Origin of the sequence: Hymenobacter cellulosivorans (assembly GCF_022919135.1) — a bacterium.
GTDB classification, from domain to species: Bacteria; Bacteroidota; Bacteroidia; order Cytophagales; family Hymenobacteraceae; genus Hymenobacter; species Hymenobacter cellulosivorans.
This window is the reverse complement of the sequence record NZ_CP095049.1, coordinates 342,178-803,550: the sequence shown is the minus strand read 5'-3', so window position 1 is coordinate 803,550 and position 461,373 is coordinate 342,178. Positions and strand designations below refer to the sequence as shown.

At 59.6% G+C, this 461,373-nt stretch carries 387 protein-coding genes, 5 tRNA genes, 4 pseudogenes and 2 riboswitches (2 of these 398 cut by a window edge); of the genes and pseudogenes, 208 read left to right on the top strand and 188 right to left on the bottom strand.

Features of this window, described 5'->3' with window-relative positions; genetic code table 11:
- Window positions 1-181 carry the 5' portion of an amine oxidase gene (locus tag MUN80_RS03535; protein ID WP_244719709.1) on the bottom strand. The gene continues 1,049 nt to the left of window position 1, outside the view, so only the first 181 of its 1,230 coding nucleotides appear in the window; it begins with the start codon at window positions 179-181; its stop codon lies beyond the left edge, outside the window.
- 374 nt (window positions 182-555) lie between these two features.
- Window positions 556-1,515, bottom strand: coding sequence for a cation diffusion facilitator family transporter (locus tag MUN80_RS03530; protein ID WP_244719707.1), 960 nt, complete (start codon window positions 1,513-1,515; stop codon window positions 556-558).
- A 100-nt stretch (window positions 1,516-1,615) separates the two neighbouring features.
- Here MUN80_RS03530 and MUN80_RS03525 point away from each other — a divergent pair, with 100 nt between their 5' ends.
- On the top strand, window positions 1,616-3,043 hold the full coding sequence (locus MUN80_RS03525) for an APC family permease (protein WP_244719705.1): 1,428 nt from the start codon (window positions 1,616-1,618) through the stop codon (window positions 3,041-3,043).
- 6 nt (window positions 3,044-3,049) lie between these two features.
- Here the strand turns inward: MUN80_RS03525 and MUN80_RS03520 are convergent, their stop codons facing one another.
- The 8 genes and pseudogenes from MUN80_RS03520 to MUN80_RS03485 form a co-directional block, all read right to left on the bottom strand.
- Window positions 3,050-3,556 (bottom strand): GNAT family N-acetyltransferase, encoded by a 507-nt coding sequence (locus tag MUN80_RS03520; protein WP_244719703.1) that lies wholly within the window; start codon window positions 3,554-3,556, stop codon window positions 3,050-3,052.
- 88 nt (window positions 3,557-3,644) lie between these two features.
- Window positions 3,645-4,814: a transglutaminase domain-containing protein gene (locus tag MUN80_RS03515; RefSeq protein ID WP_244719701.1), complete on the bottom strand. Its 1,170-nt coding sequence runs from the start codon at window positions 4,812-4,814 to the stop codon at window positions 3,645-3,647.
- Between the two features lie 272 nt (window positions 4,815-5,086).
- A complete protein-coding gene (locus tag MUN80_RS03510) occupies window positions 5,087-8,647 on the bottom strand; it encodes a PQQ-dependent sugar dehydrogenase (RefSeq protein WP_244719699.1) in 3,561 nt (1,186 codons plus the stop codon).
- 420 nt (window positions 8,648-9,067) lie between these two features.
- On the bottom strand, window positions 9,068-10,915 hold the full coding sequence (locus tag MUN80_RS03505; RefSeq protein WP_244719697.1) for a vWA domain-containing protein: 1,848 nt from the start codon (window positions 10,913-10,915) through the stop codon (window positions 9,068-9,070).
- A gap of 119 nt (window positions 10,916-11,034) precedes the next feature.
- Window positions 11,035-11,988 carry a DUF6745 domain-containing protein gene (locus MUN80_RS03500; protein WP_244719695.1) on the bottom strand — a complete coding sequence of 318 codons (954 nt, stop codon included), beginning with the start codon at window positions 11,986-11,988 and terminating at the stop codon, window positions 11,035-11,037.
- 13 nt (window positions 11,989-12,001) lie between these two features.
- Entirely contained in the window at window positions 12,002-12,316 is a 315-nt protein-coding gene (locus tag MUN80_RS03495; protein ID WP_244719693.1) for a DUF8820 family protein, read from the bottom strand.
- Between the two features lie 229 nt (window positions 12,317-12,545).
- A pseudogene (gene hemB, locus MUN80_RS03490) lies at window positions 12,546-13,477 on the bottom strand (porphobilinogen synthase).
- Window positions 13,478-13,605: 128 nt separating this feature from the next.
- Entirely contained in the window at window positions 13,606-13,869 is a 264-nt protein-coding gene (locus MUN80_RS03485) for a hypothetical protein (protein ID WP_244719691.1), read from the bottom strand.
- Window positions 13,870-14,337: 468 nt separating this feature from the next.
- Between MUN80_RS03485 and MUN80_RS03480 the strand changes: the two genes are divergently transcribed.
- The gene (locus MUN80_RS03480; protein ID WP_244719688.1) at window positions 14,338-14,529 is read left to right on the top strand and encodes a hypothetical protein; all 192 of its coding nucleotides are present in this window, start codon (window positions 14,338-14,340) and stop codon (window positions 14,527-14,529) included.
- Between the two features lie 129 nt (window positions 14,530-14,658).
- Here the strand turns inward: MUN80_RS03480 and MUN80_RS03475 are convergent, their stop codons facing one another.
- Both MUN80_RS03475 and rocD read right to left on the bottom strand, forming a co-directional pair.
- Window positions 14,659-15,171 carry a hypothetical protein gene (locus MUN80_RS03475; RefSeq protein WP_244719685.1) on the bottom strand — a complete coding sequence of 171 codons (513 nt, stop codon included), beginning with the start codon at window positions 15,169-15,171 and terminating at the stop codon, window positions 14,659-14,661.
- Window positions 15,172-15,298: 127 nt separating this feature from the next.
- A complete protein-coding gene (rocD, locus tag MUN80_RS03470) occupies window positions 15,299-16,555 on the bottom strand; it encodes an ornithine--oxo-acid transaminase (RefSeq protein WP_244719682.1) in 1,257 nt (418 codons plus the stop codon).
- A 205-nt stretch (window positions 16,556-16,760) separates the two neighbouring features.
- On the opposite strand from rocD, the gene MUN80_RS03465 reads away from it, so the two are divergent.
- Entirely contained in the window at window positions 16,761-17,690 is a 930-nt protein-coding gene (locus MUN80_RS03465; RefSeq protein ID WP_244719679.1) for an LEA/WHy family protein, read from the top strand.
- A gap of 9 nt (window positions 17,691-17,699) precedes the next feature.
- On the opposite strand, the gene MUN80_RS03460 is transcribed toward MUN80_RS03465, so the two are convergent.
- Window positions 17,700-18,212, bottom strand: a complete 513-nt coding sequence (locus MUN80_RS03460) for a DUF2314 domain-containing protein (protein WP_244719676.1) — start codon at window positions 18,210-18,212, stop codon at window positions 17,700-17,702.
- 122 nt (window positions 18,213-18,334) lie between these two features.
- Between MUN80_RS03460 and MUN80_RS03455 the strand changes: the two genes are divergently transcribed.
- The 9 genes from MUN80_RS03455 to rimO all read left to right on the top strand — a co-directional run bounded on the left by MUN80_RS03455 (window position 18,335) and on the right by rimO (window position 25,817).
- On the top strand, window positions 18,335-18,517 hold the full coding sequence (locus MUN80_RS03455) for a C1orf53 family protein (RefSeq protein ID WP_244719673.1): 183 nt from the start codon (window positions 18,335-18,337) through the stop codon (window positions 18,515-18,517).
- A 97-nt stretch (window positions 18,518-18,614) separates the two neighbouring features.
- Complete coding sequence (gene rpmB, locus MUN80_RS03450) at window positions 18,615-18,854, top strand: 50S ribosomal protein L28 (RefSeq protein WP_022825070.1); 240 nt, start codon at window positions 18,615-18,617, stop codon at window positions 18,852-18,854.
- 96 nt (window positions 18,855-18,950) lie between these two features.
- Window positions 18,951-20,609, top strand: a complete 1,659-nt coding sequence (locus MUN80_RS03445) for an aminopeptidase P family protein (protein WP_244719671.1) — start codon at window positions 18,951-18,953, stop codon at window positions 20,607-20,609.
- A 149-nt stretch (window positions 20,610-20,758) separates the two neighbouring features.
- A complete protein-coding gene (rpmG, locus tag MUN80_RS03440) occupies window positions 20,759-20,941 on the top strand; it encodes a 50S ribosomal protein L33 (protein WP_100337992.1) in 183 nt (60 codons plus the stop codon).
- 7 nt (window positions 20,942-20,948) lie between these two features.
- Window positions 20,949-21,110, top strand: a complete 162-nt coding sequence (locus tag MUN80_RS03435) for a DUF4295 domain-containing protein (RefSeq protein ID WP_073105196.1) — start codon at window positions 20,949-20,951, stop codon at window positions 21,108-21,110.
- A gap of 195 nt (window positions 21,111-21,305) precedes the next feature.
- Window positions 21,306-22,286 (top strand): signal recognition particle-docking protein FtsY, encoded by a 981-nt coding sequence (ftsY, locus tag MUN80_RS03430; RefSeq protein WP_244719668.1) that lies wholly within the window; start codon window positions 21,306-21,308, stop codon window positions 22,284-22,286.
- Window positions 22,287-22,372: 86 nt separating this feature from the next.
- Entirely contained in the window at window positions 22,373-23,098 is a 726-nt protein-coding gene (locus MUN80_RS03425; protein ID WP_244719665.1) for a hypothetical protein, read from the top strand.
- A 96-nt stretch (window positions 23,099-23,194) separates the two neighbouring features.
- Window positions 23,195-24,349: an acyltransferase family protein gene (locus MUN80_RS03420; protein ID WP_244719662.1), complete on the top strand. Its 1,155-nt coding sequence runs from the start codon at window positions 23,195-23,197 to the stop codon at window positions 24,347-24,349.
- Between the two features lie 154 nt (window positions 24,350-24,503).
- The gene (rimO, locus tag MUN80_RS03415) at window positions 24,504-25,817 is read left to right on the top strand and encodes a 30S ribosomal protein S12 methylthiotransferase RimO (protein WP_244719659.1); all 1,314 of its coding nucleotides are present in this window, start codon (window positions 24,504-24,506) and stop codon (window positions 25,815-25,817) included.
- Between the two features lie 39 nt (window positions 25,818-25,856).
- Here the strand turns inward: rimO and MUN80_RS03410 are convergent, their stop codons facing one another.
- Window positions 25,857-26,072, bottom strand: a complete 216-nt coding sequence (locus MUN80_RS03410) for a hypothetical protein (protein WP_244719656.1) — start codon at window positions 26,070-26,072, stop codon at window positions 25,857-25,859.
- A 150-nt stretch (window positions 26,073-26,222) separates the two neighbouring features.
- Between MUN80_RS03410 and bshC the strand changes: the two genes are divergently transcribed.
- From bshC to MUN80_RS03375, 7 genes are all read left to right on the top strand, one after another.
- Entirely contained in the window at window positions 26,223-27,803 is a 1,581-nt protein-coding gene (gene bshC / locus MUN80_RS03405; RefSeq protein WP_244719653.1) for a bacillithiol biosynthesis cysteine-adding enzyme BshC, read from the top strand.
- A gap of 108 nt (window positions 27,804-27,911) precedes the next feature.
- Window positions 27,912-28,784, top strand: a complete 873-nt coding sequence (locus tag MUN80_RS03400; RefSeq protein WP_244719650.1) for a carboxypeptidase-like regulatory domain-containing protein — start codon at window positions 27,912-27,914, stop codon at window positions 28,782-28,784.
- Window positions 28,785-28,821: 37 nt separating this feature from the next.
- Window positions 28,822-29,400: a 5-formyltetrahydrofolate cyclo-ligase gene (locus tag MUN80_RS03395; RefSeq protein WP_244719647.1), complete on the top strand. Its 579-nt coding sequence runs from the start codon at window positions 28,822-28,824 to the stop codon at window positions 29,398-29,400.
- 77 nt (window positions 29,401-29,477) lie between these two features.
- Window positions 29,478-29,972, top strand: a complete 495-nt coding sequence (locus MUN80_RS03390; RefSeq protein ID WP_244719644.1) for a biopolymer transporter ExbD — start codon at window positions 29,478-29,480, stop codon at window positions 29,970-29,972.
- 16 nt (window positions 29,973-29,988) lie between these two features.
- Entirely contained in the window at window positions 29,989-30,513 is a 525-nt protein-coding gene (locus MUN80_RS03385; RefSeq protein WP_244719641.1) for an ExbD/TolR family protein, read from the top strand.
- Between the two features lie 14 nt (window positions 30,514-30,527).
- Window positions 30,528-31,043 (top strand): ExbD/TolR family protein, encoded by a 516-nt coding sequence (locus MUN80_RS03380; RefSeq protein WP_244719639.1) that lies wholly within the window; start codon window positions 30,528-30,530, stop codon window positions 31,041-31,043.
- A gap of 8 nt (window positions 31,044-31,051) precedes the next feature.
- Window positions 31,052-31,564 (top strand): ExbD/TolR family protein, encoded by a 513-nt coding sequence (locus tag MUN80_RS03375; RefSeq protein WP_244719636.1) that lies wholly within the window; start codon window positions 31,052-31,054, stop codon window positions 31,562-31,564.
- Between the two features lie 8 nt (window positions 31,565-31,572).
- Here MUN80_RS03375 and MUN80_RS03370 read toward each other — a convergent pair whose 3' ends face one another.
- From MUN80_RS03370 to mnmC2, 4 genes are all read right to left on the bottom strand, one after another.
- Window positions 31,573-32,118 (bottom strand): GDYXXLXY domain-containing protein, encoded by a 546-nt coding sequence (locus MUN80_RS03370; protein ID WP_244719634.1) that lies wholly within the window; start codon window positions 32,116-32,118, stop codon window positions 31,573-31,575.
- A 2-nt stretch (window positions 32,119-32,120) separates the two neighbouring features.
- Window positions 32,121-33,335, bottom strand: a complete 1,215-nt coding sequence (locus tag MUN80_RS03365) for a DUF2157 domain-containing protein (RefSeq protein ID WP_244719632.1) — start codon at window positions 33,333-33,335, stop codon at window positions 32,121-32,123.
- 72 nt (window positions 33,336-33,407) lie between these two features.
- Window positions 33,408-34,223: an archaemetzincin gene (locus tag MUN80_RS03360; RefSeq protein ID WP_244719629.1), complete on the bottom strand. Its 816-nt coding sequence runs from the start codon at window positions 34,221-34,223 to the stop codon at window positions 33,408-33,410.
- 121 nt (window positions 34,224-34,344) lie between these two features.
- Window positions 34,345-35,046 carry a tRNA (5-methylaminomethyl-2-thiouridine)(34)-methyltransferase MnmC2 gene (gene mnmC2 / locus MUN80_RS03355; RefSeq protein ID WP_244719626.1) on the bottom strand — a complete coding sequence of 234 codons (702 nt, stop codon included), beginning with the start codon at window positions 35,044-35,046 and terminating at the stop codon, window positions 34,345-34,347.
- Between the two features lie 18 nt (window positions 35,047-35,064).
- Between mnmC2 and MUN80_RS03350 the strand changes: the two genes are divergently transcribed.
- Window positions 35,065-35,502, top strand: coding sequence for a thioesterase family protein (locus tag MUN80_RS03350; RefSeq protein WP_244719624.1), 438 nt, complete (start codon window positions 35,065-35,067; stop codon window positions 35,500-35,502).
- A 2-nt stretch (window positions 35,503-35,504) separates the two neighbouring features.
- Entirely contained in the window at window positions 35,505-36,119 is a 615-nt protein-coding gene (locus MUN80_RS03345) for a thiamine phosphate synthase (RefSeq protein ID WP_244719622.1), read from the top strand.
- 218 nt (window positions 36,120-36,337) lie between these two features.
- Here the strand turns inward: MUN80_RS03345 and thiH are convergent, their stop codons facing one another.
- The 6 genes from thiH to thiS form a co-directional block, all read right to left on the bottom strand.
- On the bottom strand, window positions 36,338-37,462 hold the full coding sequence (thiH, locus tag MUN80_RS03340) for a 2-iminoacetate synthase ThiH (protein ID WP_244719620.1): 1,125 nt from the start codon (window positions 37,460-37,462) through the stop codon (window positions 36,338-36,340).
- A gap of 94 nt (window positions 37,463-37,556) precedes the next feature.
- The gene (locus tag MUN80_RS03335; RefSeq protein WP_244719618.1) at window positions 37,557-38,330 is read right to left on the bottom strand and encodes a thiazole synthase; all 774 of its coding nucleotides are present in this window, start codon (window positions 38,328-38,330) and stop codon (window positions 37,557-37,559) included.
- 10 nt (window positions 38,331-38,340) lie between these two features.
- Window positions 38,341-38,961: a thiamine phosphate synthase gene (locus MUN80_RS03330; RefSeq protein WP_244719616.1), complete on the bottom strand. Its 621-nt coding sequence runs from the start codon at window positions 38,959-38,961 to the stop codon at window positions 38,341-38,343.
- A gap of 8 nt (window positions 38,962-38,969) precedes the next feature.
- Window positions 38,970-39,719, bottom strand: coding sequence for a hydroxymethylpyrimidine/phosphomethylpyrimidine kinase (locus MUN80_RS03325; protein WP_244719614.1), 750 nt, complete (start codon window positions 39,717-39,719; stop codon window positions 38,970-38,972).
- A gap of 124 nt (window positions 39,720-39,843) precedes the next feature.
- Window positions 39,844-41,721, bottom strand: a complete 1,878-nt coding sequence (thiC, locus tag MUN80_RS03320; RefSeq protein WP_244719612.1) for a phosphomethylpyrimidine synthase ThiC — start codon at window positions 41,719-41,721, stop codon at window positions 39,844-39,846.
- A 33-nt stretch (window positions 41,722-41,754) separates the two neighbouring features.
- Complete coding sequence (gene thiS, locus MUN80_RS03315) at window positions 41,755-41,958, bottom strand: sulfur carrier protein ThiS (RefSeq protein WP_244719610.1); 204 nt, start codon at window positions 41,956-41,958, stop codon at window positions 41,755-41,757.
- Window positions 41,959-42,035: 77 nt separating this feature from the next.
- A riboswitch (TPP riboswitch) is annotated at window positions 42,036-42,131 on the bottom strand.
- A 401-nt stretch (window positions 42,132-42,532) separates the two neighbouring features.
- On the opposite strand from thiS, the gene rlmN reads away from it, so the two are divergent.
- Window positions 42,533-43,600: a dual-specificity RNA methyltransferase RlmN gene (gene rlmN, locus MUN80_RS03310; protein WP_375373983.1), complete on the top strand. Its 1,068-nt coding sequence runs from the start codon at window positions 42,533-42,535 to the stop codon at window positions 43,598-43,600.
- A gap of 82 nt (window positions 43,601-43,682) precedes the next feature.
- Here the strand turns inward: rlmN and MUN80_RS03305 are convergent, their stop codons facing one another.
- The 3 genes from MUN80_RS03305 to MUN80_RS03295 form a co-directional block, all read right to left on the bottom strand.
- Entirely contained in the window at window positions 43,683-44,393 is a 711-nt protein-coding gene (locus MUN80_RS03305; RefSeq protein ID WP_244719605.1) for a hypothetical protein, read from the bottom strand.
- Window positions 44,394-44,448: 55 nt separating this feature from the next.
- Window positions 44,449-45,108 carry a spondin domain-containing protein gene (locus tag MUN80_RS03300; RefSeq protein WP_244719602.1) on the bottom strand — a complete coding sequence of 220 codons (660 nt, stop codon included), beginning with the start codon at window positions 45,106-45,108 and terminating at the stop codon, window positions 44,449-44,451.
- A 116-nt stretch (window positions 45,109-45,224) separates the two neighbouring features.
- Window positions 45,225-46,193, bottom strand: coding sequence for a YihY/virulence factor BrkB family protein (locus MUN80_RS03295; RefSeq protein WP_244719599.1), 969 nt, complete (start codon window positions 46,191-46,193; stop codon window positions 45,225-45,227).
- Between the two features lie 141 nt (window positions 46,194-46,334).
- Between MUN80_RS03295 and MUN80_RS03290 the strand changes: the two genes are divergently transcribed.
- The gene (locus MUN80_RS03290; protein WP_244719596.1) at window positions 46,335-47,171 is read left to right on the top strand and encodes a hypothetical protein; all 837 of its coding nucleotides are present in this window, start codon (window positions 46,335-46,337) and stop codon (window positions 47,169-47,171) included.
- 4 nt (window positions 47,172-47,175) lie between these two features.
- Here the strand turns inward: MUN80_RS03290 and MUN80_RS03285 are convergent, their stop codons facing one another.
- Window positions 47,176-47,904: a DUF3891 family protein gene (locus tag MUN80_RS03285; RefSeq protein ID WP_244719594.1), complete on the bottom strand. Its 729-nt coding sequence runs from the start codon at window positions 47,902-47,904 to the stop codon at window positions 47,176-47,178.
- A 181-nt stretch (window positions 47,905-48,085) separates the two neighbouring features.
- Here MUN80_RS03285 and MUN80_RS03280 point away from each other — a divergent pair, with 181 nt between their 5' ends.
- Window positions 48,086-48,901, top strand: a complete 816-nt coding sequence (locus MUN80_RS03280) for a MeeY/MeeF family manganese export membrane protein (RefSeq protein ID WP_244719591.1) — start codon at window positions 48,086-48,088, stop codon at window positions 48,899-48,901.
- Window positions 48,902-49,087: 186 nt separating this feature from the next.
- Here the strand turns inward: MUN80_RS03280 and MUN80_RS03275 are convergent, their stop codons facing one another.
- Window positions 49,088-50,059, bottom strand: a complete 972-nt coding sequence (locus MUN80_RS03275; RefSeq protein ID WP_244719589.1) for an NAD-dependent epimerase/dehydratase family protein — start codon at window positions 50,057-50,059, stop codon at window positions 49,088-49,090.
- Window positions 50,060-50,327: 268 nt separating this feature from the next.
- Here MUN80_RS03275 and kbl point away from each other — a divergent pair, with 268 nt between their 5' ends.
- Together kbl and MUN80_RS03265 are read left to right on the top strand one after the other, a co-directional pair.
- Window positions 50,328-51,575, top strand: coding sequence for a glycine C-acetyltransferase (gene kbl / locus MUN80_RS03270; protein WP_244719587.1), 1,248 nt, complete (start codon window positions 50,328-50,330; stop codon window positions 51,573-51,575).
- Between the two features lie 172 nt (window positions 51,576-51,747).
- Complete coding sequence (locus tag MUN80_RS03265) at window positions 51,748-52,149, top strand: hypothetical protein (protein WP_244719585.1); 402 nt, start codon at window positions 51,748-51,750, stop codon at window positions 52,147-52,149.
- A 420-nt stretch (window positions 52,150-52,569) separates the two neighbouring features.
- Here the strand turns inward: MUN80_RS03265 and MUN80_RS03260 are convergent, their stop codons facing one another.
- From MUN80_RS03260 to folP, 3 genes are all read right to left on the bottom strand, one after another.
- Window positions 52,570-52,977, bottom strand: coding sequence for an STAS/SEC14 domain-containing protein (locus tag MUN80_RS03260; protein WP_244719583.1), 408 nt, complete (start codon window positions 52,975-52,977; stop codon window positions 52,570-52,572).
- Between the two features lie 698 nt (window positions 52,978-53,675).
- Complete coding sequence (gene cdaA, locus MUN80_RS03255; RefSeq protein ID WP_244719581.1) at window positions 53,676-54,503, bottom strand: diadenylate cyclase CdaA; 828 nt, start codon at window positions 54,501-54,503, stop codon at window positions 53,676-53,678.
- The gene (gene folP / locus MUN80_RS03250; protein WP_244719579.1) at window positions 54,500-55,384 is read right to left on the bottom strand and encodes a dihydropteroate synthase; all 885 of its coding nucleotides are present in this window, start codon (window positions 55,382-55,384) and stop codon (window positions 54,500-54,502) included. Before folP ends, cdaA begins: the two co-directional genes overlap by 4 nt.
- A 46-nt stretch (window positions 55,385-55,430) precedes the next feature.
- On the opposite strand from folP, the gene MUN80_RS03245 reads away from it, so the two are divergent.
- The 5 genes from MUN80_RS03245 to MUN80_RS03225 all read left to right on the top strand — a co-directional run bounded on the left by MUN80_RS03245 (window position 55,431) and on the right by MUN80_RS03225 (window position 59,951).
- The gene (locus MUN80_RS03245) at window positions 55,431-55,976 is read left to right on the top strand and encodes a DUF1599 domain-containing protein (protein WP_244719577.1); all 546 of its coding nucleotides are present in this window, start codon (window positions 55,431-55,433) and stop codon (window positions 55,974-55,976) included.
- Between the two features lie 188 nt (window positions 55,977-56,164).
- The gene (locus MUN80_RS03240; RefSeq protein ID WP_244719574.1) at window positions 56,165-57,274 is read left to right on the top strand and encodes a BT_3928 family protein; all 1,110 of its coding nucleotides are present in this window, start codon (window positions 56,165-56,167) and stop codon (window positions 57,272-57,274) included.
- A gap of 88 nt (window positions 57,275-57,362) precedes the next feature.
- A complete protein-coding gene (locus MUN80_RS03235; RefSeq protein WP_244719572.1) occupies window positions 57,363-58,418 on the top strand; it encodes an ABC transporter permease in 1,056 nt (351 codons plus the stop codon).
- 254 nt (window positions 58,419-58,672) lie between these two features.
- Window positions 58,673-59,194: a shikimate kinase gene (locus tag MUN80_RS03230; RefSeq protein ID WP_244719569.1), complete on the top strand. Its 522-nt coding sequence runs from the start codon at window positions 58,673-58,675 to the stop codon at window positions 59,192-59,194.
- 79 nt (window positions 59,195-59,273) lie between these two features.
- Complete coding sequence (locus MUN80_RS03225) at window positions 59,274-59,951, top strand: sterol desaturase family protein (protein WP_244719566.1); 678 nt, start codon at window positions 59,274-59,276, stop codon at window positions 59,949-59,951.
- A 184-nt stretch (window positions 59,952-60,135) separates the two neighbouring features.
- Here the strand turns inward: MUN80_RS03225 and MUN80_RS03220 are convergent, their stop codons facing one another.
- Complete coding sequence (locus MUN80_RS03220) at window positions 60,136-60,309, bottom strand: hypothetical protein (RefSeq protein ID WP_244719564.1); 174 nt, start codon at window positions 60,307-60,309, stop codon at window positions 60,136-60,138.
- Window positions 60,310-60,525: 216 nt separating this feature from the next.
- On the opposite strand from MUN80_RS03220, the gene MUN80_RS03215 reads away from it, so the two are divergent.
- Window positions 60,526-62,043, top strand: a complete 1,518-nt coding sequence (locus MUN80_RS03215) for a TonB family protein (RefSeq protein ID WP_244719562.1) — start codon at window positions 60,526-60,528, stop codon at window positions 62,041-62,043.
- Window positions 62,044-62,119: 76 nt separating this feature from the next.
- Here MUN80_RS03215 and MUN80_RS03210 read toward each other — a convergent pair whose 3' ends face one another.
- From MUN80_RS03210 to MUN80_RS03200, 3 genes are all read right to left on the bottom strand, one after another.
- Window positions 62,120-64,351, bottom strand: coding sequence for a beta-1,3-glucanase family protein (locus MUN80_RS03210; RefSeq protein ID WP_244719559.1), 2,232 nt, complete (start codon window positions 64,349-64,351; stop codon window positions 62,120-62,122).
- 597 nt (window positions 64,352-64,948) lie between these two features.
- Entirely contained in the window at window positions 64,949-67,099 is a 2,151-nt protein-coding gene (locus MUN80_RS03205) for a glycoside hydrolase family 97 protein (RefSeq protein ID WP_375373976.1), read from the bottom strand.
- A gap of 199 nt (window positions 67,100-67,298) precedes the next feature.
- Window positions 67,299-67,550, bottom strand: coding sequence for a beta-galactosidase (locus tag MUN80_RS03200; protein ID WP_244719556.1), 252 nt, complete (start codon window positions 67,548-67,550; stop codon window positions 67,299-67,301).
- Window positions 67,551-67,754: 204 nt separating this feature from the next.
- Here MUN80_RS03200 and MUN80_RS03195 point away from each other — a divergent pair, with 204 nt between their 5' ends.
- The 20 genes from MUN80_RS03195 to MUN80_RS03100 all read left to right on the top strand — a co-directional run bounded on the left by MUN80_RS03195 (window position 67,755) and on the right by MUN80_RS03100 (window position 89,974).
- A complete protein-coding gene (locus MUN80_RS03195; protein ID WP_244719553.1) occupies window positions 67,755-68,567 on the top strand; it encodes an alpha/beta fold hydrolase in 813 nt (270 codons plus the stop codon).
- Between the two features lie 377 nt (window positions 68,568-68,944).
- Window positions 68,945-69,808 (top strand): 4-hydroxy-3-methylbut-2-enyl diphosphate reductase, encoded by an 864-nt coding sequence (locus MUN80_RS03190; RefSeq protein ID WP_244719551.1) that lies wholly within the window; start codon window positions 68,945-68,947, stop codon window positions 69,806-69,808.
- A gap of 116 nt (window positions 69,809-69,924) precedes the next feature.
- Window positions 69,925-70,965: a hypothetical protein gene (locus MUN80_RS03185; protein ID WP_244719548.1), complete on the top strand. Its 1,041-nt coding sequence runs from the start codon at window positions 69,925-69,927 to the stop codon at window positions 70,963-70,965.
- 976 nt (window positions 70,966-71,941) lie between these two features.
- Window positions 71,942-72,853, top strand: a complete 912-nt coding sequence (locus MUN80_RS03180) for an efflux RND transporter periplasmic adaptor subunit (protein ID WP_244719545.1) — start codon at window positions 71,942-71,944, stop codon at window positions 72,851-72,853.
- Between the two features lie 12 nt (window positions 72,854-72,865).
- Complete coding sequence (locus MUN80_RS03175; RefSeq protein WP_244719543.1) at window positions 72,866-74,320, top strand: TolC family protein; 1,455 nt, start codon at window positions 72,866-72,868, stop codon at window positions 74,318-74,320.
- Between the two features lie 54 nt (window positions 74,321-74,374).
- Window positions 74,375-75,067, top strand: coding sequence for an ABC transporter ATP-binding protein (locus MUN80_RS03170; protein WP_244719540.1), 693 nt, complete (start codon window positions 74,375-74,377; stop codon window positions 75,065-75,067).
- 29 nt (window positions 75,068-75,096) lie between these two features.
- Window positions 75,097-76,350: an ABC transporter permease gene (locus MUN80_RS03165; RefSeq protein WP_244719538.1), complete on the top strand. Its 1,254-nt coding sequence runs from the start codon at window positions 75,097-75,099 to the stop codon at window positions 76,348-76,350.
- A complete protein-coding gene (locus tag MUN80_RS03160) occupies window positions 76,347-77,531 on the top strand; it encodes an ABC transporter permease (RefSeq protein WP_244719535.1) in 1,185 nt (394 codons plus the stop codon). Before MUN80_RS03165 ends, MUN80_RS03160 begins: the two co-directional genes overlap by 4 nt.
- Before the next feature lie 623 nt (window positions 77,532-78,154).
- Window positions 78,155-78,322 carry a hypothetical protein gene (locus MUN80_RS03155; protein WP_244719534.1) on the top strand — a complete coding sequence of 56 codons (168 nt, stop codon included), beginning with the start codon at window positions 78,155-78,157 and terminating at the stop codon, window positions 78,320-78,322.
- A 57-nt stretch (window positions 78,323-78,379) separates the two neighbouring features.
- Entirely contained in the window at window positions 78,380-78,544 is a 165-nt protein-coding gene (locus MUN80_RS03150; protein ID WP_244719531.1) for a hypothetical protein, read from the top strand.
- 60 nt (window positions 78,545-78,604) lie between these two features.
- The gene (locus tag MUN80_RS03145) at window positions 78,605-78,769 is read left to right on the top strand and encodes a hypothetical protein (protein ID WP_244719528.1); all 165 of its coding nucleotides are present in this window, start codon (window positions 78,605-78,607) and stop codon (window positions 78,767-78,769) included.
- Between the two features lie 59 nt (window positions 78,770-78,828).
- Window positions 78,829-78,993 (top strand): hypothetical protein, encoded by a 165-nt coding sequence (locus tag MUN80_RS03140; RefSeq protein ID WP_244719525.1) that lies wholly within the window; start codon window positions 78,829-78,831, stop codon window positions 78,991-78,993.
- A gap of 59 nt (window positions 78,994-79,052) precedes the next feature.
- Window positions 79,053-79,220, top strand: coding sequence for a hypothetical protein (locus tag MUN80_RS03135; protein ID WP_244719523.1), 168 nt, complete (start codon window positions 79,053-79,055; stop codon window positions 79,218-79,220).
- A 397-nt stretch (window positions 79,221-79,617) separates the two neighbouring features.
- Window positions 79,618-81,414, top strand: coding sequence for a prenyltransferase/squalene oxidase repeat-containing protein (locus tag MUN80_RS03130; protein ID WP_244719520.1), 1,797 nt, complete (start codon window positions 79,618-79,620; stop codon window positions 81,412-81,414).
- Window positions 81,404-82,660 carry a zinc metalloprotease gene (locus MUN80_RS03125; protein WP_244719517.1) on the top strand — a complete coding sequence of 419 codons (1,257 nt, stop codon included), beginning with the start codon at window positions 81,404-81,406 and terminating at the stop codon, window positions 82,658-82,660. The genes MUN80_RS03130 and MUN80_RS03125 overlap by 11 nt, the downstream gene beginning before the upstream one ends.
- 48 nt (window positions 82,661-82,708) lie before the next feature.
- Window positions 82,709-84,118, top strand: coding sequence for a radical SAM/SPASM domain-containing protein (locus MUN80_RS03120; protein WP_244719514.1), 1,410 nt, complete (start codon window positions 82,709-82,711; stop codon window positions 84,116-84,118).
- 109 nt (window positions 84,119-84,227) lie between these two features.
- Complete coding sequence (locus tag MUN80_RS03115) at window positions 84,228-85,427, top strand: cytochrome P450 (protein ID WP_244719511.1); 1,200 nt, start codon at window positions 84,228-84,230, stop codon at window positions 85,425-85,427.
- A gap of 72 nt (window positions 85,428-85,499) precedes the next feature.
- Complete coding sequence (locus MUN80_RS03110) at window positions 85,500-86,690, top strand: hypothetical protein (protein ID WP_244719508.1); 1,191 nt, start codon at window positions 85,500-85,502, stop codon at window positions 86,688-86,690.
- Window positions 86,691-86,889: 199 nt separating this feature from the next.
- Window positions 86,890-87,621, top strand: a complete 732-nt coding sequence (locus MUN80_RS03105) for a hypothetical protein (RefSeq protein WP_244719506.1) — start codon at window positions 86,890-86,892, stop codon at window positions 87,619-87,621.
- 232 nt (window positions 87,622-87,853) lie between these two features.
- A complete protein-coding gene (locus MUN80_RS03100; protein WP_244719503.1) occupies window positions 87,854-89,974 on the top strand; it encodes a glycoside hydrolase family 97 protein in 2,121 nt (706 codons plus the stop codon).
- Between the two features lie 92 nt (window positions 89,975-90,066).
- On the opposite strand, the gene MUN80_RS03095 is transcribed toward MUN80_RS03100, so the two are convergent.
- The 4 genes from MUN80_RS03095 to pheS form a co-directional block, all read right to left on the bottom strand.
- Entirely contained in the window at window positions 90,067-91,944 is a 1,878-nt protein-coding gene (locus MUN80_RS03095; protein ID WP_244719500.1) for a glycosyl hydrolase family 18 protein, read from the bottom strand.
- An 801-nt stretch (window positions 91,945-92,745) separates the two neighbouring features.
- A tRNA-Asn gene (locus MUN80_RS03090) sits at window positions 92,746-92,822 on the bottom strand.
- 96 nt (window positions 92,823-92,918) lie between these two features.
- Window positions 92,919-93,359: a hypothetical protein gene (locus MUN80_RS03085; protein ID WP_244719497.1), complete on the bottom strand. Its 441-nt coding sequence runs from the start codon at window positions 93,357-93,359 to the stop codon at window positions 92,919-92,921.
- A 146-nt stretch (window positions 93,360-93,505) separates the two neighbouring features.
- Complete coding sequence (gene pheS, locus MUN80_RS03080) at window positions 93,506-94,549, bottom strand: phenylalanine--tRNA ligase subunit alpha (RefSeq protein ID WP_244719494.1); 1,044 nt, start codon at window positions 94,547-94,549, stop codon at window positions 93,506-93,508.
- Between the two features lie 200 nt (window positions 94,550-94,749).
- On the opposite strand from pheS, the gene MUN80_RS03075 reads away from it, so the two are divergent.
- The 3 genes from MUN80_RS03075 to MUN80_RS03065 all read left to right on the top strand — a co-directional run bounded on the left by MUN80_RS03075 (window position 94,750) and on the right by MUN80_RS03065 (window position 96,427).
- Window positions 94,750-95,274 carry a hypothetical protein gene (locus tag MUN80_RS03075; protein ID WP_244719491.1) on the top strand — a complete coding sequence of 175 codons (525 nt, stop codon included), beginning with the start codon at window positions 94,750-94,752 and terminating at the stop codon, window positions 95,272-95,274.
- Window positions 95,275-95,362: 88 nt separating this feature from the next.
- The gene (locus tag MUN80_RS03070; RefSeq protein WP_244719489.1) at window positions 95,363-95,686 is read left to right on the top strand and encodes a hypothetical protein; all 324 of its coding nucleotides are present in this window, start codon (window positions 95,363-95,365) and stop codon (window positions 95,684-95,686) included.
- A gap of 129 nt (window positions 95,687-95,815) precedes the next feature.
- Entirely contained in the window at window positions 95,816-96,427 is a 612-nt protein-coding gene (locus MUN80_RS03065; RefSeq protein ID WP_244719486.1) for a hypothetical protein, read from the top strand.
- Window positions 96,428-96,518: 91 nt separating this feature from the next.
- Here MUN80_RS03065 and MUN80_RS03060 read toward each other — a convergent pair whose 3' ends face one another.
- Entirely contained in the window at window positions 96,519-97,790 is a 1,272-nt protein-coding gene (locus MUN80_RS03060) for a M16 family metallopeptidase (protein ID WP_244719483.1), read from the bottom strand.
- A gap of 83 nt (window positions 97,791-97,873) precedes the next feature.
- A complete protein-coding gene (locus MUN80_RS03055; RefSeq protein ID WP_244719479.1) occupies window positions 97,874-100,519 on the bottom strand; it encodes a TonB-dependent receptor plug domain-containing protein in 2,646 nt (881 codons plus the stop codon).
- 135 nt (window positions 100,520-100,654) lie between these two features.
- Between MUN80_RS03055 and MUN80_RS03050 the strand changes: the two genes are divergently transcribed.
- The 4 genes from MUN80_RS03050 to ytxJ all read left to right on the top strand — a co-directional run bounded on the left by MUN80_RS03050 (window position 100,655) and on the right by ytxJ (window position 103,845).
- Window positions 100,655-102,643: an alpha-ketoacid dehydrogenase subunit alpha/beta gene (locus MUN80_RS03050; RefSeq protein WP_244719476.1), complete on the top strand. Its 1,989-nt coding sequence runs from the start codon at window positions 100,655-100,657 to the stop codon at window positions 102,641-102,643.
- Window positions 102,644-102,743: 100 nt separating this feature from the next.
- Entirely contained in the window at window positions 102,744-103,055 is a 312-nt protein-coding gene (locus tag MUN80_RS03045; RefSeq protein WP_244719474.1) for a hypothetical protein, read from the top strand.
- A 111-nt stretch (window positions 103,056-103,166) separates the two neighbouring features.
- Window positions 103,167-103,490, top strand: a complete 324-nt coding sequence (locus MUN80_RS03040; RefSeq protein WP_244719472.1) for a hypothetical protein — start codon at window positions 103,167-103,169, stop codon at window positions 103,488-103,490.
- Between the two features lie 10 nt (window positions 103,491-103,500).
- Entirely contained in the window at window positions 103,501-103,845 is a 345-nt protein-coding gene (ytxJ, locus tag MUN80_RS03035) for a bacillithiol system redox-active protein YtxJ (protein WP_244719470.1), read from the top strand.
- 91 nt (window positions 103,846-103,936) lie between these two features.
- Here ytxJ and MUN80_RS03030 read toward each other — a convergent pair whose 3' ends face one another.
- Window positions 103,937-104,341 carry an OsmC family protein gene (locus MUN80_RS03030; protein WP_244719468.1) on the bottom strand — a complete coding sequence of 135 codons (405 nt, stop codon included), beginning with the start codon at window positions 104,339-104,341 and terminating at the stop codon, window positions 103,937-103,939.
- Window positions 104,342-104,449: 108 nt separating this feature from the next.
- Here MUN80_RS03030 and MUN80_RS03025 point away from each other — a divergent pair, with 108 nt between their 5' ends.
- Entirely contained in the window at window positions 104,450-105,229 is a 780-nt protein-coding gene (locus MUN80_RS03025; protein WP_244719466.1) for a hypothetical protein, read from the top strand.
- 155 nt (window positions 105,230-105,384) lie between these two features.
- Entirely contained in the window at window positions 105,385-106,287 is a 903-nt protein-coding gene (lipA, locus tag MUN80_RS03020; RefSeq protein ID WP_375373982.1) for a lipoyl synthase, read from the top strand.
- Window positions 106,288-106,365: 78 nt separating this feature from the next.
- On the opposite strand, the gene MUN80_RS03015 is transcribed toward lipA, so the two are convergent.
- Entirely contained in the window at window positions 106,366-106,968 is a 603-nt protein-coding gene (locus MUN80_RS03015; RefSeq protein ID WP_244719462.1) for a DUF4136 domain-containing protein, read from the bottom strand.
- Between the two features lie 220 nt (window positions 106,969-107,188).
- Here MUN80_RS03015 and MUN80_RS03010 point away from each other — a divergent pair, with 220 nt between their 5' ends.
- Window positions 107,189-107,485 (top strand): hypothetical protein, encoded by a 297-nt coding sequence (locus MUN80_RS03010; protein WP_244719459.1) that lies wholly within the window; start codon window positions 107,189-107,191, stop codon window positions 107,483-107,485.
- Window positions 107,486-107,585: 100 nt separating this feature from the next.
- On the opposite strand, the gene gcvP is transcribed toward MUN80_RS03010, so the two are convergent.
- Entirely contained in the window at window positions 107,586-110,507 is a 2,922-nt protein-coding gene (gcvP, locus tag MUN80_RS03005) for an aminomethyl-transferring glycine dehydrogenase (protein WP_244719455.1), read from the bottom strand.
- Between the two features lie 150 nt (window positions 110,508-110,657).
- Here gcvP and MUN80_RS03000 point away from each other — a divergent pair, with 150 nt between their 5' ends.
- Entirely contained in the window at window positions 110,658-111,872 is a 1,215-nt protein-coding gene (locus tag MUN80_RS03000; RefSeq protein ID WP_244719452.1) for an NAD(P)-dependent oxidoreductase, read from the top strand.
- Window positions 111,873-111,942: 70 nt separating this feature from the next.
- On the opposite strand, the gene MUN80_RS02995 is transcribed toward MUN80_RS03000, so the two are convergent.
- From MUN80_RS02995 to MUN80_RS02980, 4 genes and pseudogenes are all read right to left on the bottom strand, one after another.
- Window positions 111,943-112,779 (bottom strand): DUF1206 domain-containing protein, encoded by an 837-nt coding sequence (locus MUN80_RS02995; protein WP_244719449.1) that lies wholly within the window; start codon window positions 112,777-112,779, stop codon window positions 111,943-111,945.
- A 78-nt stretch (window positions 112,780-112,857) separates the two neighbouring features.
- Window positions 112,858-113,448, bottom strand: a pseudogene (locus tag MUN80_RS02990) (DNA-processing protein DprA); the annotation flags it as partial.
- Between the two features lie 162 nt (window positions 113,449-113,610).
- Complete coding sequence (locus MUN80_RS02985; RefSeq protein WP_244719443.1) at window positions 113,611-114,231, bottom strand: hypothetical protein; 621 nt, start codon at window positions 114,229-114,231, stop codon at window positions 113,611-113,613.
- 11 nt (window positions 114,232-114,242) lie between these two features.
- Window positions 114,243-114,986 (bottom strand): hypothetical protein, encoded by a 744-nt coding sequence (locus MUN80_RS02980; RefSeq protein ID WP_244719440.1) that lies wholly within the window; start codon window positions 114,984-114,986, stop codon window positions 114,243-114,245.
- A gap of 186 nt (window positions 114,987-115,172) precedes the next feature.
- On the opposite strand from MUN80_RS02980, the gene MUN80_RS02975 reads away from it, so the two are divergent.
- Window positions 115,173-116,705 (top strand): hypothetical protein, encoded by a 1,533-nt coding sequence (locus tag MUN80_RS02975; RefSeq protein WP_244719437.1) that lies wholly within the window; start codon window positions 115,173-115,175, stop codon window positions 116,703-116,705.
- Between the two features lie 77 nt (window positions 116,706-116,782).
- Here MUN80_RS02975 and MUN80_RS02970 read toward each other — a convergent pair whose 3' ends face one another.
- Window positions 116,783-117,052, bottom strand: coding sequence for a hypothetical protein (locus tag MUN80_RS02970; protein ID WP_244719434.1), 270 nt, complete (start codon window positions 117,050-117,052; stop codon window positions 116,783-116,785).
- A 156-nt stretch (window positions 117,053-117,208) separates the two neighbouring features.
- Between MUN80_RS02970 and MUN80_RS02965 the strand changes: the two genes are divergently transcribed.
- Window positions 117,209-117,667: a DUF6799 domain-containing protein gene (locus MUN80_RS02965; RefSeq protein WP_244719431.1), complete on the top strand. Its 459-nt coding sequence runs from the start codon at window positions 117,209-117,211 to the stop codon at window positions 117,665-117,667.
- Between the two features lie 18 nt (window positions 117,668-117,685).
- On the opposite strand, the gene MUN80_RS02960 is transcribed toward MUN80_RS02965, so the two are convergent.
- Entirely contained in the window at window positions 117,686-119,572 is a 1,887-nt protein-coding gene (locus MUN80_RS02960; protein WP_244719428.1) for a WG repeat-containing protein, read from the bottom strand.
- 136 nt (window positions 119,573-119,708) lie between these two features.
- Here MUN80_RS02960 and MUN80_RS02955 point away from each other — a divergent pair, with 136 nt between their 5' ends.
- Both MUN80_RS02955 and MUN80_RS02950 read left to right on the top strand, forming a co-directional pair.
- Window positions 119,709-120,110, top strand: a complete 402-nt coding sequence (locus MUN80_RS02955; protein WP_244719425.1) for a hypothetical protein — start codon at window positions 119,709-119,711, stop codon at window positions 120,108-120,110.
- Between the two features lie 148 nt (window positions 120,111-120,258).
- Window positions 120,259-121,272 (top strand): hypothetical protein, encoded by a 1,014-nt coding sequence (locus MUN80_RS02950; RefSeq protein WP_244719422.1) that lies wholly within the window; start codon window positions 120,259-120,261, stop codon window positions 121,270-121,272.
- 83 nt (window positions 121,273-121,355) lie between these two features.
- Here the strand turns inward: MUN80_RS02950 and MUN80_RS02945 are convergent, their stop codons facing one another.
- Window positions 121,356-121,865, bottom strand: a complete 510-nt coding sequence (locus MUN80_RS02945; RefSeq protein ID WP_244719419.1) for an RlpA-like double-psi beta-barrel domain-containing protein — start codon at window positions 121,863-121,865, stop codon at window positions 121,356-121,358.
- 331 nt (window positions 121,866-122,196) lie between these two features.
- Between MUN80_RS02945 and MUN80_RS02940 the strand changes: the two genes are divergently transcribed.
- From MUN80_RS02940 to MUN80_RS02900, 9 genes are all read left to right on the top strand, one after another.
- Entirely contained in the window at window positions 122,197-123,384 is a 1,188-nt protein-coding gene (locus MUN80_RS02940) for an SMP-30/gluconolactonase/LRE family protein (protein ID WP_244719416.1), read from the top strand.
- A gap of 205 nt (window positions 123,385-123,589) precedes the next feature.
- A complete protein-coding gene (locus tag MUN80_RS02935; protein ID WP_244719413.1) occupies window positions 123,590-126,439 on the top strand; it encodes a 2-oxoglutarate dehydrogenase E1 component in 2,850 nt (949 codons plus the stop codon).
- A gap of 145 nt (window positions 126,440-126,584) precedes the next feature.
- Entirely contained in the window at window positions 126,585-128,273 is a 1,689-nt protein-coding gene (gene odhB, locus MUN80_RS02930; protein WP_244719410.1) for a 2-oxoglutarate dehydrogenase complex dihydrolipoyllysine-residue succinyltransferase, read from the top strand.
- Between the two features lie 136 nt (window positions 128,274-128,409).
- On the top strand, window positions 128,410-129,225 hold the full coding sequence (gene proC / locus MUN80_RS02925; RefSeq protein ID WP_244719407.1) for a pyrroline-5-carboxylate reductase: 816 nt from the start codon (window positions 128,410-128,412) through the stop codon (window positions 129,223-129,225).
- Between the two features lie 236 nt (window positions 129,226-129,461).
- On the top strand, window positions 129,462-130,187 hold the full coding sequence (locus MUN80_RS02920) for a Crp/Fnr family transcriptional regulator (protein ID WP_244719404.1): 726 nt from the start codon (window positions 129,462-129,464) through the stop codon (window positions 130,185-130,187).
- Window positions 130,188-130,738: 551 nt separating this feature from the next.
- Window positions 130,739-131,119, top strand: a complete 381-nt coding sequence (locus MUN80_RS02915) for a hypothetical protein (RefSeq protein WP_244719401.1) — start codon at window positions 130,739-130,741, stop codon at window positions 131,117-131,119.
- 128 nt (window positions 131,120-131,247) lie between these two features.
- Complete coding sequence (locus MUN80_RS02910) at window positions 131,248-131,694, top strand: hypothetical protein (protein ID WP_244719398.1); 447 nt, start codon at window positions 131,248-131,250, stop codon at window positions 131,692-131,694.
- 91 nt (window positions 131,695-131,785) lie between these two features.
- Entirely contained in the window at window positions 131,786-132,469 is a 684-nt protein-coding gene (locus MUN80_RS02905; protein ID WP_244719395.1) for a carboxypeptidase-like regulatory domain-containing protein, read from the top strand.
- A gap of 80 nt (window positions 132,470-132,549) precedes the next feature.
- Window positions 132,550-132,951 carry a hypothetical protein gene (locus MUN80_RS02900; RefSeq protein WP_244719392.1) on the top strand — a complete coding sequence of 134 codons (402 nt, stop codon included), beginning with the start codon at window positions 132,550-132,552 and terminating at the stop codon, window positions 132,949-132,951.
- 190 nt (window positions 132,952-133,141) lie between these two features.
- Here the strand turns inward: MUN80_RS02900 and MUN80_RS02895 are convergent, their stop codons facing one another.
- Both MUN80_RS02895 and yedA read right to left on the bottom strand, forming a co-directional pair.
- Window positions 133,142-133,531 (bottom strand): group III truncated hemoglobin, encoded by a 390-nt coding sequence (locus tag MUN80_RS02895; RefSeq protein WP_244719390.1) that lies wholly within the window; start codon window positions 133,529-133,531, stop codon window positions 133,142-133,144.
- A gap of 175 nt (window positions 133,532-133,706) precedes the next feature.
- Window positions 133,707-134,636 carry a drug/metabolite exporter YedA gene (yedA, locus tag MUN80_RS02890; RefSeq protein WP_244719387.1) on the bottom strand — a complete coding sequence of 310 codons (930 nt, stop codon included), beginning with the start codon at window positions 134,634-134,636 and terminating at the stop codon, window positions 133,707-133,709.
- A 153-nt stretch (window positions 134,637-134,789) separates the two neighbouring features.
- Here yedA and MUN80_RS02885 point away from each other — a divergent pair, with 153 nt between their 5' ends.
- From MUN80_RS02885 to lpdA, 3 genes are all read left to right on the top strand, one after another.
- A complete protein-coding gene (locus MUN80_RS02885) occupies window positions 134,790-136,445 on the top strand; it encodes a M1 family metallopeptidase (protein ID WP_244719384.1) in 1,656 nt (551 codons plus the stop codon).
- 67 nt (window positions 136,446-136,512) lie between these two features.
- On the top strand, window positions 136,513-138,042 hold the full coding sequence (locus MUN80_RS02880; RefSeq protein WP_244719381.1) for a dienelactone hydrolase family protein: 1,530 nt from the start codon (window positions 136,513-136,515) through the stop codon (window positions 138,040-138,042).
- A gap of 268 nt (window positions 138,043-138,310) precedes the next feature.
- Window positions 138,311-139,717, top strand: coding sequence for a dihydrolipoyl dehydrogenase (lpdA, locus tag MUN80_RS02875; protein ID WP_244719378.1), 1,407 nt, complete (start codon window positions 138,311-138,313; stop codon window positions 139,715-139,717).
- Window positions 139,718-139,796: 79 nt separating this feature from the next.
- On the opposite strand, the gene MUN80_RS02870 is transcribed toward lpdA, so the two are convergent.
- Window positions 139,797-141,476, bottom strand: a complete 1,680-nt coding sequence (locus tag MUN80_RS02870; protein ID WP_244719375.1) for an AIPR family protein — start codon at window positions 141,474-141,476, stop codon at window positions 139,797-139,799.
- A gap of 272 nt (window positions 141,477-141,748) precedes the next feature.
- On the opposite strand from MUN80_RS02870, the gene MUN80_RS02865 reads away from it, so the two are divergent.
- From MUN80_RS02865 to MUN80_RS02855, 3 genes are all read left to right on the top strand, one after another.
- Window positions 141,749-142,381: a GNAT family N-acetyltransferase gene (locus tag MUN80_RS02865; RefSeq protein WP_244719372.1), complete on the top strand. Its 633-nt coding sequence runs from the start codon at window positions 141,749-141,751 to the stop codon at window positions 142,379-142,381.
- A gap of 242 nt (window positions 142,382-142,623) precedes the next feature.
- Complete coding sequence (locus MUN80_RS02860) at window positions 142,624-143,250, top strand: hypothetical protein (protein ID WP_244719369.1); 627 nt, start codon at window positions 142,624-142,626, stop codon at window positions 143,248-143,250.
- 265 nt (window positions 143,251-143,515) lie between these two features.
- A complete protein-coding gene (locus tag MUN80_RS02855) occupies window positions 143,516-143,935 on the top strand; it encodes a hypothetical protein (protein WP_244719366.1) in 420 nt (139 codons plus the stop codon).
- A gap of 74 nt (window positions 143,936-144,009) precedes the next feature.
- On the opposite strand, the gene MUN80_RS02850 is transcribed toward MUN80_RS02855, so the two are convergent.
- Window positions 144,010-144,729 carry a hypothetical protein gene (locus MUN80_RS02850; protein WP_244719363.1) on the bottom strand — a complete coding sequence of 240 codons (720 nt, stop codon included), beginning with the start codon at window positions 144,727-144,729 and terminating at the stop codon, window positions 144,010-144,012.
- 90 nt (window positions 144,730-144,819) lie between these two features.
- Window positions 144,820-145,389, bottom strand: coding sequence for a hypothetical protein (locus MUN80_RS02845; protein WP_244719360.1), 570 nt, complete (start codon window positions 145,387-145,389; stop codon window positions 144,820-144,822).
- Between the two features lie 268 nt (window positions 145,390-145,657).
- Between MUN80_RS02845 and MUN80_RS02840 the strand changes: the two genes are divergently transcribed.
- The 3 genes from MUN80_RS02840 (at window position 145,658) to MUN80_RS02830 (ending at window position 147,581) form a co-directional block, all read left to right on the top strand.
- Window positions 145,658-146,308 carry a hypothetical protein gene (locus tag MUN80_RS02840; protein ID WP_244719357.1) on the top strand — a complete coding sequence of 217 codons (651 nt, stop codon included), beginning with the start codon at window positions 145,658-145,660 and terminating at the stop codon, window positions 146,306-146,308.
- 275 nt (window positions 146,309-146,583) lie between these two features.
- Entirely contained in the window at window positions 146,584-146,880 is a 297-nt protein-coding gene (locus MUN80_RS02835) for a T9SS type A sorting domain-containing protein (protein ID WP_244719354.1), read from the top strand.
- Between the two features lie 353 nt (window positions 146,881-147,233).
- Window positions 147,234-147,581 (top strand): nuclear transport factor 2 family protein, encoded by a 348-nt coding sequence (locus MUN80_RS02830; protein ID WP_244719352.1) that lies wholly within the window; start codon window positions 147,234-147,236, stop codon window positions 147,579-147,581.
- Window positions 147,582-147,656: 75 nt separating this feature from the next.
- On the opposite strand, the gene MUN80_RS02825 is transcribed toward MUN80_RS02830, so the two are convergent.
- Window positions 147,657-148,961 (bottom strand): PQQ-dependent sugar dehydrogenase, encoded by a 1,305-nt coding sequence (locus MUN80_RS02825; protein WP_244719350.1) that lies wholly within the window; start codon window positions 148,959-148,961, stop codon window positions 147,657-147,659.
- Between the two features lie 89 nt (window positions 148,962-149,050).
- On the bottom strand, window positions 149,051-149,566 hold the full coding sequence (locus tag MUN80_RS02820) for a putative immunity protein (protein ID WP_244719348.1): 516 nt from the start codon (window positions 149,564-149,566) through the stop codon (window positions 149,051-149,053).
- A gap of 350 nt (window positions 149,567-149,916) precedes the next feature.
- On the opposite strand from MUN80_RS02820, the gene MUN80_RS02815 reads away from it, so the two are divergent.
- Entirely contained in the window at window positions 149,917-150,786 is an 870-nt protein-coding gene (locus MUN80_RS02815; protein WP_244719346.1) for an AraC family transcriptional regulator, read from the top strand.
- 156 nt (window positions 150,787-150,942) lie between these two features.
- Window positions 150,943-151,803: an SDR family oxidoreductase gene (locus MUN80_RS02810; protein ID WP_244719344.1), complete on the top strand. Its 861-nt coding sequence runs from the start codon at window positions 150,943-150,945 to the stop codon at window positions 151,801-151,803.
- Between the two features lie 117 nt (window positions 151,804-151,920).
- Here the strand turns inward: MUN80_RS02810 and MUN80_RS02805 are convergent, their stop codons facing one another.
- Window positions 151,921-152,682 carry a suppressor of fused domain protein gene (locus MUN80_RS02805; protein ID WP_244719342.1) on the bottom strand — a complete coding sequence of 254 codons (762 nt, stop codon included), beginning with the start codon at window positions 152,680-152,682 and terminating at the stop codon, window positions 151,921-151,923.
- 258 nt (window positions 152,683-152,940) lie between these two features.
- Between MUN80_RS02805 and lepB the strand changes: the two genes are divergently transcribed.
- Both lepB and MUN80_RS02795 read left to right on the top strand, forming a co-directional pair.
- Window positions 152,941-154,101: a signal peptidase I gene (lepB, locus tag MUN80_RS02800; protein WP_244719340.1), complete on the top strand. Its 1,161-nt coding sequence runs from the start codon at window positions 152,941-152,943 to the stop codon at window positions 154,099-154,101.
- Between the two features lie 183 nt (window positions 154,102-154,284).
- Window positions 154,285-154,950 carry a DUF6624 domain-containing protein gene (locus MUN80_RS02795; RefSeq protein ID WP_244719338.1) on the top strand — a complete coding sequence of 222 codons (666 nt, stop codon included), beginning with the start codon at window positions 154,285-154,287 and terminating at the stop codon, window positions 154,948-154,950.
- An 82-nt stretch (window positions 154,951-155,032) separates the two neighbouring features.
- Here the strand turns inward: MUN80_RS02795 and MUN80_RS02790 are convergent, their stop codons facing one another.
- Both MUN80_RS02790 and MUN80_RS02785 read right to left on the bottom strand, forming a co-directional pair.
- Window positions 155,033-155,605 (bottom strand): dihydrofolate reductase family protein, encoded by a 573-nt coding sequence (locus MUN80_RS02790; protein WP_244719336.1) that lies wholly within the window; start codon window positions 155,603-155,605, stop codon window positions 155,033-155,035.
- A gap of 118 nt (window positions 155,606-155,723) precedes the next feature.
- Window positions 155,724-157,223, bottom strand: coding sequence for a TPM domain-containing protein (locus tag MUN80_RS02785; RefSeq protein ID WP_244719334.1), 1,500 nt, complete (start codon window positions 157,221-157,223; stop codon window positions 155,724-155,726).
- A gap of 252 nt (window positions 157,224-157,475) precedes the next feature.
- Here MUN80_RS02785 and MUN80_RS02780 point away from each other — a divergent pair, with 252 nt between their 5' ends.
- On the top strand, window positions 157,476-157,700 hold the full coding sequence (locus MUN80_RS02780) for a hypothetical protein (RefSeq protein WP_244719331.1): 225 nt from the start codon (window positions 157,476-157,478) through the stop codon (window positions 157,698-157,700).
- The gene (locus MUN80_RS02775) at window positions 157,658-157,984 is read left to right on the top strand and encodes a hypothetical protein (RefSeq protein ID WP_244719329.1); all 327 of its coding nucleotides are present in this window, start codon (window positions 157,658-157,660) and stop codon (window positions 157,982-157,984) included. The genes MUN80_RS02780 and MUN80_RS02775 overlap by 43 nt, the downstream gene beginning before the upstream one ends.
- Here MUN80_RS02775 and MUN80_RS02770 read toward each other — a convergent pair.
- From MUN80_RS02770 to MUN80_RS02750, 5 genes are all read right to left on the bottom strand, one after another.
- Window positions 157,978-159,387 carry a hypothetical protein gene (locus tag MUN80_RS02770; protein WP_244719326.1) on the bottom strand — a complete coding sequence of 470 codons (1,410 nt, stop codon included), beginning with the start codon at window positions 159,385-159,387 and terminating at the stop codon, window positions 157,978-157,980. The genes MUN80_RS02775 and MUN80_RS02770 overlap by 7 nt on opposite strands.
- A 45-nt stretch (window positions 159,388-159,432) precedes the next feature.
- Window positions 159,433-159,912 (bottom strand): hypothetical protein, encoded by a 480-nt coding sequence (locus MUN80_RS02765; RefSeq protein WP_244719322.1) that lies wholly within the window; start codon window positions 159,910-159,912, stop codon window positions 159,433-159,435.
- 88 nt (window positions 159,913-160,000) lie between these two features.
- Window positions 160,001-160,567: a Crp/Fnr family transcriptional regulator gene (locus tag MUN80_RS02760; protein WP_244719319.1), complete on the bottom strand. Its 567-nt coding sequence runs from the start codon at window positions 160,565-160,567 to the stop codon at window positions 160,001-160,003.
- Window positions 160,568-160,657: 90 nt separating this feature from the next.
- Window positions 160,658-162,316, bottom strand: a complete 1,659-nt coding sequence (locus MUN80_RS02755; protein WP_244719317.1) for an FAD-binding dehydrogenase — start codon at window positions 162,314-162,316, stop codon at window positions 160,658-160,660.
- 115 nt (window positions 162,317-162,431) lie between these two features.
- Window positions 162,432-164,027 carry a hypothetical protein gene (locus tag MUN80_RS02750; RefSeq protein WP_244719314.1) on the bottom strand — a complete coding sequence of 532 codons (1,596 nt, stop codon included), beginning with the start codon at window positions 164,025-164,027 and terminating at the stop codon, window positions 162,432-162,434.
- 247 nt (window positions 164,028-164,274) lie between these two features.
- On the opposite strand from MUN80_RS02750, the gene MUN80_RS02745 reads away from it, so the two are divergent.
- The 6 genes from MUN80_RS02745 (at window position 164,275) to MUN80_RS02720 (ending at window position 168,391) form a co-directional block, all read left to right on the top strand.
- Window positions 164,275-165,528, top strand: coding sequence for a S41 family peptidase (locus MUN80_RS02745; RefSeq protein ID WP_244719311.1), 1,254 nt, complete (start codon window positions 164,275-164,277; stop codon window positions 165,526-165,528).
- 96 nt (window positions 165,529-165,624) lie between these two features.
- On the top strand, window positions 165,625-166,212 hold the full coding sequence (locus MUN80_RS02740; protein WP_244719308.1) for a YdeI/OmpD-associated family protein: 588 nt from the start codon (window positions 165,625-165,627) through the stop codon (window positions 166,210-166,212).
- Window positions 166,213-166,359: 147 nt separating this feature from the next.
- A complete protein-coding gene (locus MUN80_RS02735; protein WP_244719305.1) occupies window positions 166,360-166,788 on the top strand; it encodes a hypothetical protein in 429 nt (142 codons plus the stop codon).
- 170 nt (window positions 166,789-166,958) lie between these two features.
- Complete coding sequence (locus MUN80_RS02730; protein ID WP_244719300.1) at window positions 166,959-167,372, top strand: hypothetical protein; 414 nt, start codon at window positions 166,959-166,961, stop codon at window positions 167,370-167,372.
- An 80-nt stretch (window positions 167,373-167,452) separates the two neighbouring features.
- Window positions 167,453-167,728, top strand: coding sequence for a hypothetical protein (locus tag MUN80_RS02725; protein WP_244719295.1), 276 nt, complete (start codon window positions 167,453-167,455; stop codon window positions 167,726-167,728).
- Window positions 167,729-167,998: 270 nt separating this feature from the next.
- Window positions 167,999-168,391, top strand: coding sequence for a hypothetical protein (locus tag MUN80_RS02720; RefSeq protein WP_244719292.1), 393 nt, complete (start codon window positions 167,999-168,001; stop codon window positions 168,389-168,391).
- 76 nt (window positions 168,392-168,467) lie between these two features.
- Here MUN80_RS02720 and MUN80_RS02715 read toward each other — a convergent pair whose 3' ends face one another.
- The 3 genes from MUN80_RS02715 to MUN80_RS02705 all read right to left on the bottom strand — a co-directional run bounded on the left by MUN80_RS02715 (window position 168,468) and on the right by MUN80_RS02705 (window position 170,689).
- Window positions 168,468-168,842, bottom strand: coding sequence for a DUF805 domain-containing protein (locus tag MUN80_RS02715; RefSeq protein WP_244719290.1), 375 nt, complete (start codon window positions 168,840-168,842; stop codon window positions 168,468-168,470).
- Between the two features lie 186 nt (window positions 168,843-169,028).
- Window positions 169,029-170,042: a 23S rRNA (adenine(1618)-N(6))-methyltransferase RlmF gene (rlmF, locus tag MUN80_RS02710; protein WP_244719287.1), complete on the bottom strand. Its 1,014-nt coding sequence runs from the start codon at window positions 170,040-170,042 to the stop codon at window positions 169,029-169,031.
- Window positions 170,043-170,203: 161 nt separating this feature from the next.
- Window positions 170,204-170,689, bottom strand: a complete 486-nt coding sequence (locus MUN80_RS02705) for a cold-shock protein (RefSeq protein ID WP_244719284.1) — start codon at window positions 170,687-170,689, stop codon at window positions 170,204-170,206.
- A gap of 240 nt (window positions 170,690-170,929) precedes the next feature.
- Here MUN80_RS02705 and MUN80_RS02700 point away from each other — a divergent pair, with 240 nt between their 5' ends.
- Together MUN80_RS02700 and MUN80_RS02695 are read left to right on the top strand one after the other, a co-directional pair.
- Complete coding sequence (locus MUN80_RS02700) at window positions 170,930-171,604, top strand: T-complex 10 C-terminal domain-containing protein (RefSeq protein ID WP_244719281.1); 675 nt, start codon at window positions 170,930-170,932, stop codon at window positions 171,602-171,604.
- A gap of 137 nt (window positions 171,605-171,741) precedes the next feature.
- Window positions 171,742-173,682, top strand: a pseudogene (locus MUN80_RS02695) (amidohydrolase family protein); the annotation flags it as partial.
- 66 nt (window positions 173,683-173,748) lie between these two features.
- On the opposite strand, the gene MUN80_RS02690 reads toward MUN80_RS02695, so the two are convergent.
- Entirely contained in the window at window positions 173,749-175,098 is a 1,350-nt protein-coding gene (locus tag MUN80_RS02690) for an alpha/beta hydrolase family protein (RefSeq protein ID WP_311136265.1), read from the bottom strand.
- 256 nt (window positions 175,099-175,354) lie between these two features.
- Here MUN80_RS02690 and MUN80_RS02685 point away from each other — a divergent pair, with 256 nt between their 5' ends.
- Window positions 175,355-176,851 carry a pectate lyase family protein gene (locus MUN80_RS02685; protein WP_244719275.1) on the top strand — a complete coding sequence of 499 codons (1,497 nt, stop codon included), beginning with the start codon at window positions 175,355-175,357 and terminating at the stop codon, window positions 176,849-176,851.
- A 391-nt stretch (window positions 176,852-177,242) separates the two neighbouring features.
- On the opposite strand, the gene MUN80_RS02680 is transcribed toward MUN80_RS02685, so the two are convergent.
- Window positions 177,243-177,947: a LytR/AlgR family response regulator transcription factor gene (locus tag MUN80_RS02680; protein WP_244719272.1), complete on the bottom strand. Its 705-nt coding sequence runs from the start codon at window positions 177,945-177,947 to the stop codon at window positions 177,243-177,245.
- Window positions 177,944-179,041, bottom strand: a complete 1,098-nt coding sequence (locus tag MUN80_RS02675; protein ID WP_244719269.1) for a sensor histidine kinase — start codon at window positions 179,039-179,041, stop codon at window positions 177,944-177,946. The genes MUN80_RS02680 and MUN80_RS02675 overlap by 4 nt, the downstream gene beginning before the upstream one ends.
- Window positions 179,042-179,266: 225 nt before the next feature.
- Here MUN80_RS02675 and MUN80_RS02670 point away from each other — a divergent pair, with 225 nt between their 5' ends.
- Both MUN80_RS02670 and MUN80_RS02665 read left to right on the top strand, forming a co-directional pair.
- Window positions 179,267-181,702 (top strand): outer membrane beta-barrel protein, encoded by a 2,436-nt coding sequence (locus tag MUN80_RS02670; RefSeq protein WP_244719266.1) that lies wholly within the window; start codon window positions 179,267-179,269, stop codon window positions 181,700-181,702.
- A gap of 333 nt (window positions 181,703-182,035) precedes the next feature.
- Window positions 182,036-183,280, top strand: coding sequence for a tol-pal system protein YbgF (locus MUN80_RS02665; protein WP_244719263.1), 1,245 nt, complete (start codon window positions 182,036-182,038; stop codon window positions 183,278-183,280).
- A gap of 27 nt (window positions 183,281-183,307) precedes the next feature.
- On the opposite strand, the gene MUN80_RS02660 is transcribed toward MUN80_RS02665, so the two are convergent.
- On the bottom strand, window positions 183,308-184,804 hold the full coding sequence (locus tag MUN80_RS02660) for a DUF5723 family protein (protein WP_244719260.1): 1,497 nt from the start codon (window positions 184,802-184,804) through the stop codon (window positions 183,308-183,310).
- 408 nt (window positions 184,805-185,212) lie between these two features.
- Here MUN80_RS02660 and MUN80_RS02655 point away from each other — a divergent pair, with 408 nt between their 5' ends.
- Window positions 185,213-186,076: an SDR family oxidoreductase gene (locus MUN80_RS02655; RefSeq protein WP_244719258.1), complete on the top strand. Its 864-nt coding sequence runs from the start codon at window positions 185,213-185,215 to the stop codon at window positions 186,074-186,076.
- An 81-nt stretch (window positions 186,077-186,157) separates the two neighbouring features.
- On the opposite strand, the gene MUN80_RS02650 is transcribed toward MUN80_RS02655, so the two are convergent.
- Window positions 186,158-187,267 carry a phosphatase PAP2 family protein gene (locus MUN80_RS02650; protein ID WP_244719256.1) on the bottom strand — a complete coding sequence of 370 codons (1,110 nt, stop codon included), beginning with the start codon at window positions 187,265-187,267 and terminating at the stop codon, window positions 186,158-186,160.
- Between the two features lie 320 nt (window positions 187,268-187,587).
- Here MUN80_RS02650 and MUN80_RS02645 point away from each other — a divergent pair, with 320 nt between their 5' ends.
- The 3 genes from MUN80_RS02645 to MUN80_RS02635 all read left to right on the top strand — a co-directional run bounded on the left by MUN80_RS02645 (window position 187,588) and on the right by MUN80_RS02635 (window position 191,993).
- Window positions 187,588-189,039 (top strand): aldehyde dehydrogenase family protein, encoded by a 1,452-nt coding sequence (locus MUN80_RS02645; protein WP_244719254.1) that lies wholly within the window; start codon window positions 187,588-187,590, stop codon window positions 189,037-189,039.
- 385 nt (window positions 189,040-189,424) lie between these two features.
- Window positions 189,425-191,467 carry an FAD-dependent oxidoreductase gene (locus MUN80_RS02640; RefSeq protein ID WP_244719252.1) on the top strand — a complete coding sequence of 681 codons (2,043 nt, stop codon included), beginning with the start codon at window positions 189,425-189,427 and terminating at the stop codon, window positions 191,465-191,467.
- 106 nt (window positions 191,468-191,573) lie between these two features.
- Window positions 191,574-191,993, top strand: a complete 420-nt coding sequence (locus tag MUN80_RS02635) for a DUF4890 domain-containing protein (protein WP_244719250.1) — start codon at window positions 191,574-191,576, stop codon at window positions 191,991-191,993.
- Window positions 191,994-191,999: 6 nt separating this feature from the next.
- Here the strand turns inward: MUN80_RS02635 and MUN80_RS02630 are convergent, their stop codons facing one another.
- Entirely contained in the window at window positions 192,000-192,788 is a 789-nt protein-coding gene (locus tag MUN80_RS02630; protein WP_244719247.1) for an SDR family oxidoreductase, read from the bottom strand.
- A gap of 190 nt (window positions 192,789-192,978) precedes the next feature.
- On the opposite strand from MUN80_RS02630, the gene MUN80_RS02625 reads away from it, so the two are divergent.
- From MUN80_RS02625 to MUN80_RS02590, 8 genes are all read left to right on the top strand, one after another.
- A complete protein-coding gene (locus MUN80_RS02625; protein ID WP_244676192.1) occupies window positions 192,979-193,647 on the top strand; it encodes an ABC transporter ATP-binding protein in 669 nt (222 codons plus the stop codon).
- Window positions 193,648-193,717: 70 nt separating this feature from the next.
- Entirely contained in the window at window positions 193,718-194,230 is a 513-nt protein-coding gene (locus MUN80_RS02620) for a hypothetical protein (RefSeq protein ID WP_244719245.1), read from the top strand.
- Window positions 194,231-194,319: 89 nt separating this feature from the next.
- On the top strand, window positions 194,320-195,561 hold the full coding sequence (locus MUN80_RS02615) for an ABC transporter permease (RefSeq protein ID WP_244719243.1): 1,242 nt from the start codon (window positions 194,320-194,322) through the stop codon (window positions 195,559-195,561).
- 62 nt (window positions 195,562-195,623) lie between these two features.
- Window positions 195,624-196,865: an ABC transporter permease gene (locus tag MUN80_RS02610; RefSeq protein WP_244719241.1), complete on the top strand. Its 1,242-nt coding sequence runs from the start codon at window positions 195,624-195,626 to the stop codon at window positions 196,863-196,865.
- 115 nt (window positions 196,866-196,980) lie between these two features.
- A complete protein-coding gene (locus MUN80_RS02605; RefSeq protein WP_244719238.1) occupies window positions 196,981-198,213 on the top strand; it encodes an efflux RND transporter periplasmic adaptor subunit in 1,233 nt (410 codons plus the stop codon).
- A 91-nt stretch (window positions 198,214-198,304) separates the two neighbouring features.
- Window positions 198,305-199,408, top strand: coding sequence for a DUF3616 domain-containing protein (locus tag MUN80_RS02600; protein WP_244719236.1), 1,104 nt, complete (start codon window positions 198,305-198,307; stop codon window positions 199,406-199,408).
- Window positions 199,409-199,474: 66 nt separating this feature from the next.
- Window positions 199,475-199,999 carry an acyl-CoA thioesterase gene (locus tag MUN80_RS02595; protein ID WP_244719234.1) on the top strand — a complete coding sequence of 175 codons (525 nt, stop codon included), beginning with the start codon at window positions 199,475-199,477 and terminating at the stop codon, window positions 199,997-199,999.
- A 98-nt stretch (window positions 200,000-200,097) separates the two neighbouring features.
- Window positions 200,098-200,670 carry a type 1 glutamine amidotransferase domain-containing protein gene (locus tag MUN80_RS02590; protein ID WP_244719232.1) on the top strand — a complete coding sequence of 191 codons (573 nt, stop codon included), beginning with the start codon at window positions 200,098-200,100 and terminating at the stop codon, window positions 200,668-200,670.
- 76 nt (window positions 200,671-200,746) lie between these two features.
- Here MUN80_RS02590 and MUN80_RS02585 read toward each other — a convergent pair whose 3' ends face one another.
- The 3 genes from MUN80_RS02585 to MUN80_RS02575 form a co-directional block, all read right to left on the bottom strand.
- Window positions 200,747-201,226 (bottom strand): GNAT family N-acetyltransferase, encoded by a 480-nt coding sequence (locus MUN80_RS02585; RefSeq protein WP_244719229.1) that lies wholly within the window; start codon window positions 201,224-201,226, stop codon window positions 200,747-200,749.
- A 25-nt stretch (window positions 201,227-201,251) separates the two neighbouring features.
- Complete coding sequence (locus tag MUN80_RS02580) at window positions 201,252-201,764, bottom strand: DUF6992 family protein (protein ID WP_244719226.1); 513 nt, start codon at window positions 201,762-201,764, stop codon at window positions 201,252-201,254.
- Window positions 201,765-201,856: 92 nt separating this feature from the next.
- The gene (locus MUN80_RS02575) at window positions 201,857-202,570 is read right to left on the bottom strand and encodes a porin family protein (protein WP_244719224.1); all 714 of its coding nucleotides are present in this window, start codon (window positions 202,568-202,570) and stop codon (window positions 201,857-201,859) included.
- 200 nt (window positions 202,571-202,770) lie between these two features.
- On the opposite strand from MUN80_RS02575, the gene MUN80_RS02570 reads away from it, so the two are divergent.
- The 3 genes from MUN80_RS02570 to MUN80_RS02560 all read left to right on the top strand — a co-directional run bounded on the left by MUN80_RS02570 (window position 202,771) and on the right by MUN80_RS02560 (window position 205,324).
- Window positions 202,771-202,845, top strand: a tRNA-Val gene (locus MUN80_RS02570).
- Window positions 202,846-203,177: 332 nt separating this feature from the next.
- Window positions 203,178-204,215, top strand: a complete 1,038-nt coding sequence (locus MUN80_RS02565) for a T9SS type A sorting domain-containing protein (RefSeq protein WP_244719222.1) — start codon at window positions 203,178-203,180, stop codon at window positions 204,213-204,215.
- A gap of 203 nt (window positions 204,216-204,418) precedes the next feature.
- Window positions 204,419-205,324 carry a histone deacetylase family protein gene (locus MUN80_RS02560; protein WP_244719220.1) on the top strand — a complete coding sequence of 302 codons (906 nt, stop codon included), beginning with the start codon at window positions 204,419-204,421 and terminating at the stop codon, window positions 205,322-205,324.
- Window positions 205,325-205,336: 12 nt separating this feature from the next.
- Here the strand turns inward: MUN80_RS02560 and MUN80_RS02555 are convergent, their stop codons facing one another.
- The 3 genes from MUN80_RS02555 to MUN80_RS02545 form a co-directional block, all read right to left on the bottom strand.
- Window positions 205,337-206,038: a methyltransferase domain-containing protein gene (locus tag MUN80_RS02555; RefSeq protein ID WP_244719218.1), complete on the bottom strand. Its 702-nt coding sequence runs from the start codon at window positions 206,036-206,038 to the stop codon at window positions 205,337-205,339.
- Window positions 206,039-206,056: 18 nt separating this feature from the next.
- Window positions 206,057-207,169: a type III polyketide synthase gene (locus tag MUN80_RS02550; protein ID WP_244719216.1), complete on the bottom strand. Its 1,113-nt coding sequence runs from the start codon at window positions 207,167-207,169 to the stop codon at window positions 206,057-206,059.
- A 75-nt stretch (window positions 207,170-207,244) separates the two neighbouring features.
- On the bottom strand, window positions 207,245-208,360 hold the full coding sequence (locus MUN80_RS02545; protein ID WP_244719214.1) for an NAD(P)/FAD-dependent oxidoreductase: 1,116 nt from the start codon (window positions 208,358-208,360) through the stop codon (window positions 207,245-207,247).
- A gap of 175 nt (window positions 208,361-208,535) precedes the next feature.
- Between MUN80_RS02545 and MUN80_RS02540 the strand changes: the two genes are divergently transcribed.
- Window positions 208,536-208,907 carry a T9SS type A sorting domain-containing protein gene (locus MUN80_RS02540; protein ID WP_244719212.1) on the top strand — a complete coding sequence of 124 codons (372 nt, stop codon included), beginning with the start codon at window positions 208,536-208,538 and terminating at the stop codon, window positions 208,905-208,907.
- A 140-nt stretch (window positions 208,908-209,047) separates the two neighbouring features.
- On the opposite strand, the gene MUN80_RS25925 is transcribed toward MUN80_RS02540, so the two are convergent.
- The 4 genes from MUN80_RS25925 to MUN80_RS02525 all read right to left on the bottom strand — a co-directional run bounded on the left by MUN80_RS25925 (window position 209,048) and on the right by MUN80_RS02525 (window position 215,362).
- Complete coding sequence (locus tag MUN80_RS25925; RefSeq protein WP_262496899.1) at window positions 209,048-209,173, bottom strand: hypothetical protein; 126 nt, start codon at window positions 209,171-209,173, stop codon at window positions 209,048-209,050.
- A 129-nt stretch (window positions 209,174-209,302) separates the two neighbouring features.
- On the bottom strand, window positions 209,303-210,370 hold the full coding sequence (locus MUN80_RS02535; RefSeq protein WP_244719210.1) for a flavin-containing monooxygenase: 1,068 nt from the start codon (window positions 210,368-210,370) through the stop codon (window positions 209,303-209,305).
- 38 nt (window positions 210,371-210,408) lie between these two features.
- Window positions 210,409-213,969, bottom strand: a complete 3,561-nt coding sequence (locus MUN80_RS02530; RefSeq protein WP_244719208.1) for a PAS domain-containing hybrid sensor histidine kinase/response regulator — start codon at window positions 213,967-213,969, stop codon at window positions 210,409-210,411.
- A 22-nt stretch (window positions 213,970-213,991) separates the two neighbouring features.
- Window positions 213,992-215,362 carry a sigma-54-dependent transcriptional regulator gene (locus MUN80_RS02525; protein WP_244719204.1) on the bottom strand — a complete coding sequence of 457 codons (1,371 nt, stop codon included), beginning with the start codon at window positions 215,360-215,362 and terminating at the stop codon, window positions 213,992-213,994.
- Between the two features lie 335 nt (window positions 215,363-215,697).
- Between MUN80_RS02525 and MUN80_RS02520 the strand changes: the two genes are divergently transcribed.
- From MUN80_RS02520 to MUN80_RS02505, 4 genes are all read left to right on the top strand, one after another.
- On the top strand, window positions 215,698-217,626 hold the full coding sequence (locus MUN80_RS02520) for a hypothetical protein (RefSeq protein WP_244719201.1): 1,929 nt from the start codon (window positions 215,698-215,700) through the stop codon (window positions 217,624-217,626).
- A 402-nt stretch (window positions 217,627-218,028) separates the two neighbouring features.
- Entirely contained in the window at window positions 218,029-220,218 is a 2,190-nt protein-coding gene (locus MUN80_RS02515) for a T9SS type A sorting domain-containing protein (protein ID WP_244719199.1), read from the top strand.
- 476 nt (window positions 220,219-220,694) lie between these two features.
- Window positions 220,695-221,582, top strand: coding sequence for a DNA/RNA non-specific endonuclease (locus MUN80_RS02510; protein WP_244719197.1), 888 nt, complete (start codon window positions 220,695-220,697; stop codon window positions 221,580-221,582).
- Window positions 221,583-221,915: 333 nt separating this feature from the next.
- Window positions 221,916-223,637, top strand: coding sequence for a bifunctional lysophospholipid acyltransferase family protein/GNAT family N-acetyltransferase (locus MUN80_RS02505; protein ID WP_244719195.1), 1,722 nt, complete (start codon window positions 221,916-221,918; stop codon window positions 223,635-223,637).
- Window positions 223,638-223,715: 78 nt separating this feature from the next.
- Here the strand turns inward: MUN80_RS02505 and MUN80_RS02500 are convergent, their stop codons facing one another.
- On the bottom strand, window positions 223,716-224,288 hold the full coding sequence (locus MUN80_RS02500; protein WP_244719193.1) for a DUF4468 domain-containing protein: 573 nt from the start codon (window positions 224,286-224,288) through the stop codon (window positions 223,716-223,718).
- 733 nt (window positions 224,289-225,021) lie between these two features.
- Between MUN80_RS02500 and MUN80_RS02495 the strand changes: the two genes are divergently transcribed.
- The 14 genes from MUN80_RS02495 (at window position 225,022) to MUN80_RS02430 (ending at window position 239,030) form a co-directional block, all read left to right on the top strand.
- A complete protein-coding gene (locus MUN80_RS02495; RefSeq protein ID WP_244719191.1) occupies window positions 225,022-225,240 on the top strand; it encodes a hypothetical protein in 219 nt (72 codons plus the stop codon).
- A gap of 145 nt (window positions 225,241-225,385) precedes the next feature.
- Complete coding sequence (locus MUN80_RS02490) at window positions 225,386-226,231, top strand: dihydroorotate dehydrogenase (RefSeq protein ID WP_244719189.1); 846 nt, start codon at window positions 225,386-225,388, stop codon at window positions 226,229-226,231.
- 104 nt (window positions 226,232-226,335) lie between these two features.
- Window positions 226,336-227,097, top strand: a complete 762-nt coding sequence (gene pyrF, locus MUN80_RS02485) for an orotidine-5'-phosphate decarboxylase (protein ID WP_244719187.1) — start codon at window positions 226,336-226,338, stop codon at window positions 227,095-227,097.
- 246 nt (window positions 227,098-227,343) lie between these two features.
- Complete coding sequence (pyrE, locus tag MUN80_RS02480) at window positions 227,344-227,937, top strand: orotate phosphoribosyltransferase (RefSeq protein WP_244719184.1); 594 nt, start codon at window positions 227,344-227,346, stop codon at window positions 227,935-227,937.
- 125 nt (window positions 227,938-228,062) lie between these two features.
- A complete protein-coding gene (locus MUN80_RS02475; protein ID WP_244719181.1) occupies window positions 228,063-231,089 on the top strand; it encodes a phosphoribosylformylglycinamidine synthase subunit PurL in 3,027 nt (1,008 codons plus the stop codon).
- Between the two features lies 1 nt (window position 231,090).
- Entirely contained in the window at window positions 231,091-231,984 is an 894-nt protein-coding gene (locus MUN80_RS02470) for a phosphoribosylformylglycinamidine synthase subunit PurQ (RefSeq protein ID WP_244719178.1), read from the top strand.
- A 46-nt stretch (window positions 231,985-232,030) separates the two neighbouring features.
- Window positions 232,031-232,963, top strand: a complete 933-nt coding sequence (locus MUN80_RS02465) for a phosphoribosylaminoimidazolesuccinocarboxamide synthase (protein WP_244719175.1) — start codon at window positions 232,031-232,033, stop codon at window positions 232,961-232,963.
- A gap of 12 nt (window positions 232,964-232,975) precedes the next feature.
- Window positions 232,976-233,359, top strand: a complete 384-nt coding sequence (locus MUN80_RS02460; RefSeq protein ID WP_244719172.1) for a nuclear transport factor 2 family protein — start codon at window positions 232,976-232,978, stop codon at window positions 233,357-233,359.
- A 17-nt stretch (window positions 233,360-233,376) separates the two neighbouring features.
- On the top strand, window positions 233,377-233,874 hold the full coding sequence (locus MUN80_RS02455) for a GNAT family N-acetyltransferase (protein WP_244719169.1): 498 nt from the start codon (window positions 233,377-233,379) through the stop codon (window positions 233,872-233,874).
- 4 nt (window positions 233,875-233,878) lie between these two features.
- A complete protein-coding gene (gene purD, locus MUN80_RS02450) occupies window positions 233,879-235,153 on the top strand; it encodes a phosphoribosylamine--glycine ligase (protein WP_244719165.1) in 1,275 nt (424 codons plus the stop codon).
- Complete coding sequence (gene purN / locus MUN80_RS02445) at window positions 235,137-235,871, top strand: phosphoribosylglycinamide formyltransferase (protein WP_244719162.1); 735 nt, start codon at window positions 235,137-235,139, stop codon at window positions 235,869-235,871. Before purD ends, purN begins: the two co-directional genes overlap by 17 nt.
- A gap of 66 nt (window positions 235,872-235,937) precedes the next feature.
- Window positions 235,938-237,449: an amidophosphoribosyltransferase gene (purF, locus tag MUN80_RS02440; RefSeq protein ID WP_244719159.1), complete on the top strand. Its 1,512-nt coding sequence runs from the start codon at window positions 235,938-235,940 to the stop codon at window positions 237,447-237,449.
- Window positions 237,450-237,501: 52 nt separating this feature from the next.
- Window positions 237,502-237,861: a hypothetical protein gene (locus MUN80_RS02435; protein ID WP_244719155.1), complete on the top strand. Its 360-nt coding sequence runs from the start codon at window positions 237,502-237,504 to the stop codon at window positions 237,859-237,861.
- A 68-nt stretch (window positions 237,862-237,929) separates the two neighbouring features.
- Window positions 237,930-239,030, top strand: a complete 1,101-nt coding sequence (locus tag MUN80_RS02430; protein ID WP_244719152.1) for an AIR synthase-related protein — start codon at window positions 237,930-237,932, stop codon at window positions 239,028-239,030.
- A gap of 390 nt (window positions 239,031-239,420) precedes the next feature.
- Here MUN80_RS02430 and MUN80_RS02425 read toward each other — a convergent pair whose 3' ends face one another.
- A complete protein-coding gene (locus tag MUN80_RS02425) occupies window positions 239,421-239,630 on the bottom strand; it encodes a heavy-metal-associated domain-containing protein (protein ID WP_244719150.1) in 210 nt (69 codons plus the stop codon).
- A gap of 78 nt (window positions 239,631-239,708) precedes the next feature.
- Complete coding sequence (locus tag MUN80_RS02420) at window positions 239,709-240,176, bottom strand: hypothetical protein (protein ID WP_244719148.1); 468 nt, start codon at window positions 240,174-240,176, stop codon at window positions 239,709-239,711.
- A gap of 185 nt (window positions 240,177-240,361) precedes the next feature.
- Here MUN80_RS02420 and MUN80_RS02415 point away from each other — a divergent pair, with 185 nt between their 5' ends.
- Together MUN80_RS02415 and MUN80_RS02410 are read left to right on the top strand one after the other, a co-directional pair.
- A complete protein-coding gene (locus tag MUN80_RS02415) occupies window positions 240,362-240,892 on the top strand; it encodes a DUF4240 domain-containing protein (RefSeq protein WP_244719146.1) in 531 nt (176 codons plus the stop codon).
- A gap of 276 nt (window positions 240,893-241,168) precedes the next feature.
- Window positions 241,169-244,087: a DUF8693 domain-containing protein gene (locus MUN80_RS02410; RefSeq protein ID WP_244719144.1), complete on the top strand. Its 2,919-nt coding sequence runs from the start codon at window positions 241,169-241,171 to the stop codon at window positions 244,085-244,087.
- A gap of 137 nt (window positions 244,088-244,224) precedes the next feature.
- On the opposite strand, the gene MUN80_RS02405 is transcribed toward MUN80_RS02410, so the two are convergent.
- The gene (locus MUN80_RS02405) at window positions 244,225-245,721 is read right to left on the bottom strand and encodes a nicotinate phosphoribosyltransferase (RefSeq protein ID WP_244719142.1); all 1,497 of its coding nucleotides are present in this window, start codon (window positions 245,719-245,721) and stop codon (window positions 244,225-244,227) included.
- Window positions 245,722-245,977: 256 nt separating this feature from the next.
- On the opposite strand from MUN80_RS02405, the gene MUN80_RS02400 reads away from it, so the two are divergent.
- The 4 genes from MUN80_RS02400 (at window position 245,978) to MUN80_RS02385 (ending at window position 252,177) form a co-directional block, all read left to right on the top strand.
- Window positions 245,978-248,905 carry a DUF8693 domain-containing protein gene (locus MUN80_RS02400; RefSeq protein ID WP_244719141.1) on the top strand — a complete coding sequence of 976 codons (2,928 nt, stop codon included), beginning with the start codon at window positions 245,978-245,980 and terminating at the stop codon, window positions 248,903-248,905.
- A 35-nt stretch (window positions 248,906-248,940) separates the two neighbouring features.
- Entirely contained in the window at window positions 248,941-249,138 is a 198-nt protein-coding gene (locus tag MUN80_RS02395) for a PID-CTERM protein-sorting domain-containing protein (RefSeq protein ID WP_244719140.1), read from the top strand.
- Window positions 249,139-249,436: 298 nt separating this feature from the next.
- On the top strand, window positions 249,437-250,684 hold the full coding sequence (locus MUN80_RS02390) for an efflux RND transporter periplasmic adaptor subunit (protein WP_244719138.1): 1,248 nt from the start codon (window positions 249,437-249,439) through the stop codon (window positions 250,682-250,684).
- 35 nt (window positions 250,685-250,719) lie between these two features.
- Window positions 250,720-252,177: a TolC family protein gene (locus MUN80_RS02385; protein WP_244719136.1), complete on the top strand. Its 1,458-nt coding sequence runs from the start codon at window positions 250,720-250,722 to the stop codon at window positions 252,175-252,177.
- Between the two features lie 180 nt (window positions 252,178-252,357).
- Here the strand turns inward: MUN80_RS02385 and MUN80_RS02380 are convergent, their stop codons facing one another.
- Window positions 252,358-252,765 (bottom strand): YybH family protein, encoded by a 408-nt coding sequence (locus MUN80_RS02380; protein ID WP_244719125.1) that lies wholly within the window; start codon window positions 252,763-252,765, stop codon window positions 252,358-252,360.
- 804 nt (window positions 252,766-253,569) lie between these two features.
- On the opposite strand from MUN80_RS02380, the gene MUN80_RS02375 reads away from it, so the two are divergent.
- The 6 genes from MUN80_RS02375 (at window position 253,570) to MUN80_RS02350 (ending at window position 260,573) form a co-directional block, all read left to right on the top strand.
- Window positions 253,570-254,238 (top strand): ABC transporter ATP-binding protein, encoded by a 669-nt coding sequence (locus MUN80_RS02375; protein ID WP_100338269.1) that lies wholly within the window; start codon window positions 253,570-253,572, stop codon window positions 254,236-254,238.
- A gap of 102 nt (window positions 254,239-254,340) precedes the next feature.
- On the top strand, window positions 254,341-254,922 hold the full coding sequence (locus tag MUN80_RS02370) for an RNA polymerase sigma factor (protein WP_244719122.1): 582 nt from the start codon (window positions 254,341-254,343) through the stop codon (window positions 254,920-254,922).
- On the top strand, window positions 254,912-256,159 hold the full coding sequence (locus tag MUN80_RS02365) for an ABC transporter permease (protein WP_244719119.1): 1,248 nt from the start codon (window positions 254,912-254,914) through the stop codon (window positions 256,157-256,159). Before MUN80_RS02370 ends, MUN80_RS02365 begins: the two co-directional genes overlap by 11 nt.
- 120 nt (window positions 256,160-256,279) lie before the next feature.
- Window positions 256,280-257,473 (top strand): ABC transporter permease, encoded by a 1,194-nt coding sequence (locus tag MUN80_RS02360; protein ID WP_244719116.1) that lies wholly within the window; start codon window positions 256,280-256,282, stop codon window positions 257,471-257,473.
- Between the two features lie 186 nt (window positions 257,474-257,659).
- The gene (locus tag MUN80_RS02355; RefSeq protein ID WP_244719112.1) at window positions 257,660-259,036 is read left to right on the top strand and encodes a sigma-54-dependent transcriptional regulator; all 1,377 of its coding nucleotides are present in this window, start codon (window positions 257,660-257,662) and stop codon (window positions 259,034-259,036) included.
- 190 nt (window positions 259,037-259,226) lie between these two features.
- Window positions 259,227-260,573 (top strand): sensor histidine kinase, encoded by a 1,347-nt coding sequence (locus MUN80_RS02350; RefSeq protein WP_244719109.1) that lies wholly within the window; start codon window positions 259,227-259,229, stop codon window positions 260,571-260,573.
- Window positions 260,574-260,651: 78 nt separating this feature from the next.
- Here the strand turns inward: MUN80_RS02350 and MUN80_RS02345 are convergent, their stop codons facing one another.
- Complete coding sequence (locus MUN80_RS02345; protein WP_244719106.1) at window positions 260,652-262,010, bottom strand: T9SS type A sorting domain-containing protein; 1,359 nt, start codon at window positions 262,008-262,010, stop codon at window positions 260,652-260,654.
- Window positions 262,011-262,219: 209 nt separating this feature from the next.
- Here MUN80_RS02345 and MUN80_RS02340 point away from each other — a divergent pair, with 209 nt between their 5' ends.
- On the top strand, window positions 262,220-262,894 hold the full coding sequence (locus MUN80_RS02340; RefSeq protein ID WP_244719103.1) for a DUF1345 domain-containing protein: 675 nt from the start codon (window positions 262,220-262,222) through the stop codon (window positions 262,892-262,894).
- A 15-nt stretch (window positions 262,895-262,909) separates the two neighbouring features.
- Here MUN80_RS02340 and MUN80_RS02335 read toward each other — a convergent pair whose 3' ends face one another.
- The 4 genes from MUN80_RS02335 to MUN80_RS02320 all read right to left on the bottom strand — a co-directional run bounded on the left by MUN80_RS02335 (window position 262,910) and on the right by MUN80_RS02320 (window position 266,927).
- Entirely contained in the window at window positions 262,910-263,254 is a 345-nt protein-coding gene (locus MUN80_RS02335; protein ID WP_244719100.1) for an STAS domain-containing protein, read from the bottom strand.
- Window positions 263,255-263,423: 169 nt separating this feature from the next.
- Window positions 263,424-264,986 (bottom strand): FAD-dependent oxidoreductase, encoded by a 1,563-nt coding sequence (locus MUN80_RS02330; protein WP_244719097.1) that lies wholly within the window; start codon window positions 264,984-264,986, stop codon window positions 263,424-263,426.
- 83 nt (window positions 264,987-265,069) lie between these two features.
- Window positions 265,070-265,975, bottom strand: coding sequence for a cyanophycinase (locus MUN80_RS02325; RefSeq protein ID WP_244719094.1), 906 nt, complete (start codon window positions 265,973-265,975; stop codon window positions 265,070-265,072).
- A 298-nt stretch (window positions 265,976-266,273) separates the two neighbouring features.
- The gene (locus MUN80_RS02320; protein ID WP_244719090.1) at window positions 266,274-266,927 is read right to left on the bottom strand and encodes a response regulator transcription factor; all 654 of its coding nucleotides are present in this window, start codon (window positions 266,925-266,927) and stop codon (window positions 266,274-266,276) included.
- Window positions 266,928-267,410: 483 nt separating this feature from the next.
- Between MUN80_RS02320 and MUN80_RS02315 the strand changes: the two genes are divergently transcribed.
- The gene (locus tag MUN80_RS02315; protein ID WP_244719088.1) at window positions 267,411-268,061 is read left to right on the top strand and encodes a response regulator transcription factor; all 651 of its coding nucleotides are present in this window, start codon (window positions 267,411-267,413) and stop codon (window positions 268,059-268,061) included.
- 88 nt (window positions 268,062-268,149) lie between these two features.
- On the opposite strand, the gene MUN80_RS02310 is transcribed toward MUN80_RS02315, so the two are convergent.
- From MUN80_RS02310 to MUN80_RS02290, 5 genes are all read right to left on the bottom strand, one after another.
- Window positions 268,150-276,153, bottom strand: a complete 8,004-nt coding sequence (locus MUN80_RS02310; protein WP_244719085.1) for an Ig-like domain-containing protein — start codon at window positions 276,151-276,153, stop codon at window positions 268,150-268,152.
- 332 nt (window positions 276,154-276,485) lie between these two features.
- Window positions 276,486-277,052, bottom strand: coding sequence for a phage tail protein (locus MUN80_RS02305; protein WP_244719083.1), 567 nt, complete (start codon window positions 277,050-277,052; stop codon window positions 276,486-276,488).
- 117 nt (window positions 277,053-277,169) lie between these two features.
- Window positions 277,170-277,496, bottom strand: a complete 327-nt coding sequence (locus MUN80_RS02300; RefSeq protein ID WP_244719080.1) for a phage tail protein — start codon at window positions 277,494-277,496, stop codon at window positions 277,170-277,172.
- Window positions 277,497-278,167: 671 nt separating this feature from the next.
- Window positions 278,168-278,701, bottom strand: coding sequence for an RNA polymerase sigma factor (locus tag MUN80_RS02295; RefSeq protein WP_244719077.1), 534 nt, complete (start codon window positions 278,699-278,701; stop codon window positions 278,168-278,170).
- A 268-nt stretch (window positions 278,702-278,969) separates the two neighbouring features.
- Window positions 278,970-279,041 (bottom strand) — tRNA-Arg (locus MUN80_RS02290).
- A 115-nt stretch (window positions 279,042-279,156) separates the two neighbouring features.
- Between MUN80_RS02290 and MUN80_RS02285 the strand changes: the two genes are divergently transcribed.
- Window positions 279,157-280,338: a DUF2652 domain-containing protein gene (locus MUN80_RS02285; RefSeq protein ID WP_244719074.1), complete on the top strand. Its 1,182-nt coding sequence runs from the start codon at window positions 279,157-279,159 to the stop codon at window positions 280,336-280,338.
- A gap of 70 nt (window positions 280,339-280,408) precedes the next feature.
- Here the strand turns inward: MUN80_RS02285 and MUN80_RS02280 are convergent, their stop codons facing one another.
- Window positions 280,409-281,635, bottom strand: coding sequence for a Pycsar system effector family protein (locus MUN80_RS02280; protein WP_244719071.1), 1,227 nt, complete (start codon window positions 281,633-281,635; stop codon window positions 280,409-280,411).
- A 256-nt stretch (window positions 281,636-281,891) separates the two neighbouring features.
- Between MUN80_RS02280 and MUN80_RS02275 the strand changes: the two genes are divergently transcribed.
- A complete protein-coding gene (locus tag MUN80_RS02275; protein WP_244719068.1) occupies window positions 281,892-285,785 on the top strand; it encodes a metallophosphoesterase in 3,894 nt (1,297 codons plus the stop codon).
- Window positions 285,786-285,967: 182 nt separating this feature from the next.
- Window positions 285,968-287,083 carry a DUF6268 family outer membrane beta-barrel protein gene (locus MUN80_RS02270; protein WP_244719064.1) on the top strand — a complete coding sequence of 372 codons (1,116 nt, stop codon included), beginning with the start codon at window positions 285,968-285,970 and terminating at the stop codon, window positions 287,081-287,083.
- Between the two features lie 85 nt (window positions 287,084-287,168).
- Here MUN80_RS02270 and ppk1 read toward each other — a convergent pair whose 3' ends face one another.
- The 6 genes from ppk1 to MUN80_RS02240 form a co-directional block, all read right to left on the bottom strand.
- Complete coding sequence (ppk1, locus tag MUN80_RS02265; RefSeq protein ID WP_244719061.1) at window positions 287,169-289,268, bottom strand: polyphosphate kinase 1; 2,100 nt, start codon at window positions 289,266-289,268, stop codon at window positions 287,169-287,171.
- Between the two features lie 75 nt (window positions 289,269-289,343).
- On the bottom strand, window positions 289,344-289,841 hold the full coding sequence (locus MUN80_RS02260; protein ID WP_244719058.1) for a SixA phosphatase family protein: 498 nt from the start codon (window positions 289,839-289,841) through the stop codon (window positions 289,344-289,346).
- Between the two features lie 184 nt (window positions 289,842-290,025).
- Window positions 290,026-291,765, bottom strand: a complete 1,740-nt coding sequence (locus MUN80_RS02255) for a GEVED domain-containing protein (RefSeq protein WP_244719056.1) — start codon at window positions 291,763-291,765, stop codon at window positions 290,026-290,028.
- Window positions 291,766-292,100: 335 nt separating this feature from the next.
- Window positions 292,101-293,363 carry a M43 family zinc metalloprotease gene (locus tag MUN80_RS02250; protein ID WP_244719053.1) on the bottom strand — a complete coding sequence of 421 codons (1,263 nt, stop codon included), beginning with the start codon at window positions 293,361-293,363 and terminating at the stop codon, window positions 292,101-292,103.
- A 355-nt stretch (window positions 293,364-293,718) separates the two neighbouring features.
- Window positions 293,719-295,050 (bottom strand): GTPase HflX, encoded by a 1,332-nt coding sequence (hflX, locus tag MUN80_RS02245; RefSeq protein WP_244719050.1) that lies wholly within the window; start codon window positions 295,048-295,050, stop codon window positions 293,719-293,721.
- Window positions 295,051-295,102: 52 nt separating this feature from the next.
- Entirely contained in the window at window positions 295,103-295,444 is a 342-nt protein-coding gene (locus MUN80_RS02240) for a c-type cytochrome (RefSeq protein ID WP_244719047.1), read from the bottom strand.
- 103 nt (window positions 295,445-295,547) lie between these two features.
- Between MUN80_RS02240 and MUN80_RS02235 the strand changes: the two genes are divergently transcribed.
- The 3 genes from MUN80_RS02235 to MUN80_RS02225 all read left to right on the top strand — a co-directional run bounded on the left by MUN80_RS02235 (window position 295,548) and on the right by MUN80_RS02225 (window position 298,825).
- Complete coding sequence (locus MUN80_RS02235; RefSeq protein ID WP_244719045.1) at window positions 295,548-296,669, top strand: glycosyltransferase family 4 protein; 1,122 nt, start codon at window positions 295,548-295,550, stop codon at window positions 296,667-296,669.
- A gap of 64 nt (window positions 296,670-296,733) precedes the next feature.
- The gene (rfbC, locus tag MUN80_RS02230) at window positions 296,734-297,279 is read left to right on the top strand and encodes a dTDP-4-dehydrorhamnose 3,5-epimerase (protein ID WP_244719043.1); all 546 of its coding nucleotides are present in this window, start codon (window positions 296,734-296,736) and stop codon (window positions 297,277-297,279) included.
- Between the two features lie 283 nt (window positions 297,280-297,562).
- A complete protein-coding gene (locus tag MUN80_RS02225) occupies window positions 297,563-298,825 on the top strand; it encodes a hypothetical protein (protein WP_244719041.1) in 1,263 nt (420 codons plus the stop codon).
- Window positions 298,826-299,495: 670 nt separating this feature from the next.
- Here the strand turns inward: MUN80_RS02225 and MUN80_RS02220 are convergent.
- Entirely contained in the window at window positions 299,496-301,118 is a 1,623-nt protein-coding gene (locus MUN80_RS02220; RefSeq protein WP_244719039.1) for a MutS-related protein, read from the bottom strand.
- Window positions 301,119-301,551: 433 nt separating this feature from the next.
- Window positions 301,552-302,982, bottom strand: coding sequence for an alpha/beta hydrolase family protein (locus MUN80_RS02215; RefSeq protein ID WP_244719037.1), 1,431 nt, complete (start codon window positions 302,980-302,982; stop codon window positions 301,552-301,554).
- 307 nt (window positions 302,983-303,289) lie between these two features.
- Between MUN80_RS02215 and MUN80_RS02210 the strand changes: the two genes are divergently transcribed.
- Both MUN80_RS02210 and MUN80_RS02205 read left to right on the top strand, forming a co-directional pair.
- Window positions 303,290-304,243: a sensor histidine kinase gene (locus MUN80_RS02210; RefSeq protein WP_244719035.1), complete on the top strand. Its 954-nt coding sequence runs from the start codon at window positions 303,290-303,292 to the stop codon at window positions 304,241-304,243.
- Window positions 304,240-304,968: a LytR/AlgR family response regulator transcription factor gene (locus MUN80_RS02205; RefSeq protein ID WP_244719033.1), complete on the top strand. Its 729-nt coding sequence runs from the start codon at window positions 304,240-304,242 to the stop codon at window positions 304,966-304,968. Before MUN80_RS02210 ends, MUN80_RS02205 begins: the two co-directional genes overlap by 4 nt.
- 209 nt (window positions 304,969-305,177) lie before the next feature.
- Here the strand turns inward: MUN80_RS02205 and MUN80_RS02200 are convergent, their stop codons facing one another.
- Window positions 305,178-305,612 carry a hypothetical protein gene (locus MUN80_RS02200; RefSeq protein ID WP_244719031.1) on the bottom strand — a complete coding sequence of 145 codons (435 nt, stop codon included), beginning with the start codon at window positions 305,610-305,612 and terminating at the stop codon, window positions 305,178-305,180.
- Window positions 305,613-305,989: 377 nt separating this feature from the next.
- On the opposite strand from MUN80_RS02200, the gene MUN80_RS02195 reads away from it, so the two are divergent.
- Entirely contained in the window at window positions 305,990-306,655 is a 666-nt protein-coding gene (locus MUN80_RS02195; protein ID WP_244719029.1) for a helix-turn-helix domain-containing protein, read from the top strand.
- 68 nt (window positions 306,656-306,723) lie between these two features.
- A complete protein-coding gene (locus tag MUN80_RS02190) occupies window positions 306,724-307,140 on the top strand; it encodes a hypothetical protein (protein ID WP_244719027.1) in 417 nt (138 codons plus the stop codon).
- 80 nt (window positions 307,141-307,220) lie between these two features.
- On the opposite strand, the gene MUN80_RS02185 is transcribed toward MUN80_RS02190, so the two are convergent.
- Window positions 307,221-308,513 (bottom strand): UDP-N-acetylmuramoyl-tripeptide--D-alanyl-D-alanine ligase, encoded by a 1,293-nt coding sequence (locus tag MUN80_RS02185; RefSeq protein WP_244719025.1) that lies wholly within the window; start codon window positions 308,511-308,513, stop codon window positions 307,221-307,223.
- A 55-nt stretch (window positions 308,514-308,568) separates the two neighbouring features.
- On the opposite strand from MUN80_RS02185, the gene MUN80_RS02180 reads away from it, so the two are divergent.
- Together MUN80_RS02180 and MUN80_RS02175 are read left to right on the top strand one after the other, a co-directional pair.
- Window positions 308,569-310,848, top strand: a complete 2,280-nt coding sequence (locus MUN80_RS02180) for a T9SS type A sorting domain-containing protein (RefSeq protein ID WP_244719023.1) — start codon at window positions 308,569-308,571, stop codon at window positions 310,846-310,848.
- A gap of 442 nt (window positions 310,849-311,290) precedes the next feature.
- A complete protein-coding gene (locus tag MUN80_RS02175; protein WP_244719021.1) occupies window positions 311,291-311,461 on the top strand; it encodes a hypothetical protein in 171 nt (56 codons plus the stop codon).
- Between the two features lie 82 nt (window positions 311,462-311,543).
- Here the strand turns inward: MUN80_RS02175 and MUN80_RS02170 are convergent, their stop codons facing one another.
- The 4 genes from MUN80_RS02170 to msrA all read right to left on the bottom strand — a co-directional run bounded on the left by MUN80_RS02170 (window position 311,544) and on the right by msrA (window position 318,456).
- Entirely contained in the window at window positions 311,544-312,353 is an 810-nt protein-coding gene (locus MUN80_RS02170) for an amidohydrolase (RefSeq protein WP_244719019.1), read from the bottom strand.
- 160 nt (window positions 312,354-312,513) lie between these two features.
- Window positions 312,514-313,671 carry a methionine aminotransferase gene (locus MUN80_RS02165; protein ID WP_244719017.1) on the bottom strand — a complete coding sequence of 386 codons (1,158 nt, stop codon included), beginning with the start codon at window positions 313,669-313,671 and terminating at the stop codon, window positions 312,514-312,516.
- Window positions 313,672-313,737: 66 nt separating this feature from the next.
- Complete coding sequence (locus tag MUN80_RS02160; protein ID WP_244719015.1) at window positions 313,738-317,595, bottom strand: PAS domain-containing protein; 3,858 nt, start codon at window positions 317,593-317,595, stop codon at window positions 313,738-313,740.
- Between the two features lie 198 nt (window positions 317,596-317,793).
- Window positions 317,794-318,456: a peptide-methionine (S)-S-oxide reductase MsrA gene (gene msrA / locus MUN80_RS02155; protein WP_244719013.1), complete on the bottom strand. Its 663-nt coding sequence runs from the start codon at window positions 318,454-318,456 to the stop codon at window positions 317,794-317,796.
- Window positions 318,457-318,683: 227 nt separating this feature from the next.
- Here msrA and MUN80_RS02150 point away from each other — a divergent pair, with 227 nt between their 5' ends.
- Together MUN80_RS02150 and MUN80_RS02145 are read left to right on the top strand one after the other, a co-directional pair.
- A complete protein-coding gene (locus MUN80_RS02150; protein WP_244719011.1) occupies window positions 318,684-321,554 on the top strand; it encodes a TolB-like translocation protein in 2,871 nt (956 codons plus the stop codon).
- A gap of 180 nt (window positions 321,555-321,734) precedes the next feature.
- Entirely contained in the window at window positions 321,735-322,316 is a 582-nt protein-coding gene (locus MUN80_RS02145; protein WP_244719009.1) for a fasciclin domain-containing protein, read from the top strand.
- Between the two features lie 228 nt (window positions 322,317-322,544).
- Here MUN80_RS02145 and MUN80_RS02140 read toward each other — a convergent pair whose 3' ends face one another.
- From MUN80_RS02140 to MUN80_RS02120, 4 genes are all read right to left on the bottom strand, one after another.
- On the bottom strand, window positions 322,545-325,019 hold the full coding sequence (locus MUN80_RS02140; protein WP_244719007.1) for a DUF7619 domain-containing protein: 2,475 nt from the start codon (window positions 325,017-325,019) through the stop codon (window positions 322,545-322,547).
- Window positions 324,980-326,686 carry an NHL repeat-containing protein gene (locus MUN80_RS02135; protein WP_244719005.1) on the bottom strand — a complete coding sequence of 569 codons (1,707 nt, stop codon included), beginning with the start codon at window positions 326,684-326,686 and terminating at the stop codon, window positions 324,980-324,982. The genes MUN80_RS02140 and MUN80_RS02135 overlap by 40 nt, the downstream gene beginning before the upstream one ends.
- A 176-nt stretch (window positions 326,687-326,862) precedes the next feature.
- Complete coding sequence (locus MUN80_RS26075; RefSeq protein ID WP_311136264.1) at window positions 326,863-327,906, bottom strand: 2Fe-2S iron-sulfur cluster-binding protein; 1,044 nt, start codon at window positions 327,904-327,906, stop codon at window positions 326,863-326,865.
- Window positions 327,907-327,977: 71 nt separating this feature from the next.
- Window positions 327,978-328,982, bottom strand: a complete 1,005-nt coding sequence (locus MUN80_RS02120; RefSeq protein WP_244719003.1) for an aldo/keto reductase — start codon at window positions 328,980-328,982, stop codon at window positions 327,978-327,980.
- 135 nt (window positions 328,983-329,117) lie between these two features.
- Between MUN80_RS02120 and MUN80_RS02115 the strand changes: the two genes are divergently transcribed.
- The gene (locus tag MUN80_RS02115; protein WP_244719001.1) at window positions 329,118-329,954 is read left to right on the top strand and encodes an alpha/beta fold hydrolase; all 837 of its coding nucleotides are present in this window, start codon (window positions 329,118-329,120) and stop codon (window positions 329,952-329,954) included.
- Here MUN80_RS02115 and MUN80_RS02110 read toward each other — a convergent pair.
- Both MUN80_RS02110 and MUN80_RS02105 read right to left on the bottom strand, forming a co-directional pair.
- Entirely contained in the window at window positions 329,951-330,637 is a 687-nt protein-coding gene (locus tag MUN80_RS02110) for a hypothetical protein (RefSeq protein ID WP_244718999.1), read from the bottom strand. The genes MUN80_RS02115 and MUN80_RS02110 overlap by 4 nt on opposite strands.
- Window positions 330,638-330,706: 69 nt before the next feature.
- On the bottom strand, window positions 330,707-331,207 hold the full coding sequence (locus MUN80_RS02105) for a YdeI/OmpD-associated family protein (RefSeq protein WP_244718997.1): 501 nt from the start codon (window positions 331,205-331,207) through the stop codon (window positions 330,707-330,709).
- A 114-nt stretch (window positions 331,208-331,321) separates the two neighbouring features.
- Between MUN80_RS02105 and MUN80_RS02100 the strand changes: the two genes are divergently transcribed.
- Complete coding sequence (locus MUN80_RS02100; protein ID WP_244718993.1) at window positions 331,322-332,017, top strand: DsbA family oxidoreductase; 696 nt, start codon at window positions 331,322-331,324, stop codon at window positions 332,015-332,017.
- 316 nt (window positions 332,018-332,333) lie between these two features.
- On the opposite strand, the gene MUN80_RS02095 is transcribed toward MUN80_RS02100, so the two are convergent.
- Window positions 332,334-332,951, bottom strand: a complete 618-nt coding sequence (locus MUN80_RS02095; RefSeq protein WP_244718990.1) for an HAD family hydrolase — start codon at window positions 332,949-332,951, stop codon at window positions 332,334-332,336.
- Window positions 332,952-333,090: 139 nt separating this feature from the next.
- Here MUN80_RS02095 and MUN80_RS02090 point away from each other — a divergent pair, with 139 nt between their 5' ends.
- Window positions 333,091-333,852, top strand: a complete 762-nt coding sequence (locus MUN80_RS02090) for a hypothetical protein (protein WP_244718987.1) — start codon at window positions 333,091-333,093, stop codon at window positions 333,850-333,852.
- A 118-nt stretch (window positions 333,853-333,970) separates the two neighbouring features.
- Window positions 333,971-334,759: an energy transducer TonB gene (locus tag MUN80_RS02085; protein ID WP_244718984.1), complete on the top strand. Its 789-nt coding sequence runs from the start codon at window positions 333,971-333,973 to the stop codon at window positions 334,757-334,759.
- A 78-nt stretch (window positions 334,760-334,837) separates the two neighbouring features.
- Here MUN80_RS02085 and MUN80_RS02080 read toward each other — a convergent pair whose 3' ends face one another.
- Entirely contained in the window at window positions 334,838-336,094 is a 1,257-nt protein-coding gene (locus tag MUN80_RS02080) for a dipeptidase (RefSeq protein WP_244718981.1), read from the bottom strand.
- Window positions 336,095-336,498: 404 nt separating this feature from the next.
- On the opposite strand from MUN80_RS02080, the gene MUN80_RS02075 reads away from it, so the two are divergent.
- Window positions 336,499-337,695, top strand: a complete 1,197-nt coding sequence (locus MUN80_RS02075) for an outer membrane beta-barrel protein (protein ID WP_244718977.1) — start codon at window positions 336,499-336,501, stop codon at window positions 337,693-337,695.
- 112 nt (window positions 337,696-337,807) lie between these two features.
- Here the strand turns inward: MUN80_RS02075 and MUN80_RS02070 are convergent, their stop codons facing one another.
- Complete coding sequence (locus tag MUN80_RS02070) at window positions 337,808-338,311, bottom strand: hypothetical protein (protein ID WP_244718974.1); 504 nt, start codon at window positions 338,309-338,311, stop codon at window positions 337,808-337,810.
- A gap of 297 nt (window positions 338,312-338,608) precedes the next feature.
- Here MUN80_RS02070 and MUN80_RS02065 point away from each other — a divergent pair, with 297 nt between their 5' ends.
- Window positions 338,609-338,878, top strand: a complete 270-nt coding sequence (locus tag MUN80_RS02065) for a hypothetical protein (protein WP_244718971.1) — start codon at window positions 338,609-338,611, stop codon at window positions 338,876-338,878.
- A gap of 97 nt (window positions 338,879-338,975) precedes the next feature.
- Here the strand turns inward: MUN80_RS02065 and MUN80_RS02060 are convergent, their stop codons facing one another.
- On the bottom strand, window positions 338,976-339,293 hold the full coding sequence (locus MUN80_RS02060) for a hypothetical protein (RefSeq protein ID WP_244718968.1): 318 nt from the start codon (window positions 339,291-339,293) through the stop codon (window positions 338,976-338,978).
- Between the two features lie 136 nt (window positions 339,294-339,429).
- Window positions 339,430-339,852 (bottom strand): VOC family protein, encoded by a 423-nt coding sequence (locus MUN80_RS02055; RefSeq protein ID WP_244718965.1) that lies wholly within the window; start codon window positions 339,850-339,852, stop codon window positions 339,430-339,432.
- Window positions 339,853-340,039: 187 nt separating this feature from the next.
- Between MUN80_RS02055 and MUN80_RS02050 the strand changes: the two genes are divergently transcribed.
- Together MUN80_RS02050 and MUN80_RS02045 are read left to right on the top strand one after the other, a co-directional pair.
- Window positions 340,040-341,023, top strand: a complete 984-nt coding sequence (locus MUN80_RS02050; RefSeq protein WP_244718962.1) for a GlxA family transcriptional regulator — start codon at window positions 340,040-340,042, stop codon at window positions 341,021-341,023.
- A 58-nt stretch (window positions 341,024-341,081) separates the two neighbouring features.
- The gene (locus MUN80_RS02045; RefSeq protein ID WP_244718959.1) at window positions 341,082-342,062 is read left to right on the top strand and encodes an ABC transporter ATP-binding protein; all 981 of its coding nucleotides are present in this window, start codon (window positions 341,082-341,084) and stop codon (window positions 342,060-342,062) included.
- Window positions 342,063-342,126: 64 nt separating this feature from the next.
- Here the strand turns inward: MUN80_RS02045 and MUN80_RS02040 are convergent, their stop codons facing one another.
- The 3 genes from MUN80_RS02040 to MUN80_RS02030 all read right to left on the bottom strand — a co-directional run bounded on the left by MUN80_RS02040 (window position 342,127) and on the right by MUN80_RS02030 (window position 344,571).
- A complete protein-coding gene (locus MUN80_RS02040) occupies window positions 342,127-343,830 on the bottom strand; it encodes a sensor histidine kinase (RefSeq protein ID WP_244718956.1) in 1,704 nt (567 codons plus the stop codon).
- Window positions 343,803-343,988, bottom strand: a complete 186-nt coding sequence (locus MUN80_RS02035) for a hypothetical protein (protein WP_244718953.1) — start codon at window positions 343,986-343,988, stop codon at window positions 343,803-343,805. The genes MUN80_RS02040 and MUN80_RS02035 overlap by 28 nt, the downstream gene beginning before the upstream one ends.
- 148 nt (window positions 343,989-344,136) lie before the next feature.
- Window positions 344,137-344,571 (bottom strand): BLUF domain-containing protein, encoded by a 435-nt coding sequence (locus MUN80_RS02030; RefSeq protein ID WP_244718951.1) that lies wholly within the window; start codon window positions 344,569-344,571, stop codon window positions 344,137-344,139.
- 302 nt (window positions 344,572-344,873) lie between these two features.
- On the opposite strand from MUN80_RS02030, the gene MUN80_RS02025 reads away from it, so the two are divergent.
- Entirely contained in the window at window positions 344,874-346,055 is a 1,182-nt protein-coding gene (locus MUN80_RS02025) for an esterase-like activity of phytase family protein (protein WP_244718948.1), read from the top strand.
- 89 nt (window positions 346,056-346,144) lie between these two features.
- Here MUN80_RS02025 and MUN80_RS02020 read toward each other — a convergent pair whose 3' ends face one another.
- On the bottom strand, window positions 346,145-346,954 hold the full coding sequence (locus MUN80_RS02020) for a helix-turn-helix domain-containing protein (RefSeq protein ID WP_244718945.1): 810 nt from the start codon (window positions 346,952-346,954) through the stop codon (window positions 346,145-346,147).
- Between the two features lie 111 nt (window positions 346,955-347,065).
- Window positions 347,066-347,970, bottom strand: a pseudogene (locus tag MUN80_RS02015) (oxidoreductase).
- 261 nt (window positions 347,971-348,231) lie between these two features.
- Here MUN80_RS02015 and MUN80_RS02010 point away from each other — a divergent pair.
- The 3 genes from MUN80_RS02010 to MUN80_RS02000 all read left to right on the top strand — a co-directional run bounded on the left by MUN80_RS02010 (window position 348,232) and on the right by MUN80_RS02000 (window position 351,667).
- Window positions 348,232-349,299, top strand: coding sequence for a chemotaxis protein CheB (locus MUN80_RS02010; protein WP_244718943.1), 1,068 nt, complete (start codon window positions 348,232-348,234; stop codon window positions 349,297-349,299).
- Between the two features lie 151 nt (window positions 349,300-349,450).
- Entirely contained in the window at window positions 349,451-350,524 is a 1,074-nt protein-coding gene (locus MUN80_RS02005) for an SDR family NAD(P)-dependent oxidoreductase (RefSeq protein ID WP_244718940.1), read from the top strand.
- Window positions 350,525-350,641: 117 nt separating this feature from the next.
- Window positions 350,642-351,667, top strand: a complete 1,026-nt coding sequence (locus tag MUN80_RS02000; RefSeq protein ID WP_244718937.1) for an aldo/keto reductase — start codon at window positions 350,642-350,644, stop codon at window positions 351,665-351,667.
- 92 nt (window positions 351,668-351,759) lie between these two features.
- Here MUN80_RS02000 and MUN80_RS01995 read toward each other — a convergent pair whose 3' ends face one another.
- Entirely contained in the window at window positions 351,760-352,749 is a 990-nt protein-coding gene (locus tag MUN80_RS01995) for an NADP-dependent oxidoreductase (RefSeq protein WP_244718934.1), read from the bottom strand.
- 122 nt (window positions 352,750-352,871) lie between these two features.
- On the opposite strand from MUN80_RS01995, the gene MUN80_RS01990 reads away from it, so the two are divergent.
- Window positions 352,872-353,792: an AraC family transcriptional regulator gene (locus MUN80_RS01990; RefSeq protein ID WP_244718932.1), complete on the top strand. Its 921-nt coding sequence runs from the start codon at window positions 352,872-352,874 to the stop codon at window positions 353,790-353,792.
- Here the strand turns inward: MUN80_RS01990 and MUN80_RS01985 are convergent.
- Entirely contained in the window at window positions 353,784-354,275 is a 492-nt protein-coding gene (locus tag MUN80_RS01985; RefSeq protein ID WP_244718930.1) for a GNAT family N-acetyltransferase, read from the bottom strand. The genes MUN80_RS01990 and MUN80_RS01985 overlap by 9 nt on opposite strands.
- 274 nt (window positions 354,276-354,549) lie before the next feature.
- On the opposite strand from MUN80_RS01985, the gene MUN80_RS01980 reads away from it, so the two are divergent.
- From MUN80_RS01980 to MUN80_RS01970, 3 genes are all read left to right on the top strand, one after another.
- The gene (locus tag MUN80_RS01980) at window positions 354,550-354,831 is read left to right on the top strand and encodes a hypothetical protein (RefSeq protein ID WP_244718928.1); all 282 of its coding nucleotides are present in this window, start codon (window positions 354,550-354,552) and stop codon (window positions 354,829-354,831) included.
- Between the two features lie 147 nt (window positions 354,832-354,978).
- Complete coding sequence (locus tag MUN80_RS01975) at window positions 354,979-356,604, top strand: amidohydrolase (RefSeq protein ID WP_244718926.1); 1,626 nt, start codon at window positions 354,979-354,981, stop codon at window positions 356,602-356,604.
- A gap of 280 nt (window positions 356,605-356,884) precedes the next feature.
- A complete protein-coding gene (locus tag MUN80_RS01970; protein ID WP_244718924.1) occupies window positions 356,885-357,412 on the top strand; it encodes a hypothetical protein in 528 nt (175 codons plus the stop codon).
- A gap of 105 nt (window positions 357,413-357,517) precedes the next feature.
- On the opposite strand, the gene MUN80_RS01965 is transcribed toward MUN80_RS01970, so the two are convergent.
- The 10 genes from MUN80_RS01965 to MUN80_RS01920 all read right to left on the bottom strand — a co-directional run bounded on the left by MUN80_RS01965 (window position 357,518) and on the right by MUN80_RS01920 (window position 364,913).
- On the bottom strand, window positions 357,518-358,006 hold the full coding sequence (locus MUN80_RS01965) for a GNAT family N-acetyltransferase (protein WP_244718922.1): 489 nt from the start codon (window positions 358,004-358,006) through the stop codon (window positions 357,518-357,520).
- 93 nt (window positions 358,007-358,099) lie between these two features.
- Entirely contained in the window at window positions 358,100-358,540 is a 441-nt protein-coding gene (locus MUN80_RS01960; RefSeq protein WP_244718920.1) for a hypothetical protein, read from the bottom strand.
- A 71-nt stretch (window positions 358,541-358,611) separates the two neighbouring features.
- On the bottom strand, window positions 358,612-358,926 hold the full coding sequence (locus tag MUN80_RS01955) for a hypothetical protein (RefSeq protein ID WP_244718918.1): 315 nt from the start codon (window positions 358,924-358,926) through the stop codon (window positions 358,612-358,614).
- Between the two features lie 11 nt (window positions 358,927-358,937).
- Entirely contained in the window at window positions 358,938-360,371 is a 1,434-nt protein-coding gene (locus tag MUN80_RS01950; RefSeq protein ID WP_244718915.1) for a phage tail-like protein, read from the bottom strand.
- Window positions 360,372-360,720: 349 nt separating this feature from the next.
- Window positions 360,721-361,116 (bottom strand): cupin domain-containing protein, encoded by a 396-nt coding sequence (locus MUN80_RS01945; protein ID WP_244718913.1) that lies wholly within the window; start codon window positions 361,114-361,116, stop codon window positions 360,721-360,723.
- A 430-nt stretch (window positions 361,117-361,546) separates the two neighbouring features.
- Complete coding sequence (locus MUN80_RS01940) at window positions 361,547-361,807, bottom strand: hypothetical protein (protein WP_244718910.1); 261 nt, start codon at window positions 361,805-361,807, stop codon at window positions 361,547-361,549.
- 80 nt (window positions 361,808-361,887) lie between these two features.
- A complete protein-coding gene (locus tag MUN80_RS01935; protein WP_244718907.1) occupies window positions 361,888-362,160 on the bottom strand; it encodes a hypothetical protein in 273 nt (90 codons plus the stop codon).
- A 618-nt stretch (window positions 362,161-362,778) separates the two neighbouring features.
- On the bottom strand, window positions 362,779-363,066 hold the full coding sequence (locus tag MUN80_RS01930; RefSeq protein ID WP_244718904.1) for a hypothetical protein: 288 nt from the start codon (window positions 363,064-363,066) through the stop codon (window positions 362,779-362,781).
- Between the two features lie 5 nt (window positions 363,067-363,071).
- The gene (gene tssD / locus MUN80_RS01925; protein ID WP_244718901.1) at window positions 363,072-364,055 is read right to left on the bottom strand and encodes a type VI secretion system tube protein TssD; all 984 of its coding nucleotides are present in this window, start codon (window positions 364,053-364,055) and stop codon (window positions 363,072-363,074) included.
- A gap of 162 nt (window positions 364,056-364,217) precedes the next feature.
- Complete coding sequence (locus MUN80_RS01920) at window positions 364,218-364,913, bottom strand: hypothetical protein (RefSeq protein WP_244718898.1); 696 nt, start codon at window positions 364,911-364,913, stop codon at window positions 364,218-364,220.
- Between the two features lie 620 nt (window positions 364,914-365,533).
- Between MUN80_RS01920 and MUN80_RS01915 the strand changes: the two genes are divergently transcribed.
- Both MUN80_RS01915 and MUN80_RS01910 read left to right on the top strand, forming a co-directional pair.
- A complete protein-coding gene (locus MUN80_RS01915; protein WP_244718895.1) occupies window positions 365,534-366,013 on the top strand; it encodes a hypothetical protein in 480 nt (159 codons plus the stop codon).
- Between the two features lie 6 nt (window positions 366,014-366,019).
- Window positions 366,020-367,300 carry a hypothetical protein gene (locus tag MUN80_RS01910; protein ID WP_244718892.1) on the top strand — a complete coding sequence of 427 codons (1,281 nt, stop codon included), beginning with the start codon at window positions 366,020-366,022 and terminating at the stop codon, window positions 367,298-367,300.
- Window positions 367,301-367,357: 57 nt separating this feature from the next.
- On the opposite strand, the gene mfd is transcribed toward MUN80_RS01910, so the two are convergent.
- Window positions 367,358-370,891, bottom strand: coding sequence for a transcription-repair coupling factor (gene mfd / locus MUN80_RS01905; RefSeq protein ID WP_244718889.1), 3,534 nt, complete (start codon window positions 370,889-370,891; stop codon window positions 367,358-367,360).
- A 226-nt stretch (window positions 370,892-371,117) separates the two neighbouring features.
- On the opposite strand from mfd, the gene MUN80_RS01900 reads away from it, so the two are divergent.
- From MUN80_RS01900 to MUN80_RS01890, 3 genes are all read left to right on the top strand, one after another.
- A complete protein-coding gene (locus MUN80_RS01900) occupies window positions 371,118-371,315 on the top strand; it encodes a hypothetical protein (RefSeq protein ID WP_244718887.1) in 198 nt (65 codons plus the stop codon).
- A 52-nt stretch (window positions 371,316-371,367) separates the two neighbouring features.
- Complete coding sequence (locus MUN80_RS01895) at window positions 371,368-372,111, top strand: metal-dependent hydrolase (protein ID WP_244718885.1); 744 nt, start codon at window positions 371,368-371,370, stop codon at window positions 372,109-372,111.
- Between the two features lie 706 nt (window positions 372,112-372,817).
- Window positions 372,818-373,813, top strand: coding sequence for an NYN domain-containing protein (locus tag MUN80_RS01890; RefSeq protein WP_244718883.1), 996 nt, complete (start codon window positions 372,818-372,820; stop codon window positions 373,811-373,813).
- A gap of 84 nt (window positions 373,814-373,897) precedes the next feature.
- On the opposite strand, the gene MUN80_RS01885 is transcribed toward MUN80_RS01890, so the two are convergent.
- On the bottom strand, window positions 373,898-374,383 hold the full coding sequence (locus tag MUN80_RS01885) for a PaaI family thioesterase (protein ID WP_244718881.1): 486 nt from the start codon (window positions 374,381-374,383) through the stop codon (window positions 373,898-373,900).
- Between the two features lie 75 nt (window positions 374,384-374,458).
- Here MUN80_RS01885 and MUN80_RS01880 point away from each other — a divergent pair, with 75 nt between their 5' ends.
- Complete coding sequence (locus tag MUN80_RS01880) at window positions 374,459-374,764, top strand: Mpo1-like protein (protein WP_244718879.1); 306 nt, start codon at window positions 374,459-374,461, stop codon at window positions 374,762-374,764.
- 88 nt (window positions 374,765-374,852) lie between these two features.
- On the opposite strand, the gene MUN80_RS01875 is transcribed toward MUN80_RS01880, so the two are convergent.
- Window positions 374,853-375,290 carry a GNAT family N-acetyltransferase gene (locus MUN80_RS01875; protein WP_244718877.1) on the bottom strand — a complete coding sequence of 146 codons (438 nt, stop codon included), beginning with the start codon at window positions 375,288-375,290 and terminating at the stop codon, window positions 374,853-374,855.
- 175 nt (window positions 375,291-375,465) lie between these two features.
- On the opposite strand from MUN80_RS01875, the gene MUN80_RS01870 reads away from it, so the two are divergent.
- Window positions 375,466-375,960, top strand: coding sequence for a YajQ family cyclic di-GMP-binding protein (locus MUN80_RS01870; RefSeq protein WP_244718875.1), 495 nt, complete (start codon window positions 375,466-375,468; stop codon window positions 375,958-375,960).
- A gap of 142 nt (window positions 375,961-376,102) precedes the next feature.
- Window positions 376,103-376,867 (top strand): TerC family protein, encoded by a 765-nt coding sequence (locus tag MUN80_RS01865; RefSeq protein ID WP_244718873.1) that lies wholly within the window; start codon window positions 376,103-376,105, stop codon window positions 376,865-376,867.
- A gap of 73 nt (window positions 376,868-376,940) precedes the next feature.
- Here the strand turns inward: MUN80_RS01865 and MUN80_RS01860 are convergent, their stop codons facing one another.
- The 4 genes from MUN80_RS01860 to MUN80_RS01845 form a co-directional block, all read right to left on the bottom strand.
- The gene (locus MUN80_RS01860) at window positions 376,941-377,738 is read right to left on the bottom strand and encodes a J domain-containing protein (RefSeq protein WP_244718871.1); all 798 of its coding nucleotides are present in this window, start codon (window positions 377,736-377,738) and stop codon (window positions 376,941-376,943) included.
- A 2-nt stretch (window positions 377,739-377,740) separates the two neighbouring features.
- Entirely contained in the window at window positions 377,741-378,175 is a 435-nt protein-coding gene (locus tag MUN80_RS01855; protein WP_244718869.1) for a hypothetical protein, read from the bottom strand.
- Between the two features lie 95 nt (window positions 378,176-378,270).
- On the bottom strand, window positions 378,271-380,928 hold the full coding sequence (locus MUN80_RS01850) for a M36 family metallopeptidase (RefSeq protein WP_244718866.1): 2,658 nt from the start codon (window positions 380,926-380,928) through the stop codon (window positions 378,271-378,273).
- 207 nt (window positions 380,929-381,135) lie between these two features.
- Window positions 381,136-381,678 (bottom strand): RNA methyltransferase, encoded by a 543-nt coding sequence (locus MUN80_RS01845; RefSeq protein WP_244718863.1) that lies wholly within the window; start codon window positions 381,676-381,678, stop codon window positions 381,136-381,138.
- Window positions 381,679-381,862: 184 nt separating this feature from the next.
- Between MUN80_RS01845 and mutS the strand changes: the two genes are divergently transcribed.
- The 4 genes from mutS (at window position 381,863) to MUN80_RS01825 (ending at window position 385,697) form a co-directional block, all read left to right on the top strand.
- On the top strand, window positions 381,863-384,583 hold the full coding sequence (mutS, locus tag MUN80_RS01840) for a DNA mismatch repair protein MutS (RefSeq protein ID WP_244724821.1): 2,721 nt from the start codon (window positions 381,863-381,865) through the stop codon (window positions 384,581-384,583).
- Window positions 384,584-384,760: 177 nt separating this feature from the next.
- Window positions 384,761-384,836 (top strand) — tRNA-Gly (locus MUN80_RS01835).
- A 173-nt stretch (window positions 384,837-385,009) separates the two neighbouring features.
- A tRNA-Leu gene (locus tag MUN80_RS01830) sits at window positions 385,010-385,092 on the top strand.
- 206 nt (window positions 385,093-385,298) lie between these two features.
- Complete coding sequence (locus tag MUN80_RS01825) at window positions 385,299-385,697, top strand: hypothetical protein (protein WP_244718833.1); 399 nt, start codon at window positions 385,299-385,301, stop codon at window positions 385,695-385,697.
- 13 nt (window positions 385,698-385,710) lie between these two features.
- Here MUN80_RS01825 and MUN80_RS01820 read toward each other — a convergent pair whose 3' ends face one another.
- Entirely contained in the window at window positions 385,711-386,229 is a 519-nt protein-coding gene (locus MUN80_RS01820; protein ID WP_244718830.1) for an XrtX-associated membrane protein, read from the bottom strand.
- Window positions 386,222-386,764 carry an exosortase X gene (gene xrtX, locus MUN80_RS01815; RefSeq protein WP_244718828.1) on the bottom strand — a complete coding sequence of 181 codons (543 nt, stop codon included), beginning with the start codon at window positions 386,762-386,764 and terminating at the stop codon, window positions 386,222-386,224. Before xrtX ends, MUN80_RS01820 begins: the two co-directional genes overlap by 8 nt.
- A gap of 171 nt (window positions 386,765-386,935) precedes the next feature.
- On the opposite strand from xrtX, the gene MUN80_RS01810 reads away from it, so the two are divergent.
- Window positions 386,936-387,934, top strand: coding sequence for an AAA family ATPase (locus tag MUN80_RS01810; RefSeq protein ID WP_244718826.1), 999 nt, complete (start codon window positions 386,936-386,938; stop codon window positions 387,932-387,934).
- Between the two features lie 111 nt (window positions 387,935-388,045).
- Here MUN80_RS01810 and MUN80_RS01805 read toward each other — a convergent pair whose 3' ends face one another.
- From MUN80_RS01805 to MUN80_RS01785, 5 genes are all read right to left on the bottom strand, one after another.
- Window positions 388,046-389,314 carry a lipopolysaccharide biosynthesis protein gene (locus MUN80_RS01805; RefSeq protein WP_244718824.1) on the bottom strand — a complete coding sequence of 423 codons (1,269 nt, stop codon included), beginning with the start codon at window positions 389,312-389,314 and terminating at the stop codon, window positions 388,046-388,048.
- The gene (locus MUN80_RS01800) at window positions 389,311-390,534 is read right to left on the bottom strand and encodes a glycosyltransferase (protein ID WP_244718822.1); all 1,224 of its coding nucleotides are present in this window, start codon (window positions 390,532-390,534) and stop codon (window positions 389,311-389,313) included. The genes MUN80_RS01805 and MUN80_RS01800 overlap by 4 nt, the downstream gene beginning before the upstream one ends.
- A 248-nt stretch (window positions 390,535-390,782) precedes the next feature.
- Window positions 390,783-392,363, bottom strand: a complete 1,581-nt coding sequence (locus tag MUN80_RS01795) for a hypothetical protein (protein WP_244718820.1) — start codon at window positions 392,361-392,363, stop codon at window positions 390,783-390,785.
- Between the two features lie 228 nt (window positions 392,364-392,591).
- Window positions 392,592-394,316, bottom strand: coding sequence for a T9SS type A sorting domain-containing protein (locus tag MUN80_RS01790; protein WP_244718818.1), 1,725 nt, complete (start codon window positions 394,314-394,316; stop codon window positions 392,592-392,594).
- A 129-nt stretch (window positions 394,317-394,445) separates the two neighbouring features.
- Window positions 394,446-397,298, bottom strand: a complete 2,853-nt coding sequence (locus MUN80_RS01785; protein WP_244718816.1) for a TonB-dependent receptor — start codon at window positions 397,296-397,298, stop codon at window positions 394,446-394,448.
- Between the two features lie 172 nt (window positions 397,299-397,470).
- Between MUN80_RS01785 and MUN80_RS01780 the strand changes: the two genes are divergently transcribed.
- Together MUN80_RS01780 and MUN80_RS01775 are read left to right on the top strand one after the other, a co-directional pair.
- Entirely contained in the window at window positions 397,471-398,352 is an 882-nt protein-coding gene (locus MUN80_RS01780) for a YicC/YloC family endoribonuclease (RefSeq protein ID WP_244718814.1), read from the top strand.
- A gap of 332 nt (window positions 398,353-398,684) precedes the next feature.
- Complete coding sequence (locus MUN80_RS01775; RefSeq protein ID WP_157807504.1) at window positions 398,685-399,227, top strand: hypothetical protein; 543 nt, start codon at window positions 398,685-398,687, stop codon at window positions 399,225-399,227.
- A gap of 163 nt (window positions 399,228-399,390) precedes the next feature.
- Here MUN80_RS01775 and MUN80_RS01770 read toward each other — a convergent pair whose 3' ends face one another.
- The 10 genes from MUN80_RS01770 to tatA (MUN80_RS01725) all read right to left on the bottom strand — a co-directional run bounded on the left by MUN80_RS01770 (window position 399,391) and on the right by tatA (MUN80_RS01725) (window position 416,834).
- A complete protein-coding gene (locus tag MUN80_RS01770) occupies window positions 399,391-400,701 on the bottom strand; it encodes a M28 family metallopeptidase (RefSeq protein WP_244718811.1) in 1,311 nt (436 codons plus the stop codon).
- Window positions 400,702-400,716: 15 nt separating this feature from the next.
- Entirely contained in the window at window positions 400,717-401,124 is a 408-nt protein-coding gene (locus tag MUN80_RS01765; RefSeq protein ID WP_244718808.1) for a VanZ family protein, read from the bottom strand.
- Between the two features lie 13 nt (window positions 401,125-401,137).
- On the bottom strand, window positions 401,138-401,518 hold the full coding sequence (gcvH, locus tag MUN80_RS01760; protein WP_244718805.1) for a glycine cleavage system protein GcvH: 381 nt from the start codon (window positions 401,516-401,518) through the stop codon (window positions 401,138-401,140).
- 178 nt (window positions 401,519-401,696) lie between these two features.
- Complete coding sequence (gene sov, locus MUN80_RS01755; RefSeq protein WP_244718802.1) at window positions 401,697-409,262, bottom strand: T9SS outer membrane translocon Sov/SprA; 7,566 nt, start codon at window positions 409,260-409,262, stop codon at window positions 401,697-401,699.
- Window positions 409,263-409,286: 24 nt separating this feature from the next.
- Window positions 409,287-409,892, bottom strand: a complete 606-nt coding sequence (ruvA, locus tag MUN80_RS01750) for a Holliday junction branch migration protein RuvA (protein WP_244718799.1) — start codon at window positions 409,890-409,892, stop codon at window positions 409,287-409,289.
- Window positions 409,893-410,122: 230 nt separating this feature from the next.
- Window positions 410,123-412,393: an NADP-dependent malic enzyme gene (locus tag MUN80_RS01745; RefSeq protein ID WP_244718797.1), complete on the bottom strand. Its 2,271-nt coding sequence runs from the start codon at window positions 412,391-412,393 to the stop codon at window positions 410,123-410,125.
- Between the two features lie 343 nt (window positions 412,394-412,736).
- A complete protein-coding gene (locus tag MUN80_RS01740; RefSeq protein ID WP_244718795.1) occupies window positions 412,737-414,740 on the bottom strand; it encodes a LysM peptidoglycan-binding domain-containing protein in 2,004 nt (667 codons plus the stop codon).
- A complete protein-coding gene (gatA, locus tag MUN80_RS01735) occupies window positions 414,740-416,179 on the bottom strand; it encodes an Asp-tRNA(Asn)/Glu-tRNA(Gln) amidotransferase subunit GatA (RefSeq protein WP_244718793.1) in 1,440 nt (479 codons plus the stop codon). The genes MUN80_RS01740 and gatA overlap by 1 nt, the downstream gene beginning before the upstream one ends.
- Before the next feature lie 10 nt (window positions 416,180-416,189).
- Window positions 416,190-416,600, bottom strand: coding sequence for a twin-arginine translocase TatA/TatE family subunit (gene tatA / locus MUN80_RS26070; protein WP_311136262.1), 411 nt, complete (start codon window positions 416,598-416,600; stop codon window positions 416,190-416,192).
- Between the two features lie 12 nt (window positions 416,601-416,612).
- On the bottom strand, window positions 416,613-416,834 hold the full coding sequence (tatA, locus tag MUN80_RS01725) for a twin-arginine translocase TatA/TatE family subunit (protein WP_244676004.1): 222 nt from the start codon (window positions 416,832-416,834) through the stop codon (window positions 416,613-416,615).
- A 335-nt stretch (window positions 416,835-417,169) separates the two neighbouring features.
- On the opposite strand from tatA (MUN80_RS01725), the gene MUN80_RS01720 reads away from it, so the two are divergent.
- A complete protein-coding gene (locus tag MUN80_RS01720; RefSeq protein WP_244718791.1) occupies window positions 417,170-418,132 on the top strand; it encodes a GAF domain-containing DNA-binding protein in 963 nt (320 codons plus the stop codon).
- 238 nt (window positions 418,133-418,370) lie between these two features.
- On the opposite strand, the gene MUN80_RS01715 is transcribed toward MUN80_RS01720, so the two are convergent.
- The 7 genes from MUN80_RS01715 to MUN80_RS01685 form a co-directional block, all read right to left on the bottom strand.
- Entirely contained in the window at window positions 418,371-419,753 is a 1,383-nt protein-coding gene (locus tag MUN80_RS01715; RefSeq protein ID WP_244718789.1) for a murein hydrolase activator EnvC family protein, read from the bottom strand.
- Window positions 419,737-420,507: a lipoprotein insertase outer membrane protein LolB1 gene (lolB1, locus tag MUN80_RS01710; protein ID WP_244718787.1), complete on the bottom strand. Its 771-nt coding sequence runs from the start codon at window positions 420,505-420,507 to the stop codon at window positions 419,737-419,739. The genes MUN80_RS01715 and lolB1 overlap by 17 nt, the downstream gene beginning before the upstream one ends.
- Window positions 420,500-422,326: a tetratricopeptide repeat protein gene (locus MUN80_RS01705; RefSeq protein ID WP_244718785.1), complete on the bottom strand. Its 1,827-nt coding sequence runs from the start codon at window positions 422,324-422,326 to the stop codon at window positions 420,500-420,502. The genes lolB1 and MUN80_RS01705 overlap by 8 nt, the downstream gene beginning before the upstream one ends.
- A 112-nt stretch (window positions 422,327-422,438) precedes the next feature.
- The gene (locus tag MUN80_RS01700; protein WP_244718782.1) at window positions 422,439-423,449 is read right to left on the bottom strand and encodes a sugar nucleotidyltransferase; all 1,011 of its coding nucleotides are present in this window, start codon (window positions 423,447-423,449) and stop codon (window positions 422,439-422,441) included.
- 68 nt (window positions 423,450-423,517) lie between these two features.
- Complete coding sequence (gene dut / locus MUN80_RS01695) at window positions 423,518-423,952, bottom strand: dUTP diphosphatase (RefSeq protein ID WP_244718780.1); 435 nt, start codon at window positions 423,950-423,952, stop codon at window positions 423,518-423,520.
- A gap of 120 nt (window positions 423,953-424,072) precedes the next feature.
- Window positions 424,073-425,572: an oligosaccharide flippase family protein gene (locus MUN80_RS01690; protein ID WP_244718777.1), complete on the bottom strand. Its 1,500-nt coding sequence runs from the start codon at window positions 425,570-425,572 to the stop codon at window positions 424,073-424,075.
- A gap of 82 nt (window positions 425,573-425,654) precedes the next feature.
- Complete coding sequence (locus tag MUN80_RS01685) at window positions 425,655-426,443, bottom strand: enoyl-CoA hydratase/isomerase family protein (protein ID WP_244718774.1); 789 nt, start codon at window positions 426,441-426,443, stop codon at window positions 425,655-425,657.
- A gap of 262 nt (window positions 426,444-426,705) precedes the next feature.
- On the opposite strand from MUN80_RS01685, the gene mscL reads away from it, so the two are divergent.
- The 3 genes from mscL (at window position 426,706) to MUN80_RS01670 (ending at window position 428,726) form a co-directional block, all read left to right on the top strand.
- Window positions 426,706-427,128 (top strand): large conductance mechanosensitive channel protein MscL, encoded by a 423-nt coding sequence (gene mscL, locus MUN80_RS01680; protein ID WP_244718772.1) that lies wholly within the window; start codon window positions 426,706-426,708, stop codon window positions 427,126-427,128.
- Window positions 427,129-427,198: 70 nt separating this feature from the next.
- Window positions 427,199-428,173 (top strand): DUF3078 domain-containing protein, encoded by a 975-nt coding sequence (locus MUN80_RS01675; RefSeq protein ID WP_244718770.1) that lies wholly within the window; start codon window positions 427,199-427,201, stop codon window positions 428,171-428,173.
- A 106-nt stretch (window positions 428,174-428,279) separates the two neighbouring features.
- Window positions 428,280-428,726, top strand: a complete 447-nt coding sequence (locus MUN80_RS01670; protein ID WP_244718768.1) for a hypothetical protein — start codon at window positions 428,280-428,282, stop codon at window positions 428,724-428,726.
- Window positions 428,727-429,252: 526 nt separating this feature from the next.
- Here MUN80_RS01670 and MUN80_RS01665 read toward each other — a convergent pair.
- The 6 genes from MUN80_RS01665 to MUN80_RS01640 form a co-directional block, all read right to left on the bottom strand.
- Entirely contained in the window at window positions 429,253-430,047 is a 795-nt protein-coding gene (locus MUN80_RS01665) for a hypothetical protein (protein ID WP_244718766.1), read from the bottom strand.
- 394 nt (window positions 430,048-430,441) lie between these two features.
- Entirely contained in the window at window positions 430,442-433,582 is a 3,141-nt protein-coding gene (infB, locus tag MUN80_RS01660; RefSeq protein WP_244718764.1) for a translation initiation factor IF-2, read from the bottom strand.
- Between the two features lie 122 nt (window positions 433,583-433,704).
- Window positions 433,705-434,988 (bottom strand): transcription termination factor NusA, encoded by a 1,284-nt coding sequence (gene nusA, locus MUN80_RS01655; protein WP_244718762.1) that lies wholly within the window; start codon window positions 434,986-434,988, stop codon window positions 433,705-433,707.
- Window positions 434,989-435,109: 121 nt separating this feature from the next.
- A complete protein-coding gene (gene rimP / locus MUN80_RS01650) occupies window positions 435,110-435,580 on the bottom strand; it encodes a ribosome maturation factor RimP (protein WP_244718759.1) in 471 nt (156 codons plus the stop codon).
- A 190-nt stretch (window positions 435,581-435,770) separates the two neighbouring features.
- Window positions 435,771-439,700: a DUF7948 domain-containing protein gene (locus MUN80_RS01645; RefSeq protein ID WP_244718755.1), complete on the bottom strand. Its 3,930-nt coding sequence runs from the start codon at window positions 439,698-439,700 to the stop codon at window positions 435,771-435,773.
- A gap of 77 nt (window positions 439,701-439,777) precedes the next feature.
- Window positions 439,778-443,248, bottom strand: a complete 3,471-nt coding sequence (locus MUN80_RS01640) for a DUF7948 domain-containing protein (protein ID WP_311136261.1) — start codon at window positions 443,246-443,248, stop codon at window positions 439,778-439,780.
- Window positions 443,249-443,357: 109 nt separating this feature from the next.
- Between MUN80_RS01640 and MUN80_RS01635 the strand changes: the two genes are divergently transcribed.
- From MUN80_RS01635 to MUN80_RS01620, 4 genes are all read left to right on the top strand, one after another.
- On the top strand, window positions 443,358-444,494 hold the full coding sequence (locus MUN80_RS01635; RefSeq protein WP_244718752.1) for an endonuclease/exonuclease/phosphatase family protein: 1,137 nt from the start codon (window positions 443,358-443,360) through the stop codon (window positions 444,492-444,494).
- Between the two features lie 238 nt (window positions 444,495-444,732).
- Window positions 444,733-446,235 (top strand): cysteine--tRNA ligase, encoded by a 1,503-nt coding sequence (cysS, locus tag MUN80_RS01630; protein WP_244718749.1) that lies wholly within the window; start codon window positions 444,733-444,735, stop codon window positions 446,233-446,235.
- Complete coding sequence (locus MUN80_RS01625) at window positions 446,225-447,250, top strand: M28 family peptidase (protein ID WP_244718746.1); 1,026 nt, start codon at window positions 446,225-446,227, stop codon at window positions 447,248-447,250. The genes cysS and MUN80_RS01625 overlap by 11 nt, the downstream gene beginning before the upstream one ends.
- A gap of 84 nt (window positions 447,251-447,334) precedes the next feature.
- A complete protein-coding gene (locus MUN80_RS01620; RefSeq protein ID WP_244718743.1) occupies window positions 447,335-447,757 on the top strand; it encodes a hypothetical protein in 423 nt (140 codons plus the stop codon).
- Window positions 447,758-447,776: 19 nt separating this feature from the next.
- Here MUN80_RS01620 and MUN80_RS01615 read toward each other — a convergent pair whose 3' ends face one another.
- Both MUN80_RS01615 and MUN80_RS01610 read right to left on the bottom strand, forming a co-directional pair.
- Window positions 447,777-448,298 (bottom strand): GNAT family N-acetyltransferase, encoded by a 522-nt coding sequence (locus MUN80_RS01615; protein ID WP_244718741.1) that lies wholly within the window; start codon window positions 448,296-448,298, stop codon window positions 447,777-447,779.
- A gap of 11 nt (window positions 448,299-448,309) precedes the next feature.
- A complete protein-coding gene (locus MUN80_RS01610; RefSeq protein WP_244718739.1) occupies window positions 448,310-449,212 on the bottom strand; it encodes a S66 peptidase family protein in 903 nt (300 codons plus the stop codon).
- Window positions 449,213-449,395: 183 nt separating this feature from the next.
- Here MUN80_RS01610 and MUN80_RS01605 point away from each other — a divergent pair, with 183 nt between their 5' ends.
- On the top strand, window positions 449,396-450,622 hold the full coding sequence (locus MUN80_RS01605; RefSeq protein ID WP_244718737.1) for an alpha/beta hydrolase: 1,227 nt from the start codon (window positions 449,396-449,398) through the stop codon (window positions 450,620-450,622).
- A gap of 79 nt (window positions 450,623-450,701) precedes the next feature.
- Here the strand turns inward: MUN80_RS01605 and MUN80_RS01600 are convergent, their stop codons facing one another.
- From MUN80_RS01600 to MUN80_RS01585, 4 genes are all read right to left on the bottom strand, one after another.
- A complete protein-coding gene (locus tag MUN80_RS01600) occupies window positions 450,702-451,991 on the bottom strand; it encodes a homoserine dehydrogenase (protein WP_244718735.1) in 1,290 nt (429 codons plus the stop codon).
- Window positions 451,969-453,000, bottom strand: a complete 1,032-nt coding sequence (locus MUN80_RS01595) for a homoserine O-acetyltransferase family protein (RefSeq protein ID WP_244718733.1) — start codon at window positions 452,998-453,000, stop codon at window positions 451,969-451,971. Before MUN80_RS01595 ends, MUN80_RS01600 begins: the two co-directional genes overlap by 23 nt.
- Window positions 453,001-453,264: 264 nt before the next feature.
- Window positions 453,265-454,650 (bottom strand): O-acetylhomoserine aminocarboxypropyltransferase/cysteine synthase family protein, encoded by a 1,386-nt coding sequence (locus MUN80_RS01590; protein ID WP_244718731.1) that lies wholly within the window; start codon window positions 454,648-454,650, stop codon window positions 453,265-453,267.
- 382 nt (window positions 454,651-455,032) lie between these two features.
- A riboswitch (SAM riboswitch) is annotated at window positions 455,033-455,145 on the bottom strand.
- 177 nt (window positions 455,146-455,322) lie between these two features.
- On the bottom strand, window positions 455,323-455,631 hold the full coding sequence (locus MUN80_RS01585) for a LysM peptidoglycan-binding domain-containing protein (RefSeq protein WP_244718729.1): 309 nt from the start codon (window positions 455,629-455,631) through the stop codon (window positions 455,323-455,325).
- A gap of 226 nt (window positions 455,632-455,857) precedes the next feature.
- On the opposite strand from MUN80_RS01585, the gene MUN80_RS01580 reads away from it, so the two are divergent.
- The gene (locus MUN80_RS01580; protein WP_244718726.1) at window positions 455,858-456,274 is read left to right on the top strand and encodes a hypothetical protein; all 417 of its coding nucleotides are present in this window, start codon (window positions 455,858-455,860) and stop codon (window positions 456,272-456,274) included.
- 177 nt (window positions 456,275-456,451) lie between these two features.
- Window positions 456,452-459,028, top strand: coding sequence for an erythromycin esterase family protein (locus MUN80_RS01575; protein WP_244718723.1), 2,577 nt, complete (start codon window positions 456,452-456,454; stop codon window positions 459,026-459,028).
- Between the two features lie 81 nt (window positions 459,029-459,109).
- On the opposite strand, the gene MUN80_RS01570 is transcribed toward MUN80_RS01575, so the two are convergent.
- Window positions 459,110-460,183: a lysylphosphatidylglycerol synthase transmembrane domain-containing protein gene (locus tag MUN80_RS01570; RefSeq protein ID WP_244718720.1), complete on the bottom strand. Its 1,074-nt coding sequence runs from the start codon at window positions 460,181-460,183 to the stop codon at window positions 459,110-459,112.
- A 253-nt stretch (window positions 460,184-460,436) separates the two neighbouring features.
- Here MUN80_RS01570 and MUN80_RS01565 point away from each other — a divergent pair, with 253 nt between their 5' ends.
- Window positions 460,437-460,997 (top strand): hypothetical protein, encoded by a 561-nt coding sequence (locus MUN80_RS01565; protein WP_244718717.1) that lies wholly within the window; start codon window positions 460,437-460,439, stop codon window positions 460,995-460,997.
- 77 nt (window positions 460,998-461,074) lie between these two features.
- Window positions 461,075-461,373: the 5' portion of a hypothetical protein gene (locus tag MUN80_RS01560; protein WP_244718714.1), read on the top strand. It continues 262 nt past the right edge of the window; the window shows 299 of its 561 coding nt (coding positions 1-299); it begins with the start codon at window positions 461,075-461,077; its stop codon lies beyond the right edge, outside the window.

Here is a 461,373-nt window from a genome sequence, read left to right as displayed (position 1 = left end):
GCACGCTGCCAATATTAAAGGGCTGCAGGTCCTGATAGTCGGCGTCGAGGCGCTGCAAATGTCCGGTCAGGGTCAGAAAGTCGACCCGGTGGCCGAAGGCATTTAGTTGGTCGGTGCATTCATAGCCACCCATCCAGAAAGAGCGGAACGGGTTTGTGTGCGTCGTAGTGGAATACGTCATAAGCGCAGGGATTAACGGGCAGAAAAATGCCAGCCCGGCCTTACCAAGCCCGACTAGCGCCTAATGTACCGGAAAAGTGCTGGATTGGTTGGGCTTCGTGCTATAAGGGAGGCAACCGCTGCTCAATTGTGTCCAGCAAGCACCTTCAGGAATTGTCATAAATACCCTGGATATATGCTAGTATACATTGCGGTAGGAATTACACATTGTATACCAAATAAGTATACAGCTTGTGATTTACAAACAACCGTATACATAATAGGTAACTATATTTGAAAATCAAAAGGGGTGTATACCCACTGGTATACACCCCTTTTTATCTGCCTGAAAAACGCAGAATCAGTCCTGATAAGCGTTTTGATCTGCCAGGGAGCTCAAGCGCGGAGCTGGGCCGGCGTGGTCGTCGTTGCCGTGTCGCGCCCTCTGCCACTTAGGCTTTTGGCTTCCACGAAAATGCGCTTGAACTCGGGGTGCTGAGCCCGGATGGCATCCTGCAGCCGGTCGATGGCCTCTTCGACCTGTACGGCGGTGAGGTTGCGCTTAAACTGCACGTCGAGGGCCAGTACCACGTCGGCCGGGCCGAGGTAGGACGTAAGGGGCGGACGGATGCTTTCCACCGAGGCTTCGGCCCGCGCAATAGTATCGATGCTGGCCAGGGTTTCTTCGTCCACGCCTTCGCCGATGAGTAGGCCCTTGGTTTTGTAGATCAGGAAAATAGCCACCGACACGAGCAGCACGCCAATGCAGATGGAGGCGGCCCCGTCGAGGTAGGGGTTGTTGAGCCGGTGTCCGAAGTAGACGCCCAGCAAGGCCAGCACCAGGCCCAGCAAGGCCGCCGAGTCTTCCATTAGGATGGCAAACACCGAGGGGTCCTTGCTCCGACTCAGCGTGTTCCAGAACCCGGCGTCGCCCCGGCTTTTGTTGAATTCGCGGAACGCCAGGAAGAAGGAAGTGCCCTCGAATAGCAGGGACAAACCCAGCACCCAGTAGTTCCAGGTAGGGTCGGTGATGGGGGCCGGGTGCTTCAGGTGCTCAATGCCTTCGTAAAACGACATGCCCCCGCCGATGGAGAACACCAGCACGGCCACAATGAGGGCCCAGAAATACAGCTCCTTGCTGCGCCCGAACGGGTGGCGGGCATCGGCGGGCTTTTCGGCCTGCTTGACGCCGTAGAGAATCAGCAGCCCGTTGCCACTATCAACCAGGGAGTGAATTCCTTCGGAAAGCATGGCCGAGGAGCCCGTGAAAAAGGCCGCCACAAACTTGCTGATGGCAATGGCAATATTGGCCCCAATGGCCCCGTAAATGGCAATTTTGGACGAGCTTCCGGCCATAAGATGAAGAAAGGATGAAGTAGCGGTGGTACGCGCCCACCGAAGCCCGGGTTAGCGCCCAGCTTTGAACATTCCGCTTTTATTCGACTTTTACCGCTCTATGACCCAACCTTCTCCCGACCCGACTACCGGGCCCCAGCTGCGACGCAACCTGGGCCTGGTGCAGGCCACAGCCCTGAACATGATTGACATGGTGGGCATTGGCCCCTTCGTGACCCTGCCGCTGGTGATGGGCCTGATGGGCCCCAACTTCCTTCTGGCCTGGCTCGTGGGCGCGGCCCTGGCCTCCGTCGACGGGCTGATCTGGAGTGAGTTGGGCGCGGCTTATCCCGAGGCGGGCGGCTCCTATAAGTTTTTGAAGCTGGCCTACGGGGAGCAGAAATGGGGCCGCTACATGTCGTTTCTGTACGTCTGGCAAACCCTGATTCAGTCGCCGCTGGTCTTGGCTTCGGGCGCCATCGGCTTTGCCCAGTATTTCGGCTACCTGGTGCCCCTGACGGAGTGGTGGCAGCCCAAGCTGGTGGCCGGCACGGTGGTCTTGCTGCTGATTGTGCTGCTCTACCGCCGTATTGAGGACATCGGTAAGCTGGGCGTGGCGCTGTGGGTAGGCGTGCTGGGTCTCATGGCCTGGCTGATCTTCGGCGGCCTGACGCACCCCAATCACCACGTGGATATTTTCCCCCGCGGCGGGCTGCCGGTGCTGCCGGGCTTGCTGCTGTCGGTGGCCATGGGGCAGGCGGCCGTCAAGACCATCTACTCCTACCTGGGCTATTACAACGTGTGCCACCTGGGCGCCGAAATCCGGGAGCCGCAGCGCGTGATTCCGCGCAGTATTTTCCTGAGCATTCTGGGCATTGCGGCCCTGTATCTGCTGCTCAACTGGAGCGTGGGCACCGTCATTCCCTGGCAGGAAGTGCAGGCCTGGCAGGCCGGGGCTGGGGATAAGTCGCAGTTTATTGTGAGCGTGTTTGTGGAGCGCCTCTACGGGCCGGCTGCTGCCACGCTGGCCACGGGGCTGGTGCTGCTGGTGGCATTTGCCTCGCTGTTTGCGGTGCTGCTGGGGTATTCACGCATTCCGTACGCCGCTGCCGCCGACGGCGAGTTTCTGCCCCTGTTTGGCAAGCTGCATCCCACCAAGGACTTTCCCTACGTGTCGCTTTTGCTGCTCGGGGGCGTGGGCTTCGTGTTCAGCTTGCTGTTCCGGCTGGGCGAAGTCATTTCCGCCATTCTGGCCATGCGCATTCTGGTGCAGTTTGTGGGCCAGGCCGTGGGCCTGATTCTGCTGCGGCGCCGACGCGGCACGGCCGGGCTACCCTTCCGTATGCCGCTGTATCCGCTGCCAGTGGTGCTGGCCATTGTGGTGTGGCTGGCCGTGTTCTGGGGCATTGCGCCGGTCGAGGTGAGCTGGGGCAGCCTGCATTTCCGGCTGTATTTTCAGCTGGCGGCCGTGGGCATGATGGCGCTGGGCACGGTGGCCTTTCTGCTCTGGAGCCGGCAGCGCGGGCAGTGGCCGTTCGAACGAAGGTAGTCGAGCTTAGTCGAGCCGCTTCTCGTAGCAGAAAAACCGCAGACCGGGCCGAAACGCCAGCGTGATTTCGCCCGCAAAGCGGTAGCCCAGCTTCGGAAACAGCCGCTGCGTGGCCGCGTTTTCCGAGTTGGTATCCACCCGCAGCGACTTTAGGCCCCGGTTCCGGGCCAGCTGCTCGGCCTGGGCCAGCAAGGCGGCGGCTACGCCTTTACCCTGAATGTCGGGGTCCACGGCCAGGCGGTGCGTTACAATGGCGGTTTCGGTTGGGTCCCAGTCGGCCTGGGCGTACTCGGCATCTTGGTCCTGGGTGAGGGCCGCTACGCCAGCTACCTGTCCATCCAACTCGGCCACCCAAAGCTGGTTATGGGCAATGTCGCTTTGGAATACGTCCTCGTTGGGGTAGTCGGCTGACCACTGCTGGTTGCCGCTGGCCTGCATCAGGGGCACCACGCGGCGCACCAGGCTCATGATGGCGGAAACGTCGGCGGGGGTGGCGGGGCGGATGTGGAGCATGGCAAGGCAGGGGCAAAAATGAAAAACCAAAAAAAGAACGCGCCGGGGCGCGTTCCTAATTTTTTCACCTAAAAGCCGTGGCCGACCGTTAGCGCATCATTTCATTGCCGCCGCTCAGGTTGCTGATGTTCATGAACAGCACCGGGCGCATCAGTTTGCCCGTGGCCAGATAGCGCGTCATAAAGGCCTGACTGTTGCGCAGTTTCGTCTCAGCCTCCAGCAAGGATGTCTCAAACTCACTGATGCTGGTTTGCTGCGTGACATCTTTCCCCTGCACGGAGGTCAGCAGAGCCCGGGCGCGGGTAAAATCAGCTTCGATGGGGGGGAGCAGCAGCTTGAGCTCGGCATCACTTTGCCGGGGCATAAACTGATGGTTGAAGAACTCCACGAAGGCGTTGAGTCGGTGAACCCCCTTGTTGAAGGAGGCCAGCGCCTCGTTGTAGACGCCCACATGGTAGTTTTCCTCCCGCGTACGGTTGGTGGCCAAATAAGAGAAGATAACCCCGTTCTTGACGCCATTCTGCTCCACCCGCCGGTTGGTGGCGTGCAGCTGCTGCAAGGGTGTCTGGCGCTCATACAATGCCACGGAGTCGAGGAAAGCAAAGGCCGCAGTAGAGGCGGGCGGCGTCTGACCCAGCTGAAACTGCTGGGGCGTACGTGGAGCTTTCAGCAACTGCCACAGCGGGTCGAAGGGCATGTGGCTTTCAATAAAGACTGAAGGCGCTACTTTGTAGTACTCATTGCTTAGCCGGAACACAAACTTGTCGTTGACTACCTGGCCGGCGGCCCAGGTTGGGTCCATCAGGTACCACTTGCCTTCAATGCGGCTGGCGTTCCAGGCGTGCCCCGTGGCCGAGCGCAGGCTAATGTAGCCGGGCACCGTGTGGGTTGTTACGCCGACGCCGTTGGCAATAGCCGTGTAGAGTTCGGCATAGTGCCGGCACACGCCGGCTCGCTTTGCTAGGGTTTCCTGCACTACCACGGCCGGCTCCCGCTCAAACTCTAGGACGTACATATTCTCGACGTCGTAGCGAATGTTGCGGGCCACCCACACAAAGGCCGCCCGGGCCTTATCGGGTTCGGTGGTAAAGGAGGCGTTGATGAAGCGAACCAAGCCCCCCACCGTGCGCGCCGATGAGTCGGGTACCTGCTGCATTTTGGCATCTACAGCCTGGTACGGCGGGGCCGGAACGGGCCGGGGATTGGTCTGCTGGGCTACGGTCGGAAAAGCCGCCCAGCTCAGTAAAAGTGCGGTCAAAGTACACCGGCAAAAAAGCGTAAGCATAAGAGTAACTGGGTAATGGGGCAGTTGGCAACCAACAAAATTGAGCAAATATTGCGGGACTAGCCGCGAAATCCACCCACTACTTTTCGCCCGGTTACAGCCGTTTAGGCCTAGCACCCCGCCGAGCCGCATCCTTCGTAGCGGAGCAGCTTTGAAGCATAAAGCGGCTAGGCTTTCCCACGCAGCAAAACAGGGCGAATCCACCGGATTCGCCCTGTTGGGTTTTAGCAAGCAGGAGTAGTAACCTATTCGCCTACCACCAGCCGCTGGGTGCTGCTCTCGTTATGGGTCTGCACGGTCACGAAGTACACGCCCGGGGTCAGGTGTTGCAGCGGCAGGCTCTGCTCCGAATAACCAGCCGGAACTGCCTGCGTGGACTCCGTTACCGACCGACCCAGGGCGTCGCGCACCGTCACGCGCACGGACGCCTGGGCCTCGGGCAGCTGCAGGCTTAGGGTCACGGCCGAGCGGGCGGGGTTGGGGTAGAGGCTAAAGGGCAGTGCGTCGGGGCGGGCAGCCGGGGCCCGCAAGGCTGGCTGCTGCTCCCCGGCCGGCAGCAGGCGGGCCCCAGCCCAGCTGGCGTGGTCGTAGCTGGCATTGTCGCCGCCATTGGTAACGACCAGCCGCAGCTCGTTTTTGCCGCTGACGTTCAGGTCGATGCGGCTCGTGGCCGAGCTGCCGCTCAGCCTGCCGCTCGTATACGCCAGGGCACCGTCCAGATACACCTGGAAGTTCACCGTGCCGTTGCTGCCTACCTCATCATCCACGCCCACGTCGGACAGGAAGCGGGCATAAGAGCCGTTCAGGGCATACACGATTTCGGAAGCCGAATGCACGCCCAGGCCCTTGGCATAGGTGATGCCGCCCACACTCAGCGTTTTGCCGTCACTCGGGTCCAGCTCCCCGTTGCTGCCGTCGCGCTCCACCGGCCCCCAGCCGTTACTAGCCGATACCCACGTTAGGTCCGATACATAAACGGCAGCTGCGGCAGCAGTCCCCGGCCGCACCAGCGCCGCAGCGGGCACTGCTTGCTTGGTAAGTCCTGGGCCCGCGTAGCTTACGTTCAGCATCTCGGCACCGGTCCGCTCAAAAAAGGTAACTGTCAGCGCATGTACGCCCGCCCGCAGCCCAATCGTGCCCGACTTCTCGGTGGCTCCGTGCAGCCCGTCATTGTTGACCACCAACTGGTTGCCAATGAACAGCTGGCTGCCGTCGTCGGAGGTGGTATAGAAGGTATACACGCCGTCGGTGGGTACGCGCACGTAGCCGGTGTAGCGGAAGGCAAAGTCGTCGTTCCGATTGCGCGGACTCAAATCAAACCCCGTTACCGAACCTGTTTTCACCGGGGTCAGGGCCGAGAAATTGGGCAGCACGGTCCAGCCGGCGCCTTCGTAGTAGCTGTAGGACAGGCCCGCCACGGTATTCGTCGGGTTTTCAGGCGTGCGCAGCGTAGCATCCGTCACGGTGAACGTAACCGTCAGGGCCTGGCCGGCCGTGCCGGTGGCTCCGGTGGCGGTGTAGGGCGTCGCCGTCAGCATGTGGCTGCCTACGGTCGGCGTCCAGGGCAGGTAGTCGGTGGGGCCATTGTCACCGGCTAGGGCGTAGGGTACCGTGTTTTCCGTCCGGAAGTTGGCCGTGGCATCGTAGCCAAACCGCACGCTGCCCACCGTGGCTGGGTTGGTGTTGGCCCGGATATTCAGGTGGCGCGAGGGCAGCGTGGCCAGGTTGAGTACCGCCCCGGCCGGCAGCGGGTCGTAGCCGGCTATGGGCTGGTCGGTATCAGCGTTGAACAAGGTAAAGCTGGTCACGGCCTGCCCGGTGGGCACTACCCGGAAGCTGGCCGTATAGGTGGCATCTTCCGTTGGGGTGGTCAGGGTTTGAGTGGCCGTGCCGCCCTGGCTCCAGCCCGTAAATTCGTAGGTTATTCCGTTCACTGTCTGCGGGCTAACCACGCCCAGGGTTCGCAGCACGCCTTCCACGCTGGTCACGGTGGCTGGAGTGGTCAGGGGCTGCCCGTCGAGAGTGAGGCGCAGGCCGGCCGGATTGGTGGCGAAGCTCAGCACGGAGGCGCGGGGGTAAATGTCGCGGTACACAGTGGTTTTCAGGCCTCCGGCATCCGTCACGGTCAAATACAGGCGGTACCATACGTTAGCGGCCGTTTCGCCGGTGTTGGGAATGGCAAAGGAGCCGGTTTTCTGGCCCTGGTTGAACGGTGTGCCGTCGTGCACGTGGGTGTCGTGGTGAAAGTCGACTTGCCAGCTGAAAGCACTCGCCGGCAGGGCGCCGTCCTCAGCATCGGTGGCGTCGGCCGAGAAGGTAACGGTGGTGCCCGCCACGTAGGTTGTGCCCTCGGCCGGGGTCAGAATCTGGGCTGTGGGGGCGGTATTGGGCGCCGTAACCGTCAGCGTGGCCGCGGCGCTGGTCACGGAGCCTACCGCGTTGGTTACCACGGCCCGATACTGGCCGGCACTGGCGGCGGTTACGCTGGCAATGGTGTAGGTAGCCGCCGTAGCCCCGGCAATGTTCACTCCGTTTTTCTGCCACTGGTAGCTCAGTGGGGCCGTGCCGGTAGCCGTTACCGTAAACGAAGCCGCCTGCCCCGGCGCGACGCTCACGTTGGCCGGCTGCCCGGTAATAACCGGGGCGCTGGTAGCGGGTGTGTACACTACTTTGTACAAGGCCCCGGCGCTACGGCTCAGGTAATACAGGTTGCCGTCGAGGCCGGTGGTCAGGCCCACCGCGTTGCCGGGCAGGGCCGTGGCAAAAGGCGAGCGGACGGGCGTGCTGCCCGACAAGTCAATGTAGTTGATCCACTGGTTGCACAAGTCCTGGTAGAAGTACTTGCCCAGGTAGGAAGCCGGGTAGTTAGTAGTAGCCGGAGTGAAGAACGTGCCGCCCGTAATGGCGCAGCCCCGCCCGTCGCCGGTGCCGTGGGGGTAGCTGAACACCGGGCTCGTGACACCGGCGGCCGTGGTAGCGCCCTCCGTGGCGGGCCAGCCAAAGTTGCGGCCCCCGGTGGTAGCGTCATCTATTTCCTCCCAGGTATTCTGCCCAACGTCATTGAGAAAAATCCGGCCCGTGGTGGGATGAATGGCGAAGGTGTACGGGTTACGCAGCCCGTAGCTCCACACCCGGCGGCGCTGCTCGGAGCCCGTGGGGAAGGGGTTGCCGGCCGGTACCGACCCGTCGGGGTTGATGCGCAGAAACTTGCCGTGGTAGGTGTCCAGGTTCTGGGCGTGGCTGCCGTTGGCGTTTTCCCCGATGGCCACGTAGAGCTTGCCGTCGGCCCCGAAGCTCATGGCTCCCCCGTTGTGGTTGGTGGCCGAGCTCAGCGGGTCCAGTTCCAGAATAACGACCTCACTGCCGGCCACGGCTACGTCGCCGGCGGCCGTGAAGCGGCTGATGCGGTTGTGCACCGGCGCCGTGCTCACCGTATAATACAGGTAGAGGTAGTTGTTGGTGCTAAAGTTCGGGTCGAGGGCTATGCCGATCAGGCCCCGCTCCCCGCTGGAATTCACGCTGAGCCGCACAAAAGGCGTCGCCAGCAAACTGCCGTTTTTAATAACCCGCAGGCCGCCGCCCTGTTCGCCCACAAAAATGCGCCCGTCGGGGGCGAAGGCCAGCACCGTGGGGTTGCTGATGCCGCTGCTGACCTGTACCTGATTGAAGCCGGCCGGGAAAGTTTGGGCCGTGGCCGTGAGGGCCAGCAAGCTCAGCAACAGGAGTAGCAAGGCCATTTGCAGCTTAACCGTCGAGGGGCGGATCTGGCGGCTGGTGGGCCGCCCAATACGGAGACGTGATTTCATAGCGGAGTTGGTAGAGGTTGTGGAACATGGAATTAGGGCAAGCTTGCAGTAGGTGAATACTCCCGGGTTTGGGCCGAAAGCGGAAGTAGATAAAAGGAGCAGGTAAGCGCCAGTTGGGCGTAAGACGAAAAGAATGTTGCTGTTGAGCTGTAAAAGCAAAGATTCACTATGTCTAATGAAGATAAGGAAAGCCAGCCGTTTAGCCCTGCGTCGAGGTGTTAAGATTATGTCATTGTTGCCGGAGCCCGACAGTAGGCAAGGGCCAGACAGCAAGGATATTCCCCCTTAAGACTAGAGTATAAATCGAACAGAGTGACAGTGCCCACACCGGAGTTTCGGTGGTAGTACCACAAAAAAGCAGCCCGGCGCCCCTGCCTCAACAGGAACTCCGGGCTGCTTACGGATGCGCTTACAACCAGCTTAAGTGGTTTGCACGAACTTTTTGATTTCGCCGCTGGCAATGTAGGACTTGCCATCGGGGGCGGTATTGACGTGCTCCACCACGAATAGGGTGCTTTCGTCGCGGATGCCGCGGGGGAAGCGCATGTTCCAGTTGGGGTCAAACCCGTCGCTCACCACCCGGGCCCGCAGCTTGCTGCCGTCCTTCACGCACTGAATCAGGATGCCCGAGCCGATAGTGTCGGTTTCCTCCAGGTCGGCGAGCGTAGCGGCGGGCTTGGTGGGGCGAGAGCTGGCGCTGCTTGCGCTCCGGCTGCGCGACGAGCCGGAGTGGCCGCCAGCCAGCGGGTCGGTTTCGCCCGGCCGCACGAGGCGGGTGATGTTGCCCTTGGCCCGGTAGAACGTGCCATCAGCACTGCGCTCCAGCTCCTCAACGATGTAATGCGCGCCCTCAGCCCGGATAGCCCGCGGAAACTGGATGTTCAAGTCATCGTAGCCGGCCGAAACAACCCGCACGCGCAGCTTGCCACCCTCGCGGAAGCACACCAGCTCGACGCCCGTGCCCGGCTCGCTCACCACCGGCAGCGCGTGGGCCGCCTGGTCGACGCTTACGCCGCGGCCGGCCAAATCGACCCGGGCCCGGCGGCCCTGGAAGGCCTGGTCGCGCAGTTCCTTGCGGCTCTCGTTGTCGAGGTGGCGGCTGGCAATGCGCTGGGCGTAGTGGTTGATCTGGTCGATTTCCTCGGCAATCTCGAAGTGCTCGTGCAGGCCTTTGGCCGTTAGCTCGGCCACCAGCTGGTGCAGCAGGGCTTCGGCTTCGGCGTGCTTGCTGGCATCGGCCAGGTCCACGGCTCGTTCTTTGTCGCGGGCAATGCGCAGGCGGGCCAGCTCCAGCATCACGCCACCGTCGGAAGCTGTGGCCACGGCCTCAATGCCGCCCGCGGTGAATTGTACTGTATGCTCGCCGGAAATAGCCTCGATGCTGCCGTTGCGAATGGCGTCGGCGCGGTAGGCTACGTGCAGCAGCTGGTGGGCGCCGGCCGGCAGAGCCGGCAACTGGAGCTGCAGGCCCAGAACTTTATCCTCATTCTCGTACACATCCCCCAGGTGCAGCACCATGCGGCCGTCGGGCTGCGCTTCCTGCCGGGCCAGGCTCAGCACATCCGCAATTTGCGTAGGCGCAATGGGTGTGAGGGTAACGGTCAGATTTTGCGCCGCAATGGCCTTGAGGCTGTCGAGCTCAATACCGAACACGTCGGCCGCATCGTCCAACGACTGAATAAAGTAGAAGTTGCCGGCCGCGGCCCGGGCCATGCCGATCAGCAAGTCTTCCTCGAAGTGGCTGCCGAAGCCCAGGGTAGTCGTCGTGATGCCCTCTTCGGCCTTCTTGCTGGCAGTATTAATCAGGATGGCGGGGTTGGTAATGCCGTTGTTGGCCTGCCCGTCGGTGAGTAGCAGCACGCGGTTTACGTGCTGGTCGGTTTTGTGCTTGGCCACCAGCTCACAGCCTTGCAGCCAGCCGCCGCTCAGGTTGGTCAGGCCCCCGGCCCGCACGCCTTGCAAAATCCGTTTAATACCGTCTTTATCGGTCACAAGTTGGGCATCCAGCAGGGTGCTTACTACGTCGTCGTACACCACAATGCTCAGCCGGTCGTCGGCCGTGAGGCGGTCCACGAAATCGGCGGCGGCCTGCAGGGCGTAGCGAAGCGGGGCGCCGGCCATGCTGCCACTGCGGTCAATCACCAGGGCTACGTTGAGCGGGCGGCGCTGCGGATTGGGTACGTCTTCCCGAAATTTTAGGAGCAGGCTGGTCGTGTCGGCCAGGTTTTCGAGAATCACCGGGGTGGTGGGCTGCTGCGTTATTTGCATAGGAGAAAGAGAAAGGGAATAGGAAAATAGGGCAAGTAAAACCCGGCCCGCACCTGGACCAGGGGCGGGAAAGTAGTTAAGAAATCAGATATTCTGGATGGGCTATATGCCCGGGCCGCCTAGGTTTCAATTAGGGGCCGGTAGTCGTGCTCATTCTCGAAGCCCGCCAGCCAGGCAGCGGCCCGGCGGCAGGTGCGAATATGGGGCGGCACCCGCAGCACGTAGGTATGAGCCGTGGAGGGACAGATAACGCGCAACGCCACAATGGGCTCGTCGCCTTCCAGCGGAATGTTGAGCAGCTGCCGCTCCCCACCCGCGTCCCGGTCCCGGTCGATAACCAGGCCGCCCACTTCCTGCACAAACCGGTCGAGCCCGAACCGCTCCAGCAGCACCCGCCGCCGCGTCACGTTGCGCACGTTCAGGATGTCCACGGCCTTCAGGTCCTCGGGCCGGAAGGCGGTACGCTCATCCACCGCCGTGCCTTGCCAGTGGATGTTTACCCGCAGGCCACTGGGCAGGCCCGTCAGCCCACTGCCAGCTACTTCCAGCCAGTGCGTGAGGTGAATGGTGGCGGGTAGCTGCACCAGCAAAGGGCAATTGGATACATCCAGAGAGCGGGCCGTGAGGCGCTCAGGCAGCCGCCGCAGTTGCCGGTTACCGCTCAGGTTGAGGCTTTCGCGCACCAGCCAGTCGCCGGTCAGCTCCCGGACGGCGGTACGGGCGGCCTGCACGCTGGTGGCCCGCAGGCGCTCGGGCAGCAGTTCCAGGTTGGGGCAGTCGTTGACTTCCAGATGGGTGCACTCCAGAAAACGGGGTAGCTCCCGTAGCCGGGGTTCCCCGTTCAGCCGCAGCGCCCCACTGACAATCAGCTCCTCGGGCTGGCGGCCCGACAGCAACAAGGCCCGGGCCACCTCCGGGGTAGCGCGCACCGGACCAGTAGGAGGTACTAGCGGGTAAGCTGGAGCAGGCACGCTGGGCGGGCTGGTGCGGTAGGGCACGGCTGGCTCGGCGGCCTGCGGAATTTCGGCAGCAGGCTTGCGTAGGTGGCGGCCCCGGGCGTTGATGCTGAACATAAGCGGCAGGTTTTTAGTCTACTACGGTTCGGATGGCGGAAGGGGTATACTCGCGCTGCTGCCAAACGCGGTACACACCCACCGGCAGCTCAATGGGCCGGTGCTCCTCGTGCACCAGTGTAGCCTTCGGGGCCGAAACCAGCAGATACAAGTCCTTGCCATACACGTACAGGCTGGCCGCGCCAAACTCCCGGATGCGGTGGCTGTGCCCGGTGTGCTCACCGTGGGCCAACACCAAGCCCGTGCGCGGAACCGAACCGGCAGGCAAGGCCGCCACCGGAGCAATCAGGACGTCGCCGTGGCGATACTGAAAAGGAGACTGAGTCATGGCTTTTGCTAAAATGGTTTGCTAAAAACTCTTTACTAAAGACTTGGAGCAGGTGTCTACCCCGTTGCTTTCGTAATATTACGTAATAGTGTGCATTAAGGCTATATAGGGAGCTAATATTTGCTAATTTTTTTAGTACAAAAAGTTTTTGCGCAACAAAAAAAGCCGTCCTGACTAGCAGAACGGCCTTTGTAATAAGTAGCCTTTTAGTAAACCTTAAGCACCCGGTTTACCCGCGGCGCAGCACCTCGGCGGCTTCCTTGGCGAAGTAAGTCAGGATGGCATCGGCGCCGGCCCGCTTGATGCTGAGCAGCACTTCCATCATGGTTTTTTCGCCATCCACCCAGCCGTTACGGGCGGCGGCCTTAATCATGGCGTACTCGCCCGAGACGTTGTAGGCCGTCACGGGCAGGTGGGTTTTTTCCTTCACGACGTGAATCACGTCGAGGTAGCTCAGGGCGGGCTTTACCATCACCATGTCGGCGCCTTCCTGCTCGTCGAGGGCCAGTTCGCGCAGGGCCTCGCGCTTGTTGGCCGGGTTCATCTGGTAGCTTTTCTTGTCGCCTTTCTTGGGGCCGAGTCCAGAGCGTCGCGGAAAGGGCCGTAGAAAGCCGAGGCGTACTTGGCCGTGTAGCTCATGATGCTCACGTGACTGAAGGCGTTGCGGTCCAGCACGTCCCGAATCCAGGCCACGCGGCCGTCCATCATGTCACTGGGACCGATAATGTCGGCGCCGGCGCGGGCCTGGGCCAAGGCCATCTGACCCAGCACTTCCAGAGAAGCGTCGTTCAGGATTTCGCCCGACTCAGCATCGACCACGCCGTCGTGCCCGTCGCTGGAGTAAGGATCCATAGCCACGTCGGTCATGATGACGATGTCCGGGAATTGCCGCTTAATGTCGGCTACGGTCTTCAAATACAGGCCCTCGGGGTTAGCCGATTCCTTGGCCAGGCGGTCTTTCAGGGCGTCGTTGATGCTGGGAAAGGGGGCAAAGGCCTTGATGCCCAGCTCCACGGCCTGCCCGATTTCGTCGATGAGGCGGTCGGCGGTGAAACGGTGAATGCCCGGCATCGAGCTTACTTCCAGGGTTTGATTCTGGCCCTCGATCAGGAAAACCGGGTAGATGAAGTCGTGGGTGGTCAGGTTGGTTTCCTGCACCATGTTGCGGATGACTTCAGACTTGCGGTTACGCCGAGGGCGGTGAGTGGGGAGGATGGCCATGGATACGTTTGGGAAGATTCAACCGGGCAAAACAACGCCGGCAAAGATAAGGTTGCGTGGCCGGGAGCCTACGGTAGTTCACCGTCAATAATAAAGCTGCCCCAAAAAGCCAGTATGAGGGCTAGCGCTGAGCCCAGGGCAAAGATGCCAAACCCGGCCCAGCCACCCGTTACCACCCCTAGCACGATGCCCGCCACGAATACGGCCGTGCCCAGAATCTGCAGAAAGCTGCCCTTGGCGGATAGTACCTGCCGGGGTGCCCGTGTCTGCTGACTTGCTGTCGGCGAGAGGCCATGTACCTGATCCTCTCTGATGAGAGTAGGCCGGGGCATGGCTGTACGGACGGCCTGGGCCTCGGTACGGCGTCGGGGGGCGGGGCGGGTTAGAGTACTGCCCGGGCTGCGCCGTGCGGATTGGGCAAGCAGCTGCTGAGGTGGGGCTGCAACTGGAGCTGCCTCAGGCCGCGGCATAGGTGAGGTTGCCGGATTCTCGACCGGGTTAGGCGTTGGCTGAAAGCGGAATGCTGCCTTCTCGCTGCGGCAACTGGTCAATGAAAGCGTCAGCAGCAACGTCCCAAGCGTTACTTGGTAAAGGAAGCGGCTCGAACAGGTAGAACGCAGAGGCATAGAATAGGGAGGGCTAAAGATGAGGTAGAGAATAAGCTGTAATAGCTTCAGGATGAAGCTCAACGCTACCAAAAGTCACCGTATTTTCTTGGCCCCGCTTCCGGATTGGCCGTATAATTAGGCTCGGTCCCCGCACCGATTTCTGCTCTAATCCTACCAAAACAAACCAAAGCCATGAAAGACAGCAAGCAAACTCCCCAGCACCCCAACAGTGGCGAAACGGGTAAGAAGGCGCCTGGCGTAGCAGGGCAGCCCAGCGGCCCCCACGAAGGCCCCGTGGCCGGCGACGCTACCAATACCCGTGGTGAAAACGTGCCCAGCGCGCAAGGCCACAGCGGCGGCGCCAAGAAAGGCAAGAGTAACTAGCTGCTCCGCCGATTAAAGCTAATCACTGCCGAGGCCCGCGCACCGTCTAGCAACGGTGCGCGGGCCTCGGTTTGTGCAGGTAACTCGGTTAGCCAAATTTGGGCCTGCCCAAAAGCAAGCCGGGTAAGGCTACATATTGAAAAACTCCTGGAAGATTTCTAGCCAAGCCTGGGGACCACCGAAGCCCTTGACCAGAAAATAATAGCCCAGCAACACCACGGCCGCGCCCACGCCCAGGCCCAGCCAGCCCCCCAGCAGCAAGCCTAGAATCACGCCGCCAATAATGAGCAAGGAGCCCAACACTACGTGTAGCACGTCGGCTTCCTCGGTGGCGCGCCGGGGCTTGCTGGCCTTCTGCCAGGCCCGGATACTCTGCGCTTCGGCCTGGGCCCGGCGCAATAAGGGCCGGGCAGGTTGTGCCCGATGCGTGGCTACGGCACGGCCAGCCGGTGGCCTGGAAGCCGGAGCGGGCGCAACAGTGGGTGTCTTGGCGGGCGCGGTGGTAGTACGTTGTGGAATAGTTGCGGGAGCCGGCGTTTCGGGGGGCGCAGGCGACGTGGCAGTAACGGCCGGAGCGGCGGGGCGGAACTGAAATGCCACTTTTTCGCTGCGGCAGCCAGCTAGCAGGAGGATGGAAAGCAAAAAGGCTCGGCTTGGGGAAAATACGGGCATGGGCAAAAAATAAGCGGACCGCCAAGATAAGGCGGTCCGCTCAGCTTACGAGAGAAGGCAAAATGGGGTGCGGCGAATAGCGCAGCCACCAGCAAACTTAGAAGGCCAGAATTACCTCTTCGATAAGGTCGCAGGCCTCGTGCATCTGCTCTTCAGTAATTACCAGGGGCGGAGCAAAGCGGATAATGTCGCCGTGGGTGGGCTTGGCCAGCAGGCCCCGCTCCATAAGGCTTACGCACACGTCCCAGGCGGTGCGGCCGTCGGCAGCGGGCTTGATAACCACCGCGTTGAGCAGGCCTTTGCCGCGCACCAGTTCCACTACTTCCGGGCGTTTGGCCATCACGCGGCGCATTCTCTCGCGGAAAACCTCGCCCTGGGCCTTGGAGTTGCTGATCAGGTGCTCGTCGTGCAGTACGTCGAGGGCGGCACGCAGCACCACGCAGGCCAGCGGGTTGCCGCCAAAGGTGGAGCCGTGCTGCCCGGGTTGAATCGTGAGCATAATCGTGTCCGAAGCCAGTACAGCCGACACCGGCATCGTGCCGCCCGACAAGGCTTTGCCTAGAATCAGGATATCGGCGTGCACGCCTTCGTAGCACACGGCCAGCAGCTCGCCGGTACGGCCCAGGCCCGTTTGAATTTCGTCGGCAATGAAGAGCACATTGTGCTGCTTGCACAGGGCATGGGCGTGGGCCAAATACCCGTCGGAAGGCACCATTACCCCGGCTTCGCCCTGAATGGGCTCCACCAGGAAGCCACACACGTGTGGGTCTTTAAGGGCTTCTTCCAGAGCCGCCAAGTCGTCGTAGGGCACCACCTGATAGCCAGGCATGTAGGGGCCGAAGCCGCCGGTGCTGTCGGCGTCGGTGCTGAAGGAAATGATGCCGGTGGTGCGGCCGTGAAAGTTGTGCTCGGCCACCAGAATGCGGGCCTGGTTGGGGGCAATGCCTTTTTCCTGGTAACCCCATTTGCGGGCCAGCTTCAGGGCCGTTTCCACGGCTTCGGCGCCGGAGTTCATCAGCAGGGCTTTGTCGTAGCCAAACAACTCACAGAGCTGCTTTTCGGCGGGCCCGAGCTGGTCGTTGAAAAAGGCGCGGGAGGTCAGCGTCAGCTTCTGGGCCTGCTCCACCATGGCGCCCACGATGCGCGGGTGGCAATGGCCTTGGTTTACAGCCGAGTAGGCCGAGAGAAAATCAAAATATTGCTTGCCTTCCACGTCCCACACGTGCACGCCTTCGCCCCGGCTGAGCACTACGGGCAGGGGGTGGTAATTGTGGGCGCCGTAACGGTCTTCCAGAGCCATCAGCTCCTGGCTGCGGCTGGTGGTGGAGGCGGAGTGGGTGGGGGTAGCGTGCATGGTGGGAGGAGGTTAAGCCAACGAAAGAAATTCAGCTAGCCCAAAACTACGCAAAAGCCGGTAAGGCGTTGGCAAGGTGAAAAGGGTAAGCTCGGCTATAACAAACGAACCGCTGAAACACGTAAGGTTGAAATATATATGGTTGAATTTCAATAAGTTGTTGTTGAGCTTCAGTTGCCGTGTTTCATCCTGTATTCCTCTTCTGATGGCTACGCATTCTTCTTCCCGCCGCCACCCCGGCCTCTGGATTCTGTTACTACTGGTGCTGCTTGGCGCTGGCGCTTTCCTGTATTTCCGCTCCGATAAGGGCAAGGAGGTCTTGGCCGACAAAGGCAAGGAGCTGCTGCCCACCCTGGAAAATGCCACCATGACCGTAGGCAATATCACGCCCGATGAGCTGCAGGCCCAGATGAAGGTGGATTTACGCAACAACATGCCCATCACGCTCAAGGTCGACAGCTTCAGTTACGTCACCAAAGTTGATGGGGCCGAGCTGGCCCATGGCGCCAAAGACCGCGCTACCGTCCTCCACGGCGACTCGGTCAGCCACCTCACCGTACCCATGTCCGTGGATTTGAGCAAGGTCAAAGACAAAATCAAAACCAGCCAGCAGGACTGCGTCGACGTGCAGATGGTCATGACCCTGTTTACGACGTTGCCCGTGGCCGGCTCCCAGAAGATTCCGGTGAAAGTCACCAAACGGGTGTACGTGCCCAAAATGCCCAAAATAGAGGTAGCCGATATTGACGTGGAGCACCTGGGCCTGAAAAACGGCGAGGCCACCGTGACGCTCAAGGTGACTAACTACAACCCGTTTCCCTTCACGATTCGGCAGGTGAAGTACAATTTCAGCGTCAGCGACGATATGCAGGTGCAGGGCGTGGAAGAAAAGGACGTGTCGTTCCGCAAAAAGGGCACCGAGATGATGCCGATTCATGTGCGCTTCGAGCCGAAAAGCATGCCCAAAGTAGCATTTAAGACCCTTTTTAAGGCCGAAAAAACGCCTTATAAGCTAGATGGACACGTGGTAGTAGCGGCCGGCAACAACAATCCTAAAGACATGACTATGAACTTCAGCAGCAACGGCAACCTGCAGGATTTGAAAAACATACCCAAGAAGGGCGACGACAAATAAACCCGGCGCTTACTCGCCCAGCCGGTCCAACCGGTTCTGAATATCCAGAAACTTGCCCACGTAGTTGCCCTCTTCCGAGCCATCGGCCCGCATAATGGTCCAGTCGTAGACGGCCTTGGTGGTAAACTCCAGGGTCTGGCCGGTGGTGTAGTCACGCACGGTTTGCAACGTGTTGGCAATAGTGCCCTGCACGTAGGTGTCTTCCCACTGCGTCACTTGCACAAACACCTGCTCAAACGTGCCGTCAGCGTCCACCACGCGGGTTGTTAGGTAGAACGTTTCACCGGGCTTCAGACCCGCCGAAAACCGTTTTTTAGCCTGGGGCAGGGTGCGCAAGGCCTCTTTCATAGGCTTGGCAATCAGCTGGTCAAACAAGGCCATGGACTGGGCTGGGTCAACCGAGCCGGCTTCGGCATTCGTAATGATGCTTACTGGCTTGTCGGGGAGAGCCTGCTGAGCCAAAGCCGGCAAGCCCGCGCCCGGCAGCAGTAATGACAGAAAAACGGCGCGGGATGACCACATAGGAGAAGCGACAAACGTCTGATTTCGTCTGGCTTTCTAAAGTACGAAACCGGCGCCTTTTTAGCTAGCCCGGGAAGTGGCCGCACTATAAGACCGGGCTTTTGCTCGTACCTTGCCGGGGTATGGCACTCCAACCGCAACCCCTGCAGCCGGGCGACTATTACCTGACCCCAGAAGGTTTTATGGTCTTTACTGAACAATATCATTTGCGCCGCGGATTCTGCTGTAAAAGCCGCTGCCGGCACTGCCCGTGGGGTTTTTCCCGCGCTGGTAAGGCCGTTCCCCAAGCGCCAGACAAGGGCTAACCGCTTATTTTTCAGCGCACCGGTTTGTTTCTATCCGACAAATACCGATATTTGCGTCCCTTTTTCCAGCATTGAAACCTCTAAGTCCCTCGATATCATGGCACGAGTTTGTGATCTGACCGGCAAGCGTACCCGCGTAGGCAACAACGTTTCGCACGCCAACAACAAAACGAAGCGCAAGTTCTATCCGAACCTGCAGAAGAAGCGTTTCTACATCCCCGAGGAAGATTCCTGGGTTACGTTGAAAGTAGCTACCAGCACTATCCGCACCATCAACAAGAACGGCATCATGTCGGTCCTGAAGAAGGCAAAAGAGCAGGGCTTCATCGTTTACTAGATTTTTCCGGAAGCCCGGAGTTGTAACTTACGGCCGAATACGCTGAACTGACCTGGTACGCAACGTGCCCGGCACTTCGGAGTCTATGCCGTAACTATGCTCTATTCGCTTCTGTCTAAATCGCCCCGGGTATTCCTAACTGTCGCCCTGACGGTTTCACTGGCTGGCCTGTCGTCGGAAGTTCGCGCTCAGCGTACTACCGCTGCCGAACGTCCCACTGATTTTCTGGACCCCGCATTTCACCGGCAACGGAGAGAGCTGCTGCGCCAAGCGCTGCCGGCCCGCTCCGTTGCCGTTTTGTTTGCGGCCCCCGTCCGCAACCGGGCCAACGACGTGGACTATATCTACCACCAAGATCCGGATTTCTACTACCTGACGGGCTACACTGAGCCCCACGCCGTGCTGGTGCTTTTCAAGGAGCCCCAGACCATCGGCGGGCAGAGCGGCGTCACGGAGGCCCTGTTTACCCAGCCCCGCGACCCGCAGCGCGAGTCCTGGACCGGCCGCCGTCTTGGGGCTGAAGGAGCCAAGCAGCAACTCAAGCTTCAGTATACCGCCGACAACAAAGCCTTTGCCGAATCGGGCATCAAGTGGGCCGACTTCGGCCAGGTGCTCTTCCTGGACTTACCCGCCGATGTGCGCGACGAAGCCCGGGACCCGGCCGACCTTTACAACCTCGTAGCCGACTTCCGCCGCCTGGCGGGCGTACCGGCCGACTACAGTCCGACCGTAAGTGAGCTGCGCAGCCTGATTGAGCGGGCCGGGCTGGCCAATGCAGCCAATCTGCTGCCCTACATTGAGGCCCAAAGCAAGGCCCTGCCGGCCGTGGCCGCCGATTCGTACATCCAGGCTTACCGCAAAGCCACCACCGATGCCGAGCGGCAGAAAGCCATTGCCAACAAGCCGGCTGCCGGCCGTTTCGATGGCTCTACCGTGGGCGAAGTGCTTAGCCGGCTGCGCGAAATCAAGACCCCTGAGGAAATCAAACTGCTACGCCGCGCCGTCCAGATTTCGGCCACCGGCCAGCTGGAAGTAATGAAGGCCCTGCGGCCCGATATGTCGGAAAACGCTGTGCAAGGCATTCACGAGTACGTGTACCGCACCTACGGCGCCGAGTTTGAGGGCTACCCCAGCATTGTGGGAGCGGGGGCCAATGGCTGCATCCTGCACTATGAAACCAACGACAAGCCCCGCCTCGGCAACGACTTGATTTTGATGGACTGCGGGGCCGAATACCACGGCTACTCCGCCGACGTGACCCGCACGGCCCCGCCCAGCGGCAAGTTTTCCCCGGCTCAGCGCCAGATCTACGAGCTGGTGCTGGCCGCCCAGGACGCGGCCTTCAAGGAGTGCAAGCCCGGCAGCGAGTTTCAGGGCCCGCACAAAGCCGCCCAGCAGGTTATCAACGACGGCCTGATCAAGCTCGGCATCATCAAGGAGGCCGCCGAGGCCCGCCGGTATTTCCCCCACGGCACCAGCCACTACCTGGGTCTCGACGTGCACGACCGGGGTACCTACCAGCCCCTGCAGCCGGGTGTCGTCATCACTGTGGAGCCGGGCATCTACATTCCGGCGAACAGCCCCTGCGACCCGAAATGGTGGAATATCGGCGTCCGGATTGAAGATGATATCCTGATTACTAAGTCGGGCTACGAAAATTTGTCGGCCGATGCCCCGCGCACAGTGGCCGAAATTGAGTCGGCAATGGCCAAATCCAGCGTGCTGGACAATTTCAAGCTGCCGGTTTTGAAGTAGTTGTTGCTCAGTGAATCCGGGAATTAAAGCGCTATTCCACGGGTTTCGATGTAAAATCGGAAAAATCTATGCTACTATTTGGCTGACGGTTTGACAATTCCGAAAACACTTGTACCTTTGCAGTCCTTAATCCAAAACCCCAAGTCGAGATGGCTAAGAAAGGAAACCGGGTGCAGGTAATCCTGGAGTGCACCGAGCACAAGAACTCGGGTATGCCGGGCACCTCGCGCTACATTACCACCAAGAACCGTAAGAATACGCCTGAGCGTGTTGAGTTGAAGAAGTTCAACCCCGTGCTCAAGAAAATGACCGTCCACAAGGAAATCAAGTAATTGAGCGATGGCTAAGAAAGTAGTAGCAACCCTGAAAGTAGCAGGCGGCAAAGACTGGGCAAAAGTCATCCGCGCTGTAAAGTCGCCTAAAACCGGCGCTTACACCTTCCGCGAGGAGATGGTACCCGTAGACAAAGTGCAGGAGTTTATTGCTTCCGGCACGAAGTAATTCGGCGCCTTCGGGCGTACCTGAATGAAGTGAAGAAGTCCCGCCGCCGTGGGACTTTTTTGCGTGTATAAGGATTTGTTGAGCGTGCTGGCTGGATCGGGCTTAGTGCTGAACCGCAGATAAAAAGCCACCTTGCACCCGCTTCGCGGCGGTTGCGCGACTAAGCGCCAACAACTAAGCATCAAGCACTATCGAATGGGACTTTTCGATTTCTTTAAGAAAGACAAGGGGAATAAGGAGCAGCAGGAGTCGCTGGATAAAGGGCTGGAGAAATCCAAAACCAGCTTCTTTGAGCAGCTCAGCAAGGCCGTGGTGGGTAAAGCTACCGTGGACGAAGCCGTGCTCGACGACCTGGAAAGCGTCCTGGTGCACGCCGACGTGGGCATCGAAACCACGGTGAAGGTTATTGACCGCATCGAAAAGCGCGTAGCCCGCGACAAGTACGTAAGCACCGGCGAGCTGGACCGCATCCTGCGCGAGGAGATTGCCGGCCTGCTCGATGGCAACAGCGGAGCCACCGGCTCCCGGGCCATCCTCGACCGAGCCGACAACACCGGCCAGCCCTTCGTGATTATGGTAGTGGGCGTGAACGGCGTGGGCAAAACCACGACCATTGGCAAGCTCGCCCACCGCTTCCACTCGGCCGGAAAGAAGGTGGTGCTCGGCGCCGCCGATACCTTCCGCGCCGCCGCCGTCGACCAGCTCATCATCTGGGGTCAGCGCGTGGGCGTGCCGGTTATTTCGCATGGTATGAACACGGACCCCGCTTCCGTAGCCTACGACGCGGTGCAGAAAGGCGTGGAAATGGGAGCCGACGTGGTCATTATCGACACGGCCGGCCGTTTGCACAACAAGGTGAACCTGATGAACGAGCTCAGCAAGATCAAGCGGGTGATGCAGAAGGTCATTCCGGATGCGCCCCATGAGGTACTGCTGGTGCTCGACGGCAGCACCGGCCAGAACGCCTTTTTGCAAGCCAAGGAATTTACCAAAGCCACCGAGGTGTCGGCCCTGGCCATTACCAAGCTCGACGGCACGGCCAAGGGCGGCGTCGTAATCGGCATCTCCGACCAGTTCAACATTCCGGTGCGCTACATCGGGGTGGGGGAGAAGATGACCGATTTGCAGCTCTTCGACCGGCATACGTACGTCAACTCCCTGTTTTCGAAAAAGTAAGCCACTTAGCCGCTCAGCCGAAAGCGCCACTGCCTACCGCGGTGGCGCTTTTGCGTTATCTTGGCCCAGCTACTTATTCCTGCACTATGGGCCTCCGGCAATTCTTCGACAAACTCAAGGGGGCAGCCCCAACTCCAATTCCAGCGCCGACTCCACCCCCGACGGGTATCCGTGAAGTGCTGTTCGGCGACCTGCCTGCGGCGCAGTGGCCCGCTCCCGATTCGGACCTGCGCGCGGTAGAGCCCTGGGTGTGGTTTGCGGCAGCCCAGCAGGCCCAGGCCCAGCACGACGCGGTAGCCGCCGAGCAGGCTCTGCGGCGGGTGCTGGCTACTGCTGGGCTGGAATCGAGGCACTACCTGCAGGCTTGGCAGGCTCTGCGGGAGCTGGGCGTGACCCCGCCGGCCGAAGCCGCTAAGCAAGTACTGGGTGTGGTGGTGGAAGTAGGCCTGGAGCAGGGCCTGGACCTGCTGGCCGCTTACGCCGACGGTTCGGCGCGTTACTATAATTACAGCGGGGCCGGCGTGGTGTGGGAAAACCCCGACGATTCTTTGGCGCCGCTTATCAGGGCCTTGCTGGGGGCCGGGCAGCAGGTAGCCACGCAGATCGGACCCTGGGAAGAGGTCCGGCCTGCTGCGCCGGGCAAAGGGCAGGTGCGCCTCAACCTGCTCACACCTTCCGGGCTGCACTTCGGGCAGGCTCCCTTTGATACGCTGTGGCAGGACGCCCTGGGCGGCCCCGTGCTGGTAGCAGCCCAGCAGCTGATGCAGGCCCTCATTGCCAAGCCCGAGCAAGTGGCCGAAAGGCGCCAGTAGAGCTTATTGCAGCGGAGCTAACATCACCCAAATATGTTAGGGCAGGCTGTGGCGTAAGCAGACAACCGATTCAGCGGCGGCCGCATCTGGAGAAGTATGCCGATTGCCTACGAAACTTCCGCTCCGGTGGTGCCCGCCGCCGGGCCCGCCCGCCTCGATTCTTTTCTCAGCCAGAAGCTGCGGTTCTGGTCGTTGGTGGCCATGGTGCTGCTCGTGTACGTGCACGCCTACAACCTGCACTCCCGCTACCTGCAGCCCTGGACGCCGGTGGACGAGCCCCTATCGGTGAGTGCTTTTCTGCAGTATTTCCTGGCCAATGGGTTGTTGCGCTTCCGCATCCCGATTCTGTTTGCTATTTCCGGCTACCTGTTTGCCCTGCACGATAGTCGGGCCCCGCATAAGGTGCGGGTGAAGCGCCGGGTGCAGACGCTGCTGGTGCCTTACCTGCTCTGGAGTGCCTTCGGGCTGGGCCTGACCTGGGCCCTGGAGCAGTACCCGCCGACCCGACAACTGGTGCTAGCGGCCGAGTTGAGCGTATTTGGGCCCACTAATCCATTGGTGAGTGGGTATAGTCCGAGCGAGCTGCTACTGCGCTGGCTGCTGCTACCGGTACCCTTTCAACTCTGGTTTCTGCGCAGCCTGCTGGTGTATAACCTGGCTTACCCCTGGCTGCGCAAGGCCGTGCTGGCGGCCCCGAAAGTATATTTTAGCGTGGCCGGGTTGCTCTGGCTGCTCGAAATCAGCGTGCCGCCGCTGCTGGAGGGCACCGGGCTGGTGTTCTTTGCCCTGGGTATCTGGCTGCAAAAGCGCGAGCTAAACCTGCTTACGCCGCCCCGCTGGCTGCGACCGGGCTGGCTGGCGGTAGTCTGGCTGGCGGTGCTGGGCGTGAAAACCTACCTGGCCTTCGCCTCCGACCACCCGCCGTTTATTCCGATGCTCTTGCTGCACCGGGCTGGTGAGGTCCTGGGCGTAGTCGTTATGTGGTTTGGCACCGATGCCTTGGTGCGCAGGGCCATGCGGCAGCGATGGTTTGTCTGGCTTACCAGCTTCTCCTTCATGATTTACGCCGTGCACGTGCCACTGGTAAACTATGCCACGGAGGCAGCCCTGCGGCAGTGGCCCGGGCAGAACCTGCTGATTTACTTGCTGCTGCCCCTGGCTGTGGTGGCGCTGGCCGTGCTACTAGGAGCCGGGCTGCGCCGCCTGTTGCCGGGCGCGTACGGCGTGCTGACCGGTGGCCGGGGCTTGTAGGGCTGGCGGGGACTTGCCTGGGAAAAGGAACAATCCGAGTAGGAAAAGGCGTTGCCGAGTTCGTACCTTTGCGGTCCGAAATTCGTCGTGGGTGAAAAGAGGGCAAGCTTCTCACTGCTAAGAAATTGCCCGACTACCCGCTTATCCCATTCGCATGAAAGTAAGAAGCCAGCTGGCCAATAAAGTCAACGTCATTACCCTGGGCTGTTCCAAAAACCTCGTCGATTCGGAGGTGCTGATGGGACAACTGCAGGCCAATAACTTCCAGGTAACCCACGAGGCTGACAAGAGCGACGCCAACATCGTGATTATCAACACCTGCGGCTTTATCGACAACGCCAAGCAGGAAAGCATCGACACCATCCTGCGCTACGCCGACGAGAAGGAAGCCGGCCGCCTGGATAAGCTCTACGTGACGGGCTGCCTCTCGCAGCGCTACAAGGACGACCTGGAGGTGGAAATTCCGCAGGTAGATGCCTATTTCGGCACCCTGGAATTGCCCCAGCTGATGAAAACCCTGGAGGCCGACTATAAGCACGAGCTGGTGGGTGAGCGGCTCATTACCACGCCCCGACACTACGCCTACTTCAAAATTGCCGAAGGCTGCAACCGTCCCTGCTCGTTCTGCGCCATCCCACTGATGCGCGGCAAGCACGTGGACCGCACCATCGAAGACCTGGTGAAGGAAGCCAAGCGCCTGGCCTCAATGGGCACCAAGGAGCTGATTCTCATTGCCCAGGACCTGACCTACTACGGCCTAGAGAAGTACGGGGAGCGGAAACTGGCTGACCTGCTGCGCAACCTTTCCGACGTGAACGGCATCGACTGGATCCGGCTGCAGTACGCCTACCCCTCGCAGTTCCCGCTGGACGCCCTGGACGTGATGATGGAGCGCCCCAACATCTGCAAGTACCTGGATATGCCCCTGCAGCATATCAGCGACAATATGCTCAAGACCATGCGCCGCGGCATCAGCAAGCGCCGCACGGTGGAGCTGGTGGACACCATCCGGCAGCGGGTGCCCGATATTGCCTTGCGCACCACGCTGATTGCCGGTCACCCCGGTGAAACCCAGCAGGATTTCGAGGAGCTTTACGACTTCGTGGAGCAAACCCGCTTTGAGCGCCTGGGTATCTTCACTTACTCGCACGAGGACAATACCCACTCCTACACGCTGGAAGACAACGTGCCCGCCGACGTAAAGCAGGACCGTGCCGACCAGATTATGGAGCTGCAGCAGGGTATTTCGATGGAGCTCAACGAGCAGAAAGTCGGCAACGTCTACAAAGTGCTGTTCGACCGCAAGGAAAGCGGCTACTACGTGGGCCGCACCGAGTTCGACTCGCCCGAGGTAGACAACGAAGTGCTAGTGCCGGCCACGCCCGATACCTACGTGTCGCTCGGCGGCTTTGCCAACGTGCAAATCACCGATGCCTCCGACTTCGACCTGTACGGCAAGCTGGTGTAGTAGCTTCCGTAAAACTTGACAACGAAAAAAGCTGCCCGCTCAGGCAGCTTTTTTTCGTTTCGACCGACGGCGGCGGTGGCCTTTGGTCCAGTAGAGCACCAGGCCGATAACTGGCTGAGTAAGTACGGTATGGAACCAGCGGCGCTTTTCCCAGCGGCCGGGAAATTCGCCGCGCTGAATATAAATGAGCGTGTATATCCAGGGCAGGGGCACGACAATGAGCAGCCACAAGCCCAGGAGCTGAAACAGATTCATGCGGTGGTGGTTTGACCTCTATTCAAGACGGACGTAGAGCCTTGTCAACAGCAAAACGTGCTGCGAGGTGCGCCCGATAGCGCCGGAACTTGCGGCTTTGCTGTACTTTTTTCCGGACCTTGCACCGCCAATTGTCTTCTCCCCGCCGATATGCCCCTGCATCATCTTAGCTACGCCGCCACGGGCGCCTTTTCGTCCTTTCTAGCCGATTATATAAGTCAGAAATCCGAACTGCAGCCCTACTACCACCGTTTCCCGCGGCTGGAGGAGTTTGCCGTCCAAATAACCGAGAAGCAGGCGGCCTATTCGGCCGAGGCCCGGCAACGGCTGGTAGCGGCCCTGCACGAGCAGTACCAGAGCCTAAACGACCTCAACCCGGCCGTAGCGGCCAACCTGGAGCTGCTGGGCCAGGACACGACTTTTACCGTCACCACCGGCCACCAGCTCAACCTGCTCACCGGGCCGCTGTACTTCATCTACAAGATTGTCACGACCTTGAAGCTGAGCCGGCAGCTCAAGCAGCAGTACCCGCAGTACGACTTCGTGCCGGTGTACTGGATGGCCACCGAAGACCACGACTTCGCCGAAATCAACCACTTTCACCTCTTCGGTAAAAAGCACGAGTGGAATAGTGAGCGGGTGGGTGGGCCTGTGGGCCGCATGAGCCTGGATGGCCTGTCGGAGCAGATTCTGGACCAGCTGCCCGCCGACGTGCCGGCCGCTTTTCGCGAAGCCTACCAGGCCGGCGCTACCCTTACCGAAGCCACCCGCCACCTGGTACACGCCCTGTTTGGGCAGTACGGGCTGGTCAGCATCGACGGCGACAGTGCCGCGCTGAAGCAGGCTCTGGTACCGGTGCTGGAGCGCGAAATCCGGGAGCAGGCGTCCAACAAAGCCGTGCAGGCTACCAACGCCCAGCTCGAGGCGGCGGGCTACAAGCCCCAGGTGTATTCGCGGCCCCTCAACCTGTTTTTCCTGACCTCGGAAGGCAAGCGGGAGCGAATCGAGCAGGAAGGCGACTGTTACGCCATCCGCAATACCGAACTTTGCTACACCCAGGACGAACTGCTGGAGCTGGCCCGCACCCAGCCCGAGTGCTTTAGCCCCAACGTGGTGCTGCGGCCTCTGTACCAGGAAATTCTGCTGCCCAACCTGTGTTACATTGGAGGCGGGGCGGAAGTGGCCTACTGGTTTCAGCTTAAGCAGGTGTTTGCCGACAACCAGGTACCGTTTCCGATGCTACTGCTGCGCAACTCGGCCCTCTACCTGGGCAAGGCCCACGCCGGCAAGCTGCGCAAGCTGGGGCTCACGCCCGCCGATATTTTTCGGCCCCTGCCCGAGCTCAAAAAGCAGGTGGGCGCCACCCTGGGCCAGGAGGAAATCAGCCTGCGGGACCAGCAGCAAGCCATTGCCGCCGCGTTCCAGCAAATTACCGAGCTGGCCCAGCGCCTCGACCCGACTTTGGTGAAAACCGTGGCCGCCGAAGCCCAGAAAACGGCCGGTGGCGTGGCCGGCCTGGAAAAGCGCCTGAGCAAGGCCGCCGAAGCCAAGCACGAAACGGCTTATTCCCAGCTCACGGCCGTCAAGGAAAAGCTCTTTCCCGGCGGCGACCTGCAGGAGCGCGTCGACAATGTGCTGTCCATTCTGATCAACAACCCGGAATTCATCAACCAGCTGCTGGACGGCTTCGAGCCCCTGGCTCTGGAGTTTGCCATTGTGGAGGAAGCGTAGGCTACCGAGTTCTAAATTGAGCCGCAGGCGCATTCGGATGGTCCGGGTGCGCTTGTTGTGCTTTATATTGCTTCCAACTTTATCGAATTAATCCTTTTACTTACTCCTGTGTCTACTTATTCTCTGCGTACAATTCTGCTGTTACCGGCTTTGCTGACCGCGCTGACCAGCCAGGCTCAAACCATTACCGGTACCATCCTCGACGCCAAGACCCACGAGCCACTACCCTACGTCAACATCGGGGTGCTGCATAAGGGTGTCGGCACGGTGGCCGACGATAAGGGTACCTACCACCTGCCCGTCGGCCCGACCCATGCCACCGACACCGTGCGGGTATCGAGCCTGGGGTTCCGGCCCCGGCTGCTGCGGGTGCAGGAGCTGCGCCAGCAGCCCACCGTGGAGCTGAGCCCGGAGGCGGTGGTGCTGCGCGAGGTGAAGGTCAAGGCCAAGGGCCTGTATAAGCATACCCGAGTTCTGGGCTTCAAAAAGCCGGATGGGAATGGCACGCTGACGATGACCTCGGATGATCTGGGCACGGAAATCGGCTCAGTTATCAACCTGAAAAGCAAGCCAACCCGGCTGGTGAATGCCAATTTCAGCGTGGCCTATAACCACAGCGGGCCGCTCACTTTCCGGGTCAACATCTACCGGCTGCTACCCGACGGCCGGCCCTCGGAAGAAAAGCTACTGCACCGCGACGTTATTGTTACCTCCAGCGTTGAAAAAGGGACTATCAGCGTCGATTTGGCGCCGGATCAGCTGATCTTGGATGAGGACTTTATGCTGGCCCTGGAATGGATTAAAGGTCCGGAGAAGGCCAAGGTGAAGTCGCAGCTGGCCTTCGTGGCAGGCCTGGGCTACGCCAATAATGACTTGTACCTGCGCAAAACCAGTCAGGCCACCTGGGAGCGGGCCTCGGCAGGGGCCGTGCTGGCGGGTATGCAGCCTAAGATCAGCTTTTACGTAACCGCTCAGGACTAACCCTGGCTAGTGATGCGCACCCAGCACCTTACCAATTATGTTAAAAAGTGACCTGCGCCGGCAGATGCTGGCGTGGCGCCGGGCCATGTCGGACCTGGACCTGGTGACCCGCAGCCAGCAGGTGGCCGAGCAGCTGTTTAAAGAAACCTACCTGACCCGGCTGCGGGCCGTACACGTGTTTCTGCCCATTCAGCGGCAGCGCGAGCTGGATACCTGGGCCATTATCCGCCGCTTCTGGCGCGAGTTTCCCCAGGTGCGCATCGTGGTGCCGGTGATGCAGGAAGACGGGCTTTCCCTGCGCCACTACCTGCTCACGCCCCAGACCGAGCTGGCGGAAAATGCCTGGGATGTGCCCGAGCCGCTCAATGCCGAGGAAGTGGCACCCCAGGAGCTGGACGCCGTGCTGCTGCCCTTGCTGGCCTTCGACGAGGCTGGCAACCGCGTGGGCTACGGCAAAGGATTCTACGACCGGTTTTTGCAGCAGTGCCGCTCCGACGTGCTGCGCATCGGCCTCTCGCTCGAAGACCCCGTGCTGCGCATCGCCGATGCCTGGGAGGGTGACGTGCGCCTGCATGCCTGCGTAACGCCCACCCGCGTGTGGCGCTTCGAGCAGTAAAGCCGGCGCTGGGCGTCAACAACAAACGGCGGCAGCGGAGCGTTGCCTGGGCGTCAGGTCCCTAACCTTCGCGCACAATGCCTACTTTATCCTCTATCCGCCCCAGCCGCCGAGGTATGCGGCCCCCGGATTTGATGCCCCTCGTTGGGGTGAGCCTGGTGCTGGCCGTACTGCTGCTGCTGACTTCCCAATCGGTAAAGCAAACGGTAGTGCAGCTGACCCTACCGCCCCGGAGTCATCGGCAAGACACTCAGAAACATTCAGATCGTGATGGCCTTACGCTGCTGCTCGGCCGCCAGCACCAGATTCATTATTACCGGGGCGGGTTCTATTCGGCGGAATTGCCTAAGTTACAGACCATCCGCAGCGGGGACCAGAGCCTGCGGCGGATTGTGCTGGAAGCCCGCGCCGAAAATCCCTGGCTCGTTGTTCTCATCAAGCCCGGCCCCGGCGCCAAGTACCGCGACTTGGTGGCCGCGCTGGACGAAATGAACATCACCGCCCAGAAAAAGTATGCGGTGGTAGATCTGCACAAGCTTGATTACGCGCTGCTGCGGCACAACGGTCTGTAAAAACATTTACTGCATTATGGCTGCTTCCCAACCTACCGTAACCACGGGCCTGCGCTCGGCCCGCCGCACTTTCCGCCGCATCCTGCACCCGGACATGACCCCGATGGTGGGGCTGGGGTTTTTGCTGGTCACGTTCTTTCTGCTGGCCGCGGACTTTGTGAAGCCCACGGTAATGCAGCTGACGATGCCGGTGAAGCCTACGCTAGACCCCAACGCGTCAATTTGCTTTGGAATTGATAATAGCCTCTCGCTCATCCTGGGCAAGAATGGGCAGGTGCATTACTATCGAGGTGGCCTCCGTTCGTATGAAGCACCCGAGTTGCATACTACGCACGGTGGGGCAGCTGGCTTGCGGCGGCTCTTGCTGGAAGCTCGCCAGCAAGAATATGGAGTCATTGTTCTTATCAAACCAGGGCCGGATGCTAAGTACCGCGACTTGGTGGACGCGCTGGATGAGATAAATATCACTGACCAGAAAAAATACGCGGTAGTGGACCTCTCCCAGCGCGACTACGAGCTGCTCAAGCAGCACAATCTGTAAGAACCACCAGCATTATGACCCGCTTCCAGCCCATTAGTCTACGCTCTACTCGCCGCATTCTGCACCCGGACATGACCCTGATGGTGGGGCTGGGGTTTTTGCTGGTGACATTTTTTCTATTCACAGCGGAGCTGGCAAAGCCGACAATAATGCAGTTGACGATGCCTATGAAACCGAAGCACGGTTCGGGCAATTTGTACTGTGGAGGCCCGCTAAGTCGAGATGTTACAACACTGATTCTTGGTAAGAATAGCCAGGTGCATTACTACAAGGGAGATGGTTACGATTACAATAGCGAGAATACGAAACTGCAAACGACAAATATTAGTCCTGCTGGCCTGCGGCGGGTATTGCTGGCAGAAAATGCTGTAAACCCCAGAACGATGGTAATAATCAAACCGGGGCCCTACGCCAAATACCGCGACTTAGTCGATGTGCTCGATGAGATGAATATCACTGGCCAAAAGCGATACACAATCTCAGATATGTTCCAGGGAGACTATGAGTTGCTAAAGCAATACAATCTATAAGCGCCTTTATGACTACGCCGCCGAATACCGGTCCGCGCTCGGCCCGCCGCACTTTCCGCCGCATCCTGCACCCGGACATGGCTCCGATGGTGGGGTTGGGCTTTTTGCTCGTCACGTTCTTTCTGCTGGCCGCGGAGTTCTCAAAGCCGACAGTCTTACAATTATCGATGCCGGTGAAGCCCAGCCCTAATGATGAAGCGGTAGGATGTAAACTGATCGATGCAATGACCCTAGTGTTGGGCAAGCACGGCAAGGTTTGGTATTACCCTGGGGTGCTGGCAGCAGGTGAGACGCCTGAGATATGCATAACGGATTTTACTTCCACTGGCTTGCGGCAAGTTTTACTAAAGCAAAAGCGCGAGTCCGGTGAGTTGATAGTTCTAATCAAGCCATCCGATAACGCCAAGTACGGGGATATTGTAAATGCCTTGGATGAAATGAGTATTACTGACCAGTACCAGTTTGCTCTAGTGGATATAACCCAACGAGAAGAGAAATTACTAAGAAAGAACGGCCTATAACCAAGCTGCTACTTCGGCAGCTCGGCTACCTTCGTAATGCGGGCCTGGCCCCAGGGCGCCACGCTTACTTGCACTAGCAAAGGCCGCCGACCGCCGGTTTTTTGCAGGGATTTGCCCGTGGCTTCGGGTACGTAGTAGCGCTCCAGGTTGTAACGCAGGCGCAGGCCGTGGCGCCAGCTGTCCGTTACCCAGCCGCGCAGGATGGCTTGGTCGGGAGCGGGAGCAGTGGGCTCGGTGGGGTAAACGGCGGTGGCTTCGTAAGAGCCGTTTTGGGGGCGGAGCAGCACGTATACGGGCTGGTGCTTGCGGGGCGGCTCGGGGCCCTGCCAAAGCGTGGGCGCTACCTGACTGATGCTGTAGTTGAGCCGCAGGTAGTCGCCGTAGAGCAGGTCGCGCGGGTCGACGGGGGTGGTGCGCAGCGTGATGGTGCGGCCCAGGGCCGTGGTGGCGTAGCCGGCCCCGGCCACGGCCAGGATGAACAGCATTTGAGCGGCCACGGCCAGCCCGATGAGGCGGCGGTGGGTGAAGGTGGTAGTGGGGGCGGGCGTGGCCATGCTTACTCGGGCTGTTTGGACGACAACGACTGGGCATTCTTGCGCCGCAGATACCAGCTCATTCCCAGCAGCAGTACGCCGCCCACCAGGAAGAACAGCGACTTATCCATAAAGGCCCAGGTCAGCTTGAAGTAGGCCACCATGGTGGTAATGATGAATAGAATAGTACCCAGGGTGACCCGGTCGGGGTTGTTTTCCTGGTGGGCCCGCCACAGTACCGTGCCCGAGTAGGCGTAGAGTACCACCAGCGTCGCAATAGCCAGGGCCAAACCGCCGTGCAGGTAGAAGCCGGGCAGCAGCAGGAGCCAGTCGGTAGCGCTGCCGGGGCGGCCTCGGCGGTATTTGCCCCACAACGACAGCGCAAACACACCCAGCAGCGCCCCGATATAGGCCAGGAAGGGCGGGCGTAGCATGCCGGCATAAGTATCAGCTTCGCCGTAGAGGGCCAGGCCCAAAGTGAAGAGGAAGGCTGCGGCCAGGGGCGGGGTTTGCAGGGCCCGGCCAGCGGCACGGTCGGTTTGCCAGTCGCCGACGGCGTAGATAAGCATGGCTGGAATAAAGAACCAGGTAATTTTGGCGTGCAAGTGCCCGATGAGCAGGCCGGCCTGCCACAACAGGCCAGTAGCCAGCACCGTGCCCAGCAGGGCATTGGGGTGGCGCCACCAGTAGTAACCCAGGCCCACCACGGTGAGGGCGGCGGTGAGGTAGCTGAACGTGCCCAGCTGCCCGGTGCTGTAGCCCTGCACGATGCCCCCGATGGCGGCCATGAGCACGAAGATGGTGCGGCTGCGGTAGAGGTAGGTGAGGGCCGTACCCGCCAGGGCCCAGGCCAGCAGGCCCGGTGCGTCGTAGCCGATGAGCTGATACATCTGGCTGGTGAGAATGATGCCGCAGCCGAACAGAATCAGGCCCAGCCCAATGAGGCCGATGCCCAGCGACTCGTTTTTGCGCTGCAAAAAGTACTCCCCGCCCGCGTAGGCCCCGCCCATGCTGCCCAGCAGCAGCAGCAGGCGCAGCCACTCGGGTAGGCCCTGCCAGTTGGCGGCCACGATGCTCAGCGCGCTTAGGCCCAGCAGCAAAGAGCCCAGCAGGGGCAAGAGGCCCACCGCGCGCTGGTCTTCGGGATAGAGGGCCAGCAGCTGCTGGTGCTGCTCGGCCGTAATAATGCCTTTGCGCACCCACTCGGGGCCATCGGTTTCCAGTAGCGTTCGACTCATAGGTGGATTTTACGCAGAATCAGAATAAAAGCCAGGACTAGTAGCGAAGGCAAGTATCAAGGACAAATGTACTCAAGGGAGTTGTTTGAGGTCCATTTGGGCTAATGAGTAGTCTCGGCGAAGTCGGTTTCTGTGAAAGAAGCTGGTTAACTCCCGTAAACGACGGATGTTGTCGTAGTGCAAATTCCAGTAGAGCTTCGTTTGGCACTCCGAGCAGAGACGGTTGGGCGTAGTATCGGTTTCCGACAGACTATTGGTGCCATTCATCACACAACGGGCATAGGTGCAATGATGCAGGGAAAGCATGTGCCCGATTTCATGGGATGAAATATTGATCAGGCGGGTCAGGCAGCGGGTGTAGTTTTCGGACGTTAGGGTTTGGTCCTGTAGCCGGTAGATGGAGGTAACCCCCACTCGGTCCGGGTACGAAGCCAACCCAAGCACGTAGTTCCACTCCGGCTTAGGGTACAGGTCTTTGGCACTGATGGCCATGAGCGCCAAGCCAGTGCTGGGTAGTCGGGTTTTCAGATAGTTGTCGAGTAGATAAGGCGCCAGCAGCTGTTCATGGCCATTCTGTCGGCGCCGGGCCGCACGTGGAACCAGGGTATCGGCCACTGCGGGCAGCAGCAGCACCGGCCGCTGGTAGAAAATGTGTAAATATTCCTGAGTGGCTTGTAGCGCCTGGCGCTGCAATGTCGAAAAGCGGCCTACTGGCTGTAAATAAATAGTTTGGGTAAGCGAATCGGGGCGGAAAGGCGGAAGCTGCTGGTAGGCTTCCAGGTTCTGCCCGGCTTCCTGGTTTTCATAAAGCCACTCGCCAGGCTGCGGCTTTTTCAGGGGAAAGTCGTTTTTCTGTATTGCCTGAAAATAGGTTTTTGCCGCTGGCAAAAAGGAGGCAGTAGATGCGCTACTCCCGCAGGAAAGAAGAAAAACAAGGAGCGGGAGAAAAAGATAAGCCATCCGGCACAGTCAAAAGAATTTGCAAATAGCTGGCTGTCAACCGGGTGGTTTAGGCTTGCTTCCGGGCCCGGGTCATCTCGCGCTTGCCGGGCGGGCCGGGCAGCTTTTCCACCAGCCAGCCCGCGGCCTTGAGGCTGCGGCGGAAGGAGCCCTTGGCGCAGTAGCTCACCAGAATTCCGTCGGTGGCGGTGGCGTGGTAGAGCTGCTCGAAAACGGCTTCGGTCCACATATCGGGTTGCTTGTCGGGGGCAAAGGCGTCGAAGTAGATAACGTTATAGCGCTGGGCAGGTAGGGCAGTATCCTGGAGGGCGGTGGGCTGCTTGTGCAGCAGGAAATGCTCGGTCAGGTGTACCACTTCCTTCCAAGGAGCGGCGTGCAGGTACTCGTGAAAGGCCAGTAGCTCGGGGTTGAGCACGTAGCGCTCCACGCCCAGGCTCTGGATAACGGTGGGCGGCAGAGGATATTTTTCCAGCGTGTCGTACTCGATGATGTGGCGGGCCGTAAGGCTGCGCTGCAGGGTTAGCAGGGCGTTGAGGCCGGTGCCAAAGCCGATTTCGAGGACCCGCACCGGGCCGGTAGCCGGGGCCAGCTTCGCTTCCAGGCCGGCGGCCAGGTACACGTGCTGGGCTTCCTGCAAAGCGCCGTGGGTAGAGTGGTAGTGCTCATCCAGCGCGGGCACGTACAAGGTGCTCGAACCATCGGCTGTGGTTCTAACTTCTACTTTTACACCGCCTTCGGTTTCCTGCATCATAACTTCTGTTCTTGGCAAATGGCCCGCGTAAAAGTAGCGTTACCCACCACATATTCCCTGACGGTCCAGCTGCCGGTCCGCATCACCGACCTTAACTATGGCAACCACCTCGGCAACGATGCCCTGCTCAGCCTCTTGCACGAAGCCCGGGTGCAGTTCTTGCAGCACCTGGGGCTGCGGGAGGTAGATCCGGCTACGGGCCAGGGCGTTATCATGGCCGATGTGGCCATCGAATACAAGGGCGAGGCCTTCTACGGCGATGTGCTGCACGTGCAGCTGGCCGCTACCGACGTGCAGAAGTACGGATTCGACGTGGTGTATTGGGTGAAAAACCAGGAAGGTCGCGAAATTGCCCGGGCCAAAACCGGCATGCTGCTCTTCGACTACACCACCCGCAAGCTGCGCCCCATGGCCGCGGACCTGGCCGGGATTCTCCACTCCGCTGCACAAGCTTAGGTATGTTTCCACTGTTGCTTATTTCCTCACCCTGGTTTCTGCCCGAAGAGCACCAGGTATTGGAAGAGTTATTTGCCGCTGGCCTCACCACCCTGCACCTGCGCAAGCCCGGCGCCTCCCGGGCCGAAGTGGAAGCCTACCTGCAAGCTGTGCCGGAGCAGTTTCACGGCCGCATCATGCTGCACCAGCACCACGACCTGGCCCGTGACTACGCCCTGCAGGGCCTGCACCTGCCCGCCGCCACGCGCGAAACCTGGCGTGGCCGCCCGGCGCCCGGCCAGCATCTTTCCACCTCGTTTCACAGCCTGGACGAGCTGAGCCGGCACCGGCGGCGCTACCACCACGTGTTTCTGAGCCCGATCTTCAACAGCATCAGCAAAGTCGGCTACTCGGCCGCATTTCCGCCCCAGGAGCTGGTAGCCGCCCTGCGCCGCTGGGCGGCCCGCCGCGGCTACCAGCCGCAGGTAGTTGCCCTAGGCGGCATCGATACCGCTACCCTGGGCCCGGCCCGGGAGTTGGGCTTCACAGGCGCCGCCGCCCTCGGGGCCATCTGGCAGCACCCCGACCCGGTGGCTGTGTTCCGCGAGTTGCAGCAAGTGGCCGCCCAGCCGCTGTAGCGCAAACTATGTCGTTTGCCTTACCGGCGGGATATGGCGGTGAGCGTGGGGTCCCAGTCTTTCCAGACGGGCTCGTAGCCCTGGCGGCGCAGCATGGCGGCAATATCGGCGGGGCTGCGCTACCGGCGGGATATGGCGGTGAGCGTGGGGTCCCAGTCTTTCCAGACGGGCTCGTAGCCCTGGCGGCGCAGCATGGCGGCAATATCGGCGGGGCTGCGCTACCGGCGGGATATGGCGGTGAGCGTGGGGTCCCAGTCTTTCCAGACGGGCTCGTAGCCCTGGCGGCGCAGCATGGCGGCAATATCGGCGGGGCTGCGCTCGTCCGAAATCTCGAACTGCTCCAGCGACTCGGGGGCCACGGCGTAGCCGCCGGGATTGGTCTTAGAGCCGGCGCTGATGCTGGTGATGCCCAGACGGATAATGTTGTCGCGGAAGGTGGGGCTTTCTCTAGTAGAAATGGACAGCTCCACTTCCTCATTGAGTAGGCGGTAGGCGCAGATCAGCTGCACCAGTTCCCGGTCCGTCATTTCGACCTTGGGCTGCAGCAAACCCTCGGCGGGACGCAGGCGCGGAAACGAGAGGCTGTACTTGGTTTGCCAGTAGGTGCGCTCCAGGTAGTCGAGGTGCAGGGCGGTGTAGAAGGCGTCGGTGCGCCAGTCTTCCAGGCCGAAGAGTACGCCTAGCCCCATCTTGTGAATGCCGGCCCGGCCCAGGCGGTCGGGGGTATCGAGGCGGTAGTGAAAGTTGCTTTTCTTGCCTTTGGGATGGTGCTGGCGGTAATCGGCCTCGTGGTAGGTTTCCTGGTAGACCAGCACCGTGTTCAGGCCTTGCGGAATCAGCCGTTCGTAGTCGGCCTGGTCGAGGGGCTGCACCTCCATGGAAATATGGGAGAAATGGGGCCGAAGCGTTTGCAGGGCCTTTTCCAGGTAATCCACGCCCACAGTCTGGTTGGCCTCCCCGGTTACGAGCAGCACATGGTCGTAGCCCCACTGCTTGAGCACGGCTGCCTCCTGCAGCATCTCGACGCTGCTCAAGGTGCGCCGCCGAATCTTATTATCGAGGCTGAAGCCGCAATAGGTGCAGATGTTCTGGCACTCGTTGCTCAGGTACAGCGGCACGTAGAGCTGCACCGTGTTGCCGAACCGTTGGCGCGTGAGCTGCTGGCTAAGCTGGGCCATGCGCTCCAGATAGGGCGCGGCGGCCGGCGAAATCAGCGCCTGAAAGTCCGCCAGCGTCCGTTTTGGTGCCGCCAGGGCCCGCTCCACATCGGCCGCCGTTTTGGCGTAGATACCGGCCTTAACGTCGTCCCAGGCGTGGGCCGCAAAGATGGGTCGGAAGCTCATGCTAGTTGTCAGTTGTTGGTTGTCAGTTGTTAGTGGTGGGCATCAGCAGGAGCTAGCAACTGACAACTAGCAACTGACAACTAAAAACGAACGACTAGTCCAGAAAAGCGGTGAGCGGAGAGCTGGCTACGGCGTGACTTACCGGCGCGGCCAGCTTGGCTTCGTAGGCTAGGCGGCCGGCTTCCACGGCTAGGCGGAAGGCGTGGGCCATGGCTACGGGCTGCCCGGCCACGGCAATGGCGGTATTTACCAGCACCGCGTCGGCCCCCATTTCCAGGGCCGCCGCTGCGTGCGACGGGGCCCCGATACCGGCGTCGACGACGACCGGCACCCGGCTCTGGCCGATGATGATTTCGAGAAACTCTCGGGTCAGCAGGCCTTTATTGGAGCCAATGGGAGAGCCCAGGGGCATGACGGCGGCCACGCCTACTTCCTCTAGGCGCTTACACAGCACCGGGTCGGCGTGGATGTAGGGCAGTACCACGAAGCCCAGCTTCACCAGTTCCTCCGCCGCCTTCAGGGTTTCGACCGGGTCGGGCAGCAGGTACTTGGGGTCGGGGTGAATTTCGAGCTTGAGCCAATCGGTTTCCAGGGCTTCACGGGCCAGCTGGGCGGCAAATACAGCTTCCTTGGCCGTGCGTACCCCGGAGGTGTTGGGCAAGAGACTGAACTGCACGTGACCCAGGTGGCGCAGCAGGTCGTCGTCGGCCGACGTCACGTCCACGCGCTTCAGGGCTACCGTTACCAGCTCCGAACCGGAGGCCAGCAGGGCTTCTTCCATCAGCGGGGCCGAACTGAACTTGCCGGTGCCGGTAAATAGCCGGGACGAAAACGTGCGGCCAGCAATAACGAGAGGTTGGGTTTTCATAGTCAATGCCTTAGCGGGCCTGCTCCTGCAAATGGTCGACAAACTCAGCCGCGGCCCGGGTTAGGTCGGGGGCCTGGGCTATAGCACCGGACACGGCTATTCCATCCAGGCCAATAACCTGAAGCGTGGTCACGTCGGCCAGGGTAATGCCGCCAATGCCGATGATGGGAATCGTAAGACCAGCCCCCTGGCACTGCTCCACCAGAGCGGCATAACCGGCCAGCCCCAGAATCGGACTCAGATTTTCCTTGGTCGTGGTGAAGCGGAACGGGCCCACCCCGAGGTAGTCGACGCCGGCCTTGGCATGCTGCTCAATATCGGCGAAGGTGTTGGCCGTGCCGCCGATGATTTTGTCGGGACCGAGCAGAATCCGGGCGTCAATGGGGGCCATATCTTGCTTGCCCAGGTGTACCCCATCGGCGCCGATTTCCAGGGCCAGGTGGGGGTTGTCGTTGATAATGAGCGTAGCGCCGTAAGCGCGACACACGACTTGGGTGTCGAGGGCCAGCTGCCGCCAGGTAGCAGCTGGGGTGTTTTTGACCCGAAGCTGTACCCAGCGCACCCCGCCGCGGCAGGCCTGCTCGGCGTGGTCGGGCCGGTCGGTGATGAAATGAAGGTTGCTGATCTGCATGAAGTTGCTTAGCGAAAGGAGTGGTAGCCCAGCAGCGTGTCGTTGCTGGCCAGAAAGGACGTGGTGTAGCGCTTGGCCAGCTGGCAGGCCACGGACAGGGGTTGTCCCAAAGCCAGCTGGGCCAGGATGGCCGCCGACAGCACGCAGCCGCTGCCGTGCTTTTCGCCCTGGGGCAGGCGGGCCTGGGTGAAGTGGTACTGGGTGTCGTCGGCAAAGAGAATGTCGACCGAATCCTCTCCCGCGCCGTGCCCGCCCTTGAGCAGCACGGGGCAAAACCCGGCCACCACTTCGGCGGCCTCCTCGGCCGAAGCCGCGGGCCACAGCCGTAGCATCTCGGGCAGGTTAGGCGTAATCAGTGCCAGCTCAGCGCACAAAGCCCGCACCAGTTCCGGTGCGGGCCGCTGGTGAAACTCGTAGCCGGCCGAAGCCTTCAGCACCGGGTCCCAGACGATGCGCGCGGCCGGGCGGAGCTGCCGCAGCCACCGGAGCAACTCCAGCAGCTGGGGCAAACTTTCGAATAGCCCGATCTTGACGAAATCAACCGGGAAGCGGGCCAGTAGCACCCGAATCTGGTCCTGAATGTCGGCCAGCGGCACCCAATTCACCCGCTCGAAGGCTACGTCGTTCTGCACCGTCAGGCTCGTGCACACGCCCAGCCCGTACACGCCGTGGGCTTCCAGCGTCTTGCAGTCGGCCAGCAAGCCGGCTCCGGCGCTGGGGTCGAAGCCGGCAATACTCAGAGCGTAGGGGCGGGCCATTCTTTTAGAACTTAGAGTTGAGAACTTAGAGCTTAGAAGTTGTTCTTTTAGAGCTTAGAAGTTGTTCTTACTGAGCCAGAACGATTCTCAGTTCTAAGCTCTAAACTCTGAGTTCCAGCAAAGACTACAGGTAGATTTCACTGCCCTTGTTCACGAACTCCCGCGACTTTTCGGCCATGCCCGAGGCCAGCACCTGGGCGGCGGTCAGGTCCTGGGTAGCGGCGTAGTCGCGCACTTCCTGGGTGATTTTCATCGAGCAGAAGTGGGGGCCGCACATCGAGCAGAAGTGGGCCACCTTGGCGCCTTCGGCGGGTAGGGTTTCGTCGTGGTACTCCCGGGCCGTGTCGGGGTCCAGGCTCAGATTGAACTGGTCTTCCCAGCGGAACTCGAACCGGGCCTTGCTCAGGGCATTGTCGCGGTACTGGGCGCCGGGGTGGCCCTTGGCCAGGTCGGCGGCGTGGGCGGCTATTTTGTAGGCAATGACCCCATCTTTCACGTCCTGCTTGTTGGGCAAGCCCAGGTGTTCCTTAGGCGTCACGTAGCAGAGCATGGCCGTGCCAAACCAGCCGATCATGGCCGCCCCGATGGCCGAGGTAATATGGTCGTAGCCGGGCGCAATGTCGGTCGTGAGCGGCCCCAGGGTGTAAAATGGCGCCTCGTGGCACTCCTTGAGCTGCTTGTCCATGTTCTCCTTAATCAGGTGCATGGGCACGTGGCCGGGGCCTTCTATCATCACCTGCACGTCGTGCTGCCAGGCAATCTTGGTCAGCTCGCCCAGGGTTTCGAGCTCGGCAAACTGAGCCTCGTCGTTGGCATCGGCAATGGAGCCGGGCCGCAGTCCGTCGCCGAGCGAAAAGGCTACGTCGTAGGCCTTCATGATCTGGCAGATTTCCTCGAAGTGGGTGTAGAGGAAGCTTTCCTGGTGGTGGGCCAAACACCACTTGGCCATAATCGAGCCCCCGCGCGAGACGATGCCCGTCACGCGCTTGGCCGTCATCGGGATGTAGCGCAAGAGCACCCCGGCGTGAATCGTGAAGTAGTCCACGCCCTGCTCGGCCTGCTCAATCAGCGTGTCGCGGAACAGCTCCCAAGTCAGATCCTCAGCCTTGCCGTTCACTTTCTCCAGGGCCTGGTAAATCGGGACGGTGCCCACCGGCACCGGGCAGTTGCGGATAATCCACTCCCGGGTTTCGTGGATGTTCTTGCCGGTGCTGAGGTCCATGAGCGTATCGCCGCCCCAGCGGCAGCTCCACACGGCCTTGTCCACCTCTTCCTCGATGCTGGACGTCACGGCCGAGTTGCCGATGTTGGTGTTGATTTTCACCAGGAAGTTGCGCCCGATAATCATGGGCTCGGCCTCGGGGTGGTTGATGTTGGAGGGAATCACGGCCCGGCCGGCGGCTACTTCCTGGCGCACAAATTCGGGCGTGATGTAGCCCTGGGGCGTGTTGGCCCCGAAGCTGTGCCCGCGGTGCTGCACCCGCAGCGGGTCGTCTTGGGCCAGCTGGTCGATGCGCTGGTTTTCCCGGATGGCAATGTATTCCATTTCGGGCGTGATAATGCCCTGTTTGGCGTAGTGCATCTGGCTCACGTTGCGGCCTGGCTTAGCCCGGTACGGCCGCCGAATGTGCTCGAAGCGCAAGGCGTCCAGCGAGGCATCGGCGGCCCGCTGCTGCCCGTATTCCGACGAGGTGCCGGGCAACTGCTCCACGTCGCCGCGGCCCAGAATCCATTCCTCGCGCAGGCGGGGCAGCCCTTTTTTGAGGTCGATAGCCACGTTGGGGTCGGTATAGGGGCCGCTGGTGTCGTAGACGGTTACCGGCAGGTTTTCCTCCGTGGGGTTCACGAAGTCGAACTTGCGCTGGGTGTCGCTGAGCACGATTTCGCGCATGGCTACCCGCAGGTTGGGGTAGAGCTGGCCGGGCACGTAGATCTTGCGCGAGCCGGTCAGGGGCTGGCGCTCCACCAGCGTCTGCTGGGGGGCTTGGTCTTTTTTCTTCATCGAAAAGGAAGTGGAAACAGGACGTGGCGCGGCCTAGCCCCCTTGGGTGGCGCGAATAATTGTAATCCGGTCGTGGGCCTGCAGCTGGTGGGCGGGCCAATCGGGGCGGGGCACCACCACGTCGTTGACGGCCACGGCAATGCCGCGCAGGTGCAGCAGCTGCAGCTCGTCGAGCGTGGCCGTAAGGGTAGGGGAAGCTGAAGCCTCGTGCGGTTTATCGTTGACAAATAGCGTCATGCAACAAGCAGATTAGCAGGTTGATGGAGTCAAAACAATAAACGATAGGACGGCGTACGCCACGGGCACAGAGCGTCCCGTTTCTGGTCACTTTTCCCTTCGCCAGCATTACCTGGATCAGGTTCCAAGGGTATTTCTCAGTCCCGCGTAGCAGAACACCCCTAAAGTTTATGCCGGCAAGGTAAGGGAAAAAGTGAAATGGTGAGGTTGCGAAATTGTGATGTCGCCGTGCGGGCCTTCTTACCCCGTGTCATTGCGAGGACGCAGGACGAAGCAATCCGTCCTTTGAAATGTGCTGAGTGCTCTTAAGTGAAAAGCCCTGACGTTGCGCTAACGTCAGGGCTTTCTGGTAAAAGAGTGGGTCGTACTGCGTAGAGGACGGATGGCCGCGCTTCGCCTCGCAATGGCAGGTGACTGGCACATTCCTCACAGTATCCACATCAGCACATTTAAACACAGGCACTATTACCACCTCGGCTATGTTGGGTGCCAGCGACATAGTGAGGGGCAGGCAAACCTAAAACTCACTAAATCACTATCTCACTAAATCACCTGTCGTATCTTTGCAGTTATGATGATTGACCTGCCCGTTGTTTCCAAGCGCGACATCCGCAAACTCTCCCCCGATGAGCTCAAAGCCTTTATGGTAGAGCACGGCGAAAAACCTTTCCGCGCCAAGCAGGTGCTGGAATGGCTGTGGAAGAATACCGCCGGCTCGTTTGAGGAGATGAACAACATTTCCCTCTCGACCCGCGAGCTGCTGGCCAAGCATTTCGTTATCAACGGCGTGGCGGTCCAGAATCAGCAGCTCTCGAACGACGGCACCATCAAGTCGGCCTTCCGCCTGCACGATGGCAACATCGTGGAGGGCGTGCTTATCCCGCACGATACGCGCATGACGGCGTGCATCAGCTCGCAGGTGGGCTGCTCGCTGACGTGTAAGTTTTGCGCCACGGGCTACATGGAGCGCAAGCGCAACCTGGACGCGGCCGAAATCTACGACCAGGTGGTGCGCATCCGGGAGCAGTGCGAGGCCCAATACGGCACGCCGCTCACCAATATCGTGTACATGGGCATGGGCGAGCCCCTGCTCAACTACGCCAACGTGGTGGAGAGTGTGCGCCGCATCACGGCCCCCGACGGGCTGAATATGGCCCCACGCCGCATCACGATTAGCACTGCCGGCATTGCCAAGATGATCAAGAAGCTGGCCGACGACGACGTGAAGGCCAACCTGGCCCTCTCGCTGCACGCGCCCAACGACGTGAAGCGCAACGAAATCATGCCCATCAACGAGGCCAACTCCCTGGCCGCTTTGAAGGACGCGCTGCAGTACTACCACGAGAAAACCGGCCGCAAAGTCACCTACGAGTACATCGTGTTCGAGAACTTCAACGACACGCTGGAAGACGCGGCCGAGCTGTACCAGATTTCGAAGTGGCTGCCCTGCAAGGTGAATTTGATTGAATACAACCCCATCGAAAACGCCAGTTACCAGAACGCCGAAGCCGACAAAATCACGGCCTTCCACAAGTACCTGGCCGACCGCGGCGTGCAAACCAACATTCGGCGTTCCCGCGGCAAGGACATTGACGCGGCCTGCGGACAGCTGGCCGTGAAGGAAAAAGCCGACGTAGCCTAAGCGCCAGCCGGGCTAGTTTATCAATAGGAAAGGCCGCAGCGGATACCCGCTGCGGCCTTTCTGGTACAGAACGAAATGGAAGTTACTTGCGGCTCGTCATGGCGTCGAGGCCCAGACGCAAGATGTAGCTGGGGCATTGCTGGGAAATAAGCAGCGCTATTTTCTGCCCCAGCGCGGCAGACACTTTGCTCTTTTGCATGTTGTCGAGGCCATAAAAATTGGCCAGGGGCTCCATATTCTTCAGCATCCCGCCTTGCATAGCGGCGGCAAAGGCATCCATCCGCTCCTTACTGGTGCGGCTGGCCATGGGCCGGCTGGCATTATCGGCATCGAGCCGCTGGCAGATGTCATTGCTAACAACCAGCAGGACTGGCTTTTCCTCGGCGCTAATACTAAGCTTGGCCCCAAACTGATTCTGGACGATGCCCATCAGCAACTGTTGCCCGGCCGGGCAGCTTTCCAGCAGATGCACCACGATATTCTCGCCCAGCCGTTCGCGCACTTTCCGCGGTAAGCTGATCTTATTGGCGGCCATAAGCTCGCCCAGCTCTTCGGTGTGCGCCTGAATGCTGCTTTCTGTGATACGCGAAATGGTCAGTTGGGCCTCAACCGTCGAGAAGGAGTTCAGGGGCTTGGCTTTGCCCTCTTCTTCGAGCCGTTCACACATGGTGGCACTCACTGTTTGAATAAACTGGTGCTGCCCGCGCAGCGTGTCGCCAGCCAGGGGCGCGGCTGCCTGAGCCGTGGCGCAATAAGCTAGACTGCCTAGCAGCAAAGGAAAGAGACGTTTCATAAGGGCCGAAAAGTACGATGAATTCTTCGGCACTGTGGTGCTTGGAGGCACGACGTTACTTGATGCGCTCCAGCACGAAGTAGCCCAGGGGCGGGGCCAGGCTGTTGACTTCCCGAACGACGCCTACCGGGGTAGTAGGCTGGTCAGCAGATGTGTAGTCGGGGCCGCTGTCGGTGCCGGCATCGTAGAATACGGCCGGAATGCGGCGCGTGGCGGCCCAGCTGCGGCCCGTGAACAGGTCGTGAACGGTTAGGGCCGCAAACCAGTCGGGGCTGGGCGCTATCATCGTGACGACCGAAAGGGCCGAGTGGGTCTGGCTCAGGCGGATGGTGTCGGTGAGGGAGCCGGGTGAGGCCGTGGCAGTGCGGCCGTCAAGCAGCCGGAAAGCTTTGCCCTGGGCAATGAGCGTGTTGATTTCGGTACGCAGGGCGGTATTATTGCCCAGCTCGGCCATGTTTTTGATGCCGGGGCTGGCGGGCAAAGAGGGCTGGAACAGACTAGCTCCCGCATCGTGGGTGTGGGAAACCCCGATAAGCGGGGAGAAATGGGCCCCGGCCGGGTAATTGCCCGGGTGGGTAGCGGCGCTCCAGGTGGCCTCGAAGGTAACCCGGTAAAGAGCCGTGGGCTCAGAGGAAGGCTGCTCTGCGTCGTCGTCGGCCGTATCGTTGCAGCTTGCCAGTAAGCTACATAGTGCAAGGAAGACAAGCTGTTTCATTGGCCCGGGAAAAGGGGGGAACGAGATACTACCGCAACGCGTCAGTTGGACAGTTTGGTATAGCTCCATTATTCCACCCGTTCCAAGCAGTAGCGGCCCTTCTGCTACGGCCGCTGCTAGCTGCGGAAGCGGCCCGTGGAGCGGGGGCGGCCGGTGCTGATTTCCTCCTTGGTTTCGCCCTCGGGCACTTCCCGGGTTTCGATGCGCACAGCGTGGGACTTGGGCTGTACTTTCTGCCCGAAGGCATCAGCAAACTCCTGGGTAAACTCGGCCCCGAAGAAGATGATGAGAGCCGAGTAGTTGACCCATACCAGCAGCACAATGGCCGAGCCGGCGGCCCCGAAGGCGGAACCCGGATCGGCCTTGGCGATGTAGAAGGCAATCAGAAACTTACCCAGTACAAAGAGTAAGGCCGTAATAAAGGCGCCGATGCCCACGTCACGCCAGCGGATAATGGCATCGGGCAGAAAGCGGTAAATCAGGGCGAAAAGCAGGGACGTGACGGCCAGCGACAAAATGAAGTCGACAAGGCGAATAACGACTACGCCGATTTCCGGAAACCACTGCTGCAGCTGGCCCGTGAAGGCGCTCAGCACGGCACTGACCACGAAGGAAATAAGCAGTAATAGAGCTACGCTCAGGATCAGGCCGAAGGAGAGGAGCCGGTCGCGCACAAACTGCCAGATGCCGTTGCGGGGCTTTACCTTCAGGTTCCAGATGTCGTTGATGCTTTCCTGCAGGGTGACAAAAAAGGTGGTAGCTGCAAAGATCAGCGCCCCGATGCCGATGATAGAAGCTACCCCACTCTTCTGCTGCTTGGTAAACTCGGCAATGGAATCTTGCAGAAACTTGGCCGAGTCGGCGCCCAGAAAGCCCCGCATCTGCCCATATACCTGACCCGTTACGGCCTCGGCCCCATACATGGAACTGGCCACCGTAATGACAATGAGTAGCAGGGGCGGCAGGGAGAAAATAGTGTAGTAGGATAGGGCGGCGGCGTGCCGAAACGAGTTGTTGGTCATGAACTCGCTGGCCGTGGTTTTGAGGATGCCGACAATATCGGAGAAGCGGTAGTGTGTGGCCATGGGGCGGAAAGCTGGAAGGATACGTACGCGGTAGTACGGGCTAATGGCAGTGGCGTTTGGTTGAGCTAGCCGAAACCATCTTGTCTGCGTACAGTTGCTAGCTTTGGCAGGTCGCAAATGCCCCGTCTCAACCACTGTTCTATGCCTTTCCCACGCCTCTTCCTGAATCTGCTGCCCGGTGCCGGTATGCTGCTACTGCTCAGTAGCCACACGTCCTGTAGTCCTACCCAAAACCTGTCGGCCGGCGCCTCGGCCAAGCAAGGCAGCGTGGTTAGCTACCCCGCCGCCCAAGGCTTTGACCAAGCCGGCTCCGACGCCCGCGCCCAGGCCTGGGCCGATACGGTAATGCACAGCATGGGCGGCTACGCGGCCTGGCAGCAGACGCGCCTGCTGGGCTGGGATTTCCTGGATGGCTCCTACCAGCTCTGGGACAAGCAAACCGGCGACTTCCGCTGGCAGAAGGACACGCTGGTAGCCGTGTACAACCTCAATACCAAGCAGGGCCACACCTACAGCAAGGGGCAGGATATTTCGACCACCGAGAAAGGCAAGAAACTGCTCGACCGGATGTACCCGATTTGGGTCAACAACTCCTGGTGGCTGCTGATGCCCTTCAAGCTCAAGGATTCGGGCGTAACGCTGACTTACAAAGGCGCGGGTCAGCTCATGGACGGCACGCCAGCCGAGGTGCTGAACATGACTTTCAAAAACGTGGGCGTCACGCCCGACAATAAGTACGAGGTGTACGTGAGCCCCCGTACCAAGCTGGTGGAGGAGTGGGCTTATTTCCCCAAAGCCACCGACGCCCAGCCCGCCTTCCGCCGCCGCTGGACCGAGTATCAGCAGTACGGCCCCCTAAAGCTGGCTGCCGACCGCACCGACGGCAAAGACGGCCGCCGCCTTGCCCACATTACGGCCCGTACCTCGGTGCCCGCGGGCGTAATGCAGAACCCGACGCCCATTGCCCGGCTGGAGTAGTTGGTTACTTCACAAAATCCCAGCGCAGCGTCACGATGGGGGCTTCGCGCAGGGCGCGGCTCAATTCCTCATCGTCTTTGAACTGCAATTGGCGCAGCTGGCAGGCTTCCACGCTCACCGAAAACTCCTTGGTGGCAAACGGCCAGGGCGTCACCGTGACCGGGCCACCGGCAGTGGGCTGGACTACCTCGTGGCGCTGCCCGTCGGGCCCGGTGCTGATTTCGAGGTGGCGGCCCATTTCGGGCAGCTCCTGCCGGCAGAGAATGAGGCTGAGTCGGTCGCACCACTGCATCAGGTCGTAGGCTTGCTGGGCTTCGGCTTTCGTGACTTTCAGACTCCGGCGCCAGTGCTGCTGGCCGGCTTTCTGCTCGTCGAGAAACTGGTCAATTTCCGGTTGCTGGCCGCGCAGGCTTTCGTAGAGGAAGCTCAGGTGCATACTGGTGAGCAGGCTGCGCCACTGGCCCTGGAAGCGGGCTGCCCGCATGACGCCGGTAGCTTGGTCGAGGGAGAAATCCTTCATGGTAAAGTTGGCCGGGGCGCCGGCTGGCGTCAGGCCGTAGTGCCCATCCCAGCGTTCCTGCTCGTCGTCGTGCTGAGCAATGGCAGCCAGCAGGCCCACCCACCGGTCGGTGGGGCCGAAGGGCTGCCACTGCCAGGCTAGCTGGGCTGCCAGCAGGGCGTGAGCTTGTTGGTAGATAATCTGCCAGCCGTCGGGGGTTAGGTTTACAATCATGGGAGCAAAGTGGTGCGCGGAAGGTTCTGACGGGCTTACGGGGAAATTGTTAGTTGGTAGTTGTCAGTTATTCGTTGGTGGGAGGTTTTATTTTGGCAGTATACCTTTGTTTGGACCGGCAACTGCGTAGCTACTGCGGCGCGTATCAGAAGCGCCCCCGGCGTATTACTTTCTTTCTGCTATGAATGCACACGTTCAACAAATCCTTGATAACCCGTTAGCCGCCGCCGCTATTGTCGGCAACCTGGTCATTATTGAGAGCCTGCTGTCGGTGGATAATGCGGCGGTGCTGGCTACGATGGTCGGGGATTTGCCTAAGGAACAGCGCCAGAAGGCCCTGCGCTACGGTATTATCGGGGCCTACGTGTTCCGGGGGCTCTGCATCCTGTTTGCCTCTTTCCTGATTGAGTTCTGGTTTTTGAAGCCGCTGGGTGGCCTCTATTTGGTATATCTGGCCTACAACCAATTCAAGCCCAAGCGCTCCAGCACCAATGAGGACGGCGAGGAAATCGATAAGGAGAAAAGCTGGCTCTACAAGCGCACCTTGGGCCTGTTTGGCAAGTTCTGGGCCACCGTAGCCCTGATTGAGCTCATGGACCTGGCCTTCAGCATCGACAACGTGTTTGCCGTGGTAGCCTTCACCGATAACCTGATTCTGATTTGCCTGGGCGTGTTTATCGGTATTTTGGCCATGCGCCTGGTGGCCCAGGCTTTCGTGCTGCTCATGGCCAAATACCCGTTTCTGGAAACGGCGGCCTTTTTGGTTATCGGGGTGCTGGGCCTGAAGCTGATGCTGTCCTTGTTTGAGCATTACCTACCTACGCACCCGTTTAGCGTGTTTTTGGGCGGGCACGTGGCAGATGTGGGCCTTACGCTGCTGACAGTGGGCTTTTTCGTGGTGCCGCTCATCACGTCCTGGCTCTTCAACGTGCCCCGGCACGCGAATATTCCGAAGATTCCGAAGCGCAAGCCGGAAGAGAAGAAGCAAGTAGGGTAGGGGTATTTTCATTGGTCATCCTGAGGCGCAGCCGAAGGACCTGCCTACATGTTCTGATAAGGCTTAGTAAATGTAAAAAGCCCTTTACCATGCGCTGGTAAAGGGCTTTTATGTGTTGGTACTACCTGCGCAGGGTAGGCGAGGAAGGTCTTTCGCCTGCGCCTCAGAATGACTACTATGGAAAGGCTAGGCCGGCTGGAGCTGTTGCTTGAGATGGAGCAGCATGTCCTGGGTCATCTTGTCGAGGTCGAAGTCGGGCTGCCAGCCCCAGTCCTGGCGGGCGCGGCTGTCGTCGATGCTGGCGGGCCAGGAGTCGGCAATCTGCTGGCGGGAGTCGGGCTGGTAGCTGACCTGGAAGTCGGGCAGGTGGCGCTGGATGCTGGCCGTAATTTCCTTGGGGCTGAAGCTCATGGCGCCCAGGTTGTAGGAGCTGCGAATCTTGATTTGCTCGGCCGGGGCGTGCATCAGGTCCAGGGTAGCCTTCAGTGCGTCGGGCATGTACATCATCGGCAGGTAGGTGTTTTCCTGCAGGAAACACTCGTAGTTCTGGCCCGCTACGGCTTTGTGGTAAATGTCGACGGCGTAATCGGTGGTGCCCCCGCCGGGCAGGCTCTTGTAGCCGATCAGGCCAGGGTAGCGCAGGCTGCGTACGTCGAGGCCGTGCTTGCGGAAGTACCACTCGCACCACTGCTCCCCGGCCAGCTTGCTGATGCCATACACCGTGTTGGGGTTCATCACGGTAAGCTGGGGCGTGTTGTCGCGGGGCGTATCAGGGCCGAAGACGGCAATGCTGCTGGGCCAGTACACGCGCTGCACACCCAGGTCGACGGAGGCATCAAGCACGTGAAACAGGCCGTCCATGTTGAGCTGCCAGCCAAACTTGGGGTTCTTCTCGGCCGTGGCCGAGAGCAGGGCCGCCAAGTGGTAGACCTGCTTGGGCTTGTACTGGCGCATTACTTCTTCCAGGCGGTTTTTGTCCAGCACGTCGAGCAGCTCGAAAGGGCCGCTTTCCTGGGTGGCAGCATCTTTGGGAGCCCGCACGTCGGCCGCTACCACGTTGGAGGCACCGTAGCGCTGGCGCAGTTCGTGGGTGAGTTCGAGGCCAAGCTGGCCGCCGGCGCCAATAACGAGGATGGTGTCGCTGGGAGTAGAGTGCATGTTGACTTAAGGGAAGAGGGTGGGGGTGGGGGCCACAAAGATACCGCACGGCGCGCTTACTCCGGCTTCGCTGGCATCGTTGAGCTGGTACGTAAGTCGCTTGGGTCAGGGCTAATCGGGTAAGTGGCTAGCGGCTAATTTCTTGCCTGCCGGTACAGGATTTTGCCCTGGCGCAACCAGGATGACAAATGATAAAAAGTCGGAACCTCCGAAGTCCGTACTTTTGCCGTATCCCACTCACTCAGTCACTAACTCACTACTTCACCGCATGTATACCACTCTCCAGCCCGATCTGCAACAGCAGCTTCAGGAAATCAAAGACAACGGCCTGTTCAAGAAGGAGCGGGTGATTACCTCCGCCCAGGGCGCCGAAATCCGGACCGATGAAGCGGGAGAGGTGCTGAACTTCTGCGCCAACAACTACCTGGGTCTTTCCTCACACCCCGAGGTGATTAAAGCCGCCAAAGAAGCCATTGACACCCACGGCTACGGCATGTCGTCGGTGCGCTTTATCTGCGGCACCCAGGATATTCATAAGGAGCTGGAAGCCAAGCTGGCCGAGTTCCTGGGCACCGAGGATACTATTCTCTACGCCGCCGCCTTCGACGCCAACGGGGGCGTGTTCGAGCCACTCTTCAACGAGCAGGACGCCATTATCAGCGACGCCCTGAACCACGCTAGCATCATCGACGGGGTGCGCCTGTGCAAGGCTCAGCGCTACCGCTACAACCACAACGACATGGACGACCTGGAAAAGCAGCTCCAGGATGCCCAGGCCAAAGGCACCCGCCACCGCATCATTGTCACCGACGGCTCGTTCAGCATGGACGGCACCATTGCCCAGCTCGACAAAATCTGCGACCTGGCCGACAAGTACCAAGCCCTGGTCATGATTGACGAGTGCCACTCGATGGGCTTTCTGGGCAAAACCGGCCGCGGCACCCACGAGTACCGCGACGTGCTGGGCCGCGTCGACATCATCACCGGCACGCTGGGCAAAGCCCTGGGCGGGGCCATGGGCGGCTTCACCTCGGGCCGCAAGGAAATCATCGAGATGCTGCGCCAGCGCAGCCGCCCGTACTTGTTCAGCAATACCCTGGCCCCGGCCATTGTGGGCGCCTCCCTGCGGGTACTGGAGCTGCTGACCGAAAGCACCAAGCTGCGCGACCAGCTCGAAGAAAACACCAAGTACTTCCGCCAAAAGATGACCGAGGCCGGCTTCGATATTAAGCCCGGCGAGCACCCCATCGTGCCCGTCATGCTCTACGACGCCCGCCTGGCTCAGGAGTTTGCCGCCAAAATGCTCGACAAAGGCATCTACGTAGTAGGCTTCTACTTCCCGGTGGTACCCAAGGGCCAGGCCCGCATCCGGGTGCAGCTCTCGGCGGCCCACACCCGCGCCCACCTCGACAAGGCCATTCAGGCCTTTATCGAAGTCGGGCAGGAGCTAGGTACGCTCAAGGACCGCTCGGCCGAGCGGCCCGAAGGCGGGCAGGTGGTAATTAACACGCCGTAAGCTGACGGAGCAGGAGTAGCTTCTGCTCATTTAGCAGTCGGGGTCCGACTCCTCTGAGGCCGGTTGCCGTCACGGCAACCGGCCTTTTTGTGTTCACCCACTCTTTTTTTGCGTACTACCCCCTGGCGGCACTGCCGGCCAGTGCCGGTCGTTTCATTGAGCTCCGTGTGGTATGTCTGTCCTGGCCTCTTACGAATCTCTTACGCTTCACCTGCACCCCGGCGCGTATCCCGCCCTCGAAACCGAGTGGCTGGGCTTTGCCAACAGCGTTGATTTTCGCCGTTACATCGGGCAGGCGCTACAGCTGGCGGCTGAGCACGGCGTCCGGGCCTGGATAGCCAACGACCGGCTGCTCGGAGCCGTGCGCCCCATCGACTTGGAGTGGGTAGCCAGCCACGTATTGCCAGAAATGGTAGCACTGGGTGTGGTGCGCTTTGCCCGACTCGAATCGGAGGCAACCCTGAACCGCCTGCTGATCGGCTCAATGTACCAGGACGCCACCCCCGACCTGCCCCTCGAAACGCGCGCTTTCGCCTCCATCGAAGAGGCCCGCGCCTGGGCCAGGGGTCAATAAGCCGCCGGCTGCCTGCATGCGCCGCAGCCATTCGCTGGCCGTGGCCAGGCTATGAAAGGTCATGAACACGATGCCGGCGCTGGTATGCTCCAGGGCCAGCTCGGCCGAGAGCTGACTGTAACGCTCGGGCGAATGAGCCCAAGAGAAGGAACGGCCGCCTCCGCCCACAGGCCGCTCAGAGGGGTGTTGTCGTTAAGCCCCTTGCTGCAACGCTCCTGCCAGAGGCCCCTAGCCATAACCGCCGCATCGTCGGGGGGCGTGCCAGTCCAGATACAGCTAGTCGCCGGCATAATCGTAGGCAAGGGTGAGGTGGGGCTTCGTAGAGAATGCGGTGCGCCAGAGAATAGAACGGAAAAAGCAGTAGGCAACGCCGCTAGCAGGCACGGACCGTCCCGTGTCAGCCAGCTGGGCCCTAGCTGCCTAGGAACATACCGAGCGCAGCCACTGCTGCGCCGCTTCACGGTTGTCGAATACCTCGGCATGAAAGGCCGTCAGCTGCTCGTAAAAGCTGGAAGCCGACTCCTGGGCCAGGGTTTCGGGCGTAGTGATCATGGCAAAGTAGCGCAAGCCGGCTGCGGCTGCATTTGGGGCCCACTCATTGACCACCCAGTCTATGGAATGGTCCCAGGGGCCGCGCACCTCCCGGGTATCGTTCAGCACGCAGGAAAAGCCGGATTTAGCCAAGGCCGCCGTGTAAGCCGCCGCGCCGGCCTTGATACTGTCGCTCGTCAGATACCCCATCCAGTTTACCAGAATCCATTTGTTCTCGGTATCGGTTTCCACGGTAAGGTAGACGCGGCCAGTGGGTGAGGTTAATTCCTGAATCATGGCGTGAAAAACGCAATTCCAGGCAAAATCGTTGGCTGCCTTCCGGAAAAAATAAGCGCCCCTGGGACGATTTAAGAAGTTACTTTGCTTATGCTGAAGCCGGCTATTTGTTGCTTAATGACCCTGATGCTAGCAGCGCTAGTAGCCTGTCGACCCGAAAAAACGGATCTAAGCGCAACCGTAAACCCTGCGCTAGCCCGTTTTCTTCGGGGCTATGTGCGGGCCCATGAGCACGATCGGGAGCCGGATACAAGCATCTATGTCTACCTGCTCGACTCATCACGCGTCAACGTCCACAGTCTGGGAGAGCCAGCCGACCCTACTGACCCCGGAGTGCTCGGAGTCGAGCATATCGGGAAATACGATTTCTATTTTTGGGGGATACCGAACGCCCACCTGTATGCCTCGAAAAAGAAGCCTCCCAAGACAAGGAAGCCCATCGTTCTGCCTACAAGAACTGGCCCGCCCCCACCTCCCTCGCCGGGCTATAATTACGAGCTGTGGCAATTGCGCTTCCGGCAGGATACTATAATTGACTACAGACCCAAACAGCGGATTGACCGCTACATCCACTAAACTATCAGTCGCCTTCCAAGGCTTTACGCATTCTGCCTTTTAGAATGGCCCGCAGCACGTGCAGCGACGCATTCCAATATGCAGAATGCGTCGTGGACCTCAAAAAAGGAAGACTTAAGCGGCTACTTCCGCCGCCGAGGCCGAGGTGCTGGCCGGTCGGGGGCGGCGTCGAAGAGGAACTCGTTGAGGCGGGCCCGCAAATCGGACGAGGACAGGTTGCGGAACACTTCCCCGCCCCGCACCAGCGAAATCTGCCCGGTTTCTTCGCTTACCACCAGCACTACCGAGTCGGTTACTTCCGTCAGGCCGATGGCAGCGCGGTGGCGCAACCCCATGGAGGCGGGCACGTCGGGGTTCTCGCTCACGGGCAGAATGCAGCGGGCGGCCTTGATGCGGTTGTTGCTGATAATGACGGCCCCGTCGTGCAGGGGCGAGGTCTTGTTGAAAATCGACATGAGCAGGCGCTTGCTCACGGTGGCGTCGATCAGGTCGCCGGAGTCACCGTAGAACTTCAGATCCGACACCATCTGGAAGGCAATCAGGGCCCCGGTGTTTTTGCCGGCCAAGCTTTTAGCCGCTTCCACGAAGGGCGTGATGCTCATGCGCTCGGCGGGCGCGTCGCGCCGCCATGGGAACACCCGCATCCGGTCGAAGGCCGTGGCCTTGCCAATCGTTAGCAGAAAGCGGCGGATTTCCTGCTGAAACAAAATAATGCTGGCCAGCACGCCCACGCTCATAAACTGCCCCAGGATACTGGTGAGCAGTTCCATGCCGGCGGCTTTCACCACCAGGTAGAGCAGGTAGATGGACATGAGCCCCAGGAAAATCTTCAGCGCCACGCTTCCCGTCAGCAGCTTGTAGAGCTGGTAAAACAGCACCGTAACCAGCAGCACGTCCACGACGTCTATCCAGCCGATGCGCAGGAAGCCGATGCTGAAGGTGCCAATCACGGAGACGAGGGATTCAGGGTGCGGGAAACCAGCCGAATGGTTTGCACGGCTTCGGCTACGTCGTGTACGCGCAAGAGCCGGGCACCGTTGAGCAGGGCAATGGTATTCACGGCTACGGTTCCGCTCAAAGCCGAGTCGGGCGTCAGGCCCAGCGGCTTGTAAACCATAGCCTTGCGCGAAAGGCCCGCCAGGATCGGCAGGCCCAGCAGTTGGAGTTCCCGCAGCCGGCCGAGCAGCTCGTGGTTTTGGGTGGCCGTTTTGGCAAAGCCGAAACCGGGGTCCAGGATGATGTCGGCGACGCCGGCCGCGCGCAGCCGGGCTACTTTGTCGCGGAAGTAACGCACCAGTTCCAGCACCAGGCCGTCGGGGTAGCTGGTAAGCTGCTGCATGGTCTGGGGCGTGCCGCGCATGTGCATCAGCACGTAGGGCACTTGCAAATGGCCGGCAGTGGCAAACATGGCCTCGTCGAGCTCCCCGCCGCTGATGTCGTTGATGATGTCGGCCCCGGCGGCCACGGCCGCGCAGGCTACCCCGCTCCGGAAGGTGTCGATGGACAGAAACGCCTGGGGAAACGCGCGGCGTAGGGCTTCCACGGCGGGCAGCACCCGGCTTTTCTCCTCGTCTTCGGAAATGTGCTCAGCCCCGGGGCGCGACGAGTAACCGCCCACGTCGAGGATGCTGGCGCCGGCTTCGAGCATGGCTTCGGCCCGGTGCAGCAGGTCGTCGTGGCCGGCCACACGGCTCTTGGCGAAGAAGGAATCCGGGGTTAGATTCAGGATGCCCATGACCTGGGGCGAGGCCAGATGCAGGACGCGCCCACCGGGGCAACGCAGCGTTTGCCTCGGAGAAAAACACGTATCTTTCGCGGCCTGGGCAGACATGGCAGAGAGGCTAAAAACCGGGATTCTTAAAAGTAGGCTGAAAATTTTGAGTAACCAAACCCAGCACGAGTACGACCAGGTGATTGGCAAATGCCGCAGCCTGTTCCTGGCCAAGACCCACGACTATGGCACCGCGTGGCGCATCATGCGCCTGCCTTCCGTCACCGACCAGATTTACATCAAGGCCCAGCGTATCCGCTCCATTCAGGAGAAAGGCGTGCAGCTCGTGGCCGATGGCGTAGATGAGGAGTTCGTGGCCATTATCAACTACTGCGTTATGGCCCTGATGCAGCTGCGCCTGCCCGCCGACGCGCCCCTGGACCTGGAAACCGAAGCCGTGGCCGCCGCATACGACGAGCAGGTGGCCGAAAACCGCCGCCTGCTGTTTGCCAAAAACCACGACTACGGCGAGGCTTGGCGGCAGATGCGCGTCGAAAGCATCACCGACATTATCCTCATGAAGCTGCACCGCACCAAGCAGATTGAAGATTTGGCTGGCCTCACCCGCGTATCGGAAGGCGTGGACGCCAACTACCGCGACATGCTCAACTACGCCGTATTTGCCCTGATTAAGCTGGGATATAGCGCCTAGCCTTTGGTGTCCGATGCTGGGTGCCGGGGCCCAGAAGTAGGCGTGCGTTAAAAACCTGCGCCGTGCGCTTCGGTTCAGTAACTTGCAGAGCTTACAACTGCGTACTATAGCCCATCTTCGCCTTCTGACTCCAAATCGGTGCCGGTGCGCTGTGCCCTGAGCACGTTGTCCGCCGCACCACCTCTTCTATGAAATCTATTACCCGAATCTGCTGGCTGCTGCTAGGCGGCCTGTTTATCTTCTCCGGGCTGGTCAAGCTCAACGACCCTATCGGCACGGCCTACAAGCTGGAAGAATACTTTGAGGTGTTTGCCGCCTCCGTGCCCAGCCTGGCCGGCTTCTTCCTCTGGTTTAAGAGCAGCGCCCGGATGTTGTCCCTGACGCTGAGCTCCCTGGAAGTAATTTTGGGTGTGGCGCTGCTGCTGCGCTGGTACCTGCGCAAAACCCTGTGGGTGCTGCTCGTGCTGCTGGTCTTCTTCACCTTCCTGACCTTCTACTCGGCCGCCTTCAACAAGGTAACGGACTGCGGCTGCTTCGGCGACTTTATCAAGCTCACGCCCTGGACCTCGTTCTCGAAGGACGTGTTCTTGCTGGTGCTCTGGGCCGTAGTGTTCTTCAATCAGCGCTACCTGCGCCGGGTGTTTGCCCGCGGCATGCTGGGCATCATGTACATGACCTTGGCTTCGGCCGTGGCCATCGGTATCGGGGTGCGGGCTCTGGGCCACTTGCCCTACTTCGATTTCCTGCCTTACAAGGTCGGCAACGATATCGGCAAGCTGATGAAACCCTCGGAGGCCATGCGCTACAAGTATATCATGGAGCGCAACGGCACTACTCAGGAGTTTACCGAGTATCCCACCGACACGACCTGGAAGTACAAGCAGATGGTAGCTTTGAACCCGGAGTCGGCCCCGAAAATCACCGATTTCAAGGTCTGGAACGACCAGGGCGACTACACCCAGGAACTGCTCAAGGGCAACAAGCTGGTACTTATCGTGCAGAGCACCGACCACGCCGACCGGGACCGGTTCCTGAAAATCAACCAGCTGATTTCGGCGGCCGATTCGTCGCAAAAGAAGATTACCCCGTTGGTCATCACCAGCAGCAGCCCGGCCGAATTCGACGCTTTCCGCCACGAGGTCAACCTGTCGGCACCCTTTTACTACGCCGATGCCACGGTGCTCAAATCCATGATTCGCTCCAACCCGGGCTTTATGCTGCTCAAGGACGGCGTGGTAAAGGGCAAATTCCACTACCACGACATTCCGGACCGCGCCAAGCTGGAAGAGCTGCTGTAGTTGGTCATTGTCAGCTGTTAGGTCGTTCTTACGGATAGCTAACAACTGACAACGACCAACCAACAACTAAAAACCAACAACTAACCGAATGATTTCTTTCGTGCTGCGTCGGCTGTTGCAGGGAATACTGGTGCTGGCCGGCGTGGCCCTGACCGTATTCTTTCTCTTCACCGTGCTGCCCGGCGACCCGGTGGCCCTGCTGGCCGGCCAACGCTCGGATGTAGCTACCCGCGCCGCCATTGCCGCCGACCTGGGCCTCGACCAGCCCGTGCCGGTGCAGCTGGTGGGCTACCTCAACGATGTGTCGCCGCTGGGCCTGCACCCGCGCGACTCGGCCGGGGTGGCCAAGTACGGGGGCGTGGCTTTGCTGCCGCTGGGCGAAAAATCGGTGGTGCTGAAGGTGCCGTATCTGCGCCGCTCGTTTCAAAGCAATAAGGACGTACTGCGCATCCTGCTCGACCATTTTACCGGCACGCTCTGGCTGGCGCTGGCGGCTATGCTGCTGGCAGCAGTGCTGGGCATAGCCTTTGGAGTAATAGCCGCCCTCAAGCCCCACTCCTGGCTCGACCGGGCCCTGATTACGACGTCGGTGTTGGGCATCTCGGTGCCCTCGTTTGTGGCCGGCATCCTGATTGCCATGACCTTCGGCTTTTACTGGAGCCACTGGACCGGGCTCAACCTGACCGGGCAGCTCTACGAAACGGACCCCTTTACGGGCCGCCACCTGGTGCTGCGCAATCTGCTGCTACCAGCCTTTGCCCTGGGCATCCGGCCCCTGGCCGTTATTACCCAGCTCACCCGCAGCTCCATGCTCGATGTGCTTAGCCAGGACTACATCCGCACGGCCCGGGCCAAGGGCCTGTCGGGCTACCGGGTGGTGGTGGGCCACGCCCTGAAAAACGCCCTGAACCCGGTTATCACGGCCGTATCGGGCTGGCTGGCTTCACTTATGGCGGGGGCTTTCTTTATCGAGTACATCTTCAACTGGAAAGGCCTGGGTACCGTTACGCTGCGGGCCGTTGAAAACCTGGATTTCCCGGTTGTGATGGGCGCTACTATCTTCATTGCCTTCCTCTTCGTGGTTGTCAACATCGTCGTCGACGTGCTCTACGCCGTGCTGGACCCGCGGGTGAAGCTGAGTTAATGTGCGAATGCTCCTCTTGTCCTTGCGAGGAGCAGCATTAGCACATTCCGCGCATCAAGCGGCGGCAACCCTTCCGCTACGAAGGTAGCCACAGCCTTTTCCCGCTAAGCTCTTTCGCCTATGCACCGATGAGGGCTTGTCAAGATAGAAGGCTCCGTACATTTCGGCGGAAGGATGGCTTCGGCCTTCAGCCTCGCAAAGGCACGGGTTGTGCATTAGCACTTTCCAACACATTAGCACATTAGAAGAAACCCATGCGTCTGTATTTGATTGGAATGCCAGGGGCGGGCAAAACGACGCTGGGCCGGGCGCTGGCTACGGCCTACGGGCTGCCGTTCCGGGACCTTGACCAGGAAATCGTGCGGCTTGAACAGCGCAGCATCCCCGATATTTTTGCGGCTGAGGGAGAAGCGTACTTTCGGCAGCGCGAAGCCGCCGTGCTGCGGGAAGTGGTGGCCGAGCTGCCCGGGCTGGTGCTGGCTACGGGCGGCGGGACGCCCTGTTTTCACCAGAATATGGACCTATTGCTCGAAACCGGCTACACGCTGTACCTGTACGCCCCGCTGGAAGAGCTGGTCCGGCGACTGCAGCAAGGTGCCGCCAGTCGGCCGCTGCTGGCCCAGGCCGGCAGCCCCGAAGCGCTGGAGAATCGTCTGCGCGAAACCTTAGCGGTGCGCGAACAGTTTTATAGCCGCGCGCCGCTCCGCTGCTCGGGTGCAGCCTGTACGGTGGCGGCGGTGCAGCGCCTGCTGGCTCAGTATCAAACCAGCAGCTAATTTGCCTTCCCCGGTGCGTTCGGCGCAGTGTTTGTGCCATACTGCGTACTTTTGCTCCTTACACTAGCTGATCATTCCTATGAATTCCGCTTCTTCTACCTCAGCCCTCGAAGTAGCTCCCGACCCAGTAAAAACACCTGACCAGATTAAACCCAAGCACAAGGGTTCGGCGCAGTTGTTTAAAAACCCGGTGTTGGAGCGGCTGACGCACACCCACATTGCCCTGCCGGTATCCATCTTCTTGCTGACGGCGGCCGGGAGCTTATACTATGGCATTACCCGCGGCTTTATCAGCGGGCTGTCGGCTTTCGGACTGTTCCTGCTGGGATGGTTCATGTTCACGTACGTGGAGTACGCCATGCACCGCTACCTCTACCACATTCCGGCCACCACGCCGAAGCGGGCCAAATTTCAGTACACCATGCACGGCGTGCACCACGAGTATCCCAAGGACAAGACCCGCCTAGCCATGCCGCCCATCATCACGGTATTCGTGGCGTCGTTGTTGTTCTTTATTTTCCGCTTCGTTTTCAGTAGCTACGCTTTCGGTATTCTGGCTGGCTTCACGTTCGGTTACGCGCTGTATCTGTTTGTGCACTACGCCATTCACGCCTACGCACCTCCGAAGAACTTTCTGAAGGTGTGGTGGACGCACCACGCCCAGCACCACTACCGGCAGGATGAAATTGCCTTCGGCGTTTCGTCTACCCTCTGGGACCATATCATCGGAACCATGCCCAAGAAGACCAACGGCTAACACGTTTGGTCTCCCCGAATTTTTCAAAGCCTGATCTGGAGACAGATCAGGCTTTTTTGTGCGCAATGGTGGCTTAGCCGCTCATACTGTGCTTGGCAAACCAGCTACCGCATCCAGCTGACGGGCCAATAAAAAAAGGGCGCCCCGGTTAGAGACGCCCTTTTTATATGGTTTGGCAAACGACCTAGCGGCGGACTTTGCGCAGGATGAACAGCACCAGCAGCACGACTAGTACGACGCCAATCAGGCCCGTCCACATGCCGGCTTTGAATATGTCACCCACCAGCTCACAGCCGCTGAGCGAGAAAGTCAGAAGAATCAGGAAAACGGGCAGGAAGTAAAAACGGTAGTTTTTCATGGTCAGGGCGAAGAGAGTGTGGTAGAGAAGGCCCGCGGGTCTTGTCGTAATACGTACTGCCCATGTTCTAAAAAGGTTGACTTCGTGGAATTTCCATTCGTCCGGGCAACTGGGCCGGGGCAAAGGCAGGGCCGCTATTGGGTACACCAAGGAGCGTGGGATTTAATATCTTAGCCTTGCCTTTGCTTGTGACTTATACCCATTACGCTTTTCCTGATGACTGCCATTAGACTTATCCTGGCCCTGAGCGGCGTCTTGCTGCCTGCCGCGGCCTACGCGCAAACGACTACCATGCCCGACGCCGCACCGGCCGCTGTGAAGTACGACCGGCTACCGGAGTATATCGGGGGCAGCGAAAAGATGCTGCAAGACCTAGGTCGCAATACGCGCTACGCGGCGGCGGCCCTGCGCGCCCGGGCCGAAGGCAAGGTCAACGTCACGTTCATCGTGGACGCCACGGGCTCTGCAACCGACATGCGGGTGCTGGATTCGTCTTCGCCCTTGCTCAATGAGTCGGCCCTGCAGGCGGTGCGGGCCCTGGGCAAGTTTCGGCCGGCTATGCAGGGCGGCCAGGCCGTACCAGCCCCGATGACGATTCCCATTAGCTTCAAGATAATGCAGTCCGGTCCGGCTAAGCCCATAGCCGTGGCCCCGGTAGCGGCCGTGCAGCCCCAGGCCAACACGCTGGTCGGCAGCACCACGGTGGAGAAAATTGCCAGCTTCCGGGACTCGACCTACCAGCTGGCAACCAAGAAGAGTCTGGTGCAGCGGCACTATTTCACGTACGACGTGGCGGGGCAGCCCGCCACCCACCGTGTGGATGTAGTGGAAAACGGTAAAGTAATATCGTCTAATACTTGGCGCTACGAGTACGCCAAAAGCGGGCCGCTGCTGACTAAAATCAACGCGGATGGGCGTCGGCGCTACAGCTTCAGCTATGACAATGCGGGGCAGCTCACCAAAATAACCCAGCAGTACCGGCCCCGGGACAAATGGGAGCTGATGAGTGAAACGCTGCTGGAGCGGCAGCCGGGCCCGGACGGGACCACGCAGCTGGCTTTTTCGCTGAGTACGAAGCGGTACGAGGGCATGAGCAGCTTCGGCCGCACCGACTACACCCTGAATGCGGAGGGCAGCCTGGTGGCTTCCACCGTGCGGGGCTTCAACTACAAGCCGCTGGAAAAGCCCTGGACGTATTCTTTCGAGTACGATTCCAGCCCCAATCCTCTGCACAATCTGTTTCCCTCGGCCGGCTCGCCGTTGGAAGTAGAGGATAGCGGCCTGCACAACCTGATCCGTAAACAGAAGCACGACCAGTCGGCTCGGCCTTCCACCTCTACCTACAGCTACACTTACACGGCCCACGGCAACCCAGTCGAGGGCGTGGGGCGCAACAGCTCCCAGCGGCCCTACCGCTACCTGACGTACCGCTACGCCAACATAACGGTGCCGGCCGCTCGCAGCGGAGCCGCCACGTCTGCTACGGGCCTCACGGTGTTTCCGAACCCGGCTTCCTCCAAAACCACGGTGACGGCCAAGGGCATCGGGCGGGGCGAGGCCACGCTGCGGTTGTACGACGCCACCGGGCAGCTGCAGCGGCAGGCCTCCTTTGCCACCACCTCCGCCGAGCAGGCCGAAACCATCTTGTCGGTAAGTGGCCTGGCCAGCGGTGTGTACACGGTGGAAATAGCCGGGCCCGCCGCCACGGCCTCCGGCAAGCTGCTGGTGCCGTAATGCCCAACAGGTGTTGCAAGCCAAAAAAGCCCCGCCGGATAATCCGGCGGGGCTTTTTGTAGTGTGGGTTCCCGGCTTATTTGCTCTTAACGAAGCGCCGCAGAATCTGCTGCTGGTCGGCAGTCGTGACCTGCAGGGTGTAGATGCCCGCCGGTAGCTGGGCGGTTTCCACAGTCTGGCCGCTTACAGTGCCGCTGCTCATCGTGCGGCCGCTGACGTCCAGGATGCGGTACTGGCTACCGGCCATATCCAGCGAGGCACTCAGATAGAGCTGGTCTACTACCGGGTTGGGATAAAGCTGCAGGACTTCCGGGTTGCTCTTGGCCGAGGCAGCCAGCGTGGTGCGGGCTGCGCTGTTGACCTTGGTGATGCGGACCCAGTTGATGTTCCAGCCGCCCGACTGGGCAAAGACGCCAAAGTTGTAAGTACCCGCGTTGATGGTCACCGTTTTCGACACGGTGGTCCAGTTCTGCCAGCCGCCGGTACCGGGGATGGTCGTGTTGCCGAATTGCGTAGTACCGGCGTTGAGGTCGGAAGAAATGGTGCCACCCGCCCCGCCGCTGGCTACGCGGTACTCAATCAGGTACTGGCCGGTGGTGGGGAAATTGATGCCGTTCCAAACTAGGTAGTCGCCGGCGTCTACGTAGCCCATATTCTGGCCGCCGCCCGTATCCGTGGTGGTTTCTACCGTCATACCGTTGTTCACGTTGGCCGCTTCGGCCTGCAAGGTTATGCTAAACGTGGAGGACGTAGTGGTGCGCACCCGCAGCGAAGTCGCCTTGTCGTTCCAGTTGCCGGTGCCCAGCGGGTTGTTTACCAAGCAGCCGTTACCAGCACTGCCCACCGTGAGCGTGCCGCCGGTGAAGTTGTCGTTTTCGTAGAGCACTACCTCGTAGCCGCTGTTCACCTTCAGCGAGGATACGTCGTTGTCGAGAATGCCCCGGCTTTGCAGGGCGGCCAGATTGTAGTCGCCCACGGGCAGGGCTACGGCCGTGCCGGTGTAGTTGCAGTCCTTGTACATGGTAGCTACGCCCGTAGCCGGAGGCGGTGGAGTAGAACCAGCGAAGCCGCCGAAAGTAGCTACAACCTTAGTCGGCTGGGGCGTGTGCAAGCTCGACGATTGGTCGTTCACATCGTCGTAGGCGAAGCCGTAGTTCAGGTTATCCACGCTGATGCCGCCCTGGTGCCAGAAGCGGGCGTAGTGGTTGGTTGGGTCAGCCAGGTAGTACTGCCCGGCATTGTACCAGTTCTGCTGGCCGGGGTTGGGCGTGGTCGTATTCACCACGTGCCGGTTGATGGCCGCGCATAGCTGCGACTGTATTACCAGGTCGAGGTCCCCATCGCCTACACGCTGGTCGAGGACGCCCTTGCCTTCTAGTACTTCCTGCGTCGTGGGCTTGCGCGCCACGATGCCCGTGCGGCCCGCGAAGCCGCCCGACTGGCCTACCACCGTGAGCCGGCCACCACTGATGCGGCCCTTGAACACGCCCGCGTCGCCGGCATAGAAAATTAGGTCTTCGTTGACGTACTTGTTCCAGATGGCGTCGATGTAAGCGCCGAAGTAGTTGGACTGAGCCCCGCCAGCCTGAAACGCCGGCGACTTACCGGGGCAGGTAATGGTGCCGGCCGAGGTATTGAGCAGGCTCTGAAATGCTGAGGGCGCAAAGCTCTGGTAGGCAGCTAGGATGTCGGCGTGGCTTTTCAGCTCACCGGCGCGCTTGTAGTAGCCGTTGCCCCACAGCTCCAGCCCCATCGGGTAGTGGTAGGAGTCTACGCGGGTGTGGTTGCCGAAGAAGCCGTACTGGTTGTTAGTCAGCTCGATAAACTCGTAGCGGATGCCTTTGTTCGGGTCGTTAGGGTTCTGAAAATCGGGGGCGGCGTAGCCCGAAGGTGCGCCCGATGCACCGAAGAAGTACAGATACAGCTGCTGGCCCTGGGCAATGAAAACCCGGCAGCCAGCAATGTAGGGCAGGGTAAAGGTTTTGTTCGGGATGTTGCTCAAGCGGGTGAAGCAGGCCGCGTACTTGGAGTTCTGCCCCGGCCCGGTGTTGCCGTTGTAGGTTGGTCCGGTTACAGTATTGTACGAGGCCGACATGGGCAATACCTGCCCGTTGGCCGCGTTGATCCAGAGGTGGTTGCCGGCCGCGTCTTTGCCGACGATGGCCACGTAGAGGTCCGAATCCGGGAAAGGAGAGTTGTTGGCGATGGTAAACGGAATGCTGCCCTGGGCCCAGCTGGTGGCCGAAAAGAGCAGGGTGCTGAGCAAAACCAACAGGCTTCGCCACGCGGTACGCGTACGGGTTTTCATGAAGTTTGGGATTAGAGTGGGAATTGGTAGGGGCAGGGCAACGGCTACTGGCTTCCCCAGAAACTGGGTAGCGCAACAGGCCGGAAAAAGAGCAAAGCGGCGGCTCCGACGGAAGCCACGAGTACAGGTAAAATCGACTGCGCCGCTGCTGGTGTGATTTAAATATAGTAGGCCTTTTTCAAGAAAAGCAAGGACTGTACTTGGCTGAGAAGAGTGAAGCAGGGTTGATATTACGCTTACGTCGCACGGTTGCCAGGGCTACTGCACACACAGAGGTTCGTAGGGAGCAAGATTAGCCCGGCTATTATAAGGGTGGTGGTTTTTTAGCGATTCACTTAAAAAACAAGTAATAAATAGGATGATTAAGCAAAGTTTTTTAAAAATTTTTCATTGAACAGGGATGATTACTCTGCTTGTATCCGCTTCGTTACTCAATCATGGAACAGTTGTCGGCTTCTTGGGAAGAAGGTGAATTTCGCCTATGCTATGAAATAGAACTCCGGCCTTAAAAACAAAGCCCTGCCTTACACTCCTTAAAAACAAAGCCCTGCCTTACACTTGGTAAGACAGGGCTTCAGTATTAAAGAAGAAGCAGGGCTACTTAGCGGCAGCCTCCACAATGCTGATGGCGTAGCCACCACCGGGCGCGCAATACTGGGTCAGCTTGGTTTTGCTCGTCACGCTCTGCTTGCGGATGGCGTAAGCCTGCGGATTTTTCTCGTAGTGAGCATCCTTGGCATCGGCATAGATAGTAGCCACGTACTTCTTGCCGGGCTCCAGGAAGCTCAGGTTGATTTTCGAGGTCCGGCCGTTTTCGTCGTTGGTGCTGCCCACAAACCAGCTGCTCTTGCCCTTGGCTTTGCGGGCGTAGGTGATATAGTCCCCGGGCTCGGCTTCCAGCACTTCGGTAGCATCCCAGTCCACAGCCACGTCCTTGATGAACTGGAAGGCGTCGAGGTGCTTTTCGTAGGTTTCGGGCAGGTCGGCGGCCATTTGCAGGGGCGAGTACATCGTCACGTACAGGGCCAGCTGCCGGGCCAGGGTAGTATGCACGAAGGAGTTGTTCTGCGGATTATAGGCACTCACCTTGGTCTGAAAAATGCCGGGTGTGTAGTCCATCGGGCCCCCGATAAGGCGGGTAAATGGCAAAATGGTGGTGTGGTCGGCGTTGTTGCCACCAAACGACTCGTACTCGGTGCCGCGGGCGGCTTCGTTGCCAATCAGGTTGGGGTAGGTGCGCGCCAGGCCGGTGGGCCGCACGGCCTCGTGCCCGTTCACCATGATCTTATGTTCGGCGGCCTTTTCCAGTACGTACTGGTAGTGGTTGTTTACCCACTGGTCGTAGTGGTGGTGGCCCAGGGGCACGATGTCGCCTACGTAACCGGTTTTCACGGCCGTGTAGCCGTACTTGTTCATAAACTGGAAGGCCGTGTCCAGGTGCCGCTCGTAGTTGCGCACCGAGCCCGAGGTTTCGTGGTGCATGATGATACGCACCCCTTTGCTCTGGGCGTAGCGGTTCAGTTCCTGCACGTCGAAGTCGGGGTAGGGCGTCACGAAGTCGAACACGTAGTCCTTGTGCTTGCCAAACCAGTCTTCCCAGCCCGTGTTCCAGCCTTCTACCAGCACCGCGTCGAAACCGTGCTGGGCGGCAAAGTCGATGTAGCGCTTCACGTTGGCGTTGGTGGCGCCGTGGGTGCCGTTGGGCTTTACTTTCGAGTAGTCCAGGGCGTCGAGCTTGATATTTTCCTGGTTGGTGTACGACCAGGTGCTCTTGCCCGTAATCATCTCCCACCACACGCCCACGTACTTCACGGGCTTAATCCAGGAGGTGTCCTTGATTTTGCTCGGCTCGTTGAGGTTCAGCACCAGCTTGCTCTGCAGGATGTCGGCGGCTTTGTCACTTACAATGATGGTGCGCCAGGGCGAGACGCAGGGCGTCTGCAACTCGCCCTTGTTGCCAGCGGCATCCGGCGTCAGGTGCGACTCGAGCACCATGTTCTTGTCGTCAAGCTCCAGGTGCATACAGGAGTAGTCGACCAGGGCCGCTTCGTGAATGTTGATGTAGAGCCCGTCTTTGCTCTTAAGCATCAGCGGCGTTTGCACCCCGGTGGGGGAGAAAGGCGTCTGGGAAGCGTTGGGCGTGGTGGCCGCCTTCATCTTGCTGCGTATTTCCGAAAGGTTCGACGTGACGGTGCTGTACTCCTGGGTGTCGTAGTCGCCGGGCAGCCAGAAGGCCTTATGGTCGCCGGCCAGGGCAAACTGCGACTTTTCCTCTTTCACCACGAAGTAGTCGAGCTTGGGCTGGAGCGGAAACTCGTAGCGGAAGCCCAAGCCGTCGTCGAATACGCGAAAGTGCAGGATCACCGTGCGGCTGGTGGCAGCCTGCTGCAGGTTCACGGTCAGCTCGTTGTAGTGGTTGCGGATGCTCTTGGTTTCGCCCCACACCGGCTGCCAGGTTTCGTCGAACGTGGTCTGCTTCGAATCGGCCACAGTGAAGCCGCTGGTCAGGGCTGGAGCGTTTTTAAGCTCCAGACCGAGTTTACTGGTCTTGATTACCGGCCGGCCCTTGTAGGTTAGGGCGTAGGTCGGAACCCCGTCGCTCTGCAGCGCGAAGGTGAGGACCATTTGCTGGTTGGGCGACTTCATTTCCTCGGCCCGGGCGCTGGCCTGCAGCAGGCCCAGCAGCACGAGCGTGGTCGTCAGAACCCGGAAGGAAAAGGCCGCCGAACAGCGGATGTTGTATTTCATAGGGTGGGAGGTAGGCGTTAGAATTTCAGTGATTTGCAGAGCAAAACAATGAAAAAATTACGCAACTAATTTAACCCGCCCCGAAACTCTTCCTATCCGTCGGTTTATCAGCCGGTTTGATTGGGGAAGTACGCCGCTCAGCGCTACGGCCGCACCACGGTGGCTAGCTTTACCACGCTCAGAACTGGTTTGTTTACCGTCAGCAGTTTCGTTTACCCAGGCCCCGGCAATTCCAGCACCACCACGTTGTTGCGGCCTTAGCCATGCGCAGCCGTTGCCCCCACGCCTGCCGGGGTACCCGCAGGTAGTGCATTTCGCCCGAAATCATCTGAAAAGGCTTTCCATCCAGCAGGAAATTATCATCGCCCAGCTCAAACGCGTGCGTTACCGACTGCGCCCATAGTTGGCTCGATATGCCTAGCAACAAGAGTCCCAGTAGCAGTTTCCACATAGCAAATCGAGGTTAGGTATTCAGGCGAGGACAAAAACCTACCGCCCGGTCAGGAGCCCCAAACTATCCGGCTAAGTCAGAATTACACTCCTGAACCCTACTGGGTTTTGTGAAAATTTCGTATACTTAGATTATAGTGGTATTAAATAGGGTTTTGCTGTTGACTTTGAGGATGTCAACTACAGTAGCCAGAGTCGACTTGCTATGAATGTGCTGCGCCGCAATAACGTCCGCGTAATCGGAAACGGGCCCCGAACTCTGCTTTTCGTCAATGGCTTTGGCTGCGACCAAAGTATCTGGCGCTACCTCACGCCCGCCTTTGCCGAGCATTTTACCCTGGTGCTGTTCGACCACGTGGGCGCGGGCTTGTCGGTAGCGGCAGCTTATGATGCGGCTAAGTATTCTTCCCTGGAGGGTTACGCCCAGGATGTGCTGGAAATCTGTGACCACCTGGGTCGGGACGAAATCTACCTGGTGGGCCACTCCGTCGGGGCCATGATTGGTACGCTGGCGGCTATTGCTGCGCCCGAGCGTTTCCGCAAGCTGCTCTTGTTGTGCCCGTCGCCGTGCTACGTCAACGACGCCGAGTATTACGGCGGCTTCGACCGCCCCGACCTGGAGGCCATGCTGGCGTTTATGGAAACCGACTACGTAGGTTGGGCCGATACTTTCGCCCCCTTTATTATGGGCACTCCCGACCGTCCCACACTCACCGCCGAGCTTACTCATAGCTTCTGTCAAACCAACCCCGCCATTGCCCGGCAGTTTGCCCGCGTTACCTTCCTCTCCGATAACCGCCGGGATGTGGGCCGGCTGCGCATTCCCTGCCTGCTGGTGCAGTGCGCCGAAGACCTGGTTGCGCCGCCCGAGGTTGGCGAGTTTCTGTTGGCAGCCATTCCCGATGCGACGCTTGTTACGCTGCCCGTCAGTGGCCACTGCCCGCAGCTAAGTGCTCCTACCCAAACACTCAACGCCCTGGAGGCCTATCTGCCGGGCGGCAGACTATGGGTTAATTGAAAAATAAAGTTTTGAGAAGCAGATCTTTAGATTAATTATTGAGGTTGGTTATAGTAATTGGCAAAAAGAATTTATATTGCAGCACTATATATAATCTATTGTTACTCTCATCTATCCCACAACCCCAACCTACTGACCAGTAGTTTCCTTTTTTTCTGTTGCTGATATCCTGGGCTGCATGAGAGCCTGCTGTGATTTCACGCCCACTGTTCCCCGCGAAGTAGTTGCCCGATAGTTGGCTTTTCGGCCAGCTGTCCACTCATTCGTTTCTTCTATTAAAATAAGATCTATACGGCCTGGCATGCTGGTTATCAGCTGGCCGGAAAGCCCGTTTAGCGCTTAAAATTATCCTGTATATCGTTATTCAGCCCGTTTATATGGCACATAATCTTACCGTTAGTATCGACCAGGACTCCGGCTTCTGTTTTGGAGTTACTTACGCCATTCAGATGGCCGAAGAAATACTAGATGACCAAGACTATCTGTACTGTCTAGGCGACATCGTGCACAACGAAGAAGAAGTGGAGCGGCTCAAGTCTCTGGGTTTACGCATCATCACCTATGACGTTTTTGCCCAGCTGCATAATGAAATGGTACTTATCCGGGCCCACGGCGAGCCACCCAGCACCTACCGCATTGCCCTGAACAATAATCTGACCCTGATTGATGCCTCCTGTCCGGTCGTACTCAAGTTGCAGAACCGCATCAAGGCCAGCTACGACAAACAGAATAAGATCTTTATCTACGGCACCCACGGCCACGCCGAAGTGCAAGGCTTGCTGGGGCAGACCCAGGGCCACGCGGTGGTGTTCGAGAACTTGGAGCAGCTCTTGCAGCACCCACTACCGCAAGAGCTTACGCTCTATAGCCAAACAACCAAAAGTCCCGACAGCTTTTATCGCATCAAGCAGGAACTAGAGGAGCGCGGCTACACAGTACTGGCCAACGACACCATCTGTCGGCAGGTCAGCAACCGCGACAAGGACCTGCGGCACTTTGCTATTCGCTTCGACCACATCATTTTTGTATCGGGCACCAAGAGCAGCAATGGCAAAGCCCTTTACCAGGTCTGCAAGGCGGCCAATCCGAACACACACTTTATATCAAAAGTCGATGAGTTGGATTTATCGTGGTTCGCTCCTGGGCAGTCGGTCGGTATCTGCGGGGCCACTAGCACGCCGATGTGGCTGCTCGAAGATGTGCGCAATGCCTTGGTAGCCGTGCCGGCTATGGCCAGCTAAACCGACAGTTCAACGTCAGATAGTGACCCAGGGGCTTACAAGCTACCGACTATACTTTATACTACTCATTATTGCCTGACAACTACGGGCGAGCTGCTTATCCTTAAAATAACTATATGTGTGCTGCCGTTCGTACTACGCCTGGTGCTTTCCCCAAACAGTATAGGTCAGGGCTGCTGGCGCTGCTGGTACTGGGTGGCCTGAGTGGGTATTATTACCTGCGTAAGCGGTTCGAACCGGCACCAAATCAGCTTACGGTACATAACCTGCCGGCTCAGTGCACCTTCGAGTGGCAGGCCGATACCGATGCTGTTCCGGTGGAGCCTTACGCTTCCCTGCTTGTGCCCGTGCAGCTGCCCGGCTGCCCGCTCACGTGCTATCTGCAGTTCGATACCGGCGCACCTTCTTCTCTGCTCTACGCGCACTCCCTGGGTGCTTTGCAGGCCGCGTATCCTGCTACTGAGCCGGTCCTGCGCGTCCACGATGGCCAGGTGCTTGCTTTCAGCTTTCAGCTAGGTCAAGCCACTTTCTCAGCGGCCCACATCCGAGTACTGCCGTATGGCAAGGAGGAACTGCCCGCCGATAGCACTGAACCCTTCATTATCGGCACGCTGGGTGCCGACGTGCTGGAAAACCACGTCCTCGTGCTCGACTATCCACAACGCCAGTTTCAACTACTGCCTCAATTGCCCCCGGCTCTGGCCCACCAGGCAGTTTTTGCGCCCCTGCGGTTTCGTAAGCGCCGGGTATTGCTGGGTACTGTCCTGCTGGGGCAGCAGCACGAGTTGCTGTTTGATTCAGGGAGCAGCGCCTACGCCTTGATAACCAGTAAAAAGCATTGGAAAAACCTGGTTCAGGCACGAGCGCAAGTCGAGGCCAGTAGCGTGAATTCCTGGGGCCGCTCCCTTACTGCTTATACCGCTCCTACCCAAGCCTCCTTGCAGTTGGAAGCCACAGCGGTGCCCCTGCACAGCGTCACCTACATTCAGGGAATGAAGTGGTGGCAATATATCCTGATGCACGCTTCGGGCATGGATGGTATGCTGGGCAATGAGCCTTTTCGTCGCCACACCATCATTCTGGATGCTGCCGCAGGGCGTTTTGGCCTCATTGAGCAACTACAAGCCGGTTTGGTTGCAAGAGTTGAATATGATTAAAACTTTGAATATCATAAGGTTATGTTTTTAAAAAGTGGCTCAAGAAAAATTTTGCAAAATAAATTGCACCTGTTCTTGTATTTATTGAAATTGTTTCTGCATATTTGAGAGCATTATTATTAGATACGTTAGTTAGAGAATTTTTACAGCACTTATCCATACCATATATGCCCCATTCTCCACAACTCCGTCTGTTTTCCCCGGTACTATAGCATAGCTTGGTACAGTTGCCCCAGTGGATCTACAGGGATTCAGCCTGGAGCCGGAAGACAGTCCGCAGCACCACCATCCTTTTGTGCTGCCTCAATTCTACTTTTTGTTTTTGCCGAGCTACAGCTGCTACGAGTAGCGCCATGACTGTCAATTGCCGCTAGGCAAGTTCACGGTCAGGTGTGTTTTACCTCCTGCAAAAGTTCGTTTATAGCTCTTACGTGAGCTTTTAGAGTACATATTAGTAATACTACCAAGGCTTGCTCTGGTTATCAGAGGTAGCTCTTTACCAGCAGGGAGCTTGTGGCTCACCAGCTGCGCGTTAGGATTAGCTTATTCAACATTAGTGCTATTGACTTCGGGGATTATCTGGCTTTGCTAGCTCGGAAGTTGTATTACTGCAATTGATATAATCATATTATTTATAAAAATGGACAGACTAATAGCTCCCAAAGTTAGAAGCCAGAAAAGTCGGCGGCGGTGGTTGCTTAGCTTGGCTCTGGTGGTGATACTGCTCAGTGGTACAATGGCTTTTCGCTCGTTACTGAAGCCCAGTATCCAGCGTAGCGTTATCCTGACAGCTCCAGTTGAAATAGGAGATGTCGAAGCCTCCTTGACGGCGGCCGGCGTCCTAATTCCTGGTCATGAGGCTGTAATTACCAGTCCTATTCAAAGTACAATTCGGCGGGTGGCTGTGGCAGTTGGAGCGCATTTGGCACCGGGCCAGACTATCCTGGAATTAGACAAAGAAGCTGCCGCCTCAAGCTTGGCTAAGCTGGATGATGAGCAATTGCGGAACCGCAACAAAAACTCCCAGCTGCAGCTTGGCCTGGAGCGCGACCTGAACGACTTGCGCACTCAGGTAGAAGTGCAGGCAGCGAAGGTGCGTAGCCTGCAGTCCAATCTGCGGGATGAGCAGCAACTACTCAAAATCGGTGGTGGCACGGCCGAAACCGTACGCCAAGCCGAGCTCAACTTGAAAGTAGCCCAGCTGGAGGCCGACCGTCTGGCCCGTCAGATTCAGACCCAACAGCGTTCCAACGCCGCCGACGTCCGGGAGCTAGGCTACACCATGGCCATTCAAAATCGCGCTATATCTGAGTTGGCCGGTAAGCTGGCTCAGGCTACCATCAGCGCCCAGGATGGCGGCGTGCTGACCTGGGTAAATGACGACATCGGTGGCTCGGTAGAGCAGGGGGCTCCGCTGGCCCGCGTAGCCGACCTGAGCAGTTTCAAGGTGCGGGCCACTATTTCTGATGCCTATGCCGATGCCCTGCACGTGGGCGACCCGGTAGTGGTGCGCATCAACGGTACTGACCTGCGCGGGACCATCAGCACTATCAGCCCGGCCGTGGACAAAGGCGTAGTTACCTTCTACGCCCAACTGGAGCAGGATCATCACCCCGCACTGCGCTCCAACCTGCGCGTGGATGTATTCGTGGTTACCAAAGGTCACCACAATGTGGTCCGGGTAAAGAACGGTGCCTTCTACCAGGGCGGGCAGGAGCAGGCGGTGTTCGTGGTGAAAGACGGTAAGGCCAGCCAGCGCACCGTGCGGTTTGGCGACAGCAACTTCGACTACGTGCAGATTGTGAGCGGCTTGCGGCAGGGTGAGCAGATCATCGTGTCGGACATGAAGGACCATCTGGATACGCCAGAGTTGAGTATCACCGAATAAGGCCCCACGACCATGAAACTCCGCTTCCTTCCCTTCCTGGCGCTGCTGGGGCTGCCGCTCCATGACCTTACGGCCCAAAATGCCAGCCGCCCTCTGAACCTCGATGAGGTGATTACGCTGGCCCTCAACCACTCGGCTATTGGCAAACAGGCCAATACCGACCGGGAAATCAGCTACTGGCAGTGGCGCGACTACCGCTCTACCTACCGGCCCCAGATTGGCCTGCAAGGCAATTTGCCTAACTACAGCAGCACGATTACCCCCGTAGTGCAGAAAGATGGCGCTATTGAATTCAAATCAGTCAAGAACAATAATTCCAATGTCGGCTTTGCCGTGAAGCAGAATATTGGCCTGACCGGTGGCCAAGTAATCGTGGGGGCTGATGTGTTGCGCTACGATGACTTTATCGGTAAGGCCAAGCGTTACAACAGCCAGCCTTTCACTTTGGGCCTCACACAGCCTATCGGTCAGTTCAACGAACTTCACTGGAACCGCCGCATTGAGCCCCTGCGCTACCAGGAAAGCCAGCGGAAGTATTTAGAGGAGCGGGAAAAGATTGCCCAGCGCACCACTGAATTGTACTTTGACGTGCTGCTGCAACAGGTGAATGCCGAAGTAGCCCGCCAGAATGCCCAGGCCACCGACGAACTGCTGCGCATTGGGCAGGAGCGCTACCGGTTGGGTCGCCTTTCTCAGAGCGACCTGCTACAGCTGGAGCTCAACCTGCTCGATGCCCAGCAGGCCAAAATTCAGGCCCAGCTCAGCGCCCAGAACGCCACCGTAGAGCTGCAGGCCTACACTGGCCTCGCTACGGCTCCCGCGCTGGATGTGCCCACACTGGCTCCACAACCCGTGGTAGCCCCGGAAGTAGCTTTGGAACAAGCCCGGCAGCACCGCAGCGCCATCCTGGCCTTCCAGCGCCGCCTGCTCGAAGCCGAGCGCGACGTGGCCGAAGCCCGCGGCACCACCGGCATGCAAGCTACGCTGTCGGCCAATCTGGGCTACGTCAATCAGGCGCCCGAATTGAATAGTAGCCTACAAGACCTGCGTAATCAGCAGCAAGTCAGGCTGTCCTTCTCGATGCCCCTGCTCGATTGGGGCCACCGGCAGGCTGTGGTCAAAACCGCCAAGCTCACCCGCGAGCAGGTGGAGCATACGGTGAGCCAGGAAGAACGCAGCTTTGCCCAAAGCGTGCTGACCGAAGCCGGGCAGCAGCAGCAGCTGACGGTACAGCTCCGCCTGGCCCAGCACGCCGACTCAGTGGCCCAACGCCGCTACGACATAGCCCGCTCCACCTACCTGCTCGGTCGCATCAGCCTCACCGATCTGAGCCTGGCTACCCAGGCCAAGGACGGCGCCCGCCGCAGCTACATAGCGGCCCTGCGGGCCCGGTGGGTGGCGTATTACCGGCTACGGGCCCTCACGCTCTACGATTTTGAAAAGCAACAGCCCCTGGCGGCTCAGTAGCGCCGGCGGACCTGCCTTGTCTCATTTATCTCTATCCTCTTTACAGCCACTACCATGACTAAGATTGCTGAAGCGCCCGTTCTGCGGCTTATTGACATCGAGAAAATCTACCAGACCAGCACTGTTGAGACTTCGGCGCTCAACTGCGTAAGCCTGAGTATCAACCGCGGCGAGTTTGTGTCCGTGATGGGACCCTCGGGCTGCGGTAAATCCACCCTGTTGAGCCTAATGGGTCTGCTCGACGAGCCCTCCGTAGGCACCGTGGAAGTCAACGGCCGCCCTGTGCGCTCCTATTCCGAGAAGGACCTAGCCAGTCTGCGCAACGAGAAAATCGGCTTTATCTTCCAGAGCTACCACCTGATTAACGACCTCTCAGTAGTGGATAACGTGGAGCTGCCCTTACTTTACCGCTCGGGCATGAGCGCCAAAGACCGCCGTAAGCGCGCCCTGGCCATGCTCGAAAAAGTAGGCTTGGGAGCCCGCACCAGTCATTTTCCGCAGCAGCTTTCGGGCGGGCAGCGCCAGCGTGTGGCCATTGCCCGGGCCCTGGCCGGCGAACCCGAAATCATCCTGGCCGACGAGCCCACCGGCAACCTCGACTCGGTGATGGGCGAGGAAATCATGGACCTGCTGCTGCACCTCAACGAGAAGGAGGGCACCACCATTGTGATGGTAACCCACGACGAGGCCCAGGCCCAGCGCACCAAGCGCCAGATCCGGCTCTTGGATGGCAGCCAGGTAAACTAAAGCCCGCACGCGTTTTAACCTCCTATCCTATGTTGCTCAATTATCTAAAAATAGCCTGGAAGGTGCTGCTGCGGCGGCGGTTTTTCACGTTCATCAGCCTCTTCGGAACCAGCCTGACCCTGATGGTGCTGCTGGTACTCTATGCCATCTTCGACTACACCGTGGGCCCGCACACGCCCGAAACCCAGGTCGACCGGCTGGTATTTATCAACCGGATTCAACTGGTAGCGCAGGAGGGAGGGCAAAGCAACGGCTTTATCGGCTACTCCTTTCTCGACCGCTACGTGCGGCCCATGCGCACCCCGGAGAAGATTTCGCTGAGTGAAGGCAACTACAATAACGTGGAAGCCTACGTGGGCGAAAGCACCCTGAAGCTGGACCGCAAGCTGACCGACAGCGAGTTCTGGCAAGTGCTGAATTTCGACTTCGTCGCCGGCCGGCCTTACACGGCCGCCGAAGTACGGGAAGCGGCCCTAGTGGCTGTTATCAACGAAAGCACTAGTCGCAAATACTTCGGCACCACGACAAACGTCATTGGGCGCACGTTCGAGGCTGGAGCTGTGCACTACCGGGTGGTAGGCCTGGTGCGCGACGTGCCGATTTCACGCTCCAACTCCTACGCCGACTTCTGGGTGCCTCTTACCACGACCAGTGAGGACCTGCGGGACCCGGGCTACATCGGCAACTACCAGGCTATTGCCTTAGCCCGAACCTCTTCCGACGTGGCAACCATTCAACAGGAGTATGAGCGCATCATCAAGCAAGTGCCCTTACCCGACCCCAAAAAGTACAAAGCCGTGCACTCATATGCCCGTACCCTGCTGGCCTCGCTCACGGCCCGCTTCAATAACAACGCCGACGCAGAAGGCGGAGTAGGGCGCATGATGCAGGTTTCGGTGGTAATGGCCCTGCTCTTCATGCTGCTGCCCGCTCTGAACCTGGTCAACGTGAACGTGAGCCGCATGCTGGAACGCTCTTCCGAAATCGGGGTGCGCAAGGCCTTCGGAGCCACTTCCCGCACCCTGGTGACGCAGTTCCTGTTCGAAAACGTCTTCCTGACGCTGCTGGGCGGTCTGCTCGGCCTGGCCTTGGCCGCCGGCGCGCTGATGCTGCTCAACTACAGCCAGTTTATGCCCTACTCCGACTTTGCGCTGAATGCCCGGGTCTTCGGGGCCGGAATTCTGACGTCCCTATTCTTCGGGGCGCTGTCGGGGGCTTACCCAGCCTATAAAATGTCAAAACTGCCTGTCGTGCAGGCGCTAAAAGCAGACTTCAAGGTATGATACGCCACCTCATTACCCTCATTTGGAACCGCCGCCGGGCCAATGGCCTCCTGGTTTCCGAGATATTTCTGGCCTTCATTGCGGTGTTTGCCGTGACCAGCCTGATTATGTACATGCGGCAAAACTACCAGACACCCCTGGGCTTCGAGTACCAGGATGTCTGGCAAATCAACCTCAAGCAGGGCGCCCAAAGTGAACAGCGGTACGCCACTTTGCAGCAAGTAGTGCAGCGCCTCAAAGCCACGCCCGGCGTGACAAGCGTGGCGCGCAGCGGCGAAAACACGCCTTTTTCCTTCAACAATGGTACCGCCAAGCTCGATGCCGGCGAAGGAGCCAACAAGCGCCAGTCGCCCAGCACCGACATCTACTTTGCCGGCCCCGAGCTCCAGAAGGTGCTGGACCTGCAGATTGCTGAAGGCCGGTGGTTTGACCGGCGCGATGAAGCCGCTACCCGCCGCCCCGTGGTCATTACGGAAGCAACCCGGGCTGCTTTGTTTCCTAACGAGTCGCCTATCGGTAAGGTGGTTCGAGGCCTCAAAGAGGAGTGGCAAGTGGTTGGCGTTACCAACTCTTACCGTGCCGGTGGTGAGCTGAGTACGCCCCGACCCGCCATCATGCTCTACGTGAGTCCTAATGATACCGCGGAAGCATTATCGACCTTGCTTGTGCGGGTTGCGCCCGGGTCGGGTGCGGCCCTCAAAAAGCAGATTGGGGAGCAAATCCACTCTACTAGCCCCTCTTGGACGAGTACCATTGTGGCCCTAGGTGAGCAGCGCTTGGCCAAGCTCAAGATGCTGCTGGCATTGCCCGCCATGCTCGGTATCGTCTGCCTATTCCTGACGATGAACGTGGCCCTGGGCATCTTCGGGGTGATGTGGCTCAACATTAGCCGCCGCCGGGTGGAAATAGGCTTGCGGCGAGCCATCGGCGCCAGTGCTGGCTCCATCAGCAGTCAGATCCTGGGCGAAATCCTGATCATCACCACTTTTGGCCTGCTCCTGGGCGTGCTAGCCGTCATTCAGTTCCCGATTTTGGGGGTATTTAGCGTGCCGGCCAGCGTGTACTTCCTGGCAATTGGCCTGGGGTTGGGGCTCATTTACGGCTTAGTAACCTTGTGCGCCGTGTATCCCAGCCAGCTAGCCACCGGCATCCGACCAGCGTTGTCGCTACGGGAAGAGTAACAGCCAAAGTGTGCTCGTTGTATCTTAAGTCGTGGTCGGCAAATGATTGTTTGATGTACTTTAATTTAATAGTATTGACTGTATTTTGGTTGTATTATTAATTAAACAATGAGTAATATTTCAACTGTGTGATTTAAAAAAAATATCAAAAATTTAATTAAAATGCACTTGCTTTTTTAATTAAATGTAGATATGTTTACCACATAGATTATTACGAGAGCATCATTTAGTCCTGGGCCGGTACTGCGCCCACCCGCTGCTACCTCATCATACCGAGCAGCTTACCTCTCCAATACCTGATTACCGAATTACCTGCTGCGCCTTTTCTACCTGGTGCGTAGTGCCGTGGCTAATCCCATGCCTTTCCCCAAATACTATTAAGAGTTGCCCGCTACTGCTTGGCAACACCTGTCGCCAGGCCTGCGCTTCATCCGCTGCCGGTATGTACAGGCAAAGCTCAAACACCAGGCTCCGTTCCCCAGGGCTCCAGTGGCTGCCGCTACGGCTTGGACGCCACACCTAGCAGTGCCATACATCCGCTGCGTTCAGTCTGTTTTATAACCCAAAAATACTTACCGCATTTAGCACTATTCATTGTTTTATCGCTACTAACCCTTTGCCTTATGAACAACGATCAAACCCAACTGCTGGCCAAATTCACCGAGCTGTCGGAAGACGAGAAGTTTGAACTCTTCAGCGTCGAGGAACTTGAAAACCGCTTAGAGATGGCTGCCACCGCTGATACGCTGACAGAAACTGTCATTGACTGCATGTGCTGGGTGGCCTCTTAATCTCCCCTGACTTTTAATCGAATCTTTCATTTTTCCACTTTTTCTAATTCCTTTTTTATGAACAACGATCAAACTCAGTTGCTGTCCAAAATCACCGACCTCTCGGAAGACCAGAAGCTCGAACTCTTCAGCGTGGAAGAGTTGGAGAACCGCCTGGAGCTGGCCGCCGTGGCCGACTCGTTAGTTGATGCTACTGCCAACGGCGTGTGCTGGATCGGCTAAGAACTGTCTGACTTCTTGCTTACCCTTTTCATTTTTCCACTTTTTCTAACTCCTTTTTTTATGAACAACGATCAAACCCAACTGCTGTCCAAAATCACGGATCTGTCGGAAGACCAGAAGCTTGAACTCTTCAGCGTGGAAGAACTCGAAAACCGCTTGGAAATGGCTGCCGCTGCTGAGGCACTGATAGACGCCACCGCCAACGGCGTGTGCTGGATCGGTTAGGTCTTCGCTTACCTTTTCTTTCTTTTCTCCTTTTTTTCACTTCCCTAACTCCTTTTTTTATGAACAACGATCAAACCCAACTGCTGTCTAAGATCACCGACCTCTCGGAAGACCAGAAGCTCGAACTCTTCAGCGTGGAAGAACTCGAAAACCGCTTGGAAATGGCTGCCGCCGCCGAAGCGCTGGTAGACGCCACCGCCAACGGCGTGTGCTGGATCGGCTAGTCTGGCTTGTTACCTGCTTACCCTTTTTTCCTTTCTTCATCTTTTTAACTTCTTGTTTTATGAACAACGCTAACCAAACTCAGCTGCTCGCTAAAATCACGGATCTGTCGGAAGATCAGAAACTCGAACTCTTCAGCGTGGAAGAACTCGAAAACCGTCTGGAGATGGCCGCTGCCGCCGAAGCGCTGGTAGACGCCACCGCTAACGGCGTGTGCTGGATCGGTTAATCTGAGTCACCGGCTGTGGGCTAGACAACTCATGGCCCGCAGCCGGTGAAATGGATACTCCTGAAAAATGCTTAACAGTGAACTGCAACTGCAAAACTGTTAAGCATTTTTTTGGGTATCTGGAAAAGGAATTTTGGGCTGGATAGAATACTATGGAACTGTTTTTTACAATAATTATATGATTGACATTAGTAAAGTGCGATTTTCTCATATGGAAAAAACAACTGAGAATCTGCGCCAATCATTTTTAACTTATTTGGACGACAACGTTTCACTTCCAGGTGGTCTGAAGCATTTGGCTTTTCCTAATTCCTTCTTCGATTCGGAGTATTACTTGACCTTTCCGTATTTGTTCCGGAAAGCGTTTGGGGAACGGAACAGCTTATTTGTCCACCAGGTGTGCGTTTCCGGCTTCTTCTACTTCAAGTACCTGCTGTGCCTGGATGCCATGCACGACAAGGACGATATTTCCGGCAAAGCCAGCGCCGAGCGGGAAAGCCACCTGCTGCTACAGTCCCACATCTACCACGAGGAGTCGATGAAGATTCTCTCGAGGCACTTCGGTAAGAAGGATGCCTTCTGGGTGCTGTGGAACCAGCGCAACTACGAGTTTCTGGCCAGCATTCTGCTCGACAAGGAGTACAACGTGCAGATGAGCTTCGATACCTACACCCGGCTGGCCATCAACAAGTGCGCCTTCTCGAAAGTGGGGGCCGATGCCTATTACGCCAAGAACAACAGCCAAACCGAGCTGCACCGGGCCCTGACCCAGTCGCTCGACTATTTTTCCATTGCCCGCTGCATCCAGGACGACCTGGAAGACTTTAAAAAGGACCTGCAGTACGAGAAAAACAACCTGGGCCACATACTGCTGCAAGCCTGGCTGAAGTCGAACGGCAAAAAGCTGAAAGACTACACGCCGGAGGTGCTGGAGCGGTACTTGTTTACTTCCGAAACCGCCGAGCGGATGATGACACTCTCGAAGAGCTATTATCAGCAGGCCATCGACGAAATCGAGCCCTACCGCAACGAGCTGACGGACTACATCAAAATCATTGACCTGGTCAGAAACAAGATAAATTTCTACAAGGTCAACGTGCAAGCCTACCGGGTTAACAAGCTGCTGGACAAGCTCATCAGCACCACATTCGGTAATCAAACGAGCATCAACGAAGCCATTGCGCGCTCCAAGAAATACATAGAACGGCTGCAAACCGCCGATGGGTCGTGGTTTGAGGTAACGAACATGCAGGGCCTGAGCAACGTCTGGTCGACGGGCTTCGTGGCTTCTTTCCTGGAAAAAGATAATCCCAACCTGGTCAAGGCTACCGAGTTCCTGCTCAGCAACCAGCAAGACCACCTCTGGGGCTACAACACCGACTGGGTTTTCGATTATGACTCGACCACCTGCGTACTGTTTGCTCTGAACAATGCCGCTCAGCCCGTGCAGCCCTACCTGGCACCCTGGTTTGAGGGCCAGACCAGCACCGGTGGCTTCCACACCTACTCCGACACGGCCTTTAACCTGGTAAGCCAACTGGGCCTGAAAAAGACCCAGCTCAACGGCTGGACCAGTTCCCACATCTGCGTCAGCGCCCTGGCGTACTACTTCCTCAACCATCTGGAAGACCGCAGTGGCTTTGAGGAGCAGCGGGCCGCGCTGAAGGCCTACATCCTGGAAAACAAGTCGGAAAAAGGCATCTGGCAGCCCTACTGGTGGACTTCCTACCTGTATCCCACCTGCTTCGTGGTGCAGGGCATGCTGCGCGACGAAGAGGACTTCACGGCTGAAATTGCCCAGGCCCTGGACTACATTATCAGCAAGCAAAACAAGGACGGCAGCTTCTCCTGCGAGATTCTCAAGCAGAAGAGCGTGTTCTACACAGCTATGGTGCTCGACACGCTGGCCGCCTCGCCGGCGCTGTTTGCCAAGTACCAGGCTCCCGCCGCCCGGATGAAAGACTGGCTGCTGGCTAATCAGTACGAGGACGGCGGCTTTACCGGCTCCAACTTCCTGGTGATTCCCAATCCGACGACGCTGAACTGGTACCAGTCCAAAAAGCGCCTGAAAATCAACAAAGCGGGCGGCGGCAACTCCATTACCGGCGAAGTTGCCAACCTGTTTTCTACTGCGGTTTCGCTTCGGGCCCTGCAGCGCTACCACCAATTAGATACCGCCACTTATGGAAATTAGTAAGGAATACGTGCCCCAGCTAGCCGAGCAGTACACCTACGTCCAGTTCGACAAGAACACCTACGTGCTCTGCATCGACGGAATTACGCCCATCAAGCTCAATGTCAACCAGCTGACCAAGAGCCTACTGGAGCAGATTGACGGCAACCGCAACATCGAGGATATCACCTACGCCTTCAACCGCGCCAACGAAGTCAACTTCTCGGTGGAGGATATCGTGACCATCTTCAACAAGCAGCTGGTGGGCTACGGCATCTTCGATACCGATAACCTGGACCGAATCAAGGCCCAGGACGAGTACCTGAAGCTGCGCGTGACGCTGCTGCCGGCCGCAGTAGTTCGAAAGGTCACGCCCTTTCTGACGTTTCTGTTCAACGTCAAGCTGTTTGTGGTCTTGTTCGTCGCCAGCTTACTGTTTCTGGCCGCTAACTTCGCGCTCAACATCGACATCCAGGCCATTTACCACGATTCCAACCCCAAACTGTTGGGCGTATTGATTTCGGTGGTCTACCTGAGCCTGCTGCTGCACGAGTTTGGGCATGCGGCTGCCTGTGAGCGGTTTGGAGCCAACAGCGGGGCCATTGGTTTCGGCTTCTACGCCTTCACGCCCGTGTTCTACGCCGACGTAACCGACACCTGGCGCCTCAAGCGCCACGAGCGCCTGATTGTGGACTTCGGCGGTATCTACATGCAGCTGCTGATGTGCGTGCTGCTGACCGTGGCCTTCTACTTTACCCACGAAAAGTCTCTGCTCTACGTTTCCTTCGTCATCGGCATCTCTATTGCTGCCAATCTCAACCCGTTGCTGCGCTACGACGGCTACTGGGCCCTAAGCGACGCGCTGAACATCTCCAACCTGAAAGGCAAGTCGATGACGGCCCTGGGCAAGTTCTTCGGCATGTGCATCGGCATCAACAAAAACTGGGACCACAGCCGGCGCGCCCTCTTTCTAACGGTCTACGGTTTTGTATCCGCCGGCGCCTTCATTGCCTTTGCCGGATACATGCTGTTTTTCAACCACCACTCCCTGCTTAATTTCCCACTTAATCTGTATTCTTTCCTCCACGGACTGCTATTTGACTTTCAGCAAGTAGATTTTTTGTGGATCAAGACCAACATTGCAAAATTATTTATACCTTTCGTCTTCTACTATATGTTGATTAAGTCGATTATCGGCGGCGTCAAGGATAAATATTTTGCTAACCGGGCTCCGGCCCACCCCGAGGCAGTAGCTGTCGGTGCTTGAGTAAGAAAGTTTTAGGATTATTTTATTAACTATTATGTATTGTACTATATGTATAAGCTTTCCTATTATACCATAATCACGAATCCAATCGATGGTAAGAACAACAGATTGGCTTATTCGACCCGCACTGGGCATGTAGTGCCACTCAGCAGCCTGTGCCACGACTTTTTGCAGAACGGCCTGGCGGGCAGCATCCCAGTACATATTCAGGAAAAACTGATCAAGACCGGCATTCTGGTGCCGGCCGAGGAAGATGAGCTAGCCAGTGTCATCAACGAAAACATCGATTTCGGCGAGACGGAGCAAGGCCAGCTCAACGAAGTAATTCAGCCGAGCGCCATGTGTCAGCTCGGCTGCTATTACTGCGGGCAGCAACATGTAAAAAGCAGCATCTCCGACGAACTGGTTGATAAGCTCGTGGAGCGCATTTACGACAAGTTTGTAAAAGGCGACTACAAGAAAATTTATATCGGCTGGTTTGGAGCCGAGCCTCTGATGGGTCTGCCCCAGATGCGGGCCATCTACCGCCGACTCACTGCCCGTATCGCCGACCCGAGTGTGCATATCGGTGGTAAGATTGTGACCAACGGGCTGAGTTTGAAGGAAAATATCTTTGCCGAGCTGGTGCAGGAACTCCACGTGGATACGTTCGAAATTACTCTGGATGGAGCCGAGGAGTACCACGATAGTCACCGTTTCACGAAGGCGGGCGGACCTTCGTTTAAGATTATTTATCAGAACATTAAGCGCATCGTTTCCAGCGCCGATTACGACCCCGCCAAAACCCGCATGATTATCCGCTGCAATGTGGATATCAACAACGTGGAAGGCGTGGAGCCGCTCATTCGCCTGATTGCCGACGACAACCTGCACCGCCGCATTCACGACCTGTACTTCATCGGGATTTACTCCTGGGGCGGCAACGATGCTCAGACCAAGTCGTTGACTAAGGAGCAGTTTTCGCGCATGAAGCTGCAGTGGGAAATTCTGCAGGTAAAGCTGGGCTATCCTTTCCAAACGGCCCTGCACAAGCGCAAGAAGAATACCTGCATGGCTACCGGCGGCAAAGGCGAGCTATACGACGCCTTCGGCAACATCTTCAATTGCACGGAAGTATCCTATTCTGAGTACTATGAAGACAAAGACTATAAGCTGGGTACTCTGCAGCAGGATACGTTCAAAACGTTTAATAATAAGCCCCACAACGACTGGTACAGCATCGTGCGCGACACGGACAAGTACCCGTGCCATGGCTGCCGGCTGCTGCCTATCTGCGGTGGTAGCTGCCCGAAGTCGTGGGTGGAAGGAATTCCGGCCTGCCCGCCGTATAAGTTTAATATCCGCAAGGAAATTGAGTTTAAGTACTTGCTGGCTACTACTCCCGCAGCCGAGCTGGATGAGGTGCTGACCGCCTTCGAAAACGCCTTCTCGGAAGAGGAGTTCGTGCGCTACAGCTAAGCGCGTCACCCGGCAGAAGTATCTGTCGGGCCCGGACGGCTTCATGACCGGCCCCGATACCTGAATACTACGTTAGTTACTCTTATTATTTTACCATTATTCTATCCTTATGAACACGAAAGCATCCTCGTTCCTGGTAGGCGCCCCTATGCCCATTCCCACGGTTGACCCGTATCCGGCCTACCATAAAGTAAGAAAGGAAAATCCAATTTACCGGGTGTCGCCGACGCAGTGGGTGATTACCGGGTATCAGGATGCCATATCGTTGCTGCAGAATCCGTTGTGCTCCCACTGGGGCCAGGATTCTGAGACGCAGGCTATTTTGTTTTCCGGCAAAAGTGCCGTGGCCAAGACGCTATTCGCTTTTGCGCCCGACAGCGGCCTGCCGTACCGTAAGAACGTGATGCACGCGCTGGCCGGTAAAAACCTGAAGTTCGATGGCAAAGCCATGCAGGAGCAGGCTGATAAGCTGCTGGATAAGCTCGTGGGCAAAGAAGAAATTGACTTTATCCGGGACTACGCCCACCCGCTGACGTTCGAAACTATCAGCCGCATCATTGGTATTCCCGAAGAGGACATTCCGGGACTGAGCGAAACGGTGGCCGAACTGGACGGCATGTATCTGGGCCTGATTTACAACCCCGTGGCGACGGGCGCCGGTGGGTTGTTTCTGAGCTTTCTGCGCGCGTTTATCGAGCAGAAGAAGGCTAATCCCGGCGACGACCTGTGTAGCGCCCTGATTGATGCCTGCCGGCGGGAAGAGGAAGATGAGTCGTTTATTCTGTCGATGCTGATCCTGCTGTTCTACGCGGGCCACGACAACATGATGAACTTCCTGGGCAATGCCATTCTAGCCCTGGACAAGCACCAGGCCGAGCAGGCCACTTTGCGCGAACAGCCAGCCCGGGTGTATGAGTGCGTGGACGAACTGCTGCGCTACGACAGTCCAGTGCAGTTTTTCCTGCTGTTTGCCAAGGGCCCGATTCCGCTGGGCAACAAAACCATTGCTGCCGGTAGCCAGATCCTGATTTGCGTAGGCGCCGCCAATCGGGACCCCAGCGTGTTTACCAACCCCGATGGTCTGGACCTGACCCGCAAGCCGGCTCACCTGAGCTATGGCACGGGCGCTTACCGCTGCATTGGCGCCCGCCTGGCCCACATGCAGGCCGGTACCGCCCTGAGCAAGTTCATTGCCCGCACCACGGCTTACGCACCCGTAAACGGCGGCACTGTTTGGCGCACAGCACCCTACGTGCAACGTGGCCCCTCGTCGGTGAAGCTGCAAGTAACCTGGAATCCTGCCCTGTAGAGCCCAGCGGGCACTTGCCCCTGCTCGACAGAATAGGACTACATCTTACTCCATAGTGTAACCAACACGGGTATGAATTTAAAAAAATCCAGATACGCGCTGCTATCCGGGGCCCTCGACGCGGAGGAAACCCTAACGTCCAAGCGCATACTTTTCTCGACGCGAAAGGGGATGGGCATTACCATTTCCAACTACGTCTGGTCACTGATTCAGGAGGGTAACTTCACGGCTATTCCCGACAATCTGTTCAACGTACTGATGTACCACGAGTTGATTGTGCCCGAGGACGAAGATGAGTTGGAGGAAATAATTACCCGCAACCAGCTGATGGCCCTCGATACAAGTGGTGCCGAGCTGACCGTATACCTAGGCTCGACGGCGGCCTTGGACGAACAGCTCCGGCAAACCCTGACCGACCTGCTAAGCCAACACGCGGCGGCCTCGAAGAAGAAGCTGGTGCTTATTGTAGCCGGTCCTTCGGTGGCCGCGGGCCTGCAGCGGATTCACTGGCTGAGTGCCTTTCTAGACCATGCTCCGCTGGTGGCCAAGCTGCAGAAAGAGTTTCAACTAGTGAGTCTGGGCGCTGGGAATGCCGCTGCCGAGCCGGTGTTTGCCGGGGTGCTCAAGGCCCGCGTGACCAAGGTTTCATTGGTGTTGCCGGTGGAGCAGGCCCACGTGCCGCTAGTGTTTCAGGAGCTGCGGGCCCTGCAGGGCCCCATGGCTGGCCAGCCCACGGCCCCGGTCAATATTCATTTGCTGACGACGAGTGCTACCACGAAAGTAGTGGAGATTGTCAACGAGTTTCAACAGCTCAAGCACGCGCTGGGCGCCGACCTGTATGTGCAGCTATTGCCCCCGGCAGAAGTGGCAGGGGCGGAAGAAGCTGCGCAGCAGGAACTGGCGTGGCTCAACGCGGTTGGGACGCGGAACGTGTGCCTGAACCTGCTGCCGGCCCCGACCAATACCTACTTCCACACCGGGCAGCTGTACCGCGACCGGGCCGAAACGCCAGCCGCCGCGCTGACCCTGGACCACCCTCCGCTGGAGCTGGATACGGCCGAAACCCTGGCCGCCCGCAAGTTCTACGACGCAAGTATCAGCGACTTGCTGCGCGCCAACCAGATCAGCTGCTCGTCGTGTATTTATCTGCCCATGTGCGGTGGCCGGCCCGATAAGAGCAGCACCCACGACCACGACTGCCCGGCTTTCGTGCAGAACTTTATGAAGAAGGTAGAGCTGAAATATAACCTCGTTAGATCCTGATAGTATGGCCACTACCAACAAGCCGGTATCCGCTAAGATGAAGTGGAACCGCAGTCAGCTGATTGAAACCAACACCTATATAAAAGTTTATACCGAGGCTCTAAACCGTATTCTACCTCCTCATGATCGACAAACTCTGTTCATTGTTTCTAAGCTCTTCGCCGACGGAGCAGCCGAGTCGGGCGGCCGCCGACTCCACATGGCTCGACATCTTTTTGAGCGTGGAGAGAAATATGTTGCTGCAATACCTGCTGAGAAGCCCGTTCTAAGGCTATTTCTGTCGAATATCTACGACCGTTCCAAGTCGTTTTACCACTACCGGACCGGTAACCCTACGGAGGCCATTCGCCTGGTGCACAACGCGCTGGACAACAACATCACCCTGGAAGCCAATGGCTTCGAGTTCCTGTTGTTCGACCGGGTATCGCAGTACCACAACCTGGCCAAGGTCTATTTCGGTTTGCAGCAGCCCGAGCGGGGATTCGAAATTCTGTCGGATTCCATCTGCTTCCTGATGACGGGGCGGGCCAACGTCCTCACCGATTTGAACCGCAACTACGTGAGTACCTACAACGCGGACCTGATTCAGATGCGCTATTCGCTGCTGGCTCTGATGCTGTGCGAAACGCTTACCAACCTGCAAAAAGGTGCCGATGCTGAGTCGTTTGTGCAAGACAGCGAAGGATTTATCACCCCGATTCTGGCGGCGGCCAAGGACTTTGTGCTGCGGGAGCCACAAGAGGGTTTTTTGCAGAACTGGCTGCTGGTCGTGCAGCTGTTCTACCAGAAGCAGTACGCCGATTTCCGGGCCGCGGCCGCAGCCTTCCTGGCCGCGGCGCCCTCGTGCCTGCGCAACGTGCCACACCAACTGCTGGAAAGCTTCGTGGGCTACAGCCGGGAGCTGAGTGAGCCGGTTCTGGCCGAAGTGTAAGGCCTCGCCTGGATAACCATTCCGCTGGCAAAAAATGCGCCTCTCCCTACCGGTGGGGCGTTTTGCGTATGGGGCCGGCTGGTCGGTCGTGACTGGAGAGTATGAATAAACTCCGCAACTATTCGCTACTTTTGACCACCGCCTTTTCCCGGCAAGTGCCCTGCTGACTTGTCGCCAGCGGCTGCTGCGCCTACGGACCGGCTGTGGTTCTTGGAAACTCATTAGCACCTTGATGAAGAAGTCTTTTCTGGTTGTCCTGCTATTATCCACTGGCTTGCGCGTGAGCGGGCAAACGGCGGCCCCCCTGACGGCACGCCTGGGGCAGGTGAGCCTGACCTTCGCTATGGCTTCGGGCGGGCAGCCCACCTACGCGGTGCAGTTTGGCTCCCAGACCGTGCTCAAGCCCTCCCGGCTGGGCCTGGCGCTGGCCGACGGCCAAGGCTTTGAGGGGCCGCTGGAGCTGGTAGGCAGTGAAACCAAGGAAGTAGATGAAACCTGGCAGCCGGTCTGGGGGGAAGTCAAGACTATCCGCAACCACTACCAGCAGCTGACTGTGCACCTGCGCCAGCCCGCCGCCCCCAGCCGGCAGCTGGATATCGTGTTCCGCATCTTTGCCGACGGTGTGGGCTTCCGCTACGAGTTTCCGGCCCAGCCCACGCTGCAGTATTTCACGGTACAGGACGAGAAAACCGAGTTCAACCTGCCCGCCAACCACAAAGCCTTCTGGATTCCGGGCGACTACGACTCGAACGAGTATACCTACAGCACCACCCGTCTGAGCGAAGTCAACAGCGCCAATATTGAGGCTATTCAGCTCAAATCGGCGCCCCAGCGCGTGCAGACGCCGCTGATGCTCAAGTCGGACGATGGGCTTTACATCAACATTCACGAGGCGGCTCTGGTCAACTACCCGGCCCTGATGCTGAATGTGGATACTAAAACCTTCGGGCTGAGCAGCCAACTCGTGCCCGATGCTACCGGTACCGGGGCCAAAGCCTATCTGCAGGCGCCCGAGCACACGCCCTGGCGCACGGTTATCGTGAGTAACAAGGCTCCGGACGTGCTGGCTTCCAAGCTGGTGCTCAACCTCAATGAGCCTACCAAGCTCACGGAAACCAGTTGGATTCAGCCTCAGAAGTTTGTGGGGGTGTGGTGGGAAATGCACGTCAACAAAGCCAGTTGGAACTACGCCGACGTGAGCAACATCAAGCTGGCCGGCACCGATTGGAGCAAGCTCACGCCCAACGGCCACCACGGCGCCAACACGGCCAATGTGAAGCGCTACATTGACTTTGCCGCCAAATACGGCCTGCAGAGTGTGCTGGTCGAAGGCTGGAACGTGGGCTGGGAAGACTGGGCCGGCAACTGGAAAGAGGAAGTCTTCGACTTCGTGACGCCCTACCCGGACTTCAACGTGCAGGAATTGCAGCAGTACGCCCAGAGCAAGGGCGTCAAGCTGATGATGCACCACGAAACCAGCTCGTCGGTGACCAACTACGAGCGGCGCCAGGACGCAGCCTACCGCTTCATGCAGGAGCACAACTATGACGCGGTGAAAACCGGCTACGTGGGCCGCATCATCCCGCGCGGCGAGCATCACGACGGGCAGTGGATGGTGAACCACTACGTGCGCACGGCCCAGAAAACGGCCGACAACCACATTATGGTGGATATGCACGAGTCGGTGCGGCCCACGGGGTTGCACCGTACCTATCCCAACTGGCTGGCCTCGGAAGCAGCCCGCGGCAACGAGTTCAATGCCTGGAGCAGCGGCAACCCGCCCGAGCACGAAACCATTCTGCCCTTCACCCGCCTCATCGGCGGCCCGATGGACTACACGCCCGGCATTTTTCAGATCAAGCTCGACGACTGGAACCCGCAGCGTAACCAGGGCAAGCAGGTGCACACCACGCTTACCAAGCAGCTGGCGTTGTACGTGACGTTGTATTCGCCCCTGCAAATGGCCGCCGACCTGCCCGAAGCCTACGAAAAGCACCTCGACGCCTTCCAGTTCATCCGCGACGTGCCCGTCGACTGGGACGATACGCGCATTCTGCTGGCCGAGCCCGGCGAGTTTATTACCACGGCCCGCAAGGCCAAAGGCAAGGACGAGTGGTACGTGGGTAGCATCACCGATGAAAACGCCCGGCAGCAGCAAATCAAGCTCGATTTCCTGACCCCGGGGCAGCGCTACGAGGCCACCATCTACGCCGACGGCAAAGGTGCCAGTTGGGATAAGAACCCCGGCGCTTACCAGATTCGCAAGCAGAAAGTAGACAGCAAGACGACAATCAAACTGCAGCTGGCTCCCGGTGGCGGCACGGCCATCAGCCTGAAGCCCGTCGGCAAGTAAGGCTGCGGGCCGGACCACCTAGTTGCGGAGCTACCCAAACGCCCCCGGCTTACTTAGGCCGGGAGCGTTGAAAAGTGTTTGAACGTGCCGGACTACTTCACAAACCGTTTCGTGATAGTGGTGCGCCCCTGCAGACTCAGACGCAATGTGTAGATGCCAGTGGGCAGCTTGGTCACGTTGAGGCGGGTAACCGGCCCAGCCCCCTGGGCCCATACCTGGCCCTGCGCATCGACCACTTCGTAGCGGCTGTTGGTTAGGTCTTGGTCGGAGCGGATGAGCAGTTCGTTCGTAACGGGGTTGGGGTACAGGTCTACCGTTTCGGTTGCTTGCTGGCTAGACCTGCTTGCTACTGCCGCCGCTCCACTCCCCTGGCTGATACGGACCCAGTTGATGTTCCAGCCGCCCGACTGGGCAAAGACGCCAAAGTTGTAAGTACCCGCATTGACGGTCACCGTTTTCGACACGGTGGTCCAGTTCTGCCAGCCGCCGGTAGCCGGAATGGCTGTGCTACCCAGCTGAGTAGCTCCAGCATTCAGGTCCGCCGAAATAGTACCGCCGGATGGGCTGGCCACCCGGTATTCAATCAGGTACTGGCCGGTGGTGGGGAAATTGATGCTGGTCCACACGAGGTAGTCACCAGCATCCACGTAGCCCATGTTCTGCCCGCCCTCCGAGCAGGGCTCGGCCGTCATGCCGGAATTAGTATTGGCTGCTTCGGCTTCCAACTGGCGGCTACCTGTGCCGGAGGCCGCGCGTACGCGCAGGGAAGTGGTTTTGTCGTTCCAGTTGCTGGTGCCCAGCGGGTTATTGACCAGGCAAGTATTGCCAGCACTGCCCACCGTGAGCGTACCGCCGGTGAAGTTGTCGTTTTCGTAGAGCACTACCTCGTAGCCGCTGTTCACCTTCAGCGAGGATACGTCGTTGTCGAGAATGCCCCGGCTTTGCAGCTGGCTTAGCGTGTAAGTGCCCACTGGCAGCGCGGTGGCCGTGCCCGTATAGTTGCAGTCGCGGTACACCGTCGCCACCCCCGTACTCACCGGATTGCGCTGCTGCACCACTTGGTTGATGGCCGTCAGCAAGGAGTTGGCCCCGGTGGCGTCGCCGGCCAGCTGCCAGATCATGATGCCACTGGCCTGGTCAAAGGCCAGATTGGTTTTACTCTTGATGGTCGGGATGCCGTTGTAGCCGATACCCTGAAACAGGTCGGCATTGGGGTCAGCGCCGCGTGCCACGAGTGAGGCAAACGTCTCGCCGCCGGCCTGGCCGTAAAAGGGCACGCCCAGCACCAGCTTGCTAGCGGGCAACCCACGACCCCGCCAGTAAGCGAGCGACTGCGAAGCCAGCTGATAGGTGGAATGGGCTGGGGGAGCATCGTCGTAGGCCATTACGTTCACAAAATCCAGGGCAGCAAGGGCGCGGTCCAGAATGGAGGGGCCGGCCCAGGTACCCCCGGCTACGGCCGTCGTCAGGAGCTTGCCCCGGCTGTGCAATTGGGTACCTAGCTCCTGCATCACATTGGCGTAGCCGCCGGCCGTATTGGCGTTGGGGTGCTCCCAGTCAATATCAATGCCGTCCAGCCCATACTGGGTAGCGAAGTTGATGAGGTTGGTGGCAAAGTTGCGGGTGTAGGTGGCGTTGTTGCCGATGGAGGTAAATTCCGTTGGGTTGCCGTCGTTCATCCAGCCGCCCACTGAGATGAGCACCTTCACGCCGCGGGAGTGAGCGGTGGAAACCAAGCTTTGCAGCTTGGCTGGGTTGTCAATGGGCCGGAGCGTGCCGTCGGCATTGGGCAGCAGGAAGGCGTAGTTGATGTGAGTGAGCTTGTCATACTGCACACTGTTCACGTCCCCGGTCCAGGAGGGTAAGTAGCCAATAACGTTGAACTGGGCCCAGGCCGGGACGCTGCCGAGCAGCAGTAAGCTCGCCAGTAGACTGGCTAGCAGAGCGTGTAAGGGCGTTTTGGTTTTCATAGGGTAGGGGTTGGATGGAAAAATGGAAAATTGCAGACCAAGCTGGTGGGGCGCACCGATACGAACTAGCCCTTTGAGGAGGGCTATGAGTGGGCAGCAACAGGCGGAGGATGGGGCGGACTGGTAGGTAGTAGGCGACCTACCGGCCGGACAGGGCACACGGCCAGAGGCGGAAGCCAACCGTCTGGCAGGGGCGGCACAAGAGAGGCCAAATAAGGCTGCCACGGCCGTCTTGGGCCAGGAGCTTGGTCAGTAAGGTAGAAGAAGTTGGGAGGAAAAAACAGAGCCTAGTCGCAGATAAATAATCTGGTAGGCAGGGTTATACGGCTAAGGCACACTCACTTTCGACAAGTCTACGACCCTTTTAAAGCCATTTGCTGGGTTAGGGTCAGCCAGGAAGCGGAAAACAGCAATCAGTTAAAAAACACGTACTTTTTTACGTTACCTGCGAGTAACTACAGCCTATGCCTGACTTCTATTCAGGGACTGGTCTAAGGTTACTGGGGAGCACAGCTCCTCTTAGCACGAACTGGGCCCTTGATTAGCCTCGAAGTGAATGCCTGCCAAGGCATTGGTTGCCTAGAAAGTATGGTGATGCGCAGGGGCGCTAGCCAGCTTTATCGGCGGCAGAATGAATGAGGGTAGAGCCGGACGCTGATTATACGCTTATAAGCTGTTGGCGCTGCACACGGGCAGTCGTACCGGTTTTGTACTGCTCTGGCCTCCCATACTCGTCAGGGCAATCCTGCTGGATGGGGCTAAAACAAAAATACCCGCCGGATATCCGGCGGGTATTACACTTGGCGCTCCCTCCTGGGCTCGAACCAGGGACCCTCTGATTAACAGTCAGATGCTCTAACCGGCTGAGCTAAGGAAGCGGTTATGGCGACGTTTATCTGTCGTTGCGGGTGCAATATTAATGCACCGGGTTAGTTCCTGCAAGCATTGCTGTAAAAATAATTGTAAAAAATTCTCTAGTTTGTGATTGTCAGTGTGTTGCCCGAGAGAGAAGTTGTGTATCGACGCAGCGGTAAGCTGGCCGGACCGCCCTGCGGCTGGCCCTGAAAGCTGAATTGTGATTTGCAGCACGGGTCAAACAACTGCACAAACGGCGAAATTTTAACTCGGGCGCAGGTATCGGTCGGGTTGTAGGTGCAGGTTCGTTCGAAGGCTATGTAGGTGCTGGCGTTCTGCCGCACAACAATCAGCCCGTTCACACCGCCTTTGTGGTACACTGCTCCATTGTCGAAGCGCAGGGCGCTATTCTCCTGGTTGGTCAGGTACAGCACCTCGTTGAAAGCCGCCAGAGGAATTTGGGGCTGCACGTTGGTGCTTGAGCCGCAGCCGCAGAACACGGCCTGACTAGCCAGGGCCAAACCGATAAGAGAGGAGCGGAAGGAAAGCAGCTGCAGCATAGGGTTGGGGTTAATGAGCGTCGCCCCGGTGGGCAATGCCGCTAGGACATTGCCCACCGGGGCGACTAACGGCAGCCGTACAACGCGGCTACAGGTTCTTCTTGTTCCGGGCAATGCGCCCCGGATAAACACTCTTTGTACTTGTTTTATTGTACGCCCTCAAACTGACGCAAGAACCGCAGGTCGTTTTCCGTGAACAGGCGCAGGTCCTTAATCTGGTACTTGAGCATGGTAATCCGCTCAATGCCCATGCCCCAGGCGTAGCCCGAGTACTTCTCCGTATCGATGCCCGACTGTTCCAACACATTCGGGTCAACCATGCCGCAGCCCCCGATTTCAACCCAGCCCGACTGCTTGCAGATATTGCAGCCCGTGCCTTTGCAAATCAGGCAGGTAATATCGATTTCGGCGCTGGGCTCGGTGAAGGGAAAGAAGGAGGGACGGAACCGGATGTTGATGTCCTGGCCGAACATTTCCTGCACGAAGTAATACACCGTCTGCTTCAGGTCGGCGAAGCTGACGCCCTCGTCAATGAAAATGCCTTCCACCTGGTGGAACATCATGTGGGCCCGGGCCGAAATGGCTTCGTTGCGGTACACCCGCCCCGGCATGATGCTGCGGATGGGCGGCTTCTGGCTTTCCATCACCCGCACCTGCACTGTGCTGGTATGAGTGCGCAGCAGCGCGTCGTGGGTTGGGTCGGCGGGGTTGCGGGTCACGAAGAACGTGTCCTGCATGTCGCGGGCCGGGTGGTTTTCGGGGAAGTTGAGGGCCGTGAAGTTGTGCCAGTCGTCCTCAATTTCGGGCCCTTCGGCCACATTGAAGCCGATGCGGGAGAAGATGCGCACCATTTCCTCGCGCACTAGGCTCAGCGGGTGACGGGTGCCCAGGGCGTTGGGCACCACGGGCAGGGTGTAGTCGAAGGTAGGGTCGGCGGGGGCGTTCTGGGCGGCGGCTTCGAGCTCCTGCTGGCGCTGGCTGAACTTGTCGAGGGCCAGCTGCTTGAGCTGGTTCAGCTCCTGGCCCACGGCCCGGCGCTGGTCCTGGGGCACGGTTTTGAGAAGGTCAAACAAATCGGCCAGCTGCCCTTTGCGCCCGGTGAAGGCAATGCGGAACTGCTCCACTTGGTCGGGAGCAGAGAGGTCGTACGCTTCGATTTCGGCGCGGAGGCGGTTGATTTGGTCCTGCATAGTAAGGCAAAGGTACAGGTATCAAATTTCCATACATAAAACGGGCTCGGAAAGGCCGCCGAAAAAGTTGGTACGATTGCTGCAAAATGCCTTCTCACAAGCGGCACAGAAGACTGAACGCGGGGCGCCACCCGTTCGAGCTTGCACGCCGACGGCTACGCGCCTGGTCTGTATTTCCATCCTTTCGCCTTCTCTGAGTTATGAACCGTTTCCTGTCTTCCGCATTTTTCTTTGTTATACTAAGTGCCGCTTCGGCCCAGGCTCAAACTCAAAACACGTCGGCCGCCCCGGCCGGTTGGGCTGAGCCCGTGCTGGACCCCTGGACCATGAACGCGCCCACCAAGGCCGAAAAAGCCGCCGACCAAGCCACCGACGAGCCCGCTACCTATAACACCGGCTGGAGCAGCGCCCCTGGCATCAGCCTGAGTCTGCACGATAAGCCCAGCACCGACTGGTGGGGGCGTCCGATTAAGAAAAAAGCCAAGAATAACCTGACCACGGCCCCCGTCGCGCAAGCCACTGCCGCCGACGAAGCCAGCGACGACCCCATGATGCACTCGTCCGGGGTGATGATTGCGCCTGGCATGAACACGGCTCCTTACCGGGGCACCAGCACCGATTACTGGGGCCGCCCAGTGCGCAAAGCTCAGCGTCAGGATGCCAAGGTAGCCGCCAAAATCGCCAAGTCCTCGACCGTGGCCACTACGGCTTCATCGGGGGAGTAAAAGGTAGCTGGGCCAAAAGATGGCCTAACTAATCGAGGGTACCGTATTAGGGACCAGGAGTGTATATTTCACTTAATCCTGTTTCCTGATGCGGTACCCTCGACTCTTTTTCGGGCTATTGAGCCTGGCTTGCCTGCTTGTTGCGTCTAATGCCCAGGGCCAAACCAAGCGGGCCAGCGGCTACCACAAGAAAGCCACTCCAGCCCGTTCCCGGGCGGTGGCCCGCGTTTCCAATTCGAGACGCTATACCGACGAAGACCGGCAGCGTCTGGCTCCGGGCATGCGTATTAATATGCCCACGCCCCCGAGCACCGATTACATGGGCCGGCCCATCAAGAAGAAAGTTGCCAAGCCAGCCTCTACCAGTTCCACTATTTCCTCGGAGAAAGCAGCTCCGGTTCGGAAGCCGTAGCGAGAAAAATATCGGGTTAAACCCAATACTTCGGGGTGGAGTAGATATTTTTGTGCTTTCAGGCACAAATCCTACAGTTTCTGCGTAGTAGGGGAGAGCAAATTTTCTACTACCACTCGTTTTCTAGCTATGCTACGTCCCGTTTTTTCGTGCCTCTTGTTGGTTGCCGTGTTGAGCACCTCAAACGCACTAGCCCAGCAAAGCCGCTCGAAAGCGGCTAAGCCCGCCGCCGATTCCTGGGGCGCCGAAGCAGCCCCGGCAGCTCCCGCTGCTGGCACTACGCCGGCTGCCGCCGCTCCAGCGGGCAGCAGTGGTTTTGCCGCTCCCGCCGCCGCTGTGGAGGCTAACCCCCAGTCCAATGGCTTCGCTATTGCGCCCGGCTTTACGGCCGCGCCCTCGCACCGCGTCCGGATGGACTACCGGGGCCGGCCTCTGGCTCCCTACATCAAGCGCAACGTGAGCACCAATACCTCGACGACGGCTCCAGCCCCGATGGTAGAAGCCACGGCTCCTGCTGAGCCCGCCGTAACGACCACCGAAGTAGCTGCTCCCGTAGCTGCTCCAGCCGCCAAGACGGCCACGGCTACTAAGTCGGCAGCTGCTTCAGCTTCGACCACGAAGAAAGTAACCGCCGCCGGCGCAGCTCCGGCAGCTGCCGCTCCTGCTCCCAAGAAAGCCCCGGCCAAAAAGGCTCCGGCCAAGAATGACGGCTGGGGTTCTTCCTCCGGTAGCGGCTGGTAAGCCTTACAGCCCACTACAACAATTGCATAAAAAAGCCCTGCTGAATATCCGGCAGGGCTTTTTTATTTTAGTAAAACGTGGCTTCGGCGACCTACTCTGCGTCAGCAGTAGCTAGGGTGGCTACTTCGGACTGGGCGCGGTAGAAAAGTGTGCTGCTGTTGTCGGGGCGCAGGTATTCCTGGGCGGCGGCGCGCAGGCCCTGGGCCGTGACGGCCTGCACCTTGGCGCTTTCCTGGTTGACAAGGTCCGCGTCGCCGAGCAGTTTGAAGTAGGCCAGGGCCATGGCGCGGTTGAGCAGCTCGATTTCCTCGAAGACGATGCTGGCTTCGGCCTGATTCTTCACTTTTTCCAGCTCCTGGGGCGAAACCAGCTCCTCGCGCAGCTCGGCTACCACTTCTTCCACGGCCGCGTCGGCGGTTTCCATAGCGACGCCACTGTTGAGGCGGCCACTGATGACGAGCAGCCCGGGCTCCAGGGAGCCGCTGCAGGAAGCCGAAATCGAGTTGAACAGCTGCTGGTCTTTCACCAGGCGCTGGTAGAGGCGGGCCGACTTGCCCCGGCCCAGCACGTCGCTGAGCAGGTCCACGGTGTGGTAGTCGGCGGCGGCACGGCCGGGTATGTGGTACACCTTGTAGTAGGCGCTGGCCGGCACTTCGGCTATTACGTCGAGGTGGCGGGCTTCGGTCTGGCGCGGTTCGGCCGGGAGCTGCCGCTCGTAGGGCGTACCGCCGGGAATGGGCTCAAACCACTTCTCGGCCAGGCGGCGCGCCTCGGCCACGGTTACGGCGCCGGCAATGACCAGCACGGCGTTGGTGGGAGCGTAGTGCTTGGCAAAAAAGGCCCGAACGTCGTCCATTACCGCGTTTTCGATGTGGCCGACTTCTTTGCCAATCGTGGGCCACTGGTAGGGGTGCACTTGGTAGGCCAGGGGGCGGAGCTTGAGCCAGACGTCGCCGTAGGGCTGGTTGAGGTAGTTTTGCTTGAACTCCTCGACCACCACTTTGCGCTGCACCTCCAGGCCGTTTTCTGAGAAGGCCAGCCCCAGCATCCGGTCCGATTCCAACCAGAAGGCGGTTTCGATGTTGGCCGCGGGCAAGGTCAGGTAGTAGTTGGTGATGTCGGGGGAAGTGAAGGCGTTGTTTTCGCCGCCCACGTATTGCAGAGGCTCATCGTAGCTCGGAATGTTGACCGAGCCCGAGAACATAAGGTGTTCAAAGAGGTGGGCAAAGCCGGTGTGCGCCACGTCCTCGTCGCGGGAGCCCACGTTATAGAGCACGTTCAGAACGGCAATGGGCGTGGAGTGGTCCTCGTGTACGATGCAGCGCAGGCCGTTGGCCAGGGTGAATTCTTCGAATTTAATCATAGGGCAAGATAGTAGGAAGCACGAAAGAGTACGTTAATAACCTACTAGGCGGCGCAGAGGTTCGGCTGTGTTAGAGGCAGAGGCTAAAACTGGCCGCGCAAGCCTAGCTGCCACATCCGGGCCACGGGGTACACGCCTGCATCCTGGCCGGCGTAGTAGGGGCCGGCCCCGCCGCTGCTCACGTTGGGGTCAAAGCCGCGGTAGGGGCCCGTCACGAACAGGTTTTGGCCGCCCACCCATACGCTGACCTTGCGCGGGCCGGTATTAAGCACCTCGTAGCTGAGCGTGAGCTGGGACAGGCGCACGTGGCTGCCGTTTTCCAGGTCTTCGTTGGTGGGCACGGGGGACGAAAAGTTGGCGAAGCCAGGGCGGGGCACGGAGGTATCCTGGTTGGCGGGTGTCCAGTAGTTAAGGGCCCGCACGGAGCTGTTAGCAAAGCCAGAAGGCGCGTCGAGACGCAGCAGCGTGGAGTTCTGAATTTGGTAACCGAAAAGGCCGTCGAACTGGGCATCGAGCTGGAAGTGCTTGAGGCGCAGCTGCTGGGAGAAATTAAGCGAGTAGCGGGGCAGACCGGTGCCTTCGTAGTAGATATCGCCAAAGTCGCGGTGGCCATCGTTGTTGCGGTCCGCGTAGCGTTGCTGGCCGGCGCTGGGGTGGCCCACTGGGAAGGTGCCATCGGCCTCATACACCCGGAAGCGGCTCACTGGCTGGCCCACTTCCAGGTTGCTGGGCACTGTCCGACCGAAGTCGTCGCCGGGGTTGAGTTCGGTTACCTCGTTGCGGTTGGTGGCGGCGCTTAGCTGAGAGAAACCCCTAACTGGCCCGACCTGCCAGCTGCCGCCGACGGTAAGCTCCAGACCCTTATTAAGCAATGTAATGTTGGGAAAGGTGGGTAAATTGATGATACCGATGGTCGTGGGCACCAAAGCCAGGAACGAGGCCTGCGAATGGCTGGTGCGGCGCTGGTAGGCGGCCACTTCCAGCGTAAGGCTTCCCCCAAGCAGGCCGGCGCGCAGGCCGGCATCGTGCTGGGTGGTGCGGTCAGTCACAAAAAAGGAACTGGTTTTGCCCGAGCCAGCCCAGAGCGTAAGGTCGGTGAGGCGGGGATGGTCGGCCAGGAAACGCTCTTTGTTGATATGCCAGCTGAGTTGGCCGCCGGGTAGCCACACTTTCTTATCGGAGGCGTTTTCGCCGGAGGCAAACTCAGTGCGCATGGAGGCCTGCGCCTCGTAGCGTCCGGCGTAGGTGTAAGCAGCCACCACCGAGGGGCTGTGAATGGCCAGGCGCTTCTCTTCGGACCGCAAAAAGCCGCCCGAGTACATCCCCTCGTAAGTATATTCTAGCTCGCGCTGGTCCTGTTGGCGCAGGTAGTTGAGAGCGGCCGTCACGGCGTGTTGCTCCCGGAAAGTGCGCTCAAAGCGCAGAGTGGCGGCCACCACCCAGTTGTGGGCCAAGGTGGTGGCAGTGCCGGTGCGCTCTACGGGTACCGGGCCGGGGCCAAAGCCGTTGGGCGTGTAGTCGAGTCCTTCGGCGTCTACCTTCTCGCGACTGCCACGGGCAGTGAGGCTCAGGCTGGGCGAGAACTGGTATGTAGCGTTGAGTTGGGTAACGAGGCGGCGGGTGCGGGCCGTTTGCGAGTAGTCGTCGAGGGCATAGCGCGGCGCTGGTGGGGAATAGCTAGAGGAGGTGCGGGCCGGCACAGCCGGAATGCCCAGCAGGTAGCTTCGTACCAGCGAGCCGGCATCCAACTCCTGACCAGCGTGGTGCTGGTTGGTTTGGCTGGCGCTGGCCCGAACGCCCACCCGCAGCTTCTGGGTAATTTGCTGGTCAAGGTTGAAACGTAAGCTGCCCCGGCTCATTCCTGACTTGACGATAACGCCAGCCTGGTTGAGGTAGTCAGCGGCGACGTAGTAGCGGGTGTTGCCGGCGAGGCCGTCTACGCTTAGGTTGTGGCTCTGCACGGCGGCGGGCCGGAATAGTTCATCCTGCCAGTCTACTTCCTGTAGACTGCTCAAGTCGGCGGTTGAGTAGGGAAGGGGCCGCCCGAAGCTGGAAGCCGTAGCGGCGTTGGCGAGCTGGGCGTACTGGCGACCGTTGAGCAGCTCGTAGCGCTGGCGCACTTGCTGCACGCCACCCCAGCCGCTGTAGCGCACCCGCAGGGGTTGGTCTTGCGTGCGGCCGTCGGCACCCTGCCTGGTGCTGATGAGAATAACACCATTAGAGCCCTGCATTCCGTACTGGGCGGTAGCGGCGGCCCCACGCAGCACGATTATCTGGTCTACATCGTCCACGGGCAGGTCCAGCAGTGGGTTGGCACCGAGCGCGCTGGGAGTGGCAATGTTGGGGAAGCTGGAGTTGTCTTTAGTTGGGTAGAATGGGTTTCGGTTATCCCAGCGCTCCGGCGTCACGTCGGTATTATACACCGGCACGCCATCTACCACGTACAGCGGCTGGCTGCTGCCGGTCACGTTACCGGCCCCTCGGATGCGGACCGTGGCCCAGGCCCCCGGCGCCCCGGAGTAGGGCGTGACTTGCACCCCGGCTATGCGGCTAAGCGCGGGCTGAATGGTAGTAAAGGCCGGCAGGTTAATCTGTTCCGTAACGGAAGTGGCTCCGCAGGAAATAAGGCGCAAACTATCAGTGGCTGGCCGGGCTAGCGTGTCGGGCTGTTGGGCCCGGGCGGCCAGGGTAGTTAGCAGAAAAGGCGTAACGAGTACAAGTTGCTTCATATAGGAGTAGCAGGGAGGAAATCAACCCCGAAGATAGATGCCGCTGCTCGGCCAATTTCACAAAGCCAAGTCAACAATTTTCCTTTCGTCCAAACCTGTACTTTTGCCCTGCTTACCACCCACCCTTCCTCCCGTATGAACTTCGACCGGAAAGACTACTCCAACGACGTACTGCTCCACCTCTACCAGGGCTTGCTCAAGCCCCGCCTGATTGAGGAGAAAATGCTCATTTTGCTGCGCCAGGGCAAAGTCAGCAAGTGGTTTTCGGGCATCGGGCAGGAAGCTATTTCGGTGGGCAGCACCCTGGCCCTGAACCCGGACGAGTACATTTTGCCTTTGCACCGCAATCTGGGCGTCTTTACCGGCCGCAACGTGCCCCTGGACCGTCTCTTTGCCCAATGGCAGGGCAAAACCACCGGCTACACCAAGGGCCGGGACCGGAGCTTCCACTTCGGCACCAATGAGCACCACATTGTGGGCATGATTTCGCACCTGGGTCCGCAGCTGGCCGTGGCCGGCGGCATTGCCCTGGCTGATCTGCTGGATAAGGAGCCCCGCGTGACCGTGACCTACAGCGGGGACGGCGGCGCCTCGGAGGGCGACTTCCACGAGGCCCTCAACGTGGCCGCCGTGTGGCAGCTGCCGGTCATTTTCATCATCGAAAACAACGGCTACGGCCTGAGCACGCCCAGCAAAGAGCAGTTCCGCTTCAACTACTTCATCGATAAGGGCCCCGCCTACGGCATGGAAGCCGTGCAGGTGGACGGCAACAACGTACTGGAAGTCTACGATACGGTGAAGCGCCTGGCCGAAGACCTGCGCCAGAACCCCCGCCCCGTGCTGCTGGAGGCCCTCACGTTCCGGATGCGGGGCCACGAAGAAGCCAGCGGCACCAAGTACGTGCCCCAGGAGCTGTTTGAGGAATGGGCCCAGAAAGACCCGGTCGAGAACTACGAGAAGTGGCTGCTGGCCGAAGGCATTCTGGACGAAGAAGCCCGCATGCGCTTCCGCGAAACCATCAAGCGCGAAATCGAGGAAGGGCTGCGCGTGGCCGATGCTACGCCCATGCCTACGGCCAACATCGAGGAGGAAATTGCCGACATGTATCAGGCTTTCGAGGCGGATAAGTCCCTGGAACTATCAGCTGACAACCAGCAACCAGCTACCGATAAGCGCTACGTCGACGCCATCAGCGACGCGCTGCGCCAGAGCATGGAGCGTTACCCCGAGTTGGTGCTCATGGGCCAGGACATTGCCGACTACGGCGGGGTATTCAAGGTGACGGAAGGCTTCGTAGCCCAGTTTGGCAAAGGCCGGGTGCGCAATACGCCCCTGTGTGAGTCTGCCATTGTAGGCGCGGGCCTGGGCCTGAGCATCCGCCGCAAAAAGGCCATGGTGGAAATGCAGTTCGCCGACTTTGTGACCTGCGGCTTCAACCAGATTGTGAATAACCTGGCCAAAAGCCACTACCGCTGGGGCCAGAATGCCGACGTAGTAGTCCGCATGCCGACTGGCGCGGGCTCGGCCGCGGGGCCTTTCCATAGCCAGAGCAACGAGGCTTGGTTTACCCACACGCCCGGCCTGAAAGTGGTGTTTCCCTCGAACCCCCACGACGCCAAAGGCTTGCTCAACGCGGCTATCGAAGACCCCAACCCGGTGATTTACTTCGAGCACAAGCTGCTCTACCGCTCTATCAGCGGGCCGGTGCCGGATGCCTACTACACCACGCCCATTGGCAAGGCGGCCCTGGCCCGGGAAGGCTCCGAGCTGAGCATCATCACCTACGGGGCCGGCGTACACTGGGCTACCAGCCTGGCTAGTGAGCTGAACCTGAACTGCGACATTCTGGATTTGCGCACGCTGCTGCCCTGGGACGAAGAAGCCGTGCGGGCTACCGTGCGCAAAACCGGCCGCGTCATTCTCTTCCATGAAGACACGCTGACCGGCGGCATCGGGGGCGAAATTGCGGCCTGGATTGCCGAGCACTGCTTCGAGCACCTCGACGGCCCCGTGCAGCGCGTGGCCTCCCTGGATACGGCCATTCCGTTCTCGCCGCCGCTGGAGAAGGCCTTTTTGCCCCAGCAGCGCCTGCGCGAGCGGGTCGAGAAACTGCTGGCTTACTAACCTTAGCGCCCCGGGTTCGGCTACATAATATGTGTGGAATCCGGGGCGCTATTTATCTTGCCTACTGATTGATACGCTTCAGTCGGACTATTGCCGCTTTATGAGTCGTTTTGCTTTTCGTGGTCTGCGTCATCTGCTGGGGCTAGTGCTCATGTGCTTCCTGATGTCGGTAAGCTGCCACCCGTACCGGATTCCTAACCCAACCGGCCCGCCCCAGCCTAAGGTGCGCAAGGCCAAAAAAGTGGAAAGCGAAGCCGCTGACGGCCGCGACATGAATGCCACGACGGAAGCCAAGCCCATAAAAAACAGCTACGACAAGAACGGCATCCTGAAAAAGCCCAAGTATAAAAACCGCCGGCTGAAGAAGAAGGTGGGCCAACGCAAGTTTTTGGGCATCCCGCTACCGTTCTAACTGCTTTTAAACACCTCAGGCAGGGAATTTTACGTACTGAAAGCCCCTCGGACTTAAGCCGTCGGGGCGCCGGGTAGTCTGCCTGTTCACGCTTTCCTTTTCCCGCTTCTTATGCGTCACGTCTTGCTTATTGTTGGGTTGGTACTGGGTATCAGCACGGCGGCTGCGGCCCAAACCGAGGACATGTACCCGGCCCGGAAGCGGGCCGAAAACCGCCGGGCCCTGCGCGACGCCCGCAAATTCAAGGGAGAATACAAAGACTCCCACTTGGCCGTCGACAAAACGGCTTTGAAACAAGGCGGAACCGGGCGGCCCCAGCAACCTAAAGACGGCCGCGAGAGTTATAAGTTTGATAAAACCGGGGAACCCCGCGTTAGCGAACCAGCCCACGTTGGGCTGGGACTCCGCAAGAAAAAGAAAGCGACGAAAGAATAATCCCACCCGTATGAGTACTCCCTGGCTTCCCCTCACCGACGCTGCCCAACTCACCGACATCGTGCAAGAGTCGCACGAGCACCCGGTGCTGATTTTCAAGCACAGCACGTCCTGTTCTATTAGCGCCGCGGCCAAAAGCAAGCTGGAGCGCCAGTGGCCCGATGCCGACCTGGCCAACGCCACCATCTACTACCTGGACCTGCTGCGCTACCGCCCTATTTCCTCAGAAATAGCCAGCAAGTTTGGCGTGCGCCACGAGTCGCCCCAACTGCTGCTCATCCAAGACGGTGAGTGCCGCTTCGACGCCTCCCACATGGGCATCCGCCTCAGCGACGTGCGTGAGTTGGTGAAATAGGGAGATGGTGAAATGGTAAGTTCTATGTTCTGGCGGCGCACTAGTGCGCAGTCTAAACAACAACTCACCATCTCCCTATTTCATCACCCCACTACTCATAGAGGAACTGAACCTCCTGCCGGATTTCGGGGTTCAGACTTAGAGCCACCGGACAGGTGCGGGCCGCGTTTTCGAGCACGGCCCGCTCTTTGTCTGACAGGGTCGTCGGCATGCGGAAGGTTATGTCAATCTGCGCGATGCGCCGCGGCTCGGGGGCCATGTGTTTCTGCACCTCGAAGCTAACCCCAGTTAGGTCCAGCTGCTGCCGTTCTGCTACGATGCCCATGATGGTCATCATGCAGGTTCCCAGCGCGGCACTGACCAGATCGGTAGGCGAAAATGATTCGCCCCGGCCATGGTTATCGACGGGCGCATCGGTGAAGATGGTGGTGCCGGAAGCGGTGTGAACGGCTTCGGTACGCAGGTTCCCGGTGTAGCGGGCAGTGGCAGTGCTCATAGTCAGAAAGTTGGCGACACATTGCCAGCAAATTTACGTACTTTAGATGGTAGGGCCCTCGGGCCCCTTTTTCGCGGTTTATTTTCACTCGTTTAGCTCCTCGCTCCCGTGCGCAACCTCTATCCATTCGGTCTTAGCTTGTTGGCCCTGCTCGGGGCGGCGTCTGCGGCGCAGGCACAGGTATCCGAGGACCCATCCTACCGCAAGGAATTTACCTACGGCATCAATTTTAACACCCGCGGCGGCCTCATCGGCGGCGTGGCCGTGCGCTCTACCCGGGTGCTGGACGAGAAATGGTCCCGCTTCTGGGGAGTGGAAGGTGTGGAAGTGAAGCACCCCAAAGAACAGCGCGTGCTCAATCAGAATTCGGGCGGTTCTTTCGTGTTTGGCAAGTCCAACTACTTATTTGTGCTGCGGCCGTCCTACGGAATGCAGCGGGTTATTTTCCGTAAGGCCCCCGAATCGGGCGTGCAGGTAAATGCCCTGGTAGGCGCTGGCCCGTCGATTGGCCTGCTGATGCCTTACTACATCTACTACGACTACACGGTGCGGGAAAACCGGCCCGGCGCGCCGATACAGGAAGACATCCGCAGCGAGCAGTATGACCCGGCCGTCAACTCCGCGGACTCCCGTATTCTGGACCGGGCTCCTATCTTCTCGGGTGCCAACGAAACCAAGGCCCGCATCGGTGGTCACCTGCGCGGCGCCCTGAGCTTCGAGTACGGCCGCTACCGCGACGCAGTGGCGGGTATCGAAACCGGTTTTCTGTTTGAGCTATACCCCAAGGAGCTCACCATCCTGCGGGCCCCGAATATCAGTGATGCGACCTTGAACACCAACTTTTTTCCCTCGGTGTATCTGACACTGTACATCGGGCACCGGAGCTAAGCCACCGACTCATTTTTTTACCGCGAATTTGGACTTTTCTGGCGCTCGGGTGTTACTACCCCGACGGCGGAAAAGTCCTTCGTTTTTTACCCATCTCCCTGGGATGGTACTCATAACTGCTAACTGACTGCTACCTTTGTAGTATGGATGACTTGTTGTTGACTTTACCTATCATTCAAGCTGAAACGGCCGCTCCGGCGGTGCCAGCCAAGCCCCGGAAACCGGACTGGCTGCGTGTGAAGCTGCCGGTAGGACCCGAATATGCCAAAGTGCGCCGCTTGGTAGACGAGCATAAGCTGCACACCATCTGCGAAAGCGGCAACTGCCCCAACATGGGTGAGTGCTGGGGAGCCGGTACCGCTACGTTTATGATTCTGGGCAACGTGTGCACGCGTTCCTGCTCGTTTTGCGCCGTAGCCACGGGCCGCCCCAACGAATACGATACCGACGAGCCCCGGCGCGTGGCCGAGGCCATTCAGCTCATGGGCGTGAAGCACGCCGTAATTACCAGCGTAAACCGCGACGAACTCAAGGACCGTGGCGCCAGCATCTGGCTCGAAACCGTGGTCCGCATCAAGGAGTTGAGCCCGGCTACGACTATCGAAACCCTGATTCCGGACGTGAAAGCCAACTGGGCCGCGCTGGAAACAATGATTGCCGGTGGTCAGGAAGTAGTGTCGCACAATGTGGAAACTGTGGGCAGCCTCTACCGCCTCGTGCGGCCCCAGGCCAAGTACGACCGGAGCCTGGAGCAGATCCGCCGGACTAAGGAAGCCGGTAAGCGCACCAAGTCGGGTATCATGCTGGGACTGGGCGAAACCAAGGAGGAAATGTACCAGGCCATGGACGACCTAGCCGCTAACGGCCTCGACATCCTGACGCTGGGCCAGTACCTGCAGCCTACCAAGCGCCACATCGAAGTCGCCGAGTTTATCCACCCCGACCTGTTCGCACACTACCGCGAGGAAGGCCTGCGCCGCGGCTTAAAGTACGTGGAAGCCGGTCCGTTGGTACGTAGCAGCTACCACGCTGAACGCCACGTCAACGTGCCGATTTAATTCAGTTGGGTTTCTTCTGAAAAAGAAAAAGCGCGGCTCCCATCTGGGGGCCGCGCTTTTTATTGCTAAATCGGGGTACTAGCGCTGGGCTTGGCTGTTACGGCCATCCGTGGGGGGGTAGTTCCCCAGTACGCTGCCCACGATGCGGTATACTTCGGGCTCGGAAATGGTGCGGTTGTCAATCTGCGCCTCACCCTGGCCACGCCATGCCAGCTCTTTACGCTTGGCGTCCACGATGTCAATAATGACAGTGCCTTCCTTATACTCCGACACCGAGTTCATGCCGCGGCCGTAGCCACCGTAGCCGTAGTACCCGTAGCCGAATGGCGAGTACGGATAGTTTACGCGCTGTTTGTCTTCTACTTTGGCGCTGTAGGCCACGTAGATGTCAGGGTTCTTTTCAACCTGGGTTAAGCCTTTACGGCCCATTTCGGCTTCAACGGCCGAGCGCATCCGCTTGTCGAAGAAAGATTCGTAGCCCTTAGCTGGGCCGCCTTCCGTGTCAACGGTTTGCTGCGGATACCAGGCCCAGGTTTTGTAGGCCCGGAAATTAACAGAGTGGTCAAAATCAGAAGAAACACCCACGTGCGAAGTGGCGCAGCTAGTGGCTCCCAGCAAGAGGGAAAGGCCTACAGCAACCATTGCTACCGGGCGGGTAAAGAAGCGGGATATACGGTTCATCGTCGTTAATCAAATAGTTGAGAGAAGAACCCTCATAGCGAGAATCAGCTGAAAACGCTGGCTGAAATGCCCCGCCTTCCGGGTCTGGTAATTAAACGTTGGGAGGCCAGCCAACGTTCCCAAAGTAGTCGGCTTGCAGCATATCCTGCAGAAGAAATTTTATAGGAAAATTCCTTTTAGCCTTGAAATAGCCCTATCTTAACCGACCTAACGACCTGATATGAACAAACCACTACTTTACTTCTTTGGCCTCACGGCTCTGGCTTCCTGCAGCACCGCCGGTGAGTCAGCTACTTCTACCCGCCCCAACCGCACGCCCGTGGCGTATAACACCGTGGTAGAGTGCACACTATATGACGGCATGAACAAGCAGTCGACCCAGCTAATGACTATTGGCTCCGGGATGGAGGTGCAGGTAATGGACACCGTGGATGCCTACTTCGTGAAGGCCCGCGTAACCAAGGATGGTAAGCCTCTGACCGGCTACATGTACCGCACCTGCTTCCCGCAGCGTTAGGCTATTTCCAAGTCTGCCGCTGGGCTTCACACCCGCTTGCAAACCCCAAACAAAAAGAGCCGCCCCGAAAGGAGCGGCTCTTTTTATGTTGTACCAGACCTTAGTACGATGGGCCTTTGTCGGTAGCCACCAGCTTCTCTTCCTGGTCGGCGTACTCTTCCAGCGGGGTGCAGGAGCAGATCAGGTTACGGTCGCCGTAGGCCGAGTCGATGCGCGACACGGTGGGCCAGAACTTGGCGGCGCGCACGTACTCTAGCGGGTACACGGCCTGCTCGCGTGAGTAGGGGCGGGTCCACTCGTGGGTCAGCACCGTAGCGGCCGTGTGCGGAGCGTGCTTGAGCACGTTGTCCTTGGCATCAGCCTTGCCCGACTCTACGGCGGCAATTTCCTTGCGAATGGAAATCATGGCGTCGATGAAGCGGTCCAGCTCCTCCTTGCTTTCCGACTCGGTGGGCTCCACCATCAAGGTTCCAGCCACGGGGAATGACACGGTAGGGGCGTGGAAGCCGTAATCCATCAGGCGCTTGGCAATGTCCTCGACCTCAATGCCGGCCTTTTTGAACTGGCGGCAGTCGAGAATCATTTCGTGGGCACAGCGGCCGTTGGCACCGGTGTAAAGCACGGGGTAGTGCTCTTCGAGGCGGGCTTTGATGTAGTTGGCGTTCAGAATAGCCGTTTCTGTAGCTGCCTTCAGCCCCTCGCCGCCCATCATCGAAATGTAGGCGTAGCTGATGGGCAGAATGCTGGCCGAGCCCCAGGGTGCCGAAGAAACGGCGCCAGTGGCTTTTTCGTGACCCACTTCCACCACCACGTGGCCGGGCAGGTAGGGAGCCAGATCAGCGACTACGCCGATAGGGCCTACGCCGGGTCCGCCGCCGCCGTGCGGGATGCAGAAAGTTTTGTGCAGGTTTAGGTGGCACACGTCTGCCCCGATGGTGGCGGGCGAGGTGAGGCCCACCTGGGCGTTCATGTTGGCACCGTCCATATACACACGGCCGCCGTACTGGTGAATCGTCTCGCAGATGTCGATGATGGTTTCCTCGTACACGCCGTGGGTGCTGGGGTAGGTTACCATCAGGCAGCTCAGGTTGTCGGCGTGCTGGGCGGCTTTGGCCTTGAGGTCTTCCACGTCGATGTTGCCTTCCTCGGTGCTTTTCACCACTACCACCTGCATGCCGGCCATGACGGCCGAAGCGGGGTTAGTGCCGTGGGCCGAAGCCGGAATCAAGGCGATGTTGCGGTGACCCTGGCCGTTGCCTTCGTGGTACGCCCGAATCACGAGCAGACCGGCGTACTCACCCTGGGCACCCGAGTTGGGCTGTAGGCTGACGGCGGCAAAGCGCGTTACCTCGCAAAGCCAGGCTTCCAGATCCTCGAAAATCTGCTGGTAACCCTGGGCCTGCTCGCGCGGGGCAAAGGGGTGGAGGCTACCGATTTCGGGCCAGGTCACCGGAATCATTTCGGCGGTGGCGTTGAGCTTCATCGTGCACGAGCCCAGCGGAATCATGGAGTGAGCAAGGCTCAAATCCTTGTTTTCCAACTGCTTCATGTAGCGCAGCATCTCGTGCTCGGAGTGGTGCGTGTTGAAGATGGGGTGGGTCAGGTACTCCGAGGTGCGCACCAGGTTCTTGGGCCAGGTCAGCTCTACTTCCTCAGGAATTTCCACGGCTTCAGCGGCCGACTTGCCCAGTACCTTGGCAAACACGGCCACGATGAAGGCTACGTCGGAAGCTTCGGTGTTCTGGTGCAGGGAAATGCCCACGTTCGACTCACCGAAGTAGCGGAAGTTGATGCCGGCAGCTTCAGCTTCGCGCTTCACGGCTTGCTGCAACTCGGCGCTTTCCAGCTGGATGTTGAGCGTATCGAAGTAGAACTCGTTGGCTTGCTCCAGGCCCAAGGCCTTCAGCTCTTTTTCCAGCAGTTGGGTCAGGGCGTGGATGTTGGCGGCAAACTGGCGGATGCGCTGCGGACCGTGGTAGACGGCAAACATACCGGCCAGCACCGACAAGAGTACCTGGGCGGTGCAGATGTTGGAAGTGGCTTTTTCACGGCGGATGTGCTGCTCCCGGGTTTGCAGGGCCATGCGGTAGGCCTTGTTGCCGGCCGCGTCGATGCTTTGGCCGATGATGCGGCCGGGAATGACGCGCTTGAAGGCGTCTTTGGTCGCCAGGAAGCCGGCGTGGGGGCCGCCGTAGCCCATCGGTACGCCGAAACGCTGGGAGTTGCCCACGCAGGCGTCGGCGCCTAGCTCGCCAGGAGGCGTGAGCAGGGTCAGAGCCATCAGATCAGCGGCTACGGTCACGAAGATGCCTTTGTCGTGGGCCTTGCTGATAAAGTCTTTATAGTCGAAAATCTGGCCGTCGGCGGCAGGATACTGCAACAGGGCACCAAACAAGGTGTCGTCCGAGAGGTCCACCGAGCGGTGGTCACCCACGACCAGCTCAATGCCCAGCGGGGTAGCGCGGGTGCGCATCAAATCGATAGTCTGAGGCAGCACAAGGTCCGAAACGAAGAAGCGCGAGGCGTTTTTCTTCTTGCTCTGGCTGTGGAACATGTGCATGGTCTCGGCGGCGGCAGTGCCTTCGTCGAGCAGGCTGGCGTTGGCAATTTCGAGGCCGGTGAGGTCAATTACCATCGTCTGGTAGTTGATCAGCGCCTCGAGGCGGCCTTGGGCAATTTCGGCCTGGTAGGGCGTGTAAGCCGTGTACCAGCCCGGATTCTCCAGGATGTTGCGCTGGATTACGCCGGGCAGGGCCGTGTCGTGGTAACCCAGGCCGATGTAGTTCTTGTAGATCTTATTCTTACTGGCAATGCCTTTGAATTTCGCCAAAAAAGCCCGCTCCGTGAGGGCAGCGGGCAGGTTCAACTCGCGCTTGAGCCGGATGGCGGCGGGCACTGTTTCGTCGATGAGCTGCTCGACCGAGTCTACTCCGATGGTGCGGAGCATAGCGGCCACTGCCTCGGCATCCGGACCGTTATGGCGGTCCACAAATACGTCGGCGGGCTTGGTTTTCAGAATCATAGAAAAGGGCTAGAAATGGCAGGGGAAATGCCCGATGGGAGGGTGGGGCACACAAAGGTAAGATGAAAAGGTGAGGCCGCCTTACGGCAAAAGGGCTAGTTTTACCCGAATTCCTTCCTACCCAAGTTGCTACCACCCAACCCCAAACCCATGCGAAAAGTTACCCTTGGCATTATCTGCGAAGGCAAAAATCCGCCGGATAAACGCGTGCCCCTGACCCCGAAGAAGTGCGTGGAAGCCCAAACCACCTTTCCTGGCCTGACCATCGTGGTGCAGGAAAGCCCTGTGCGCAGTTACTCCGACCAGGAATACCGCGACCTGGGCATTCAGGTCAGCCCCGACGTAAGCCAGTGCGACATCCTGATGGGCGTCAAGGAAGTGCCGGTGGCTCAGCTGATTCCGGATAAAACGTATATGTTTTTTTCGCACACGGTGAAAAAGCAGCCCGCCAACCGGGAGTTGCTGCGGGCCGTGCTACGCAAGAACATTACCCTGATTGACTACGAACTACTCACCAACGGCAACGGGGAGCGGATTGTGGCTTTCGGGCGCTACGCTGGCATCGTAGGCGCCTATAATGGGCTGCTGAGCTACGGCCGCAAACACGATTTGTACCGCCTCAAGCCCGCCTACCAGTGCGTCGACATGGACGACATGCAGGAGGAATTTTTCAAAGTCAAAAAGCTGCCGCCTATCAAGATTGCCGTAACCGGCTCGGGCCGGGTAGCCCAGGGCGCGTTGGAGGTGCTGGACCGTATGGGCATCCGCCGGGTGAGCGTGTACGACTATCTGTACCTGGATTTTAAGGAGCCCGTGTACGCCCAGTTGCGCAGCTCCGACTACAACGCCCGCCTCGACGGCCGGGTGTGGGATACGCCCGACTTTCACCGCAACCCGCACTTATACAAAAGTACCTTCGACAAGTTTTTGCCCGTCACCGACCTGCTCATTGCCTGCGCCTACTGGCACCCGACGGCACCCAAGCTCTTCACGGAGGAAGACACCCGCCAGCCTAGCTTCCGCATCAATACCATAGCCGATGTGACCTGCGACGTAAACGGCTCCATTCCGTGCACTAAGCGCAGCAGCAGCATTCAGCACCCGCTGTTCGACTACAACCCCCAGACCGGAGAGCTGGAGGAGCCCTGTTCTCGCCCCGGCAACATTACCATGATGGCCGTGGATAATCTGCCCTGTGAGCTGCCCCGCAACGCCTCCCGGGACTTTGGCCGCCAGCTGCTCGATACGGTGTTCCCTCACCTGCTCAGTGACGATGCCGACGAGGTTATCGAGCGGGCTACTATTGTCCGCGGCGGCCAGCTCACCGAGCGGTACCTCTACCTGAGCGACTATGTGGCGGATTAGGGTTTGACCACCGAAAAGCAAAAAAGGCCTGCTGTCAAGCAGGCCTTTTTGTGGTTTAGCGTGAGCAGTCTTACACGCCGTTGAGGACTGGGTACTTGGCCTGCACTACCTGATAAACGCCATAGCCCACCAATCCCAACGCCACGATGCCTAGAACGCCCGGGCCCATAGAGCTCAGCAGGTCGAAGGCGCCTTCGGTGTCGTTGACTTCGCTGGCGTTGGAGTGGCGGGCAGCCTGCACGAAGAAGTAACCGATAATAGCCATAACGATGCCCCGGGCCGTGTAGCCCACCTGCCCGGTGCGGTACACAATCTGTTGCTGGTTGGCAGGCAATTGACTGGAATTTACGTGCTTGGCAAACTTGCCGGAGTACGCCCGCCAGATCTGGTAAATGCCCGTGCCGATAATGAACAAGCCAATAGCGCCCACCAGCCAGGGACCGTACGACTGCTCCAGCAGTGTAGCCACCATCGACTGCTTGGAGTTGCCGCGGCCGCCGCTGCTGCTGACGGCCGTGTTTTGCCAGGCGGCTTTACCGGCGTAAAAAGCCAGGGCCACATAAAACAAGCCGCTGGCCGCGTAGCCAATGCGCCGGGCAATGCCTTTGGCTCCATGGCCTTTGTTTTCGGTGTCGCGCAGGGCTTGGGTGAAGCGCCAGATGACGTAACCGGCCAGGCCCAGCGCAATCAGGCCTAGTAAAAACCGGCCCATGGGCAAATCCTGAATAGTTTGAACCGCCTGCTGCTTGTCGGCAGTTTTGCCGCCTCGCATGCCCGTGGCCGCCAGCAGTGCCAAAATGCCCATCGTTATATACACGGCTCCTTTGGCCGCAAACCCAAACCGGGCTAGGGTGCGAATGCCCTGCGAAGGTGAAGCCTGAGGTAAAACGGAAGAAATTGAAGTCATAGCAGTCGAGTTTAGGTGCGGATGAGGCTAGTGCTTACGCATCAGTTGCTGTTTGGGTACACTAGTCCCTTTACCTCTCTATAGCTGCTGCTTGTGCAGGCCCATAATACCAGTGGGCTGAAACGGCTGGGCACCCCGCGCCAGTAAGGCCTGATTCTCCGCAATATCGAGCGTCAGGATAGTCTTGCCCTGAGCCGTTGCATGGCGCAGGAGGCGGTCCAGATTGCCGTCTGGGGCGGCATACGGAACAAAGAACTGATCCGCCATATCCGCAATGAGCAGGTTGCGAATATCAGCCGTTTCCTGGGTTACGGTCTGAATTTCGGGTTCGAAAGGCGTGACGAACAGCAAATGGCCGGCCTCGATTTCGAGCCCGTATTCTAGGTGCAAATTGGGCTGAATGCCTCGCCCCAGGGCATAGACTATAGGCTGCTCGGGGCCCTGCAGCAGATAGCGAAAAACCGTTTGCTCCAGCATCGAGTGAAAGCCCGACACGATACAATGGCCCTGAGTCCGCTGCTCGAGGGCCCACCGGTATGTAGGCTGTTCGACGGCGGCCGGATACTGGCGCGAACAAAAAAAGGCGGTTTTGAGCAAATCAAGCAGCGCCAGATTGCCCAGCGTGCGCAGTTCTTCAGGAGCAATAGGCATAGGATTCAGCAGTGAAGTCCACGGAGTATGGGTTTTATACTGCTTATGATTGTTAAAGTACTATATATTATTGGTCTTGTCACAAAAAAAGCCTCTGTCTCCCAGTATCTGGCAGACAGAGGACTTATACGAACGAGCTCAGTTATTCTTAAAGATGCCTAGCTCTCTTCGATAACCCTATTACCAGTGCCTGCTGTTGGTCAGCAGCACGGCTAGGGCTACCACCAAAGTGCCTACCCCGGCCCCGAACCCAGCAACAGCTTTACCGAGCTTCTTATTTTTGGCCTGCCGCTGGTAGCCGCGTACGTAGTCGGGGTTTTTCAGCAGATTCGGGTCGGGTGCAGTCAGGTTATACTCCAGCGGACGAACGTTGCCTACCACTACTCCCGTCACGAGCCCGGCCATGGGGTTGAGCAGCGTAGCACCATACGTACCCCAGAAAGCCCCGGGCGCCCGAAAATATTTCCGGGCATCGGCCGCGCCGCGCTGCATGGCTTCCTGCCGGGAGAGCTGCATGGCGCTGCTAGTAGCCACCGGGTGCTGAATCACTTCCCGGGTACCATTGGCATAGCGTAGCATAAAAACGTCGGCGGAAGCTATGCGCAGCGTGTCGGTACTGGGTGGGTCGAGGTGGACGTAGTGGATGGTATCGGGACTCACCGTCAGGATTTTGGCTTTGATTTCTTCGCCGTTGGTGCGTAGGATGGCGTCGTGCTGGGCAAAGGCCGCCGGGCTGAGCATCCAGCCCAGAAGGATGAGCATGAAGCGCCTGACGACCGGGTGCAGTGAATAAGTGAACATTAGATAAGCAGTTAGTTACGACGAGAGTTAAAGCCGAATAACAAGCTGAAGCGGGCCCCGCCGTTGCCGGGTACCACCGCAAAATTCACCGGGAAATTGACCCCGTGGGAGCGGAAGCTGGTGCCCACGGCCAGCACGATGCTGGCACTGAGCGGCGACACGTTGGGGCCCAGGCCAAACTCCAGCCCTTTCGGACCCCGGATGCCCACCAGGGCGTTCAGGCTTGGCACAAACTTGTTTTGTTCCAGGCCCCCAATCAAAGGTACCAGCTCCACCAGGCCCGAGGTCCCGTTGGGCAAGCGGAAAATACGGGTTTCAAACTGCCAGCCAAACTGGGTCAGAAAAGGCTTAACGCTGTACTCCGACCGGGCCCGGTCGGCTACGCCGCCGGCCAGCACCGTCACCCCGATTCGCGGTCCGCCCAGGTGCACTTCCTCGTAAGCCGATTCCTCGTCGCCAGGTACTGTGGCTCCCGAAGGCGGGGCAGTTTTGCCCGGAGTAGGGCCCGTGGGCACCGTTGTGGCACCAAACAATTCCTTGGTACCGTTGGCGTAGCGAATCATGAACACATCGGCTTTACGCACGATAATCAGAGGCCCATCCAGATAATCGAAGCGCTTGTAATGTACCTCAGTGGGGGTGATTTCCAGCACCTTCACCTGAACCTCCTCCCCATTCTGTTTGGTGAGTACGTCCTGGGCCTGGGCAGCCAGAGCCAACAGCCCGAAAAAGAGCGTGAGTAGAATACGTTGCATAGCGTGGCGAAAAGGAGGGGTGTGTGTACTGGAAAGATGCAGGAATAATCTGGACGGTTGTCAGCCACCTTTTTCCGTTGGTAGATTTTTAAATTTAAGTTAGTTTGTGTGTATAATACTGATTGTGAGAATGTTTTGCATTGATAATTTGACTTTGTAGATTTATCGTAATCTTCGCTGTACCTCATGGATGACCTACGTACTACCCTGGCTACCTTTTCGGCGGAAGACCGGAAGGATTTCGGCCGGTTTATTCAGCGCCAGCGCAAAAAACAGAAGGGCCGTATGGACTCGCGCCTGTATGAGCTGCTGTTGCATCAAAAAGAATATGACACCGACGAGCTGGTAGCCCGCCTCTACCCGGAAGAGCCCAACACGGTGGCGTACTACGCCTTGCGCAAGCGCCTTATGCGCCACGTCACCGACTTTTTGCTGCTGCGCCAGCGCCAGCAAGATCCTACGGCGGCTTCCTCGGTGCGGGGGCAGCTTACCCTGGCCCAGTACCTGTTTGAGGCTGGCATTCCGCGTTTAGCCTGGCTTACGCTGCGCAAAGCCGAGAAGCAGGCCCAGACCAATGAGCAGTATGAGCTGCTCAACACGATTTATAACTTGCAGATAGCTCAGGCCGACAGCGAATACGCCGAGGATCTGAATGACATCATCAAGCGGCGCAACCTCAACAAAAAGGCCGCCGACGAAGAGGAGCGGGCCGGTATTGCGCACAGCCTCATCCGGCAGCGCCTGCGCGAAGCCCGGGTGCGGGGCCGCGCCGGCGAGTCCTTCGACGGTATCATGCAGGAAGTGCTGCGCGAGTACGACCTGCAGGAAGCCTTTGCCCGCCGTCCGTCGTTGCTCTACCGGCTCATGGCCATTGCCCGCAGCGCCATGCTGGCCCGCCGCGACTTTGCCTCCTTCACACCCTTCGTGATTCGGTGCTACAAGCTCATGGAAAAGCGCCACGGCTTTGCCTCGGCCCACCGCTACTACCAGCTCAGCCTGCTCTACATGATTGCGCATGGGCTGTACCGCACGCGCCGCTTCACCGAGTCCATTGAGTATCTGGAGCAGCTGCGGACAGCGCTCTACGCCGGTCCGCGCGGGCATTACGCCGATTTTGTGCCCAAGCACACGTTTTTGCTGGCCGCCAACTACGCTTTTCTGCGCCGCAACACTGAGAGTATTCAGTTGCTGGAAGAAGTACTCAAAGGCCGTGACGTGGTCCTGAATCCGCGCGACCAGCTCACGGCCCGGTTGGGGTTGGGCTTTCACTACTTCGCCGAAGGCAAGTTCAGCAAAACCAACCAAGTGCTCATCGGCATCGGGCGCTCCGACAGGTGGTGCGAGCAGCAGATGGGGCTGGAATGGGTGTTTAACAAAAGCCTGGGCGAAATGCTGGTGCAGCTGGAAATGGGCAACCCCGACCTGGCCCTGAACCGGCTGCGGGCCATTGAGCGGGTGCTGCGCGAGCGACTCGGCGACGAGGGCGGCGACTACCACTACGTGCTCAGCTACCTGGGGCTGGTGCGCGAAATAATTGATGACCCCACTGCGCCCACCAAACCCGACTTCAAGGCCCGGATGGAAGCCCTGCCCGATTTTCTGCCCCTGGAGCGCGAAGATCTGCACGCTATGAGCTTCTATGCCTGGCTTAAGTCCCGCGCCGTGGGCCGGCCCTACTATGACGTGCTGCTGGAGCTATCGGCTACGGCGGCTCAGTAAGGTGCATCCCCTCGAAAGACAAAAAAGCCCGTGCTGTGGTAGCACGGGCTTTTTTGTATGTAAAAAGATAGTCGAAACTACTGCTTGGGAGCTTCTTCTACCAGTTTGTCGGCCTCTTTGTCTACTACAACAGCCGTGTCGCCAGCCTCGGGAGCCATGTCAGCTTTTACTTCGCCAGCAGCGTTGGCCGTAGCGTCAGCAGCATTTTCAGTGGTGGTAGCAGCATCAGAAGCAGCGCTTTCAGCCGTAGCTTCGGCGTTTTCCTGGGTCTTCTCCGAGCAGGAAGTGGTGGCAAACATGGCGCAGGCAGCGGCGGCAACAAACAGGGCTTTGAAGGACATTTTCATGGCTAAGTGGAGTTAAATTAAAAGTTTAAGTGTGCCTTGATACGGGTTGAGTTTAAAAGTAACCCAACAGTTTTTAGAAAAATGACCTAAAACTTGCGAGTACACCCAACCGTAGTTGGGTCACGTTTTGCCTCAACCCTTACTATTTTGCCCGTCGTGCCATCCTTTGCCCGTATACTGCTGCTGTGCTGCCTGACCAGCTCTTTATCCGGCCTGGCCCAAAGCCGGGGGCGGAACGACGGGTTTCAGCGACGGGACGGCGGCATGTTTATTATTCGCAACGGCGCGCCCCGGCCCATGACCCGCGACGTGCACCTGCCCAACGGCCGCGTCATCACCCGGGACGGTTTTGTGGTAGCCCGCGACGGCCGCCGCACCGAGCTGGCGGAAGGCAAAGGCTGCGACCTGGCTGGCAATGTCGTTCAGGTGACGGGCGAGGTGGGCGGGCCACTGCGACTGGCAGCAGTTCCCCGGCCTGCCGCTTCCGCCGTGAGGGCGCCTATATCAGCAGAGGCCTATTTGCGGCAGCTAGTCAACGGCGGCAAGCGGCGGGGCTGGGGCCATCAGAAGAAGGGCAAGCACGGTAAGGGAAAGCACAAAAAGCACGACCACTAGCAGGGGGCTTCTCGGTTTCTATTCTACCGGGTCCCCATCCTCATCGATGTAGAATGTGCGCCCCTTCTGGGTCACGCGGGCCTTGCCGTCGGCAAAGTCGCTGGCGCTGCTGTAGCGGCCGAACGGCTTGGTGTCGGCCTCGGGGCTGCGCAGGTAGCTTTTCCGGATGAAGGTGTACCCATCGGCCAGCCGTACCCGGGCTAGGCCGTCGTGGAAGGAATAGGCTTCCCGGAACAGTTTGGGGTTCTGCGCGGGTGTGTCGGGGCCCTGGATGTAAAACCAGCCCCGGTAGTCGAGCACGGCCGCGTAGCCTTCGGCAAAGTCCAGGGCATTATAATAGTAGTGGTCAAACTCTTGCCCATCCTCATCCAGGAAAGTATAGGTGTCGCCTACCCGCACCCGGGCGTAGCCTTCCCGGTATGGGTTCAGCGCATCGTAGGTAGGAGGCAATACTTCCTGACCGTTCTTGCCGATAAAGCCAAAAGCCCCGCTCTGCTCAACCACGGCCTGGCCGTCGATAAAGTCGCTGATGCTGCTGTAGCGGGCGGGAACCAGCGTGTCGCCGTCGGCCTCCAGTAGGCCCCACCGACCATGCTCTGTAAAGCGGGTGGGTGGCCCGGCCATCAGTGACTTCACACCGCCTACTACTAAGGCTACGGCCAGTACGCCGGTGCCTAGGGCCGCCAGGCGCGGCAGCCGGCGGCGCCACGCCCGCACTTGCCGGAAGCCTGCCCGAATCGTTGGGTGGAGTGGGGTAGGGGCGGGGCTGCTAGCTGACGAGTAGCCCGGGGCTGCCGGACTGGAAATTGGGGCTGCCTGCAGGCGTTGCATCAACTGTTCCAGCTGCTGGATTTTGGCGTCTAGCTCCCGGTTGCGGGCTTCCGATTCGGCCCGGGAAGCCAGAATAGCTGCGTCCAGGGCCTCTTTCTCCCGATTTTCCACGGCTAGCCGCTCCTGCAGTCGGGCGGCTTCGGAGGCTACAGGCGGAGCCGTGGCCAGCTGCTGGCGTAGCTGTGCAATGCTTTTCTCCCGTTCTGCCTCCCGCGCTTCCATGGCCCGTAGCTGCGTGGCCAGTTCTTGCTGCATAGAGGCCTGCAGGCGCTCCAACTCCTGCTTTTCGTGGTTGCGGGCGGCTAAGGTCTTTTCGGTGTAGCCGTACGGGGCTTCGTCCAGGTCAGTCACGTCTTCGGCGCCCAGCCACCGCCACAGCTGCGCGGCTTTCTGCTGCAGAAAGCCGCCCGCCGTCGGAGCAATGGGTTCGTCAGAGAGTGCGTCGGCAGGTTCCTCTTCCGGCTCGGGCGCAGCGGCAGCCGAAGTAGAGTCGGCACTGGGAGCCAGCTCGGCGGCCAGATGTTCTAGGTCGGCCGCCGTCAGGTCAATTTCGGGGGTAGCCAGCTGGGCCAGGCGGCGAGTGAAGCGGCTGGGGTCGGCCAGAAGCTGGAAATTGTTGGCGGCGGGTACCGCACTCATCCGCTCTTCTACTTCGGGTCCAAACGTCACCGGCTCCCCGAACAGCAGTAGTCCGCTGATAAAGTTCAGATTGGCTTGGCCGGCGTGTAAATGAGGCCTCAACAGTTGGTCTAACGCATTTTTTTGCTGCAAGAACTGCTGAAATGGGTTGTCGGCAGCAGCGGCTCCGGTCAGCGGGGCGCCGTTGAGCTGCCAGGCGGCGTGGGCAAAGTCGCGGATGGTAAGCCGGCCGCCCCGGGGCTCAAGCACCAGAATCGTAATCAGGTGGGGGCGCAGCACTACGGCATCCAGCGCCTCGCCTTCCGCCCCGGGCACGTTGCCCAGCAACAGGGTGGGGGGCGAATTCGGCTCGGCGGCCAACGCGGCGCGGACGGCCTCAAATTGCTCCCGCCGGGCGGAATCGGAAAAAGAACCCAGAAGGAAAACGTGCAGCATAAATTGGAAAGCGGCTTGGCCAAGCCAAATACAGGGCCGGGCGGGTTGTACGCAGCCGGCTCGACCTTGGTGACTTAACTTTTCTGGAAAAAAGCCAGTATAGCAGGGAATATCTTCCGCTTTATTCGCTTTACCCATGGACTCCACTGCGCCCACGCCCCAGAATACTCCCACGCCCACGGTTCCCCTGGACGTGACCGACCAGCAAAATTCTGCCCTGCTCGACGATACGCTAGCGTTGCTCAACAACGGCGTGCCCGAGAAGGCTGACCAGCGCGGACTAGGCGAAATCGACCGGTGGCAAGAAGTACTGCGCGCTTCCGAGCGGCCGGGGCTGGCCAAAATTATCCAGGAATTGGCTACGTTGAACGAGCAGCTTAGCACCCCCGATACTGCCGCCCACGACATTGCCGAAACCCTGGCTACGCTGGGAGCCGAAACCGTTAAGGTGGCTGACGAAACCTCCGACGACTACAGCGGCCCGCTCACCCAGCTGGGCAAGCTCCTCATTAAAATGGGTTCTTCACTTTCCCGCTAGTTCCGGATTGCTACCCCAACCAAAAGCCTCCGCCAAACACTGGCGGAGGCTTTTGGTTGTTAGGCGCACCCCCGGCAAAGTTGCTCGGCAATGGCCAATACCAGACGGGGACCCCGTACTTTTGCGCCTTCATTCTTTCGTGCCGCTTATGTCTGCCACCACGCCCGACCTCTCGCTCTACGACCCGTTTACGGGCATGCGCTTCGCCCAGCACTGCTTCCTGTGCGGCACGCCCACGCCCGCCCCGTCCGACTCGGTGCTGGTATTTGACCGGTGGTTGCTGGAGCGCTACCAGCTGACGGATCTGCAGATCAAGCTGCTCGACCAGAGTGTGTTGGCTTACCCCGAGCTGCGTATGCCCTGCTGCGCCGAGTGCCGGCAGCAGTACGTGGAGCCGCTGGAGCAAACCGTGGCCCAGGCCGTGCAGACCGGCGCGGTAGCCCTGCGCAGCCTCGATGAGAAAACGCTGTTTCTGTGGCTGGGCAAGATGTTTTACGGCGTGATGCTGCTGGAAATCCTCAATGAGCTGGACCCACTGGTGAAGCCGTTGTATCCGTTGGCCGAAAACACCCAGCTGCTACGCAAACTGCAGTGCTTTTTCCAGGTGTTTCAGGCCTTGCGCGTCCCTATTGTGTACGAAGACTTCACGCCGGCTTCAATTTTTATCCTCGAAACCGCCCCGCTCGAAGACACGATTCCTTTCGAATACGACGACGACTTGAGCACGATGACCTTCAGCATCAAGCTCGACGAGACGGTGCTGGTCAGCTGCCTGATCGACAATGGCTTACTACGGCAGGCTATGGGCCGGGTGTACCGGGATGCCCAGCGGCCCCTGCACCCCATTCAGATTGCCGAGTTTAAGGCTCGGGTCTACTACGGGGCGTATTTGCTGAACGTCGTGCCCGATTATTTTCCGCGCCCCGTACAGCCCGGCGACACCGAATTGGTGTTCGATACGCTGATTGACGACGTGACCCGCGAGATTTTCAACCCCTGGGAAAACTCGGCTTACGGTACCTCGCTGCAGGAAATGTGGAAACGGTGGCAGATTCCGTATACCGAAATCATGCGTGATGCCCGGCAGCCCCTAAGTTACCTGTACGACCAGGATGGGGAGCCACTAGTGCTGGAACGCTGGGAAGGTCTGACTGAGAAATAAGCCCGGAACAGGGCAAACACCACCAGGGACTACCACTCAATTGAGTTGCCTAGGTGGGACTAAAGCTACAGCTAATAAGCCGTTTAGCTGGCGCGCCACTGGGGCACGACCTTGGTGATTTTGACGTTTTTCCACATTTCGTCCAGGTTTTCCGACTTGGCGGCCAGGATATCCATGCAGTGGCGGTGCCGACGGTTCATCGTGTCGTGGATGATGTAGTTACCGTCGAGTTGAGGGGAAATTCCGGTTACGCGGACCGAGTCGCCAAAGTCAAACTCGCCACCCCACTTCTTAAGCAGGTCCCGGGACAAGGCCATCCAGCGCATCTTGCTGGAATGTCGTCGCGGAATGCGGGAATTATCGGCGGTAACGAAGGGCTCGGAGTCGGTTTGCCGGGCCTCGGCTTCGTAAATGGTGGCTGTAACCGTGTAAACCGGCAAGCGCCGGGGAGGACGCTGGGCAATAACCGGGGCCGAAACGAACGCTACTGTACGGGGGCTTAGGTGAGCAACAGTAGAAGGGAGAGCTGCGGAAAACATGGGTATGGGCCGCGGGGGAAACAGGAGGGTCAGTAGGACTAACGCAATAGACATGACGGTTAGGTTGGTGGACTCTTCTTCAGACCCGAAGAGAATGGGTTGCCTATATGGAAGGCGGGCAAGATGGGGTTAACTCCCATTGGGGCAAAAAGGTTGCCGCTTGAGAGAATAAGCTCAGCAAATGGGGTATGAATATAGACTAAAGTAATAAATAGTATTGTAAAACAAATAAAAGATAAGCGCTTAAGCAAGCTGCACTGCAAAAAGTACCAATCCTGACCTGCCAGAAGATAAACCCCGGAGGCAGCCAGTCGTAAGTAATAGTTCAGTTCTTAAGCCGATTAGGCTGCTCTTATTCCTTACCAAAACCCTAGAATTCTTTTTTATGTCCACTTTTTCGTACCGCACACTGCGGCCTTGGAGCTGTACGCTCTTACTGGCTACCTTAGCTGCCAGTTGTTCTTCCCCCAGCGCATCCGACGGTAGCTCAACCAACGCTACTGCTACCGATTCGACGGCAACTGGTACGGTGGCCACTCCGGCCAACTCTCCCCTGCAGGTAGTAGCCGAGTTTCGGGAGCCCCAGATTGTAGGTGTCGCTGTGCTGCCCGATGGCCGCGTGTTTGGCGACTTCCCGCGTTGGGACGACAATCCCGTAGCACCCATTGCTGAAATCGGGACGGACGGCTCCGTGAAGCCTTATCCGGATGCCAACTGGTGCCTGTGGAACGAAACGACCCGCAACGAGCCCCAGAAACACTGGATTTGCCCCCAGAGCGTCCACGCCGACAAAACCGGTATGCTCTGGGTTCTCGACCCCGCCTCGCCCGGTTTGAAAGCCACAGTGCCTGGTGGGCCGAAGCTGGTTAAGATTGACCCCAAGACGAATAAGGTGGTGCAAAATATCAGCATCCCCGAAAGCGTGGCCTCACGCAAGTCCTACCTCAACGACGTGCGCATCGACACCCAGAACAACTACGCCTACGTCACCGAGTCGGGGGTTGGCAGTCTGGTGGTGGTTGATTTAAAATCGGGCAAGGCGCGTAAACTGTTGGCTATGCATCCCTCTATGATGGGCGACACGACGCTCAATATCAAAGCCGACGGCCACGAAATGATTGATGCCACTGGCAAACGGGCCCGCTTCAACGCCGACGGAATTGCCCTGAGCCAGGATGCGCAGTACCTCTACTGGAAGCCGCTGACCAGCTACAAGCTCTACCGCATCAAGACCGAAGTTCTGCGCAATGCTGCTTTGACCGATGCGCAGTTAGCCCAGCAGATCGAAGATTTAGGTCAGGTGCCGGCCTGCGACGGAATGGAAATCGATGCTGCCAATAATCTGTACATGACCACTTTTGAGGATCATTCTATCAAACGCCGGACGCCAGCGGGTAAAATCGAAGTTGTAGTGCAGGACCCGCGGCTTGAGTGGCCGGATACGTTTGCCTTCACCGCCGATGGCACGATGTACGTCACGGCTTCCGCTATTCATAAAACGCCCACCTGGAATAAAGGAGTCGGCAAGCAGGATCAGCCCTACCGGATTTTTAAAATGGCTCTGCCAAAATAATAACCGTCTGAAGCGCAAAGCTTTCCAGTAATAGCGGAAAGCTTTGCGCTTTATTTTGAATAGATTGGCTGGCACCAATATTCTAAATGAGGCGTTGCGAAAAATAAGCTTGTGAAATACAGGCATATTTGTGTAACCGAATTTAGGTTTTTGCCTTACTGTGAAGCGTAATACATTTACGCCACTTCACTTAGCTCCTACCCGCATGGACGCTTACTCTTATATCGCCAACGCCCATGGCGACTACATCGACCAGCTTTACAAAGCGTATCAGGCCGACCCCGAGTCGGTAGACTTTGGCTGGCGCAAATTCTTTGAAGGCTTCGATTTCTCCCAGCAATACCCCGCTGATGGCGAAGCCCAGCCCGCAGGCTCCGGGGTGCTGAGCACCTCGGCCTCGACCGACGGTGCCGGCCAGATTCGGGCCGTGGATACGGTAGCGGCCGACAAGGAGACCCAGGTCAGCAACCTGATTCACGCCTACCGCAGCCGCGGCCACCTGCGCGCCAAAACCAACCCGGTGCGGGAGCGCAAAGACCGCAAAGCCCGTCTCGATATTGCCGATTTCGGCTTGAGCGAAGCTGACCTGGACACCACGTTCAAGACCGGCGAAGTGCTGGGCCTCGGCACCGGTGCCAAGCTGCGCGACATTATTGCCGCCCTGGAGAAGATTTATACCCGCAGCATTGGCTTCGAGTATATGTACATCCGCGACCCCCAGATTCTAGACTGGTTCCGGGCCAAGGTCGAGAAAGACTCGTTGGCCTTCAACCCCGGCGTAGAGTACAAGAAGCGCATCCTGAAGAAGCTCAACGAAGCCGTGGTTTTCGAGAACTTCCTGCATACCAAATTCCTGGGCCAGAAGCGCTTCTCCCTGGAAGGCGGCGAAACCACGATTCCTGCTCTCGATGCCATCATTAATAAGGCGTCGGAGCTGGGCGTGAATGAGGTCATGATTGGCATGGCCCACCGCGGCCGACTCAACGTGCTGGCCAACATCATGGGCAAAACCTACGAGCAGATCTTCTCGGAATTCGAGGGCACGGCCGTACCGGATTTGACCATGGGCGACGGCGACGTAAAGTACCACATGGGCTACTCGTCGGAAGTCGACACCGAAGGTGGCCGCAAGGTGAATCTGAAGTTGGCCCCCAACCCGTCTCACCTCGAAGCGGTAAACCCCGTAGTGGAAGGCTTCGTGCGGGCCAAGATTGAGCACCAGTACGGTGGCGACTACCACCAGATTCTGCCCATCCTCATCCACGGCGACGCAGCTTTGGCTGGCCAAGGCATTGGTTACGAAGTGACGCAGATGTCGCAGCTGGAAGGCTACAAGACCGGCGGCACGATTCACTTCGTGATTAACAACCAAGTGGGTTTTACCACCGACTTCGAAGACGCCCGCTCTTCTATCTACAGCACCGATCTGGCCAAAATTATCGACGCGCCGGTGTTGCACGTGAATGGCGACGACCCCGAGGCCGTGGTGTTTGCCGTGCGCCTGGCCACCGAGTACCGCCAGCAGTTTCACGCTGATATCTTCATCGATATGGTGTGCTACCGTCGTCACGGCCACAACGAGTCGGATGAGCCCAAGTTCACCCAGCCCACACTCTACAACATCATCAGCAAGCACCAGAACCCGCGCGAAGTCTATAACGCGACGCTGGTGCAGCGCGGCGACGTAGATGCGCAACTGGCGGCCCAGATGGACAAGGAGTTCCGCGACACCCTGCAGGCCCGCCTCGACATGGTAAAGCAGAAGCCCTTGCCTTACAATTATCAGGCTCTGGAAAACGAGTGGCGCAGCCTGCGGCGCTCCAAGCCCGAGGACTTCGAGCAGTCACCCGAAACCGGTATTAGCGAGGAAATCGTGCAGAAGGTCGGCAAGGCTCTGACCACGCTGCCCGAAGGCTTCCGCCCCTTGAAGCAGATTGAAAAGCTGATTGAGGAGCGCAAGAAGATGTTCTTCGACACCCGCGTGCTCAACTGGGCCGCCGGCGAATTGCTGGCCTACGGCTCACTCTTGAGCGAAAAGCACATTGTGCGCGTCAGCGGGCAGGACGTGCAGCGCGGCACCTTCTCGCACCGCCACGCCGTATTGCACGACGCCGAGACTTCGGCCCCCTACAACTCGCTGAACTATATCGGAGAAGGCCAGGAAAAGCTGAGTATCTACAACTCGCTCTTGAGTGAGTATGCGGTGCTGGGCTTTGAGTTCGGCTACGCCATGGCTAACCCCACGGCCCTGGTTATCTGGGAAGCCCAGTTCGGCGACTTCGCCAACGGTGCCCAGACCATGATTGACCAGTTCATCGTGTCGTCGGAAAGCAAGTGGCAGCGCATGAACGGCGTGGTGCTGCAACTGCCCCACGGCTACGAAGGCCAGGGCCCGGAGCACTCCAACGCCCGCCCCGAGCGGTTCCTGCAGCTGGCGGCCGAGAACAACATCATCGTAGTCAACATGACCACGCCGGCCAACTTCTTCCACGCCCTGCGCCGGCAGCTGACCTGGAGCTTCCGCAAGCCCCTGGTGGTGATGTCGCCCAAGTCGATGCTGCGCCACCCGCTGTGCGTGTCGCCGGTGGAGGAGTTCACCAGCGGCTCGTTCCGCGAGGTGCTCGGCGACGTGTATGCCGACGCCAAGAAGGTGAAGCGCGTGCTGCTGTGCTCGGGCAAAGTCTACTTCGATTTGCTGGAAGAACAGCGCACTTCTAACCGTACTGATGTCGCCATCGTGCGCCTGGAGCAGCTGCACCCCTTCCCCAAAAAGCAGCTCGACGCTGAGCTGGCCAAGTACCCCAAAGCCAAGCTCTACTGGGTACAGGAAGAGCCCGAGAACATGGGCTATTGGAACTACCTGCTGCGCTTTATGCGCCGCGAGCTGGAAGACGTTATTGCCCGCAAGCCTTCGGCTTCGCCTGCTACCGGTTACAACAAGGTGCACGTGAAGGAGCAGAAAGACCTCGTAGGTCGCGCCTTCGACAAGCCCAAGGAGGCCGTTGCCGACGACACCATCAAGGAAACGGCGGCCAACGCCCAAAAAACTGACTAGCGGTACACCGCGAACCGGCTGCTCTGCTTAGCTTGCGGAAAGGCCGGTTCGCCGGTTCCGTTCGTAGAGCCTCAGTGGTTCTGCGCGGCGCGAAGTCAGTGCTTCGTGCTTTAATTTCACTTGAAACTCTTCTAACTCCCTTCCCATGGGTCTGGAAATTAAAATACCCGCCGTCGGCGAATCCATTACCGAAGTGACGATTGCCAAATGGCTGAAGCAAGACGGCGACACGGTAAAGCGCGACGAAGTAATTGCCGAGCTGGAGTCCGATAAAGCTACGTTTGAGTTGCCCGCCGAAACCGACGGTGTCCTCAAAATTAAGGTGGCTGAAGGCGAAACCATCGGTATCGGAACCACCATTGCCAGCATCGATGGTGACGGTGCCGGAGCGTCTCCCGCTGCTCAGCCCCAGGCTGCCGCTCCGGCTGCGGCCCCAGCCGCTCCCGCTGCTGACCCGGTAACGCAGGGTGAGCAAAACCCCCAAGCCAGCAACCAGTCGGGCTATGGCGGTTCCCAGGCCGGCTCGGCTGATACTCCAACGGCGGCTACGCCTGCCGCAGCTCCGGCTGCTGGTGGCGGTGCTACCGTGGAAATGAAGATTCCGGCCGTGGGTGAATCCATCACGGAAGTAACTGTAGCGAAGTGGCTCAAGCCCGACGGCGCCCAGGTGCAGCGCGACGAGGTTATTGCTGAGCTGGAGTCGGACAAGGCGACGTTTGAGTTGCCCGCCGAAGGTGCCGGCACCCTGCGCCACGCCGTGAAGGAAGGCGAAACCATCGGCATCGGTGCTACTATAGCCCGCATCGAGGGCGGTAACGGTGCAGCTAGTGCAACTCCAGCCCCGGCCGCTGCTCCCGCTGCTTCGCAAGCTGCTCCAGCCGCTACGGCACCGGCTTCAGCTAGCGCCAACAGCTATGCTACCGGTACGCCTTCTCCAGCAGCCGGCAAGATTCTCGGTGAGAAAGGCATTTCGGCTGCCGATGTGCAAGGCTCGGGTCGGGATGGTCGTATCACTAAGGAAGATGCCCTGAACGCCCAGGCTCGTCCGGCGGCCCCAGCTCCGGCAGCCGCCCCAGCAGCGGCCCCGGCCGCCAAACCAGCTGCTCCAGCGGCGGCTCCCGCTGCCAGCGGCAACCGCAATCAGCGCAAGGAGCGGATGAGCAACCTGCGCAAAACGGTGGCTCGTCGCCTGGTGTCGGTGAAAAACGAAACGGCCATGCTCACCACTTTCAACGAGGTGAACATGCAGCCCATCATGGACATGCGCAACAAGTTCAAGGACAAGTTCAAGGAGAAAAACGGCGTGGGCCTGGGCTTCATGTCGTTCTTCACCAAGGCTGTGTGCGTAGCCCTGAAAGAGTGGCCGGCCGTGAACGCCCAAATCGATGGGGACAGCATCGTTTACAACGACTTCTGCGACATCAGCATCGCCGTATCGGCCCCGAAGGGCCTGGTGGTGCCCGTGATTCGTAACGCCGAGGAACTTTCGTTTGAAGGCATTGAGAAGGAAGTGGTGCGCCTCGCCGGCCTGGCCCGCGACAACAAGCTCACCATTGAACAGATGACCGGTGGCACGTTCACGATAACCAACGGCGGTATTTTCGGCTCAATGATGAGTACGCCAATTATCAACGCGCCGCAGTCGGCTATTCTGGGTATGCACAACATCATTCAGCGCCCCGTGGCCGAAAACGGTCAGGTGGTGATCCGGCCCATGATGTATTTGGCTTTGAGCTACGACCACCGCATCATCGACGGCCGCGAGTCGGTGTCGTTCCTGGTGCGCGTGAAAGAGCTGCTTGAGGACCCGACGCGCCTGCTGCTGGGCGTGTAATTGGTAGCAGCTACCACCTTGCAAAAGGGCGGCCCAGATACTGGAGCCGCCCTTTTTTTGTGCCCTTACCGCAGCAACCTGAACAAAATCAGCTAGTTTACACCGCTGCCCAGCTGGCAGCTAACCCGCAGATAGTATGGAAAACACAACGAAGATTGCCATTCTGGGCAGTGGCAACATTGGAATTTCACTAGCCAAAGGTTTGGTAAAAGCCGGTATGTCGGCACCCGAAGCCATAACCCTGACCCGGCGCAACGTGGCGGCCCTGGCCCCACTGGCGCAGGCGGGCTTTCAAACTACGGCCGACAACCTAGCCGCCGTGGAGCAGGCTGACATCGTGGTGCTGGCCGTGTTGCCCCAGCAGCTAAACAAGCTGCTGGATAGCATCAAAAGCGCCTTTAACCCCGACAAGCACCTACTGATTTCGGTGATTTCCGGGGTCAGCTGCCAGGATATCCGCAATCAGGCCGGAGCCGCCCTGCGCGTCGTGCGGGCCATGCCCAACACGGCCATCGGTATCGGGCAGTCCATGACCTGCATTGCCAGTGACCAGGAACTCGACGATGACCTGGCTTTAGTCGAGAAGCTGTTTGATACCGTGGGCATGACAGTACGCATCAACGAGGAGCTGATGACCTCCGCTACGGCCCTCTGTGCCTGCGGAGTAGCATTTTTCCTGCGGGCCATTCGGGCGGCTTCGCAGGGCGGTACCGAAATTGGCTTCCACGCCCACGATGCGCTTCGAATGGCTGCCCAAACTGCTAAGGGGGCCGCCGATCTGCTGCTGCAGCTGGCTTCTCACCCCGAGCAGGAAATTGACAAGGTAACGTCACCCAAGGGCTGCACTATTGCCGGGCTCAACGAAATGGAGCACCACGGCTTCAGCTCGGCTATGATTAAAGGCATCCGGTTGTCGGCCGATAAAGCGGGCAAACTCTACAAGGACGAGTAGCAGCGGAAAAAAAGTTTGTTTCCCGGATTGGGAAACGGGTAATGCCGAGCTGGCCTGCTGCGGAGCTAATCGATGGAAAAGTTATATAAAACGCCATTTCTCAATATGGGAAATGGCGTTTTCATTGTTAGAATGATTGTTTTTGCAAACTGGAGGTGCAAAAACAGAATATTTTATTGAGTTGGTTTGTATAGCTTTATAGAACCGCTGCTATCCACAAACTGCCCCATTGAGCTATGAAACATCTTTTACAGACCATTAAAAGCTTTGAGGCCCCGACCTGTACTTCCTGCCCGCAGGCTACCCGCGGCGCGCTAGGAGCCTGCCAAATCGAGCAGTTAGGGCTGCTCTCGTCGGGCAAGACCAGCCAGGTATATAGCAAGGGGCAAGTGATTTATGCCGAGGGCGGACTTTGCCAAGGGCTGCACTGTCTGTATCAGGGCAAAGTCAAAATCACCAAGATTGGTGGCGATGGCAAGGAGCAGATTATTCGCCTCGCCAAGGGCGGCGACCTAATCGGTATCTGTGCGCTCTGGGGCGAAACCAACTACCGTACCTCGGCCGTCGCCCTCGACGACTGCATGGTGTGCCTGCTGCCCCGGCAGGACGTGCTGGCTCTGGCCCAGACCAACGTTCAGTTTGCCGGCTCCTTGCTGAAGCAACTGTCGCAGGCCCTGAATTCATCGGATGAGCGGGTGCTGAACATGGCCTATAAGCCCGTGCGCGAGCGGCTGGCTGATGCTTTGCTGCTACTTCAGGAAACGTATCAGGAGCCTGACAAAACCGACTTTAGCATGGCCATTTCCCGCGAGGATCTGGCTTCATTGGTGGGCACAGCCAAGGAAACGGCTAGTCGGCTGCTGTCGGAGCTTAAGGAAGACGGCATTATTGCGGCTAAGGGCAGCAGCATCACGATTCTGAAGTCGGAAAAGCTGGTTGAAATTAGTACGCAATACGCGTAATCGAGCCCCTACAATTGACGGACAATACAGCTACCTGGAAGCTACTTCAGGGAAGGGGTAGTGCTGTGTAATTGTGTTCTTATTGTATAAATACAATATATTATATAATTGAATAATTTCCAGTAGTATTCCGTTTCGCTAAGTTGATTATAGAGCCTGGTAAGTAAGACAGGGAATTCAATGGGTATACCCTAATGAGCAGTTGAGTAGCTGTTTAGGTTGATAATTTGTGATAAGGATCAATAATGAAAATGAGCTAGCTCATTTTTTTGCCAGATAAATCCCCGGAAATTTGAGTTGTAGGATTAGGATATGTTTTGGATATATCCATGATGCAAACTTGGTAGATGTTGAATTGATACTCGATTATTTATCCAAATAAGCCAATCCTATAGAATATCAGAACACAGGGTATGGTCTGGGTTTCGGCCGCTCTAGGCAAATCGGATTCTCTTACCCAGCCCATTAGTATCAGCCCAGGACGAGCCTGGTAGTAGTGACCCCAACTCAGTTTTTCAACTTCTCTTCATACTCCCTTACAAATCACACAAATGGCTTACTCAGAGAATTCCCCCGCCGGTAAAGTAGTGCAAGGTATCATCTCGGATCTGCCCAGTCTGGTAGCCGTAGCGGTAGTCGATGCCGGTTCGGGTATGAGCTTGGCTTCGCACTCTAATTCCCCTGCCCTCAACCCGGACACGGCTGCCGCTTACAACACGGAAGTTGTGAAGCAGAAGCAGAAGGCCATGTCGGCCCTGAAGCTGACCGGCGAGAAAATCGAGGACATCCTGATTTCGCTCAGCAACCAGTTTCACCTGCTCAAGCTGACCGACAGCGGCAACAAGTTTATTTATCTGGTCGTGAATTCGCGCGACACCAACCTGGCTATTGCCCGCGAAGTGCTGCGCACGCACGTAGCAACGCTGAACTAGGGCGACTACAGGCAATGACCAGAGTACGGGCCTTTCCCAGGCTGCTGGCTACGAACCAGAACCTGGGAAAGGCTTTGCGGGGCTGCACGCCGGACCCGTGTTGACTTTAGGAAGGTGCGGATGCTGCCATGAAGATTGATTTTTTTAGCCGCTTGCCGTTTGCCGGAGCCGGAGCTACCCACAAGGTTATTGCGAATGGGGCCGGGCCGGAGCGAGGGGCCGCCGAAGCCATTCTACAGCAGCTGCTGGCTGATTTGCCGGAGCTGCTCATCGGGGCCGTGGTGCACCTGGCTTCCGGGCAAGCCCTGGCGTCGTACTCCACCTCCCGCGACTTTAATCTGGGCAAGGTGTGCGGCTACAATGCGGAGGTGGTCAGGCAAACCCACCAGCTCCTGCGGGCTCTGCAGCTGGCCGACGAGCAGATTGAAGACATTCTGATTACGCTGCGCGGGCAGCTACACCTGCTGCGGCTCTTGCCCGACGGCCAGCGGCTACTCTACGTGGTGGTTGACTGTCACGACACGAACCTGGCCCTGGCCCGGGCGGTGATGCGTGCCTGTGTGGAAGGGAAGTAGAGCAGTGCCAAAAGCCAGACTTTACCTAGTGATGACCGTAGGTGCGTCACCGGTCGGATTTCCTCCTTTACCCCTTTATACTCCCTTACGTATGAAACTAACTGCTTCTCCCTTTAATCCGCAGACCGGTGAGCTGCTGCCCGTGTACCGGGATGCTTACCTGCGCGGCGACCTGGCCCACGCCCACACCCGGGCCGTCGATGCCTATCTGAAAACCAACGGCCACAGCGCCGACGCGGCCCTGCACCGCTTCTACGAGATGAAGCAGCAGGGTGAGCAGGTGCGCCCCGTGGGCTGGGTGCAGCGGCAATTTGAGCTGATCCGGACCGAGCCCCAGCGTTTCCGGCAGCGGGCTACGGCTATGGTCGTGGCTGGTGCCCTGCTCGGCGGCGCCGTATTTGCCGGCACCAACCTACCCAATACGCCCCTGGAGGAAAACATAGTAGTGCTGCCGGCCGCTGCCGAAGCCGCCGAAGCCTCCAGCGCCCTGCTCACCATGACCGTACGCGGCCGGATTCTGGACGAGAACGGTAAGCCTCTGGTAGGGGCCACGGTATTGCAGAAGGGTACTTTCCGGGGCGTGAGTACCAACGCCGACGGCTCTTACTCCATGCGGGTGCCCATTGGCCAAAACACGCTCGTGTACGGCTACGGTGGCTACACCAACGACGAAGTGAAGGTAACCAGCAGCAGCACCCAGAACGTGACGTTGCTGCCCCGCGACAAAGCCGAGCAGAAAGCCCTGAAAAAGGCGCGGCGCTGGTGGTCATTGTAAGCGTAGAAACCCGGTTGTGAGGTTTCTATGCCGAAATAATTACGCTTTAAGTGAAAGCAAGAACCTACCGTAAACATGTCTTGGCAGCCCAGAAAGCAGCAGCGTTCGACCAGGTAGCGCCGAGGGCCAACAAAGTTATCCAGGGTCTGGTGCAGGCCTTGCCGGGCTTGCTGGCTGCGGCAGTGGTGCAAACTGAATCGGGTGTCACCCTGGCCCAGCATTCGACTACGGATCAGCTTAATCCGGCAACGGCCGCCGCTTATAATGCCGAAGTCGTACGGCAGAAGCAGAAGGCTATGTCGGCCCTGCAGCTAACCGGGGAAACCATCGACGACATTCTGATTAGCTTAAGTACTCAGCTGCACCTGATCAAGCTTTCTGCTGACGGAAGTCAGTTCATTTATTTGGTAGCCAACGCTCAGGACACCAATCTGGGCCTGGCCCGCGAGGCGCTTCGCCACAGCATGGAGGAGCTGGAATAGTGAAGCTACCGTGGGCTACCCTTGCCACACAATGCCCAAAAAGAAACCCGTACTGCTGTCCAGTACGGGTTTCTTTTTGGGATTAAACCGGCAGCGTGTGGAGTACTACGGTTTGGGATGGGTGGGGAAAGGAGGGAACCAGAACAGATTGGCAGAAAAAGGTTGGGTGGGAGAGGAAAGAAAGGGTGAGTTAGTCGACGGGCAGCTCGCGGGAGCGGCTCAGGCTGAGGCGGGTGGCCATCTGGCGGGCCAGCTTTTTGGCTTCTTCGGCTTTAGAGCCAGCGAAGCACTCTTCCACGGCAGAAGAGAAGAGCTTTACCCAGTGTTCTATATGGGGGCCGCTAGTGGGCAGGGCCAGTTGCTCGGGCAGGGGCTCACCTTCCTGGGTACCTTTGCCCAGCAGGGTGCTGCTCCAGTAGCGGTATTGGGTGGTGAGGTAATGGGGCCAGTGAATACGGGCCGCCGCTCCAAAACGTGCTCCTAACAAGGTGTCATTGGTGGCTTTGGAACACAGCGTGTCAACCAAAGTCTTGATGTCGCCTTCGGTACGGATGTCGGGGAGAGTAGCAGATGTTTTCATGAGCGGCGTCTTAACGAGTTGGTGTACCAAATACGTAGCGAATTTACGCAGGTTACACCACATTCGCTCTATTTATATGCATATTTATAATATAAAATAGGAATAAGGGTATGAAAAAACGTTTGCACACCCTGCCAAAGCGTTTTAGCCCAGCTTTCGACCAGCCCAACTATTTTTACGAACGGGCTTTTTGACGACCACCCAATACTACCATAACCACAGCTGCCACGATTAGCGCGGCTCCGCCGAGCATGCCAGTGGTGAGCTGCTCGCCAGCAAAGGCCCAGCCCAGTAGCACGGCCACCACCGGATTGACGAAGGCATAGGTGCCCGCCAGCGCCGGCTCCACGGCCCGCAGCAGCCAGATATAGGCCGAAAACGCCACGATGGAGCCAAACGTCACCAGGTAGATATAGGCCATCCACGACTTGGTAGTCACAGCAGCTAGTTCGAAGTCGGTGGCTTCGCCGCGCACCAAGCCCAGAATTACCATAGTCAGGCCGCCGCAAATCATTTGCATGCCGCCGGCCAGGAAAGGGGAGGAGGCCGCCTGCTTTTTCTTGGAATACAACGAGCCAATGGCCCAGACCAGCGCTGCTACCAGCACTAGGGTAATACCAATAGCTTCGTGGCCGGGCAAGGCGACGTGGCTGGCTCCGGGCGTGCGGGCCAGCAGGTATACGCCTACCAAGCCCAGTACCAGGCCCAGGGCTACGCGGGCCGTAGGGCGGGCGGCCACCCCGCTCAGCCAGCCCAGCAAGGCCAGAAACATGGGCACCGTGGCAACTAGCAACGAGGTCATGCCCGAGGGAATGTACTGCTCGCCCAGCGTCACGCCGCCGTTGCCGAAGGTGAGCAGGCAGATGCCGATAATAACGGCCGTGGCCCAGCCCTGCCGGGTAGGCGCCGCTTCGCCCCGCAGCCGCATGAAGGTGTAGAGAAGCAGGCCCGCCAACAGGTAGCGCGAGCCGGCCATGAGCAGGGGCGGCATGCTGTCAATGGCGAAGCGGATGCCCAGGTAGGTAGAGCCCCAAATGATATAAACAATGGCAAAGGCGCCCAGGATGGCGGCGCGGGAAGGAGCAGGGGTAGCAGAAGCAGACATGAATATCGGGCTTGAGGCTGTAAACCTACGGCAAACTCCGCCACTAGGCCACCCGAAACATGCGGCCCGCTACCTTTGGCTTCTCCGGCGCCGGCTAGGGCGCAACCATGCCGCCCCGTCGGAGTCTGTTTACCGCCCTGTTCCTTTCCATCTATGCTACGAATTCTCTTTCTGCTCGCCGCCGTATGCGGCCTGAGCCACGGTACTGCGGCCCAACTGCTGCAAGCCAAACCCGGCACCACCCGCGCCGACTCCCTGCGCGGCACGCTCACCCCGCTGCGCACCTGCTACGACATCAACTACTACCACCTCGACGTTAAGCTCAACATCGACGACCGTTCCCTGAGCGGCTCCAACCTGTTTCGCTTCACGGCCACCCAGGACTTCACCCGCCTGCAGTTCGACTTGTTTGCCAACCTGACGGTGGAAAAAGTGGTGTATAAAGGCCAGAACCTGCCTTTCACCCGGGAGGCCAATGCCGTGTTTGTCACCTTTACCCAGCCTATTAAGAAAGGTAGCCGGGACGAATTCACGGTATTTTATTCCGGCAAGCCCCAGGTAGCGGAGCGGGCGCCCTGGGACGGCGGCCTGGTGTTTACCAAAGATGCCAACGGCAAGCCCTGGGTGGCTACGGCCGTGCAGGGGCTGGGCGCCAGCGCCTTCTGGCCCAACAAAGACCACCAGTCAGATGAGGTGGACAGCATGCTCATCAGCGTGACGGTGCCCAAGGGGCTCATGGACGTGTCGAATGGGCGGCTGCGCAAAACCACCCCGCTCAAGGGTGGCCTGACGCGCTTCGACTGGGCCGTGCGCAACCCCATCAACAACTACGACGTGGCCCTGAACGTGGGCGACTACACCAAGTTCACCGACAGCTACGACGGGGAGAAGGGCAAGCTGAGCTTGGAATACTGGGTGCTGCGGGAAAACCTGGCCAAGGCCAAAACTCACTTTGCCGCCAACGTGAAGCCCATGCTCAAGTCCTTGGAGTCGTGGTTTGGTCCTTACCCGTTCTATGAGGACGGCTACAAGCTCGTGGACGCGCCCCACCTGGGCATGGAGCACCAGAGTGCCGTGGCCTACGGCAACAAGTACCAGAACGGTTACCTGGGCACCGACCGTTCGGGTACGGGCCTGGGCTTGAAGTGGGACTTTATCATCATCCACGAAAGCGGGCACGAGTGGTTCGGCAACAACATTACCAGCAAGGACATTGCCGATATGTGGGTGCACGAGTCGTTCACGACCTACTCGGAAGCCTTGTTCGTGGAAAGCCAGTTTGGCAAGCAGGCCGGGCAGGAATACCTGCACGGGCAACGGCGCAATATCCAGAACGACGGTCCCATCATCGGGCCCTACGGCGTAAACCAGGAAGGCTCGGGCGACATGTACGACAAGGGCTCCAACCTGCTCAACATGGTCCGCACCATCGTCAATGACGACCAGAAGTGGCGGCAGATGCTGCGCGGCCTAGGCCAAACGTTCTACCACCAGACCGTCACGACCGAGCAAATCGTGGGCTACCTCAGTGAGCAGAGCGGCAAGAACCTGACCAAGGTCTTCGACCAGTACCTGCGCCACCCCAGCATTCCGACCCTGGAAATCCGCCAGGAGGAAGGCAAGGTGCTGGCCCGTTGGGTAGCCGACGTGCCCGACTTCGACATGCCGGTGCGCGTGCGCGTCAAGGGCGGGCAGTACGGCTTTATTCAGCCCAGCACCCGGTTTCAGGTAGTAGAGCTGCCTGGGGCCACCAAGGATAACCTCGAAGTCGACACGTTCAACTATTACATCGGAGTATTAGTCGATTAGAATATCAAGGATAGCAGTCGGGCTGATGAAGTAGTATCATTGCCGCTCATTTTATCCGTATTCCTGAATGGTAAGAACTGTCCTATTCCTTATTCTGTGCTTTTGCACCGCGGCTGCCCGGGCGGCTTCCGGCTTCGCCGACCTTAAACCTGGTCCGCACACCGTGGGCTTCCGGGTGCAGCAGCAGTACGATTATGCCCGGACCTATAAAGGCCGTACCGATGCCGTAACGGGCAAGCCAACGACCGGTGAGCTGGCGCGGCCCATCCAAACGCTGGTGTGGTATCCGGCCCAGAAAGGCGGGGCACCCCTCCGCTACGCCGATTACCTGCGCACCGAGGCCACCGACGACAACTTCACCCGAACCGATGCCGAAGCCGCCGCCTTCCTGGCCGACAAGCTGCAGTGGGCTGCCGCCCAGGTAGGCCCAAAGCAGGCGCAGCAGCTCTTTGATCAGCGCATGTGGGCCGTGCGCAATGCCCCGGCCGCGGCGGGTAAGTTTCCGGTGGTGATTTATGCCGCCGGTGGTGGGGGCACGGCTCACGAAGCCGCCGACCTGTGCGAGTACCTCGCCAGCCACGGCTACGTGGTGCTGGCCAGCCGCAGCCTGGGCACGCGCACGAAGGACATGAACTTCGACGCCGAGGGGCTCGATACCCAGGCGCGGGATATCCAGTTTCTGCTGTCCTACGCCCACACCCTGCCCCAGGCCGACATGGCCCACGTGGCCGCTGCCGGCTGGAGCTGGGGCGGCCTGGCCAATGCCCTGGCCGCCACGCAGGACGCGCGCATTGGCGCCATTGTCAGCTTTGATGGTACCAAAGCCCAGGAGGACACCAAGCCCGTGTCGCGGGTGCGCCTGACCGTGCCCTGGCTGTACGTGCAGCGCCGCTCCGAATCGGTGCGTGAGCTCAGCGTCAAAGGCATGCAAACGACGGGCATCCTCCTGAACGAGGCCAAGTACTCGGACCTCTACCACGTGGTCATGAACCCAATGGAGCACACCGACTTTTCGACCATCGCCCTGCGCTTGGCCGAGCCGGCGCACTTCACGGAGTACTCCCGCGCGGAAGTCGAAGCGGCCTACCACTGGACCTGCCGCTACACCCTCGAGTTCCTCAACGCTACCCTGAAGGACGCCGCCACCGGCCACCAGTTTCTGGACCGCCCTCCCACGCAGAATGGCGTACCGGCCCACATGGCCCGCCTTTACCACCTGCCCGCCCGCTCCGGCCCCGTGCCCACGCAGGCTGGCTTTGCGGCGACCCTGGCCCGGGAAGGATTCGATAAAGCTCCGGAAATCTACCGTCAGCTGCAGCAGCAGGAGCCAGCGTTTGCTTTGTCGGAAGGCGCCTTGAATACCTGGGGCTACCAGCTCCTGCGCGAGGCGCGCGACCCGGCCGCCGCCCGGGCCATCTTCGCCCTCGGCACCGAGCTTTACCCCAACGACGCTAACCTGTTCGACAGTCTGGGCGAAGCCGACGAGAAAAACCAGGACATCCAGGCCGCCATTACCCACTACCGCCGCTCCCTGCAGCTCAACCCCGCCAATCAAAACGCCCGGCAGCGCATCCAGGCCCTCGGCGGCCCCCGGTAAGAGGCTCCCTTGTCAGTGCAAGGCGTAGCCGAAGCCCTCCGTGCTCTAAAATGTGCGAAGCCTTTTACAGTGAAAAGCCCTGACGTTGTGCGAACGTCAGGGCTTTCTGGTAAAAGGGCGTGGCTGCCTGCGCCGAGAACGGATGGCTTCGCGCTGCTCGCAATGCCAGCATTTAGCTGCTTCCCGAACAAAACTCACTCAATCACTCATTCACAAATTCACCGTTCGTACCTTCGCCCCAGTTGATTCTCACCGAATTCATCGTAGCATGAACCAATACGACGTTACCGTCATCGGCTCCGGCCCCGGCGGGTATGTAGCAGCCATTCGCTGCGCCCAGCTCGGCTTCAAGACGGCCCTGATTGAGAAATATCCCACCCTGGGTGGCACCTGCCTCAACGTGGGCTGCATCCCCAGCAAAGCCCTGCTCGACTCGACCGAGCACTTCCACAATGCCGGCCACACCTTCAAGGAGCACGGCATTGAGCTGAGTGACTTGCAAATCAACATGAACCAGCTCATCGACCGCAAAAACGGGGTGGTGAAAGCTAACACCGACGGCATCCAGTTCTTGATGAAGAAGAACAAGATTGAGGTGCTGCGCGGCGTGGGTTCGTTCGTCGATAAGAACCACATCAAGATTACGCCCACTGAGGGTGGCGAGGAGCAGCAGATTGAGACCAAGCACGTCATCATCGCCACCGGCTCCAAGCCCACGGTGCTGCCCTTCATTGCCCAGGACAAGGAGCGCATCATCACCTCCACCGAGGCCCTGAACATCCGCGAGGTACCCAAGCACATGATTGTAATTGGCGGCGGCGTCATCGGCCTGGAAATGGCTTCCGTGTATGCCCGCCTCGGCGCGAAAGTATCGGTGGTGGAGTTCATGGATTCCCTCATTCCGACCATGGACCGCGCCCTGGGCAAAGAGCTCAAGCGCATCCTGGGCAAAATCGGCATCGAGTTTTTCCTGAGCCACAAGGTAACCGGCGCTACCCGCGAGGGGGATGCTGTGACCGTAACCGCGACCAACCCCAAGGGCGAGGAAGTGAAGTTCGAGGGCGACTACTGCCTGGTGGCCGTGGGCCGCGTGCCCTACACGGCGGGCCTCAACCTGGAAGCCGCCGGCATCGAGATGGAAGAGCGCGGCCGCATCAAGGTCGATGAGCACCTGCAAACCTCGGTGCCCGGCATCTACGCCATCGGCGACGTGATTCGCGGCGCCATGCTGGCCCACAAGGCCGAGGAAGAAGGTGTGTTCGTGGCCGAGACCCTGGCCGGTCAGAAGCCCCACGTGAACTACCTGCTGATTCCGGGCGTGGTCTACACCTGGCCCGAAGTGGCCGGCGTGGGCTACACCGAAGAGCAGCTCAAGGAGCAGGGCAAGGCCTACAAAACCGGCTCCTTCCCCTTCCGCGCCTCGGGCCGCGCCCGCGCCTCCATGGACCTCGACGGCTTCGTGAAAGTGCTGGCCGACAAGGAAACCGACGAAATCCTGGGCGTCCACATGATTGGCCCCCGCATCGCCGACCTCATTGCTGAAGCCGTAACGGCCATGGAGTTCCGCGCCTCGGCCGAGGACGTGGCCCGCATGAGCCACGCCCACCCCACCTACGCCGAAGCCATGAAGGAAGCCTGCCTCGCCGCCACCGAGAACCGGGCTATTCACATGTAATTTTCAGCCGAAAGACAGTAACGCAACAGCGGCTGGAGCTTGGAGAAGCTTCAGCCGCTTTTTTGCGCTAAGGAGATGGTTATAATCTACCAATAAGAGCAGATACTAAGCTCGGGCCTTTTGCGACTTGGTCTGAGTTTCCTAGCTCTTCAAATGTCACTAAAACGGTGTCAAGAGCTTTGTGTAGTATTTCTTCTGCAATTTTGATTTGCGGTAAAGCTGATATTTTAGCAGCAATTTGATCCTGGCTACCTGCAACCTCTATTCCTACGACCATAGCAACATAGTATTTTATATTTGTAATAATTTTCCTTTCTAATTCAATTCCGCATACACTAGGTTTAAGAAAGTTTTCTACCTCTTTTATTATCTGTATCACTTTTAAATATACGTCTATAGGCATATCAAGGCTGAAAATTCGTTTGTATTCAGTGTCGGAATTTATTAAAGTTGATGGTCTAGCCCTTGCGCTATCTGGTTTCAATAGTATGATAGCCATCATCGCTTGAGCCAAGTAAGGTATGCTCACAGTTTTGGCTACAGGCATTCCTTGATTTTTGTAAAAATTTTTCTTTCTATCATAATAATATCCATTTGCTTTTAGGAAATCCTCTATATTCCTATGTATTTCATCAGAGCTTCTAAGTGAAGCAGGTGGAATTGCTGTTTGGCTATTTGTAGCACGGATGATTCTGTCTCTTGCTTCCTCATCGGCCTCACAAATGACTCTTACTAATATGGCTCTCTCATCAAGAACGGTTATTGCTTGCTCTGAAAAGTGCCTATATATTTCGTGGGAAGTTTGTAGCCCATTTACTATCTGAGGATCTTCAATTGTCAGTTGCTTTCCTGCTAATACAGCCTTTGGGGTTATAATAGTAACTCCATTATTTAGATACCAGAAGTTTTCGGATTTCTGATTTTGTAATGTTGTTCTTATGCCAGTATTCACGGTTATGCTACCTTGGTAGTCACGTACGTTTGATTCAAATATACTTCTGGCTAACGCTCCTGCATCAGATACAAATTCATAATATTTATCGAGTCTTACTAGGCAAACGTAACTTCCTGAAGCGGTACTAATAGGGGATTCAGATACCTCCAACATACGCGAAGTTGAAGGGACATTTCGGGTCATTTCTAGTAATTTTTTAGCGCCAATAAATTCAAAAGAGAATTGTGAGCCGCTAAACATTTCTGCAATAGCTTCGCGAAGCTTTGGTACTTTTCCCTCAACATTATGATGCACGGTATCGCCTTGTGTTGCATAGTAATATTTAATATGAAGTTTTGGAAAATTTCTAGCTAGTTTACTATATACATTTCTAAATATTTTCACTTTATCTATTAGGTCATGATTATATCTTTTGGAAAATTTATCAGGATTACTAGATAAATTGAATAAGTCTTCTGCTGTTTCTCTAAACTTGACGACTGCATCTTCTTTAAAAGTAAAAGAAGTTTTTGCCTGTATAAGTATCAATTCAATGTCATTTTTCTTTTGATTTATATTGATTTCTGTATCTTCTTTGACCAACTCTCCATTCAAAAATGTAAACATTGAGTCAATCCCTCCATCTCCACCATCTCCTACAATTCCATATTTGATGTCGTCATAAGATAGATCAAAGTCTTTTAATATTTCAGAGGCTGTATATATTTCAAAATACTCTGTAATGGATATTTCATTTCCTGACTCAGCGCATTTTTCTTTTACAATTTGTTCAAGAATAACTTGGTCATTTGTTTTTTGTGTCATAAAAATGCATCGTGAGGTTGAAGTGTCAGTAAATTCAGGCTCTACTCAAGCGTGTTGTATCGCAACATACTGCTGAAGTGGTGCTAATCAAAGATAACGTTAAGTATTGTTGCTTTTGATGAATGACTATAATGCCCCTACAATCGCTCAGCTGTGCCTAGTGACGCTTACGCTCAAGCAGCTTTGCTGCGCACGGCTGCGTAACTGGGTTGCTCATCATATTTAAGGATATAGTGCCTATTTTCCGGGCAAACCACTGAGTTTCCCAATCTATGCAGCTTGATTTGAGTCTTCTGGAGCGCTGGCTGATGGGGTGGAGCCTGGCCCGCGGCTTACCACTGCCCCGGCCGCACGGGGGTGGGTTAGTCGTGGAAGTGGGCTGGCCCGAGCAGGTGCGCCGGCATGTGTTTGCGGACGCGGGAGCGGCCCTGCAAGCCTGTGCCGCCCAGATTCAGGCCCCCTTTATCTTTCTCAAGGCCGCCGTAGCGCCGGCGCAGCTGCGGCAGGCGCTGCCGAGTTCGTGGCAGGTGCAAGAGCCCCGCTATCTGATGTATTGTCCGGTGGCCATGACGGCCCCCCACGTGCCACCGCCCGGGTATACGGCCCACGTAACGGTAGAGCACGGGGCTTCGGTGCTACACTTGCTGGATGCCACGGGGCAGCCGGCAGCCACGGGGCGCGTCGTGCTGCACCGCGGCACGGCGGTTTTCGACCGGATTGAAACCCTGGAATCACACCGGCGAAAAGGGTTAGCCACCTACCTGATGGGTGCGCTGGATGCCTTGGCTGAACAGGCCGGCGTTTCGGAGCGTCTGCTCGTAGCTACGGAGGCGGGTTGCGCGCTGTATCAGCGCCTGGGCTGGCGGGTGGTAACGCCCTATGCTACGGCCGTACGCCTGGCTTGAGGCACGGCGTCGGCGCAGTACCCGCAGCCTCCCCCACAAAAAAGCCGCCCACCACAAGAAGCGGCGGGCGGCTTAGAGCTACTACGGCGGCGGGCTAGGCCGGGAAGGGGCAGTGGGCCATCCGTAGAAGCGAAGCTTGTGCGACCAAGCAGCCCAAATCTAGTAAGGCACCCGAAAAAATAAATTCAAATGCCTTACACAGAAGTAGGGTACTTGAATTTATTTTTTTAACTACCCTACTCATGCGCACCCCCACCTCTTTCTCGGAGACTACCGCCGCCTACGTACGGCGGCACTTTGCCCTTACCCAGACCGAGCTAGGCCGGTGGCTGGGCCTTAGCCAGACCCAAGTAGAAGCCGTGGAAGCCGGGCGGCGCAACTTCTCGCTCCAGGCCGAAGCCCGGCTGCGGCGGCTCTCCGACCTGCTGCCCCCGCGGGGGCCGGAGCTGCCCGCGCCCGAGGCCCTGCCGCCCTTGCCGCCGCGGGTAGCCCGCACGGCCAAGGAAGCCCGGGAAGCCGAGCTGCTTCGGCGGCGGGTGCGGCGTTGTGAGCACCTGGCCCGGCAGCTTGCGTTTCAGCTCGAAACCCTGGCCTTGCAGGATGAGGCCCTGCTGCGCCGGCGGCAGGGAGTGGCAGCCCTGCGCCTGGCGTTGGCTACTCCGCCCCTTGACGCCGGACCCACCTACGACCTGGCCGAGGAAGAAACCTGGCTGGCCCGCATCGAGGCCGATGTAGCGGCGCTGCCCCCGCGGCCGGGGCCGTTGGCGCGGGCCCACCTGGCGCTGCGCCGCCAGCTGCTGCTCGATGAGGTTGCTGCCTTGCTGCGCCTGCTGGGCTCGCCGCCGGATGCCGTAGCGCCAACGGTGTAGTTCGCGGCTAGCACGACTATCCTGTATCCTTTAAAGACGACTTACTGCTAACGGCGCGGGGTACGCAAACTACCACCGAAGGTAGGCATAGCCAACGCTCGCGCTACTGTCGCTGAGGGGCTGTTGTTAAGAGTATTGTAAGGATGAGGGGTGTTTGGATATTTATTTTTAAAAACTCATAAATAATATATAACAAAAATGTAATATTATTAAGCGGCAGGGTGGTCCTGCCGTTTTTACTATCCTTCTTTTTACTACCTTATTTATGGCCATTGATGTAAAATTGCTGCTCACCCGCGCCCAGTGCGACGCCGTGACTACCGAATTGGACAAGCGCATTCGGCGCCTCGACAATAAGGAGTCGAATTATGATTATCAGGACGAGGTGGGCAGTGAGCGGGCCACCGAGCTAAACGATGAGCTGAAGGGCCTCAACGTGCGCATTGCCAACCACGACAGCTACCTAGCCACCCTTACCGAGGGCAGCACCGAGTATGAGCGCACCATGGATGCCCGGCGCAAGGACGATGACCGGCGCGGCGACATCCTGGCCCAGCAGCGCAAGCGTGGTGGGGTGAAAGTGGTGCTGGGCCAAAGTGCCCTGAAGGAAACCCAGAGCCGCAGCACTTCCCTCGAAGAGGATAAGGCTGCCGTGGTAGCCCACCGCGCCACGTTGGCCGCCTAAAAACCGACGAGAAAGTAATAACAAAGCGGCCGGAGCTTCCAAGAGCTTCGGCCGCTTTGTGCCTTTGGGGCCACTTACGGGAAGCTGCCGATGTGCTCCTGCACGTAGCTATACAGCCGGTCGAGCAGCCGGGGTTTTAGGTGCTCGTACTCGGCCTCGTAGCCTTGCAGAAGCTTATCATTTTGGATGCGCTTGAGGGCTACCTCGAAGGAGGCCGTAGCATACTTGGCCTGCAGCGCCGCGTGCCGGTCGCGCATGGCGAGCAGGGTAACGGCCAGGGTGTCTTGCTGAAGCTCCTGGCGCAAGTAGGTCGTCACAAGGTCGAGGTGGAAGTAAAGCGCGGACGTCAGATCCTCCCAGTCCTCGAAGCCTAGCCACTCGCAGAGCAGTATAACGCAGGCTTGGGGCCGGTTGAGCTTCGGCAATTCGCTTACCTCCAGCCACTCCTTGCGTACGAGTGGGGTTTCTCTCTGAATAACACTCTGAATGCGGGACAGCGCTTCGGATTTATCGGCCTGGTAGCGGATCAGGATGTGTTCGGTCAGGGTATACAGCTCGGCCCGGATGCTGTACAGGGCCCGGGGCACCTCGTACTTGGCCGCGGCCAAGTGCTGCTCGGCCACTGGCCGAGCCACGCCCGTTTTGCTCATTACCAGTTCCGTCAGTTCCTGCTTGAATAGCTGGGCGGCGGCGGCTACGTTGCCCTGGGTGCGCTCCAGCAGTTGCAGGGCGTGGCGGATGCCGATGGGCAGCTGCTGCCGGAGTTCCTGAAGCTGACTGATAAACGGGGGCATCGGCTAGGTTTTGGGTGGTAGTGGATACAGCAGCGGCTGGAGCCACTAAGAGCTTCGGCCGCTTTTTATTTTGAGGCATTGCCCAGCCCGCTAGGCCAGCAGCCAGAACCGCCAGCCGCCCCAGTAGCGGCGGTAGTGCTGCTTGAAATCCTCGAACTCGATGGGGCGGGGCAGTTCGTGGGCGCGGGCGTAGGTTTCGTACTCGGCCCGGTCGGCAAAGAGGTGGCTGTACTGAGAGCCCAGGTGGTAGACTACGTAGGTAGTGTCGGGGCCCAGGGTGGCGCAGAGCATATCGTCGTGTACCTGGTAGGCGAGGACTTCGCCATTGTCGGCGTGGCCGGGGAGCTGGCGGATGGGCTCGAAATAGGCCTGTACGCCGTTTAGCTCTTCCATGGCCGCGCCGTGGCCCAGCGGGATGCGGGCGTAGTCGCCCAGGCCGTGGTTGCCCCAGTAGGTGAGGGAATAGCCGAACAGGGCCACCGACATCAGAAAGCCGCTGCCCCACCAGAAGCGTCGGCCGGGGCGGCTGGCCTGCACGATAGGGTGGGTAGGGGCGCGGGGGCCGTACCAGCGCACCAGCTTCAGCAGCAGCGTGGCGTACACCGAGGCCAGGATGGCAATCTTGAGGCAGGTAAAAACCAGGTGAAACAGCGCTTCCATGGGCTTAAAGCTAGGGCTGAGTCTTGAATAGTTTTTCGGGTTCTTAACGCGGCTCCTGCTTTACCCTTTACCCGCCCGGCTATGCCTGCTCGGATTTACCTAGCCGGTGGAATCCTTACTTGCACGGAGCAGCCCTGCATGCGTTACGGCAGCTGGGAGGGCAGCCGGAGGAGAAGCTGGAGGCCCGGGCAGGCCAGCCGAGCAGAAGTTGAGGGGCAGCCCGTACTTTCACGGGCGGTATTGTTTTCCACCTGGCTTTCTTCTTCCCGTGCGCACTCTCTGCTGTATTCTCGTTGCCCTGACTGGCTTGTCGGGCTGCACCGTTTTTAGTCCCTACCACGACACGTACGACTACTGGTACCATCACAGCCTGAGCAAAACCGAGCGGGCCACGGTAGAGCAGCAGGGCAGGCTGGTGAAAGACTGGCGGGGCACCAACAAAAACGGCGACCTGTGTACTGGTCAGCTCATCATAACCATGGGCCCCGAGGGCCACTACCAGTTCACCGAAACCGGCCTGTGGGTAAACCGCTACACCGGCAGCGCCGCCCGGGGCTGGCGGGCCGCCGTGCTGGATTCGACCCGCTACGATGCCAACGGCAACATCCTGTACCGGGCCGAGTACCTGGATGAAAATCAGGACAAGCTAGGCCAGTACCTGTTCGAAAAATGGGTCGGTAGCCGCACCGACAGCCTGCGCCAAACGATATATGGCTATTATCCTACCGGGCAGCTGCTCTTTCAGCAGCAAGTCACGGTGCTCAATGATACTGAGTTGGGCAGCGACCGTAGCAAGCGCAAAGTCCCGCAGAAGATGAGGGCGTATAGCCAGGCCGGTGAGCCAATTTCCCCGCAGGAGATGCAGCAGTTCCTGTATCAGTGGTATCAGCCCCACGTTTCCATGGCCAGAGGCCGGTAGCCCAACAAGACCCAGGATACCGTCCTGCTGGTAGTACAGGCAGGCTTGGCAAGGGCGAATATTCCCTGTTGCCTACCTCGCCCGAATAAAAAAGCCGCCCACCGCTTTGGCAGCGGCGGGCGGCTTAGGGCTGTATTTTAGGCGGGGGCGGCGGGGCCCCTTCCAACGGCTCGGCAGGAGGTGGGGGTGGTTCTTCTTGGGTAAGCAGGCTGGGCAGTAGCAACGTCACCTACGGCACGGCAACCACTCAGGCAGGCTTGCTTACCATTACCCCCGTGGCTACCCCCTTATCCCTGCATTCAGATGCTACTGCCGCTGGCGTGCGCCTGTTTCCTAACCCAACGGCGGGCAACAGCACACTGTTCTACCAGCTGGCCGCGGCCGAGCCTGTGACCATTGATGTGGTAGACGCGCTGGGCCGGACGCTCACCACGCTGCAGCACCAGGCCTACCAAACCAGCGGCTCGCACGCGCTGAACATTCCCTCGCAACAGTGGCCGAACGGGGTATATCTGATCCGTGTCCTACAGGGCTCCCAGGTGAGCTACCAGCGCTTGCTGGTCACGAATTAAGCGCTGAAGATTTGCCACGCCATACCCAAGCCCCGGCCTGAAGAGGTCGGGGCTTTTAGCTATATCTCGCTCTGACGAGGGACATTAGTTGGGGTCAGTAAAGCGCAAGCCAGTAGGGTGTTGCAGGCTTAAAGCCGGTGGTTGGCGGGGCGCTAGGGCCAGGAGTTTTTTAGGAACGTGGTAGTCTCAAAAAAAGAAACCCGGCATATCCTATGGTCCCACTGCTGGCTTGGCACAAACCACCCGAAGCGAGAAACGTACCTGTCAGCTAGTGCCCCCGCTACCGGGCCAGCAGGGCCTGGCCTGGCCTGTTCCTTCTTTATCCTTGCGTTTTCTACCTCTTTATTATCCCAATGCCCGAAACGAACAAGCAGATACTACAGACGGCCAATGCGGCCATCACGGCCGGTGACTATGAAGGATTCCTGGCGCACTGCACCGACGACACGGAGTGGACTTTTGTGGGCGAGCAAACCCTGCGGGGCAAGCAGGCGGTGCGGCAGTGGATGGCCACGGCTTATGAGCAGCCGCCCGTGTTTATGGTCAAGCACCTCATTGCCGAGGATGATTTCGTGACGGCGCTGGGCACCATTACCTTACCCGACCAAAGCGGGGAAGCAGTGGAATACACCTACTGCGACGTCTGGCGCTTCCGCGACGGGAAGATGGCTGAACTCACGGCGTTTGTGATGCAGCCCTAGTGCCCGGCGGGAGCCAGGAGCCAGGGGCATCGATAGGGTTAGGCCATGACTCTTAAGCAGGGGCGCAGCCTAATACTAATTGCCCTTGTAGCTCACGCGCCACACGACGCCGGTGCCATCTTCGGCGATGAGCAGGGAGCCGTCGGGGCCGGTAATGATACCTACGGGGCGGCCCCACACCTGGGGTGGGGCTGCCTGGCCCTCATTGAGTTGCCAGCCGGTTACGAAGTCTTCATAGCTGGCCCCGCGGCCATCAGCTCCGGCAGTTTCGGGCAGGCCGGCGGCGTTCATACGCACCCGCACTACTTTGTAGCCCGAGCCTACAGAGCGGTTCCAGGAGCCGCGCATAGCCAGGAACAGGTCGCCGCGGGCGTCTTCGGGGAAAGCCGTACCGGTGTAGAAAGCCAGACCCAGAGCGGCGGAGTGGGCCCGCAGCAGCACTTCGGGCGTACGGGTGCTGGTTACCTGGGCCGGGGCGGGCTCGGTGATGCGCGGGTCGCGCTTATCGGGAGCGAGGTAGGCCCAGGGGTAGCCAAAGAAGGCCCCGCGGGGTACAACCGTGGCGTAATCGGGAACGAGGTCGTCGCCTAGGGCATCCCGTTCATTTACCACCGACCAGATTTCCCCCGTGCGGGCCGGGTTGACGTCCATGCCCTGGGGGTTGCGCAGGCCTGAGGCGTAGGTAGTCTGGCCGCTGCCATCGAGGTTAAACTCCTGAATGGTCGTGCGGCGCTGGTCTTTTTCCACGCTGGCGTTTTCGGAGGAGCCAATGCCCACGTACATCTTGTTGTTATAGATGAGTAGGGAGCGGGCCGGGTGCTGGCCCCCGCCGGGTAGCTCGGCGAGCTGAGTAGGTTGTCCGGAGGCTTGTTTCTGGCCGCTGCTGTAATCGTAGCGCAGGATGGCGCCGGAGGTAGCCACGTAGAAATAGTTGCCGTTGAAGGCCATACCCAGGGGCCGGCTCAAAGGGCCGCCGGTGGCCCACACGGTGCGCTCATCGGCGCGGCCGTCACCATTGGTGTCGCGCAGCACCATAATCTGGTTGAGCATCATCTGGGCCACGAATATGTCACCGTTGGGCGCTACGGCCATCCAGCGGCCCTGGGGCAAATCATCGGCAAAGACGTTTACAGCATACCCCTGGGGCACTTTCAGCTTCGCATTTTCGGGGCGCTCATTGAGCACCTGCGGATAATTAGTGACAGACTGGCTGGCGAAGGGTGCAGGCAGCGTGCTCACACGAATGGTGGTGGGGCTAGCCGTGAGGGTTTCGGTAGGGAAGTCTCCGTTTTGGGGCTCTTCGGTAGCGTCTTCGTCTTTATCGCACGCGACCAGACCCAGGGCCGCCACGAAGAATAGGGAGTTAAGTTTGAAATGCATAGCTGGTTAGGTTAGGGTTAGATTTGACTATACGCCCTTGTAAGGAAGGTGTTGTAAATCAGTTCTTACCAGCTGCAAAAACTACCTGTTTAGCAATTGAACAACGACCAGCAGAGCGCATTGCGCCGACGTTGGTCATCGAGCACCAGCTCCCGAATAGGCTCCGGCAGCTGCTCGCGCTGCCAGAGGCACTCCCGCTGTCCGGCGGCATCCGGCTCCGTTTCGGCCGCCGCTGCCCGGGCCGCCCGAATGGCGTAGGCGGCGGCCCCAAGCTCGTGGGCCGCCACGTGGGCCACGGCTACGGCCTGGCCGGCTGCCAGAGCGGCAAACCGGGCGGCATCGGGCAGCCCCTTGCCGGCCGCGTTGGCCGCAAAAGAGGCCTGGTGAGCTTGGCGCATGGGTATCTCGCCGCGCACCCAGGCCCGGGCGAGCTCCAAGGCCTGGCGGGGGCGCTGGTCGGTGGGGCTGGCTTGCTCAAACAGGGGCAGCACGTGTTCGGCGCAGGCTGCCGCCCACCAGGCCAGCAGATGGTGATTGGTATCGGTCAGGGTGCCGCCCCGGCGGATGGTGATAAAGCGCGAGTCTCGTTCTTTGGGTAGGATCATGGGCTAAGAATAGGGGTGGAAATTGCGCAAAACAAGCTCGCCTGGGCCGGGTAGAAAACAAGCGCGGTACAGGCCGCCGACCCTATCCTCGTCTGTCATGCTGAGGAGCCGCCCAAGGACCTGCCTCCTCTACCTCGCGGCGGCTTATGCCAAGGGTTAAAAGCCCTTTGCCGTGGCCGTAAGTAAGGCAGAGCTTTTGGGCATTGAAGAACGTTTGCTGTTCAGGTGAGAACTTCCTTTACTCCACGTGTTGGTCTCAGGATGACAGAGAAAAGACGACAAGTATGCCTGTTTCCTGGCTATTTTGAAACCCGGTAAGCCTATCCAGTACCTTCGTTGTTACCTTATCCATGAGTGAGCGGATTCCCACGTATCAATTGCAGGCCTTTGCCAGTGCAAACGGCAACGGAGTGCCGGCGGTGTACTTTCCCGACTACGGCGGCGCTAAGCCCACGATTCCGCTGCACCAGCCCTACCGGGGCGACTATTACAAGATCAGCCTTTGCCTGCGGGGCACGGCCGAGTTCAAGGCCAACCTGGAGCCCTATGTCGTGACGCCGGGCTGTTTGGTGCTGGCGACGCCCGACGTTATTAAGGAGTGGGGTCGGGTAGCCGAGGACTACGAAACGTTGTCCATCTTTTTCACTCAGGACTTCATTACCACCCACAATGCGGCTACTGGCAAGCTGCGCTTTTTCGTGGACCCGCCCACCCACGTACTGGCGCTGGCCCCGGCCGAGGCGGCCAGCATTGCAGCTTCGTTTCGCTTTTTGCAGCAAAAATACCGCACCCCCAGTGCCCAGCGCGACAACATCGTCAAGAGTATTCTCACCGGCTTGCTCTACGAAATCGGGGTCCTCTACGAGCCGCAGCCGGCCCGGCCGGCCCAGAGTCAATCCCGCGCCCAGCAGCTGGCCGCCGGCTTCCGCCACCTAGTGCAGGCCCACTGCCTGACCGAGCGCAGCGTGCAGTTTTACGCCGCTGCGCTCTGCATCACGCCCAAGCACCTTACCGAACTGGTCAAGGACGTGACCGGGCGAACTGCCAGCGAGTGGATAGCCGAAGCCGTGGCCCTCGAAGCCAAGGCCCTGCTGCAAAACCCGGCCCTGACCGTAGCCCAGGTAGCCGCCGGCCTGCAGTTTGCCGACCAATTTGCGTTCAGCCGATTTTTCAAGCGCAGCACCGGCCTTTCGCCCACGGCCTACCGGCAGGTGGGCTAAGCAGGGCTTGCCGCCTTTTCGCCACAGATTGCCGCCCTCCGGCCATTCTGCCGCTGGGTAGTAGCGTCGACTTTTGTAGCGGCCTTCACCCTTAGGCTGCGCCCACCACACGGGGCAGCAGGCGGGGGCATTCTTGTCACGCTAACGCATAGACCCATGATTTTAGTAACCGGAGCTACCGGCCACTTAGGTGCCGCCGTACTCGATACGCTTTTGCAGCACACAGCCGCCCAGAACGTAGCGGCCCTGGTGCGTGACCCGGCCAAAGCCACAACCCTACAGGCCCAGGGTGTGAGTATCCGTGTGGGCAGCTACGGCGACCCGGCCTCCCTCCACCAAGCCATGCAGGGCATCGACACGGTGCTGCTCATCTCGGGCGGAGGCGACGAGGATGGGTTGCAGCAGCACCAGAACGTCATCGACGCGGCCCAGCAGGCGGGAGTGCGCCGCGTAGCCTATACCAGCCGGGCCCTGCAAGACCCCGGTACGCTGGCCAACGAGCTGATGGTGCGCCATTTCCAGACCGAAGACTACCTGCAAGCTAGTGGGCTGGCCTACATCTTCTTCCGCAACATTCTCTACATGGATACGCTGCCGCTGTTTACGGGGCCGACGGTGTTCGAAACGGGCATCAACCTACCGGCCGGGCAGGGCCGGGTGGCCTACGCCCTGCGCCGTGAAATGGGGGAGGCCATTGCCAAGGTGCTGCTCCAGGACACTCCCGATAACCGCATCTACCACTTCACCGGCACCGAAGCCTACTCCTTCGACGACGTAGCGGCGGCTCTGACCCAGGCCTCGGGCAAGCCGGTAATCTACAATGACGTGGAAAGTGCGGTGCTGGCCGGCCGCATGCGGGAGCGGGGTGTGCCCGAGGTGGCCATTGCGCGCACCATCGGCTTCATGACCGACATCAAGCACGGGCAGGAATCCATGGTCAGCGCCGACCTGGCCACGGCACTGGGCCGCCAGCCCACGGGGCTGCTCGAAGGCGTGAAACTGCTTTACCAGCTGTAGGCGGCCGGCCAGGGTAGGGCTACACAACAGCGGGGGCTGAAGCAACTGATGCTTCAGCCCCCGCTGGTTTCGTTGGGTAGGGTCTGGTTCCTACCGACTAGCTCTGGGCCTCGGGGCTTACCACAGGCCCAGAAAGCCTTTCTTCGACACGACGTTCGGGCGGGCTATATCCAGCACGTCGGACATACCGTATTCTTCGAACTTATCCAGCAGGGCATCAAGTCCTTTGTCCATCTTCAGCTGCATTTCCTCGGGGTAGAGGCAGTACAGGCAGTAGAAATTGATGGTCTTATCCTCGCTGATTTTCAGCTCCCGAAATTCTTTTGGTAAACTAATGGATGGCAGCACGAGCATGCAGCCCAGCTTGGTATTAGAGGCGTAGGGCGCAGCCTCTTCCCCGTTGGGGATGGTGTGGCCTACACCCAGCCAGGTGTGGTATTCGTGCGGAAACCGCGCCAGGAACTTCATCCAGCCAATGGGCCAATAGGCGTCGTCATCCTCGGACACGCCTACGACGTCTCCGTTCTCGGCCATGGGCCAGGTGCTGGGCAGCAGGATGCACAGCTCGGCGTAACGGGCATCTTCCTCGCCTTCGGGTACCGTCATGGGCAGGTCGCTCATGCCCGAGGTGACGAGCGTGTAAAACGGAAAGTCCTTGCTGGGCTCCACGATATGCACGTCGAGGTGGACCTTGTCCGAAATGATTTCGTGAAACACGCTGCTGATTTTGCCCACGTGCTGCTCGATGTGGTCGGATATGGCTTCGATGGTAGCTTCGTCGCCGGCGGCCAGGCTGAAGGGGGCCGGCTCCACCTCTTCGTAACGGTACACCGGGGCCCCGGAAGCCGTTTTTTCTGGTTCAGGATCTTGCTCTGTCATGATAGGTAGCCTACGAGAGTGAGGGCGTTAAGCTAGCGTTTTCTCCCAAACTCAGCCCCATGCGCCGCTACCGGCGGGCACTGCAGCTATGCACACCAAGAATTGGGAATCGGCGTTAGGCCTCACGTATAGCTGATGTTCTATGTTGCGGGGAGGGTCTTTGTTTGGGTAAGGCACCCGCTTCAGGCAACGCTCAGCTTCTGCCGCCCATCTAGTCTGGGTAAGCAGCTTTTCTTTCACCTTCACCGCCCAACTCCCATGAGCCTGTTCCGATTCTGGCGCCGTACGCCCGCCACCTCTGCGCCGCCCAAGAGCCTGGCCCGCGAATGGCGCGACGCCCTGGTTTTTGCCGTTACCGCCGCCACGCTCATCCGATGGTCGGCGGTGGAAGCCTACACCATCCCGACGCCCAGCATGGAAGGTACCCTGCTGGTGGGCGACTGTCTGGTGGTCAGTAAGCTACATTACGGTCCTCAGACGCCCCAAACGCCCCTGCAGATTCCTCTCACCCATCAAACCATCTGGGAAAAAGGGCCGCAGAGCTACTCCGACGCTATCCAGCTGCCCACCTTCCGCTTCCCGGGCTTCAGCTCGGTGCAGCGCAACGACATTGTGGTATTTCACGTGCCGCACGAGCAGCAGCGCCCCGCCGACGTGCGCACCAACCTGATTAAGCGCTGCGTGGCCGTGGCCGGTGATACCGTCGAAATCCGCCGCGGGCAGGTGTTTCTCAACGGCCAGCCCGGCGCCGTGGCCGGCCAATTGCAGAACACTTACTTCATGCAGGTCAACAGCCCCAATGATGCTGTGCGTCAGGCTCTGCACGAGCACGGCGTGGTCGATTACTACGAGCCCGACGGTATTCCGCGGGTGAGCACCAATCCGGCCACAGGCCGTACCGGTTTCTACATCAGCTGCCCGGCCCCGGTGGCCGCCTACTTCCGCCGCCAGCCCTACGTGCAGGCCCTGACCGTGGCCGACTACCAGACGCGCCTGTTTCCGGACGTGGCTGACTTTCACAACCCCAGCGCCGTGTTGAGCAGCCAGCCCCAGAACGGGCAGCTGGACAACTACGGCCCGCTGCCCGTGCCCTGCAAGGGTCAGACCATCACCCTGACGCCGGCCAATGCGGCGGCTTACTACACCATCGTGGCTCAGTACGAGCACAACGAAGGCATCAGCTGGCAAAACGGCCGGATCTATCAGCACGGCCAGCCGCTGGCGTACTACACCATCCGGCAGAACTACTACTTCATGATGGGCGACAACCGCCACAACTCCGAGGATTCGCGCTTCTGGGGCTTCGTGCCCGAAGACCATCTGGTGGGCAAAGCCGTCTTCGTGCTGTATTCCCTGGATCAGTACGCCGACCTGCTGCACAAGGTGCGCTGGAACCGCCTGCTACACCCCTTGAGCTAAGCCGACTCTCTGGTTCAACCCATAGAAACGCCCAGGCAGCTGAAGTTCTTCGGTACTTCAGTTGCCTGGGCGTTGTGGTTATTTCTATACTTACTGGCCGGCAACTGCCACCTAGGCTCGCTGATTTGCCTCCCTGTATTACCTGGCTCCCTTATACATAGCTGCTTTCCCTACCTTATGCCGATGAAGCACTTCCTGCGCGTGGCCTTACTCAGCGGGCTGGCCCTGCCCGCGGTGGCCCAGATGACCAAGCCTAATTCCCAGCTCAAGCACGAACTGGATAGCATCTACGCCGTGGACCAGCGCTACCGGGCTATGTTGTTTGATTCGCGTCTGAACCGTAACCCCGATTCGCTGGCCGTGGTGCTGGGCGTATCGAAGGCGGAGCTGAACAAAACCCTGATGGAGCGGATGGTGCAAACCGATGCTACCAATCTTAGGCGGGTGCAGGTGTTGCTGAAGCAATATGGCTACCCGGGCAAGTCCTTGGTAGGCGCGCCGACCAACGAGGCCGCGTGGCACGTCATTCAGCACAACCCGGCGACTATCCCCCAGTACCTGCCACTGATGAAAGCCGCCGCTGAGAAAGGAGAGCTGCCGTTTTCGCGCTACGCCATGATGCTGGACCGCCAACTGATGACGGAAGGCAAGGAGCAACTCTACGGCACCCAGGTAGCGGGCTATAATGGGAAGCCAACCTTCGTGTGGCCTATTCAGAACGCGGCCCAGGTGAATCAGCGCCGCAAGCAGGCCGGCTTTACCAACACCGTGGAGCAATCTGCTGCCCACTTTGGCCTGACCTATAAAGTCTTGACCCTGGAAGACGTAGCCAAAATGCCCAAGCAGTAGCTTTCCCCTCCCGGGCTTTCAGTACGGAACCGGAGCAGCTGCTTGTGTTGTGGGGGCTTGGGTACGTCAGCAGGTTGCCGCCTTAGTCGCGCCGGGGCTCGTAGTGCTGCACCACGATGCCGCAGGCAAAGGCCGTCGACCTGACCAGCGTCAAGGGCTGGGCGGCGTTCAGGTCCTGGAAAATGGGCAAGCCGCGGCCGATGGCAACTGGGTTAACGAACAGGTGAAGCTCGTCGATAAGGCCGGCCTGAATGAGAGCCGACACGAACGTAGCCCCGCCGTAGGCCATGATGTCCTGGCCGGCCCGCTGTTTGAGTTGGCTGATTTCGGTAGTCAGGTCGCCGGTGGCCAGCACCGTATGGTCCCAGGGTGCCTCAGTCAGGGTGCGGGTAAAGACGACTTTGGGCGTGGCGGTGAATTTCTGCCCGGCCGTGTGTTCCGGATTGGCCTCATCCGCCGCTACCGAGGCCCAGTAAGGGATAAAGCCCTCGGCCAGCTTGCGGCCCAGCACGATGCAGTCGACGGGCTCGGTGAGGGCCGCCACGTAGTTTTTCAAGGCCTCATCCCAGTTGAAGGTCATCCAGTCCATTTCGCCGTTGGGGCCGCCGATGAAGCCGTCAACGGTCATTTGCACCTGGAGCTTGAGTTTGCGCATACTCGTTATTCTTGCGTGAGTGGTAAGCCAAAAATACGCGCTGACTGACTCATCTTAGGAGGCCAAATGCGCCAACCAACGGGCTGTTTGCGACAATCTGGCCCGAATCAAACCCGTGCTACCAGCTGCTGCCCGCTCCGCCGCCCCCACTGCTACCCCCGCTGCTGGACGAAGACGAGGAGCCGCCCGAAGAAAACGAGCTGCTGGATGACGACGAGCTGCTCGATGAGGAAAGCTTGGAGGTGGTGTATTTCTTCTTTTTCACGTGGCGGCAAAACGCGCATTCGTGCACGTGCCAGCCCCAGCCGCCGTGGGAAGTGGTGGCCGCCTGCATTTCCTCGTCGGGCTGGGGCTGCAGGGTGCGGTTATGGCACTTGGGGCAGCTTTCAGCGTCGGAGTTCAGGTTGGGGTAGCTCAGAATGAGCAGCTCCTGGCAGGCCGGGCACTGCCAGGCGTCGTAGTCGATGGACTCAATACGCTCCTCCGCAACCTGGCCGGGCCGCAGGGCGCTGTCGTCCTGGGCTTCGTCGAGGCGGTGCATGGGCGTGGCGCAGGCCGGGCAGGCGTAAGGTTCCTCGCGCAGGGCCACTAGGCGGCGCTGGTACCGGGGCCAATACCAGGCCAGGGGCACGGGCATCAGGAAGCGGAGCCAGCCCAGGCCGTGGTGAGCTTCCCGCAGAAACGTGTAGCGGGCGTGGCGGCTTTCGGTAGCGTGCTGGTCGCGCAGACGCTGGTTGATTAGCCGCAGATACAGGTGAGCCCCCAGCAGCGGCCAGGCGTAGCCCAACGCCATGAGCAGGGCCGGCGCTATTGGCCAGCTGGAGCCAGCTGCTACTACCATTAAGCCCAAAATCAGGACCAGGCCCAGAATCATGCTCGTCGTAAAGGCGCGGGGAGCATGCTTGTGCAAAGCCAGCATCAGCCCCGCAACCAGCAGCAGCAGGGCCACCGCCGCCACCCCTATGCCTTCCGCGCCGCTCCAGGCCGTGGGGTCAGTTGGCTCAACTTCTTCGTTGAGCAGTATTTCCGCTGACTCATCCGCCGGTGCCAGGGCCGGGGGCAGTTGGGCTTCCAGCGAATCGGGCAGATCCAGGCGGCCGGTGCTGAGCTGCCGGATCAGGGCGGCCACGCCCTGGCGCACGGCCTCGTCGTACTGCCCGCCGCGCAGGTAGGGAATCATGTAGCGCTGCTGAATGCGGAAACACACCACGTCCGGCACGTCGGCTTCCAGGCCGTAGCCGGTTTCAAATTCCACCCGGTGCTGGTCGTCCACGAGCAGCATCAGCAGTCCGTTGTTCTTCTCCTTATCCCCGATTTTCCAGCGGTTAAACAGTGCCGTTGCCGCTGTCTTAGGCACTTCCTCCCCGATGCTGCGCGTCAGCACCACGTCGATATGGGCCCGGCCGCTTTGGTCCAGGGGCCGGAGCGTAGCGTTGAGCTCCTGCACCGTGGCGGGCTGCAGCAGGTGGTCGGGGTCACTCACGTAGCTTTCGCCCAGGGTTTTGGGATCGGGCAGGCGAGTCAGGTATTCCGCATCCTGGGCCCTGGCAACGAGGGCGCCGGGGCCCAGCAAAGCCAGCAGCAGCAGCAGGCGGATCAGGAAGCAACGCAGAAGCATGGCAGGCGGCGTAGGATAAGTTGGTCGGCCAAAGAAAACCATATCCGGCTTACTGGCCGGGCAGCCGGGCGGAAAGCGGGTTCTGTAAACAACCGAAGCTTGCCATAGTGCAAGATGATCCGTCTGATTAAGCACTAGGTTTGGTTTGGATTCAACTTGGGTTAACTGGCGTAAGCCACTCGGATTTGACAGAATTTTGCTAAAAACATACGTTTAAGCTGGTTTGAGTGAGTTTTTTATTATTTTTCGATAATGAAGAAACTCTACCTACTGATGACGCTGCTGTTACTGGCTTTTTCGGGTACGGCGCAAAAATACCATTTCAAAGGCCTGCATAACTTTCCCTACGACAGCACCACACGCAAAGTGAGATACGTGGAGGTTATCAATGTGCCCGGCATTTCCCGCGCCGACCTTTACCGCCGGGCCCGGCAGTGGCTGACGGCCCGCAACGGCCCCAGAGTCTGGGTACCCTGATTGCGGTGCCCGAAGAGGGCCAGCTGCGCGGCCGCCTGGCGCTGACCGGGGCCAGTCAGCCTTTCCGGGCCATCTTCCTGTTTGAGGTGCTGGAAGGGCAGCTGCGCTGCAGCCTCACCGATTTTACTGCCTCTCAGGACGGCATGCGCCTGGAAGAGCTGGCCGCCAAGGGCGGCCGCCGCCTCGACGAATGGCTGGAGCAAAACGACGCCCGGTTCCGAGAGTGCCTGGCCAGCCTGCGGCAAACGGTGGAGGCCATAGCGTTGGCGGGGCCTGGTCAATAGGCTACCCGCTCCAACTCGACGCGCTGAGGACGGAACTGCTGGCGGTAGAGCAGCAGGAAGCCGGGCTCCACACGCCACACGTCCGAATATTTGACGGGTAAAGTTGGGCGCAACGGCCGGGCCTGGCCCGACTGCAGATTCATTGTCAGCAAGCGGCGCCCGGTCAGCAGCACCATGCTCTGGCTATCGGGCCCGAAGCCTCGCATCCGAAAAGCCCCGTCCCGGTTGGCCGCCTGGGCTATGCGCCGGGCCGGCCAGTAGCCATGCAGCCTGTACGAACTACTGTCGGGCAGAGGCAGTATCTGGGCCTTATCAACCTGACCAGCCGCGGAGAGGTGCAGCGCTACTACTTCGCGAGGGCGCAGCGTGGTCCTGTTTACGCGGCCCAGGCCTACGGTAGCAAGGCCCGTTGCCAGGTCAAGGGCCAGATGGGCACCGAAAGAAGTGCTGGTATAGGTTTCGCCCACGAGCACCACGCTGCCGTTGGGAGCCGGGCGCAGGGCATGCCAGAGCACGTGCCGGTTGCGAGCCAGGGGCAAGTGGGGTTCGGCGGCACCCGTTACCAGCCGGTCGTGGCGGGTGCTGTCGGGGTACAGCTGCGTATAAAACAAGTGGCCCGGGTGGGTACGGCTGGGGCGGTTGCGGGCGGAAGAGAATCCGGCTACCAGCAAGCTGTGTCCAGGCCCCATCACACCCACATCGGGCCGGCGCCGCTCCCCGCGGTAGTCAAGCGGGAGCCGGCACAGCACCTTGCCAGTGGCCAGCTCCAGACAGTAGGCCGTCGTCACGGCCCGGCTGCTCAGGGCGTTGTTGGTAACCAGCAGCCACAGGTGGGTACTATCGATGATGGCCGGGGCCACTTCCACCTTCCCCTCGGCGGACCGGAAGCGGTGCTGCCAGAGCGGGCGGAGCTGCAGGTCGGTGAAGCGAAACAGCGCTTCGCCCCCGACCAGGCTGGACTCGGTGGTCAGGAAGCCGCCCGTCTGGGGAGCCAGCTCCCCGTGCATATCCTGCCAGCGTATCCAGCGGGAAGACTCGCGCCGCTGCGCTACCACGTTTCCGAGCGTGTCTACCACCAGGGAGAGCAGCGTATCGGAACCGCGGCGGTGCAATTGGTAAAGCACGTGGGCCCGGCTGCTGGCCGTGTTGGCGAGCTGGTAATGGCCGGGCAGGCGAAGCCGCCGCCGCTGCTGGCTCAGCGTAGACGAAAAGAGGTAGTACCGAAGGGTGGTAGCTTCATCAGCGTAGGCTACCGTCGACACGATGGCGCGGCGGGCGGCGGGCAGATAGAATCCGACGGTGTGCTCCAGCACCACACTGTCGAGGGTAATGTGCTGCGCCTGGGCAGGCCGTAGCCACAGGGCCAGCACCAGCAGCAGACTGCAGCGGAGAAAAGAAGGCATGAGAAGCAGGAAGAGGTGGAAAGAGAAGTCCGGGCGGTGAGTTGCTCAGTAGCAGCTGACGCAGCGGCCCATACCTAGGTCTGACGTCAGGGCCAAGTGCACAAACAGCAGCGCCAGAAACAGCACCTTGGCCACGCGGCGCCGGCGCCTGGTGCCGCTTTGCTGCTGATCCAGCGCTGCCACTAGTACCAGGAAGGCCGGTAGTATGCCCAGCAGCAGCAAGAAGTGAAACAGGCCCTTGCCTTCAGCATCGTGGCTGCCCGCGCCGTAGAGCTTGATGCTGATGTCGTAGAGTGAAATCAGGACTGCTGCCAAAGTGGCTTTTAGCAGCGGGCTGGGCCGGCGGCAGAAGGCCACCAGCCAGACCGCGGCCGGGATGAAGAGTGGGGCCACCAGCAGGCAGGTAAATATTCCATTATGGTCGCCCAGGCTGAGGCCGCCGAGCAGGACCAAGCCTACCAAAAAGGCGACAGGCAGGGGCAGAAAATGGGGCGCAAAAGGCCGAGGGGAAGCAGCAACTGGCATGGGGCGTAGCAAAAAGGAGCCCTCAAAGGTGCTGGTGGCGGCCCGTCATTTTCATGACAAATGTCATTTTCGCTCTGCCCGGCCTAGCCTAGCCCAGCTTGTTGCGCAGGCGGCTCAGCGTTTCGGGGGCCATGCCCAGGTGGGAGGCAATGTGGTGGAGCGCCACCCGCTGAAATACCGTGGGAAAGTCGCGCAGCAACAGCTCATACCGCTCGGTGGCGGTGTGGGAGCGCAGGTTCTGGGCGCGCTGCTCACTGAGCACGTAGTATTTCTCCAGCACCCGCCGGCCGATGAAGTTGAACTCCGGGAAATCGTGGTAGAGGCCCTGAAGCTGGTCGTAGCTGATGGAGTGCACCACGGCAGGTTCCAGTAGCTCAATATATTCCTGGGAAGGCTGCTGGGTAAAAAAGCTCAGAATGGAAATCACAAAGTCGCCGGCCTGCATAAACCAGGAGGAAATTTCGCGGCCGTGCAGCAGCGTATAGCCCCGCACCAGGCCGGTTTCCAGAAAATACACCCGCCGGGCCACCTGCCCGGGCTGTAGCAGCCGGTGCTGGGCCGGCATCTCTTCCCGCACCGTGCTAGTCAGCAAGGCCGTGGTAAGCTCCGGACTCAGGGGCTGCAGCTGGCTGATAAAGGCAAGAAAGCTGGACATAAGAAGGCTGTATGGCTCAAATATAGTCCGGCCGGCCTGGGCTATAATTTTCCGAGGAGGCTGGTAGTGCGCTAGTGTCCGGGCTGGCGCTTACTTTAAAGCTTCTGCCACTGCCTGGCCCGCAATGCGGCCCGAGTACAGGCAGCCGCCCAGGAAGGTGCCTTCCAGGGCCCGGTAGCCATGCATGCCGCCCCCGCCGAAGCCCGCAATTTCGCCCGCGGCATACAGGCCCGGAACCGGGTGGCTGTCGGGGCCCAGCACGCGGCCCGATAAGTCGGTTTCCAGGCCGCCGAGGCTTTTGCGGGTGATGACGTGCAAACGCACGGCAATAAGCGGGCCCTTGCTGGGGTCGAGCAGTTTGTGGGGTGGGGCCGTGCGAATGAGCTTGTCGCCGAGGTAGTTGCGGGCCCCACGGATGGCCGTAATCTGGGCGTCCTTGCTGAAAGGGTTGTCGAGCTGCAGGTCCCGGGCCCGCACTTCTCGCTCCACCTGAGCGTAGTCGAGCAGGTTTTCGCCGGTCAGCTCATTCATGGCTTGTACCAACTCGGGCAGGGTGTCGCGCACCAGAAAGTCGGCGCCGTGCTGCTTGAAGGCTTCCACCGGGGCCGGGGCGCCCTTGCCAAAGGCCCGGCCCAGGGTCTGGCGCCAGCTTTTGTTGGTCAAATCTGGGTTTTGCTCCGAGCCCGAGAGGGCAAACTCATGGCGAATAATCTTCTGAGTCAGAATAAACCAGCTGTAGTCGGAGCCCGTCTGGCGCAGGTGCCGGAGCGTGCCCAGCGTGTCGAAGCCAGGGTACAACGGACCGGGCAGGCGGTTGCCACGGGCATCGAGCCACAACGACGACGGGCCCGGCAAAATCCGGATGCCGTGCCGGGGCCAAATCGGGTTCCAGTTCTGCACGCCCTCCACGTAGTGCCACATCCGGTCCTCGTTGATGACGTGGCCGCCGACCCGTTGGGTAATGCCCAGCATCAGCCCATCGACGTGCTCGGGCACGCCTGAAAGCATGTGGGCAGGTGGGGTGCCGAGGCGGGTGGGCCAGTTCTTGCGCACCAGTTCGTGGTTGGCCCCAATACCGCCGGCCGTGACGATAACCGCCTGGGCCCGGAAGCTAAAGTCTCCAACAACAACGCGGGAAGTAGCCGCGCCCCGTTCGGCCGCGCTGGGTTCCAGCACCTCGCCCCGAGCCCCCACGACCACACCGTTTTCTACGGTCAACTCCGTGACGCGGTGGCGGAACCTGAGCGTAACCAGGCCTTTTTTCACGGCTTCCCGCACCCGGTAGGAGAAGGGGGCCACTACGCCGGTGCCCGTGCCCCAGGCCACGTGGAAGCGCGGCACTGAGTTGCCGGGCCCCCGGGCCCCGTAGCCGCCTCGCTCGGCCCAGCCTACCACCGGAAACAGCTTGATGCCCATTTGCTGCAGCCAGCTGCGCTTTTCGCCCGCTGCCCAGCCCACGTAGGCCTCGGCCCAGCGCCGGGGCCACAGGTCTTCGGGCCGGTCGAAGTCGGCATTGCCCAGCCAGTCGGAGAGGGCCAGCTCGTAGGAGTCGTGGATGCGCATGCGGCGCTGCTCGGGCGAGTCGACCAGAAACAGGCCGCCAAACGACCAGAAGGCCTGCCCGCCCATATTCTGCTCGGGTTCCTGGTCGAGCAGCAGCACGCTTTTGCCGGCCGCGGCCAGTTCTGAGGCCGCTACCAGACCGGCCAGGCCCGCCCCAATTACCAGTACATCGGCTTCGGTACGCATACGCAGTTTGCTGAAAGACTACAGATGGGAAATTGGCTGAAGCAGTGAAGATACCTATTCCGGCGGCTTACTGCTACGGCATTAAGGGGCAGTAGTGCCAGGCGTGGGCCGCTCCCTAGGACTTCTGAATCAGCCGGAAACCGTCCTTGGTGACCTGGTACTGCTGGCCCTGAATGGTAATGACCTGGCCATCCAGTAGCTTGCTCAGGTCCATAATGTCGCCCTCGATGGTGTGCAGGGAAAAGCCGTGCTTGCGGGCCAGGGCCAGGTATTTGGGGTTAATGTAGTCGTGCACGCCGCAGAGAATGATGCGCACGGGCGCCGTGGTATTCTTGAGCAGCTTGGTGTCGCGCGGGAAGGTGTAGTTGTCGGCAATGAGGATGACGTCGGTGGAGTCAGAGGTGAGCTGCCGGGCGTAGAGCAGGGCCTCGATGTCATTTTCGGGCGCGTCGCCGCCGCCCCCGCCCTTCATGGCCTCGATGAGCTTGTTCTTGGTGGCCTCGTAGCTGTCGGTGCGCACGTGGTAGAGGCCACCGGTTTTGCCCACTTTCTTCTGCTTGTCGGGCGTGTCGTTGCCGTCGTTGAAGAAGACGAAGGTTTTCTCGTCCTGCAGCGTGTTTAGTTGCAGCCAGGCCAGCAAATCGTAGGTGTAGGGGAACATGCTGCCCGTCACGTCCGTCACTACCACTTCCTTACTCCACTCGGGGTGGCGGCTCATCACCTTGTTTACCACGTTGGCATCGGCGGGCAACTGGGGCTCCAGGGTGGCCGTGTCGGCGGAAGCCAGCAGCTCCCCGGCCTTGGTAATGCGGGCTTCGCAGTAGTCGCGCTTGTTTTTCTTTTTCAGAAATACCCGGTAAAGCTTGGCGGCCGAGTCGGCTAGGGCAAAGCTGGTAATGGCCAAATCGGGCTTGCCCAGCAGTTGAAACGGGCCCATCGGCAAACGCACGGCGCCTTTCACCTGGAAAGCAAACATGCGGCCGTTGATGGGAAAGCCCGAGGTAAACGTCACGTTCTGGCGCAGGGCTTCCTCCAGTTCGGCCTGGCAAAACGGGGCGCCGGTGGTGGGTTGCACCCGCACTTTCCGGGTATTGCCCTTGGCATCAACCAACAGCTGAAACCGGACAATCTGGGGCTCGCGCTGGGTGCACTTGTAGGTGCGGTGCAGGTGGCGGGCCATCTGGCGCACGGTATAGCGGCTGAAGGGCAGGTTGCAGGCTACTTTTTTGCCCTGACTTTTCTTGGCCGTCTTGGGCTTTTTCTTTTCCAGCAGGCGCAGCTTACGCGTCAGGCTGTCGACTTCGGCCCGGCTGCTGGCGGCGGTGTAGTGCTTGGCCACATACACCACGAAGCCGTGAAAAAACGGCTGGCAGGCGCTGGGACTGTTGCAGCCGGTTTGCTCCACCAGCGTCCAGGTGATGGACTCGTCCTCCAATAGCCCCGGCACTGAATTGGCCAGGTTGCGGATGCGGCTCAGGTTGAGCTGGCGCTGGTCGAAGGTTGGGTTGAGGCGAAAGGCAGTGTACACCAAATCAATGCGCACGATGTGGCGGTCCTGCAGGCGCAGGGCACGCAAGTCGGCCCCCGAAAAGCTGGAGGGCAGGCGCAGGGTTTCCAGGTCGGGCAGGGGCTGGTACTGGGCGGTGCGGTAGGCGTTGAGCTGGTCGTAGAAGGCGTTCAGGTCGGACCCGCTCGGGGCGGTCTGGGCCAAGCCGACCCGAGTTAACAGCAAAAAAAGCAGCAACGGGCCCAGCAAATAACAGCGGAATAAACGCGGCATCAGGGTAAAATAAAGCAGGGGATGGGAGCCAAAGTACGGCTTTAACGCCAAGCGGCCGGCGGTATTTCACGGTTCTGCTTTAACCTGAAAGTCGGCTCCGGCAACCAGTCTGGCGCGGCAATGCCGGGCGCAAGTCGTACCTATGCGCGGTGGGCCTCCTGTGGCCACGTTTTCTGCTATGCTACGCCGTATTCCGCGCCTGTTTTTTCTGGTTTTAGTCTTCCTGCCGGCGGCTTTACGCGCCCAGCCGACCCCACTTACCGCCGCCCAGTACCAGCAGGATTTCGACTACTTCTGGACGACCGTCAACGACAACTACTGCTACTTCGACAAGAAGCAGACCGACTGGGCCCAGGTGCGCACGCTCTACGGGGCCCAGCTGCCCGACATCCGCAGCCGCAGCCAGTTTGTGCGCCTGCTCGAAAACGCCCTGGCTGAACTCTACGACAACCACGCCGGTCTCTCCACCAACCTGCCCGACTCCCGCCGCCTACTGCCCTCCGGCACCGATGTCTGTGCGCAGTTTCAGCAGGGTAAAGCCATTGTGGTGGCCGTACGGGCCGGTTTCGGGGCCGAGCGGGTTGGGTTGCGGCCTGGTATGGAGCTGGTGGCCGTCAATGATGTTCCCATCGAGCAGGCGTTGCGGCCATTGCTGGGACGTACCTTAAAGGCCGTCGACGAAGCGGCCCGCGAAGTAGCCCTCAACCAGGCGTTGGCTGGCACCCACAACCAGGCCCGCAAACTCACCGTGCGGGTTCGGGGCAAAAAGCTGGAGCTGTATCCCGACCAGCCCACGGCCCAGCTCGAAAACATTCAATACAACGGCCTACTGGAAAGCCGCCAGATCGGGACGGTGGGCTACATTCGTATTAATAACAGCCTGGGCAACAACGCCATGATAGCCGCCTTCGACAGTGCCCTGACCCGCCTGAGCGCCACTACCGGGCTGGTGCTCGATTTGCGCGAAACTCCGGGCGGCGGCAATACGGTGGTGGCCCGCGCCCTGATGGGCCGCCTGATCACCCAGGAGCAACCCTACCAGCGCCACGAGCAGCCCGCCGAGGTGCGGGAGTTTGGTATCCGGCGCAGCTGGGTAGAGCTCGTGGCGCCCCGGCCCCAGCCCTACACCCGGCCCGTGGTAGTGCTCGTCGGCCGCTGGACCAGCAGCATGGGCGAAGGCCTCACCATCGGGCTCGAATCCATGCGGCGGGCCACGATAATCGGGACGGAAATGGCCCGGCTCAATGGCTCCATCGAGTCATATCGACTGCCCAACTCGCGCTTCGGCTTCAACATTCCCACCGAGCGGCTGTACCGCGTGGACGGCCTGCCCCGGGAAGAGTTTGTGCCCGCCATCCGCCCCGACCTTGCCGCGCCCGGCGACGCGGCCCTGGTCAAGGCATTGGAGCAGTTGCAAACGGCCAAACCCTAAGTTCGAGCCGTGCTCAAGCTCGATTGGCCGTAAGAAGCAAGCTTGGGCAGTACAGCTCAGTTGTCCTTTATAAAGAGAAAAACCTATATTTTCCGGATGGCCCGCCCCGATACCTACGCCCAGCTGCACCCCGCCACCCGCGCCGAGTGGCGGCAGTGGCTGGCCGATAACCACGCCAGCAGTCCGGGCGTGTGGCTGGTGTACTTCAAAAAGGAAAGCGGGCAGCCGCGGGTCAGCTACGCCGAGTCGGTGGAAGAGGCTCTGTGCTTCGGCTGGATCGACTCGCTGCCACGCCGCCTGGATGCCGACCGGAGCGCCCTGCTGTTCACGCCGCGCAAGCCCAAAAGCGGGTGGAGCAAGGTCAACAAGGAGCGGCTGGTGCACCTGGAGCAGGCCGGGCAGCTGGAGCCCGCCGGACTGGCAGCCATTGCCCGGGCCAAGCAAAACGGGGCCTGGGAAAGTCTCGATGCCGCCGAAGCCGGCGCCGTGCCCGACGATTTAGCCTCAGCCCTGGCCGCCGAGCCGGTTGCCAAGCAGCACTTTCTGGCTTTTTCGCCCTCGGCCCGTAAGATGCTGCTGAGCTGGGTACTGGCCGCCAAGCGCCCCGAAACCCGGGCCCGCCGCGTGGCCGAAGTAGTGCGCATGGCAGCCCTGAACAAGCGGGCCAACTTCGACCGGGAGTAACGCGGTTTGCCTGGGCTCAGTGGGGGCACGGGCTTGGCAAGGACCACCCAGGAGCTATGACAGCGGCAAGCCCGGCCGCAGCCGCCGGCCAGCTGGTTCGTACAAGGCTCGGATGGTCTGGTAAGGCAATCCGTAGTTCTGGCCGTCATGCGTAGCTTTTCCCGCCATCTGTTTTGCCTCCTGCTCATCGTGGCCTTCCTGGCTGAGCCGGCCTTGGCGTATGCCGGCGAAAAAGATGTAAAAGCGTCTTTTCTGCTCGTGGGCGGCGTCGGGGGAATTCTCATCGGGGCCGGCCTCTACGTGGGGCTACTGGTGCTGGCGGCCGGGTGGGTGAAGCGCCGGGCCGTCCGCGTAAGCCTGGTGGCGCTGGCCGTGGGTAGCTACCTGTATATCCAGTACTGGTCGTGCTACTTTCTGGCCATTGCCACCCGCTTTCTACGCACCCGCCAGATGCACTACGAATTTGGAGAACTAACCCCGCTGCTGGCCTGCACGGTACTCAGCCTGGGCTTGTGGGGAATTGGGGCGCTGGTGCTGGCCCGGCGCCTGGCCCGCCGCCCACCGGGCCGACTCTGAACGAGGCCTTTCGGCCGGCGCGGCGGGCAGCAGGGCAGTACTCAATCTGAAGAATGGCGGAAACCTTCCGGGCCAACCCCTCGAATACCCTAGACTGCGGCGCTGCGACACTGGCTCGGGCACCGTGGCTACTGTACCTCTCGTTTTCGGCTCCGCTAAATCCTGCGCCCATGGCTAAGCATAAAAAGAAGCATTCCAAAAAAGACACCGTCGGTGATGACCTGCTCGATGTTGCTGCCGTTTCCATCAAAAAGTACCGCAAGGTGACCAACGAAATCGGTAAGCTCAGCGCGGGCCAGAAGCTGGTGGGCGGCGCAATGCTGCTAGCCGCCGGCTATTTCTACCTGGATAAAGTCCGTAACGAAGGTCCTGATACGCTCTTTGCCGGCCTCGGCGGCCTGCTCTCGGGCGGTACCTCGGCCGGCTCCCGGCCCCTGGCCCCCGACGATGAGGACGAGGACGACCAGGAACCGGCCCCTGCAAGGGCCGAACTGTCCCGCAAAGCCCGCAAAAAGCCGAAAGCCACCAAGGCTCCCGGCGCCTTCGGCCGTAAGCCCGCCGCCAGCCCCGATGATGACCTGTAGCTTGTGCGTCGCCCGCGCCGGTTTGGGGCCGCAATAGCTAACCCATCCGCATTTCGTCTCTTTACCTTTTAGCCCCAAACATGAAAAAGAACAAGAAAATCAAAGCCAAAACCGCCAAGAAAAAGTCCTTGCTGGGCGGTGCCGCCAAGTCGATCAAGAAACTGAGCCGCAACAGCGTAGGTAAGCTCACCACCACCCAGAAAGTGGTGGGCGGCACGGCCCTGGTGGCCCTGGGCCTCGGCTACCTGGCCCAGCGCCGCAATGCGGCAGCTACCACCCCGACTCCAGCGGCTGCTTCCGACACGGACGCTAATACCGGAGAGGTTTTGAGCGGCACCGAAGGCGCTACCATTTAGCCGCTTTCAACAGCCCACGCACGCGGCTGATGCTTCCCGGAAGTGTCAGCCGCGTGCTTTTCAGGTCCTTATACAGGGTTGCGTAGCTCCGAAAGCAAAGGCAAAATGCCAGGAAAGCACCCTGCGGGCAGGAGCTGCTCCCCAGGCAATTTAACCGACTAGCTGCCTACCCGGGTAACCTTGGGTGCGGGCCCTGCGAATACCGGCGGGAGCCGATGGCCTTGCCCGCCGGCTGCTCACCACCCTGATTTCACCTTTCTCCCTACGGCTATGGCTAAAGACAAAGACAAAAAGAAGTCCGCGAAAAAAGGCAAAGACCAAAAGTCCGGCAACGCCCTGGACACGGCTTTTCAGGCGCTGCGGAAGTTTCGCAAAACCACCCGTGCGGTAGGCAAGCTCAGCACCGGGCAGAAAGTAGTGGGTGGCGTGGCTTTGTTAGCGGCCGGCCTGACGTATCTGGCTAAAAAGCACGCCGAAGACGAAGCCGCCAACAAGGCCCTTCCCGGCGCCGAAGCGGCCGAAGCGGCCTTGGCTAGTCTGGCCGAGCCCGTCGCACCAATTGAGCCAGTCGAGCCCCAAGCCGCGGAGGCCCGCCCTGCCGGGCCCGCCCCCGAAATGAGCAGGACGAAGCCTCCGGTCAGCAAACCCAAAAAACGCCGGTAGAATGATCTTAGCAATAAAAAAGGCGGCAGCTCCTACTTCGGAGCTGCCGCCTTTTTTATTGCTAAAGTCGCCGTGGCTAGAAGGCCAGGGCGCTGCCTTTGGGGTCGGGACCGTACTGGTTGGGGCCGCGGGTGCCTTCGGTGCAGGCCAGTACTAGCAGCCAAATTGCGCCAACCAGCGGGATGAAGACAATCAGCCAAAACCAGCCGCTCTTGTTAACGTCGTGCAGGCGCCGTACGCCCACGGCCAAGCCGGGCAGGAAGAGCCCCAGGGAAACCAAGACCGAAATCATGCCGCTGCCGTACTCGAAGCCAGTGCCCAAAACCCCGTCCACAATCCCGGCGGCAATGCTGGCCAGGATCTGGAACAGAATGAACATCCAGTATTCCTTGCGCCGGGCACGGCCGCTAAAGTCGGCGTATTTTCTCAGGGCTAGTAAAAAGTATTCCATGCGTACTACAGGATAAGGGTTCCTACTCGTAAGGCTTTTCGGTTACGCCCCGTTTTTGGAGTGGGTTCTGAGCTCCACTGCCGCTGCAAAGCATGAGTTGCTCATCAGGTTGATACGCACAATTATAAGCCGCAGGGCGGGGGCAAGATAAGCAGGCCGGGCGCCTTAAAATAGCAGAAAGGCTATTTATTTATCTGGTCTGGTTTCGGACGCTTTTTCTGCCGGGCCCTGGTTGGTTTGCCAGCGCCGCTGCCGCCACTGCTGCTGCTGGACCGGGTCCAGGAAGGTCCAGGCCACGATTCGGCTCACTTTCTGGCCCTGGCTCATACCAATGGTGCGCACGTCGACGGCCCCACGCTTCTGCAGGGTTTTGTAGAGGCCAGGCAAAGTTTCCTTCTTCGAAATCAGGGTCGAAAACCACAGGCAGTTGTTGCGCTGCAGGGCACTTTCCTCGGCCATGCGCCAGGTAAAAGTGGCCTCGCCGCCCTCGTACCACAGCTCGTTGGACTGCCCACCGAAGTTCAGCACCGGCTTGCCGCCGCCCGTCGTGCCCAGGTTCTGCGCCTTGCGCCGGGTAGCTGCCTCCGCCTCGGCCTGCGACGCGTGGAAAGGCGGGTTGCACATGGTCAAATCGAACAGCTCGTTGGCCTTGATGATGCCGCTGAAAATGTCGGCAGTGCGGGGCTGCAGGCGGAGGTCCACCGTACCGGCCAGGCCAGGGTTGCCGGCCACAATCTGCTTGGCCACCCGAATAGCTACCGGGTCGACGTCGGAGCCCACAAAGCGCCAGCCGTACTCGTGGTGCCCGATGATGGGGTAAATGCAGTTGGCGCCCACGCCCACGTCCAGCACCCGCACCCGCTTGCCAGTGGGCACTGCGCCGCCGTTGGTTTCGGCCAGCAGGTCGGCCAGGTAGTGCAGGTAGTCGGCGCGGCCGGGAATGGGCGGGGCCAGGTAGCCGGCCGGAATATCCCACTGCTGCACGTGGTAAAAATGCCGCAGCAAGGCCTTGTTCAGCGTTTTGACGGCTTCGGGATTGGCAAAGTCCAGCGTTTCGGTTCCGTGCTGATTAACGGCCACGAACTGCGCCAGCTCGGGCGTGGCCTGCTGCAAGGCCGCAAAGTCGTAGCGCCCCCGGTGGCGGTTGCGTGGGTGCAGACCGTCTTTTTCGGCGGGCGGGGTAGGGGGGAGCTGGGGCATCAGGCAAGAAAGGTGAAGTGGCCGGCCCGGGGTGGGCAGCGGCACAAAGCTAGAAAGACGCCGCCGGACTACCGGGCGGCAAAGCGGTTGGCAAACAAAAAGGCTGAAGCCCGGAAGCTTCAGCCTTTGCAGCTATTGTAGAGCGGCCCGCAGGCCGGAAATTACTCGGCGGGAGCTTCGGGCGTAGGCTTGACAGCCATTTTCACCGATACGGCCGTGGGACCTTTCTGGCCCATTTCGACCTCGAAAGTCACCTTGTCGTTTTCCTTGATGGGGTTCAGCAGGCCATTGGCGTGCACGAAGATGCTTTCCTGGGTTTCCGAATCCTTGATGAAACCGTAGCCCTTCGACTCGTTGAAGAAAGCCACCGTGCCCTTGCGGATCGGGTCGGGCTGCTCCATGTCTTCCTGCTTGGCCACGGCAATGCGGATGTCCTCGGCCTTGATTTCCTGCTTCTTGCGGTTCGGGTCCGGGGGCGTAGCCGAGATGTTGCCAAACTCATCCACGTAGGCCAGCATGTCGTCCAAGCTCTGACCTTTTTTGGCATTCGCCTGTCGTTCCTCCTTGCGGTCGGCCTTCTCGTTCTTCTTTTTTAAGCGTTTTTTTTCGTTTTCCTTTTTGCCAAAGGATGCTTGGGATTTCCCCATGTTGGTCTCGGGTTAGATGATGACTGCGCTTCTCGCCGGGTGAAGATAAGCATCCGGGGGCGGTGCGTCGGTGAATATACCATACTACAGCTATATAAAAGCGAAAGTTCAGGACTATTTCTGGCCCAGTTCAGCCAAGCTCAACCGCAGACCCACCCAACCCCGGCCCGACCTCCACCGTACAGCGCCCAAGGGCCCTGCGCTACGTTGGCCCTATTCCTCACCCATTGCGCTGAATCGATGAAAAATACCCTGCTTCTGCTTTCCTGCGCGGCCGCCGTTACCCTCGGCCTCTCGTCGTGCAACCCCGATAAAGCCGCCGCCGTGGATGCGGCCCAAACGCCCTCGGCCGACACGGCCGTGGTGGCCGACAACGACGTGATTTACCGCGACCAGGGCAACCGTGTGGCCGACATGGTAACCACCGACCTGGGCATCACCGACACGGCCCAGGTGCGGCAGGTACGCCGCGTGTACTACACCCGCGCCCAGCGCCTGGGCGAGCTGAAGTCGCGCTACATCAGCGACACGACCGGGCAGTACGTGGCTACGCGCCAGGTGGATACCGACACGGACAACGAAATTAAGACCGTGTTCAACGATGAAACCCGCTACAACACCTACCAGAGCAACCGGGGCCGCTACTATGGCTCGGGCTACGACGAGGGCACGACGGTAACGACCACCGAAACCACGACCAAAACGACGACCAGCGCGGCTCCGGCTGCCGCCCGGCCCGCCCGCCGCGGTCCGCGCATCGTGAAATATGACCGGGACAAAAACGGCGAAACCAAGATTAAGTACGCCAATGGCAAAACCGTGAAAATCGACGCCGATGGTGATACCAAAGTGGAATACCCCAGTGGCACGAAAGTAAAGCGCGACGCTGATGACGGTGAAGTAAAAATCAAGTAGGCGCTAGATTAGCTACTGCGGAGAGGCCCTTGCCAACTGGTAAGGGCCTTTTAATTTGATGATAAATACGAATTGTTTCGTAAACGGTAAAAAGTACTTAATATTGCTTTCCCTGTATATTGTGATTGTAGTAATTCATGACGCGTATTCTGATGAAAATCTATTCGTTACTGCTAGCCTTGTTAGGCGGTGCCCCGGCTCTGGCCCAGTCGTCGACCCCAGCTTCCCCGGATAGCGCCACGTATGTGCTGCACAAGTTTGAGCAGCCCATCGGCAAGGAAACTTACCACCTGACCCGCACGCCCCAGGCGCTGACCTACGAGGTGAATTTTAGGTTCGTGGACCGCGGCTCCCCGGTTCCGCTGCGGGCCCGCCTCATGGTGACGCCCGCCCACGAGCCGCTGCGCCTAGCCGTGAAAGGCCGCACTTCCCGCATGTCGACCATCAACGACTCCGTCGAGGTTCGGGGCGGACAGGCGTACGTGCGGGTCGATGAGAAAGTAACGACGACGGCCGTGGGGCCGCTAAGCTTTCCGGTGGCGGGCTACTCCCCGGCTACGGGGCAGATGCTGCTCTTGCGCTACTGGCAGCAGCACGGCCGGCCCGCCAACATTGCCACGCTGCCTGCGGGAAATGTGCAAATCAGTCGGGCCGGGCAGGATACGCTTACGTTTCAGAACAAGCCCCTGGTGCTGGAACGCTACGTTATCAAAGGCCTGGTGTGGGGCAATGAGTTGCTCTGGACCGACCAGCAGGGCCGCCTAATGTGCATTATTACCAACGACGGGGAAGGCGACAAAATCGAGATGATGTGGCAGCCCTACGAAAGTCTGCTGCCTACGCTTATCGGGCGGGCCGCTACCCACGGCATGCGCCTGTTTTCGGCCGAGGTGGGAGCCAAAGCCACGGCCAAGCCCAAGGTACTGGCCATCAGTGGGGGCGCGGTGCTCGACGTAGTGAGTGGGCAGCTGCGACCCAACGCGGTGGTGCTCATCGAAAACGGGAAGATTACCAAAATCGGGGCGGTGGGCAAGGTGAAGATACCGCCGGGAGCGGAGGTTATTCAGGCTGCCGGGCAAACCTTGGTGCCGGGCCTGTGGGACATGCACGCCCACTTCCAGCAGGCCGAGTGGGGCCCCGCCTACCTGGCTGCCGGCGTCACGACCGTGCGCGACTGTGGCAACGAGTTTAGCTACATCAACGCCATTCAGCAGGCCATCGACACGGGCCAGGGCGTGGGGCCGCGCATTCTCAAGGCCGGTCTTATCGACGGCAACGGAGCACGGCCCTTGGGCATCGTGCGGGCCAACACCCCGGCCGAGGCGGTGCAAGCCGTGCAGAAGTACAAGGCCAACGGCTTCGCGCAAATCAAGCTCTACAGCTCCCTGAAGCCCGAAATCGTGCGGGCCATTTGCGCCGAAGCCCACCGCCAGGGCCTGACCGTGACGGGGCACATTCCCGACGGGATGAACATTTACCAGGGCGTACAGGCGGGCATGGACCAGGTAAACCACCTGCCCTATGTGGGCTCGGTGCTGAAGCGCAACGCCGACCGGTCGTATAACTTCACTGACACAGCCAGCCTGCGGGCTTTCCGGTTCTTGAAGGCCCACCGCACCGTCATTGACCCCACCCTGGGCGTTTACGAAATCATGGGCCGCTCCACCCAGGACGATATTACCACGCTGGAGCCCGCCTTTGCCAAACTGCCCCAACCCCTGCAAGCTCTGTTCACCAGCATGGGCGGCGACCCGAAGGATGCGGCTCAGTTTCGGCCCCAGTTCCTAAGTTTGGTGCAGCTGGTAAAAGTGCTTTACGACCAGGGTATTACCATCGTGGCCGGCACCGATATGGGCTTTCCCGGCACCAGCATCGACCGGGAGCTGGAGCTCTACGTGCAGGCCGGCCTCACCCCGCTGCAAGCCCTGCAAACGGCCACCATCACGCCGGCCCGGGTTATGAAGCTCGACAAGCAAAGTGGCTCTATCGAAGTGGGCAAGCAGGCCGACCTGGTGCTGATAGCCGGTAACCCGCTGGAAAAAATCCAGAACCTGCGCCAAGTGAAGCTGGTGATAAAAGACGGCCGCCCTTACGACCCGCCCAGCTGCGGCAGCTGGCCGGCTACCAGCAATAAGCCCGGGCGGCTAGGCCTTCTGCTTCTGCTTATCGTCGAGCCAGTTCAGGATAACGCGCATAAACTCGAAGTTCTTTTCCGGGTCGGCCTGCTCATCCAGACGCATGGCTTCGGCCAGGTCGTGGGCGCGGTTGAAGTGGTGGTCCACGTCGGGCAGCAGCACGAAAGATGCCTTGCCGGGATGGGCGCGGTTTACTATGTCGGCAATAAGCTGGTGGTCAATGGAGTAGGAAATGTAGTCGGCGGCGCCGCGTAGGGCCAATACGTTGGTGTTGAGCTTCTGCCAGTAAGCGGGCAGGTTCAGATCCTGCCACTGCTGCATGTAGGTGTAGTGCTGCGGAAACGTGAGTACGCGCCGGGCCGCCGGGTAGCGGGCCAGTACCTGGGCGGGCGTCTGCTTCTCAGTCAGCAGTAGGTGCAGGGCCGCGCTGTAGGTACGTAGCAGGTTGTCAACCGAGTCGGCGGGCAGGCCCTGGAGCTGGCTCTGGTTGCGCTTGTTTTCCAGCAAGTACTCGATAAAGGTGCGACTCACGGTGCCGAATACCACCACGCCCTTCAGGTTTTCGCCCTGGGCTACCAGCGGCGCCATGACGCCCCCGATGCTGAAGCCGGTGATAAACACGTTCTGCTGATCGACGAAGGACAGCTGCCGGATGGCCGCCAGGCCCGCCTTGTAGCCGCTGGCCTCGCTGAGCAGGTCCGACTCCAGGCACGGTGTGCCTTGACTGTCGCCCATACCGGTTTTATCGACGCGCATAGTGGCGTAGCCGCGGCGCGAAAGAGAGTCGATGATGCGGTTGGTGACGTCGGCGCGGCCCAGCGGATTGTCCACCGAAAAGCAGCCCACACCCTGAATAAACAGCACCATGGGTACCTGGGCTTTGGCGCTGGCAGTGGGCCGGGTGATGATGGTGCGCAGCTGGTTAGCCCCGGTCCTGACGCTGGAGTACTGTACCTCGTACCACGGGCTGCTTTCCTGAGGAAAGCCTTTAAACGTAACTGGCTTGCGGATTTTGCGGCCGTTGCGCAGCACCTGAAAGGGTAGTTTGTCGCCAACCCTGTACTGCTTGAGCTGCCCCACAAACTCGCCCACGTTGGTACCGACTACAGTCGAGCCCAGTTGCAGGATGATGTCGTTGGCTTGCAGCCCGGCGGCCTGAGCCGAGGACTGGGGCCGCACGCCGCGCACCAGGATGCCGTTGTGGTTGGGCAGGTGGTAGCGCTGTTGAATACTGTCGGTGATGCCCTGCAAATCGATGCCGATAAACACGCGGCGCGGCAGCTGCTGAGCCCGCGGGCAGCGCGGGGCCAAGCTGAAGGTCAGGACGAAGACGAGCAGGAAGAGTACCCGGGCGTGCATGGGAAGTAAAGGGGGACGGTGAAAACTGGCTATACATCCCAAAAGAGCAATATAGACTCGGCGGGTTGCAGCGTATCCCCCGATTATGTGAGGCTAAACACACCGGGAGCCGACTGGCAACGTTGCCGACATCGTTTGCATAAAGAAATACCGCGCGGGCCTGCAGCTTGCTTCCGCAATTGGGTAATATCAGGGTGCGGGAAGAGCTGCCAGCCAGAATTTTCCGCCGCCATTCGTCCTGACAACCCACCACACGATGTTCCCACGTATTTCGAAAAACCAACCGACCGGCTTACGCCCGGCTACGGCCGCCACCTTCTTGCTAACGGCTCTGCTGGCCGCTGCTGCGCCCGCCTGGGCCCAGCAGCTAGCCTTTCCCGGGGCCGAAGGCGCGGGCCGCTTTACCTCGGGCGGCCGGGGCACCCAGCAGCAGCCCACCACGGTTTTCGAAGTCACCAATCTGCGTGACGATACCAAAGCCGGCAGCCTGCGCTACGCCCTGAGTCAGCCGGCGGCGGCCCGCACCATCGTGTTCCGGGTGTCGGGCACCATTCACCTGGCCTCGCCGCTGACTATCAGCCAGGCCAACACGACTATTGCGGGTCAGACCGCGCCCGGGGCCGGTATCTGCCTGGCCGATTACCCCGTCAGCATCAAGGCCCACAACGTCATCGTGCGGTTTGTGCGCTTCCGCATGGGCGACAAAAACCAGAACCAGGGCTTCGTGCCCGGGGCCGGCGGCGACGATGCCTTCGGCGGCCTGCGCAACTCCCGCCTCATCATTGACCATTGTTCCATGAGCTGGAGTACCGACGAGCTGCTGAGCGTGTACGAAGGCGACAGTACCACTTTGCAGTGGAATATGATGAGTGAGCCGCTCAACTATTCCTACCACTTCGAAAAGGGCGACACGGACTTCGAGCGGCACGGGTTCGGCGGCATCTGGGGCGGGCAGCACGCCACCATGCACCACAACCTGTTTGCCCACTGCAACAACCGCACGCCCCGCTTCAACGGCAGCCGTTACACCCACGCGGCCGGCTTCGAAAATGTAGACTTCCGCAATAACGTCATCTACAACTGGGGTGAAAACAACGTGTATGCCGGCGAGGGCGGCAACTACAACATTGTGGGCAACTATTACAAGTACGGCCCCAGCACCAAAACTAGCGTGCAGGCGCGTGTGCTGAACCCCTACAAGATTACGGACGGCAAAAACCCGCTGCCCTACGGCAAGTTCTACCTGAGCGGCAACTACTCCGACGCCAGCGCCGAGGTGACACGCCACAACTGGCGGGGCGTGACGATGAACAACGGCTCGGCTGCCGATACGGCCCTGGCCCAGGCCACCGCCCCCTTTGACCTGGGCCCGGTAATCACGCAAACGGCCGCCGAAGCCTACGAAGCCGTGCTGCAGGGCGCCGGCGCCACCCGCCCCGAGCGCGACACCCTCGACCAGCGCATTGTCCGTGACGTGCGCCGCCGCACCGGCCGCCTCATCGACGTGCAGGGCGGCTACGCCCACGGCACACCCTACAGCATCTCGCAGAAAGCCTGGCCCGAGCTCAAATCCAAGCCCGCCCCCACCGATACCGACCACGACGGGATGCCCGACGCCTGGGAAACCAAGCAGAAGCTCAACCCCAAAGATGCCGCCGACCGGAGCAAAATCGGCGCAAACGGGTACACCATGCTGGAGGTGTATTTGAATAGTTTAGCCCCGGCCGCGGAGGTAAAGAAAGCCGGGAAGTAAAAGCTCTATTGCAGGTTTCAGCAGAACGTCATGTCGAGCAGCGCGAGACATCTCGCGTGCTGACGTTGCAAGGGTAACTGCCATGCTTCGTCTTTCGTCCGCTTGTCGAAGCATCTCTCCCGCTTCGTAGCCACACTCCACGTTACGTCTGTCATCCTGAGCTTTGCGCAGGACCTTCCTTCATATTCTGATAAACCTTCTTCAACTGCAAAAGCCCTTCGCCATCTGCTGGTAAAGGGCTTTTGCACGTTGGTGAAACCTGTGGTGGGGTAAGTGAGAAAGGTCCTTTGTTCCGCTTCGCAAGCTCAGGATGACAAGCGAAGGAAAGAGCAGCCCACCGGATGCCACGCCGTTGCCTGTGAAGGTCAAATGCTCAGCAGGGCGGGTCGTTCTACTTCTTGAAAAAGGCCAGCAAATCGGCTTTGTAAGAGTTGCCGATGGGAATGTAGGTGCCGTCGTTGAGCACCACGTTTTCGGGTTGCAGGAGCTTGATGTGGCCCACGGCCACGATAAAGGAGCGGTGCACGCGCAAAAACGCCGAGCCCAGGGTTTCGACCATTTCCTTCATCGTCTGGTGCAGCAGGTAGGTTTTGCTGGCCGTCACGATCTTCACGTAGTCCTTGCAGCCCTCCACGTACACGATTTCGCGGTGGCTGACTTTGAGCAAGCCCTGCCGCTCTTTCACCAGCAGAAACTTCTCCTCGTTGGAGTCGGCTGGGGGTACGGGCTGCACGGCGGGCAGGCGGGAAATGGCTTTCATAAACCGCTCGTAGCTGAAGGGCTTGAGCAGGTAGTCGAGGATGTCCAGTTCGTAGCCCTCGTAGGCGTATTCGCGGTAGGCCGTGGTAAGCACCGTTTTGGGCGGGCTCTTCATCGTTTTGAGGAAGTGTAAGCCCGAAATCAACGGCATTTCGATGTCTAGAAACATCAGGTCCACGGGGTGCTGGAGCAGGTGGTCGTGGGCTTCCATGGCGTTGCGGCAGGTACCGGCCAGTGTCAGGCCTGGTGTCTGGCCGATAAACTGGGTAAGCACTTGGTGGGCCAGGGGCTCATCGTCCACAATCAGGCAGCGGATGGGGGCGGGCGTATTGGTCATAGCGTTAGGGTTAGTTCGGCCCGGTAGCGGCCGTCGTGTTCGGTGAGGTGCAGCTCGTGGGCCCGGGGGTAATAGAGGTTGAGGCGCTGACGGATGTTGACCAGCCCGATGCCGCCGCTGCGCCGGGGGGAAGCCGGGGGCGGGGCGGGCAGCATGTCATTTTCGATGACAAAGTGGAGCTGCCCGGGTCGGGCCGAGAGCGTAGCCGTCACGCTGGCCGCGTCGGAAAAGTGGTGGCGGCCGTGCTTGAAGCTGTTTTCGACCAGGGGCAAGAGCAGCAGCGGCGGCACCTGCAGGCCCTCGGGCAGCTCGTGCGCCTCGAAGCGGATGCTGGCGCCGGGGTATTTGCGCTGCTCCATTTCAAAGTAGTTTTCCAGAAACGTGACTTCCTCGGGCAGGCCGATGTAGTCTTTGCCACTGTCGTAGAGCACGTAGCGCATGAGCTCGGAGAGGAGCAGGATGAAGCGCGGCGTTTCGGGGGAGCCCACCAGACTCAGGCCGTAGATGCTGTTGAGGGTATTAAACAGAAAGTGGGGCTGGAGCTGGGTTTTGAGCTGTTCAAGCTGCAAAGCCAGGTGGTCTTTTTCGAGGTGACGGCGGCGGTACTCATTCTCGAAGGCAATCCGCACGAAGGCTACGCAACCAAAGGCCAGCAAGTCGGTGAAGAGCAGGCTGATGTAGCCGTTGGCAATTGTCGGGAGCTGGGCCAGGTCAAATGTGAAGCTGCGCGCGTAAAACCCGGCTAGTATTGGCGGCTGGGCCATAAACCGGAACACCCCGTGGGCCAGCACCGCGTTGAGCTTGATACCCCACCAGGTGTAGAGCACCATGACCAGGCCCAGCACCACGTAGCGCTGCTGCCGCACCAGCACCGGAATCAGCCACCGGTAGTAGGGAATGATGTAGAGCGTAGCCACCAAGGCAAAGAGGATGAGCTGGGGATAAGGGAAGTTGCTAAGCCCCGGTTGGCGGTGGATGCGCATGGCGGTTTCCATGTACTGGGCATACTTATACAGGCCCACATACAAGGTCCAGATCAGGATTTCGAATAGCAGGGGAAAGCGGCTGGGCCGGTCGGCGGCGTCGTGTTGCATGGGGGCAAGTTGGGAGTTTTTCGGCCTGCTTGCCGTCCTGCGCCACCCAACTTTCGACTAATGGGGGCTTTTTTTCGACTAAAAAACGCGGGGTTGAAATTGGTCGGGGCCGGGCCGGAAGTAGTCGAATAAAGCGAATAGGAGCCAGTTTGAGGTAGTTGTTTTGTCCCATTCCCAGCCGGTTAGCGGCGGGCCATCCACTCGAAACCTCCTTTCACCTCCGTTATGAAAAACGCTTTCTCCTCCCTGCTCCTCGTTGGTTCTCTGGCTGCCGCTCCCGCTCTGGTTTCGGCTCAAACCAGTCCCGCCGCTGCCGCCCAAGCCACCGGTGCCGTAACCGGCCTGGTCGCCGACAGCCTCTCGCGCCAACCCCTGGCCTTTGCCACCGTCATTCTGCGCCCCGCCGGCGAGTCGAAGGCCGCGCTGAGCACGATGACCAACGAGCAGGGCGCCTTCCGCTTTGAGGCCGTGCCCGCCGGACCTTATTCGCTGCTGGTCAATTACGTGGGCTACAAAACCTCGGCCCCGGCGGCTCTGACTGTAGCAGCCGGCCCGAATGCTGCTCCTGCCGTAGCCCTGGCCCTCGACCAGAAGCTGCTCAAGGGCGTGACCGTGACGGGCACCAAAGCCTTTATCGAGCAGCAGGCTGGCAAGCTGGTACTGAACGTGGCGGCCAGCCCCCTTGCCGCCGGCGGCACCGCTTACGACGTTATCGGCCGGGCCCCGGGCGTGGTAGAGCAGGGCAGCGGCTACGTGCTGCGCGGCAAAAGCGTGATGGTGCTGCTCGACGGCAAACCTACCAACCTGAGCGGCGAGGAGCTCAAAAACCTGCTTAGCGGCCTGCCCGGCAGCACCCTGGATAAAGTCGAAGTCATTGCTAACCCCTCGGCCAAGTACGACGCCCAGGGTGGGGCCGTGGTCAACATCATCACTACCAAAAGCAAGCAACTGGGCACCAACGGTACGCTCACGCTGGGCATCGGCGCCGGGCAGTACGGCCGCTACAACGCTGGCCTGAACCTGAACCACCGCACGGCCAAGCTCAACGTGTACGGCGGCCTCGACCGGCTCGAAAACCAAGTATACTCCACCGTCCGCTCGGAGCGGGCCGCCACGGCCGAAACCAGCATCACAGAAACCGGCCGCGAAGTGCGCCACAGCCAGAACAACTCCGCCCGCCTCGGCCTCGACTACACCCTGAGCAAAACCAGCTCAGTGGGCGTGCTGGTCAAAGGCATGCTCAACTACCGGGACCGGAACGGCCTGAACGACGCCCGCCTGCTGGCCGGCACCGCGCCCCTGGAGTCGTCCCAGTTGCGCACCACGGGGCAGGCCCGCTTCCTGAATTCCTCGGTCAACCTGTATTACAAAACCAGCGTCGGGGCTCCCGACCACACGCTGCGCCTGAATGCCGACTACTTTGGCTACCAGAAAAACTGGCAGAACGACTACGCCACCACGTTCTGGAACCAGCAGGATGGCAGCGCCCAGCCCACCAACCTGCGCCGCGACGACTCGCCGGCCCGCAACGCGGTGCAGTCCGTTTCGGCCGATTATTCCCAGCCCTTCCAGAAAGGCACGCTCGAAGCCGGCCTGAAAACGACTTTCACCACCACCGACAACGACATCCGCTGGGAGCAGGCCACCGTGGGCCAGGCCTGGGCCACAGACTTGGGGAAAACCAACCACTTCGTTTACCGCGAAAATATCAATGCCGCCTACGGCACCTATCAGCGCACGGTGCAGAAGCTCGACTTGCAAGTGGGCCTGCGCGCCGAGCAAACCAACACCACCGGCACCTCGCTCACCCTCGACCAAACCACCCGCCGCCACTACCTCAACCTGTTCCCAACCCTGTCGGCTCAGTATAATAAGTCGGAGAAGGTGCAGCTGGGCTTTGCTTACCGCCGCAAGATTGACCGGTTCCAGTTCGGCATCGTCAACCCCTTCGTGACCTACATTAGCCAGTACCGCTACGTCCAGGGCAACCCCAACATCCGCCCCTCGTTTTCGCACAACTTCGAGTTTACGCACTCCTACAACAACGTGCTGACCACGTCCATCAGCTACGGCCACCACACCGACGTACTGGTGGATAGCTACCAGAAACAGGAAGGCACGCAGGTCGTTATCAACTCCTACCAGAACTTCCGCAGCGCTGAGTCGCTCGACGGCAGCATGACCCTGATGAAGCCGTACCTGGGCGGCAAGTGGATGACCGTGACGACGTTGGGCGTGTCGTTTGCCAAAATCAATTCTGCCAGCGTGGGGCTGAGCAGCGCCCGGCCCTCGGCCATGCTTTCCTCTAACCACACCCTGACGCTGGGCAAGGGCCTCAAAGCTGAAGTGTCGGGCATGTACATGTCGCCGATGACCTTCGGGGGCGTGGCCTTCCAGTCGCGCTTCTTCACCAGCCTGGGCATTTCCAAAACGGTGCTCAAAGAAGCCGGCACGCTCACGCTCAACGTCTCGGATGTATTCAACACCCAGCAGAACCGCTACGAGGTACTGGCCGGCGGCCTCAATTCCCGCAACTCGGACAAAGCCGAAAGCCGCTTCGTCAAGCTCAACTTCAGCTACAAATTCGGTAAGAAAACCGTGAAGGCCAGCCAGCGCCGCGACACCGGTATCGAGGCCGAAAAGTCGCGCATGGACAACTAAGCTGGTAGCGCCCCGCTTTTTATTTGATTGCTCGTGCAGCGGCCTGCTTTCTTAACCGTCGGCCCGAAATATAGGTGAATGCGTTATTGGAAGCCCTTGCTGCGCGCAGCAAGGGCTTCTTCACGTCGGGCCGGGTTTGAATTTGTGTTTGAGGTCGGGCGGCTGCTCGCTGTGGGCCAAGGCAATTGATAAGAAAGCCGTTATTTTAGGCCCTACCGGGCCATGTCTTTCCAACCAGGCGGCTGCTAGCACGTTATTCTAGCCGAGTGTCGAGCTGCGGGCCGCGTATTGCGGCTTAGTCAAGGCGTCCAATCATTACACGAAGTAGATTTTATGCGGCAGTTATTGCTTATTCTGGGCCTGGTGTATTGCTCACTGCAGGCTGCTGCCCAGCGTCCCGATTCGACCAAGCTGCCCCGGCCCATCCGCAAGATCGAGCTGGAAAACGTGGACATTGCCCCCGGCGCCCGCGACGGCAAAGGCTGGCTCATGCTCGACAAGGATATTCAGCTGGAGTTGGAAGGGGCCATTCACAACCTCTACAACTTCAAGTACGACAAGGCCGAAAAGCAATTCCGCTCCCTGCGCCGCCGCTACCCCGAGCACCCCTTGCCCTACCTGCTCATGGGCCTGAACCAGTGGTGGAAGATTCTGCCTACCAACCTGCAGGCCAAGCAGTACGACAAAGCCTTCTTTGCCTACATGGACACTACCGTGCGCAAAGCCGAAGTGCTCTACGACCAGGACAACAAGAACTACGAAGCCTGCTTTTTCCTCTCGGCCGCCTACGGCTTCGATGCCCACCTCAACGCCGAGCGCAAAAACTGGACGGCCGCCACGGTCAGCAGCCGCAAGGCCCTGCGCTACCTGCAGGAAAGCAAGGAAGCCAACGGCCTGAGCCCGGAGTTTTTGTTTGGCCAGGCCCTGTTCAACTACTACGCCGTCTGGATTTCGGAAAACTACCCGCTGCTGCGGCCCGTGCTGTTGCTGTTCCCCAAGGGCAACCGCGCTCTGGGCTTGCAGCAGCTCAAGAGCGTGGCCAGCAACGGGTTTTACACTGGTCTGGAAGCCAAGTATTTTCTGATGCGCATTCTGTACTCGGAAGAAAACAACCTCACCGCGGCTATGCCCACGGCCCGCTATTTGGCCAACAACTACCCCGATAACGCCTACTTTCAGCGCTTCTACGCCCTGCTTGCCTACCACCAGGGCGACATGATAGAGTGTGAGCGGGTGAGCCGCGAAATCCTGGACAAGATAAACCGCGGCCTGCCCGGCTATGAAGGTATCAGTGGGCGCTACGCCACGTATTTCCTGGGCTCCATCGTGCAAAACAGCTACAAGGACGTAGTGAAAGCCAAGGACTATTTCCAGCGCTGCATCGTGTTTTCGGAGCAGACCGGCGACACCGAAAGCGGCTTTTACCTGTCGGCTAACCTGAACCTGGGCCGCATGGCGGAAGACGAAAAGGACGTAGCAACGGCCCGGCGCTACTACGGCATCGTGGCCGATAAGTCGGACCGTAAGTCGCCGCAGTACCGCGAGGCCAAGCTGTACCTGAAGACCCACAAAAAGTAAAGGCGGCCCCAGGGCCGCCTTTGAGAGTTATTGCTTGGTCTTGATTTCGTTGCTGTCCTTGAGTCGGGACTTGCCGTGCTTTTTGTTGCCTTTGCCGCTGTTGGCCAGCTGCAGTAGCGAAAGTTCGACGTAACCATTGAAGCCGTAGGGGTTGCTGGAGGCAAAGTAGGCCGACATATCGTTGGAACCCACGACCAGCGGCCCCAGGCGCACCATCAGGCCGTAGTTCAGGGTCTGATAGGCGTTGGCCATGGTGATGGGCGTGGCTACTTCCAGCCACTTGCTTTCCACGCGGGGCGTGATGGAGGCGTACGAAAAGCTACGCATGCCCACCGCGTACTTACCGCGCAGGCTCTGGCTGACCGCCGCGTTGGCGTACAGCCACTTGTAGAGGTGGTAGTCCACGTCCACGTTCAGCGTGGTGGGCACCCCGGCCACAAACTCACTTTCCCGCTGCTGCTTCTGGGTACGCAGGATTTTGTTGAGCCGCGCCTCGTAGTTGTCCAGGTCAATACCGTTCAGGTCCGACTCGCTCACGCCGGAATTCTTGGTTTTGATGTTGTTGAAAGCCGTAGCGTTGTCGGCGTAGCGGATGTAGCCGATATCCGTCACCGACACGGCCACGCGGTACTTGTACTTGTTGCGGGAGTAGTCGAGCCGGTCCACGCCTTTCTTGTCGATGTAGCGGTACTGGCCCATGTTGGGGCGGTACTCATACACGAAGCCCAGGTCGAGGCCCCAGCCCCCGCCGCTACCGCCGCCACCCTTCAGCCACTGCAGGGCCTGGTTGGCATCCACGTTGTCAAAAGCGTGGGGGTTGGAGTAGCCGAAAGCTGCCTCCAGAGCGTTGATGCGCACAATTGTGTCGCCGGTAGCGGCCGTCTTGTCCACAATCTGGTAATCGGCCTGTCGGCTCTGCAGGTAGCCCGAGCCAAAGCCCACGTAGCGCTTGGCCGTCACGCCGGCTTTAAGAAAGTGCAGGCTTTTATCGAGCACCACGCGGCCGTAGCTTAGGTCGTACTCAGAGTAGGCGTTCAGGTTCAGGTTGAAGGTATTGTCGGCGGCCCGGCCCCGGGTCTTGAACCCGTCCACGGCATTCACAATCAGAGATTCCGAGACCGAATTGCCCTGCAACGCTACCCGCGCCCGGGTGCTGAAGGCAATGCTTTGGGTAGGGCTGATGCGCAGCATAATGCCCGGCCCGCGCACGTTGAGGCCCGCGCTGAAGGACTTGGCTTTGTCGCTGGGGCTGCGGGTCAGAAAATTCTTGTCCAGGTCCAGGTCCTCGTTTGGCGTCTGGGGGCTCCAGGCGCCGGTGTAGCGGTAGGCCGTATTCGTTACGTGGGCGTCGAAGCTGGCCAGCTGAAACTGGAAAAAGTAGCGGTTGTCGGCAATGTTGGCCGGGTTCCAGCTGGCTCCAGTCAGGCCGGAGTAGTTGCTGCGGGTGCTGTTGAACAGCTGCTGCGCCGCCACGCTGCCCGGGAGCAGCGCCAGCATCAGCCCGCACAGGCGGGTAGTAAACATGTAAATCTGTTGCGTTAGGGTAAGTAGTAGCAGGGCGGGAGAAAATTGAATCCTAACCGTAGCCTAGCTCGCAGAATGAGCAAAGCATCAGGGCACGATACCAGCGTAAATAGCAGCGGCAAGCAAGGGCTATTCGTTTGGTTTAAAACCCGTTACTGAAGTGAATAGCAGTGCTGCCCAGCCTGGTAGGTAGGGTAGTAAAGCTCTTCGATGACGAGAAAGAAAGCCGTGCTTTTAGGATCTTTTCTGGACAAATTTAGGACTTCGGCTAGCTGCCTGCAATACCTAGAAGTAGGTATTCTGCGGGGAAAAGCACCTCGTTCGGGGAGTAAAAGACCTACCTGGGCCATAACCCGACCGGCTTCTCTGCGTTTGGAAAAAGGCACAACCTCACTTATCCTCAACGCTATGGAAAACAAGCCCACCACGCTGCCCCCGCAGCAGCAGGACCAGCAGCCCGGTCTCGAAACGGAAATGACGCCCCAGCCGGAATACATCCGGCCCGGCTATAAAGGCAGTGACAAGCTCCAGGGCAAAGTGGCGCTGATTACGGGCGGCGACAGTGGCATTGGCCGCTCAATAGCCGTGCACTTTGCCCGCGAAGGTGCCGACGTGGCCTTTACCTACCTGCCCGAGGAAGAGCAGGATGCCTATAACACCCGCCAGCTGGTGGAGCAGGAAGGCCGCCGCTGCCTTACCCTGCCCGGCGACCTGCGGGAGCCCGGCTTCTGCCAGTCCATCGTTGACCAGACGGTGCAGGAACTGGGCCAGCTCAATATTCTGGTCAACAACGCCGCCGAGCAGTTCGTGAGCCAGGACGTGACTGAAATCACCGACGACCAGTGGCTCGACACTTTCCAGGTCAACTTCTTCTCCTTCGTGCGCGTCACGCGGGCGGCGCTGGCCCACCTGCAGGAAGGCGACTCTATTATCAACACGTCGTCCATTAACGCCTACCGCGGCAACCAGCAGCTGGTCGACTACACTTCCACCAAAGGCGCCATTACGGCCTATACCCGCTCCATTGCCCAACAGCTGGCCGAAAAGAAAATCCGGGTGAATGCCGTAGCCCCCGGCCCCATCTGGACGCCCCTGATTCCGGCCACTTTCCCGGCGGAAAAAGTAGCTTCCTTCGGCAAAGACACCACGATGAAGCGTCCCGGCCAGCCTTCGGAAGTAGGCCCCTGCTACGTGTTCCTGGCCTCCGAAGACGCCAGCTACATCACCGGACAGGCCCTGCACCCCAACGGCGGCGAGGTGCTGAATACCTAAGCTGCAAAGTTGATCCGCAGATAGAAAAAGGCCGAAGCAACTGTTGCTTCGGCCTTTTTGTGTTTCCGACCGGAGTGGGTCTTACCAGCGGTACTGCATGGTGAGGCCGTAGCTGCCACCACCGCCAGTAGGGGTGAGGCGTACCTGCTTATACCAGGGCTGGGGCATTAGCAGACCGGTTTCCTGGTCACGCTTTACTTCCTGCCGGCCGTGCATCACCGCTATTTTGCCAAAGCCGTAGCCCAGGGCCAGGGCCAAGGGATAGTCACTGGCCCAGTGCACGCCGTTGTTGAGCATGGCGTAGCTCAAGAGGCCCATCAGGGAATAGCCTACGGGCCGCACGAAGCGGTATTCAGGGTAGTTTTCGGCAATTACGGTCACCGTAGCCATAGCCGTGCTCAGGTGGCCCGAGGGGTAGGCGTCGTAGTTGGGCACGTGCTGGCTGTAGGTTTTCTGGTTGGGAAACAGCCGGATTTTGCCCCGCGGATACGTCGTCGTGTACGGACTTTCCCGGCCCGTCAGGTGCTTGAGCACCTGCACCACCAGGCCGTTGGTGTACACGGCTTCCATCACCTGACTGGCCGTTTGCGAAGCCCGGTTGTCGCGCCCGATCAGACCGTAGGCCCAGAAGCTGCCGGCAATGCTCAGGTGAGTCCACCCGTCGCCCAGAAAGTACATGGCGCTATTCAGGTTCGAGGGGTAGTTAAACTCCAAATCCAGCTGCTTGCCATTGCCGTAGCGCACGGGCACGTCGAACAAGGTCGTCTGGGTGCTGGCCGACGAGAGGTGCAGGTGCCGCCCAAACTGCTTGGCCCCATCCAGAATCTGCTGGTCGAAGGCGTAGAGCACGACAGTACTGACGACCACGCCCCCAATTACGGGCAGGTTTTTCTTCTGGAAGGCAAACTTCGGGTAGGCCACCACGTCGCGCGGAATGTTCAGCAAAAACCGGAACGGCTTGGGCCGCTCGTAGTGGTAGGTCACGCCCGAGGGCATCAGGTAGTCGCTGCGGCGCGGCGGGCGGCGCGTGGTGTCGGCTGCTGCCAGGGCGACGGCCTCAGCTCGGCCTGAGTCGGGAGCCGCTACTATTGGTCGGGCCGCAGCCTCCGCCGAAGCGCCCGGGCCCAGCGTCAGGCTGCTGGCTACCAGCAAGGGGTGGAGGATAGAATCGGGAAGCGTGAGCAAACTCATAGTCGGTAAAAAACGGGCTCAAAAGTAACCTAAAACCGGCGAAGAAGGAATGCTTGAGTATTGATATTTGTGGTGTAAATAATTGTTTATTAGTGGGTTCTGTTAAGCATTGTTGATGAAGTTGGGATGAAGAAATAAGCCGTTGAAATAGGATTAAATCGAACTCATTGTCCCGGTTCTACTGCCCTGCTGGCTCCTAGTCGGCGGGAGAAAACGGCCGCTCAAAATAGCCCGGGCGGTAACACCGGGGCCCACCCCGAGGCAGCGCTTCCCGGGCCGTTTGCGTATCTTAGGCCAACTGGCTTTTCCTCCCCGCTTCTATGTCTGTTTCTTCCGCCCCAGCCGCTGCTGCGGCCTCCACTGTGGCTGCTTCCCCAGCCTCTCTCTTTGCTCAGCAACAGCTACGGGCGCCGGTCCTGCGCCGCGAGTCAGCTGAGGAGCGGGCCGGGCGCATCCGCAAGCTCAGCCAGTGGATCGAGCAAAACCGCCGGGCCATTGAGGAGGCCCTGTACGCCGACTTTCGCAAGCCCCCGGCCGAAACCGACGTCACCGAAATCTGGTCGAGCCAGGTGGAAATCAAGCATACACTCAGCCACCTTAAGCAGTGGATGAAGCCGCGCCGCGTGGGTACGCCGCTCTCGTTGATGGGCACCACTTCCTGGGTCCACTATGAGCCCAAGGGCGTCTGCCTGATTATTGCGCCCTGGAATTACCCGTTTTACCTGGCCATTGATCCACTGGTATCGGCGCTGGCCGCCGGCAACTGCTGCATTATCAAGCCCTCGGAGATGACGCCGGCCGTGGCTGCCCTGCTTAGCCGCATGGCCCGGGAGCTGTTCGACCCGGCCGAGGTAGCCGTGGTGGAAGGCGACAAAGACGTGGCCACGGCCCTGTTGCAACTGCCCTTCAACCATATATTCTTCACCGGCAGCCCGGCCGTCGGCAAAGTCGTGATGCGGGCCGCCGCCGAGCACCTGACCAGCGTCACGCTGGAGCTGGGTGGCAAGTCGCCGGTGCTGGTCGATGCCACGGCCAACCTGCGCGACGCGGCCGAGAAAATCGTCTGGGGTAAGTTTATCAACGCCGGCCAGACCTGCGTAGCGCCCGACTACGTGCTGGTGCAGGAAAGCGTGCAGGAGCAGTTTGTGGAGGAAGTGCGCCGGGCCGTGAGCCGCTTCTACGACCCCGCCGGGCAGGGCGTCATCAACTCCCAGTCGTTTGCCCGCATCGTCAACAAGCACCATTTTGCCCGGGTGTCGGGTTTGCTGGAAGATGCCCAGCGCGCCGGCGCCCACGTGGCCCTGGGCGGCATCGTGGATGGTAATCAGTGCTTTATCGAGCCCACGCTGCTGCTCGACGCCGCGCCCGACAGCCGGGTAATGCAGGAAGAAATCTTCGGGCCGCTGCTGCCCATTCAGCCCTTTACAACCCTGATGCAGGCCGCCGACTTCGTCAATGACCGGCCCAAGCCGCTGGCCTTGTACCTGTTTACCGAGAGCAGCGAAAACCAGCGCTACCTGCTGCAAAACGTGGCGGCTGGCGGGTGCTGCATCAACGAAACCATCCTGCACCTGGCCCACCCCGACTTGCCCTTCGGCGGCGTCGGCAACAGCGGTATGGGCAAGGCCCACGGGCACTACGGCTTCCTGGCTTTCTCCAACGAAAAAGCCGTGCTCAAGCAGCGTACCGGCCGCACCGGCATCAAGTTCATGTACCCGCCCTACACCCCGAAAGTGCAGAAAATGGTGGACTGGCTCATGCGGTTATTTTAAGGTCGAGAGGCAAAAAGCACGGGTAATAGCACGTTATTTCGAGCCCCGCGGGAACCTCGCGTGCTGCTGTTTATTCCCTCATCCTTCCTCGCCTAAGCAACTAACGGTATTTAACGCATAAAGCCCTTTGCCATGCCGGTGGTAAAGGGCTTTGTGCATTGGTATACTCATCAGTGGGCCAGATGAGGCAGGTTCTTCGCAAAGTACAGGGCAACAGGCAGATTGGTAAAAAGCATTCTTCGAAGCTTAGACTGATGAAAGGGCTGAATACCTGCAGTATAAATTACGCGGCATGCCTACTATCTGGGAGAAAATCCCGATATTTTCAGGCTGCCAGCCCACCCGGTTGCTGCGACAATTTCCGCCCCCTATTGCTCAGCCCACCATGAACCTCTCTGCTGCCCACCACCCAACCCTGCAGGCCCTGGCCGATACGTTTATCCCGGGCCTGCCCGGCCGCCCGGACAAGCCCGAGTTCTGGGCCCGCGCCGGCTCGGAAGGTGTGGATATGCAGAAAATAGCGGAGGTACTCAGCGCCCAGCCATTGGCGGCCCAGCAGGAGTTTGAAAAGCTGCTGGCGCTGCTGAATAACCCCATGTTGGGCCTGACCTGGTTTGGCCCGCTCAAGCCCTTCGTCCGCCTCGATGCCGAGCAGCGCCAGCAGCTGTTGCGGAGCTGGGCCCAGAGCAACCTGCCCCAGCTCCGTAAAGGCTTTCATGCCCTGCGCAAGCTGCTGCTGTTTTTGTACTACGGCTCGTCGGCGGCCGAGCTGGGCAATGGGGCCTGGGCACATATCGGCTACCCTGGTCCGCTGCCCGACGACGTGGTGGACACGCCCAAGCCCATCCGCACCCTGCAGCCCACCGCCGACACCACCTACGACTGCGACGTGCTAGTTATTGGCAGCGGAGCCGGGGGCGGCGTTATTGCCGGGGAAATGGCTGCCGATGGCCACGACGTGCTGGTCATTGAAAAAGGCCCGTACTGCCACGGTTGTGACTTTACCCAGCGCGAAGTCGACATGATGGGCAAGCTCTACGACGCCAAAGGAGCCCTCACTACTCAGGATGGCGGCGTGGCCTTGCTGGCCGGCAGCTGCCTGGGCGGAGGCACTACCGTCAACTGGGCCGGGGCCTTCCGCACCCCCGACTACGTGCTGCAGGAATGGGCCCGGGAGCACCAGGTGCCACATTTTGCTTCCCTAGAATTCAAGCGCAGCCTCGACGCCGTATCTAGGGCCTTGAGCGTGAACATCGACTATACCCGCCACAACGGCCAGAATCAGGCACTCTGGGACGGCTCCACGAAGCTGGGGCAGGAGGTAAAGCTGATTCCCCGCAACGAAAAAGGCCTCTCCGACTCCGACCAGCACTTTCAGGGCCTGGGCTACACCACCATGGGCGACCGGTACGGCATCAAGCAAGGCACGCTGAATACGTATCTGCTCCGAGCCTTCGAGCACGGGGCTCGGATTCTGGCCGACACCCACGTGGAGCGCGTGACCATCGAAGCCGGAGTGGCCAAAGGCGCCCAGGCCGTGCATACCACTGCCGATGGCCGCCGGGTGAGCATCACGGTGCGGGCCAAGCGGGTGGTGGTAGCGGGGGGCTCGGTGCAGTCGCCGGCGCTGCTGCTGCGGAGCGGGCTGCGGCACCCACATATCGGGCAGCATCTGCATCTGCATCCCACGGTGGCGGTTTCGGCCCTGTATCCGCACGCCATCAACCCCTGGCACGGCCCGAGCATGTCGGTAGTCAATGACTGTTTCACGATGCTGAACGGCACCAACTTCGGGGCCAAGCTCGAAACCCCACCGGCCCACGCCGGGCTTATGGCTATGGTGCTGCCTTGGCTGAGCGGCGAGCAACACAAACAGATGATGCTGGACGCAGCCCACCTGGGCAGCTTTATCGTGCTGACCCGGGACCGGGACGGGGGCCGGGTCAGTATCGACAAGCACGGCGCGCCCCTGGTCGACTACGTACTCAGCGACTTCGACCGGGCCAACATGCTGCAGGGCGTGCGGGCCGCAGCCGAAATACATGTGGCGGCCGGGGCCCGGAAAGTGTATCTGCCCCACGGCTCTTTACCCACGCTGGAAGCCGACGGCGGGGTGCTGCGCAACCCTGAACTGCTCGACAAGCTGCCCCACCTGGGCTGGAAACCCAACCAGTTCAGCCTCTACAGCGCCCACCAGATGAGCACCTGCCGCATGGGCGGCGACGCAGCCGCGCACCCGGTGGGGCCCAACGGGGAAACCTACGAGGTGCGTAACCTGTTCGTGGCCGATGCCTCGGCGTTTCCGGCTTGCAGCGGCGTCAACCCGATGCTCACCATTATGGCCCTGGCTCACTACACGGCCCAGGAAATGAAGGCCAGCAGCCCCACCGTGGTCTTTTCGAGCAGCCGGGCGACAACTACGGCCTAGGTCGCATATTTGCGGGCACATTCTGTCGCTAAGCGTGGGGATCAGGCCAGCGGATAACCGCCGGGCATAGTTTTCGCGTATGCAGACGCAGTTTACCTTGCTTCCTATGCTCCTTTCCCGTTCCCTGCTGGTTATTGGCGTGCTTAGCACCGTCACGTTTGGTTGTGCCCGCCGCAACAAGGCGAATATCCCGGAAGCCAAATCGGTGACGGTAGCACCCGCCCCCGCGCCGGTGCCCAAAGCCGCCGCCCGCGACCTGACCGACGTGATGACCGACGAGCTCAAGCTGCAGCCCGATCAGCAGGGCAAGGTGCGCTCTATTCTTAGTGGGACGGTAGAAAAAGTAAACGAGGCCCGCCAGCGCAACGCCGGAAACCAGACGGCCCTGATGACGGAACTCAAGAAAATAAACGCCGACTCCGAAGGCCAGCTCAAAGCCGTGCTGACGGATGTGCAGTACAAGCAGTACCAGGCCAAAAAGCGCCAGATGCAGGCCCAGATGCAGGCCCGCCGCACTTCCAAGTAAGCTTTCCTAACGGACCTGGGCCTTGCGCAATATTCGGCTGAACAGGCCGGGCGCTAGCCGTTTTAGGTATACGCCCAGCGTTTCGCGGCCCCCGATATACACTTCCTCGCGCCGCTGGGCAATGGCCCGAATAGCCTTGTGAGCCAGCTTTTCGGGGGCCAAACCCTGCTCGGTAGCGGCGTCCATCGTCTGCTGCGGGCTGCCATCAGCAGTAAGGGCGTTGATGGAAACACCAGTGCGCACAAAGCCCGGGCAAATAATGGTAATGCCGACTCCGCTCTGCCAGATTTCGGCCCGCAACGAGTCGAAGAAGCCGTGTAGGGCGTGCTTGGAGGCGGCGTAGGCGCTGCGGTAGGGCGAGCCGAATTTGCCTACTAGGCTACTTACCACCACAATTTGTCCGCTTTTCTGGCTCAGCAACTGGGGCAACACGGCCTTGGTCAGGGCCACGGTGCCGAAGTAGTTTACTTCCATCAGGCGGCGGTGCACGTCGAGGCTGGTGTCCAGGGCCAGAGAGCGTTGACTGATGCCGCCGTTATTGACGAGCACGTCGAGGCGGCCGTAGTGACCCAGTACTTTCTCGGCGCAGGCCTGCAACGTATCGGCCTGCCCCAGGTCCAGGGGCACGAGCAGCACTTCGGCCGGGGCGCAGGCCGCGGCTACCCGCTCCAGTTCGGCCACATTGCGAGCTGACAGAACCAGCCGGGCACCGGCCCGGGCATATTCCTTGGCCAGAGCCTCGCCAATACCGGCCGACGCGCCCGTAATCCAGACAACTTGTTGGGAAAAAGACATGCTCTTGGATAAGGGTACAGAAAGATTTACAGCAAGATAGGCGTTTGCAGCCCGCTGGCCGAGGCGGCTTTATAACTGCTTTTCTATATATTAATTACTGGCAGGCAACCTTTCGGGCCGGGCCTCCATCTATCCGCACAGCCCGGCCCGTTTGGCGGCCGATGGCGGGAAAAATACGGTCCAGTACTTTATGATTCAGCTTCGCAACATCCGCAAGACTTACGAGGTAGGCAATAACCGCCTGGAAGTGCTTAAGGGCATTGATATGCACATCCGGGAGGGCGAGCTGGTCAGCATCATGGGCTCCTCGGGCTCGGGCAAAAGCACGCTGCTCAATATCCTAGGCATCCTTGACGACTTCGACCAGGGCGACTACACGCTGGCCGGCACCCGCATCGACCGAAACCTGTCGCAGGCCCGGGCCGCGCAGTACCGCAACCAGTTTTTGGGCTTCGTGTTCCAGTCCTTCAACCTGCTCAACTTCAAGAACGCTCTGGAAAACGTAGCCTTGCCGCTGTATTACCAGAAAGTGAGTCGGCGGGAGCGTAACCGGCTGGCCCTGGAGTACCTCGACCGGGTGGGCCTGGCCGACCGCGCCGACCACCTGCCCAGTGAGCTTTCGGGCGGGCAGCGGCAGCGCGTGGCCATTGCCCGGGCCCTGATCAGCCAGCCCAAGCTGATTCTGGCCGATGAGCCCACCGGTGCCCTCGATACCCAAACCACGCAGGAGGTAATGGACATCTTCAAGGCCGTGAATAAGGAAGGCATGACCGTAGTCATCGTGACCCACGAAACCGACATTGCCGACCAGACCCAGCGCCTGATTCGCATTCGGGACGGCCTGATTGTGAATGACTAAATGGTGAAATAGTGAAGTGGTGAGCTGGTGAGTTTTTGTCCTGATTTTCTTCGTTCTGATTTGTCTAGCTATGAAAACCTTCTTTTCTGCTCTTACTCTATTGGGCGCTCTGGCCACCACTACACCGAGTTTGGCCCAAACCTCGGCTACCGAGCAGCAGGCCCTAATGAAGGATCTGGACCGGCTCATGCGCAACCCGCAAAAGCCCAAGCAGGAGCTGCACCTGGCCCTGAAAGGCTGCCACGCCGAGCAGATCATCCGGGACCGGGACGCCGATGTGGAGATGCCCAAACCCTTGGCCGTCAGCTACGGTGGGTCAAACTCGGGCTGGTCGATGAGCATGGATAAAGGCTTTTTCGAGCTGAAAATGGCCTTCGAGTGGGCCGACGTTACCTCCATGACCTATGCCCTGGGAAAAGACGCGGATGAGGACGAGCCCCGGCACTACGAAATCAAGATTGTCAAGCGCAAAAAGACCAGCACCATCAGCTTCGACATTCCGCTCTACACCACCAACGAGGCCACGGTGAAAGACGTGATGCGCCGCCTGGAAAAAGTACGCCAGAGCTGCAGCCGGAATTAAGAACTGATGGTGCGACTTGGCAAGAACAGATAAGTCACCGGCCCATTTCCACATTCCTCACATTTCCCCCACCAGCACATTAAACTTCCATGTTTGACCTCGACAAATGGCAGGAAATCCTCGGGACGATGCGCCGCAACAAGCTGCGCACGTTCCTGACGGCCTTCGGGGTATTCTGGGGCATCTTTATGCTGGTACTGCTGCTGGGCGCGGGCAAGGGCATGGAGAATGGCATCTGGAAGGAGTTTGGGGGCGGAGCCATGAATAGTATGTTCGTCAGCGCCGGCAAAACGTCCTTGCCCTGGCAGGGGCTGAAGCCGGGCCGGGAGCTGAAGTTCACCAACGACGATTTGGAAGCCATTCGGCAGCAGGTGGATGGAGTGGAGCTGCTGGCCTCGCGCAACCGGCTTTCGGGCGAGTATACCATCGTCAACAAAACCAAAAACGGCTCTTATCAGGTGTTTGGGGCCACGGCCGAGTTCTTTCAGCTCAACGGCGAAAAGCTTACCCAGGGCCGAATGCTGAGCCCGTTGGACGGGCTGGAGCGGCGTAAGGTGATAATCATGGGGGAGAAGGTGCGCAAGGTCTTGTTCGGCGACCAGCCCGCCATCGGCCAGTACGTGCAGGTAAAGGGCGTGTTCTTTAAGGTAGTCGGCATCTTTACCCACACCGGCAACAACGGCCGCAACGAGGAGCGGGCCTTCGTACCCTTCACCACCTTCCAGACGACCTTCAACCAGTACAACCAGGTGCAGCGCATCGGTATCAGCAGCACCAAGGGCACGTCCGTGAAGCAGCTCGAAGACCAGGTGCGGGTGCTGCTGGCCCGCCGCCACCAGTTTGACCCCGCCGACAAGCAGGCCCTGGACCTGGAAAATAATGAGGAAGAAGTAAAGCGCTTCGAGGGCTTGTTTACCGGTATCAAGCTCTTTGTGAGTGTTATCGGCGTGCTGACTTTGGTGGCTGGGGTGGTGGGCGTGAGCAACATTATGCTCATAATCGTGCAGGAGCGGACCCGGGAAATCGGGGTGCGCAAGGCCCTGGGGGCCACACCCTGGAGCATTATCAGCATGATCGTGCAGGAGTCGGTGGTTATTACCAGCTTCTCGGGCTATCTGGGGCTACTTTTCGGCGTGGCCCTACTGGATTTGGTGCGCTACATGCTCGAAAAAGCGGGTGGTACCACGTCCTACTTCGACCACCCGGAAGTGAACCTGGGCGTGGCCGTCAGCGCTGCGCTGCTGCTGGTCGTGTCTGGGGCCGTAGCCGGCTTGGTGCCCGCCATGAAAGCCGCCAACGTGAAACCAATCGAAGCCCTGCGGGCCGACTAACTACTAGAAGCTGGCCTTCCTTCTCAGCGAAGGAGGGGGTTGAAAAAGTAACCTGAGTATCAATGTTTGACCTCGACAAATGGAGTGAAATATGGGGAACGGTACGGCGGCACAAGCTGCGCACCGGGCTTACTGCGTTTGGCGTGCTCTGGGGCATTTTTATGCTGGTCGTGCTGCTGGGCGCGGGCAAGGGCTTCCGCAACGGCGTCGAAAAGGAGTTTGACGTGGCCAAAAATGCCGTGTTCGTCTGGAGCCAGCGCACCAGCGTACCGTACGCCGGTCTGAAAGTGGGCCGCTTTATTCGCTTCACCAACGACGACGTGGCGGCCCTGCTGCGCGAAGTACCCGAAGCGGCCGTAGTCTTGCCCCGCAGTTCTCTAGACGGCACCTTCACGGTGCAGTATGGTACCAAAAGCTCCACTTTTTCCGTGAACGGTGAATACCCCGGCTACCCGGCCGTGAAACCCCTGCACCTGACCAGTGGCCGCTTTATTAATGACATCGACATCAACGAGCGGCGCAAAGTGGCCATTATCGGCGACCGGGTGGCAGAGGTCTTATTTGGCACCGACAATCCGCTGGGCCGGGAAATCCGCATTAAGGGGATTTTCTTCCGGGTTGTGGGCTTATTCAAGGCCGAGGGTAAGCCCGAAAATGCCCAGGAGGAAGCCCAGACTATCATGATTCCGCTCACGGCCCTGCAGGTGACCTTCAACCAGGTGAATCAGGTAGGGTATTTCGCCTTTATTCCCAAGCCCGGTGTGCCTGCGGCGGTGGTTGAAACCAAGGTAAAGCAGCTGCTGGCCCGGCAGCACAAAGTAGCCCCCACCGACGACCGGGCCTTTGGCTCGGCCAACGTGGAAGAGGAATATGCCCGGGTGCAAGGCCTGTTTACCGGTATTTCGGGCTTCAGCTGGATGGTTAGCATTGGCACTATCCTGGCCGGCATCATTGGGGTGAGCAACATCATGCTCATCGTGGTAAAGGAGCGCACCAAGGAAATCGGGATTCGCAAGGCCCTGGGGGCTACACCCTGGAGCATTATCAGCCTGATTGTGCAGGAAAGCATTGTCATTACCGCCGCTGCGGGCCTGATCGGGCTGCTGTTAGGCACGGCTCTGATGGCCGGTATTGCCTCGCTGATTCAAGGCCAGGATGTGGGCTTCTTCGCCAATCCGCAGGTGGATTTGGGCGTGGCCCTTACGGCCGTGGTGCTGCTGGTGGTGGCCGGCGGGGTGGCCGGCCTGGTGCCCGCCGCCATTGCCGCCCGCGTGCAGCCAGTGGTAGCCCTCAAAGACGAATAAGCGGTGAGATGGTGAACCGGTGAATTAGTGAGTTGCCATTCAGGCCGCGCCACCTGCTCCACCAGAAAAGAAAACTCGCCATTTCACCATCTCACTATTTCACAAACTCACTGCTATGAACAACCAAACCCTGCCCGACGAAACTGCTGTTGCTGTGGAGCCCGTAGCGGGTTCGGCCCGTGCGGCTCACACCTACCAGGCGCCTTATCAGCCGCCAAAAACCCCGCTTATTACCATGAAACGAATCTTTCTGGGCATCCTTGTGCTTCTGCTGCTGGCTGGTTTCGGCTGGCTTGCGCGCTACTTTTGGAAGCAGGCCCATACCGACCCAGTGACTTATAAAACCGAAACGCCGTTTGTGGCCGACATTGTGAAGAAGACCGTGGCCACGGGCAGCATCGTGCCCCGGCGGGAGGTTCAGATCAAGCCCCAGGTGTCGGGCATCGTAGAGGAGCTGTTTGTAGAGGCCGGGGAGCCCATCAAGGAAGGCCAGCTCATTGCCCGCATCCGCACGGTGGCCAACGCAGCCAACGTGAACAACGCCCAGAACCAGATTCAGGCTGCCCGCGTGGCCCTGGAAACCTCCCAAATCGAGCTGGACCGGCAGCGGCCCCTGTTTGAGCAGAAAGTAATTGCCGAGCAGGAATACAACCGCCTGCTGGCCGACGTGCGTGCCAAAAAGCAGGCCCTCAACGCCGCCGAAAACGACCTGCAGATTGCCCAGCGCGGTGCCTCCCGCAACACCGGCGGCGCTTCCAACACCGTCCGTTCTACCATCACCGGCCTGGTGCTGGATGTGCCTATCAAAGTGGGCTCGTCGGTAGTGGAGCGCAACAACTTCAACGAGGGCACCACTATTGCCGCCATTGCCGACATGAAAAGCCTGGTATTTGAAGGCAAAGTGGACGAGAGTGAAGTAGGCAAGGTGCGGGAAGGCATGGACCTGAACCTGACCGTAGGGGCCCTGGAAGGCGAGAATTTTCCGGCCACCCTCGAATACATTGCGCCCAAGGGCATCACCGAAGAAGGCGCCATCAAGTTTCAGGTGCGGGCCAACGTGCGCCTGCAGCCCGGGCAGTTCCTGCGGGCCGGCTACTCGGCCAACGGCGACATTGTGCTGGGCCGCCGCAAGCAGGTGCTGGCTATCCGGGAAAGCCTGCTGCAATTCGGCAAGGTCAACAAGGACAGCGTGTTTGTGGAAGTCGAAACCGCGCCCCAGCAGTTTCAGAAGCGGCTGGTCAAGACCGGCTTATCGGACGGCATCAACGTGGAAGTACTGTCGGGCTTGAAGAAGGAAGACAAAGTAAAGGTGCTCGGTCCGCCGGCCGAAGGCGAGAAGAAAGGCTAGGCGTACGCAAAGCCAAGCTGCCACTGTCCAAACGGCCCAACCCTGCGCGGATTGGGCCGTTTGCTGTTTTACGCCTAATCTTTCTCTAATCATGCGCCCCCAAGCCTATACCCTGCAATTCAACCCCAAGCTGAGTTTGAACGCCGACGGCAAGCACGTGCGCGACGGGCTTTCGGCAGTGCTCTGCACCGGCGACAACCTGTGGCTGAGCTGCGACGAGCGAACCACCATCGAGCGGCTGACGCGTACCGGGCCGCACGAGTACGGGCAGCACGCCTCGTTCCAGCTCACCGACCTGCTCGATTTGCCCGCCGACGAAACCAGTGAAATCGACATTGAGGGCCTGGCCGAAGCCGACCACTACCTCTGGGTGATTGGCTCCCACAGTCTCAAGCGCAAAAAGCCCGACCATGAGGACGAAGACGTGGCCAAGCAGATTGCCAAGCTGGCCAAGGTTGCCAATGACCCCAACCGCTACCTGCTGGCCCGGATTCCACTGGTGCGCAACGAGGAAACCGGTGACTTTGAGCTCTGCAAATCGGCTCCGCACCCTACCAAAGCCAACGAAACCCTGCAGGCCGCCCAGCTCCACGGCAGCACCGAAACCAACGAGCTGACCGACCTATTGGCCGAAGACCCGCATTTAAAACCCTTTCTCAAGATTCCTGGCAAAGACAACGGGTTCGACATTGAGGGCTTGGCGGCTGCCTCCGACGGGCGCCTGTTTGTGGGGTTGCGCGGGCCGGTGCTGCGGGGCTGGGCCGTGGTGCTGGAGTTGCTGCCCGAACTCGACAAGCACGGCCGCCTGCGCTTGGCCAAAATCGGTGGGGAGCAGAAATACTACAAGAAGCACTTTCTGGCCCTGGGCGGCATGGGCCTGCGGGAGCTGCGCCAGGCCGGCGACGACCTGTATTTGCTGGCCGGTCCCACCATGGACCTCGACGGCACCATTGCGGTGTACTGCTGGCCAGGCGCTATGAACCAAGAAGGCGACACGCTGGTGGGGCCCGACAAAATCCAGCGCCTCTTCGACGTGCCCCACGGCCAAGGGCCCACTTCCGGGCAAGACAAAGCTGAGGGCATGGGCATGATTGATAAGGACCATTTGCTTGTCGTGTTCGACAGCCCGAGCGACGCACGCAAGCCCGTGGCTCACCAGGTACTGGCCGACGCCTACCGGCTAAAGGGCCTGTAGCAGCCCGTTTGCCCCTTTTGCCCGTACTTTGCCCGCTCGACTTTTCCCACGACCACACACCACACCATGGCTGCCAAGCTGCTTCAAACTCCCGAAACCACCTACCGCATCCATTTCCAGGACTGCGACATGCTGGGCCACCTCAACAACGCCCGCTACCTCGATTATTTTCTCAACGCCCGCGAAGACCACACCACTGAGCATTACGCCCTCAACCTGGGGCAGCTGGCCCAGGAGCAGGGCGCCGGCTGGGTGATTACCAAGCACCAAATTGCCTACCTGCGCCCCGCCAACCACGGCGAAACGGTGCGTATCCGTACCCAGCTCATCAACTTCGACAACTCCAATCTGGTCGTGGAAATGCAGATGCTCAGCGAGGATGGCAGCCGGCTGAAGTCGGTGCTGTGGTCGGAAATGGCCTTTGTGCGCGTCGCCTCCGCCACCCGCACCGACCACACCGACGAGCTGATGGACATGCTCGACAAGCTCGATGTGGAAGACGTGAGCTACGACCCCGACGGCTTCGACGAGCGGGTGAAAAGCCTGCGTAAAAAGCTCAAGCGCGACCGGGCGGGCCGCGACGACGAGTAACCCAGCTCCACGGTTTGCGTACTACCAAAGCCGGTTCTGCCTAGCGCGGGCCGGCTTTTTCGTACCCAACCTACTACCCAACCCTAACATCTATTCCCATGAGCATCTTTGGCAGTGATAAACTAAAAGGCAAGAAAATAGCCATTGTAGCCACCGACGGTTTCGAGCAGTCGGAACTGGAAGAACCCAAGAAATACCTGGAAGGCGAAGGCGCCGAAACCCACGTTATTTCCCTGAAAAGCGGCTCCATTAAGGGCTGGGATGAGAAAGACTGGGGCAACAAAGTAGATGTCGACAAGACCATCGACGAAGTGAGCGTGGCCGACTATGATGCGCTGGTGCTGCCCGGCGGCCAGATGAACCCCGACGTGCTGCGCACCGAGCAAAAAGTAGTCGACTTTGCCGCCGAGTTTATGCGCTCGGGCAAAGTGGTAGCTGCCATCTGCCACGGCCCCTGGACGCTGATTGAAACCGGCTTGCTGCGCGGCCACAAAGTAACGAGCTGGCCTAGCCTGCAAACCGACCTCAAAAACGCCGGCGCCCACTGGGAAGACAGCGAAGTAGTCGTCGACAAAGGCCTCATCACCAGCCGCAACCCCAGCGACCTGCCCGCCTTCAACAAAAAGATTGTAGAGGAAATCCTGGAGGGCCAGCACGCGCCCCGCTCGTAATACCAGAAGGTGTGTTTCCCACAAAAAAGCCCCGGCCATGCATGGCCGGGGCTTTTTTTATGTTCCGTCGGTTGGCCTACAAGTCCACGGCCATCCGGATGTTGCCGCGCTTATACATGACGGTGCCCAGTGGAATTTCCCGGAAGCCCAGCTTGCGGTACACGTGCAGGGCCGGCAGCAGAATGTGGTTGGAAACCAGTTCCACCCGCGGTACGCCCATGGTGCGGGCCCGGTTTAGAATGGCTTGGCACAGCTTATAGCCAATACCGCGGCCCTGCATCTGGTCGGTGACGGCCATTTTGGCCAGCTTCCAGCTATTGTCATCGGGATTGTGTAGCAGGGCTCCGGAGCCTACAATTTCACCTTCGTAGCGGGCCAGCAGGATAAAGCCGCCCGGGTCGAGCAGGTGGGTTTGCGGGTCACCGAGCGTGATGTGGTCGGCAGGCTCCAACTCGAAGTAGCGCGTTATCCACTCGTGGTTGAGACGTCGGAAATCGTCGTGGTACCGGGGTTCGTAATCGATGATTTCAAGGTCGGCGGCAGAAAATGTATTCATGCCGGAAAGATGGTAAACTTTGGGTTTAGGGCTGCACCAGAGCCAGCAGCGCGGCGGCGTAGCGGTGGTAGAGTAGGTAAAACCCCGTGTCGAAAAGCAGCAAAAAGCCGCCCTGCAGCCACAACGAGCGGCCGAAGCCCAGAAGCCGTTCGGGCCGCTGGCTTTCAGTGGCTTGGCCCCGGGCCCGCAGCCCGCTGCCAATGGCCAGATACGCCACGTCCAGGCCCACGTTGAGCAGCAGGATTTTCTCGAAATCGAACTGAGCCTCCAGGCTGGCAGCCAGGGTGAGGCCGGTCACGTGGTTGGGATTGGCCCGCACAATGCCCACCACGGCCAGCACGGCATTCACGAAGTTCCAGCCCACGTTCATCTGGTGGAAGTAGTGGGTTTCCGAGCGGGCATCAGTTCGGGCCACCAGATAGCCGCTCACCAGCAGGTTGAGCAAGGCCCAGGTGCCGAGCACGGCCATACCATGCTCGGCCAGCAATTCACGGCCGTGGTTGAGGGCGGGCAAGGCCGCCGGAATGTCAGCACCCATTCGAAGTCAGAAACAGTGGTTGGAAAGCCAAGCTAGCGCATAAAAAAAGGAAGCCCCAAGAGGCTTCCTTCTTAAATCGGGTTTGGAACCGGCTATTGGGTGAAGCCAATACCCAGGTACACCTGGAACACGCTGTTCTTGATGTCGGTCAGCGCTTTGCTACCCGTGGTAGCCAGCTGATCCTTGATGATTTCGTTGAAGCCAGCCGTGTAGCGGGCCCCTACGCGGGCAGGTCCTACGCGGGCTTCGGCGCCGGCCGATACGCCGTAGTCGATGCTGGTGTAGCTGTAGCCGTACACGTTGCCCTCGTTGGCAATCTTACGCTCTTTGCCATCTTCGGTAACCTTCGTCAGCAGCGAAACCTGGGGGCCGGCGTGGATGCTCACGTTGTCGAGGATGTTGAACACCAGCAACACGGGCAACTGCAGATAGTCGAGGCGCCGGTCGTTTACCGTGGCAGGCGTGCCGGAAGTAGGCGTGTTGGTCGAGGTGCCTTGGAAACCCTGGCGGCTGTAGAGCAGCTCGGGCTGAATCGAGAGCCGGTTGTTGAAGCCGTACTGGCCGTAGATACCGGCATGGAAGGTTTTGGAGTTGGAGCTGTTGGCAAAGTTGGCTTTGCTGTCGCCGTATACGTCAGCCAAGTTGAAGCCGCCTTTAATACCGAAGCCCGTATTGCGCGAGCCGCTGGTACCAGCGTCGTAGTCGGTCGAGGAGCGCAAACCGACCGGGCCGTTGGTATCGTTTTTCTGAGCAAAGGCGGTAACGGTGGCGAGGGACAGAGCGAGGAGTAAACTGAGTTTTTTCATGGGAGGGTGAAGGTCTAGGTGGTTGCAACGGCGGGCCTTGGGAAAGTACAGGCGAGCATTTGTAACCGACTATACTTGCCCGTGGGCAGAAGGTTACGCCGCGCTGCAGTTCAATAGAAAAAAATATTGCCCGCCAGACTAGTATCAACGCAAACAGCCCGTATCTTTGGCGCTTTCCGGCCGCCGCCAGAGTGTTTGATGGGATATTAGCTCAGTTGGTTCAGAGCACTACCTCGACAAGGTAGGGGTCACTGGTTCGAGCCCAGTATGTCCCACATCACGCCTTCAATACCCGCCCTTATACGGCGGGTATTGTTGTTTATGGGCCTATACGAAGTAGCACGCCTGCGCAGCCCCTGCCGCTTTAGTTGGGCATACGCAGGCCTGTTTCCAGAACGGCAATCGGCCTGAATGCGCCCTCGCATCAGCTGCTGGCTGCTGGCGCTCTACTCCTCTCTGCACAGTAGAATTACGATGTCATAGGGTTTATATATAAATAAATACATGTATATGTGATCAGGGTAATTATGTGAAAATCAAATTTGTATATTGGGTTGGTAGAATTCAGCTACTGTGATCTTCAGTACATCTTACTAACCACAACCTCATGAAAAAACTCTTTACCACTTTCCTCATGTTACTCGGCGGGTATCTACTAACGCCCGCCTCCCAGGCCCAGCAGCTCTACACCAACGGGAATTTTACCACCGGCACCACCACCAAAAGCGGCGTGGTAGCCCCAGCCGGCTTCACGTGGAGTGAAGCGCAGAATAACACGGGCGAAACCACCATTACTAACAGCAGTGCTGGCTATACCGGCTCCAAGTCTGCCGGCTACGCGCTTGCCGATAATTTCGTGGTGCCTGCCGGGCTCAGTTGGACAATCAATAGTCTTTCCTTTTTCAGTTACCAGAGTGGCTATACCGGTACTACCTCGCCGTTTACGGAATTATACGTCCGCATCTGGCGCGGTTCTCCGGCCGCGGCTGGTTCCACCGTGGTGTATGGCGACCTGATCACCAACCGCTACGCTGGGGCTGTCAGCACGAATTCTTACCGCATTTTCAACTCGCTTTACCCCACCCCAAATACTCCTGGCACCACGCGCCTGATCTGGAAAGTGCGGGCCAACCTGTCGCCGGCGCCCGTGTTGCCGGCTGGCACTTATTGGGTTGAGTGGACCTCGGTCGTATCGGGTACTCTCACGCACTTTTACGTTCCGGTTACCACAGCCGGCGCCCGCCAGACTGTAGGTGCTAATGCCCTGCAGTTTGTTCCAACCACCGGGCTCTGGACCCCCATAATAGATACCGGCAACCCAGATACTGCTCCCGATGTGACCATCGACTTTCCTTTTCTTATCAACGATGCCACCATCACGGCCACTACGGTGGCGGCGGTGGGCTCATCGTTGCGGGTGGGCCCCGTGCCTACCGCTGAGAATGTGCAGGTGGAATTTGCCGAGCTCCGGGGCGCCAGTGACCTGATGCTGACCGATATGCAGGGCCGGCAGGTATGGGCCGGCAAGGCCCCGGCCCGCAGCCTAGCCGTGACGGTGCCCATGGCTCAATTGGCTGCCGGCGTGTACACGTTGAGTGTCCGCTCAGCCGAAGGAATTGACCGGGTACGGGTGGTGAAGTATTAGCCCAGCACCGCCCACGCTAGTGAAACAACGGCGGGTGCAAGCGCTACCACTGCTAAGCTGGTCAATACTTTCGAGCAGCTTTACGGTGGTTGACACGGCACTTTGTAAACCAAGCTGGCTGGAAGTCGGTTAATCCACATCAAAGGACAAGAATAACTGCCCCGTAAGGCAGTTATTCTTGTTTTCAGGCCTTACCATTTCCTATGCTTCCCATTGCCTGGGCCCCGCTCTATGCCCACCCACTGCCCGAGAATCACCGGTTTCCGATGCTCAAGTACGAGCTACTGCCCGAGCAGCTGTTACGGGAGGGTATTGTGACGGAAGAAAGCTTTTTTACCCCGGTACCGCCGCCCGAAGCCGAGATTCTGCGCACCCACGACGCACACTACTACCAGCGGCTGGTAGCCGGGCAGCTCACGCGGCAGGAGGAGCGGGCTACCGGTTTTCCGTGGTCGGAGCAGCTGATTGCGCGGGAAGTAACTATTTTGGGCGGCACGATAGAGTGCGCCCGGCGGGCGTTGCAGCACGGTATTGCCCTCAATATTGCCGGCGGTACCCACCACGCCTTTGCCAACCGGGGCGAAGGGTTTTGCCTGCTCAATGACCAGGCCGCGGCGGCTAATTACCTGCTGGCCCACGAGCCGGGTATCGGCACAATCCTGATTGTGGACCTCGATGTGCACCAGGGCAACGGCACAGCGGCCTTGTTTGGGCACGAGCCCCGGGTCTTTACCTTCAGCATGCACGGGGCCCGCAACTATCCGCACCGCAAGGAGCAGTCGGACCTGGACCTGCCCTTGGCCGATGGCACCGACGACGCAACGTACCTGAAGCTGCTGGCCGATACGTTGCCCCGCCTGCTCGACGAGGTGAGGCCCGATTTCGTATTTTACCTGGCCGGCGTGGATGTGCTGGCTACCGACAAGCTGGGCCATCTGGGCCTGAGCCGGGAGGGCTGCCGCCGCCGCGACGAGCTGGTTCTGCGGCTCTGCCAGACAAATCAACTGCCCGTAGTCGTCTGCATGGGTGGGGGCTACTCCGTGCGCATCGCCGACATCGTGGAAGCTCACGCCAATACCTTTCGGCTGGCGGCTGAGCTGTACACGTAGTAAGCAGAGTGGTTAAAAGATAACCTGCCAGCGGAAGGCCCAGCACCAGCGCAAGGAGTACCGCTCAATGCCCGCGGCGGCCAGAATCTGCTGCCACTCGCGGCGCGTAAAGGCCCGGGCCACCGACAGCGGAGCATCATTCTGCACCAGATACGAGCCCCGAAACAGGCGCGTAAGCCACTTAATACTATAGTAGGCGACAGGCTGGCGGTGCAAATCGTTGATGAGCACGCCCACGCGGGCCTGGGTATTAAGCTGGCGCAGCAACTGAGCCAGGGCCTCACTGGAGAAGTGGTGGCAAAACAGGCTGCAGGTAATGATGTCGAACTGCTGCTCCTGAAACTCTGCGCCGAAAATATCCTGCTGCTGAAAGCTGATTTCGGGAAAGCCAGCCGCTTTGGCCGCCGCATAGTCTATCATAAAGGCGTTGGCATCAATGCCCACCAGTTCCACGGGCACGCGCTGCCGCCGGGCCCAGCCGGCAATATGGCGCAGCGTATCACCGCCGCCGCTGCCCAGGTCGGCCAGGCGCAGGGCGCGACTTTTGGGGAAGCGGGAGCGGAGGCGCTGCAGGCCGTCGAGTACCACGCGGTAGCCGCCCAGCCAGGTGTTGATGGTTTCCAGCTCGTCCAGATTCTGCCGCAGGGCGTCGGAGGCCAGCGTCAGGTCGTCCATCAGCTCTTCCTCGGTGGCGCGGGTGCTCAGGTCGGGCATAGGTAAGCCAGAAAGGCGTTAAGCCAGGTGAACCTGTAGCAGCATGGCTTCCAGCGTCAGGCCAGGTCCGAAAGCAAAGCTGAGCACCGGCGCCCCAGCCTCAGCCGGCGTGAGCGACTGGAGCAATTCGCGCAGCACAAATAGCACCGTGGCCGACGACATATTGCCGTAGTCCCGCAGCACTTGGTAGGCAAAGCGGTTGTCATGGGCACTCATGCCGAGCTCCTGCTCGATAGTTTCGAGAATCTTACGGCCCCCGGGGTGAATGGCAAAGGCGTGAATGTCCTTGAGCTTCACCGGCAGCTTGCGCAACAGGCCTTCGGTGAGCTGGCGTATGCCCTTCTGAATCATCCTGGGCACGTACGACGACAAGGTCATTTCAAACCCGAAGTCGTTGATGTGCCAGGCCATATCGGCGTGGCCGTCAGGTTCCAGCTCGCAGTGGAACGCTTCCAGGCTCAGGCTGTAGCCGTGGCTGGCTGGCTGGGCCTGCACCAGGGCCGCCGCCGACCCATCGCCGAACAATGCGTTGGATACCAGGTGGTCTTCTTCCTTATTCTTCTGAAAGTGAATAGTGCACAGCTCGGTGCACACCAGCAGTACTTTGGCCTTAGGGTCGGCAAGGCAAAACGCCTGGGCCAGCTTCAAAGCATTAAACGCCGCGTAGCAACCCATGAAATTGACGCAGGTGCGGCGCACACTGGTACTCAGGCCCAGCTGCGCGACCAGCTCAATATCGAGGCCCGGGGCGTACATACCCGTGCAGCTCACCGTTATCAGATGGGTAATGTCGCTCAAAGCCACGTCGGGCTGCTGCTGCAGGCAGTTGCGCACCGCTTCCACCGACAGCGGCAGGGCGTATTGCCGGTAGGCGGCCATGCGCTGGCCTACCGTGGGGAAAGGCTCCAAGTCGGGCGTGTTCGGAAAAAACTCGAAGTCCCCGTTGGTCCGGCTGTAGTCTGCCAGCACGGAGTAGCGCTGGGCAATGCCCGTTACGCGGTACAGGGCGCGCAGTTTGCGTGTGTCGGCGGCGTTCAGCTGTAAGCCTTCGGCCATAAAGGTGGCAATCTGCGGTTGAGGAATGCGGTGGGGCGGGGTAGCAGTGCCAATAGCACACAAGTAGCTCGTCATCGAAGGCAGTATACGGATTTGCCGTCGGTTCGGCTTAGGAGTGCAACAAACTAAACGGCGGGCGGTTTTGGGGCCTTAAAACGCCGAGCCGTGGGTGCGCCGCATCAGGGCCCGCACCCCGCCGGGCCAGTGCCGCATGCCGCCTACCACAGCCTCGCTCAGTACGGGGCGCCCAAACAGGCGCTGCACGGCCCGCCCCACCCACAGCCGAGGCCCGAAGTGCTGCTGCCAGTCGCGGCGGTAGGCGGCCTCCAGCGCCGGGCGGGAGTAGCGGCCCTGCAGAAACTGGTCGAGGTGGAAGCTGGCCCGCTCGGCGCCGTGAATAGCCATGGCCATGCCGTTGCCGCACAGGGGCGTAATCAGCCCGGCCGCGTCGCCGCACATAAGCACGTGGTCTTCCACGCAGTTTTTGGGGGCAAAGGATATTTCATTGATTACCTCGGGCTGGTCGTAGAGAAACTCCGCCTCGCGCAGCACTCTACCCAGGTGCGGATTGCGGGCCAGGACCTGCTCCTGCATGGCCCCGATAGTGCCGTGAGCTTTGAGGTTCTGACGGGTCGTGAGGTAGCAAAAGCAGTACTTGTCTTCCTCAATAGCCGACAACCCCGCGTAACCGTCGGCAAAGTTGTGCAGAGCAATGACATTGCGCGGGAAGTCGAGGCGCAGATGGTATTTGACGCCCAGGTACGGGGAGCGTTGCTGAAAAAAGCTGCGCTGCAGCTGACGGTCCAGGTTGGCGCGCTTGCCGTAGGCCCCCAGCACCACCCGGGCCCTGAGCTGCCGCCCATCCGCCAGCGTGACGAGGTGCTCATTAGCGGCTTCCTCAAACGCCACGTCGGTTACGGTAGCCTGCTGGTGAAACACCACACCCCGGGCCTCAGCTTGCTGAAACAGGAAATAATCGAGTTGGTAGCGGCTCACCCCGAAGCCACCCAGGTCGAGCGGACTCGTGAGCGTGCGGCCAGCCGGAGAGGTGAGCATAAACTGGGTAATGGCGGCCGGGCCCAGCAGAGCCGGGTCTACGCCGAGGCGGCGCAGGTAAGGCCGCACCTCGTTGGAAACGTACTCGCCGCACACCTTGTGAAACGGGTAACGCTTGCGCTCCACCAAGGTCACCTGATAACCGCGCTGCCGCAAATCCAGGGCCGCGGTGAGCCCGCCTAATCCGCCACCGATAATGAGAACGTCCAACTTAATTTAGGTAGTAACAGGGTGAAAGAGAGAGTAGAAACAAATCTTTTATCAGTGCGTAGTTATATTTCGTAACTCTAATGCATATTCCGTATTATCTTTGCAAACCTAATTGAGCGCCGGCCGTTAATCTAGTCAATATACAACTGGCGCTCGTCCCACCCTACAGCATGCTATGATGCAACGCTTACGCTTTTTTTGTCTGCTCCTCGTGCTCGGCTTCAGTTTTGTCCGCAGCACTCTGCCTTCCGCCTCAGCCCAGCCGGCTGTTCGTACGTCAGCACCCACGCGGCCCGCTGACGAAAAATCCTTTTTGGTGTACCCCAATCCCAGCAGCGGTATTGTCCACATTGCCATCAATGGTTTTGAGGGGCGCCGCCTGGAGCTCCGGATTCTGAACGTTATCGGTACAGTTATATACCGTGAGTCCATTACGGAACTCAGCGGGCCCAAGACTTTGGACTTAAGCAAGTTTGCCAGCGGCCTGTATTACGTGAAGCTGGAAGGTGAAAACGCCAGTGAAATGCGCAAGTTGGTTATTCGCTAAGGAGCGCAATTCTGCCAGATACAGTTAGAAAGCAGCCGCTGTCGGCTGCTTTTTTCGTTAGAGCCAGCCCGCGTATTTCCAGTATGCATCAGCAAAAAGGCCTCCGAATGGGAGGCCTTTTTGCTTTGAAAAGAAGAAGATTAGCGGCGGTTGCGCACTGGAACCCGCACGGGCTGCAGGCGCTTTTTCCGGTCGTTGTCGTCAAAGGGATTGAAGACCAGCAGGGCGGCGGCCACGGCTAGTCCGCTGAGAAGGAGCAAAGACATAAGAAAAGTATTAGAGACAAGACAAATTACAACCTGTAACGGTAAGGAGCAACTAGTATTTTGCTGATGACCGGTATGCGGCTACTATTTTATCTAAACCCCAAAAACCACGGTTCGGTTTCGATATAATTATGTCCTTTTCAGTAGCGTTTCCACTACGTAGCGGGCATCAGGACCAGCACCACCCATCAGGGCCGAGCTGCGGGTGTGTAGCCAGGGCAAGCCCAGAAATGCTAGCCCCGGGGCATCAGTCAGGCCGCGCTGGTGGCGGGGTTCTCCGGCCGCATCAAACACGGGTACCTGAATCCAGTCGAAGGCTCGACCGTAGCCAGTGGCCCATATTACGGCCTGCAGTGGCGGCGTGGCGGCAGTGGCACCTTGCAGACCGAGGCCGTCTGGCGTGACACTCACTGCCGGCCCAATAAAGTGAACGTTGGGGAAGCTGCGCAGCCGGCTCAAATCGGCGCTGACGACCGGCTCGGGGCGAGCCAACATGCGGCGGCCCAGCCAGGAGTGCCGCGGCACCCGCATCAGCCCCGTCGACTTGAGGAAAATCCACATGCCCGTATGATTGGGCAGGGCGGGCGTCAGCTCATTATAGGCCGCGTACACCGGCCGGCCGGTAGCGGCCAGGTCGGCGCCAATCTGCAGGGCCGAGTTGCCGCTACCTACCACCGCTACCGGCCCGGTGCCCGGCAGCTGAGCCGCGCGCTGGTAAGCGCTGCTGTGAAGCTGAGTAACGGTTGGCGCCAGCTGAGGGGCAAACGTTGGCAGGCGTGGCGCATTGAAAGGCCCGGTGCAGACAATCACGTTGCGCGCTACGTAAGGCGGCCCGGTGGCGGTGCGCACCTCATAGCTGGTTCCGGCGTCGGCCACGGCTACGCGGGTCACGCGCTGGCCCAGACGTATGGGCAGCTCAAAATGCTCGGCGTAGCGTTGCAGGTAGGCGGCGGCTTCGTCTTTGGTGGGGTAGCGCCGGGCGTTGCCGGGCCAGGGGAGGCCCGGCAGGCTGCTGGCCCAGGCCGGTGAAAACAAGCGCAGGCTCTCGAAGCGCGTAGCCCATACATGACCTACGGTCGGCCGCTCATCGAGCACCACAAACGACTGTCCATGTTGGCGCAAGTAGTAGGCCGCAGCCAAACCGGCCTGTCCCGCCCCAATAACTACGGTATCAATATAAACAGGTGAATCAGGCATAAGCAGGAGAGTGGCTGACGCGGCAAAGGTAAGCGGCCTTAGTCGGGAAGCTCCCGCTGCAGCTGGGCTACTACTTGGTCCGTGACGGTGCGCACCTGCCAAACTAGGGCAGTTATTTCGGTCAGCTCGTCGCCGGGGTCCTGGGTTACAGTTTCCAGGCGTCGCACGACCTCCAGCAACGTGTACATGTGTAAACCAGAAAAAGAGCTTTTCAGATGGTGAGCCGTAGCGCTAAGGGCCAGCCAATTCCGCTTTTGCAAGGCCAGCTCCAGCTCCTGAATAATAGGCGGCGTGGTTTCAACGAACACCCGAATCAGGCGGCTGACGAACTCCTTGTTGCCGTGGGCCAGGCGCCGGATTCCCTGCAAGCTGTACTCGGGTGCTGCTTCCGCGGCCAATGCCGGGACCGTCGGAGCCGGCCCCGCGTAGGGACCCGGGGGCAGCACTTTGGTCAGAGCCCGAAACAGCTCTTCTTCCCGAAACGGCTTGGAAACGTAGCCATTGAACCCGGCGGCCAGGTACCGTTCGGCTTCACCGCGCAGGGCGTGAGCCGTCAGGGCAATGATAGGGGTGGCAGCCCGGGCCGGGTCGGGGTACTCGCGCAGCAGGCGGGCCGTGGCCGTACCATCGAGGCCGGGCATCTGAATATCCATCAGCACGGCGTCGTAGGTGTGGCGCTGAAACAGCTGCAGGGCCTCGCGCCCGTTGCTGGCAATATCGACTTGGCAGCCCCAATTGAGCAACTGGGCATTTACCAGAAACTGAGTTACGGCGTTGTCTTCGGCCAGCAAAATCCGGTGCTGGCCCAGGCTGTGGTAATTGACCGGCGCCGGGGTCGGAGCGGGAACCGTTACCTGGCCTTCGGCCCGCTCAAACGGCAAGGTTACGCGGAAGGTACTGCCCTCGTGCAGGCGGCTTTCCACTGTGATGCTGCCGCCCATCAGTTCTACCAGGCCCCGCGAAATGCTTAGCCCCAGCCCCGAGCCGCCGTATTCGCGGGCCGTGCTGGCCGTGGCCTGGGTAAAGGACTCAAAGACATGTTCCAGCTGGTGAGACGGAATGCCGATGCCGGTATCGAGAACGGCGAATTGAAATACCAGCGGATCGTGGGGGCCGCTGAGGCGGCGGCAAGTCAGCAGGACCTGGCCCCGGTCAGTAAACTTGACGGCGTTGCTAAGCAGATTGAGCAGCACTTGCCGCAGGCGGTACGGGTCGCCGTTGACCAGCATCGACACTTCGGCCGGGGGTAATTCCAGTTCCAGCGCAATGCCTTTTTCGGCGGCTTTGGGCAGCAGTAACTGGCGGCTGGCTACCAGCACTTCCCGCAAATCGAAGGCCGTGGTTTCGAGCCGCACCTTACCCGCGCCCAGCTGGGCCATAGCCAGAATGTCGTTGATGACAACTAGTAGCTGCTCGGCCGAGTGGCGGATGTGGTCCAGGTACTGGCTTTGCCGCTCATCCAGCGGGGTTTTCTGCAGCAGCCCGGCCAGGCCCAGAATGCCGGTCATGGGCGTGCGAATCTCGTGGCTCATGTTGGCCAGGAAGTCCTGCTTCACCCGGGCATTTTCTTCCGCGGCCTCCTTAGACTGGTGCAGGGCCTGCTGCGTTTCCTTCAGGGCGGTGATGTTGCTATCCACGCCCAGCACCTGGGTGGTGCCGTCGGTGAGCAGGAAGGGCCGCTTGATGCTGTTAAACCACAGTACCTCACCGCTGGGCCGGGTAAAGGTTTCTTCCATTACCAGTTCCCGCTGAGAGGTTATCACCTGCCGGTCGGCCCTAAGGTAACGGGCCGCATCGGCGGGGGAAATGGGCAGCTGTTTGACATTGGTTTCCACCACTTCCTGCACGCTTAGGCCGTAGAGGTCGGCCGTGGCTTGGTTGGCCAGCAGGTAGTTGCCGGCCCCATCCTTGAGGTATACCAGGTGGGGCGTGGTGTCAATTACCTGCCGGAACAAGTCGTTTTGCTCGGCCAGCGTGCGGTTGGCAGCCTGGCGCTGCTCTTCGGCCAGCTTCCAGTGCGTGATGTTCTCGGCCGTGCCCACTACCTGCCATACTTCCCCGGCGGCGTTGCGCTCAAAGGGGGTATTGTTGAGGCGTAGCCACCGCAGGCTGCCGTCGATGTGGTACATAAACACCTCCAGGGAGCGAATTTCACCGTCGGCGCAGCGGCTGAGCTGGTCGATGTGGTCTTGCAGGAGCACCAGCTGGTCGGGCGCGGTGAGCTGGGCCAGCATGTTAGGGCCCATCGACTGCAAATCGGCCTCCGAATAGCCCAACAGGGTTTCAATGTAGGCGTTGCAGTATACGTTGCGGCCTTCCTGAATGTCGATGATGTAAATCAGGTTGGGCGCGGTGCTGGCCAAGCGCTCCACAAACAACTGGCTCTGGCGCAGCTCGGCTTCCATGCTGCGACGCGTCGTCACGTCTTCGGTGCTCGCCACCATCTGGCGCACGCGGCCGTCGGGGTGGCGCAAAAAAGGCGCACTCTTAATCTTCATCCAGCGCCAGCTGCCGTCCCGGTGCCGCACCTGGTACTCGGTTTCCAGGGTTTGGCCGGCCGCGGTTTGGGCCAGCTCGGGGCCGCGCTGCCGTAGGTTCCGGTAGTCGGTGGGGCGCAAAAGGCTTGGTAGCAAGCGGGAGCCCATAGCCACCATTTCCACGTCGGTATAGCCCAGCAGTGGCAAGCTTTGGCTGTTGCAGTACAGCAGCCGGCTTTCATCCAGGTCCAGCAGAAAGACCAAGTTCGGAATCGTGTCGGTGATGCGGCGGGCAAACAGCTGGCTGTGTTCCAGCTCCTTTTCGGCTTGGTGGCGGGCGGTAATGTCGGTCAGGTACACGTTCACGCCTTCCTCCTGGGGCAGGGGCGCAATGGTCCAGACGTAGCGGGCCGCCCCCAGGCTGTACTCGTACACGCGCGGCTGCCGGGCCGCCAGGGCCGCGCTGATTTCATGGCGCAGGAAAGCCTGGCAAGCCGCTTCGGCCGGTTCCTGCAGCATCTGCAACACGTCTTTGGCGGCCGAGTTGGCGTAACGGGCCTGCCCATCGTAGGTAAAGCAGATAATCGGGTTGGGGCACTGCTCGGCCAGCCGGGACAACTCCTGCACGTGCTGCAGGGTGCGCTGCTGCTGGGTCACGTCTTCGTAGCTCCACAGGTGAAGCACGGTTTCGCCATTTTGCACCACGGGCAGGTAATCCACCTGCAGAATCGTGCCGTTGACCAGGTGCTGCAGCAGGCCCTTAACTTGGGTTTGGGCATCCTTGGCGGCGGCCATCTGCGCTTTCACCCAGGCCGGGTTGGCGAAACCACGCTGGCTTTGCGTAAAAATAACGTCGCTGGGCTGGCCAGGGTAGGCCGTAGCCTCACCCGGCAACAGCAGCATCTCGCCCAGCCGATGATTGAGCGTTACGATACTCTGCTGATTCTCGATCAGCAAGCCCGTATGGATGGTTTGCAGCAGGGCCGCCGTTTGTTTGGCCGCCGCCAACCGCTGCTGCTCCACCACGGCCCGAAGCTCCTGTAACTCGAGCTGGGCGGTAGCCTGCAGGCGTTGCGCCTGCTGCAGACGCCGCCGCAGCTGCCGGTAAGCCATTGAAGTCATATCACCGTAGCTATAGTTCAAATTAAGGAAGGCGAACCTCTTTGTTCTGAAGCATACGATAAATAGTGGACTTCCCGATTTGCAGCCGGGCCGCTACTTCCGGAATATTGCCGTTGTAGGTCTGCAAATACCGCTGCACAATGGTTGCCGTCTGCCCGCGCAACGACTCATCCTCGCCGGGTATAATAAGCGGAGGCTGGTTGGGCCGCTCCCCCCGTAGCGACAAGTCCTGGGGCCGGATGATGTCGCCCTCGGCCAGTACAGCAGCCAGCTCCACGACGGCCTTCAGTTCGCGCACGTTGCCGGGAAAATGGTACTGCAGCAGCAGGTTCTGGGCCTCAGCCGACAAGGTGCAGGCGGCCATGCTATTTAGCCGGCAAAAGTCACTTAGGAAGGAATTAGCCAATAAGAGGATGTCGTGGCCCCGCTCGCGCAGGGGCGGTAGCACGATGGGCAGCCCGAGCAGGCGGTAGTACAGATCCTCGCGGAACCGTCCTTCTTTCACCTCCAGGTTCAGGTCGCGGTGGGTAGCCACCATCAGGCGGGCATCGAAGGCAATGCGCTGACTGCCACCTACCCGCACCACTTCCCGCTCCTGCAATACCCGCAGCAGCTTGGCCTGCAGGCTCAGGTCTAGCTCCGAAATTTCATCCAGAAACAATGTTCCCTTGTGCGCTTCCTCAAACCGGCCGATGCGGCGGCTAATGGCTCCTGTAAACGCGCCTTTCTCGTGCCCGAACAACTCGCTTTCCAGCAGCTCGCTGGGAATAGCCGCCACGTTGACGGCCACGAAAGGCCCATCACGGCGCTCCGAGCGAAAGTGAATAGCTTTTGCCACCAATTCCTTGCCCGTGCCGGTTTCCCCACTCAATGACACCGAGATATTAGCCCGCCCCGCTTTGTCGATAAGCGCGAAGAGCTGCTTGATTTGGTCACTTTCGCCCAGGATGGCCCGCTGCGGATCGTATTTCTGGCCAATTTGCTCCCGGAGCCGCGCATTTTCGCGCCGCAGCAGCAGCTGTTTCTGCAGGTTGCCCACCGAATTCCAGAGCCGGTCGAGGGTTTCCTCATCTTTTACCAGGTAATCGTAGGCACCCTGGTGCAGCAGGGCAATGGCCGTGCGTACATCTTCCTGCCCCGAAATCACGATAACAGCCACTTCCGGTAGTCGCTCCTTGATCAGGCGCAAGGCTTGGTCGCCGCGCCCGTCGGGCAGGGAATAATCCAAGGTAATGAGGTCGGGCTTCTCGCCGAGGCTGTCGAGGCAGGCCTGCACGGTGGTAAAGCGCCGAATCTGGTAATCAGAGTTTTGGGACAAACGGTACTCCAGAACTTCTCCGTACCAGGCGTTATCCTCGACAATAAAAATAGTAACTACAGTAGAAACCGGCATAAGAAAAGAGGCGGCTAAAGGGCGGAAAATACTTCCGGATTATCAGATTGAGAAAAGTCTAATAGCGCGGAAATATTCAATTATTTTAAGCTGTATAAAGAAATTTACGGGTGGATACCCACTTGAAAACGCGAGTATAGGCCTAAAAACGGGGTTAGGCAAAATTTCTCAAAATGGGAAGTGCAATCCAGGAATGAGAAAGTATTGAGAATTTTATATATAACCAAGCAATTGGATTACAGGGGGTTAAATAATTGGATTAATAAGTGGCAGACCACTTGATAACCTATAAGCACCGGCTTGATGGTAAAGGCGGCTCACCTCCTCTTTCTTATATGCTACATTCTTTACGCTTCTCCAAGCGCCTGGTTGGTGCTTGCCTGACTACACTTCTGGCGGGTCACGCCACTTGGGCACAGGTTCGTCCGGGGTATTACTCTACTTTCGAAGCTCCGGTTGCCGCCGGTACTTACGCGGTGGAAGGCGCCGGCACCGGCTTGTGTCTGGGCTGCCTGGTCGTCAATCCCGAGCGGGCCGTGGATGACAACCTGGATAGCTACGCCGTTATTCAGAACACGTTGGGCGTGGTGGGAGGCGGGGTTTCGCTGAAGATGAACCTGTCCGGAATTGCTGCCCAAGGCTACCGGGCTGGCGTAGTGGTTAGTACCGGTAGCTTGCTCAATGCCAGTACGCTGGCTACGCTTACCTTGCGCACCTACCTCAACGGTACCTTGCAGCAGGAGCTCAGCGGTAGCGACGCTCTGGTAAGCAGCACCTTGCTCATCGACAGCCGCTACAACCTGGAGTTTGGAGCCACCAAAGCTTTCAATCAGGTTGAAATCGTGGTGGGTGGCCTGGCCAACGCGGTGAATACCCTGCGCGTACTTTACGCCTACGGCGTACCCGGGGCCCAGCAGCCAGTACGGGGCGTGGGCTACATCTCGCGCAGTGCCCAGCCGGCCGCCGGTGACTACGTGGTGACCACCAACGGCGGTAGTCCGGTGGCTGTGTGTGTAGGCACAGGCGTTGTCAACCCCGAGAATACCGTCGATAAGGACCTGAGCAACTACGCCACCATGACCACGGTAGCGGGCGTAAATAGCTGCTCGGCGGCCTTGCAGGTAAAGCTGGAGGGCACCGCACCGGCCGGTTACCAGGCCGGTTTTATGGTGGGCAACAACAGCGTAGTAGACGTCAACGTGCTCAATGAGCTGCAACTGACCACCTACCTCGACGGGGTGGTCCAGGAAAGCCGCCGCGGCGCCGGCTTGCTGCAGCTGACGGCCCTGCCCGACCAGCGCTACCAGGTAAGCTTCCGCTCGACGAAAGCTTTCAACCGGGTTGAGCTGGAGCAGAAGGCTTTGGTCAGTGCCCTGAATACGTTGCAGGTGTACTACGGCTTCGGGGTGGAGCCGCGCTTTTTCCACGACCTGACGCCGGTACTGTCTAACTTTGCGGCTCCCCAGCGCGGCACCGAGTACCAGGAATCGGCGAGCGGGCTGCTATGCTTGGGCTGCGGCTCCAGCAACCCCCAGAAAGCCGCCGACAACGTCTTTGCCGCCGGCGACTACGCCAGCGTCCGGTTTCCGCTGTCGACGCTGCTTACGTACCGGCTCAAGCTGCGCCTGAATGGGGCGGGTGGAGCTGGCAACCGGGCCGGCGTCGTGCTGCGTACCAATGACGGCGTGCTCAATGCCTCGGTGCTGCAGAACATCCGCATCAATACGTATTCGGGTAGCAGCGGCAACCAACTGGTGGAGTCGGCTTCGGGAACCGGGCTACTGGATCTGGGCCTGATTAATGACAACCGTCATGAGGTAGCCTTCCTGACCAAGCACGCCTTCGATTGGGTTGAAGTAGAGCTGACCGGCGGCGTGGGTCTGTTTTCAGATGCTCGCATTTACTACGCCTTTGCCGAAGACCCGCACCCGGCTTTCCCAGCCATCATCGGGCCGGCCTTGCCTCCGTCGGAGGCGCGTATCGGTCAGGGCGGCACTGCTGCTTCTGGAATGGCGCTGGATGTGTTTCCTAACCCAACCGGCAACGCCAAGGCCGCGCACGTACAGCTGGCTCAGCTACCCGCCACCGGCTCCCGTCTGCTGATGTTCAATACCTTGGGTCAGGTGGTGCGCCACGTAGCCGTGCCCGAGCGGTCGGGGGAATTGCCTGTGGCCGGGCTTGGCAGCGGCTTGTATCAGGTTGTGCTGGTTGACGGTCAAGGCAAGCGGCTAGCCACTCAGGCACTAGTGGTAACGGCACCTTAAGCAGCCGGAATATCCCTTCGAAAAGGTGCTGTCACGCTCAGTGGCAGCACCTTTTCCTATTTACCCCCGCCAAGCAAACGAACAAGTAGAGCTGCGTCTGCAAGTCAATAAGGACGAGCTTATGTCAAAACGAGAAAATCCCGGTATTTACTGCGTGATAAGCTCTTTTTACCAGGGTGTAGTTGCCAAATAACCAGTTGGTTATATTTTCTATACCTGTGAAGACGCACCTGGTTTTCCCATATAGAGACTGGTCTTTTCTAAAGCTGGGAAAGTATTAGAGGTTGCTGTTATATATAAGGTGTTGTGGTTCAGTGATATGTAGGCTGCTGTGGTGCTTGGCCATAGGCTTGTAAGAGAGCAGAATACCAGCCCGACAATACGGCTGCTTACTCTCTCACCATGAAAAGCCTCTACTACCTCCGAATCCTAAGCCTGTGCTTAGTGGGGCTGCTGCCGGGCCGTCACACCATTGCCCAAACGGAATCAGCCTATTATTCCACCTTCGCCACTCCGGTCAGCCCGGCCAACTACCGTACTAGCTCTACGGGGGCTGGGGTGTGCCTCGCGTGCCTAGTAGCCAACCCCGAGCGGGCCGCCGATACCGACCTGGAAAACTACGCCACTATCCAGAACACGCTCGGTGTGGTGGGTGGTGGCGTAGCATTGTCCCTGCGCCTATCGGGCACGGCCCCAGCTACCTACCGGGCCGGGGTAGTAATTAGCAGTGGTAATGTGCTCAATGCCAGTACGCTGGCTACACTCACGCTGCGCACGTATTTGAATGGCAACCAGCAGCAGCAGCTCCGCGCCAACGACGCACTGGTGAGCAGCACGGCCCTGTCGGATAGCCGGGTCCGGCTGGAGTTTGTGTCTACCCAGCCGTTCGACCAGCTCGAAATTTCCGTCGGTGGTATTGTCAACGGCGTCAACACCGTGCGGGTGCTTTACGCTTACGGCGTACCGACGAATACCCAGTTCACCACCGCCGTAGGTTACCTGTCCCGCCTTACCGAGCCCAGCACCAACGACTATAAGGTCACGACTGGTGGCGGGGCCGTAGCGGCCTGCGTGGGTACGGGCGTTGCCAACCCTGGCAATGCCGTGGACGCGGGGCTTAACAACTACGCCACGCTGACAACTGTGGCCGGGGTCAACTGCTCGGCTGCGCTGCAAGTAAAGCTGGAAGGTCCGGCTCCGGCCGGCTACCAGGCCGGTTTCGTGGTGGGCAATGGCGGCGTGCTGGACCTGAACGCGCTGAACTCCTTGCAGCTAACCACCTATCTCAACGGGGTGGCGCAGGAAACCCGCGCCGGCGCCGACCTGCTCCAGCTCACCCTGCTCCCCGACAATCGTTACCAGGTCAGCTTCAAATCGGGCCTGCCTTTCGACCGGGTTGAAATCAAGCAGTCAGCCCTGGTCAGTGCCCTGAATACGCTGCAGGTGTACTACGGCTTTGGCATCGAGCCCCGGGCCTTCGAGGATGATACCCCGGTGCTGTCGGACTTCACCACGCCCCGGCGCGGCACTGAGTACCAGGAGTCGGGTTCGGCCCTGGCCTGCATTGGCTGCAGCTCGAGCAATCCGCAGAAAGCTGCCGACAACGTTTTCTCCGAGTCGGACTACTCCGAAGTGCGGTTTCCGGTGGCGGCTCTGGGCACCTACAAGCTGAAGCTGCGGCTGAACGGGGCAGGCAACGCGGGCAACCGGGCGGGCATCGTGCTGCGCACTAACGACGTGCTGCTCAATACCACCTTGCTGCAGAATGTTCGCATCAATACCTACGGTGGCCTCAACGGCAGCCGCCTGCTGGAAAGCTCCACTGCTACCACGTTGCTGGATCTGGGCCTGGTGGGCGACAACCGCCACCAGCTGGGCTTCCTGACTACTCAGAACTTTGAGTGGGTGGAAGTGGAGGTAACCGGCGGTGCGGGTCTGTTCTCCGCCGCCCAGATTTTCTATGCCTTCGCCGACGACCCCAACCCCGACTTCCCCGCCGAAGTGGCGCCGCCGGCTATTCCTTTGCCCGTGGAATTGCTGGCCTTCCTGGGCCGCGCTGTGGAAAATGGAGTAGAGCTAACCTGGAAGACGGCCTCGGAGCAACGCAATGCGCATTTCCTGGTTGAACGCTCCCTAGGGGCGCAAACCGGCTTTACCTCCATCGGGCAGGTAATGGGAGCGGGCACTACCAACCGCGGGGCCAGCTACAGCTTCCGCGACGAAACCGCCGCCCGGCAAGGCCGCGTCCCGCTCTACTACCGCCTGCGCCAGGTCGACGAGGACGGCTCCGAGCACCTGTCGCCCGTGGTGGTGATAACCTGGAAAAGCCAGCAAGCAACGGCCGTGGAGGTGTATCCTAACCCCGCTGCCGAGGTCCAGCGCATCAACGTGCAACTGGCTGGCCTGCCAACCGAAGGAGCCAGCCTGCTGGTGTATGGCAACCTGGGCAACGTTATCTGGCGAGGCCCTGCCTCCAGCCAAGTCCTGGAGCTACCCCTTAATACGCTTAGCAAAGGTCTCTACCACGTCGTCCTTACCGATGCGGCTGGCCGGCGGCTGGCAAGTCAGCGGCTAGTAGTTACGGGCCGCTAAGCGTAGGCTCCCGCCAGAATTCTAGGACAGTGTATAGTCGCCTTCCCAAAAGCCCCGCTACATCGGTAGTGGGGCTTTTGTGTGCCCGGTGTCCTCAGGAAAAAAACCAAGGCAATCAGACTGGTGCGGTTCAGGTTATCATGAAAAAGTCCGATTCGTTTAAGCAAATGCGCGAGTACAATAAACAGGATATATACTAGATGAAGTATGTATAAAATTATGTTCTGCGGGTATGGATAGGAGGGAAGGGTAAACGCCCGTTTGGATGGTTTTTGATGGTTTTGTTGAAATAATTGCAATTGCAAAACGCATACGATAGAAGATTGATAGAACTGCATTTGTCAAGGGCCAGTAAAATGGTAATATTTCGGTAACGTCTTTCAAATGGGGTCCCGGCATCTTTGCGGCCGAATTGTGGCTTTCCTTCGTGCTCTTCCTTTCCTCTCTTTCTTTTCACCATCCAAAACTTCTTTCGAATGAAGCGTACCCTCTACCGCTTACTCAGCTGTGGTTTGCTCGGCATCCTCGCTGTTTCGTGTTCCAAGGACGAAACTGTAGCGCCTGCCAGTGCCCCTACGGCTGTTTCACAGAGTTTTGATGCCACCCGCGACAGTCACCTGACCATGGGCAACCCCAGCGGCGCTATCACCGATGCCACGAATTCGCCCAACAACTATTTGATGTCCAAATCCCAGTTTGCCCTCTCGTATAGCCGCGACAAAGGCAAGCCCAACTGGGTTAGCTGGCACCTGAGCAGCGCCTGGGTTGGCAGCACGCCCCGCCAGGACAACTTCTCGGCCGATGCCACCCTGCCTTCGGGCTGGTTCCGGGCCACGACCAGCAGCTACACTGGCTCGGGCTTCGACCGGGGACACAACTGCCCCTCGGCCGACCGTACCGGCTCCGTGGCCGATAACTCGGCCACTTTCCTGATGACCAACATGATGCCTCAGTCGGCCAACAACAACCAGAAGGCTTGGGCTAATCTCGAAAACTACTGCCGCACGCTCATCAACCAGGGCAATGAGCTCTACATTATCTGCGGCTCGTATGGCACGGGCGGAACGGGCGTCAATGGGTACGCTACGACGATTGCCGGCGGTAAGATTACGGTACCGGCCCGCTGCTGGAAAGTAATTGTAGTGCTGCCCGAGGGCTCCAGCGACGCCAGCCGCGTAACGACCAGCACCCGCGTTATTGCTATCAATACGCCTAATGACCAGTCGGTAGGCACTACCTGGGGCACCTACCGCACCTCGGTCGATGCCATCGAGGCTGCTACGGGGTACAACATTCTGTCGGCCGTGTCGAGCACGGTGCAGAGCACAATAGAGTCGCGCGTCGACAGCGGCCCTACGAGCTGATTTGCATAACGAAAAGCAAGGCAAAATCCTCTCGTTACGCGCTTGTAATGAGGGGATTTTCTCTATATTGTAGCTGCTCTATCCTGCTCAACGCCCATTGCCTTATTGCCATCCATGTATCATACAGCTTGTCGTACTCATCGAGTACAGTGAAAAGAGTGAAAGGTGAGGAATACCGGAAAGTCGCGCTGCAACGCGGCTTTCTGCGTTTTTGGCCTAATTGGCTGGTTGGTAACGGATTGATAATACCCCGATAACGCACGCCCAATATTCGGTTAGCAAATTTGTAAACGCCGGGCCCCCGTGGTGCCAGGCCGCTAGCAGGTACTGCCGATGGATTTTCTCTCCTCCTCCGTTTTTCCCTATCCTTCTTTTTTGGGCCGCCGCTCCCAGGAGCTGCTCCGGCCGGTGCTCAGCTACTTCAGTGGTGCGCGCGACCTGCAGCAGCTCTACGAGCAAACGGCGCATCTACGGGGGCGCGAGTTCATCGGGGCCTTGCTACGCCGCCTCAACATCACGGTGACTTACGATGCCGCCGAGCTACGGCAGCTTGCTACCACCAGCAGTTTCGTGGCCGTGGGCAACCATCCCTGCGGCCTGCTCGACGGGCTGGTACTGCTCTACGTGCTGACTGAGGTGCGCCCCGACTTCAAGCTGGTGGCCAACGAAGTACTGGCCCCGCTGCTCCCCCAGCTCGGCAACCACCTGATCCTGGTAAATCCGGAGCGGGCGGCGGCGGGGCAAAACGTACCTGGTGTGCGCCAACTGCTGCACTACGTGCATAATGAGGTGCCTATTGGGCTGTTTCCGGCCGGGGAAGTAGCCAGCCAGTTGCAGCCCTTTCGACCAGCGCTGGAAGCCGAGTGGCATCCTACCGCCGGCCGGTTACTTACTGCAGCCCACGTGCCGGTGATACCCGTGTGGCTGAGCGGGCACAATAGCCGGTCCTTCAACCTGCTGGGCCTGCTACACCCGTGGCTGCGTACGGCCCGCCTGCCCGCCGAACTGCTCAACAAGCGCGGCCAAACAATTCGGGTGCGGCTCGGCCGGCCGATTGCCGCCGCCGAGTTAGTTCGCCTAGCGGCCCCGGAACGGCTGGCCTACGTACGGGCCCGGGTATTTGCCTTGGCCACTCCCGCCGCGGCCCGCGTAGCTGTGCCGCTCGCGCCGCCGGTAGCCAGCGAAACAGCCTCCGAACTGATAGCCCGCGACATCAACGCGTTGCGTGCCTCGCGCTGCCTGGTTCGGTCCGGCAACTGGGAAGTGTATCTGGCCAGCAAAGCCGAGTTGCCCCACGTGCTGCGGGAACTGGGCCGCCTGCGCGAGCTAACATTTCGGCGTGAAGGGGAAGGCACTCAGCAAGCCCTGGACCTGGACCGCTACGACGACTATTACCGCCACCTTTTTCTGTACGACCGGGTCGCCCAGCGCCTGGTCGGGGCCTATCGCATCGGGCGGGGACGGGCTATTTTGCGCCAGCACGGCCGCCGGGGGTTTTACCTGCATTCTTTGTTTCGGCTGAAAAAAGAGCTGGAACCGTTTCTGGCCGAGTCGCTGGAGCTAGGACGCTCCTTCGTGCGGGCTGAGTACCAGAAGCAGCCTCAACCGCTGGCGCTGCTCTGGAAAGGCATTGCCGAATATCTGAGTCGCCACCCTGAATACCGCTACCTGATTGGCCCGGTTAGCATTAGCAATCGGTTTTCGAGCGTGTCGCGGGCCGTAATGGTCAACTTTCTGACCGAGCATTATTGGCGCTCCGACCTGGCGGCCCTGGTCAAGCCGCGCAAGCAGTTCCGCTACCGGCCCCTTGATGCCCAGGAAATGCCCGCCACCCTGCAAACCGGCCTGAGCAGCGTACAGGACCTGCACAAGCTCATTGCTACCTTCGAAGCCGGTGGAACGGGGATTCCGGTACTGCTGCGCCACTACCTCAAGCGCAATGCCCGCCTGCTGGGCTTTAACCTGGACCCAAACTTTTCCAATACTCTCGACGGCTTCATCGTGCTGGACGCCCGGGAACTGCCCGCCCGCACTCTGGACTTACTGGAGCGGTAGCCCCCGTTTGTCAATTGTTAATAACAAAAAAGCCCCGGGCGCATGTCAGGGGCTTTTTTGTCGTACTACATAATGTGCTTAGTTAGCGGCGGGCACGCCCACGCTGCTTTCCTCGGCGGCAGGCATCGTGTTCATGAAGGAGCGGAAGCTCATAGCGGCTTCACTAGCTAGGTTGTTGGCCTGGGCCGTCACGCGTCGGTCGTTAAAGGTTTTGTTATTGCCTTTCTCCGTGGCCAGGCGGGAGATATAGTCGCTGAGCATCTCGGTTTCTTCCGGGTTCTGCGGGTTGGGTACCAGGCGGAACGAGCCTACACTGTATTCGTAGCCTTTATCGCTAGCCCGGAATACGAAGTCGAAGCGGATGGTCTGCTCCATTTCTTTCCCATTGGTGGCCACCGGCTTTACTTTACCTGTGCCCGTAACGCGTACCGTCCCGGCAGCAGCGTCCGACTTGGGGCCCGTTTTGGGACCGTACGAAAAGTGGTTCTGAGCCCAATCGAGGGCGCGCTGGTAAAGCACTTCCTTGCCCACTTCGTCCGCCAAAACGTTCTCCGTGTAGCTTACAGAAGTCCCCGAACCAGTCTGGGCCATAGCTACCGGCGCGGTAGCAGCCAAGCAGACGAACATTAAACCAAACAGCACTTTTTTCATAGCAGTAGTAAAGGCAAAGCGTGAGTACAATATGACAGAAGCAAAAGGGGTTAAGTGGGAGTGTGAGGCTTATTAGTGCCGCAGTTGGTGTCTGCTAGGATAGCAGAAACCCAGCCTAAAAAAACCGGCGCACTAGCAAGCCAGCAGTTGAATCATCCCGGCGGGTTTCAGGCTGGGCACTGCCTAAGCAGCTCTACGCCAGCAGGAAGGGAGGGTAAGTTGTGAACTTGTACTTTGTTAAGTAAAGATGGTGCTATGGGAAAGGGTTGAATTTGAATTATGCTGAGAATACACAAAGATAATCAACCAGCTTAGAATGCGCAGGTCATTTTTTTGTTGCCAGCTATAATCTTGAAGATCATAATTTTGTGTGCCCTATATACTATAGTGCCGGCTCCTTGCCTGCGCCCTATTTTAGGCAGGGCTTAACATTTTGGTAACATAAACTTAATGTTACCAAATGAACAGCGCTGGTAACAATTAGTACTTTTGCGACGTGCTTCACCTCAATCAACAACATTTGATAGAGCGTGGAACCTTCCACGAGAACGTTCTGCGAGATGACCGAAAGGTTGTTTCCCCGTTGATGCTTTCGTTTTTATTGGTTTTGACCCTTTTGCCGCTCCGGTTTTCGAAGCGGTTTTTTTGTGCCCTGTCGGCTGGTTCGGCGGGCTGGGGCCGGCCGGTGCCTGAGCATTTTCTGACTATTCTCAACCCACACTGGTAAACCCCCATGAACGACACCACCCTCGCCCAGCAGATGGTAGTCGCCGCTCCTGCCGCCCCCCGCAACGTAAACCTGAACCTACACACAGACCCCAAGCGGATGGCCATTATCAAAGTATGGGACGCCATGTTCCACCGTCATCTGGTTGACCTTTTCCCGGAGCGCCCGGCCACTACCGGGCGCTCTACTTTTAAGACCGTCCGGGCTTACGCCCCGATTGTCTAAAGAAAAATATAACCTGCCGTCCTGAGCTGGCGGAGGAAGTTCTGCGTAAGGGCGCGGTAGGTTTTTGGTGAAAAAAGAGGCTGCCGTCCCTAATTCAGATTCCCTTCGTCAGTTCTGGATGGCATCTTTCTTTACTGAGCAAATCATGCAACTAGGAAACCTCACGCTGCAAAACCCTATCTGTCTGGCAGCAGCTTCGTGGCAGCTGGATGGGCCGGGCTACGAGCGGCTAGGCGCCATTTTTACCCGCACCGTCACGATGGAACCCAAGCCTGGGCTCTACGAGGAAGGTATCTGGCAGGTAAACGAGCAAACCCTGCTCAACGCCACCAATATGCGCACCGAAAGCGCCGAAATTTTGGTGCAGGAGCACTTGCCCCACCTGCTCAGCTACGGCGTGCCGGTGTTTGTCAGCATCACGGCGCCCGGCATTCCGGGCTTCCGCAAAATTGCCCGCTTTCTGGCCCGCGAAGTTGGTAGCCAGATTGCCGGGGTGGAAGTATACATTGCCCAGCCCGACACCGAAAAAGGAGCCGAACTCAACGCCAAGTTTGTGCGCGAGGCCACCCAGGCCGTGCGCAACGAGCTAGGGCCGGAGTCGGTACTCGTGGTAAAGCTGCCGCCGTGGCCCGAGCATATCCGGGGCCTGGCCCTGGGAGCTCAGGAAGGCGGCGCCACGGCCCTGGCCGCTACCAACGTGCTTAAAGCCCTGCACCTGTCCGACGACGCCACGGCTGCGCCCGTAACCGGCGGCCTGTCGGGCGAAGCGCTGCGGCCGGTAGCCCTGCGCTGCGTGTGGGAGCTGGCCCACGATGCTCGCATCACGCTGCCCATTTTCGGCACCGGCGGGGTTTTTACTGCTGCTCACGTGTCGGATTACCTGCGCTGCGGCGCCAGCGCCGTGCAGATTGCCAGCGGCGAGTGGCTGGACCCCGGCCTCTCGGCTCGCCTGGCCGCCGAATGCAGCCATTTGGTGCCGGCAAACTTGTAACGCGAAGTACCGCTTCGCGGGACGGCCAGGTTGTTTTGCTTTCCCACCCAACAGTTGTTCAACGCCTCACGAAGTATAACTTCGCGTACTCTCCCCACTCGAAAATGGAAAAGCTCATTCAACGCGCCCAGCAGGCCAACTCCCTGCTCTGCGTGGGCCTCGACCCCACCGGCGACGACCAGCAGGTAGCCCGCCGCCTGGCCGAAGTCATCGACCAGACCAGCCCGTACGCGGCAGCTTTCAAACCCAATCTGGCCTTTTTCCTGAGCCGGGAAGACGGAGTGAAGCTCTTACGCGAAACCGTACACCGTATTCCGGAAAGCATACCGGTGATTCTGGACGGTAAGTTTGGTGACATTGCCAACACCGCCGACCACTACGCCCGCTTTGCCTACGACGTCATCGGGGCTGATGGCGTGACGGTGAACCCCTATATGGGCGACGACGCCATTGTGCCCTTCGCCCGACCCGGCAAGATGGTGTTCGTGCTGGCCAAAACCTCCAACAAGCCCGTGCATTCCCTGCAGGACGTAGCCCTCACCCGCGGCGGCTACCTCTCGGATTACGCTGCTCAGGTAGCCCGCAAGCTCGACGGGGAGCACGGCGGTATCGGCCTGGTGGTGGGTGCTACCAACGCCGAAGCCGTAGCCCGCATGCGCCGCCTCAGCCCCGAGCAGTGGTTCCTGGTGCCCGGCGTGGGCGCCCAGGGCGGTGATTTGCAGGCTACGTTGCGGGCCGGTTTGCGGCCGGACGGTTCCGGGTTGCTGATTAACACCTCCCGCGCGCTATGGCAGGCCGCCGATGCGGGTGCTGCCGCCCGGGAGTTAGTGGAGCAGATCAATAAGTATCGGCCGGTGATGGCTTAAAGCTTCAGAACGCCATTCGGAGCGCAGTGAGACATCTTGCGGGCTAACATTTTCCAAGTAAGCGGATTACCATGGCCCGCGAGATATCTCCTTTTTGCTTGAAGTGCAGAATGGCCGACAGGACGGTCTTTTCTCAACAACGCCAGCCGTAGAGATGCTTCGGCAAGCTCAGCCTGGCATTCGGCTTAATAAGCCTTTCACTCCTTATATAGTATAGTGTCTTTCTCAGCTACCCCCCCGACCACCTTGACTTCCGAAACCCTGGAGCAGCAACTGTTGCAGGAAGATGCGCTGCTACGCGGCCACTTTCGTCTTTCCTCCGGCCTACACTCGGATACCTACGTGCAGTGCGCCCGGTTTCTGCGCCGCCCTGATCTGGCGGCTCCGGCCGCGGCGGAACTGGCCCGGCAGATTCAGCAGGCCGGCTTGCAGCCTGATGTAGTGGTCGGGCCGGCTATGGGCGGCGTGGTTATTGGCTACGAGCTGGCCCGGCAACTGGGTGTGCCCGGCATCTTCACCGAGCGCGACGATACCGGGCAGATGACCCTGCGCCGGGGCTTTACGGTGGAGCCGGGGCAGAAAATAATTATTGCCGAGGACGTGGTAACTACCGGCAAGAGCACCAACGAAGTAGCCCGGGTGTTGGAAGGACTAGGAGCAAAAGTTTTGGCCGTGGCCAGTTTAATTGACCGCACGGGTGGGCAAGCTTCACTTTCTTTTCCGAACTTTGCCCTGCTGCCGGTAACGGCGGCTACCTACGCACCCGATGATTGCCCGCTGTGCCGGGCAGGTATTCCGGTGGTAAAACCGGGCAGTCGGCCCGATAAAGCGTTTTCTTAAACCTACTGCGGCGCAAACGGCGCTGCGGCAAGGCATTTTCGGCGTACCCTGCGCGGGTATGCTTCCTCACGGTGGCCCAGTCGCCTCAGCGTGGGAAACCCGAAAAATAGACAAACCTCCCTCTTTTGGACTCTACCCAAAGAACCATTCAGCTTCTGCTCAAACCCGGCCAACACGATGGCGAGGGCCAACGTGTAGCCGAAGCTGCCTCCCGCCACCTGGGCCTCACTACCGGCCGGGTGCAAAGCACCGCCCTCTACACGGTGCGCTACCCCGTGAGCGACACGCAACTGCGCGACTTCGCCACCCACTGCCTCCAGGACCCGGTGCTGCACGACGTGGCCCTCGACGAGTTTCGCCACGGTGCCGAGTACAAAAGCTACATTCTGGTGGCCAAACTGCCCGGCGTGACTGATGACGAAGGCATATCGGCCCAGAACGCCCTCGGCGACTTCCTCAACGAGCCGCTCGATACCCATACCCAGCATATCTTCAGCAAACGGCTTTACTTCCTGGAGCACGAGCTGCCCGAGAGTAGTCTGCGCCGCCTGGCCGAAGACCTGCTCGGCAACAAGATGATTAACCGCTTCGAGGTCGGCCCCATAGCCCAGATTCGCGACTACACGCCGCGGCCGGGCGGTGGGGCCGAATCCATTACGGACACCGTGCGCCTGGTGGGCTTGTCGGATGAGGAGCTGGTTAAGCTCTCCAAGGACAACCTCTACGCCCTGAACCTGGAGGAAATGCGGGCCGTGCGCGACCATTATACCAGCATTGCCGACGAGCGCCAGGCCGCGGGCTTGCCCCAGGACCCGACCGACTGCGAGCTGGAAATCGTGGCCCAGACCTGGTCGGAACACTGCAAGCATAAGGAGTTCAGCGCCGTTATCAAGTACCGGGATGCCGACACTGGCGAGGAGTTTGAAGTGGACTCCTTGTTTAAGACCTACATCAAAAACGCCACGTCGGAAGTTGACCGCCAGCTGCGTGCCAATGGCAACGACTGGCTGATCAAGGTGTTCAGCGACAATGCTGGGGCTGTGCGCATCAACCCCGAGTCGCTGTTTGTGTGGAAGGTCGAAACCCACAACTCGCCCTCAGCTATTGACCCTTACGGCGGAGCTATTACCGGTATTCTCGGCAACAACCGCGACCCGCTGGCTACCGGCATCGGGGGCGCTAAATTGCTGTTCAATACCAACGTGCTCTGCTTCGGCAACCCCGAGTTCAACGGTACTCTGCTGAGCAACCAGCTCCACCCACGCCGCATTTTCGAAGGCGTGCGCAAGGGCATCGAAGATGGCGGCAACAAGTCGGGCGTACCGACGGTGAACGGGGCCATTGTATTCGATGACCGTTACGCCGGCAAGCCCCTGGTGTATTGTGGTACCGGCGCCGTAATGCCCATGCAGCTGGCCGGCCTCGATTCCTGGGAAAAGAAGATTGACGCCCACGACCGCATTATTATGGCCGGGGGCCGGGTGGGCAAAGACGGCATTCACGGCGCAACGTTCTCCAGCATTGAGCTCGACGAAACCTCGCCTGCCACGGCTGTGCAGATTGGCTCACCCATCACCCAGAAGCTGGCCATGGACTTCCTGATTCTGGCGACCCGCCGGGGCCTGATTAAGTGCAGCACCGACAACGGCGCGGGCGGCCTCTCGTCCAGCATTGGTGAGCTGGCTACTATCAGCGGCGGGGCTGTGGTGGAGTTAGAAAAAGTACCGCTGAAATACCCTGGCCTGCGCCCTTGGGAAATCTTCGTGTCGGAGTCACAGGAGCGGTTTTCACTGGCTGTGGAGCCCAGTAAGATGGCCGAACTGCTGGCTTTGGGTCAGGAGATGGAAGTGGAGCTGACCGATATCGGCTACTTTACTTCGGATGGCTACCTGGATGTGCGTTTTGACGGCGCACCCGTAGCCCACCTCGATATGCATTTCCTGCACGACGGCGTGCCGCGCAAAGTGCTGGAAGCCGAGTGGACCAAGCCTACCGCGCAGGAACCCGCTTTGCCCGCCGACCTCGACTATACCGACGTGCTGAGCCGCCTGCTGGGTAGCCTCAACATCTGCTCCCGCGAGTCGGTTATCCGGCAGTACGACCACGAGGTGAAGGGTCGCACGATTATCAAGCCGCTGATGGGCGCAACGGGTCAGGCTCCCCAGGATGCCGCCGTGGTGCGCTTTAACTTCGAGAGCTGGGAAGGCGTGGCCGTGAGCAACGGTATTCTGCCCCGCTTCGGCGACTTGGATGCCTACGATATGTCGGCCGGGGCCTTCGACGAAGCCGTGCGCCAGATTGTGGCGGTGGGAGGGAAGCTGCCCAACCTGAGTTATGGCGACGGCAACTTCTGGTCGGTGAACGACAACTTCTGCGTGCCCGACTCGGTGTACGACCCCACTACCAACCCCGACGGCAAGCACAAGCTGGCCAAGCTGGTGCGCATGTGCCAGGCCCTGCGCGACGCCACGGCCGCCTACTGCATCCCGCTCACGAGCGGCAAGGACTCGATGAAGAACGATTTCAAGGCCGACGGGGTGAAGATTTCCGTGCCACCCACGGTCCTGTACTCCATGACCGCCAAAATCGAGGACGTGCGCCGCACCATCACCTCCGACTTCAAGCAAGCCGACGACGTGGTGTACCTGCTGGGTGAAACCTACGACGAGCTAGGCGGCTCAGAGTTTTATCAACTCTTCGGTGAGCTGGGTGCCAACGTGCCCAAAGTGCGTTTCGAGGAAGCTAAATCGTTGTACACCCTCATGGGCCAGGCCAACGACCAGGGCCTCATCCAGTCCTGCCACGACTTGTCGGATGGTGGACTGGCGGTAGCTCTGGCGGAAGCCACGTTTGGTTACGATTTTGGGGCGGAGGTAGAGCTGCCGGTAGGCTTACCGGTGCCGGTGCAGCTGTTTTCGGAGTCGCACTCCCGCTTTGTAGCTACGGTAGCCCCGGAAGACGTGTTGGCTTTCGAGCAGCACTTCGGAACCCGTGCTACCCGTCTGGGTGTCGTTACTCAAAACCAGCAACTCACAGTACGGCACAATGGTCAGACGGTCATTTCGGCCAGCACTGCCGCCCTGCGCCACGAGTGGACCAACGGGCCCGTGAATCGAATTATCGGCTTTGGCCAGCACGCAGAAGCTCAGTAATATGGAAGGCCAACAAGGAATCAATAACCCAAAAACCGTCCAGGCCCTGATCCTGACCGGGTTCGGCATCAACTGCGAAGAGGAATTCGCGGCGGCCTACCGCCTGGCCGGCGCCGAAGCTACCATCGTGCACCTCAACGAGGTCATGCACGGCCACGTCAGTATCCACGACTACGACATCCTGAACTTCCCCGGCGGCTTCAGCTTCGGCGACGACCTGGGCTCGGGCGTGGTGCTGGCTAACAAGCTGCGCCACCGTAAAAACGCCGCGGGCCGCACTCTGCTCGACGATATTAAGCAGTTCATTGCCAATGGCAAGTTCGTGATGGGCATCTGCAACGGCTTCCAGGTGCTGGTTAAGCTGGGCTTGCTGCCCAACCTGAGCGGCAATGTGACGCCCGAAGTAACCTTGACCCACAACGCCTCAGGCCGCTACGAGGACCGGTGGGTTCGTTTGAAAGTCAACCCTAAGTCGAACTCGCCCTTCCTCAAAGGCATCGACAGCATGGAAGTGCCGGTGCGCCACGGCGAAGGCCGCCTCATTATCAAGGGCGAAGAAACGCTAGCCGAAATCGAAGCCCGGGGCCTGAACTGCCTGGCCTATACCGACTATGACGGCTCGCCGACGGACGTGTACCCGCATAACCCCAACGGCGCCGACCTGAACTGCGCCGGCCTGACCGACACTACCGGGCAGGTATTCGGCCTGATGCCCCACCCCGAGGCTTTCCTCTCGCTCTACAACCACCCCGACTGGGCCCGGCGCAAACGCCAGAACCCGGGACTTAGTGAGGAAGGCGACGGGCTCAAGCTGTTCCGCAACATCGTGGAGCACGTGCATAGTCAGCGGGCCACCGCCGCCACCCAACAGGAAGCCCATCAGTTTTCATCCTAGCCACCGCCGCAATCTGCTGGCCTAGTGCCGGCTGATAACTCGTCGTATGAACACCCTCAACCACTTCGATACCCCCCAACTCGAACTCCTGCACCGCGGCAAAGTCCGTGACTCGTACCGTGCTCCTTCCGGCGAGCGGCTCATCGTGGTAACCGACCGGCTGTCGGCCTTCGACTCGGTGCTGGAAACGCCGGTAGCCCACAAAGGGGCGGTGCTCAACGGGCTGGCGGCTTTCTGGTTCGACAAAACCCGGCACATCATCCCCAACCACGTGATTTCGCTGCTCGACCCGAACGTGACCCTGGCCAAGGAGGCCGAGCCAATTCGGGTGGAAATGGTCGTGCGCAACTACCTCACCGGTTCGATGCTGCGCGGCTACCAGCAGGGCCAGCGTACCTTCTCGGGCGTAACCGTGCCAGACGGTCTGACCAAGCACCAAAAGTTTCCCGAGCCCATCGTGACGCCGACTACAAAAGAAGAGTCGGACCGCGAGATTACGCCGGAAAACCTGGTGTCAGAAGGCTGGGTGTCGGCGGAACTCTACGAGAAGATGCGGGTGAAGTCTCTGGAGCTGTTCAACTTCGCTTCGGCGTGGATGGCTGAGCGAGGCATTATTCTGGTGGACACCAAATACGAATTTGGTTTGCTGGATGGGGAGCTGATTTTGATTGACGAAATCCACACGCCCGATTCGTCGCGGTTCTGGAGCGCCGAGGACTACGCCAAGAACCCTGAGGCCGTGGAGCAAATAGATAAGGAGTACGTGCGCCAGTGGCTGATTGCCAACAAGCAGGACGGCCAGTATCCCCGCGCCCTCACCCCGGAGGTTTCGGCTGAAGCCACCCGCCGCTACCTCGATATCTACGAGCGTATCACGGGTGTCCCGCTGCCTACCGGCAACGAAAGCACTACCGGCAGCGACGTGCAAGCCCGCCTCGTGGGCAACCTGGTGCGCGCTGGTATCATGAAGGATGCTTAATAAGATAAAGCAATGGACGCCGCGAAACAGAAACAACTAGTGCAAGACTACATTGAAGCGTACAACCGCCTCGATGTAGCCGGCATGCTCCAGCCCCTGCACGAGGAAGTCGTGTTTCGTAACGTTACCAACGGCGAAGTTGACCTGACCCTGACCGGCAAGGACAGCTTCCGCCAGCAGGCCGAGCAGGCCTTACAGTATTTTTCCCAGCGGGAGCAGCGTGTCACCGATTGGCAGATTAGCGCCGACAAGGTGGAAGTGCAACTCGACTACTCTGCCGTGGCAGCTATGGACTTCCCCAATGGCTTGAAAGCTGGTGACCCGTTGCAGTTGCAGGGTAAGTCAGTGTTCGAATTTGCCGACGGACTTATTTCCTCCATCACCGATATCAGCTAAGCCGTTACTTCCTGCCAATGTTCCCCGCCACTACCTTACAGCTCGAAGTTTCCTCGCCCCAAGCGGCGGAAGCCCAGCCTTTGCTCGACGCCTTGTCGGAGCACCTGGGCACGCGCTTCGGCAGCGACGGGCGGGCTTCGTTTACGGAATGGAAAGCTGCTGACCCGCGCTATATTTTTCTGCTGGCCCGGCTGGACGGGGAAGCCGTGGGCTGCGGGGCCGTGCGGCCGTTGGCAACGGAAGTAGGCGAGGTAAAGCGCATGTTTGCTAAATATTCTCGGCAGGGCATTGGTGAAGCGGTGTTACAGCAACTCGAAGCCGAAGCCCACAAGGTTGGCTTCACCGAGTTATGGCTGGAGACCCGGGTAGCTAACACCGAAGCCTGCCGCTTTTACCTTAAAAACGGCTACCAGCGCCGTGCTAATTACGGTCAGTACATCGGCCGCGACAATTCTGCCTGCTTCGGCAAGCTTCTCACTTCTTCTGACGCAGCTGAGTTACTTTCTCATGACTAGTCCTTTGCCTAAAACTATAGTCCTCCTCGGCGGCGGGGCCCGTGAGCACGCCATGGCCTGGAAGCTGACCCGCGACGGGGCCACGGTGCACGTGCTGCCCGGCAACGGCGGCATTCCCAACAGTCACCCCGACATCAGCGCCACCGACTTTCCGGCCGTGCAGCAGTTTTGTGAACAACACGGCGTGAAGCTGATTGTAGTTGGCCCCGAAGCCCCGTTAGCTGCTGGCGTGACGGATTATTTCGCCGGTTCCGACATCCGTGTGTTTGGTCCTTCGCGGGCCGGGGCGGTGCTGGAAAGCTCCAAGGTGTGGAGCAAAGACTTCATGCGGCGGCACGGTGTGGCTACGGCCATGTCGTGGCAGTACCGCAGTGATAAGCTGACCGAGGCCCGGGCCAAGGCCACTGAGCTGAACGGGCAGGTAGTGGTGAAGTACGACGGGCTGGCCGCCGGCAAGGGCGTGTACGTGTGCTCCTCCATCGAAGAAGCCCAGGCCGCCCTGGATGATTTGCAGCTGCAGCACACCGGTTGGTTTAGCTTCCTACTCGAAGAAAAGCTCATCGGCCCCGAAATCAGCATTATCGGCGTCACGGACGGCAACCGGGTGCGGCTGCTGGCCCCATCCCAGGACCACAAGCAGCTGCTGGCCGGCGACCAGGGCCCCAACACCGGCGGCATGGGCGCCTACTGCCCCGTCCCGTTCTGCGACGACAACGTGCTGGCCGCCATCCGCACCAGCATCGTTGACCCCACCCTGCGGGGCCTGCAAAACGAGCAGTTCAACTTCAAAGGCTTCCTATACTTCGGTATCATGCTCACCGACCAAGGCCCCAAGCTGCTCGAATACAACGTCCGCCTTGGTGACCCGGAAGCCGAAGTGCTCTTGCCCGCCTTGGAAAGCTCGTTGCTGGAACTCATCGAAGCTACGCTGGATGGCAAGCTCCAGCAAACCGTGGTGCGGCAGCGGCGCGGCAGCTACGTGGGCGTGGTGCTGGCCTCGGGTGGGTACCCGGCCGCCCAGTTCCCCACCGGCTTCCCCATCACCGGCCTCGACCAGCTACACCCCAGCATCCTGGCTTTCCACGGCGCGACCAAGCAGCAGGATGGCGAGCTGGTAACCACCGGCGGCCGGGTAATGGTGCTGGTAGGCCACGGTGAGGAGCTGGAAGACGCCGTAGCTCACGTGTACCGCGAAGCCGAAAAAGTAAAGTTTCAGGATGTCTACATCCGTACCGATATCGGCCAGCGGCCGGAACCGACCCTTGCAGCCAACTGGTAACCATAGCACCCAAAAAGCACGCCTGGCCATTCTGCTGTCGGGCCGGGGCTCCAACATGGTAGCTCTGGTAAACGCGGTGCAACACGGCGTGCTGCAGAACCTGGCCGAGGTAGCCGTGGTATTCAGCAACAAGCCCGACGCGCCCGGCCTGGAAACGGCCGCTACCCTGGGCTGCCCGACGGCCAGCCTCACGAGCCAGGGCCGCAAGCGCCAGGAGTTTGACGCCGAAGTGGTGCAGGTGCTGCAGCAGTTTCAGCCCGACTACATCGTGCTGGCCGGCTACATGCGGATTTTGTCGCCGACTTTCATCCGGGCCTTTGCCGGCCGCATTCTCAACATTCACCCCGCCGATACGCACGCGCACCAGGGCCTGCACGCCTACGAATGGGCGTTTGAAAATCAACTGGTTGAAACCAAAATCACGGTGCATTTGGTTGATGAGGGCCTGGATACCGGCCCCATTCTGGCCCAGCACCCCGTAGATTTGCGCGGGGCCGATACCCTGGCTGAAGTGGAGCGTCGCGGCTTGGCCGTGGAGCACTTTTTGTACGCCGACACCCTGGCCCGCCTCATCCGCGGCGAGTTACCAAACGCTACTATCGAAACCGGTGCGGCCTCCGCGGCGGTTTCGGCATCTACCCCCGAACCTCTGGTGCCATTGTCGTCCGGCTCAGCTTCTCCCGCGGGAGAAGGGCTGGGGGGTAAGGCTTCTCGTTAACTAGTACCACCCACCACCCCGGAACCCTGGCTCCCTTTGGCCAGCAACTGACTTTTTAAGACTGCCATGTGCGGAATTGTAGGTTTTTACGGCCCCGATGACGTTGCCCACGACATCGTTTTTGGCTTGACGGCGCTTCAGCACCGCGGCCAGGACGCGGCCGGTATAGCCACCTTCGATGATAATTTTCACCTCTGTAAGGGCAACGGCCTGATTGCCGACGTCTTCAAGCCCAAGCAGCTCAAAAAGCTCAAGGGCAACATCGGTATCGGCCACGCCCGCTACACCACCCAGGGCTCCAACGACGCCGAGCTGGCCCAGCCGTTTACCACGAGCTACCCCTTCGGCCTGGCCATGGTGCACAACGGCAACGTCATCAACTTCCGCTCGGCCGCCAAGCGCCTGCACGAGAAGTACCACGTGCTGCCCAAGACCAGCAACGACCTGGAGCTCATCATGTACACCTTCGCCTCGGAGCTGCGCCTGAAAAACCTCGACAACCTTTCGGTTATCGACATTTTCGACGCCGTCGAAACGACCCAGGAGCTGGTGAAGGGTGCTTACGCCACTATTACCATTATTGCCGGCCACGGCCTGCTGGCCTTCAACGACCCGCTGGGCATCCGGCCCCTGGTGCTGGGTCGGCGCGAAACGGAGAACGGGCCTATCTACGCCTTTGCCTCCGAAAGCACCTGCTTCGACTACCTGGGCTTTGAGTTCATCAAGAACGTGGGTCCGGGCCAGGCGGTGTTTATCGACAAGAACTACAAGGTGCATTACAAGAACCCGTACAGCCTGCCCAAGGCGTTCTGCGTGTTCGAGCACATCTACTTCGCCCGCGAAGACTCCACCATTCACGGCCGCCTGGTAGCCCGGGAGCGGGTGCGTCTGGGCAAGATTCTGGCCCGTAAGGTCATTGAGTCGGGCATTCAGCCGGATATGGTGATTGACGTGCCCTCGTCGGGCTACTTCGCCGCTTCGGGGTTGGCTGAGGCCATCGGCGTGCCCTACCGGCGGGCGTTGGTAAAGAACAACCACATGGGCCGCTCCTTTATCGTGAGCAGCCAGGCCGGGCGCGAGGACATTGTCAAGAAGAAGCTCAACCCGATTCGGGAGTTTGTAGAAGGCAAGAAGATTGCCGTCGTCGATGACAGCATCGTGCGCGGCACTACTTCGCGCCGCATCGTGCGGATTCTGCGGGAGGCCGGGGCCAAGGAGGTCTACTTTATCAGTAGCGCCCCGCCCATCGTGTCGCCCTGCATCTACGGCATCGACATGGCCATGAGCACCGAGTTGATTGCGGCCAATTACACCGAGGAGGAAATCTGCCGCTACATCGAGGCCGACAAGGTTATCTACCAGTCCATCGATGATTTGAAGGAGCTGTTTTCCGAAGAGCGGGGTAACGGTGGTAACTGCTTTGCCTGCTTTACCGGCCAGTACCCCACCGGCGACGTGACCAAATACCTGCGCCACATCCAGGAGGAGCGCCAGAGCCACCGCGGCGACAAGAAAAACTCGTCTGCTGAGCCCGTAGCCTCGGTTAGCGCCAAAGCCCCGGCTCCAACTGAGCATTAACTGGGCACGGTTTCGAATTGAGAAAAGGGTTTAGTTAATGACCTTGGTGCCTATGAAATCGACGAAGCTCCTGTTGCTACCTGGAATGTTGAGCTACGGGGTAGTTGCTCAGGCTCAGCAGGAGCCTTTGTCGAACAAGCAGGCGGAAGTGAAAACACCCAAGATAGAGGAAGCTTTGCGTGGCTTCGCTAATCTTCGCTATATCGTGATGAAGCGCTTCACGCCCGTTTATTATCAGGTAGCTGATACTGTCGGTAAACGCCCCGCCCGTATGGTGTTTCCAAGTACGAAAGTCTATATCCGAGAATATACGGCGGAGGGCTTTTGGGTTGACTTAGGGAATGCCGCGGGTGAGCGTTACTACTTGCCGGCAAAATCAGTGAAGGGACTGCCAGTACATGTTGAAATCTAAACCGCTCTTTTAAGCTTGCTCTCTTTGTCTCTTCGACGCCAACAGCTCAGGGAAGTAAAGTAACTATCATGAACAACACGATTAAAGAAACCGCCGGCTACTCCATCGAAGAAGGCAATGCCGCTTCCAAAAATGCGTACCACTGGGCGCAGAAAACCTTCTCGACCCGCGCCGGTAAGCCCGGTGAGCCGGCGCAGGATTTGGCCGGAGGCTTCTCCAACGAAATTCGCTTTGGCAGTGAGCGGCTGGGTATCGGCTCCGACGGTATCGGGACCAAGATTGAAGTGGCCGAGCGCCTGGACCGCTACGATACGCTGGGTTACGACCTAATTGCCATGGTAGCTGACGACTTGGTAGTAGCCGGCTTTATCCCAACCAACCTCTCGAACATCATCGACGTGAACACGCTCGACTACGCGGTGGTCGATGAGCTCATGCGCGGCCTGCACGACGCGGCCCAGTTCAGCCAGATTGCCGTGACGGGCGGGGAAATTGCCGAGCTCGGCAACCGCATCGGCGGCTACCCCGGAGCCAAAATGAACTTCAACTGGTGCTCAACGGCTGTGGGCGTGCTGCACCCCAGTCTGGAGCGGCCTTTGAGTGGGGCCAACGTGCGCGCCGGGCAGGCCGTGGTGGCGCTTCGCTCACCCTCGTTCCGCTCGAATGGCTACTCTCTGGCGCGCCGCGCCCTCACCAAAGCCTTCGGAGAAAAGTGGCACGAAGCCCCTTACACGGGGTCTGACGCCGCCGAAATGGGCCAGACCTGGGGCGAGGTAATGCTGGCACCTTCCCTTATTTTCTCGCCCGGCGTGAGCGCAGTGCTGGATGCGGGTTTGCCCCTGCACGCAGCGGCGCACATCACCGGCGGCGGCATTGCCGACAACTTCAAGCGGGTGCTCAAAAACGGCGTGGGTGCCGAGCTGACCAATCTTTTTGAGCCTTTGCCCGCCATGCAGCAGCTGGCTGAGCTGGCCGGCATTACGCCCATTGAAGCTTACCTGTACTGGAACATGGGCAACGGAATGCTGCTCGTTACCGACGAAGCCCAGGCCGAAGCCGTAGCCGAAACCCTACGCGGCAACGGCTACCAGGCCCAGGTAGCCGGCCGCATCACCGCTGAGCCCGGTGTTCGGCTGGTAGTAAGTGCCGGTGAGCTAAGCTACGAGTAGCCTTGGATGCCGGTACATCCGTTTATTTGGCTTGAGCCTTGGTGGGTACTAAATGAAGCCGACAGACTGCCTTTAGAAGCTGAATTGCAGCGGGAGTTGGGTCCAGCTCATCCGTTGTTTGATATAAAAGCAACGGCTGTCGGCAAAAGTGAAGCTAATGACGACGTGCTGTTTCAACTCCAAACCACAGAGCCCAGCTATATAGCAGTGCACCTCACTTGGACTGGATATAGTGAAGCCAGTGGGGTATGGCCCTACTATAAGTTGTACAGCACTTGGGACGACTTTGTCACTATGCAAATGCAACATGATAATTTCGAGTACAATGCATAAGTGAAACGCCCCTTTGGTTTTCCAGAGGGGCGTTTCGATTTTTCAATTATCCTACAGTTAAGCGGGCTCGATATCAAACCCAGCCTGGGCGACGGACTTCATAATCAGCTCAGGAATGGGGTTCTCGCCCTCCACGGTCAGGATTTTGTCGGGGCTGGTGGTATCGACCTGCCACTTTTCGACGCTGGCTTCGGCATCGAGGAAGGGCGTGACGGCGCGCACGCAGTTGGCGCAGTTGATGCTGGTTTTGAATTGCAGAGTTGACATAACGCACAGGTTGAGGGCCGGACAATGGCTGGTGATAAGTAGCCTACGTGTACGGAGCTGCGGCCGGTGCGGTGGCCCCTAAAAGGACGTGAACGTGTAGGTGGTGTAGTAGGGCACGCCGTCGATGGGGGACAGGCCGTTGTCCTGCTTGAATTTAAGGGTAGAGGCCGTTAGCTCCAGCAGCTCGTAGGTGCGCACGGAGCCGGCAATAACGGACATGGTCTGGTGGGCCGCGTCGAGGTTCCAGCGGGCCGGATTCACCTGGGGAGCGTCGTCCTGGCACTTGCTGAGGCCTTCGTCGATAACCATCGTTTGGTCGGGGGCAAACTTCCAGAAGTCGTCCAGGTCGCAGGCGGGGGAGGCACTGTAGTTGTCCACGTCGCGGCGGGCGTTGCCGGTAGCGTACACGAACGTGGTGACGTTGGCACTCATACGCCAGTTTTTGGCCGTGAGCAACCGGACGTTTTCGGGGAGTTCCTCGTCTTTTTCGCAGGCGCTGAGGCTCACGGTCAAGCCGAGCAGGAGGAGTAGAGAAGTGCGTTTCATAGCAATAGGACTGAGAGTGGAAGAAATACGGCTGCCCACCGCGGCCCGGGCGCCGGTACCGGGCGGGTAGGGGCCTGACTAGACCCCGGACCAAAAGGTTGCACGGCCCGCCCGAGTGAAGACTTTTGCCGTATTTCACAGCCGTGTTTCCTGCTTTAACCTGGCTGCACCATCTTTCTACCAATATGACTATCCCCGAATTCTGGCAGTTGATAGATGCCTCTAAAACTGCCGCCGCTGGCGACCAAACTGCCCAGGCTGATTTTTTGTCGGAGCAGCTGGCCGCTTTAGAGCCAGCCCAGATAATTGAGTTTGAGTGCCGCCTGCGCGAAAATCTGCGGGAAGCCGACGACTTCAACATAATGGCCGCCCTCAAGATTATGGACGGCTACGTGTCGGACGCCTCCTACCTGTACTTCCGCGCCTGGCTGGTAGGGCAGGGGCAAACGGTATTTCAGAACGCCCTGCGGGATGCGGATAGTTTGGCCCAGGTAGCCAAGGAGCCGTATCAGGATTTCGAAAACCTGCTCTACGTGGCCACCGAAGCCTTCGGGCGGCGCACCGGACAGCGCGAAGAAGACGAAACTTTCCCGCGGGATGTAGCAGTCAGCCGCGGCCTAGACTACGACCTGGGCGCTGAAACCAAGGGTGAGGACTGGCGGGAAGAACAGCTGCCCAAGCTGCTGCCGCGGCTGTGGAAGAAGTTTAGTAGCTAGTGCAGCCAATTTTGTTCGTCGAGCGTAAGCCAAGTGGCCATTAGGCTATGCTCAAGCCGTACTTGCAGCAGAGCGGCAACTGTCTCGGGCTAACCCGTCTGTTTATTTGACAATAACTGGGCGGAGTCGGGATTACCGGCTTCGCCAGACCAATATAAGGCTTTGCCAATTTTAAGGATAAATTGGACTTTTAATTTCCGTTGTCTCCATTTCTTTTCATCCTATTGCGGTGCCCACCGCGCTTTGCCTATTCCAACACTCTTTACTCCTGGTTTCATGCGTCTATTTTTACCCGCTGCGGCTTTGGCCGTAGTAGCCGGCAGCCTGCGTGCGCCGGCTCAAGCGCAGCAGCGCGCTGCGCTGCCAGTCAACACCATCGGTTCGGGCCCGGTTACGGCCGCCCGTACCTCGGCGCTCAGCGCCTGGACAACCCTGGCTAAAATGCCTGTATCCCAGTTTGCGGGAGGTCATGCTATTCTTGATGGCAAGATTTACTTGACCGGGGGATATGCAAGTGGGAATTGGTCCACGAGGGTGCAGATCTATGACATTGCCACCAACACCTGGAGCAGTGGCGCGCCAATGCCCAAGCGGCTGGGCGCGCCCGGAAGCGTTGCCAAGGATGGTGTTATCTACAGCATTGGCGGCGTCATATTGGATACCGTTGTTCCCTCGAGCAGTTCTCTGACCTATACCCCAACCACCGACACGTGGGCGGCCAGTACGCTACGAAACTATCCATGGGCAGGTAGCGGCCAGCAAAGCAATCAGGGACTGAAGGGATGGGTCGCTCCGGATGGTAAAATCTACATACAGGATACGCAGTATGGTACCGATATTTATAACCCGGTCACTAACTCGTGGGGTGCTACGATAGGGCCTCCGTCAACTACCGGTCAGTTTCAAGACCGGTATGGGCATGCCCTTGTGCTGGATGCCAACGGACTGGTCCATGCCTTTGGGGGCGGGCGAGGAAGCAATGGTCCTACCGGGTTCTATCAGCAGGCTGTCGCAGCCCACTCCGTGTACAACCCGGCCACGGGCCTATGGACGGCAGCAGCTCCCATGCCACTACCCAAGCTGCAAGCCTCGGCTGTGCTGGGCTCAGATGGTAATCTGTATGTCATTGGGGGAGGCATAACCTCAGCTGATTATGCGCCTGATGTGCAGATATACAACCCCACCACCAATACGTGGGCAGTGGGGCCTTCGCTCCCTATTGCTACGGGTAATACTTATGTACTCACCCAAGGCAATGATATTTACGTTGTCAACCCAAACGGTACGTACCGAGCTACAATTACCGTGTCGGGCATTACGTGGACGGGGGCTGTATCGAGTTCGTGGACGGAGGCGGGCAACTGGTCGTCGGGCACGGTGCCCACGGCCACGGACGACGTGACGATTCCCGCGGGCCTGGCGCGCTACCCGAGCATCACCTCTGCTACGCCCACAGCCCACACGCTCACCGTGGCCAGCGGGGCCCAGCTCAGTGTTGCGGATGGGGGTACGCTGAGCCTGACGGGCAACCTGGTCAACAACGGCAGCTTCTCGTCCACGGGCTCGGGCACGCTGGCCTTCACCGGTGCCACGGCCCAGGTGCTGGGCGGCACGGCCCCCACCACGCTGACGACCCTGCGCGTGGGCCCGGCCGGGGCCACGCTGGCCGGCCCGGTAACGGTGCAGCGCCAGCTCACGCTGCAGGGCAACCTGACCACCACGGGCCAGTCCTTGGTGCTGGCCTCCTCCAGCACGGGCACCGCTCTGGTCGTCAACCGCGGCGGCGTGGTCACGGGCCCGGCCACAGTGCAGCGCTACATCGAGGCCACCGACTACGCCGGGGCCGGCTACCGCCACTTCAGCCCGGCCTTGAGCGGGGCCCGCGTGGCGGACCTGACGGTCAGCGGCAGCGGGGCCGTGCCGCTGGTGGTGAACGCGGCCTACAACTTAGCCGCTGAGCCCAGCCTGGTCACGCCCTTCCCCACCGTGTTTGCCTACGCGCAGAGCCGGGTCAGCACCGACTTTGGCACGGGCTGGATGTCGCCCGCGGCGGCTTCGGCGCTGTTGCCCCCGGGCCAGGGCCTGACGATCCAGCAGCAGGCCGGCACCACGCTCGCGCTCACCGGCCCGACGCTGACCACGGGCACCGTATCGGTCCAGGGGCTGAGTCGCGGCAGCGGAGCCGAGGCGGGCTGGCAGCTGCTGGGCAATCCTTACCCGAGCCCGGTGGACTGGAGCCGGGTGAGCACGAGCAACCTGGAGGCGGCCGCGTATGTGTACCGGGCCACGGGGCCGTACGCGGGCGGCTACACGGCCTACGTCAACGGCATCGGCCGCAGTGTGCTGGCCCAGGGCCAGGCCTTCTTCGTGCGCGTCAACAGCGTGGGCGCGGTTGGCAGTGCGACCTTCACCAATGCGGCCCGGGACACGAGCTACACCAACCCGGGCTATGCCCGCCCGGCCCGCCCGGAAACCCGCCCGCTGGTGCAGCTGCTGCTGCAGCGGGCCGGCAGCACGACGTCGGCCGCCAGCCAGGATGAATTCTATGTCTATGAGCAGGCCGGAGCCACGGCGGGCTTTGACGGGGCTTTCGATGCGGTGAAGGTGCAGCTCAACGGCGGCACGCAGCCGAGCCTGTATCAGGTCGTGGGCACGCAGGCGGTGGCCATTCAGGGCTTGCCCGCCGGCACCGGTGCGCGCAGCTTGCAGCTGGGCGTCAATGCGCCGGAGGCGGGTAGCTATGTCTTCTCGGCCGCGCAGCTGCTAAACCTGCCCGCCGGTGAGCCGGTGTGGCTGGAAGATAAGCTCAGCAATACGTGGCACGACCTGCGCCAGGGCAGCTACGCCGTCAACCTAAGCCAGGGCCTGAGCACGACCCGCTTCGTGCTGCACCTGCACCAAGGCGCGGTACTCGGCAGCCAGAAGGCAACGAGCTGGAAAGGTGAGCTGCAGCTTTATCCTAACCCGGCCAGCAACTCGGCGGCCGTGACGGTGGTAGCCAGCGGTGTGCCCGGCAGTAGCGCCGAGCTGGTACTGCTCAATGTCGTGGGCCAGATCGTGCGCCAGCAGCCACTGGCCGTGACCGGCAAAGAAGTGCGCGGCACCGTAGCACTCTCGGGTCTGGCACCGGGTATTTACTCGGTGCAGGTGCGCAGCCTAAACGGCGTGCTCACCCATCAGCTCGCGCTGCAGTAACCGCGGCATCGGCTGGGCAATGGCGCTTGCCGCTCTGGCTGTTCGTGCTGTATTCAGGATTTTACACAAAGAGAGGAAATGGCTAAAAGCCATTTCCTCTCTTTGTGTAAAGCTGCTACCAACTCTTGTTTTTAGGTTTACGCCGGGCGTTGCGGCCGTTTTTCCAGAATCAGGTTGGTCCGGAAGGTATTCAGGCTTTCTTCCAAACCCACGGGGTACACGTGCGGGTTGAGGAAGCGGCGGATGCTGGGGTCCAGGCTGGCAACTTCGCGCTGAGCTTTTTCGCGGCTTTGCTGTAGGGTGGGCAGCTCGGCCACCAACTGGCCCTGGCGGAACACAGGCTCCAGCAGCTCCCGAAACTGGGTGCTGCGAATGGGCCGGCGGCGCGTTGGGTCCACAGGGTCCACGATGGTCAGGTCGGCGGGCAGGGGCTCGGCCGTGTTGTAGAGCATGTCGGCCCGAGGCTGACCCTTCTCGGTTTCGTAGCGCCGCACCTGCAAAATGCCCGGAATGCTGGTTTTGGCCAGCTGCTCCGAAATTTTGACTGTGTATTCCCAGCCCGAATCGTCGGCTTTGCGCAGGGCGGCCAGCTTGTATACCCCGCCTAGGGCCGGCTGGTCGTAGGCCGTTACGAGCTTAGTGCCGATGCCCCAGGTGTCAATCTGGGCGCCCTGCTGCTTGAGGCTGACAATGAGGTTTTCGTCGAGGTCGTTGCTGGCTACAATGCGCGTTTTGGGGAAGCCGGCCTCGTTGAGCAAGGCCCGGGCTTCGCGGCTGAGGTAGGCCAGGTCACCGGAGTCGAGGCGGATACCGCCCAGCTCGTGGCCCTTGGCGCGCAGGCGTCGCGCCACGCTGATGGCCCGCCGCACACCTTCCAGCGTGTCGTAGGTATCGACCAAGAACACGGAGTCATCGGGAAAAGCCTCGGCGTAAACTTCAAAGGCCTGTTCTTCTTCCTCAAACGACATGACCCAGCTGTGGGCGTGGGTGCCGCGCACCGGAATCCCGAAGCGCCGCCCGGCCAGCACGTTGGATGTGCCATCGACGCCGCCCAGGTAGGCCGCCCGGCTGGCCCCGAGGCCGCCGTCGAAGCCCTGGGCCCGGCGCAGGCCGAACTCCAGCACCTGGTCGTCGCCGGCCACTTCCCGAATGCGGGCCGCCTTGGTGGCAATCAGGGTCTGGAAGTTGACGAGGGTGAGCAGGGCCGTTTCCAGCAATTGGACTTGCAGCAGTGGGCCCTTGATGCGCATCAGGGGCTCGTTGGCGAATACCACGGTGCCCTCGGCAATGGCATCCACGTCGCAGGTAAAGCGTAGGTCGCGCAGGTAATCCAGAAACTCCGGCGGGAATAGGGCCGCGCCTTTGGAGCCGCGCAGGCTGGCTAGGTAGGTAAGGTCTTCGGCCGAAAAGCGCAGGTTCTGGAGCCAGTCGGTGGCGTAGGCCAGGCCGGCGCACACGGCGTAGCCGCCACCGAAGGGCGGACGGCGGAAATAGAGGTGAAATACGGCTTCCCGGTCTTGCAGACCCTGTTTCCAGTAGCCGTAGCTCATCGTGAGCTGGTAGAGGTCAGTGACGAGGCTGAGCGAAGAAGAGTAGAGGCTGGAGAGGGGCGTGTTTTCCGGAGAATTGGGCATTGCAAGCAAGGTTAATGTGGCAAGTGAGCAAGCGGGTGCAACTATACTACGGCCGCAACAATCATAGGGCTGTTTCGCGTACCAGGGCAGCGGGCCGTCCGCAAAGGTGGATTAAAATATATAATTCATTCTTAATAGGACTTTGTAGAGAAACATTTGTTACTTTCTCTATCTTTACGGCCTCCGTTACCCTTACCTACTTCTGTACCGCGCATCCCGCGTTTTGCCTATTTCAACACTTTTTACTCTTCATTTCATGCGTCTATTCTTACCCGCTGCGGCCCTGGCCGTGGTAGCCGGCAGCCTGCGTGCGCCGGCTCAAGCTCAGCAGCGCGTCACGCTGCCGGCCAACACCATCGGTTCGGGCCCAGTCACGGCTGCCCGCACCTCGGCGCTCAGCGCCTGGACTGAAGTAGCTAAAATGCCCACGCAGCAGTATTATGGGGGCGTAGTGCAGCTCAATGGCAAAATCTATGTCTTCGGGGGCTTCACACCAACCGTTGGCATAACCAAGCGGATGCAGGTGTATGATATTGCCACCAACACCTGGAGCCTGGGCGCTGAGATGCCCTTTCGGTTGGCGGATCTCGGAGGCTTTGCCAAGGATGGCCTCATTCACAGCGTTGGAGGGGCAGTATTAGACATTATAAGGCCGGAGCCCAGTACGTCGCTGGTGTATAACCCGGCAACCAACGCCTGGGCTACGAGCTCCTTACGTTCCTTGCCCCCTTATAAAGAAGCACATCCTTATCTACGTGAGTGGCTTACTCCGGACGGAAAACTATATGTCAATACTCCCGAATTAGGAACCTTTGACGTTCTGGATTTGGGTACCAATACCTGGCGCTATGATGATGTGCCTTTGCCTCCCCGACTTGGCGACCCGCGCGACCGTGACGCGCTTTCTACTAGTTATGTGTTCGATGCCAATGGCCTGCTACATGCTTTCGGCGGTGGCGTAGCAACGACGAAGCGATACTTTTTCCTCCTTGCCAGAACCAGGCATGCCGTGTATAACACGGCCACGAAGACGTGGACGACGGCCGCTCCGCTGCCAACAGGTAGACTAGAAGCCTCGGCCATCCTCGGCCCCGATGGCAACCTGTATGTGATTGGGGGAGGTGACAGATCTTCCGATCCTACTGGGAGCGTATATATCTACAACCCGACTACTGACAGCTGGAGCACCGGGCCCTCGTTGCCAACGGCGGCCGCGTATCCGGCATTGGTCACGCACGGCAATGATATTTACGTGCTGACCTCAGATAATTTTACTTACAAGGCCACGATAACCGTACCGGGCATCACCTGGACGGGGGCCGCATCAACTTCGTGGACCGATGCCGGAAACTGGTCGGGCGGGGTGGCGCCCACGGCCACGGACGACGTGACCATCCCGGCCGGCCTGTCGCGCTACCCGAACATCAGCACTACTGCGCCTACGGCCCACACGGTCACCGTCGCCAGCGGCGCCCAGCTCACGCTGGCCGACGGGGGCACGCTCAGCCTGACGGGTAACCTGATCAATAACGGCAGCTTCTCGGCCACGGGCTCGGGCACGCTGGCCTTCACCGGTGCCACGGCCCAGGTGCTGGGCGGCACGGCCCCCACCACGCTGACGACCCTGCGCGTGGGCCCGGCCGGGGCCACGCTGGCCGGCCCGGTAACGGTGCAGCGCCAGCTCACGCTGCAGGGCAACCTGACCACCACGGGCCAGTCCTTGGTGCTGGCCTCCTCCAGCACGGGCACCGCTCTGGTCGTCAACCGCGGCGGCGTGGTCACGGGCCCGGCCACAGTGCAGCGCTACATCGAGGCCACCGACTACGCCGGGGCCGGCTACCGCCACTTCAGCCCGGCCTTGAGCGGGGCCCGCGTGGCGGACCTGACGGTCAGCGGCAGCGGGGCCGTGCCGCTGGTGGTGAACGCGGCCTACAACTTAGCCGCTGAGCCCAGCCTGGTCACGCCCTTCCCCACCGTGTTTGCCTACGCGCAGAGCCGGGTCAGCACCGACTTTGGCACGGGCTGGATGTCGCCCGCGGCGGCTTCGGCGCTGTTGCCCCCGGGCCAGGGCCTGACGATCCAGCAGCAGGCCGGCACCACGCTCGCGCTCACCGGCCCGACGCTGACCACGGGCACCGTATCGGTCCAGGGGCTGAGTCGCGGCAGCGGAGCCGAGGCGGGCTGGCAGCTGCTGGGCAATCCTTACCCGAGCCCGGTGGACTGGAGCCGGGTGAGCACGAGCAACCTGGAGGCGGCCGCGTATGTGTACCGGGCCACGGGGCCGTACGCGGGCGGCTACACGGCCTACGTCAACGGCATCGGCCGCAGTGTGCTGGCCCAGGGCCAGGCCTTCTTCGTGCGCGTCAACAGCGTGGGCGCGGTTGGCAGTGCGACCTTCACCAATGCGGCCCGGGACACGAGCTACACCAACCCGGGCTATGCCCGCCCGGCCCGCCCGGAAACCCGCCCGCTGGTGCAGCTGCTGCTGCAGCGGGCCGGCAGCACGACGTCGGCCGCCAGCCAGGATGAATTCTATGTCTATGAGCAGGCCGGAGCCACGGCGGGCTTTGACGGGGCTTTCGATGCGGTGAAGGTGCAGCTCAACGGCGGCACGCAGCCGAGCCTGTATCAGGTCGTGGGCACGCAGGCGGTGGCCATTCAGGGCTTGCCCGCCGGCACCGGTGCGCGCAGCTTGCAGTTGGGCGTCAATGCGCCGGAGGCGGGTAGCTATGTCTTCTCGGCCGCGCAGCTGCTAAACCTGCCCACCGGTGAGCCGGTGTGGCTGGAAGATAAGCTCAGCAATACGTGGCACGACCTGCGCCAGGGCAGCTACGCCGTCAACCTAAGCCAGGGCCTGAGCACGACCCGCTTCGTGCTGCACCTGCACCAAGGCGCGGTACTCGGCAGCCAGAAGGCAACGAGCTGGAAAGGCGAGCTGCAGCTTTATCCTAACCCAGCCAGCAACTCGGCGGCCGTGACGGTGGTAGCCAGCGGTGTGCCCGGCAGTAGCGCCGAGCTGGTGCTGCTCAATGTCGTGGGCCAGATCGTGCGCCAGCAGCCACTGGCCGTGACCGGCAAAGAAGTGCGCGGCACCGTAGCACTCTCGGGTCTAGCACCGGGTATTTACTCGGTGCAGGTGCGCAGCCTAAACGGCGTGCTCACTCAAAAGCTTTTTGTGCAATAAGAAACCAACTACTCTCATACTCTTTCCTTTTTTCAATGACTACCTCTTTATTTCGCCGTTTGGCCCTGAGTGGGCTATTATTCCTGGGCCTGAGCCAAGTGCCCGCCCTGGCGCAAGGCCCCGGTGTGGGCGGTCCCTCTCCCGGGGCTACCACGGCCCCCATCGATGGCGGGGCCAGCCTGCTGCTGGCCGGCGGTGTAGCCCTGGCCCTGCGCCGACTCCGCCGCCGCTAACCAGTCCGTTGGTGGGTTGGGTCTTCGCAAGCCCATTCCCCATTGAGTAGTACTTTTTGCCGCCCGCTGTGCTTGCACGGTGGGCGGCTTCTTTTTTGCCGGCTTTGATGCAGACCAGGCCGGCATTGGAAAATGAACAAAGACGCTTTCCACTTTCGAACAGGCTGTCCATTTCCGGACAAAGTTTTACCAACGGTAAAATGGAGGTTGTTGATTAATTATTTGTAAATCAAATAGATGTGTAAATGGCACGGGGCTTGGCTCTACCTACAGGAAACTACCCCCTTCCTGCACGAAAATGGACAGAGCAATTTCTCCCGCCACGCATACCCGCCGCCGCCGTCGGCAGTGGCTGATAGGTACCGCCGCCCTACTGTTGGTTATGGCCGGCCTGCTGGCCTTTCGCTCGGTGCTGCAACCCAGCATCAACCGAAACCAGATTTTAACAACCAAAGTTGAAACGGGGGATGTAGAAGCCTCCCTGACCGCCGCCGGCGTTATTATTCCGAGCCGGGAAGCCGTCATTACCAGCCCCATCCAGAGCACTGTCCGGCGCGTGGCCCTGCAGGTAGGCGAGAAAGTGCAACCCGGCCAAACCATTCTGGAGCTCGACAAGGACCTGACCACTACGGCCCTGGCCAAGCTACAGGACGAGCAGCAGCAGAACCGCAACAAGAACGGCCAGCTCCAGCTCACCCTGGAAAAAGCCCTGAACGACCTGGAATCCCAGGAAAAAGTGCAGCAGGTGAAAGTGCGCAGCCTGCAGTCGACGCTGCGCGACGAGCAGTACCTGCTCAAAATCGGGGGCGGCACGGCCGAGAGCGTCCGGCAGGCCGAGCTGAATCTGAAAGTGGCCCAACTGGAACTGCAGCGCCTTGGGGAGCAAATCCGCAACCAGCGTGCCGCCAATGCCGCCGACCAGCGCGAACTGGGCTTCACCATGCAGATCCAGGACCGCAGCATCACGGAGCTGGCCGGTAAGCTGGCCCAGGCTAACATCAGCAGTCAGCAGCCCGGCGTACTGACCTGGGTAAACGAGGACATCGGCAGCACCGTCAACCAGGGCGACGCGCTGGCCCGGGTGGCCGATTTGAGCCGCTTCCGGGTACGGGCCACCATTTCCGACGCCTACGCCGACGCCCTGCACCTGGGCGACGCAGTGGTGGTCCGCGCCAACGGCACCGACTTGCGCGGCACTATCAGCACCATTAGCCCGGCGGTAGACAAGGGCGTGGTCACGTTTTACGCTACCCTCACCGACGACCATCACCCGGCCCTGCGCTCCAACCTGCGGGCCGACGTGTTTGTGGTGACCAAAGCCCAGCACAACGTGGTGCGGGTGAAAAACGGCCCTTTCTACCAGGGCGGCAAAGAGCAGTCGGTCTTCGTGCTGCGCAATGGCAAGGCCGAGCAGCGTACCGTGCGCTTCGGCGACAGCAACTTCGACTACGTGCAGGTACTCAGCGGCCTGCAGCCCGGCGACGAAATCGTGCTCAGCGAGCTGAAGCAGTACGAAGACACGCCTTCCCTGATTATCAAAGACTAAGCAGCCGCGTGATGAAACCAACTGCTACCCTCCGCTTGAAAGTATTGAGTGCCCTGAGTGGCCTGCTGCTGACGCTGCCCGCCCTGGCCCAAACCACCACGCCTCTGAGCTTGCCCCAGGTGATTGAACAGGCCCTGGCGCAGTCGTCGGTGGCCAAGCAGGCCGCTACCAACCGCGAAACCAGCTACTGGCAGTACCGCACCTACCTCTCGAACTACCGGCCTCAGCTGGCCCTGCAAGGTACAGTGCCCGGCTACCGACGCGAGATTTCGCCCGTGGTTCAGCCCGATGGCACCACTGGCTTTCGGGCCATTCGCACCCACAATGCTAACCTGGGCGTGACCATGACCCAGAACATTGGGCCGACGGGCGGACAGATCTACCTTAGCTCCTCGGTGCAGCGCGTCGACGACTTCAACCGCCAGGATAAGACTTACCGCAACCAGCCCTTCGGCATTGGCCTTACCCAGCCGATTGGGGGCTACAACAACCTGCGCTGGGCCCGAAAAATTGAGCCTCTGCGCTACCAGGAAGCCGGCCGCCAATACGTGGAGGAGCGCGAGAATATTGCCCAGCGCATTACGGAGCTGTATTTTGACGTGCTGCTCCAGCAGGTAAATGCCGACGTGGCCCGCCAGAACGCCCAGGCCAACGCCGAAATGCTGCGCCTGGGCAAGGAACGGTTCCAGCTCGGTCGTCTCTCCCAGAGCGACTTGCTGCTGCTCCAGCTCAACCTGCTCAACTCCCGCAAAGCCCTGGGTCAGGCCTTGCTCGATGCTCAGACAGCCGCCGTAAGTCTGCAAAGCTACACCGGCCTCTCGGCCGAAGCCCTGCAGCTGACCGTGCCCGAGCCCACCAGCAAGCTAGAGGTAGACCCCAATCGAGCATTGGAGCAGGCCCGCCAAAACCGCCGCGAAACCCTGGCTTTTCGTCGCCGCCTGCTGCAAGCTGAAAGTGAAGTGGCGCTGGCCAAGGGCACGACCGGCTTGCAGGCCAGCCTAGTGGCCAACCTGGGCTATGTGAACAGCACCCCGGACTTTTGGTCGACCTACAACAGCCTGCAAAGCCAGAACCAGCTGAGCCTCACGTTTTCGATGCCCCTGCTCGACTGGGGCCGGCAGAAGTCCATCGTCAAAACCGCCGAGCTGACCCGCCAGCAGGTGCAGCAAACCGTGGCTCAGGAGCAAAGCACCTTCGAACAAAGCGTGGTAACCCAGGCGGCCCAGCTCAGCAGCCTGCACGAGCAGATGGAACTCTCCGCGCAGGCCGATTCGCTGGCCCAGCAGCGCTACAGCATTGCCCGGGCCACCTACCAGGTCGGCCGCATCAGCCTCACCGACCTGAACATTGCCCTGGCCGAGAAAGACCAGGCCAAACGCGCCTACATTGCGGCCCTGCGGGCTTGCTGGGTGGCGCACTACCGCCTGCGCGCCCTCACCCTCTATGATTTTGCCCTGCAGCAGCCGCTACCTGGTAGTACAGAAGTGAAATAAACATCTACGATTCTCGTGTCATTGCGAGGCGCTAGCTGAAGCCATCCGTCCTCTGCGCAGTACGCCCCGTTCATTTACCAGAAAGCCCTTTCCTACTCGCGTGGGAAAGGGCTTTTTACTAGGATAGCTCAGTGCCTTCCAGAGCATGCATTGCCGCGCCTTGTTCGCAAGGACAGTTGGTTATGCCGCTTGCTGACCGGAGGCGGGTAGGCTGGTGTTCCAGATATCCTGATGAAGCTTCCAGTGGCCTTGCTGCTCTTTCCAAACCACCAGGTACTTGCCCTGGTCCATGGCCTGGTGGTTGCCGTCGAAGAGGGTGTAGGTGCCGAGCTCAATGGCCGTGTCTTCCAACTCCTCAATGTCGCGGGTTTTGAGCCTAACCTGCTTTACGCCCCGTGCCATAGCGCCCTGCCAAAAGGCCTGAATGCCCGGCTGCCCTTCGATGGGCTCCATACCGGCCGGCAGCAGCACGCCCGCCGTGGTAAAGAGGTTGGCAATGGCGGCGGCGTCGCCCTGCTCGAAGCTGGCTTCGAAGGAGTCGTTGGTGCGCCGGATTTCGTCGCGGATACTGGTGGCTGTGGTGGGCATGGGAAATGGGGGTTAGATCGGTGAAACAGTAAGCAGGTAGAAGATACTGCTTTTCAGTAGAATAAAAAGTTGATGGTCAGTCCGTCAGGTAGCGCTTCCCGTCGCCTCAGTCCCTGCCCTGCAACTACACCCAGGGCTACTGGAAAAATCATGCGCGGAGTTGGCCCGTAAGTAGCCTGAACATCGGAACGGTGGCTACTCCCTACAGCAAGGACGACCTGCTCAAGGTGCTGACTACGCCCGTGAAAGGCAATGGCCTGCTAGCCCTGGCTCACCAGCCGCAGCCGATTTGGCGGCACGCTCAAAACCTCGGAAACCAGTGCCCTGGTAGCCACCCTAGACGCCTACAACAACTCCAATCACTGCGACTAGCCGCTGCCGGGCCTGGCGCGGGCCAACGTTTCCTGATTCCTAAAAAGCCGGGCGTGTCGTCCGGCTTTTGCTTGTCGGGGCGGGCGGGGTAATACGCTGCCTGAGACCCGGTAGCGGCACTAGTTCGGAATCGTACGGGCCGGCTTCCATAATCGAACACCGTGTCCGTTTCTGGACAATATTTTCAACCAGCTATTTTGTTGATTGCTATATAATTCATTGGTTTTAAGTGTCTTGCAAATTTGGCACAGGGCTTGGCTACTATTGATGGAACCAGCTGCCCAACTGCTTAAAAACGGACACGGACAGCCAACTCTTCCTTCAGAACCTTCCATCGACCACTAACTGCTCCAGCTTATGAACTCCACGACTGCGCCCCACAACCTGACTGCCGCTCCCGAGGTCCGCCTGGCCACGGCTCCGGCCACGGCCATGCTCAAGCTCACCGACATTGAAAAGGTGTACCAGACCAAGACCATCGAGACGGTGGCCCTGAACCGGGTAAACCTGACCATCAACAAGGGCGAATTCGTGTCGATTATGGGCCCGTCGGGTTGCGGCAAATCCACGCTGCTGAGCATCATGGGTTTGCTCGATGAGCCTTCGGGAGGCCAGGTCGAAATTGCCGGCCGCCCCGTTACGTCCTACTCCGACAAGGAGCTGGCCCACCTGCGCAATCAGAAAATCGGGTTTGTGTTTCAGAGCTACCACCTCATCAACGACCTTTCGGTGCTCGACAACGTGGAGCTGCCCCTGCTCTACCGCAGCAGCGTGAGCGGCAAGGAGCGCCGGCAGCGGGCCCACGCCGCCCTCGACAAAGTAGGCCTCAGCGCCCGCACCAACCACTTCCCCAGCCAGCTTTCGGGCGGGCAGCGCCAGCGCGTGGCCATTGCCCGGGCCCTGGCCGGCAACCCCGAACTGATCCTGGCCGACGAACCCACCGGCAACCTCGACTCGGTGATGGGCGAGGAAATCATGGACCTGCTGCTGGGCCTCAACCGCCACGACGGCGTGACCATCGTGATGGTAACCCACGACGAGCAGCAGGCTCTCAAGACCGAGCGGGTTATCCGCTTCTTCGACGGCAGCCAGGTTAGCTAAATGGTGAACTGGTGAGGTGGCGAAATAGTGAGTTGCTGTTCCGCTTCACTAGTGCACTGCCTCCCACAAACTCACCATCTCACTACTTCACTATTTCGCCTTATGCTGCCTTCTCCCTTATCCGCGCTTTCCGAAACCGACCTGGTGGCTGAGTGCCGCCGCGGGAATCCCCGGGCCCAAAAGGTGCTCTACGACCGGCTGGCGCCCGGTATGCTGGCCGTGTGCCTGCGCTATCTGCGCCACCAGGAAGAAGCCGAAGAGGCCCTGGTGCTCGGATTCGTGAAGGTGTTTCGGGCCCTGGAGCAGTACCGCCACGAGGGCAGCTTCCGGGGCTGGGTGCGCCGCATCATGATCAACGAGGCCCTGGGCCAGCTGCGCCGCCGGCAGCCTATGCACATCGACATCGACGAGTGCCAGGATTCGGTAGCTACCATCTCGGCCCTGGCCGAAAGCAACCTCGACACGGCCGACCTGCTGCGCCTGATTCAGGAGCTACCCGCCGGCTACCGTACCGTGTTCAACCTCTACGCCGTGGAGGGCTACAATCACCCCGAAATAGCCGCGCTGCTGGGCATTTCGGAGGGTACTTCCAAGTCGCAGCTCAGCAAAGCCCGCGCCCTGCTTCAGCGGCAGGTGGCCGCGCTTCACCACTCATCTTTTCAGCCCCAGTCGTATGCTGCTTAGTTACCTAAAAATTGCCTGGAAGGTGCTGTTGCGCCGCAAGTTTTTCACCTTCATCAGTTTGTTCGGCATCAGCTTTACGCTTATGGTGCTGTTGGTGGTGGTAGCCATGTTCGACCACACCGTGGGGGCCCACGCCCCGGAGTCGCGCCTGGATAGGATGCTGTTTGCCAACTTTCTGCACATCAAATACAAGAACGGTGGCAACCAAAACTCGCCGCCCAGCTACTACCTGCTCGATAAGTATGTGCGCCCATTGCGCACCCCGGAGAAAGTGGCTATTTACTCTAACTTCCACGCCACGCCCAGCTACGTGGGCAACAGCCGCCTCGACCTCGACCTCAAATACACCGACGAGGCCTTCTGGCAGGTGCTCGACTTCACCTTTCATGAGGGCAAGCCCTACAGCCAGTCCGATGTGAAGTCGGCAGCTCACGTGGCCGTTATCAACCGCAGCACGGCCCGCAAGTACTTCGGCACCGACCAGGGCGTGGTGGGCCGCACCATCGAAATTAACCAAACCAACTTCCGGGTGCTGGGTGTGGTCAACGACGTGCCGGCCATGCGCCTAGCCTCCTATGCCGACGTGTGGGTGCCGCTGACCAACCACCCCAGCGACTTGCAGCGGGTGAGCCTCGACGGCGACTTTTCGGCCATCGTGCTGGCCAAGTCCACCGGGGATCTTGCCGCCGTACAGGCCGAATTCGACCAGGTAATCAAGCGGGTTCCGCTGACTGACCCCAAGGAAATGAAGTACCTCGATCTGCACGCCGACCCGCTGCTGGCGTCCTACTCCCGGCAGATCATGAGCCCGCTCACCAACTACGAGTCCAACGGTCTGACCATTCTGTACTCCATTTTGTCGGGGCTAGCCCTGCTCTTCATGCTGCTGCCCGCCCTGAACCTAGTCAACATCAACGTGAGCCGCATTATGGAGCGCTCCTCCGAAATCGGGGTGCGCAAGGCCTTCGGGGCCACCGGCAGCACGCTCATCGGGCAGTTTCTGGTCGAAAACGTATTCCTGACCGCTATTGGTGGCTTGCTGGGGCTGTTGCTGGCCTACGTGGCCCTACAGCTCATCGACGGCGCCCAGATTCTGGCTTATGCCCACTTCGAGCTGAACTGGCGCATTTTCAGCTGGGCCCTGCTCGTGACGCTGTTCTTCGGCGTGCTCTCGGGCGTGTATCCGGCCTTCAAGATGTCGCGCCTGCAACCGGTGCAGGCCCTGAAAGGAAAGTGAGGTGGTGAACGGGTGAAATAGCGAGTCGCGGTTCTGTCTGCTCAACGAACAACAGCTTTCTATTTCACCCTTCTCCGCACTGCCCTTACTCACCATCTCACCATTTCACTATCTCACCTCATGATACGTCACCTGTTTACCCTAATCTGGAACCGGAAACGGTCCAACTTCCTGCTCATCGCCGAAATCCTGCTCTCGTTCTTCGTGCTGTTCGTGGTGAGCGTGCTGCTGGTGAGCAATTACTACAAATACCACCTACCCATGGGCTTCCGCTCCGATAACGTGTGGGAATTCGACCTGAGCCCCGGCCTGGATACCACCGACCGCAAGGGCACCCTGCGCCTGGCTATGCAGCAGCTCAAAGCCACGCCTGGGGTAGTGGCCGTGACCCATACCAGCCACAACTCGCCCTTCTCGTTCAGCAATATGAACACCGACCAGTATCACTACAAGGGCAAGCAGGCCCCGCTGACCGAGTTCTACGACGCCGACGACGACATGCAGCAGGTGCTGAGCCTCAACGTGGTGGCCGGCCGCTGGTTTGACCGCCGCGACGACGGCGCCGCCCACCCACCGGTGGTCATCAACCAGAAGATGGCCGAGGCCATGTTCGGCTCGGAGCCGGCCGTGGGTAAGATTATGACCGACGAGAAAGGCACTGAAGACTGGCAGGTGGTGGGCGTAATTGACGCCTACCGCTCGGGCAGCGACTTCTCGGCCGATGAGCCCGCCATCTTCCACCGCCGGGTGCTGCAGGGCGCTACCCGCATCGGCAATCAGGAAGACCCCTTGCTGCTGGTGCGGGTGCAACCCGGCAGCGGGGCCGTGCTGGAGCAGCAGCTCGTGCGCAAGATCAAAGCCATAACCAAGGGCTGGGATGCCAACGTGAATACCCTGGCCGAGAACCGGCGCGACAAGATGAAGGCCATCGTGACCCCGCTGGCGGCCCTGGGAATAGTGAGTTTGTTTCTGATTATTAACGTGGCCCTGGGCTTGTTCGGCGTCCTGTGGTACAACATCAACCAGCGCAAGGCCGAAATCGGGCTGCGCCGGGCCCTGGGCGCCACCGGCAATGGCATCAGTGGGCAGTTTCTGGGCGAAATGATGGTCGTGACGGTGTTGGGCGTATTCGGGGGCCTGCTGCTGGCCGTGCAGTTTCCGCTGCTGGGTGTGCTTGGGCTGGCTACCGAGGTCTACTTGCAGGCCATGGGCCTGGCCACGCTGCTGATTTTCGTGCTTACCGCCATTTGTGCCCTGCAGCCCAGCCGGATTGCCGCCGGCGTCCAGCCCGCCGTGTCGTTGCGGGAGGAGTAGAGTAGACGCTGGGTGTAATCAAAATAAATTTTAAATGTTTACACCCAGCGTCTGCCCCCGGTCGTGGGTGTAATCAAAATAAAATCTAATCATTTACACCCAGCGGCCTGGTATGCTGTCCGGGCTACTCTTTTTGCCGGATACCCTCGATTTTCTTTCGCGCTTTTCCGTCCTTCGCGGCTACCTATGATTCTTATTGTTGACGATGACCTGGCCGTGCGCACCTCGCTGGGGCTGCTGCTCAAACAGGCCGGCTACGCCGCCAAAGGCGTGGCTACGCCCGAAGAAGCCCTGCAGGTAGTGCGCACCGCCGCCCCAGCCCTGGTGCTGATGGACATGAACTACTCCCTGGACACCTCCGGCCACGATGGCCTGCAACTGCTGGCCCAGGTAAAGGACGTAGCACCCCAGGTACCCGTTATTCTGATAACGGGCTGGGGCTCTATCACGCTGGCCGTGGAAGGCATCAAGGCCGGGGCCGCCGAATTCGTGACCAAGCCCTGGAACAACGACTCCCTGCTCCAGACCATCCGCACGATTCTAAGCTTGCAGGAGCGCCCGGCCGAGACGGGTGCCGTCCTAAATCGTAGGGAGCTGGACCGGCAGTTCAACTTCCGCAGTATCGTCGGGGCCGACGCCCAGCTGTTGCACGTATTGCGCAACGTGGGGCAGGTGGCCGCCACCGATGCCTCCGTGCTGATCGAAGGGGAGAGCGGCACGGGCAAGGAACTCATTGCCGAGGCCATTCACCAAAACAGCCACCGCCGCGACAAGGCCTTCGTGAAGGTCAACCTGGGCGGTATTTCGGCCTCGCTCTTCGAAAGTGAGATGTTTGGGCACCGCCGCGGGGCCTTCACCGACGCCAAAACCGACCGGGTGGGCCGCTTCGAGCTGGCCAACAAGGGCACCATCTTCCTCGACGAAATCGGGGAACTGGACCTGGGCTCCCAGGTGAAGCTGCTGCGCGTATTGCAGGACCGGACCTACGAAGTACTCGGCGACAGCCGCGCCCGCAGCCTCGACATCCGGGTAATCTGCGCCACCAACCGCAACCTGGCCGAGATGGTGCGCGAAGGCCGCTTCCGGGAAGACCTCTACTACCGCATCAACCTGATAACCGTGCGCCTGCCCGCCCTGCGCGAGCGGCCCGACGACATCCCGCTGCTGGTCAACCATTTCGTGAGCAACCTGCGCACCACCTACAACCGGCCCTCGCTCAAAGTCGGAACCAAGGCCCTGCACTGGCTGCGCGAGTTACCACTCTCGGGCAACATCCGGGAGCTCAAGAACCTCGTGGAGCGGGCCGTGCTGGTATCGGGCAAGGATGAGCTCAGCCCCGAAGACTTCCAGGCCCAGTTTACCAAAGCGCCCGCCAAAGCCGCCGCCCCCGGCGAGCTGCCGCCCGTGGGCTCGATGACGCTGGAGGAAGTCGAGGTGCAGATGATCCGCAAGTCGATGGAGTTCTACGCCGGCAACGTAAGCCGCGTCGCCAAAGCCCTGGGCCTAAGCCGCGGCGCCCTCTACCGTCGGCTGGAGAAGTACGATATTCCCTTCGATGAGTAGGAGCAGTACGGTTAGAGCTAGAAGAACAGGGCTACAAAGCTAGTTCCCCTCCTTTTTCAAGCAGGGGCTAGCGGTGGGTCATTCGTTGAACGACTATCTTGAACGAGCGACCACAACCCGCTACGCCCGAACTCCTTCATACTTGTCCAAATCAAATACGCTAGCTCTAGCAAACCACCCCTAGCCCTGCATGACCCTGCGCGTCAAATTCCTGCTCTTTGTTGTCATCATTCACGGCGTGCTCATTGCGCTGGCTGCCCAGGTGATGCGCACCAACGCGCCACTCTTTATTGCCACCGAAGTCCTGCTGCTGATTTCCATTGTGCTCACCGTGCAGCTGTACCGCGGCTTTGTGCGGCCGTTTCAGCTCATTGCGGCCGGCACCGAGGCTATCCGGGCCAAGGACTTCTCCATGAAGTTCGTACCCGTGGGCCAGAAGGAAATGGACCAGCTCATCGATGTGTATAACCACATGATTGACGAGCTGCGGCAGGAGCGCGTCACCCAGCACGAGAAAAGCTTCCTATTGGAACGCCTGATTCAGGCCTCGCCGGCTGGCATCCTGCTCCTCGACTTCGATGGGCGGGTGGAGGCCACCAACCCCGCCGCCGAGCGGTGCCTGCTTTTGCCCCAGCAAGAGCTGCTGGGCCAGCTGCCGGCCGAGCTCCCCGGCGAGTGGGGGCCGGCCCTGAGCACCTTGCAGGCCGGGCAGCCCCAGGTAATTCAGCTCTCCGGTATCCGGACCTACCGGGCCCATTGCTCCCACTTCCTCGACCGGGGCTTCACCCGCAACTTCATTATGCTGGAGGAGCTGACCCAGGACCTGATCCGCCAGGAAAAGCAGGCCTATGAGAAGCTGATCCGGATGATGTCGCACGAAATCAACAACTCCATCGGGGCCATCAACTCCATCCTGCAAAGCTTCAGCTACTACACCGCGCAGCTGCGCCCCGACGACCAGACCGATTTCTCAGAGGCCCTGGAGGTGTCCATCAACCGCAACACCCACCTGGCCAACTTCATCGCCAACTTCGCCAACCTGGTGCGCCTGCCCGCGCCCACGCGCCGCCCCTGCGACGTGCACGATTTGGTACGCTCCATCTACCGCCTGATGCTGGTGCAGAGCGAGAAGCGCCGCATCAGCTGGCACTGGCAGCTGGCCCCCAAACCGCTCTGGGTGGAACTCGACTGTCAGCAAATCGAGCAGGCCGTGCTCAACATCGTGAAAAACGCCCTGGAATCCATTGGCGAGGATGGCAACCTGACGATTCACACCAGCGTGCAGCCGCCCATGCTGCGCATCGAGGACGACGGGGCGGGCATTGCGCCTGAGGTACAACGCCGCCTGTTCACGCCCTTCTTCAGCACCAAGCGCGACGGGCAGGGCATCGGCCTGACCATGATTCGCGACATTCTGCTGCAGCACGGCTTCACTTTCAGTCTGGAAACCACCCCGGCCGGCACCACGGCATTTACCATCTGGTTTGGGGAAGCCGTAAAGCAGAGCAGCCACGAAGCCGCGCTGGCCACTACCTAAGGTGATGAATATAGCCAAACGACAAAGCCCCGGCACGTAGGCCAGGGCTTTGTCTGCTGAGAAAATAAGGGGAACGGCCTACTGGACTTTGCTTACCCGCAGGTGGCGTACCGCACCATTGGTAGCAGTTACCTTGATTTGGTAAAGTCCGGCTGGTTGGCGTGATAAGTCGAGCGTACTCTGGCTGCCGGATACCGGCTGTTGCTGGCAAAGACGCCCAGTGGCATCATACACCCGGGCTTGCTCCGTACCCGAAAAGGTGCCAGTTAGTTGCACCTGGGCCGAGGTAGGGTTAGGGTAAGCCGCTAAGGGAGCCGGCAGGGTGGAGGCAGTGTTGCTTGCCAGAATAGTGCCGCCGTAGCGCATCACTACCGGTTCGCTGGAAAGGCCTGTTTCCCCATTCATGCCCGCCCAGAGCTCAGTAGGACTTAGGGGTAGTAAGCCTTGGATGGCGCCACTGGTGAATGAGCTGCCTAAAAGTTGCCAACTGCTGCCGCCGTCCCGGCTAATGATTAGTCTTCCGGTTGCTAAATTACTGGCGCTTAAGAATCTGTAGTCGTAGTACAGATACGTGCCCGGTGAACCCGGAACAGCTGTCATGGTATACAAGCCGGGTATGCTAAACATGTTCGTCGGACCGGTATACGCTATTTCGGACCACGAGGCACCGCCATCCGTCGTGCGGGACAAGTGATGCACAGTGGCCGTACCCGACTCGGTGCTATAATACGAGAGGCCATTGAGTGGGTCGCTAAAATAGGCTTGCCCTGGCGTGGAGGCCACGGTCCAGGTGAGGCCTTCATCCATCGTGTGCAGCATTGTGGAGCCTGCTGTCAGCCAAAAATGGTTGTCCAGCTTCTTCTTGATGTACGATTTCACATCAAACTGGGTAGGTGGTCCACTACGGCCGGGCAGATTGGCTACCAAAGCCCAGCTTAGACCACCATCGGTTGTGCGGTAGATGGGCCAGACGGTAGCATCCTTGGGTGTAGTAGGTAGGGCTATGCCCGTGGTGGCATTAAAGAAGTGGATGGACTTGAAAGCCGTCGGCAGCACGGCTGGCAGCTGAGTAAAGCCCGTGACGCCGGAAGTAGTACGCAACAATTTCCCCTCATTCAACAGCCAGGCATTCTGACCATCAATAGCTGCTAGGTCAGTAGGGGCGAAGTCGGCTTTCTGCCAGCTTTGTCCGTTGTCAGCAGTATTAAATATCCATGTTTGGTAGGTTCGGTTACCTGGGCCGGTTTGGAGGGCCTGCTGTACCTGCCCCCACAGGGCGTTTGGTCCGGGAGACACCAGGCGCTGCAGCCAGCGCTGGGTGGTGTACGTTGGAGTATACTCAAGCGGACCGGGTGGAAGTACCCATGGCGACTGGGCCAGCGTAGATTGCAGGCCTACACTGGTCATTGTAAAGAGGCAGAGTAAGATTTTTTTCATTGCAATGCGGGTAGGTGTGCGCTGTAAACTTTTGATAATAAGAAGTTAGGACACTGTAGAGCTGTCGGTGCAAGATATACTGCCGAGGTTAATAATAGGTCTTACGTCTTGACTTATTCCGAGTAGCCGAATCGGAGTATCCTCGTGAGGTAATAACGGCAGCCGCTTAGCCGGCTTTATTGCGCACTTTTGGCGGTCAGCTACTCCCTATGCCGTCCACCGTTTTTCGTCTGATTCACCGCCTTGGCCAGCTTTCGGCCCTTACGCGCCTAGCCCTGGCTCTGGTGTCGGGTGCCGGCGCCTGGGTACTGCTTGCCCAAGACCTGTTGCCCACGGCCCGCGCCGTAGCCGCCTGGGACGCCTTCGGGCTCACCACGCTGCTGCTGATCTGGGCGGCCATTACCACTGCCGATGTGGACCATATTCGGGAGACGGCCCGGCAGGAGGATGCCAGTCGGACGTTGTCGTTTGCCTTTGTGCTGGTGGCGGCGCTGAGTAGTCTGCTGGCCGTCGTGCTGCTGCTCAGTTCGGTAGGCGAGTTAAACAGCGCCGCCGTACGCCTGCATGTGGGTTTGGCCATTGCCGCCGTGGCCCTGGCTTGGCTGCTGGTCCACACCATGTTTACGTTGCGCTACGCCCACCTCTACTACGATGCCGCGGCCGAGGGCGACGCCGGTGGCCTGGAGTTTCCCGGCCAGGAGCAGCCCGACTACCTCGACTTTGCTTACTTTTCCTTCGTGCTGGGCATGACGGCCCAAACCGCCGACGTTAGCATTAGTGGGCGGTATATACGCCGCTTGGCCCTGCTGCACGGCTTGGTGTCGTTTGGCTTCAATACGGCCGTAGTAGCGTTGAGTATCAGTGGCTTGGCCGGTGTACTCTAAGCTTGGCGGCAAGGCTCAGCGCAGAATAGGACGAGGGCCTTTGTAGGCCTCGGCGGGAAGCAGCGAAATCAAGGTACTCAGGCCCGAAGCCTCAAACTGCCGCTGCACCGCGGGCTGCAGGCCACACAGGGTCAGCTTTACGCGGGCATCCTGCAGAAAAGGGAGGTGCCGCAACAGGGTCTGCTGGGCGCGGAAGTCGACAGAAGTAAGCTCCTGACAGAGCAGCCACAAGGTGCCGGCCTGCTTTTGCGTAGCCTCGCGCAGCAGGTCAACGAGTTGCTTGGCCCCTTGCTCACCTTCGCACTTGCCCCGTAAACTTACGACAAAGGCGTTGGGCTGAGACAGTTTCAGAATATCCATGCCCTGGTAATTTATTGGCTGAGTTATCTTTGCTAGTGGGGTGATCTGTAAATTATTGCCGAAACCCTAGACAAAGATAAGTGGGTCGAATAAGCTCCTGGCAGAGGTAAATACCCGTTCGAGGCCGGGGTTTATACGGAAATGCGGCGCACTCCCCGGCCCCAAACTGTTACTCTGCCGCTTCGCCCACGGCAGCCAGGTCGCTGTTGGCCGGGCCAATGAGGAGCTTGCCCAGCGCGTCGAAGCGGGAACCGTGGCAGGGACAGTCCCAGCTGTTTTCCAGGCCGTTCCAGTGCACCACGCAACCCAGGTGGGGGCAAATGGCGGAGCACTTGTGGGTCTGGCCTTTTTCGTCGCGATACACAGCCACTTTCGTGATGCCCTCGCGCAGCACGGCTCCGCTGCCTGCCGGAATATCTTCCTCTTTCGACACGTCGCCGCCGGTCAGCAACTCGGTATATTCGATGGCCACGTTGATGTTCTCGCGCACAAACTCGTAGGCCGCGGCTGGCTTGAGCGTCACGCGGCCGGGGTCGTAGAGCTCCGCCCAGGGATTTTGCCGGCCCTTTATCAAGTCCGTAACAATCATAGCGCCCAGCGTGCTGTGGGTCATGCCGTGGCCCGAGTCGCCAGTGATGATGTACACATTCTCATTGTCCAGCGGATTAGGGCCGGCGTAGCCCAGGCTGTCGCTGGGTTCCTGTACCTGCCCCGACCAGCGGTAGTCCACGCTCTGCACCATCGGGAAGTGCTCCCGGGTCCATTCTTCCAGGCAGCGCAGGCTTTCCTCGGGGTCGCCCTGGCCTACTTTGTGGTCTTCGCCACCCACAATGAGCAGGTCATAGTTGGGCGTGCCGCCGCGCGGACCTTCCTGTACTTCCTGCAAGCGGATATAGTGGTAGGGGTCGGGTGTGTCCCAGTACAGTGCCAGCGACACCGAGCCTTTCGGAATCCGGGCCCCGATGACGTAGGTGCGGTAAGGGTGTTGCTTGGTGTGCATCACCACCCGGTCGTTGACGGGCGTATTGGTCGCCATTACCACGGCCTTGGCCGTCACGGTGGCGCCGGTTACCACAGTCACCGTGGCCTCTGAGCCGCCCTTCACGTCGGTGACGTGGGAGTTAGTGAAAATCTGACCTTTGCGCCGCTCAATAGCCGCTACGAGGCCATTCAGGTACTTCGTGATATGAAACTGCCCCTGGTTCGGAAACACCAGGCACTCCCCGGTCTGGAAGCCCTTGGTAGGCGAGTCGGCCAGGCGCTGCACACCGGTAAGGCCGGCGCGGTGGGCTGCTTTCAGCTCGTCGTCCAGCTCCTTAGGCTTGCCGTCTTTGGGCAAAAACAGGTAGCCGTCGAGGCGGGTGAAGTCACAGTCGATTTTTTCCTCCAGCACAATCTTCTCAATCTGGTCGATGGCGCTGCCGTGGCTTTCAGCCGCCAAGCGGGCCCCTTTTTCACCAAACAAATGCTCCAGCCGCGTATACCGGTCGTCGAGGGCATTGGAAAGGTGGGCCGTGGTGCGGCCGGTTTCGCCGCTGCCCAGCTCACCACTTTCCAGCACGATTACCTTTTTGCCTTCGCGCAGCAGCAAATAAGCCGTAGTAAGGCCGGCAATGCCGCCGCCCACTACCACCACATCGGTTTGGGCGTTTTTGGTAAGAGGCGAAAAGGTGGGCAAAGCCGGGCCGGTGCCCAGCCACGACGAGAGAGTAGCGGCGGAAGAACGTTGCATAACGAGCTGGTTAGTGGGAACCGGTAGTACGCGCTGAACCGTTGCCCAGGTTATAGCCGAGCTTACCTGAAAGGCTCCTGAAACTATAGATGCAGCTCGGGCGGCATCGGCAACTCGTACTGCTCACCAGCCCCGAGAAAGTGCAGCACCAGGTCCCGAATCGAGAAGGGCGTATCCGACGAAATGTCGTAAATGTTGGTAGCCGTGCAGCTGTTGCCCTCCAAAATGGTAACCAGGCCACTGCCGATAACTTCAAGCTTGTATCCTTCGCGTATTACCACACCGGTATCTTCTTCCAGGCCCAGGCCCAGACAGGTAGGGTTGGTGGCAATAATCTGGGCCATGCGGGCAATGCGGCCCCGGGCAATAAAGTGGGTGTCGATGGCCACGTCGTGCATAAACTGCAAGCCGGTGGTAATAGCAATTTCTCCCTTGCGCATGCCTGCGTCGTTGCGGCCCTCATAAATCATGGGCGTCGACATGGCCGAGGCCCCGGCGCTGGTGCCCCCGATAACAATTTGCTCATAGGTGTAGCGCTCTTTTAAGCGCTGCAGCAGCTGAGTGCCGCCCAGCAGGGCCGTCAGGCGCAGCTGGTCGCCGCCCGTAAACCAGAAGCCAGCGGCCTCATTGATGAGCTCCAAAGATTTTTCATCGTTCGCATGGCTTCGCTCCCGAATGTCAAGAGTTTCGACGCGCTTTACCCCGAGACGACCAAATACTTCGTGATAGTCGCCGGCGGCTTCGTCCGGCACCGACGAGGCAGTGGGAATAACTACAATTAGCGGGTCATTGCCGGAGAGCTCCTCCACAAAGCGGGTGAGGATACCATCGGGCACAAAATTGCGGTTCTGGTCCTGATTCGACCCTTTCTCGGGTTCTTCCCCCTTGTTTTCGTGGCCGCCCACAGCAATCAGAATGCCTTGGGGAACGGGACAGGACTGACGGTTGGAGTCGTGCGAAGGAGTGGATTTTTTCTTACGACTAGGCATGTGAATAAGAGCAGGTGGATGTGAAAAGTGCTGCTACTACATGCGAAGATTTGGCCCTTCTGGTTGTCACTTCCCCGAGAAACGGTTTTCGCACCGCGGGCCGTGGCAAAAGTGCCTGGTAAGGGTGAGAATCGGGCTCGTGCTTGATAACAAGCAATTTATCTGCCGCAAGCCTAGCCGTTGCCGGGGCTGCGATGGTAGCCAATTTAGCTAGCCGAATAAAAAAATACGTAGTCACACACCCCAAAATCCGTATCTGCCCCAAACCGGGTAAGATTCCGACGATGCCAGCCGCCGGCTACTTTACCAGGCCCTGGTTTACGGCGAACTTGATGAGGGCGGCGGTGTTTTTGGCCTGGGTTTTCTCGATGATGTTCTGGCGGTGGGTTTCGATGGTGCGCTTGCTGGTGAAGAGCTTGTCGGCAATTTCGGCGTTGGTCAGCCCCTCAGCAATGAGCTGCAGCACTTCCAGCTCCCGCGCTGAGAGGTCGGCCGGACGCGGCTCCGCGCTTTCTTCCCACTGCTTTTCCATATTCAGGGTCAGCTTACGCAGTAGTTCCATGCCTATTTCAGTGCACAGGAACGGGTGCCCAACAGCCACCGTGCGGATGGCGTGCAGGATTTCGGCAATAGCGGCGTTCTTGAGGATATAACCCGACGCCCCGGCTTCCAGAGCCTGGGCCACATACCGCTCGTGGTCCAGCATGGAAAGAATCAGCAGGCGGGTTTCAGGATGCTGGGCGCGCACCAGGGGCAGCACCGCGAAGCCATCCAGCTCAGGCATGGTCAAATCCAGCAGGACTACATCGGCGGGTGTGGTAGCCAGCAAATCCAGCAACTGCTGGCCGGTGCTGGCTTCACCCACTACTTCAAAATCGGGCTCGGCGACCAACAACGCCCGGATGCCTTCCCGCAAAATGGTATGGTCATCGGCTAAAATAATACGAGTCATACGTCGAAGCCCTAAGATGAAGTAATAGAAAGTTTGGATACGGATAAGTTGAACCAACCCGGCTCCAGCGTAAAAAGGTAAGGTAAAACCCTGATTATGGTAAGGTTTCTAACCTCGGTACACTGGAAAAATAGTTAATAAACAACCACCTTGCCAGCTTGCTGCTGCTCCCCAGATAGGCCCAGAAACACGGCGACGGGTACACTGCAAAGGTAGTAACAATAAGTATTTATACGGAGGTAAAGTACAGTCTTGTGCGCTTCGCGGTAAATACTGCTTTTGTCGTTGCTTGGTGCTTCCGGGGGCGACTGCACGTAATATTGCAATTCACTGGCTGTTCATGTACCGCTCCGGGGCGGTTGGCGTATAGTGGTGGGTACAGCCTGGGCCAGAGCACCTGAATAAAAAAGTCCGTCTTTTTTGCCGGCATGGGCTAGGCATTTCGCTAAAGGCTGTACCGCTCGGTTTAACGTTGATTTCCCTATGATTCGCATTATTCTCACCGACGACCACGCTATTATCCGGGATGGTATCCGCAGCCTGCTGCGCGACGAGCCAGACCTGGAAGTGGTGGGCGAGGCCAGCAACGGGGAGGAACTGCTCGCCATGTTGCCCGAAACGCCCACCGACGTTATTCTGCTCGACCTGAACATGCCCGGCATGGACGGCTTCGCCACGCTGGCGGCCCTGCGCGAGCAGCATCCGCAGACCCGGGTGCTGGTACTATCCATGCTCGACCATGAGCGGTACGTGGTACAGGCCCTGGACGCCGGCGCGCTGGGCTACGCTCTGAAAAATACGGGCCGTACCGAGCTGATCTACGCGCTGTACGCCGTGGCGGCCGGCCAGCCCTTCCTGTGCACGGCCATTGGCATGGGGCTGCTGCGCAAATTCCAGAGCCCCGAAATTAATACTTACGATGCCCCCAAAGTGGGCAGCAGCCTCTCGAAGCGGGAACTGGAAGTGTTGCAGCTCATTGCCGAGGGGCTGACCAACGCCGAAATTGCCGACAAGCTCTTCACCAGCAAGCGCACCATCGAAACCCACCGCCAGAACATCATCGAGAAAACTCAGGCCAAAAACACCGCCGCCCTCATCAAGTTCGCCGTAAGCAGCGGCTTGCTGCCAGAGTAGCAGTATCTGGTAAGCTGAACATGAGGTCCATAAAAAAAGCCCCCGGAAATACTTCCGGGGGCTTTTTCGTGGAGCGGGTTAGCAGCGCTTATTCAATGATAAGACGCTTAGTAACCAGGCCGGCTTCGGTGCTCAGACGCAGCGAGTACACACCCACGGGCAGCTCGTCCAGCGACAGGGCGTGGGCCTTGTCACCGTTAGCGGGCAGTTGCTGAGTGCGTACTACACGGCCCAGGGCATCGAGCAGGGTGGCCTGCACGGGCTTGCGGCCTAGGCTGGCGGGCAGCTCTACCCAAGCCATTTTCTGGGCCGGGTTCGGATACAGCGCGATGCTGGCAGCCAGGGTGCCCCCATTGGTAGCCAGGGGCCGCAGCGAACCGAAGCTCAGCGAGAACCGGCCCGTAATCAGGGCGGCGTTGCTGGCCGAGAAGCTGTAGGAGCCTTGCTGCTTGAGGTCGACCTGCTGACCGGTTACGGCGTCGAGCAGATACACTGGCGTAGAACCGAAGTTGGCCAGGGAAGCAGCCTGCAGCGTGTACGTGCCGGTTACGGGTACGCCCACAGTCAGCGGCACGATGGTGGTGGCTTGCAGGAAGGGCAGACCATTCACGGCCAAGCCTTTGCCAGCCGCTACCGAGGCCAGGTTCAGGCCAGTCGTGTTGGGCAGCTTTTCGGCGTCGTAGTGGTCATCGAGGCCGGCGGTGGCGCCTTGCTCGAAGTACACGTAGGCCGGGTCGTGGGCTCCTTGGCCGCTCACCAGATCCAACTGCAGAGCCGGGCGGTTATCGGCCGTGGGGCGGTTGAAGGTCGGCGTTTCGTAGCTGGTCGAGCGCCAGGCATTCAGGAACGAGAAGGCCGCCACGGGCTGACTAACCCGCACGAAGAAGCCTTGCATGGAACCCACAATGCCATTGGGCAGGGTGCCGAAGCCGTTCTGGTAGAACTGGTAAGTACCACCGTACTGGGTAGCCGACTTGTAGACGTAGATGGCGTCAATCATGCCGGCGGGCAGGTTGGTGCGGGCCTTGTTCCAGTCCAGCGGGGCGGGGTAGGGGTTACCCAGCAGATGCCAGCCCGAAGCGTCCTGACCACCACGGCCGAGTGCCCCCACCGTCACGTCGCCGGTATTGAGCGTGCCCACCAGGTCGACTTTCTCACTGGCAGCAATATTGACCGTGTAGCCACGGCCCCGGGTCAGGGTTTCACCGAGTGAGTTGGGCGAGAAGTAGCCATACTCGAAGTTCTGGGTCGTAGCGTCGGTGCCCACAATGCGGGCCTCGTTGTAGCCATACACCGTCGGGAAAGGATTCACCGTGTTGCCCTGCGTATTATAGGCGGGGTTCACTACGGGCGAAAAGCCGCTGGTAGCCAAATCGGCTACCGAAGTCGACTGCACCGGCGAGCTGTAGTGGCGGTAGCCCAGGCCCGGGTTCAGGCTTGGGTCGATGTAGCGCTGCACAGCGGCGGTGCCCAGTACGGCAGCGCCATTGTTGTTTACTACCATAGCCGTACCCGCGCTGTTCGACAGCAAGGTGAGCGTTTGGGTAATGGTAGACAGGTTGCCGTTCAGCGTTAGTACCCGCTGGATATCAAGCGGGCCATCCAACCGAGCGCCGGCAGTTCCTACGGTAAGGTCGTAGAAGGCCGTGCGCGTGCCGCCAATGCGTTGTTCGCTCGTGCCGTTCAGATTCACCACGCCGCCGGTAGCCGTAAAGGTGCCGTCGATGGCAAAACCAGCGCCGTTCACCGCAAGGATGCCGCCACTTTGCGTGAGCGAGGCATTGGTGGCTAGAACCAGGTTTTTAACTGCTGCCGTACCAGAGGCCACCACGGGGTAGCGCGAAACGCCACCGTTGATGAAGGCATCCACGGTGCTGGTTGGTACGCCAGCGGTCCAGTTGCCAGCCGTAAACCAGTCGGTGCTGACAGCACCAGTCCAGGTGGTAGCCGTCACCACAGCGTTATACTGAATGGTGAACTGGGTAGCAGCCGTGTTACCGTTGCCGGCCCCATCCTGAGCCACGTTGGCCGGCACGTCCACCGTAACGGTGCCATTGCTGGTCGGCGTCACGTTGAACGAGTAGGAAGCACCACTGCCGGTGAAGGCGGAGAGCGTACCGCCCGTTACCGTCACGTCGCCGGCTACGAATCCCGTTACACTTTCCGAGAAAGTCACGGTCACGGGGATAGGCGAGGTGCTGGTCGGGTTGCTGGCCGTGCTGCTGATGGCAACTGTCGGCTGCCCCGAGTCCACCGTGAAGGTGTTGGTGGTGCTGTTGGCGCTTACGGCACTGCCGCTGAGCTGAGCCGTGGCATATACCGTATGGCTGCCCTGCGCAAGCGGCGTGGGCTGAGTCAGGCTGAAAATACCGCCGCCGTTCGTGAAGGTAGTGCCGATGCTGGTACCATCCACATACACCGTAACGGTGCTGCCAGCCTGCGACACACCAAAGTAAGTGGGCGTCGTCGTCGTAGCTACGCTGCCATTCGAGGGTACCGTCACACGAGGTGCAGCGGGAGTGGCAATGAAGCTTGTCAGGTTGCCATAGCTGGTACCAGCACTATTGATGGCATACGCCCGAACATAGTAAGTAGCACCGGGTGTCAGGCCCGATACAGGCGTCGAGAAAACTCCCGTACCCGATCCGCTCACGGCTTTGGTGTCGGCGGTAGTCGGAGCCGTAGTGGTGGAGCTGTACACCACGCCGCGCTCCGTTACTGTAGCACCGCCGTCGGCTGTCACGTTACCACCCAGCACAGCGCTGGTCGTAGTAATGCTCGAGGCCGCAGCCGTAGCTACGGTTGGTGCTCCAATCGGGGCATATTGGATACTGAACTGCGTAGCGCCGGTGTTGCCGTTGCCGGCCGCATCCACGGCTACGTTAGCCGGTACGGTCACCGTCACGTTGCCGGCGGCGGCCGGCGTCACGTTGAACGCATAGGTCGTACCTGAGCCCGTGAAGCTCGAAATTGTGCCGTTGGTTACGGTCACATCACCAGCTACGAAACCAGTTACGGCTTCCGAGAAGGTTACCAGGAAGGGAATGGATGAGATAGACGTTGGGTTCGAAGCCGAGGAGCCGATAGCTACCGTGGGTCGTACTGAATCTACCGTGAAGGTGTTCGTGCTGGAGTTGGCACTGACGGCACTGCCGCTGAGCTGAGCCGTAGCGTAGACCGTGTGCGAGCCTTGCGCCAAAGCCGTGGGTTGAGCAATAGCCCAGTTGCCCAGGTTGTTGGCTGTGGTGGTGCCAACAGAGGAACCGTCTACATACACCGTGACTATCGAGTTGACAGCGGCTGTGCCCCCGTAGGTAGGCGTGGCCGTGTTGGTCAGGCTGCCGTTAGCTGGCAGCGTTACCACTGGCGCTGCCGTAACGGGCTGCGAGTAGATAATCAGGAACTGGGGGGCCGCCGCGTTAGGGTTGCCCGCTGCGTCCTGCGCTACGCCCGCCGCAATGTTTGCCGTCACGGAGCCAGAGCTGGCCGGCGTGATGGTAAACGAATACGAAGCGCCCGAGCCTGAGAAGTTGGCCAGAGTACCGTTCGTTACCGTTACATCACCGGCTACAAAGCCGATAACGGATTCCGAGAAGGTTACCGTCACCGGGATAGGCGAGGTGCTGGTCGGATTGCTGGCTGTCGAGCTGATAACCACCGTGGGCCGTACTGAGTCGACGGTGAAGGTGTTCGTGTTGGAGTTGGCACTGACGGCCTGACCGCTGAGCTGGGCCGTAGCGTAGACCGTATGGCTGCCCTGGGCCAACGCCGAGGCCTGGGTGAAGGTCCAGTTGCCCGAGGCGTTGGCCGTAGTCGTACCGATGCTGGTACCGTCTACATACACCGTCACGGTCGAGTTGGTTACCGCCGTACCGACGTAGGTCGGCGTGGTGGTGCTCAGCAGGCTGCCGTTAGCCGGCGCGGTTACTACTGGGGTCGCCGTTACCGACTGGTTATAGATAACCGTGTAGGGGCTGGAGGCAATGTTGCCATTACCGGCCGCATCCTGAGCCGAGTTAGCCGGTACGGTTACCGTAACAGCACCATTAGCCGTGGGTGTTACGTTGAACGAGTAGTTTGAACCCGAGCCGACGAAGTTCGAAACCGTACCGTTCGTCACTACTACGTCGGCAGCGGTGAAGCCGGTTACAGCCTCGAAGAAGGCGACCGAGAAGAAAATGGGCGAGGTGGTCGTAGTGCTACCATCCGTTGTACCCGGAGCACTAACGAGTACCGTGGGCGGCAGGGTGTCCACGGTGAAAGTGTTGGTGTTGGAGTTGACACTCACCGCCAGGCCGCTAAGCTGAGCTCTGGCATACACCGTGTGGCTGCCCTGGGCCAGCGCCGTGGGCTGAATCAGGTTGAACCGTCCGTCGTTGGCGGTGGTGGCCGTTCCAACGGCGGTGCCGTCTACATACACCGTAACCGTCGAGCCAGCCACTGCTGTGCCGCCGTACACCGGCCGGTTATTATTTACCAGGCTGCCGTTAGCGGGCTCAATTACTACGGGCGCAGGCGTTACCGGCTGCGAGTAGTTAAAGGTAAACTGGGTAGCGGCGGTGTTGAAGTTACTGGCCGCATCCTGCGCCACGTTGGCCGGCACGTTCACCGTCACCGTGCCACTGCCGGGAGGCGTCACGTTGAACGAGTAGGTAGTGCCTGAGCCCGAGAAGCCCGAAATTGTACCGTTCGTTACCGTCACGTCACCGGCTACGAAGCCCGTTACCGTTTCCGAGAAGGTTACCGTGAAGGGCAGGGGCGAAGTCGAAGTCGTCGTGCCCGAAGCCCCAGCTGTAGAGCTGATGACCACTGTGGGGCGTACCGCGTCTATCGTGAAGTTGTTCGTGTTGGAGCGTACACTTACAGTTGCGCCGCTGGTTTGCGCCGTGGCATTCACCGTGTGCGAGCCCTGGGTCAGGGCCGTGGGCTGGGTCAGGGTCCAGTTGCCCGAGGCATTGGCCGTGGTCGTGCCGATGGGGTTGGTATCCACGTACACTGCCACCGTGCTGTTGGCCGGGGCCGTGCCCGTGTAGGTTGGCGTGCTCGTATTAAGCAGGGCACCATTGGCCGGCGTGGTCACTACTGGGGCCGCCGTCACGGGTTGGGCGTATTGCACGCTCACCGTGTTGCTGGCCGAGTTGGTGGTGTTGTTGGCGTCCTGGGCCACGTTGGCAGCTAGGCTTACCGATACGGTACCCGATGCGCCGGGCGTCACGGTGAAGGTGTAGGGGCCCGCGTTGCTGCCGCTGAAGCTGCCGCTGGTCAGCGTACCGCCCGATACTGTCACGTCCGAAGCCGTGAAGGTCGTGCCCACGCTCTGTGAGAAGCTCACCGAGAACGGGATGGGCGAAGTGCCGGTGGGGCTGGCCGAAGTCGTGCTCACGGTAGCCGTCAGGGCCGGGGCCGTCACGCTGAAGGTAGGCGAGGTGAAGGTGCTGTAGGCGTTGCTGTTTGGCTGAATGTTGCCGAGGAACACGCCGTTGAGGAACACGTTCAGGCTCTGATCCAGCGTAGTGCAGCAGATGCGCTGGGCGGTCTGGAAGCGTACCTGGTAGTTGCTGCCCGTAGGCACCGCCAGGTTTTGCTGGAGCTGCCCGTTATTACCCCCGTTGCTTTGTACAAAAGCCACGGCAATGCCGTTGGGAACGGGCGTCACCGGAGTAAACGCGCTGCCCGCCTCGGCGATGCCGGCTTGGGCATTGAACGTCCAGCTGGCGCCGGTGGGCTGGTAGCCAAAGTCACCGTTGGCCAGGGGGTCGTGCTGCTCGAAGCTGGGGTTTTGCAGGGCGTTGGCGAAAGCCGAACCGCCATTAAGTACCTGCACCACATCCACAAAAGCCGTCACGTCGGAGCCCGTACCACCCGTGCCCTGAATCGTGAGCTGGGGGGTAGCGGCAAAGCTCTTGGTAATCGTGTAGGTTTCGCCGCTGGTATAGGGCAGGCCCGTCACGGTTGGCGAGATGCCCGTGCTGTTGTCCACGTTCAAGCGCAGAGTGCCGTCGCCGGAGCCTGTGTTCACGGTCACGGTGTAGGTCGTGCCCGAGCCGCTCACGCTGCTCACCGTCGCCCCGCTCACCGAGCCAGTAGTTGTAACCGAGAAGTTGGTGGTTGATATGCCCGTCACGCTGCCCGAGAAGACCACCCGGTACCTTACCTGGGTCGTGGCCGTGGGTGAAGGCATCAGGCGCGTTACCGATACTACCGTCGCCGTCGGGGGAGTGTAGGTGATAGAGAACTGGGTAGCGGTGGTGTTGAAGTTGCCAGCTGCGTCCTGCGCTACGTTGGCTGGCACGTTCACCGTGATGGCGCCGCCAGCAGCCGGCGTCACAGTAAATGAGTAAGAAGCGCCACTGCCGGCGAAGCTCGAGATGGTCCCGTTGGTCACTGTCACGTCGCCGGCCACGAAGCCCGTTACGCTTTCTGAGAAGGTGACGTTGAAGGGAATGGGCGAAGTGCCAGTCGTGCTGCCCGAAGCACCAGCGGAGGAGCTGATGACTACCGTAGGCCGCACCGAGTCGATGATGAAGGTGTTCGTGTTCGAGCTGGCACTCTGAGCCGAGCCGCTGATAGAGGCCGTAGCCCGCACGGTATGGCTGCCTTGGGCCAGGGCCGTGGGCTGGGTGAGGGCCCAGTTACCGGCGCTGTTCGTTGTTGTCGTACCAATGGCTGTGCCATCCACGATAACGGTCACTGTTGAGTTAACTAGAGCCGTGCCCTCGTAGGTCGGCGTGGTGTTGTTCACGAGGCTGCCGTTGGCCAGCACAAGCACGACCGGCGCATTGGGCGGGGTGGTAAAACTCACCACGCTGCCGTAGCTGGTGCCCGCGCTATTGGTGGCATAGGCCCGCACGTAGTAGACGGTACCGGGTGTCAGGCCCGAAATGGTTTCCGAAAAGGTGGCGGTGGTGGCGGGGTTGGCATCCTGCGTAACGCCGGTACCACCGATGGTGGGCGCCGTGTTGGTGGTACTGTATACAACGCCCCGTGCAGTTATCGTAGCGCCGCCGTCGGCCGTGACGCTGCCGCCCAGCACGGCGCTGGTGCTGGCAATGCTGGTAGCGGCGGCCGTGGTTACGGTAGGTAGTACGGCAGCCGGAAATACGACAATGCCGGCCAGGGCCGTGTTGGCCGACCCGTTGATAGCGGCCGGGGTCAGAAATGTGCTGGCGGTATAGGGTGCCGCCAGGCTAATGGCCACGATTTTAGGCTGGTTGTTGCGCACATCAGCCACGAAAATGCGGTTGTTGGCCGCGTCAATGGCCAGCATGCCAGGCGAAGCGACGAAGCCACTGCGCAAGATGGTTTCCGAGGCGGCACTCAGCGGGCTGCGGCGCAGCTCATCCATCGTGCTCGTCGCTGCCCCTTCAGTCGTTGTATAATATAGGAAGCCGTTGGTGTTGTCTACGGCAATGCCACCGAGGGCTGTGCTGGACGACCCGGCAATAGCGGCCGGGGTCAGAAACGTGCTGACCGTGTAGGGTGCCGCCAGGCTGATGGCCACGATTTTAGGCTGGTTGTTACGCACATCAGCCACGAAAATGCGGTTGTTGGCCGCGTCAATGGCCAGCGTGCCGGGCGAAGCGACGAAGCCACTGCTCAAGACGGTTTCCGAGGCGGCACTCAGCGGGCTGCGGCGCAGCTCATCCAGTGTAGTTGTAGCCGCCCCATCATTCACGGTATAATACAGAAAGCCGTTGGTGTTGTCTACGGCAATGCCACCCAGAGCCGTGCTGGCCGACCCGGCAATAGCGGCCGGGGTCAGAAACGTGCTGACCGTGTAGGGCGCCGTCAGGCTGATGGCGACTATTTTAGGCTGGTTGTTGCGCACATCAGCCACGAAAATGCGGTTGTTGGCCGCGTCAATGGCCAGCGTGCCGGGCGAAGCGACGAAGCCACTGCTCAAGATGGTTTCTGAGACGGCACTGAGCGGGCTGCGGCGCAGCTCATCCAGCGTGCTCGTCGCCACCCCGTCATTCATGAGGTAATAGAGCTGAGCGTGCCCACTACGGGGCATCAGGCTCAGCAACCAGATAAGCAGCAAGGCTAGTTGCGGCAGCCTGCGCTTAGGGTTGGGAGGTAAAGATTGTGTCATTGAGTTTGACTGAAGTTGATGAATGAGCGGCCACGCTTCAACGGTGAATTTCTGCAGAGTATGCTCGTTGAAGATTGACTATGTATTAGGTTGAAGATCAGTAGTGAAAAAGGTTCTAAAGCTTGACTACGACGACTCTCGCAGGCGTAAAAACCCTAGTAGAGCCCATTGAGCGGCTTGACAGGCCCGTGGAACACGGAACGGCAGCGCGTTGCCTGATAGATATAGGGTAATTGAGATGCTTGGGTGCACTTTAAACCGGAAAGCACCGCCCGGCCTACACAGCCGAGCGGTGCCTAGCAGGCTGTTAAAAACAACCAGTAGTGTTCCGGTTAGCTCCGGGAGGGGTACAGCCCATACAGGCAAATGATGTAGTTAATGCCTAAGTAAGGCTGCATCACACCTACCGGCTGGCTGCCACCCGCAATGCTGAGGGCATTGGGTGCCAGAGGTACGAGCGTAGCCCCGGCGGCCGCCACTAGGTCGTTAATAGCAACCGTCTCCTCGCTACCGCTCGTAATGCCGTTCGGCTTGCCCGGCACTACGGTGTTGCCGGGGGTGCTCGTCGTAGCTGCCTGCGTCGCCACCTGCTGCACGTGCGTGTGCGCGGGCATCTGCTGGGCGGTAAGCGTCACGGTGTTGGTGCCGGCGCGCTCACCCAGCTGTACCGCCGCAACACCTGGGCCCGGCTGGCCGTTGTTGGCGTGCACGGGCGTGCGACCGCGCAGGTCGGGCAAGGCAAACGTGGTGGTGCCGTTGCCGCCGTAGGTGGTGCCCAAAATCGAGAACAAAGCCGAGTTCTGGGAAATGCTTAGCAGAGAGCCGTCACAAAAGGCCCAGTTTCTGGGCGCAAAGTTGCCGGCAAACAGTACGATGGAACCGATGTAAGCTTCGTCCATAAATGAAAAACTTAAGAAGTAAAAAGAAAGAAAAAATGATTGGGCTTCGCTTGGGGGCGACAATAACTACTCGTTAGTTCATCAGCCGTCATTGGCTGTTCAGGCCGCGTCAGCTGGCTAGGCCCGCTTAGCGCGGGGCCGCCGTACTAATCGCAACTCGGCTAGTGCAGTGGTTGTAGCCGGTCCGTTGGCAGTCTTGATGGCAAACTGCATAAGCACTCCACCTGTCGCTGGTTCACCTAGGTTAGGCAGGGAAAACAGGTGGGTGCCATCGCCACCGTGCGCCGTTCCCAGCACCGCAAACAGCGCGGGGTGTTCGGCCACTGGCAGCATTCGGCCATCACACCGCGACCAGCCCACAGGCGGGGTAGTACCAGTCAGTAGCTTCACCATACCAATGTACTCGTCGCCACCGACCTGAGCCGCCCCGGCTGTAGCGGGCATGCCCGGAAGTGCCGGCGCATCTTGTGCCAATAATTGGGAGGGGGCTGCGAGTATACCGGAACCGAGCAAAGCCCCAAACCCTTTAAGCCATCGACGGCGGGAAGCCATTGGGGTAGGTGTTGGTTCCGAAAGAGTAAAAGTTGTCGTCATGCAACAGGAGGAAAGAGTAAAAGAAACGTTGGGAGGCACTCCTAAAGAATACTCCAGGAGCTTTATGTCGGAACTGAGTTGTATTTAGGGACTATGGCTGGAGTAAACAAGGCCAGGTAGTCGCGGCAAAACCGGTAATAATCAGGTAAATCAGGGTAAGGTGGCAGGCCTACTATCGGGATAATGGACCAGCCATAACAAGCAATATCCGACTCAAAGCCGGGCATCGAAAACGGACGCAATAGGGGAGAAGAAGAGGGCAGAATGGGCACGGTCTTTTCGGAGCGTGCAGCAAATTTGCGGAAATAAATCCAGTTTTAATAGAACTATTGCAATATTTATAAATAGGGTAACAGTTCTGTTTGTGTACCCTTGCCACTGGTGCTAGGCTCAGGGTCCACAAGAGCTCGGTAATCTAGCCGGAACGGCCGGAATTAGCACACGTTGGCCGCTGACTCACAGGTAGTCAGCGGAGGAAGTACAGTAGTAAAAGTACAGTTTGCGCCGAGGCTAAATTCGGTTTATCGAACCGCCTTTGCTAGGGCATGCATAGCAGCCCGGGCCCGGGTCTTGACCGTGCCCAGCGGTACTTGCAGCTCATCGGCTACTTCGGCCTGGGTCAGGCCGCCAAAATAGAGCAGATCAATGATTTTGCGGTCATTGGGCTTTAGGCACATCACCAGTTCGCGGAGCCCCACATGCTCGGGCTGAAAGCCGGTGGCAGCAATCTGGTAGCAAGCCAGGCTGTTTTCCAGCGGCTGGGTTTGCTGGCCTTCGTGGTACTGGCGGGTGCGCAGCTGGTCGATGGCAGCATTGCGGCATACATTCAGGGCCCAGGTAAACAGGCGGCCGCGCGTGGCATTGTAGGAATCGAAAGAGTACCAGATTTTGACCATGCTCTCCTGCAGCACGTCTTCGGCCACTATCTCATTGCGCACGATGCGCAGAATCACGTTATAAAGCACCCGGCCGTACTTGTCGTAAAACAGGGTCATTGCCGACTCATCCCGCGCGTAAAGACGCTGCACTAGTACATCTTCGCTGATAGGTAGCATTAAGGCAATACGAATAGAATTTAGTACACACCTGGCGGGAAGGGCCTCTCGGTGACCACAAACAACATCCGCTTGGGCCTAGCTGTATACTATCCTGCTGATAGGAAGTTGTTCAGCTTTCTAGGCAGTCGATGTAAGTCTGTTTTTGCTCGATTAAGCGTTAATTGCGCGCTTTAAAAACATAGTATTTTCTCCCGGACTCGGTACTGAAACCTACTTTGGACGCAAACAAAAAGCCCTGCTCACCTCAGGTAAGTAGGGCTTGGAGTAGCCGCGACGGGAATCGAACCCATATCAAGCGTTTAGGAAACGCCTATTCTATCCGTTGAACTACGCAGCCATAGTCTAACACTACGACAAAGGTAACGCGAAAGCAACCTACGGCCCAAACCCGCTACTCCAAGGCTTGCGTATAGGCCGCTAGCCTCACCTCTGATTTCTTTTCTGGTTGCACTATGGGTTTATTGGATGACATGCGCGCCGCCCGCCGGGCTGCCGGCCGCCGCCCCACCGCTGCGGCCACCGTGGCGGCCGATGATGGCATGCAACCCGCCCTGCTCTTCATTCCCGACATCAGCGGCTTTACTCGCTTCATTCAGGAATCAGGGAGCGTGCTGGCACCCCAGCTTATTGCCGACCTGCTCGAAATCCTGGTGGAGGCCAACACCCTGAACATGGAGGTGAGCGAAATTCAGGGCGACGCCATCCTGTTTTACCGTCTGGGTCCGCCGCCTACTATTCAGGAGGTCGTGACCCAGTGCCGCCGCATCTTCCTCGACTTTCAGAATTACGTGCGGCTGGTGGAGCGCGACCTAGATTCGGAACTCAGCACGGCGCTGCGGGCTCACGATTTGACCATCAAGATTATCGTGCATTTCGGGGCCGTCAGCGTGGCCCAGATCCGGCAGTTTACCAAGCTCATGGGCCGCGACGTCATCGTGGTGCACCGGCTGCTCAAGAACAACGTGACCGGCAACGAGTACATCCTGCTCTCCGACGGCTACCTCGAAACCCAGCCAGCCGCCGACGTGGCCCGCAGCTTTTCCTGGACCCGGCTGCTGCGCGGCACCTGTCTCTACGACCACCTGGGCGAAATCTGCTACCGCTACGCCTACCTCTCGCCGCTGCGCCTGCTGCTGGGCGAAAACGGCGAAAACAGCCCCGCCCACGACGGCAACGCCGTGAAGGTGATAAGCACGGTGCATGTGCCGGCCGCGTATGCCCTGCGGGTCCTGAGCAACTTTCGGCTGCGGGCCCACTGGATGCCCGGCGTGAGCGACGTGACTTATGACCTAACCAAAGCCGGCCGGCTGGGTACCAGCTACAAAGTAAAGCTCAACCGCGGGCAGATTGACTTCCAGACCGTGCAGCGCTTCGAGGATGCCGACCGGATTGAGTACGTGGAGAAAATTTCGCTTTTCCGGCTTTTCCCCAACTCCTTCCTGTTCTGCTTTATCGAGGCCGTCGACGCGCACTCCTGCCTCGTGACGCTTGAGTTTCGCTACGGTTACATTGCCAGCGCCAATCCGCTGATCCGGTTTGGGCAGCGCCAGCGCATGCGCCGCTTTATGGGTCAGTCCATCCGGCAGTTTGCCTCGTTTTGTGAGCAATTGAAGCGCGACGGAAAAGAGGGGTAAGCCAGATTCCAGCTATAAAAAAAGCCCCGTCAAGTAGCTTGGCGGGGCTTTTTACTGCGGTAGTAAGTGCCTACGACTTATAGAGCAGCACAATGCCGAACGAAAGCGCCGTCAGGATCAGGCCGACCATGAAGATGGTGTAGCTGATGCGCAACAGGCGGTACTTGCGCGAGAGTACTTCGCCCAGGTAGTAGATGTCCGTCACCATGTTGGTGTAGAGGTTGTCCTTGTTGCGCATCAGACCGGTCATGCCGCTCTGGAAGTCGTCGAGGCTGAGCTTGGTGAAGTTGCCGAAGAACAGCAGATTCACCCGGCGGTTGGTGGCCACCTGGGGGCTTTTCTTGAGCCACTTGAAGCTGGTCACATCAGGCTGGGCCGACAGGATAGCCGATACCACCGAGCCCAGGGCCGTAGCCAGCAGAATGCTCATGGGCACCGTCAGGATGGGGTTGCGGGTGAAGGACGGGCCGACGGCCGTGGTTTTGGCGCCCAGATAGGTGATGAGCACCGACATAATCACCGCGTTGAGGCTAATCATCATACTGGCCTTCTTGTCGGCCATGTCGGAGAGCTTGATGTGGTTGCTGTAGGTGGTCCGGAACATTGTTTCAACGCCCCGCTTGCCCTCGGCAAAGTTGCCCTGCTCTTCCTGCTCCCGCTTTTTCTGCTTCTTCTCCGTTTTCTTCAGCAGCTTGCGCTGGTCCTTGATGTTCTCCTTGTACTGGTCCTTATAACGGTCCTTGGCTGCGTCAGTCAGGAACTTGGAGGAAAGCAGGAAGTCGAGTTGGGTTTCGGCCCATTCTACGCTGTCGTAGCTTTTGCCCAGCACGGTTTCCCACTCGGCCCGCAGCAACTCGCCGTTGGCAAAGAACTCTTCCTTGCCCATGCTGCTCATGTCGGCATCCACGAGCAGCTGCTGCAGCTCGGTTTTGGCCGTTTCGTTGCGGTGCGTGGCCCGGATAATGTCTTTAACTACAGCAATCCGGTCGGCGGGGTAGCCTTGGCTTTGCAGCCACTGCTCGGCCATTTCCATGCTGCGGTACTCGTGCCCGTCGTAGACTTCGGTGTATCCCGCGTCGTGAAACCAGGCGGCCAGGACCAGGGCTTCCAGGTCTTCCGGGCTCAGCTCGGTGGCTTCGCCAAGGGCCTTGGCCTCCTTGACGGTGGTAGCCGTGTGCTTAAAGGAATGATAGACGAGGGACTTGGGTAATTTTTCCTCGAAGAGGGCCGTAATATACGCCTTGGCCTTCTTCAGGATTTCGGCTTTGGCCGGCTTAAGAGTCTCGATGGTTTCCATGCGGGGGGAGTAGAATGGAGTGGCGTAAAGTGGGCCGCCGGCTCCCAACTTGCTTAGAACGCGAATCGGGGAGCGAAGTTTTTGCCGGTTCCGAGCCCAACCGTAAACCAGCTGATTGCGTAGGGCAGCGCACGGCCGGTCAACGCCCGGTGCGCGGTGCCGTATGCAGTAGTTTACAACTTTTTTCGGCCCTTGGTGCCGTGTCCCTCTCCCTATTTTACACCTCCCGCGCTGCTTTTACGTTCACTGCTTCTATATGAGAAGACCTTTTCTGCTCGGCTGCTTACTGCTTCTGCTAAGTAGCCTCCAACCTGCCGCTGCCCAAAAGAAAACCCAGACTCCGCACCCAACTCGTCCTAATTATAACCACGGCGGGGAAAACTGGGAAAGCAAGACCCCGCCCGATAGTAGCCGTATCCGCTACTCCATCTTTCTGATCGGCGACGTGGGCAAACCCATTAAGAAGTCAGAAGGCGGGGAGCCTTCCCTGAACTTCCTGCACCAGCAGATCGTGAAAGCCGGCTCCAAGAGCACGACCATCTTTCTGGGCGACAACATCTACGAATACGGCATGCCCCGCGAAGGCGCCTACGACCGCAAAGAGTCTGAGGAGCGTATGGTCGGGCAGCTCGAATCCCTGCGCGGCTACGCCGGCGAGAAGTACATGATTCCGGGCAACCACGACTGGAAGCAGGGCCTGACCGGCGCCGTCGACCAGGTGAACCGGCAGCAGGCCTTTGTAGAAGGCTACCTGACCAGCGACTCGGCCGCCTTCCCCTTCACCGGCGACTTTTTCATTCCGCGCAACGCCTGCCCGGGCCCGTTTGAGGTGCGTCTGCAGGACGATATTCTGATGATTGCCATCAACTCGCAGTGGTTTCTGCAAACCAGCGGCGAGCGGCCCTACGGCGGCAACAGCGGCTGCGGCGTGGCCAACGAAACCGACTTTTTTACCCAGCTCGAAGACATCATCCAGCGGAATCAGAACCGCAACATCATGGTCATTGCCCACCACCCGCTGTTCTCGGATGGTATTCACGGGGGCTACTTCACCCTGGCTGACCATTTCTTCCCGCTTTCCATCGTCTATAAGTACGCCTTCCTGCCCTTGCCCATCATCGGCTCGGTGTATCCGTTTGCCCGCAAGTACGGCGGGGTAAGCCAGGATATTCCGCACCCTTTGTACCAGGCTTATAAAAAGGGCCTGATGGAGATTTTCAATAAGTACCCCAACATCATCTACGCCGCCGGGCACGAGCACAACTTGCAGTATTTCAAGGAGGGCTCATTGCACCACATCGTCAGCGGCTCGGGCTGCAAAACTCAGCACGTACGCCCCGGCAAGAGCGGCGATGCCATTTTCTCGGACAAGGAAAAAGGCTGGTCGCGGGTGAACTACTACGACAACGGCGAGGTATGGACCGAGTTCTGGATTCCCAACGACAAGGGCGAATCGGGCCGCATGGTGTTCCGCACGCCGCTCTACGCCAAGGAAACCAAGGTGGTAGCCGAAATCAAGGAAGTAAACAACGTGAAGCGGCCCAACTTTCAGGACAGCACCGTGACCACGGCCGTCAATAAGGACTACGACGAGCGGGGCAAGTTTCACCGCTTCCTTTTCGGTGAGCATTACCGCAAGGAGTGGGCGACGCCGGTGAAATTTCCGGTGCTGGACATGGCCACCGAGCGTGGCGGCCTGGAGCCCTACAAAGTGGGCGGCGGCAAGCAGACGGCTTCGCTGAAAGTGCGCAACGAGGAAGGCCGCAACTACACCCTGCGCGGCCTGAACAAGGACCCCGCGGCTGTGCTGCCCGAGGCCCTGCGCGAAGGCGCCGCCAAGGATATTCTGCAGGACCAGATTTCAGCCCAGCACCCGTTTGGTGCCTTCCCGGTGGCCACGCTGGGCACTACAGCCGGCATTCTGCACACCAACCCCAAGCCGGTGTTCATCCCGCAGGACCCCTTGCTGGGCCAGTACTACGAGCGGTTCTCGAACACGCCGGCCATGATTGAGGAAGACGCCAAGGACGACCAAAGCAACGTGGCCTCCCTGGGCAACGCCGAAAACCTGGTGGGCACCGACAAGGTGATGGAGCGTCTCATCGACGACAACGACAACCGCGTCAACGAAAAGGCCTTTGCCCGCTCCCGCCTCTTCGACATGTGGATTGGCGACTGGGACCGGCACGAAGACCAGTGGCGCTGGGCCGAAACCAAGGACAAGGACGGGGACCGGAAGTTCACGGCCGTGCCCGAAGACCGCGACATTGCCTTCTTCAAGGGCGACGGTTTGCTGCCCTACCTGGCCTCGCGCAAGTGGGCCATCCGCAACTTCCAGAACTTTGGCTACGACTACGCCGATTTCAAAGGCCTCAACCTGACGGCCCTGGCCAACGACCGGGTGTTCCTGGCTTCGGTAAGCAAAGAGGACTGGGTCAAGATTGCCGAGAAGATGAAGGCCGACCTGACCGATGCCGAAATCGAAAAGGCCTTCCGCTCGCAGTGGCCCAAGGAAATCTACGACCTGCACGGTCCCGAAATCATTGCCAAGCTCAAGAGCCGCCGCGACCTGCTGCCGAAGCTCGCCGCCGACTACTACGGTACGCTCAACGACATCGTGGAAGTGAAGGGCAGCTCCAAGCGCGAGAAGTTTGAAGTGGAGCGCCTCGAAGGGGACAAGACCCGGGTGAAGGTGACCAAGATCAACAAGGAGGGCAAGCTGACCAAAACCCTGTTCGACAAAACCTTCGACAAGGAAACCGACGAAATCCGCCTCTACGGCTTCTCCGGCAACGACGTGTACAACGTCACGGGCCAGTCGAAGGGTGGCTCCATCGTGCGCATCATTGGCGGCACCGACCGGGACTCGATTACCGACAACTCCCGCGTGGGTGGCCTGCGCCACAAAACCCAGATTTACGACGCCGACACCGGCAACGTCATCAATGCTGGTAAGGAAACTCGCCTGCGTCTGCAGCCTGGCATCGAGGTCAGCCAGTACGACACTCACCCGCGCACCGACCGCAAAGACTACAGCCTAAACTACTTCGGCCCGGCCCTGTACTTTGGCTATAATGTGGACGACCGGCTGTTCTTCGGCGGTGGCGTGACGTACCGCACCTACGGCTTCCGCAAGGCCCCGTTCTCGACCGAGCAGACGCTGGCAGCCAACTACTCGCCTTCCCAGCGCGCCTACAACGTGCGCTACAACGGGCAGTTCGTGGACGTCATCGGCCGCTACGACTTGCGGGTGAATGCCCAGCTTTACGGCCCGCAGCTGCTGTATAACTACTTCGGGGAGGGCAACAATACCACGAACGAGCTGCTGGGCTCCGACGACCGGGTGCGGGCCCGCGACATCAACGAAACCTACCGGGTGCGCTTCTCCCGCCTCTACGTGAGCCCCGTGCTGGAGCGTGACCTGTTCAGCTTCCTCAAAGTGGGTATTGGTCCGCAGTACGACCAGTTCCGCGTCGAGCGGGAGCCCATCGGCAGCCAGATTGCCCGCGGCCTCGACGCCAACAACAACGGCGTGAGCGGCGCGGCCCTCGGCATTCGGGCCTCCGACTTCCAGCTCAACCGCTACCTCGGCGGCCGGGCCTACCTGAACATCGACGCGGCCAGCTCGCCCAAGAACCCACGCATTGGCCTGCGCTGGTACAACGAAGTGCAGCACAATTACCAGCTCAATGCCGAGCAGCTCAACTTCGGCCGGATTACCTCCGAGTTCCGCTTCTACCTGAGCCCCAACTTCCCCTTCCAGCTTACCTGGGCCGGCCGTATCGGGGCGGCCCGCAACTGGGGCGACTACCGCTTCTACCAGGCCAACACGCTGGGCGGTACCACCAACCTGCGCGGCTACCGCCGTACGCGCTACGCCGGCCGGGCGTCGGTGTATGCCAACGCCGAAGCCCGCTTGCAGCTCTTCAGTTTCAACGCCTACCTGGTGCCCGGCAAGTTTGGTATTCTGGGCCTGGCCGATGCCGGCCGCGTGTACTCCGAGTATGATACCCGCACTGGCATTGATGCTTTCCACACCGGTTTCGGCGGCGGCATCTGGGTTGACGTCCTTAAGCAGGCCGTTATCAACGCCACGTATTCGGTGGGCGAAGAAAAGCTGGTGTTCGTTGGCTTCGACTTCCTGTTCTAGCCTTTGCTAAGGTCATTTCCAACGCCCCAAGCGGCTTGCCTCCCGGCGGGTTGCTTGGGGCGTTTTCGTGGCCGTTGGGGCTGGTAATAATGCCGAGGTATTTGGCCTATCCTTTTCCTCATAAACACGTTTAGAACCGGGTGTTCCTTTTCCGCACTCATTTCGCGCTTTTTCCGCTCTTCATGAAGACTCGCTACGTCCTGCCAGTTGCTCCCGCCTTTCGTCGTTTCCTGTTCTCGGCCGGCTTCAGCAGCCTTGCTCTAACGGCCCTGGGCCAGGTCACCCCGACGACGCCCGTCTATCCGCTGCCCGCGCCCACCAATCCTGATTCGGTTGCTACAGGAACCTCCGACCCCCAGCAGTTTGCCACGCCTTCCGTAGTCGGCATGGGCCCTAGCAAGGGCCTGATTTTTCACTACGAGCGGGTACCGCGCTTCAACGTTTCCTCCGATGGCCAGAGCGTCGGGCTGCGCGACTACAACACGGACGCTACCAAAAATGCCCGCCTGGTCATCAAGGGCTACATTCCGATGCTCAATCACCCCCACCTGAAGCTGATTCTGGGGGTGAACTATGAGCGGGAAGAATTTCAGTTCAGCAACCAGCCCACCGGCTACGAGCTCTACGACAACATCGAGAACAAGGGCCTCAAAACCCTGGGCACGCAGCTAGCCGTCATCCGGCCGGTAAACGACGTGAACTGGTACATTTTCCGCATCAAAGGGGAGCTGAGCGGTGACTACACTTCATCTGAGCTCAACGTGGCGGATTACCTGCGGGTATCGTCGGAGTTTCTGTACGGCTGGAAACGCAGCCCGACTTTCTCCTGGGGCGTAGGCGTGCAGCTGGGCTATACCTTCGGGCGCTTTAGTCCGTATCCGGCCCTGTTGTACAACCGCACGTTCAACAAGCGTTGGGGCATTGAGGCCCTGTTTCCGGCCCGCGTCACGGCCCGCTACAATGCCTCACCCCGGTCGTTGTTCTTTGCCGGCTACTCCGTGGATGGCCTCAACTACATCGTGAAGCTGCGCACCCCACTCCGGCACGAAAATACCACGCTCAACTCCCTGGAGCTGCGCGAAACCGAGGTCAAGTTCCGGGCCCGCTGGGAGCGGGAAATCTACGACTTCCTGTGGTTTGGCGTGGAAGGAGGCTACCGCTACAACTACGCCTTCGATGCCTTCGACCGAACCAACGACAACCGCGTCAAAATCATCGACAGCAAGCTGGCCAGCGCGCCCTATGCCAGTTTGGAGCTGTTCATTGTGCCACCCCGCAAGTTCCTGAAGCGGCAGTAAAGGCCCACGCCACCTTGCCACACTAAAAAGCCCCGTCTCAGCAAAGAGGTGGGGCTTTTTAGTGTGGCAATGGCAGACGACTACGCTACGACTTGGCCGGCGCTTTACGGCGTTTGCTGAGCTTGCGCAGGTACTCGTAGGTTTCAAACTGAGCCCGGACTTGCGGCGCTTTGGGGTCGTCTTGGCCCAGGAAGTTGTTGTGGAAGTCGCGCGACTTCACGTTGTCCTGGCGCTGCAAATCCAGCAGGTGGCGCACCTCGGCCCGCAGCTCCTCGTTGTAAATCGGGAAGGCCACTTCCACCCGGCGGTCCAGGTTGCGGGCCATCCAGTCGGAGGAGGCCACGTACACCTTTTCCTGGCCGTTGTTGCCAAACACGTATACACGGGCGTGTTCCAGGTACCTATCCACCATGCCGCGCTGCTGGATGTTGGTGCTTTGGCCTTCGAGCTGGGGCACCAGACAGGAGATGCCGCGAATGAGCAGCTCAATCCGGACGCCGGCCTCGCTGGCTTCGTAGAGCTTCTTAATCATCCGGTCGTCCTGCAGGGCGTTGAGCTTCAGAATGATGTAGGCGTCCTTGCCGGCTTTGGCCAGCTTGATTTCCTTATCAATCAGCGCATTTAGCTTTTCGCGCAGCTCAAAGGGGGCCACCAGCAGGTGCTCGAAACCCGACTTAGATTGCCGGTCGTGGAAGTAGCGGAACACCTCGGCCGCCTCGCGGGTCAGGCGCGGGTCGGCGGTAAACAGGCCGTGGTCGGCGTAGATGCGGCTGGTAACTTCGTTGAAGTTGCCAGTGCTGAAGTAGGCGTACAGGCGGTTCTGGTCTTCCTCGGTGCGCGTCACGAGCAGGAGCTTGCTGTGGACTTTCAGGTCCGGGATGCCGAAAATAACGTTGGCTCCGGCCTTCTGCAGCTTCTCGGCCCAGTACATATTCGATTCCTCATCGAAGCGGGCCTTGAGCTCGACTACTACCGTTACCTGCTTGCCATTTTTTACGGCTTTGAGCAGGGCCTTGGCCACCTCACTCTTGGCCGAAACCCGATAGAGCGTGATGTTGATGCTGGTCACCTGCGGATCGGCACCGGCCTCCAGGATGAAGCGCGTCACGTAGTCGAACGACTGGTAGGGCAGGTGCAGCAGGTGGTCCCGCTCGCCAATGGCACTCAGCATTTTGCCCGCCGTGCGCGGCAGGGTGGGATGGGGTAGGGGCGGCTGCTCCTGGTACTTGAGTTGCTCTAGGCCCAGGTCGGGGAAGCCGAAAAAGTCGCGGAAGTTGTGGTAGCGGCTGCCTTCCACCAGCTCGTCCTTGCCGATGCCGGTTTTCTGCATCACGGCCCGCAGCACGGCCTTGGGCATGCCGGGGTCGTAGAGCAGGCGGGCCGGGTAGCCGGTTTCGCGCTTTTGCAGGCTGCTCTTGATTTTGGCCATCAGGTTGCCCGACACTTCCTCCTGAATATCCAGTTCGGCGTCGCGCGAAATCTTGATGGCGTGCACCTCCACTTTCTGGTACTTGGGAAACAGCTCGGCTGCGCAGCACCGGATGACGTCATCCAGGAACATGACGTAGCGCTCCTCACCCTGGGCAGGCAGCTCCACGAAGCGGCCGCCGTGGCGCTTGGTGGGCAGCTCTATTGCCAATACCCGCTCGTCTTCCTGCCGCTTTTTCTCTTTCACCGGCTCGGTTAGCAGGAAGGTCAGGTACACGGTCTGGTCTTTCAGGAACAGGTGGTGCAGGTTGTCGTCCAGAATAACCGGGGAGAGTAAATCCTGCACTTTGTCCCGGAAATACTGGTGCACCCATTCACGCTGCTGGTCGCTCAGGTCGTGCTCCGACACCAAGTGAATGTGCTGCCGGCCCAGTTCAGGTAGCAGCTCGTTGCGAAACGTGTCGCCGAACTCCTGCTGCTGCCGGCCTACTTCGGCCAGCAGGTTCTTGAGCTGCTCGCCAGGGTCTTCGCCCAGTTTGGCGCGGGTTTTCTTCTTGAGCTTTACCAGGCGGCGCAGCGTGGCCACGCGCACCTTAAAGTACTCGTCGAGATTGGAGGAGAAAATAGCCAGAAACTTCAACCGCTCCAGCAACGGAACCTCCGGATTCTGGGCTTCCTGCAACACGCGGCGGTTAAAGGCAAGCCAGCTCAATTCGCGGTTCAGCAGAACCGGCGCGCTTTTTTTTGATGATTCCATACGGGAGAAAAGACGGGACTACGCCAGGAAAAGCCAGGGACTCTTCCGTCTACGCATTCCGGATGAGGCCAGCCGCTACTCCGGCTGGTTGCGGGGGTAGTCGAAAAAGTAGAAATCAGCGTTGCTACGGTCTATTTCGGCCCAGCTGCCGCAGTCGAACTTGATGCACACAATGGCAGCCGTGGGCAGCTCATTCAGCGGGCTCGGGGAAATAACGTTAGCAAAGTCGGTGATAGTCGGGTTGTGGCCCACTAGTAGCACCGCGTCGGCCGCGTCGGGCAACTGCCGCACGATGTCCACCAGGTCGGGCACCTCAGCCCGATAGATCCGGTCGTTTACCTGAATCTGATTGTGCGGGTATTCCAGTTCCTTGGCCAGCAGCGCGGCCGTGCTCAGGGCCCGCACCGCTGGCGAGCTAACCAGCAAATCGAGGCGAATGTTGCGCTTGGCCAGGGCCCGGCCCATGCGGGGCGCGTCGGCACGGCCCCGGTCGTTGAGGGGGCGTTCCTGGTCAGTCAAATCGTCGAAATTCCAGCTCGATTTGGCATGACGCATCAGGTACAGGGTCTTCATACGGTGGGCTTCAAAAGGGTGGGCAGGCCTCTTTACTGTTGGCCTTGCGAAATGGTTATGAAGATTAAAGTACGCCCCCAGGCCGCACCAAAACAAACAAGGCCCGCCGGTACCGGCGGGCCTTGTCAGACAAGTAGCACCGGGCCGCCGCACGTAAGGTATAGCGGCGGCCCGGGCTGGCTATTTATTGCTTCACGAAGCGCTGGTGCGACACCTGCTGCCCATCGGCAATGGTGAGCATGTACACGCCCTTGGCTAGTTGCGACACGTTCAGTTGGCCGTTTTCGAACTGAGCCTGCTTCATTTCGGCACCGCGTACGTCGTACACTTTCACCGATACGGTCGCTGCCTCGCGGTCTGCGGGAATCACTACGTTCAGCACGTCGGTAGCGGGGTTCGGGTATACCGAGTACTCCGTAGCCATACCACCCAGGCGGGCTACCGAAGTAGCGCGGGCGGCACCACCGGTGATGTTTACCGTGTAGTCTTCGGTTTCGCCGTAGCTATAGGAGCCGCAGCTGCTGGTAGCCGAGTTGTCGCTCATCACGATGCGGGCCCGGGTAGGTCCGGTCTTGGCTGTAGCCGGCACCGTGAAGGTCGACGAGCGGATGGTAGCCACGCTGCTGGCAGCCGCGTTTACCACCAGTTCACCCGCGTCAGTGAAGACGCCGTTCTGGTTGTAGTCGATGTACACCTTGAAGTACTCCGCGTAAGCCGAGCCCGTGAAACCGGCGCTGTAGCTGATAGTTTGTGAAGAACCAGCGGCCAGCGACGTGCTGGTGGCCGTGCCGTTGTAGTAACCGGCATCAGCACCCGAGGTGCGGGCAATAGAGCCCAGGCTCACGTAGTCGATGAACTCGTACGAAACGTTGGTGCCTTTCGACGAGCAGTACGTAACGGGCGTAGGCGTGGTGCCACCACCACCGGGAGCCGTGCCGCCCACCGACGTCAGTAGCCCTACTCGGGCGCCACCCGAGGCAAACAGCGCGTTCATGCGCGACGACTGACCCGTGGAGAACATGTACATGGCCGCGTCATCCACATAGTCCATGTAGTTCATGAACATGTCACTGGTGTTCGAGCACGAAGCCTGGGGGTAAGCGGGCGTGCCGTAGTTTTCGTCGGCTTGGTTGGGCGTGTCGGCTACGTTGTCGGTGCCGGAGCACGACGTTCCGTCGTCACCCCAGATGTGGTTCAGGTTCAGCCAGTGGCCTACTTCGTGGGTGCCGGTGCGGCCCAGGTTGAAGGGCGCCTGGGCCGAGCCGCCTTTGCCGAAAGCCGTGGTCAGGATAACCACGCCGTCGGTAGCGGCCGGGCCGCCGGGAAACTGCGCGTAGCCCAGTACGCCACCCGACAGGTTGCACACCCACAGGTTCAGGTACTTGGCCGAGTTCCAGGCGTCGAGGCCGCCGGTGCTGGCTTTCTTCATCTGGTCATCGGTGCCCCACGAGGTTTTCGTGGTTTGCTTCCGCTCAATACCCGTCGTGGCCGCGCCGGTTGGCGTCTGCTTGGCCAGCACAAACTGAATGTTGGCATTGGCTACCAGTCCGGCAAAAGCCGACGGCGTTTTGGTATAGTCGGGGTTAGTTTTGCTGAAGTCCTGATTCAAGACGTCAATCTGCGACTGAATCTGGGCGTCCGTAATGTTCTGGGCGGTGGTGTTATACAGCACGTGCACCACTACCGGGATGGTAACTGTGGCGGTACTACGCTGGGCCACTGGGTCAGATTCAAACTGCCGGGTTTGGCTCTCAATAGCGGCCAGTCGCTGGGCCATAGCCGGGTCGGCGGCCAGCTGTGCGTTCAGTACGTCGACGGTGGCGCACTGGCGCTTGGTGATGCGCTGCTTGTCTTGGGCCTGCGCCTCCGAAGTCAAGCCCAGGCCCAGACAGGCCAGGGCAACTGCGTAAAAGGTTTTTTTCATGTGAACGAAAGGGTTGGTTGTGGAAAGAGGAACGAGGGTCACAATGTATTCAAATTTTAAACAGGATTAAATCGATTTGCTATAATATTTATAATTTTTTGGGCGTAACATTATTGTATGTGTAACGTAGTGCCCGAATTTTGAAGATATATTGTAATTGCTGTAAAGTATACCCCAGCCCGTATTGCCCGCAACAGTGTAGGCGTCAGTCTCGGCCAGGCCCAAAAAGAAAAGCCCACCGGTATCGGTGGGCTTTTCTGGTGAGTGAAGTTTGGCTCTTAGATCAGAAGGCCAGCAACTGCTGCAACAACTACCAGCGTCGCTAAGATAGAAGTTTATTGCTTTTCAAAGCGCTGACGCAGCGTCTGCTGCCCGTCCGACACGGTCATCTGGTACAGGCCCTTAGGCAGCTGGGCTACCTGCACCTGGCCCTGACCGTTGTAAGTGGCCTGCTTCATTTCGTGGCCGCGCAGGTCGTATACCGTTACCGTCCAGCCTTTGCCAGCCTTGGTAGCGGGCAATGACAGGTTGAGCACGTTGCTGGCGGGGTTGGGGTACATGGCTACTTCAGCAGCCGTGGCCGTCATGCGGGGAGCAACGCCACCCTGCGAGGTAACCAGACCGGCGCGGGCGCCGCCCGAGGCAAACAGGGCGTTCATGCGCGAAGCCTGGCCCGTGGAGAACATGTACATGCAGGCGTCGTCGGTGTAGTCCATATAGTTCATCGACATATCGCCCTGGTTGTTGCAGGTTACGTGGGGGAAAGCCGGGCAGCCGTAGTTGGCCGTCTGCTGGGTAGGCGTATCCGACACCAGGTCGTTGCCGCAGCTGGCATCGCCCCAGATGTGGCGCAGGTTTAGCCAGTGGCCTACTTCGTGGGTGGCGGTGCGGCCTTTGTCATAAGGCTTGGCCGTGCCCCCGGGCAGTGAGGAATACAGCACTACTACGCCGTCGGTGGCCGGCGAGCCGCCGGGGAACTGGGCGTAACCGAGCAGGCCCTGGCCCAGGTTGCACACCCACAGGTTGAGGTATTTGGTAGCATCCCAGGCATCGTCGCCGCCGCGCTTCGAGCTTTTTACGGCGTCGTTGGTGCTCCAGGAGCTTACTTTGGTTTGCTTGCGCACAATGCCGGTAGTGGCAGCACCCGTGGGGGTGCGCTTAGCCAGCACAAACTGCACGTTGGTGTTGGCAGCCAAGCCCGCAAACATCGTCGGCACTAGGCCCGCGTCGGTGTTGGTCTTGCTGAAGTCCTTGTTCAGTACATCAAGCTGGGCCGTAATCATGGCGTCGGAGACGTTCTGAGCGGTAGTGTTGTAGAGCACGTGCACGACCACCGGAATCGTCACGACGGCCCCGATACGGTTGGCGGTAGCCGGGCTGGAGAGCACCTCGGCCGTCTGCTGCTCCACCTTGGCCATGCGCTGAGCCAACGAGGGGTCGGCGGCCATTTGAGCCTCCAATACTTCCATCGTGGCGCAGGTGCGGCCAGGTGTGATTAGTGCAGGATCGGTCTTGGCCATCCGTTGGTCTTGTGCCTGGGCCGAGAAGGAACCGAGGCCTAAAAAAGCCAAGGCAATTGCGTAAACGTTTTTCTTCATGAGAAAGGGTTGGTTTGGTAGTGGAAAGAGGACAGGAAAAGCAAGCTAGGAAAAATGATGACTAAGGCAAAAGATAATTTTTTGGCGCAATTTTTATGGATGTTGCAATATATAGGCTTATATATTGTTAAAACATACGGTATTTTGGCCGAAATGCCGAGTCGAGCCGTTGGTACGAAAGCAGGTTTATTTTGTTTCCCGAGGTTAAGTCAGCAGCTACGAAATTCGCTTAGACATTGTATATAAAACATAATTTATATAGGCGCTTTTTCACCTGATGAGCAGGAAATCAAACAAAAAAAGCGGCCCGAAAATTTTTCGGGCCGCTTAGTAAAATTATAAAAAGTGAGGGGCTTTACTCCTCGCTTTCGAAGGACGTATGTGGGTAGCGCTGCTCCTGTAGCACGGCTACGTGGCGCACCAGAAGAGCCCGCAGTTCATCAATATTTTGCCGCTCCTGGGCAGAGATAAAAATGACTGGGTCGTGCATTTTGGCCATGTAACTGGCCTGCAATTGTTCGAGTGTAGGCCGGGGCTCTACGTCTTCGTCAGCATTCATTCCCTCGAAGCCGCCGTGATGCTCTTCCTGTCCAATGTCGTACCGGTCAATTTTGTTGAAAACCAGCAGCACGGGCTTGTCAGCAGCCTCAATATCCTTGAGTGTATCGTTGACTACGGCAATCTGGTCTTCGAAGGAGGGGTGGGAAATGTCGACGACGTGGACCAACAGATCGGCTTCCCGGATTTCGTCGAGAGTACTTTTAAAGCTCTCAATCAGGCGGGTGGGTAGCTTGCGGATAAACCCTACGGTGTCGGAGAGCAGGAAGGGCACGTTTTCGAGCACCACCTTGCGCACCGTGGAGTCGACGGTAGCGAAGAGCTTGTTTTCGGCAAACACGTCGGAGCGGCTCAGCAGGTTCATAATCGTGCTTTTGCCCACGTTGGTGTAACCCACCAGGGCCACGCGCACCAGCCCGGCGCGCGACTTGCGCTGGGTGTTGCTTTGCTTGTCGAGCTCCTTGAGCTTGTCCTTGAGCAAGGCTATCCGGTCGCGCACCACGCGCCGGTCGGTCTCGATTTCTGTTTCCCCCGGTCCGCGCTGACTCACGCCCCCACCACGCTGCCGGCTCAAGTGAGTCCAGAGGCCGGTGAGGCGGGGCAGCAGGTACTGGTACTGGGCCAGCTCCACCTGGGTGCGGGCCGTGGCCGACTTGGCCCGGCTGGCGAAAATATCGATGATGAGCAGGCTACGGTCTACGATTTTGACTTGGAGCTCGGCTTCGAGGTTGCGCAGCTGGGACGGCGAGAGGTCGTCGTCGAAGATGACCATGCTGGCGTTGCTGTGGCGCACGTAGGCCTTGATTTCTTCGAGCTTACCCTCGCCCACGAAGGTGCGGATGTCGGGCTTTTCGAGGCGCTGCACGAAGCGCTTGGTAACCTGGGCCCCGGCGGTTTCGGCCAGGAAAGCCAGTTCGTCGAGGTATTCCTGGGTTTGCAGGTCGGGCTGGCGCTTATCGGGCACGGCTACCAGCACGGCGGTTTCCTGTTCCAGGGCCGTGTCGTAGGTACCATCTTTGTTGGCTTTGGCCAAAATGCGGCCCACGCGGCCCGATACGCCGTCGACGGCGCCGGGGTGGCGGGTGCTGTTGCCGGGCTTGCGGCCTTTGGAGGACGGTTTATTAGCCATAAAGTGCAGTGGGTGGTAAAGTAAAATAGGCGCGGCGCCAACTGGCCTGGGCTTATTTTAGGGTGAGAGAATAGTCAACGACCTGCTGAATCTGCTCAGGACTGAGCTGATTTTTAAAGGAAGGCATCTTGCCCAGGCCCTGCGTCACCATATACACGCGGCCGGTTGCATTCAGGTTGCTCTTGGTCAGGTCGTGGGCGCCGTTGAGGCCGAGCTTGCCGTCGGGGCCGTGGCAAACGGCGCAGTTCTGCGTGTATAGCGCCTTTCCGGGCAATTCGGCTGCAACAGCGGGTGCAGCAGCTGTTTCTTCGGCCGCGGAGTTGCTGTTGGAAGTGCAGGCTGCGGCCAGGAAAAGCAACAGGCCGGAGCAAAGAAAAAGGGCAGAGCGAATCATGGGGCGAAGGTACGCAACGGGCCTCGGGCGGGCGGGCGCTACTTTTTTACCGATACCGAAACCGGACCTGCTACCTTTGCCGCCCGAATCCCGAATCTGCTGTATGCGCGTTGCCATTGTCATTAATACGTCCTGGAATATCTGGAATTTCCGCCGGAGCCTGGTTAAAGCCCTGCAGGCCGCCGGCCACGAGGTGCTGGCTATAGCCCCACCCGACGCCTATTCCGAGCGCCTGGAAACTGAGCTGGGCTGCCGCTACGTGCCCATTCTGATGGAAAACAAGGGCACTAACCCCGTAAAAGATGCCCAGCTGACGCGCCGCTTCTACGGTATTTACCGCCGCGAAAAGCCCGACGTGGTGCTGCAGTATACCATCAAACCCAATATCTACGGGACGCTGGCGGCCAAGCTGGCCGGCATTCCGAGCGTGAATAACGTGTCGGGCCTGGGTACGGTGTTTATTGTGCAGAACTTCGTGAGCCGCATTGCCCTGAGCCTGTACCGGTTTGCCTTCCGCTTTCCCAAGCGGGTATTTTTCCAGAACGACGACGACCGGCAGCTTTTCCTGCAGCACGGCCTGGTGCACCCCGATATCACCGACCTGCTGCCCGGCTCCGGCGTGGATACGAATCGGTTTCGGCCCGCGGCGGAGTTTGTGCGTCACGAGCCTTTCACCTTTCTGATGATAGCGCGGGTGCTCTACGAAAAAGGCGTGGAGGAATACTTCGAAGCAGCCCGCATCGTGCGTGAGGCCATGCCCGGCACCCGGGTGCAGCTGCTGGGCGGCGTTGATGAGTCGGGCAATATCGGGGTGAAGCGGGCCGTCTTTGAGGAGTGGCTCAAGGCCGGCAACATCGAGTACCTGGGTACTTCCGACAACGTGGCCGAGCACATCGGGCGGGCCGACTGCGTGGTGCTGCCCTCGTACCGGGAAGGCACGCCCAAAACCCTGCTTGAAGCCGCCGCCATGGGCAAGCCCATCGTGACGACCGACGTGCCCGGCTGCCGCGAGACGGTGGTAGATGGTCAGAATGGCCTGCTCTGTGAAGTCCGTAACGCCGCCGACCTGGCCGCTAAAATGCTACAGGTGCAGCGCCTTTCCAGCGCCGAGCTGCAGGCCATGGGCCAAGCCGGCCGGCAGCTGGCCGAGCAAAAATTTGACGAACAAATCGTTCTAAATAAGTATCTACGCATCGTGGAGGCCGTTGGTCCCCGGGTCCGCTAGAGGCTAAAACTCCCTACCTTGCCACGCGTACGTTTGTGGCGTCGTACCCTAATATCTCTCCTGAATGGAAATTAAGCATCACGCTCTGGCCGGTGTAATTGAGTTTACGCCCCGGGTATTCGGTGACCCTCGCGGTGCCTTCTTTGAGTCTTTCAGTGCCCGCATTATGGAAGAGGCCGGGGCCGTAGGCAACTGGGTGCAGGATAACCAATCGAGTTCGGGAGTAGGCGTGCTGCGTGGGCTGCACTTTCAGCGGCCGCCCTTCAGCCAGGCCAAGCTGGTGCGCGTAGCTACGGGTCGGGTAATCGATGTAGTAGTCGACCTGCGCCGCTCCTCGCCCACGTACGGGCAGCACGTAAAAGTCGAGCTGGACTCGCAGCGCTGCAACATGCTCTACGTGCCCACCGGGTTTGCCCACGGCTTTATGGCCCTGGAAGACCACACGCTGTTTCTCTATAAGTGCACCGACTACTACAACCCGGGCTCGGAAGGCGGCCTGCGCTGGAACGACCCGACGCTGGGCATCGACTGGGGCATTGAGGCCCCACTGGTGTCGGACAAGGACCGCGCCCTGCCGCTCTTCGCCGACTTCGACACGCCTTTTGCGTAAACTGCCTTGCTCGGTGGTAGGCGGGAAGGCCGCAGTTGCTAGGGCTGTCCGTGCTGCTACCACAATACCAAGGCTTCATCCTTACAACGAAAAAGCCCCCGGCCATACTGGTTGGGGGCTTTTTTCGTTGCTGGGCCAAGCGGCTTCGCTCACCCGCACCGCTGGAGTGGGCTCATAAGGCCACCCTGTTACAACCGATGCTGCTGGCCCCGACTCCCGCTCTTTTGTTTTGCCAGCTAACTGCTATTTTGGAGCCTACTATCTGCTACGCATTACCTTGACTATGGAAGAATTAGCCTCCCCGGCGGCCGAACCCGAGCTGCCCACCACGCCCGAAGCCCGGGCTGCCTACATCAAAGCGGCCCAGACCAAACCCGACCTGGTCGCCCTCAGCCGTCTGTTTGCCGCCGAGCTACGTGCCCACCCCGCCCTGCAGGAGGCCTTGGCTCCTTACCTGGCCCAGAGTAAGGCGTCCGTTGTGAGCCTGTATGCCAACGCCAAAGCTGCTGCTTTTATCAAAGGGCCGTTTCTGGCAAAGCAGGCCGGGGCGCGCTTTATCGAGATTCGCGAGGAAGCGGCCCACGACCTGTGGGAAATTCAGCAGAAGAAGCTGTTCGATTTGCAGTGCCGCTGGCGGGCCGAGCAGATTACCCTCCCCGGCGTGCGCCATACCGAAGAATTCCGGCAGTGGGAAAAGTACATCGACTATTGCCCGTGGCTGCCGCCCATCACGGCCGACGAGGTGGCCCTCTACGAGTCGTATCTGCGCTCCGACTACTACGTGCCCAACCAGAACTGGTCCTGGCAGAACTACGACCGGTTTCGGCGCGCAGCCGAAGGGAACGACCTGGCCCCCGACGAAGCGGATGACCCCAACGACGATGGCTACGAGGCCGCCTCCAAGCGGGCCTACCGCACCCTGCCCGCCTGGTATCAGTACCACAACGAAGCCACCGGCCAAAACCTGCTGCTGACCCTGCCCGACGTACGCGGCGAAAAAGAAGCCTACTACATCAATCTTACCGAAGCCGATAAAGCGGAGAAACTAGCCGCCCAGCGCGCCCGCGGCGACATGGCTGCCTCGCTGCCCTGGCACCCCCTCATCTTGCACCACAACGACCTCTCGCCCTATTTCCGGCAGTTCGAGGACCCCGCCGACCTGCCCCGCCTGCTGCGCTGGTACGAGGCCAGCGGCCAGGATGACCGTCGCCGCCACGGCTACCTGTTTGAGGCTACCCATTGGATAGAGCAGGCGCTGGAACACCAGACGCCCCCCTGGCCCATTGCCGCCCACGCCGACTGGCGGCAAGCAGTAATTGCGGCCGGGATGCGGGCCTGGGGCCACCAGCTGGCCGAGGTACTGACCGACGTGTGGCAGGAGCAGGAGCAAAACCGCGCCTTGGGCCTACCCCTTACGGGCCCGAAAGAGTACGGCGACCGTGCGCCCTTTGCCGAGGTAAACTGGGCCGAGGAAGAATCGTACCGGCCCAAGTTTATTCTGCGCGGCCGAGAGCTGGCCGGGGAGTCCCGCGACTTCAACTTCTGAGTTACGGCTGGGCGCAGTTTACCTAAATCACCGTTTTCCTGAACTGAGAGAAGTACCCGGCAAAGGCTTTACAAGTAGTTTAATCTGGCTTCCGCAAGTCTTGATGCGGATAGTGGGCATCGGACACCAGTCGCCAGCCCTCTGCGAGGAGAAGTGCTGCTTCTGGCCCCACATAAGCATAGTCAATTCGGTGTTGCTTCCGAACCGCTTTCGCCCAACTAGCAAAGAGGGCCAGCGAATCCGCATCCGTAGCCAACGTGCTGGCTTCGCTGGCAACTAGGACCCCGGGTTGAAAGGTCCCCCCATGGTCAGCAACAAACCGTACGGGTTAGCCAGCTGGTCTACCAAATAGCGAATCCCACCCGCGCGCTGTGGTACCGGGCGAACGGTCAACGTAACGTTGAGTGGCAGCAGCAGCAGACGAGGCGCTAGTATCGTCGAGTAGTACTGCACCTGGCCCAAGATCGGCACATCGCGCAAGGAAGTGTAGCGGGGAATGTTCGGGTTATCAAACCCACCTGCTTCAACGTATTGGCACTGCGCGGTGGCTTCAAAGGCGCGAATGAGCTGCTGAAAATCCTGTCCAGTTGCAAAGAATGTTACCCGTTTGCCTCTCATGCTGGAGTACGTGTGTTAGTGGGCAGCAAAGAAACGACGGGGCTAGGCCATCTCATTCCGGCGTGGTCGGTTGCGGGCTGCTGGATTGCGTTCCCATAGCTAGCTTGGCACTAAGCGCCTGCGCGGCGGCGACCACTTGCGCTGGGTAGTGCAGGCGGGCCAACAACCGAATGGCATTGCGCGTGGTGAGCGGTCCGGCTTTGAGGCTGTAGTCGAAATACCAGTCTTCCTCCGTAACTGTCTCGCAAAAATGGTATTCGACAAAGCACGACTGTAATAACGCACCTAGTTCTCCATCGTGGGTGGCTGCTACTACCCAGCTGCGCGGCTGCAAGTAGGCCAGCACGGCCTTGTTAGCGGCAATGCGCTCCTGCGTATTCGTACCCTTGAAGAGTTCATCCAGCAGCAGCAGGTAGCTACCGGGGGCCGCGTCGCAGTCCATCAGCAGCTGCCGCATGGTTTCGGCTTCGACCAGATAATAACTCTTGCCTGTGGGCAAGCTATCGGCCAGGCTAAGGCTAGTGAGTACGCGGCAAAAAGGGGCGCGGTAGGCAACAGCTGGGCACGTAGATATGGTCTGAGCCAGCAGGGCATTCACGCCCAGTGTGCGCATAAAGGTGGTTTTGCCCGCCATGTTCGAGCCGGTGAGCAGTACACCTGGCCCGGCCAGGGTTAGATCATTCGGTACACACCCCGGCACCAGCGGGTGGTAGCCGCCTTGCAGCTGGATGCCCTCGGCCGCCGGCCCAAAGTGCGGCACGCAGGTAGCGTGCCGCTGGCGGAAGCTGGCCACCGCCAAGGCGCAATCGACGTAGCCAACTGCCTCAAAGATGGTCCGAATCGCGGGCGCGCGCTGTTGCACGGCTACCCGGCAGCGGGCATACACCAGCTGGTCGAGCAGCAGCAGCATCTTGATTAGGTCGAGCAGCAGCATAAAAGGACTGGCCACATCACTTTGCAAACTGGCTTCCACCTGGAATAAAGCTATTTGCTGCACGATACCCCTCAGCTGGGCCAGGGGCGCTGCCAACTGCTGTAGCGGCCGCAGAGGAAGGGCTGCCTGCTGCAGCGCCTGCCCTGCCTGGTACAAGCGGCCCAGTTGCAGCAGCGGGCGAACACTGTGCTGAATCCACGAGAGCTGCCAGAAGTGAAACACCGCATTGACGAGGGCAAACGCAATCGTACCCAACCAGAGGACGGGTAGCCAAAAACCACCGAGCAACGTGGTCAACAGTCCCAGCGCGAGTAGCGGCGCGAAACGCGCGCCGGGTAAAGAGAGAAGGGACTCCCTACTCAGCAAGTCGGCCAGGTAGTATGCCTCGTGGGCAGTTAGCTGGTCGAGTGCGAGCAAGGCTTGCCCGCGGGCTACGGGTTGCTGCGCCAGCAGGGTCGCGGCCGCATCAAACTCGTGCAAGGCGGCCTCGTCGGCGAGCGGGCTACGCAGGCGGTGGTAGAGGCACTGCTGACCTACCCGGCTCACCGTAGCATCGAGCCGGTCAAAGAGCAATTCGCCGTTCAGGTCCTCCCATGTTTGGTCCGGTAGGCGGTGGTAGGCGGGCTCGTGCTGCACGCGGTTGTAGTAGCGGGCCACCAAGGAGAAATTTGGGGAGCGCGAAGCCGGCTGGTGCCAGGTCGCCTCCAGACGGCGTAAGCGTTTACGGGAAGAAGACCACATGAGAAGCAAGGATAGCTACCAGAGCGTGAGCGGGGCACCTAGTATAGAAGCAGCGCGAAAGGTAGCGAAGTGACATTTTTACTTACCAGGGGTACCACGCCAGCAACAACCTGCGCCCAGAGCCAGCAGCATTATTTCGGAGCCTATCCGACAACTAATGTGGCTGTTGCAACAGGCTGAAGGCCGTAAGGATTCTACTAAAGCAGCTGTTTGATGGTCGCTAGAAAGGCGACAGAACCGCTATTCTTGCAACCAATCTCACAAGGGCAGCGATTGTTGCAACCGCTACAAACAGTCCGTTTAAAGAGGACTCCGTGAATTAGCGGTCCAAGGCATTAGAATATCCTAAAAGGGATAGGGCTTGTCGTTGTCCGCCCCTGGCGCAACGACTTCGTTCATTCCGTAAGCTGCTGGGCCCAGCGCTTCATCCAGTTTACTTGCCCGCCGCGCCCTTGCCGCTGGTGCGGGCGCTCAGCCAGTCGCCGATGACTTGCAAGGCGCTGGGCGCGAAGGTTTCCTCGATGCTGGCGTAGCGGCTGGTGGCGGCGGGGTCGGTTTGGAAGAAGTGATTGAGCTGCGGCAAGGTCTTGATCGTCACGTCGGGATTGTGGGCAGCGCGTAGCCCGCGCTCGATGGCGGGTAAGTTTTGGTCGGCGGCCACTTGCAGGTCATTGGCTCCGTTAAGGGCGAGCACGGGGCAGTGTACCTTGGCCAGGTACGTGGCGGGGTCGATGCGCAGAAAGGCGTGCATCCAGGGCGCGGCGTACGTTTTGGCCAGGGCCAGCCGCGCCTGTTCGGTACCGGCGTCGGGTTGTTGCTGCACGGTCGCTACGAGCTTGGCCGTGAGCTGGTCGGTCGGGAGGGTAGGGGGCTGGCGGTGCAGCTCGGCAAAGAGGGCCCGGTGTAGGCGGTAGTTGCGGCCGATGCTGGCCGAATCGGCCCCGGCGGCGCGGGCCAGATCGGCCTGCTGGCGCAGCAGCACAGCAGCGCCGGGCAGACCAGGTCCGGCCAAGGACACCAGCAAGTCAGGACCGCCGGGCTGGGCCGCCGCCAGCCCGCCAATGATGCCGCCCTCGCTGTGACCTATGAGGGCTACCTGGTGGGGCCGAATGTCGGGCCGGGTGCGCAGGTAAGCTAGCGCCGCCTGGGCGTCGGTGGTAAAATCAGCCGTGGTGGCATTCTTAAACGTGCCTTTCGACTGGCCTATCCCCCGGTCGTCGTAGCGCAGTACGGCAAAGCCCCGGCGCGTGAGGTAGTCGGCCAGCACCAAAAAAGGTTGGTGTCCCAGGATCGTTTCGTTGCGGTCTTCGGGGCCGGAGCCGCTGACCAGCACCACGGCCGGAAAGGGCCCCTTGCCCGCCGGCAGCGTGAGTGTGCCCGCCAAGTCGAACCCGGCCGGCTGGTTCGGAAACGTCAGGTCCTCACTGCGGTAGGGAAAAGGTGCCTGGGGTACCTGCGGCCGGCGCGGCGTGGCGGCCGCTTTGTCCTTGGCCGTGCTGCGCCGCAGCGTCAGCGGTAGTTGCGCGCCACCCTGAAACCAGGTCCCGGCCACCTGCTGGCCATCGGCCGAAAACCGGCCGGCAAAGCGGGCGTGTAGCCGCTCGGCGCCCAGCAGCAGGCTGTCGTGGCGCAGCACCACGCTGCTCAAGGGCAGCAGCTGATCGGTTTGCTGGGGCACGCTCAGGGTGCCGCTGAGGGCAGACGATTGACCTTTCAGGTCAAAAAACACGACCAGCTCGGAGCCGGGGGCTGCTTGCAGGTTGCCTTGCCAAAGGCCGGCCGGGGCGGGTGTGGGAGCCTGGGCAGCCGCGGCCGAAGTCAGGAGCAAAGCGGCGGCGGTGCAGAAGAACGTAGCGGTACGCATAAGTTGGGGTGAAGGTGGCAAGAAAATGAAGATGCCGAACGGGCGGCGGTTTATGCTGGCAAAACTCCACAGCACCACCCGGCTGGCCTCGCTTGTCTGACCAACGGCTGGCAAAATGGGTCCATTGCGCGTCGGGGCCGGACGAACGCCGTTCGTCCGATGAGGTTGTGCGCCGGGAAAGGGGGCTGCTACCTTTGTAGCGGCCCTTCTTTCTGATTTTTGCTCCTTTATGACTCCTGCTATTCCCCCAGTTGCGGCCCGCAGGCGGGCAGGACGCGTTTTGCGGGACGTGCTTGCTTGGCTGCCGATGTTGGCGTTGCTGCTGCTGCACCCCGCCCTCAACACCAACCTGCTCACCTGGTCCGTGATGGGGCCCATAACTATTGGGCTGCTGGCGTGGATGGTCGGCGTGTATGGTCACCACCTCGTGCTGGTGCCCCGGCTGTTCGACCAGGGGCGCTACGGGACGTATTTGGGGGCCCTACTGGGGTGGGTGCTGGTGCTGCACGCGGCCGTACATGGGCTGCAATGGCTATTTTTTCCGAAAGAATACCTGGCTGACAAGGCGCCGTGGTACCAACCCGGCCTTAGCTTGTTTGGGCAAATGCTGCTGGCCCTGTCCTTCCTGTTTATGTGGCGGGCTGCTACGCAGCGTCGCGACACACAGCGCAACCAGCTGCTGGCCCAAGAACAGCAGCTGCGTTTGCTCGAAGCGCAGGTCAACCCGCATTTTCTCTTCAATACCCTCAACAGCCTCTACGCCCTGAGCCTGACCCAAAGCCCCCGCACGCCCGACCTTTTGCTGGCCTTGGCCGAGCTCATGCGCTACCAACTCGAAAGCACGCGCCGCCCCCAGGTGCCGCTGGTCGAGGAGCTGGACTACCTGCGCAGCTACGCCCAGTTGCAGGAAGTGCGGCTCGGCCCGCGCTGCCCGGTGCAGGTCGAGCTGCCCACCGAGGCGGAGGCAGCCGGCTGCACTATCGCCCCGCTGCTGCTGCTGGCGCTGGTCGAAAATGCCTTTACTCACGGTACCCAGCGAGCTAGTGGTAGCTTCGTGCACCTGCGCCTGGCGCTGGTGGGCTCACGCCTCATGCTCACGCTACGCAATGCCCTGCCGCCGCCCGCCTCGGCGCCGGTGGGCACCGGCACCGGCCTGCACAACACCCGCCAGCGTCTTGCGCTGCTCTACCCCGGCCGCCACTACCTGCATGCCTCCGCCACCGAAACCGAGTTCCAAACCGACTTAGTCCTTGACGTATGAGCCAACCCGCTACCCCGTTGCACGTGCTGATTGTGGACGATGAGCCGCTGGCCCACGAGGTGCTCAAGGCGCACGTGGCCCGCGTGGCCCACCTGCGCCTAGTAGGCCACTGTTACACGGCCCTCGAAGCCCTCACCTTTCTGCACGAGCACTCAGTAGACGTGTTGCTACTCGACCTCAACATGCCCGAAATGACAGGCTTGGAGCTGCTGCACGCCCTGCCCCGGCCGCCGCACACCATCCTCACCACCGCCTACAGCGAGTTTGCCCTCGAAAGCTACGAGTACGGGGTAATCGACTACCTATTGAAGCCGGTGGGCCTGCCGCGCTTCCTGCGGGCCATCGCCAAACTGCCCGCGGCCGCGGCTGCCAGCGCAGCCTCACCCGCCGCGCCGCCCGCTGCGGCCCCTGTTGCCTTGCTGCTGCGCGAGGGTAGCACTACCCACCGCGTGCTGCCAGCCGACATTCGCTGGCTCGAAGCGTATGGCAACTACGTGAAGGTGCAGACTCGCGCTGGGCGCCTCGTCGTTACCGATACGTTTCGGCGCCTGCTCAGCCAGCTGCCACCCGCTGATTTTATGCAGGTGCACAAGTCCTACGCCGTACCCCTGCGCTTAGTCGAGCGCTTGGAGGGCAACGTGCTCACGGTAGCCGGTCAGGCACTACCACTTGGGGCGGCTTTTCGGCAGGAATTCTTGCGCCGCTGGCCGGCCCCGTTAGGGTAGCTGCTAGCTAAGTGGCTAGGTAGCCCCAATGAGGCGGCCTTTTAGTCATAATTGGGTAGTTGTGAGGAAGTAGGATTCCATCTGAGCAATCCATTCGGGCGTATAGGGGCTTATCCAGAAAGGAGTTGACAAATTTTATCTATTTTATTGGTATAACAATTACCTCGTTTCGGTAGAATCACCGTTTGGCTGAACTAACACTCTGTGGGTTACTCAGGTCCCTTTTGCCGCCGCTCTGTACGCTGCCGGCGCACTTCGCGCTGATGATGTAAATTAATCATTGGCTTCAAGTCACGTGAGTGCAGGCTGTTCAGGTACGTGCCGGCTTCGTCCAGTAGCTCGTCAATGCGCGCTTCAATCTCGGGAAAGGGCCGGCCAACTACTAAGTCCTGCCCTACCGCGAGTCGCCCACTCCCGCTGGATATATTTTTCCATGCCACTACTCTAACATTCCACTTGCTCGTGTCAACACCCTTCAATTCGAAAGTGGGTTGAATGATCACGGCTAAATTAAATCCGTCGCGTTGCCAATCGATGCGTCGCTCTTCAAAGTCTGAGAACCCCTTACGATTCCGGGTCAAAACAGTGTGTTGGGCGGCAGCGAATTGCTCCAGTCGCTCGTCTATATGGGCAAATACACTCATCAGGACAACAGGTAATTGATTCTGCAAGGTAGAACGCTCCTTTTCTTGAACCGCTGCCCACGCACGCCTACTGGCATGGGAACGTGGCCCTACAGCCCAGATTGGGTTCAAGAAACTGGTTCACTTTTCAACGTACAAGAAACTCCAGTTAGCAATGAGTTTCGTGAACTCCTGGCTGTTCGGAAGATGTGGGCAAGGACTAGCCCGACTACCCGCACTACCGGCCGACCGGCGCGCCCCCTGTACCCGCCCATCGGTAGGGGCAGCCGGCTGGGTGTAAACAAATAACAATAAATATTTTTACACCCAGTCGTTCCCCGGTGCCTTGGGTGTAATCTAAATTATTTTTATTTGTTTACACCCAAGCCTCACCCGCCATGCCGCGCCGCGCAACTACTGCCAATACCCTGGCCGCCGCCGTGCGCCGGCACTTTGGCCTAACCCAGGCCGAGCTGGCCGCCTTCGTGGGCGTAAGCCAGCAGCAGCTAGCCCGCGCCGAGGCCGGCCGCAAGCAGCTCGGCCCCGGCCCCGACCAGCGCCTGCAGGTGCTGGCTCGGCAGCTGCCCCCGCCCGACGGCATTGGCCCAGCGGCCCCAGCCTTTGGCGACGAAGCCCCGCCGCCCGACCCAGCCGAGGCCGCCGAGGGCCTGGCCGCCTTGCGCCAGCGCCTGGCCCGCTGCCAGTGGCTGCGCACCAAGTTGGCCTACCAGGTGGGCCAGCAGCGCCAGCCCAATCAGGCCCGGCTTCAGCGCCGCCGCTGGGCCGTGCAGGTGCTGGGGCCCTTGCTGGCCGCCCCCTTGCCCAGGCCCGACTGGCTGGCCCCCGGCGGCCCCGCCCTGCCGCTGCCGCCCTACCCGCAAGCCACCCCCGACGCGGCCCGCGACACGCACTGGCTCCAGGGACTGGCCCTGCGCCTGGCCGCCACCACCGCGCCCCTGTCCCTGGCCGCTGCGGCCCTGGCCCGGGCCCGGCTGGCCGGCCTCGACGCAGAAATTCAAGAACTTACGGCCGCCATCCTTGAGTTTGTGGGGGAGGAAATATAGCTTTAGAAGCCGGCGGGTACTCACGCGGTATTGTTATATCCTTCTATCTATTTAACCCTACGTTTCTCATGGATTACTCCCTGCATTTGCTCACTACCCGGGCCCAGTGCGACGCCGTACTGACCTACGCCAAGGCCAAGCTCGACCTGCTGGGCTACCACGACGCCCAAACCGGCCGCCGAACCAGTAACCTGACGACCTCGGCCAACAACGACGCTTCGGAGCTGACCAGCCTCAACGCGTACATTGCCGCCATCACCCCGGTCATTCCAACCCTGCCCCCTGGCAAGAACCGCGACAAACAGGTGAATGAGTTGCGCGTCAGCACCGACCGGCGCGACGCTCTGCTGGCCCGCCAGAACCAGCAGGGCCCCGAGGCCCTCATCGAGGCCGAGGCGGAGGCCGGCCTGGTCGACATTCAAGTATCCTTCATTGAGGACTTCATAGCCAAAGTCACGGCCCACCGGGCCACCCTGAGCGCCTAGCCCGTCCGGCTAGGGCCACCTACTAGAAAGGCCGCCCCGGAGTACCGGGGCGGCCTTTTTTACGTTTGGGCAGCTATACGCTACACCAGGGGCAGCAGGGTTTCGAGGCCCATGCCGCGGGAGCCTTTAATCAGAATCTGCTGGCCGCTGAGCGGGTGCTCGGTCAACCAGGCCGCAGCTTCCTGCTTGGTGGGGAAGTGCCGAAACTCGGGGCGCAGGGCCGCGTGCTGCATATCGGAGCCCACCAGCAGCACGGTGGCAAATGACTGCGCGGCCAGCAGCTCGCCCAGGGCCCGGTGCTCGGCCTCGCTTTCCGAGCCCAGCTCAAACATGTCGCCCAGAATCACCACCTTCTCGCCGGTAGCAGGCCGGGTGGCAAAGCTGGTCAGGGCCGCGGCCATCGATGAGGGGTTGGCGTTGTAAGCGTCGAGCACCACTTCGTTGCGGGCCGTGCGCACCAGTTGGGAGCGGTTGTTGGTGGGGGCGTAGCTGGCCAGGGCGGCGGCAATATCGGTGGTCGGTACCTGGAAGTGGGCTCCCACGGCAGCGGCGGCGGCCAGGTTCAGAAAGTTGTAGCCGCCCGTAATCTGGGCTTCCACCCGGGTGCCGTCATAGAGGCGCAGCACCACCTGAGGCGCGGCTTCGAGCAGCTCGGCGGGGTAGGTGTCGCCGGCGGTGGGGTAAGTGACGCGCTCCGGCACCACGGCGGCCAGGCCGGGCAGGCGGGGGTCGGCGGTATTGACGAAGGCCGTGCCGCCGGTAGCGGCCAGAAAGCGGAACAGCTCACTTTTGCCCTTGGCAATGCCCTCCACGCCGCCGAAGCCTTCGAGGTGGGCCTTGCCGATGTTGGTAATCAGGCCGTGGGTGGGCTCGGCCAGGCGGCTGAGCAAGTCAATTTCGCCCTGGTGGTTAGCGCCCATTTCCACGATGGCCACCTCGTGCTGCCTGGTGATGCTAAGCAGGGTAAGCGGCACGCCGATGTGGTTGTTGAGGTTGCCACGGGTGTACTGCACGGCGTAGCGGCGGCTGAGCACGGCGTGGAGCAGCTCCTTGGTCGTGGTTTTGCCGTTGGAGCCGGTGATGCCGATAACTGGAATAGCCAGCTGGCGGCGGTGGTGCCGGGCCAGCTGCTGCAGGGCCAGCAGCGGGTCGGGGGCGTAGGTGTAGCGCGCCGGGTCGGAGGTAGCCAGGGCCTCGTCGTCTACTACGGCGTAGCGGGCGCCTTTTTCCAAGGCCTGGGCGGCAAAGTCGCGGCCGCGGAACGAGGGGCCGTTCAGGGCAAAAAACAACGTGTTGGTCTGGTCCTGGCGCGAGTCGGTGCTGACGGCCGCGCACTGGGTGAAACGGGCGTATAAAGCCGTACTGTCTTCCATGCTGATTCTGCGTAACTTGGGGCTACTTTGTTCTGCTCTACTTTCTGCGTTACCGATGCGACAATCCCTTAGTATCCTGTTATTTCTAAGTACGTTCGGCGGCCTGGCCGAGCAAGCGGCCGCCCAGACGCCGTTCGGGTTTGAATATCGGTCGGTGGCAAATGTAGTACACGGCACCGAGACGCTGACCGCACCCTGGGCCGGGGGCCTGAACACGGCCCAGTTTTCGAGCATCGACCTCAACGGCGACGCCCAGAACGACCTCTACATCTTCGACCGCCAGACCCGGCGCTCCTACACCTACCTCAACGCGGCTAACCCCAGCGGCGGGCGGCGGTGGGAGTACGCCCCCGAGTACCAGTCGCTGTTTCCCAAAGAACTCAACAACTGGGTGCAGCTGCGCGACTACGACTGCGACGGCCGCCCCGACATCTTTACCATGGGGTCCATCAGTGGCAGCATCCGGGTCTACCACAACGTGGCCAGCGGTGGGGGCAAGCCCACGTTTCAGCTCCTGACCGATGAGCTGCTTTACGTGTCGGGCAACAGCCAGATCAACATCAATACCGGGGGCTACAACACGCCGGCCATTGAGGACGTGAACGGCGACGGCCGCCTCGATATTACCACCTTCAACTACATCAACAGCACCACGATTCATTACTTCGTGAACACCAGCACCGCGGCCTGCGGGGGCCTGAGCTTCGCCCTCTCTACCGAGCGGTGGGGCGGACTGCAGGTGTGCTACAGCAGCTGCTCATCCTTCGTGTTTGGCAATGACCAGTGCCGTAGCGTGCTCAAGCCCAACCACACCAGCGGCAACAACCTGCTCCCGCTTGACCTGGACGGCGACGGCAAAAAGGACCTGCTGACCGCGCGCGACAACTGCCCGGAGCTGGTGCGCCTGACCAATGAAGGCACCACGGCCACTGCCCGCTTTACGGCCGCCGGCCAAACGGCCAACTTCCCCGCCGCCACGCCCCTGCGCCTGCCCAATTTCCCGGCGCCGTATTCCCTGGATGTGACCTTCGACGGGCGGCCCGACCTGGTGGTAACGCCCAACGTTTTCGACCACCTCGACACCATCAGTACCCACCAGAGCGTGTGGTTCTATGAAAATACCAGCGCTACGGCCGTCCCTGACTTCGCCTTCCGGCAGAATGATTTCCTGCAGAAAGACATGCTGGATGCGGGCGACAAAGCCGCCGTCACGTTCGGTGACCTGACCGGCGACGGGTTGAAGGATATGCTCGTCAGTGGCGTAAGTCGGGCCACGACTAAGGGCTTCTACCGGGCCTCGTTGTGGTTTTACCAGAACGTGGGCACAGCCGGCAACCCGGTGTTTAAGCTCATTACCAACGACTACCTGAACCTGTCTGGCAAGAAATACGGCTCCCTGCGCCCGGTGCTCGTCGACCTGAACCGGGATGGGACCCTGGACCTGGCTTTCTCGGCTTTCACGCTGAGCAACCCGTCCTTCAACTTCATTGGCTACTTCCTCAATACAGCCAGCGCCAGCCAGGCGGCCGCCTATAACACGGCCACGCCCACCCTGCTCAGCAACGTACCCAACCGGGCCTACGACACGCCCACCTTCACCGACATCGACGGCGACGGGTACGTCGACATGCTGCTCAGCACCAATACCAGCTCACCCACGTACCCCGGCCAGGCCCTGCGCTACTACCGCAATAACGGCACCCAGCCGCTCAATCAGGCCTTTGTGGTGGTAAACAACGACTACGGCCAGCTGCGTACCCCCACTGACGAGCGTCCCAACAACCTGGCTACCGCCGTGGCCGACTTCGACGGTGATAACCAACCCGACTTGGTCACGATAGACGAGCTGGGGCAACTGCATTTCTACGCCAACTTCCGTAGCCAGAGCGGCCTGTTCATGGACCGCACCGATGTGCTGTTCAACAAAACCCTAAGCCGCTTCGAAACCCTGGAGCTAGGCTCCCGCATCGAAAACCTCTACACGCTGGCCGCCGCCGACGTGGACAACGACGGCAAGCCCGAGCTGTTTGTGGGTACCCAGGACGGGGGCGTCGTGGCCCTGGGCGTCCGGAGTGCGGTGCTAAGCACCAAGAACACCGTGGCCGCGCTGCCGCTGAGTGTGTACCCCAACCCGGCCACCACCACCGCCACCGTGCAAACGCCCCAGCCTACCCGCCTCACGGTGGTTGATGTGCTGGGCCGCCGCGTGCTCACGCAGCCCGCCCTGCTAACCCAGCACACCCTGGAGCTGCGGGGCCTAGTCCCCGGCGTGTACTTGGTGCGGGCTGAAGCGGCCAGCGGGCAAACGGGCACGCAGCGGCTGGTAGTGCAGTAAATAAGATTCAATCAGCAAGCAAAAGCCCTTGACCATACGCGTCAAGGGCTTTTTTTATGAACCGGCCCCCAAGCCATTTTTACCAGCATGAGCATTTCTTACCCGTTTAGCCCCAAGTCGAACCGGTTTTTGCGGCCCGGGCAGTTCTGGGCAATAGCGTTGAAGTCGGGCCGCTACGCCTGCGGACGGGTGCTGGATGTGCCGGGCCCCGACGAAAAGGACCTGCGCAGCTTTTATGCGGGCCTGATGGACTGGAGCAGCTCCGTTCCGCCCACGACCGAAAGCATTGCCGGCTGCGGAATTCTAAAGCACGGAGATGTCCACATCAAAACCATAACTTCCCGGCAAGGCCTGATTCTGGGCTGCCGCCCGCTGGAGCTGGATACTCTGCAAATTCCGCTGACGGTAAGCAGCAGTGGGTGGGGCCCCGCATGCCTGGGTAATGCAAGGCTATACCTACGTGCGGCCCAGCCGGCGGGAAGAACACCCAACGTACTATTCCGTGGCCGAGGAAAAATTCGTGGACCAGCCCAATGCCCTGCCGTGCCGAAGCAGCTTGGGCTTCAGCGTCCTCTACAACCGAGCCGAAGACCATTTCGGCCATATCGGGTAAGCTCCGGCTCAACTTACGGATCAAGAAAACGCCGGACCTGCTCGAGGCAAATCCGGCGTTTCAGCAAGTTGACGCTTCGTAATTATGCCTGGTGGGTCAACTCCGAAATCGGCTCGCCCAGGGAGAAGGAGTCGGCATCGTTCAGGGCGGGGAACCGCTCCCGGAAGGCTTCCAGGTCGGTGCGACGCAGGGTGCGGGTGATGCTGGTTTCGTGGTTGCCGACTTCCACCAGGTACTCGCCCCGCATGTCGAGCAGAGCCGAGTCGCCGGCGTAGGCGAGGCTGTTGCCATCAATGCCCACCACGTTGACGCCAATGGTATAGGCCAGGTTTTCGATGGCCCGGGCGCGTAGCAGCGTAATCCAGGCGGTGCGCCGCGCCGAGGGCCAGTTGGCTACGTACAGCAGCAGGTCGTAAGGCGCCGCGGCCGAGTTGCGGCTCCAGACCGGGAAGCGCAGATCATAGCACACCAGCGGACAGATGCGCCAGCCGCGCCATTCCTCTACCAGCCGTTGGGTGCCGGCCGTGTACACCTCCCGTTCACCAGCCATGCCAAACAGGTGGCGCTTGTTGTAGTAGCTCAGCGTGCCGTCGGGCCGTACCCATAGCAGGCGGTTGAAATACTGGTCCTGGTCGCGGATGATAATACTGCCGGTCACTACCGCGTCGCGGGCTGCGGCCAGCTGCTTCATCCAGGCCACGGTGGGGCCGTCCATGGTTTCGGCCAGGTGGGCAGCCTCCATGCTAAAGCCGGTGGTAAACATTTCCGGCAGCACAATCAGGTCGGTCGGAATGGAGATTTCCTCGATGTGCTGGCCGAGTTCGGCCCAGTTGGCGGCCGGGTCGTGCCAGTGCAGGGAGGCTTGGACGAAGGAAACGGTTAAATCAGACACAATGCAGTAGGTTGAGGTGAGAAAGAGCTAGGGTATTCTACTGAGAAATATACTGATTCTGAGTAGAATAATGCAAGCTGTTTCTGGCTTGCCCCACAACTTTACCCCACCGGTTTCTGGCAATATCACGGATTATTCGCAGGCTCCCATATAGTTCAGGTTAGATTTGGCGCAGCCGCTCGGCCGCCAGCGTCAGCGTATCGTCGCGCTTGGCAAAGCAAAACCGGATCAGGCCGTGGTCCAGACCGTGGTGATAGAAGGCCGATACCGGGATGACGGCCACCCCAAACTCGCGGGTGAGGCGCTGGGCAAAGGCCGCGTCGCCCTCGGTCGAAATCTGGTCGTAACGGGCTACTTGGAAGTAGGAGCCGGGCGTGGGCAGCAACTCAAACCGGGAGCCCTGCAGCAGTTGCCCGAACAGGTCGCGCTTGCGCTGATAGAAAGCCGGCAGGGTGGTGTACTGCTCAGGGTCCAGGAGCACATCGGCCAGGGCGTGCTGGGCGGGCGTGCTCACGGCAAAGGTCAGGAACTGATGCACGCGGCGCACTTCGGCCGTGAGCAGGGGTGGGGCAATGCAGTAACCCACTTTCCAGCCCGTGGCGTGGTAGGTTTTGCCAAACGACGACAGCACGAAGCTGCGCTCGGCCAAAGCCGGCACTTGCAGGGCGCTGGCGTGCTGCTGCCCGTCGAACACCATGTGCTCATATACTTCGTCGCTAAGCAAAAACGCATTGGTATCGGCCAGCAGCTCGGCCAGCGTGGCCAGGTCCTGGGGGGTAAGCACCGCGCCCGAAGGGTTGTGCGGCGTGTTGATCATCATCAGTCGGGTGCGGGGCGTCAGGGCAGCTTTCACCTGGTCCCAGTCGGGCGTGAACTCCGGGATCCGCAGCGGCACGTACACCGGCACGCCGCCCTGGAGCCGGATGGCCGGGCCGTACAGATCGTAGGCCGGCTCCAGCACGATGACTTCGTCGCCGGGGCGCACCACGGCGGCCAGCACGGCATACAGCGCTTCGGTAGCGCCGCTCGTGACGGTAATTTCGGTATTGGGGTCGGGGGCCGGCACGCCGTAGACAGCCGCGGTTTTGTGGCTGATGGCCTCGCGCAGCCGGGGCAGGCCGGGCATGGGCGCGTACTGCTGGTGGCCGGGGGTGCGGGCATGGCGGGCCAGGGCCTCCATCAGGGCCTGCGGCGGGTCGTAATCGGGAAATCCCTGGGCTAAGTTAATCGCGCCGCACTCGGCGGCCAGCTGCGACATAACCGAGAAAATACTGGTGCCGACATCAGGCAGCTTGGACGTGAGAAGCGGTAAGGGCATACACAAGCATACGGACTGCCGGCTAGAAACCAAAGCGGGAGCGTCAATTGGCGCCCCCGCTCTGGGTTAAATCACAAACACGTGCTCTTCCGGTTCGGGTGCCAGCGGGTGGCCGGCCAGCGGAATATGAATGCGGAACGTGGAGCCCTTACCCAGCTCACTGCTTACCTCGATGCGGCCCCCGTAGCTTTGCACGATGCGGTTAACCAAATACAGTCCCATGCCCGAGCCGGCCACGTGGTCATGGAAGCGGCGGAACATCTGAAACAGCTGGCTGCCGTAGCGCTCCATATCAATACCCAGGCCGTTGTCGCGCACGGCCACCACGATGTGGTCGTCCTCGCGGGTGCTGCTGATGTGGATGCGCGGGGTGCGTTTGGGAGCGGCGTACTTCAGGGCGTTGCTGATCAGGTTGTAGAGCACGCTCTGCAAGTTGGGGCGCACAAACTCCACGGTGGGGGCCAAGTCAAAGTCGGTGGTGACGATGGCGCGCACATTGGCCAGCTGCTCGCCAATGCTGCCGAGCACTTCACGGGTCAGGGCCTCCAGCTGCACGGTTTCGGTGGGCAGCTCGTGGCGCAGCTTCTGCACCTGCACCAGCTCGGAGAGGTTGTAAATCGTGTCGTAAATCTGGTGCAGGGCCCGCTCAAACATGGCAATGAGCTTGATGGCGTCCGGGTCGCGGAAGTAGGCCGTGCGGGTCAGCTCCTCGAAGATGCCGGCCATGTTGTTGATGGGCTGCTTCAGGTCGTGGGAGGCGGTATACACAAAGTTGTCTAGGTCCTCATTGATGCGGCGCAGCTCGTGGTTTTGCTGCTTGAGCTGCTGCTGCACCCGCTGGGTTTCGGTTACGTCGGTATTGGTGCCAATCCAGCGCACAATGTCGCCCTGGGCGTTGCGGATGGGTTGGGCCCGCGACAAAAACCAGCGGTACTCGCCGTCGTGGCTCCGCAGCGGGAAGGTGTCTTTCCAGGGTTGCCCCGAAGCCAGGGCCGCGCGCCAGCCTTCGATAACACTGACCAGGTGGTCGGGGTGGTGGACCTTCTCCCAGCCCCAGCCCTGCATGTCCTCCAGGGTGGTGCCGGTGTAGCTATACCACCGCTCGTTGTACCAAAACAAATGACCATCGGCCGTGGCCATCCAGGCTAGCTGGGGCATGGAATTGGCCAGGGCCGTAAATTCCTGCTCGTGCTGGCGCAGGGCCGCAGCGGCTTGGCGCTGCTCGGTTACGTCCTGCATGGCCCCAATCATGCGCGTGGCCTGGCCCTGGGCGTTACGGGCCACGTGGCCCCGGTCAAACACCTGGGCGTAGGTGCCGTCGGCGCGGCGGAAGCGGTACTCGTCCTGCCACACGGTGAGGCCATGGTCGATGGCGTGGTGAATACCGGCCAGCACCCGCTCGGCATCCTCGGGGTGAATTCGGGACTTCCACCACCACACCACCGCTTCCATCTCGGTGACCGTATAGCCCAGCACTCGCTCAATGGCCGGCGTCCAGGCCAGCGTGTCGGTGAGCAAGTCCCAGTCCCAGATGGCGTCGTCGGTGGCCAGGGCCGCCAGCTCATAGCGCTCCTCACTCCAGCGCAGGTTGGCCTGGATCTGCTTCTGCTCGTGAATATCGGTCGAGGAGCCAAACCAACGCAGCACGTTGCCCTGGGCGTCGAGGGCGGGCACGGCCCGGCTTAGGTGCCAACGGTACTGTCCATCGTGGCGACGCAGGCGCAGCTCCTGGTACCAAATGGACTTTTGGGCTACTGCTTCCAGGAAAGAAGGCCGCACGATGTCCTCGGGGTGAATGGCCTGTTCCCACACGTGGTCGAGGCTGCCGGCGGGGTCGTGGCCGGTGTAGGAAAACCACTGCGGACTCAGGTACTGCGGGGCGCCTTGCGGGTCGCTGATATAGGTTATCAGCGGCAGGGCATCCGTCATAGTGCGCAGTTCCTCGTCGCGCTGGCGCATGGCGGCGTCCAGGGCCTGGGCCCGGCGCCGGACCAGTACCCGCTCGGTGGCGTCTACGGCAAAGATCAGGATGCCCTGCACCGTGTTGTTCTCGTCGAGCAGGGGCTGGTAGGTAAAGTCGAGGTAGTGCGTTTCGGGCTGGCCGGTGTTCTCGTTCTCAATCAGCGTAACCTGCTCCATGCCGTAGTACGCCTGGCCGCTGTGGTACACCTGGTCCATCAGGGCCACGAAGCCCTGTTCTTCAACTTCAGGGAAGGCCTCGGCAATCTTTTTGCCGGGCACCGACCGGCTGCCGTAGAGGCGCTGCATACCATCGTTGACAAAGCTGATACGATGGTCAGGGCCGAGCAGGGTCGCAATATTGGCCGGAATCTGGCCCATGATACGGCGCAGCAACTGGTCGTTCTGCTGCATCTGGTCGCGCATCTGCCGGCTTTCCTCGATGTCGGTATTGGTACCCACCCACAGGATAATGCTGCCGGCTTCGTCGAGAATAGGCTCGGCGCGGGCCAGAAACCAGCGGTACTCGCCGCGCAGATTGCGCCAGCGGTGCTCGGCCTCGAAGCGGGTGCCGGCCGTCAGGGCCTGTTTCCAGCTGGCCATCGTCGCGGGCAGGTCATCGGGGTGAATAAACCGTTCCCAGCCCCAGTCCAGCAGCTCAGCCAGGGTGCCGCCGGTGAAGTCGAACCAGCGCTGGTTGTAGTACGTCACGCCGCCATCGGGCCGGGAAACCCAGGCCATCTGCGGCAGAGATTCAAGCAGCCGGTCGAGCTGGGAAAGGCTCTGCTGCAGTACTTGCTGGGTACTTTTCTGGTGGTTGATATCCGTGGCCGACCCAACCCAGTGCACAATCCGGCCCTGGGCGTCGTGGGCGGGCACGGCGCGGGCCAGAAACCAGCGGTACTCGCCGCTGGCGGCCTCGCGCAGCCGTACTTCTTTCTCGAAAGGCTCCCCGGACTCGACGCAGTGCACGCGCATGGCCCGCACCATGGGAAAGTCGTCGGGGTGGGCGTGGTCCTGCCAGCCGTTCTGCTGGGCATCAGCCAGGTCGGAACCCAGATACTGTTCCCAGAAAGGATTGATGTACCCTACATTACCCGCGGCATCGGTCGTCCAGATAAGCTGCGGCTGCACTTCGGCCAGCACCTGGAAACGAGCCGCATGCTGCTGGGCTTGCCGCTCGGCCTGGCGCCGCTGGGTCACGTCCTGCATGGCCCCGAGCAGGCGCACGGCCCGGCCCTCGGTGTCGCGCACGATGTAGGCCCGGTCGAGAACCTCGGCCCAGGAGCCGTCGGCACGCCGGAAGCGGTAGTCGTTGGTAACGACGGTATCGGGGCCGGCAAAGGCAGCCGCGCGCTGGGCTTCCACCACGGGCCGGTCGTCGGGGTGCAGGTGGTCGAACCAGAGCTGGGAGGTGCCGGAAGTCTGAACCGGGTGCCCAAACAGCGCCGTAAACATGTCATTGCGCCACACGGCGCCGGTCAGCAGGTCGGCGTCCCAAATGGCGTCGTGGGTGGCCTGGGTGAGCAGGCTAAAGCTTTCCCGGCTGAAATTGCCCTGCTCCTGGGCCAGGACCTGCTCGGTCACGTCGAGCACCCGGCACACAATGTGGCGCAGCCCGCCGGCTTGCAGAATAGGCCGCAGCGTAGCATGCCAGTAGCGCGTAACCAGGGCGCCCGAGCTGCGCAGCACGTCGTAGCGCTGCACGGGCAAGGTGTGGAGGCAGTGGTTCTCCAGTACATCGAGCAGGGCCGTGCGCCAGAGCGTGGTCGTGGGTTCGGGGCCGGCTGCCGAGGGGGGCAGAATCGTTAGCAGATCCTGACCGATTAGCTCCGGTGCGGAGTGGTGCAGCACCCGGCACATGGCTTCGTTCACGGCTTCCACGGCCAGCGTTGGCCCCAGGATCAGGTGGGGCGTGGGCAGGGAGTCAAAGATGAGGTGGAAGTCGACGGCGTCGGCAGGCATAAAAGCTCGCAAAGGAAATGAGAAGGAGAGTTCTTCGACCCAAATCCAGGTGGCGCAGGGGAAGCATCCTGAACAAAGATAAGTCCTTGGACAGACAACCCCGCTTCTCGGTTCGGAATAAAACTGCGGGCTACAGACGAGCTCCAAGCAGCCGCCAATAAAAAGTCCCGGCTGGCGTCTGCCAACCGGGACTCAATGTTATTCTACGACCAGTTTATCCTTGAACGCCTTACGGAACTTCTCGATTTTCGGGGTCGAAACCGACTGAATGTAGGGGTTGTCGGGGTGGAGGCGGTAGTAGCCCTGGTGGTAGTCTTCGGCGGGCCAGAAGACGGTGAAGGGCAGTACCTGGGTCACGATGGGCGAGCTGTAGTGCTTGGAGGCGTCCACCCGCTTGATGGTAGCTTCGATGAGCTGCTTTTCCTGGGGAGAGCGGTAAAAAGCCACCGAGCGGTATTGCGTACCGGCATCGGGACCCTGGCGGTTAAGCGTCGTCGGGTCGTGGCCGGCCAGGAAAAACACGTCAAGCAGGGTCTGGTAGCTGATTACCTTGGGGTCGTAGTACACCTGGATGGACTCGGCGTGGCCGGTCTGGCCGCTGCCCACCTGCTCGTAGGTTGGGTTCTTTTCCGGCCCGCCGGCGTAGCCCGACACCACCTGCTTGACGCCGCGCAGCTCCTCGAAGATTTCCTCGGTGCACCAGAAGCAGCCGCCGGCAAAGGTGGCTACGGCCAGCCCGTCGAGGTTTTTGGGGGCGCCGCCAGTGGTGGGACGGCGGAAGGTTTGGGCGTCGGAGCGGTTTTGGGTGCAGGCGGCCAGCACCAGTACCAGGCCCAGGAGGTAAATTCTTAGGTTGTTCATCGGGGATTATCTACGAAAATCAAGGGTGGTTGGACGTAGCTCAACCAGGGGAGCTTGCGGTTGACAAACGCGGTTTTGACCTCGTCCGTTCCGGGTCCGCAAGTGTCAGGTTTGCCGTTAAATTTGTCAGACCCGTTTTGCCCCCGAATTGTTTGAGTTCGTGGCCGGTCCTTTCCTTTGGGTAACCCTATTGCTCGTTTGCCAGCGCGCCTCTTTCCGTCGAATCAATGCACAAGTATCTGTTGGCGGCCGTGGCCGCGTCGCTGAGCTTTTTGCCGGCCCGGGCCCAGCCCACGCTGCCGGTGCTGCCCCAAAACTCAACCGCGCTGCGCTGGCAGCAGGTACGCACCCCCCACTTTCAGGTCATATTCCCCGAAGGCTTCGCGCCCCAGGCCCAGCGCACGGCCCTGCGCCTGGAGCAGGTGTACGGCCCGGTTAGTGCCTCTCTGGAAAAAGAGCCCCGGCCTATTGCTGTGGTGCTCCAGAATCAGACCACCGTCAGCAACGGCTTCGTGACGCTGCTACCGCGCCACTCCGAGTTTTTCACCACTGCGCCCCAGGACCCGTTTCTGGCCGGTACCCTGGGCTGGCTCGATCTGCTGGCCGTGCACGAAGACCGCCACATCGTGCAGTACGACAAAGGCCAGCAGGGCCTGGGCCGCCTGGCGTATCAGCTCTTCGGCCATGCCGGCCTGGGTACCGTGGCGCTGGGCATTCCCGACTGGTTTTGGGAAGGCGACGCGGTGGGCACCGAAACCTTGCTCACCCGTAGCGGCCGGGGCCGGATTCCGCACTTCGACCTCGGGCTGCGGGCCAACCTGCTGGCCGGGCGGCGCTTCAACTTCAGCAAGGCCGTGGCCGGCTCCTTCCGCGACAATGTGCCCAACCATTACGTGCTGGGCTATTTCATGACCACCAACTTCAAGCGCAGCAACGGGCCCACGGCCTGGAGCGACGTGCTGAACCGCTACTACCGTTTCCCGGTTTACCCCTTCTCGTTTTCGGATAAGCTGCGGCTCAGCGCGGGCGGACAGCTACGCACCGATGACCTGTACGCGCGCACCATCACCCAGCTCGACTCGCTCTGGCGGGCCCAGCAGCAAGCCTTGAAGGTAACGCCCGTTACGCCTTTTCAAACCAGCCCCGAGCCCGGTGTTTTCACCGAGTACCAGTACCCGCAGTACGTGGACGATAACACGGTGCTGGCCGTAAAATCCGGCCTCGGCGACATTTCCCAGCTGGTGCTGCTGCGCCGCAATGCGCCCGAAAAGCGCGTGTTCGTGCAGGGCTTGCTGAATAACCCGGAGATGCTGTCGGTGGGTGGGGGCAAAGCCTGCTGGCCCGAATTCCGGCCCGGTACGCGCTGGGGCCAACAGGTGTATTCCGACATCCGGGTGCTGGACCTCGGCAGCGGGCAACTGACCAAGCTTACTACCAAGCAGCGCTATACCAACGCGGCCCTCTCGCCCGATGGCAACCTGATTCTGGCCGTGCGGGCTCAGTCCGATTACCAAAACCAGCTGGTGGTGCTCGACGCCCGCACCGGCGAGGAAAAGCGGGTGCTGCCTAACCCGGCCAACGACTTCTACCAGCAGCCCCGCTGGCGCGCCGACAACCGCTCGATTGTGGTAGTTACGCTGCGGCCCGGCGGGAAGCTGCTGGAAAGCATCGACACCGAAACCGGCCAGCACCAGACGCTGGTGCCGGTCGGCAACGTCAACCTGAGCCATCCCCAGCCCTGGGGCGACTATGTGCTGTACAACTCGCCGCAGTCGGGCATCGACAACGTGTACGCCGTGGATACCCGTTCCGGGGGTCAGGTGCGACAGGTCACGTCGCGGCCCCTGGGAGCTTACCACGCCGCCGTGTCGCCGGATGGCCGCCACCTGGCCTTCCACGATTTCCGGGCCGAAGGCGCGCAGGTGGTCGAAATGGCCCTGCAGCCCGAGCAATGGCCCGTGGCGGCCCCGGCTCCGGCATTGCCAGTAGCTTACACCGACCCGTTGCTAAGCCAGGAGCCCGGTACCCGCACCATCGGGACCGTGCAGCCCGATTCGAGCGTAAGTGCCGCCACGCCGCTGGCCGTAGCGCCTTACCGCCGCCTGAGCCACGCCTTCAATGCGTTTAGCTGGGGCATTATCCAGGCGCCCACGGGGCAGGCGTTTAGCCTCGGCATTCGGTCCCAGGATTTGCTCAACACCACCCAGGCCGTCGTAGCTGCCGGCTACGACGGGGCGGAGCGCACGGCCAACGCTTCGGCCAACGTGAGCTACCAGGGCCTGTTTCCGGTGCTGGATGTGGGCTTCCAGCGCGGTGGCCGCCGCCTGACGACCTACGTCAACAGCCGGGAATACACCGACCGGTGGACGTACAACCGCTTCACGGCCGGGGCCCGCCTGCCCTTCAACCTGACCCGCTCCAAGTACCAGCAGGCCCTCACGCTGGGCGCCTATTACAGCGGCGAGTTGGTGCAGGGTTACGATTTACCGGTGCGCACCATCACCGAGGTCGGGTTTGAGCGCAGCCTGCACGCCCTGAACGGGACGCTGACATATTCGCACGTACTCCGGCAAAGTAAGCGCGACGTGGGCCCGCGCTGGGGCCAGACCCTAACGGCTTCGTGGCGCGATACGCCGTTCAATTCCGGGCTGCAGGCCCGGCAGTGGGCCGCGTTTGGCAGCCTGTATTTTCCCGGCCTGCGCAAGCATCATTCCCTGCGCCTGCGGGCCGGTTACCAGCGCCAGCAGCAGCAACAGTACCGCTTCAGTCCCGGCGTATTCTTCCCCCGGGGAGAAGGCTACGTGAGCTTCGACCAGCTGCGCGTGGGTAGCGTGGAGTACCGCCTGCCCCTGGCCGATACCGACTGGGAGCTGGGCCGCCTGCTCTACATTCAGCGCCTGAAGGCCACAGGCTTCTTCGATGCCGCTGTCGGCCGCAGCACCGTGGACCGCCGCTACCAGACGGCCGGCCTCGACGTGACGTTCGTGTTCAACCCGTTGCGCCTGCGCACCCCGCTCGAAGCCGGGTTTCGCACCCTCTACAACGTGCGCACCGGCGTATGGCAAGTGCAGCCCTTGGTGCTGGATATTGGGTTCTAAATTTTTTTGCTTATTAGTAAACCATTGAATTTCAATAGTTAAATACCTGTTTGAGCCGGGGCTGGGCCGCGTAGAAGCCAAGCTCGACCAAGAAATTTCATGGTTCAGAAATCCGGTGGGGAAAGGGCGTGCGTAAGTGCCCGCAGTTCCGACCTCCAACCTTTTTCTGCAAAAAGTACCATGAAAAAAAATCTGTTTTCCCTCGCCCTCGTTGCCCTGCTGGGCGCTGCTAGTGTTCAGTCGGCTTCGGCCCAGGCCAAGATGACGCCCGCCGGCACGGTGATGGTAGGCGGTGAAGCCATGTACGCCAACAAGAACATCGTGGAAAACGCGGTGAACTCGAAGGACCACACCACGCTGGTAGCCGCTGTAAAGGCCGCTGGCCTCGTAGAAACCCTGCAGGGCAAAGGTCCCTTCACCGTATTTGCCCCCACCAACGCCGCTTTCAACGCCCTGCCCGCCGGCACCGTCGAAACCCTGGTAAAGCCCGAGAACAAGGCTACGCTGACCAAAATCCTGACCTACCACGTGGTAGCGGGCAATATGACGGCCGAGAAAATTATGGCCGCCATTAAAGCCGGTAAAGGCTCGGCTACGCTCAAAACGGTAAGCGGCGGCACGCTGTATGCCACCATGAATGGCCCGAAAAACGTGGTCCTGACCGACGAGAAAGGCAACGTTTCCTGCATTTCGACCTACGACGTGATTCAGAGCAACGGTGTGATTCACGTAATCGACAAAGTATTGATGCCCAAAGGCTAAGCTACGTAAGGGAGTCTCCTTACGACTGGTAGATTTCCTCTTTCGAAAAAGCCCGGTTCCTTGAGCCGGGCTTTTTTTATGATAGTGGGAGCTTAACAGGTATATAACCTGGGGTAGGCCGGCTAAACGACACGACCCGTCGCCTGGGCAGTCGACGGGTCGTATGTGGTGGCGTAATAAATGGTCTGGCAGGTAAAGCTTATACAAGCCAGGGAGTTGATTCCGGCATTAGAGGATCATAATCCGTTTACGCACCATGCCCTGGCTGGTATGGAGCTCCAAGACGTAGAGGCCGGCCCGAAGCCCGGCCACGTTTACCAGCACCCCATCCTGCTCCGATGCCCCAATGGCCCGCTGTAACACCTGGCGGCCGACAACATCGAAAAGCACAAGCTCGTGAGCGGTAAATTCGGCGTGGGTCCAACTAGCTGTCAGCTCGCCGTGGGTGGGGTTGGGAAACACTTCCACGGCTGTTTCGGCCGGTAGTACGGTTACGCCAAATTCCCCGGAATTGCCGCGCCCGCCAACGCCCGCCACCGTCCAGTGGCCGGTGCTGGTACCGCGGGGAACCAGCACCCGCAGTTCCGAAGCAGAGGCGCTAAGAACTTTGGCCGGCACGCCAGCCAGCCAGACGGTGTCCGTTTGCCCATCAACCAGGAAGTGCCGGCCGGTCAGGGTTACGGGCGTGCCGACGCTGCCCTGCGCGGGGATGGTTGCCGTAATGACCGGGGCGGGCAGGAACGTGAAGGCGGCCGTGCTGGCTTCCCCACCCGGAGTTACGAGCCGGAGCGGGCCCGACTCGGCGGCGGCCGGTACGCGCACTTGCAGGCTGCCGGAGCTGGCCTGGAGCACGGTAGCGGAGGCTGCCCCGAAGAAAACGGTGTTGCGGTTAGCCTGCTCGGCAAATGCCTGCCCCGTTAGCGTCACGACGGAGCCGGCCCCGGCTTTAGCTGGGCTGAAACGAGTAATGGCGGGCGGATACCAGACGCGCAGCACCTGGCTGCTTGCCACGCTGCCACCCAGGGTGCCCACCCGCACCGTGCCGGTAGTAGCCCCGGTTGGTACCTCTACCTGCAGGCTCGTCGCGGTAGCCTGGAGCACACGCGCCTTCATGCCGTTAATCCAGACGGTATCCTGGGCTAGTACCGGTGAGAAGTGGGAGCCGGTGATACTCACCGTTGCTCCCGGCCGGGCTTCCGCCGGGGTCAGCGCTACCACCGTTGGCGGTTGGTAGGCTACGAAATCCGTGCTACTCTGCCCGGCTCCATCCAGGGTAGCTACCTTCACCCGGCCCGTAGTAGCGCCTGCCGGTACGCGGACCACTACTTCCGTGGCCGTGGCGCTAACGACGTTGGCTTTCATTCCATTAAAGTAAACGCTGGGCGCCGCCGCTGCCAGCGCCAGCCGGCTGCCCGCAATTGTAACCAGGGTACCTACTTTCCCCTGGGCCGGCGTCAGGGCCTGCACCGTGGGCGAGGCCAGCACCGACGGATAGCTCAGCGCCACCCCAGCCCCGACGACTGGCGGCAGGTCGTGCAGCCGGTTTAGGGTCATGTTGGTACGCACCGCCGGGTTGTAGTCGAAGTAGATGTCGGCGTGGTTAGCCACTTCCGTCTTATCGGGCAGGCCGGCCTTGGGCCGCACGGTAAACTGCACGAAGCCGTGGCTGCCCGGCTCGTCGCTAACCGAATCAGGTAGCAGGATGGGGTCAAAGGTGAAGGTCAGTACGGGGCGGCCCATGCCCGATACCTTAAGACGGAAGGGGTGCGAGGCGGCCCCGACCTGCAGGGTGCTCACGTCGAGCTGAGCCGAGAGTGTGTCGACGACGACCACCCGATAGGCCGCGTCGGTGCCGGTATTCTGGAAGCGCACCTGGTAGCGCAGCGGAGTATTCGTGGGAGTATAGTGTTGGGACGTAAGGCCTGCCGGCACCACCTGCTTGTCATTGGGGTCAAAGGAGTCAACGATGGGCAGGCACTCTTCCGCTGAGCTGGGGCCCGTAGGGGCTAGCGCAAAAGCTGCCATGCCTAGGCTCGGTGCCCCGCCCGCCGGACGCAGGCCCGAGAGCTCCACGTTGGCACTGGCCTGGCCGCCCAGGGGGTGGGCAGCAGGCTGGTCGGCTTCCAGTCGCACGGTGGCTTCACGGGCGGGCACGCGCAGTACCAGACTGTCGCCGGCAGCCAGCATAAAGCGCTGCTGCAATGCCAGCTGGGTACCTTGGTAGAGGCGCATCGTCAGGCTGTCGGTGGTGGCGCCCAGGCCGGCGTTGCGCAGTACAAAGCGCGCCTGGTTACCGGGCTGCACTTTGCCGCGCACCTGTAGGCTGGCCTGGTTCCAGCCAGCAGGGCGAGTCAGTACTACCTGGGGCGTTATCCAGGCCCGAGTGCACACGGTCAGCCCGCGGATGTCGGGATTACCACAGGCTACCGAGTCCTGAATCGTGATGCTGCCCCCCTGTCCGGGCTTGAGCGTGCCGACACTGAAAAGCAGGGTGCTGTCGGTTTGCATCGTGTAGGGGTGGGAGGCGGCGCGCAGCACCACGTAGCGCGGCAGCTTTACCAGCACCTGGGCACCCGGAGCCGTGACCATGCCCAGGTTGGCGTAGGTCACAACCGTAGCGCCGGGGGCGCACCGCCGGCGCCGGCCCGACGAAACCTGAGTCGTCAGGTACGGGGTAGCGTTGAGCTCATGTCCAAAATCCACGCCTGGGATGACGCCCCGGGTGTCGGGAAATAGAGCGTATCGGAAACGCCGCTGGCCGGACACAGGGGGGTAATCTGCTGCCCGGGCCGTTGGGGCAGGAGCGCCCGCACGGTGTAGCGGCCCGTATCGGTGGCAATGAGGTAGCGGCCCAGGGAGTCGGTAATGCCGTAGCGAGGGCCGGGCAGCGCTTCCACGATAATGCCGCCCAGGCCTAGTTCGCCGCTGCCCAGGCGGCAGTCGCGGTTGGCATCCTGGTAGAGCGTGCCCCGAATCAGGCAGGATGCTCCGTAGCGGGCCGAATCCAGGACCTGCACGTAGAAGGCATCCTGTTGGCCACCGTAGCTAGGAAAGGCGGTAGCTCCAATCTGGAAGGTGTTCTTGAAAAAGCCGAACACGTGGCTGGTCTGGTTTTCGTCGATGAGAATCTTGTTGCCTGTGGCAACGGTACCCGGACGCAGGTTGGTAGCCCAGGCAAAGCGCCCGTTGGCTTCATAGCTGGCCACCACCGGGTTCGACTCATACAGGCCGGGCGTACTTTGGCTGTAGCCGGCGACTTTAATTTTGCCGTCCCGGTAGGCCACGCTGGCGTAGGCACTGGCCGAGAGATTAGTACCGGCCGTGTAGCCGCCCGCCCGCGCCCATAGCGGAGTGCCTTCCGAGTTGAGTTTGAGGAGCAGGGCGTCCCGGTAATAGCTGGCCGTATTCAGGGTAACTGTGCCAAACTGCTGCGGGCCATAGAAATTGCCGCAGATGTAGAGGTTGTCGGCCTCATCCGTGGCCACGTCCATGGCCTGGGTGCTGCCCCTTGATGGGTACGTCGCGTTGCCATATACTCTGCCCCACAGAACGTTACCAGTTGGGTTGTACTTGACGGCAATGATGTTGCCGGAGCCGCCGCTCAGGGTAAGGTTGCCATAGGTGCCCGTGCCCGAAAGTGTCCCGACCATCACCACGTTGCCGGCCCGGTCAAAGGCAATGGAGTTGGCGGAGGAATCGGTAATTAGGTCATTCGGGCCACCCAGGCCCGCCCGAATCCACTGCAGCGTGCCCTGGGCGTTTACCTTGATCAGAAAATCGTTTTCCAGACAGCAGCTCCGCTGCCGCATCGTCAGGCCAAACATCGACCATGACTGGGATGTGCCGGCCACATATACGTTGCCCTGCGCGTCTACCAGAACTTTGTTGCCCCAAGCCCCGCCGTTGGTGCCCTGCGTCAGGGTCCACAGGGTCTGGAAGGTCCGATTAATCTTGCGCACCATAAAAGTGTACTGCGACTCGGTCCCGGTCAGGTAGATGTTGCCGGCCTGGTCGACGGCTATGGAGCGCAGCGTGCCGCCGTAGCCCATGTAATAGGGATGCATCTTCTCCAACTGCCCGGTGGGACCATACACGGCAATAAAGTAGGTGCCCGAATTGAAGCCGTTATCCAGGGTGGTATTGCCCGAGGCCGTGCGAATAGCCGGGGGCGTAGGCGAGGCTGTATTCTGATTAAAGCCCATGTGCCCTATCAGGTAGAGCCGGCCCTGGGCATCGTAGGTGGCGCTGATAACGTTGTCGTAGCCGCCGCTGCTGAACGCTACCGGCTGCATCGGCAGCTGCGCCTGCGCCGTGCGGGTAGTACCAAACCACGTAAACAGAAGAAAAACAAACAGTAAAGAATGCTTCATCAAGCAGTAAGTATCGGAGTGAAGAATAAGCAGTTAAAAGTATAGGTTTTAGGAATGAGTTGAGCATTTCTGCGTCAAGACTGCGCCGCTCAAATATAGATAGCAACAAAAAGTGCAGACCTGTCCAAGTCAGTTCGGGAGGGGGCTTTTACTACCCCATTTTCCCGCTGACCAACTCAGATTTCCAGCGCTGCGTCGCCGCCCACGGGGTAACCGGTGCAGGTCAGGATGAGGCCGCGGGCAGTTTCCCGGTCGGTCAGCACTTCGTTGTTGGCCATCCAGACGGTGCCGGCGGTGCAGCGGGCGGCGCAGTTGCCGCACTGCCCGGCCTCGCAGCTGTAGGGTAGCACCAGGCCCTGCTGTTTAGCCGCCTGCAGAATGGTTTGCGGGTATTGCACCCGCAGCCGGTGTTCCTGCCCGCGCAGCCGCACCACCACAGTATGTTCATCGGTGTCGGGCGGGACGCTGTGGGGCACGGTGGCCGTAGCAGTGTTGAACAACTCCCGGCGGATGTGGTCCAGGGGCAGGCCCGCTTCGTGCAGACCGTAAGTACCCATGCGCATGTAGTTGAGTGGCCCGCAGAGGTAGGCCAGCGTCTGCTCGGGCGGGCCGGGCGCGTACTGAGCCACTAGCTGTTCCAGCAACTCCTTATGCAAGTGGGCCCGGGCCAGGTTGGGGTCGGTGCCGTAGAGTAGCTCCAGGTGCAGCTGCGCCGGAAAGCGCCAGGCCAGTTCCCGTATCTCCTCCCCGAAAATAGTGGTGGCTGCGTTACGGTTGCTGTAAACAAGCAAAATCCGCAGTTGAGGCAGCTCGTGCAAGACCGTTTTAAGCAATGAAAACAAGGGCGTGATGCCGCTGCCCGCCGCCAGCAAAATCAGCTGCTGGTAGTCCTGGATATTCTCGGGCAGGGTGAAAAAGCCGGCGGGCCCGAGCGTCTGTAGCTCGTCGCCGGGCTGGGCCTGGTCAATCAGGTAGCGCGACACCACCCCGTTGTCGACGCGCTTTACGGTGATAGTCAGGGGCTCACCAAGGGCCGGGGCCGAGCTGATGGAGTAGGAGCGGCGGGTTTCCTGCCCGTGCCGGGTGTGTACCAGCGTCAGGTATTGGCCGGGCTGGTAGGGCAGCTCCATATCAGTCGGCGGGGCCAGCACGAAGCTCTTGGTTTCGGGCGCTTCCGTCCGGATGGCGCGGATGGTGAGCGGGATGTAGGGGGACGTCATGCGGGCAAACAGACAAAAAATAAGGCCGGGAAATGCATTTCCCGGCCTTATTCTACGCACAATTCTGTTGGCTACGCCTTGGCGGGCTGCAGCTGGCTGAGCTCCTTGCTGATGAAGTCCAGCTCCTCGCTGGAGAGTTTCACCTCAATGGCTTTGGCATTCTGCACGGCCTGCTCGGCGTTGCGGGCGCCCACCAGGGCCACCGTAATGCCGGGCTGGGCCAGCGTCCAGCGCAGCACTACCTGCGAAAGGCTAGCGTTTTTGCTTTCCGCCATGGGCCGGATTTTGTCCAGGAACGCGTTGACTCGGGTCACAAACTCGGGCTTAAACAGCGGGTGCGTCGCGCGCAGGTCGCTGGCGTCGAAGTGCTGGCCGGGCTTGATTTTGCCGGTCAGCAAGCCCAGCTGGAGCGGACTGTAGGCCAGAATAGCCTTGTTGTGCTCCAGGGAGTAGGGCACCACTTCTTTCTCGATGTCGCGGCGCACCATGCTGTAGGGTACCTGGTTGGAGGCCAGCTTCACTGTTTTTTCAGCTTCGGCCATTTGTTGGGCCGAGTAATTGCTCACGCCCACGGCCCGCACCTTGCCCTGCTCCACCAGCCGGCTTACCGCTTCCATCGTCGCATCAATGGGCGTGGTCACGTCGGGCCAGTGAATCTGGTAGAGGTCGATGTAGTCGGTGCCGAGGCGGCGCAGGCTGTCCTCGCACTCCTTGATGATGCTTTCCGGGGCGGCGTATTTGTACACGTCCAGGTCCTGGCCGTTGTTGTCCTTGGTTTTGAAGCCGAAGTCGCCCTTGGGCTCGGGCAGGTCCCAGCGCATACCAAACTTGGTCAGAATCTGCACCTTGTCGCGCGGCAGGCCCTTGATGGCCTCCCCCACGATTTCCTCGCTCAGGCCCATGCCGTAAATCGGGGCCGTATCGATGGAGGTTACGCCCAAATCGTAGGAGGCCCGAATGGCGCCTACCGCGTCGTTTTGCTCGGTACCGCCCCACATCCAGCCACCGGCTGCCCAGCTGCCAAACGTAATGACCGAAGCGCGCACGCCCGAGTCGCCTAGCTCTTTGTATTCCATATTGCTTTGGTAAAAATGATTCCGGAAAAGCTAGCCCATGGGGCCAGCACATAGCCTGACTAACCGCCAGCCGGGCCCGAAGGTTACGGCCGAGCCGGTTGTTGGCCCCTATCTTTGCCACTTTCCGCTTCCGCTATGCCCACCTCAGCGCCCAGCCCCACACCCGTTCAGCGCGAAGATTTCAGCCTACCTTTCGACGGCTACGAGCTACAGGTGCGCCGCCTCACGCCTCCCGGCGCCCCGGCTCAGCCCCAGCTCGTGCTGCTCCACGACTCGTTGGGCTGCATCACCCTCTGGCGCGACTTTCCCGAACTGCTGGCCCAGGCCACCGGCCTGACGGTGCTGGCCTACGACCGGCGCGGCTACGGGCAGTCGGCCCCCTTCGGGCCGGAGCCGCGCACCAAGCGGTATCTGGAAGAGGAAGCCGCTAACGTCAACCGGGTGCTGGCCGCCTGCGGAATAGCCCGGGCCGTGCTGCTGGGCCACAGCGACGGAGGCACGCTGGCCCTGCTGGCGGCCGCGCTGGAGCCGGCCCGCACCGCGGCTATTATCACCATCGGGGCCCATGTGTTTGTGGAAGACGTGACCCTGGCCGGCATCCGGGCCGCGCAGGAGCAGTACCGCACCACCGATTTGCCCGCCCGCCTGGCCCGCTACCACGGCCCCAAAACTGAAGCCGTGTTCCGAGCCTGGGCCGACACTTGGCTGCAGCCTGAGTTTCGCAGTTGGAACGTAGAAAGTTACTTGCCGCGCGTAACGTGCCCGGTGCTGGTGCTGCAAGGTACGGAGGATGAATACGGCACGGCGGCCCAAGTAACGGCCATTGCCAGTGGAGTAGCTGGGACGGCTACGGCTCACCTGCTGCCGGGCCTGGGCCATTCGCCCCAGCGGCAGGCGCCGGCTGCCGTGGTAACTTTGGCGGCCGAGTTTGTAGCCGCTGGTTTGGGCAATTCGTCTCGGCTAGGCCGCTAACGGCGGTAGGGGAAGGTACGGGCCGAGTTGCGCACCAGCACCCGGGCCAGGGTGGCGGGGCTGGAGCTAAGCTCACCCACCTGCTGGTGGTCGAATTTCCAGACTAGCTCCCCGCTCTGGCAGTCGTGGATGGTTACGTTGGTCAGCACTTCGCTCTGCGGTACGCCCACGTTGGTGAGCATCAGCAGGGCCACGGCCACCCCGTTGGGCAAGGGCTGAAACAGGGTCGTTTCGCCCGAGAGCACCGCGTCGACGCCCAGGGCCGCCTTGAGCTCGGCCATGCTGTGGTCGTTGAGGTTGGCGTAGGTGATGCCAGCCCGCTCAAGGCGGCTGTTGGTTTCGGCCACCTTCTGAAACTGCACCGAATACGGATGCTTGGCCTGGCGCAGCACCAGCTGTTTTAGCAATTCATGCTGGAGTTGGTAGGCCACTATTTTGCGCTGCTCCTGCTGCTTTTCCTCCCAGCGCTGCCGGCGCTTATCCATTTCTTCCGGGCTTACATCCTGGCCCACGTAGGTGATGGGCTCCAGACTCAGCTTGTCTATTTGCACCTCGAAGGGCAGAATGGCTACCAGCTTGTGCTGGGTCAGGGCCTGGGGAACCAGTGCGCGGGTGCTGTAGCTGCGCTGACTGCAGGCGGTGGCACCAACGAGCAAAAGGGCGAAAAAGCAGGAGCGGAGCATGGCAGCGAAAAACGAGGGTGGAATACAAATATCCGGTTTTGCCCGCAGGCAATAAGCACAAAAAGCAGCTTATTCGCCCGGCAGCGGCCGAAACGGGTGGGCCCCAACGGCCAAGCGCTGCAAGAGCTGTACGGTGCGTTTGAGGCGGGTTTCGCTCTGTTTGGCGCTGCTCACGTGGTAGGCCACGGCCCGTTTCATGGCGGTTTTCAATTGCTCGTAGCCAGCCTCGGCCTCCGGCCATTCGGCCAGGCCCTCGGCCAGTTCAGCGGGCAAATTCACGGCGTCGGGGTTGGGGTCGGGGGCCAGCTGCACAGCTACCACCTGGCCCAGGCGCAGGCCAGCGGCTTTGCAGATGTCTTTGTTGACCATCATGCCCTTTTCGCCGTTGCCCAAGGCCAGCAAACCCAGCCGGACGGGGTAGCCGTTGATGGTGCCCATCAGGCGCTTGGCCTTGGAGCCCAGCTCGGCCAGTACCAGCGGGGGCACGCGCACAATCTGGGTCGGCATAAAGCTGGGGCCGCCGGCTTCGAGCATGGCCTCAAAGGTGACAAACGCGGTGGGAGTAGGCATAGGGCAGCGAAGAGGATGAACCGCGGCTGGGGTAGGTGATGTTGCTTGCAAGTAAGCAGCCGGCAAACATTTAAGCTACTCCCGGCTTATTAGGCCTGCAAAATCCTTGAAAACATGAAAATAGAAATCTGGTCCGATATCATGTGCCCGTTCTGCTACGTGGGCAAGCGCCGCCTCGAAACCGCGCTGACGCAGTTTGCCCACCGCGACGAACTCGACATCGTGTGGCGCAGCTTCGAGCTGGACCCCACCATGCAAACCAAGCCCGGCCAAACCATTCATGAGCTGCTGGCCGAGCGCAAGGGCATGTCGGTGGAGCAGGGCCGCCAGATGAATCAGCACATGGGCCAGGTGGCCCGCGAAGTGGGTCTGCAGTTCGACTTCGACAAGATGCAGCCGGTGAATACCTTCCTAGGTCACCGCTTTATTCACCTGGCCGCCCACCATGGCAAGCAGGATGAAGCCAAAGAGCGGGTGCTGGCCGCCTACTTCACCGAGGGCCGCAACGTGGATGACCTCGACACGCTGGCCGAACTGGGCACCGACATCGGCCTCGATGCCGCCGAGGTGCGCGCCACCCTGCAAACCGACGCCTACGCCCAGGACGTGCGCCACGATGAGTACCAGGCCCGCCAGATCGGCGTGCGCGGGGTGCCTTACTTCGTTTTCGACGATAAGTACGCTGTATCGGGTGCCCAGCCCAGTGAGTTGTTCTTGGAAGTTCTGGACAAAGTGTGGGAGGAAAAGCACCCTGCCCCCACGGTGCTGGCCACCGGCGACGCCTGCGGCCTCGACGGCAGCAACTGCTAACCGTTCCTTTTCGCCCGGCTCTTATGTGAAACGGCCACTTCCCGCCCGGGAAGTGGCCGTTGTGCTGCGTAGCAAGTCCGGAACGGCTTGCTGACCGGTCAGAATAGGCTTTCGCAAGTAGGGTAGGGGCTGCTGGCTGGTCAGGGGGAACTTAGAGTGCTAGTAAAAATGCCTGCCGACCGGTCAGCGGGTACTTCTACATATATAAAAGTGCTTGCTGACCGGTCAGAATAGAGTATAGCAGTAGCAAAAATGCCTGCTGACCGGTCAGCAGGCATTTTTGCTACTGCTATAGCACCCTTCGGCTAAGCTGCCCCTACAACACGCCCCGCTCGGTTAGCTCCCGGCGCAGCTGCTCGGCTGACTGGAAATGCACTGTTTGCATGCCCACGGCCTGGGCCGCCAGGATATTCCGCTCGTTGTCGTCGATAAACAGGGCCTGACCCGGCTCAATGTTGTAGCGGGTGAACATCGTGTGGTAGAAGTCGGGGAAGGGCTTGCGCGATTTTTCCGTGCCCGACACCACGATGCCCTCGAACCAGTGCAGAAACTCGAACTGCTCCAGCGCCACCGGAAACGTCTCGGCCGACCAGTTCGTCAGGGCATACAGGTGGTAGCGGCCACTGGCCCGCAGCTCGGTCAGCACGTCCACGGTGCCTTGAATAGGGCCGCCCAGCATTTCGGGCCAGCGGCCATAGAAGTGCTCAATCAGCTCCCGGTGCTGGGGGTGCTGCTCCACCAGCAGGGCAGTGCCCTCGGCAATGCTGCGGCCGGCATCCTGCTCCTCGTTCCAGTCGGGCGTGGTGACGGTGCTCAGGAAGTGGTTCATTTCCTGCTCGTCGGCAATGAGCTTCTGGTAGAGGTAGCGCGGGTTCCAGTCGATGAGCACGCCGCCTAGGTCGAATACAATGGTGGTAATGGGGGAGGAAGTCATAACAAAAGGGGAAAATGGGGCCTACCGGCGCTTGCTGCTGCTTCCACCTCACTGAAGTCTCTATATTTGACCGGTCAGAGAGCTGGTTAAGCGGCGTTATTCTGATTCTGCAAAGCTCCTTATTTCTATTTAATCCTTCATGATACCCTTTATTTCGTCGGCCCGTTGGCTGCTCACAGTTCCCCTGCTGGCCCTGCCGTTGTTGAGTTTTGGCCAGGAAACGCGCAAAGTGACCAAAAACTACGGCCCGTCGACCCGGGAAGTGTTTTACGTGCTGAAGTCCGACAAGAACGTGCGTCACGGCTCCTACGAGGTGCGCCAGGGGGCCGGCCGCCAGCCCGTGGCCGCGGGCTACTACCGCCAAGGCCGCAAAGACAGCACCTGGACCGAGTATGCCCGAACTGGCCGCGTAGTGCTCAAAGGCGGCTTCCGCGACGATAAGCCCGTGGGGGTCTGGAGCTTCTACAACGAGAACGGCGTGCTGCAGCAGCAGTACGACTATACCAAGCACCAAGTGCTGCTCAGTCGCCCCGAGGGCTCGGCTGGTATGCTGCCCGTTCGCTTGGTAGTGCCCACCGCCAGTGGTCAAAAGAGGCCCGACATTGATCCGCAGTACATTGGCGGCCAGGCTGCTTTCCTGGGCGGTATGATGGAGTTTCCCCGCATCGGAACCCCCAGCTTTGTCAACAGCAACGTGCAGGTCGTGGGCACCATCGGAGTGGATGGCAAAGTGACGGAGTGGCGGCTGATACCAAGCGGCTGCGGGGGCTGCGACTCAGCCCTGCTGGACATGCTCAAAAAGCTGCCCAACGACTGGGTCCCGGGCGAAGTCGAAGGCAAGCCGGTCGCTACGGAGGTGCTGGTTTCAATGAAGTTCTACGGTCCGCAACGCCGTATGTAAGTAATCGAACTACGCCGTTGGCTGGTTGGAACGGGAATGGGAAGGTATATTTGGTGTATGGGCCGGGTTGGTCCTGAGCCTTTACCCAGGAAACTTCTTTCGTTTCAGTTCTGCCCCGATGACCCCGCGCGTATCCCACTTTGCCGCCTTCACTCTACTGCTGGCTTCACTCACGGCTCCGCTGCTCAGCTTGGGGCAGGAAACCAAGAAAGTCACCAACTACAGCACCACGCCCATTTCCAACGAGGTATACTACGTGCTCAAATCCGACAAGTCGGTAAAACACGGCTCCTATACCTTATACCGGGGCCGGCAGCTGGCGCTGGCTACTCAGGGGCACTACACCCAGGGCCGCAAAGACAGCATCTGGACCAGTTACGACTGGAACGGGACCACTGTGGTAGCCAAAGGTGCTTATCAGAACGACCAGCGCACCGGCCTCTGGGAGTTCTACACCAGCAAGGGCGAGTTGGAGCAGAAGTACGATTACGATGCCCGTCAGATGGTGTACCTGCGGCCCGGCAAAAACAAAAGCCTGTCGGTGACCCTGCGCGAGCCCACAGCCAGCGGCCAGACCTGGCCTGATGTGGCGCCGGTCTACATTGGGGGCTCGTCGGCCATTTCCAATCAGCTGATGCTGATGCGGTACCCGGTCCAGGCCATGCGCAACGGCGTCAGTGGCAGCGTGCAGGTGGCGTTCATCATCGCCAAGGATGGCACCTGTTCCGATTATCACGTTACGCAGGGCATTGGGGCAGGCTGCGACGAGGAAGCGCTGCGCATCGTGCAGGGCCTGTCAAACGGCTGGCTTCCGGCCCTGGTAGCGGACCAGCCCGTCGCCGTAGAGTGCATCTTTCCAGTCAAGTTTCTGCTGGGCGCCCCGGCGTTTACACCGGCCCGCCAATAGCTGACAACACCCCAAAACCAGGAGGCCGGTTTCCGCAGGAAACCGGCCTTCTTCGTATGAACACGCAGTCGATCAACGCTACTTCTTCACTACCGAAGTGCGCGCCTTGTCCACGGCCTTCATCACCCGAAACAGGTTGCCGCTCCAGATTTTGAAGATGTCCTTTTCCGAGTAGCCACGCTTGACCAATTCCAGGGTCAGGGCGGGCAGCTCGCTCACGTCGCCGAGGCCGCTGAGGCGGGTGCCGCCGTCGAAGTCAGTGCCGATGCCGACGTGGTCAATACCGGCTACTTTCACTACGTGGTCAATCAGGTTGGCCGCGTCCTGTACCGTAGCCAGGGCCACCGGAAACTGCTCTTCCAGCTTGATAAGCTCGGCCTGGGCCTGCTGCTGCTCGGCGGCCGGCAAACCGTACACGTTCAGGAAGTTCTTGATTTTCCACTTTGTAAAAAAGGCCTGCTCGGCGGCCAGGCGCTCGGGCGTTTTGGCCTCGGTCTTCACGTAAGTGCTGTAAAGGTTTAGCTGCACTACGCCGTCGTTTTTGGCCAGGGCCCGGAGCATGTCGTCGCTCAGGTTGCGGGGCACGTCGCTCAGGGCCCGGCTGCTGGAGTGGGAGGCAATGATGGGCGCTTTGGTCAGGCGAAGCACGTCGTAAAACGTCGAGTCGGAGGCGTGCGACACGTCTACCATCATACCCAGACGGTTCATTTCTACCACGGCCTGCTTGCCAAAGGCGCTCAGGCCCTGGTGCTCGGGGCCATTGGGGTCGGTGGCGGAGTCGCAGAGGTCGTTGTTGGAACCGTGGCACAAGGTAATGTAGCGCACGCCCAAATCGTAGAACGACTTCAACGAGCCCAAATCCTGCCCGATGGGGTAGGCGTTTTCCATGCCGATAAAAATGGCCCGCTTGCCCACCCGCCGGATCTGCAGGGCCTGCTCTTCGGTGGTAGCCAGATCGAGTTGGGTCGAGTTGGCCTGAATGGTCGAGCGAATGGCGTTGAAAATGGTCAGGGCTTCCTGCTTGGCCGCTGCGTTGCCCTCCGGCGTGCGGGGGCCCTGGCCCATATACACGGCCCAGAAAGCGCCGTCGAGGCCACCGCGCTGCATTTTGGGCAGGTCTACCTGGGCTTCCTTCGCGTCGTGGTCCTTGGCTATATCGAAGCCTGGCTTCATCAGGTTAATCGGCGTATCCTGGTGCGAATCCAGGACGAAAGCCTGATTATGAATCGTATTGGCCTTGGCCACCAAAGCCGGGTCAACTTTCTGCGCCTGGCCTAGCGTGGGGCCGAGCAAGGCCAGCACAACGGGCAGCAAACGGAAGGAAGGTTTTTGCATAAAATCAGGGTGCTGACTAAAATCAACTGCCAAAATTACTCAATAATCAGCAGCTTACCGCGGAAGGTTAGTGTGCTGGAAAAGCAAAATTATAGCTATACTATTGATGAGCAAATAGTTGAATTTGAAAAATAATTCTGCATGACGAGTACTTTGCCTGCATCCACTTTCCGGAATTATGCGACTTGACGGAGCATAGTCAAAACCTACTATAATTTTTGCAAGATGCTTTACTAGGCCAGGAAGCCGGGATTCAGCGGGCCTAGCCGGCATTTCAACGTCTGGGAATTGATGGTAGAGCGGCTTTGACGCAGGAAAAAAGCTGCCGGGCGGAATACCCCGCCTTATCTTTGCTGTATTTACGCTTGTGCTTTTAAGTCCTATTAATGAGACAACAATTACTCGTGGTTGCTCTTCTATTGAGCAGCAGCGTCACTTTTGCCCAAACCAGCTTTCGGCCCGGCTACATCGTGCCACTGGCCGGCGACACCGTGCGTGGTACAGTGCAATATCAGAGTGGTCAGGGAAATGGCTTGCGCTGCCGCTTTCAAATAGCGGCTGATCAGACCGTAGCGGAGTACCAACCCGAGCAGCTTCGGGGGTATGGCTTCACCAAGGGGCAGGATTATCAAAGTCAGCAGCTTGCGGGCCCTGCGGGCCGTCGGGTGTTTGTGCAGGCCGTGGTGCTGGGCAAAGCTTCCCTCTACCGGTTTATCAACGAGCAGGACAAGGATTGCTATTACGTAGGAACTGACGCCAAAGCGCCCCTGGAAGCTTTGATTCAGAAGGATACGTTGCAAGCCAACAGTAATAAAGATGTGTACGCCAAAACCCTGGTTCGTACCTATCCTTTTCGAAACGTACTCTGGAAGGTCATGGCCGACTGTCCTTCGGTACAAACTACCGTGGCCCGGATGGAGCTGGCGGAAAACTCGTTGGTGCGGGTGTTCTCCGCCTATAACGCTTGCATGGGTGGCGCAACCAACCAGTATGTAGCCAAAAAGCAGGTAGCAACCGTGCATTTCGTTGTCCTGGGCGGCGCCAGCCAGTCTTCGATGACCTACCTTGATAAAGGAGCAAACGGGCTGCAATCGGCGATGCGGGCTACGGGTGGGATAGGGCTGGAAATACTGCCTACCCGGTTTAATCCGCATTTTTCGGTGCAGTTGCAGGCACTATACGGGGAGCATAACTCCAGCCAGCAATTCAAAAACCGCGGGGACGGAATTTATCCGAATGAGAAAGTGCGCCGGGAGGTCTTCGTCGATATGAAGACCATTCGGGTGCCGCTGATGCTGCGTTATTCCTTGCTCACCAAAGGAATTCGACCCTACGTGCAGGTGGGTGGGCTTGCCGCGCTGAACGTGAGGGGCGCGGTGCTCGAAGCCGTGTCGGGCGGGGCCGCCAATACCGACCAAGCCAACCTAACGGCGCTGCCCCTCTACAGTGTGGGCATGGTGGGCGGGGCTGGCGTCACGCTGCAGGTCGGGCCAAGCAAACTCCTCCTGGAAGCGCGATTCGACCGCCTAGTGAATACACTGGACAAGCTTTCCAATCACCACAGTTTCTCTTTGTTGGCCGGCTATACCTTCGGGCGCTAGCGCGGTATAGCTGCCCACTGCCGTAATGAAGCAGGCCGCATTAGAGTGAGCCTAGAACGCAAAACGCCCGGCATAGCCGGGCGTTTTTTAGTATTAAAAGCTTGGGATAAGCTTAGAAGGGGCTGCCGGTAGTCGAGCCGCTAGTGGAGCTGCCCGAAGTGCTACGGCCGCTGGTAGAGCTACCGCTGGTGCTAGATGAACGGCTGCTCTTGCTGCCTTTGGTACGGGTGGCTTTGCGGCCCGAGCTGCTGCCGGTGCCACTGGTCGTGCCGCTGGTCACCGAGCCCGAAGTGCTGCCCGAAGTAGTACCCGAGGTCATCGTGCCCGAAGTGCTGCCCGTGCCGCTGGTAGAAGAGCCCATGGTAGTGGTGCCGCTGGTCATCGAGCCGCCCGAACCGGCGGTGGTAGCGGTGGTAGTGCTGCCCGTGCCGCTGGTCATTGAGCCAGCCGTGCTACCGGTAGTAGCACCCGAAGTGATGCCAGAGGTAGTACCCGAGGTGATGGAGCTAGTCGTAGCACCCGAAGTGGTGCCGGAAGTAGAACCCGAAGTGGTTTGAGCTTTGGCTGTAGCCATGGAGGCAGCTACTACGGCTACCATTATCAATACCTTTTTCATAGCGAACGTGGTTGGTTGTGGGAACGGAGAAGCGGAAGCTTTACCGCATGTTAGTCAGCTCATTACGCGCACTTGCTGGCTAGTGTTCCAAATAAGTTGAAAGTTGGGAAGTAACTTCTTAATCCTCAACTGCTTGTTTTTGCTTACCGGTCGAGCTTAGCGGGAGTGTACGGCGGCATAACGGCGGGTAGCTCAACAACTGATTCATTGCCAATAGACTAGGCTGAAACTCGGCCATTAACACTGGCTGCCGGGCCTGCGTACAACTAGGCATTCTTTCCGCTAACCCTTAGTATCATGCCTCAAGATCAGAACAACCCCGCGTCGGGTTGGATAGCGCCCGGTGGCCTGTCCCCGATTCCAAAAGAAGAACTGTTTCGTCTGCTAGACGAGGAAAATATTCAGGAGAAAGACCTACCCCAAAAGACCAGGCACCTGGCCGATAAGCTCCGGGAAACCTACGAGAAGTCGGCCGGAGAAAAGCTGCAGGCCGCCGACATGGATGCCTTTCAAGCCTTGGTAGGCCGGGAAGCTGCCGAATGGCTGTCCCGCCGGCCCCACGTATAAGTCGTAGGCTACACGCCCAAAAACAGCGCCGGCTCCTGGCTTCTCCCCTGCAAAGAGAGAAGCCAGGAGCCGGCGCTTTATATGCCAGGCCGAGCGGTTACTGTTCGGTAGTCGCGGGCTTTTTGGCGGCCCCAGTGCTCGATTTGCCGCGGCTGTTCTTACCCACAGTTTCACTGTTGGTGCTGCCTGAAGCGCTGCCCTGCTGCGCCGATTTCATCGTGGAGCTGGAGCGCGAAGCCCGCGTCGGGCCCGTAGCGGGCGTCGTATTCATGGGGCGACGGGTGCTGGCTTCGGTTTTGGCGCCGGCCTGCTTGGTCTGGGGAGTCGTGGTATTGGGCGACGAATTGCCCGATTGGGCAGCAGCCGTGCCCATGGTGCCGGCCAACAAGGCCGCAAAAACAAGCGTGAGTTTCATAGCAGTGAGAATTGAGTGAAGGAGCCCAGCGCGTGAGCCGGGCCGGGCTGACTAGTACGGCGAAGCAGCGTCCCGCGTTGGTAAGCAGCTCTGCTGATTTGCGCCCAGCCAGCCCATCTGTTTGGCTTTTGCCACTCTACTGCGCTGCCGGCTTGTCGTAGTTGAACATCCAGTCGATGCCGAACCGGTCGGTGAGCATGCCAAACGTGGCACCCCAGAACGTGTCTTGCAGGGGCATGGTCACAACGCCGCCTTCGCTGAATTGCTGGAACAGCGCGGCAATTTCTTCTGCGCTCTGGCAGTTGACCGACAAGGAAACCATGTTGCCTTTCGTGATTTGTTGCGTGCCCGCGTCGGAGGCCATTAGCACCAGGTTGCCGTTGGTCAAGATGGCGTGAAGCACACTGTTGTGGGCTTCGGCGGGCATGTGCTCGGCGGCCGGCGTGCCGGCAACCGTCTGAATCTGCAGGTCGCCACCCAGGCACTGCTGGTAGAAGGTCATGGCTTCGCGGCAGGTGCCATCGAAAGTCAGGTAGGGAGTAAGCGGAGCAATGAGCATGGAATGAAAATGGAAAGTGGAAAAATGAAGTTGAAAATGGCAATGTTTTTACTAATATATATAGTATTATTGCCTGGGTAATATCTTTTGGCGCCAACAAAATTAGTACTGTCGGGGCGCTATATAGGGGGGTATTCCGACCAATTCAGGGTTGATTGCAACACCCGCTTTCTTTAGATTTAATCCTATGAAGCACATTGCCATCCTGGTTCCGCAGGGCGCCGTTCTGGGCAGCATCGAGGGCCCCCGCCTGGTTTTTTCGGAAGTGAATGCCTTGCTGCGCCGCATGGATAAGCCGCCGCTATTTGATATTCAGCTGGTGGGCCTGAAGTCGGAAACGCCGGTGTGCGGCGGGCTCTACGCGGTGTACACGCCCCTGCTGACCACGGACGTCACCAAAACCGATTTGGTCATTATACCGGCCGTGGACGGCGACCCGGCCGTGGCTCTGGCCCGCAACCGGGACTTTCTGCCCTGGATAATCGAGCAGTACCGGGGTGGGGCCGAAGTGGCTTCGCTCTGCCTGGGCGCATTTCTGCTGGCCGCCACCGGGCTGATTGACGGGCGGCAGTGCACCACGCATTGGGCCGCTGCCCACGACTTTCGCCGCATGTTTCCGCAAGTGGATTTGGTGGAAGACCGGCTGGTAACCGATGAGCACGGCATTTATTCCAGCGGCGGCGCTTTTTCCTATCTCAATCTGGTGCTGTACCTGGTCGAGAAGTATGCAGGCCGGGAAATTGCGCTGATTTGCGCCAAAGTGTTTCAGATTGATATTGAGCGGGTCAGCCAGTCGGCTTTCATCATGTTCAACGGCCAGAAAGAACACGGCGATGAGCCCATCAAAAAGGCCCAGGCCTATATCGAAGACAACTATCAGGACAAGATAACCGTGGAACAGCTGGCCGACATGCTGGCGTTGGGCCGCCGCAACCTGGAGCGGCGCTTCAAGAAGGCCACGTCTAATTCGGTGGTCGAATACATTCAGCGGGTAAAAATTGAGGCGGCCAAAAACAGCCTGGAATCGACACTGGAAAACGTGAACGAGGTGATGTACCAGGTGGGCTACTCCGACCCCAAGGCGTTTCGTAGTACTTTTAAGCGCCTGACAGGTCTTTCGCCGAAACAGTACCGCAACAAGTACAACCGGACGCTGGCCCCGGCTTCTTAGGTTGCTGCCCGGCTGAGTGGGGCAGCGGCTTCACTTTATTTACCCCTTTGCGGCACGTATGAGCTGGTTGAGCGTTTCGGGAATATCCCTGCAGGAAAAGGGCAACACGGTTTTAGAAGACATCAGCTTCAGCCAGCGGCAGTTTCAGAAACTGGCCATTGCCGGCGAAACCGGGGCCGGCAAAAGCACGCTGCTCCAAATTATTGCCGGCCTGACCCAGCCCACGGCCGGCACCGTGCGCTTCGAGGACCGCCGGGTAAAAGGCCCCGTGGAAGTCCTGATTCCGGGCCACCCGGGCATAGCTTTTCTCTCGCAGCACTTCGAGCTGCCGCCTTCGCTGCGCGTAGAGCAGGTGCTGCGCTACGCCAACAAGCAGCAGGCCGTGACGGCCGAACAGCTCTACGCGCTGTGCCGCATCGGGCACCTGGCCACCCGTCGCACCGACCAGCTGTCGGGCGGGGAACGGCAGCGCATTGCCCTGGCCCGCCTGCTGCTGGGCTCGCCGCGCCTGCTGCTGCTCGACGAGCCGTTCTCTAACCTGGACCGTGCCCACCGCCAGATTCTCAAGGCCGTCATCCACGATATTGGGGCGCAGCTAGGCATTACTTGCCTGCTGATTTCCCACGACCCGGCCGATACCTTGTCGTGGGCCGAGGAAATTCTGGTGATTCAAAACGGAAGTCTGGTGCAGCAGGGCCCGCCCACCCAAATTTACCGGCACCCCGTGAACGAGTACACGGCCGGCCTTTTCGGCGACTACAACTTGCTGCAGGGCCCTGTGGCCGCGGCCCTGGCCAGCAGCGCCGGCCTGCCCCGGCGGCGTAAACCCTTGTTGATTCGGCCCGAAAACGTCCGGCTAACGGCGGCGGCCGGAGCTGGTATGCCGGCAACGGTGCAGGCCGTACGGTTTTTTGGCAGCTATTCGGAAGTGGACGTGCTCCTGCAAACTACTGGCCTTCGGGTGAAGACGACGGCCAGCTACCAGGCTGGGCAGGCCGTAAGCGTAGCGGTAGCCCCCGAGGATTTCTGGTATTTGTAAGGGCTTCTGCAAACCCTGATTCGGGGCCGGCACGCCGTGAGTTGCCTCTACAGTCCCGCTTACCTTACTCGAACCAGTAGACGGTGAAGGTCGTGCCCTGATTTACGGTGCTGCTTACTTCGAGGTGGCCGCCGTGGCTGTCCAGGATGCGCTGCACCAGGTAAAGGCCCACGCCGGCGCCGGGTACGCGCGGGTGCTGGCGCTCAAACAAGTGAAAGGCCGGAGCCGTGCCCCCGCGGAGCTTCATGCCCAAGCCGTTGTCCTGCACGGTGAGCTGGGGCCGGCCGGTGGGCGAGAGGCTGCTGGTCAGGACGATGTGCGGGGCGCGCTCTGGGTGCGCAAACTTCAGCGCGTTGCTGAGCAGATTGTGCAGCACGCTGCGCAGGTTGGCCCGGCCATACACCAGGTTGGGGGCAGCCTCGGCCTGAATGTCGATAATGGCCTGGGATTCCTGCACCTGGGTGCGCAGGCCCAGCAATACTTCCTCCACCACGCTGCTCAGGTCCAGGGGCTCGGTAGGCGCGGCCAGTTCGCGCTGGTCCTGCACGGTGGCGGCCAGTTCCTGCAGCGTTCCGTCGAGCTGGCGCAGGGCCTCGTCCACCATTTCCAGGATGTCTTTCTGCTCGGGGTCGTCAAAAGTCGCGGAGCGGCGCAACTCCTCAAACAGCCCCCGCAGGTTGAACAGCGGCTGTTTCAGGTCGTGGGAGGCGGTATACACGAACGTGTCCAGGTCGCGGTTGGTGCGGGCCAGCTCGTCGTACTGGCTCTGGAGTACTTCGCGCAGGCGGTGCTGGTCGTCTACGTCGGTGCAGGTGCCAAACCAGCGCAGGCCGCGGGAATCGGCCAGGCGGCGTGCCCGGATAATGTGCCAGCGGTAGATACCATCGTGGCGGCGCATGCGGTAGAGGCCTTCGTAGTCGGTGCCGCTGGCCACGCACTGCACCCAGCGCCGGGCCGCGGCGGCCTGCTCACTGGGGTCGAGCATGGCTATCCAGCCGGTGGGGCCGAGCTCCTCGGGCGTGCGGCCGGTGTATTCGGCCGTGTGGCGGTTGTAGTAGTCGATAAAGCCCTCCGCCGTGGCCGTCCAGATAAGCTGAGCAATGCTGTCGGCCAGAAAGCGCAGTTCGGCCTCGCCGCGGCGCAGGGCCTCGGACAGCTCCCGCTGGTCGTGTACTTCCGTAACGGCGCCGTGCCAGAACACGGCTTTGTCGGGCGCGTGCAGCTCGGGCAGGGCGCGGCTGAGCACCCAGCGGTACTGCCCGTCGTGGCGGCGCAAGCGGTACTCGTGGCTCCAACCAACGCCCCCGGCCCGGGCTGCATCGGTCTGGTAAAGTACCCGCAGCCGGTCGTCGGGGTGAATCAGCAGGGGCCAGATGGCGTTCAGGTCGGCGGTGGGCGGCTGGCCGGTAAAGTAGTACCACTGCGGGCTCACGTACTCATATTCCCCGTTGGCGGCCACGCTGAAGGTAATCTGCGGGGCCGTTTCGGTCAGCACCCGCAGGCGGGCATCGAGGCGGCGGGTTTCCAGAGCCAGTTCGTGGGCACGCTGCCGGGCTTCCTCCTGCCCCGTCACGTCGACGGCAAACAGCAGCAGCCCCTGGGGCCGCTCGTCCTCGTCCTGCAAGGGCTCCATGGCCAGATCAAAGTAGCGGGGCGTGGCGGGGCCGCCTACGGGGTTGGGAAGGGGCAGGGCATAGGCTTTGGCTACGTAAGGCCGGCCCGACTGGTACACTTGCTGCATTACTTCCAGCAAATCGGCCGCCAGCACACCCAGGTTATGGGCCAGCGGCTGACCCTCGGGGTGTCGCCGCCAAGCAGGGCCCGCATGGCTTCGTTTACGAATCCATAACGCAGCTCCGGCCCCAGCAGGGTGGCAATGCCCGCGGGCATGTGCCGGAGAATACTCTGAAGCTGCTGTTCGCGCATGAACTAGGTGGGCAGAGGAAAAGGGCGCTGCAAATAGTGAACAAGCAGGCGTGGTTGGCAGATAGGAAGTCGGCTAGCCCAAGAGGAGTTGCCCGCTGCCCTGTACGGGCTGAATTCAAACGAAGCTAAAAAGTGGGCAGAAGTTGCTTTAAACGGCCGTGGGCTCATCGGCACCGAACACTGCCTGGCGTACCAGATCCACAATCAAGGCGTCGGCAATGGTGAGCGACTCGGGCGTGGCGGGCAGCTGATGGGGCAGAAAAAAGCCTTCCAGGGCGTGAAATCCTTCCGCCTGAATGGGGTGGAAGGCCATGGACCAGTCGGGGAAGCTGCGGTTGGCAATGGGCTTGTTGACCAGCTGGGTTACGTTGGAATGGCGGCCGTCGAGGGAAATCTTCTCGTACAGCGGCTCAATGATGGCCGGGTCGCCCTCGATGAGCTGGGCAATGTGGCCGTGGCTGTAAAACAGAATACCGGTCACATTGTGCTGGGCATTGTCGCGGCGGCACTGGCTTAGTAGTTCCTGCAGGTCTTGGTCAGACAGTGGCCGGACCGCCCGGCTCATGTACACAATGTGGTTCATGCGCAATACAACGGGGCGCCTACCCGCGCGCTCCGGACAAGGGAGAGAATCCGGTGGGGTAGCAGAAGCGCACCAGACGAGGGTGCAAGATACGAGGAGAACAGGCCGGGCGGTTGAGCTTATTTGCAAATGCTTGGCTGTGGGGCTTGCCCGTTGCGGTTGCCGAAGAATAAATCCTGGTAATTTATCCGTTGGAGTGCTGAAATAAGTCGGGAGCAAGCATAACACTGGCGTAACCCAGGGCCCGGCCGCAGTAGCGTTCTTTGTTCTTTCCTCCTTTCTCTCCTCCAATTCCTTTCCCAATGAACAAGATTTTCTCCGTAGCGCTGCTTCTGGCCGGTGCTGCCCTACCCGTGCTGCAGGCCTGCGACAAAGGTGAGGACACGCCCGAAAACACCGCCGCCCCGACCTCGGTAGCGTCGCTGCGCTTTATTGGCGAGGCCAAGGTTCCCTTCCGGCAGGACTATAGCGGCACCACGCTGGGCGGCTTCTCGGGCATTGATTACCGGCCCGACAACAACTCGTACTACCTCATGTGCGACGACCCTTCGAACCTGCAGCCGGTGCGCTTCTACACCGCCGCGCTGGCCTTCGATGAAAAGAGTTTTTCGGGCGTCACCTTCACCAGCGTCACTACCCTGAAGCGGCCCGACGGTACCACCTTTCCCCGGGCTGGCGCCGATGCAACGGCCATTTACGGCACCATCGACCCGGAAGGAATCCGTTACGATGCTGCTACGGGCCATATTCTCTGGAGCAGTGAAGGTGTGCGCAACCTGAGCCCGACCCTGCCGGGACCCGTAACCAACGACCCGTTTCTGCGCGAGGCCAACCTGGACGGTTCCCACGTGGCCCAGTTTGGCCTCCCGGCCCTATTTCAGGTAAAAGCCACCGAGAATGGTACCCGCTCCAACGGCTCCTATGAGGGCTTGTCGGTTTCGCCCGGCGGCCGGTTTGTGTTTACGGCCCAGGAAGAGCCGATTTACGAAGATGGCCCGCGGGCCGCGTTTGGCGTACCAGCCACTACGCGCATCGTGAAGTACGACAAGGCGACCCGGCAGGTGGTGGGCCAGTATGCTTACCGGCTCGATGCGGTGCACAAGGCGCCAGTGCCCGCCACAGAGTTTCAACTCAACGGCATCGTAGAGGTGCTGGCCCTCTCGGAAACCAAGCTGCTGGTAATGGAACGCTCCTTTGCCGTGGGCGCCACGCCCGACTACGTGGTGAAAATCCACGAGGTAGACCTAGCCGCCGCTACCGACGTGAGCAGCCTCAACGGTTTGCAGGGCGCCAGCTACACGCCCGTAACCAAGCGCCTGGTGCTGGACCTGGCTACTACCGGCATTGCCCGCGTCGACAACTTGGAGGGCATGACCTTCGGCCCGCGGTTACCCAATGGCCATTTTTCGCTGATTATGGTATCGGACGACAACTTTGCCATGAGTCAGATTACCCAATTCCTGGCCTTCGAAGTAATTCCGTAGCCAGGGCCGCTTCGTCGGTAAAGCCAAAAGCGGAAGCCGGGATACTCCCGGCTTCCGCTTTTGCTTTGTGGCCCTTGGCCGAAGTCGGCCTAGAGCTTGGACGGGGCCACGCCATACATTTTCTTGAAGGCAAACGAGAAGTGGGACAGGTCTTCAAAGCCCACCTCCAGATAGGCTTCTGATGGCGCCCGGCCCTTTTCTTTGATCAGGAAGTAGGCTTCCTGCAACCGGCGGCGCAAGAGCCAGCGGCTGGGGGAAAGCTGAAAAATTTTCTCAAAGTCGCGCTTGAACGTGGCCAGGCTGCGGCCCGTCAGGTAAGCAAAGCGCGGCAGGCGCACGTTGAAATGAAAGTTGCGGTTCATGAAGGCCTCCAGGTCCAGCTTGCCGGGCTCCGTAAAGTCAAACAGTACGTGCTGCAGCTCGGGGTTGCTATTGAGCAGCAACAGGATGGCCTCGTGTACCTTGAGCGCCAGAAAACCGGCCGAACCAGCCTCGGCCAGCTGCTCGTAGGGCCGCAGCGAATCGAGGTAGCTCTGGTAGAGGGGCGTGAGCGGCAGGGCCACAATGGCTTCTGCTGGCTCGGCCGGTCCCGGGGTGTGGTAGCTGTGTTCGAGGCTGAAGCGGCGCAGCGTTTCCTGGTCCAGCGTTACCGACAACGACTTAAACTCACCGTGCTCGGGCGGCTGCTTGCTGAACTTGACCAGGTGGTTACGCTTGCTCAGGCGCAGGTCGCCTTCCCGAAACACTTGCTTGCGGCTGCCGTCGAAGGTGGTGAGCGTGCCAGCAATTTGGAAGCTGAGAATATGCTCGGGCACGAATTGCTCACCTTCCGCGCTACGGTTGTGGTAGCAGGAGTACAGGATGCGGGGCCGCAGGGAAAGGTCAGCAAGGTTGGACATGGGGCGAAGGGAAACCGGCCTGATTCATTGGAGGCAGGCCGCTGAAGAGCTGAATATACCAAACCGCGCGCTTTAGGTCGGGGCTTATCCTGCTGCACTCAACAACAATTCTTACTCCGAAACGGCGGGCTTACGCCGCTCGGCAAGCAAGGACTGGCCCATGGCGGTCTGCAGAAAATTGGCCGCGTCGGCTTCGTCGTGGTCGGTGGACAGGGTGACGGGCAGCCACTGCTCGAACTCGGCCTGCCGGTTGGAATCGGCCTGGCGGAGCATGGCCGCGGCTTCGCTGCCCAGCACCAGGTGTACGGGCGGATTGGGGTGGTCTACGAGGTCCAGCATGACCTGGGCAGCCTTAGCCGGGTCGCCCACGGGTACGAAGTTGCCGCTGGCAAAGAAGTCGGCACGCTGTTGTACCAGGTCGTAGCCCGCAAGGGCGGGGGCAAAGCTCATGGAGGCGCCGGCCCAGTCGGTGCGGAAGCCGCCCGGCTCCACCGCCGTGACACGGATGCCCAGGGGCGCCACTTCCTTGGCCAAAGCTTCGGTGAAGCCGCTCACGCCAAACTTAGCCGCCTGGTAAATAGAAACCCCGCATTGCCGACCCGGCCGCCCACCGAGCTGATCTGTAGAATATGGCCGCTGCGCTGCTCCCGCAAATACGGCAATACAGCGCGGGTAATGGCAATGGGAGCGTAGAGGTTGGTTTCGAGCTGACTGCGTACCTGCTCGTCGGTGTAGGCCTCGGCCGCGCCGGTGATGCCAAATCCCGCGTTATTGACCACCACATCGAGGCGGCCGAAATGGGCTACGGCAGCGGCTACGGCTTCCGTAATCTGGGTAGAGTTGGTAACGTCCAGGGCCAGGGGCAGCACCTGAGGACCATATCGAGTTACCAGGTCGGCGAGTTGTTCGGGCTGGCGGGCGGTGGCGGCTACCCGGCCTCCGCGGGCCAGTACTGCTTCGGTAAGGCTGCGGCCCAGTCCCCGGGCGCTGCCCGTAATAAACCATACGTTGCTCATGGTCTTAGAAGGTTAAGTTCCTGACAAAGGTCGGGCGCAACCAAGCGGGCTACTTTGTTGAAAAGCTCAAAGACGGTTTGTTGAACAGCTCAACACGATGCTCCTAGTAGCGTGAGTGCCAATGCCAAGCGCGGGGCCGGTGCCGCCGAAACTAACGTGCCGCCTGATTTTGCGTACGTTACAGGCCGCGTCCTACCATTCGCCGGGGCTACCAGCCCGGCACCGGGGGCGGGAAGAAACTCACGGTTATTTTCAAGTACTATGACCGCAAAGAAAAAGGGTGCTGTCAAACGGGATATTGTCGTAATCGGGGCTTCATCCGGGGGCGTTCTGGCTTTGCTGGAGTTCGTGCGCACTCTGCCCCACGATTTTCCCGCGCCCATTCTAATCGTGCAGCACATGGCGCCTTACGTGCAAAGCATGCTGCCTCAGCTGCTCAGCGAAGAGTCGGCGCTGCCCGCCAAGCACCCGCGCGACGGTGAACCCCTGAAGCCCGGTGTTATCTACGTCGCTCCGCCCGACCATCATTTGCTGGTCGAAAACGACACGGTGCTGGTAAAGCGCGGGCCCAAGGAAAACCGGTTTCGACCCTCAGTCGACGCGCTGTTTCGCTCGGCAGCCTACACCTACGGGCCCCGGGTTATCGGGGTGGTACTCACCGGCTACCTCGACGATGGTACCTCCGGGCTCTGGTGCGTGCAGCGCCTGGGCGGCATTACGGTGGTGCAAGACCCCCAGGATGCCGTGTCGCCGGCCATGCCGACCAATGCCCTGGAGTTTGTGCAGGCCGACCACATCGTGCCCTTGTCCGAACTGAGCGCCTTACTCGTGCGCCTCACAGCCGAAACCGTGGAAGCCCGCCCCGCAGTACCCCAAAGCTATAGCGAGCTGCTGGGCATCGAAGTCAAGATTGCCCGCAACGAGAATGCCTTCGAAATGGGTATTATCGACCAGGGCCAGCTCACGGCTTTCACCTGCCCCGACTGCCACGGCGCCCTTACGCAGCTTATCGAAGGCAAGCTGATCCGGTTCCGCTGCCACACCGGCCACGCCTACACCATCAGCGCCCTGCTCTCGGAAGTGTCGGAGTCGGTAGAAAGTTTGCTCTACCAGTCGATGCGGGGACTGGAGGAAAGCAAGATGCTGCTGGAGCACCTGGGTAAGTATTTTGCCAAGGACGGGCAGCCTACCGTGGCCGACGTGTTTCTGACCAAAGCCGCCCACACCGGAAAGCAGGCCCACGCAGTGCGCAAATCCATTTCACAGCACCAGGCCTTTAGCGGAGATTTGGCTCCTGAGCCCCGCCCAAAAACCACGAAAAATAAGTAGCACCGAACAAGACTGGCAGCGTGTAAACGGCCAAAATAACGGGGTAAGCTGAACGCTAAAACTGCATTTTGAGCAAGCTGGGCTATATCCCGGCGCAAACCGGGCCGTATGGGAAGAGGAGTTTATCGAATACCTCTCGACCCAATTTTGTATGCATCTGTCTACTTCGGCTTCCGCATTTTACCTTACTCCAACTCCCTCTCCGCGCCGCTTGCTGCCCTGGGCCACGGGCTTGCTTTTGCTACTAGCCTGGGTGCTGAGCAGCTGCGCCACCTCCAAGCCGGGCGCGGCGGTACAAAAGCAGGTACAGGGCAAAACCTACGTCATCATCGGTGCTTCGAGCGGCTTTGGCCGGGGCATGGCCGAGCAGCTGGGCACGATGAAAGCCAACGTGGTGCTGGCCGCCCGTCGCACCGAGCTGCTGGAGGAAGTAGCCACCAAGATTCGGGCGAGTGGTGGGCAGGCCCTGGTCGTGACTACCGACATCAGCAAACCCGAACAGGTGCAAGCCTTGGCCGCAGCGGCCTTGAAGCAGTATGGCCGCGTAGATGTGTGGGTCAACGACGTGGGCGTGGGCGGCATTGGCCGGTTCTGGGAAATTCCGCTCACCGACTATTCCCAGCTGATTGATGTCAACCTCAAAGGCATTGTCTACGGCAGTCAGGCCGCCATCAAGATCTTCCAGACCCAAGGCAGCGGTACGCTCATGAACCTGGGCTCGGTGGAAAGTGAGGTGCCGCTGGCCTACCACGCCGTGTACGCCGCCACCAAGGGGGCCATCCGCAACCTCGACCAGGCTCTCAACAACGAGCTGCGCCTCAACGGCTACAAGAATATCAAGGTCGTGACCATCGAGCCCTGGGCCGTGGATACGCCCTTCTGGGGCCACGCAGCCAACTACAGCGGCGGTACGCCCCGCATGGCCGCCATGGACCCGCCCAGCAAGGTCGTCAACGCCATGGTGCGCTCCTCGGTGCGGCCCCGGCAGGAGTTGCCGGTGGGCTGGAAAGCCCGGGGCGCGTTTTTCTCCCACGGCATTTTCCCCCACTTCACCGAGCGGGTATCGGCCAATATTGCCCACCGCTACCAGATCAAAACGGCCCCGCCGACCCCGGTTACTACCTCTTCCCTGTACCAGCCGGTGCCTACCGGCCGCGGTGTGGACGACGGGGTGAAACCACGCATCAAGGCCGAAAACCGGCAGCGCAAACAGAAAAAACAGTAGAGTCCCTCAGTCGGGTCAACTATCCGGCTTGGGGCCGGTTGTGTGGTAGCCTCCGCGCCAACGGTGCGGAGGCTACTGTGCTCTTTTACCACAACCACTACCACAACCATCACGACTATGAAGTACAACCTCTTGGGCAATACCGGCCTGAAAGTATCGGAGCTGTGCCTGGGCACCATGACCTTCGGCGGCAAGGGCTGGGCCAAGGCCATTGGGGAACTGCCCCAGCCCGCCGTCGACGCCCTGGTAAAACGCTCCGTGGAAGCGGGAATCAACTTTCTAGACACGGCCAACGTGTACTCGGAAGGCGTATCGGAGGAAATGACCGGGCAGGCCATCCGCAACCTGGGTTTGCAGCGCGACGACCTGGTAGTAGCCACCAAGGTGCGCGGCAAAATGGGCGAAGGTCCCAACGACGTGGGCCTGACCCGCAAGCACATCGTGCAGCAGGCCGAAGCCAGCCTGCGCCGCCTCGGTACCGACTACATCGACCTTTACCAGATTCACTCCTACGACCCTCTCACGCCCCTGGACGAAACCCTGCGGGCCCTCGACGACCTGGTGCGTAGCGGCAAAGTGCGCTACATCGGGGCCAGCAACCTGGCGGCCTGGCAGCTGATGAAGGCCCTGGCCTATTCGCAGTACACGCACAAGGAAAAGTTCGTGTCGTTGCAGGCCTACTATACCATTGCCGGCCGCGACCTGGAGCGGGAAGTGGTGCCCTTGCTCCAGGATCAGAAGCTGGGTTTGCTGGTGTGGAGCCCATTGGCCGGCGGCCTGCTCAGTGGCAAGTATAGCCGCGAAGACGAGCAAAACCAGGACTCGGGCCGCCGGGGACGTTTCGACTTCCCGCCCGTGGATAAGGACCGCGCCTTCACCATCGTGGACGCGCTACGTCCGATGGCCGAGGCTAAGGGCGCCACGGTAGCGCAGCTGGCCCTAGCCTGGCTGCTGCATCAGCCGGTGGTCAGCAGCGTCATTATCGGGGCCAACAAGCCCGAGCAGCTCGACGACAACCTCAAGGCCGTGGACGTGCAGTTCAGCCCCGAGGAATTGCAGCAGCTCGATGAGGTAAGCAAGCTGGCCCCGGAATACCCTGGCTGGATGCTCGACTTCACCGGCGGCGACCGGCAACCCGAGTAACCAAGTGGTAGAATACACCAAAATGCCCGGCTTCCTGTGACAGGAAGCCGGGCGTTTTAGATTACGAAGTGGCTATAAAGGCCGGTTCAAGCTTACAGTGTAATCACCACTTTGCCCTGGGTGCTGCCGGTCAGAATCTGTTCCAGGGCTTTGGGCAGCTCGGCAAACGGCACCGTGAGCGACACGTGGGAGCGAAGCGCACCGCTGGCCAGCAAGTCGGCCACTTCTTGCATGCCGGGCTGGTTGGAATCCACGAGCATGGCTTTGGCCGTTACGCCGCGCTGCTCGGCCCGGGCGGGCGTGTCGGGCGTGAGGCCCAGGATACTGACTAGTGTGCCGCCGGGCTTGAGTACTTCCAGGGAGCGAAGCTGGGTTTCGCCCGACAGGCAGTCGAGCACCACATCCACAGGCTCCAATGCTTGCTCGAAGGCCTGAGCTTGGTAGTCAATTACCTCATCGGCGCCCAGGCTGAGGGCAAAGTCGCGCTTGGCAGCCGAGGCCGTACCAATGACGTAGGCGCCCAGGTGCTTGGCCAGCTGCACCGCGTAGTGGCCCACACCACCGGCCGCGGCATGAATCAGAACCCGCTGCCCAGCTTGCAGGTTGGCCTGCGAAACCAGGGCCTGCCAGGCAGTGAGGGCCGCCAGGGTAGCGGCGGCGGCATCGGTAGTGCTGGTAGTAGCGGGCTTGCGCACGAGGTGGGCGGCCGGAGCGGCCACGTACTCGGCGTAGGCGCGGGCATGGCCGGGGAAGTTTATCATGCCGAACACCTCGTCGCCGGGCCGCAGGCTGGTTACCGCGGCGCCCACGGCTTCCACGGTGCCGGCCACGTCCCAGCCCAGAATCAGCGGCTGCTCGTCTTTAAAGCGGCCGTACATGGCCTTGCCCTCGGTGGATTTGGCGTCCACGGGATTCACGCTCAGGGCCTGCACCCGCAGCAGCACGTCGGTAGCGGCAGGAGTGGGGGTGGGCAGCTCGGTCAGGCGCAGGCCGCGGGGGCCGGTGGGCTCGGTCAGGATAAAGGCTTTCATATTGAAGGAAGTGTAGTTGAAGAACGAGGCAAAGGTGGGGTGCGGTTGCATGCAAGCTGTGGTATGAATCGGGGATAATACGGAACGAAGCCGCTAATTGGGGCTGGGTTTGGCTGGAAATTGCCAAAAGGCCATTACTATTGCCGCAGTACTGGCCTTTTCGTCCCCGAATCATGCATGTGCAGGCAGAGTTTTCCCATGCGCCCTTCGAAATCCTGGTGGAGGAAGTCACGGAGTGGCGCAAGCGGCCCGAGCAGCACAACTTCTTCGAGCTGGTGCTGGTGGAAGAAGGGCAGGGGCGGCAGTGCATCAACTACCAGCACGTGCCCTACGAGCAGCACAGCATTTTCCTGCTGCCCCCGCTCAACTGCCACTCCTTCGAGGTGCTCACGCCCACGCGGTTTTTGTTCGTGCGCTTCACCAATCAGGTCTTCGACAAAAGCCGCCCCGGAGAGCTGGACTTCGAGGACTGGTTTCGCAAAATGTCCTACATCTTGGTCAACTATAACCGGGTGCCCGGCGACGTTATCCGCTCCGGACCCGATAAAGAGCACCTGCTGCACCTGCTTCAGCTGGTGCGTCACGAGCACGCCCGGCGCGACAAGTTTTCCCCAGGCATGATTCAAAGCTGCTTGGTAACCATTCTCAACATCCTGGCCCGCAACATCGAGGCGGCGTTTGTGGGGGCCGAGGGCAGTCCGGCCGCGCCCCGGTTTCAGCAGGTACTCAACCACGTGCAGCACCATCTTTTCGACAACGAGCAGCTGCGCGTAGCCCGCCTGGCCGAGGAGTTCAGCGTGTCGGCCACCTACTTCGGAGAGTACTTTCGGCGCAACGCGGGCGAGTCGCTGCAGGAATACGTGCTCAAGTCGCGGCTGAAAGTGGCCGAGGCCCGCCTGCTGTACTCGGGCAACTCCGTGAAGGAAATAGCCTACGAGCTGGGCTTCAGCGACGCCAGCCACCTTTCGCGCCAGTTCAAGAAGTACCACGGCTACACCATTCAGGCTTTTAAGCAGCGCGGTACTTTTGACTTGCTCACCACCGGCGCCCCAGTCTGCTCTGTACCAGCCCGACCAACGCCGGCGCTAGGTTAGAACCTTGACGTATTTGATAATGTCCTGCCCAAAACCGGCCCGCTCATAGACGGCCCGGGCGTGGGTGTTTTGGGCAAATACGCTCAAAGTCAGCCAGGAATAGCCCCGGGCGCGGGCCCAGCCTTCGGCGTAGTCGAGCAAGGCCCGGCCCACGCCCTGGCCCTCGGCCGCCGTAGCTACCACCAAGTCGGCCAAGTGGGCGTGCTCCTGCTGGTAAAAGTCGGTGTTGATGGTCAGGTGCACCAGACCCAGGGGCTCATCGTGTTCGGCGATAAACACGCTGCGGCGGGGTGAAGGGTGAAGCACGGCCTCCAGCAACACGGCTACATCGGTGGCCGTAAGCTGGGCGGCGTCGCGCCAGGCGGGCGGCCCAAACTCCACTAGGCGGGGCATAACCTGGCGAATGAAGGCTTCATCGGCTGGGGTGGCGGGCCGAATCCGGAGCGGGGTACTTTGCGGAGAAGTAGCGTCAGCGGAAGACATAGGATACGGTATAGGGATGTTGCGCCTACTTTATACGAGCCTCTGCCGGAGTATATGGGCCTCAAGCCTTATAGAAGGTTCGATTGTCGCAATTGCCCCCGGGGTTGTCGGTTTGGCCCCAGTAGCTCGCCTAAGTTGCTCGTTACCTTTAGTAAAAGAGACCGTAGCCTGTTCAATTCTTTATGCCTAGACCCAACCAGTTCACGACCGTTGATGACTACCTCCCCAGCTAGCTCCGGAACTGCGAACGGTAGTGCAGGCTATCCGGGAAACAATGCCGGTCGCTTACCCAGCAGTGGCCGAGCAGATCAAGTGGAACTCGCCTAGCTTCTACTACACCGGTCTCATAGCCCCATTCGACCCCAAAGAGTACCGGCGCGACATAGTAGTCGTGAATCTGCACCGGGGCCACGCGCTGCTAGTGTTTGCCACCGATGCCACCATCCCCGACCCGGGCGGGTGCAAGGCGCCTGCTACCCCTCCACAACCTGACCGAAGCAGCGGCGAAGGCGGCGCAGCCGCAGGCCGTGGTGCGAACCTGGGTGGAGCGGCCTGAAAACAGCCCAAACAGGCAACCGGGCACAGTTCCTCCCTAACAGGTTACAGAGGAGATGTATAGGGTAGATGAGCCGCGGGAATACCCGGTTTTTTCTGTATATTCAATACTTTCAATATTCGGTTGGGACTAACTACTCGGGTGACTATGAAGAAGCTACTGTGGAGTGTACTGGGCGGGTGGCTGCTGAGCACGGCCGCCCTGGGGCAGCAGCCCGCCGATATGGTACTGCTGAATGGCAAGCTCTTTACGGCCGATGCCACCCAGCCTACGGCCCAGGCCCTGGCCATTCGGGGGGAGCGAATTGTGGCCGTCGGCACCACGGCCGAAATTAGTAAGCTGACCGGGCCCCGTACCCGCCGCCTCGACTTGCAGGGCCGCACTGTGACGCCGGGCTTCAACGACGCCCATAACCACTTCAGCCCCTCGCCCCGGGGTACTACGCTGGCCCTCGATGCCCTGGAGCCTACTTGGGAAGAAACCACCAAGGCCCTGACGGCTGCTGTGCAGCAGGCCCCGGCCGGAGGCTGGGTGTTTGGTCGGGTCGGCCGGGCGGTAGTTACCAACGAGCAGGTGACCCGTGCGGCTCTCGACCAGTTGGCGCCCAACCATGCCGTACTACTGCGGGCCCACTACGGGCACGGCTACATTGCCAACTCCCGGGCCCTGCAGCAGCTCGGTATCGGGGAGCAGCAGCCCGACCCTCTGGGTGGCTATTTCGAGCACACGGCCACTGGGCAGCTCAACGGCCGGTTTTGGGAATACGCCCAGTGGCCGGCCAGCCGCACCCTGGCCCTGCAGACGCCCGACTCGGTAGCGTTGGCCGAGCTGCGCCAATTGTCTGCCGAAGCCCTGCGTTTGGGTATTACCTCGGTGCAGCTTTTTTCCTTTCTGCCCTTCGACCAGTTTGTTCGCCTGCTGGCGCAAGCCAAGCTGCCGATACGGGTGCGGGCCATCCCGTTTTCGCCTACCACGCCCCAGCAGCGAGACCTGGGCGAAGTGCGGCAACTGCCGGCCCTGCAGAGCAAGCTGCCTGCTACCGTGAAGGCCAGCGGCATGAAGTGGGTGCTCGACGGGACACCTTACGAGCGGGGCGCTGCCCTGCGCCAGCCCTACCAGGACCGCCCCGGCTGGACCGGCAAGCTGAATTTCAGCGAAGCTGAAGTAGCCCGCATGGTGCAGGAATCGGTGGATTTCAAGCAGCAGCTGCTACTGCACTGCGCCGGCGACCGGACAGCTGAAGTCGTGCTACAGGCCCTTGAAGGAAATGGCTCCGCCGCCAGCTGGCCCGCCCGCCGGGTCCGTATCGAGCACGGCGACGGGCTCATCGGCGACTTGGTGCCGCGGGCCCGGGCGCTGGGCGTAGTGGTGGTGCAAAACCCGAGTCACTTCACCGAGCCCCAGCTGTTTCACCAGCGGTGGGGTACCAAGATGCAGCCCCTGGGCTCGTTGCTGAAGGCGGGCATTCCGCTGGCGTTGGGTTCGGACGGGCCCCTAAATCCATTTCTGAACATCATGCTGGCGGGCATTACCCCCAGCAACCCCGGCGAGGTCCTCACTCGGCAGCAGGCGGTGCAGGCCTATACTTACGGCTCGGCCTTTGCCGAATTTGAGGAACGGAACAAAGGCCGGCTGGCGGTGGGGCAGCTGGCCGACGTGGTGGTCTTATCCCAGGATATCTTCACGGTGCCCCCACCCGAATTACCCAAGACCAGCAGCCTGCTCACCATCATCGGGGGCAAAGTGGTGTATGATGCCAAGGTGCTGAAGTAGGCCCAGGGCGTTGCAAAAAAAGAAAATAAAGGGATGGGTTAGTGATGCAACTTGCTGACTCACATATATATGTTATTTACACGATGTAATCCAGAGTGTATATTTGGTGTATTCTTTCGGAGTTGCAGTAGCAGGGCGCCATGCAGGCACAACCACGAAAGACTCAGTTCCATCAGTGTCTTTCATCCTCGTTTCCTGCCCGGTAGGAAACGGCTTCTCTGCTATGATCATGAACACCAAAACAGTTGCCTTATTCTCCAAAATTCAACTTGTCGGATCAATGAATCCGAAGGCGTGGGATGCCCTTATCCCGCACACGCATTTCGTATTCAGTGAGGCCCACGTGAACCTGCTGGCGGCCGACCTCGTGCGGCAAATCAGCGCGGAGCTGCCCGATAAGGGCTTGCAGGACCGGGTCTTTGGCTTGTCGCAGCAAATGGCGCGCTCGGCCTCGGAGGGACTGGCCAGCGGCTGGGAGCCCGGCGACGAGCTTTGCCCGCCGTGGCGCTGGCCTTTCCCGTTTCCCCACGTTACGGACTTGCTGGAGGAACTGGAAAAAGGGTTCGGTCCGCTGCCCGATCCGTGGCAACCGATTCCCTCGGCCGGTATGATTCAATCGGCCTACCAGCTGACCCAGGTGGCGGCCCTGACCAGTGACGCAGCGTTCAGCCGGGAGCTGTTGCAGCTGGCTACAACGGTAGCTGCTACGGCCAGCCGCACCCTGGTAGACGACTTTGAGCGCTGCGGTACCAAGCCCCGGCCGAAGTTTCCGAAGAAAGTCCTGACCAGAGCCCCCCAGTTGGTGTAGTTCCCGTTTCCGGCGGCCCGCCGCAACGGGCTGGTTAAAGAAAAGCCCCCGGCTACATGGTCGGGGGCTTTTTTGTTGGGCTACTCCCGCGGCCTGCGAAATGCCTTAGGACAGCTGGTAGATAAATTCTGCCACTGCGGTTTGGCGGGCATTGGCAAAGCCTTGGTAGGTGCCAATTCTGACGAAGCCGCATTTTTTCAGGACCTTCTGCGAGCCTCGGTTATCGAAGGCCACCCGGCCGAAAAGTGGGCGGGTGACTTCCAGGGTCAGGAAGGTGGCGAGGGCCGCAGTGGCAATGCCCCGCCCCCAGAAGGCGCGGTCCAGCCAGTAGGTTATTTCGGCGTCGCCTTCTATTTCGAATTTAGAAATACTGCCAGCTATGGTGCCATCCACTAGGATGGTCTGCATGTGGATGGTAGGGTTGAGCAGAAAGCCGCCGTATTTCTCGACGTAGGCGGCTTTGTTAGTGTGGTCTGGGGGCGTAAAGGCGGCCAGGTAGCGGGCTTCTTCGTCGAGCTGGAAGTGAAAAAGCTGCTCTAGGTCGGCGGGCGTGGTGGGCCGCAGGGTCACGTGGGCGGGTAGCGTCGGGAGCATCGGGTTGTTTGGCTGATAGGGTGGACGCGTAGGATAGAAACTAGGTAATACATACTCCACCGCCAGGCAAACGCCGGCCGGGCCCATTCGGGGTTACGCTGCCAGCTCCCGACCGAGTTTACGGCGAAGCTTCTGCAGGGCGGTGTGCATGGCCAAATACCACTCGGGGGGCTGGCCAGGGCACTCTGCCAACCGACTGCCAAAAGCGAGCAGGATTTGATAAAAAACAACCCGGGGTAGACTCTCAACGGGTAAGGAGTGACAGTATATTTCTACTGCATCAGCGGGAATCGGGGGCCGCTGGGTGAGGTCGAAGGCGTCTAAGTCGCCGGGGAAGGATACGCCTACCGCGTTGGAAGCGGCCCCGACTTCCTGCACGGCGGCCTCTATGACCGTGGGGTACCAGCCGGCCGGAATGCCGTTGAAGAAAGCGGGCCACCCGGCCTCCGCCGAGAAAGTGCTTTCTACCCGCAGCCCCAGTACGTCCCACGTACCGGGCGGGGCCGCACTGATGCGCCATAGTAGCTGGGTCATCGGTAATTCAGAATGCTGACTGCAATACCAGTAGCTCTAGGTTCTCTGATGGGTTTCATAGCGGCACGGGGCTATTTCTCGTCTGCAGCGGGGCATTGCCCATGCTCAATCAGATGGAGCAGAAAGGCGAAGTACAAGAGGATGTCCTCGTTGGCGGTAGTTACCCGCACAAGGATTTTCTGGAAGTCATACCCCGGATTCTGTAGGGCCCATTCGAGCTGGGTGCGAATAGCCAGGCGGGTTTCGGGTTCGTAGCGGCAATACCAGCGCAGCAGGCGGGGGCCCAACTCGGCATCGGCTTGTTCGATTCGCCGCCGGATATCGGGAACATCCCACAGGTTGGACAAGGGGATGCGCAGAAAATTCAGCGGGCCCAGATTTTCCATGCGGTGGCGGCTTAGCGTTGGGCCTGGGCGCCGAGTTGGGCTTCGAGGCGGCGCAGGCGCTCTTCCAGAGCCGCCGCGGTAGCCGGGGTGCTGCCGGCCGGGCCGGGCTGCCGGGTCTGGAGCTGTTTGACTTGCTCCTGGAGGCGGGCGTTGGCGGCTTCGAGCTGCAGTACGCGGCGGTAGAGGGCCTGAATGGCAATCAGGTTGACGCCGTCGAAGTCGGCCTGGTTGATGGTCGTGTCGGTGCCGATGGTGCCGATGGCGTCGCGGCCGAAGGCGGCGTGGAAGTCCTGGGCCATGGGGCCGTAGTGGCGGGTGGTGGCGGGGTCGAGGCCGCGGTAGTTCCAGGAGCCCAGGCGCATCCGGTTGATGCGCGCCAGGAACTGGTTACCGTCGGCCAGCACCAGGCGCTCCTTTTTCGTGGAGTCGGACACCGTTTCCCAGGAAGAGCCGTTGGCCGCAATGGTGACGCCCGAGAGCAGGTTGGCGTTGGTGTAGATGCGGAAGCCGCCCGATACCCGGAAGGTTGCCTGGTTGTTGACGCTGGAAAGAATTTCGTTGGAGGTGCTGAAGTCGCCGAAGACGAAGGAGCCGGGCTTGGCGTTGGTGTTGGCGCGGTAGCCCAGGGCGAAGGAGGCGTAGCCGTTGGCCACGTTTTGTTCGCCGATGGCCACGGCCGAGCCTTGGCGGGCGGTGTTGCTCGGACCCAGCACGACGCTATTATCGCCCAAGGCAGTCGAGTTTGAACCCAGCGCCACGGAGTATAGGCCCACGTTGTTGTCGTTCCATTGCGCCCCGTTGACGCGGCCGGCGCGGAAGGCTGCTTTGCCCGGATACCACATCAGGCGGATGCCCGCGCCCTCCTTCGGGATACCACCCACATAGGTTTCGCCCTCGGCCAGCAGGCCGTTGCGGTCTACGCGCAGGCGCTCCTGCCAGGCGCCATCCTCCGGGGTGAGTACGCGCAGGGTGGCCGAGGTGGCGGTGAGGTTGCCGGCGTACAAATCCAGGTTGTCGGGGGCGGAAACGCCGATTTTGGGGCCGCCGCTGCCGCCGGGCGTCAGGGTCAGCTTGTCGGCGGCGGTGGTCGTGAAGCTGATGGGCTGGATAGCGGTGTGGTTGCCCAGGTTGTCGGCAGCGCCGCTACTGGTGCCGGTGGGGAGTAGGCTCCAGGAGCTGCCCCCGTAGAGGTAGAGGCCGGCAGGGGCATCCGTTTGGTAAACGAGCAGGCCGGCGGCGGGCTGCTGAATGGCTTGGCGTTGGGCCTGGGTAAGGCGGGGCGGTAGGAAGCCCTGGGGGGCAGTAGCCGGGTTGGGCGAGGTTACATCTAGGATGGCCGAGCTGGCCGGGGTAGTGGTACCGATGCCCACGGACTGGGCCTGCACAGTAGCAGTGGGGGCGGCCAGCAGCAAGGCCGCCGAGACGGTGAGTAAGGGTGCTTTCATAGGACAGTGCGCGGGGGTAATGCGCAAATATATAGTTGAGCACATATAGGTGGTTAAAAACAAGACGCCCGGATTCCCAGAGGTGGAAAGCCGGGCGCGACGGTAGTGGCAGTAGATAGGATAACGGGAGCCGCACGCTCATCCCCGCAAATGCTTTCGGCGCATTATCCGAAAGAGCAGAGGGGCAGTGGCTGCTACGGCTGGGCGAAGGACGCCGCCTGGGATGTGGGCCGCGGGAGCCAGAACGGGAGCAGCCCCAGCGCTAGCAGGATGCAGCCGGACAGGGTCAGTCTGAATCTGGAGGGTCTTACGGGCAGTCGGGGTTAGTGAGGCATCGCGGCTAGGGCTACTAGCGGCTTCCGGCTTCTAAGGGCCGTAGCTGATCGGCCAGGGAACGGGTTTTCTCGGTCACCTCGCTGCCGGTGTGCAGGGTTGATTTCTTTTCGATCAGCATGATGTGGCATTCCTGCTCCGCTACGGGGTTATGACGTACGCCCTTGGGCACTACGTACAAGGCGCCTTCGGGCAACTCGACGGCTCCGTCTTCGAGTTCGATGCGCAGGTGGCCCTTCAGGATAAAAAAGACTTCATCCTCCTGCTCGTGACTGTGCCAGGCCAGGGAACCCTGAACTTTGGCGACTTTCACATAGGAGTCTTCAAACTCAGCCACTACGCGCGGGGACCAGTACTCGGTCAGGGAAGCCACCGTGTGGTGCAAAGACGGAAGAGAGGATAGTAGGTGCATGATCAGGGAAGAAGGTTGGGGCAAAAGCGAGGCAAGGTACTAGGTGCTCCCCAATAAGCCAGGGTAGACAGTACGGCGCAGACCACTCATTTCCTGGCCAACGTGCCTACTCAATATACCCCGTGGAGTGGTGGATATAGAGCAGTCTGCCGGAAGGGTCATCCACAAGAGCGAAGTACCTGTTTTCCGCTACCTCCACGATTTTATCCCGGAATGAAACCGTGCGGGCCGGGGAAACGAAAGCTACACTCCACACGGAAGCCACTACACCACCCCGGATTTCTTGGTGCGGGTAGTAGGTTGGCCATAGGCCTTTGCCCTTGTCATATAGAAAGTCTCGCGCTGCTAATTCTTTCTCAACAATTGCCCTCACTGCTTCCTGCGTGAGTACTGCCCCATTAGCTGTTGGCTGGCCAGAATCCATTCCTGATTATAAGCGCAGCTTACCATGCGGACCTAGGATGTGCAGCATTTCCCCGGTGGCATCAGCTAAAAAGAGGAAGTAATCGTGCTGGTCAAATTCTCCTGGCTGGCTGACATACGAGATACACCAGCAGGGAATCGGCGGGTTGGTAGCGGGTAAATCGGTGAATTCAGCGGTCAGCCCTTCCTGGATATCGTAGGCAAGAGCTTGCCGTTGGAGAATTCCCTTTGCGAGGGTTAAGGCTTGCTGTTCGGTTAGTTTAGGCATAAGAAGTTAAGCAATGATTTCGCCTTTCGTTTCTGGATGCCATTAATACAAACGATGCGTGCACCAGGTGTCTTAATTGTTTATTGTTGAATCAGCAGTACTTCGTCCTTATGTAAGTCAAATAGGGTCTTGTCAAGTTGGCCTTTAAACGCAACGACTCTATCCGTAAGAGAGGTGTTACTACCTCTTCTTTCGCCGATTGCCTCAAGATCTGCGGTTGCGCTGCCATTCACGAAGAGTTTCCATTTGCCAGGAGTTACAAAGCCGATCTGCCCTTTTAATTGTCCAGCAATAAAAACTTGGTCAAACGACATATTGAAGACGTCTGAAACTTTTATGAAGACAAATTCCATAGCGGCCTTGGTAATCGGTGGCTTGGTGGAAGGAAAACGAGCCGGCGGCAAAAGGCGCCCGCACGTCGGCCACCTGAATTTCAGTGTCTAGGGCGTGTGGACCGTACTGCTTTTAGAACGTCATGCAGAGCATGTGGCGCATCAAGCCAGGAACGAAGCATCTCGCGTGCTGACGTTGGATTACTAACGCAACGTCAGCACGCGAGATGCTTCGGCTCCGCCTCTGCATGACCGCCTTTTTTCGGTACTGTCCACACAGCCTAGAATAGGCATCAGCGAGTAGGATAGATAATGCGCCAAGACAGCGAATTCGGAACAAGAGCACGGTGGGATGCTCTTACTCCGAAACGGCTTCCCTACACGCCTACCTTATCCTCACTGCCCAACTCACTCAGAATCCTTTTTGCCGCGCCCACGCTTTTCACCTCGTCGATACTGATGCGCTGCTCCTTGCACCCCTTCGTGGAGGCGGAGCGGGGGTGGGTCTGGAGGTGGTGGAGGATGGTGTCGAAGGTGTCGCCCGGGAAGTAGGCCTCGTTGTTGGTGGCCGGGATATTGATGCTTGCTTGGCTCTGACGTTACACTGGGTTTGCGACGAGCGGAGAGCAGAGAAAGGTCCTATTCAATGTACTCGCGGGGACCAATAATATAGAGGATTTCAGCCGTAGAGTCGTCAATGTCGACAAAGAACATTTCCTGATCGAATCCAAAGGAATTCGGCGCAGTTAAATAGGATACCGTCCAAAGCATAATTTCTTCTCCTTTGCGCCCCAATACCTCCGTGCTTAGACCATCAAAACGGGCCCGCAGTCCTGTCTTCTCATCATAAGAAATATTGCGCAAGCGTAAGCCCTGTTCTGCAATTGCTCGCGCTTGCTGCTCTGTCAACTTAGGTGCGGGTGTCATTGAGTTCAGCTATTTATCGGTGGTAATCCATCGTCTTTTCGCAGGCGATTGATGTAGGCGGTGGCATGCTCCACTTCAGCAGGGCTAAGTGTGGCTTTGCTTTTCATTAGTTCTTCGTAAACATACATCTCCTTCTGTAATCGGCTTTGATCTACATACAGCGATAGCCCCATTTGCTTGCATTGTTCAGCGTGCTTGGCTTCATGCGCAACCTCGTAACGCGTCGGCCCGGGCCGTAAATAAATAACCTTAGCTTCTGCCTGAAATCCCCCTTGCTTGTTGTTTGCGTCCATGTAAGCAAGAATTGGGGACCCTTTCTGTAAAATTTCCAGCTTCACATCACTCTCGGCTGCTATACGGTTGGTCCATTTGTTAAGCTCCTTACGGGTCAGTTTAGGACTACCTAAAAAGCCGCTCTTGCTGCGCGCTTTGCCTACCCAAGGGTTGATAGGCGAATCTTTATCCACCCAGTCAGCAGGAAGTAACAAAGAAACAGTTTTAGCAGCTGCTGCCAGTTCCTTGGAGGGCCGGTGCTCCGGCGGCTTAGTGAGCGCCCTCAGACGGGTGGCTTGGTCAGTATTCCAAGGAAGTACACTATGCGCTTCGCTGAACTGCCCCTGCACTTCTTCAGCTGCAGCAGAGAGGTAGACGATTGTTTCAAACGCGGCTTGGCCATCCTGGCCCCGAGCGTCGAAGCGACATTCGTAGTGCACGCAAAAGGCATCGTAAAACACGACGGTTTTGGCTGTCTGACCCACATCGTGATAAAAGACCAGCCTGCCGCTTTGTCGTCGATAGGAGTCGAGCATCCACTCCTCCCAGATCGGCCAGCTGGCCGCCTCGCCGACCAAGGTCAGCTTGATCAGGCCCAGATGCACATCGGTGCTGGGACGCCCTTGATAATCGGTGAGCTGCCAGAAGGAAAACGAGCCGGCGGCAAAAGGCGCCCGCACTCCGGCCACCTGAATTTCAGCGTCTAGAATAGGCATCCGCGAGTAGGATAGATAACGCGCCAAGATAAAGGCTTTTGACCCTATAGATGGGGGCCATAACCAGGCGCCCGGCCACCCACAGGGGGAAGCCGGGCGCGGCGTTACAACAGATAGTGCGAGTAGGATAGGGGCCACGCGGCAACGGGCCGGGGAGGTTGGTTAGCTAAGCGGCGCGGGCTTGACTTTGGCCGGGGCGGGGCGGGTGGCGGTGTTGATAACCTGGCGGGCCGAGAGGTAGGCGGTGTGGAACTGGGGCTCGGGGCGCTGGTAGCGGATGAGGAATTTGTCGATGCGGTTGCGGAGCAGGGCGGAGGCCTCGCGCAGGTCGGCGTTGATTTCCTGCTTCTGGGCTTTGCCGTCGGCCATGAGGGTGCGGGGCGTGGTTTGCTCCTGCTGGAATGCCTGGATGGCGGCTTGCAGGTCGGTCAGCTCCTGGGGTGTGACGCCTTGCTCGGCCAGGGCCTTGGCGTGGTCGGTGGCGCGCTGGTGCAGGTTTTGGGTGATGCGCAGCAGGTCGGCGTCGGGCTGGCGGCGGAGCTGGCGCTCAGTGTAGTCGCTGTCGGTGTGCAGGCGGATGTCGTCGAGCTCATCGGAGAGGGCGAGCAGGGCGGCGGCCACGGCGGCGGCGCGCTCGGCCAGGGTCTGCTTGGTGGCCTGCTTGACGGCGCCGGGCTTCGCGGGGGTGGCAGCGCGCTGCTGCCGCTCAGCGGTGGGGTCGAGGTCGGCGACCAGGGCGGCCAGCTCCTGGCGGGCTTTGCCGAGGGCTTTGTTGGTGGCGTAGAGGTCGGCGTGCTCGTCGAGCACGCGCAGGGTGGTTTGCAGCATGGCAAGCTTGGCCCGTTGCGAATCGTTCATAGTGGGAATAGGTTAGGGTAAATACTTGAGCTTAAGGTAGTCGGATTCGGGGTTGCTTGTATTCAGGCGGGGGAATATTTATGCGGCCCGGGCTGACAGGAGCTTCACCGGAAGTGGCAGCAACCTCAGCGGCGGTGACAGGGACTTCGCCGACCGTGACATGAGCTTCAACGGAGGTGACATGAACCTTGACGAGCGTGGCAAGAACTTCAGCGCGGGTGACATGAACCTCAACGGGGGTGACAAGAGGTTCACCGACCGTGGCAAGCACCTGACGCGGGGTGGCAGGAGGTTCGGCGGGCGTGGCAGGAGGGTGGGGCGGGCGCGCGAGTAGTGGGAGAAGCTGTGGGGGCTGGGGTGTCGGGTGGCAGGGTTGGCGCGAGCTTGTAGCTCGTGCCTTGCTTGGCGTGAGGCTGGGCCCCACCCGCTGGAAAGACTGGCGCGGGGCCGGTTTGCCGCTGGGCGGCAGATGAGGTATAGCCTTATCCATATGAGGCACGAACTACGAGCTCGCGCCAGTTTAAGAATCTAGACTAAATATTAATACAACTTTTGTCCATATTGCGCATCCTTTCGGGAATCAGAGTTGTATTGACCACAGTAAACATCTCCTATAGCATATGGAATTTAAAAATCTGAAATTAACCAATTCGCATGTTTGTGACTGCATGAGTGGAGCTATAAATACGAATTCGGAAATGTTTATAAGAAGAATAGGTGCTAAAAAAGTGAAAGCAGGTGATTTTAAAGTTAAAATTGAAAGAGAGGATACTGTGGATGGCGATACTTGTGATGAATTTTGCTCCCAAAGGGAAATATCTATAAATAATATAGAGAGATACGATAAAGATGAAATTATTGAAAGTTATAAAATTGAGCTCATGAAACAGAAAAAATATGCTCCGAATATCGAATTCTTCTATAGTGAATTTTGTTTTTCTGATGGTTCAGGACGTGTAAAGCACACGCCACAGCATGGACACGAGAGTCATCATGATTTTTATAAATCAGATACTTTTGATATATCCATGTTGCAAATAAATGGAGACCCTGTTCGGGTTGCGTTTGTGAATACGCTTGTTCAAGAGCCTTCTAAATAAAGCAATATGTTTGACTTTGATAAAAATTTAGTGGCTGGTATTGGGGTTGCTAAGATTGTTTCTGAAAGAGATAATCTTATATATGACGAATATCCAATATTATTCACTGGCTTAAATAAACATGGCCATAGAGTGATAGGGTCATACCTTAATCATGATCAAGAAAGTGATGATGATATAATTTATTTTGCTCATCTATCCATTTCTAATAATGCGTTTGATTCGTTCCTGTCAAAACAAATAACGTATAGAAACTTTTTCGAGGTTTCTGACGAAGTATACATTGTAGAAAAAAATTATGATTCTAATACCGAAGTGTATTATACTATACCAATAGCCGACTTTCCTATTAATTATTATCCGTCAGTAGATAGTTTTTGTCCTGAATTAAATAAAAAGCTGGGTCTTAAATATAATATTAGGCTTACTGGAAAGCTTGCGGACAATAACATGGCCGTTACATCACAAGCAAGCGTTATTGCTAATGCTTTTTCATATATCCTAGAAAATTCAATTAATAGTTTGAAGCTATCTAGCAAGGTGAGGGTTTTGCAACAACCATCAACAGAGGGTAGCTTTAAGATGAATTTTGAGTTAAAATTGCCTTCGGGTCAGCAATCAGTAGGAGTTGAAAAGCAAATTGTAAAGTTTCAAACCGACTTTCTTGATTATTGCTTAAATGGTTTGGGGCAGGAGTTGACCTCTGTTTTTTCTGCTAGTTCCGAAGTTGTCAACGCTCCTAATTATGATGTTATAAAAGAGCAGTTTAGGGCGTTAAGGTTGACTGTTGGTTCTAAGAAAGATGCTACTGATGAAGAATTAAATGAATTGCTTAAAAAAGATATAGGTAAAGTAGTTTCTTCGCTGGAAAAAGCTGTTGAGTCGTTGGGTGTTGACTTTGATGTAATTGAATTTGCTAATGTGTATAGTTCTTCCAATAAACATTTAATAAAAAGTATAGACCAAGATGCTAAGATTGTAATAGATAGTGCAGCATCTTATATTGAATCAATTGAGAATGATATTGAACAAGATGATGAGCCAAAGGAGTATAAAATCCATGTATATCATCTGAATACAGATAGTAGATTAGGAAACGCTATAGTGTTTAGTGGTGATGATAACAATCGTGTTATGTCAAAACCTAGAATTAAAATACTAGGAAAATCTCCCTTAGAAAACACTGAGTATACCAATAGTTTGCATAGCGGGGATCCTGTTGTTGTAGTAGCGAAGGGAAAAAGAATTGGTGAAAAATATATTTCATTAGAAATAACAGAAGAATAGAAAAGGCCTGGTACAAAATACCAGGCCTTTTCTATTCTTCTGTTATTTCTACAAAGTTTACACTCCCACCTTCTCCTCACTCCCTAACTCACTCAGAATCCGCTTGGCGGCACCCACGCTTTTCACCTCTTCAATGCTGATGATGAGCTGTTCCTTGCGCTCCTTCATGGAGGCGGAGCGGGGGTGGGTCTGAATGTAGTTAAGAATGGTGCCGAAGGTTTCGCCCTGGAAGTAGGCCTCGTTGTTGGTGGCCGGGATGTAGCCTTTGAGCAGGTTCTTCTTGAGGGTGAGCTTTTCGAAGCCCACCTGGCAGGCCTGCCAGCGCAGGCGCACGATGTCGGCTAGCTGCTCCACTTCGGCGGGCAGGGGGCCGAAGCGGTCCACGATGCCGGCCACGAGCTTGCGCAGCTCCTCGGGGCCTTTCACCCGGTCGAGCTTGCTATAGAGCTGCAGGCGCTCCGAGACGTTGCTCACGTAGTGGTCGGGGATGAGGATTTGCAGGTCGGTTTCGATGTTGCACTCCTTGGGGCCCTTGGTGGCGGCGGCTTCCTGCAGGCGCTGGGTGGGGTCGCCGAGGAACAGGTCGCGGAACTCGGTTTCCTTGAGCTCCTGCACGGCCTCGTCCAGAATCTGGTGGTAGGTTTCGAAGCCCAGGTCGTTGATAAAGCCTGACTGCTCGCCGCCCAGCAGGTTGCCCGCGCCCCGGATGTCGAGGTCGCGCATGGCCACCTTGAATCCGTCGCCGAGGTCGGAGAATTCCTCCAGGGTGCTCAGGCGCTTGCGGGCATCACTGGGCAGGCCGGCCACGGGCGGGGTGAGCAGGTAGCAGTAGGCCTTTTTGTTGGAGCGGCCCACGCGGCCCCGCATCTGGTGCAGGTCGGAGAGGCCGTGCATGTGGGCCCGGTTGATGATGATGGTGTTGGCGTTGGGAATGTCGAGGCCCGACTCAATCAGGTTGGTGCTCACCAGCACGTCGTACTCGCCGTCGACGAACTTCATCATGCGCTTTTCGAGCTGGTCGCCTTCCATCTGGCCGTGGATGGTGGTCACGCGGGCATCGGGCACGAGGCGCAGAATCATGTTGGCCAGCTCGTCGATGTCCTTCACGCGGTTGTGCACGAAGAATACCTGTCCGCCGCGCTTCAATTCGCGGGCCACGGCGTCGCGCACCAGCAGCTCATCGAAGACGTGCAGCTCGGTCTGCACCGGCTGGCGGTTCGGTGGGGGCGTGGCAATGACCGACAGGTCGCGGGCGCCCATCAGGGAGAAGTGCAGGGTGCGCGGAATGGGCGTGGCCGAGAGAGTCAGCGTGTCCACGTTCACCTTCAGCTCCTTGAGCTTGTCCTTGGTCTTGACCCCAAACTTCTGCTCTTCGTCGATGATGAGCAGGCCCAGGTCCTTGAACTTGATGTCCTTGTTGGTGAGGCGGTGGGTGCCGATGAGGATGTCGGTTTTGCCCTCGGCCACCCGGGCCAGGGTCTCCTTGATTTGCTTGGTGCTCTTGAAGCGGTTCACGTACTCCACCGTCACGGGCAGATTGGCGAGCCGCTCGCGGAAGGTTTTGTAGTGCTGCATGGCCAGGATGGTGGTGGGCACCAGCACGGCCGCCTGCTTGCCATCGGCCACCGACTTAAACGCGGCCCGGATGGCTACCTCGGTTTTGCCGAAGCCCACGTCGCCGCACACCAGGCGGTCCATGGGGTGGGGCTGCTCCATGTCGTGCTTCACGTCCTCGGTGGCCTTGGCCTGGTCGGGCGTGTCTTCGTAGATGAAGCTCGATTCCAGCTCGGCCTGCATAAAGGAGTCGCGGGCGAAGGCGTGGCCGGGGGCGGTTTTGCGCTTGGCGTAGAGGCGGATCAGCTCGGCGGCAATGTCCTTGACCTTTTTCTTAACCGACTTCTTCTTGTTTTCCCACTCCGGCGAGCCCAGCTTGCTCATCGTCGGCGGCGTGCCCTCGGCCCCGGAGTACTTGGCAATCTTGTGCAGGGCGTGGATGCTGACGGTCAGCACGTCGTCGTCGCGGTACACCAAGCGGATGGCTTCCTGCAGCCGGTCGTTGATTTCAACCTGGGTCAGGCCGGCGAAGCGGGCAATGCCGTAGTCCTGGTGCACCACGTAGTCGCCGGGCACCAGGGTGCGCAGCTCCTTTAGGGTCAAGGCCTTTTTCTTGGAGAACTTCCGGCCTTCCTGAGCCCGGTAGAACCGCTCGAACAGCTGGTGGTCGGTATACACCACGAGCTTGAGCGTGTCGTCCACGAACCCCTCGCGCAAGCCTAGCAGCAGGTGCTGAAACTGCACGTTGTTATCCAGCTCGTCGAAGATGGTGCGCAGCCGGTCGGCCTGCCTAACGGATTCGGCGGCAATGACGTTGGTAAAGCCCTTTTCCTGGTTGTCGTGCAGGTTCTTGACCAGGCGGCTGAAGTCCTTGTTGAAGGAAGGCTGGGGCTTGGCGCTAAAGGTAAATTCCTCGGAGCCGGCCTTGAAGTGGAAGCGTTTGCCGAACTCCACGATGGGAAAGTTTTCCAGCAGCTTCTTAAACGTCTTGCCCGACTCGAACAAGTCCTCGGGCTTGCTCACAATCTGCACGCCCCCGGCCGAGGCCAGCATTTCCTTGAAGCCCGCCTCGGCCCGGTCGAAGGATTCCTCCACGATGTCCAGGGTCTGGCGCACGTCCTTGGCCCAGATGGCGGTGTTGCGGGGAATGAAGTCCAGAAAGGCCTCCCGAGTTTCCTGTAGCAGCTTGGTTTGCACGTTAGGGATGATGCTCACCTGCTGCCGCTTTTCCACCGACAGCTGGCTTTCGGGGTCGAAGGTCCGAATGGTTTCCACCTCGTCGCCGAACAGCTCGATGCGGTAGGGCAGCTCGTTGGCGTAGCTGAAGATATCCACGATACCGCCGCGCACGGCAAACTGGCCGGCCTCGTACACGAAGTCGCTCCGCTCGAAGTCGTACTCAGCCAGCATGTCGCTGATAAAGTTCACGTCGAGCTTGTCGCCGACCTTCACAATAAAGGTGTTGGCAACTAAGCTTTTCTTGTTGATAACCTTCTCGAATAAGGCTTCGGGGTAAGACACAATCAGGGCCCCGGCCGTGTCCTTCACGCTGATTTTCTTGCCTTTCTTGCTCTTTTCGGCGCCTTCGGGCAGGGCGTCGTCGGCATCCTCGGAGGCCTGTTCGGCTTTGGTTTTGGGTCCGCGGTGGGAGTTGAGTTTGTTGAGCACCTCGGCCCGCATCAGCACGTTGGCGTTTTCCGTCTCGTCGAAGGCGTAGGGGCGCTTGTAAGAGCTCGGAAACAGCAGGGGCTCCTCCTCGGGCAGCAGGTGCTGGAGGTCGGCCAGGAAATAGGCCGCCTCTTCCCGGTCGTGCAGGATAAACAGGTGATGCTGGTCGGGAAACTCCTGGTGCAGGGCCGCAGCTAATACGGCGTCCTGGGAGCCCACGAGGCCGCGCAGGTGGATGCGGGCCGTGCTGGCCTCGGTCTGGGCCGCTTTGGCTCGCACGGAGTTGGCGGTGGCCGGGTTCAGGCGGGCTCCCACGGTCAGCACGGTGGGGTCGAGGGAGTAAAGCTGGAGGAAGTCGGAAACCTTCAAAACGACGAGCGGCTAGAGGACAGGCAAAAGGGAGAAGCCCGGCCGAAGATAAATCCGGTCGGGCAGGGTGTAGATATGGGTGCTAAGCAATACCATCGGCAAGGTCCGAAAGTTTCCGCGAAGCCCGAATGAAAAAAGGTTGCGGTTGAGTTGGCGGAAAAGTTATAAATTGGTCTTTGCTTTGCTTTGCCCGCCGCTTCAATTCCCGATTTTTAACCTGTTGCGTATGGACCCCACTCAGAACCCCGCTGAAGATCAAGACTTCAATTTCGACGCCTGGGTGCGTTGGCAAACCCTCAACCACGCCTGGTCTAAGCTCAGCCAGGCCCGTCGCAAGGCCGCCCGCTACCCGGCCCGTCCGGCCGTAGCCCCCGAGCCGCCCCAGGAGACGGAAATTGTGTATCTGCTGCCGGTGCCCAACTAGCCGCCGGGCCGCGTACCTTCGCGCTTTGTATTATCCCTCGTAAGCTCCTTCCGTGCGCGGCTCTTCTCACTTGGCCATCGGCCTGATTACCGGCGTGGCCGTCGGCGGCCTCGTGGCGGGCGTGCCTTTCTCGCCAGCGGGCATTGCCCTGGCGGGGTTTTCGGCCCTGGCCCCCGACCTCGACCACCCCAGTTCCCGGCTGAGCAAGCGCCTGAGTTTCTCCCAGAACTACGTGCGCTTTGCCTTCGCCCTGGGGGCTTTGGGTCTGGCCGGCTACACCCACTATATGCTGCCCCTCGGTACCTCCGATAGGCGTATGGGCTTCACCGCGGCCCTAGCCTTCGGGCTCATCGGGGTGGCCATGCAGGGCGGCTCGGCCCGTAAGCTGGCCCTGATGTTTACCGGCATCTGTACGGGTCTGGCCGGACTCTACTTCGGGTTTTTGTGGCTGAGCCTGCTGGGCACCTTCGTGGCGTTGGCACCTTACACGTCGCACCGCACCTGGACGCATACCATCTGGGCCACCGCCCTGTGGACCTACATTGGCTACCTGGCCAACAATACCCTGGGCTGGCACGGGGTGGCCCACTTTGCCGGGGCCGGCTACGCTTCCCACCTCGTGGCCGACTCGCTGACCAAGGCCGGGGTGAAATGGTTTATGCCCTTGTCCGACTACTCGTTTAAGCTGCCCCTGATCCGGACTGGCTCTACCTCCGGCAACCTGATGGAAGTAGGAATTTGTGTAGGCTACGCGGTTTTGGTGCTGGCGCTTATTGTGGCCGGCATGAAGTTCTAACTATGGCTGCTTTACCGAATTGCTGCAGCGAATAACAGACCCATTTTAGCGGTGAACGGACAAGTATAAATCCGGATAAATGGGAATCTTCTGCAAAAAGAGGTATGTTCACAGAACTGGGGGTGGAAGGAAGAGCGGAGCAGACTAGGATATCACAAATCCTGTAATTTTTTGTATATAGTTGCACTATAGCTATGTTTACACGGATATATATCAGGGCACGAGTTAGTTTCACCAACCTGGTTAAATGGGTGCGGCCAACGCGGTTTATTGCCCATTCAGAGGGTGGAAATTATAGTTTGGCAAGAAAATTTGCACTGACATGATTAAGCTGTTAGTTTCGCACCCATCAGGGTAGTCTTTTGAAAATTGCACTGAGCAGACGGTATAGTAAGATTCATTTTTGCTAATATTGTTCTGAGCAGAGGCATCTTCACAGAGGGAAGGCCGGAATGAATATAGGATTTTATGAATGACAGGATGTTTATTGTCCATCCTTAGCCCCTAAGCCGACAATTCACAACACAAACTGGTCTTCCAGTACCTTGCGTTCGTCACATGTTAATGTGATAGCCGAAAGGTTGCCGTCATACCGCGACTAGCCTACGACCTGTACTTTGTATATTTGGTCATGCTAGTCTAGCATTTCAACCTCAATTCTCTTCCCTGCCCTGATTGCACACCTCTCGCATTAAAGCTTTTTTGTATGAACCAGATGAATAGCCCACTGATAAGGATAGGCGTCTTTTACGACGGTAATTATTTCCTGAAAATCAGTGATTACTACTACTTCCAGCACGAGCGCAAGGCCCGAATCAGTCTCGAAGGCCTGCACGAGTATATTCGGCACCAAGTGGCTGAAGAAGAAGATGTGGACGTCCGTCTGAGTCAGATTACCGACGCTCATTTCTTCCGGGGCCGCTTGTCTGCTACGGAAGCCCGCGACAAAGACCGGCTGTTCCACGACCGGTTGCTGGACGATATTTTAATGAACCTGAGCATTGCCACGCACTACATGCCCCTGAAAACCCGCGACGGTCGGTTGCAGGAAAAGGGTATCGACGTGTGGCTGGCTTTGGAAGCCCTGGAACTGGCCCTGCACAAAAGCTTCGACGTGATTGTGCTCATCGCCGGCGACTCCGACTACGTGCCCCTGATCAAGAAGCTCAACACCATCGGCACCCGCGTCATGCTGCTGAACTGGGACTTCAAGTACGTGGATTTCAAAGGCGAAAACCGGGTAACCCGCGCTTCCCAGCAGTTGCTGGAGCACGTGACCTACCCCGTAGCTATGCACGACGTGATTGATAATGGCCTGGCCAGCAGCGACGAGCTCATTGAAAGCCTGTTCGTGAATCAGCCCGAGCCGGTGGCTTTCCCCTCGGTGAAGCCCGTGCGCCCTACGGGCCCCACGGCCGCTGGTCCGGTGGGTACGGTGGGCATCAGCACCATCAAGAACCTCAAGAATGGCTTTGGCTTCGTGGTAATGCCGCCAAACAACCTGTTCTTCAGCTACGCCGATATGGCCGAGGGCGACTTCAACGACCTGCGCGAAGGCGACTGGGTGGAATTCACGGTGGGCCGCAACCACCGCGACGAAGATTGCGCCCGCAACGTACGCAAGGTGCAGCCGCCTCAGGACGGCGACAACGACGAGTACGAAGAGCACGAGCACGAGTCGGCCTCCTCCGACCTGCTCTAAGTGTAGCTCAGTCATTCGTTTAATTGAAAAGCCGGCCGTTTCCACAGTGGAAACGGCCGGCTTTTTTGCTTATGCACCTCTGCACTACAGGTCGACGGGGGTATTGTCGGTGTCGGGGAAGAGCAGGCGGTGGAAGTCGCGCTTATCGGCGGGGTAGCGGTTGAAGGTGCCCATGCCACGGGCCACGACCAGCTCCCGGTTCAAACAGACTATTTCGGCGCTGCTCACCACCAGGGTTTTACCCGAGTGGTCGACGCGGGCCCGGGCCACGAGGTGGTCCTGCAGCCGTACGGGGTGCAGGTAGTTGATTTTGAACTCTACTGTGGACACCAGCTCCCCAGTCTGAAAGGCCAGGGTAAGAGCTGCCGCGCCCAGGGCCGAGTCCATCAGGCCGGCAATAACGCCCCCGTGGCAGGTGCCCGGCGACGACAGGTGCTCGGGCCGCACACTCATGCTGTACTCTACTTGGCCGGGGCTGGCCACAGTAAGCTGCATGCCGTTGGTGCGGCCGTAATGGTTGATTTGGTTGTAGATACCCACCAGGGTGGCTACATCGAAGGATTGCTCCATAACGAAAGGAATGGGCGGAAAAGAACTGGATATTGGGTGAAAAGTTAGGTTTCTTTACGGTATAACCCCACTACCATGTCTGCCGTCCCGCTCACCTTCGCCGAATTTTACCCGCGCTACCTGCGGGAGCACAGCAAGCGGGGTACCCGCATTCTGCACTTCATTGGCACTACGCTGTTTTTGCTGGCCCTGGGGCTGGCTGCCTTCTGGCAGCGCTTCAACCTGATTCCGCTGGGCATCGTGGCGGCCTACGGCTTTGCCTGGGTAGGGCACTTCTTCGTGGAGCGCAACCGGCCGGCTACCTTTCAGCACCCGTGGTACTCCCTGCTCGGCGACTTTCGCCTGTACTTCGACCTGCTCCGGGGCCAGGAAAAATTCTAGCTCCAGGACTAGGAGAAGTTCGTCGGATCAGGACGCTTTTGCGCAAGGCTACTGGCCACGCCATAAACGTAGGGGAACCGCTTTTGTGCTATAAGTCCTTGCGCATCAGATAGTGCTGGACGGTGCCAAACAGCAGGTGAGATGGTGCCACAACGTGGTAGCCCAGTCGTTCATAGAACGGTACGGCCTGCTGGCGGGCGTGCAGGATGCACTCGGTCTGACCCTGCTGGCGGGCGGCTTCTTCCAGGTATTTCAGCACCTGCTGCCCGATTCCCTGGCCCTGCAAGGCTGGGTCTACGGCCATATAGCGCACCTGCGCCTGGTGCGGGCCCGAGGGGTGCAGGCGGCCTACGCCCGCCACGTGGCCTTCGTCGGTGGCGAATAGCGCGTGGATGGTCGTGGGGGCCTCATCGTCGTCGGCCCGCTCGGAGCCGGGCGGCTGGTTCCAGGGCTGGCGCAGCACCTGGTAGCGCAGCTGGTAATAGGCGGCAAAGTCGGCGGGGGAGTGCGGGGCGCGAACGGGCATAACCAAAGGGAAAAAGGCAAGTTGGGGAATAGGCACCGAAAAATCTAGGTGGGTTGCCGCGGGCATTTGATACTTTTGCCACTTCCCGCGCCGGCGCACGTATGCCGGTGAGGTGCCCGCTCCGGCTCCACTGGCCCGGGGCCGGCCACCATCCTTTCACTCCCAACCCACGACCATGCCTTCGTTTGACATTGTAAGCAAAGTAGACCCGCAAACCCTGGAAAACGCGGTAAATACCGCCAAAAAAGAGCTGCAGACCCGCTACGACCTGCGCGACACCAAGGGGGGTATTGAGCTCGACAAGAAAGCCAACACCATTCAACTCAGCTCCGAAAACTCCATGCGGGTGAAGGCGCTGGAAGACATTCTGCTAGGCCGGGTCGTGAAGCAGGGCCTCGACGGTACCTGCCTGGATTTTTCGGCCGAGGAGCAGCCCAGCGGAGCTATGGTTAAGAAAACCGTCAAGGTGCGGGCCGGTATCGACAAGGAAGCCAGCCGCAAAATCATGAAGCTCATCAAAGACAGCAAAATAAAGGTGGATGCCCAAACCCAGGACGAGCAAATCCGGGTGTCGGCCAAGAAGATTGACGACCTGCAGCAGGTCATTGCCCTACTGCGCCAGAAGGTCTCTGAAATTGGTCAGCCTTTGCAGTTCGTGAATATGAAGTAGCGGTTGCTACTGTGCGAATGGGGTTGAATGTGAGTAATGCGCTACTGATTTGAGGCTTCAAGTGTCGCCATGCAGTAGCACATCAGCACAGGATTCATTTGCACATTAGAAACACATTTTCCACATTTTTCACATTCACGCCGTGTTTGACATATCTGCTTTTTCCAGCCCCGCCACTTGGATTAGTCTGCTCACGCTGACGTTCATGGAAATCGTGCTGGGCATCGACAACATTATCTTCATTTCCATTGTCGTCAATAAGCTGCCCCACGACCAGCAGAAGCGGGGCCGGACCATCGGGCTGCTGCTAGCCCTGCTGTTCCGCATCGGGCTGCTGCTGAGCATCTCGTGGATTGTGAGTCTCAAGGACCCGCTCTTCACGCTGAATCTGCCCTTCCTGGAGCCCAACTTCGGCGTGTCGGGCCGCGACATTATTCTGCTGATCGGGGGCTTGTTTCTGCTCAGCAAGAGCACCACGGAGATTCATACCAAGCTGCAGGGTGAGGAAGACAGTGCCAGCGAAGGCAAATTCGACAGCATGGCCCGCGTGATTCTGCAGATTGTGATTATCGACATTGTCTTCTCGTTTGACTCCATCCTGACGGCCGTGGGCTTGGTCGACAATGTGCTGGTAATGATTCTGGCCGTTATTCTGGCTATGGGCGTCATGCTGGCCTTCTCGGGCTACATTGCCGACTTTGTCAATAAGAATCCTACCATCAAGATGCTGGCTCTCTCGTTCCTGATTATGATTGGTATCATGCTGGTCATGGAAGCCTTCCACAAGGAAATTCCGAAGGGCTACGTCTATTTCGCTATGTTCTTTTCCCTGCTGGTGGAGCTGCTCAACATGCGCCTGCGCAAGAAAAGCCCCCCGGTGCACCTGCGCGACTCGCAGTACGACTAAACTGCTTTGGACCAACACAAAAAAGCCTGCTCCAGTACTAGAGCAGGCTTTTTTGTGGGCCTGAACTACGTCGTTAAACCCGCAGTATCAGAACCACAACCAATAAGGCAAACGACGTGGCAAAAATTGCGGCATTCACCCGGCCAGCGTCTCCTAATAACTTGCCTTGGGTGAAGCCCGCGGCCAGCACCAGCAGCCCGGTGAAGGCAAACAGCGCCTGGTGCCGAAACAGCACCGGCAGCGGTGGCCCCGCCGGTAGCATCCGGGCTTCCCGGATGAAGCGAAACAGCAGCGACACCCGCAACTGGACTGAACCGGCCAGATCCGTCTTGCCGGAAGTATAGTCGCCGCTGGTCAGAAAGCGGCCCTTGCTGGTCCGTACGACGTAGGTGTCGGCCCCGCCGTCGTAGATGGTTGCACTCAGAAAGGTGGCCGTCGTGGTGTACCGCAGCCCGTAATAGTCGACGACGACCAGCAAACCCAGGAGCAGGAGTATTTTTCCCCATACCCGAATGGGCTTCTGGTACACTCCGAAATTGATTGGTGCAGCCCGGGGGCGTTGCGTTGCATAACCAGCCGGCCGACCGCGACGGGGAGGAGTTACCCGCGTAGCGTAGGTACCGGCCGCGGGTGCGGGAGGGCGGGGTGGGGGCGGGGAGCGGGAAGCTTCCAGCAGGGCGTCGTAGCCGCGGCGGCGGGCCGGGTTGCTGAGCACATCGTAGGCTTCGTTGATGAGCAGAAACCGGCCGTGCGCCGCCGGGTCGGTGGTACGGTCGGGGTGCGTGAGCAGCACCAAGCGGCGGTAGGCCCGCCGGATATCGTCGGGGGTGGCCTGCTCGTCCACTCCCAGCGTGTGGTAGTGGTTTTGCATTGTTAGGCGGCTTCCGGGGCAGTTAGCAGGGCAGCCACGGCGGGTAGCTGGCTATTTACGCGCTGGGTGGCCAATTCCAGCAGGCGGCGGTTGACTTCGGAGCGGTGCTGGCGGTAAAACTCCTGCTCGGCGCGCGTAAACAGCCCGACGACCGCGCCAATGATGGTGTAGCGCAGCTTCACGTTGCGGCCCAGCAGCTCGGTTATCATGCGCAGCTGCTCGGCCGCGTCGCGCGTGCGAAAGGCAACATGATGCTCGCGCAGGAAGTCGGCTACGAGTAGCAGCAGCAGCTCATTCTGCAGCTTGAGAACCGGCCGCAGGGTGCGGTGCAGGAAGTCGCCGGCCGTGGATTCGGGTTCGGCACCTAGCGCAGTGGGCAGCACGGGGCGCAGCGCCAGTAGCGCTATATCGGTAGAAGTGGGAAGGTCGGAAGCCATAAAGCCGGCAATGGGTGAAAGCAATTAACCACAAAAAACCCGCCCGGCACAGGCCAGACGGGTTTTTAGTATACGCAAACGTGCGTGGGCAGGACTTAGTGCTGCACCATCACTTTTTTGGTAATCGTACCTTCCGAAGTGGTCAGGCGCACCACGTAGATGCCGTTAGCCAGCTCGGTGGTGTTCAGGCGGATGCCTTCGGCCTGGATACGGGCAGCGGCAGCCGAAGTCGTCAGCACCGTACGGCCCAGTACCGTCAGCAGTTCTACCTGCACCGGCACCGTGCTGCTCACCTGCGTACGCACGGTCAGCTGGTTTTGAGCCGGGTTAGGATACACTTCCACCAGCTTCTCGTTTAGAGCTTTCTGTGAGCTCAGAACGGTCGGCAGCTGGAAGCCGGCCGTGTTGTCGTCCACCCTGACGCTGCCTTGCACAGCGTCGATACCCATGCCGCGGCGAGCAAATACCTGCCAGATCAAGGCCGAGTTAGCCGCGCGGTTGTTGAGGCTGTCGGCTTTCAGGATGGCGTCGCGGCCGTCGAGGAAGCCGGGAACGCACTTCTGCAGCTTGCAGCCGTCGAGTACCAGCTGCAGGCAGATGTTGTTGCCGCCGGTGCTGGCCGTCAGGTCGGTGTTGTAGCCGTACTTACCAATCAGAGCCCAGTTCAAGTCCCACAGTACGGCGGTCCATACCTCACCCACGTCGTGGGTCTCCGAGTATTGACTTGCGCCCAGGCCGATGAAGGCATAGGTATGATTGTTGACCGCGAAGTCGGTCGAGTAAGGCTTGCGGCGGATGCCCGGGCCGTTGGCGGGCTGGTTTATGGCGTACGTTCCGACCCCGCGGGCCGTGGTTCCTACGTCGCCGGGCTTGGTGGTTATCCACAGGCCGAAAAAGTCGCTCCAGCCTTCGCCCATCGTTTCGTAAAGCGTAGGGCCAGAATACGAGGGCAAGCAAGTAGCCGTGCCACCACCAGTGAGGCGGTTAGAAACACCGTGGCCGTATTCGTGGGCTACGATGCCATTGTCGAAGTCACCATCGGGGCCGGGGCCACCAGTGCCGCCCACCATGACGTTGCCGCCTTCCATAGCCTGCTTCAGTCGGTTGCCGAGGGCCTGGGGAATGAGTACCGACGGAATCCGAATGCCTACGGTGTCGGGCGAGGCGCCGGTCATGTCACCCACGGTAGCGCTACCGGTGGTGTCGACCACCACGACCATGCGGGCGCCAGCGGCCTGAGCCAGCTGAATTTTCGAGGCGAAGGTGCACTTGCCCCGGTCAATTACGGCAATGTTGCCATTCAGCGCGGCCGGGTTCAGCAGCGGCCCGTTGCAACCGCGCGAAGGTTTCGCCGAGCCGTCGTTTACCAATACCAGCTTGCCGCGGTAGTTGGCCCCCAGCGAGTTGACGGTCCGGCCAAAGTCGGCCTGGCCGGCGGCGTAGGTGCCGGCTACCGAGGCCGGCGACGCGACAATGAGAGCGCCGGGGGCGGGGCTCCAATTGTACATCTGCATTTTGCCGCGCGTACCATCGGGCGGCGTGTCAAAGTTGGCGTTGTTGAGACGGGCGCCGTCCTGGCCTTCTGCCTTCACCTGGTCGTTGCCCAGACCCAGGCCGGTGTAGTTTTTCTGTTGGAAGTTGGCCGCCGCCTCCGTAAACCCTTTGCGGAACATGATGTCGTGCATCTGATTGTTCCAGTAAAACAGGTTGGTAATCGAAGCCTTCACGTTGCCCAACGGGCGCAGGTTCGGGTCGTAGGGAAAGTTGAACTCGAGGTTGGGTCCGCCGTCGGGGCTTACGCTGGAGTTAGCCAGGTATACGTTCCGGCCGTTGCGGTCATCGTAGGCGTGCACGTTATTGCCGCGCGTAATGGTGTACTCCGGACCGGCGACGCCGTTCTCATCGTGCCAGCCAAAGGGCGAGGCCAAGGCATCGGCGGGGTTGGCCACAAGCTGGTGGGAAGCATGGTTAGGGCTTTCGACGGTAATCGGCAGCACGTTGTAGCTGTTGGGCACGTTCACCTTGCTGGCCTGCGTGGGCGCCGGCTCGGGCAGCTTCATTACCTGCATGGCCCGCTCGGTAAGCTGGGCAAACGATACGGGCTCGTGCACCGAGTAGGAATACTTGTCGACCAGGGCGCCGGTGCGGGCATCTATGCGCACCGACCAGGCGTCGTCGCCGCTGAGGGGCCACAGCAGCACGTCGTACACCAAGCGCAGCTCCCCGCCTTCCACGGGCAGGTACATAAGCTTGGCCTTGATGTTGTCCTGGGAGATACCGCCATCATTGAAGGTCACACCTTCGGCGGGGGTAGTTTCTACTTCAGCGCTCAGGCTACGCGGAGCGGCTACCTGCAGGGCGCGGGCGGCGGCTCCTACGGCCTGAGCAGGCGTGAGGTTGGGCGTCGTGGCGCGGGCAGCAGTGGCTACGTTGGGCAGAAAGCTGCTGTGCAGGGCTGTTACTTTGCCGGCAGACGTCACGTGGGCGTCGGCCACGGCGTTGATGATTTCAATTCCCTGGTGGCGCTGCCGCAGGTAGATGTGCGTAACGCCGTTGTGCTTGTCAGTGTACTGGTTGGTAACGGCGGGATTGGTCAGGTCCGTCTCGCCCAGGCCCAGGCGGCTGCGTTGGGCGGCCAGCTGGCTTAGCGCCTTGTCAAGCGGCTCGGTTTGGGCCGAAGCCAGGGCCGGAACCGCCAGCAAAGCCGCCAGGGCCAAGCCCCGGTACGTGGACAGGGTAGAAGTTAACTTCATAGGAAAAGGGTAGAAAAGAAAGGCAGAAGGTGCTGCGGCTCATAAATTGGCCGTTTTCAAATCTAATAAACCCCTGTGAATTAGCTTCTAACCTTCCAGCGTACGTCCGTGTTTTGTTTGTTTATTGTATACTTTATTTGTTTATTATATTGATTCTTGAATAAAGCGGCTGGATCTGCGAAGTCGGTATAGCGTTATTAATTCCTGTTAAGCCGGCAAATCAGCGCCGAGCTTACTGATGAAGTCCCATAGTACCACGCCGGCCGCCACGCTTACATTCAAGGAGTGCTTGGTACCGAACTGCGGAATTTCTACGGCCGCGTCGCACAAAGCCAGTACATCGTCGTCTACCCCGAATACCTCGTTGCCCATCACCAGGGCGTAGGGCTGCTCGGGGGCGGGCTGGAAAGTGGGTAGCAGTTGGCTGCCGTCGGTTTGCTCCACGGCCACCACCACGTAGCCCGCTGCCTTGAGCTGCTGAATAGCCTCCACCGTGGTCGGGGCATATTCCCACACCACCGACTCAGTAGAGCCCAGGGCCGTCTTGGTGATTTCGCGCTGCGGGGGCCGCCCGGTGATGCCACAAAGCCAGATTTTCTCGATGGCAAAGGCGTCGGCGGTGCGGAAAGCCGAGCCCACGTTGTGCAGGCTGCGCACGTTGTCGAGCACCAGGGTAAGGGGGAATTTTTGCGTACTTTTGAAGTCTGCCACCGAGAGCCGGTTCAGCTCTTCCATTGTTCTTTTGCGCATTGCCAGCCAGGTATTTTGCCCAAAGGTAGGATGCGCCGCCGGATAGGCCACCGGCCAAGGAACTGCGGTTCCGGCCGCCGCTGTTGGCAAGTAGTCCTTTCTATAGTAACTCCTGCGCTTTCTCAGCGCCTTATTCTTTCTGATTCCTTTGCGTACTGCCTCTACTCCTAAGAAGCCGGTGCCCATGCACGGCACGCTGGGGCCCGCCCCGGTGATTGATACGCCGCTGATGAAGCAGTATTATCAATTAAAAGAGCAGCACCCCGGCGCGTTGCTCTTGTTCCGCGTCGGCGACTTCTACGAAACCTTCGGCGAGGATGCTGTGACCAGCTCCCGCATCCTGGACATCACCCTGACCAAGCGCGGGGCCGGCACCTCGTCGGAAACCCCATTGGCCGGCTTTCCCCACCACGCCCTCGACAACTACCTGCCCAAGCTCGTGCGGGCCGGGCAGCGCGTGGCCATCTGCGACCAGCTCGAAGACCCCAAGCAGGCCAAGGGCCTCGTCAAGCGCGGCATTACCGAGCTGGTCACGCCCGGTGTGTCCTTTAACGACAATGTGCTGGAGCGCCGAAGCAACAACTACCTGGCGGCCGTGCATTTCGGCAAGCAGGAGTGCGGCATTTCCTTTCTCGACATCAGTACCGGCGAATTCCTAGTGGCCCAGGGCGACCATGCCTACCTAGGCAAGCTGCTGCAGAATTTCTCCCCGGCCGAAGTCTTGTTCTGCAAGAAAAGCCGCTCGGAGTTTGAGCAGCACTACGGCCCCGATTTCTGCCACTATGCCCTCGACGAGTGGGTGTTTGGCTACGACTATACCTACGAAACCCTCACCCGCCACTTCAATACGACTTCGCTCAAAGGCTTTGGTATTGATGGGCTCAAGGAAGGAATTACCGCGGCGGGCTGCATTCTGCACTACCTGGCCGAAACCAAGCACGATGAGGTCGGCCACATTGCCAGCATCGGCCGCCTGGAGGAAGACAAGTACGTCTGGCTCGACCGGTTTACGGTCCGCAACCTGGAGCTGGTCCACGCCCAGCACCCCGGCGGCGTCCCGCTGATTGACATTCTGGACCAGACCGTGACGCCGATGGGGGCCCGCCTCTTGCGCAAGTGGGTGGTGCTGCCGCTCAAGGAGCCCGTGCAGATTCAGCGCCGCCTCGACACGGTAGAGGGCCTGTTGCAAAACCCTGAGCTGCTCGATGAGCTGGTGCAGCACCTCAAGCAAATCAACGACCTGGAACGTTTGATTTCCAAGGTGGCCGTGCGCCGCATCAATCCCCGGGAGCTGCTCCAGCTGAGCCGCGCCCTCGACGCCATCAGCCCGATTCGGGGGCTGCTGGCTGGCTCGGGCATGCGGGCCCTGCAGAAGCTGGCCGACCAGCTCAACGCCTGCGAGACGCTGCGGGAGGAAATCAAAGCCAAAATCCGGCCCGACGCGCCCATTCTCACCAACCAGGGCAACGTGCTCAATGAGGGCATCGACGCGGAGCTGGATGAGCTGCGCAGCATTGCCTTCTCGGGCAAGGACTACCTGTTTCAGCTCCAGCAGCGCGAAATCCAGAATACCGGTATCTCGTCCTTGAAGGTGGCCTACAACAAGGTATTCGGCTACTACCTCGAAGTCACCAACGCCCACAAAGACAAGGTGCCCACCACCTGGATTCGGAAGCAAACCCTGGTGAATGCCGAGCGGTATATTACCGAGGAGCTCAAAACCTACGAGGAGAAAATTCTGCACGCCGAGGAGCGCCTGTTCGTCATTGAGCAGAACCTCTACAACGAGCTGGTCTTGTCGGCCATGGACTTTGTGCCCCAGATTCAGCAAAATGCCCGTGCCATCGGCATCATCGACTGCCTGGCTTCCTTTGCCGCTACGGCCCGGCAGCAGCGCTACGTGAAGCCCGTTGTCAACGACTCGACCCTGCTCGACATCCGGGCCGGCCGCCACCCGGTGATTGAGCGGCAGTTGCCGCCCGGCGAGGCCTACATTCCCAACGACATTTGCCTCGACCAGGAGGAGCAGCAGATTGTGGTCATCACCGGGCCTAATATGGCCGGCAAATCGGCTTTGCTGCGCCAGACGGCCCTAATTGTGCTCCTGGCTCAAATCGGCTCCTTCGTGCCCGCCGACGCGGCCACCATCGGCGTCATCGACAAGATTTTCACCCGAGTAGGCGCTTCCGACAACCTTAGTAAGGGTGAAAGCACCTTTATGGTGGAGATGACCGAAACGGCCAGCATTCTGAACAATCTCTCGGACCGCAGCCTGGTGCTGATGGACGAAATCGGGCGGGGCACCAGTACTTACGACGGAATCAGCATTGCCTGGGCCATTGTCGAGCACCTGCACAACAACCCCAAGGCCCGGGCCAAGACGCTGTTTGCCACTCACTACCACGAGCTCAACCAGCTGGCCGAAGACTGTCCGCGGGTGCGCAACTACAACGTGGCCGTGCGCGAGGCTGACGGCCGCATCCTGTTTATGCGCAAGCTCGTGGAAGGTGGCTCCGAGCACAGCTTCGGTATTCATGTGGCCCGCATGGCCGGTATGCCCACGGCCGTGGTGCTGCGGGCCAACGAAATTATGCACCACTTGGAACAGGAGCGGGCCTCTACCGGCCTGGAAGAAGGACCTACGGAGTTTGACGAAGTGCTGGCCGGCCTGGAAAACGAGCCCAAAAACGGCAAAGCCACCCGAGGACCCGTAGCCCAGCCGGCCGCGGCTGTAGCCTCGGCCCCGCGCCCCAGCCTGCAGCTCAGCATGTTCGAGCCTGCCGACCCGGTCTTGGAGCGTATCCGGGAACAGCTGCAGCAGCTGGATGTAAACACGCTTACACCTATTGATGCTCTGCTCAAATTGAACGAGCTGAAGCTGGCTTTGAGCACCAAAGGCAAGTAACAGCAGTAGTCATCATTGTCAGGGAGAAATTCTTTGAAAAATTTTCTCCCTGACAATGAGCTAGAAACGCCTCTGGGAGTAAAATTTCAAGGGTTATTTTTGGGGTAGCGCTTGACAACAAGAAAATCAGTACTACCTTTGTCACATCAAAACGCCACTACGGCGCCAAGATCAAAAGCGAGAGTAGCTCAGTTGGTAGAGCGCGACCTTGCCAAGGTCGAGGTCGCGAGTTCGAACCTCGTCTCCCGCTCCAAGAGGATGTTGCATCAGCAACATCCTCTTTTTGTTTTCAACCTTTTTTCGGATGATTTCTTCTGGCTTTCCAAGGTAAATACCCCTTACCGAATCAAAAATTTGCAGTTACTTTGCCTCACTGACACACATATGAAGGAAGTTGTCTGGAGCAAGATAACGTGAAGTGACTTTGCCAGAGTGGTGTAATGGTAGCCACGAGGGACTTAAAATCCCTTGTCTTCACGGACGTACGGGTTCGAGTCCCGTCTCTGGTACAATGAAAGCCCCCGTTGCACTGCGCAGCGGGGGCTTTTTGATTACTCGGTTGCTAAATACATAGGTTATTTTTAATATTTAATTGCCGTAGCTTTGCCTGGCTGGTTTGGTTACCTATTAAACAGGTCCATTTCGCTTGTCCCGACAACCTAAAGAATCAACGACCAGTTTAGCTGCTTACAATTTCGCTTACCACTTCAGTTGTATGGGTCAACGCCTGCTGTACGAAACCTCCCAAATCATCATTCGCTACGACTACTTCGCCGAATGGCTGGATGTAGAATGGATTGGTGACCAGGATTACGAATCGGTTGTTTCGGGCGCGACCAAGATGCTGGAGTGTGTGCGGCAGGAGCGCTGCCGCAAAGTGCTCAACGATAATACGCTGGTGACCAGCATGTGGGCCGACGCGGCTGAATGGGGTGGTAAGGAATGGTTTCCGGCCATGCGGGAAGCGGGCTGCGAATTTTTTGCCTGGGTGTACTCGCCCAACGTCTACAGCCGCCTCTCTACCGACCTAACCCTGCAATACACGTCGGCTGGCATCGTGGTGCTTACCTTCGATGACATCACTATTGCCCAGACTTGGCTGCAGCAGATGTAACAATTAAGCCCGCTTAGCGGCGTGTAGTGGCCGTTTGAGTGCCGTACCAGCGCAACAGAGGCACCAGAATGATAACGGGCAAGGGCGAGACAATAAAGTCGATAAGGCGGCGGCCTAGCTGGTAGGCCCAGCTGGCATCGCCCAGCAGCTTGCCCCCGAGCAGCAGTAGGGCACAGGCCGCAAATACGGCGGCGTAGAGTTGCACTACCAGCCGCATGCGGGCCGCGTCGTAGAGAGCAGCGTAGAGTATCCCGAGGCAGGCGGCCGTGTAGACCAGGGAGTACGTAAAGACGGCCGGCAGGCTACGCGTGGTTACCAGCGTGCTGACGCCGCTCTGCGGGCCGGCCGCCGCGGCATTGAGGCCCAGCGCGAGAAAGATTTTCTGCCAGGTTTGGGTTAGCACCGCAAAAACGAGGTCGTTGTGCATGCCCGCCCAGAACAGGGCTACTACGAGCAGCCCGGCCGTGAAGCCGCGCACTACCAGTTCCGGATATGAGGAGGAAGAAGCCAATGGGGCCGCAGTATCAGGCATGGGCGGGAAGAGGAGCAGGGCTAGACAGGCGACGGGCCCAGAGCATCCAGAGCATAAAGATGAAGGCGTACACGATGAAGGTAAACGTGTAGTGGTGGTTGAACTCGACCGTGTGGTGGGAGTAGAGGTGGTTTAGGGCCAGGGCCCCAATGCGCACCACGTTAATCCCGTAGATGACCAGCATGCCCACCGGAATAAACCACAGCTTACGCCGCCAGGGCCCCGGAAAAGCCAGGACGAAGCCCGCAAACAGCGCATAAAGCACCAGCCCGTTGCACGGATGCCCCACCCGCACCACCGGCTGGCTGTTGAGCAGCACCAAGTACGGGTCCAGGCCGTGCACGCTGCTGTCGAAGCCCAGGCCGCGCAGAGCCGCCGCGCTGGCCGTGGTGATATTAGCCGACAAAGCTGCGTCGAGGCGGCCATCGGGGGCTAGGGCCCGCTCGTAACCAAAAAACCAGAGGGCGTAAAAAGCCACGGCCAGCAGCAGGAAACGGCGTAGGTCGGCGGGAGCGGGAGCAGTAGGGGCGGGCATGGCCGGTAAGAATAGAGGAGCTAAGAATCCAGCGAATATACCGGTTCTGCTGCACATGCCATCAAGATCAAGGCCGGTAAAAAGGCTCCGGCAGACCCAAATTCCGCGGCGTGGTACCGGCAGGTCGGTGCGCTTTTGCTACCTTTAACGAGAGTACCGTTCCCGTTTCTTATGTCGTTGCCTTCTTCTGACCTTGTGCCGCCGATGCAAGCCGCTGACTACCAACAAAAGATTAAGCAAGTATTTGCCGAAGTAGGAAAAGTGGTGGTGGGACAGCAGTACATGGTCGGCCGCCTGCTGATTGGCTTGTGCACCGGCGGCCACATCCTGCTGGAAGGTGTGCCGGGCCTGGCCAAGACGCTGACCATCAGTACGCTGTCGAAGGTGCTGCACCTGCACTTCCAGCGCGTGCAGTTCACCCCCGACCTGCTGCCGTCCGATTTGGTCGGCACCATGATTTACAATCAGAACCAGTCGGTATTTGAAGTCAAGAAAGGTCCGATTTTCGCCAACCTGGTGCTGGCCGACGAAGTGAACCGCTCCCCGGCCAAGGTGCAGAGCGCTCTGCTCGAAGCCATGCAGGAAAAGCAGGTCACCATCGGCGAAACCACGTATCCGCTGGATCTGCCGTTTCTGGTGCTGGCCACTCAGAACCCGGTGGAGCAGGAGGGCACCTACCCGCTGCCCGAGGCCCAGGTCGACCGATTTATGATGAAAGTGCATGTCGATTACCTCAAGAAAGCCGACGAGCTGGAGGTGATGCGCCGCATGGCCAACATGAGCTATGTGGGCGAGGTAAACCCGATTCTGACCAAGGAGGACATTTTCGGCATTCGCTCCATGATAAACCAGGTGCAGATTTCCGAGACGCTGGAGAAGTATATCATCGAGCTGGTGTTTGCCACCCGCAAGCCTGCCGAGTACGATTTGGCCGAATTTGCGCAGTACGTGCAGTTTGGAGTGAGCCCCCGGGCCAGCATTGCCCTGCACCGCGCCGCCAAAGCCGTGGCCTTCTTCGACGACCGGGACTACGTGCTGCCCGAAGACATTAAAGATGTGGCCGGCGACGTGCTCAACCACCGCATCCTGCTCAATTACGAAGCCGAAGCCGACGGCATCCGCACCCAGGACCTGATTGAAGCCATCCTGCGCAAAGTCCCGATTAGCTAAACGGTGAAATGGGGAGTATTTAGTTTACCGGAATTATAGCCGCGCCAAGTAGAGTCCCCGAACCTTACAAAGAACCTGCTACGCACGCTATGGGCATCCGCCGCTTGGCTCTTAGGCAGCGGTGCCGCGCCGTAGCAGTTGCCGCAGATAAGTCAGGTCGTTGCTGCCGGGCAACAGAGCCGTCCATCCCGCGCCGGTGGCTTGGGAAAACCGGTAAAACAGGTAAGTCATAGAGGCTAGATAGGATAAGCTGCTAGCCAGGGCCGCCCCATTGATGCCCAGCACCGGAATTAGGAGCCAGCAGGCTGGTAGCGTCACGAGCAGCCCCACGGTAGCCGCCAGGTTATTGGTGCGGTAGTGGCCTGTGCCCGCAAAGTAGGTGCTGCACATCACGTTGACGGCTATGGCCACCACGCCCGGGGCCAGCCGCAGAATTACGGGCTGGGCCGCGCCGAATTCGGGGCCGAAGATAACCGTAAGCACCTGAGCCGGCAGGGCGCACAAAAATACCACCGCCAGGGTTGTACTCAGCAGGGTAAGTCGGGCAATGCGCAGGGTAGGGACAATCTGAGCGTGTTTATCGGTGGCATGAACCAGGTCGACGTACTGCACCAAGGCCGTGCTGCGCGGAATCAGCCAGATGGCTTCGGCCAGCGCCACGCCAACACTGAGCACGCCCAGGGCCCGGGCATCGGCGTAGTGCGCCACGAAATAATAGCTCAGCCGGTAGTTAGCGAATGTCAGGATATTGGAAAAATGTGCCCCGCGGCTGTGGTAGGCCAGCTCCCGCACCGTGTCGCGCAGTCCTAGCCCCCCTGCCCACCGGTCGGGAAGACGGTAAAGGGCCCCGAAGCTCAGTAGCAGCGGCAGCCCGTAGGCCACGTAGGTGGCGTAATAATAGACGGCCAGCTCCCGCCATTGTAGGCCGGCAAAAGCTAGTAGCATGCTAGCCGCCAGGAGCCCCACCTGCAGCAGGTTCAGCAGGTTGAAACTTGCTTCCTGTTTACGCCCCAGTAGCAGAGAGGTATTGATGGAGAAATAGGCCTGTAACAGTGATAAGGCCAACAGGTGGCCCAGATACAGCAGCGGCACCGTGCGCAGCAGACCCACGGCGGCGGTGCCGACCACACACACCAACGTAGCCCAGGCGTAGGCTGGCACCAGCAAAAGCCAGATGCTACGCTTCGGGGCCAGATAAATAAGGGACGAGCCGCCCAGTAATCCAATAAAGAGCAGCATAGCCGCGCAGTCGGTTACGAACAGGCTGACGTCGCCGCGGCCGGTGGCACCCAGGTAGCGGGCCGTGAGCCACACGATGGCGAAGCTGAGCACCGCTGTAGCCAGGCGAGTGGCAAAGTTCTGCAGAATCCGACGAATCATGAGGGAAGTGGGGAAGAGGAGCCACCGGCCGCCGGCCGCAGTACCTGCGCATACAGCTGCGCAAACTGCCGGCCTACTTCCCCATAGCTGAAGTGGGCCACCGCGTGGTGGCGCAGCTGCCGGGCTTCGAAGCGTTCCGGATGACGCAGCACCGTAGACAGGGCCTGTTCGAGAGCCGCTTCGTCCTGGGGAGCTACCAACAGGCCCCGGGAGCCATCGGGCGGCAGCAGCTCGGGCACGCCACCCACGGCGGTAGCCACGGCCGGCAAGCCACTGGCCTGGGCTTCAATCAGCACGCACGGCAGGTTTTCGTAATTGCTGAACAACACCAGGCAGGCAGCCCGGCGCATTTCCGCCGCCACCTCGGCCTGGGTGAGCTTGCCCAGAAAAAACACGCGCGTATCCAGCAGGCCCAGCGTGGTAGCTAGTTGCCGCACTTCGGCTTCGGCAGGTCCGTAGCCGGCAATGCGTAGCGTAAGCCCAGGCCACCGATCTGCTAGGCGGGCCACCACCCGCAGAATGCCGCTCAGGTTTTTGGCCTGCTCATTGAAAGCCGCCACGTGCAGCAGCTGGCCGGGTATTACCCGTTCCCGGGAATTCGGAACCAGGGCCGCCGGCTTGAAAGCCTGGGTGTCGACTACGTTGGGAATTACTACCGGGCGGGCATTAACCAGGTCCAATTGCTGCATAGCCTGCTGCAAGTTACGTGACACCGTGTGCAGGGCGTCGGCCCGCCCGATAATGCGCTGGCTTAGCCAGCGCCGCACCTTGCCGATGCGTCCGGCATTTTGGGGCAGATACAGCGTCCAGTGCTCAGTGATGAGGTAGGGAATGCCCCGCGTGAGCCTGAGCCACCACGCAAACAAGCCCGTGCGCAGCAGCACGTGCACATGCACCAGCTGGGGTGGCCCGCCCCAGCGCGTAGTCAACCGGCGGTAGCCCTGGGCCAGGCACCAGAAATACAGCAGCAACTTCAAGGCTTTATCCACGGGCGCTAGGCCGGTGAACTGCGCCCGGTAGTAATAGCGTAGGGTGGGTATCTCGCCGTCCAGGTCGGCTTCGCAGTCGGTCCAGTGGGGCAAGGGGCCACGGGCTACGGCGGCAAAAAGCACGGCCACCTGGGCGTGCGGGGCAATGGCGGCTACGTGTCGGGCTACAAAGTCGCCATCCTGGTCGTCGTAGCGGTGGGGGTACCACTTGGGCAAGTGAAGAATTCTCATGGCACGGCACTGATAAGACACGAACAATCTCCGCAATATCGGGCAAAGCAAGCAGAGCGCCACAGCGGGCTGCGGACTGGTCCTTATAAAAAAACAGCTCTGCTACCATTGGTAACAGAGCTGTTTTGCTGCGGAGAATTCGTACGGTTTGCGTTTTTCTAATCTGGCAGCTACCGGTTTTGGGGTAGCCAAACCACTATTGTTGCCGGTAGTAGGTTGGCTGCAAACAGTTAATTCCGTGCAGCAGCTTACTTGTACTGGTTATAATAATCGGTGGCCGACTGATCGGTGCCGGTGCTATTCAGCAGGCGCTCCAAATCCTGGAAAGTGCTGGCCGTTGATAACGCTTGTTCAATGGGCCGTAACATATAATAGTTGCCATCCCACTGGTCAATAAAGCGCGTTGGGCCATACTTGTAGCTTTGGTCGAAGTCGTCGCACATATCCAGGAACATGGGCGTATAGGCGTGCAGTTGGGGGGTGCGCACAATGGGCGTATTCTGATAACGATCGGCCCATTCATAGCCGCCTGCGTAGCGAATAAACCGATAGAGAGTGAAGTAATACTGCACGCAACGTGCCCAGCTTTCCGTAATTACGTCATCCACGTTATTGAATGATGACCAGCCACGGTTTTCCTGGTGTGAAGCGTGAGCCAACTCATGCACTGTAGTGGAATATATTTCGTCGGAATTACGGTTGGAGCGGAAAATACGGATGTGAGGAAATCCAAACGCGGCGCGCCAGCCGGAATAGTCTCCGTTAACAGTAGCACTTTCATCTTTGGCCAGCAGCGAAACGCGCTGTTGAAAAATATTATCCCGCGTTGGGGGTTTTTTCAAACCAAAGCTGTTACGCAATTGGTCGTTGTAATAATAATCCCAGGCGCCCCGGTGAATAGTGGCATAGAATAACTGGTTGCCACCGGTAATATCAGTATTCCAGTCCCCGGATTTTTTGGGCCCGTCCAGCGTGGCCTGACCAAATATGGCCCGGTCCAGGATGTCAAAGTCGGGCCGTTCCCACTTGATGCTATAATTGCAGGGGTTCTTGAAACTGTCGTTCATCCGGTAGTAGCCATTCTCGTCCGTAATGGCGCGGTGGGTAGTAAACCAGCGGTTAGCGCGCACCTGGGCACCCTCCAGCCCAATCATCTGGTCTACTGTTTTGGTTTGGTTGTCCCGGAAATCCCGGTACTGAAACACGTTGCGGACCTGGATTCGGCCGCCCGGAGTGAAGGAAGCAACGCGCAGCTCCGTATTCGGCTCACTGTTGCCCGTGATGACCATGGCTTCATTTTCGAGCAGGTCTAAGCTGCTGGCGTCGGCCACCGCTTTGTCGGTTTCCGGTAGATACAGCTCGGCGAGTACTTCGTATTGAATAGCGGGAAACTTATACCCCGCTTTCACGGCGCAATACTGCCACGAGTACTGGTCACTCGGAATAGACGGGTCGTGGTACGTACCGCCCGATTGGGCTATTTCATAATCCAGCGGATGGTCGTAGATGTCCAGGGCATCATCCTTGGCCATCAAATAATATTCCTGGGTGCTTTTCGGCAAAAAACGAACGTACAGGTGGGTCGTGCGGATATTGACATTGGTGGAGTAACCGCGGGCTGCCAGATTATTACTGGCTTTTAGCATAGTGCTTACCGTGTAAGGGTTTTCTAATTGCCGGCCCAGGGTCATCATATCATCCGATGACTGAATAGTGGCTGCCTCACTATGCGCTACCGCAGTAGGAGCCGGCGTGTCTTGGGCCTCTTTGGAGCAGCTCGCCAGCAAAGCGCTGAAAAGAATGAGTAAGCGGAATAAATTGGTTTTCATGGTTAATGGGATTAGGTGTAATGGTTGAATTGGACTGAATCAATTGCAATAGGGCGGTATGGTAGAGAAGGACTAGTTTTAGTTGGTCGTTGGTAGGTAGTTACTAAGCGCGTTGTGAATATTTTGTAAATAAATTATTGCCTTTGTAAGTAGTAAATAGTGGGAAAAGAAAAGGAGCCAAGCCACTCCGGGTGGAATGCTTGGCTCCTTAAGTAGGTAGTATGTTACTTATTTAGCTACTACAAAGCGTACGGTCTGTACACTGCCTTCGGTCGTAACCGAGGCCAAATACAAGCCAGCTTTCAGCGAAGCGGGCAGTTGGATAGTCTGGTTGCCGGCCAGCAGCTTGGTAGCACCGCTCACCAGGGCTACTTCCCGGCCCGTTACGTCCAGCACGCGCACCGTTACGACTGCTGCACGGGGCAGGTCGAAGGACAGCACTGCGGCACCTTCCGTGGGGTTAGGAGCTACGCTCAGGGCCTGCACTTTCTCGTCGGCTGCCGACTTGGCAGCCAGTACCGAACCCGGGGTGTTGTAGCAGGTGTTCTGCGGATTGAAGTTGGTCCAGCCCGTAGCCCAGTTGGTAGCCCCGAAGGCTCCCCGGTAGTTTACCACTTCGAACGTGCTGTTGGGGCCGCCGTTACCGGCGCCGGTCAGCTTGCTGCTGGTGAAAGCGGCACCTGCATTGAGCATGGAGGTTGCGGGCAGGGCGAAGCTCGGTACGCACTGCGCATTACCGCTGCAGTTGCCGTTGAAGAAGAAGTTGTCCCCGTTCAGGCCCACACCCGCTACCGTGCGGGTCGTGTCGTTGCCGTTACCCCCTACGAAGGCATTGATGTTGAAGGCGGGAGTAGCGGATGTCGCACCGCCAATCCGGCCGGCGCGGGGCGAGTAACCCGCCAGCACGTTGTTCTGGAATGCCAGAGCGCCGGAAGTGGCATTGGCCTGCGTGGTGCCGGCACCGCCACCGGCGATTTCCAGACCCGAGCGGCGCCCGGCGAAGACACTGTTAAAGATGCTTTGGGCCGAGTTCTGACGAATAAGCGCGCCGGCCGAGTTGTTGAATGGGCTGGCCGGAGCAGGGGAGGTCGGCAGCAGAATCGTCATGTTCGAAAACACGGCCGAAGTCTGGGGCGTGCGGGCGCTGTTGTCAGAGTCGTTGTCGCTTTCGAAGCCGTTCGAGACGCCGTTATTAGCAAAGTCGCCGCGGCTCTGGTCGCGTACGGCCACACCGAACTGCACCCGGCCTGAGAAACCGTTGTCAGTATCGAAATCGTCGTCGGTGCCGGCCAGGGCAATCAGGTATTTGGCGTTAACGCTACCGCCAAACCACTCGAAGGAGTCGTCGCCGGAAGCCGTTACCTGGATGTGGTCGATGGTAGTGCCGGCGCCCACACCGCCCAGGGTCAGGCCGTTGATTTCGTTGCCGGGCAGGAAAGGAATGCCGGGGTACTCAATCCGCACGTATTGCAGGACGCCCGAGTTGTCGTTGGGGTCATTGCCGCCGTAGTTAGCCAGCGTGCCACCTTCAATCTGAGGGTCGCCGGCTTTGTTGGTGGGGGCGTTGCCGCAGATAATCACGCCGCCCCAGTCGCCGGGCTGGCGCTGGCCGGCGGGCTTTTCGGAGGTAAATACAATGGGCTGGGTCGCCGTGCCGGCTGCGTTGATCTTGCCGCCGCGCCGAATGACGAGGGCGCCCTGATTGGCGAAGCTGCCCTTGATGATGGTGCCCGGCTCGATAGTCAGGGTCACGCCGCTGTTCACGTACACAATCCCGTTGAGCAGGTAGATATTGCTGCGCGTCCAAGTCGTGTTGGTCGTGATTTCAAACCCGGTTTTGGCCGACGTACCAGTGCCTACCGATACCAGATTGACCGGGTTAGCGGGGCATTGGGCCTGAGCTGAAGCTACGACCATGGCTGCCATAAGCAGGGTGAGTACCGTCTTTTTCATGAGGAGACACTTAGAAGGAGGATGAATAGTGCGACAAAGGTCAGCAGCTCCCGGTCCCGGGAAAATGATTCGGCGTTACCGTTTTGCTGCTTCCCGGTTATGTTTCTGTTACCTAAAAGCGGTAAGGACCTAGAAGCGGTAGGTCAGGCCCAGCGTCGAGTATACGCCCCGGCGGTAGCGGGCAAACACCGCATCCTTCTCGAAGCCGTTGATCTTGCCGTTGCGGTCAATGTCGTAGTACTGCCGCACTTGCTGGTTGAGCAGGTTCTGCACGCCGGCCCGCACTTCCAGGTGCGATTTGAAACCTTTGGTCACGGCCAGATCCACTACGTGGCGGGGCAGGTCAAATACGCTGTAGTTCTGGGTCTTGTCGCCTACAAAGGCCAGGCGAGGGCCAATGATGTTGTACTGGGCCGAAATCTGCCAGTGGTGCTCGTCGTCCTGATAGAAGGTGCCGAAGTTCACCACGTAGGGCGACTGGCCTTGCAGCGGCCGGTTGGTGACGGCGAAATCCCGGTTTTCGGCTTTCGTTGTGTCCAGATCTACCCGGCTGCGGATCAGCGAGGCATTTACTACGAAGGAGAAGCGCTGCAGAAACCGGCTGTCCGTCACATCCAGCAGCGACTTGCGGGCCTCTACCTCTACGCCCACGTCGTAGGCCTTGTCGGCATTCTGGTAGGTCAGGGTTACGTTCGAAGTCGAGCGGGTTACTTGCTCAATGGCATCCGTAAAGTGCTTGTAGAATACGCCCACCGACAACAGCTCAGCCCGGGTAGGGTAGAACTCGTAGCGCAGGTCGGCATTATAGATGCGGGCCGTACGCAGGTCAGACGAGCCCTGGATAAAGAAGTTCGTGTTGAAGTCGTAGTACGTGTAGTTGGCTACTTCCCGGAACTCCGGACGGTTTACCGACACGCTACCGCCTGCCCGCAGCAGGCTGCGCTGCGTGAAGTTGTAGGTAGCATTCAGCGAGGGCAGCCAGAAGGTGCGGGTTTCCTCGTAGGGCTTCTCCGGCGACGTTTCCGACTCCGTATCCCCTGAGGCCAACGACTTGCGGTTGTATTCCAGGCGCACCCCGCCGCTGAAGCTAAACTTGTCCGATATGGGAGCTACGCCGCTGAGGTAGCCGGCTACCAAGCGGTTCTTACCCGTGTAGCGGTCTTGGGGCAGCGTGCCTTCGCGCAGCACAAAGCCGCCGTCGGGGTTGATGTTCTCATCGTTGAAAATCGTGCTCAGCGGCAGGTCGGCCAGCGCGAAGTTGAAGTTGCGCGAACGAGCGTAGTTGAAGTAGCGGCTGCTGTATTTCCGTTCCTTTTCCTCGGCATAGAAGCCGGCTCGCACCTTGTATTGATTAACGCTGGTGGTATCACGGCCCCGGTAGCGGCGCTCTACCTGCCCGCTGGCCATGTAGGTGTTCTCGTTCAGGGTAGAGTAGAAGCGGGAGCTGGTTTGGGGCACGATATCAATGACGACCTTGAGCAGATTAGGGTCGTCCTCGGTGCCGGGGCGGTTGTAGCGGGCCTGCTGGTTCTGGCGGTAGTCGGGTTCTTCGCGGTTTACGTAGTTATAACCCGTGGCCCAGGTAAGAGTAGTGTTGTTGGTTGCGCCAACATCGTGGCTGCCGCCTAACTGGCCTGAGTAAATGCTCCGGCTTTGGTAATGCAGGGCGTAGTCGTTGCGCTGTTGCGCGTCGGGGCCAGTACCGTTCTCAAAGTTCAAACCTTGGCGGTTCACGACTTCATCGGTGCCATACTGGTTGAAGAAGTTGCGAAACTCCAGGCGGTTACGGTCATTGAAGCGAACCTGGTAGTTGTGAATGATGCCTAACCGCACGGCCGATACGCTGCGGGTATCCACGTAGCTAAAGTCGGCGTCGGGCAAAATGCCCGGCTGGATGTACGCATCGAAGCGCTGCCGCTCGGAGGTATACTGTTCCTGCGTGTTGGAGTAGGAAATCGAAGTAACGTTGCTTACGTAGGCCTGCCCGATTTCAAACTTGCGGTTGACACCCAATGAAAGGCGCAAATCGGGCCGTGAGGTGATTACGCGGGGCAGAAATTCATTGCGCAGGTTGCCGCGCAGAGCTTCCGTCTGGGTGGCATCCGAAGGCGTAGCCGGTTTCAACACGCTAAGAGCGTCCGGCATTTTACGCTGGTCATTGTCGAAGCCCAGGAAGTCGGTGTTGCTGTGGTTGGAGGTCAGGTAGCCGCTGTCAAAGGTGTTGGTGCTGCGGCTCCAACCCGAAACGCTCAAGCTGGTGGAGTTGTCCAGTACGCTGTTTTTGGTGTACACTTTCACTACGCCACCACCAAACTCGCCGGGCAGTTCCGGGGACCCCGATTTAAAAATCAAGACCCGGTCGATAACCGAGCTGGGCAGAATATCAAACGAGAAGGAGCGGGTATCCACTTCCGCCGAGGGAGTCAGCGCGTCGTTCAGGAGCACTGTATTATAGCGCTCGGCCAAACCCCGGATGACAATGAAGTTGTTGTTTTGGATGGTTACGCCCGGAATTCGCTTCACTACTTCGGCCGCGTCGCGGTCCAGGGTTTTCACGATCTGGTCGTTGCTCATGCCGCTTACCACCACCTCACTTTTCTTCAGGTCCTGAATCATGGCCACCTCAGTGCCGGTCTGTTTCTGGCCCGTCACGGTCACCTCCTTCAGGTTGGTCGCGTTTTCTTCCATCACCCCGTTTAGGGTGGTCTTGCCATTGGCCGTTACTACAATACCTGCAAACGTCAGCGGCTTGTAGCCAATGTAGGTCATGGTGATATTATAGGTGCCGGGGGCAAGCCGGAGCTCGTAATTTCCTTGCACATCTACCGGGGCCGCCTGCACTGTGCCCGTGACCAGCACGGTGGCGCCAATTACGCCGTCCCCCGTCTTTTTATCAGTTACCTTACCACTGATTACTCCTTGCTGGGCAAAGGCTAAGGAACTGATAATCAGAAAAATAAACAGTAGTCCTAGACGGCGCATACAGCTGTGATTTTTTCGTTTCACAAAACTACCGTAGCCCTATTATGCCAGTATTGCGACAATATTACGCTTATGTTATTGTCAGGGGGATATATACATATTATGTTGAAAACCATTACTTTTGCACCCGCTTTCACCCGACCCACTTTTCCCACTTTCCATGCTTTTGTCCATGACCGGCTACGGTATCGCCCACCGCGAAACCGACCGTTATTCGGCCACGGTCGAAATCAAGTCTCTGAATTCCAAAACGCTAGATTTGAGCCTGCGTTTGCCGCGCTTCCTGCAGGACCGGGAATTGGAACTTCGAAATCTTATAACTAAAAGCCTGGTTCGGGGCAAGGTTAACTTAAGTTTTGACTTTGTGCGGCCCCGTAGTGCGGTGCGGCCCAGCGCCGTTCTCAATCAGGAAACCTTATTGGCCTCCTATCGGGAATTGGAAAAAGCGGCCGAACTGGTGGGAGCTCCCAAGGATCAGCTGTTTGCCCTAGCGCTTACTATGCCCGGCGTATTACAGGCGCCTTCCGAGGCCAGCGTTGCGGAGGAAGAAGAGGAAGTAAGCTGGGAAGAGCTGCTGCCCCTGGTCACGGAGGCTCTGGAGCGCGTCAACCAGTTCCGGCATGATGAGGGCCAGACGCTTACTGGCGAAATCATCGGGTATGTAGGGCACATCCAGGAATTCCTGAGTGAAGTGGAGCACCACGACCCGACCCGTATTGAGCAGGTTCGGCTACGGTTGCAACAGCATCTGGCCGAGCTTACTTCGCACGAGCAGTTCAATCCGGTGCGCTTTGAGCAAGAGGTTCTTTACTATATTGAGAAGCTTGACATTGCCGAGGAAAAGGTTCGTTTGACCAGCCATTTGCAGTACTTCATCGAAACTGTAGGTATCCCTGAGCCCAGCGGAAAGAAATTAGCCTTTATTTCGCAGGAAATTGGCCGCGAAATCAACACAATCGGCTCAAAGGCAAATGATTCTACGGTTCAACACCTGGTGGTCGGCATGAAGGAAGAGCTGGAGAAGATCAAGGAACAAATCAACAATATTCTCTAAGTTCATTGCTCTACTATTAGCCCGTACCAATATGTGAAATTGAACTTTTGACATAAATTTTGGTATAGTTGTAATGCTATACCTCTTCCAAAGATTTTATGTTGCTCCAAAGGACATCCGGAAATAGCTATTTCTCGTAAATGCCCTTAGTAAGCTCAAAACCTCGTTTTCTGCCTCAGTTGACATGGTTCGAGTTGATGAAGTCAATTATTTTCAATCGAAAATTTGCAGCTTCAGATTTTCTGCGTAAATTGTGTTATCCGAACAGAGTGACTACTCAATATTCGGAGTTTTACTTACCCTTGAATTCCACGTTTTTTTCAGCCACTACTATGAAAAAAGCCTTACTAGCTCCCGTACTTTTGCTGACACTCATGCTGTCGGCATTCCGCCCCTTCGCCGAGGTGGAAATGATTAAGAAGCGTGTACTCAGCGAGCGAGTTGAAATCTTGATTCCCAAGGGGTTTGAGGTGATGAGCGAGCAGCAGATGGACTTTAACTACGCTAAAGCCCAGAGCCGTCCCAGCGTCATCTACACCAATAACAAGGAGGCCAGCATCGCCTTCACTTACACTGACAACACGGCCGATCAGGACATGATCGACATGTATGCCGACAACTTCTACAAGATGTACTCCAAGCAGTACAAAGAGGCGAAGTGGTTCAACAAAGGTGTGAAGGAAGTGAATGGCCGTAAGATTGGTTTCATGGAACTGATGAAGCCGGAGCTGGGCCACGAAGTGTACAACCTGGTTTTCTTCACTGACGTGGAAGGCAAACTGTTGATGTGCAACTTCACCTGCGCCGACCGCCAGAAGCCCGAGTGGGAGGCAGTTGCTAAGCAGATTATGGCTTCGTTCAAGTCGAACGGCTAAGCAGCCCCAGTCGGTAGCTTACTGATAGAATTTAATAATCCCGGAATTATTAGCCTAAGGGCTGATGATTCCGGGATTATTGCGTTTAACAGGGACGGGCAACGCAGCTATTGAAAGCAGCTTTACTGATATTGTTCCAGAAGCTAAGATGAGTATTAGCTTTCTACTCGTGGGCCAGTGTGGCAAAAAAGTCTTTGACTAGATGGAAGACGCCGGAGAAGGCGGTTAGAGTCAGCGCTTCCGGCTTATCGTACACATCGTGGTAAGCTTTGCTACCCCCGCGGGTGTAGAGGAAAAAAGACGGCACGTTGCGCTCAGAGAAAGGAAAATGGTCGGAGTTGGCTGCCCGGCCGCGGGCCGCAATAGAAGACACGTAGTGGCGCTGGGTATTGAGCTGGTCTAGTACACGGAAAGGCTTTTCCAGTAGGCGGCCATTCACAACGGTAATGCCTTCTTGGCCAGTGCCCTCCAAGTCGAGGTTGACTAAAAACCGCACCCGCTCCAATGGGAATAGGGGATGCTGCACGTAATAGCCTGAGCCAAGCAAGCCGGCCTCTTCTGCACCGAAGGCCATGAATACAATCGAGTAGGCCGGCTGGTTTTCAGGTTTGGCATAATGGCTGGCCAGTTCCAGCAGCAGGGCTGTGCCGCTGGCGTTGTCGTTAGCTCCCGGAAAATATGTGTCCTTGCCCATGCGCCCCAGATGGTCATAGTGAGCTGAAACCACCAGGAAAGAGTCAGGCTGGACGCGGCCGGGGACGTAGCCGATGATGTTCTGGGTTGGATAACTCGGCATTAACCGTGCATCTACCCGCACGCTGACCTGCGTGGCGCGGGCCGGCCACCGACTAGCCAGCACCTGTAGGCGGGGCTGCGCTGCTTGTTGACCAGCCAAAGAGGCCGTGAGCTTGTCCGGAAGGAGTGTAATCAGAGCGGCAGCTTGGGCAATATGCTGAGCAAAGGCGTCCGGCAGGGTCCGTATCCGTTCGGCGTCGCGGTGATGCAAGAGCAGCGCCTGGCCCTGCAGACTGCGCATCAGGAAGCGTTGGCCTGCCTGCTCGTCCGTAAATATCAGGGTATCCAGGACCGTGACGGGGGCGCGGACTTGGCCCGGGCCCGAAGTAGGCTCCAGAATAAAATCGGTGCCGGCAACCAACGCTTTACCATCAATTGCCAGGGCGCACTGGCCGGGAAAGGTATTGATGGCAATGGGAAACAACTGGGTGTAGTGCGGCGTAAAGGTGTGCAGGCCTAATTCCCGAAAGCGCTGGCGAATGAAGCGTGCTGCCTTCGCCTCCCCTTTATTTACATAGCCCCGGCCGTGCATTGCCGGAGCGGCCAACGTGGTGATGGTGGCCCGGGCCCGTCCCATATCCTGACTGAGTGCGGTGGGAGGGGCCGTGGTGCTAAGTAGAGCGCCGAGCCCCAGTCCCCAGAGATGGGCAGTAGTCAGCAAGGGTAAGGGATGCGCCATACTAATCAACCAAGGTTAAGCCCACCAACGGCGCAAAGCCCGCGCCAACAGCAAGCCGGTTACGGTACCGATACTGTCGCTGATTAGGTCGGACCACTCACCGTGCCGGCCTAGGTCCATGGTAATCTGTAGCAGCTCAATGAGTGCGCCCAACGCTATTCCTTCCACTAGAACTACGCTAAAGGCGTGGCGCTTGCGCCAGGAATAGCGCTGTTGGCGGACGCTGGAAAAATAACTCAGCGCCGCCAGTACCAAAAAGAAAAAGGCATGCGCAGCGGAGTCGAAAGAAATAAGCTCCCACGGCGGCACCGTCGGCATGGACTTGGCCGGCGTCAGGGTCAGGATCAATAGCAACGCCGCCCACGCCAGGGGCAGAGCGACAAAGGCTCGGCGACGAGGCGGGGGCGGCGCGGCAGATAGCACGGGAAGGCGGGTATTAAGCGCCGATCAGCTCACCGTAGCTTTCAGCCGTGAGCAGGGCGTCTACTTCGGCGGGGTTCGACAGGCTCATTTTAATCATCCAACCGTCGCCGTAAGGATCAGAGTTGACCGTTTCGGGGCTGCCGTCGAGCTTGTCGTTGATTTCTACCACCGTGCCCGACACCGGGCTATACAGATCGGAAACCGTCTTTACGGCTTCTACGGTACCGAAAATCTCGTTTTGACCTACTTCTTTATCAAGCGTGTCAATGTCCACATACACGATGTCGCCGAGTTCTTTCTGGGCGTGGTCGGTGATGCCGATATAAGCAAATTCGCCTTCCACACGAATCCATTCGTGCTCTTTGGTGTACTTCAGATTAGCGGGGAGATTCATGGGGTGTTGTTTTGGGAGGTTGAATACCGGCGCAGGGCGCCTGGGGCCAAAAGTACGGGTTGGCGTGCGAAATGGCTAAAAAGAGAACCCCGCAAATAGAGCGAAATAGAAAAAAACAGCCCCGGCTCCTGAAAAGGGCCGGGGCTGAGAAGTAAAGAGGCGTGCTGGATGCAGCTGCTTACTGCGAGAGGCTATAGCGGAGCTGTAGGCCTCCCTCGGTAGCTGAGTTCTTGAACGAGTTCTGCCCGCGCGGCTCCGTAACGGTGCGGGAGAAGAAAATCTGCAGGTTCAAGCGCTGGTTAAGCACGTAGTCAATGGTGGGCCGCAGCTGGAGCTGACGGGTTCCGTTGCTGGTCAGACCTTTGGCGCGGCCAACGCTGGGCTCGGGGTTCTCAACTATTTCGCGGGTAATAGGATCCAGGGAAAGCGGGTCTACTACATCTTCAATCGTGCGTTGAATCGTGGTATTGTCGCGAATGGAAAGGTCGAGGCGGGCTGTCAGCTCGTTTTTCAGCACCCGTTGTTCCCCGCCGATGCGGAAGGGAATCTTCAGGCGGTTGGTGGCGTAGCCAAAGCCGATAACCAGTTCCTGGGAGTGCAGCTCGGTTACCTGAGCGTTGTTTGTGGTGCTCAGGGTAATTCCCCGCTCCGTGCGCAACTCCACGCGGCCCGTCACTTTCTGCAGGGTCTGGAAGTTGACGCCAATCAGCGGCGAAAGGCGCTCGGCAATGGTAACCTGACCCACCACGTAGTAAGGAATAAACTGCTGGGAGATATTCAGCAAGTCCGGGAATGAACCCGGTTCCTGCGAATACAGCGTGGAGGTAGTGTAGCTAGCCACCGTGTAAGACGAGGCATACTGGTGGTTTAGCGTGATGGAGCGGAAGTAGCGCTTCATGAAGGGCAGCTCGGCCAGGCCGTTGTAGTCGATGCGCCAGTTGGGCACGGGCAGCAAAGCGAAGGGGTTAAACTTCTTGGCCTTGTAACCATCCGACGAGCGGCCTTGGTACGCGTCGATAAAGGCCGGAATCAGGACTTCTTGGGAGTTGTAGCCGTAAATGCCTTTCTGATCAGTCCGGTTGGCGCTGTAAGCTCTTTCATTAGCCTGCTGCAGCCGGTCCCGGATGATGCCGCGGTTTTCGATGAACCGGTTGAAGGCCTTCGATACGGCTCCATTTTCTCTTCGGTCGCCAAACAGGGTCCGGATGGAAATAAATGAAGTGCTGAACGTGCCCGAACTCTGCGGCAGACGCAGGGCCAGACTGTCGCCGCGCAGGTCTCCCACGGGCCGCTGATAGGGCAGCAGCGTAGTCGTATCGATGGCGAGCCGGTAGAACGTCTCGTTGTTGCGCACCCGCTGCCAGCGGCCATCCAGCTGGATGTTGAAGTCGCGGAATGGCTCCAGGGCTGTGCGCAGGGTCAGGTTTTCGGTGAGCAGGGAGCTGAACGGGGTGTTGAGCAGGTCGCTGCGCCGGGTGTACCAGCCGTTGGAGTTGAAGCGGTTATACAGATCATCGAGGTTGTACTGCTGGCCCAGAACAAAAGGAATGCCGGGTGCCAGGTCCTGATTCAGGCCGAAAAACCGGGTTCCGGGCAGGTAGCCCGGCACCAGCGTGCCCGTGCTGCGGGTGTAGGTGAAGTTCAACGACCGGGCCGTCATTAGGGAGCGAAGCACGGCTTTGAGGAAGCGCAGCTCCGGGCCTTTAGCTGTATCCTGAGCGGCCGTTGGGGGCTGGGTTTGCTCCTTCAGGCGGTCCAGGGAGGGCGGCATCATCGTGCCGTTGCGGCCGGCTGTGCGGGCTTGCTGGCCGGGCGGGGGGGCATTGTTGATGATGTTGAGGAAGCGCACTTTGTTATAGAGCTTCACCAAGTCAATCTTGCCGTTGGCACTGATTTCAGCGTTGTTCTGAATCGTGTTGCCCAGCTTTACTTCCTCGGTTGCCTGGTTATCGGGGTTGGCCGGTTCTACCGGTGCCCTCAGCGCTGTAGATGCCGCCTGCCAGCTGTAGTTAGCCGCGTAGCGCGTATCGGCCGACAGCCAGTCGGTGAGCGGGAACTTATCCAGGGGCAGCCGGTAGGTCAGGGCAACGGTCTGGTTGAAGTTGGTGGTACGGCCGCCGCGCAGCAGGTTATTGCGCAACTCCAGTCGGTTGGCCTGCGCAATAGGGTCATTACCCACGCTTGGGCCCGCGCCTTCGTCAATGACCGAGCGGTTGGTGGCCGTGTAGTCAAAAATCAGGCTCTTGGTCAGGTCCCACTTCAGGTCGTAAATCCGGTTGAAGAAGAAACTCTTCTGGTAAATCGGGAGAATACCGTCGGTGGTGGGAACCTGGCCGGGCGTCAGGGTGCGCTGCAGCTGCCGCTCGTTGTAGCGACGGTCCAGGTCGGCACGGAAGGCAAAGCGGCTGGGCAGGGGCGTGAAGTTCAGGTCCTGGAAAATCTTCAGGTAGGGCGAGTCCAGGGCTTTGATCTTGGCCAGCGGCGTGTAGTTCTTCGGCGTCGTCTGGTACACGTAGGCCAGGGCCCCGGTGTAGGTCTTGGTGTAGTCCCGGTCGGTACGGATGTCCGTGTGCGTGCGCTCGGTCAGGGCGTAGCTCAGGGCAAAGTTCTCCACGTCGTAGGGCCGCACCTTCTTCTCGGGATTGACGCGCTCCTTGCGCACGTTGAGCAGACTTATACTTCGACTACTGGTTTGGTCAATAACCTCTTTTCGGTAAGCTGCTCGTTCCTCTGCCGATTCAAACTTTTGCAACGACTGCTCCAGCTTAGTGTCGGGGTCGAGTGGGTCGTATTTGGGGCTGCGGCTTTCCTGGCCGGCCTGCACCAGCACCGGAATCCGTAGGCCCAGCTTCTCGGGCAAGAACTTGTCGGCAGCTACGGCGGCGTTTAGGTCGCCGCGCATCACGTTGTCCAGGGAGCGTTGGGCCACCTTATCCTGCAGGCCGCCAAAGCCCACGGAGGTAAAGCTACCGGTAGCCGTAACGTTGGCCAGGTCGGCCAGCTTGGTATTAAAACGTGCCGTAGCGGCCCAGCCGTTCTCCCGCTCAAAGTCGAACACCCGGAACTCGTCGGCCCACAGGCACAGCGACTTGGGTGCGTTGTCGTCGGCGGGGTTGAGCACCCCAATCATCACGCCCTGCACGGCGCTGAAGTCGGGGTTGCCCAAAATGGTGATGGTAGCGCCGTTGGGCAACTGCGTCACGTAGGGCACCGTCAGATCTACCTTGTTCTGGTTGCGGGCCGCTTTGGCGTCAATGAACTGCTGGAAGGAAATCTGGATTTCGTTTTCCTCGGGCCAGATTTCGCGCTGCCCCGTGGCGCCGGGCCGGGTGATGCGCAGCGGCAAGGAGTACTCGTAGTAGTTCTGGGTGTAGTCGGTGCCGATGCGCACGAAAGCCCGTACCTGATTGTCGCCCAGGTTCCGGTCTTCGCTTTCGGCGTGCAGGAACAGGCGCAGCTGCTTGTAGCGCAGCATGCTGATGTTGATGTTTTTGTAAGCGGCTTTGCCTACCCCGTCGCGCAGGTCTTCCACACACAGGCGCAACGACTGCTCGTTCTGCTCCCGGTTCACGGTGCTCGAGCCGTATTCTTTGTCGCGCTGAATGTTAGGCGGCAGCACGTAGGGAATAGCGTCGGTGCCGCTCACGCCGGCAATACCGTTTTCCTCGATGCTCACCGTCGAGATGGTAAAGGGCGTGTTGTCGGTGCCGCAGTTCAGGCAGGGCGCGCCGGGCTGAGAAATCGGGCTCAGGAAGCGGCGCCACTGGTTGGCCACAAACTGGGGCTGCACCAGGCGCAGCACCACGGGGGCATCCCAGCCGGTGAGGTACATGCGCACGAAGCGGATGGATTTGAAGCCGAAGGGCTCGGTGGCACCGCGCACGGCCGAAGGCTGGCGAATCGGGATGCGGAACTGGTACCACGACACCTGGTCGCCGGTAATGGAGTTGGTAACCTTATCGACAATGTAGTTTTGCCCGACTTCCATCTGGTCTGGCCGCAGCGACATTTTCCACTCGTAGTACCGCTCCGTGTCCGAAATGACGTTGTCGCGGTTCAGGTCTTCCTTATCGGGCAGGGCTGTGGAACTCAGCTGGCTGTTTTCCCGGGAGTTGCCTTCCATACCGTTATACTGCTTATAACGGCCCAGAATCTTGTAGTTGTTGTTGGTGTAGAAGTCGTCGAGGTGGTGGCGGAAGTTGTCGGCCGAGGGGTCGGCCACGCCACTGTATACCCCGGCAAAGAAGGACTTCTCCTCGTTGTCGTCGAGGCCTTCAAGGCCAATGTCCTGCCGGTCGCGGCCGCCAGGGGCGGTGCTGAAGGCATCGGTCAGAAACTGCTGGCGCGTCACGCGGCCCCAGGGGGTGCGCTTGGTGTCCTGCTCAATGGTAGATGCATCGGTAGGCAGACCGTTCTCAAACTCGTGCTGGTTGGCGTCCGTCAGTAAGTCTTCCGATACCGAGCCCAGGTTCAGGTATAGCTCCCCGCCGGAGGTACGGCCGGTGTTGTTGAAGTCTGTGCCTTCCGAATCCTTGATGTGGCCGCGGTCACCTCCGATGAAGGGGTCCATCATCCAGAACTCCATGTACTCGACGTTGGCGTTGTCGAAGTCGGTGTCGAAGGTGATTTCTCGGCTGATGCCGCCGTAGTTGTCTTTGTTAAGATCTTCGTTATCAGGGTTCAAAAACTTGCCGTCGGGCGAAACGGCCGGGTTGTAGTTATACTGCCCACGCTCCTTGGGGAAATAGGCTAAGTCCAGCGAGAATTCGAAGCCGTTGCCGGTGGCACCCACGTCCCGGTTGGGGAAGATTTCGGTGCGCTGAATACCCCGGGTGTAGTGGTCCTTCAGGTCCGTGTCATTGATGTTGCTGGGCTTGCCGGGGCCGCCAGTGTAGTAGGTCTGGTCAACGGTGTACCAGGCCAGCTTGGCCCGCTTGAAGCCGTAACCCAGGTCGGTGGTATTGGCGGGCTTGGGAATGGTAATCGGGGTGGCCGCCAGGCGCCAGGCCATGGCCGCGCTAACGCCGCCCAGAGAGTAGGGCGTGCGGGCGTTTTCAAAGTCGTCGATGTAAGATACCCCGTCTTCGCCGCGGCCGAGCTTCGACTTACCGGGTACCAGCTGGGCAATTTCCCCGCTGAAGGCCACCGACGAAGGCTCTTTGGTTGAAATCAGGGGCAGCATGTCCAGGTACTTGGTCAAGGCCCGCGACTCGCGCCGCATGTTCACGTCGAAGCCGTAGATGGTGTTGTTGCCGGGCTCGTCGCCGATGTTGACGCGGTTGATGCCGGGCGCCTGGTTTTCGAGCAGGTGGAGCACCGTTGCGCCGAAGTTCACGTCCTGGTTGAGGCGGTAGTCGAAGCGGGCCCCGAGCAGCTTGCGCGGCTGCACCTGCACCAGGGCGTTCTTCTCAAACGACACCTTGAGCTCGTTGGCCGAGTTCAGGTAGCTGGCATTCAGAATCTTGACCTTGGCCTGGTCGTAAAACACCTGGTAGTCGCGGCCTTCCTCCAGCACGGTGCTACCCGACGTCACCCGTACTGAGCCCTCGGCAATGCCCAGGCCCGGCAAACTGATTTCATCGGTAGCAGTAGCCTGGAAGCGGCCCCGCAAAAAGAACTTATCCTTTTCCTGGCGCTGCTGGGCGTCGCTCTGGGTCTGGGTGTAGAGCTCCTGGTACACGTACCGCCGCGCCAAGTCCCGCTCCTGCTGCGCAATGGTCGTGTTGACGTTGGCCGTGTCGAACTGGGCTCGCAGGTAGCTGCCAAAGGGCTCCACCACGGGGAAGATAATCTTGCCCAGGTCCGGGTCGATGGTCGTGCCGGGGAAAAAGTCGAAGTTGCCGTCGGGGTTCTGGTCGTTGTTGGGGTTTACGTTATCCAGGTTCAGCACCTCGATAATCGGCCGGTTGGCAATTCTCTGACCTTCCTTAAGCGAGATAAGGTCGACGCCGGTTGCGTCGTCCTTGTAGACAATCTGAAGCTGGAAATTGTCGCGGTTGAGCTGGCTGGCATTCAGGGCGTAGATGTTTTTCATCATCAGGTCCCAGGTCGGCAGGTTGCGCGTCAGCAGGTTCTTATTCTCCGTATTGACGTTGGGGTCAGCCAGATTCACGCCGGGGTTGCTGGCCTTGAGCATCTTCAGATACAGCACCTGATCCGGGGCTACCTGCGTGTTATTGGTCGACAGTTCCCCAACGCTGTACGTCTTGCCATTGTAGGTGTAGGTATAGGCCACGGCCAGCACCTGCTCGGGCAGCAGCGGCGTATTCAATGACAGATACCCCAGCTGGGGGTTGAGGGTGTATTCGCGCGGGTTCAGCAGGCGGGCCCGTACCCGCTCGTAGTCCACAGTTTTGGTCAGCTGCTGCCGGCCGCCGTATTTGGTGTTCAGGTAATTGTCTACCGACTCGGTGCTGCGGGCCCTAGTAGTACCATCAATCACCACTTCCTGGTACTCGCGGTTCGAGCCGTTGTCGGCCGGCAGGCGGCTAAGGCTGCGCCGAAACTGCTCCCGGTATACCCGCACCGGCTCGGCCAGGTCCATCAACCCCACTACGTTGCGCAGGTTGTCGCTCTGGCGGTTGTCGTTGGTGACGTACACCTCGATGTTGTTGATTTCAACACCCGACTGAATGGTCGGCAGGTTGCGCAGGGCCGCGTCGTACCGGTCCCGGAAGAACTGGGCCAGGAAGAAGTGCCGGTCCCGTTCATACTGGCTCGATTTGATTTCGAAGTTGCGGCTCTGGGCCCCGTTCTGCACGCTTACCGCGTCGGCGGTGCCGCGCAGGGTGCTGGCCACGGCCGTCACGGCCAGCTTGCCAAACTGCAGTTGGGTCTTGACGCCGAACAGGTTCTGGCCGCCTTGAATCAGGGAGTTGTTGAGCGGCAGGCTCACGTTGCCCAGCTCAATCTTGCGGATGATTTCGGTTTCGAAGCCCGTGTAATCGAGCTTCATGTTGTTTTCGAAGTCGAAGGCCGCCTTGGTGTCGTAGTTGAACGTGAGCCGCAGTTTCTCCCCGATCTGGCCGGTGAGGTTCAGGTTCATGTTCTGCTCGTACTGGAAGTCGCCCACCCGCTGCTGGCGCAAGGTCAGCGTGGGGTTCAAGTTACGGTTGAAGCGCGCGCCCATACGCAGGGTCACGGCCCCATTCGGGCGGATGTCCACGTAGCTGCCCCCGAAGAGGCGGTCGGCCATTGGGCCCAGGTAGATTTTGGGAATCAGGCGCTTGGTTTCGGGCGCGGCGGGGTCGCCCACGACGCCCCCGGCCGAGCGGGACCGGAAATAGTCGCGCACGGCCTGGCGCTGCTGCCATTCCGAATATTCCTGGAACGTCATCAAGCTCGGGTCCCGAAAATCGATGTCGGCCCCAACCTTTTCGCGCACATCGTAGTATTCTAGACTGTCGTCGGGCGTCACCTGCAGGTTCACGTTCGAGGGCAGGTCCAGCAACAGCGGCGACTGCCGCCGCTGGGGAGCAAACGGGGAGCCAGGCCGGTCCTCGGGTGCCACCTTAGGGCGGCGGCTAGGCCGGTAACGACTTGTGTCGGGTAATACGACCCGGGGCGTGTCGGGAGCAAAGGCCACACGGCTGAGGCGACCAGGCTTAGGAAGCCAGGCCCACAGCTGACGCAAGGCAAAGGGACCAGCTCCGGTAGGGGCGGCTTGTGACCACCAGGCCAGCAAGGACGCGACAATAACTACCGAAACGGTGAGGGACTTCTTACCGGAGTTCAAGTGTAACAAGCAGACGCGGGGCCAGGTAAAATTCTAATGGGACTTAAGAGCAAATTTAATCAGTTCCTCCACGCTCAACTCGTTGCCGTGCTTTTGCTGAATCTGGTCTAAATTCTTCTCGGCGGCGGCGCGGGCAAAGCCCAAAGTCACTAAGGCCGCTAACGCTTCCGAGCGGTTCGTATTGTGTGCCCGGGCCAGCGGCACGGTATCCACCCCGGCTTTGCTAAGTAGCTCGTCTTTGCGCAGCTTGTCGCGCAGGTCCAGAATCACGCGCTGCGCCGTTTTGGGCCCCACGCCCTTGATGCTCTGAATGGAACGCACGTCCTCATTCACGATGGCGTGGCGGATTTCGCCCACCGACATCGACGACACCATCATGATGCCCGTGCCCGGCCCAATGCCCGACACCGAAATCAGGTGCATAAACAGGGCTTTCTCGTTGGGGTCCAGGAAGCCGTAGAGGGCCTGGGCATCTTCCTTGATATGCTGGTAGGTATAAATCTTGGCTTTCTCGCCCTCGCCCGGAAGCTTGGAGTAGGTGGCCAGCGAAATTTTGATTTCGTACCCCACGCCATTCACGTCCATAATGGCCATGGTGGGGTCCTTGTAAGCTAGTTTTCCGTCGATGTACGCAATCATGCAAGCAAGCTAAGAATAAGAAACTGAACGGGGCTAGGTACCGACCACGGCGAAATACAGATATTGCCATACTCGGAGCCGGTGAAGGCCCGGTGAAAAGGAACGAAACGCACGGGGTTTTCTATCCCAAATTTACTGGCTTTTTCCACTAAAAAACGGGATGTTTCCGCCGAGTTTAGTAGCGGAAACATCCCGTTTTATGGATGTTTAAGCGGATTTTGACTGGCCCCTTACAAGGGCTTGCGGTTGGTCTGGGCATCCACGACGGCAATAGCTGTCATGTTCACGATTTCGCGCACCGAGGCACCCAGCTGCAGAATGTGCACCGGCTTGCGCATGCCCATCAGTACCGGCCCGATTACCTCCGCGCCCCCGATTTCCTGGAGCACCTTGTAGGCAATGTTGCCCGATACCACGTTGGGGAAAATCAGGGTATTGGCGCCGTTTTCGGCCAGTTCTGAGAAGGGGTACTGCTCGCGCAGCAGCTCGGGGTTCAGGGCTGTGTTGGCCTGCATTTCGCCGTCGAGGAGCAGGTCGGGGTAGCGCTTCTTGGCCAGCTCGGTGGCCCGGCGGGCCTTGTCGGGCAGGGGGCCGGGGTTGGAGCCGAAGTTGGAATAGCTCAGCACGGCCACCCGGGGCTCAGTATCGAAGAAGCGCACGGTGCGGGCCGCCAGCCCGATGATGTCCACCATTTCCTCGGCCGTGGGGTCAATATTCACGGTGGTGTCGGCGAAGAAGAACGGGCCTTTCTTGTGCTGGATGATGTACATACCGGCTACGCGCTGCACGCCGTCGTCGACGCCGATAACCTGCAGAGCGGGCAGAATGCTCTTGCTGTAGTCCTTGCTCAGGCCGCTGATAAAGGCGTCGGCCTCGCCGGTTTCGACCATCATCGAGGCGTAGTAGTTCCGCTCGCGCAGCAGGCGGCGGCCTTCGTACAGGGTAATGCCGCGGCGCTGCCGCTTGCGGAATAGCAGCTCGGCGTACTCATCGCGCTTGGCGTCCTCTTCCAGGATGTCGATGATCTGGCAGCCTTCCAAATCGAGGCTGTTGGCGCGGGCAATGGCGTCAATTTTCTTGCGGTTGCCGAGCAGAATCGGTACGGCAATCCCCTCATCGTACACGATTTGAGCCGATTTGAGGATTTTGTAGTTGTCGCCCTCGGCAAATACCACGCGCTTGGGGTTGGCTTTGGCCGCGCTGGTGATACGGTTCATCAGCTTCTGATTCACGCCCAGGCGGCTGCGCAGCTCATCTTCGTAGCCCAGCCAGTCGGTGATTTCGCGGCGGGCGACGCCGCTGGCCATGGCGGCTTTGGCCACAGCTACGCTTACCGTGGTTATCAGGCGCGGATCAAGTGGCTTGGGGATGAGGTAATTGCGGCCGAAGGTCAGGGTGTTGTCACCATAGGCCTTGTTGACCATATCGGGCACGGGCTCCTTGGCCAGCTCGGCCAGGGCCTGTACGGCGGCCAGCTTCATGGCCTCGTTGATTTCGGTGGCGCGCACGTCCATAGCCCCCCGGAAGATGTAGGGAAAACCCAGCACGTTATTCACCTGGTTGGGGTGGTCGGAGCGGCCGGTAGCCATGATGATGTCAGGGCGGGTGGCCAGAGCCAGCTCGTACACGATTTCAGGGTCGGGGTTGGCCAGGGCAAACACCACGGGGTTGTCGGCCATCTTGAGCAGCAGGTCGGCAGGCAGCACGTTGGCCGCCGATAGGCCCAGGAACACGTCGGCGCCTTCCATGGCCTCGGCCAGGGTGGTCACGCTACTGCTGGTGGCAAACTGCATTTGCAGCTCGGCCAGATCGGTGCGGTGCTGGTTGATGACGCCGTCCTTGTCGAACACGGTCACGTTAGCCACGTTCAGGCCCAGCTCCCGGTAGAGGCGCAGGCAGCTAATGGCTGCGGCACCCGCGCCGCTCACCACGAGCTTGATTTCCTTGATGTCCTTGCCGACCAGCTCCAGGGCGTTGAGCAGAGCCGCCGACGAAATGATGGCCGTGCCGTGCTGGTCGTCGTGCATCAGCGGAATGGTCATCTGCTCACGCAGGGCCTTTTCGATGACGAAGCACTCGGGGGCCTTGATGTCTTCCAGGTTGATGCCGCCGAAGGTAGGCTCCAGGGACTTGACGATGCGCACGAACTCCTCAGGGTCGGTGCAGTCGATTTCGATGTCGAAGCAGTCGAGGCCGGCAAACTTCTTGAACAGTACGCCCTTGCCTTCCATCACCGGCTTGCTGGCGTCGGGGCCAATGTTGCCCAGGCCTAGCACGGCGGTGCCGTTGGAGATAACGCCCACCAGGTTGCCCTTGGCGGTATACTTATACACGTCGTCCTTGTTGGCGGCAATGGCTTTGCAGGGCTCGGCCACGCCGGGGGAGTAGGCCAGGGCTAAATCCAGCTGGGTGCTGACGGGCTTGGTAGGCACTACCTCAATCTTCCCGGCGGGGTTCTGGGAGTGGTAGTCGAGGGCTTCCTGTTTATTGATTTTAAGCATAGGGGCGGCGCACTAAATGAGGGGTTGCAACAAAGCAAGTAAGCAAGTTGGGGCGAAATCAGCCGGAATCAAAGCCGAGTATTCTAGTATAGCCCAACCGTAATGCAAAGAATGCCTCACGGTATACCGATACTAGAGTGGTTTCACTGGCAACAAACGCCACAATAAGTAATGGTGCCTAATACTGGTATGGTAAGAACTAGCCACCGGCAATGGATTCTACAAAATTAGGTTTCCGGCCACGAAAAGACCCGCAAAGCCAGGTTCAGCCGGGCAAGGATTGAGGTAACAAAAAAGCCACTCTTTACGGAGTGGCCTATACTATTCTGGGTTGTCAAGAGCCCTAGCCCTGCACCAGCAGCTTCTGCCCCGGCTTCACCTCATCCGACTTTAGGTTGTTGAGCTTGCGCAACTGCTCTACCGTGACGCCCTGGTAGCGGCGGGAAATGTTGTAGAGCGTGTCGCCGGGCTGCACCAGGTGTACTTTCGGGGCAGGCAACACTTCCGTGGGCTTGGCCGCGGCCGGGGCCCGGCGCGCTACGGTTCTGGCCGCCGTCGCCGCTTCGGCTTCGGTAGGAGCCCGAAACAGCAGCTTTTGGCCCGGCATCACGGCTTCAGTTGAAAGGTTATTCCAAGCCATAACCTGGGCCACAGTTACGCCCCGTTCCCGGGCCAGCCGGGTCAGGTTGTCGCCCCGGCGCACGGTGTACTCGGCGGGCAGGCTGTCGTCGTCAGAGGTGGCTACACTGGCGGCCCTGGCTGCGGCAGCGGCTTCCCGTTCCCGGCTGCTACGGGAGCTGCGCACGGGCGCAGCGGCTACGGTCTTTTCTGGCTCGGCCGTGGCAGCTTCGGTTGTGTCGTTGTCGGCAGCGGCTGCTTTGGCGGGCTTCGTTACGGCGGCTACTTCCTGAGCCACTGCTTTGGCTACAGCCTCCTTCTCCGGTTTCTCATCCGGCAGCGGCAGCTTGGCCGGCACGGCGGCCTTACGCACTACGGCCGCTACGGCAGGAGCTACTGTTTCCGAAGCTTCCAGCGGCACGAATACTACGAGCTGCTGCTTGTGTACCAGGGCCCGGCCTTGGCGCAGCTTGTTCCAGCGCCGGATTTGGGCCGGGCTCACGTCGTAGCGCTCTGCCACGTCGGCCACACTCTCGCCGCGCTTCACCGAGTGCCGAATCCGACGGTATTGGGGTTTCTCCGCCGCTTTAGCCGCTGCAGCCAGGGCAGCCGCGGCAGAATCAGCTGGGGGCAGGGCGGGCACCAAAGGCGTAATCGGGCGGGGTGGGGGCAGTACCACTTTGCAGAAGTCCAGTACCTCAGTGCGGTTCAGCATGGCCAGCTCGGTACGCACGCAGGCCGGCACCGTCAGTTTGTAGTTCTGGACGGTTTCGGGCAGGTAGGTTTTCCGAATTTCGGGGTTGTAGCGCGCCAGAGCCGCCGAGTCGAGGCCGAACTGAGCTGAGAACTTGCGCAAATCCAGGCTGCGGCCCGAAATAACCAGGGTGTCGAGGGCCTCGGGGTAGAGGTAGCGCAGGGAGTCGTTGTGCAGGCCGTGCTCCTTGGCGTACTGCAGCGTGTACATGGCGGCCGTAAAGGTGGGCACGTAGTTGCGCGTTTCCTTGGGCAACTGCGGATACAAATCCCAGAAGGTGCGCTTGCCGGTGCGCTTCATGGCCCGCTGCACGTTGCCACCGCCCCAGTTGTAGGCCGCTAGCACCAGCTCCCAGTCGCCAAACATCCGGTACAGGTCGCGCAGGTACTTGCAGGCCGCCTCCGTCGACTTCTCCGGATTCATCCGCTCGTCGATGTACTCGTTCTGCACCAGCCGCATGTCGCGCCCGGTGGGGCCCATAAACTGCCACAACCCCACGGCGCCCACCCGGGAGCGGGCCGTGGGTACCAGCGCCGATTCTACCACGGCCAGGTATTTCAAATCCTGGGGCAAGTGGTATTTGGCCAAGTATTTCTCAAATAGCGGGAAATACAGGTTTTGCCGCTCCAGAATCCGCTGGGTGTAGCCCCGGTTGCGCAATGTGAAGTAGTTCACAAAGCTCATCACCGAGCCGTTGAACACGTGCGGCATGTCGGTGTCGAGGCAGCTTATCCGGTCCCCGACCAGGTCGCGCAGCTCGGGCGGCGTCTGTAGCCACACCAGCCGCGCCGAGTCCTGGGCCGATTGGGGCTCGGCTACCAGGGAGTCGAGCGGCTGGGTGAGCTGCACGCGCGTGGTGTCGTCACTGCGCGTGCCGGCCGGATTCAGTTCGGGTTGTACTTGCGCCGCACTGGGGCGGGCCGTAAAAGCCAGGAGCAGAAAAGGGGCGGCAACGCGCAATAACGGCTTTTTCATCAGGGAATGGCGGGAGTGAGGGATTCCGTGAGAGAATTGGCAAAGGCCAGCAAATGCTCTTCGCGGAACGCGCCGCTGAGCACCTGCACACCAATCGGCAGACCGGCCGAGTCAACCCCAGCGGGTACCGAAATGGCTGGTACGCCTGCTAGGGAAGCCTGTACGGTGAAAATGTCGGCCAGATACATAGCCAAGGCATCTTTCTGGTTTTCGCCAATCTTGAACGCCGTCGTCGGCGTCGTGGGCAGCACCAGGAAGTCGTACTGGCGCAGCAACTCGTCGGTCTTGTCCTTAATCAAACGACGAACCCGCTGGGCTTTGGTATAATAGGCGTCGTAATAATCGGCCGACAGCACGAAGGTACCCAGCAGGATCCGGCGCTGCACCTCGGGGCCAAAGCCCTGGGCGCGGGTTTTCTTGTACAGCGACTCCAGATCCGTAGCGTCCGGGGCGCGGTAGCCATACTTCACCCCGTCGAAGCGACTCAGATTGGAGCTGGCTTCGGCCGTGGTCAGAATATAGTAGGAGGGCACAATGAAGTCGAGGTAGGGGAACTCCACGGCATCTACCACGTGGCCCTGGCCGCGCAGCGTATCCAGCGTTTCTTCCACCGCCGCCTTGATTTCGGGGTTCAGGCCGGGCCGCTCCATCGTGTCGCGGATGTAGCCGATGCGGTAGTGGGGCGCGGGCGTCAGCAGCTCACTATACGCCGGCACGGGCTGCTGGCTCACAGTCGAGTCGAAGTCGTCGGGGCCAGCCATTACTTCTAGCAGTAGGGCCGCGTCTTCCACCGAGCGGGTCAGCGTGCCAATCTGGTCGAACGACGAAGCGTAGGCCACCAAGCCGTAGCGGGAAATGCGCGAGTAAGTTGGCTTGAAGCCAATGATACCACAGAAAGCCGCTGGCTGGCGAACCGAGCCGCCCGTATCAGAGCCAATCGAGGCCAGGCACAAGTCGGCCTGCACCGCCACTGCCGAGCCCCCCGACGAACCACCGGGTACCCGCTCAGGGTCAATTTCGTTGCGGGCTGGGCCGAAGTAGGACGTCTCATTGGAGGCGCCCATGGCAAACTCGTCGCAGTTCTGGCGACCGATGATAATGGCGTCCTCATCGAGCAGGCGCTGCACGGCCGTGCCGGTAAAGAGCGACTTGAAGCCGTCCAGAATGTGGCTGCTGCTTTGCAGAGCGTGGTCCTTGTAAGCCAGCACGTCTTTCAGGCCGATAACCATACCGGCCAGCTTACCGGCAGTGCCGGCGGCTAGCTTGGCGTCCACGGCCTCGGCCTGGGCACGGGCCTCTTCGGGCCATACTTCCAGAAAAGCATTCAAATGGCTTTTCTTCTGGATGTTATCCAGATAATACTCCACGAGCTGACGGCAGGTGGTCGTGCCTGCCGTCAGCTCGTTGCGAACTTCCGTAAGAGAGGTAAAGCGTCTCAAGTGGTTGCTATCAGTTGGTCATTTGATCAAGGCGGGGCCGCTCTTCCGTAGTCGGTACCGGGGGCGTGATGCCACCATCCATGGGCGGAGCTACCGTAGTAGCGGGAGCAGTGTAAGCCACATTCGAGTTGTCGGCAGCGTTAGGATGTACCGGCGTTACCGCTGCTGGTTCAGGAGCGGGGGCCGAGTACACGGGGGGCGCTTGGTAGCCGGCGTTAGGGTTGGGGCGGGGCTGGTCAGCGTTTTCAAACTCGCTGCGAATTTCACGCGACGCGTCTTTGAATTCGCGGATGCCTTTACCCAGGCCCCGAGCTAGCTCAGGAATCTTGTTGGCGCCAAAGAAGATCAGGATAACGACCATGATCAGCATGATTTCGCCGCCACCAAGGTCGCCTAGGAAGATAAGTGTGGGAGTCTGCATGGTAGTCGGGGATTACAGACGGGTTTGATTCGGGTCGTTGGGGTTTACCGGCCGGTCCCGAAACTCGGGCTGCTCGTCCTTGGAGGCATCCTTGAACTCCCGAATGCCTTTGCCCAAGCCTTTGGCCAGCTCCGGAATGCGCTTGGCACCGAACAACAAGATAATAACAAAAAGAATCAGCAGGATTTCGGTCGTGCCGAAGTTGCCGATCAGGAAAAGCGAGGCAAGTGTCATAAACGGTTGGCCAGAGGCCGGTTTGGAGTGGCAAAGCTTATTGTACGCGAATAAGCGCCGGTTAGGATTGGTAAAAGTACCCGATAATTTTCAAATGAGTTAACCTAGTCGGGTTCTGAAAAAATTATACGCCTCCTTCGCCAATCCGGAGCAACCGGCAAGCTCGTACATATAAAGATTCGTGAAGGGGCAACGCGACCCTCACTCTTTTCGTGCTGAGCCCGGGTCATAAAATTCGGATTTCAACATACTCCGCCGGGTCTTTGTCCTAAAGCATTTTTATCTTTGAATTGTTATGGTGTCGGCTGCCTTCTGCCTTTACCAATATTTGCCCAATGCCAGCGAAAACGAGCCCACCTTTTTCCTCCGGTTTTCTTACTAATCACTCGTCACACGATACCCGGGAAGCCGAGCGCCTGGATGCGTTGCGCAACTACCAGATTCTGGACACACCGGCCGAGGAGGTGTTTGATGATCTGGCGAAGTTGGCGGCTTGCATCTGCGGCACGCCTATTTCGCTGGTTTCCCTAATTGATGCCGAACGGCAGTGGTTCAAAGCCAACGTTGGCCTGGAAGGAGTGACCAGTACGGAGCGTGAAATCTCGTTCTGTCAGCACGCCATGTTCGGCACGGATATCTACGAGGTTGAAGATGCCGGCAAAGACCCGTTGTTTTGCAGCAATCCGCTGGTAACGGACGACCCAGGTATCCGTTTCTACGCCGGTGCTCCTCTGGTAACGCCCGAAGGACAGTCGTTGGGCACCTTGTGCGCCATCGACCGGGTGCCGCGCCGCCTGACCGAGCAGCAGCGTGAGGCCCTGCGCATTCTGGCCCGGGAAGTGGTAGCCCACCTGGAGCTTCGCCGCGCCCGCCTACAGTTGGAGCAAGAGCAGCGCAAGCTTGAAGGCCTGTTGCGCATGGCCAACGATGCGGCCGACTCGCTCTATATGGTTAGCCGTAACGAGTTGTTTATCAAGCAGGATCACAAGCTGGTGCGCGTCAGCGCCGCCGATATCCGCTACGTAGAGGCCCTGGGCGACTACGTCAACATTTATGCCGGCCGCGACCGGCACACGGTCTACAGTACGATGAAGGAACTGGAGACCAAGCTGCCTCCCCGCGAGTTTGCCCGCGTACACCGCAAGTACATCGTGCGCCTCGACCGGATTATGGCCATTGAAGCTGATGCCGTGATAGTGGATACCGGCCGCGGGACCGAAGGCGCCAGCAACTTATTGCCCGTACCCATCGGAAGTTCTTACAAAGCAAGCTTGCTCAATCGCCTAAACCTAGTGTAGCGCTTGGCCGGATAGAAAAAGATATCCTTGGCCGAGAAATATTACACTTTCAGCGAAAGATGCTGGGAATTGATAATGGGCCAACTATCTTTCGTCCTGTTATCAAGGAATGCTTCGCGGCGAGTATAGACGACGTCTTAGCCGTTGCGGGGAGGTTTCTGGTAGCTAAGTTTGTTTTCATAGCTCAGAAAGGCACCGTACTCTGTACGGTGTTTTTTTATGACCTTTACTGTCGAGCTTACTTGCGTCCGAGCCAGTTTTCCGGGTTTAGGTTGGAGCTGTTGCGCCACACCTGAAACTGCACCTCCGAAGTACCATCCGGGCTGGTGTATACCGTGCCGATCTGCTGGCGCATATCCACGTGCTGGCCTTCCGTTACGCTTACGCTGCGCAACTTGGCGTACACCGTGAAATACTCACCGTGCTGAATCATGACGATATTGTTCATGCCCGCAATGCTAGCCACGGTCAGCACCTTGCCCTCGAAAATAGCCCGGACCGGTTCCCCGGCGCTGGTCTGAATATCGACACCCCGGTTTTCGACAATAACGTTCTTGAGCACCGGATGAGCGTGCCGGCCAAAGCGCTGGGAGATGAACCCCTTCGAAACCGGCCACAGCAGTCGGCCGCGGTTGTCGGCAAAGGACGACGAGAGTTCTGCCGTTTCGGGTGTGAGCGTCACTTTGTCTACCCGCTCCACGGCCGCTTCCTCGGCCGCCGCTGCTTCGGCAGTAGCTGCCCGGGAAGGGGAGCTGGGGCGTGCCGTACCCGAGCCAGCATTGGCTCGTGCGGCATTAGCCCGGGCACGGGCTGCCGCCGCACGAGCGGCGGCGCGAGCCGCGCGGGCAATTTCTTCCCGTACCCGCTCGGCAATCAGGTTGTCGAGGCGGCCTACGGCCTGCTGGCGCTCGGCCAGCTCCTGGCGCAGACTTTCTTCCTGCTGGCTAAGCTTGGTTACGACTTGGTCCTGCTGGGTTTTGAGCGTGACCAGGTTACGGTTTTCGGTAAGCTGGGTGGTGAGCAGGGTGCTTTTCTCCTGCTTCTTAGCCGTGAGGCCGGTCAGCTGCTGGCTTAGGCGTTGCTTGGTGCTGGCAATCTGGGCGGCCTGGGCCTGGCGCACTTCCGAGTACTGGCGGATGTAGCGCAGGCGTAGCATAAACTGGTTGAACGATTCAGCCGCAAACAGGAACATGATGCGGTTGTAGCTGTTGGCCGTTTTCGAGGAAGCGTAAATCATACGGGCATACTCGGCCCGCAGCTGCTCCAGGCTCTGCTGGGTTTTCTGCACCTGCGTCTCGGTCTGCCGCACATCCGACTCGATGTACTTCAGGTCCGAGGAAATATTCTTGATAACGCCCTGCTGCACGGTCAGCTTTTCCTTCAGGGCATTGAGCTGGCCCACCGACGCTTCTTTCTGCTTCTGGGTTTGCTCCAGAATCCGGCTGGTTTCCTGAATCCGCTTGAGCGTGGCCCGCCGCTCCCGCAGCAGTTGGGCCTTGGTTTTGGGTTTGGTGGCGCTACTACGGGTGGTGCGCTGCTGCGCCCACACTGGCGCGCTCTGCACCGCCAACAGACTTACTATTGCCAGAAGAAAGGCGGTACGCTTACTTTTTGCGAACATAGCCCTTGGGCACCGAAAAAGGGAAAGTCAGCCGCTCCTGGTCTACATCAATGTTTCGGTAGTTAATCGTCGCGGTGGCGGGCTTGCCTTTGGTAACTTGGCCCTGCACGAGCACCGAATAGGCAAACGGTATGGTACTGGGAGCCAGCGGGCGGAAATCGGAGAAGTCGACCGTGAACTGGTTTTGGGTTTGCTGCTCGGTTAGCTTGATCTGCTGCACCCGGTTGCGCGTGAGCTCGATAAGCTGGGCAATAAGCACGCCGCCTTCCTGAAACTCGACCCGCTGCATTGCGCCTTCGTCCCCGATTTTGGGCGTGGTGTTGGCTTCAGCCGGCAAGTAGTTGCCCAGCAGCAGGGCCTGCACCCGGTCAAACGTCACGGGCACGTTCAGCAGGCGGCTCAGGTAAGCGTAGTCGCCGGCGTAGTATTCCTTCTGCAGGTAGTTAATCACCTGTACCGAGTCGCGGGTGATGTAAGCCCGCACGCCCTCGATGCCCAAAGACACCGACAGCCAGATGGCGCTGTCCTTGCGCACCCGCAGGTTGAGGTTAGCGGATTGCTGCAACTGGGGCATATCCACCTTGATTTTACCTTTGGCCTTCAGGTAGCGGAAGTCCAGGTTTTTGGCTTTTACCAATTCAGAGCCTTTGGCTGGCGCAGTGGTCGTGGCCGACTTGGTCGGGAAAATCTTGGAGCTACAGCCACTGAGCAGCAGGCCCACCCAAAGCAATACCAGCGGAAAGCACTTATTCATAGAGTCGTTTGTCTTTGATCTTGCGGTCAATAAGGGCTGAAGCCCCGCCCGCTTTTTTGGCCTTTTGCCATTCGGCCATGGCCAGTTCTTTTTCCCCGAGTTGAAACAGCACGTCACCGTAATGCTCGATGATGGTAGCGTCGGTACTGGTTTTTAGGGCCTTTTCCAGGCTTTGCCGGGCCCCGGTGTAGTCCTTGAGCTTGTAGAGCACCCAGGCGTAGGTGTCCAGGTAGGTGTCGTTGGTAGGAAACTGCTTGACCAGCTTGCCCGACATTTCCTTGGCCTTTTCCAGCTTCTCGCCCCGGATGGAGAGAAAATAGCTGTAGTTGTTCAGGGCCTGGGCATTGTTGGCGTCAAAGGTCAGGGCCGCCTCGTAGGCCGCATCCGACTTGGCGTATTCCTTTACCTCGTGGTAGGCGTCGCCGAGCTGGGTGTCAATCTGGGCCAATAGCTCGGGGTTGTCGGTAGCCAGCTTGCGGCCGTATTCCAGGGATTTGATGCCCTTGGTCGGCTGCTTTTTCAGGAGTTGGGCCACGCCGTTGTAGTACCACAGCGGCGCCTGGTTCGGAAACAGCTCCAGGGCCTGGTCGGTGTGGCGCTGCAAGGAGTCAATCTGGTTGAGCTCGGCGTCGATGAGCACCACCTGCTGCCAGATCTGAAACTTGGAGTTGTCGAGCTTGATGGCCTTGAGGTAATTGGTTCGGGCCAGCTCCTTATGCTCGGTAATGGTTTGAATGTCGCCGGCCACGGAAAATGCCTTGGCCTCCTTCGGATGGACGCGGGTCGTAATAGCCGCTAGGTCCAGGGCAATGGTTTCCAGGGCCGGGTTGGGCAACTGCTTGATGTAGTCGACCAGAATCCGCACCTTCTCGTCAATGTCGAGGCTAGGGCTTTCGAAGGCAATTTTGATCTGCTTATCCGACTCGGGCTTGTTCTGCTGCTGCCGGTAGATGTCGGCCAGAATCATGCGGGCCTGGGGGTTGTCGGGGTCCTGCTTCAGGGCCTTTTCTGCTACCCGGATGGCATCGGGAAACCGGTTGTTGGCCGCGTACATTTCGGCCTGGGCCAGCACGTAGCGCACTTCCTCAGGGTTGGAGGCCATCAGGGCCTCGCCTTCCTGCAGGGCTTTGTCGAGGTTGTTCTGCTTTAGATAAATCTGCTGCTTCTTGAACGACACCTCATCAAGCGGCCCAAACTGCTTCTCAGCCTGCTCAAAGGTGGTCAGGGCCTCGTTGAGCTTGCCCTGCGCCAGGTACAAGTCGGCCAGGTTGAAGAGGTAGTAGCCCGAATCGGGCACGTCCTTAATCAAGTTGGTGTAGACCTTGGCGGCCTGGTCATACTGCTTCTGGGAAGAATAAATCTGGGCCAGTAGTAGGTAGTAGTAGGCGTTTTTGGGGTCCAGCTTCACGGCTACCAGCCCGAAGTTGGTAGCATCCTTGAGGTTGCCGCTGAGCAGGTTAGTTTCGGCAATCTTGTAGTTGATGGCCGCGTTGGTCGGGTTTAGGGCGTACGCCTTCAGCAGCCGCTCCAGGGCCTTGTTGTAATCTTCCAGGAGCACGAACTTGACGCCTTCCACGAAGAACGACTCACTCATTTCCCGGTCTTTCTCCGACAGCTCGCGCACCTGCTGCCGGGCTACGTCCAGCTCGGCGCGGTGGGCCAGCTCCTTGCGCTCCTTGCGGCTGAGCTTGCGAGGCTTGGTATCGGTAGACGGCGCTTCTTTGGCCGGCGTTTCCTTGCCCGCCGGCTGCTGGGCATACCCCGGCCCGGCCAGCAGCAGGCCCAGCAGGAGAAGTGAAAAAGGGGCAAATCGACTCATGGACGCAGTAGCACGGACGGCTGTTCGCCGTTCAAAAAAGGGAGTTACGCCAAATAAACAAATCTGCGGACAGAAGCCCGCGCTACTGCTAACATCATGAGGGACAAAAATATCACACGCGCAGCGTGTTATAGTCGCCCAAGCTCAAATCGTCGGGGGTGCCCGTTACGGAGGCAAAGTTGCCAATCATGGAGTTGGTCACGTTGGCATGCAGCACCGTAGCCGACTGCTGCACAATGGAGTTGCTCAGCACCGAGCTGCGCACGTTGCTTTGGTCGCCCAAGGACACGTGCGGACCGACCACTGAATCCGTAACGACGACGTTTTCGCCGATGTAAACCGGGGGAATAAGAACGGAGTTGACCAGCTTGGCGGATTCAGCTACCAGGTTTTCGCCGCGCTCCTGCAGGTATTCGAGGTAGCGCTGGTTGGTGAATACCGTGGCATCCTTGTTGCCGCAGTCGAGCCATTCCGTCACGCGGCCGGGCACGAACGTTGTGCCCTTGTTCTTCATGTTTTCCAGGGCGTTGGTGAGCTGGTACTCGCCTTTGTCCTTAATGTCGTTGTCGAGCAGGAACTGGAGCTCGTCGCGCAGGTACTCGCCGTCCTGGAAGTAGTAGATGCCAATGATGGCCAAATCGGACACAAATTCCTGGGGCTTCTCCACGAAGTCAGTAATCTGACCTTGCTCGTCGAGCTTTACCACGCCGAAGGGCTTGGGGTCGTCTACACGCTGCACCCAGATAGTGCCGGCGGCCGAGCTGTCGAGGGTAAAGTCAGCTTTGAACAGGGTATCGGCAAAAGCTACTACTAATGGGCCGCTCAAGGATTCTTTGGCGCACAGAATGGCGTGGGCCGTTCCCAGAGGCTCATCCTGGTACACGATGGTGCCCTTAGCGCCTACCGACTCGGCAATTTTAATCAGGCTTTTCTCTACCGTTTCGCCGAAGCGGCCAATGATGAAGGCAACTTCTTCAACCTGCTCACCGCAGACTTTGGCAATGTCTTCGACCAATCGTTGCACGATGGGCTTACCGGCAATCGGAATCAGGGGCTTAGGAACGGTAAGAGTGTGGGGGCGCATGCGCTTGCCCATGCCGGCCATCGGAACGATGATTTTCATAGCGGAAAAAAGAGAATTTTAGGTAGTTGAGTTAGGTGTTGAAACGTATTCAGCGCAATTTGGATGGACTATTTGGTGCCCGTGCTGCCGTAGCCGCCGGTGCCCCGCTCGGTTTTGGAAAGCTCGGTTGCTTCCTGCCACTCGGCTGTTTCGTGGCGCGCTACCACCAGCTGGGCAATTCGCTCCCCGTCCTGCACGACGAAATCCTCGGCTGAGAGGTTGACCAGCAGTACTTTTAGCTCTCCGCGGTAGTCTGCGTCGATAGTGCCCGGGCTGTTGACAATGCCAATGCCGTGCTTGTAGGCCAAGCCGCTGCGGGGCCGCACCTGCACTTCGTAGCCCACCGGAATTTCCATAAACAGACCCGTCGGAATCAGGGCCCGTTGCAGGGGCTTCAACGTAATGGGCTCCGTCAGGTTGGCCCGCACGTCCATTCCGGCCGCGTGGGCAGTCTGGTAGGCAGGCAAGGGGTGGTGGGAGCGGTTGATGACAGGAATCTGCATGAAGGAGCAAGGCAACGATGATTCGGGGCAAAGATAGTCCGAACCAGATATGGATAAGTTTAGGAAGATTAATTGAGACAAAAAGAATTTGGGCGCAAAATGCCCGAGTTCTTCCTGCCCTTAGGACGCTCTCAGTGCCCGGTGGGGCCGCTCAATCAGAACCAGCAAGGCCAGGAATACGGCGCATAGCCCGAGGTGAAAAGCGTGGCGCAGCCAGAAGTCGGCCACGGGCACGTACCAGCTCAGGGCTACCAGACCGCAGGCCAGGGCCAGCCAGCCCGCCAGCCGGGCCACGGGGTAGGGCACGGGAAAGTGCTTTTCGCCCAGGCGCCAGCACACTACGGCCATCATAAAGTAGCAGGCCAGCGTGGTCAGGGCGCTGCCCATGTAGCCCAGCAGGGGAATCAGCAGGAAGTTGAGCACGATGGTCAGGGCCGCCCCGCCCACGCTGATGTAGGAGCCGTAGTAGGTTTTGTCGGTGAGCTTAAACCACACCGAGAGGTTGTAGTACACGCCCAGAAACAGGTTGGCCAGCAGCAGCACCGGTACCACGACCAGGCCCGTGCGATACTCGGGGCTTTGCAGTAGCAGTCCGAAATCTTCGATATTAACGCTGATAAAGACGAAAATCAGGGCGCAACACAGCGTAAACCATTTCAGAATCATGGCAAACGTAGCGGGCGAATTTTTGTCCGTGGATTGGGAGAAGAAGAAAGGCTCGGCGGCGTAGCGGAAAGCCTGAATGACCAGATTCATGAAAATGGCCAGCTTGTAGCACGCCCCGTAGATGCCCATAGCCGTCTGGTTCGACTGCCCCGGGTAGAAGCCCTCGGGCAGCCAGTGCTTGAGTAGAGGCCGGTCGAAGGTCTCGTTTACTATACCGGCCAGGCCCATCAGCATCAGCGGGTAAGCATACTGCAGCAAGGGGCGCAGCGGGGCCAGGTTCAGCCGAAATTTAAAATCCGTCAGCTCCCGCCACAGCATGGGAATGTAGAGGGCGTTGGCCAGCAGCCCAATCAGGAATACATAGCCCACACCCAGGCTGGGACTGTAGATGGCCCGCACCAGCGGCTGCAGGCCGGTCAGGTACTTGCCCGCCAGCACGTCGGGGCAGAACACGATGAAAAACAAGGACAAGCCTACATTGAGCAGGATGTTCATAAACCGGACCACGGCCACTTTCTTGGCTTTGTTCTCCAGGCGCAGGCGGGCAAAGGCAATGGCCGTTACCGCATCAATGCCCATTACCAAAGCCAGCCAAATCAGGTAGTTCTCTCGTCCGGGGTAGTGCAGCACCCGGGCCAGGGCCGGCGCGGCCAGGGCTAGCAGCCCGCTTAGCACCACGCTGCTGGTCAGTAGCAGGCTCAGCACCTGGTCGTAGAGCAGGCGGCGGTCGGTACCTTCACGGTTAGCAAAGCGGAAGTAGGCCGATTCCATCCCGAAGGTGAACACAATGTTAAGGAAGGCTACGTAGGCGTAGAGCTCCGTCACAATGCCGTACTCGGCCGCCGGAAACCGACCGGTGTACAACGGCACCAGCAGGAAGGTCAGGGCCCGCCCTACGATGCTGCTGATGCCGTACACGGCCGTTTGCCCGACCAGTTTTTTTACTACGCTCATGTACTCACTTCATAATCAGACGTGCGGGCAGCCAGAAGACCGTGCTTCTGGCTGCCCGCACACCAAAGGCAGTTGGTAGTATCTATTTACCGGTAAATACGGCCGGGCGCTTTTCCAGGAACGCCGCGGTGCCTTCCCGGAAATCTTCCGAGGCAAAGCTGTGCCCAAACGAGTTGGCCTCGGTCTGGTAACCGTTCATTTCCTTGTCGTAATAGGCATTCACGCAGTCGATAACCAAACCTACGGCCAACGGAGCCTTGCTCAGAATCTTGGTCATCAGCTGCTCACAGAACGGCAGCAGCTCGGCCAGCGGCACTACATGGTTTACCAAACCCAGGCGGAGCGCTTCGTCGGGCTTGATTTGGTCGCCGGTCAGCAACAGCTCCAGGGCTTTGCCTTTGCCTACGAGCTGGGTCAGGCGCTGGGTACCGCCGTAGCCCGGAATCAAGCCCAGGTTTACTTCGGGCTGACCGAAGCGGGCATTTTCGGAAGCTACGCGCATGTGGCAGGCCATGGCCAGCTCGCAGCCGCCGCCCAGCGCAAAGCCATTTACAGCCGCAATGACGGGCTTGGTGCTTTCCTCCAACATGCAAAATGCCTCCTGTCCCCGCTCGGCGGCGCGCCGGCCGCTGATGTCGTTCAAGGCAGCCAGCTCCGAAATGTCGGCCCCAGCTACGAAGGCCTTCTCGCCGCTGCCCGTCAGGATGATGCCGCGCACCTGCGGGTCGTCGAGGGCCTGTTGGGTGGCTTCCCGGATTTCCTCGATAGTCGCCGCGTTCAGTGCGTTGAGCTTGGCGGGGCGGTTCAGGGTAATGGTCAGGATGCCGGAGGCCGAATCCAGGGAATACAGCAGGTTTTCGAAAGTAGCCATGCGTTAGGTTGGATGGAAAAGTAGGAGCGAATGGCCGCAAAGATAGGGCAAAACCGCGGCCGGACTGAAGCCCGCCCCCGGCCACTGAGCGACAATACGCTCAGCTTGACCCAGAGCTATTGGGCGTTGGGCGAGAGCCAGCGGTGTTGCCGGCGAGGGTCCTATATATTTGAGCTGAAGTATGTAAAAGTAAAGTATCGCAAAAAATTCATATTTAGCGGCGCTACTTTCTTTGTTCTCACCCCAAATCCTTCGCAAGCATATGAGCGTTGTTTCTGAGTTTAAGGAATTCATTTCGAAAGGAAATGTGCTGGATCTGGCCGTAGGCGTAATTATTGGCGCCGCTTTTGGCAAGATTGTCACTTCGCTCACCGACGATATTATTATGCCCATCATCGGGTTGGCCATCGGGGGAATTGACTTGAAAGAATGGTATCTGCCCCTGGACGGCAACAGCTACGCCAATTTTGAGGCCGCCAAGGCCGCCAAGGCCGCCACAGTGAACTATGGCCTGTTCCTGAACGCCATTATTTACTTCTTCATCATTGCCTTCTGCGTCTTCCTCATTGTAAAGGTTGCCAACCGCTTCAAGAAGCCGCCCGTGGTAGTAGCCGTAGCCGACCCGACCCCTACCAAAGACCAGGCGCTGCTGATGGAAATCCGGGACGCGCTGCGCAACCGCTAAGTCTTGCTTCTCGCCAAATCGGTCGTGCCCAGCCTGGGATGACCGGTTTACTCTTTTACTACCACACTGCATGACCCTTTCTACCGGATATGCCACCTGGGCGCGGCTTTTGCTGCTGCTCTTGCTCAGCTGCGCGGCGGCTACCGCACGGGCGCAAACGTCAGAATCCAGTGCAGCGGCTCCGGATACGGTGCAGGGCTGGAAGCGCGGCGGGGTCGGTACGCTCAACTTCAGCCAGGTTAGCCTTAGCAACTGGGCCCCCGGCGGCCAGAGCTCCTTATCGTTGCTGGGTATCGGCAATGCTTTTCTGCACTACCGCCGCGGCGACAACACCTTCGATACGTCACTGGATGTGGTGTACGGCAGTCTGAAAGCGGGTAAAGCTAAAATCCGCAAAAGCGACGACCGGCTCGAATTCAACGCCAAGTACGGCCGGCAGTTTACCAGGGTACTCTACTACGCGGCCCAGGCTAACGTCAAAACGCAGCTGACGCCCACGTATGCGGTAGAAAACCCCGACTCGCTGTTGTCCCGCTTTTTTGCCCCGGCCTTTATCCTGGCCTCCATCGGCATCGACTACAAGCCTAACGACCAACTGTCGGTGTTTTTGTCGCCCATCACGGGCAAGTTTACCGTAGTAGCCGACCAGACGCTGGCCGATGCTGGGGCTTTCGGAGTAGAACCTGCCGAGCGAAACGCCGCCGGTCAGCTGCTTCGTGGTACCGGGCAGCAGTTTCGACAGGAACTCGGCGCGTATTTAAACGTAAAGTATCGGCGCCCTGTCTGGCAGAATGTTACATTTCAAAGTAAGCTGGACCTCTTCAGTAACTATCTGCACAACCCTGACAACGTAGATGTGAACTGGGAAACCCTGGTCAGCTTCAAGGTCAATAAATTCATCAGTAGCAGTATTACCACCACGGTCGTGTACGATGACGATGTTTTAGTGCCCGTCGACCAGAATGAGGATGGAGTGCCCGACAGTCGGGGGCGCCGTATTCAGTTCAAGGAAACACTGGGTATCGGCCTGACTTATAGGTTTTAACGAAATTGAACTATCTTTGCACTACGCCGGTTGTGTGGCTGCCAAACCCGGGAACGAAGCCACCGCTTTTTCCACCCGACTGTCCTCTCCTTATCCTCTTCGTTGCATGAAAAAGCTGATTGCCGCTCTGCTGCTGGCTGGCACAAGTCTCGTTGCTTTCCAGGCCCAAGCCCAATCGTCGGAGCCGACCGAAAAGCCAACGGCTTCCCGTAAATCGTCGCGCAAGGCTTCCGGAGAGGATATTGCCAAGATGCAGCGGCGCATGAGCATGAACCCCGACGAAGTGAAGCGCGACCAGCAGATGGAAATTCTGGAGGCTCGCTCGGGGGGACTGCTAACACCAGCTTCGGCCGTGCTGCGGGCCCGGCTCGGCAGTACGAAAAAGGCAGTTCAGGTTTCACGGTACGCAAGTTCAAAGACAAGCGCGGTACGGCCCAGCAGAAGCGCGGCCAGAGCCGCCGCGCACCCGGCATCGACCCCAAGGGCAAGCCTCTGTCGCACAAAAAGAAACACCGCTTCCTGTTCTTTTAGGAAATTAGGTCTGCTAGCATAGCAGCCAAAAAAGCCCCGTAGCAGCGCTGCGGGGCTTTTTGCATCTTCAACGGCCTCGGGGCCACCGTTCGCCCCCGACGCTGCTGAAGAAGTATCGGGCCCGGCAAGGCAGAAAAGCTACCGGGGCATTGCTCTGATCTTAAGTCTAAAGCTCAACACTAGCCGTGTTTGCTTTCTTCTTGATACGATGTATTCGGGCATAGGTGGCATTTCATCAGCAATTATCCGCTCTATCTCTTCTGAATGCGCTTCTCGGGTAAGTCTGCCGTGAAGTGGTTGGCAACACTTCTATTTCCGTTTGCCAGCACTCCAGCCCCGCTGACCCCACGGAAAATTCCTCCTTTACTGGTCAAGAAAGTATACGGGTGATATGTCTTGGCAGTATTGCTAAGCAAGCCAGTACCGTATCGATTTGTTGCCTTGCTTCCAAGGCCAAGACCTTGCCTGTATGTAATAGGCGGATTAAGTAATGCTTACTCAATCATAAACCGGGGCCGGTCCCTTACGTGAACCGGCCCCGGTTTGGGTTAAAACTTGGCAGTCAGGCCCAACTTGAGGTAGTTCATATCGTAGCCCAGCTCCGTAAAGGCTCCCACGTTATTGCTGAAGAAATAGCGGGCTCCTACAAAAACGCCGGTGGTGAGGTAGGCCGAGCTGCTCGAATAGTCACGCATCTCGGGAAGATCATCGTAATAGGAGTCGCTCCATTTCTGAATGCGTACCCCTAGGCTCAGGCCAGCGTAGGTATCCAGCTTCGGAACCTCGAAGACGTTGTAGTGGTAAGTCCCGCGCGCTGCCACGATAATGTTGGTCCAAGTAGCCTTGTAGTTGCTGCTCGGGTAGTCGTAGTGGTATGACTTGTAGCCTACCAGGCCGCCTATGCCAATCGTACCTGGTCCGAGCCCCTCGCGCAGGCCATGCTCCACCGAGAGGCTAAGTGCCGGCGTCGACTTGAGCGTACCGTAGTAGCCATATCCTAGGCCAGCTCCCACCCCAAGATTCACCATCGTAGTGCCCTTATGGAACAGTTCTCCGGCAGCTGCCTGGTTACTGGTTTGGGCTTCGGCCGCGGGCGCCGGGGCAGGAGTTGGAGCCGGAGTGGTTGTAGGTGCTGGTGCTGGTGCTGGTTTGGGTGCTGGTTTGCTAGTGGTAGCGCTAGGCTTAGCTGCAGGCTTGGTGGTAGCCTTCGTAGCCGCTGGCCGTGCTGCCGGAGCAGAGCTGGTATTGGCGGGCTTGGCCGTTCGGGCCGGTGTTTTGGTCTGAGCCAAGGCCGTGCCGCTGGTTATGGTAGCGGCAAGTAGCAAGGTGGTAAGAGTTTTCATAGGACTGTAGAATGAGAGGTCGGACGAGTTGGGTGGTAGTGCAATTATTTCATTAACCGATGCAAAAATACTTCTGCAAATTTCTGCCGTCAATCGCATGATTATGTGATTAAACGCTCAAGCTATTGACTGTCAGTATGTTAATTAAAAACAGCCATTCAAATATATATCATAATAAATATAAAAATAGGGATGCCAGCTTGCTTTTCATCTTATCCAATGTGTATTGCAAGTAAATGCCCCCTCGTCTTCGGCGACCAGATCGTTGATTGCTCCCTACCTGTCGTACCGTTGTCCCACGTTATCTTTTGTGTAAAACCTCCAGGTGCTGTAAAAGCAGAACGCCCCGACTGTTTCCAGCCGGGGCGTTCTGCTTTTATTACTGTCAAGCCGACTACAGCGTCCGCTTGATTTCCTTCTCTTCGAAGCCCTCAATGTTGTCGCCTTCGCGCAGGTCATTGAAGCCTTTGATCGAAATACCGCACTCGTAGCCCTGGCGTACTTCCGACACGTCGTCTTTGTAACGCTTCAGCGCCGAGATGTCGCCGGAGTGTACTACGATGCCGTCGCGCACCACCCGAACCTTGGTGTTGCGAGTGAAGGAGCCTTCCGTTACCATACAGCCAGCAATGCTGCCCACTTTGGTAATGTTGAACACCTGCCGCACCTCGGCATTGGCTACCACTACTTCCTGCACCGTTGGGGCCAGCATGCCTTCCATGGCATCCTTCACCTCATTGATGGCGTTGTAGATGATAGAGTAAAGACGGATATCGATCTGCTCGTTGTCGGCCAGCTTGCGGGCGCTCTGCGAGGGCCGCACCTGGAAGCCGATAATGATGGCGTCGGAAGCCGAAGCCAGCAGTACGTCGGATTCGGAGATGGCACCCACACCTTTGGAAAGGATGTTCACCTTTACTTCCGGCGTCGAGAGCTTGAGCAGTGAGTCGGAGAGAGCTTCTACCGAACCGTCCACATCACCTTTCACAATAACGTTGAGTTCCTTGAACGAGCCGATAGCCAGACGGCGACCAATCTCGTCCAGGGTGATGTGCTTCTTGGTGCGCATGCTCTGCTCACGGGTCAGCTGCTGACGCTGGGTGGCCAATTCGCGGGCTTCGCGCTCGGTTTCCATTACCTGCAGCTTGTCGCCTGCCTGGGGAGCACCCGTCAGACCAAGCACCTGAACCGGGGTGGCCGGGCCAGCCTGCTTCATCTTCTTACCGCGGTGGTCAGTCATGGCCTTCACGCGGCCGTAGTGGGGGCCTGCCAGCACCACGTCGCCTACTTTCAGCGTACCGGTTTGCACCAGCACGGTAGTTACGTAGCCTCGGCCTTTGTCCAGCATGGCTTCGATAACAGCACCCACGGCGTTGCGGTCGGGGTTGGCACGTAGTTCGAGCAGTTCAGCTTCCAGCAGAACTTTTTCCAGCAGGTCCTCGATACCGAGGCCCGTTTTGGCCGATACTTCCTGCGACTGATACTTACCACCCCATTCTTCCACCAGGATATTCATCTGCGAAAGTTCTTCGCGGATTTTCTCCGAGTTGGCGCCGGGCTTATCAATCTTGTTCATCGCAATAACGATGGGCACACCCGCCGCTTGCGCGTGGTTGATTGCTTCCCGCGTCTGGGGCATTACCGAGTCGTCGGCTGCTACCACGATGATGGCAATGTCGGTAATCTTGGCACCACGGGCACGCATGGCGGTAAACGCTTCGTGACCTGGGGTATCGAGGAAGGTTACGCGCTTGCCCGATTTGGTCATTACGTCGTAAGCCCCGATGTGCTGGGTGATACCGCCGGCTTCGCCTTTGGCTACGCTGGCGTTCCGGATGTAGTCCAGCAGCGAGGTTTTACCGTGGTCGACGTGACCCATGATGGTCACGATGGGAGCACGGGGCTGCAGATCTTCTTCGTTGTCGTCGAGGGTAGTGTCCACTTCCTCTTCCTCGGCTGACAGGAATTCCACGTCGTAGCCGAATTCGTCGGCAATAACGGTAATGGCTTCCGCGTCGAGGCGCTGGTTGATGGAAACGAACATGCCCATGTTCAGGCACACCTTGATTACCTCATTCACCGATACGTCCATCAGCGAGGCCAGGTCATTGGCGGAGATGAACTCGGTTACTTTGAGGGTCTTGGCGTCTAGTTCATTCTGAGCACGCTGGGCTTCACGGTCTTCGGCAACACCGGCCCGCTTGTCGCGGCGGTATTTGGCGCGGTTGTTCTGGTTGCCACCACGGCCACCGCTGAGCTTAGCCAGCGTAGCCTTGATTTGCTCCTGAATCTGCTTGTCGTTCTGCTCAGGCGTATTGGCTACGGCTGCTGGGCGGGGAGCATTCTGCCCACCTTGGCCGGGCCGCTGACCCGGACCACCGGGGCGCTGCCCAGGACCGCCAGGCCGCTGACCGGGACCACCTTGGCCGCCAGCAGGGCGGTTGCCCTGGTAGCCACCACCCTGGCCGGTATTCTGACCGCCTTGGCCAGCCTGTCCACCCGTGGTAGGAGCCCCGGGAGCAGGCATGCGCTGGCGCTTCTTCTTGTTGTCGGTGCCGGGGCCGAGGCCACTCTTGCGCACATCAGACGAGGCTACCGGACGAGCATTCCGGCCACCACGGCGCGAGGAGTCAAGCGGCAACTCGATTTTGCCCAGTACCGTCAAGCCCTTAAGCTGATCAGCTTTGGCAATAATAGTACCGTCAGTGACTTGCTCAGGCGTAGCTGGCTCGGCGGACGGGGCTGCTGCGGGAGCAGAAGGCTCAGGAGCTGGAGTAGCTGCTGGGGCCGGGACAGCCTGAGCTACCGCTACGGGAGCCGGAGCGGCAGCAGGGGCCGCTGCAGGCACAGGAGCAGGAGCTGGCTGGGGAGCGGCTTCAACTTTGGGCTCTGGTTTGGCTTCAGCTACGGGAGCGGGTGCTGGGGCCGGGGCAGGCGCTACCGGAGCAGCAGCCACAGGGACCGGAGCGGGAGTAGGCTGAGGCGCCGGGGTAGGAGCGGGCTGGGGAGCCGCTGCTGCGGGCCGCGGCGGTATCGGCCGGCCTTTGGAGTCGAGCTCAATTTTACCCAGCACCTTCAGGCCGGGCACTTTGGGAGCCTCAGGCTCGGCCGGAGCAGCTGCCACCGGCGCTGGAGCCGGCTGAGGCGCTACGGGAGCGGCAGGCTTGGCCTCCGCTACGGGTGCTGCCTGCGGGGCAGGGGCAGCCGGCTTAGGCGCTTCAGCCACCGGAGCCGGAGCGGACACAGTGGGGCTAGCAGCTTTCGGCGCAACAGGCTCGGGCCGGGGAGCAGGAGCTGGAGCGGCTTCCTGCTCCGTCTGGCGCTTGGCCTGCGTGAGCTTGGTAGCCTCCATTTTGTCTTGCGCCGATGACGCAAACTCCTTTTCCAGCAGGCCCACCTGTTCGGCAGTCAGCTTCGTGGTAGGTTTATTTTCTACCTGATGTCCTTTCTTGGCCAAGGTCTCTACGACCGTGCCCATTCCAATATTCAGGTCTTTGGCTGCCTGCTGGAGCCGTTTAGGTGCTGCTTCCGCCATTCTATGCTCGCGAACGATACTCGTATTCAGATGCAAAGGTACTACATTAAATCTTGCCAGCCGACGCCAAATCACGCCGACTAGCGTGATTTAGCGTCCTTGCTGTACCGGCCGCCGCGCATTCATTGCGCGTCGCCGGAATTTGTGGTTTCTTCTTGTTCTTCGTTATCCTCGAATTCATTGCGGATAATGCGGAAAACGTCCTCTACGGTGACGTCCTCCAGCTCGGTGCGCCGAACGATATCTTCTTTGCTCACTGCCAGTACGGCACGGCCCGTGTCAAGGCCGATTTTCTTGAGCTCGTCGAGCACCCAGCCTTCGATTTCATCCTGGAATTCGTCGAGGGCAATATCTTCGTCGTAGTCGCCGGCTTCGCGGAACACGTCGATTTCCATGCCTACTAACCGGCTTGCCAGCTTGATGTTGGCACCGCCGCGGCCAATGGCCAGACTAACTTGGTCCGGCTTTAAGAACACCGAAACCCGGCCGGTTTGTTCATTAATCCGCATCGAGCCAATCTTGGCCGGCGACAGGGCCCGCTGGATGTAGAGTTCGAGGTTGTCGGTGTAGTTAATGACGTCGATGTTCTCGTTTTCCAGCTCTCGCACCACGGCGTGGATACGCGACCCTTTCATGCCCACGCAGGCACCCACGGGGTCAATCCGGTCGTCGTAGCTTTCGACGGCTACTTTGGCGCGCTCACCAGGCTCCCGCACGATGTTCTTGATGGTAATCAGGCCATCGTAGATTTCGGGTACTTCCAGCTCGAACAAACGCTCCAGGAAAGCTGGGGCAGCACGCGAGAGAATAATCTTGGGCGTGCCGTTGATGATTTCCACGCGGTGAACCACGGCGCGGACGGTGTCGCCCTTGCGGTAGCGGTCCTTGGGGATCTGCTCGCCTTTGGGCAGCACCAGCTCGTTTTCCTCTTTGTCCAGAATCAGGGCCTCGCGGCTCCATACCTGATACACTTCGCCGGTCACGATTTCTCCCACCTGATCTTTATAGGCCTGGTAAAGGTTGTCGCGCTCCAGGTCTTTAACGCGCTGAATCAGCGTCTGGCGAGCCATGAGCACGGCGCGACGGCCGAAGTCTTCGAGCTTCACCTCTTCCGCTACCTGTTCGCCTACTTCGAAGTCGGCCTCGATTTTCTGGGCTTCCGCCAACGGAATTTTGTCGAAATCCCAGATGTCCTCGGAGTTGTCATCCACGATTTCGCGGTTGCGCCAAATCTCCAGGTCGCCTTTGTCCACGTTGATGATGACGTCGAAGTTCTCATCGGTGGTGTACTTTTTCCGGATCATCGTGCGAAACACGTCTTCCAGGATACTCATCATCGTGGGACGGTCGATGTTCTTGGAGCGGGCGAACTCGGCGAACGATTCTATCAGAACGTGGCTGTTCATGGGGTTAAGCTATTAACTGTTGGGTGGGCGGGCGGGTTTTAAAACCTTACTTACTCAACAGTTTACGGTTTAGATAAATTTCAGAATTAAGCCAGCGGCGTTAGGCAGTAGGCCTACTCCGTTATTTAAAAGAAATAACCACCCGGGCCTCTTTGATGTCGGCGAAGGGCACGAGCACGGCAGGCAGTACTTTCTTTTTGTTTTTCTCCTTGACTTCTTCAGCCAGCTGAATGCCTTCGGCTTCGGCAGCTTCCATGACACCGGTTTTCTCGGTGCCATCCTGCAGCTTCACATTCACGGTACGGCCTACGTGGCGCGTGTACTGGCGCTGGTCGGTGAAGGGCTGGTCGGCACCGGGCGAGGTTACTTCCAGCGTATAGCTAGCTTCTTCGCCGTAGGCCTCGTCGATGCGGCGGGCCAAGCGCCGGCTGACCAGGGCGCACTCGTCGATACCGAAACCCTGCTCACTGTCGAGGATAACCGTAATCTTGGGCCGGATGGCGTCGGACACGGTCAGGGCGACAACGAACAGCTCGGGACCGGGTAGGCTGTCCTGGAGCATTTCGGCAATTTGGTCGCGGTCGAATTTCATGGAGATGAATAGGGGGACAAAAGAAAGAGGGGACTGTGTGTCCCCTCTTCGTAGTCAATTTGCTGGTGCAAAGATAAGCCGAAAAAATGCCGAAAGCAAGCCAGTCGCCGGGCTGGCGAAATGGGGAGGGCTTGAAGTTCAGGCTACACCCGGCAATGCCGACCGGCCGGGCTAGAGCCAAAAGAGTACGTTAGCGGCTTATTTCCAGCCAGCCCTTCGTGGTCAGACCGTCGGCATGCTGGAGGTAATAATAGTAAGTGCCGTTGGGGAGCTGACCACCATTCCAGTCATTGTGATACTGCGCCGCTTCAAACACCTTGTTGCCCCAGCGGGAAAACACCTGTAAGCGGGCCGGACAGCCATTGGTAGCCAGGAAATAGTCGTTTTTCGCGTCGCCGTTGGGGGTAATGATGTTGGGAATCTGGTAGGCAGGCGTCACCTCAACAACGGGCAAATCGAGCTGAACGCTGCACTGCCCGTTGTTGTAGAGCCTGGTGATGCGGGGCGTGTACCGGCCGGGCTGTTGATACACGTGACTCGTTGTGTTGCCGCTGCCCTTGGTGCCGTCGCCATAGTCCCAACTGACGCCGGTGGCGTTGTTGAGCGGATCGGAGAAGCGGACCTTCAAAGGAGCCTGGCGGGTTTCGGCGCACAGCTCCGTGTCCCAGCGGGCGGCGTAGGACGGGACGGGGGCCACGCTGACCCGACGCGTGGCAGTACTCACGCAAGGGCCGCTGCTGACGGTGTAGGTGAGAACAGCTGTGCCGCTGAAGCCTGGAGGAGCGGTGAAGATACCCGCGCTGGTTACATTGGCTCCCGACCAGGTGCCGCCCACCGGCGTGGCCCGCAGGCGAAACGGCTGAGTAGTTCCCACGCAGAGCAGGGTATCGGCGGGCATGCTGATGGTGGCAGGAGCCGTTACGGTGACAGGAGCAAAGCCAGATACGTCGCAAAAGCTGTAGCCGGTGCGGTAGTTGAGCATAATCGTGCCCGCCCTGACCAGGGAAGGCGTAAACGTGTAACCCGCATTGGTGAATTGCACCCCCTGGCCACTCCAAAACAGCCCGGCTGGCAAGGGCACCGGGGTAGTCGTGGTGGTGCAGTAAGCCGGCAGTGTGGGAGGGGTCAACACGACGCCCCGCTCCACATGAACTACCAGCGAGGCACTGCTGGTGCAGCCGTTCGTGCCCGTTACCGTGTAAGTAAGCGTTGCGTTGCCAATGAGGGCGTTGGTAGGAGTAAAGAGGAAGCCGGAAGCCACCGAGCCCGAAACGCCTGGTCCCGTCCAGACGCCCCCGACGGGTAACCCGTTCTGCAGGGCCACCGGAGCTGCCGTAGAGCAAACGGAAAAGGTACTGCCCGCTGTAGCCCGCAGTACCGTAACCGTGCGGGTAGCCTGCAGGATGCAGCCCGCAACGGTCACGTTGTATACTAAGGTGTGCGTACCAGGGCCGGCAGCATTCGGATTGAATACGTTGTTGACAACGCCCGGGCCGGAAAATGTACCGCCCGCTGGAGTAGCCGTTAGAGCTACGCTGGGTAGGGCGGAGGTGCCCAGGCAAAAGGACGTTTGAGTTGGCGAAACGAAAGCCGCCGGTGGTGGAGACGGCACCACGGTGAGCCGGAGTGTGGAAACGCCGCCGCAAGGGCCTACGCCGGTGACGGTGTAGGTTAGCGTATTAGCACCCAGCAAGGCCGAAGTAGGCGTGAAGATATAGCCCGTAGCTACTGACCCCGACACGCCCGCTCCCGTCCAGACACCGCCGGCGGGTGAGCCGGTTAGCGCCTGAGGTGCCGCCGACACGCAAATGTCGGCATCGGTGCCGGCTACCACGTTTACGGTTTCGAAGTTGAACTTGAAAGCGGCGTTGTTGCAGCCGGTCGTCACGCCGGAAGAAACCGAGAATGTACCGGCTCCGGGCGGAACAGGAAAGGACCCTCCACCGCCAAAGGAGCAAGAACACACGGCTTGGTATACTACGCCGCGCGGGTCAAAGCGGGAGGTGCCCCCGTCGACATGGTCGCCTTCGCCACCTTGCTGGCCAAAAAAGGTGGCGTAGTCGAGGCGGGTGGCTTCCGGGGCCAGTTGCAACAGGTAAAAGTCTGCGCCGTCGGTGGTGCGCTGCACGGCATTGGCCGTCACGGGCATATTGAACGTGTTGCCATTGTTGTAAGGACCGCGCTGATTGGCCCCCCCACCCCAGCCGCTGACGTAAATCCGATTGCACTGGTCAACGAGGAAAGCCGTGGGGGAGATGTCGAGCGAAGAGCGCCCACTGCCGAATACCGTCGAAAAGTCGGTCGTGTTCAGGTCGGCATTGAGCTTATGAATAAACTGATGGCTGCCCGCGTTCTGATAGCGCCCAGCCGTTACGGGGTAGTTGCCCAAGGACTGGCCTAGCACCAGCACCGCGCCACTGACGTCGAGCTGGAGAAAGTAGGCTTGGTCGTAGGAGGTGGTGCCCAGATAAGTTGCCTTCTGAATCTGGTTGCCCGCGCTGCTGATGCGGGCCACGAAGCCGTCGGTCCCACCCCGGCTGGTTTGGTGCAGAGCGCCCGCCGTGGCCGGAAAGTTGGTGCTGTTTGTGCCGCCGCTCACGTAAACGTTGCCGGTGGCGTCGAGCTGCAGGGAGTAGGCCGCATCGTCGCCGGAGCCGCCCAGAAAGCTGCTCCACAGCAGGCTGCTGGCTGTAGAGTTGAGCTTACAGACTACCGCGTCGTGGGCGCCGCCCCGGTAGGTATTGCCGAACCCGTTGGCCGTTGGAAAGTTAGCGGAGGCAGTGCTGGAGGCGATATAAATATTGTTGCTGGCATCCAGCAGAATATCTCCCCGAAACGCATCGCCGTAGTTATAAGCCAGCGCCGAAATACCGGGGGGCAGCAACCCGTCGTTACCGGAGCCGCCCAGGTAGGAAGAAGCCACCAGCTTGCTGCCATCGGCACTCAAACGGGTTATGGCCAAGTCGGAGCCGCCCGGTACGTCATAGGGAGCACCCCCGCCGTTTCCATACGGATCAATGTAGGTGCCGCCGTTAAAGGTTCGGTCGTAAGCCGTTGCCGAAGTAGGATAATCGGTAGATGAGGTAGAGCCCAGCAGAAACAAGTCGCCTTGGCTGCCTACCACTAAGCTGTGAGGAAAATCGGAGGCGGAGCCCCCTATGTAGGTAGCCCATACCCGGGCTGCCGGGCCAGTTGTAGCAGCATTATACTTGATGATGCCTATGTCGACTACGCCACCAAAAGTAGTCCTGAAGGCTCCCGTGGTAGTAGGGTAGCCGGCACCGAAGACAATGCCGCCGGAGTACATGTTGCCCTGCGGGTCGTAGGTGGCCGTAAACCCCCAGTTGTTGGCCTTGGAGCCCGAGTAACTGGAAAAGACAACCGTGGGGTCGATGGTCAGGGCCTGCTCATGGTCGTAGCGGCCCAGCTTAAACTGCACGGTGCTACCTTCCAGAACGTAGGTGCACGGCACGGCCACGCGGCGGCCGGTGGCATCTGTTTGCCAGGCTTGCGGTGGCAGTTCCCGCAAAACGCCTACCGAGGTCCGGACTTCCAGGGCACCATCAGGGGTTAGCTGCAGGGCATCGGCGCCGGAATAAGTCAGCCGAATGAGGGTAGGGTCGGCGCCGGCGGCCACTTCAAAGTCGTACTCAAGCTGCTGTTGCCGGTTTTCGTAGAAATGAGCTCCAATTCCCGCCCAGATGCCGGCATAGTGCAGGGCCCGAAAGCCGGGAACATTATGCGCCCAGCGGCTCGGGTCGTTGCCGCGCAGGTAATTGCGAATTTCGGCCGTTTGGTTTTCAGCCCGTACCGCCGGCTGAGCGGCGGCGCCCTCGAAGGTTACGCGCAGGGCGTGGGCCTGAATGCCGGTTTCGGCCGCGGGCCGCGGAGCCGCGCTGTGCTCGTGGGGCACGCTTGCCAAAAAAGAGTACGTCAGGCCGCCGGGTTCCAGGAACAAGCGCCCATCGGCAAGGTCGGCGCTGTAGCGTACCGGGGCGGGCCACTGCCCGCGGTTTTCGATAAACTCCAGGCTGGGATTGGCCGGGGGCTCTGATCGGGCATAACTAGAACCGGTAAACACAGCCACCAACGTGGCTAGGCACAGTAAATTTCTCCACATAAATGGATTATTGGGCAAATACGAAAAGGCAATAGGTGGTAAAGGTAGGCATAGCAGCCGCTGCTAATCCCAAGAAACTAGCGTTTTACTTCCACCCAGCCCTTCGCCGAGCGGCCACTAGCGTCGCGCAGCAAATAGTAGTACACCCCATCGGGCAGGTTCTCGCCGCGCCAGTCATTGAGGTAGCGGCTGGTTTCGTACACTTTATTGCCCCAGCGGGTAAAGACCTGCAGCGAAGCCGGCAGGCAGCTGAAACGGGGCACAAACTGCTCGTTGAGGCGCTCGGGGTCGTCGTTGGGGGTGATGATGTTGGGAATAAATATTTCGCCAACGGTGACGGGTGCAAACTGGGTCAGGACTTCACAACTGGAGTAGAACGCAGTGAGCCGCACCTGGTACTGGCCCGGCTGGGCATAGGTGTGGGTGGGGTTGGCCTCGGTGGAAGTAGCGCCGTCGCCGAAACTCCACTGGTAGACGCCGCCGGGCAGAATCGGGGCGAAGGTATGCGTGAAGGGGGCCAGGGCCGTGTAGTGAGGCGCGGCCTCGCAGGCCGGCACATTCAGGTCGATGTTTGTGCCGGGAGAAGGGGCCAGCACTACGGTGCGGGTGTCGGAAGTGCTGCAGGCGTTGTCGGAAAAGCTGTAGCGCAGCGTAAGGATGGCGCCGCGGTTGTTGGTGTTGGGCGGCGTAAACAAGCCGGTAGCACTTACCCCCGGACCGCTCCACACCCCACCGGCCGGACTAAAGCCTGTGAGCTGGACCGGCTGCGTTTCGTAGGAGCACAGCGTCAGGTCGGGGCCGGCCTCCACCGGGCGCGGCGGGTCGACCACCACGGTTTGGGTAATAAAGCCGCAGCGGGTCGTGTCGCTGAAAGAGTAGGTCAGCACGTGGGTGCCGACCTGAGCCCGGGAAGGCGTGAACGTGTTGCCGCTGACCCCGGGGCCGCTGAACGTGCCGCCGGGCGGCGTAGCCGACAAGGGAATAGCCGCGGTGGAAGCTGCGCACTGGGGCAATACAGGGGTAAAGACCGGTGCTATTTCGGGCGTGACTGTGACGCGCAGGCGGCGGGTGCTGACGCAGGTGCCCGTGGAGGCCACCGAGTACGTGAGCATATTTACGCCGAGCACGGCGGCTGAGGGTGTGAACTGGTAGCCGCCGCCCGCCCGGGCCGTTACACCCGGTCCCGACCAGGTGCCGCCGGCCGGGCTGCCGCCCAGTACGAACGGAACCGCGCTGACGCAGACTGAGCGGTTGGGGCCGGGGTCGGCGATGCGGATGCCAAAGTCAATCTTGAAGGCGGCGTTGTTGCAGTTGCGGCTGTTGTTGGTCTGGGAAAAGCTGGCGGTGGGCAGCGTCGGGAAGCCCGAGGTGCCGGTGCAGCCCCCGCACACGGCCTGGTACACAATGCCGCGCTTGTCGAAGCGGGAGGTGCCCCCGTCGACGTGCTCCCCGCGGCCCCCGGCTTCGCCGAAGAAGGTGGCGTACTCCAACTCTTTCATGCCGGCCGAAAACTGGGCTAGGTAAAAGTCGGAGCCGTCGGTGCGGGACTGCAGGGCGTTGGTCGTAATGGGCAGCTCACTGGTACTGCCCCCGCTGAAACCTGAGTTGACAACGCCACCCCAGCCACAGACGTAAATTCGCTCACACTCATCGACCAGAAAGGCTGTCAGCGCCAGATTGGGGTTGGTATTCAGGCCCCCGCCGAAACGGGTAGAGTACAGGCTTTGGCTAAGGGTAGCGTCAAACTTTTGCACGAAATGATTGCCGCGGATAGTCGAGTACAAGCCCGCAGTTACCGGGTATAGGCCGTTTGTTTGGCCCAGCACATACACATTGGAGGCGGCGTCGAGCTGGATAAAATAGGCTTGATCGTAGAATGTAGTTCCCAAGTAAGTAGCCTGCTCCAGCTTGGTGCCCGTGTTGCTGAGGTGGGCCACAAAACCATCCACATCGGTGCCGGGGTGCTGCGGCTTGAAGCTGCCGGGCGTCACAGGAAAGTCGGTGCTGCTCGTGCCGCCGCTTACGTACACGTCGTTGGCGGGCCCTAGTTGAATAGAATAGGCTGCATCGGCTCCTGTTCCGCCCAGGTACGTACTCCACTGCACACTGCCCAGGTTGGGGCTGAGCTTACAGACTACGGCATCGGAGCCGCCGCCGCGGTTGGTACGCTGAATAGCCGAGGCCCCAGCGCCGGGAAAGTCGCTGCTGCTTGTGACGGAGGCGACATACACGTTGTTGGCACCATCGGTAATAACGTCGCCGCGGAACTGGTCACCGTAGTTATGAGTCAAGACGCTGCCCGGGGCCAGGCCGTCGGTGCCCGCGCCGCCCAGAAAGGTGGAAGCCGTCAGCCGGCCACCGTCGGCGCTGAGCTTACTGACGATAAGGTCGCTGCCGTTGATATAACGCAGGCCGTTGATGTTGGTAAGCCGTGAGCCGCCGTTGAATGTCCGGTCGAATGCTCCATCGGTGGTGGGGTAGTTGCGGGAACTGCTGGCACCCATAATGACCAGCTCCCCCGCCGAATTCACGACCAGGCTATGCGGCGCTTCGGTAGAGTCGCCGCCTAGGTAGGTGGCGTACAGGCGGGAAGCTGTGCCGGTCGTTGTGGTATTGTACTTGAAAATAGCAATATCGGCCAGGCCGTTGAACGACGTGTCGAACGCGCCGAGACTGGTGGGGTAGCCGATGCCAAACACGATGCCGCCCGAGTACATATTGCCCTGCGGGTCGTAGGTAGCCGTGAAGCCCCAGTTGTCGGCCGTGGAGCCGGTGAAAGACGAAAACAGCACCGTAGGGTCAATTACCAGCGGCAGCTCGTGGTTGTAGCGGCCCAGGCGGAAACTCACCACGTTGTTGTGCAGCACGTACTCGCAGGTTACGGGCACGCGCTTTTCGCCCTGCTGCTGCCAGGCCCGGGGCGCCAGCTCCAGAATGGTGCCCACGGCGGTCTGAATCCGCAGTTGGCCTTCCTGCAGACTTAGTTGCTGGGCCCCGGTGTAGCGTAGCCGAATTTGGGAAGGCTGGGCTCCGGCGCGCAGCTGAAAGTCGTATTCGAGGTGGCCGCTGGCGTTTTCGTAGAGCTCGGTGCTGATGCCGGGGTACACGTTCTGGTAGCGCACCCGGCGGAAGCCCCGCACCCGGGTGGCCCAGCTGCGGGAGTCGGCACCCAGAAAGTAGTTGCGCTGCTCAGTTGTAGCCTCAGTGGGGACAAAATCCGGGTTAGCATTGCCACTCACGAACGTAACGGAGTAGGCGTGAGCCGCCAACTTCCCAGTCGGGGCCGCGTGGTCGTGGTGCCGGGCCAGGGCCTTGGAATCAACGAAGGCGTAGGTAAAGCCAGTTTTTTCGAGGAACAGCCGGCCGCTCGGCAGCTCGGCCAGGTACTGCACCGGCTTGGGCCACTGCCCCTTGTTTTCTACAAACTCCAGGGTGCGAGCCGGCTGCTCGGGCTCCGACCGCGCCGCGGCGGCCGCCCCGGCGAATAGGGACGTAATCAGCTCAATACATAGGATAGCGGCAAACCGAATGCGTAGAGGTAATTTCATAAGGAAAGATACAACCAAAAAAGTCGGGCTTTTACCAGGAATAAGCACCAGTAGCGTGAAAGTGGCCGTAACCTATACCTTTGCTTTGCCCGCCTAGGGGTTTTCGATTGTGCGCCGTTCCTTTGCCTTTAAATGTACCCTGCTCGTCATTGCGTGGCTGCTCATAGCCATTGCCTGCGTGCAGATTCCGGCCCGGACGTTCTGGCCTGCCTCATTTGGTGCCCTGACCCTGCCCGTAGCCCTGGGGCTCAACTTGGTGGCGGTGGTCTACTGGCTGCTGCGCAACTGGCGCGTGGCGGCCCTGCCGGCTCTGGTGGCTTTCCTGACCTGGCCCCACTTTCAGCGCGGCCTAGCCCTGCACCCGGCCCAACTGGCTCCCATGCGCGCGGCTCCCGAACCTACCAACCAGACCGTACGGCTGCTCAGTGCCAACGTGCGCATCTTCAACGTGTATGCCCAGCTGCGCGAAAAGGACCCGGAGTCGCCCACTAAGTTCATTCAGTGGCTGGCGGAGAGTTCGGCCGACGTGCTCTGCCTGCAGGAGTTTTATAATGAGCCCGTAGGCAGCCGCACCGGGGAAGGCCGCCTGTTTCGCAGCGTGGATAAAATTGGCAAGCAGGCTGGCCGTCAGGTTTTCCTATCGAAAACCCTGACCAATGGGGCCGGTGCCGAGTTTGGCATGGCTATTTTCTCGCGCTTTCCCATCGTGGGACGGGGCACTATTTCCTTCGACCGGCTCACCCAGAACCACGCTATGTACGCCGACCTGCGCCTGCCCTCCGGCGACACAATCCGGGTCTACAACTTCCACCTGCAAAGCATGAGCATGGATGAGAAGGACATTGTGGATAGCTACTCCAGCAAGGCCGGCCTGAAGAAAAAGGGCCTGGGCCTGATGCGGCGCTTCAAACGTGGCATGGTGGCCCGCAGCGTGCAAGTTGATACCCTGATTCAGCGTTTCGAGCAGTGTCGCTACCCCATGCTGCTCTGCGCCGACCTCAACGACTTGCCTTACAGCTACAGCTACGACCAGCTGGCCGACCGTTTTCAGAATGCCTGGGCCACCGTGGGCAATGGTGTGGGGGCCACTTACAACGGCGCCTTGCCCTTCGTACGCATCGACAACCAGTTTGCCAGCCCGCAGTGGCAGGTGGAGGAGTTTAAAGTCAATTACGAAATTCCCTACTCCGACCATTTCCCGACATCAGCAACATACCAGCTGCGGCCTGCACCACCTGCGCAGTAACACGGATATACTGAAAATGGAACCCGTTGTACTGGCTAGTGAACTTTTTGTACTGCCAAAACGGGTTTATGTACCGTTTTTGTGCTCAAAGTGCGGTGAGTTGCCGAGTATTAGGGGCCCTGTAATTTTATGGCGGTGCAAAACAGCTGCCTGGTTGTTTGTTTACAGCCCGTAATCCGCCCGATAATCCTAAGTAATTCAACTCGGGCTGACCGCCAAATCTTGCTACTTTTGCCCCATGGAGCACCCGCTTTCCCTTTATAATACCCTTACCCGTCGCAAAGACCAGTTCGTGCCCGTCAACGCGCCTTTCGCGGGCGTGTACCTCTGCGGCCCGACGGTGTACAGCGAGGCCCACTTGGGCAACGCCCGCGGCCCAGTCGTATTCGACGTGCTGACGCGCTACTTGCGCTACCTGGGCTACACCGTGCGCTACGTGCGCAACGTAACCGACGTGGGACACCTGGAAAGCGACGCCGACGAAGGCGAGGACAAGATGGCCAAGGCCGCCCGCGCCCAGCGCAAGGAGCCCATGCAGATTGCCCAGCACTACACCAACCTGTACCGCCAGAACATGCTGGCTTTGGGCTGCCTGCCGCCCGATATCGAGCCCCAGGCCAGCGGCCACATCACCGAGCAAATTCGGATGGTGGAGGAAATCATCGAGAACGGCTTTGGCTACGAGGTCAACGGCTCGGTGTACTTCGACGTGCCCAAGTACAACGCCGAGCGTGACCGGTACGGCAAGCTCTCTAACCGCAGCATCGAAGACCAACTGGCTGGCACCCGCGACACGCTGGCCGGGCAGGACGAGAAGCGCAGCCCCCTGGATTTTGCCATCTGGAAAAAGGCCGCGCCCGAGCACATCATGCGCTGGCCTTCGCCCTGGGGCGAGGGTTTCCCGGGCTGGCACCTCGAGTGCTCGGCCATGAGCCGCAAGTACCTGGGCCAGCTCTCCGACATTCACGGCGGTGGCTTGGATTTGATGTTTCCGCACCACGAGTGCGAAATAGCCCAGTGCCAGGGCAGCCACACCCACACCGACGAGTCGCGCTTCTGGGTGCACAACAACATGATAACCGTGGACGGCACCAAGATGAGCAAGAGCATCGGCAACTTCGTGCTGCTGGGCGAAATGTTCAAAGGCCCCACGGCTACGCTCACCCAGGCCTATTCGCCCATGGTGGTGCGTTTCTTCCTGCTCCAGGCCCACTACCGCTCACCCGTCGACGTATCGGACGAGGCGCTGCAGGCGGCCCGCAAAGGCTACCGCAAGCTTATGAACGGCCTGCGCCTGCTCGACAAGCTGGTGCTGCCCGAAGGCGCTGAGCGGAGCACCGACACGGAGAAGGCCGACGCCGAGCTGCGCAAGCTGGTGGCCGATATTTTCGTAGGCCTCAACGACGATTTGAACACGGCCCGCGCCATTGCCAGCCTGTTTAATTTGGTGCGCAAGTTCAACGGATTCTTCGCCAACTTGGCCACACTGAGCTCGGTGAGCGAAGCTGTGCTGGAAGATGCTATGGAGGCTTACCGTACCGTCGTAACCCAGGTGCTGGGCTTGCAGGACGAGCCCCGGGCCAACGCCGAGCAGCTGCTGGAGCTTACCCTGGGCTTTTACCAGGAAGCCAAAACGGCCAAAGCCTACGACAAGGTTGACCAGATTCGGGCGGCGTTGAAAGGGCAGGGCATTGTGATTAAAGACTTAAAAACCGGCGTTGACTGGGCTTATGAAGAATAACCGACTTGGGCTAACCCTGGCCGCCGCGGCCGGTCTGCTGCTGGCCAGCTGCGGCACCGATAAAAAGGAAACCACGACCAGTGCCCCCGCCGAAACGCCTGCCACCGTTGCCGCTCCGGCTTTCAACGCCGACTCGGCCTATGCCTTTACGGCCAAGCAGGTGGCCTTTGGGCCGCGCGTGCCCAACTCGAAAGCCCACGTAGCCACCGGCGACTGGCTGGTAAAACAGTTCAAAGCCTACGGGCTGACGGTGAAGGAGCAGAAGTTTGAGGTTATGGCCTTCGATGGCACAAACCTGCGCAGCCGCAACATCATTGCCCAGTTCAATCCCACGGCGGCCCGGCGCGTTGCCGTGTTTGCCCACTGGGATACCCGCCCGTTCGCCGATAAGGACAAGGAGAAGAAAAATGCCCCGCTCGATGGGGCTTCCGACGGCGCCAGCGGCGTGGCCGTAGCCCTGGAAATGGCCCGGGTGCTCAGCCAGCAGCCTGCCGCCCAGCAGCCCGGCGTTGGCATCGACTTCATTTTGTTTGACTCCGAAGACTACGGCTACGACTCCTCAACGCAGTCCGATTTGAAAGACCAGCTCAGCGCCCAGGGCAAGGACAGCTGGTGCCTGGGCTCCCAGTACTGGTCGAAAAACCTGGTGCCGGCCAACTACAAGCCCAGCTACGGCATCCTGCTCGACATGGTGGGAGCCAAAAACGCCAAATTCAGCCGCGAGGAAACCTCCCGGCAGTACGCCCGCGACGTGGTAGACAAAGTGTGGAACACGGCCGCTCAGCTCGGCTTCTCCGATTTTTTCCTGTTTCAGGACAGCCCCGGCATCGACGATGACCATGTGTACACCAACCAGGCCGGCGTGCGCACCATCGACATTATCGACCACCTGCCCGTCGGGGATGAGTACTTTCCGCCTTACCACCACACCACCCAGGACAACATGAGCGTGATTGACAAGCGCACCCTGAAAGCCGTGGGCCAGACCGTGCTCCAAACGATTTACAACGAGTAGCGCCCGACTTCAACTCGGAATTCCGTATCCGCCCGCCATCTTCTTGCGTAAGATGGCGGGCGGATGTGTGAAGGAGGAAACCGAATGAAAAATGAGTGGGACATGCTGGCTACGGTCCAGCGGGAGCTGGCTGTGGGCCAGTCGGTAGTTGAATTTACCTACGTCACCCGCGGGCTGGTAGAGCCCAATGGCAGCCCCGGCCGGGTGCGCGACGAATCGGGCCTTGAATATGAAGTCGGCCCCGATTTTCTAACCGGCGTAGTACCGGCGCTGCGGGCCGCCCGGATTTCCTTTGCCCTCGACAACTGGACACGGATGCTGAGCTTCGGCCCCGGGCTTGGGCCGACTCCGGACAGCTACATGGTGGGTGAAAAGCGGATTCCGGTGTGGAACCTCACACCCGAGGGGCCGGCGCAACTTGTGAAACTAGTCATTACATCTTCCCGCACAGCTGACTACCCGGAGCGACCCTCTGGCGATAAGCCAACTGCGCCCGGGGAAACGTAGCACCCAAAGTTTAGCGGGACTAACTCAACAGCTTGTAGTAAATAACCGTGGCGTGTAGCTCGCCGGAAGAGCTGCGGGCAAAGTCGGGGATGGTGCCGGCGACGGTGTAGCCGGCCTGTTGATAGAGCTGCTCGGATGGGTCGTGCTGGCGGGTATCCAGCAGCAGGGTGGTGCGTTGCTGCTGCCGGGCTTTTTCGTCCACCGCTGCCAGCAAGCGGCGCGCTACGCCCTGGCGCCGAGCCCGGCGGTGCACCATCACCTTGCAGACTTCGGCCCGGTGCAGGCCATTGCTTTTGGTGGCCAGGTCGAGCTGCGTAGTACCCAGCAGCTGCCCGTCGGCTTCGGCCACGAGCAAAATCCGGTGGCCCTGGGCTACAGCTTCGGCCACTTCGCGCCAGTATTCTTCCAGCTCGCCTTCTGCTACCGGGGCCAGAAAGCCCAAAGCAGCACCCGAGTCCAGCGCGTCCTGAAACAAGGCCACCAGAGCCGGAATCCGGGTCTGGGCTTGTTCAGCGGTAAGTTCTCGAACAACGAAGCTCATGGGCAAAAAGGCTAGAGGTAGTGAAGCTCGGCGCCCTGGCTGGTCACGGTCAGCCGGGCTTGATGGCCGCAAATCAGGGCTATATTCTGGGGCTCGTGGCCCACGGGAAAGCCGTAGGCCACCGGGAAATCGTACTTGGCGGCGTAGGTTGCAATGATTTCGTAGGCCGTCTGTCCAAAGGGCACGGCGTTGTCCTGGGAGTCGGTGAAGTGACCCACAAGCAGTCCGGCCAGGTTGCGGAGCTTGCCGGTCCGGTCCAGGTGTACCATCATTCGGTCGATGTTCATCAGGTACTCGGCCACGTCTTCCACAAACAGAATGCGACCAGCGGTGGGGCAGTCGGAGGCCGTGCCGGTCAGGTTTTGTAGCAGCGTCAGGTTGCCGCCCATCAGCTCGCCGGCGGCCGTGCCAGGCTGGTTGAGCGGATGAGGAGGTACAGCGTACGACTGGGGCTCACCGAACAAGGCCCGGCGCAGGCTTTCCAGAGCTTCTTCCCCGCCGGGCTGGGCAAAAATAAACGGCATTACCCCGTGGATACTTTCGTAGCCCAGCTTCAGCAGATGGCAGTTCAGCGTGGTAATGTCGCTGAAGCCGGCAATCCATTTGGGGTGCTCGGTAAAGGCCGAAAAGTCGAGCTGGTCGATGATGCGGGTAGTGCCGTAGCCGCCCCGGGCGCAGAAAATGGCGCGGATGTCGGGCGCGTCGAGCTGCTGCTGCAAGTCGCGGCGGCGCAGCTCATCGGGGCCGGCAAACTGGTGGTGTACGGCCGTAATAGACTCGCCCAGTACCACTTCCAGCTGCCAGCTGCGCAGAATCTCCACGGCGGCGGCTACGTCCTCGGCCGACACTTTGCGGGCCGTACTAACAATGGCTACCCGGTCGTGGGGCCGCAGGAAGGGAGAGGTAATGGGCATGCGCGAATCAAGGTAAGTGAACCAGACAAACCTACTCAACGCGCTGCACTGGCCCAAGCCCTGGGGCCGCATGTAGGCCGGGTTTCCCGGGGTTATCCGGCAAAAAGCTTCAAAATCAAGTGGTAGTGAAAACTTTGCCGCCTCCGGCCTCGTCCTACTACTTTGTCTTTTGCCCTTATCAACATGAAAAAACTTCTCCTCCTTCTTTTACTGGCCCTGACCGGACTCCCGCTGGCGCGGGCCCAGGCCGTTATCGACACGACCCGCGGACGGTACCATCAGCCCATTTTTCCGACTATTACTGCCCGTTCCAACGTGGTGTTTGGTAGCGCCGTCAACTACGCCGGCGTTACCCAGACGCTGACCATGAACATCTACGAGCCCACCGGCGACACCGTGCGGCGTCGACCCCTATTGGTGTTTGCCCACGGCGGTGGCTTTGTTTCGGGCACTAAAAGTGACCAGGACGTAACTGAGTTGTGCCAGCGCTACGCCCGTCTGGGCTACGTCACGGCCAGCATCGACTACCGCGTCCTGTTCCTGCCCTTCGACACGACCAATATTGCCCGGGCCGCCATTCGGGCCACCCAGGACATGCGGGCCGCAGTGCGCTTTTTCCGCCAGGATGCCGCCACCAGCAAAACCTACCGGATTCACCCCGGCTATATTTTCGCCGCTGGCAGCTCGGCCGGGGCGTTTATGGCCTTGCAGCTAGCGTACCTCGACAAAGCCAGTGAAGTGCCCGCCTACCTGGAAATAGCCCAGCTCGGTGGCCTGGAAGGCAATAGCGGCAACCCCGGCTACTCCAGCGCCGTGCGCGGCGTGGTAAACCTGTGCGGGGCCCTGGGCCGGCCGCAGTGGATTGAGTCCGGCGACGTGCCCTTCGTCAGTCTGCACGGCACCGCCGACGGCACCGTGCCTTATGGCCGCGGCACGGTGGGCAGCGGCTTGCCGGCCCAGCTGGTATTCGGCAGTGGCGCCCTCAAGCCCCGTGCCGATGCGGTGGGTGTGTTCAATCCGCTTTACACTTTCAAAGGTGCTGGCCATGTGCCCTACAGCGGTACCAGCGCCCGGAGCTTGGCCTACATGGATACCACCTTCCGCTTCGTGCGCGACTTCCTGCGGCCGGTGCTGCGCCTGCCCGCTACGGTTACGGCTAACCGCTCGGCCGAGAAGCTGGCCCTGATGCAGCTCTATCCGCAGCCCGCCGCGGCTGAAGTGCGTCTGATGGCCGCTACTGGCGTAGCCTTCCAGCCTCGCACCCTGGAGCTGCTTGACGCCACCGGCCGGGTGGTCCGCCGCTTCCGCTGGGAGCAGCCGGAACAGCTCATCCGCCGTGGGGCGCTTGCTCCGGGCTTTTATCTTCTGCGCGGCTCGGGGTTGGCAGCTCAGCGGGTGGTATTTGAGTAAAGCCAGTTCAGCCGATTAATAAAAAAGCCTTTCCCGGAACAGGGAAAGGCTTTTTCGTATGCAGAAAAAGGCTGGCTGATCATTCACTCGTCGCCAGGGCCAGGGCCTCAACGGAGTGTGTTGCGGGCCGTACGTTGCCGGTGCGGGCCACGAAGGCCCCGGCTTGGCGTAGCCGGTCCCGGTGCTGAAGCAGGGCATCGAGCGGCACGTAGCCCACGATATAACTGTCCTCGTCGGCTTCCTCGGTAATATCGGTAAAGCCCAGTTGGTCTAGAATCAGCTCATCGTCGGTCCGCAGGTAGATTTCAATTTCCAGGTCGGTGGTGTAGGTTAGCGGCTCGGTGCCCAGCTTGGGATAGGCGTAGCGCTGCTGGTTGCGCAAGGCCGCAATGTCGGAAAGCACGGCTGAGCCGGTCGGGTGTCCGCCTGCGCCCCGGCCCTGCAGAAACTGGGTGCCAGCAAACTCCGCCTCGATAACCACGCCGTTGAACTCATCATCCACGGTGTAGAGCGAGGACGTCGGGTCGACAAACTGCGGAGTAACTAGCACGCTGAGCTGGTTGTTGGGCAGCAAGTATAGCCCGGCCACGACCTTAATCTTCTGGCCGGCTACGGCCGCGTAGCCAATGTCGGTGGCGCTGACGTTTTCGATGCCCAGGTTCAGCACCTGCTCGGGCTGCAGAAACACGCCGTAAGCATGAGCCGCCAGAATTACGGCTTTCGAGCGAGGGTCGAAGGCGGCCATGTCCAAGGTAGGGTCGGTTTCGGCAAAGCCTTTCTGCTGGGCTTCGGCTAGTGCCACGGCATATTCCGAGCCATCCTGGCCCATGCGCGTCAGCACGTAGTTCGAAGAGCCGTTGAAAATTCCGCTCACGCTACGCAGTGGTTCCTGTCCGAAATGCGCGTCCAGCGTCCGGATAATCGGGATGCTGCCGCACACGGCGGCTTCATACAGCAGGATGCCGCCAAACTCACGCTGCAAGGCCACCAGCTCGGGCAGGTGCTGGGCTACCATGGCTTTATTGGCCGTCACAACCTGTCGGCCCTGCCGCAACGCGGTGCTCACCAAGCGGAACGCCTCGGCCGCGTCGTCAATGACTTCGACCAGCACGTCCAACCCGGGATCCTGCAGCAGCTCGTCGGCGTGGAAGCTGAAGGCCTCGGCGGGCAGGGTACGGAGCTTGGCCGGGTTTTTCACGGCGATGCGCCGTACTTCGGCCCCAAAGCCGGGTAGGCGCTGCAGAATCTCATAGAGGCCCTGGCCGACGCAGCCAAAGCCGATCAGGCCAATGCGCAGCGGGGCGCTGGCCGTTATCAGGGAGGCAGCAATAGCCGATACCGCGGGGTTAATGGACGAGACTGGGGACATAGAATTGTTCTAAAAACTGCGTTATCTGGGCGGTTTCGATTAAAAAACCGTCGTGGCCGAACTGGGAATCCATTTCGGCATAAGTGGCGCCCGGAATGTGGCGGGCTAACAGCTGCTGCTCAGCGGGCGGAAACAGCACGTCGGAGCTGATGCCCAGCACCAGCGTCCGGGCCCGAATCTGGCTTAGCGCGGCGGCCAGGCTGCCGCGGCCCCGGCCCACGTGGTGCGTATCCATCGTGCGCGACAACGCCACGTAGCTGTAGGCATTGAAGCGGGCCACGAGTTTGTCGCCCTGGTGCTGCTGGTAGGAACTGGCCCGAAAGTCGTCGAGCCGGTCGGGGTCGGTTTCGGCCTGGGTGCGGCCGTAGGCGTCGTAGCTGCGGTAGCTAAGCAGGGCTGTAGCCCGGGCGGCTTTCATGCCCCGCTGCCCACCGCTGGGCGTGCCTTCGTGGTAAGTAACGTCGGCGAAAATGGCCAGCCGCTGGGCCTCATTGAAGGCAATGCCCCAGGGCGAGTGTTGAGCATTGGTAGCCAGCACCACCAGATTGGCAAATACCTCGGGCCGCTGAATAGCCCATTCCAAAGCCTGCTGTCCGCCCAACGAGCCCCCAATCAGAGTATGGATTTTCGCTAGGCCCAACTCCAGCCGCAGAGCCTCGTGCGCCGCCGCCAGGTCCCGAATCGTGACCAGCGGAAACTGCTGGTACAGGGGCTCGGCGGCTTCCCCAACGGGCGTCAGCGGGCCGGTGCTGCCGTAGCACGAGCCCAAAATATTGGCGCACACGATAAACCAGTCGGCTGGGTCGAAGTAATGGCCGGAGCCAAACAGGCCGGTCCACCAGCTGAGCACGTCGGCATTGGCCGTCAGGGCATGGCACACCCATACCACATTGTCTCGGGCTTCGTTGAGCGTGCCGAAGGTGTGGTAGGCTATCTGCACCGGAGCCAGCGTCGCGCCACTTTCGAGCACGAGTCCCGCCGGAAGGTTCAAAAGCCGAGGCTGATTCATGAGGCAATAGGTCGGGTTGGGCAGCCCGCTGGTAAGCGGCGGGCTTTAATATCAATGCAATAGCGCGCGGGCTGAGCCGGCTGGTCCGTCTTGCATCAGTCCCACCCAATGAAGGTTTTGGTGGACCTCTGCCGGCTCAACCCGGGCTATTGCGGAATGGTCAGGATGATTCCTCTCTCACAACTCCTCATCCTGCCATTCACGGCGCTGCCGTAGCCGGAGCAGACGGGCCACTCTCATTGCCCGCCAAGTCTCCTCTCTACTTTAGACCTCCAGCGGGGCAGCGTGTTCTACTTCGGGCTGCACCACGGCGTCTTCCTCGTCGTCGGAAGTCGTGGGGGCAGCGTTGCGCACGGCGTCGAAGGCCTGGGCCAAGTCTGCGCGGATGTCTTCGAAATGTTCAATACCTACCGACAGGCGCAGCGAAGTGGGCGTCACGCCGGCAGCGCGCTGCTCTTCCTCCGAAAGCTGCTGGTGGGTGGTAGCCGAGGGTTGAATAATCAGCGTCTTGGCGTCGCCCACGTTGGCCAGGTGGCTCACTAGCTTTAGGTTGTCGATAAACTGGGTGGCCGTTTCCTTGCTGCCTTTGATGCTGAAAGTCAGTACGCCGCCGTAGCCGCGCTTCAGGTATTTCTGGGCCAAGGCGTGGTAGGGGCTGCTCTTTAGGCCCGGATAATTCACACTCTCCACCTGCGGGTGCTGCTCCAGCCAGGTGGCAATGCGCAGGGCGTTTTCCACGGTGCGGTCGACGCGCAAACTCAGGGTTTCGAGGCCGATGAGCAGCTGCCAGGAGTTGAAGGGGCTGATGGCCGGACCGAAGTCGCGCAGGCCTTCCACACGGGCCCGGATGATGAAGGCAATGTTGCCAAACGGCCCATTCTTGCCGAACACGTCGTTGAATACCAAGCCGTGGTAGCCTTCCGAGGGCTCGGTGAACTGCGGAAACTTGCCGTTGCCGAAGTCGTACTTGCCGCCGTCCACAATCACGCCGCCGATGCTGGTGCCGTGCCCGCCAATCCACTTCGTGGCCGATTCTACCACAATGTGGGCGCCGTGCTCCAGGGGCCGGAACAGGTAGCCGCCCGCCCCGAAGGTATTGTCGACAACCAGCGGCAGGTCGTGCTTTTCGGCAATGGCCGCAATCCGCTCAAAGTCCGGAATGCTGAAGCTCGGGTTGCCGATGGTTTCGAGGTAAATAGCCTTGGTGCTCTCGTCAATCAGCTGCTCAAACGAAGCCGGGTTGTCGCCGTCGGCAAAGCGCACTTCGATGCCCAGGCGCTTGAAAGCCACTTTAAACTGGTTGTACGTGCCGCCATAGAGGTGGGAGCTGCTTACAAAATTGTCGCCGGCCTGCAGGATGTTGTTCAGGGCAATAAACTGTGCCGCCTGCCCCGAGCCCGTGGCTAGGGCCGCTACTCCGCCTTCCAACGCCGCTACGCGCTGCTCAAACACGTCGGTGGTGGGGTTCATCAGCCGGGTGTAGATGTTGCCAAACTCCTTCAGCGCAAACAGGTTGGCCCCGTGCTCGGCGTTCTTGAAAACATAGGAAGTCGTTTGGTAAAGCGGTACGGCGCGGGCTCCGGTTACGGGGTCGGGCTGCTGGCCGGCGTGAAGTTGCAGGGTCTCGAATTGCAGGGCTTGCGTGGACATGATACGGCTGAGTTAAGAAGTCTTTGAAATGAAGTTTCAGATTGTCAGCTGGTTGGAGTCATGGCGACGGCAACCAGGAAGGCATCCGGAGCCCCAAAAGGCTGCAGCGGAGCCCGGCCAGACCCTGCGCCGAAGTGCACCAGCAAGTGGCCGCACACGGTGGGAAAGCCAGAAAAAAGGAGAAAGGGGAGAAGCTAGGCGCTCAGTGGGCTAGCAACAGCAACAACACGTGGACCAACTGCACATTCGCATTCGTGCGGCCAGCCGGGGCGAAAACCCAGCGGCGAAAACGCGCAAACCCATCGGCGAGGCAGCGGGCACAGAGGCGGCTGCAGCGGATGGGGAGATGAAAGCGGAAGCGGGGTTGTTTTCCATGGTACTCGACTTATAGCTCCCGCGGGCCTTACGCCGGGCGGGCAGGAATTGGCACCTTTCATCAGATGAAGGTTGCCAGCGGGTCAGGGAGCCTGTTCTCTCGCCGCTTCTGTATAAATTCTTTCAAACTGTCCCATCGTTCTGGGAGAGTACCGGGTTGGTGACTGCAAATGTACAGATGGAATTGAGAAGACCAAATTCTGCGAAAAGTTTTTTTGCTTTTCCAAAAAAGCAGGCAGAAAAAAACGCCGCCCGAAGCTCGGGCGGCGTTTCCAACCTTTTTCTGCAAAAAAGGACCTAAAGGGTAGGTAACGTAAGCTGCTGACCCACTTCGATATGGTCGGGGTTAGCGCCAATAATAGCTTTGTTTGCTTCGTAAATCTGGTGCCACTTCGAGGCGTCACCGTAGTGGTTTTTGGCAATCTTGGAGAGTGAATCTCCACTTACCACAGTGTAAGAGTCGCCTTTTGCGGCGGCGGGTTGCGCCGTGGGGTTGGCAGCGGCATTATTATTTCCGAAAAAATCGGTGCCACCGGCGGCGGGCTTGGCGGCGGGTTGAACCGGTTTTTCTTCGCCTTTATTGCTGAGGAAATCGAACAGTCCCATGAGTATGTGTCGGTTAAGGTGAGGGGAGAGTGGCAGTACCGCATGTGCCTGACGGCCACGGTATCAGGGGCTATTACGCCCCGGGGTTGAAATTGGTTGTGGCCGCCTAAGCCCAGCCGTGCTAGGCTTAACTCTTTAGCTTCTGCCCCGTAAGAACCGCAACGCTAGCCGCTATTTGGGCGGCGGCGGGTTGTTTTTGTCCTTCCCCAAAACCCTTTCTTTCCTCATGAAAACTCTCCCCACTTCCTTTCGCTTACTCGCCAGCCTGCTGACGCTGGCCGTTCTGTTCCTGTCTGCCTGCGGTAGCAAGGAAGGTAAAGTTGAAGGCGTAAATATGCTCTACGGTACGGAGAGCAAGGTCTGGAAAACTGACAAAGAGCTCAGCGCCGGCGGCGAGAAAGTGAAACAGACCGACGCCCAGGAAGACGAGCGGCTTACGTTCTTCGCCAACGGTCAGTACAACATGACTTCACCCGCCGGGGCCGTCAATGGTAAGTACACCTTCGACCAGCCCGGTAAGAAAATTATGCTGACCCCCGATGGCGCTGCTACCAGCAACAGCTTTGATGTGGTAACGCTGACCGACGACAAACTCACGCTGAAAAGCCCCGAAGGCGCCGAGCTGCGCCTCGAAAAGGAGTAATTTTCCTTGTAGCCGTTTTTGGAAAGGCCGCTTCCTAGTACAGGAAGCGGCCTTTTTTTTGTAAGCCTGCTATCTGTTTATGCCTCAGAGTAGACGTATTCACTCCTACCAGCTGAAAGCCGCACCCTAAAATCGACTAGATTAGCGCTCTATATTCTGCGTTGCTAATCTATTGTCATGTTTTCTATCCGTCGTTTGCTGGGCATCTGCCTGTTGTGGTTGGTATTAGCCCTCGCAGTACAGGCCCAGCCTACTTTGCCGGCCCGCCCTGTGCGGAGTATAAGCCCCGCCGACACGAGCTTTGCCGACCTGGAGTTTCTGGTTCAGGAAATAGGCCGGGCGCAGGTCGTGATGCTGGGTGAGCCCACTCATGGCGAAGGCAACGTTACCGAAGCCAAAATCCGGCTGATACGCTTTTTGCAGCAGCGCCTGGGCTTTACCACCGTGGCTTTTGAAAGCGGCTTCTATGAGCTGGATAAGGCCCAACGTGAGATTTCGACCGGCGTGCCCGTGCGGGAAGCCATAGAAGCCAGCGTGTTCAACGTGTGGACCGGCACCCAGGAGTTTCAGGCCCTGCTGCCGCTGCTGGGCAAAGGCCGGCTGCGCGTAGCGGGCTTCGATAGTCAGCTTAGCGGAGCTTACCAGGAAAGCCAGCTAGAGGAGTTGGAAGCACTGCTCAAACCGGAGAAAGGAGGCAACGAGCTGGCCTATGATTACCTGGAAGAGTGCCTGAGCACGATGGGCGAGAACTTTCTTTTTCCGCCCACCCACCAGATTCTCATCTTCGATTTGCAGATCGGCAAGGCCCGCAAGCTGCTGGAGAAAGTAGCGGCCGGAACGGATGCACAACGCCGGGAGCGGGCCGTTTTCTGGCTGCAAAACCTGCGCAGCCTGCAGGCCCTAGCTCACGACTATGCTACCAACGACCCAGCCGCACGGGACTCCTCGGAGTGGACGGCTACTACCAGCAACCCGCGCGATGCCCAGATGGCCGACAACCTACTGTGGTACGTGCGCCAGCACCCCCGGGAAAAGGTAATTTGCTGGGGAGCGCTGGGGCACTTGGCCAACAAGGTGCACGTCCTGAGTGGTGATGATGTAAAAGAATTTCGCTCTATGGGGCAGGCCGTGAAAGCCAAGCTGGGCCCGGATGCCGTGTATGTGCTGGGTACCCTAGCGGGCGGCGGCAGCCACGGTTTTGGCTCCTGGGGCAAACCTGTGGCCGTGCCCACCCCCGCTGCTGGTACGCTGGAAGCGCAGCTATTGGCCAAAAGTGAAGAGTACAGCTTTGTGAGTCTGAAGCACGATGCCCCGGGGCAGATGCTCACTACGTACGCGTTTGAGTACAAGCCAATGACGGGGCGCTGGAGCGAGGTCGTCGACGGGTTTCTGTTCCTTAAATCAGTGAATCCACCGCACGCGGCAACTGTGTCTGCGGCCACTGCGGCGGCTACGCCCGACCTATCCGGCTCAGCACCGAGCCCGGCCCGGCGCGGGCTCAACCCAGCCACCCGGCCTGCCGGTAAGACCGGACCGGCCATTCTGCTTACCGGCACCGTGCTCGACCATAAAACGGGGGGCCCCGTTCCGTTTGCAACTGTAGCTGTGCCCAGTCGGAGCACCGGGACCATTTCCGACGCGCAGGGCCGCTTCCGGTTGCCGAGCCGCCAAGGCGAAACCGTACAGGTCAGCAGCATCGGCTACGAACCGGTTATGCTGACAGCTCGTTCATCGTCGGCCCCGCTAGCGGTTCAGCTCGTGCCCGCCGCCTTTGCCCTGGCCGACGTGCGGGTGAGTGCCCAGTCGCAGGATCCGCACCGGATTATGAAGAAGGTGATAAAGGCCGCGGCTACCAACTATGAACAGCAGAACTACGCCGCCCAGGTTTACTCCCACCGCCGAATTACCAACTTCGATACGCTGCGCTACGAGGTAGAATACGTAAGTGACGTGCTCGATCCGGCCGGGTTTAAAGAGTGGCACGGGGGCTTCCTGATGATGGGGCCTAAGCAAACCCACCTGGTGCGGGAAAAGCACGCGCTGGTTCCCGCTCAGGAGCCGGCCGACTACTCGGTATATCTGGAGCCTGGCCACGGATTTTTTACGGCCGGCTCCGACCCCGTACGAATTTCGCCCCTGTTCAAGTCGGGTACGCTGGGTAAGTACCAGTTGCGGTTTGACAGCATCGAGCAGCGGAGCGGCGAAACACTCTACGTGATTCGCTTTGCCGTAAAACGGGCCACAAACCGGTCTACGGGCATGTACCTTGTCAGTGGCTATGCCGGGAAAGTGTACGTGCGGCAGCGCGACTATGCCGTGGTGCGCTATGAGGCGTTGTGGCAGGAAGACACGGTGAAAAACAACGCTATTGCCCGCAAATACCACGGCACCAAAAGCGACATTGCGCGCCTATACCCCGAAGTTTTTTCGGACCACCGCAAGGCCCATGTAGTCACGTATGAGCAGGGGGCCAATGGTCGTTACCACGTGGCGAGCAGCGTAGCGCAAGTAGTAAGTATCGGTCATATACTGGGTGGCAAACCGTTCTATGCCCAAAAGTTCTGCGAAGAGTATTTCACCCCGCTACCCCAGCCCACACCTGCCGATTTGCTGGCGGGGCAAGATGACCCAACCCTTCGTCGGGGAGAAATTTGGCAGGCATCAAAAACTCCTTACCGGCCGCTGTTCTGGCAAAGCTACCAACGCCCGCAGCCTACGGAACCGGCTCCGCAGCTTGAAGTCAGTAAGCCTTAATAAGCACGAAGGCACCCTTCTCAAGCTATGAAAAGGATGCCCTTGTAAAGATGATGAAGACCGTTAAGCCGCGGGCCTAAGCTACTGAGCTGCTGACTGCCGGGTGCCAAACACCCGGCTTACCCAGCGTGGCAAAAATACAGCCCCCAGCACCAGATACAGGTAGTAGGTCACCAAGCGGTAGAGCAACACCACGAAGTTGGTCATGGTGGGCGTGCCGATAAACTTACCGAAGAAGGTCGGGAAAGCGCCTTCGGCAATGCCCGCCCCGCCCGGCGTAATGGCAATCAGCAGGATGACTTTGTAGGTCAGGTTGCGGCCAAAAATCAGCAGGAACTCGCTCCAGCTCACGTCGACGAAAGCGGCAATGATGCAGCCGATAACCAGGTAGCGGGCCGTCCAGACGAAGAACGTGGAGCCGATAGCCCGCAGCCAGTAGCTGGCCCCGTTGCCGCGCAGCTGGGCCGAAGCCCACACTACCTCATTACCGTGCTGGTAGGCCTTGGCCCGCCAGCGCCGCAGCCCCTTGATGGAAAAGAGCCGCACCAGCAGCCGCTTTACCGCCTCAGGATTCACAAAAATGGCGTACAGCATGAGCAGGGCGTAGAGCGTGACCAGCACGTAGCTCACAATGAAGGCTCCTTTCAGCGTGGCCACCAATCCGCCCTGCAGGGCCTCGTGCGGGTACAGGGCATCACCAGCCAGCCATACTACCAAGGGCACGGTGACTACATAGTACAGGTTGTCGAGCAGGGCCGTCACCATCACGTAGGCCAAGGACTTGCCCAGGGAAATTCCCTCCTTGTTCAGGATAAACGAGGCCACGGCCGTGCCACCTACGGCCGAGGGCAAAACGCAGGACGCAAATTCCCAAATCATAATCACATCCAGGCTTTGGCGCCAGCTGAGCACCCGCTCCGAGATATGGCGGATTCGGTAGATGTAGCCCAGGTCGCGGGCCAGCAGCACGGCCAGCATCACCAGCAACCAGTGTAGCTTGGCATTGGCCAGGGGCGCCAGGTCGCCGGGCTGGTAGCTGCGCCAGAACATGAAGCCCACTACTCCCAGGCCAATGAGTACCGGCAAGACAATGCGCGAGGGCTTGAGCTTGTCGAGCAGTTGCTGCTCCTGGTTGTTGTGCTGGGTGAGCGGCATAGGCGTAAGCAAAGGTGGGCCTGGCAAAAATAGACATTCTTTGGCCCGCCCCGACTGCTCAGCCGCGGAGTTGGCCCTCTGGAGGTGCTAATTGATACCGGTAAACGCCGGGTTGGTGTATTATTTTTTCTGTCCTGTCCGGCTTTTTACACCTTTAATCAACAAATACGACGAAGGCCATCTTCCCAGAAGGAGCTGCAGTCAAGAGTGTTAGTGCTATCCTTATCTATCCGTTATCCTTATTCTTATCATTATGTTAAAGCCTATCAAAGCGTTGGCCCTGCTAGGGCTGGTGGTAAGCACCATGAGCTGCGAAGACATGGCCGTAAAGCCCGCCGCAGTAGCAGCTCTGCCAACTAGCGCGGCCATCAAGGACGGTGAGCCGATTATCAACCCGATACCTGGCACTCTGCAGAAACCCGGGTTTGGTGTTGGTATGGCCTTCGGCCGCGGTTCCGACTGTCATGGTAGCGGCGTGTGCTACGTCAAAGTGCGCGTTACCTTCTTCAACCGAATGGAATATCCCATTGCGGGCCAAGGAACGGGCTTTTTTAGTGCGCCGGCAGAAGTGAATCCCGAAACGCATATTGGTACCATGCGCATCATTTTCACCACTGACCAGAAGAACATTAACGCCACCGACGAGTTTGCCCTGCCCGAAGGCGGCACGGTCATCGAGCTAGAAAAGCCCGGCATGCTCGGCGACGAGTACTCCCAGTATACCTTGCTGGGAGGCGTGTACAAAACCATTCACGGCGACGGCTCCGACCAGAACCCCTACGGCTACGTGGATGTGCCCGTGCTCTGCAAGTAAGCCCTGCTAGTCTGCTCCATGATTCTATTTTATATATTTCAATTAACTAGTTATCAACAATTTAATCTTTTATCCTTATGCGTAAGTATAATAGCTTTATTGCCCTCGTAGGGCTGTTGTCAGCCACGACAAGCTGCGAAAACAGTCAGGTAAAACCCAATGGCGTAGCGGCCAAACCCGCCGTGCACGCCATCAAGGATGGGCAGCCAATCATCAACCCCTTACCCGAAACCCTGCAACGTCCCGGGTTTGGCTTCGAGCTGCATTTTGGTCGGGGTACGGGCTGCCCCAACCGCGGTATCTGCTTCGTGAAGGGTACGGTGGAAGCCAACAAAATTGTGAAGTATCCGGTGGCAGGCCAGGGTACGGGCTTCTT

Excerpts from the sequence above, each read along its gene's own strand:
- MUN80_RS03300 (WP_244719602.1), bottom strand. The coding sequence starts at position 45,108 with ATGAAACAGCTTGTCTTCCTTGCACTATGTAGCTTACTGGCAAGCTGC.
- MUN80_RS03530 (WP_244719707.1), bottom strand. The coding sequence starts at position 1,515 with ATGGCCGGAAGCTCGTCCAAAATTGCCATTTACGGGGCCATTGGGGCC.
- MUN80_RS02370 (WP_244719122.1), top strand. The coding sequence starts at position 254,341 with ATGCTGCCTTCTCCCTTATCCGCGCTTTCCGAAACCGACCTGGTGGCT.
- MUN80_RS01720 (WP_244718791.1), top strand. The coding sequence starts at position 417,170 with ATGCCAGCGAAAACGAGCCCACCTTTTTCCTCCGGTTTTCTTACTAAT.
- MUN80_RS01590 (WP_244718731.1), bottom strand. The coding sequence starts at position 454,650 with ATGTCCACGCAAGCCCTGCAATTCGAGACCCTGCAACTTCACGCCGGC.
- MUN80_RS01890 (WP_244718883.1), top strand. The coding sequence starts at position 372,818 with ATGAACCAGATGAATAGCCCACTGATAAGGATAGGCGTCTTTTACGAC.
- MUN80_RS02740 (WP_244719308.1), top strand. The coding sequence starts at position 165,625 with ATGGCCCGCCCCGATACCTACGCCCAGCTGCACCCCGCCACCCGCGCC.
- MUN80_RS01955 (WP_244718918.1), bottom strand. The coding sequence starts at position 358,926 with ATGGAAAATCTGGGCCCGCTGAATTTTCTGCGCATCCCCTTGTCCAAC.
- MUN80_RS03030 (WP_244719468.1), bottom strand. The coding sequence starts at position 104,341 with ATGAGCACTGCCACTGCCCGCTACACCGGGAACCTGCGTACCGAAGCC.
- MUN80_RS03205 (WP_375373976.1), bottom strand. The coding sequence starts at position 67,099 with ATGAAATACAACATCCGCTGTTCGGCGGCCTTTTCCTTCCGGGTTCTG.
- MUN80_RS02470 (WP_244719178.1), top strand. The coding sequence starts at position 231,091 with ATGGAAGGCCAACAAGGAATCAATAACCCAAAAACCGTCCAGGCCCTG.
- MUN80_RS01805 (WP_244718824.1), bottom strand. The coding sequence starts at position 389,314 with ATGATTCGTCGGATTCTGCAGAACTTTGCCACTCGCCTGGCTACAGCG.
- MUN80_RS03445 (WP_244719671.1), top strand. The coding sequence starts at position 18,951 with ATGCTCTATTCGCTTCTGTCTAAATCGCCCCGGGTATTCCTAACTGTC.
- tatA (WP_311136262.1), bottom strand. The coding sequence starts at position 416,600 with ATGCAGACTCCCACACTTATCTTCCTAGGCGACCTTGGTGGCGGCGAA.
- MUN80_RS02185 (WP_244719025.1), bottom strand. The coding sequence starts at position 308,513 with ATGGAAGACAGTACGGCTTTATACGCCCGTTTCACCCAGTGCGCGGCC.
- MUN80_RS01965 (WP_244718922.1), bottom strand. The coding sequence starts at position 358,006 with ATGCTCCCGACGCTACCCGCCCACGTGACCCTGCGGCCCACCACGCCC.
- MUN80_RS01645 (WP_244718755.1), bottom strand. The coding sequence starts at position 439,700 with ATGTGGAGAAATTTACTGTGCCTAGCCACGTTGGTGGCTGTGTTTACC.
- hflX (WP_244719050.1), bottom strand. The coding sequence starts at position 295,050 with ATGGCTAATAAACCGTCCTCCAAAGGCCGCAAGCCCGGCAACAGCACC.
- MUN80_RS02095 (WP_244718990.1), bottom strand. The coding sequence starts at position 332,951 with ATGACTTCCTCCCCCATTACCACCATTGTATTCGACCTAGGCGGCGTG.
- MUN80_RS02310 (WP_244719085.1), bottom strand. The coding sequence starts at position 276,153 with ATGACACAATCTTTACCTCCCAACCCTAAGCGCAGGCTGCCGCAACTA.
- MUN80_RS02985 (WP_244719443.1), bottom strand. The coding sequence starts at position 114,231 with ATGTTCACTTATTCACTGCACCCGGTCGTCAGGCGCTTCATGCTCATC.
- MUN80_RS02495 (WP_244719191.1), top strand. The coding sequence starts at position 225,022 with ATGAACGACACCACCCTCGCCCAGCAGATGGTAGTCGCCGCTCCTGCC.
- mnmC2 (WP_244719626.1), bottom strand. The coding sequence starts at position 35,046 with ATGATGCAGGAAACCGAAGGCGGTGTAAAAGTAGAAGTTAGAACCACA.
- MUN80_RS03455 (WP_244719673.1), top strand. The coding sequence starts at position 18,335 with ATGGCACTCCAACCGCAACCCCTGCAGCCGGGCGACTATTACCTGACC.
- MUN80_RS02880 (WP_244719381.1), top strand. The coding sequence starts at position 136,513 with ATGGTAAGAACTGTCCTATTCCTTATTCTGTGCTTTTGCACCGCGGCT.
- bshC (WP_244719653.1), top strand. The coding sequence starts at position 26,223 with ATGCCCCTGCATCATCTTAGCTACGCCGCCACGGGCGCCTTTTCGTCC.
- tatA (WP_244676004.1), bottom strand. The coding sequence starts at position 416,834 with ATGACACTTGCCTCGCTTTTCCTGATCGGCAACTTCGGCACGACCGAA.
- MUN80_RS02235 (WP_244719045.1), top strand. The coding sequence starts at position 295,548 with ATGCGCGTTGCCATTGTCATTAATACGTCCTGGAATATCTGGAATTTC.
- MUN80_RS03345 (WP_244719622.1), top strand. The coding sequence starts at position 35,505 with ATGTTTCCACTGTTGCTTATTTCCTCACCCTGGTTTCTGCCCGAAGAG.
- MUN80_RS02375 (WP_100338269.1), top strand. The coding sequence starts at position 253,570 with ATGCTCAAGCTCACCGACATTGAAAAGGTGTACCAGACCAAGACCATC.
- rocD (WP_244719682.1), bottom strand. The coding sequence starts at position 16,555 with ATGCACGCTACCCCCACCCACTCCGCCTCCACCACCAGCCGCAGCCAG.
- MUN80_RS02565 (WP_244719222.1), top strand. The coding sequence starts at position 203,178 with ATGAAAAAACTCTTTACCACTTTCCTCATGTTACTCGGCGGGTATCTA.
- MUN80_RS03330 (WP_244719616.1), bottom strand. The coding sequence starts at position 38,961 with ATGCAGATCAGCAACCTTCATTTCATCACCGACCGGCCCGACCACGCC.
- MUN80_RS01795 (WP_244718820.1), bottom strand. The coding sequence starts at position 392,363 with ATGAAAACCAATTTATTCCGCTTACTCATTCTTTTCAGCGCTTTGCTG.
- MUN80_RS01885 (WP_244718881.1), bottom strand. The coding sequence starts at position 374,383 with ATGGAGCAATCCTTCGATGTAGCCACCCTGGTGGGTATCTACAACCAA.
- MUN80_RS01995 (WP_244718934.1), bottom strand. The coding sequence starts at position 352,749 with ATGCAACCGCACCCCACCTTTGCCTCGTTCTTCAACTACACTTCCTTC.
- MUN80_RS01685 (WP_244718774.1), bottom strand. The coding sequence starts at position 426,443 with ATGGCTACTTTCGAAAACCTGCTGTATTCCCTGGATTCGGCCTCCGGC.
- MUN80_RS02980 (WP_244719440.1), bottom strand. The coding sequence starts at position 114,986 with ATGCAACGTATTCTACTCACGCTCTTTTTCGGGCTGTTGGCTCTGGCT.
- MUN80_RS03225 (WP_244719566.1), top strand. The coding sequence starts at position 59,274 with ATGAATTCCGCTTCTTCTACCTCAGCCCTCGAAGTAGCTCCCGACCCA.
- MUN80_RS01615 (WP_244718741.1), bottom strand. The coding sequence starts at position 448,298 with ATGAGCTTCGTTGTTCGAGAACTTACCGCTGAACAAGCCCAGACCCGG.
- MUN80_RS02335 (WP_244719100.1), bottom strand. The coding sequence starts at position 263,254 with ATGGATATTCTGAAACTGTCTCAGCCCAACGCCTTTGTCGTAAGTTTA.
- lpdA (WP_244719378.1), top strand. The coding sequence starts at position 138,311 with ATGAACCAATACGACGTTACCGTCATCGGCTCCGGCCCCGGCGGGTAT.
- MUN80_RS02685 (WP_244719275.1), top strand. The coding sequence starts at position 175,355 with ATGTTCCCACGTATTTCGAAAAACCAACCGACCGGCTTACGCCCGGCT.
- MUN80_RS03285 (WP_244719594.1), bottom strand. The coding sequence starts at position 47,904 with ATGATTGTAAACCTAACCCCCGACGGCTGGCAGATTATCTACCAACAA.
- thiH (WP_244719620.1), bottom strand. The coding sequence starts at position 37,462 with ATGAGCTTCCGACCCATCTTTGCGGCCCACGCCTGGGACGACGTTAAG.
- MUN80_RS02320 (WP_244719090.1), bottom strand. The coding sequence starts at position 266,927 with ATGACTCGTATTATTTTAGCCGATGACCATACCATTTTGCGGGAAGGC.
- MUN80_RS01870 (WP_244718875.1), top strand. The coding sequence starts at position 375,466 with ATGCCTTCGTTTGACATTGTAAGCAAAGTAGACCCGCAAACCCTGGAA.
- MUN80_RS02910 (WP_244719398.1), top strand. The coding sequence starts at position 131,248 with ATGAAGATTGATTTTTTTAGCCGCTTGCCGTTTGCCGGAGCCGGAGCT.
- MUN80_RS03350 (WP_244719624.1), top strand. The coding sequence starts at position 35,065 with ATGGCCCGCGTAAAAGTAGCGTTACCCACCACATATTCCCTGACGGTC.
- MUN80_RS02815 (WP_244719346.1), top strand. The coding sequence starts at position 149,917 with ATGAGTGAGCGGATTCCCACGTATCAATTGCAGGCCTTTGCCAGTGCA.
- MUN80_RS03170 (WP_244719540.1), top strand. The coding sequence starts at position 74,375 with ATGACTAAGATTGCTGAAGCGCCCGTTCTGCGGCTTATTGACATCGAG.
- MUN80_RS01845 (WP_244718863.1), bottom strand. The coding sequence starts at position 381,678 with ATGCGCAAAAGAACAATGGAAGAGCTGAACCGGCTCTCGGTGGCAGAC.
- MUN80_RS01575 (WP_244718723.1), top strand. The coding sequence starts at position 456,452 with ATGTTTTCTATCCGTCGTTTGCTGGGCATCTGCCTGTTGTGGTTGGTA.
- MUN80_RS02135 (WP_244719005.1), bottom strand. The coding sequence starts at position 326,686 with ATGAAGCATTCTTTACTGTTTGTTTTTCTTCTGTTTACGTGGTTTGGT.
- MUN80_RS03010 (WP_244719459.1), top strand. The coding sequence starts at position 107,189 with ATGAACAAACCACTACTTTACTTCTTTGGCCTCACGGCTCTGGCTTCC.
- MUN80_RS03380 (WP_244719639.1), top strand. The coding sequence starts at position 30,528 with ATGACCCGCTTCCAGCCCATTAGTCTACGCTCTACTCGCCGCATTCTG.
- MUN80_RS03145 (WP_244719528.1), top strand. The coding sequence starts at position 78,605 with ATGAACAACGATCAAACCCAACTGCTGTCCAAAATCACGGATCTGTCG.
- MUN80_RS02720 (WP_244719292.1), top strand. The coding sequence starts at position 167,999 with ATGGCTAAAGACAAAGACAAAAAGAAGTCCGCGAAAAAAGGCAAAGAC.
- MUN80_RS03505 (WP_244719697.1), bottom strand. The coding sequence starts at position 10,915 with ATGCAAATAACGCAGCAGCCCACCACCCCGGTGATTCTCGAAAACCTG.
- MUN80_RS02645 (WP_244719254.1), top strand. The coding sequence starts at position 187,588 with ATGTCTGTTTCTTCCGCCCCAGCCGCTGCTGCGGCCTCCACTGTGGCT.
- MUN80_RS01980 (WP_244718928.1), top strand. The coding sequence starts at position 354,550 with ATGCCGGTCGCTTACCCAGCAGTGGCCGAGCAGATCAAGTGGAACTCG.
- infB (WP_244718764.1), bottom strand. The coding sequence starts at position 433,582 with ATGGCGGAAGCAGCACCTAAACGGCTCCAGCAGGCAGCCAAAGACCTG.
- MUN80_RS02105 (WP_244718997.1), bottom strand. The coding sequence starts at position 331,207 with ATGCCTACTCCCACCGCGTTTGTCACCTTTGAGGCCATGCTCGAAGCC.
- MUN80_RS02200 (WP_244719031.1), bottom strand. The coding sequence starts at position 305,612 with ATGAGTGTATTTGCCCATATAGACGAGCGACTGGAGCAATTCGCTGCC.
- MUN80_RS02280 (WP_244719071.1), bottom strand. The coding sequence starts at position 281,635 with ATGGAAACCATCGAGACTCTTAAGCCGGCCAAAGCCGAAATCCTGAAG.
- MUN80_RS03015 (WP_244719462.1), bottom strand. The coding sequence starts at position 106,968 with ATGAACCGTATATCCCGCTTCTTTACCCGCCCGGTAGCAATGGTTGCT.
- MUN80_RS02610 (WP_244719241.1), top strand. The coding sequence starts at position 195,624 with ATGTTTGACCTCGACAAATGGAGTGAAATATGGGGAACGGTACGGCGG.
- lepB (WP_244719340.1), top strand. The coding sequence starts at position 152,941 with ATGAGCCTGTTCCGATTCTGGCGCCGTACGCCCGCCACCTCTGCGCCG.
- folP (WP_244719579.1), bottom strand. The coding sequence starts at position 55,384 with ATGTCTGCCCAGGCCGCGAAAGATACGTGTTTTTCTCCGAGGCAAACG.
- MUN80_RS03290 (WP_244719596.1), top strand. The coding sequence starts at position 46,335 with ATGCCTTTCCCACGCCTCTTCCTGAATCTGCTGCCCGGTGCCGGTATG.
- MUN80_RS03375 (WP_244719636.1), top strand. The coding sequence starts at position 31,052 with ATGACTACGCCGCCGAATACCGGTCCGCGCTCGGCCCGCCGCACTTTC.
- MUN80_RS02145 (WP_244719009.1), top strand. The coding sequence starts at position 321,735 with ATGAAAAAAAATCTGTTTTCCCTCGCCCTCGTTGCCCTGCTGGGCGCT.
- MUN80_RS02620 (WP_244719245.1), top strand. The coding sequence starts at position 193,718 with ATGAAAACCTTCTTTTCTGCTCTTACTCTATTGGGCGCTCTGGCCACC.
- MUN80_RS02030 (WP_244718951.1), bottom strand. The coding sequence starts at position 344,571 with ATGAACCACATTGTGTACATGAGCCGGGCGGTCCGGCCACTGTCTGAC.
- lolB1 (WP_244718787.1), bottom strand. The coding sequence starts at position 420,507 with ATGAATAAGTGCTTTCCGCTGGTATTGCTTTGGGTGGGCCTGCTGCTC.
- MUN80_RS02860 (WP_244719369.1), top strand. The coding sequence starts at position 142,624 with ATGCGCACCCCCACCTCTTTCTCGGAGACTACCGCCGCCTACGTACGG.
- MUN80_RS02240 (WP_244719047.1), bottom strand. The coding sequence starts at position 295,444 with ATGATTCGCTCTGCCCTTTTTCTTTGCTCCGGCCTGTTGCTTTTCCTG.
- MUN80_RS02805 (WP_244719342.1), bottom strand. The coding sequence starts at position 152,682 with ATGACAGAGCAAGATCCTGAACCAGAAAAAACGGCTTCCGGGGCCCCG.
- MUN80_RS02090 (WP_244718987.1), top strand. The coding sequence starts at position 333,091 with ATGATACCCTTTATTTCGTCGGCCCGTTGGCTGCTCACAGTTCCCCTG.
- MUN80_RS02970 (WP_244719434.1), bottom strand. The coding sequence starts at position 117,052 with ATGAAAATGTCCTTCAAAGCCCTGTTTGTTGCCGCCGCTGCCTGCGCC.
- MUN80_RS02005 (WP_244718940.1), top strand. The coding sequence starts at position 349,451 with ATGCATCTGTCTACTTCGGCTTCCGCATTTTACCTTACTCCAACTCCC.
- MUN80_RS02765 (WP_244719322.1), bottom strand. The coding sequence starts at position 159,912 with ATGCCAGTTGCTGCTTCCCCTCGGCCTTTTGCGCCCCATTTTCTGCCC.
- MUN80_RS03185 (WP_244719548.1), top strand. The coding sequence starts at position 69,925 with ATGTGTGCTGCCGTTCGTACTACGCCTGGTGCTTTCCCCAAACAGTAT.
- MUN80_RS02225 (WP_244719041.1), top strand. The coding sequence starts at position 297,563 with ATGGAAGAATTAGCCTCCCCGGCGGCCGAACCCGAGCTGCCCACCACG.
- MUN80_RS02660 (WP_244719260.1), bottom strand. The coding sequence starts at position 184,804 with ATGTTTACTACCCGCCTGTGCGGGCTGATGCTGGCGCTGCTCCCGGGC.
- pheS (WP_244719494.1), bottom strand. The coding sequence starts at position 94,549 with ATGCAGGACCAAATCAACCGCCTCCGCGCCGAAATCGAAGCGTACGAC.
- MUN80_RS02895 (WP_244719390.1), bottom strand. The coding sequence starts at position 133,531 with ATGAAAACATCTGCTACTCTCCCCGACATCCGTACCGAAGGCGACATC.
- MUN80_RS02755 (WP_244719317.1), bottom strand. The coding sequence starts at position 162,316 with ATGCGTACCGAAGCCGATGTACTGGTAATTGGGGCGGGCCTGGCCGGT.
- ruvA (WP_244718799.1), bottom strand. The coding sequence starts at position 409,892 with ATGATTGCGTACATCGACGGAAAACTAGCTTACAAGGACCCCACCATG.
- MUN80_RS01715 (WP_244718789.1), bottom strand. The coding sequence starts at position 419,753 with ATGTTCGCAAAAAGTAAGCGTACCGCCTTTCTTCTGGCAATAGTAAGT.
- MUN80_RS01770 (WP_244718811.1), bottom strand. The coding sequence starts at position 400,701 with ATGGCGCATCCCTTACCCTTGCTGACTACTGCCCATCTCTGGGGACTG.
- MUN80_RS03100 (WP_244719503.1), top strand. The coding sequence starts at position 87,854 with ATGAAGAAGTCTTTTCTGGTTGTCCTGCTATTATCCACTGGCTTGCGC.
- MUN80_RS01625 (WP_244718746.1), top strand. The coding sequence starts at position 446,225 with ATGAAGAATAACCGACTTGGGCTAACCCTGGCCGCCGCGGCCGGTCTG.
- MUN80_RS03050 (WP_244719476.1), top strand. The coding sequence starts at position 100,655 with ATGAACTTCGACCGGAAAGACTACTCCAACGACGTACTGCTCCACCTC.
- MUN80_RS02790 (WP_244719336.1), bottom strand. The coding sequence starts at position 155,605 with ATGCGCAAACTCAAGCTCCAGGTGCAAATGACCGTTGACGGCTTCATC.
- MUN80_RS01780 (WP_244718814.1), top strand. The coding sequence starts at position 397,471 with ATGACCGGCTACGGTATCGCCCACCGCGAAACCGACCGTTATTCGGCC.
- MUN80_RS03135 (WP_244719523.1), top strand. The coding sequence starts at position 79,053 with ATGAACAACGCTAACCAAACTCAGCTGCTCGCTAAAATCACGGATCTG.
- MUN80_RS03520 (WP_244719703.1), bottom strand. The coding sequence starts at position 3,556 with ATGCTCCACATCCGCCCCGCCACCCCCGCCGACGTTTCCGCCATCATG.
- MUN80_RS03495 (WP_244719693.1), bottom strand. The coding sequence starts at position 12,316 with ATGACTCAGTCTCCTTTTCAGTATCGCCACGGCGACGTCCTGATTGCT.
- rpmG (WP_100337992.1), top strand. The coding sequence starts at position 20,759 with ATGGCTAAGAAAGGAAACCGGGTGCAGGTAATCCTGGAGTGCACCGAG.
- MUN80_RS01930 (WP_244718904.1), bottom strand. The coding sequence starts at position 363,066 with ATGACACCCGCACCTAAGTTGACAGAGCAGCAAGCGCGAGCAATTGCA.
- MUN80_RS02285 (WP_244719074.1), top strand. The coding sequence starts at position 279,157 with ATGGGTTTATTGGATGACATGCGCGCCGCCCGCCGGGCTGCCGGCCGC.
- MUN80_RS02205 (WP_244719033.1), top strand. The coding sequence starts at position 304,240 with ATGAGCCAACCCGCTACCCCGTTGCACGTGCTGATTGTGGACGATGAG.
- MUN80_RS02505 (WP_244719195.1), top strand. The coding sequence starts at position 221,916 with ATGGATTTTCTCTCCTCCTCCGTTTTTCCCTATCCTTCTTTTTTGGGC.
- MUN80_RS02270 (WP_244719064.1), top strand. The coding sequence starts at position 285,968 with ATGAAGACTCGCTACGTCCTGCCAGTTGCTCCCGCCTTTCGTCGTTTC.
- MUN80_RS02630 (WP_244719247.1), bottom strand. The coding sequence starts at position 192,788 with ATGTCTTTTTCCCAACAAGTTGTCTGGATTACGGGCGCGTCGGCCGGT.
- MUN80_RS02340 (WP_244719103.1), top strand. The coding sequence starts at position 262,220 with ATGCCGTCCACCGTTTTTCGTCTGATTCACCGCCTTGGCCAGCTTTCG.
- gcvP (WP_244719455.1), bottom strand. The coding sequence starts at position 110,507 with ATGATTCTGAAAACCAAGCCCGCCGACGTATTTGTGGACCGCCATAAC.
- MUN80_RS02220 (WP_244719039.1), bottom strand. The coding sequence starts at position 301,118 with ATGTGGTCTTCTTCCCGTAAACGCTTACGCCGTCTGGAGGCGACCTGG.
- MUN80_RS01960 (WP_244718920.1), bottom strand. The coding sequence starts at position 358,540 with ATGACCCAGCTACTATGGCGCATCAGTGCGGCCCCGCCCGGTACGTGG.
- MUN80_RS02115 (WP_244719001.1), top strand. The coding sequence starts at position 329,118 with ATGCCCACCTCAGCGCCCAGCCCCACACCCGTTCAGCGCGAAGATTTC.
- MUN80_RS01745 (WP_244718797.1), bottom strand. The coding sequence starts at position 412,393 with ATGCTTAAAATCAATAAACAGGAAGCCCTCGACTACCACTCCCAGAAC.
- MUN80_RS03060 (WP_244719483.1), bottom strand. The coding sequence starts at position 97,790 with ATGATTAAATTCGAAGAATTCACCCTGGCCAACGGCCTGCGCTGCATC.
- odhB (WP_244719410.1), top strand. The coding sequence starts at position 126,585 with ATGGGTCTGGAAATTAAAATACCCGCCGTCGGCGAATCCATTACCGAA.
- MUN80_RS02935 (WP_244719413.1), top strand. The coding sequence starts at position 123,590 with ATGGACGCTTACTCTTATATCGCCAACGCCCATGGCGACTACATCGAC.
- MUN80_RS02315 (WP_244719088.1), top strand. The coding sequence starts at position 267,411 with ATGATTCGCATTATTCTCACCGACGACCACGCTATTATCCGGGATGGT.
- MUN80_RS01900 (WP_244718887.1), top strand. The coding sequence starts at position 371,118 with ATGGACCCCACTCAGAACCCCGCTGAAGATCAAGACTTCAATTTCGAC.
- MUN80_RS02295 (WP_244719077.1), bottom strand. The coding sequence starts at position 278,701 with ATGCTACCTATCAGCGAAGATGTACTAGTGCAGCGTCTTTACGCGCGG.
- MUN80_RS03510 (WP_244719699.1), bottom strand. The coding sequence starts at position 8,647 with ATGAAATCACGTCTCCGTATTGGGCGGCCCACCAGCCGCCAGATCCGC.
- MUN80_RS02120 (WP_244719003.1), bottom strand. The coding sequence starts at position 328,982 with ATGGAATACAAAGAGCTAGGCGACTCGGGCGTGCGCGCTTCGGTCATT.
- MUN80_RS01620 (WP_244718743.1), top strand. The coding sequence starts at position 447,335 with ATGAAAAATGAGTGGGACATGCTGGCTACGGTCCAGCGGGAGCTGGCT.
- ytxJ (WP_244719470.1), top strand. The coding sequence starts at position 103,501 with ATGAGTACTCCCTGGCTTCCCCTCACCGACGCTGCCCAACTCACCGAC.
- MUN80_RS01570 (WP_244718720.1), bottom strand. The coding sequence starts at position 460,183 with ATGCCGCTCACCCAGCACAACAACCAGGAGCAGCAACTGCTCGACAAG.
- MUN80_RS02405 (WP_244719142.1), bottom strand. The coding sequence starts at position 245,721 with ATGCCCAATTCTCCGGAAAACACGCCCCTCTCCAGCCTCTACTCTTCT.
- MUN80_RS02455 (WP_244719169.1), top strand. The coding sequence starts at position 233,377 with ATGTTCCCCGCCACTACCTTACAGCTCGAAGTTTCCTCGCCCCAAGCG.
- rpmB (WP_022825070.1), top strand. The coding sequence starts at position 18,615 with ATGGCACGAGTTTGTGATCTGACCGGCAAGCGTACCCGCGTAGGCAAC.
- MUN80_RS02725 (WP_244719295.1), top strand. The coding sequence starts at position 167,453 with ATGAAAAAGAACAAGAAAATCAAAGCCAAAACCGCCAAGAAAAAGTCC.
- MUN80_RS02680 (WP_244719272.1), bottom strand. The coding sequence starts at position 177,947 with ATGACCAATACGCCCGCCCCCATCCGCTGCCTGATTGTGGACGATGAG.
- MUN80_RS02150 (WP_244719011.1), top strand. The coding sequence starts at position 318,684 with ATGCACAAGTATCTGTTGGCGGCCGTGGCCGCGTCGCTGAGCTTTTTG.
- MUN80_RS03070 (WP_244719489.1), top strand. The coding sequence starts at position 95,363 with ATGCGGTACCCTCGACTCTTTTTCGGGCTATTGAGCCTGGCTTGCCTG.
- MUN80_RS03425 (WP_244719665.1), top strand. The coding sequence starts at position 22,373 with ATGGGCCTCCGGCAATTCTTCGACAAACTCAAGGGGGCAGCCCCAACT.
- MUN80_RS02460 (WP_244719172.1), top strand. The coding sequence starts at position 232,976 with ATGGACGCCGCGAAACAGAAACAACTAGTGCAAGACTACATTGAAGCG.
- MUN80_RS02745 (WP_244719311.1), top strand. The coding sequence starts at position 164,275 with ATGCTACGCCGTATTCCGCGCCTGTTTTTTCTGGTTTTAGTCTTCCTG.
- MUN80_RS03525 (WP_244719705.1), top strand. The coding sequence starts at position 1,616 with ATGACCCAACCTTCTCCCGACCCGACTACCGGGCCCCAGCTGCGACGC.
- MUN80_RS03095 (WP_244719500.1), bottom strand. The coding sequence starts at position 91,944 with ATGAAAACCAAAACGCCCTTACACGCTCTGCTAGCCAGTCTACTGGCG.
- MUN80_RS02820 (WP_244719348.1), bottom strand. The coding sequence starts at position 149,566 with ATGATCCTACCCAAAGAACGAGACTCGCGCTTTATCACCATCCGCCGG.
- MUN80_RS03085 (WP_244719497.1), bottom strand. The coding sequence starts at position 93,359 with ATGCTGCAGCTGCTTTCCTTCCGCTCCTCTCTTATCGGTTTGGCCCTG.
- MUN80_RS01775 (WP_157807504.1), top strand. The coding sequence starts at position 398,685 with ATGAAAAAAGCCTTACTAGCTCCCGTACTTTTGCTGACACTCATGCTG.
- MUN80_RS02025 (WP_244718948.1), top strand. The coding sequence starts at position 344,874 with ATGAACAAGATTTTCTCCGTAGCGCTGCTTCTGGCCGGTGCTGCCCTA.
- MUN80_RS03240 (WP_244719574.1), top strand. The coding sequence starts at position 56,165 with ATGAAATCTATTACCCGAATCTGCTGGCTGCTGCTAGGCGGCCTGTTT.
- MUN80_RS01585 (WP_244718729.1), bottom strand. The coding sequence starts at position 455,631 with ATGGGACTGTTCGATTTCCTCAGCAATAAAGGCGAAGAAAAACCGGTT.
- MUN80_RS02675 (WP_244719269.1), bottom strand. The coding sequence starts at position 179,041 with ATGCAACACGACGCCGCCGACCGGCCCAGCCGCTTTCCCCTGCTATTC.
- MUN80_RS03435 (WP_073105196.1), top strand. The coding sequence starts at position 20,949 with ATGGCTAAGAAAGTAGTAGCAACCCTGAAAGTAGCAGGCGGCAAAGAC.
- MUN80_RS02920 (WP_244719404.1), top strand. The coding sequence starts at position 129,462 with ATGAAACATCTTTTACAGACCATTAAAAGCTTTGAGGCCCCGACCTGT.
- MUN80_RS01880 (WP_244718879.1), top strand. The coding sequence starts at position 374,459 with ATGTCTGCCGTCCCGCTCACCTTCGCCGAATTTTACCCGCGCTACCTG.
- MUN80_RS02360 (WP_244719116.1), top strand. The coding sequence starts at position 256,280 with ATGATACGTCACCTGTTTACCCTAATCTGGAACCGGAAACGGTCCAAC.
- MUN80_RS03390 (WP_244719644.1), top strand. The coding sequence starts at position 29,478 with ATGCCTACTTTATCCTCTATCCGCCCCAGCCGCCGAGGTATGCGGCCC.
- MUN80_RS02715 (WP_244719290.1), bottom strand. The coding sequence starts at position 168,842 with ATGGAATACTTTTTACTAGCCCTGAGAAAATACGCCGACTTTAGCGGC.
- MUN80_RS03065 (WP_244719486.1), top strand. The coding sequence starts at position 95,816 with ATGCTACGTCCCGTTTTTTCGTGCCTCTTGTTGGTTGCCGTGTTGAGC.
- MUN80_RS01675 (WP_244718770.1), top strand. The coding sequence starts at position 427,199 with ATGACCCTTTCTACCGGATATGCCACCTGGGCGCGGCTTTTGCTGCTG.
- MUN80_RS02055 (WP_244718965.1), bottom strand. The coding sequence starts at position 339,852 with ATGCTCATTGCTCCGCTTACTCCCTACCTGACTTTCGATGGCACCTGC.
- MUN80_RS02110 (WP_244718999.1), bottom strand. The coding sequence starts at position 330,637 with ATGCTCCGCTCCTGCTTTTTCGCCCTTTTGCTCGTTGGTGCCACCGCC.
- MUN80_RS02415 (WP_244719146.1), top strand. The coding sequence starts at position 240,362 with ATGACTATCCCCGAATTCTGGCAGTTGATAGATGCCTCTAAAACTGCC.
- MUN80_RS02465 (WP_244719175.1), top strand. The coding sequence starts at position 232,031 with ATGAACACCCTCAACCACTTCGATACCCCCCAACTCGAACTCCTGCAC.
- MUN80_RS02430 (WP_244719152.1), top strand. The coding sequence starts at position 237,930 with ATGAACAACACGATTAAAGAAACCGCCGGCTACTCCATCGAAGAAGGC.
- MUN80_RS02950 (WP_244719422.1), top strand. The coding sequence starts at position 120,259 with ATGTCTGCCACCACGCCCGACCTCTCGCTCTACGACCCGTTTACGGGC.
- MUN80_RS01920 (WP_244718898.1), bottom strand. The coding sequence starts at position 364,913 with ATGAACGATTCGCAACGGGCCAAGCTTGCCATGCTGCAAACCACCCTG.
- MUN80_RS02760 (WP_244719319.1), bottom strand. The coding sequence starts at position 160,567 with ATGTCCAGCTTTCTTGCCTTTATCAGCCAGCTGCAGCCCCTGAGTCCG.
- MUN80_RS03105 (WP_244719506.1), top strand. The coding sequence starts at position 86,890 with ATGGCTCGACATCTTTTTGAGCGTGGAGAGAAATATGTTGCTGCAATA.
- tssD (WP_244718901.1), bottom strand. The coding sequence starts at position 364,055 with ATGCCTATTCTAGACGCTGAAATTCAGGTGGCCGGAGTGCGGGCGCCT.
- MUN80_RS01950 (WP_244718915.1), bottom strand. The coding sequence starts at position 360,371 with ATGAAAGCACCCTTACTCACCGTCTCGGCGGCCTTGCTGCTGGCCGCC.
- MUN80_RS02995 (WP_244719449.1), bottom strand. The coding sequence starts at position 112,779 with ATGACTTCAATTTCTTCCGTTTTACCTCAGGCTTCACCTTCGCAGGGC.
- MUN80_RS02425 (WP_244719150.1), bottom strand. The coding sequence starts at position 239,630 with ATGTCAACTCTGCAATTCAAAACCAGCATCAACTGCGCCAACTGCGTG.
- rfbC (WP_244719043.1), top strand. The coding sequence starts at position 296,734 with ATGGAAATTAAGCATCACGCTCTGGCCGGTGTAATTGAGTTTACGCCC.
- MUN80_RS03175 (WP_244719543.1), top strand. The coding sequence starts at position 72,866 with ATGAAACTCCGCTTCCTTCCCTTCCTGGCGCTGCTGGGGCTGCCGCTC.
- MUN80_RS03325 (WP_244719614.1), bottom strand. The coding sequence starts at position 39,719 with ATGGCCCGCCCCTACGCTCTGAGTATTGCCGGCTTCGACCCCAGCGCC.
- MUN80_RS02045 (WP_244718959.1), top strand. The coding sequence starts at position 341,082 with ATGAGCTGGTTGAGCGTTTCGGGAATATCCCTGCAGGAAAAGGGCAAC.
- MUN80_RS02830 (WP_244719352.1), top strand. The coding sequence starts at position 147,234 with ATGCCCGAAACGAACAAGCAGATACTACAGACGGCCAATGCGGCCATC.
- MUN80_RS02400 (WP_244719141.1), top strand. The coding sequence starts at position 245,978 with ATGCGTCTATTCTTACCCGCTGCGGCCCTGGCCGTGGTAGCCGGCAGC.
- mscL (WP_244718772.1), top strand. The coding sequence starts at position 426,706 with ATGAGCGTTGTTTCTGAGTTTAAGGAATTCATTTCGAAAGGAAATGTG.
- MUN80_RS01705 (WP_244718785.1), bottom strand. The coding sequence starts at position 422,326 with ATGAGTCGATTTGCCCCTTTTTCACTTCTCCTGCTGGGCCTGCTGCTG.
- MUN80_RS03125 (WP_244719517.1), top strand. The coding sequence starts at position 81,404 with ATGGAAATTAGTAAGGAATACGTGCCCCAGCTAGCCGAGCAGTACACC.
- MUN80_RS02530 (WP_244719208.1), bottom strand. The coding sequence starts at position 213,969 with ATGACTTCAATGGCTTACCGGCAGCTGCGGCGGCGTCTGCAGCAGGCG.
- MUN80_RS02160 (WP_244719015.1), bottom strand. The coding sequence starts at position 317,595 with ATGCCTGCCGACGCCGTCGACTTCCACCTCATCTTTGACTCCCTGCCC.
- MUN80_RS01690 (WP_244718777.1), bottom strand. The coding sequence starts at position 425,572 with ATGAGCGTAGTAAAAAAACTGGTCGGGCAAACGGCCGTGTACGGCATC.
- MUN80_RS02945 (WP_244719419.1), bottom strand. The coding sequence starts at position 121,865 with ATGTCTATTGCGTTAGTCCTACTGACCCTCCTGTTTCCCCCGCGGCCC.
- MUN80_RS02670 (WP_244719266.1), top strand. The coding sequence starts at position 179,267 with ATGAAAAACGCTTTCTCCTCCCTGCTCCTCGTTGGTTCTCTGGCTGCC.
- MUN80_RS01975 (WP_244718926.1), top strand. The coding sequence starts at position 354,979 with ATGAAGAAGCTACTGTGGAGTGTACTGGGCGGGTGGCTGCTGAGCACG.
- MUN80_RS03365 (WP_244719632.1), bottom strand. The coding sequence starts at position 33,335 with ATGAGTCGAACGCTACTGGAAACCGATGGCCCCGAGTGGGTGCGCAAA.
- MUN80_RS03215 (WP_244719562.1), top strand. The coding sequence starts at position 60,526 with ATGACTGCCATTAGACTTATCCTGGCCCTGAGCGGCGTCTTGCTGCCT.
- MUN80_RS03045 (WP_244719474.1), top strand. The coding sequence starts at position 102,744 with ATGAGTCGTTTTGCTTTTCGTGGTCTGCGTCATCTGCTGGGGCTAGTG.
- MUN80_RS03485 (WP_244719691.1), bottom strand. The coding sequence starts at position 13,869 with ATGCCCCGGCCTACTCTCATCAGAGAGGATCAGGTACATGGCCTCTCG.
- rimO (WP_244719659.1), top strand. The coding sequence starts at position 24,504 with ATGAAAGTAAGAAGCCAGCTGGCCAATAAAGTCAACGTCATTACCCTG.
- MUN80_RS03000 (WP_244719452.1), top strand. The coding sequence starts at position 110,658 with ATGCGAAAAGTTACCCTTGGCATTATCTGCGAAGGCAAAAATCCGCCG.
- MUN80_RS03140 (WP_244719525.1), top strand. The coding sequence starts at position 78,829 with ATGAACAACGATCAAACCCAACTGCTGTCTAAGATCACCGACCTCTCG.
- MUN80_RS03120 (WP_244719514.1), top strand. The coding sequence starts at position 82,709 with ATGTATAAGCTTTCCTATTATACCATAATCACGAATCCAATCGATGGT.
- nusA (WP_244718762.1), bottom strand. The coding sequence starts at position 434,988 with ATGAACAGCCACGTTCTGATAGAATCGTTCGCCGAGTTCGCCCGCTCC.
- MUN80_RS03305 (WP_244719605.1), bottom strand. The coding sequence starts at position 44,393 with ATGAAACGTCTCTTTCCTTTGCTGCTAGGCAGTCTAGCTTATTGCGCC.
- MUN80_RS03465 (WP_244719679.1), top strand. The coding sequence starts at position 16,761 with ATGGCTACGCATTCTTCTTCCCGCCGCCACCCCGGCCTCTGGATTCTG.
- MUN80_RS03210 (WP_244719559.1), bottom strand. The coding sequence starts at position 64,351 with ATGAAAACCCGTACGCGTACCGCGTGGCGAAGCCTGTTGGTTTTGCTC.
- MUN80_RS02380 (WP_244719125.1), bottom strand. The coding sequence starts at position 252,765 with ATGCCCACCACAGCCACCAGTATCCGCGACGAAATCCGGCGCACCAAC.
- MUN80_RS01790 (WP_244718818.1), bottom strand. The coding sequence starts at position 394,316 with ATGAAAAAGACGGTACTCACCCTGCTTATGGCAGCCATGGTCGTAGCT.
- MUN80_RS01700 (WP_244718782.1), bottom strand. The coding sequence starts at position 423,449 with ATGAAAATCATCGTTCCGATGGCCGGCATGGGCAAGCGCATGCGCCCC.
- MUN80_RS02325 (WP_244719094.1), bottom strand. The coding sequence starts at position 265,975 with ATGCCTAGTCGTAAGAAAAAATCCACTCCTTCGCACGACTCCAACCGT.
- MUN80_RS02300 (WP_244719080.1), bottom strand. The coding sequence starts at position 277,496 with ATGCCCGCTACAGCCGGGGCGGCTCAGGTCGGTGGCGACGAGTACATT.
- MUN80_RS02420 (WP_244719148.1), bottom strand. The coding sequence starts at position 240,176 with ATGAAACGCACTTCTCTACTCCTCCTGCTCGGCTTGACCGTGAGCCTC.
- MUN80_RS02730 (WP_244719300.1), top strand. The coding sequence starts at position 166,959 with ATGGCTAAGCATAAAAAGAAGCATTCCAAAAAAGACACCGTCGGTGAT.
- MUN80_RS03165 (WP_244719538.1), top strand. The coding sequence starts at position 75,097 with ATGTTGCTCAATTATCTAAAAATAGCCTGGAAGGTGCTGCTGCGGCGG.
- MUN80_RS01850 (WP_244718866.1), bottom strand. The coding sequence starts at position 380,928 with ATGAAGTTAACTTCTACCCTGTCCACGTACCGGGGCTTGGCCCTGGCG.
- MUN80_RS01820 (WP_244718830.1), bottom strand. The coding sequence starts at position 386,229 with ATGCCTGATACTGCGGCCCCATTGGCTTCTTCCTCCTCATATCCGGAA.
- dut (WP_244718780.1), bottom strand. The coding sequence starts at position 423,952 with ATGCAGATTCCTGTCATCAACCGCTCCCACCACCCCTTGCCTGCCTAC.
- MUN80_RS03370 (WP_244719634.1), bottom strand. The coding sequence starts at position 32,118 with ATGGCCACGCCCGCCCCCACTACCACCTTCACCCACCGCCGCCTCATC.
- MUN80_RS02665 (WP_244719263.1), top strand. The coding sequence starts at position 182,036 with ATGCGGCAGTTATTGCTTATTCTGGGCCTGGTGTATTGCTCACTGCAG.
- MUN80_RS02060 (WP_244718968.1), bottom strand. The coding sequence starts at position 339,293 with ATGAAACTCACGCTTGTTTTTGCGGCCTTGTTGGCCGGCACCATGGGC.
- MUN80_RS03460 (WP_244719676.1), bottom strand. The coding sequence starts at position 18,212 with ATGTGGTCATCCCGCGCCGTTTTTCTGTCATTACTGCTGCCGGGCGCG.
- MUN80_RS02905 (WP_244719395.1), top strand. The coding sequence starts at position 131,786 with ATGAAACTAACTGCTTCTCCCTTTAATCCGCAGACCGGTGAGCTGCTG.
- MUN80_RS03295 (WP_244719599.1), bottom strand. The coding sequence starts at position 46,193 with ATGGCCACACACTACCGCTTCTCCGATATTGTCGGCATCCTCAAAACC.
- MUN80_RS01665 (WP_244718766.1), bottom strand. The coding sequence starts at position 430,047 with ATGAAAACTCTTACCACCTTGCTACTTGCCGCTACCATAACCAGCGGC.
- MUN80_RS01610 (WP_244718739.1), bottom strand. The coding sequence starts at position 449,212 with ATGCCCATTACCTCTCCCTTCCTGCGGCCCCACGACCGGGTAGCCATT.
- MUN80_RS02345 (WP_244719106.1), bottom strand. The coding sequence starts at position 262,010 with ATGAAAAAAATCTTACTCTGCCTCTTTACAATGACCAGTGTAGGCCTG.
- ftsY (WP_244719668.1), top strand. The coding sequence starts at position 21,306 with ATGGGACTTTTCGATTTCTTTAAGAAAGACAAGGGGAATAAGGAGCAG.
- rlmF (WP_244719287.1), bottom strand. The coding sequence starts at position 170,042 with ATGCCCCAGCTCCCCCCTACCCCGCCCGCCGAAAAAGACGGTCTGCAC.
- MUN80_RS02845 (WP_244719360.1), bottom strand. The coding sequence starts at position 145,389 with ATGGAAGCGCTGTTTCACCTGGTTTTTACCTGCCTCAAGATTGCCATC.
- rimP (WP_244718759.1), bottom strand. The coding sequence starts at position 435,580 with ATGAAATTCGACCGCGACCAAATTGCCGAAATGCTCCAGGACAGCCTA.
- MUN80_RS03500 (WP_244719695.1), bottom strand. The coding sequence starts at position 11,988 with ATGTTCAGCATCAACGCCCGGGGCCGCCACCTACGCAAGCCTGCTGCC.
- MUN80_RS02780 (WP_244719331.1), top strand. The coding sequence starts at position 157,476 with ATGAAGAAACTCTACCTACTGATGACGCTGCTGTTACTGGCTTTTTCG.
- MUN80_RS03230 (WP_244719569.1), top strand. The coding sequence starts at position 58,673 with ATGCGTCTGTATTTGATTGGAATGCCAGGGGCGGGCAAAACGACGCTG.
- MUN80_RS01640 (WP_311136261.1), bottom strand. The coding sequence starts at position 443,248 with ATGAAATTACCTCTACGCATTCGGTTTGCCGCTATCCTATGTATTGAG.
- MUN80_RS02435 (WP_244719155.1), top strand. The coding sequence starts at position 237,502 with ATGAAATCGACGAAGCTCCTGTTGCTACCTGGAATGTTGAGCTACGGG.
- MUN80_RS02350 (WP_244719109.1), top strand. The coding sequence starts at position 259,227 with ATGACCCTGCGCGTCAAATTCCTGCTCTTTGTTGTCATCATTCACGGC.
- MUN80_RS02590 (WP_244719232.1), top strand. The coding sequence starts at position 200,098 with ATGAGCATCTTTGGCAGTGATAAACTAAAAGGCAAGAAAATAGCCATT.
- MUN80_RS03395 (WP_244719647.1), top strand. The coding sequence starts at position 28,822 with ATGTTAAAAAGTGACCTGCGCCGGCAGATGCTGGCGTGGCGCCGGGCC.
- MUN80_RS02700 (WP_244719281.1), top strand. The coding sequence starts at position 170,930 with ATGAAAAATACCCTGCTTCTGCTTTCCTGCGCGGCCGCCGTTACCCTC.
- MUN80_RS02690 (WP_311136265.1), bottom strand. The coding sequence starts at position 175,098 with ATGCACGCCCGGGTACTCTTCCTGCTCGTCTTCGTCCTGACCTTCAGC.
- thiC (WP_244719612.1), bottom strand. The coding sequence starts at position 41,721 with ATGAAGAAAAAAGACCAAGCCCCCCAGCAGACGCTGGTGGAGCGCCAG.
- MUN80_RS02255 (WP_244719056.1), bottom strand. The coding sequence starts at position 291,765 with ATGAAAAAAACCTTTTACGCAGTTGCCCTGGCCTGTCTGGGCCTGGGC.
- MUN80_RS02165 (WP_244719017.1), bottom strand. The coding sequence starts at position 313,671 with ATGCCCTTACCGCTTCTCACGTCCAAGCTGCCTGATGTCGGCACCAGT.
- MUN80_RS01940 (WP_244718910.1), bottom strand. The coding sequence starts at position 361,807 with ATGCCTAAACTAACCGAACAGCAAGCCTTAACCCTCGCAAAGGGAATT.
- cysS (WP_244718749.1), top strand. The coding sequence starts at position 444,733 with ATGGAGCACCCGCTTTCCCTTTATAATACCCTTACCCGTCGCAAAGAC.
- MUN80_RS25925 (WP_262496899.1), bottom strand. The coding sequence starts at position 209,173 with ATGTCTTTGCTCCTTCTCAGCGGACTAGCCGTGGCCGCCGCCCTGCTG.
- MUN80_RS02190 (WP_244719027.1), top strand. The coding sequence starts at position 306,724 with ATGGATTACTCCCTGCATTTGCTCACTACCCGGGCCCAGTGCGACGCC.
- MUN80_RS02940 (WP_244719416.1), top strand. The coding sequence starts at position 122,197 with ATGTCCACTTTTTCGTACCGCACACTGCGGCCTTGGAGCTGTACGCTC.
- MUN80_RS02540 (WP_244719212.1), top strand. The coding sequence starts at position 208,536 with ATGATGCAACGCTTACGCTTTTTTTGTCTGCTCCTCGTGCTCGGCTTC.
- MUN80_RS02810 (WP_244719344.1), top strand. The coding sequence starts at position 150,943 with ATGATTTTAGTAACCGGAGCTACCGGCCACTTAGGTGCCGCCGTACTC.
- MUN80_RS03220 (WP_244719564.1), bottom strand. The coding sequence starts at position 60,309 with ATGAAAAACTACCGTTTTTACTTCCTGCCCGTTTTCCTGATTCTTCTG.
- MUN80_RS02735 (WP_244719305.1), top strand. The coding sequence starts at position 166,360 with ATGCGTAGCTTTTCCCGCCATCTGTTTTGCCTCCTGCTCATCGTGGCC.
- MUN80_RS01855 (WP_244718869.1), bottom strand. The coding sequence starts at position 378,175 with ATGGCTTCCGACCTTCCCACTTCTACCGATATAGCGCTACTGGCGCTG.
- MUN80_RS01670 (WP_244718768.1), top strand. The coding sequence starts at position 428,280 with ATGAAAAAGCTGATTGCCGCTCTGCTGCTGGCTGGCACAAGTCTCGTT.
- MUN80_RS03195 (WP_244719553.1), top strand. The coding sequence starts at position 67,755 with ATGAATGTGCTGCGCCGCAATAACGTCCGCGTAATCGGAAACGGGCCC.
- MUN80_RS03420 (WP_244719662.1), top strand. The coding sequence starts at position 23,195 with ATGCCGATTGCCTACGAAACTTCCGCTCCGGTGGTGCCCGCCGCCGGG.
- MUN80_RS02555 (WP_244719218.1), bottom strand. The coding sequence starts at position 206,038 with ATGCCCGACCTGAGCACCCGCGCCACCGAGGAAGAGCTGATGGACGAC.
- MUN80_RS02395 (WP_244719140.1), top strand. The coding sequence starts at position 248,941 with ATGACTACCTCTTTATTTCGCCGTTTGGCCCTGAGTGGGCTATTATTC.
- MUN80_RS02560 (WP_244719220.1), top strand. The coding sequence starts at position 204,419 with ATGCTTCCCATTGCCTGGGCCCCGCTCTATGCCCACCCACTGCCCGAG.
- MUN80_RS03115 (WP_244719511.1), top strand. The coding sequence starts at position 84,228 with ATGAACACGAAAGCATCCTCGTTCCTGGTAGGCGCCCCTATGCCCATT.
- MUN80_RS03410 (WP_244719656.1), bottom strand. The coding sequence starts at position 26,072 with ATGAATCTGTTTCAGCTCCTGGGCTTGTGGCTGCTCATTGTCGTGCCC.
- MUN80_RS03385 (WP_244719641.1), top strand. The coding sequence starts at position 29,989 with ATGGCTGCTTCCCAACCTACCGTAACCACGGGCCTGCGCTCGGCCCGC.
- MUN80_RS02510 (WP_244719197.1), top strand. The coding sequence starts at position 220,695 with ATGAAGCGTACCCTCTACCGCTTACTCAGCTGTGGTTTGCTCGGCATC.
- MUN80_RS02975 (WP_244719437.1), top strand. The coding sequence starts at position 115,173 with ATGGATGACCTACGTACTACCCTGGCTACCTTTTCGGCGGAAGACCGG.
- MUN80_RS01800 (WP_244718822.1), bottom strand. The coding sequence starts at position 390,534 with ATGAGAATTCTTCACTTGCCCAAGTGGTACCCCCACCGCTACGACGAC.
- MUN80_RS02550 (WP_244719216.1), bottom strand. The coding sequence starts at position 207,169 with ATGACGAGCTACTTGTGTGCTATTGGCACTGCTACCCCGCCCCACCGC.
- MUN80_RS01990 (WP_244718932.1), top strand. The coding sequence starts at position 352,872 with ATGCATGTGCAGGCAGAGTTTTCCCATGCGCCCTTCGAAATCCTGGTG.
- MUN80_RS03055 (WP_244719479.1), bottom strand. The coding sequence starts at position 100,519 with ATGAAGCAACTTGTACTCGTTACGCCTTTTCTGCTAACTACCCTGGCC.
- MUN80_RS01785 (WP_244718816.1), bottom strand. The coding sequence starts at position 397,298 with ATGCGCCGTCTAGGACTACTGTTTATTTTTCTGATTATCAGTTCCTTA.
- MUN80_RS02065 (WP_244718971.1), top strand. The coding sequence starts at position 338,609 with ATGCCTCAAGATCAGAACAACCCCGCGTCGGGTTGGATAGCGCCCGGT.
- MUN80_RS03160 (WP_244719535.1), top strand. The coding sequence starts at position 76,347 with ATGATACGCCACCTCATTACCCTCATTTGGAACCGCCGCCGGGCCAAT.
- MUN80_RS02305 (WP_244719083.1), bottom strand. The coding sequence starts at position 277,052 with ATGGACGAAGCTTACATCGGTTCCATCGTACTGTTTGCCGGCAACTTT.
- MUN80_RS02855 (WP_244719366.1), top strand. The coding sequence starts at position 143,516 with ATGGCCATTGATGTAAAATTGCTGCTCACCCGCGCCCAGTGCGACGCC.
- MUN80_RS02035 (WP_244718953.1), bottom strand. The coding sequence starts at position 343,988 with ATGCGCGAACAGCAGCTTCAGAGTATTCTCCGGCACATGCCCGCGGGC.
- MUN80_RS02215 (WP_244719037.1), bottom strand. The coding sequence starts at position 302,982 with ATGCGTACCGCTACGTTCTTCTGCACCGCCGCCGCTTTGCTCCTGACT.
- MUN80_RS01825 (WP_244718833.1), top strand. The coding sequence starts at position 385,299 with ATGGGTCAACGCCTGCTGTACGAAACCTCCCAAATCATCATTCGCTAC.
- MUN80_RS03335 (WP_244719618.1), bottom strand. The coding sequence starts at position 38,330 with ATGAAAACCCAACCTCTCGTTATTGCTGGCCGCACGTTTTCGTCCCGG.
- MUN80_RS02705 (WP_244719284.1), bottom strand. The coding sequence starts at position 170,689 with ATGGGGAAATCCCAAGCATCCTTTGGCAAAAAGGAAAACGAAAAAAAA.
- MUN80_RS01600 (WP_244718735.1), bottom strand. The coding sequence starts at position 451,991 with ATGTCCCCAGTCTCGTCCATTAACCCCGCGGTATCGGCTATTGCTGCC.
- MUN80_RS03260 (WP_244719583.1), bottom strand. The coding sequence starts at position 52,977 with ATGATTCAGGAATTAACCTCACCCACTGGCCGCGTCTACCTTACCGTG.
- MUN80_RS02625 (WP_244676192.1), top strand. The coding sequence starts at position 192,979 with ATGATTCAGCTTCGCAACATCCGCAAGACTTACGAGGTAGGCAATAAC.
- MUN80_RS02515 (WP_244719199.1), top strand. The coding sequence starts at position 218,029 with ATGAAAAGCCTCTACTACCTCCGAATCCTAAGCCTGTGCTTAGTGGGG.
- MUN80_RS02070 (WP_244718974.1), bottom strand. The coding sequence starts at position 338,311 with ATGAAAAAGGTATTGATAATGGTAGCCGTAGTAGCTGCCTCCATGGCT.
- MUN80_RS03040 (WP_244719472.1), top strand. The coding sequence starts at position 103,167 with ATGCGTCACGTCTTGCTTATTGTTGGGTTGGTACTGGGTATCAGCACG.
- MUN80_RS02330 (WP_244719097.1), bottom strand. The coding sequence starts at position 264,986 with ATGCAACGTTCTTCCGCCGCTACTCTCTCGTCGTGGCTGGGCACCGGC.
- MUN80_RS02915 (WP_244719401.1), top strand. The coding sequence starts at position 130,739 with ATGGCTTACTCAGAGAATTCCCCCGCCGGTAAAGTAGTGCAAGGTATC.
- mutS (WP_244724821.1), top strand. The coding sequence starts at position 381,863 with ATGCACGGCACGCTGGGGCCCGCCCCGGTGATTGATACGCCGCTGATG.
- MUN80_RS01565 (WP_244718717.1), top strand. The coding sequence starts at position 460,437 with ATGTTAAAGCCTATCAAAGCGTTGGCCCTGCTAGGGCTGGTGGTAAGC.
- MUN80_RS02050 (WP_244718962.1), top strand. The coding sequence starts at position 340,040 with ATGAAGCACATTGCCATCCTGGTTCCGCAGGGCGCCGTTCTGGGCAGC.
- MUN80_RS01740 (WP_244718795.1), bottom strand. The coding sequence starts at position 414,740 with ATGAAAAAGCCGTTATTGCGCGTTGCCGCCCCTTTTCTGCTCCTGGCT.
- MUN80_RS03075 (WP_244719491.1), top strand. The coding sequence starts at position 94,750 with ATGAACCGTTTCCTGTCTTCCGCATTTTTCTTTGTTATACTAAGTGCC.
- MUN80_RS02615 (WP_244719243.1), top strand. The coding sequence starts at position 194,320 with ATGTTTGACCTCGACAAATGGCAGGAAATCCTCGGGACGATGCGCCGC.
- MUN80_RS01860 (WP_244718871.1), bottom strand. The coding sequence starts at position 377,738 with ATGCAAAACCACTACCACACGCTGGGAGTGGACGAGCAGGCCACCCCC.
- MUN80_RS03275 (WP_244719589.1), bottom strand. The coding sequence starts at position 50,059 with ATGCACTCTACTCCCAGCGACACCATCCTCGTTATTGGCGCCGGCGGC.
- MUN80_RS01605 (WP_244718737.1), top strand. The coding sequence starts at position 449,396 with ATGAAAAAACTTCTCCTCCTTCTTTTACTGGCCCTGACCGGACTCCCG.
- MUN80_RS01810 (WP_244718826.1), top strand. The coding sequence starts at position 386,936 with ATGTCGTTGCCTTCTTCTGACCTTGTGCCGCCGATGCAAGCCGCTGAC.
- MUN80_RS03190 (WP_244719551.1), top strand. The coding sequence starts at position 68,945 with ATGGCACATAATCTTACCGTTAGTATCGACCAGGACTCCGGCTTCTGT.
- MUN80_RS01910 (WP_244718892.1), top strand. The coding sequence starts at position 366,020 with ATGTTTGACTTTGATAAAAATTTAGTGGCTGGTATTGGGGTTGCTAAG.
- MUN80_RS02500 (WP_244719193.1), bottom strand. The coding sequence starts at position 224,288 with ATGAAAAAAGTGCTGTTTGGTTTAATGTTCGTCTGCTTGGCTGCTACC.
- MUN80_RS02795 (WP_244719338.1), top strand. The coding sequence starts at position 154,285 with ATGAAGCACTTCCTGCGCGTGGCCTTACTCAGCGGGCTGGCCCTGCCC.
- MUN80_RS02960 (WP_244719428.1), bottom strand. The coding sequence starts at position 119,572 with ATGCTGCACGTTTTCCTTCTGGGTTCTTTTTCCGATTCCGCCCGGCGG.
- ppk1 (WP_244719061.1), bottom strand. The coding sequence starts at position 289,268 with ATGGAATCATCAAAAAAAAGCGCGCCGGTTCTGCTGAACCGCGAATTG.
- MUN80_RS02365 (WP_244719119.1), top strand. The coding sequence starts at position 254,912 with ATGCTGCTTAGTTACCTAAAAATTGCCTGGAAGGTGCTGTTGCGCCGC.
- MUN80_RS02825 (WP_244719350.1), bottom strand. The coding sequence starts at position 148,961 with ATGCATTTCAAACTTAACTCCCTATTCTTCGTGGCGGCCCTGGGTCTG.
- MUN80_RS02250 (WP_244719053.1), bottom strand. The coding sequence starts at position 293,363 with ATGAAGAAAAACGTTTACGCAATTGCCTTGGCTTTTTTAGGCCTCGGT.
- MUN80_RS01595 (WP_244718733.1), bottom strand. The coding sequence starts at position 453,000 with ATGAATCAGCCTCGGCTTTTGAACCTTCCGGCGGGACTCGTGCTCGAA.
- MUN80_RS02100 (WP_244718993.1), top strand. The coding sequence starts at position 331,322 with ATGAAAATAGAAATCTGGTCCGATATCATGTGCCCGTTCTGCTACGTG.
- MUN80_RS01935 (WP_244718907.1), bottom strand. The coding sequence starts at position 362,160 with ATGGAATTTGTCTTCATAAAAGTTTCAGACGTCTTCAATATGTCGTTT.
- MUN80_RS02355 (WP_244719112.1), top strand. The coding sequence starts at position 257,660 with ATGATTCTTATTGTTGACGATGACCTGGCCGTGCGCACCTCGCTGGGG.
- MUN80_RS02180 (WP_244719023.1), top strand. The coding sequence starts at position 308,569 with ATGCGACAATCCCTTAGTATCCTGTTATTTCTAAGTACGTTCGGCGGC.
- MUN80_RS02175 (WP_244719021.1), top strand. The coding sequence starts at position 311,291 with ATGCAAGGCTATACCTACGTGCGGCCCAGCCGGCGGGAAGAACACCCA.
- MUN80_RS01985 (WP_244718930.1), bottom strand. The coding sequence starts at position 354,275 with ATGTCTTCCGCTGACGCTACTTCTCCGCAAAGTACCCCGCTCCGGATT.
- MUN80_RS02535 (WP_244719210.1), bottom strand. The coding sequence starts at position 210,370 with ATGCCTGATTCACCTGTTTATATTGATACCGTAGTTATTGGGGCGGGA.
- MUN80_RS02520 (WP_244719201.1), top strand. The coding sequence starts at position 215,698 with ATGCTACATTCTTTACGCTTCTCCAAGCGCCTGGTTGGTGCTTGCCTG.
- MUN80_RS26075 (WP_311136264.1), bottom strand. The coding sequence starts at position 327,906 with ATGACGTCCCCCTACATCCCGCTCACCATCCGCGCCATCCGGACGGAA.
- pyrF (WP_244719187.1), top strand. The coding sequence starts at position 226,336 with ATGGAAAAGCTCATTCAACGCGCCCAGCAGGCCAACTCCCTGCTCTGC.
- MUN80_RS02260 (WP_244719058.1), bottom strand. The coding sequence starts at position 289,841 with ATGAAGACCCTGTACCTGATGCGTCATGCCAAATCGAGCTGGAATTTC.
- MUN80_RS02195 (WP_244719029.1), top strand. The coding sequence starts at position 305,990 with ATGCCGCGCCGCGCAACTACTGCCAATACCCTGGCCGCCGCCGTGCGC.
- MUN80_RS02650 (WP_244719256.1), bottom strand. The coding sequence starts at position 187,267 with ATGAGTTTGCTCACGCTTCCCGATTCTATCCTCCACCCCTTGCTGGTA.
- MUN80_RS02605 (WP_244719238.1), top strand. The coding sequence starts at position 196,981 with ATGAACAACCAAACCCTGCCCGACGAAACTGCTGTTGCTGTGGAGCCC.
- MUN80_RS02085 (WP_244718984.1), top strand. The coding sequence starts at position 333,971 with ATGACCCCGCGCGTATCCCACTTTGCCGCCTTCACTCTACTGCTGGCT.
- MUN80_RS03150 (WP_244719531.1), top strand. The coding sequence starts at position 78,380 with ATGAACAACGATCAAACTCAGTTGCTGTCCAAAATCACCGACCTCTCG.
- MUN80_RS01875 (WP_244718877.1), bottom strand. The coding sequence starts at position 375,290 with ATGCCCGTTCGCGCCCCGCACTCCCCCGCCGACTTTGCCGCCTATTAC.
- MUN80_RS03235 (WP_244719572.1), top strand. The coding sequence starts at position 57,363 with ATGATTTCTTTCGTGCTGCGTCGGCTGTTGCAGGGAATACTGGTGCTG.
- MUN80_RS02210 (WP_244719035.1), top strand. The coding sequence starts at position 303,290 with ATGTTGGCGTTGCTGCTGCTGCACCCCGCCCTCAACACCAACCTGCTC.
- yedA (WP_244719387.1), bottom strand. The coding sequence starts at position 134,636 with ATGTCTGCTTCTGCTACCCCTGCTCCTTCCCGCGCCGCCATCCTGGGC.
- MUN80_RS02275 (WP_244719068.1), top strand. The coding sequence starts at position 281,892 with ATGAGAAGACCTTTTCTGCTCGGCTGCTTACTGCTTCTGCTAAGTAGC.
- MUN80_RS02390 (WP_244719138.1), top strand. The coding sequence starts at position 249,437 with ATGGACAGAGCAATTTCTCCCGCCACGCATACCCGCCGCCGCCGTCGG.
- MUN80_RS02870 (WP_244719375.1), bottom strand. The coding sequence starts at position 141,476 with ATGACACAAAAAACAAATGACCAAGTTATTCTTGAACAAATTGTAAAA.
- MUN80_RS02850 (WP_244719363.1), bottom strand. The coding sequence starts at position 144,729 with ATGCCCCCGTTTATCAGTCAGCTTCAGGAACTCCGGCAGCAGCTGCCC.
- MUN80_RS02490 (WP_244719189.1), top strand. The coding sequence starts at position 225,386 with ATGCAACTAGGAAACCTCACGCTGCAAAACCCTATCTGTCTGGCAGCA.
- MUN80_RS03110 (WP_244719508.1), top strand. The coding sequence starts at position 85,500 with ATGAATTTAAAAAAATCCAGATACGCGCTGCTATCCGGGGCCCTCGAC.
- MUN80_RS02020 (WP_244718945.1), bottom strand. The coding sequence starts at position 346,954 with ATGTCCAACCTTGCTGACCTTTCCCTGCGGCCCCGCATCCTGTACTCC.
- MUN80_RS03265 (WP_244719585.1), top strand. The coding sequence starts at position 51,748 with ATGTCTGTCCTGGCCTCTTACGAATCTCTTACGCTTCACCTGCACCCC.
- MUN80_RS02955 (WP_244719425.1), top strand. The coding sequence starts at position 119,709 with ATGGACTCCACTGCGCCCACGCCCCAGAATACTCCCACGCCCACGGTT.
- MUN80_RS02525 (WP_244719204.1), bottom strand. The coding sequence starts at position 215,362 with ATGCCGGTTTCTACTGTAGTTACTATTTTTATTGTCGAGGATAACGCC.
- MUN80_RS02865 (WP_244719372.1), top strand. The coding sequence starts at position 141,749 with ATGCAGCTTGATTTGAGTCTTCTGGAGCGCTGGCTGATGGGGTGGAGC.
- MUN80_RS02585 (WP_244719229.1), bottom strand. The coding sequence starts at position 201,226 with ATGAATACATTTTCTGCCGCCGACCTTGAAATCATCGATTACGAACCC.
- MUN80_RS02595 (WP_244719234.1), top strand. The coding sequence starts at position 199,475 with ATGGCTGCCAAGCTGCTTCAAACTCCCGAAACCACCTACCGCATCCAT.
- MUN80_RS02635 (WP_244719250.1), top strand. The coding sequence starts at position 191,574 with ATGCTCCTTTCCCGTTCCCTGCTGGTTATTGGCGTGCTTAGCACCGTC.
- proC (WP_244719407.1), top strand. The coding sequence starts at position 128,410 with ATGGAAAACACAACGAAGATTGCCATTCTGGGCAGTGGCAACATTGGA.
- MUN80_RS02655 (WP_244719258.1), top strand. The coding sequence starts at position 185,213 with ATGGAAAACAAGCCCACCACGCTGCCCCCGCAGCAGCAGGACCAGCAG.
- msrA (WP_244719013.1), bottom strand. The coding sequence starts at position 318,456 with ATGAACAACCTAAGAATTTACCTCCTGGGCCTGGTACTGGTGCTGGCC.
- MUN80_RS01580 (WP_244718726.1), top strand. The coding sequence starts at position 455,858 with ATGAAAACTCTCCCCACTTCCTTTCGCTTACTCGCCAGCCTGCTGACG.
- MUN80_RS03200 (WP_244719556.1), bottom strand. The coding sequence starts at position 67,550 with ATGTGGAAACTGCTACTGGGACTCTTGTTGCTAGGCATATCGAGCCAA.
- MUN80_RS02785 (WP_244719334.1), bottom strand. The coding sequence starts at position 157,223 with ATGCTTCTGCGTTGCTTCCTGATCCGCCTGCTGCTGCTGCTGGCTTTG.
- gcvH (WP_244718805.1), bottom strand. The coding sequence starts at position 401,518 with ATGAATCTCCCCGCTAATCTGAAGTACACCAAAGAGCACGAATGGATT.
- MUN80_RS03155 (WP_244719534.1), top strand. The coding sequence starts at position 78,155 with ATGAACAACGATCAAACCCAACTGCTGGCCAAATTCACCGAGCTGTCG.
- MUN80_RS02000 (WP_244718937.1), top strand. The coding sequence starts at position 350,642 with ATGAAGTACAACCTCTTGGGCAATACCGGCCTGAAAGTATCGGAGCTG.
- MUN80_RS03480 (WP_244719688.1), top strand. The coding sequence starts at position 14,338 with ATGAAAGACAGCAAGCAAACTCCCCAGCACCCCAACAGTGGCGAAACG.
- MUN80_RS02080 (WP_244718981.1), bottom strand. The coding sequence starts at position 336,094 with ATGCAAAAACCTTCCTTCCGTTTGCTGCCCGTTGTGCTGGCCTTGCTC.
- thiS (WP_244719610.1), bottom strand. The coding sequence starts at position 41,958 with ATGACGCTATTTGTCAACGATAAACCGCACGAGGCTTCAGCTTCCCCT.
- MUN80_RS02885 (WP_244719384.1), top strand. The coding sequence starts at position 134,790 with ATGCTACGAATTCTCTTTCTGCTCGCCGCCGTATGCGGCCTGAGCCAC.
- MUN80_RS02600 (WP_244719236.1), top strand. The coding sequence starts at position 198,305 with ATGCGCCCCCAAGCCTATACCCTGCAATTCAACCCCAAGCTGAGTTTG.
- kbl (WP_244719587.1), top strand. The coding sequence starts at position 50,328 with ATGTATACCACTCTCCAGCCCGATCTGCAACAGCAGCTTCAGGAAATC.
- MUN80_RS02410 (WP_244719144.1), top strand. The coding sequence starts at position 241,169 with ATGCGTCTATTTTTACCCGCTGCGGCTTTGGCCGTAGTAGCCGGCAGC.
- MUN80_RS01970 (WP_244718924.1), top strand. The coding sequence starts at position 356,885 with ATGAATCCGAAGGCGTGGGATGCCCTTATCCCGCACACGCATTTCGTA.
- MUN80_RS01945 (WP_244718913.1), bottom strand. The coding sequence starts at position 361,116 with ATGCACCTACTATCCTCTCTTCCGTCTTTGCACCACACGGTGGCTTCC.
- rlmN (WP_375373983.1), top strand. The coding sequence starts at position 42,533 with ATGATTGACCTGCCCGTTGTTTCCAAGCGCGACATCCGCAAACTCTCC.
- MUN80_RS02010 (WP_244718943.1), top strand. The coding sequence starts at position 348,232 with ATGACCGCAAAGAAAAAGGGTGCTGTCAAACGGGATATTGTCGTAATC.
- MUN80_RS02575 (WP_244719224.1), bottom strand. The coding sequence starts at position 202,570 with ATGAAAAAACTCAGTTTACTCCTCGCTCTGTCCCTCGCCACCGTTACC.
- MUN80_RS01915 (WP_244718895.1), top strand. The coding sequence starts at position 365,534 with ATGGAATTTAAAAATCTGAAATTAACCAATTCGCATGTTTGTGACTGC.
- MUN80_RS02580 (WP_244719226.1), bottom strand. The coding sequence starts at position 201,764 with ATGGGTGCTGACATTCCGGCGGCCTTGCCCGCCCTCAACCACGGCCGT.
- MUN80_RS02770 (WP_244719326.1), bottom strand. The coding sequence starts at position 159,387 with ATGCCTTCTTTTCTCCGCTGCAGTCTGCTGCTGGTGCTGGCCCTGTGG.
- MUN80_RS02640 (WP_244719252.1), top strand. The coding sequence starts at position 189,425 with ATGAACCTCTCTGCTGCCCACCACCCAACCCTGCAGGCCCTGGCCGAT.
- MUN80_RS03280 (WP_244719591.1), top strand. The coding sequence starts at position 48,086 with ATGAATGCACACGTTCAACAAATCCTTGATAACCCGTTAGCCGCCGCC.
- xrtX (WP_244718828.1), bottom strand. The coding sequence starts at position 386,764 with ATGCCCGCCCCTACTGCTCCCGCTCCCGCCGACCTACGCCGTTTCCTG.
- purF (WP_244719159.1), top strand. The coding sequence starts at position 235,938 with ATGTGCGGAATTGTAGGTTTTTACGGCCCCGATGACGTTGCCCACGAC.